Origin of the sequence: Bosea vestrisii (assembly GCF_030144325.1) — a bacterium.
In the GTDB taxonomy this organism is placed as follows: Bacteria; Pseudomonadota; Alphaproteobacteria; order Rhizobiales; family Beijerinckiaceae; genus Allobosea; species Allobosea vestrisii_A.
This window is the reverse complement of the sequence record NZ_CP126307.1, coordinates 2,696,184-3,137,500: the sequence shown is the minus strand read 5'-3', so window position 1 is coordinate 3,137,500 and position 441,317 is coordinate 2,696,184. Positions and strand designations below refer to the sequence as shown.

Sequence of the window (441,317 nt, the reverse complement as noted above, 5' to 3'; positions counted from 1 at the left end):
GCAGGTGCGCGACTCCGTGCGCGAGCTCGCCGATGGGGCGGATCGTGGCAACACCCGCGACCCTGATCTGCTTCCGAACGCGGAGAGACCCGCCGCTTCGCCCAAGGCGGTGCACTGACGAATAGCGACTGCGGACGCCCAGCGTCCGAGCCACCGGGCCGAGAGAGCCCGGAGCGAAAGAAGATCTGGAGGAAAGCGTGCTTCAAAGAACGGCACGGATACTGCCGCTGCTTGCGCCGGTGCATCTGCTCATCCTGAGCGTGATCGTGCTGCCGTCGCTCTATGTCGTCTGGCTGAGCCTCAACACCTCGAGCTTCGGCCAGGCGCCGAGCTTCGTTGGCCTGCAGAACTATTGGCGCGTCCTCGCCGATCCAGCCTTTCACAGCGCGCTGTGGAACACGGTCGTTCTCGTCGTCGTCGCCGTGCATCTGGAGCTCGCTGTCGGCCTCGGCATGGCCCTGCTCTTCGCCAGCGGCCTGCCGTTCCGGCGCTCTCTGCTGGTCGCCGTGCTCGCGCCCTATGCCGTCAGCGAAGTCACCGCCGTGGTGATGTGGCGCTTCCTGTTCGATCCCGACGCCGGCCCGATCACGCTCGCGCTGCGGGCGCTCGGCCTGCCGACGCTCGACTGGTCGTTCGAGCCGTCGCACGCGATGGGACTGATCGGCCTTTTGACGATCTGGCTGCACCTGCCCTTCACCTTCGTTATCGTCTATGCGGCGCGCCTCGCCATCCCGGCCGAGCTCTATGAGGCGGCCCGGATCGACGGGGCGACGCGCTGGCAGGCCTTCCGGCGCGTGACGCTGCCGCTGCTCGGCCCGGCGATGCTGATCGCGCTGCTCTTCCGCTACATCTTCGCCTTCCGACTGTTCTCGGAGGCCTGGCTGCTGACCAAGGGCGGGCCGGCACGCTCGACCGAGGTGGTGGCGATCTACCTCTATCAGGAAGCCTTCAGCTTCAACGCCTTCGGCCCGGCCGCCGCGACGGCCTGGATCATGGTGCTGGCGTCGCTCCTGCTCGCCGGCGCCTACGTCCTCCTGCTCAGGCGCGGAGGGGTGGCCCATGCGCACTGAGCGCCTTCTCATCGGGGCGGGCAAGGCGCTCGCCGTCATCGCGATCCTGTTCTGGTCGCTGTTCCCGATCCTGTTCATTGCGATGTCGTCGCTGAAGCCGGGGCAGGACATCTTCGCCGTGCCGCCGAAATGGCTGTTCGCGCCGACATTCAAGCACTACGCCGAGCTCTGGCGCTCCTGGGGCGTCTTTTTCGACGGGCTTTTGAACAGCTTCGTGATCACGCTCGGCGCGACGCTGCTCGCCATCGTCGCCAGCGCCTGCGCCGGCTATGTCTACTCACGCAATTCCGGGCGCTGGCTCGGGGCGAGCCTGCTCGGGCTCATCATTGTCCGCCTGATCCCGCCGATCGTGGTGACGCTGCCGCTCTTTCCGATCGTCAATGCGCTCGGCCTCAGCGACACGCATCTCGTGCTGATCCTCCTCTACGCGACCTTCTTCGTCTCGCTCGGCACGGTGCTGATGCGCACCTTCATGGACCAGATCCCGCGCGAGCTGGATGAGGCCGCCTCGATCGATGGCGCCAGCCGCCTGACCATCCTGCGCAAGGTCATCATGCCGCTCGCGATGCCCGGCGTGCTCGCCGTCGCGGTCTTCGTCATCGTCTTCTCCTGGAACGAGTTCCTCTTCGCCTTCATCTTCACTGCGACGAAGGCCAAGACCGCCCCGCTCGTGATCTCCGAGATGATCGGTTCCATCGACGGAGTCGACTGGGGAATCCTGTTCGCCGCCGCGACGGTGCAACTCGTGCCCGTCCTCATCTTCGTCGTCTTCATGAACCGCTACCTCGTGGCCGGCCTCACCGCCGGTTCGACGAAGGGGTAGCCAACCAGAAAGAGGGAGGAAGCCATGTCGAGAAAGCCCGCCACCGAATTGACGCGCCGCGGTTTCATCGCCGGGGCAGCTGGGGCCGGAGCCCTGCTGGCCGCTGGCCCCGGCCTTGCCGCCGGCAAGACGCTGAACGTCCTCAGCCACAAGGTCCATCAGACCGTGCTCGGCAGCGGCGATGGCGACCTGCTCAAGGATTGGCGCAAGGCCAACGATGCCGAGATCGCCTTCACGACCTTCGACTCGAACCCGCTGCAGGACCGGCTCTTCCGCGAGGCCAGCCTGAAGGAGACTGAGTACGGCATCGGCTATCTCATCGACAACCGCCCGACCTCGCAGATCGCCGCGCTGTTCGAGCCGCTCGACGCCTATCAGAGCAAGGACGCGATCGAGGATTTCGGCGATATCGCGCCTGGCCTCGTTCAGGGCATGACGGTCGACGGCAAGCTGATCGGCATTCCCGTCCGCCATGCGACGCAGGGGCTGTTCTACAACGAGGCGCTGCTGGAGGAGGCCGGTATCTCCGCCCCGCCGACGACGCTGGAAGAGCTGATCGAGCAGGCGAAGAAGTGTACCTTCACCTCGAAGGCGGGAACGCCTGTCGTCGGCATGGTGCTGGCGAGCGACCTCGCCGTCTTCCCGGTGATGTTCGCCCGCGCCTATGGCGGTGATTTCATCAGCGCCGATCTCAAGCTCGTACCCAACCGCGAGGCGATGGAGGCGGCGCTCGCAGCCCTGCGCGGCATGTTCGAGGCGGGCTCGCTGCCGCGCAGCTATGCCACGACCAAGAACGACGATCACGTCACCTGGATGCAGCAGGGCCGCGCTGCCTTTTCGCCCTTGCCCTTCGCGCGCGCCGGCCAGCTCAACAATCCCGAGCAAAGCAAATTCCCTGGCAAGATCAAGGCGATCGAATTCCCGGGCTCGGCGACGATCCGTGGCAAGGCGCCGATGGCCTCCGTCGTCGAGGCCTGGGCAATGTCGATCCCCAGAAACGCCAAGGACAAGGCGCTCGCGTGGAGCTTCATCAAGGAGGTGTCGAGCAAGCGCGTGACGCTCGGCATGGCGATCAACGGTAACGGCCCGGTCCGCGTCTCGAGTTATGGCGATGCCGGGTTGAAGGCCAAGAACCCACTCGCCGAGGTCGAGGCCAAGGTGCTGGCGACGGCGCGCGGCGCCTTTCCGCCCTTCCCGGAAGCCGCCCGCGCCCAGGCGACCTTCCTCGAGGAGGTCCAGCTCGCCGTACTCGGCCGCAAGCCGGTCAAGGATGCCGTCTCCGCCATCATCGAGCGCATCAAGCCGATGATGCCCGCCTGATCGTCGACCCAGGCTGCGGGGCGCGCTGCCCCGCTGCCGTCACCGAATTCATCCTATTCTGAAGGATCTCCGTCATGCCGACCGCAGCGACCCGTTTTATCGAGGAGCCGGCGCGCTCCATTCCCGTCTCGGCCGAGTACGACGTGCTCGTCGTCGGCGGCGGCCCTTCGGGCCTGACGGCGGCGCTTGCCGCGGCCGAGGACGGTCTGCGCGTTGGCCTGATCGAGAGCCGCAGCTTTGTCGGTGGCAACATGACGATCGGCCTGCCGGTGCTTGGTTTCCTCGGCCAGAAGGGCAACCAGATCATCGATGGCCTGCCGCAGAAATTCATCGAGCGGCTGCGCCGGGAGCGCCAGGGGGCGAGCGAGCACAGGCCTTGCCCGCTGCATATGGGCATCACTTTGGTCGAGCCCGAAGCGGTGAAGACGGTCGCGCTCGAGATGCTCACGGAAGCCGGCGTCGATGTGTTGTTTTATACCTTCTTCGCGGGCGCGCTGGTCGAGAACGACACGATCCGCGGCGTCATCACCGAAAGCAAGAGCGGCCGCACCGCGACCCTCGCCAAGGTGGTGATCGACTGCAGCGGCGATGCCGATGTCGCCTATAGCGCCGGCGTGCCGACCGAGAAGGGCAATGCCGATGGCGGCATGCAGCCGCCGACGCTGATGTTCTGCCTCGCCGGTGTCGACACCGATGCGCTGCGCCTGAGCATCGCCAATGCGCCGCCAGAGGCGCGGACCTACCTCACCGACTTCATCCCGGCCGAGTATTTCGGCCAGAACCACCAGTTCATCGTCGTCGGCATGCGCGAGCTCATGGCCAAGGCCAAGGCCGAGCGCGGGCTGAAGATCGCCAATGAGCGCACCATCATCATCACCGGCCTGAAGAAGGGCGAGGTCTGGATCAACATGACCCGCGTCAAGGGCACGGACGGCACCGACGCCCGCAGCCTGACCAAGGGCGAGATCGAGGGCCGCGCCCAGATCGACGACATCGTCTCCTACCTCGTTGGCTATGTGCCCGGCTTCGAGAAGGCCTACTTCACCAAGACCGCGCCTTTCCTCGGCATCCGCGAGACGCGCCGCATTCTCGGCCAATACGTGATGACGCAGGAGGACGTGCTCGCCTGCAGGCATTTCGACGATGCGATTGCGGTTGCGAGCTATCCGATCGACATCCACCGGCCTGCCGATGATGGCTGCACCCTGATCTGGTGCGGCGACTGCTACGACATTCCCTACCGCTCGCTGGTGCCGCAGAAGATCGGCAATCTGCTGGTTGCGGGCCGCAGCATCTCGGCGACGCATGAGGCGATGGGCGCGATCCGCGTGATGGCGACCTGCATGGCGATGGGCGAGGCGGCAGGCCGCGCCGCCAAGATATCGGTGCGCGGCAATCGCCCACCCGCCGAGATCGATGTCGAGGAGCTGCGCCGCCAGCAGCTCGAGCACGGGGTCTATCTGCGCAATCCCGACGGGACCCGCGCCGGATCGCCGAACCGCGCTGCGGCCTGACATGGCCGGGCATTTCATCGGCATCGATGTCGGCACCGGCAGCGCGCGGGCCGGCATCTTCGACCAGACCGGGCGCATGGTCGCGACCGCCAAGCGCGACATCGCGCTCTATCGGGACGGGCCTGATATCGCCGAGCAGTCGAGCGAGGATATCTGGCAGGCCGTCTGCGCCAGTGTGCGCGAGGCGATGGCGCATGCCCGGCTTGCGCCGGAGGCGATCGCCGGCATCGGCTTCGACGCGACCTGTTCTCTGGTCGTGCTTGGGCCGGGCGGCTCCCCCTTGCCGGTCGGCCCGCACGGCGACGCCAGCCGTGACATTATCGTCTGGATGGATCACCGCGCCATCGACCAGGCCGAGCGCATCAATGCGACCCGCCATCCGGTCCTCGCCTATGTCGGCGGCACGATCTCGCCCGAGATGGAGACGCCGAAGCTGCTCTGGCTCAAGGAGAAGCTGCCCGCCACCTATGAGGCCGCCTGGCAGTTCTTCGACCTGCCCGATTTCCTGACCTGGCGCGCCAGCGGCTCGCTGGCGCGCTCGACCTGCACCGTGACCTGCAAATGGACCTATCTCGCGCATGAAGGGCGCTGGGATGCCGGCTATTTCCATGAGGTCGGGCTGGGCGATCTGGCTGACGACGGCTTCGCCCGGATCGGCACGGAGATCGTTCCGGGCGGCACCGCGCTCGCACAGGGGCTGACGGAAAGGGCCGCGGCCGAGCTCGGTTTGAAGCGGGGCACCACGGTGGCTGCGGGGCTGATCGACGCCCATGCCGGCGGCGTCGGTTCGATCGGCGTGCGCTCTCCGCACGGCACTGTTCTGACCCGTATGGCCTATGTCTTCGGTACCTCGGCCTGCACGATGGCGAGCAGTCGCGAACCGATCTTCATTCCCGGTGTCTGGGGACCTTATTTTGCGGCGATGGCACCCGGCCTCTGGCTCAACGAGGGCGGGCAGTCGGGAGCTGGTGCTGCCATCGAGCAATTGATCGGATTCCATCCGGCCACGCCCGAAGCGCAGCGCCGGGCCGAGGCGGATGGGCTCTCGCTGCCTGACTGGCTCGCTGCGCAGGCTTTGCAACATGTCGATGGACCATCGGAGGCGGCTCGTCTCGCCGGCGAGCTGATCGTCGTGCCGGACTTCCTCGGCAACCGCTCACCCCATGCCGATCCGCAGGCGCGGGCGGTCGTCTCCGGGCTCGGCATGGAGCGAGACCTCGACAATCTCGTCGCGCTCTATGTCGCGGGGCTCACCGGCATCGGCTACGGCCTGCGCCAGATCATTGAGGTCAGCCGGGCGAAGGGCGCCGTTGTCGAGGCGATCGTGCTCAGCGGCGGAGCCGGGCGCCATCCCCTGGTCCGGCAACTGCTGGCGGACTGCTCGGGTCTGCCGGTGCTGGTGCCGGACGATGTCGATCCCGTCCTTCTCGGCTCGGCCATGCTCGCCGCAGCCGCGGCAAAAAGCCTTCCCCGACCTCGGCGAGGCCATGGCCGGAATGGCACCGGGCGCGACGGTCTTTACCCCGGCCGGCGGCGAGATCGCCCAATTGCACACCCGGCGTCTGGCCGCCTTCGAAGCGCTGCAGGCGGCCGCACGTCAGGCGCGTGAGCTGATGCGGCCAGCACGAATCCAAGCCGTATCGGAGACCATCACGTGAGCCAGGACCTGACCGGAAAAGTCGCTGCGATCACCGGCGCAGCCTCGGGGATCGGCCTTGCTTGCGCGAAACGGCTGATCGCCGCCGGCGTGCGCGTCGTCCTCGTCGACCGCGACGGGCAAGCGCTGGCGCAGGTCTGCAAGCCGCTCGGCACGGATGCCATCCCGCTCGTCGTCGATCTGACCGATCCCGCCTCCGTCGCCGGCATGCTGCCGCAGATCCTAAAAATGGCGGGCGCGCTCGACATCTTCCATGCCAATGCCGGCGCCTATGTCGGCGGGCCGGTCAGCGAGGGCGATCCCGACGCCTGGGACCGTATGCTGAACCTCAACGTCAACGCGGTTTTCCGCAGCATCCACGCCGTGCTGCCGCACATGATCGCACGCAAGACCGGAGACATCCTCGTCACCAGCTCGGTGGCCGGTGTCGTTCCGGTGGTCTGGGAGCCGGTCTATACGGCCTCGAAGCATGCGGTGCAGGCCTTCGTCCACACGCTGCGCCGCCAGGTCATCCCGCATGGCCTGCGCGTCGGCGCCGTCCTGCCCGGCCCGGTGGTGACGGCCCTGATCGCGGATTGGCCGCCGGAGAAGCTCGAGGCGGAGCGCGCCCGCGGCGGCCTGATCGAGGCGGAGGAAGTGGCGGAAGCCGTGCATTTCATGCTGACGAGGCCTCGCAACGTCACCATCCGCGATCTCGTCATCCTGCCGCAAAGCACGGATCTCTAGCCACACAGTAGGTTGAGATCACCAAGGAAATCGATTTCGGCGACCGACAGATCTGTTTGAGTATCGTTCGCCAAGGGAGCTTCGACCATTATGTCCCATGCCGTTTTCCTCCATGCCGCGGGCGATGCACGCGTCGCGCCGTTCAACCTGCGCGAGGGGGCGGCGGGGGAGACGTTGCTCGACGTCGCTGCCGTCGGGCTCTGCGGCAGCGATCTGCACTACTACAAGGATGGCGGCATCGGCTCGGCCGTGATCTCGACTCCCTTCGTCCCCGGCCACGAATTCAGCGGCTGGCTGACCGAGGACCTGCCGGAGCTCGGCCTGGCGCGTGGCGCGCTGGTTGCCGTCGATCCCAACCAGGCCTGCGGGCGTTGCGAGCATTGCCAGAGCGGCCATCCCAATCTCTGTCCCGAGGTCGTCTTCATCGGGGCTCCGCCGCATGATGGAGCGATGACCGAGCGGATCTGGGTGCCGAAGTCGCAGATCGTCACGGTGCCGGAAGCCTTCTCGCCCAGCGAGGCGGTCATGCTCGAGCCGCTCGGCGTTGCGATCCATGCGGTGGATCTCGCCAAGCCACGCCTGCTCGAGAAAGTGGCGCTGATCGGGTGCGGGCCGATCGGCCTGCTGATCCTGCAGGTGTTGCGGTCGGCGGGAGTCGGAGAGGTCCTCGCCTGCGATCCGCAGCCGCATCGCCGTGATCTCGCCCTCAAACTGGGGGCGAGCAAGGCTGGCGCGAGCGTCGCTGATATCGCCGAATGGACGAAGGGCGAAGGCCTGCCCCTGGTGATCGAGGCGACCAACGCTCCGGAGGGCTTTCGCGACGCCATCCGCGCGGCCCGCATCGGCGGCCGCGTCGTGCTGGTCGGCATACCGGACGGCGACAGCTATGTGATCCCGGCGGCCGAAGCCCGCAGGCGCGGCCTCAACATCAAGTTCTCGCGCAGGATGGGGCATGTCTATCCGCGCGCGATCGAGCTGGTGGCGCTGGGCAGGGTCGACGTCGAAGCCGTGGTCAGCCACCGCTTCACCCTTGCCGACGGGCCGGCGGCCTTCCGGCGCCACGCCGCCAACGAAGCCGGCATGGTGAAGAGCATGATCTACCCGGGCGGCTTGCCCGGCTAACTCCGTTGACCACGCTTCGCAGGCTCTGATGTGACCTATATCGGCATCGATCTCGGGACTTCATCGATCAAGGCCGTGCTGGTCGACGGCCGTCAGAACGTGCTCGCCACTGCAGTGCGAGACCTCACCGTCGATCGCCCTGCGCTGCTCTGGTCGGAGCAGAATCCCGCGGATTGGATCAGCGCCGCACTGGCTGCCCTGCATGGCTTGAGGGACGCCAGCCCCGAGGCTTTCCGCCGCTGTGCAGGCATCGGGCTGTCCGGGCAGATGCACGGTGCGGTCCTGCTGGACGAGCGCGATCGGCCGCTGCGGCCTTGCATGCTCTGGAACGATGGCCGTGCGGCTGCGGAATGTACCGAAATCGAGGCGGCCGAGCCGGACTCCCGGGAGATCACCGGCAACATCGCCATGCCCGGTTTCACCGCGCCCAAGCTCCTCTGGGTGCGCCGGCACGAGCCCGACATCTTCCAGCAAACCCGCCGGGTTCTGTTGCCGAAGGCCTATCTGCGGCTCGCACTGACGGGCGAAGCGATCGAAGACATGTCCGATGCGTCCGGAACGCTCTGGCTCGACGTCGGCCGCCGCGACTGGTCAGATCGGATGCTGGACGCGACCGGGCTCGATCGCAGCTTCATGCCCGAGCTTGTTGAAGGATCGCAGCCGGCAGGTCGCATGCGGGCCGAACTCAGCCGGGAGCTCGGCTTCGACGCGCCGCCCCTCTTTGCCGGCGGGGGCGGTGACAACGCCGCCGGAGCGGTCGGCCTCGGAGCCGTCGCACCCGGCACCAGCTTCCTGTCATTGGGGACCTCCGGCGTGCTCTGGCGCACGACCGAGCGCTTCGAGCCGCGCGCCGACAGCGCCGTTCACGCCTTCTGCCACGCCCTGCCAAACCGCTGGCACCAGATGTCGGTTCACCTCTCGGCCGCCGCCAGCCTGAGCTGGTGGGCGTCCGTTTCCGGGCAAGCCGAAATCGCGCTGCTGGGCGAGCTCGGCCAGCTAACGGAGCGCCCTTCGTCCGTGCTCTTCACGCCTTATCTGTCGGGCGAGCGCACGCCTTACAACGACCCGCAGATGCGTGGCGGTTTCGCACGCCTGGGCTACGAGACCGACCGCAAGGCCATGACCCAGGCTGTTCTTGAGGGTGTCGCCTTCGCTTTTCGCGAGGGCAAGAACGCGCTGGAGGCCGATGCTCTGCCGATCGCGGAAGCCATGGTCATCGGCGGCGGCTCGCGTTCGGATCTGTGGCTGTCCATCCTCGCTGATGTGCTGGATATGCCATTGTCGCGCTATCGCCAGGCTGAGACCGGCGCCGCATTCGGGGCCGCGCGCCTCGCCCGCCTGGCCTGCTCCGGCGAAGATCCGGAGGCAGTCTGCACGCCACCATCCGGCGATGTCGACATCTTCGCCCCGCGCGCCGCGAGGGCTGCGGCATATTCGGAACGCTACGAGATCTGGCGACGCGCAACGGAGGTCAGCCGCAGCCTCTGCTGACCGGAAGCGAATTTGACAGGAAATCGGGCAGATGCTCTTCATGTGAGCATCCGTTCAAACCTGTTGTTGCCCGATGCCCTCTCCGCACTCGCCTTTCGACCTCGTCATCCTCGACTGCGACGGCGTGCTCGTCGACAGCGAGGTCATCAGCTGTCGCACACTTGTCGATATTCTCTCGCCCTTCGATCCCAGCTATGATCTGGAGATGGTCATGCGCCGCTATCTCGGGCGGCCGTCCAGCGCTATCATTGAGGATTACGAGCGAATGACCGGCGGCCCGGCCTCGGCCGACTTCACTGCGGACTGGCGGGCACAGCTCTTCGCCGCGTTCGACAGCGAGCTCCAGCCGGTCGCAGGCGTCCGCAGTGCCGTCGAGGCCTTCGGAAGCGACTACTGCGTCGCCTCGTCCAGCGATGAAGAACGCATCGAGCTCTGCTTGCGAAAGGTGGATCTCTGGGATCTCTTCGCCGGGCGAATCTTCAGCACGACGCGTGTGAAGCGCGGCAAGCCTGCGCCGGACCTGTTCCTGCTGGCGGCCAATGAGCGCGGCGTGGCGCCTGAGCGCTGCCTGGTGATCGAGGACAGCGTCAGCGGGGTCACCGCAGCAAAGGCGGCGGGAATGACGGCCTACGGCCTGGCTGCCGGCAGCCATTTCGCCGTTCTTGACCAGCGCCAGGCGCTTCTGGCGGCCGGAGCCGACCGCCTCTTCGAATCCTGGCGAGAGCTGGCGCTCGCGCCGGTCGCCGGCTGAGGCTTCAATGGCCGATAATGACAGCGCCCGCCTCGACGATGCGGCCCGCGCCGGCTGGCTCTACTACATCGCCGGCCGTACGCAGGACGACATCGCACAGATCCTGAACATCTCGCGCCCGGCTGCGCAGCGCCTCGTCTCGCTCTGCCGCAGCGAGGGGCTGATCAGCTTCCGCATGAACCACCCGATCAGCACCTGCATGGACCTCGCCGCACGGCTGCGCGATCGGTTCGAGCTGTTGCATTGCGACGTCGCCCCGTCCGATGGCTCGGCGGAGACAGGGGCCGCCGGCGTCGCGGCACTCGGCGGCGTGCTGATCGAGCGCTGGCTGCGCTCGCGCAAATCGCTGGTCATGGCGCTCGGCACCGGCCGCTCAATGCGGGCCAGCATCGAGCGCGTTCCGGCGATGTCCTGCCCGTTACACCGGCTCGTTTCACTGGTCGGGACCATCTCCCCCGATGGTTCGGCCAGCCCCTTCGACACGCTGGTCAAGCTCGCCGAGATCACCAAGGCACAGCATTTCCCGATGCCGCTGCCGCTTTACGTGTCGAGCCCCGAGGAACGCGCCCAGCTCATAGAAATCGAATCGGTCAGGCGAATCCGCGCCATCGCCGGCGAGGCCGATCTCTGGGTGATGGGCATCAGCCAGATCGGCGACGACGCCGTGCTGTACCGCGACGGCTTCATGACGCGCAGCGAGCTGCTCGAGATGGTGCGCCACGGCGCCGTCGGCGAAGTGACCGGCTGGGTCTTCGACGCGGAAGGCCGCCTTCTCGACCGCGGCACCAATCTGCGCGTGACCAGCGTGCCGCCAGAGCCCGGCAGTGCCCGGCTGCGCATCTGCATCGGCCAGGGCCCGGCCAAGGTCGCGCCGCTGCGTGCCGCGCTGGCCGGCAAGATCGTGAACGGCCTCGTCACCGACGAGGACACCGCGCGCGCGCTCCTCGCGGACTGATCGCGTCCATCATCTCCCTCGTCTTTCCCCCGAACTGCAAGCTGCAATGGCGGCCGGCTGTCACATGCCCGTCACCAATGGTTGACATAGAGAGCCAGTGTGCGAGCATATGCTTAAACCAAGAGCATATGCTCATATAAGCTCGTGAGGGAGGCTTTACATGCGACCTTTCTATGGTGCGTTTGCTGGTGCGGGCGCTCTGCTGCTCGCGGGATTGTCTTCCGTCCAGGCAGCGACGGAAATCGAATTCTGGCACGCGATGAGCGGCACGCTCGGCGAGCGTGTCGACGAACTGGTCAAGAAGTTCAACGATTCCCAGAAGGACTACGTCGTCAAGGCGATCGCCAAGGGCAACTACGACGAGGTGCTGAACGGCACGATCGCGGCGTACCGCGCCAAGCGCCAGCCCGAGATCGTGCAGTCGAACGAGCGCTCCTTCCTCACCATGGTCAATTCCGGCGCCATCGTCTCGACGACCGAGCTGATGGCGCAGCAGGGCCGCCCGGTCGACGTCTCGAAATTCATTGCACCGGTGGTCAGCTACTACGCGATCGACGGCAAGCTTCAGGCGATGCCGTTCAATTCCTCGACGCCGATCCTGTTTTACAACCGCGACCACTTCAAAGCCGCCGGCTTCGACAAGCCGGGCGCGACCTGGCAGGAGCTCGAACCGCAGCTCGACGCGATCAAGGCCAAAGGCGTGTCGAAATGCGCGATGGTGCTGCCCGGCGACTATGAGTGGAGCTTCCTCGAGAACTACAGCGCGGTGAACGACATCCCGTATGCGACGAAGCGCAACGGCATGGACGGCCTCGACACCAGCTTCGTCTTCAACAAGGGCAAGCTCGTCGGCCAGGTCGAGCGCATGAAGCGGCTGGTTACATCCGGCGTTATGCAGCTCGCCGGCCAGGGCATCATCCCGATCCAGCTCTTCACCTCGGGCGAGTGCTCGACCATCATCGCCTCCACCGCGTCGCATGCCGCGGTCGTCGCCGCCGCGAAGTTCGACTGGAGCGCTGCCGAGCTTCCCTACGAGCAGGGCGTGACCCCGAAGAACAGCGTCATCGGCGGCGCCGCGCTCTGGACCCTGAAGGGGCATACGCCCGAGAAATACAAGGCGATCGCCGCCTTCTACGACTTCCTCGCGAAGACAGACACACAGGTCTGGTGGCATCAGGCGACGGGCTACGTCCCGGTCACGACCGCCGCCTATGATGCGGCCAAGGCGGAGGGCTACTATCAGAAGAACCCGACGCGCGAGATCGCCGTGGTGCAGCTGATGCGCGGCACGCCCAGCGACAACTCGCTCGGCTTCCGCATCGGCAACAGCAACCAGATCAACGTCGCGATCATGGAGGAGGTTTCGGCCGCCTTCCTCGGCAAGAAGCCGGTGCAGCAGGCGCTCGACGACGCAGTAGGCCGCGGCAACGAGGTGCTGCGCCGCTACGAGCAGCTCAATGCCGGCAAGAAATAGTACGGCGGCTCTTCCCGTCGCGGCTGGCGGTGGCGTTTTGCGCCTCCGCTGGCCGTTCCGGCGCCTGCTCCTCAAGGGCGGCGGCGACGGCCAGGCGGAAAGCGGGCTGAAGCGCGCGCATTTCCGGGACTGGCGCCTGCCGTTCTGGCTGCTCGCGCCGCAGCTCTTCATCCTGTTGCTGTTCTTCTTCATTCCCTCGATCAGGGCGCTGATCCAGGCCTTCCAGCTGACCGATCCGTTCGGCGCCACGACCCAGTGGGTCGGCTTCCAGAATTTCGAGCGGCTGTTCCGGAGCAGCGTCTACTGGTCATCGGCGCAGGTGACGCTGATCTTCACCATCGCGCAGAACGTGCTGACGCTGTCGCTCGCGCTGCTGCTCGCCTTCGCCTCGAACCACATCCTGCGCGGACGCGGCGTCTACCGCACCGTGCTGCTGCTGCCCTACGCCATCGCCCCGGCGATCGCCGGCATCATGCTCGCCTTCCTGTTCAATCCCCGGGTCGGCCCCGTCGCGCACATGCTGCAGGAGCTCGGCCTCGACTGGGATCCGAACCGAAATTCCTGGCACGCGCTAAGCCTGATCGTCATGGCCTCCTCGTGGAAGCACATCTGCTACAACTACATCTTCCTCGTCGCGGCGCTGCTTTCGGTGCCTCAGTCGATCCTTGAGTCCGCCTATCTCGATGGCGCGGGACCGATCCAGCGCTTCCTGCGCATCTCGCTGCCGATGATCACGCCGACGCTGTTCTTCCTGATCGTGATCAACTTCGTCTACGGGCTGTTCGAGACATTTGCCATCGTCGACGCCACGACCCTGGGCGGCCCGGCCGGCGCGACCTCAATCCTCGTCTACAAGGTCTACCAGGACGGCTTCGTCACGCTCGATCTCGGTTCCTCCGCCGCGCAATCCGTCGTGCTGATGGCGCTCGCCCTGTTCCTGACCTTCGCGCAGTTCCGCTTCGTCGAGCGCCGCGTGAACTACAGCGTCTAGGATCGCGATGAACGAACGCACGCCGATCATCGACGCCGTCTGCCATCTCATCCTGCTGGTGGGTGCCGCGCTCGTCTGCCTGCCGATCTACTTCGTCCTCGTCACCGGCTCGCTCTCGCAGCAGGAGATCATGCGGGTGCCGATGTCCTGGCTGCCGGGCACCGAGTTCTTCGCGAACATGCAGACCGTCCTGAGCACAGCGAATTTCGGCCGGCTGCTGCTCAACTCCTTCATTATCGCCGCCGGTATCACCATCGGAAAGCTGTCGATCTCGGTGATTGCAGCCTTCGCCGTCACCTATTTCCGCTTTCCCTTCCGGATGACGGCCTTCTGGCTGATCTTCATGTCGCTGATGCTGCCGATCGAGGTCCGCATCGTGCCGACCTACGAGTCGGCGGCGAATGTGGCACTGCCGCTCAACATTCTGGGCTCCTGGCTTGGCGTCCAGGCACTGGTCGATCTCGACTGGAATCTGGTCAACACCTATTCGGGCCTGATCCTGCCGCTGATCGCCTCCGCCACGGCGACCTTCCTCTTCCGCCAGTTCTTCCTGACTGTCCCAGACGAGCTTTGCGAGGCGGCGCGCATCGATGGCGCCAGCCCGTGGCAGTTCTTCCGGCTGATCCTGCTGCCGCTGTCACGCTCGAACATCGTGGCGCTGGCGATCATCCTCTTCCTGATGGGCTGGAACCAGTATCTTTGGCCGCTGCTGCTGACGACCGACCCGGCGATGGCCAATGCGGTGATCGGCCTGAAGAAGCTGATGCCGCGAGGCGACTCGTTGCCGACCTGGCATTTGCTGATGAACGCGGCCTTCCTGACGATGCTGCCGCCGACCCTCGTCATCCTCATCCTCCAGCGCTGGTTCGTGAAGGGGCTGGTCGACAGCGGCAAGTAGCAGTCAACCCGGACAACGGAATTCATCATGCGGATCATCGGCCATCGCGGCGCGCGCAATATCTGGGCGGAGAACAGTCTCAGCGGCTTCCGCAACGTCTGCGGTCTCGGCGTCGACGCCGTCGAGCTCGACGTGCATCTCTCGAGCGACAACGAGATCATGGTGATCCATGACCCGCTGCTCGAGCGCACGACGGACCATAAGGGGCCGGTCGGGGCCTTGAGCCGCGAGGCCCTGCGCAAGGTCAAGCTCCGCGATACGCTCAGCGAGACGATCCCGACGCTGCCTGCCGTCCTCGACGTCTTCGCGCCGACGACAATCGAGCTCGAGATCGAGATGAAGATGGATGCCTTCGGCAATCCCTATCCCGGCCTGCTCGACAAGGTGATCGCGCTGGTCAGGGAGCGCGGGCTCGCCGCGCGCGTCGTGCTGACCTGCTTCGTCCCGGAGGTCATCGAGGAGATCAGGGCCAAGGCGCCCGATATGCGCCGGCTCGCCTCGGTCGACCGCCGCTCCTGCGAGGCTTTCGGCGGCGTCGACCGGACCTTGAAGCGCTTCGTCGATCTCGGCTGCATCATCGCCGTCGAGCAGTCGCTGCTGCGGCTCGCTCTCGATCGCGCCGTCGCGATCGTCGGGCGCGACAAGCTCGGCGTCTGGGTGCCCAATACGGTTGGTGATCTCGACTACTGGCTCGGCCAGCCGGTGTCGCAGATCACCAGCGACCGCCCTGACCTCGCGCTGCAGCTTCTGGCGGCAAGGGCGAAGTGACGGGGATGGCCGTGGTTCTGTCACGTGCGGCACTTGCCGAGATCGGAGGAGCGGTTGCGACGCCGAGCTACCGTTCGGAGCAATTGAGCCCGGGCATCGTCCATATCGGGGTCGGCAATTTCCATCGCGCCCATCAGGCGGCCTATCTCGATGAATTGTTCGAGCGCGGGCTCGACCATGACTGGGCGATCATCGGCACCGGCGTGCGGGAAAGCGATGCCGAGATGGAGCGCGCTCTCGCCGCGCAGGATTTCCTGACCACCGTGGTGACGCAGGAGGCCGACTGCACGCAGGCGCGGGTGACCGGCGCGATGATCGATTTCATTCCGCCGGGCGACGGCGAGGCGATCCTGCAGCGCCTGGTCGATCCCCAGACGCGGATCGTTTCGCTGACCGTCACCGAGGGCGGCTACTATGTCGATCCGGCGACACAGACTTTCGATGCGAGCCACCCCGACATCCTCGCCGATGCCGAAGATCGTCTGGCTCGCCCGAAGACCGCCTTCGGCCTGATCGCCGCCGGGCTACTGAAACGGCGCGCGGCCGGCCTGCCGCCCTTCACGGTGATGTCCTGCGACAACCTGCCGGGCAACGGCCATGTCACGGCAGACGCCGTCACCGGCCTCGTCGATCTGATCGATCGCTCGGAGGCGGACTGGATTCGCGAGAATGTCGCCTTTCCGAACGGCATGGTCGACCGCATCACGCCGGCGACATCGGAGCAGCAAAGCCGGGCCTTGCGCGATGATTTCGGCATCGAGGACAGGCGGCCGGTCTTTTGCGAGGATTTCCGGCAATGGGTGCTGGAGGACCGCTTTCCAGCCGGGCGCCCTCGGCTGGAACAGGTCGGCGTCCAGTTCGTCGCCGATGTCGCGCCCTTCGAGCTGATGAAGATCCGCATCCTCAATGGCGGTCACGCGGCGATGGCCTATCCCGCCGGCCTGCTCGACATTCACTTCGTCCATGAGGCGATGGAGGATGCGCAGATCGCAAGCTTCCTGTCGGTTCTGCTCGATGAGGAGGTCATTCCCAGGGTTCCGCCGGTTCCAGGCACCGATCTGGCCGCCTACAAGCGCACGATCGAGCGGCGCTTCGCCAATCCCAAGATCGGCGACACGATCCGCCGGTTGTGCCTGGACGGCTCGAACCGCCAGCCGAAATTCATCCTGCCGACACTGCGCGATGCGTTGCGGGCCGACGGGCCGATCGACGGCCTCGCGCTCGTCGGCGCCCTATGGTGCCGCTACTGTTATGGCGAGACCGAAAGCGGGCAGCCGATAGCGCCGAACGATCCGAGCTGGCCGCGGCTGACGACGCAGGCGCGGCAGGCCAGGCACGCGCCGGAGGCCTGGCTCGCCATGCAGGATGTCTATGGCGATCTGGGGGAGGACCGGCGCTTCCGGGAGGCGTTCAGCCTGGCCTTGCAGAGAATCTGGCAGTCCGGAACGCGCTTGAGCATCGACGCCTACCTCACCTCGCGCAGTTCGTGACCGGCATCGTTAAATACCGCGGCGGACCCGCTTCCGGTTTACTCAACTTTCAGCCCTTACCCCGATCGCGGCTTGCTTCGTCGTGGTCGGCCAACCATCCCACCATTTCGATCGCGTGCTCGCGAATTCTCGGATCCCTTATTCGCCGAAAGGCCAAATCAAGTTCTTTAGATTGAGCTGCAAGTGGCTTTGATGCGTATCTCGCTTGCTCGCCATCGGCGAAACCGGCTGCCGCAATTGCTGAAGTGATGCCCGCGTAAAGTCTCTCCAAGGTTACGCGCAGGAACTTCGACAGTTTGTTTAGCGTTCCCTGACCGATCCGGCTCAACCCGCGCTCATAGCGAGCATAAAGCTGGCGACTGACCCCGATCGCCTCGGCGACCTCGCGTTGGCTCAGTCCCAGCTCAATTCGCCGATGCCTAAGGTGATGGCCGATCACGCGATCGAAAAAACCCTTCCCATCGCGCTCCATCGGCATTTCCTCGCGCTAGCCTCCATAGCGTGCATTCTTGCGATGTATTCAGTCAAGGGTTGAGTTGAGTCGGCGACGCCTTGGTTTATCCTGTCATGGCTCGACAGCCTTTCGGCTCTATATCTCCCCAGCACGTCGGCATCGTCAGGAGTTCACCATGGCCACCAACGCAGCCGGGAAGATCCATATCGGCATTGGCGGCTGGGTGTTCGAGCCTTGGCGCGGCGTGTTCTATCCGGACAAGCTCTCGCAAAAACGCGAGCTCGAATATGCCGCGAGCAAGCTGACCTCGATCGAGATCAACGGCACCTACTACGGCTCGCAGAAGCCGGAGAGCTTCGCCAGATGGCGGGCCGAGACACCCGATGACTTCGTCTTCGCGCTGAAGGGCTCGCGCTTCTGCACCAACCGCCGGATTCTGGCCGAGGCCGGACCTTCGGTCGAGAAGTTCGTGACCTCCGGCCTCAGTGAGCTCAAGGAGAAGCTCGGCCCGATCAACTGGCAGTTCATGGCGACCAAGGCTTTCGACCCAGCCGATTTCGAGGCGTTCCTGAAACTGCTGCCGAAGGACGTCGACGGCGTCACGCTGCGTCATGCCGTGGAAGTGCGTCATCCGAGCTTCCGCTCGCCCGATTTCGTCGGACTGCTGCGCGAGTACGGCGTCGCGGCGATCACCTCGGGCGATTCCGATTTTCCTGAGATCGCCGATGTGACGGCGCCCTTCGTCTATGCCCGGATCATGGGCACGAAGGAGGCCGAGCCCAACGGTTATCCCGCCAAGCAGCTCGATACCTGGACCGGTCGCGCCCAGGCCTGGGCCAAGGGCGGCGCGCCCGAGGATCTGGAGCTGGTCGCACCCGCCGCGAGCAAGATGCCGCGCGATGTCTTTCTCTATGTCATCAGCGGCGACAAGGTTCGCAATCCCGCCGCCGCGATGGCGCTGATCGAGCGGGTCGGAGGCTGAGCCCTATTCAGCGGCCTGGGCCGCCGGCTCCTGGCAGACATCGACCCATTGCGCACCGGTCAGCGCCGCCATCCGCTCGGGGCTGATGCGCACGGCCGTCTGTGTCGAGCCGGCGGCCGGTACGACCTCGTCGAACACCTTCAGCGAGACGTCGCAATAGACCGGCAGCGGGCTCGACAGTCCGAACGGGCAGACGCCGCCGACCGGGTGGCCGGTGATGGCGACGACCTCGTCGAGGTCGAGCATGCGCGGCTTGGCGCCGAAGGCGGCCTTGGTCTTCTTGTTGTCGAGGCGGGCATCGCCGCGTGTCACCAGCAGCACGACACGATCGCCGAGGCGGAAGGACAGGGTCTTGGCGATGCGGGCGGGCTCGACCCCAAAGGCCTCCGCCGCCAGCGTCACCGTGGCGCTGCTGCCATCGGTTTCGAGGATGGCGATATCGGGCGCGTTTTCGGCGAAGAAGGCGCGGACGGATTCAAGGCTCACGAAACACTCCTGCCGAAACGCCACCAGACAAGAGCTGCCACCAGTGCTGGCACGCCGAAGACGACGAGCAGGATCGGGGCCTCCTGCAGGAAGCTATAGCCGGCGCGGTTGATGCCGATGATCAGGTTGATCACCGAGGCGACGAACCAAAGCGGGATGAACAGCTTCATCGCGAAGACGATGGGGTGACGCCCGCCCGTGTTCAGCCGCGGTGCGATCAGGAGCAGCACGCCGAGCAGGGCGAAGCCGGCGGCGATGACCTTGACGGTGTGCATGCCGGCTTCTCCTTCGTCTCAGTGCCGGAAGTGGCGATGGCCGGTGAAGACCATGGCGAGGCCGGCCTCGTCGGCCGCCTTGATCACCTCGTCGTCACGCATCGAGCCGCCGGGCTGGATCACCGCGGTGGCACCGGCTTCGGCCGCGGCGAGCAGGCCGTCGGCGAAGGGGAAGAAGGCGTCGGAGGCGACGACCGCGCCCTTGGCCAGACTTTCAGGCACGCCGGCCGCCTTGGCCGCTTCGCCCGCCTTCCAGGCGGCGATACGCGAGGAATCAACGCGGCTCATCTGGCCGGCGCCGACGCCGACGGTGGCGAGGCCCTTGGCATAGACGATGGCGTTCGACTTGACGTGCTTGGCGACACGGAAGGCGAAGCGCAGATCGGCGAGCTCGGCCTCGCTCGGCTGCCGCTTGGTGACGACCTTGAGCTCCATGTCGTCGACCACGGCGTTGTCTCGTGCTTGGGCGAGAAAACCGCCGGAGACGGTGCGCAGGGAAAGGCCCGCTTTGCGCACATCCGGCAGGCCGCCGGTCAGCAGCAGGCGCAGGTTCTTCTTGGCGGCGACGAGCGCGATCGCCTCCTCGTCGGCGTCGGGGGCGATGATCACCTCGGTGAAGATCTCGACGATCTTCTTCGCCGCCTGCGCATCGAGCTTGCGGTTGAGCGCGACGATGCCGCCGAAGGCCGAAACGGGGTCGCAGGCGAGCGCTCGCTCATAGGCTTCGAGCAGCGAGCCGCCCTCGGCGACGCCGCAGGGATTGGCGTGCTTGACGATGACGCAGGCAGCGGTGCGGGCTGGATCGAATTCGGCGACGCATTCGAAGGCGGCGTCGGTGTCGTTGATGTTGTTGTAGGAGAGCTGCTTGCCCTGGACCTGGCGGGCGGTGGCGACGCCCGGGCGTTGCTCCGGCGTCCGGTAGAAAGCGGCCCATTGATGCGGGTTCTCGCCGTAGCGCATCGTCTCTGCGAGGCTGCCGCCGAGCGCGCGGAAGGCCGGCGAGGTGTCGCCGAGCTCGCCCGCGAACCAGTTCGAGATCGCGGCGTCATAAGCGGCGGTGCGCGAATAGGCCTTCTGGGCGAGCTTGCGGCGCAGCGTCAGCGTGGTCGCACTCTTGTGCGCCTCGAGATCGGCCAGCACGGCAGCATAGTCCGACGGCTCAACCACGACGGCGACGTCGTTATGGTTCTTGGCGGCGGCGCGGATCATCGCGGGACCGCCGATATCGATGTTCTCGATGCAGTCGTCATAGGGCTTGCCGGCGGCGACCGTCGCCTCGAACGGGTAGAGGTTGACGACGAGCAGGTCGATCGGCGCGATGCCGTGACCGAGCATCGAGGCCTGGTGCTCCGGATGCGAGCGGATGGCGAGCAGGCCGCCATGCACCTTGGGATGCAGTGTCTTGACGCGGCCATCCATCATCTCGGGGAAGCCGGTCAGGTCCGAGACGTCGGTGACGGCAAGGCCGGCCTCGGCGATCGCCTTGGCGGTGCCGCCGGTCGAGACCAGGGCGATGCCCAGGCGGGCGAGGGCGCGGGCGAAGTCGATCAGCCCGGTCTTGTCAGAAACGGAAAGCAGCGCGCGTTCGACGCGGCGGAGTTCGTTCGGCATGGGAGCGATGGATCCGGGGTTGATGGCGCGAGGCGCGAAAATGCTCGCGCGCCCTATCACGCCAAGGCTTTGCTGCAAAGCACAAGGCGCTGCAGCCTTGCCCTGCGGGGAGGTCAGAGCGGCAGATCGGGCTCCGCTTCAGCCCGTTCTTGCTGCGCTGTTTCTCCCCGGGACGAGCGCTGCGCAGGTGTACCGAGGCGGGCGAAACGCCAGATGATCTGCGGTGTCGCTACGGCGTCGAACTCGATGACGAGCTGCACGGTCTTGTGACGGCCGTCGGCGGCGGCGAAGAAGATGCTTTCCTCGAGCCCGACCCGCAGGCCCGACGCCTCGAAAGCCCAGATCTCGCCCGATGGCAGCGCCAGTAACGCTCCCTCGCCATCGCGGATCAGGCTCGGTTTGACGTTCGGGTGCAAATGGAAGCGCGCGATCGCCGGGAGGCTCGCCAGCGCTGCCGGCAGGCTGAACGAATCTTCGCCGGCAAGCTGGCTGCCATTACGAGCGAGCAACAGGCGGCGGGTATGGATGGTGCCAAAGGCGTGCCGATAGCCGTCATGGCTTGCCACCCATTCGTGCCCGTCTTCGTTGTCCTGGCGTGCGACGCGGACATCGACCGGGCCGGCGGTGATCCGCCTTTCGCCGAGAACCAGCCCGAAGATGGCACTGGAGCGGTCGTCCAGCGTCACGGTCGAATGGGCGGCGGTGGCGCGGGCCGCGAGCCTGAGCTCCGGCGTGCCGAAGCGGCTGGCGCCGCAGTTCACCACGATGCGCTGCGAGCCGGTCGAGAGTTCGAAGCTGAGGCAACCGGCATTTGCCTCGACCGAGTTCGCCCCGCGTGGCGGCGGCCCCGCCTCGACGACGACGATGCTGGTTCCGGCGCTCAGCCGATCATAACCGGAATAGGCGGCATGCTCGATCGGCCTGGCGCGGACATCGTCATAGGCCGCCAGCGTCGCCATCAGGTCGGGGGCGTCGCGCCCATGCCGTTGAACAGAGCGAGCGCGCCGTCGCCATGCCGGAAGAGCTTGAGATGCGGCATCATCCGGTCGATTGCCATGATGATGGCGCGCGGCGCCTCGAGCCCGCGCGCGGTAAAGGTCTCGCGCAAGGGCAGGAGATCAAGCAGCAAGTCGATGATGAGGCGGGGATTGCGGCTGAGATGACCGCCATCCGGCAGGATCTGCTGCTCCAATTCGTCGGAGAGCGCGATCTCGTAGCGGCGCAATCGCCGCTCCTGACCGTCGAGGCAGATGGCGGCAAAGCAGATCGCGATCAGGCATTGCAGGCGTGCCGCTCCCTCGACAGCACCGGCGAGCGCGAGCTGGAGCCGCTCCGCCGTCTGCGCGACATGGCGAATGAAGCGCTCGTAGAAGGCATGGTCGGCGCCTTCGAGCAGCAGCGGCGAATGCGACAGGAACGACATCAGCCGCCGGGCGATCACCGCCGGGCGCCGTGCGATCTCATCGCGGTCGTGCTGGCGGGCGATGAATTCATCGACGAGGGCGCGGGCATTGGCGCGCGCGATGGCCGTATCGGCGGCGCGCAAATGGCGCAGCCAGACGAAGCTATGCAGCGCCTCGGCCCAGGCCTCGCTCGGTGGCGTGACGAGGAAGGGCGATTCGCCATGGCAGTTCACGGTGCGGCCGGCGAGGGCGAAGTAGCCGGCATAGATGTCGCTCGCCGTGGTCGGATCGGCGGTGCGCAGGTCGTGCGGGGCGAAGAGCAGGCGGCTGGAGCGAAGCCGTCCGAACGGCCAGAGCGCACGTTTCGCCCCGGCAATCTGGCCGCGCGTCCGCCGCGCCGCCCTGCCGATGGCTGCTCGTGCCAGGCCTCCGCGCTCGGACCAGCCGCTCAATGAATTCTGCCGCCTCGCCGTCCCGCTACCGCCTCGGTGAGGCGAATCCCGATCAACTCATACCCTGTTCAGGCGACATGCGTAAAATCCCGCCCATCCCGAGAGACGCGGCGTCTCTCCGGCGAGCTGGTGCGGCAGCGTGCGCAATTCGCCCAGCGCTGTCAGCGCTTCGGCCTGTCCGCCGATCTCCACAGGTTCGATCGGAGCGCGCACGAAGCCGGGCGTACGCGCCAGGAAGGCCTCGATCTGCCCCTCGCCCTCCTCCGGCTCCAGCGAGCAGGTGCAATAGACCAAGCGTCCGCCCGGCCGAGTCAGCCGCCCCGCCTGCTCGAGCAGGCGGGCCTGCAGGGCGGTGAGCTTGGCGATATCCTCGGGTCGCTTGGTCCAGGCGACGTCGGGGTGGCGCCGGATCGTGCCGGTGGCGCTGCACGGCGCGTCGAGCAGGACAGCGTCGAACGGCTCCGCCTCAAAGGCAGTGGCATCGGCGACGACAATCTCGGCTTCCAGTCCGAGTCGCTCGAGATTGGCCCGGAGCCGGCGCAGGCGCGGGCCGGAACGGTCGACCGCAGTGACCTGCGCGCCCAATTGCGCGAGCTGCACGGTCTTGCCGCCGGGCGCGGCGCAGAGATCGGCGACGCGATCGCCCGGCCCGATGCCGAGCAATTGGGCTGGCAAGGCGGCTGCCGCGTCCTGCACCCACCACTCTCCCTCAGTGAAGCCCGGCAATCCGGTGACCGCCTCACGCCCGCGCAGGCGCACCGAGCCGGTCGGCAGGACGATACCGTCGAGCTTGCCGGCCCAATCGGCCGCGTCGGATTTCACGGTCAGATCGAGCGGCGGCTCCTGCGCATGGGCGGCCGCGATCGCCGTGACGACATCGGCGCCGTAGGTCTTCGTCCAACTCTCGCGCAGCCAATCTGGCGTGTCGGCGAGCGGATCGAGATCGGCGAGGATCGCCTCGCGCTCGCGCGCCAGTCGCCGCAGCACGGCATTGCCGAGCGAGGCGTAGCGCGAGGAACGGGCGTCCTCGTGCAATTGGCGGATGGCGAGGTCGACCGCGGCGTGATCGGGCACGTCGAGAAAGAGCAGCTGGGCGGCGGCGGCGACCATAATCGGCTCGAAGGGGCCGGATTTGCGCGGGCTGCCGCGTTCGAGCCTGGCGCCGACCACCTGGCGGATCGTGCCGAGGCGGCGGAAGGCGACGGTTGCGATCGCACGTGCCAGCCCGGCATCGGCCGGCTCAAGCTTAGCCGCCAGCGCCATGCGCTCAAAGGTCTCGTCGAGAGCGGTACCGGCGCGCAGCACCTCGTCGATCAGCGTAGCCGCCAGACGGCGCGCGCCGAGACCAGGTACATCGTCAGCCGGCGCGCGGTTTTCGTGGGAGGCTGCCATGTCAGCCCCAGGGCCCGGGTTCGCGCCCGCCGGCGAGAGGGTTTTGGCTCGCGCCGCCGAGGAAGCCGCCGCGATTTGAGGCTGCGCCCATGGCCCGCGCCTGCTCCATCAGAGCGGCGATGCGGTTGCCGGTGTCGGGATGTGTCGAGAACAATGAATCCATGCCGCGGCCGGAGAGTGGGTTGATGATGAACATGTGCGCCGTAGCAGGCTTCGCTTCCGCCGTCTCGTTCGGGATATGGGAAACGCCGCCGGCGATCTTGGCGAGGGCGTCGGCGAGCGCCACGGGGTTACCGCTGATCTCGCCGCCGATGCGGTCCGCCTCGTATTCGCGCGAGCGCGAAACCGCCATCTGGATGATGGTCGCGGCCAACGGGGCGAGGATCATCAGGGCGATCTGGACGATGGCGTTGGGACGATTGTCGCGCGAGCCGAAGAACATGCCGAAGGAGGCGAGGGTCGAGATCGCACCGGCCATGGTCGCCGTGACCGTCATGGTCAGCGTGTCGTGGTTCTTGATGTGGGCAAGCTCGTGCGCCATCACGCCGGCGAGCTCGTCATAGGACAGCGTCCGGATGATGCCGGTCGTTGCGGCTACGGCGGCGTTCTGCGGATTGCGGCCGGTGGCGAAAGCGTTCGGCTGGTCCTCCTGGATGAGGTAGACACGCGGCATCGGCATGTCGGCGCGTTGAGCGAGGTCGCGCACCATCCGGTAGAGATCAGGCGCGCTACGCTCATCGACCTCTTGGGCATTATAGACGGACAGCGCCAGCCGGTCGGAATTCCAGTAGCTGAACAGATTGGTCGCGACCGCGATGCCGAGCGCGATCAGCATGCCCCCAGTGCCGGCGAGCAGATAGCCGACCACGCCGAACAGCGCGGTGAGCGCCGCCATCAGCATGCCGGTACGGGCATAGTTCATCGAGAACCCCTTCTTGCGTCGTCGTTCCAGCGCGGAAACCCTCGCCGGAGTGCCGTTTCGTCGCTATGTGGTGGGGACGATGCCGATCCTGCAAGAGAATGGCCGATCATGAGCTCGCAGACGAAGACCGAAGACGCTGCTGCGATTGAGCCCGCAAAAGAGTTGTCGCCGGCGGCCCAGCGCGCGCTCGCCGAAGCTGAGGCGCGCCGCGCCGCGATCGACGCCAAGGCTGCTGGGCTCCGTCGCGAGAAGGAGGTCGCCGGCCGCGGCGGGCTCGAACCGGTGCGCTATGACGATTGGGAAGTGAAGGGGATCGCCAGCGATTTCTGAGCTGCGCAGACCTGACGGTTGCCAAGGGGGCCGCAGCCGGCCAAAGACGGAGCTGACTGCAACGGGCTTTGATCCAGCATGAGTGACGACAAGCGCCTCGAAGCCCTGCGGCGGCTCCTGACCGAAGCGCACCGGAAGCTTGGGCTGAAGCTCGGCTTCTCGCTCTGGGATGGCTCGTGCGTGCCGGCCGACTGGCCGGCGGACGGGCTGATGATCGCAATCCGCGATGCTGGCGTCGTCGCGGCGCTGCTGCGCAAGCCGAAGCTCGACACGCTGCTGCATCTGCATGTTTCGGACCGAATCGCGATCGAGAACGGCTCGATCTTCGATCTCGCGGCGGCGCGTCCGGACGGTAAGGTCGGCCGACTGGCGCGCGGCATTTCGAAGGCGGCGGTGTTTGACGTCGTGCGTCGCTTCATCTTCGCGCCGGGCACGGCGCCGCAGGCGGTTCAGCACATCAAAGGCGACGAGATCGCCCGCGACGGCAAGCCTGCGACGAACAAGGCCAATATCGCCCACCATTACGACGTCTCGAACGCATTCTACCGGCTCTTCCTCGATGAGCGCATGGTCTACACCTGCGCCTATTTCACCGAGGACCACGACGATCTCGAGCGGGCGCAGACCGACAAGCTCGAGATGATCTGCCGCAAGCTGCGCCTGAAGCCGGGGGACAAGCTGCTCGACATCGGCTGCGGCTGGGGCGCGCTGGTCTGCTACGCCGCGCAGCATTACGGCGTCGAGGCGCATGGCGTAACGCTGGCCGAGGAGCAGCTCAAGCTGGCGCAGGAGAAGGTCGAGGCGCTCGGCCTGCAAGACAAAGTCACGCTCCATCTCAAGGACTTCACCCAGATGGAGGGGGAGTTCGACAAGATCTCCTCGATCGGCATGTTCGAGCATGTCGGCATCCGCAATCATCCGACCTATTTTCAGGCGGCGAACCGGCTGCTCAAGCCGCGCGGGCTCTATCTGCATCATTCGATCTCGCGGCGTGCCAAGAAGACCGAGCGGGCCTTCAACAAGATGCCGGCCGAGTATCGCGCTCTGGTGCGCTATATCTTCCCGGGCGGCGAGCTCGACCATCTCGGCATGTCGATCGCCAATCTCGAGCGCTATGGCTTCGAAGTGCACGATGTCGAGGGCTGGCGCGAGCACTATCAGCGCACGACGCGGCTGTGGTTCGAGCGGCTGAACGCGAACAAGGCTGAGGCGGAAGCGGAAGTCGGGCCGGAGCGGACCCGGATGTGGCTGCTCTATCTCGCCGGCTGCTCGCTCGCCTTCGAGCGCGGCGGAGCGCTGATCAACCAGACGCTGGTGTCGAAGCGGCGTAAGGGACCGTCGGGCTTGCCGCCGACGCGGGCGGATCTGTATCGCTGAGCAGAGTCAGGACAGGCGCAGTGCGAGCGGGCGAGCGCTGAACGTCACGGCCTCGGCGCCTGCCTCGGCGCGGGCATAGTGCAGGGCATCGACCCGGCTGCGGAAATAGCCGCCGCCGCGACCATGCGTCTCGACCGCGATCCAGTGGCCCTCGCGATCGCGCCCGATCGCGAAATGCGGACGGGCAGGCGTGGCCATTGCGGGCGCAGGCGCGGCCGGCATGGCAGCCTCAAAAGAAACCGATCGTGGTGGCGAAGGCGAGGCCCGCACCGAAGACGATCGTCGAGGCGAAGGCCGCCTCGGCAACGGTGAAGAGCGTCTGGGCGTGGCTGGAGAGGACGGAGCGGGACAGCGTGAACATCGAAACCCCCAAGCGGATCGTGTGTTTCGATCTTGGAGGGCTCAGCGTTGTTTTCGCCGCAGCTCCTGAAAAATGCGAATGGCGCCCAGAGGGCGCCATGCAGGCTGTGCACCCGGGGGCGGAGCCTATTTCTTCACGAAAGCGTCGAGCTTGCCGTAATGTTCGGCCAGCAGATAGTAGAAGGTCAGGCGCGACTTGGTCTTGTCGGCTTTCATGTGGTCGCAGGTGGCTTTGACCGTGGCGTCGAGATCGGCGCTTTTCAGGCCAAGCTTCTTCTTCAGGAAGTTCTCGCGGACGCGTTCGAGTTCTGCGGGGTCCGAGCAGGCGACGTAGCGCGTATCGGGTTTGCTCATGACCAACGCATAAGACTTGCTCATGCCGGCGAAGGCGGCCTCGTTAAGAGGCTTCTTGGCGAACTTCTTGACGTCGGCGAGATGATCCATCGGGTACCCCTCTGAAGACATATCGGTTCGAAAGGCGCGCTGGACTCAGCGTTACGCCTTCGAAAACGATATCCGGCTTTTTTGTCGCAGGCGAGAGGCGGCGATGCGAAAAATCCCATTGTTTGTTCAGTGAATCCGGGTTGCGTTTGGCATATGGCAGGCCGGCGCCCAGGGTTGTTGATGCCGGCGTTGGCAAGTGCTGCGATGCAGCAATTCGCCCGGGGACCTTTCAGCCATGAAGCCGACCATCCTGATGGCGCCGCGCATGCCGGCGCGCCTCGTGGCACGCCTGGAGGAGCGATACGAGGTGCTCGGGCCGATGAGTCATTCCGCACCGGCCGCGCTGCCGGCGGGAGCGGAAGCGGCGCGCGTGCTGCTGACGGTCGGCACCTGGAAAACCGATGCTGCCCTGATCGACGCCCTGCCCAGTCTCGGTCTCATCGCCTGCTACGGTACGGGCAATGAAGGCGTCGAGCGGGCGGCTGCCAAGGCACGCGGCATCCTGGTCAGCAACGCCGCCGACGCCAATGCGACGAGCGTCGCCGAATTCGCGGTCGGACTGATGCTGGCGAGCGCCCGCCAGATCGGTGCCGCCGAACGCTTCTTGCGGGCCGGACGCTGGCAAGGCAACGCAATCGAGCGGATGGCGCATGTCCCGGGCCTGGCCGGGCGCAAGCTCGGCATTTTCGGGCTGGGCGCCATCGGCCAACGCATCGCGGTGCGGGCAACCGCTTTCGACATGACGGTCGGTTATCACAACCGCTCGCCACGGCCGGAGCTGCCCTATCAGTATCACGACAGCCTGCTCGGCCTCGCCGAATGGGCCGATATCCTGATGGTCTCGGTGCGTGCGAGCAGCGAGACGCGGCACGCAATCGATGCTGTAGTGCTGCGCGCGCTCGGCCCGCAGGGCCATCTGGTCAACATATCGCGTGGCCTTGCGGTCGATGAGGCAGCGCTGATCGAGGCGCTGGAGAGCGGTACGATCGCGGGCGCGGCGCTCGATGTCTACGAGCACGAGCCTGTCGTTCCGGATCGGCTCAAGGCACTGGATAACGCAGTGCTGACGCCGCATATCGCCGCGAACGCCGAATCGGCGCAGATCGCCCAGCAGGAGCTGCTGCTCGCCAATCTGGAGGCGTTTTTCGCGGGCCGGCCGCTCCTGTCGCCGGTCGCGATCTAGGCGATCGGGGAGGGAGGCTGCGCTCACTCCCCGCGTTACGGCGCGACGACGACCGGGGTGCCCATGCGGACACGGGCGTAGAGATCGATCACGTCGCTGTTGTGCATGCGAAAGCAGCCATAGGAGGCGGCGGTGCCGACCGAGCGTGGGTTGTTGGTGCCATGAATGGCGTATTGGCCACCGGGGCCGAGGCCGATGACGCGCGCGCCCATCGGGTTGTTGGGAGCGCCGCCGGGAATGACGTCGGGCAGCCGCGGATTGTCGCGCTTGACCTCGGCCGGCGGGCTCCAGGCCGGATCGACCATGAGCTCCTCGACATATTTGACGCCGCGCCACTGCTTGCCGGCCTTGCCGACGGCGATGGTGTAGCGCAGGGCCTGGCCCGGCGCGGCGATGTAATAGAGCTTCCGCTCGGCCGTCCGGATCAGGATGGTGCCGGGCTGGTAGCGATAATCGGGGAAGTCGACGACCTCGCGCGCCTGCGCGGGGCGCACCGCCAGCAGCATCAGCAGCGAGAGCGCTGCCGCGATGATGAGATCGATCGGTCCGTGCCGGCCCGCCATGGTTCTCTCCCTGCGCGTCCCTACGCTTCAGGAGGATTTGGGCGGTTGCCGGTGAATCGCGGGTTCAGCAGCATGGTGAACCCGCGATTCAGCATGAATCCGGGCTTAACCGGCTGATTCTTCAGGCGATGGCGGCGCCGATGGTCAGCGTCGCCAGCAGCAGCGATAGCAGGGCGGCGAGGAGCAGGTCGATCGGACCGTGCGGGATGCTCATGGCGGAATCCTCCGGCGCCGCGATCCGACATCCGGCGGCGCCAGCCCCGTCATGACGGAACCGGTCGGTACGGTCCACGGCCGACAGGGACCGGCGTGAACGGCCGGTTAAGCACTCGTGCCGGGTTTGCGGAAAACTGTGCGGGAAGCGGGACTCAGGCTTTCTCGACCACGAGCGTCGCCCCTTCGACCCGCACGATGCGGATCTCGGTACCGGCGAGCAGTTCGGGACCAGTGACGCGCCAGGAGGAATCGCCGACGCGGATGCGGCCTTCGCCGCCGGCCATGGTCGCCTCCAGCTTGAAGACCTTGCCGACCAGCTGACGGCCGCGATCGTTCAGGCCCGAAGCGGCATCGGGTTCTTGATCTCGCCGGCGCGTGATGGCGCGTCCGGCAAGAACGCTGGCGACGGCGAGCACCGCGAAGACCAGCAATGCGCTCTGCCAGGCGATGCCCGCGAGCCCGACGACGATGCCGGTCAGCAGCGCGGCGAGGCCGAACCAGAGCAGGAAGACGCCCGGCGCCAGCATCTCGCTGCCGATGAGGACGAGCCCGAGCACGACCCAGGCCCAGCCGCCGAGGGAGGCGAACCAGTCGAGCATCGTCAGCCCTCCACGGAGCGGCCGGCCGCGGGAACGGAGCCGGCCCGGCGATTCGCCACTGCGTCCTCGCCGAACACGGCCTTGGTGAGCTGGGCGATGCCGCCGACGGTGCCGGCGAGTGCCGCAGCCTCGATCGGCACGATCACCACCTTGCTGTTGGGGGCGCTCGCCATCGCCTTCAGCGCATCGGTGTAACGTTCAGCGATCAGGAAGTTGGCGGCCTGGATGTCGCCGCGGCTGATCGCTTCGCTGACCATGGCGGTCGCCGCCGCTTCGGCCTGAGCCGAGCGTTCGCGGGCCTCGGCATCGCGGAAGGCGGCTTCCCGCCGACCCTCGGCGGCGAGAATCTGCGATTGCTTCAGCCCTTCGGCCTTCAGGATCTCGGCCTGACGCATACCGTCCGCTTCCAGCACGGCGGCGCGCTTCTCGCGCTCGGCCTTCATCTGGCGATTCATCGCGCCGACGATATCGGCCGGCGGCAGGATGTCGCGGATCTCGATGCGCGTGACCTTGACACCCCAGGGCGAGGCTGCGGCGTCCATCACGCGCAGCAGCCGCTCGTTGATCTCGTCGCGATGCGAGAGCAGCTGGTCGAGATCCATCGAGCCGACCACGGTGCGAATATTGGTCATGGTCAGGACCATCAGCGCCTGATCGAGCGCCGAGACCTCGTAGCGCGCCTTGGCGGCGTCGAGGATCTGGTAGAAGGCGGCCGCGTCGATGCGAACGCCGGCATTGTCCTTGGTGATCGCTTCCTGGCTGGGAATGTCGAGCACCTGCTCCATCACATTCACCTTATGGCCGATCCGGTCAAAGAGCGGGATGATCAGCCCGAGGCCGGCGCCGAGCGTGCGCGAATAGCGGCCGAAGCGCTCTACAGTGAAATTGTAGCCCTGCGGCACGGTGCGCACGCCGAGCGCGATCGCGATGACGACCGCGGCGACCAGCATGATCAGGGCGACCGTGGCGATATCCAAACCTTGCGAGCCCATCTCATCCCTTCTCCAGCTTCGGCGCAGCAGCCGCTCATCATAGCGATGTTTGCGAAGCTCTGATGCAGGCTCGCGCCATCAGCGCTCCAGATATTTGACCACGCGCCACATCATCTCGCCGACGGTGTTGCATTCCTCATCGTTGAGGACGCCCATCATCGCCTCGATCTTGGCAGTGTGGATCGCGAGTGCCTTGCGAGTCAGCGTCTCGCCTTCCGGCGTCAGCCAAAGCCGGCGCACGCGTCGATCGGTGTCGTCATTGCGACGCTCGATCAGGCCGCGCCGCTCGAGTTCGGGCAGGAGCATGCTCATGGCACTGCGGCCGACGAGCAGCTTCTCGGCCAGCGCCTGCTGGGTCAGGCCGGGGGGTGCGGAAGACGTTGGCGAGCACATCGTAATGGGCGAGCTGGATGCCGAGGGGGCCAGCGCCTCGGAGAAAACCTTCTTCCAGAGCTGGTGCATGCGCGCGACGGCGAGCCAGTTCTTGAAGCGCGGCAGCTCCCAGGGCAGGCGCGATCCGCCGGTGCCCTCCGGCTCATCCACGGTTTTGGAAATCGGCTCTTGCATTTTGTTCATGGCTGAACATAATAGTTCAAGACTGAACGAACAGGGTTTCCGATCATGCCCAGCGCAGCCCTCCGCGTCATTCGTCCTCTCGTCCGTATCGGCAGCTTCATCGCCCCACGTACCGCAGGGCGCGCCGCCTTCAAACTCTTCTGCACGCCGCCGCGCCAGCCAGGTCCGCAGACCCGGACCGGCAAGGCGATCATCGCCGCCCGCTCCCGGCTCGCACCCGCCATCAAACAGGCGGTATCCTACCCGTGCGGGACGGTCAGCACCTATCTGTTCGAACCAGAGCCCCGCTTGCAAGATGGCGACGGTCCGGCGCCGACCGTGATTCTGCTCCATGGCTGGAACAGCGAGGCGGCTTTCATGAGCGCTTTCGTCCAGCCGCTGCTGGCCCAAGGCTTCCGCGTCGTCGCCTACGACATGCCGGCGCATGGCGCTTCGACGGGGGCCGAGCTCAACATTCCGCTGGGGGTCGCTGCGCTCGCTGCCGTCGCCCGCGTCTTCGCCCCGGTGCATGCGATCGTCGCCCACTCCTTCGGCGGGGCGATTGCGCTCGCTGGGCTCGCCCGCAGCGTGCCGGGCCAGCCGCGGGTCAGGACGAACCGGCTCGCGCTGGTCGCGGCGCCATCCTCGGTCACGACCATCACCCGCAATTTCGGCGCGACGATCGGGCTCGGCCGCCGCGGCCAGGCGGCACTGGAGCGGCGTATCCATAGCGTCGCCGGCAATCCGGTCGAGGCTTTCGAGGGGCGCCAGCAACTGGAGGCGATCAGCCTGCCGACCCTGGTGATCCATGACCGTCAGGATCGCGAGCTCGATTTCCATCATGCGCAGGCGCTGGCGGCGGCGGGAAGCTTCGTGACGCTGCAAGAGACCAGCGGACTGGGCCACCGGCGGATCTTGCAGGCGAAGTCGGTGCTGGAAGGTGTGACGCGGTTCGTGGTGGGGTAACTTGCTACCTCACACCCAGCCCATCAGCTCCCGGCGCACCACCGCCTCGATCACCTGCATGCCCTCCTCGGAATCGTTGAGGCAGGGCAGATAGGCAAAGTCCTTGCCGCCATTGTGCATGAAGATCTCGCGGTTCTCGACGTCGAGCTCCTCGAGCGTCTCCAGGCAATCGGCGGAGAAGCCGGGCGCGACGATGGCGAGCGATTTTGTGCCGCCTTGCGCCAGCGCCTTGACGGTCTCGTCGGTATAGGGCTGCAGCCACTCATCGGGGCCGAAGCGCGACTGGAAGGTCAGGCGGAAGCGCTCGTCGGACAGGCCGAGCTTCTCGCCGAGCAGGCGGGCGGTGACGGCGCACTGGCAGTAATAGGGATCGCCCTTGAGCAGATATTCCTTCGGCATGCCATGCAGCGAGCAGAGGATCACCTCCGGCTCGAAGGAAAGCTTGCCGAGCGATGCCCGAACCGAGGTGGCGAGCGCGTCGATATAGGTGGGGTCGGCATAGTAGGGATGGGCGACCCGCACGGTGGGCTGCCAACGCATCTCCATCAGGGCGCGAAAGGCCTGGTCGCAGGCTGTCGCCGAGGTCGGCGCGGCATATTGCGGGTAAAGCGGTACCAGCAGGATACGGTCGCAGCCCTGGTCGAGCAGGCGCTTCAACCTGCTCTTCACATCGGGCAGGCCGTAACGCATCGCCCAGTCGATAGTGATGCGGTCCTCGGCGACGCCTTTCAGGCGCTCGGCGAGCTTCTCGGTCTGCGCACGCGTGATCGTCTTGAGCGGGCCTTCGTTGCGCTCATTGTTCCAGATCGAGGCGTAGTCCTTGCCTTTCCGGCTCGGCCGCGTCGACAGGATGATCAGGTTGAGGATCGGCCACCACTTCCAGCGCGGCTCCTCGATCACGCGGCGGTCGGAGAGGAATTCCTTGAGATAGGCCCGCATCGGCCGGTAGCTCGTGCCCTCGGGCGTGCCGAGATTCATCAGCAGCACGCCGATGCGGCCGCTTTTGATCGTTGTATGGTCGGGCGGCAAACTGGGCTTGAGGCTCATCACATCTGCTTTCGTTCGGCTGTGATTTAGACGAGTTACGGTTTTCGTCCAGTCAGGCCGTGCGGGGTGCGACACTGCGTAAGCAGGGGTCTCGCAAGCCGGCTAGGCTCTTGCTAGTCTTTGTCGAAATCAAAACCGCAGGGGTTCGCGCCGATGACCAAGATGACCCGCCGCCACGCGCTTCGCGTCCTCGGCGCTCCCGCAGCCCTTGCCGCCACCGCGCCGGTCGCGAAGGCGCAGACGCCGGCTGCGAGCTTCACGCTGCTGCTGGTCAACGACATCTACAAAATGAGCGACGACAAAGGCAAAGGCGGCTTCGCCCGGGCCTCCGGCATCGCCAAGGCCGAGCGGGCGCGCGGCGTGCCGGTGCTGTTCTGCCATGCCGGCGATTGCTACTCGCCCTCGCTGATGTCGGGCTTCGACCAGGGCGCCCACATCGTCGCGATGCAGAACAAGATGGGTATCGACGTCTTCGTGCCGGGCAATCACGAATTCGACTTCGGCAAGGAGAACTACCTCAAGCTCACCGCGGCCCAGAGCTACCCGACCTTCGCGGCGAACCTGCGCGACGCGGCCGGCAACGCCCTGCCGGGGCACAAGGATTCCCAGATCTTCGAGCTCGGCGGCATCAAGGTCGGCGTGATCGGCACGACCTTCGACCCGACGCCGCAGCTCTCCAATCCCGGCGACCTGAAATTCTCCTCGACCATGGAGGCGTTGCGGCGCGAGGCGCGCAAGCTGAAGTTGGAAGGTGCCGACATCCTCGTCGGCGTGGTCCATGCCGACCGAGCGATGGACTACGAGATCGTGCGTTCTCGCGTGGTCGACATCCTGCTCACTGGCCACGACCACGACCTCGCCATCGCCTATGACGGCAAGGTCGTGATGGTCGAGTCGAACGAGGAGGGCAATTATGTCACCGCGATCGACATCGCCGCCAAGGCAACGGGCGAGGGCGCCAATCGCAAGGTCGAGTGGACGCCGACATTCCGCGTCAACGACAGCCGCGCGGCAACGCCCGATCCCGACGTGGCCGCCATCGTCAAGGGCTACGAGAGCGAGCTGTCGAAGGAGCTCGATATCGAGATCGCGACGCTGGGCGCCCCGCTCGATTCCCGCACCGGCATGATCCGCACGCAGGAGACCGCGATCGGCAACCTGATCGCCGATGCGATCAAGGCGGCGACTGGCGCGCAGCTCGCCATCACCAATGCCGGAGGCATCCGCGCCAACAAGCAGTACGCCGCAGGTCACAAGCTGACGCGGCGCGACGTTCTGAGCGAACTGCCGTTCGGCAATGCGACGTCGATGGTCGAGATCACCGGCAAGGATGTGAAGGACGCGATCGAGAACGGCCTGCGCGATGCGCCGCAAGGCTCCGGCCGCTTCCCGGTGGTGTCGGGCCTCACCTTCGAGGCCGACCTCAAGCAGCCGCAGGGCTCGCGCGTCACCTCCGTGAAAGTCGATGGCAAGGAGATCGATCCAGCCGGCAAATACACGGTCGCGACCAACAACTTCATGCTGACGGGCGGCGACGGCTACACCGCGCTCGGCCGCGGCAAGACGCTGATCGGCCTGACCGACGGCAAGCTGATGGCGAACGAGGTGATGGTCTATGTGCGCCGGCTGGGAACGGTCGAGGCCAAGGTCGAGGGGCGGGCCATCCTGAAGTGAGCGGCTTCCATGCGGCGCTGGGCGCCTTTCTGGCCTCGCTTGCCTCTGCCTCCTGGCGCGAGCTTGCCGTCCTCCGGGACGGTACGGCCGGAACGCGCCTGCGCGGCCGTCGATGCTGAGGTAGGTGCGGGCCATGTCGTGGCGCCGGCGCCGGAGCAGTTCCTCGCGGCCTTGGCGCTGACCCCGCTCGACCAAGTGCGAGTGGTGATCCTCGGGCAAGACCCTTATCCGACGCCTGGGCATGCCAACGGCCTAGCCTTCTCCTATGTCGGGCCGCCGCCGCTGCCGCGCTCGCTGGTCAACATCTACAAGGAGCGGGCCGAGGATCTTCGCCTCGCTGCGCCCATCGGCGGCGACCTCTCGCTTTGGGCAAAGCAGGGCGTGCTGCTGCTGAACACGGCACTGACGGTGCGCGAGGGGGCAACGCAGGCCGGCTCGCATCTCAAGCTCGGCTGGCGGGCGGTGACGGATGAGATTCTCTCGGCCGTCTCGCTGCGGCGGCCGCATGTCGTGTTCATGCTGTGGGGCTTATCGGCGCAGGCCAAGCGCGCGCTGATCGACGAGAGCAAGCATCTGGTCATCGCCAGTGCCCATCCTTCGCCGCTCTCGGCGCGGCGCGGATTTTTCGGCTCGAAGCCGTTCAGCCAGGCGAATGCCTGGCTGGCAGGGAAGGGGGAGAAACCGATCGCGTGGTAGGGCACTAGGCCGTCATTCTCGGGCGAAGCGCAGCGTAGACCCGAGAATCTCAGGCAGGACGAAGCTCACGTTTCCGAGATGCTCGGGTCAAGCCCGAGCATGACGAGCCTTCCTCACCCCACCGGCCGTTCGTCGGCGATGACCTTGCCGTCGTTCGGCAGGGCGCCGAGCGGCAGCACCTCGACCGCACCCTTGAGCTTGGTCACCTGCTGCAGGGTCGAGGACACCGCATCGATGAAGCCTTTCGACTCGGCATAGATCTCGGCCTTCAGCGTCATGGTGTCGAGCTCGTTAGCGCGGCCGATGACAAGGCGCAATTTGGCGATCTCGCTGTGGCGGCGGGCGATCTCGGCGACCTGCTCGGGCCGCACGAACATGCCCTTGACCTTCGCCGTCTGGTCGGCGCGGCCGAGCCAGCCTTTGATCCTCGCATTGGTGCGGCCGCTGGCACTGACGCCAGGCAGGATCGCGGTCAGGTCACCGACGGCGAGGCGGATCTGCGGGTGATGTGGGTCGAGATTGGTGACGACGATCTCGCCGACCTCGCCCTCGGTGACGGGATCGCCAGTGCCGGGCCGGACGATCTCGACGATCAGGTTCTCGTTCAGGACCATGCCGTCGCGGGCGCTGGTCTCATAGGCGATCAGGCCGATATCGGCGGTGGCGTAGAGCTGGTAGGCGTCGATGCCGCGCCCCTGCACCCAGGCTTGCAGCGAGGGCGGGAAGGCGGCGCCCGAGACGATGGCGCGCTTCAGGCAGGAGGTGTCGACACCGCGGCTGTCGGCTGCCTCGATCAGCAGCTTGAGGAAATCCGGCGTGCCGGTATAGGCGCTCGGCTGGTAGGCGCCGATCACCTCCATCTGCTGCTCGGTATTGCCGGGGCCGGCCGGGATGACGGCGCAACCGATGGCGCGCGCGGCCGAGTCCATGATGAAGCCGCCGGGCGTCAGATGATAGCCGAAGGTGTTGAGCACGACGTCCCCCCGGCGAAAGCCGGCGGCGTAGAGGCCGCGGGCCGTGCCCCAGGGATCGCTGCCGGTGCCTTCCGGCTCGAAGATCGGGCCGGGCGAGGTGAAGAGCCGGCCGAAGCTGCCGAGCGACGAGCCAACCAGCCCGCCAAACGGCGGATTGTCCTTGTGCAGCGCCGGCAGGTCGGCCTTGCGCAAAACCGGGAGCTTTGCGAGCGCTGCGCGGTCGGTGATCCCCGCCGGATCGACGCCCTTCAGATGCGCGGCATAGCCCGGTGTCGCCAAAGCGGCAGTAAGGACGGCCGGCAACCTGGTGAAGAGGTCGGCCTCGCGCTGCTCGGGCGGCCGGGTCTCGAGATCGTCGTAGTGCTGGTTCATCGCTCGTGCCCCGGTGCGAACTTATCGGCGCAGAATGCGCAGGAAATTGAGCAGCCCCATCAGCGACGCCGCGACATAGGTCATCGCCGCGGCCCGCAGCACGCCGCGCGCTGCGGGCATGTCGTCGGGGTGCAGATAGTTGTCGTGCTGCAGGATCGGCAGCGCCTTGCCGAAGCTGGCGTCGAACTCGACCGGTAGCGTGACGAGATGGACGACGAGGCCGATGCCGAGCAAGGCGAGCGCGGCCCCGAACTGGAACAGGCCGACAGCCGGCACGCGGGTCAGGATCATCACCACCGGAGCGGTGATCAGGATCACCATCGCGACCTTGTCGACCATGCCGAGAAAACGGGCCAATCCGGTGCGGATGCTGAAGAGCCGGCTGCCCTGCGCATGCTGGACGGCGTGGGCGACCTCATGGGCTGCGACGGCGACGGCGGTGATCGAGCGGCCGTCATGGTTCCCTGGTGACAGCCGCACAGTGCGTGCATCGGGATCGTAATGGTCGCCGCCGGCGGCGGTGGTCTCGACGGCGACCGAGTCCAGGCCGAAACGATCAAGCAGATGGCGCGCGAGTTCACCCCCGGTACCGGGCAGATCGGGCCTGTCTGCGGCGTGCTTGTCCATGACGTGGCGGACCCAGAATTGCGGACCGAGGATCAGCGCGAGGATGAGGAGGGCGACGACGAGGTAGAGCATGCCAGTGCTCGTGCTCGCCGATCCCGGCCGGACTATGACAGCCAGCGCTTGCGGCGCTTGTAGCTCTTGACCTCGCGGAAGGACTTCTTGTTGCCCTCGGCGACGCCGAGATAGAATTCCTTCACGTCCTCGTTCTCGCGCAGCATTTTCGCCTCGCCGTCCATGACGACGCGGCCGGTTTCCATGATGTAGCCATAGGTGGCGTAGCGCAGGGCCATATTGGTATTCTGCTCGGCGACGAGGAAGGAGACGTCTTCCTTGTCATTGAGCTGGCGGACGATCTCGAAGATCTCCTCGACGATTTGCGGAGCCAGCCCCATGGACGGCTCGTCGAGCAGGATCATCTTCGGCTTCGACATCATGGCGCGGCCGACAGCGCACATCTGCTGTTCGCCGCCGGAGGTGTAGCCGGCCTGCGAGTTGCGGCGCTGCTTCAGCCGCGGAAAGAGCTCGTAGATCTTCTCGAGGTCGCGCTTGATTGCGGCGTTGCCGTCGCGGCGGGTGAAGGCGCCGGTCAGGAGATTTTCTTCGATCGAGAGATGGCCGAAGCAGTGCCGGCCTTCCATCACCTGGATGCAGCCGCGGCGCACCAGTTCGTTCGGGGACATCTTGTCGACGCGCTCGCCGTCGAAGACGATCGAGCCCTTGGTGACTTCGCCGCGCTCGGCCTTGAGCAGGTTGGAGATCGCCTTCAGCGTCGTGGTCTTGCCGGCGCCGTTGGCGCCGAGGATCGCGACGATGCCCTTGCGCGGCACCTGTAGCGAGACGCCCTTCAGCACCAGGATGACGTGATCATAGATCACCTCGATATTGTTGAGCGACAGGATGGTGTCCGTCGCGGCCGCTGCCGTGGGCTTCTCAAGAGTGGCGGTCGACATCTTGCGCTCCTTCCTTCTCCCCTCGGGGAGAAGGTGGCCCGGCATAGCCGGGTCGGATGAGGGAAGGACGGATGAGGGCGAGTGCTGGACTTCCCTCATCCGTCAGCGCTTCGCGCTGCCACCTTGTCCCCCGAGGGGAGAAGGAAGCGCGCTCTTGGTCAGATCAGGACGACTTCTCGCAGGACTCGGTGCGCTTGGGCCAATTGCCGGCCTTCTCGACATAGTCCTTGGCGTTGGCCTCGATCAGCGGCCGGACCTCATCCTTCAGCGGCTCCAGCCACTCGCCCGGCTTGGTCCACTTGGTGCCGTCCCATTCGGCGACATAGGCCTTGCTGTGGCCGGAGTGGTCGGTGCAGGAGATCGAGGTCGGCGTGGCGAAGCCCTCCATGCCGATCTCCTTCAAGCGCGCCTCGGTGATGTTGAGGCTCTCCAGACCGCGGCGCATGTCCTCGGCGTTGACGACCTTCTTGCCGGTCAGCTTCTGGGCGTTGCGGATGGCCTCGACCACCAGCATCGAGTTGTAGACGCCGCGGTTGTAGAGGTTCTCGCCGACCTTCTCCTTCGGCGTGGTGCTCTTACCCTTCTCCACGACATGCTTGAGGATGTCCTGGATAGCCGGGAAGTTCTGGCCGGCCGCGTTCAGGTTGAGCGACTTGTAGCCCTTGGCCTCCGGTCCGCCGGCGCGCGCATCGTCATCGCCGCCCGCCCACCAGACGCCGACCAGCTTGCCGATCGGGAAGTTGTTCTTGATGGCTTCCTTGACCGCGGTGGGGTTCATCGCGCCCCAGCCCTGGTTGTAGAGATAGTCGGGCCGGTCGCGGCGGATCGAGAGCCAGAGCGAGCCCTGGTTCTGCATGTCGGCAGCGGCAACGGGATAGAGCTTGACCTCGAAGCCGTATTTCTTGGCGAGGTTCTCGAGCACCGGGATCGGTTCCTTGCCGAAGGGTGCGTCGAGATGGATCAGGCCGAGCTTCTTGCCCTTCAGTTTGTCCATGCCGCCGAGTTCGGCCGCCATGTGCTTGACCATCAGGGACGCGCCGTCCCAATAGGTGAAGGGCGGGATGAAGACCCAAGGGAAGTTAGTGCCGTCGGCCGAGGCCGAGAGGCCGTAGGCCATCGACAGGATCGGAATCTTGTCGACATGAGCGCGGGGGATCGCGGCGAGCGTCGCGCCGGTCGACCAGGGCGAGTAGACGATGGTGTTCTTCGACTTGGCCTGCTCGTAGCACTCGATCGACTTCTTGGTGTCGTAGCCGGTCTCGCACTCCTCGTAGATCACCTTGACGCCGTTCACGCCGCCGTCGCGCTCGTTGATCATCGAGATGTAGTCGCGCATGCCGTCGCCGATCGGGATGCCCGAGCCTGAGAACGGGCCTGTGCGATAGGCGTTGTTGGCGAAATAGACACTGTCCTGCGCGTTCGCCGGCGCGGCGATGGCGCCGGCGGCGAGGAGCGCGCCAAGTGCGACGCTCCTGATGATGCTGCTCTTCGTCATGGACTTCCTCCGTGGTTGCCGGTTACGGCCGAGCCGTTCCGTCTTCGCCATGCCCGCCGCTTGAAATTTCTGCGGTGGGTCGTTGTCCTTGGGCCTGTCCCTCACGCCTCAATAAGGGAACGGCCACGTCCGCAATTTCTGCTTTCCGATCTGCCAGAGCCGCGCCAGCCCGTGCGGCTCGACGATCAGGAAGATGATGATCAGCGCGCCGACCAGCATGAAGGTGACGTGCTCGGCCGCTGCGCCCGAAAGCGGCACACCGAGCGCCGGCAAGCCGAATTTCAGGATTGTCGGCAGGCTGGCGATGAAGGCCGCGCCCATGAACGAGCCGATCAGCGAGCCCAGGCCGCCAATGATGACCATGAACAGGATGTTGAAGGAGAGGCGGATGGTGAAGACGTCGTTGGCCTCGCCGCCGCCATACCAGAGGAAGATCATCATGGCCCCGGCAACGCCGGCGAAATAAGACGAGACGGCGAAGGCGGTGAGCTTGGCGTTGAGTAGTTTGATGCCCATCAGCTCGGCGGCGATGTCCATGTCGCGCACCGCCATCCAGGAGCGGCCGAGCTTGCCGTGCACCAGGTTCGAGGCGAACCAGGTCAGCACCACGACGAGGCCGAGGCAGACGAAATAGCGCGTCTCGGGCGTCGCAGCCGCGCCGGTGATGGGCAGGCCGAACAGCGTGCGCTGCGGCACCTCGATCGCGCCCGAGGCGTTGTAGTTGAACAGCCACGGCACGCGCACGAAGGCCCATTGCAGGAAGAATTGCGCGGCGAGCGTGGCGACGGCGAGATAGAAGCCCTTGATCCGCAGCGACGGCAGCCCGAAGAGCACGCCGATCGCGGCCGAGAACAGTCCAGACAGCAGAATCAGGACGACGATGTTCACGCCCGGGAAGTAGGTGGTCAGCTTGTAGCAGGAATAGGCGCCGACCCCCATGAAGGCGGCGGTGCCGAGCGAGATCAGCCCGGTATAGCCGGTGAGGATGTTGAGCCCGATCGCCGCCAGCGAGAAGACCAGGAACGGGATCATCACCGAGGCGATGAAGAAGTCATTGCCGATCAGCGGAACGCCGACGAGGGCGATGCCTAAGATGACGGCGATGCCGATCCGATCCTGCCGGAGCGGGAACACGGCCATGTCGGCGGCGTAGTTGGTCTTGTATTGGCCGGCTTCGCGGTAGAACACGGGCTCACCTCGTCATTCCGGGGCGGCGCGAAGCGCTGAGCCCGGAATCCATGAACATTGTCGCTTGCGAAGAGGTCGCGCCTTTGCCGGCGTTACCTGCGGTTATGGGTTCCGGGCTCGCTGCTGCGCAGCGCCCCGGAAAGACAGCGAGGTTCATGCGGCCGATCATCAGATCCTCTCGATGATCTTGTCGCCGAACAGGCCCTGCGGCCGGAACAGCAGGAAGCCCAGCGCGATGAAATAGGCGAGCCAGCTCTCGATGCCGCCGCCGATCAGCGGCCCCCAGTAGAACTCGCCGAGCTTCTCGCCGATGCCGATGATCAGCCCGCCGACGATGGCGCCGGGGATCGAGGTGAAGCCGCCGAGGATGAGGACGGGCAGCGCCTTCAGCGCGACGATCTCGAGCGCGAAGGAGACGTCGGAGCGCGCCCCCCACATGATGCCGGTAATCAGCGCGACGATGCCGGCTGTGAACCAGACGATCACCCAGATCTGGTTCAGCGAGATGCCGACCGAGAGCGCCGCCTTGTGGCTGTCTGCGACGGCGCGCAGCGCACGACCGATGCGGGTGTACTGGAAGAACAGCGCCAGCACGGCGATCATCAGTGAGGCGATGATGGCGGCGGCGATGTCGATCTTCTGCAGAGAGACTATGCCGCCGAGAATCTTCAGGTCGATCGCACCCTTGGGCAAATAGAGCTGATCGGCGATCATCTGCTTGGGGCTGCCGCCGAAGAGGGATTCACCGAAACCGATCAGGAAATAGGTGATCCCGAAGGTCGCCATGAACAGGATGATGTCGGGCTGGTTGACCAGCGGCCGCAGCACCACGCGCTCGATGGTCACGGCGAGAGCGAACATCACGCCGAGCGTCAGGATGACGGCGAGGAAAGCCGGCACGCCCTTCTCGTAGAGGCCGACCAGGGTCAGCGCCGCGAACACCACCATGATGCCCTGGGCGAAGTTGAACACGCCCGAGGCCTTGAAGATCAAGACGAAGCCAAGCGCGATCAGGGCGTAGAGCACGCCGGAGACCAGCCCCTCCCAGATCGTCTGGGCGAGCAGGTCCGGCGCCTGCGCCATCTGGTTGAAGGGATCGACGAAGATGGCGTGGATCGTGCCGGTGGGATCGATGCGGGCGCCGAGGATGGCTGCGGCGACAAGACCGATCACGATCAGGCCGGCCTTGATCCAGCCATTGGCGAGGAGATTGGGCGCGGGCTGCGCGGCGATGTCGCTCATGCGCTCATGTCCTTGCTTGCGGCGGCCATCAGTGCGCCACTCCGAGATAAGCGTCGATCACGCGCTGGTCGGCCTTGACCTCGCTCGGCGTGCCGTCGGCGATCTTGCGACCGTATTCGAGCACGACGACACGGTCGGAGAGGTCCATGACGACGCCCATGTCGTGCTCGATCAGGGCGATGGTCGTGCCGAACTGGTTGTTCACGTCGAGGATGAAGCGGCACATGTCCTCTTTCTCCTCGAGATTCATGCCGGCCATCGGTTCGTCGAGCAGCAGGAGTTCCGGCTCCATGGCGAGCGCGCGGCCGAGTTCGACCCGCTTCTGCAGGCCGTAGGGCAATTTTCCGACCGGCAGCTTGCGGATGTGCTGGATCTGCAGGAAATCGATGATGTCCTCGACAACCTTGCGATGCTCGATCTCCTCGTTCATCGCCGGGCCGTGGCGCAGCGCCTGCCAGAAGAAGCCCTTGCGCATCTTCAGTGTACGGCCGGTCATGATGTTGTCGAGCGTCGACATGCCCTTGAACAGTGCGACGTTCTGGAAGGTGCGGGCGATGCCCGCAGCAGCGGCCCGGTGCGGGCGCATCTTGTCGCGGCGCACGCCCTTATAGGTGATGCGGCCTTCCTGCGGGTGGTAGAAGCCGTTGATGCAATTGAGCATCGAGGTCTTGCCGGCACCGTTGGGGCCGATGATGGCGCGGACCTCGCCCTTGCGGATGTCGAAGGAGACATCGCTGATCGCTTTCACGCCGCCAAAGCGCAGCGAGATGCTTTCGACCGAGAGCAGCACCTCGCCCTTATGCGTGACCGGTGCGCCGGCGACAGCCATGGAATGCGCGTTCATGCCGCCTCCTTCGTCGCCGGGGCGGTTGCCGGGGCCGTGACCGGATAGACCTTGGAGTCGACGACCTTGACCGTCGCCGAGATCACGCCCTTGCGGCCGTCCTCGAAGGTGACTTCCGTCGAGATGTCGGCCTCAGTCGCGCCGTTGTAGAGCGCCTCGACCAGCGGGGCGTAGCGCTCGGCGATGAAGCCGCGGCGGACCTTCTGGGTCCGGGTCAGCTCGCCATCGTCGGCGTCGAGCTCCTTGTGCAGGATCAGGAAGCGCTTGATCTGGGCGCCGCCCATCATCGGCTCGGCGGCGAGCGAGCGGTTCACCTCGTCGACATGCCTGGCCATCATCTCGTAGACCTGCGGATGGCCGGCGAGCTCCTGATAGGAGGCGTAGACGACATTGTTGCGCTCGGCCCAGTTGCCGACGGCGGTGAGGTCGATGTTGAGCGCCACGGTCGCGTAGTCGCGGCCCTGGCCGAAGGCGACGACCTCCTTGATGTTCGGATAGAACTTCAGCTTGTTCTCGATGTATTTTGGCGGGAACAGCTCGCCTGAGTTGAGCTTGCCGACATCCTTGGCGCGGTCGATGATCTTGAGGTGGCCGCTCTCGTCGAAGAAGCCGGCATCGCCCGAGCGGACATAGCCGTCCTCCGTCATCGTCTCGGCCGTCTTCTCGTCGTCCTTGTAGTAGCCGCGGAAGATCGAGGGCGAGCGGTAGAGCACCTCGCCATTGTCGGCTATCCTGATCTCGACCTGCGGCGCCGGCTTGCCGACCGTGTCGGCCTTGATCTCGCCGTCCGGCTGCATGGTGATGTAGACGCCGGCTTCGGTCTGTCCGTAGAGCTGCTTCAGGTTGACGCCGATCGAGCGATAAAAACGGAAGAGCTCGGGGCCGATCGCCTCGCCGGCGGTGTAGCCGACCTTGATGTTGGTCAGGCCGAAGCGGTTGCGTAAGGGCGCATAGATCAGGATGTCGCCGAGCTTGTAGAGCAGGCGGGCGGACAGCGGCACGCTCTCGCGGTTCAGGATCTTCTCGCCGTGCTGCTTGGCGACGCCGAGGAAGTAATGGAAGACCTTCCGCATCAGCGGGCCGGCATCCTCCATGCGCACCATGGTCAGCGTCAGCATGGTCTCGAAGACGCGCGGCGGCGCGAAGGCGTAGGTGGTGCCGATCTCGCGGCGGTCGTCGACGACGGTCTCTGGCCCTTCCGGGCAGTTGACGCAGAAGCCGGCGATGATCGCCTGCGCATAGGAGAAGACGTGGTCGCCGACCCAGGCGATCGGCAGATAGGCGATGATCTCGTCGTTCTCGTTGAGCCCGTCGAAGCCGCAGCCGATCTCGGCGGCGGTGATGACGTTGTAGTGCGTCAGCATCACGCCCTTGGGCCGTCCGGTCGTGCCCGAGGTGTAGAGGATGATGGCGAGGTCGTCGCTCGCGCCCTGCTCCATCTCGCGGTCATGCGCGGCTGAGACGGCGGCGTCCTTGAGCGCAGTGCGTCCGGCCTCGATGACGTCGCTGATGTCGTGCAGCTTGGCGTGGTCGTAGTCGCGCAGGCCGCGCGGCTCGTCATAGAGCATGTGGCGCAGGGCCGGCAGGCGCTCGATGACCGAGAGGACCTTGTCGACCTGTTCCTGATCCTGCACGCAGGCGAAGACCGCCCCGGCATGATCGAGCACATAGGCCATCTCGTCGGCGACGCTGTCGGCATAAACCGGCACGGGAATCGCGCCGAGCCATTGCGCGGCGGCCATCGACCAATAGAGGCGTGGGCGGTTGTAGCCGATGATCGCGACTTTCTCGCCGCGCTTCAGGCCGAGCTGCTCGAAGCCCCTGGCATAAGCGCGGACCTGCTCGGCGACCTCGGCCCAGCTCCAGGACTGCCAGATGCCGAGATCCTTGTGCCGGAACGCGACGCGTGCGCCGCGCTCTCGCGCATTGCGCAGCAAAAGCTTGGGAAAGGTATCCGCCTGGCCGGCGGCTGCGCTTGCCACGATCGTCGTCTCCACCCTGTCGCCCCGTCTGCTGCGGGTTTGTCCGGACGCTAGGCCCTTATGCGATCATGCAAGCTTTGCAGGAGCATCATCACTGTGCAAGGAGCCACTTGACAGACAAGATGGTATTTGGTCGTTATTGTCCCGCCGAAGTTTGACTTTGCCTTTGCGCTCGCGATTTGCAGAGCGGCACTCCCCGACATCGTCAGGCTCATAAGCGCCCAGTTTTGCTGGGCTGGTGCTGCGCCTTTGATCTGCCGTGTTCAGGCCGGAAGCTCTCGGTGAGGGCCGGCCAATGCGCGCTTCTGCCTCGATCACGATTGCGATCCTGTTCGCTGTAGGAGCGACGCAGACGCGCGCGCATCGGGCGCCCGGCGGCTGGGATTACCCGTTCGAATGCTGCTCGGAGGCCGATTGCGCGCGGATCGATGCGAGTGCCGTCCGCGAGGTCCGGTCCGGCTTCGTCGTGACGATCGCGCCCGGCCGGCATCCGATGTGGCCAACGGAGCGCCGCGAGCCGCTCGTCCTGGAGATATCGCATCAGAAGGCTCGCCAGTCGCCGGATGGGCTCTGGCACCTGTGCATCAATGATGCCGGGGAGTTGCTGTGCTTTTATGCGCCAGGCGGGGATTCGTAGCGCGAGCAGCGCGATGCGATTCCATCAAATGCTTGGACAGTCGGCCGCAACGAGTGCCCTAGCGGGGCCTGCTCATTAAGCAAATATTGGCTCAAGCTCGGGTTTGTGGGCCCGGCAATGTCGACGCGTGGGGATAGGTCAATGCGGTTGGCGATCGAGGATGCGCGCAGTCTGGCGTATCGAGCTCTGACCGCCGTGGGAGCGAACGATGCGGTCGCCGCTTCTCTGACTGCTGCGACAATCGCTGCGGAGCTATCCGGACGTTCTGCCGTCGGATTCGCACATCTGCCCGACTATCTCGACGGCCTCATAGCGGGGCGCATCGTGGCGACTGCCGAACCCGAGATCAGCTTTCCGGCGCTCGCTGCTATCCGCATCGATGCCAGGGAGGGCATCGCCCAGCTCGGCTTCGATCGGGCCTTCGACGAGTTGCGGGCGCGCGCAGCCAGCTATGGCCTTGTCCTTCTCCTGCAGACGAACAGCTTCTCAGCCGGGGAGCTGGGTTATTATACGCGGCGCCTCGCCGAGGCTGGGCTCGTGGCGTTTGCCGCGACCAACGGGCCGGCCAATGTCGCTGCCGGCCGAAGCCGCCGGGCGGTCTACGGCACGAACCCCATATCCTTCGCCGCCCCGATGGCGGGCGCGCCGCCGCTCGTCATCGACCAGTCCTCCAGCGCGACTGCTTTCGTCAATGTAAGGCGTGCCGCGGAAGCCGGTGAAGCCATTCCAGCTGGTTGGGCTATCGGCGTGGACGGCCAGCCGACGACCGATGCCCGAGCGGCTCTCAAGGGTGCGCTTCTCGCATTCGGTGGCGAACGCGGCGCCAACATCGCTTTGATGGTCGAGATCCTGGCCGCCGGTCTGACGGGCGCGAACTGGTCGCTCGACGCGCCGCCCTTCGCGGAAGGCAATCGATCGCTCGGTGCCGGTCTCTTCATCCTGGCGCTGAAGCCGGAGCTTCTGGCGCCTGACTTCTCCACCCGCCTGGCGGCGCATGCCGCGCGCCTATCCGCGCTAGGCGTCCATATTGCGGGGCAAAAGGAGCGCCACACGGATATAGAGCTGCCCGAAGCGCTCGTGGAAGCCATTGAACGCTATGGGCGGAAGTGACGACCATGCCGGGCCGGCATCCCATGTGGCCGACCAAGCGCCGTCAGCCGGCCGTGCTCGATATCCCCGACCAGAAGGCCCGGCTCTCGCCGGGCGGGTTCTTCCATCCATGCATGAACGATGCAGTGGAACTGCTCTGCTTTTATTCGCCGGCAGGGATTCGTGGTGCCGGTAGAGCCCGCGCTCGGGCGGCAGCCAGGCGCGACCCTCGCCGCTCTTGGAATCCGAGGTCGCGCCTGACGTATCCGTCGCGGTGGGCTGTGCGCCGACGGGGTTAGGACTTCTGGAGCAGGAAGGCTTCGGCGAAGCTCAGTTCGACCATGTCGCCCCGCTTCAGGCGGCGGATGTCGTTCTGGATGTCGGGATCCGCCACGACATGGGTCCGCGGCCCGGCCGGGCCGACATAGCTGACGACGTTCGTCTCCGGATCGAACTTTTCGAACCTTGCCGTCACCGTCAGCGACCGCACCACGAATCTTTCCGGCAGGTTCTGGAAGGAGGAGTCGGCTGCCGCCTCCGTGTAGATGATCGCTGGCTTGGCACCCTTCCGGGCGCGCTTGGCGCCGAGGACCACGCCTTCGACGCGGCGAACCTCGACCCGATCACCCGGGCTGATGTTCTGCAGGTTTCCGAACACTGCCGGCACCGCGACGGGCCATGTCTGGCGGCCCTGCTTGACGACCACGATGCGCTCGGCAGGATTGACGGCGGCGACCTCGACATCGAGACGCTCGACCTCCACCGGCCCGACACCGGCGACGATGATCGTCTGACTGGTGACTGTCGGAGTGGTCGCGCAGCCCGCCAGAGCGAACGAAACTGCGGCGATCACGCTGATCTTCTTCAACATCGGACGTCTCCCCCTTCAAAAGCAATCCGGTCTGAAATCTATTGCCGGCTTCCGGGATATTGTCTGCAGATCGAGACAATTGCGAAGGACGACTTCGCAAGCGCAAGACTAAAGGCCAAGTTCAGCCGCGGCACAATAGCTGGCCGGTCGATGGAACCGGGCGCGGAACCGCGAGCGCGGAGCGCGGGATGCCGGGGACATGGCGAGAATACCCGTTCCATTGTCAATGCTGGAAACACCGCCGAGGATGAGGCGGAAAGACCGGGCGCCGGCACGGCTTTCGCTCTAGCTGTCTTGCCCTAGCCCTCGTATCGCGCCAGCCGCTCCAGATCCAGGATCGTCACCTCGTTATGGCCGACCTCGACGAGGCCGAGTTCGGCGAGTTTGGCGAGGCTCTGATTGGCCATCTGCCGGGAGATGCCCGCGAGCAGGCCGAGCTCCTCCTGCGAGATCGTCAGCGTCCGGTCCTTGTTCGGGTAGAGGATCGGGTTGAACAGCCAGGCGAGGTTGCGGGCGAGGCGGCCGGTCGCCCCCAGCATGCGGTCGTATTCGGCGAGCCCGATGAACTGGGCGAGGCGTTCGTTGAACTGGTGGACCAGGAAGCGGTTGAAGGCGGCCGAGTGCTCGAACAGCCAGAAGAAGGTCTGGCGCCGCATCAGCGCGACCTTGCTCTCGCGCAGCGCGACGAGATCGTAGCGCCGCGGTTCGTTCTTGATGATCGTGCCCTCGCCGAACCAGGCGCCGCCGCGCAGGCCCGCGAGCGTCGCCGATTTGCCGCTGCGCGAGGTCGTGCTCATCTTGAGCAGGCCGTCGGCGACGCCGGTCCAGGATTCGAGCCGGTCGCCGACATGGCAGACATGGGCGCCCTTGCCATAGGCCTTGATGCTGGTACCGCGCCTGGCTTCCTCGAACTCCTCCGGCGTCAGGTCGTTCGACCAGGCGGCGATGCGGCGCAACTCGTCCTCGGAAATCAAGATTCGCCGGCCCCTCAGTCGCTCAAGCGGGAGAGGGGATAGTATGGGGCGGCGATGCGGCCGAACTCAAGCACGCTTTCCGGCGTAGACTGCAGCGGGTCGCGCCGCTATTCGGCCGCCTTCGGCATTGCCAGTGCTGCATCGGAGCCGTCGCGCAGGCGCTTCAGCAGCTCGGTTTCTTCGGCCTTAGCGGCGGTGAGATGGCGTTCCTTGACGTGGCCGAAGCCACGGATCTTTTCAGGAATAGCAGCGAGGGCGACGCAGATCGCATGGTTCCGCGGCGAGAGCTTGCCGAGGATCTCGGCGATCAGCGTCTCGTAATCCGCGATCAGCCGGCGTTCGGTTCGGCGCTCCTCGCTGTAGCCGAAGATGTCGAAGGCGGTGCCACGCAGTCCTTTCAGATTAGCCAGTAGGCCGAAGGCGCCCATCATCCACGGCCCGAAGCTCATCTTGCGCGGCAGGCCGGTATCGGGATCGCGCTTCGCCAGCAGCGGCGGGGCGAGGTGGAATTCGAGACGCACAGGCTCGCCCGAGGCGCTATCCTTTTCGAAGGTCGCGGCAAGCTGCTTGCGGAAGGCGCCGTCGCTGTAGAGCCGGGCGACCTCGTACTCGTCCTTGTAGGCCATCAGCTTGAAGAGATAGCGTGCGACAGCCTCTGTAAGCGCACTCTCGCCGGGAGCGACGCTCGCCTCCTTCGCCCGGACTTTCTCCACGAGATCGCGATAGCGCGCCGCATAAGTGGCGCTCTGATAGCCGGTGAGGAAGTCGACGCGGCGGGTGATGATCTCGTCGAGGCTCTGCGAGATCTGGCGCGCTTCCGTTGGGGCCTTGGCCTCGGCGAGCGCCGCGAGCAGGGCAGATGGGTCATGCGCGGCGCGGCGGCCGAGCTCGAAGGCTCGGCTGTTCATCGCCACGGCTTCGCCGTTGAGCTCGATCGCCCGCAGCAGCGAGGCGCGCGAGAGCGGCACGGCGCCGAACTGCCAAGCGTAGCCGAGCATGAACATGTTGGCGGCGATGGCATTGCCGAGGAAAGTCGTGGCCGCCGCTGTCGCATCGACGAGATGGGTGTTGTCGCGCCCAGAGGCGGAGACGATCGCCCGCTTCAATCGTTCGGTCGGCAGCGAGAAATCGGCATTGCGGGTGAAATCACCAGGCAGGCTTTCTGCGGTGTTGACCACCACGGTCGAGCCCGGCCGGATCGCGCCCAGCACCTTCTTCGAGCCGGTGACGGTGAGGTCGCAACCAAGCACGAGGTCGGCTTGGCCGGCGGCGACGCGGATGGCGTGGATCTCGTCCGGCGTCGGGGCGAGGCGGACATGGCTGAAGACCGCGCCGCCCTTCTGGGCGAGGCCGGCCATGTCGATCATGCCGCAGCCCTTGCCTTCGAGATGCGCCGCCATGCCGAGGATCGCGCCGATCGTTACGACGCCGGTGCCGCCGACGCCAGTGACGACGATTGCGAAATTCCGGTCGAGCGCCGGCACCTTGGGATTCGGCAGGTCGCCCGCACCGAGCGTGGAAGCGTCCAGCGTACGCGGCTCAGCCTTCTTCGGCCGCGCGCCATGCACGGTGACGAAGGACGGGCAAAAACCCTTCACGCAGGAAAAGTCCTTGTTGCAGTTCGACTGGTCGATCTGGCGCTTGCGGCCGAACTCGGTCTCCAGCGGCTGGACGGAGACGCAGTTCGACTTCACCCCGCAATCGCCGCAGCCCTCGCAGACCAGCTCGTTGACGATGACGCGCTTGTCTGGATCGGGATAGGCGCCGCGCTTGCGCCGGCGGCGCTTTTCGGTGGCACAGGTCTGGTCGTAGAGCAGCAGCGAGACGCCGGAGGCGGTGGCAAGCTCGCGTTGGACTGCGTCGAGATCGTCGCGGTGATGCAGGGTGGTGCCGGGCGGCCAGAGCGTGCCGGCCGGGTATTTGTCGGGATCGTCGGAGACCACGGCAATGCGCGCGACGCCCTCGGCCGCGACCTGGCGGGCCATCTGGTCGGGCGACAGGTGCCCTTCCGCCTGCTGGCCGCCGGTCATGGCGACCGCGTCGTTGTAGAGCAGCTTGTAGGTGATGTTGACGCCTGATGCGACGGCCCAGCGGATCGCGAGCGAGCCGGAATGGGTATAGGTGCCGTCGCCGAGATTCTGGAAGACATGGCTCCGCGTCGAGAACGGGGCTTCGCCGACCCAGTTGGCGCCTTCGCCACCCATCTGGGTGAAGCCCGTGGTATCGCGGTCCATCCACTGCACCATGTAGTGGCAGCCGATGCCGGCATAGGCGCGCGAACCCTCGGGCACGACGGTCGAGGAATTGTGCGGGCAGCCCGAGCAGAAATAGGGGGTTCGCTTGGCGACTTCGATCGCTTCGGCGAGGCGACCCTGCGCCGCGGCGATCTCCTCGAGGCGCGCGCGCAAGGCAGGATCGTCCCGATACTGGAGCAGGCGGGCGCCGAGCGCGATGGCGATGTCGTTGGGATCGAGCGCGCCATGGACCGGGAAGAGCCACTCACCCCGCTCGTCCTTCTTGCCGATCACCATCGGCTGGTGCTGCGTGCCGTAGAGCTCCTCGCGTAGCTGGACCTCGATCAGCGAGCGCTTCTCCTCGACGACCATGACGAGGTCGAGGCCATCAGCGAAATCCTTCAGCTCCTGCGGATCGAGCGGCCAGGGGCAGGCGATCTTGAACAGGCGGATGCCGAGATCATTGGCGCGGACCTCGTCAAGGTCGAGCTCCTCCAGCGCCTGGCGCACGTCGAGATAGGATTTTCCGACGGTGATGATGCCGATGCGCGGCGTCTGGCCGCCTGAGAGGATGGTCTGGTTGAGCTTGTTGGCGCGCAGATAGGCGAGGATCGCGGCGCGCTTGTGCAGATGCAGTCGCTTCTCTTGGTCGAGGAAGTCGAGCTCGCGGCGGATGCTGAGGCCGCCCGGCGGCATGACGAAATCATCGGGGATCGCGATGCTGACCCGGTCGACCGAGCCATCGACCGAGGCGGTCGATTCGATGTTGTCCTTGACGCATTTCAGGCCGACCCAGACGCTGGCGAAGCGCGAGAGCGCAAAGCCGTGCAGGGAATAATCCATGATCTCCTGGACGCCGGCCGGGTTCAGGATCGGCATCATCCGGTCGACTAGCACGAACTCGGTCTGGTGGGCGTTGGTCGAGCTCTCGGCGGTGTGGTCGTCGCCGAGCAGGCAGAGCACGCCGCCATGGCGCGAGGTGCCGGCCATGTTGCCGTGGCGGAAGACGTCGCCGGTGCGGTCGACGCCCGGGCCCTTGCCGTACCAGAGCGCGAAGACGCCGTCATATTTGCCCTCGCCGGAGAGCTCGGCCTGCTGCGTGCCCCAGATCGCGGTGGCGGCGAGGTCCTCGTTGAGGCCGGGCTGGAAGACGATGTTGGCGGGCTTCAGCTGCTTGCCGGCTCGGGCGAGCTGCTGGTCGAGCCCGCCGAGCGGCGAGCCGCGGTAGCCGGAGACGAAGCCGGCTGTGTTCAGGCCCGCTAGCCGGTCGCGTTCGTGCTGGGTGAGCAGCATGCGGGCGATGGCCTGCGTGCCGGTCAGGAAGATCTGCTGCTTGGAAAGGTCGTATTTGTCGTCGAGCGCGACGGCTCTGAGCTCAGGCTCGTTCGCCGCGGGGCCCTGCGAAGTCTGCTGCGTACCGGCCATGGCCGACCTCCCGACGATCGCGCTCAAATCGACTATAGGGACCGGTAGCGCCGGTCTCCAATTCGTTATTACGTCAGCAAAGCTGTCATAACTGACGTGATATCGTCAAACGACCTTGGGGTGATTCCAGAGTAGCGGAGACCGCTTGCGCCGCGATTTGGCCGCCTTTGCGGGCGATGCCGGCAGGGCTCACGGCACGAGATTGCAGGGTAGGCGCGCAAGGCGCGTTTTTGTATGAAAGCTCGGCCGGATTCGCCGCAGATTCGAGGAAATTGCCGCGTGCCGCGACGTTTCGACGTTTTCACCCTGCTCACCGTCGTCGCGGCCTGGCTCGGCCTTGCTCTGCCGGCGCTGGCGCATCCGCACGTCTTCGTGACGTCGCGCACCGAGATCCTCTACGGCTCTGACGGCGCGGTGAAGGCGCTGCGCCATCGCTGGAGCTTCGACGAGGCCTATTCGGCCTATATGGTCCAGGGCCTCGACAAGAACGGCGACGGCAAGCTGACCTCCGACGAGCTCGCCGAGCTTGCCAAGGTCAATATGGAATCGCTGCCGGATGTCGGCTTCTTCACCATCGCCAAGGCGAACGGCAAGCCGCAGGAGTTCGGCACGCCGAGCGAGGCTTCGCTCTCCTATGAGAACAAGACGCTGACGCTGACCTACACCTTGCCGCTGAAGGTTCCAGCCACGGCCAACCGTTCCTTCGGCATCGAGATCGGCGACCCGACCTATTTCGTCGCCTTCGAGATCGGCGAGGAGGCCGATGCGGTGGCGGCGCGCGATGCCCCCAAGGGCTGCATCGTCCGGATCATGCGCCCGCCCAAGCTCGATTCGGCGACGCAGCAGCGCCTGGCGCAGGAGGACATCACCGCGACGCCGGACATGAGCGCCTACCAGGTCACCACCAGGGCGCTGGTGGCATGTCCCTGAGCGCCCCCGCCGCGCCGGGCCTGCCGCTCTGGCCGCGTCGCCTGCTCGTCGCGCTGCTGGCGCTCGCTTTGGTCGCAGGTGCGCTCGGGCTGATCGCCTGGCTGGCCAGCCTCTACTTTCCGCCTCCGCCCCCCCCGCCGCGCAATCCATTCGGCACGGCCTTGCCGCGCGAGGCGCTGCCGGCGACGACCGGTATCGGCGCGGTCATCCTTGCCTGGCAATCGAGCTTCTATCGCGAGCTGACCGCGACGCTGAAGGCGATTGCGCAGTCGCCGGCGGCGCTGCCCGGCCTGCTCGGGCTTTCCTTCGCCTATGGCGTCTTCCACGCCGCCGGGCCGGGCCACGGCAAGGCGGTGATCTCCGGCTATATCGTCGCCGACAATCGCAGCCTGAAGCGCGGGCTGGCGCTCTCCTTCGCGGCGGCGATCGTGCAGGCGCTGGTGGCGATCGGGCTGGTCGGCGCGCTGACGCTGGCGCTGGATGCGACGGCCAAGACCATGGCCTCGACCACCTTTGTGATCGAGCAGGGTAGTTTCGCGCTGGTCGCGCTGGTCGGGCTCTACGTGCTCTGGCGCAAGGCCGGGAATCTCGTCGCACTCGGCGGCGGCGCGGCGCATGATCCCGCCTCCTGCGACCATGTCCACATGCCCGGCGCCGAAGAGGTCTCGCGCCTGCGCTCGTTCCGCGAAATGGCCGGAATCGTGCTCGCGGCGGGCCTGCGCCCCTGCGCCGGCGCGCTGATCATCCTCGTCTTCGCCAATGCGCAGGGTCTGCTCTGGGCCGGCATCGCTGCGACCTTCGCCATGGCACTCGGCACGGCGCTGACCACCGGGGCGTTGGCGGCGCTGGCGGTGTTCTTCAAATTCGCGGCGCTGCGCTTCGCAGGTGGCGGTTCACTGAAAGGAGCCCGGATCATCGCCGGGCTCGAAGTGCTGGCGGCGGCCTTCGTCGCCGTGCTCGGTGCGGCGCTGTTCTTCGGTCTGTGGATCGGCGGACAGGGGAGTTAGGTCTCCTTCTCCCCTCGGGGGAGAAGGTCCCGGCAGGGGGATGAGGGCGGTACGACCGGGTGAGACATGGGCAGGGCGCGCCCATCCTTCCCTCATCCGTCAGCGCTTCGCGCTGCCACCTTCTCCCCCGAGGGAAGAAGGAAACCCCGCTACTTCGCCGCGGCCTCGTAGACGAACAGGGTCGACTTATCGTCATCCGGCACGAAATAGGCGCGGACGCCGTCGCCCGCCGGCTCGACCCAGAACGGGTTCTGCGTCATCGGCAGGCCGGATGGCGACCAGAGCTCGATGGGCATCTGGAAGACCGGGCGGTTGTCCTTGAGATCGACGATCTCGAAGCCGCCGAGCCGGAAGAGCGGGCCATCCTTGCTCGCGCGGTAATTGTTGAGGCCGGAGCAAAGCATCCGGCTCATGCCGATCGAGTGGCAATCCTGGTAGTCGATGTAGAGCGCCGGGTTAGCGACACGCAGCGCTTCCGGCGCGGTGGTGGCATTGGTGACCTTGCCGTCGGCGCCGAGCGGCCAGGCGTAAAAGCGCCGCGAGCCCCAGCTGACGCCGTGCAGCGACTTGCCGTCGGTGTTGTGGACGATACCGCCGACATGGTCCTTGAAGCGGAAGACCTCGGTCGCCTTCAGCGTTGCGGGATCGACCTTGTAGATGATCGACTGGCTGTTCGGCCGGTATTCGGCGACCGGGATCCAGAGGTCCTTGCCGTCGAAGTCGATACCGCCAGGGTGATAGACGGAGCCTTCGCCGAGGGTGATGCTGGCCAGGAGCTTGCCCTGCGCATCGACCTTGAAGAGATGGCCCACGCCCTCGCCGGTGTCGCGGTCGTAGCCGTCCTTCGGTTCGGCATAGCGCGTCGTCGGCTTTTTGATCTCGACCGAGGAGATGAAGAAGGCGTCGCCGATCTTGACCATGCCCTGCGGATGGTGGGTCGGGAACTGCAGTTCGACCGCCGCAACTTGCGTCCACTGTGTGGCGCGCGTCAGCTTCGGAACGAGGGTGTTGAGCGCCGGATCTGCCGCCAGTGCCGGCGTCGCCGTGAGCGCCAGAGCCAGTCCGGCGAATGCCATGAGCTTGGTCTTCATCGCCATCGTCCTCCCGTGATCCCGCCCTGAAGCCGGGCATTGCGGCGATAGTCGCGCTTCGCGACGTTCGTGCAAAGGGGAGATGACGCGCAGCTTCAGCGCTGCGCCAGCGGATCGTTCTCCAGCAGGATCGGCTTGCCATGCGGCGTCGCCTCGGCGGCGCGTTCCCATGCGGCGGCGCGGGCATCGACGCCGTCATGCGAGGCGAGGCCCTTTTCGATCAGGAGGTGCTCCAGCGCCTCGCACCAGCGCTCGTAATAATCGGAGCCGTCGCGGCACCCGCCATTGGCCAGCGCTTCGCGGATCTCCGCGCCGAGCGTCTGCGCCCATTCATCCGCACTGAAGACGCCGCGATTCTGCAGGGCGACGACGAGTGCGAAGGCCTGCGCCTGCCAGGGCTCGGCGAAGACCGGACCCTCGGCGTCGCGCGGGATCGGCGTGCCGGCGGCGAGTGTGTCCGCTAGGGCTGCGTCAGGCCGGCTCAAGATAGCTCTCCCAGGCCTCGATGCTGACGCTCGAGGTCGGATCGGCATCGCGGCCCCAGAGCTCCGGCCCGGCGAAGACGACGGTGTAGAGCCATTGCGCCGTCTCGGGCGCGCCATGGGCGCCGGTGTCGGGAAAGACATGGCAGCCGGTGACCAGCTCGACCACCCCCTCTTTGCCGCGGGCATAACGCGGCAGGCGGGTATGATGCTGCGGGTGCATGACGATGGTGCGGACCTTGTCGCCGACCTTGAAACGGGCCGGGGCCGGCGCCTCGCGCTCATAGGGGAAGCCGCGGCGCAGGACGGTCGGAACCTCTTCGCCCTTCAGAACGCGCTTGGGCTCCCGGCGCGTGCTGCCGGCGACACCGGAGACGAGCTCCTCCTTGCTCAGGAAGCCCTGCTCGACCAGCACCTTGTCGAGCGCCGCCAGCCAGATCTGGTAATAGCTCGACGACAGGTATTGCGCCGGCGGCAAGCTCTCGCGGGCATGGCGGATGCCGTCGATCGTCCAGGCGCCCATCGCGCCGGCGGCGACATTGATCGCCAGCACCTTCCTCTCCCAGTCGGCATGGAAGATCGGCTCGTCCTTCTCCGGCACGACCGGGCCGAAGCCCATCTGGCCGCCGAGGTCGTGGGCGCTGTTCATGGCCGATCCTCCGGGGAGGGCAGGCCGACGCCGATCATCGAGTCGCGGCTGACGATCGCTGCCAGCTCGTCCTCGCTCCAGCCTTCGGTGCCTTCAGGCCGCATGGGGATAACGATGAAGCGGGTCTCGGCGGTCGAATCCCAGACGCGGATGCGCTGGCCTGCCGGCAGGCTCACGCCGAAATCGGCTAGGGTGCCGCGCGGGTCGATCACCGCCTTGGCGCGATAGGGCGGCGATTTATACCAGACCGGCGGCAGTCCCAGCACCGGCCACGGATAGCAGGAGCACAGGGTGCAGACGATGAGGTTGTGCTCCTCGGGTGTGTTGAAGCAGACGACGATGTGCTCGCCGCCGCGCCCGCCATAGCCGAGCTCGGCGACGGCGGCGGTGCCGTCCGCCTTCAGGCGCGCGGCATAGGCCGGATCGCTCCAGGCTTTCGCCACGACGCGGGCGCCGTTGCGCGGGCCGATCTTGGTCTCATAGGTGTCGATGATTGCGTCGAGCGCGCTGGGGTCGACATAGCCCTTCTCGACCATTAGCGATTCCAGCGCCTTCACCCGCGCCTCGATCGGGGTGAAGTGGTTGTCGTGCTCGTGGTCATGATGGTGGTGATGGTCGTGGCCGCTCATCGGACCCTCCTCGTCATGCCAGCCTGATCCGCGCCGCCCGCTCGAACTTCACCGCGAAGGCGACGAGCGACTTGTCCGAGCCCTTCGGCCCGATCACCGACAAGCCCAGCGGTGCGTCGTCGCGATGGGCGACGGGAATCGAAATCTGCGGGAAGCCCGACAGGCCCGCAAGACAGAGCAGGCGCAGGGCACGGTTGCGGAAATCCTCGAGCTCGGGTTCGCCGGCGCCGATCAGGGGCGCGACGTCCGGCACCGTCGGCAGCATCAGCACGCCGTCCTTGCCGAGCAGCTTGGCGAGCTTCGCCCGGAAAGCCTTGCGCACGCTGTCGCCGCGCGCGACCTCCGCATCGCTGACTGCCTTGCCGAAGGCGAAGCGCTCGGCGACGCCGGGGCCGAGCGGTGGCGCATGGCGCTCGATCATCGCGCCATCCGCCTGCCAGGCCTCGCGCCCCTGGATCCAGCGGAAGGCCCAGTAGAGCGCGTCCATGTCACTGACGGCGCGCACTGTCTCGGGCTGGCCGAGGATCGGCACGATGCGCTGCACGACATTGCGCAGGATGCGCTCGGCCTCGGGCACGGCCTGGGCGAAGAGGTCGTCGGCGAGGAGGAGGCGAGGCGTTTCCGGCAGCGTCAGCCGGTCCTTGCCGAGCACCACATTGGCGGCGCGGGCGAAGACCTCGCCATCCCGGGCGAAGAAGCCGGCGGTGTCGAGACTCTCCGCCAGCGGCCAGGCCCGCTTCAGCGAGAGGCGGCCGTGGGTCGGGCGGATGCCGAACAGGCCGCCATAGCTCGCCGGCGCCCGAACCGAGCCGCCAGTGTCGGAGCCGAGGCCGATATCGGCGAGCCTTCCGGCGACCGCTGCCATCGAGCCGGAGGACGAGCCGCCGGTGATCCGATCCGGCGCCGCCGGATTTACGGGCGAGCCGAAATGGGCGTTCTTGCCGTTGAGCGAAAAAGCGAGCTCGTCGGTATGGGTCTTGCCGACGAAACGGGCTCCGGCCTCCAGGAAGGCCTTCACGATCGGCGCCGTCTTGGTCTTGATCCCCGAGAGCGCCAGCACGATCGGCGAGCCCGCGCCGGTCGGATAGCCCTTGACGTCGAACAGGTCCTTGACCGCGAGCGTCAGCCCGGCGAGCGGGCCGGACGAGGCGTGTTTCACCGGCGCTTGCGGATACGGCACGAAGCAGCGAAACGGGTCGTTCTCGATCATGTGTTCTCAGATCCCCCAGATCTCAATCAGATGCCGCGGGCGTCGCCGTCCGAGCGCGGATCATGCGTCGCCTCGACATGGCCCTTCTGGTGCTTCACCAGCATGCCGGCATGGCCGAACTGGTCGGAATAGGCCTCGCTGTATTCCTCGACCGGGTGCCCGGCTGCGGTGAGCCTGGCCAGCAGCATCGGGTCGAAGCGGTTCTCCAGCTTGAGCGAGATCGAGCCGGCGCCCCAGGTGCGGCCGAACAGCCAGCGCGGCGCATCGACGGCGTCGGCGAGGCCCTGGCCAAAGCGATAGCGCGACAGGATCTGCGCCTGGAATTGCGGCTGACCGTCGCCGCCCATCGCGCCGTAGCTGACGATGCGGCCATCGTCGAAGCGGGCGAGCGGCGGGTTGAGCGTATGGAAGGGCTTGCGGCCGGGAGCCAGCGGATTCAGCGCCTTGGCGTCCAGCGAGAAGGAGACGCCGCGGTTCTGCCAGTTGACGCCGGTCTTGGGCAGGATGCAGCCGGAGCCGTATTCCCAGTAGAGCGACTGGATATAGGACACCGCGAGGCCGGAGCCGTCGATCGCGCCCATCCAGATCGTGTCGCCCTCGCCGGGCCGGAACGGCCAGCTCGCGGCGCGCTTGCGGTCGATCTTCGCGGCTTCGCGTTCCAGAGCGGTGTCGGTCAGGAGGCTTGCCGGATCGACCGTCATGAAGGCCGGGTCGGTGACGACCTTGTCGCGGATGGCGAGCGCGCGCTTCACCGCCTCGACGAGGCCGTGATGGTGGTCGAAGCTCTCCGGACGGGTGACACCGAGCCTTTCGAAGATACCAAGGATCATCAGGGCGGTGAGGCCCTGCGTCGGCGGCGGGAAATTGTAGACCGTGAGGCCCGGCAGCTTCAGCGACAGCGCCTGGACAGGCCGGGCGCGGAAGGCTTCGAGATCGGCGCGGGTGATGGGCGCGCCGAGACGCCCGAGGTCCTCGGCAAGCTCGCGGCCGATGTCACCGCGATAGAAATCGTCGAGCCCGGCATGGACGAGCTGCTCCAGCGTCGCGCCGAGCGCGGTGGGTTTGCGCCGGTCGCCGGCCTTGGGCCGTTCTCCGCCCGGCCAGAAGAACTCGCTGAAGCCGGGCGCGGCCTTCACCGCGTCGACCTCCTGCGGCCAGGTGCGCAGTTCGGAGTCGGAGATATCGTAGCCCTCGGCACAATGGCGGATGGCGTCGGCGAGCAGGTCCTTCAGCGGCAGCCTGCCGCCGAGGCTGGCGGACAAAGCGAGCGCCGCCTGCCAGCCGCCGATCGCGCCGGCGACGGTGATCGCCGCATCCGGGCCGCGCGCCGGCAGCGTGTCATGGCCCTTCTCGCGATAGCGCTCGATCGTGGCGAGGCTCCCTGCCGGACCGCAGGCCTCGATGGCGTGGACCTTGCCGCCGGGCTCATGCACAAGCCAGAAGCCGTCGCCGCCGATCGCGTTCATGTGGGGATAGACGACCGCGATGGTCGCAGCCATGGCGACCATCGCCTCGATCGCATTGCCGCCCTCGGCGAGGATGGCGCGCCCGGCTTCCGAGGCGAAGCGATGGGGCGCCGCAACGGCGGCCGAGCTGAAAACAGGAGAATCGGGCATCAGGTTCTTTTCGTTCGGGGCAGGCGTGACCATTTTGCCGGAAGGCGCGATTTTGTTGCATGCCGCCGCCGGCTAGGCTAGGCGGTCCGTGCATGGGTTCCGAGGGTAAAAGCATGGCGGCTGGCCGCACCAATTGGCGCAACGTGATCATGGTGGTCTCGCTCGCCATCCTGATCGCGGTCGAGATCTTCGGCGTCGCGCTGGCGTCCGGCTGGGCGCTGGCCGGCCTGTTCGAGCTCGGGCCCATCGTCGCCTATGTGCTGATGGGGCTGTTCTCGGTGCTCGCCGCCTATGGCCTGGTGAACTTCATGCGCCGCGTCGTGAAGATCGAGCGTCTGACCCAGCGCGGCTGAGTTCAGCCGCAGGGTCGCATCACCACCGGATCGGCCTCGGCCGGCAGCAATTCATCGAGCGACCGGCAGCGGTTTTCCACGCAGACTTGCCAATCGGCGGTGGCGCCGGAGCGGCGCATCACCACTTCCGGCAGGGCAGGCAGGTTCGGTTTCCAGCGCCAGAAGCCGTCGACGAGCTTTGCGCCATCAGGCGGATCCATGCCGGCGCCGGAGCCCTGGATGCGGGCCTCTTCGAGGACGAGGCCTTTCGGGCCTTGCCGCCAAAGCTCCTCCCACAGCGATTTCTGCACCGAATGCCGCCAGGACAGCGTGATCTCGCTTGCGTCGAGCGAAACCACGAGCGCACCGGCGGCGAGGCAGATCACGCCGGCTTTTCCAACCCGTCGGGGCGATTGGCCCACCAATGGCGGGCGACGATTGCGGCGGCGAGGGCGTAGCCGAGCGGGTCGCTATAGGGGAATTCGCCGAACAGGAAGACTGCGGCGGCAAAGCAGAGCACGCGTTCGATCATGGTCAGGCGCCCGAACAGGAAGCCGATCGCGACCATGCCGAACAGGGCGATGGCGATGCTCGCCTTGATCACAGCGTAGACCACGGACGGCCAGAAGCCGATTGTCGCGCTCATCGCATCGCCCGGCTGCAGCATCAGTGCCGGCGAATAGACCGCGATGAAGGGGATGACGTAGCCGGCGAGCGCGACGCGCATCGCCTCCCAACCGATCTTGTCAGGGTTCTCCTTGGCGATCGGCGCAGCCGCCAAGGCCGCCAGCGCCACCGGCGGCGAGAGGTCGGCCATGATGCCGTAGTAGAACGCGAACATGTGGCTGACGATCAGCGGCACGCCGAGCTTTTCCAGCGCCGGGGCGGCGAGCGCCGCGACGATGATGTAGGTCGGGATCGTCGGGATGCCGGTGCCGAGCAGGATCGAGAGGATCATGGTCAGGACCAGCGCCAGGAACAGGCTGGTCTTGCCGAGCCCGATGATCCAGGCGCCGAAGGTGGTGCCGATGCCGGTCTGGGTCATCAGGCCGATGATGGTGCCGACGATAGCGCAGGCGATGCCGACCGGCAGCGCCGTCTTGGCGGCGTCGGCAAGCGCGTCGCGGCAGATGGCGAGCGTCGCCCGGCCGCCGATGGTGAGGGCGTTGAGCAGGACGAGTGCCAGGATGAGGCCGGCGACGACGCGGACGTCCATGCCCTCGCGCAATAGCACCCCGGCGATCAGCCCGAGGCCGATCCAGAAGATCACGCGCAGCGTCGTCGTCTTGAAGCCGAGGGCGATGCCGGCGCCGAGCAAGAGACCGACGGTGAGCGCGAGCCCGATCGTGCCGGCGAACAGCGGCGTGAAGCCGTGGAACAGCATGAAGACGAGCACGGCGAGCGGCAGCGCCAGATACCAGCGTTCGCGCAGCGCTTTCAGCGGGCTCGGCAGCAAAGCGCGCTCGATGCCCTTGAGGCCGTGCTTGCCGGCTTCCAGATGCACCATCCAGAAGGCCGAGGCGAAATAGAGCACGGCCGGGATCGCGGCCGCCTTGACGATCTCGGAATAGTCGACGCCGAGCGTCTCGGCCATGATGAAGGCGGCGGCGCCCATCACTGGCGGCATGATCTGGCCGCCCATCGAGGCGGTCGCCTCGACGCCGGCGGCGAAGGCGCGCCGGTAGCCAAACTTGATCATCAGCGGAATCGTGAACTGGCCGACGGTGACGACATTGGCGACGCCGGAGCCCGAGATCATTCCCATCATCCCCGACGAGAAGACCGCGACCTTGGCCGGGCCGCCGCGGGCGCCGCCGAACAGGCCGAGCGAGACGTCGTTGAAGAGATGGATCATCCCGGCCTTCTCGAGGAAGGCGCCGAAGACGATGAACAGGAAGATGTAGGTCGCCGAGACATAGGTCGGCACGCCGTAGAGCCCTTCGGTGCCGAAGGAGAGATGGCCGATGATCTGGTCGAAGCCGTAGCCGCGATGGTTGAAGGGCGAGGGCAGGTATTGGCCGAAGAACCAGTAGAGCAGGCAGACGCCGCACATGATCGGCAGGGCATTGCCCATCAGCCGCCTGGCAGCCTCGAAGACGAGAATGGCGAGCAGGCTGCCGACCACGAGGTCGAGCGTGGTCGGGTCGCCGTCACGCAGGATCAGGTCGGCATAGAAGATCAGCTGGTAGAGGCCGATCAGAAAGCCGAGCAGGCCGATGGCCCAGCCGAGCCAGCGGCCGGCCTCGGTCTTGGCCTTGAAATTGGCGACGAGGCCGAAGGAGAGCAGCAGCAGGAAGCCGACATGGACGCCGCGCACCGCCTGGCTCGGCAGGAAGTGCCAGGCCGAGATCAGGATCTGGAATGAGGCGAAGGCGAGCGCCACGGCATAGGCGAGCAGGCCCCATTTGCCGGGGCCGAAGCCGGGTGGGAAGCCGTGCTCGAAATTATCGAGCGCCTCGTTCTCGATCGGCGCGCCGCTCGCGCCGGAGAGCTCGTGCAGCCGGTCGGTATCGGCCCCCGCCACTGTGGTCTGCTGCGCCATCGCCTGCCCGCCCGTCGCCAAAAACCAACCGCCGTCATGCTCGGACTTGACCCGAGCATCTTGGAAACCAGCTAGCTGGTCATGAGATTCTCGGGTCGAGCCCGAGAATGACGCCCTACGACCCGACCTTCAGGCCCTTTTCCTTGAGATAGCGCGCGGCGCCCGGATGCAGCGGCACCGGCATGCCGTCGAGCGCGTTCTCGAGCTTGATCGATTTGCCGGCCGAATGCGACGAGCCGAGTTCGCCGAGATTCTCGAAGATGTTCTTGGTCATCTGGTAGACCAGTTCCTCCTTCACGCCGTCATGGGTGACGAGGTAGTTGACCACCGCTGCGGTGTTCACGTCGGTGGTCTGGCCGCCATAGGTGTTGGCCGGGATCGGCGTGCTGATGAAGGGCGGGCCGGCCTTGTCGATCACCGCCTTGGGCACCTCGACGACGACGATCTCGACGGAAGCTGCGAGATCGCGGATCGAGGCGACGCCGAGGCCGGCCGATTGCAGGGTGGCGTCGAGCTGGCGGTTTTTCATCAGCTCGACCGACTCGGCGAAGGGCAGGTACTCGATCTTGCCGAGATCCTTGTAGGACAGGCCGGCGGCAGTAAGGATGGCGCGGGCGTTGAGCTCGGTGCCGGATTTCGGCGCGCCGACCGAGAGGCGCTTGCCTTTGAGATCGGCCAGCGTCTTGATGCCGCTCTCCTTCGAGGCGACGATCTGGACATAGTTCGGATAGATCGCGGTGATGCCGCGCAGCTTCTTCAACGGCGTCTTGAATCCGGCCTCCTCGTCGCCCTTCCAGGCGGCGTCGAGCGAGTCGCCGAGGGTGAAGGCGATCTCGCCACGGCCTTGCTGCAGCAGGACGAGGTTCTCGACCGAGGCCTTGGTCGCCTGCACCGAGGGGCGGGTGTTGGCGATCTTGTCGCCATAGATCTTCGAGAGCGCGACGCCCATCGGATAATAGACGCCGGAGGTGCCCCCGGTCAGGACGTTGATGAAGTCCTGTGCCTTGGCCGCGACCGGCGTCACGGCGATGATCACGGCAGTCATGAGCCCGGCAAAGCGGCGGCCGGCGAGCAGCGTCGTCATGGTTCCTCCCGAAGCATGGTCCGGCTCGGACGGCCGGACTTTCCCTAGTTGTAGGCCGTTCGCGGGGCGAAAGAAAAGTTGTTCCAAAGCTCTAGGAGCCTTTCGTGCCGCGATTGCGTGCGATTTCCGCCCTGCTGGCGCCAGGAAGCTCAGGAGATTGCCCTAGCCGGCTGGACAGGCTAGCCGGAAACACCATCTTCGAGCCGACCTTTCCCGATGGAGCGCCCCGCCCGATGCAGCCGCGACAGCCGACCACGCCCCTGATCGACCGCCGCACATTGCTTGCAGGCGCCGCCGGCACGGCCGCCCTCGCCGCAGCGGGCTTCTCCGGCCCGGCGCTGGCCCAGCAGGGGTTGAAGCTCGGCACGGCCGAAGTCTTCTCCTTCGACGGCCTGAAGGCGCGGGCTCGCGACCTTGCCGGCAAACCCTATGAGCCGCCGCCGAATCCCAAGCCGGACGTGCTCGAGAAGATCGACTACGATGCCCATGGCAAGATCAAGTTCAAGCCGGAACTGGCGCTCTGGGCGAACGGGCCCTCGCCCTGGCCGGTGACCTTCTTCCATCTCGGCCGCTACTTCCAGAAGCCCGTGCGCATGCATGTCCTCGACGACGGCAAGTCGCGCGAGATCGTCTACGACGAGAGCTATTTCGAGATGCCGGCCGATTCACCGGCCAAGCAATTGCCGCCGGGCGCCGGTTTCGCCGGCTTCCGCTTCCAGGAAAGCCGCTCCGGCCATCCCGGCCGCAAGGGCGAGAAGCTCGACTGGCAGAAGAACGACTGGGTCGCCTTCCTCGGCGCCTCCTATTTCCGCGCCATCGGCGAGCTCTACCAGTACGGGCTCTCGGCCCGCGGCCTCGCCGTCGATCCGGCGGTCGGCGACCGGCCGGAGGAATTCCCCGATTTCACCCATGTCTGGCTGGAGACGCCCGGTGAGGCGGCCGAGCATGTCGTCGTCTATGCCCTGCTCTCGGGGCCGAGCGTGGCGGGGGCCTTCCGTTTCCGCATGCATCGCGGCAAGGGCGTCGACATGGAGACCGAGCAGGAACTGCACCTGCGCAAGGACGTCGCGCGGCTCGGCATCGCGCCGCTGACCTCGATGTACTGGTATTCCGAGACGGCCAAGACGACCATGGTCGACTGGCGGCCGGAGGTGCACGATTCCGACGGGCTCGCGCTCTGGACCGGCAGCGGCGAGCGCGCCTGGCGCCCGCTCAACAATCCCCAGCGCACCGTCGCTTCGTCCTTCGTCGACGACAACCCGCGCGGCTTCGGGCTGATGCAGCGCGACCGCGAAATCGGCCACTACCTCGATGGCGTCTTCTATGAGCGCCGGCCGAGCCTCTGGATCGAGACGCTCGGCCAATGGGGCAAGGGCGCGGTCCAGCTGATCGAGATCCCGACCGACGACGAGATTCACGACAACATCGTGGCGATGTGGGTGCCGGAGGCCCCGGCCAAGGCCGGGAACGCCTATAACTTCCGCTATCGCCTGCACTGGCTCGCGGATGAGCCTTTCCCTCCGGCGCTCGGCCGCGTCGTCGCGACAAGGCTCGGCAATGGCGGCCAGCCTGGCACGGTGCGGCCCAAGGGCGTGCGCAAGTTCATGATCGAGTTCAAGGGGCCGGCGCTCGAGGACATCCCGTTCGGGGTCAAGCCCGAGGTCGTGCTCTCGGCCTCGCGCGGCTCGTTTTCCTACACCTTCGCCGAGGCGGTGCCGAACGACGTGCCGGGCCACTGGCGGGCGCAGTTCGATCTTACTGTCGATGGTACCGACCCGGTCGAGATGCGCTGCTTCCTGCGCGGCGGCGACAAGGTGCTGACCGAAACCTGGCTCTACCAGTACTGGCCGGGCTGAAACTCTACTGCGGCGGCCATCTGGCGGCGTTTTCTGCGCTTCCGGTGCTCACGGACCAATGTCCGCTGCGCTCCGGTTCTCGAAACCACCGCCATCTGGCGCGCCGCAGCGAGTTTCGAGATGGGCCAGGAGCGAGGGCCGCTAGCCCTCGATCTGGCGCTTCTGGGCCCGGTCGACGGAGATGAACAGGGTGTTGGCCGCGCCAGGCTCGACGCAGAAGACGTCGAAGCTCGGTGCCTGCGGGTCGTCGGCCGGCATGTGCAGGGTGGCCGATCCCTTGCGGCCGGCAAAGGCCATGATCCGGAAGCTGAGGCCGTCAGGCAGGACGACCTCGATCGCATCGGCCGGCATCTCGGTCGCGACACCGTCGCGTATCGCTTTGAAGGTCACCCGCTCGGTGCTCACGCATGCTCTCCCATCCGGCTGAAGCCGACGAGGATGGATATCGACGCGCTTCGGCGCCCGTGACAAGCGTCATCGTGCTTGCTCGCGGCCATGCGTAACATTATATCATTCGATATGGCTCATGATCACGCCCATCACCGCCAGTCTGCTGCCGAGGCCCCCGGCTGGTCGCTGCTGCGGCTCTCGGCCGGGCAACGGCTCGGCTTGGCGCTCGGTGTGATCCTGGTGCTGTGGGCGGCGACCCTCGCCGTCATTGCGCAATGAAGAATCTGGCGTGAACAAGAGTACAAAACCCGTGCCCGCCATCCGTTTCAGCGACCTGACGCTCGGCTATGACCGCCACCCGGCGGTGCATCATCTCTCCGGCGAGATCGCGCCGGGCAGCCTGATCGCGATCGTCGGGCCGAACGGCGCCGGCAAATCGACCCTGCTCAAGGCTATCGCCGGCGCGCTCGCGCCGCTCGACGGCACGATCGCGCTCGCCAAGGGCAAGCGCCTGGCCTATCTCCCGCAATCGGCCGAGCTCGACCGCTCCTTCCCGATCCATGTCTACGATCTCGTCGCGATGGGGCTATGGGGCACGGCCGGCATCTTCGGCCGGATCGGCTTTGGCCAGCGCAGTAAGATCGAGGCGGCGATCGCTGCCGTCGGCCTCACTGGCTTCGAGGACCGCAGCATCGGCACGCTCTCGGGCGGCCAGATGCAGCGGGCGCTGTTCGCCCGGCTCCTGCTGCAGGACGCCGACATCATCCTGCTCGACGAGCCTTTCACGGCGATCGATGCCCGCACCAGCGCCGACCTGCTGGCGCTGGTCCAGCGCTGGCATGGCGAGAGCCGGACCGTCGTCGCCGTGCTGCACGATATCGAGACGGTGAAGCGCGCCTTCCCGCAGACGCTGCTGTTGGCGCGCGAGGCGATCGCCTGGGGCGAGACCGGCGAGGTGCTGACGGCGAACAACCTGCTCAAGGCGCGCCGCATGGTCGAGGCCTTCGACAGCCACGCCGCGCCCTGCGCCGCCTGAGCGCACTGACAATAAGACAAGGCCGATGCTCTACGACCTCCTGATCGGCCCCTTCGCCGAATTCGACTTCATGCGCCGGGCGCTGGTCGGCGTGATCGCGCTGTCGGTCTCCGGCGCGCCAGTCGGCGTCTTCCTGATGCTGCGGCGGATGAGCCTGACCGGCGACGCCATGGCGCATGCGATCCTGCCGGGCGCGGCGCTCGGCTATCTCGTCGCGGGCTTCTCGCTGCCGGCGATGACGCTGGGCGGGCTCGTGGCCGGTTTCGCGGTCGCGCTCGCCGCCGGCGCCGTCGCGCGCCTGACCGTGCTCAAGGAAGACGCCTCGCTGGCCGCCTTCTACCTGATCTCGCTGGCGCTCGGCGTCACCCTGGTCTCGCTGCGCGGCTCGGCGGTCGACCTCTTCCACGTGCTGTTCGGCAATGTGCTGGCGCTCGACGACGATGTGCTGGTGCTGCTCTCCAGCGTCGCCAGCCTGACGCTCGGCGTGCTGGCGCTGGTCTACCGCCCGCTTGTGCTCGAATGCGTCGATCCCGGCTTCCTGCGTTCGGTCAGTCGTTCAGGCGGCGTCGTGCACCTGACCTTCCTCGGCCTCGTCGTGCTCAACCTCGTTGCCGGCTTCCATGCGCTCGGCACGCTGCTCGCGGTCGGCCTGATGATGCTGCCGGCCGCCGCGGCGCGGTTCTGGACCGCCGACATTACCCGGCTGATCCTGCTGGCCTCCGGCTTTGGCATGGCGTCCGGCTATATCGGCCTCGTCGCCTCCTATGCCGCCGGCAGCAATCTTCCGGCTGGACCGGCGATCATCCTGTCGGCTGGCGCGCTCTATCTCGGCTCGCTCCTGCTGGGATCGCAGGGCGGCCTTGCGCGACGCCTCTTGCCGAGGGCCCATCTCCAGCGCTAGTTATGTTATACTGTTTCATATAGCGCGAGAGATGCCATGCTGAACCGCCGCTCCGTTCTTCTCGGCCTTGCCGCCGGTGCCGTCCTGCCGCTGCCGGGCCTGGCCCAGGAGAAACTGTCCGTGGTCGCGAGCTTCTCGATCCTCGGCGACTTCGTACGCGAGATCGGGGGCGAGCGGGTTTCCGTGGCGCTGCTGGTCGGGCCCGATGGCGACGCCCATGTCTATTCGCCGACGCCGGCCGATGCGAAGACGGTCGCGGGCGCGAAGCTCGTCGTCGTCAACGGTCTGAAGTTCGAGGGCTGGCTGACCCGCTTGATCAAGTCGTCGGGCACCAAGGCGACGATCGCCACCGCGACCACAGGCATCACCCCGCAAAAGCTGGCCGACGATCACGGTCACGGCCATGGCGGCGAGGATCCGCATGCCTGGCAGAGCGTCGCCAATGCCAAGATCTATGTCGGCAATGTCCGCGATGCGCTGGTTGCAGCCGACGCTGCCGGCAAGGCGATCTACGAGGCCAATGCCGCCGCTTATCTTACGAAGCTCGATGCGCTCGAGGCCGAGATCAAGGCTGCGGTCGCGCGCATCCCGGCGGAGCGGCGCAAGGCGATCACCTCGCACGACGCCTTCGGCTATTTCGTCAAAGCCTACGGCATCGCGTTCATCGCACCGCAGGGCGTCTCGACCGAAGCAGAGGCCTCGGCCAAGGACGTCGCGCGCATCATCCGCCAGATCAAGGCGGAGAAGATGCCGGCGGTCTTCCTCGAAAACATCACCAATCCGCGCCTGGCCGAGCAGATAGCCAAAGAGAGCGGGGCGAAGATCGGCGGGCGGCTCTATTCGGATGCGCTCTCGGCTGCGAACGGTCCGGCCGGGACTTACATCGCGATGATGAAATACAATATAAGCCAGATCGAAAAGGCGCTCGTCGGCGGCCCGGCCTGACCGGTCCGCGATTGCAGCAGCGCCGCCAACCAGGTTCTAGTCATGTCCGAGAAGATTCCCGTCACGGTGCTCACCGGCTATCTGGGCGCCGGCAAGACCACGCTCCTCAACCGCATCCTCACCGAGGATCACGGCAAGAAATTTGCCGTGATCGTCAACGAGTTCGGCGAGACCGGCATCGATGGCGACCTCGTCGTCGGTGCCGACGAGGAAGTGTTCGAGATGAACAATGGCTGCATCTGCTGCACGGTGCGCGGTGACCTGATCCGCATCCTCGACGGCTTGATGAAGCGCAAGGGCAAGTTCGATGCGATCATCGTCGAGACCACCGGCCTCGCCGATCCCGCCCCGGTCGCCCAAACCTTCTTCGTCGACCAGGATGTCGGCGACGCCACCAAACTTGATGCGGTCGTGACCGTCACCGATGCGAAGTGGCTGCAGGACCGGCTCAAGGACGCGCCGGAGGCGAAGAACCAGATCGCCTTCGCCGATGTGATCATCCTGAACAAGACCGATCTCGTCAGCGCCGAAGGGCTTGCCGAGGTCGAGGCGGCGATCCGCGCGATCAACCCCTATGCCAAGCTGCACAAGACGACGCGCTGCGACCTGCCGATCGCCGAGCTGCTCGACCGCAACGCCTTCGATCTCGACCGCATCCTCGACATCGAGCCGGACTTCCTCGAATCCGGCCACCATCATCACCATTCCGATGATGTCCGCTCGATGTCGTTCACGATCCCCGGCGATGTCGATCCGGAGAAGTTCATGCCCTGGATCAACGACATCAGCCAGGTGCAGGGTCCGAACATCCTGCGTTCCAAGGGCATTTTGGCCTTCAAGGACGAGCCGCGCCGCTTCGTCTTCCAGGGCGTGCACATGATCCTGGATGGCGACCTGCAGCGCGACTGGAAGGCGGGGGGAGGAGCGCAACTCGCGCCTCGTCTTCATCGGCCGCGATCTTGACGAGGCGGCATTGCGAAAGGGGTTCATGGCCTGCGCGGCTTGAGCTAAAGCCAAGGCCATGGAGACCATCACCAAACCCGTCTCGCTGCGCGAGCATGTCGTTCCCGTCGAAGCTGGCGAGCACGTCGTCGGCGCCTTCTGGCTGAAGCAGACGCTGGCCTTCGCGCTTTCCGACGGGCGCGTGCTGCGCTGGCGCGATGGCGAGACGGAGAGCGTCGAGGCCAATCGCGGCGGTCTGCTCTCTGCCGTCTCGGATGGCGCGCGGCTGATCAGCGGCGGCGATGACGGCCGCGTCGTCGCGACATCAGCCGATGGCGAGCCGCAGGAACTCGCACTCGATCCGAAGCGGCGCTGGATCGATGCCGTGACTGTATCGGCCGCCGGCAGCCTCGCCTGGAACACGGGCCGCACCGTCCATGCGCGTGACGACAAGGGCAAGCTCAGGTCGATCGAGGTCGCCTCGACGCCGCAGGGCCTCGCCTTCGCGCCGAAGGGCTACCGCCTCGCCATCGCGCAGATGAACGGTGTGCTGCTCTGGTATCCCAACACCGAGGCCAAGCCCGACTTCCTCGACTGGAAGGGCTCGCATCTCGAGGTGACCTGGTCGCCTGACGGGCGTTTCGTCGTCAGCGCGATGCAGGAGAACGCGCTGCATGGCTGGCGCCTCGGCGACAAGCCGAGCCATATGCGCATGACCGGCTACCCGGCCAAGCCTCGCTCGCTGTCCTGGTCGCATGACGGGCTCTGGCTCGCATCGTCGGGAGCCGACGCCGCGATCGTCTGGCCCTTCCAGGGCGACGGGCCAACCGGCAAGGCGCCGCGCGAATGCGGCGCGCGCCACGCCAAGGTCACCCGCGTCGCCTTCCATCCGAAGGCGCTGGTATTGGCGATCGGCTACGATGACGGCTGCATCCTGATGGTGCGCCTGACCGACGCCTCGGAACTGCTGGTGCGGCCGGCACAGCGCGGCAGCGGCATCACCGCCTTCGCCTGGGACAAGCTCGGCAAGCGCCTCGCCTTCGGCGCCGAAGACGGCGCGGCCGGCGTGTTGACCCTTCCGGGCGGCTGAGCGGCGATGCGCTTCGGCCTGTTCGGCAGGGACAAGCGCGACGCCGCCGGGGCCGATGCCGCGGCGCAGATCAAGCGGCAGGTGCGCGAGCTGCTCGGCCTGCCCGACAACGCTGTGATCGCTATCAACGAGATCCTCTGCGCCGATCCCGCCTGCCCGGGTACCGAGACGGTGATCCTGGTGATGAAGCCTGGTGAGAAGACCAGGGCCTTCAAGGTGCAGATGGGGCTGGCGGAGCTGACGCCGGAGGCGTTGGCGCTGGCGTTGTCCGCTGCGGACTAGGCAGCCGAGGAAAGACCACCGCCATGATATGTCAGCAGGTGGCGGGGGAGCGCCTTAACCTTTGGCCGCGGCATGGCTAGCTTGCGGTCATGGCGACGCGACCGCGAAAAATCCTGAAGCTCGACAAGGCACAAGCGCGCCGGATCTGGCTCAAAGCCCAGAAACTAGATGCGCGAGAGCCCTTCGGCTCCGGGCCTGAGGCGACGGCGGCCGCGGTTAGCCATCTCGGCTATGTCCAGATCGACACGATCAACGTGGTCGAGCGCTGCCACCACCACATCCTCTACAGCCGCATCCCGGGTTACCGCCGCGATGACCTCGCGCAGGCGCAGTCACTGGACAAGTCGGTGTTCGAGTACTGGACGCATGCTCTGTCCTATGCGCCCACAGCCGACCTCCGTTATTTCCTGCCGGCGATGAAGGCGCATCGCGCCGAGCCGAAGCGCTGGGCCGCGGTCGGCAATGGTGAGGAGACACGCAAGCTGCTGCGTCGCATCCGCAAGGACGGCGCGCTCACCATTCGCGACATCGACACCGACGTGCTGGTCGAGAAGACGCATCTCTGGGCGAGCAAGAAGCCGTCCAAGGGCTTGCTCGAACGGGCCTTCTACGATGGCGAGCTCGTCATCTCGGCACGCTCCGGCATGCTTAAGACCTATGAGCTCATGGATCGGCATTTTGGCTGGGAGAAGCGGCCAACGCCGGCCTCCGAACGACAGATCGCCGCCTACAAGCTGGACCGCGCCCTGCAAGCGCAGGGTATCGTCAGCCTCGACTCGATCTGCCATCTCGATGCGCCCAGCAAGAAGGCGGTCGCAGAGCTGATCGCCGGGCGTATGAGGCGCAAGGAGCTCGTGCCGGTCGCGATCGAGGGCGCGGAGAAGACACCGCATTGGGCACGGCCGGACGCTCTGGCGCCCGTTACCCCCTCGGATGAGGGGCTCGTCCACATCCTCTCGCCCTTCGATCCGCTGGTTATCCAGCGCAAGCGCCTGAAGCTGTTCTTCGGCTACGATCACATATTCGAAGCCTACCTACCGAAGGAGAAGCGCGTCTTCGGCTATTTCGGCCTGCCGGTGCTGGCGGGGGACCGCATCGTAGCCGTTGCCGATCTCAAGGCCGACCGGGCGGCGCGTAAGCTGCTGGTGCAGCAATGGACTTGGCTGGAGCCCGAACCGTCGCCCGAGCTGAAGCGGCAGGTCGACGAGGAGATGCAGCGCTTCGAACGCTTTCAGCTCGACTAGTTCGACCGAGGCCAGCTGAAATCGTCGGCACGACCGGGGCGCGGCTCGGGTGCGATCCCCTGGCCGAAGACGCGGTCGAGCTGGGCTGCGACATCGCCGCGACCACGCGCCTCCTGCACCGAGGTGATCAGTACCGTATCGCCGCTGCCCGCAACCGCACCGGTCAGGGGCAGAATCGGTCCAGCGAGCGGTCTTGGCGGGGCAACCGGAATGAGCTGGAGATCGGCGGGCAGGCCGCTGACCATGCGGTCGATCAGGCGCTCGACGCCGCCCGGCTGCAGGTCGGGTGCGAGCGGGGCGCCGGTCTCGGGCGAGGTCGGCAGGGCGATGACATTCTGCGTCGGCGTGCCCTCCAACAGACGGCGAACGACGACATCGACGAAATGCGCGGCTTTGCGGGCGCCGGCCCTGGTGAAATGGACGCCGTCGCCGAGCCGGAGCTTGGCGATCTGCCCGTTCACATCCGGCCCGGTCGCGGTATAGCGGTTCTCGCCGTCGACATAAGCGGCCCAGAGGTCGACATACTGGCCGCCGCCCGCTTCCACGCCCTTGCGGAAGAGGTCGTTCAGCGTGATCAGGTCGGCCGATAGCCGGGGATTCTGCATCGGCGGCGCGCCGACCCAGATCAGCGGCACCCGCTTGGCGCTGAAGGCGGAGGCAATGGCGTCGATCCTGGTCTTGTAGAGCTGGAGCCAGCGCTCGCTCAGAGGTTCGTGCGTGACGTCGCCTTCGCGGATCACCTGGCGATCGTTCGGACCGAGGCTGATGACCCCAACCATGACCTTGGCATCGGCCGCGAGGAACTCCCCGGCCGCCTTCGGCCAGTCGTAGAAATCGGTCCGGACCAGCCCGCTATCGGCCTTGGTCTTGTTCACCACCGCGACATCGGCGCGGTCACCCAAGCTGTCCTGCAGCCCTTCGGCAATCTGCCCGGCCAGCGTGTCGCCGATCACCAGCACATGATGGTTGACGTCGACCTTGGGGATGACCGGATCGTCACGGACGACAACACGTGTCGGCGCCTGGCGCGGCGCTGGAGCGACTCGCTCGCGGGGCTGCCGTTGCTGGACTGCCGGCCGCTCCGGAATCTGCCAGAACATGTTGAACAGGCTGCGGCCCTGCGGCGGCGGCGACGGTATCCGACCCGGTGGCATCGGGTTCTGGGCGATCGAGGTCGGCCCGCCCGTCGCGAGCAGGAGCAGGGCCGCCGCCAGAACCATGAAGAGCGAACGCGTCCGCATCTTGCTCTCGGTCGGCGCCGGTCAGAAGGAGGCGCCGCCGGGCAATATAGTCGCGATTGCTCCGTTCGTCAGCGTGGTGCCTTCATCCGCGCCAGCAGCGCCGGCGTCGGATAGCCGTCGGCGAGCATGCCGACGCGCAGCTGGTACTGCCTCACTGCCTCGCGCGTGCCGGTACCGATGCGGCCATCGGCGTCGTGATTGTAGAGACCGAGGGCTTTCAGCCGGCGCTGGACGTCGGTGGTGCCGGCCTTGTCGAGCCGCGGCGCCTTGACCGGCCATTCGCCCTGCAAGGCTGGCTTGCCCACGATCCGGTCGCCGAGGTGGCCGACTGCGAGCGCATAGGCGTCGGAGGAGTTGTATTTCTTGATGACGTCGAAATTGGCGGTCAGCAGCATGGCCGGCCCGGTGTGGCCGGCGGGATAGAACAGCCTGGCCTCGCCCGAGGAGGGCAGCGAGCCGCCATCGGCGCGGCGCACGCCGGCGGAGCGGAAGGACGAGAAGCTGGCGCGGTAGAGATTGTGGTCGAAGCCATCGGGCACCGCGACCTCGATGCCCCAGGGCAGGCCGGGGGTCCAGCCATAGCCCTTGAGGTAGTTGGCGGTCGAGGCGATCGCGTCGCTGGTCGAGGTCCAGATGTCGGCATGGCCGTCGCCGGTCTGGTCGACCGCGTATTTCATGTAGCTCGACGGCATGAACTGGGTGTGACCCATGGCGCCGGCCCAGGAACCGCGCAGTTCGCGGCGCTCGACATGGCCTTTCTCGATCAGTTCGAGGGCGGTCAGCAGTTCGTCGCGGAAGAAGTCGCCGCGATAGCGGATGTTCGCCAGCGTCGCGAGCGAGCGGATCACGTCCTTGTCGCCCTTGAACGAACCGTAATTGGTCTCCATCCCCCAGATGCCGAGGATGATCTCCTTGGGCACGCCATAGCGGGATTCGGCTTGCGCCAGCACGCTCGCATGGGCCTCCAGCATCTCGCGGCCGCGTGAGATGCGGCCGCCGCCGACGGCGCTGTTGAGATAGCTCCAGATCGGCGCGACGAATTCCGACTGCTTGTGGGTCAATGCCACGATCGACGGGTCGGGCGTCACACCCTGGAAGGCGAGGTCGAAGGTCTGGCGCGAGATGCCGCGCGCCTGTGCCATTGGCCAGAGCGTCCGTAGGAAGCCGTCGAAGCCTGGTGCAGCCGGGCGCGCCTCGGGTTTCGGTGTCTGCGCCCGCGCCGGATTGATCGAACCCGTCGTCTGCGCGAGCGCCGGCCCGAGGCCGAGCGCCACAGCGAAGGCGAGAACGGTGACGGGGCGCATGGTTGCTCCTCTGGCTCGGTCGCGGGTTCTTTCCACCACAGCGCCCGAACGAGGTTAACCATGGGTTAACGCCGCGCCAAATCGCTTGTAACGAGGGCCAGTCGTATATGGCCCCTCGTCCTGAGGAGGTCGCGTCAGCGGCCGTCTCGAAGGATGCTCCGGCTGGTTCCGGAGCCTCCTTAAGCATCCTTCGAGACGTGCCTGCGGCGCTCCTCAGGATGAGGGCTGAGTGGAATGCGCCTCAGCTGGCGTTGCGCTTGCGCAAGCTTTCCTCCCAGGCCAGTGCCTGTGTGACGATCTCGGTGAGATCGTCATGCTCCGGCTGCCAGCCGAGTTCGGCGCGGATGCGGTCGGCCTTGGCGACCAGCGCAGCCGGGTCGCCCGCGCGGCGCGGCGAGAGCCGGACGGGGAAATCGACGCCCGAGACCTCTTTCACCACCTCGACCACTTCCTTGACCGAATAGCCGCGGCCATAGCCGCAGTTCAGCGTCAGATTGTCGCCGCCGGCGCGCAGGTGGTCGAGCGCTGCCAGATGGGCGCGAGCGAGATCGGTGACGTGGATATAGTCGCGGATGCAGGTGCCGTCCGGCGTCGCATAATCGGCGCCGAAGATATCGAGCCCGGCGCGCTGGCCGAGCGCCGCCTGGCTCGCGACCTTGATCAGATGGGTGGCGTTGGTGCTGGACTGGCCGGAACGGCCCCTGGGGTCGGCGCCAGCGACGTTGAAATAGCGCAGGGCGACATAGGTCAGACCATGGGCGCGGGCGACGTCGCCGAGCATCCATTCGCTCATCAGCTTGGAGCGGCCATAGGGGTTGATCGGATTGAGCGCGATCTCCTCCGGCACCGGCGAGACCGGCGGCTCGCCATAGACAGCGGCCGTCGAGGAGAAGATCACGTGCTTGACGCCACCGCGTACCGCACTCTCCAGCAGCGCGCGCGTCTTGACCGTGTTGTTGTGGTAGTAGCCGAGCGGGTCGGACACCGAATCCGGCACGACGATCTTCGCGGCGAAGTGCGCGATCTCGCTGATGCCATGCTCGGCGATGGTGCGTTCGACCAGGGCCTGGTCGCCCATATCGCCCCTGACCAGGGTCGCTTCCTGCGGCACCGCCCACCAGAAGCCGGTCGAGAGATCGTCGAGCACGACGACCTTCTCGCCGCGGTCCAAAAGCTCGAGGACCATGTGGCTGCCGATATAGCCGGCGCCGCCCGAAACCAGAATCGCCATCTTCGTCTCCTCGTCACGTGATCCGCATAAACCGGAATCACGACAGTTCGAACCAGCCTGTCGGCGCGACATGGCTATTCTCAGGCACCGCTTCAGTGAAGCCATGCAAGAATGGTGGCCAGGGCGGCAAATCCAGCAATCTACAGCAGGAGTATTGACGTATCGGCAAGGCGTGATTGGTATTCGAAATCAAGGCCGGCCCGGCTTTCGCCAGAATCACGGGCCAGCTTGCCACCGGCCGGCATGAACGGGGCGAAGCCGGCTCCTCCCGAAGCCCTCCGATCTTCAGCAGGCGCGCCCTAGGCGTGCGAGATGGACGCGTATGATCAAGAAAATCCGCAAGGCGGTCTTCCCCGTCGCTGGTCTCGGCACCCGTTTCCTGCCCGCCACCAAGGCGATCCCGAAGGAAATGCTGACCATCGTCGACCGGCCGGTGGTCCAGCACGTGGTCGACGAGGCGCGCGCCGCCGGGATCGAGCATTTTGTCTTCGTCACGGGCCGCAACAAGGGCGTGATCGAGGACCATTTCGACATGGCCTACGAGCTCGACGACACGCTGGCCAAGCGCGGCAAGACCAAGGAGCTGGACGCTCTCAAGCACGATCTGCCGGCCGCCGGCGCCACGAGCTTCACCCGCCAGCAGGCGCCGCTCGGCCTCGGCCACGCCGTCTGGTGCGCCCGCGACATCATCGGCGACGAGCCTTTCGCGCTGCTCCTGCCCGACATGCTGCACCACACCAGCGGCAAGGGCTGCCTCGCCGAGATGATCGAGGCCCATGCCGAGCATGGCGGCAACCATATCGCCGTCGCGCCGGTGCCTGACGACCAGACCCATCAATACGGCATCGTCGGCGTGCATGACGCCAAGGCCAAGGTCTCGCAGATCACCGGGATGGTCGAGAAACCACCAAAAGGCACGGCGCCGTCGAACCTGCACATCACCGGCCGCTACATCCTGCAGCCGACGATCTTCGACCTGCTCGCCAAGCAGGAGAAGGGCGCGGGCGGCGAGATCCAGCTGACGGATTCGATGATCGCCCTGGCGAAGCTCGAGAAGTTCTTCGCGGTGCGCTTCGATGGCGACATCTACGACACCGGCTCGAAGATCGGCTTCCTCTCCGCCAATGTCGCCTATGCACTGGAGCGCGGCGATCTCGGCCAGCAATTGCGCGGCGAGATCGAGCGGCTGCTGGGGCGGTAAGCCAACCGCGTCATTCTCGGGCGGAGCGTAGCGCAGACCCGAGAATCTCAGGACCAGGACGCGCTGACTGGAGCCCCTTCCGGCCTGAGATGCTCGGGTCAAGCCCGAGCATGACGGCTTTGGCCCTCAGAACTGCACCCGCAACCCGACCTGCGCGATGTTCGCGGTGTAGTCCGAGCCCTGGTTAGTCGAGTTCAGGCGCTCATGAGTGAAGCTGGCGCGGACCGAGAAGGTCCGCGTCAGCTTGTATTCGAGCCTGGCGCCGATCGTCGACAGATCCTCGCGCAGGTCCTGGCCGTCATATTCGGTTCGGCCATAGCCGGCGAAACCGGTGACGGTGATGTTCCGGCGCAGGGCATGCGCCACTTCGAGATTGACGCGCCGGGCCGTCGTGCCGCTTGAGCCGGGGATGGTGGTGTCGCCGAGCTCGGAGGCGCCGCGCAGCGTTACCGTGGTCAGCGGCGTCGGCGTCCACAGGATCGCGGCATCACCGACGATGCCGCGCAGGTTCTTCAGCCGGCCATCCTCGTATTTGCGGTCCTGATAACCGACCGAGACCTCGGCGGTGAGCAGGCGACTGATCTCGAAGCTCGAGCCGACACGGGCGGTGTAGCCGTCGGAGGAGCGCATATAGCCGCTGGAATCGACCTTCTCGTCGAATTGGCGGGTGTCGAGCTCGGCCTGGATGAAGGGCTTGAAGCCGGGCGTCACCTCATAGGCAGCGCGCAGCCGCAGGCCATACTGCGTCTGGTTGCGGTCGGCCTGGCTCAGCTTGCGCCCGTTGCTGAGATCGGCGTCCTCGTAGTCCTGCCGGTCGACCGAGCCACGCAAGGTGAACTGCAGGCGGTTGATGTCATGGGTGACGCCGGCAGCGGCGCCATAGTTCCAGGTGATCGGCCGGCCCTGCACGGCAGCGGACAGATCGGGCGAGCCCGGCCGCTGCGTGTCGAGACGCAGGCGCGATTCGAGCAGAATGCGGGTGTCGCGGGTCGCGTCGAGGCGCAGCGACATGTTGCCCTCCGCGTCCGGGCGCGAGGCGCTGTCATCGCGGTAATAGCGGCTGTAGCCGCCGCGCAGCATGCCGGAGAGCTCGTGCACGTTCCAGTCGGACTGGATGCCGAGCTCGCCCTCGGTGCGGGTGAACAGCGAGCCCTTGCTCGCCCCGGACACACGCGAGGGGTTGTTGTCATAGCCGCCGGAGCCGGTGATCGCCGGGCGCAGGATGACATTGCCGAGGCGCAGGCCGAGCGGCGCGTAAGGGTCTTCCTCCGGCCGCTTGCGCTTGCGCGGTTCGGGCGCCGGCGGAAGTGGCGGCGGCAGGGCGGTTATCGTCGGCTGCGGAAAGCGGACATCGCGCTGGGTGACGCCGCGCAAGCGCGAGGACCGTACCGGCTGGCTGGCGCGGGGTGGCTGACCAGAGGAGATTGCGCCAGAGCGGCGACGGGTTGCGGCGGAAGGCTCGTCGACTGCGTCCGGAGAGGCGGTCTGGTTACGGCCGGTCGAAGTCTGGGTCGCCTGTGCCTGCCCGAGTGAGCTCGGAGTGCCGGTGCGCAGGGCCGGCGCGCCGGGCCGGTTTGAAGACGTCGTCTGCCGGTCGGAGGCCTGGGCAGTCGCCTGCTCCGGCCAGGTCGTCAGCCCGGCAACGACGCCGCAGCCTGCGACGCCTGCCAGCCAGCAGATCTTGGCAAAACGGGACACTGGCGCGACGACGCTCCGGCGAGGCAAAGGCTCTCGCGCGCCGGAAGGGCGCGCATGGTTAATGGAGTTAGAACGAAGAGGGTTAATGCTGCGTCAACGCAGGCGCGGCGGTGGCCAGCGGACCTCCCGCCATGCTAGAGGCGCGCTCCATGACCGCGACCATCAGCGCTTCCGCCCTGCGGACCATCGCCACCGAACGCGCCGGGCTCGACGCCCTGCACGACGCGATCGGCAATGGCCTCGCCGAGCCCTTCACCGCCGCCGTCGAGATGATCCGGGCTGCGTCCGGCCGGGTGATCGTCACCGGCATGGGCAAATCCGGCCATGTCGCCAGGAAGATCGTGGCGACGCTCGCCTCGACCGGCACGCCCTCCTATTTCGTCCATCCCGCCGAAGCCAGCCATGGCGATCTCGGCATGGTCCAGCCCGAGGATGTCGTCGTCGCCCTGTCCTGGTCGGGCGAGGCGGCCGAGCTCTCGGCGATCGTCGGCTATACCCGCCGCTTCCGTGTCGGTCTGATCGCGATCACCGCCAATCGCGACAGCGCGCTCGGCCGTGAGGCCGATATCGCGCTGGTCCTGCCGAAGGCGCAGGAGGCCTGCCCGAACGGGCTTGCGCCGACGACCTCGACGACGATGCAGATGGCGCTGGGCGATGCGCTCGCGGTCGCGCTGCTCGAGGCGCGCGGCTTCTCGCGCCAGGACTTCTACGTCTATCATCCCGGCGGCAAACTGGGCGCGCAGCTCAAGACGGTCGCGACCATCATGCATTCCGGCGAACGCCTGCCGGTTGTCGGCGAGATGGCGGCGATGGCCGATGTCGTCGCGATGATCACGGCCAAGGGTTTCGGCTGCGCCGTCGTCATCGATGCAGACGGCAAGCTCGCTGGCGTCGTCACCGATGGCGACCTGCGCCGCAAGCTCGGCTCTGGCTGGGGCGGACGAGTGGCGCGTGACGCGATGACGAGGGACCCGCGCCGGATCGCGCCGGATGCGCTCACCGCCGAGGCGCTGGAGATGGTCAACCGGCTGCGCGTCACCGCACTGATCGTCGCCGACGCTGACGACAAGCCTGTCGGCCTGGTCCATGTCCACGACCTCCTGGCGCTGGGCGTCGCCTAGCTCGTAGCATCTTGCGAGGAGGCTCATGGCCGCGCTCGAATGGGATGATCTGCGCTATGTGCTCGCCGTCGCCGAGGCCGGCTCGCTCGCCGGCGCGGCGCGCGAGTTGCGCGTCAACCATTCGACCGTGCTTCGGCGCATCGCCGCCTTCGAGCAGCAGCTGGGCCTGCGCTTGTTCGAGCGTCTGCCGACCGGCTATGTGCTGACGGCTGGTGGCGAGGAGCTGGTCGCCGCGGCGCGCAGCATCTCCGGCACCGTCACCGAGCTCGAACGCAGGATCGCCGGCCAGGACCTGCGCCTCTCCGGCACGCTCCGGATCACCGCCACCGACACGCTGATGGGCTCGATCCTGCCGGAAATCCTTGCCGAGTTCGGCGAGGCACATCCAGGCATCGCCCTCGAGGTCGCCGTCTCCAACCTGATGTTCAACCTGACCAAGCGCGATGCCGATGTCGCGTTGCGGACCGCGGACAACCCGCCGGCGACGCTGGTCGGGCGGCGGGTCGGCAAGATCGCCTTTGCGATCTACGCCGCTCCCGCCTACCTTTCGCGGCACGACCATGCCGACCTTTCGGAGCATCGCTGGGTCGGGCCGGACGATACGCTCACCGGCACCTCGGTAGCGCGCTGGATGCAGGCAAAGCTGCCGAAGAGCGAGATCGTGCTCAGGGCCGATTCGCTGCTGGCGATGCAGCAGGCGGCAGTGGCCGGTCTCGGCCTCGTCGCTCTGCCCTGCTATCTCGGTGACAGCGTCCCGACCCTGACCTGCGTGCGCCGCCCCATCCCGGAGATGGAGACGGCGCTGTGGATCCTGACCCATGAGGATCTGCGCGCCGCGGCGCGGGTCCGCGCCTTTACAGAGTTCGCTTATGGCGCCTTCAGGAAACGGCGCGCTTTGCTGGAGGGCGAGGGTGCGTCCGCCGCCTGAAAGCCTCACGCCTCGACCAGCTTGAGGCCGATCACGCCGATCAGGATCAGCGCGAGCAGTCCGAGGCGCATGGGCGAGGCGCTCTCGCCGAGGGCGACGATGCCGGCGAGGGCAACGCCGAGCGCCCCGATGCCGACCCCGGCCGCATAGGCGGTGCCGACAGGCAATTGCTTCAGCGCCAGCGACAGCATGACGAAGCTGACAACCGCCGAGACGATGCCGATCACGCTCGGCCACAGCCGCGTGAAGCCGCTGGCCTGTTTCAGGGCGATCGCCCAGACGATCTCGAGCAATCCGGCTCCGGTGAGAAGCAGCCAGGACATGGGATGTCTCCTTGGTTGGGGGACGGCGCCGGATCGGCATCGTCAGGAGGATTAGAGGTCAGAAGACCTTGATCGCAGCGACACCGAGCAGCAGGACGACGACGCCGGCAAAGCGCAGGGCCGAGATCTCGCGCTGGGGCAGGCGGAACCAGCCATGGCGATCGACGAAGAGCGAGACGATCTGCTGGCCGGCGACGGTCAGGCCGACGGTGGCGGCGGTGCCGATGGCGGGGATCGCGGTGAAGACCGTGGTGACATAGGTCGCGCCGCAGACCGCGCCGATCCAGCCCCACCAGGGCATTGTCCTAAGGCCTCCGAGCTGTGGCTTGGCGCCGTTCATCAGCAGCAGCGTCACCAGCAGCACCGTGATCATCGACAGGGTCGCGACCACGAAGCTGATCGTGCCGACCACGAAGGGCGCGCCGAGATCATGCCGCAGCAGGCCGTTGATCGCGCCCTGGATGGGCAGCACCGCGCCGGCGACGAGGGCCAGCAGCATCCAGCCGAGCTTGGAACCGGAGAGCTCCCTGATTGCGCCCTTCTGGCCGAAGACGATCGCGGTCACACCGACGAGCACGGCCAACGTTCCGATCAAGGTCGCGGGCCTGGGCGTTTGCTGGGGAACGCCGAGCAGGCCAAAACTGTCGAGCCCGAGCGAGGCCAGCATCTGGCCGGCGATGAACAGGCCGACCGCGACGACGGCGCCGAGCCGCGGGAAGACCAGGATGGTCGAGGCGACATAGAGCGCCGTCGCGACGCCGCCGATCGCATGCCACCAGGGCACGGCTCGCAGTCCGCCGAAAGCGGCGACCGTGCCGGTCGCGATCGCAACGATCAGCAGGAGGAGGGCGGCGAGGACCACTTGGATCGTCGTTGCGGCGAAGGGGCTGCCGGTCGCCTTCGACAATTGCGCATTGGCGCCGGCCTGCACTGCCAGCAAGCCACCGGCGGCGAGGGATAGGGGGATGAAGAGAGTTTCCATGACGAGACGTCCAGTCGGGCCGGGTGCAGTCAGGCGTCGGCGTGTTTGATTGCCGGCACGGCAAGGCCGCGTTGCACAGCGGGGCGGGCCGCGATCGTCTCGTGCCAGCACTTCAGATGGGGAGTCTCTGCGAGGCTCACGCCGAGCTTGGGCAGGGCGTCGATCCAGGGCCAAACCATGATGTCGGCGATGCCGTAGCTGGCCTCGACCAGATAGGGCCGCAGCGCCAATTCGCCGTCGAGGACGCGCAGGATACGGGTGGTCTCGCGCTCATAGCGCTCGATCGCGTAGGGCAGCGTCTCCTTGGCGAAGACCTTGAAATGCCAGAGCTGGCCGATCATCGGCCCGACATGCGCCGCCTGGAAGAAGCTCCACTGCAGCGTCTTGCCGAAGGCCTGCGGGCCGCTCGGCTGCAGCACGCCCGAGCGCTCGGCCAGATAGAACAGGATCGCGCCGGATTCGAAGATCGTCCGGTCGTGCTCATGGTCGACGATGACCGGGATCTTGTTGTTCGGGTTGAGCGCCAGGAAGCTCGGCCGGTGCTGGTCGCCCGCCTCGATGTCGATGACGTTGACGGCATAGGGCAGGCCGACCTCCTCGAGCATGATCGAGGCCTTATGGCCGTTCGGGGTCTGGTAGGTGTAGAGGTCGATCGGGGTCATCGGCAGGCTCCGTAGTCTGATGCCGATGAGATAGCTTGTGCGATGGTGCATCACGATGTGTGATGCGGCTTCACAAAAATGCGAAATTGCACAGGCCTTGATGCAGGCCAGCATCTGCCGTCATGGTCGGGCTTGTGCCTACCATCCATGTCTTCACGTCACTGGTCGAGGGCGGTGTTCCAGATGTGGATGCTCGCCACAAGGGCGAGCATGACGTGCTGGAACTCGCGATGCGAAGCCGAACTCAGCCGCGTTCGTAGAGCAACCGCGCGCGGATCGTGCCGTCGAGGGCGCGGATCTCTTCGATAATCTCGCGCGCGACCTCGCCGACCGGATCGGCCTCCATCACGACATAGCCGATCTCGCCATCGGTCTGGAAGTTCTGGGCGGCGATGTTGATGTTGCGGCTGGCGAAGACGTCGTTGAGGCGGCGCAGCATGCCGGGCGCATTGCGCTGGACCTGGATGAAACGGGTGCCGGTCGGGCGCGCCGGCAATTGCACCTGCGGGAAATTGACCGCGCCGACGGTCGAGCCGACATCGGAATAATCGACCAGCTTGCGCGCCACCTCGGCGCCGATGCGCTCCTGCGCTTCTTCGGTCGAGCCGCCGATATGCGGGGTGAGGATGACGTTGGGCAGGCCCTGCAGCGGCGAGACGAAGCGCTCGACATTGGAGGCCGGCTCCTTCGGGAAGACGTCGACCGCGGCGCCGGCAAGGTGGCCGCTTTTCAGCGCTTCGGCGAGGGCGTCGAGATCGACGACCGTGCCGCGCGAATTGTTGATGAGATAGGCGCCCTTGCGCATGGCGGCGATCTCGGCCTTGCCGATCATGTTGTATGTGGCAGGCGTCTCCGGCACGTGCAGCGAGACGACGTCGCTGTTCGCCAGCAGGCCGGTGAGGCTCTCCACCGGCTCGGTGTTGCCGTGACGGAGGCGATCGGTGTGATCGTAGTAGATTACGCGCATGCCCATCGCCTCGGCGATGTTCGAGAGCTGGCTGCCGATATTGCCGTAGCCGACGATGCCGAGGACCTTGCCGCGGACCTCGAATGAACCGTTGGCCGATTTGTCCCAGCCGCCGACATGGGCCGAGACAGAGCGGTCGGTGATCCGGCGCAGCAGCATGACGATCTCGCCGATGGTCAGTTCGGCGACGCTGCGGGTGTTGGAGAAGGGCGCGTTGAAGACTGGGATGCCGCGCAGGCGAGCCGCGTCGAGATCGACCTGGTTGGTGCCGACCGAGAAACAGCCGACGGCGAAGAGGCGTTTTGCGGCGGAAAAGACCGGCTCGGTCAATTGGGTCCGCGAGCGGATGCCGAGGATGTGGGTCTTCTCGATCGCCTCGACGAGCTGGGCCTCGTCGAGCGCCTTCGGCAGGCGGGTCATGTTGGTGTAACCGGCCTGTTGCAAAGCGGCGACGGCGGAATCGTTGATCCCTTCGAGCAGCAGGATGCGGAGGCGGTCCTTCGGGAAGGAAAGCCGGTCGGTGGGGAGGTTCATGGCGCGCTCGACGATCCAGCGATGCGCCCGCTCGCCTGGTCGGGCGGAAGGCGCCGGAGCGCTCGCTATAGACCTGTTGTCGCAGTGCACAACCGCAAAGTTGTCGCGCCTCGCTCTCGCTAGGCGCTTGCGGCGCGCAAGGGCACGACGCTTCCCGGCGGCACCGGGGTCAGGTGCTGCTGAGGCAGCAGGAAGGGCTGTCCGGCCGGAGGTAGCCGGCTGAACGAGAGCGAGACGCGGAAGACGCCGCGCAGCAGATTGTCGTCGAGGATCGTCGCCGGCTCGCCCTGGGCGACGATCGCGCCCTCATGCATCACCACCAGCCGGTCGGCATAGGTCACGGCGAGATTGAGGTCGTGCAGCACCACCAGCACGGCCGCGCCCTGCGCGGCGATGGTGCGGGCTGCGTCGAGCAGCGAGAGCTGGTGACAGAGGTCGAGGCTGGCGATCGGCTCGTCGAGGAAGAGGGATCTGGCGCTGCGCGACGCTGCGCCCGGCCTCGAGCTGGCAGAGGGCGCGGGCGAACTGGACGCGCTGCTGCTCGCCGCCGGAGAGGGTCTGGTATTGCCGGCCCGCGAGGCCGATGACGCCGGCGGTCTCGAGCGCCTGGGCGATGATCTCGCCCTTGCGGGCACGCGGCTGCGCCCGGCCGACGCCTTCCAGGCCCAGGCGCGCGACCTCGTAGACGCTGAAGGGGAAGGCCAGGCGCTGGTTCTGCACCATCACGGCGCGGCGGCAGGCGAGCTCCCAGGCCGGAATCTGCGGCAGCGCCGCGCCATCCATCCGGACCGTGCCCTGCAATGGCGAAAGTTCACCGGTGAGCAGCTTGAGCAGGGTCGACTTGCCAGCACCGTTGGGGCCGACGACGATCGTGGTCGTCCCCTCCTCCAGCGAGAGCGAGGCGCCGCGCACCAGGGCGCTGCTACGTACCGAGAAGGACAGGTCGTCGGCTTCGAGGATCGCGGCCATGGTCAGAGCTCCGCGATCCGGCCGCGGCGCAGCAGCAACCAGAGGAAGAAGGGCGCGCCGATGAAGGCGGTGACGATGCCGATCGGCAGTTCGGCCGGTACGACGACGAGACGGGCGACGATGTCGGCGCCGACCAGCAGGGCTGCCCCGCCGACCGCCGAGAGCGGCAGCAGCAGGCGGTGGTCCGGCCCGATCGAGAGCCGGATCAGATGGGGCACGACGATGCCGACGAAGCCGATCACGCCGGCCGAGGCGACGCTGGCGCCGACCGCGAGGGCAACCAGCAGGATCGCGAGTGCCTTGATGCGCTGGACGGGCACACCGAGATGATAGGCCTCGGCCTCGCCGAGCATCAGGGCGTTGAGGCCGCGCACCAGCAAGGGTACGGCAAACAGCAGCGGCAGCACGATCGGGGCGACCACCGAGAGCTTGGTCCAGCTCGCGCCGCCGAGACTGCCGAGCGACCAGAAGGTCAGGTCGCGCAATTGGCGGTCGTCGGAGATGAAAGCGAGCAGGCCGGTGAGCGAGCCTGCCAGAGCACCGAGCGCGACACCGGCGAGCAGCATGGTTGCGACCGACGTGCGGCCCTGGCGGGTCGCGATGAGATAGAGTGCCAGCGTCGAGACGAGGCCGCCGAAGAAGGCGCCGAAAGGCAGCATGGCGAAAGGCAGCTTCATCGCGAAGGCCGAGAGGAAGAAGCGATCGCCAAGCACGATCGTCGCGGCAGCGGCAAGGCCGGCACCGGCCGAGACGCCGACGAGACCGGGGTCGGCGAGCGGATTGCGGAACAGCCCCTGCATCAGCGCGCCGGAAATGGCGAGCGCTGCCCCGACCAGCGCGCCGAGCAGGAGGCGTGGCATGCGGATGTTGAGCACGACCAGCGCCTCGCGGCTGTCGAGCAGATCGGCGGGTCCGAAGCCGAGTTTCGCGAAGAGGATGTCGGCGACGCGGCCGGGTGCGATCGCGAAGGCGCCAGCGCCGAGCGAGAGCAGCATCAGCAGCAAACAGAACCCAACCAGCGCCGAGACGGCGATGATGCTCTTGCGTCGGTGACCGGCGGTGAGGACAGCCAGCGCGGCGGCGCTTGCGATCGGCGTCTGCTTCACGGCGAGCGTCATTTGGCGGCGGAGAGCTGGGTGACCTTGGCCTCGGGATAAAGCTCGGCCATCAGGTCGCGAGCCGCATTGGGCGTGCGCGGGCCGAAGCCGAGCAGATAGAGCCCGTCCATCCGGATCAGCGATTTCTGTTTCGCAGCCGGCGTCTGTGAGAAGGCGGGCATGACGAAGAGCTCGTCCGGCGTCGCGTTGTGGGCACTGCTGAAGCGCATCATCAGCACGACGTCAGGCGCCGCGGTGATAATTGCCTCGTCGGTCATCGGCTTGAAGCCTTCGACCGCGCTCGCGGCGTTGATGCCGCCGGCGAGCGCGATGATTGCATCGGCGGTGCTGTTGCGCCCGCCGACCATGGTGCGGCCGTTCTGGAGGGAGAGCACGAACAGGACACGCTTCTGCTTCGGCAGACCGGTGCGCAGCCGGTCGAGTTCGTCGAAGCGGGTCTTGACCGTGGCGGCGAGCTGCTGCGCCGGCTCGGCGGCGCCGGCGGCCTTGCCGATCGCGGCGATCTTGGCGACCACGGCCTCCGGCGTCAGCGCCTCCGGGATCATCGTGATCGGCGTGCCGGATTCCTTGAGCAGAGCAAGCGCATCGGGCGGGCCGGCGCCCTCGACCGCAATGATCTGCGAGGGCTTCAGCGAGAGCACGCCTTCGGCCGAGAGCGCCCGGACATAGCCGACGCTCTTCTTCTCCTTCTGCGCCTCCGGCGGCCACTGGCTGGTGGTGTCGACGCCGACGATCTTGTCCTGCAGGCCGAGCGCGTAGAGCACCTCGGTGACGATGCCGCCGGCTGCGACGATACGGCCCGTGGTTTGGGCCTGGGCGGTGGCGATGAAACTGCCGGAGCGAAGATCGCCCGCGAAGCCGAGGGCGGCCAGCGCGCTGAGGCCGATCGCTGCGGCGAGCTCGCGGCCGAGGCGTTTCGCCTTCAGGCCGGCGAGTGGGTTTGGTACGGAGGATGACAGGTCGTGCATGAGCATCTCGAGGCTCGCCGCAGCGCAGTAAGCGGCCTTCCAGCGGCAGCTTCCCACTCTACAGTCATTCCAAAGTATTGGCTCAGTTTATAATCGTTCGAAACAGCGACTATCGAGCCGTTGTTGACGGTGATATTCGGCTTTACTAAGGAGGGTCAAGAGCGGCGCGAGCCGCGCGTGATCACCTGTTCCGGAACCGCCGAGGATTTTCCGATGTTCATCGCCATGAACCGCTTCAAGGTCGTCAAGGGGGAGGAGGAGGCTTTCGAGACGGTCTGGTCCTCGCGCAAGACGCGCCTCGACGAGATGCCGGGCTTCATCGCCTTCCATCTGCTCAAGGGACCGGAGAAGGAGGATCACACCCTCTATTCCTCGCACACCACCTGGGCCTCGAAGGATGATTTCACCGCCTGGACCAAGTCGGAGCAGTTCCGCGAATCGCATCGCAGCGCCGGCCAGCCGCGACCGACGCCGCTCTATCTCGGTCATCCGGAGTTCGAGGGCTTCGAGACGATCCTGACCGAGCACAACCCGCGCCTGCCGCGCCAAGCGGCCGAGTGAGGGGCTGAGGATGATGTCGCTCGCTGAGACGATGGCGCCGGCCGCTCCCGCCGACGCCATGGAGAAGGTCCGGGCGGCACTCGCCGCCAAGCCGGATGGGGTGATCGAGGCCGTCGCGCGCGAGCACGGCGTTTCGACGCTCGCGGTGCTTGAGACCACGCCAGAAGAGCAGCGCCGCCATATCGCGGCCGAGCGCTTCGAAGCGCTCTGGCAGGAGCTCTCGACCTGGGGCACGGTGCTCTTCATCGTGCACACGCCTGACATCGTGCTCGAATGCGAGGGCTCGCTACCGGTCGGCTCCTTCGGCCATGGCTATTACAACATCCATGGCGACAGCCCGATCGGTGGACACATTAAGGCTGGCAACTGCACGGCGATCTATCTGGTCGACCGCGCCTTCCATGGCCGCCGTTCCTGTTCGGTGCAGTTCTTCAACGGCGCCGGCGAGGCGATGTTCAAGGTCTTCGTCCGCCGCGACGAGGCGCGCGAGTTGCTGCCCGATCAGCTCGAACGCTTCGAGGTGCTGAAGCGCAGCTTTGTTTGATCGTTGCAGACCAGATCGGTAAACTCCGAGGCCTCCGCCGGCGGAGGCCTTCTTCGTTGGTGCAGGCGAAGGGTCGCAGCCCGATCGCTGACAAATGACATCAATCGCCACTTTTCCGCCATAAGCCGCGCAAAGGGATGGCTGCCCGACGCCATCGAGGAAATTCGAGGATTTACCAAGCGTTAACCATAGAGGCGCAGCCTCTCGTCTGCGGAGCGATGCGACGTGATCGACTTGGTTGATCGCGCGCAAGCCCCGACAGGCGAGCGCCGCGACCTGTTGGCTCGCGCGCATGACCTGCCCGAGTCCACAGCTGAGGACGCTGACATGGCGGCACAGCTCGCCCTGACCCGAGTCAGCCTGACCAGGGACCTGATCGGCCTGGCGACACCTGGCGCGGCCGGACCCAAGGCTGCGGTCGCGTCGCTGACCAAGCGCGCCGGCTTCCGCGACGGGGCGATGCTGGCTCTGCGCTTCGTGCAGGCGCGTTTCCTGTCGGTCTGGGGTCTGCTACTGGCGGCTGCCCTCTGCCCGCCCAAGGTCTTCGCCGATTTCGCGGTCTTCGCAGCGCTGGCGAACTTCGTTTCAATCGCCGCATTGCTGCGTTTCGAGGCGGTGTTTTTCCAGAATAGCGGCCGCCAACATCTCGGCCGTGCCTTTCGGCTCGCGCTGGCCGCTGGCACGATCTTCCTGAGTGTGATGGCAGCCGTGATCCTGTTCGCGGCGGCGGAAGGTTGGGTGCTGCGTGGCTTCGGCGCGCTCTTCCTGATCTCGCTGGCGAGCCGTGCGGCGATTCGACTGATCCTGGCCGAGGCGACCGCCGAGGGTGACTTTGCCACGATCGGCAACAGCAACATCGTCCAGGCGCTGGTCCAGCCCGGGATGATGATCCTGCTTATCTGGCCACTGGGGCCTACTGCCCTGGCCCTGTTCGCCGCAGACGCCTTCGGTCATGCCGTGGCTGCCGGCTACCTCGCCTGGCGCCGGCGCCATTCGTTGCTGCCGCTGATGCATCCGTCGCGCTGGACGCGCGCCGAACTGCAGGCTTCCGGCCGGGAATGGAAGAACTCGCCGACCTATCTGTTGCCGTCGGCACTGCTTTCGTTCGGCTTCTCGGCAGCGCCGCTGCTGGCTCTGCCGCTGGCAGGCAATCCGGTATTGGCGGCGCATGTGGCGCTGGCGACGCGCTTGCTCGACATGCCGGCGCAGATGTTCGGTGCCGTGACGATCCCGATGGTGATGAGCGACCTGCGCAAGCAGGAAGCCCCCGGCCGCCAGAGGCGGGCGCGCCTACTAACGCTGGGCATGGTGGCGCTCGTGGCGACGCTGTTTCTTGCCATTGCGCTCGTGGCGATCATCGCGGACGAGATCATCCTCGGTGGCACCAAATGGGGCGGCATCGGCGAAGTGATGGCGATCATGGCGCTGTTCTACGGCTGCAGCGCGTTGGTCGGGCCGTTGCAGGAAATGGGGACGTTCTCATCACGCCCACACGACCAGATGACCGCCAATGCGATCGCGCTGGCCGCGGTGGCCGCTGTGATCTGGGGGTTCGGCAGCTTGTCTCCGGCCATGCTCGCCGCAATCGGCCTGGTTTCACTGGCGCGGCTATTGCTGCATTTGCGCCTGACCTGGACCGGGATCGGCGACGCCCAGCCGATCGGTGCGCGCGCTTGAACGCTACTCCCGGCGTATCAGCCGGTCGGCAAGCAGAGATGAGAAGAAGCCCGGCTTGAACTCGCGCTCGAGCCGCTCGGGATCGTAGTCCCTGGCGACCCAGTCGAGGAACGGCGTGCCCTTGCTGGCGCCTTCGCGGGCATAGCTCGCGAAGAAGGCATCGAGAATGCCGGTTTTGGCGAAGCGGAAATGGCCATAGCGCAGCGAGAGCTCGGCCATCGCCTCGGCGAGCGGTCGCTTCTCGTGGACGAGCAGATAAAGCGCGGCAAAGAAGCCGGCCCGGTCGGCGCCGGACTTGCAGTGAACCAATGCAGGCGTCTGCAGCCCGGCGAAGAAGGCTGGCGCGGCGAGGAGGGTGTCGCGGTCCGGCGCGCCGCGCGAGCGCAGCACGAACTCTACGAGCGCGATGCCGTGGCGCTCGCAGGCTTCCTTCTGCAGCGGCCAGGCGCCGTGCTCGCGGCCGCCCCGGAGGTTGACGATGGTCTTGACGCCCTGGCGGGCGAACCAGGCGATGTCCGTCGGCGCTGGCTGGGCGGCGCGCCAGAGCTGCGGCGTGACGCGGTGGGCGTTGAGATAGGCGAGCCGGAAAATGCCGTGGTCGGCCAGCAGCATGTTGGTCCAGGCGCGCGCGCGGTCGAGCCGGCCAGCCAGGGGGCGGTCCCAGCGCGCGATCCTTGCCATGCGCCTCGCATAGCGGTCTTCCGGCCGCCGCCAGCGGTTCAGCATGGGAGTGCACCTGTCATGCCGGCCCGATAGCAGCGCCTGCCGGCTTGCGCAAATCGGTAACGCCTTGCGACTAAAGCCCGGGCTTGGCCTTTGCGGCTGGAACGCGCATAAGGCGCCCGAAGTTTTGTCATCGACAGGTCAGGTACATGCGGCTCGACGCGATCTCCATCGGCAAGAATCCTCCGGAAGAAGTCAACGTCGTCATCGAGGTTGCGATCGGCGGCGAGCCGATCAAGTACGAGATGGACAAGGAAGCGGGCACGCTGTTCGTCGACCGCTTCCTTTATACGCCGATGCGCTATCCGGGGAATTACGGCTTCATCCCGCATACTCTGTCGGAGGACGGCGATCCCTGCGACGTTCTGGTCGCCAATACCCGCCCGTTGGTGCCGGGCTCCTACATCGCGGTCAGGCCGATCGGCGTGATGATGATGGAGGACGAGGGTGGCGGCGATGAGAAGATCATCGCCGTGCCCGTGCCCAAGCTGACCAAGCGCTACGAGAACGTGACGAACTACACCGATCTGCCGCAGATCACGCTCGACCAGATCCAGCATTTCTTCGAGCACTACAAGGATCTCGAGCCCGGCAAGTGGGTGAAGCTCGCCGGCTGGGGCGATGCTGCCAAGGCCAAGCAGCTGATCGTCGAGGCGATCGAACGCGCGAAGGCGGCGAAGGGCTGAGGCCCGCCGGCAATCAGCCCTCATACTTCTCCAGGAACGCCTCGACCGGCAGCGCCCGAAAATCGTCGAGCGCGGTGCGCAGTTGCGCATGCTCCCAATCCCACCAGCCGAGCGCCTTGAGCAGCTCGGCGACCGCCTCGGGAAACCGCTGGCGGATGATGCGGGCGGGATTGCCGGCGACGATGCTGTAGTCGGGCACGTCCTTGGTCACGACCGCGCCGCCCGCCACGACCGCGCCGGTGCCGATGCTGCGGCCGGCGAGGATGATGGCGCCGTGGCCGATCCAGACATCGTGGCCGATCGTCACCGGCGTCGAGCGGCGCCAGTCGAAGAAGGCGGCATCGTCCTCAGCATCGTCGAAATAGGCGCTGGCGCGATAGGTGAAATGCGACTGGGTCGCCCGCTGCGTCGGGTGGTTGCCCGGGTTGATGCGGGTATGGGCCGCGATCGAGCAGAACTTGCCGATGGTCGTGTAGATGACGTTGGAATCGTTCACGACATAGGAATAGTCGCCGAGCGTCGACTCGACGAAGGCGGTGCGGGCGCCGATCTCGGTATAGCGGCCGAGCACGGCGTCGCGGACATTCGCGGTCGGGTCGATCACGGGCTCGAGCCCGAGCTTCTTGCCTGCCATGACGGGCTTCCTTGCGGGATGGATCAACCGAGCGGGATGTTGTCGAGCAGCAGGAAGCGGCGGCTGCGGCTCTCCTGCTTGAAGATGGCGACGCGGTCGATCCGCACCGGACCGGACGGCACAGCCTGCGCATAGGCCTGCGCCAGTGCTGCCTTGACCGGTGCGACCTGCTCGTCCGGCAAGGAGCCCGTCAGCGTCATGTGGAAGCGGAAGACGTCACCGACATAAGGATAGCCATAGGCCTCGAGATAGGCGCGGTGTGCCGGCGTCAGCGGGCTTTGCAGGCGCCGCGCCAGATCGGTCTGCGAGAGCGGGGCGCGGAAGGGCTCGAAAGCCTGGACGATGTCGAAGGCGAAGCGCTGGAGCGCGTCGCTTGGCTCGGATGGCGTCAGGGCGATAAAGCGGCCGAGCGCGTTGACGGAGAGGCCGGTGAGCCGGACCGGCGGGCGCCCGGCGACATAGTTGCGGGCGAAGGCGCGTAACGCCCCCTCATTGCGGCCATTGGCGAGTTCGAAGGGCGCCTTCAGCGTGGCGTGGAAGCCGTAGCGGCGCGGCTCGGCCGTCAGTTCTGGCCAGTCGAGCCCGTCGCAGCCGGATGGGACGGCGAAGGCGATGTCCGTGCCTGTGATGGCGTCATAGCCCAGCGTCGCGCTGCCGAAGCGCCAGAGAGCGCTGTCGGCGGCGGGGGTGTAATAAAGCGCGTAGCGTGGCGCGGTCCCGGTCATGCTGCGCTCAGAAGGCCCGGCGTCCCTGCGACCAGACGGTGGTGATCACCGGCGTCGCGCCAAGTGCCCGGAAGCGCACGAGATCGGCACGCAGGCCGGGCTTGAGATGGCCGCGATCCCTGAGGCCGAGGATGTCGGCGACCTTCCAGGTGACCTTGGCCATCGCCGCCGGCAGGGCGATACCATGCTTGTCGCTGAGCTTGAGCACGGCCTGCAGCAGGCTCGCCGGGACATAATCGGAGGAGAGCCCGTCGAGCAGGTCCTTTTCGGCCAGCTCCGCCACCGAAACGCCGCCGGAATGCGAGCCGCCGCGGACCACGTTGGGAGCGCCGGCGATGGTGGCGAGGCCGCGCTGCTTGGCGGCCTGCGCCGCCTCGACCGTGGTCGGGAACTCCGAGATCACCGCGCCCGAAGCGATTCCGGCTTCGACATGCTCGACCGTGGTATCGTCATGGGTCGCGATCGGGATACCGCGGGCCTTGAACATCTCGACGACGGCGCTCCAGTTCTTGGCCACATTGGCCTTGCCTTCGCGCTGGCGGACGACGACGTCCTCCTGGAATTCGGCCTCGCTCTTGCCGTTGCCGACCGCGTAGGTGCGCAGATGCTCGAGGTCGCGCCATTGGCGCTGGCCGGGTGTGTGATCCATCAGCGAGACCAGCTGCACGATGGCATCGTCCTGATAAGGCTCGATGTCGCGCAACAGATCGGGGCTGGTCAGCTCGCAACGCATATGGATGCGATGATCGATGCGGAAGACGTTCTGGGCGAGGCCTTCATGCAGGGCGTCCATCACGTCGTTGAAGATGGTGCGGCGGTAATCCTTCGCGGAGAAGGGTGTGCCGGCGCAGATCGCGTCGTAGACGGTGGTGACGCCGGCGGCCGCCATCTGCGCGTCGTGGACCAGAGCCGCCGCGAGCCCGTTCGGCCAGAAGACCTTGGGGCGCGGCATGAAATGCTTTTCCATGTTGTCGGTGTGCATCTCGACGAGGCCGGGCGCGACATAGTCGCCCTGGACGTCGATCGCTTCCGGCAGGGAGGAACGGCCCTGGTCGACCGAGAGGATGCCGCTCTCGTCGAAGGCGATGGTGCCGGTAACGACCTCGTCCTCGAGGATCAGGCGGGCATTGGTCAGGATGGTGGACATCAGGCGGCCTTCCGGAAATCGGTGATGTCGAGATAGCGGGTCGCGACAGCCTCTCGCACGGCCTCGTCATGGAAGATACCGACGATGGCGGAGCCCTGCTCGCGCGCCTCGGCGATCAGCTTGACCACGACATTGCGGTTGTTGGCGTCGAGCGAGGCGGTCGGCTCGTCGATCAGCATGATCGGCGAGGGATCGACGAAGGAGCGGGCGATGTTCACGCGCTGCTGCTCGCCCCCGGAGAAGGTCGCGGGAGCGAGATCCCAGAGTCGCTGCGGCAAGTTGAGACGGGCGAGCATGGCTTTCGCGCGCTCGCTCGCTTCCTCCGGCGAGACGCCGCGCGCGAGCAGCGGGTCACGGACGATGTCGAGCGCCGTGACGCGCGGGATGACGCGCAGGAACTGCGAGACGAAGCCGAGCGTGCGGCGGCGGATGTCAAGCACGGTGCGCGGCACCGCCGAGACGATGTCGATGGGACGACCGGCATGGGTGATGGCGATGGAGCCGGAGGTCGGCCGGTAATTGCCATAGAGGATCCGCAGCAGGCTCGACTTGCCGGCGCCGGAGGCACCGGCCAGCACCAGCGCCTCGCCGGCCGCGACCGAAAAGTTGACGTTGTCGAACACCGGCAGGCGCACGCCGCCCTGATTGTGCAGGGTGAATTCCTTGGCGACGTTCTCGACGTGAATCATCGTGGTCATGATCGAGATGCCTTGCGGGTTCGGGGTGACGCGGTTGTGACGGCGCTCATACGGTGAGCACCGCTGATGCCAGCAATTGCGTGTAGGCGTGGTGGGGATCGTCGAGGACCTGGTCGGTCAGGCCCTGCTCGACGACGCGGCCATCCTTCATCACCATCAGCCGGTCGGTGAGCAGGCGGGCGACGGCGAGGTCATGGGTGACGATAATCGCGGCGAGGCCGAGATCGCGCACCAGCACGCGCAGCAGGTCGAGCAGGCGGGCCTGGACGGAGACGTCGAGGCCGCCGGTCGGCTCGTCCATGAAGACCAGCTTCGGTTCGGAGACGAGCACGCGGGCAATCTGCAGGCGCTGCTGCATGCCGCCGGAGAACTGGCGCGGCCGGTCGTCGATGCGGTTGCCGGCAATCTCGACGCGGGCGAGCCAATCCAGTGCGGTCTCGCGAATCCTGCCGTAATGGCGGGCACCATTATCCATCAGGCGCTCGCCGACATTGCCGCCGGCCGAGACGTCCATCCGCAAACCGTCGCGCGGGTTCTGGTGGACGATCCCCCAGGCGGTGCGCATCAGCCGGCGCCGCTCCTGCTCGGCCACCGAATAGATGTCGAGCGGCTCGGCGCCGCCCCGGAACAGCACCTGCCCCTCGTCGGGCTTGTCGATGCCGGCGAGGCAGCGCAGCAGCGTCGACTTGCCGGAACCGGATTCGCCGACGATCCCCAGCACCTCGCCCGGCCAGAGGTCGAAGGAGACGTCGGCGCAGCCGATGCGCTCGCCATAGAAGCGGCTGACGCCGGCGACCGAGAGCAGCGGCTGCGGATCGAGCCCGAGCTCCTGCGGATTGACCTGCATGTTCATGGCTTATCCTCGACCAGATGCAGCGCCGAGGCGTCGGCGAGCATGGCGCCGCGGTGGCCCTCGGCCCGCCGCGTCTCGCAATGATGGCTGTCGGAGCAGACGAACATGCGCCCGCCCTGATCGTCGATGACGACCTCGTCGAGATAGGAATCGGCCGCGCCGCAGAGCGCGCAGGGCTGCTCCCAGCTCTGGATGCGGAAGGGGTGATCCTCGAAATCGAGGCTGCGGACGCTGGTATGCGGCGGAACCGCATAGATGCGCTTCTCGCGGCCGGCGCCGAAGAGCTGCAGCGCCGGTGACATCTGCATCTTCGGATTGTCGAATTTCGGGATCGGCGAGGGCGCCATCACATAGCGGCCATTGACCATGACCGGGTAGTCATAGGTCGTGGTCACCTCGCCGAAGCGGGCGATGTTCTCGTAGAGCTTGACCTGCATCAGCCCATATTCGGCCCAGGCGTGCATCTTCCGTGTCTCGGCCTCGTGCGGTTCGAGTTTTCTGAGCGGCTCGGGCTGCGGCACCTGGTAGACCATGATCTGGCCGCTTTTCAGCGGCGCCTCGGGGATACGGTGGCGGGTCTGGATGATCGTCGCCTCGTCGGTCGCCTCGGTCGTCCTCGCATCGGCGGTGCGCTCGAAGAAGCGGCGGATCGAGACGGCGTTGGTGGTGTCGTCGGCGCCCTGGTCGATGACCTTCAGTGTATCGTCGGGACCGATGATCGCGGCGGTGACCTGGATGCCGCCGGTGCCCCAGCCGCGGGCGAGCGGCATCTCGCGCGAGCCGAACGGCACCTGGTAGCCCGGCACCGCAACCGCCTTGAGGAGCGCGCGGCGGATCATCCGCTTGGTCTGCTCGTCGAGATAGGCATAGTTGTAGGCCGGTTTGGTCTCGTCGCTGATGCTCTGGTGCACGGTCATTCCGCGGCCTCCGGCAGGGCTTCGTCCTGTTGATCGGCGAGCCGCTGCTCGCGCTCCTTGCGGATGCGGCGGATCAGTTCGAGCTCGCCCTGGAAATCGACATAATGCGGCAGCTTGAGATGCTCGACGAAGCCGGCCGCCTCAACATTGTCTGAGTGGTAGAGGACGAATTCGTCCTGCTGCGCCGGATAGGTCGCTGTCTCGCCGAACTCCCGCGCCTTCAGCGCCCGGTCGACCAGCGACATCGACATCGCCTTGCGCTCGCTATGGCCGAAGGAGAGCCCATAACCGCGGGTGAATTGCGGCAGCACCTCCTTGGAGCCGGCGAACTGGTTTACCATCTGGCACTCGGTCAAAGTGAGGTCGCCGAGATCGACCGCGAAACCGAGCTCCTCCGGCACGTATTCGACCGCGACCTCGCCGACCCGGACTTCACCGACGAAGGGATGGCTGTTGCCGAAGCCGCGCTGCACGGAATAGCCGAGGCCGAGCATGAAGCCTTCGTCGCCGCGTGCCATGGCCTGCAGGCGGACATCGCGGTCGGCCGGGAAGGTGACGGGTTCGCGGGTGAGATCGAAGGGGCGCGGATCGCCTTCCGGCGGCGCCTCCTCCTCCATCAGGCCCTCGGCGCCGAGGATATCGGGTACGCGGGGCATGAAGGCGTCGAGCGACTGCGCGGCAGGACGGGCCTGACTCTCCGCCGGAGCCGTCTCGTCCATCAGGGCGAAATCGAAGAGCCGGTGCGTGTAGTCATAGGTCGGGCCGAGCACCTGGCCGCCCGGCAGATCCTTATAGGTCGCCGAGACGCGCCGACGGATCGCCATCTTCGCTGTGTCGAGCGGCTCGGAGGAGCCGAAGCGCGGCAGGGTGGTGCGATAGGCGCGCATCAGGAAGGCGGCTTCGATCGCGTCACCCTGCGCCTGCTTCAGTGCCAGCGCAGCCAGATCGGGATCATAAAGTGAGCCTTCGTTCATGACGCGAGCGCAGGCGAGGCCCATCTGTTCGCGGATCTGCGCGACGGCGAGCTCCGGCACGCTCTCATCGCCGCGCCTTGCCTCGGCGACGAGATCATGGGTTGCGAGGATGGCGGCTTCGCCGCCCTTGACCGCGACATACATTCAGCGGGCCTCCACGATTTGCGTCGAGCGCGGCAGGCCGAGCAGCTGGTTGCCACGGACCAGCAGGAGGTCGACGCCGAGCGGGTAGAGCGCGGCGTTATCTGCGACCTCGGCCCAGAAGCCGTGGCGCAGGCCGGCCGGGGCGATCGTCCGATGACCGGCGATGCCCGGGCCTTCCAGCGTGACCGTCTCGCCACCTTCGAACCCGCTGCATTGGACGAGCACCGTGGTCGAGCGATCGGGGAACTGATCGTCGCCGGCGCTGAAGGCAGCGAGCTTCGGCTCCGGCGCGGCACCGTCGATCACAGCGAAGGCGGCGCGGGCGGGATCCTCGACCAGGGCGGCGCCGCAATGGAAGCGCAGCCAGGCGCCGGCCGGGCCGTCGCGCAATGCAGCGGGCAGCCAGATCGGCGTCTCGTAATCGGCGAGCGTCAGCAGCGCGACCGCCGTTGCCGGCTCGAGCCCGGTCGGGGCTTCGATCGCCTCGCCGAGATCGCGAGCAAGGCCCGGTTCCGAGAGCGCCGCGAGCAAGGCGCGAAATGCGCCTTGCGACTGGAAGATCGGGTCGGAAAAGCCGGCATGGATCTGGTTGCCGTCCTGCATCGTCACGCTCCCCTGACCAGGGTGAAGAAGTCGACCTTGGTGGCGGCCGCCTTGCGCGAGGCGAGCTCGCGGGCTGCCTGCTGCTTGTCGGCCAGTGCCTTGACGCCGCTTCGCAGCGGGCCTGCCTCGGCCTCGTCCTGAAGGAGCGCATCGGTGATCGCAGCGAGCCGCGCCTTGCGGCCATCGCGGCCGAGTGCGTAGGAGAAGCCCATGGCGCCGCCTTCGAGACGGATGACGCAGCGCGTCACCGTGGCTTCGCCGAGATTGAAGCGGCGACCGGCGCCGCCGGCCCGGCCCTCGACCATCACGGTCCCGGTTTCGGGGGCTTTCAGCACCTCGTGTGTCGGCAACGGTCCCGCCCCCTGCAGCAGGGCATCGACCTCGCCCCGTGTAGCGCGTGCAAGGACGGCCATCCAGTGCTGACGTATCGCGGTTTCGGTCATACTGTGTCGGCCTCTCGCCAAGCGCTAATGTCTAGACTATGATAGGTCTATTGGCGAAGAAGGTCTATACATTTTGGATGAAACTTTGATGACGAGCGGTCTGCCAGGCAATCAGGCCGGCGATGGCGGCACGGCATGGCGCCGGATCGCCGACGCGCTCGCGGCCTCGATCGAGCAGGGCGAGTACGAGCCCGGCGATACGCTGCCGGCTTCGGTCGCGCTGGCCGAGCGCTATGGCGTGCACCGGCATACGGTGCGTCAGGCCTTCCGGCATCTGGCCGAGCGCGGGCTGGTGACGGTCTCGCGCGGCCGTGGCACCCAGGTGACGGCACCGCGGTTCCCCTACAAGCTCGGCCGCCGCGTCAGCATGCGCACCAATTTCGGATCGGCGGGCGTCGCCGTCTCCGGCGCCGTGCTGGTGTCCGAGGTCGTCGCCGGCGAGGCGGAGCATTGTGCGTTGCTCGGCCTGCCCGAGGGCACGCCGCTCTGGGCGATCGAGACCTTGAGCCGGGCCGGCGGCACGCCAGTCAGCACCGGCATCCACTATCTCAGCGTCGAGCGCTTTCCGCGCTTCGACGAGATCCTGACGGAAGCGGGGTCATCGATCACCGCCGCCTTCAAGACCTGCGGCATTGCCGATTATGTCCGGCTCTCGACGCGGCTGGCGGCGCGGCTGGCGAGCGAGCGCGAGGCGGCGCTGCTCAAGATCGAGCCGGGCGCGGCGGTGCTGACATCGGACGCGATCGACGCGCTGCCCGACCTGACCCCCATCCACATCGTCAACAGCGTCTTCGCGGGCGAGCGGATGGAGATGGTGATCGAGCCCTTCGGCGATTGAACGCCGGACTCAGACCGCCCGCTTGCCGATGATGGCGAAGCGCAGCTTGTTCGAGAGGAAGTCGATCGCCGTCACCGCCGCCAGAACCAGCAGGATCAGGAACGAGACCTGCTGCCATTCGAGCGTGCGGATGGTCTCGGCGAGGTAGAGGCCGATGCCGCCGGCGCCGACGATGCCGATGATGGTCGAGGAGCGCGTGTTCGACTCGATGTAGTAGAGCACCTGGCTGGCGATCACCGGCAGCACCTGCGGGATCAATCCGAAGCGGATCTCGTGCAGCTTGCCGCCGCCGACCGAGGCGACGCCCTCGACGGGCTTCCGATCGACGGATTCGATCGCCTCGGAGAACAGCTTGCCGAAGGCACCGAGATCGCTGGTCATGATCGCGAGCATACCGGCGAAGGGGCCGAGGCCGACGACGTTGACCCAGATCAGCGCCCAGATCAGTGCGTCGACGCCGCGAACCGTGTCCATCGAGCGGCGCGCCAGGAAATGCACGACACGGTTGGCGACGACATTCTTGGCGGCGAGGAAGCCGAGCGGGAAGGCGAGGATCGCCGCCAGGATCGTGCCGAGGAAGGCAATGGCGATGGTCTCGAACAGCGCCTTGACGAAGATGATGGCGCGGGCGAACGAGCCGGGATCGGGCGGCAGCATCAGCACCACGAAGGTGCCGAGATTGGCGAAGCCGGCGATGATCTTCCAGAGCGAGGTTTCGAGCGTGGTAAGCCCGTAAAGAAAGAGGCCGACCAGGCCGCCGACGACGGCGATGGTGCTGAGCTTGGTCTTCAGCGAGCCGTCGATCGCGGTCTTGTGGCGGGCGATCAGCGCGGCGCGATCGGGGGCGGAAAGGGCGAGCGTCATTTGCCGTGCTCCAGGCTGAGCAGCGCATGGCGCAGGCGCTCGGTGCCATAATCGATCAGCATCACCGTGACGATGATGAGCAGCAGGATGGCGCTGACATCGGTGAAGTAGAATTTGCGGATCGCCTCGATCAGGTCCTGGCCGATGCCGCCGGCGCCGACGAAGCCCATGATCGAGGCGCCGCGGACATTGATCTCGAAGCGCAGCAGCGCGTAGCTGGCGAAGTTCGACAGAACCTGCGGCACGACGGCAAAGCGGATGGTCTGCCACCAGCCGGCGCCGGTCGCGGTGAGGCCGTCAACCGGCTTCATGTCGATGTTCTCGACAACTTCCGAGAAGAGCTTGCCCATCGCGCCCATGGTGTGGATGGCGATGGCGAGCACGCCCGGCAGCGGCCCAAGCCCGAAGGCGATGACGAAGATCAGCGCGAAGACGATCTCGGGGACGGTGCGGCAGAATTCGAGGAAGCGGCGCGTTGCCCAGCGCGGCTCAATCGAGCGGCCAAGATTGCTGGCGGCGGTGAAGCAGAGCAGGAAGCCGCCGACGGCGCCGAGCACGGTGCCGATATAGGCGATCAGCAAGGTCTGCCAGAGCAGCTTCAGCCAGCCATTGAGGCCCCAGTACCATTCCTTGAGATCGGCACCGAACGTCGCGAAGCGCAGCGTCGGCATGGTCTCCAGGATGTATTTCGGGAAACGCCAGGCATTGGCGGCAAACTTGCCTGGGTCGACCTCCGAGCCGATCGCGGCAAGGACGACGCAGGCGAGGAAGATCGCTGCTGCGAGCAGGGTCTGCAGGCGCTTGGCCGCCATTTCGCGCCGATAGAGATCGGCATGGGCGGTGATGGCGGGATCGTTGCGGTCGATCGCGAGTGTCATGAAGCGCTTCCATCAGGTCGCAGGACCGGCTGGTGCCGGTCCTGGACTGGGCGTCATTCTCGGGCAGAGCGAAGCGCAGACCCGAGAATCTCGATCAGGAGATGCTCGGGTCAAGCCCGAGCATGACGGCTGTCAGAGTTACGACGACTTCTTCTTGCGAAGTGCGTCGACGAACTTGTTCAGCTCGATGATCGGGTCGTAGGCCTTGTTGTCGACGGCGACGAGCGGGCCCTGCTTGCCTTCATAGATCTTGTCGAAGGCGGCCTTGTCCTTGGTCGCGAGATTGAGGACCGTGTCGCGGATCTTGCCCTTCAGCTCTTCCGGCAGCTCGCTGAGATAAGCCATCGGCGAGTTCACGATCTGCTCGGACTTGTAGATGATGCGGAAATCGTCCGCCTTGACCATCTTCTTGCGGTCCATGCGCAGCAGGTTCGATTCCTGCTCGTCGTTCCACCAGTTGGCGGCGACGTCGACGGTGCCCTGGCCGAGTGCAATCACCGCGTTCTCATGGCTGCCGGTGTAGACGACCTTGCCGAAGAAGGTCTCGGGCTCGATCTTCATGCCGTCCAGCGCGAAGCGCGGGACGTTGTTGCCGGAGGTCGAGTTCGGGTCGACGAGGCCGAGGTTCTTGCCCTTGAGATCCTCGATCTTCTGATAGGGCGAATCCTTCTTCACGTAGAAGACCGAATAGTAGCCCTTGGTGCCGTCGATATTGGTCTCGATCGCGAAGGCGTCGATCTTGGCGCCGGTCATCAGCGCGCGGGCGAAGGAGGCCGGGCCGTACATGCCGATATGGATGTTGCCGGCGCGCTGGCCCTCGATGATCGCGGCGTAGTCGTTGGCGATGCGCAGGGTCACCTTGGTGCCGAGTTCCTTCGCGAGATAGTTGACGAAGGGGGTGTAGCGCTCGACGACGCCGGAGGCGTTCTCGGACGGGATGATGGCGAAGACCAGCTCGGGATATTTCGCCTTCCAGTCCTGGGCGAAAGCCGGGGCGGCGAGCGTTGCGGCAAGGCCGGCGGCGGCGAGCGTAAACGTATGACGACGGGTCAGCATGAGAGTGCTCCTTTTAAAAGATCGGCGATGACGGGTCAGGCGTAAGTGCAGGCTTGGGCGCGCCGCCGGCTGTTTCAGGCGACGTTCTGCTTGGCGCGCTGGGCTTCCTCGATGGCGATGGCGTCGAGTTGGTCGAGCGCTTCGGCGCCGGCATCCTTGGCCTCGATGCCGTAGAGTTCGGCGGCGAGTTCGCTGGTCAGCGCGTGCGGCGGGCCGTCGAACACGACCTTGCCGCCGGCCATGCCGATCAGCCGGTCGCAGTACTTCGCCGCGATATCGAGATGGTGAAGGTTGCAGATCACGGTGATGCCGTCCTCGCGATTGATGCGGAACAGCGCGTCCATGACGACCTGGGTATTGCGCGGGTCGAGCGAGGCGATCGGCTCGTCGGCGAGGATGATCTTCGGCTCCTGCACCAAGGCGCGGGCGATGGCGACGCGCTGCTGCTGACCGCCGGATAGGGTCTCGGCGCGCTGTGCCAGCAGGTGCCCCATATCGAGCCGCTCGAGCGCGGCGATGGCACGGACCTTGTCGTCCTGCGAGAAGCTCTTGACCAGCGTCAGCGCGGCGGAGCGGTGATTGAGACGGCCGAGCAGCACGTTGGTCAGCACGTCGAGCCGGCCGACCAGGTTGAACTGCTGGAAGATCATCGCCGTGTCGCGTCGCCAGCCCCTGAGCGCCGCGCCGCGCAGGGCGGTGACATCGCGCTCTTCGCTCAGGATGCGGCCGTCGCTGGCATCGGCGAGGCGGTTCAACATGCGCAGCAGCGTCGACTTGCCGGCGCCGGAGCGGCCGATGATGCCGACCATCTCGCCGCGGGGAATCGACAGGGTGACGTTGTCGACGGCGGCCTTGCCACCGAAACGCTTGGTCAGACCCTCGATACGCAGCATCAACACTCTCCCGCGATTGCGGGATGATGCGGTATCGGCGCCAGATGACAGCGCGGTGACAGGAGGCGCGTTCCAGGGCGTCGAAGGTTCAGGCGGTCATCAGCCGTCAACCATGTCGTCGTGAGCCGTTGGAGCGGCGCTGCGTCAGGCGGCCCGCAGCAGCAGGTCTACGCAGGCGGTGACGTAGGCCTTGCGTTCGGACGAGCGAACCGGGGCGATGCCGAGCAGGCCGCGAACCTGATGGAAGCCGCGGAGCATGCCGATGAACTGCTCGGCGAGCCTGTTCGCTTCCCCGCATGTGAGTGCCCGCGACATGCCATCACCGGATCGTGACCGCTGCTCCAGCAAAGCGGAGAGCTCCGTAATCATCCGGCCAGCACCTGTATCGTAGGCCGCCTGTCCCAGTTCGGGAAAACGGGCGGCCGCTCCGACGATCAACCGATGCAGATCAAGCGAGGCCGGATGCAGCATCATCGCCAGCGCGTCCTCGCCGAGTCGCAAGAGAATCGCGCGCAAATCGCCAGTCGCGCTCGGCGGTTGGCGCAGCGGAATCGTCAGCTTTTCAGTGAGTTCGCTGCAGATCGCCAGGAACAACGCCTGCTTGTCGGCGAAATGGCTGTAGATGGTCTGTTTGGAGACGCCTGCGCGCTGGGCGATCTGGTCGAGGCTGGCCCGGTCGAAGCCCTCGGCCAGGAACGTCTCCGAAGCGGCCCGGGTGATCGCGTCATGTTTGTCCGGCCGTGATTTTTCGGCCGGCATTGCTTTTGCTTCTGCAGCGGCGGCGCTACTGCGTCCGTGCATTGATCATTCCGTCACGCTTCCGCCCTTAAAGGGTGCTTATCAAACTAGACCGTCCAGTCTAGAATATGTCCGTCTTACCGGAGCGTCCAGCCTGATGAAGCGTTTTCTCCTCCTTATCCTGATCGCCGGGCTGGCGGGCGGTGGGTACTATGGCTACCGCTACCACTATAAGCCGACCAATCAGCAGGCGCAGGCGCAGGGCGTCGCCAATGCGCCGAATCCTGCAATCCCGGTCGAGGTCGGGACGATCGAGCTCGCTACGGTCGCCGAAGAGGTCGAAGCGCTCGGGACACTCGCGGCCGAAGAGTCCATCGTGATCGCCCCCGAGATCGCCGGACGCGTCGTCGCGCTTGGCTTCAAGGAGGGCGAGCGGGTCAACAAGGACCAGCCGCTGGTCATGCTCGACACCGCCATCCTCGACGCAGAGCTGAAACAGTCCCAGGCAGATCTCTCGCTGGCGCGTGACACCTATGACCGCAACCGCTCGCTGGTGCAGCGCGGCGCCGGTACCCAGGTCGCGCTCGAGCAGGCGACGGCGCAGCTCGCCTCCCAGGAGGCGCGCCTGCAACTCGCCCAGGCCAAGCTCGCGCTGGCGACGATCAAGGCGCCGTTCAACGGCGTGGTCGGCCTGCGCGCGGTCGGCGTCGGCGATTATGTCTCGATCGGCAAGCAGCTGATCACGCTGACCAGTATCGACCCAATCAAGGTCGATTTCCGCGTGCCTGAGATCTACCTGACCCAGCTCAAGGTCAGCCAGCCGATCCAGCTCAAGGTCGATGCGGTGCCCGATCGGCCATTCACCGGTAAGATTTTCGCGATCGATCCGGTGGTCGACGTCAATGGTCGGGCCGTCAAGCTGCGCGCGCTCGTGCCCAATGCCGATCTCGTTCTGAAGCCCGGCCTGTTCGCCCGCGTGACGATCATGGTCGACAAGCGCGAGAATGCGCTGGTCGTGCCGGAGACGGCCGTCGTGCCGGACGGGCTCGGCAAGACGGTCTTCATCATCGAGAACGGCAAGGCCAAGCGCATTCCGGTCGAACTCGGCAAGCGCCTGACCGGCAAGGTCGAGGTGGTCAAGGGCCTCAAGCCCGGCATGCAGATCGTCACCGCCGGGCAGATGCGCCTGCGCGAGGGCTCGACCGTGCTGATCAGGGAGAAGGCTGCGGTCCAGACCAGCTCGCTGCCGGGCGCCGTGCAGCGATGAGCCTGTTCGAGCTCTTCGTCCGCCGGCCGGTCCTCTCGACCGTCCTCAGCATGCTCGTCATCCTGATCGGCTTCGTCTCCTATACGCGCCTGACGGTGCGCGAATATCCGAACATCGACGAGCCGATCGTCTCGGTGCAGACGGTCTATCGCGGCGCCAGCGCCGAGATCATCGAAACGCAGGTCACGCAGATCCTCGAGAACTCGATCGCCGGCATCGAAGGCATCGAGATCATCAACTCGACCAGCCGGCAGGAGCGCAGCCAGATCTCCGTGCGCTTCAGGCCGGACGTTGATCCCGATGTCGCGGCTTCCGACGTGCGCGACCGTGTCAGCCGCGTGCGCGGCCGCATGCCCGACGAGATCGACGAGCCGATCATCGCCAAGGTCGAGGCCGATGCCCAGCCGGTGATGTATCTGTCGCTGACCAGTTCGCGGCATTCGCCGCTGGAGCTCACTGATTTCGCCGATCGTTTCATCGCCGACCGCGTTCAGAACATCACCGGCGTCGCCGAGGTCCGCATCCTCGGCCAGCGCCAATACGCCATGCGCATCTGGCTCGATCGCGCACGGCTCGCGGCCTACAACATCACGGTCCAGGAGATCGAGGCGGCGCTGCGGGCGCAGAACGTCGAGATTCCCTCCGGCCGCATCGAGAGCAACGACCGCGAGTTCACGGTGCTCTCGCAGACCAGCCTCAACACGCCCGAGCAGTTCCGCGAGATCACGGTCAAGGATGCCAACGGCTTCCCCGTCAAGCTGCGCGACATCGCCAAGGTCGAGCTCGGCGCCCGCGAGGAGCGCAATGCCGCCTGGTTCGGCGGCCAGCCTTCGGTGACGATCGGCATCGTCAAGCAGGCGACGGCGAACCCACTCGACGTCTCCTCAGGCGTGGTCGCAGCGCTGCCGAGCATCCGCGAGGACCTGCCCGACGGCATGTCGATCGCGACCTCCTACGACACCTCGATCTTCATCGATCGCTCGATCAAGGCGGTCTACACCACGATCGGCGAGGCGGTCGTCCTCGTCGTGCTGATCATCTTCCTGTTCCTGCGCTCGCTGCGCGCGACGCTGATCCCGCTCGTCACCATCCCGGTCTCGCTGATCGGCGCCTTCGCGCTGATGTATGCGCTCGGCTTCACGGTGAACACGCTGACGCTGCTCTCGATGGTGCTCGCCATCGGCCTCGTCGTCGACGACGCCATCGTCGTGCTCGAGAACGTTCACCGCCATATCGAAGACGGGGTCGAGCCAACCAAGGCGGCGATCAAGGGCATCAACGAGATCGCCTTCGCGGTCGTGGCGATGACGCTGACGCTGGTCGCGGTCTATGCGCCGATGGCGTTCTCGACCGGGCGGACCGGCAAGCTCTTCGTCGAGTTCGCGCTGACACTGGCCGGTGCGGTGCTGGTCTCGGGCTTCGTCGCGTTGACGCTGACGCCGATGATGTGCGCCAAGCTGCTGCGCCATCATGAGAAGCACAACTTCGTCTACAACGCGCTGGAGCGCTTCTTCGAGGCACTGTCCAGCGGTTATCGCCGCTCGCTCCGCTTTGCGCTGTCGGTCAGGCCGGTGGTCGTGCTGCTGGCGCTGCTGGTCGCCGGCGGCAGCTATTTCTTCTTCACCAATCTGCGCTCCGAGCTCGCACCGGTCGAAGATCGCGGCACGATCACCGCGATCGGCGTCGCGCCGGAAGGCGCGACCATGGCCTTCACCGCCGACTATGCCCGGCGGGTCGAGGACTATTTCAGCAAGATCCAGGAGGTCGACAGCTATCTCGTCATCGTTGGCTTCCCGGATGTGACGCGGGCGATCGCCTTTGCGCGCCTGAAACCCTGGGAAGAGCGCCACCGCAAGCAACAGGATCTCGTCGCCGAGATCAACAAGGGGCTGTCGCAGATCCCCGGCATCCGCCTGTTCGCGACCAACCCGCCCTCGCTCGGTCAGGGCGGCGCCAACAGCAAGCCGGTCGAGTTCGTGCTGCGCTCGTCGGACCCTTACGTCACGATCAAGGAAAACGTCGACCGGTTGATCGCCGAGGTCCAAGGCAATCCAGCGCTGACCAATATCGAGACCAACCTCATCCTCGACAAGCCGCAGATCAAGGTCTCGATCGATCGGCAGCGCGCCTCTGATCTCGGCGTCGGCGTCGACGTGATCGGCCGGACCATGGAGACCCTGCTGGGCGGCCGCCAGGTCACGCGCTTCAATATGAATGGCGAGCAGTATGACGTCATGCTGCAGGTCGCCGGCGCGGAGCGCAGCACGCCGCAGGCGTTGCAGTCGATCTATCTGATGGGCCGGGGTGGCCAGGCGGTGCAGCTCTCCAGCCTCGTCCAGATCGAGGAGAACGTCGCGCCCAAGGAGCTGATCCGCTTCAACCAGCTGCGCTCGGCGACGATCACGGCTGTGCCCGGAGCGGGCTATTCGCTCGGCGACGCGCTTGCTGTGCTCGAGCAGGGGGCGGCGAAGGTGCTGCCGGCCTCGTTCCAGACCGACTATTCCGGCCAGAGCCGCGAGTTCAAGCAGTCGGGCTCCTCGATCCTGCTCGTCTTCCTGCTGGCACTCGGCTTCATCTATCTGGTGCTGGCGGCGCAGTTCCGAAAGCTTCGTCGACCCCGTCGTGATCATGGTCTCGGTGCCGCTCTCGCTCACGGGTGCGCTGGCCGCGCTCTACTTCTCCGGCGGCACGCTCAACGTCTACAGCCAGATCGGCCTGATCACGCTGGTCGGCCTGATCACCAAGCACGGCATCCTGATCCTCGAATTCACCAACCAGCTGCGTGAAGAGGGCAAGGAGATGATCGACGCCTTGGTCGAAGCCGCGGAGCTGCGCCTGCGACCGATCCTGATGACGACGGGCGCGATGGTGCTGGGCGCGGTGCCGCTGGCACTGGCGGAAGGTGCCGGCGCCGAGAGCCGCTCGCAGATCGGCTGGGTCATCGTCGGCGGCATGAGCTTCGGCACGCTGCTCACGCTCTATGTCGTGCCGGTGGCCTATAGCTACATGGCGCGGAGCAAGCACGGCTCACGCCAGGCAGCCGTCGAGGCCCATCCGCAGCCGGCGGAGTAAATATCGCCCGATCCGGGTAGAGGATATCCGGATAGCTCTTAGCGGAAACGTCTATTCGCTTTCGCCGCCGCCGGGCGCTAACCGTCCGGGCGGCGGCGCCAAAGAGCAGGAACTCAGGCGGCCGCCCGTTACGGATCAACGGGAGGAACGGAATGAGGATTGGCACCGGATTCTGGCGCAACGCGGCGGTAGCCGTTTGTCTGGCGAGCTCGATTTCGATCGCGCAGGCGCAGAATTTCCCGAGCAAGCCGGTCACCATGCTGATTCCGTTCGCGGCGGGCGGACCCACCGATGTCGTCGGGCGCCTGGTCGGCGAGCATATGAGCCGCTCACTCGGCCAGCCGGTGATCATCGAGAACGCGGTCGGCGCCGCCGGCACGCTCGCCGGACAGCGCCTGATGGCCTCTTCCGCCGACGGCCATGTCATCCTGATCGGCCATACCGGCACGCATGCCGCAGCGGTCTCGCTCAATCCGAACCTGAAATACCGGCCGGTCGAGGATTTCGCTCCCATCGGGCTGGTCAATACCAATCCGATCTTCCTGACCCTGCGCAAGACCCATCCGAGCAGCACGCTGTCGGAGTTCGTCACCTGGCTGAAGGCGAACGAGAAGGCGGCGAGCAATGCCCATGCCGGCGTCGGCTCGGTCAGCCACACCACCTGCCTGCTGTTCAACACCGTCCTCGGGGTCAAGCCGAACGGCGTGCCCTATCGCGGGACCGGCCCGGCGATGAACGACCTCGTCGGCGGCCAGGTCGACTATCTCTGCGACCAGGCGGTGAACGTCGCGCCGCAGCACCGCGCCGGTACGATCAAGACGCTCGCCGTGGCCTCGACCGCTCGGGCCATAGCGCTGCCGGACGTGCCGACCAGCACCGAAGGTGGCGTCCCCGATTTCAAGGTCGAGGTCTGGAACGCGATGTTCGCGCCCAAGGATACGCCGGCGCCTGTCGTGACCAGGCTGAACCAGGCGCTGAAGGCGGCGCTCGCCGACGCAACGGTGAAGGCCAAGCTCAACGAGCTCGGCGCCGAAATCCCCTCGGCCGAGCTGCAGGAACCGGCTGGCTTGCGCGCCTTCGTCGGAGCCGAGATCGAACGCTGGGCGCCGATCATCAAGGCGAGCGGCGTCAAGATCGAGTGATGCCGCTTCTCACTGAAGCCTGACGGAGACACTCTCGCTGGCGCCGGCGGCATCGATCACGGAGATGCGCATGAAGCCCTTGCCGGGCGGCTGCCAGGCGGCTTCGCGGCGCTTCACCGCCGCGATCACCGGGGCGCCGTCGACCAGCCAGGTGAAGGGCGCGACGCCACCGGAGACCTTCAGGTTGAGCTGTGGCGCGCCCTCGACCGCAGAGGCAGCGAGATCGATCTTGGCGCCCTCCGGTGGGAAGGCGAGCTTGAGCCCCGGCGTCGCCAGCGCGGCGACCGTCTTCGGCACGTCCTGGCGCAGATGGCGCAGCGGCGGCGGCAGGGTGGCGCTGGTTGCGGCGATCGTCCCCGGCGGCTGGACGAAGGGGCGCGGGTCGAGGCCGATGCGGGCGAAGGCATCGAACAGAATGGGCGCCGCGACGACGCGGCCGACGAGGCCCGGCACCGCACCATTGTCGGGCCGACCGACCCAGACGCCGATGGTATGCTTGCGGTCGAAACCGACGGCCCAGGCGTCCCGATAGCCATAGGACGTGCCCGTCTTGTAGGCGATCCGGCCCGGCGGAGCGTTGAGTGGCGGCGGCGCGCCGAGCAAGGTATCGGCGACATACCAGGCGGCGACCGGCTCGACGAGGCGCAACGGCGGCTCAGTGACGCCGCTCGCCGGCTTCACGCGCAGTGGCACGACCTCGCCGCCGCGGGCGAGGCCGACATAGAGCCGCGTCAGGTCGGAGAGCGTAATGCCGAGGCCGCCGAGGCCGATGGCGAGGCCGGGCGCGCCGCCGTCCCTGGGCATGGCAACGGCGGCGCCGGTGTCCTTCAGCCGCGACAGGAAACGCTGCGGGCCGAGCGCGGAGAGCAGCTCGACTGCTGGCAAATTGAGCGAGAGCTGCAGCGCCTTGCGGGCGCTGACCATGCCCTGGAAGCCGAGGTCGAAATTCTCGGGTACGTAGAGCCCGTAGCGGGTCGGCCGGTCCTCCAGCATGGTCTCGGGATGGGCGAGGCCGTTGTCGAAGGCGAGCGCGTAGATGAAGGGCTTCAGCGCCGAGCCGGGTGAGCGCAGCGCCTGCGTCAGGTCGAGCGAGCCGGCGCGCCCGGCGTCGAAATAATCGACGCCGCCGACCGAGGCGCGGATCTCGCCGGTCTCGTTGTCGGCGACCAGGATGGCGATCGAGAGCTGCGGGCCCTGGCCGATAGCGCGCTCACGGGCGAGCTGCTCCAGGCTCGCCTGCCAGCGCGCGTCGATGGTCAGACGCTGGCTGCGTTCTGACGGCGCCTCGGCGACGACCTGCTCGGCGGTATGCGGGGCGAGGTTCGGGAAGGGCTTTCGCGCGGTCGGGATCGGCTCCTCGCGCGCGGCGGCGACCTCGTCGGGCGTCGCCAGCCCAGCTGCTTCGACCCGGGCGAGCACACGCTCGCGGGCCTTGCGGGCCGCTTCCGGGAAACGGTCGGGCCGGCGCGTCTCGGGCGATTGCGGCAGGGCGACCAGCAGCGCCGCCTCGGCGGTCGAGAGCCGCTTTGGCTCCTTGCCGAAATAGGCGAAGCTCGCGGCGCGCACCCCTTCGAGATTTCCGCCGAACGGGGCGAGGGTGAGGTAGAGATCGAGAATCTCGGTCTTGCTGAAGCGTCGTTCGAGTTCGACCGCGCGCACCGCCTGCCTGAGCTTGGCCGAGAGCGATCGCTCCTGGCGCGGTTCGAGCAGCCGGGCGACCTGCATGGTCAGCGTCGAGCCGCCGGAGACGATGCGGCCGTTGGTGAGCATCTGCCCTGCGGCGCGCAAGGCGCCGAGCGGGTCGATGCCGGCATGATCGTCGAAGCGCTTGTCCTCGAAGGCCTTGAGCATGGCGAGGTAGCGCGGGTCCACGTCCTCAGCACCGACCGGCAGCTTCCAGCGTCCGTCCGCGGTGACGAAGGGACGCAGCAACTTGCCCTCGCGGTCGAGCACCACGGTCGAACGATCGCGCGCGGCGGCGAGATGGAGGGGGGAAGGGTCGAGGCGTACCAGAAGAAGGCGGTAGCGGTCGCCGCGACCAGGGCGATGGCGCCGATGCCGGCATATGCGAGCCGGCGCGACCAGTGGCGCTTCCCTTCTCCCCCTGAGGGAGAAGGTGGCCCGAAGGGCCGGATGAGGGGTCGCGCAACTCTTCCGATTGCGGCCTTCAAGGTAAGCCGCCAGCGATCGAGCGCGGCGCGGCCCCTCACCCCAACCCTCTCCCGCAGGGGGAGAGGGGGTGATGTCGCGTCCCGCTCGTCCGGTCGCGCCTTCATGGCGTCACCGCGCCGAGGTGATCTCGACCGTGCCGAACGCCGTCCGGCCGAAGCGGTCGGGCCGGTACATGTCCTCGATCACTGCCGCCGGCGCGACATAGCGGCCGGGCGAGACGGCCCGGGCGATATAGGCCACCGTATAGCTCAGCTGATCGTTCTTGCCGCCATTGCGTTGGAAGGCCGCGACGAAGCGGTCGTCGCGCGCCTCGGTATGCACCGGCGGGACCTCCTGCTTCAGCCAGTTGAGGCCCTCGACCGAGGCGCCTTCGGTGAGCTTGGCGTTCTCGATTTCAAGCCCGGCGGGGACGGGATCGACCATCAGCAGGCGGCCATAGCGCGCCGTGGGCTCGGTGACCTTGAGCGCGACGACATAGCGCTCGTTCTGGCGCAGGCGCGAAGGATCGACCCGCTCGCCCTTCATCGTGAAGAGCGTGCGCTCCAGCCCGAAGCCCTGGTTCAGCGCCGGCTCCGGCGTCGTCGGGATGCCGGAGACGCTGATCACGGCATTGGCCGAGGCGGTGCCGGGATTGCCGATGACGAGCGGCTTGGCCTCCAGCGCCGCCTGCGGGATCGTCCTGTAGAAGGCGCCCTTGCGCTCGGCGCCGTCGACGGTCAGCGCCATGCCGTCCGCCTCCTTGGCCATCGCCGCGGCGGCCATCGCCATCCACATGTTCTCCTGCGTCGAGGTGTAGCGTGCATTCTGGCGCGCGTTCTGGACGACGTCGGCGGCGCGGGAGAGATCGGCGCGCTCGCCATTGCTCTCGGCGATCAGGGTGAGGATGCCGGCGCCATCGCGCAGCCGCGAGCCGTAATCGGCGCGCGACAGGCCGTCGTCGGAGACCTGCTGCAAGGTGCCGAGCGCGCTGGTGAAGGCGGCGCGGCCGCGGGTGCGGTCGCCGAGTAGCGAGAGCGCGGCGCCGATCTGGGCGCGGGCGAGCGGGGAGCCGAAATCGCCGAGCTTGTTGTCGGCGAGATAGCGCAGGTCGCCCATCACCGGTCGGCCATTGCGGGCGAGGACGTAGAGGGCGTAGGCGATGCCGGCCGCTTCCTCCTTATTGATCTCGCTGGTGTTGACGACCTGGTTGCGCAGCCGGTCGAGCGCCATGTTGAACGCCGTCTGCGGCACCGCGAACTGGCGCTCACGCGCCCGGGTCAGGAAGTCGGTGACGAAGGCGTCGAGCCAGAGATCCTCGCCGCCGACGCCCCAGAGGCCGAAGGAGCCGTTATTGCCCTGGCGAGCGAGCACGCGCTCGATCGCGGCGGTGACGCGCTCATCCGCATTGCCGTCGAGCGCCAGCTGCTGCATCGAGGCGAGCCGGTTGACGACCAGCAGCGGCAGCGCCCGGCTGATCGTCTGCTCGGTGCAGCCATAGGGGTAGCGGTCGAGCGCTGCGAGCACCGCCGCGACGTCGAGCGCCGCGACCGGCGAAACCGAGACCGAGACCGCGCCGGAATCCGGCACGAGATCGGCCATCAGGTCAGAGGAGACGGTGAGCTGGCCGCCGCCGGGGATCGGTCTGACGATCCGGCGCGCGATCGTCTGGGTCGAGGGCTGCACGCGCACGGCAAGGTTCTGCACCGTGCCGATGCCGTTCGGACCGGTGATCCTGACGTCGAAGGAGGCGCGACCGATGCCGGCTGCGGTCACGGGGATCGTCAGCGAGCTCTTGGCGCCGGCAGCCATGGTCATGCTGCGGCGGGTCGCGTCGGCGGCGACGACGACCGGGCCCTTGACGTCGAGATCGACGAGATAGGAGCCGGCCGGTCCCTCGACATTGTCGATCTGCAGATGGAAGCGCGACTGGTCGCCGAGCGCCAGGAAGCGCGGCAGCGTCGCCTGCGCCACGATCTGGTCGCGCACGAAAACATCGGCGCTGGCCTGGCCGGTGCGGCCGGCGCTCCACGCGACCGCCATGACGCGGACCGAGCCGTTGAAGGCCGGCAGTTCGAAGTCGACCTTGGCGGTGCCGTCCGGGCCGAGCTTGATCACGCCGGAATAGCGCGCCAGCGGCTCTTGCGTCGGGGCCTCGCCATTGAGCTGCGGGGCGCCGTCGCCACCGGAGCGGATCGCGCCGCGCACTCCCTGCATGCCGTCGATCAGATAGCCGTAGAGGTCCCGAAGCTCGTGCCCAAGCTGGCGCTGGCCGAAGAAGTACTTGCTCGGGTCGGGGCTCTCGAAGCGGGTGAGGTTGAGGATGCCGATATCGACCGCAGCGACGGTGATGAAGGCTTCTTCGCCTGCTTTCGCGCCCGTGACCTTGACCGGGAGCGACAGCGTCGAGAGCGGGCGCACGAGGTTAGGGGCACCGAGATCGATGGCAAGGTTGCGCTCCTCCTTGCCGACGCTGAACCAGGCGAGGCCGATGGCGCGGCCGGGCATGCGCTGCGCAGCCGTGTCCATCGGGCGATGGGCGAGCACGACGAGATAGGCGCTGGCGCCCCAGTCGGATTTGGCCGGGATCGTCACGGTCGTGCCATTGGCGGGCACGTCGACGGTGCGGATCTCGGCGACGCGGTCGCTCATCACCGCGAGCGTCGCCTTGCCGGCGAAGCGCGGCGTCAGGCGCACCTGCATGCTCTCGCCATTGGCGTAGGACGCCTTGTCCAAGGCGACGTCGAGCACGTCGGGCTGGTCGGCGGTCTTGTCGGTCTCGTAGCCGACATTGAAGGAGACGCTGGTCTCGGTCGCCTCGGCGCCGTCGGCGCTGACGTCGAGCCGGTAATTGCCCCATTGCACGGGCGCGGCGATGCGGCCCGGCGCATTTTCGGCGACGGCAACCTCGCCATCGGCGACGCGGCGTGTCGTCTTCACGCCCTCATAGTTCCAGCGGCCGTCCTGATAGAACCACTGATAGTTGCGGCTGACCTTGGACAGTGTCCATTTCAGGCCCTGGCGGGCGATCCGGCGGCCGTCGCCCTGGGCCATGATCACGTCGAAGGTCGCGGTCTGGCCGTTGCCGAGCTCGCCTTCCTTGAAGGCCTTGCGCACGCCGATGGCGGCGCCCTTCGGCACGATCGGCATGGTGACGGAGCGCGCGATGGCGCGCCCGCCGGGCTCGCCGACGCGCACCGTCAATTCGACTTCGAGCGGGCGGTTGGTCTCGGGCTGGGCGACCGGGTTGGCGATGGTGACCTTGCCGTCGGCGCCGGTCTTGGCGGCGTCCTCGAACTCGGCCTGCTGCGGCTCGAAGGCCTCGTCGGTCAGGCCGACCTCGTAGCCGGCGAAACCGGGGATAGCGGTCTGCGCCGCCGAGCGCACGGTCATCGAGCCGGTGACGTCGAGATCGGAACCGGGCGCGCCGTAGAGATAGCGGGCGTTGACGTCGATCTCGGCCGGCTCGCCGGCCTGCAGAACCTGCTTCTTCGGCGCGAGCGTCAATTCCAGCCGCTCGGGGACATAATCTTCGACCAGGAAGGAGACTTCGCCGAGGGCCGCGCCCTTCGGGTCGGAATAGGCCTGGACGCGCCAGGTGCCGGTCTGGGCGCCGGAGATCAGCGGGATCGAATGGGCGCGCCCGCCCGCGCCCTGGTCCTCGATCTGGCGGCGACGGTATTCGACGCCATCAGGCCGCTTGACGACCAGCGTCAGCGGCAGGCCGGAGACGGCTGCGCCCTTGGCGTCGCGCAGCAGCGTCGTCAGGTAGACGGTCTCGCCGGAACGGTAGACGCCGCGCTCTGTATAGAGGAAGGCATCGAGCCCGGCCGGCGCGACGCGGCCCTTCACGCCGCGATCCGACAGGTCGAACGCGGTCTGCTTCAGATCGAGGAAGCCGTAATCCTCACCGACGCTGGCGGTGACGAGGCCGGGCGCATTGCCGCCCTGGCCCTTGCCGAGGGCTGCGTCGAAGCGGGCATAGCCGTCGCGGTCGGACCGAACGGTCGCCAGCACCTCGTTGTTGCGGGCGATCAGGCGCAGTTCCGCATTGGCGACGGGCGAGGCGTCGGCGAGCGAGCGCACCAGCACATGCACGCCGTCAGGCCCGGAGAAGGAGGTCAGGCCGAGATCGGAGACGACGAACCACTGCGTCGCGCGGGTGGTGCCATCGTCATAGTCGCCGTCGCTATCGGACGAACTCGCGGTCCGCGTACCACCGGTGGGCTTGGCGAACATCACATAGACGCCCGGCTGGAGCCGGCCGACTGCCTCCAGCACCGGGAAGGCGGTGGTGACGTCCTTGTTGAGCTCGGACTTCACCGCCATCGTGCCCTTCCAGACGCTCGAACCCTTGTCCGAGGCGATCTGGCCCGCATTGTAACTGCCGAGCTGGCTGAGGAAGTCGTCGGAGTGGACCGAGCCGATCAGGTTGCGGTCGCCGATGCGCATCACCTCGAGATCGAGGCTGTCGGCATTGACCGAGACGACCGGCACGCCCTGCTGGCCGGTACGCGGCAGCACGTAATTCTTGCCGGTGAAGCGCACGGACGGGGCGCGGTCGCGGACATAGACCTCGTAATCGGCCGATTTCAGCAGCTTCTCATCGGGGATGGCGGACGGCACGCCCTGGCGGATGACGAAGCCGTAGCGTTCGCCATGGCGCAGGCCATCGACACAGAGCTGGCGCTCCTCGCCGCTGACGGCGAAATCGCCCTTGCCGGTGATGGCGACATAAGGTGCGAAGTCGACGCGGCCGCGCGAGAGCGGCTCGGAGAACTCGAAGCAGGCGCGGGGGCTCGCCGCGTCGGAATCGACCTTGTTGGAGATGAGGCGGAAGCCGCGCTGGGCCCGCAGCGCCTCGTAGTCGGTACGCAGGGAAGCGTTGTCGGCAAGATCGAGGCTGAGCCGATAGGTGGTCAGCGCCGGGCGCCAGAGCTCGTGCTTCTCGAAGACGCGGGCGAGCACGCCGAGCGAGGAGGCTTCATCCGGACGCGAGGTCGAGCGTTGATAGGCGAGGTAGGCAGCGCTGACGGCGCGTTCGCGTAATTCATAGCGCTCGCGATAATCGCGCGGCTCGATGCCGCTTGCCGCCTGCGCCATCAGGCGCCAGCCGCCGGGGTTGGCGGGATCGGCGACGGCGGCAGCGTTGGCGAGGGGCAGCGCGGCGCGGGCATCGCCGCGGTTGAGGGCGGCGCTGCCGTCGCGCAGCAGGGTGGCGAAGGGGCGCTGGCCGACCGAGACCTCGCGCTTCAGCCGCTCCTCGAGGCGCTGGCCGTCGCTGGCGAGATCGGGCCTGACATAGGCCTTCTGAGCGAAAGCAGGTCCGGCGGCGACAGTCAGGCCGAGCAGGAGGGCGAGGCGGACGAGATGGCGCATGGCTCGGTCTCCGAAAGGCGGGCGGCCGGATTCTGGCTGCAGCAGGCGTCGACGCGATGACGGGTCGACGCATTGCGCGAAGCTAGCACCGGGCGCGTCAGGCGCAACTCGACTTGCGATCGGTTGAGCCCTTCTCGCCTCTTGCCTCTGCAACGAGGCTGACGCTGAATGGCGCCGCGTCGCGGCGCGACCTGAGAAAGACGGAGATGCTCGTGTTCAAGGTTCCCGCGCTGATCGGCATTACCGCCATCCTCGCTTGCCTTAGCGCCGCACAAGCGCAGCAGCCGGCCGATCCGCGGCTCGCAGTGGCGACGCAGGCCTATGCCGCGTTGCCTGAGACCGAGCGCAAGGCGATCCAGGCCGACCTGATCTGGACCGGGCATCTCAACAGCGCCGCCACCGGGAATTTCGGGGCACTGACCTTCCGGGCTGTGAACGGCTTCAAGGCCGGACGCGGCCAGCCCGATGGGCAACTGAGCGCGGCCGAGCGGCAGGAACTGGCGCGGCTCGCCAAAACGGCGCGCGATGCGGCGGGTTTTGCCGTGATCACCGACCAGCCGACCGGCGTGCGCATCGGCATTCCGCAAAAACTCCTGCCGAAGCGCGAGGCGACAGCGACCGGTGGCAGCCGCTGGCAGAGCACCGATGGCAAGGTCACGCTCGATGTCAGCGCAGGCCCTGCGACCGAGCCGCTTCAGGCGATCTTCGAGCGCGCCATCGCGGTCAATCCGAACATCCAGCGTAAGGTCACCTACAAGCTGCTGCAGCCGGCCTTCTTCGTCGTCGCCGGCGAGACGCCGACCGGAAAATTCTTCCGGCGGCAGGCATTGGGGCCAACGGGCCTGCGCGGCTTCTCGATCGGTTACGACAAGAGCATGGCCACAACCTTCGACAAGGTGGTGACCGCGATCGCCGACAGCTTCGAGCCGTTCCCGAGCGGCCCGGCTCCGGCTCCCGTTCCGGCGCAGGCAGTGCCGGGTGCTCCTCCAATTGCCGCTGTACCGGCCCAGCCGGCGACCGAGCGCTTCGGCGTCGGCCTCGTTATCGGCAAGGAGCTGGTGCTGACGGCGCGCGCTGCGGTCGATCCCTGCAAGGGGCTCAAGGTCGGCTCGCGGCCGGCGAAGCTGCGGGCGCAGGACCAGGCGAGCGGGCTCGCGCTCCTCGACGTGCCAGGATTGCCCGCCAGCGCAGTGCCGGGGGTGCGCGATGCCGCGCCTGCGGCGCGGGAGGCAGTGGTCGTGCTGGCCTATGATGGAACCGCGGCTGCGCGCACCCTGGTGGCGCTGCCGGGCGAGGTCGCGAGCGACGCGGTGCTCGCGCCGCTGCAGCTCGGCGGGGCGGGCAGCCCGGTCTTCGACCGCCAGGGCCGGCTCGCGGGGCTGGTTACCGCCAATCCCTTGGACAAAGGGTTGATTGCCGGCGTCGCGCCGCAGCGCAATCATACGATCGCCGGCGTCACGCAGCTCAGGGCGATGCTGGAGAAGGCCGATGCCAAGCCCGCCGCTGCTACAACGAGTAGCGAGCTGAGCACCGGAGCGATTGCGGAGGCCGCCGGCAAAAGCGTGGTGCCGGTGGCTTGCGGGCTTTGAGGCTCACCACCCCGCTCGTGCATACAGCATACAAAGACGGTTGCCTCGTCAGCGGCAATCGGCTCTGATAGCGAGAACACCAAGGAAGCCGCGCCGCGAGGCGAAGAAGCTTTCAAATTTTAAATCGATTGAACGGGAGGGATATCGGAATGAGCAGAATCAGCAGACGTACGGTCCTCAAAGGCGCGGCCGCGGCCGGCGCGGCAGGGCTGATCACGGGCCCGGCGATCGGCCAGGCGCAGTATCCGAGCCGGCCGGTGACCCTGATCTGCCCGTGGGGCGCGGGCGGTGGCACAGATGCAACGGCGCGCATCGTCGCGCAGTTGCTGGAGAAGGATCTCGGTCAGCCCTTCAACGTGGTGAACCGCACCGGTGGCTCCGGCGTGGTCGGGCACCAGGCGATCGCGGCGGCACCGGCGGATGGCTACACGATCGGCATGCTGACGGTCGAGATCGCGATGATGCGCCATCAGGGCCTGACCGAGCTGAAATCGGGCGACTATGCCGCGCTTGGCCTGATGAACGAGGACCCGCCAGGCGTGCAGGTCTCGGCCTCTAGCCCCTACAAGGACATCAAGGAGCTGGCCGCGGCGATCAAGGCCGCCCCTCACGGCAAGCTCAAGGCATCCGGCACCGGCCAGGGCGGCATCTGGCACCTCGCGCTGGTCGGCTGGCTGGTCGCGATGGGGCTGAAGCCCGACCACGTCGCCTGGGTGCCGTCGAACGGCGCTGCGCCCGGCATGCAGGATCTGGCGGCCGGCGGCATCGACATCGTCACCTGCTCGGTGCCGGAAGCCCGCGCGATGATCGACGCCGGCAAGGCGAAGGCGCTGGCGATCATGGCGAGCGCACGCAACCCGCAGTTCAAGGACGTGCCGACGCTGAACGAGTCGCTGGGGATCAACTACTCGGTCGGTGCCTGGCGCGGCATCGGCGCACCCAAGGCGGTGCCGGCCGACATCCAGGCGAAGCTGACGGCGTCGCTGAAGAAGGCCTTCGACTCGAAGGAGTACCAGGACTTCATGAACTCGCGCGGCTTCGGCATGAAGTTCGCCGACGGGCCGGGCTTCGCCAAGTTCATGGCCGACAGCGACACCTCGATGGCGTCGGCGATGAAGGCTGCCGGTCTGGCCAAGGCCTGACCTCGCCGAATCGGGGCGGGCTGGCAAGGATGCCCGTCCGCTCCGTCCGTTTCAGAGTGCGCCGGCGCGGCGCGATGCCAGTTCAACGAGATTCCACAGCATGGTGTTGTCAGACCGCGTGACCGGCGGCGCTATCGCGACGCTCGGCGCCGCCGCCTTCTTCTACGGCTCGAAACTGCCGCCGGTGCCCGGCCAGCAGGTCGGTCCCTCGGCCTTCCCGTCGCTGGTCGGAGCCCTGCTCGTCATCTGCGGCGTGCTGATCGTGCTCGGTGTCGGTCGGCATTTCGAAGAGGTGGCCGAGGCCGACCTCGCCAGCCATACGGCGCCGGAATATCTGGAGCCGCTGCCGGCCTGGCGGGCCTGGCTCGCGCTGCTCCCGCCGGCGCTGGTGATGTTCTACGCGCTTGCTTCCGAAAAGCTGGGTTTCCTGCCGACGGCGGCGATCATGGTGCTGACGGCCTCGCTGGCCTTCGGCGCCCGACCGAAGCTCGCGGTGCCGATGGCGCTGATCGCACCCTTCGTCATCAACCTGATCTTCCTGAAGCTGCTGCGCGTGCCGTTGCCCGGCGGCCTGCTGCCTTTCCCTTGGTAATCCTGCCCGTGGTAAGCCGATGAACACGATGATCCAGGCCTTCGGGCTCGTCTTCGCGCCGGAAGTGATGATCGCGATCTTCGCCTCGGCCATCTACGGGCTGGTGGTCGGCTCATTGCCCGGCCTGTCGGCGACGATGGCAACCGCGCTGCTGGTGCCGATCACCTTCTACCTCTCGCCGATCGCGGCGATCGCGACGATCATCACGGCATCGGCGATGGCGATCTTCTCCGGCGATATTCCCGGCTGTCTCCTGCGCATCCCCGGGACGCCGGCCTCTGCGGCCTATACCGACGATGCCTATGCGATGACGCGAAAGGCGAAGCCGAGACGGCGCTCGGCATCTGCCTGTGGTTTTCGGCGCTGGGCGGCATCGCCGGCACGCTCTCGCTGATGGTGCTCGCGCCGGTCCTGGCCGAGTTCGCGCTCTCCTTCTCGACCTATGAGAACTTCTGGCTCGCCATGCTCGGGCTGATGTGCGCGACGCTGGTGGCGCGCTCCTCGCCGATCAAGGCGATCGCCGCCATGCTGCTCGGCCTGCTGATCACCTGCATCGGCATCGACAACCCCGGTGGCGTGCCGCGCTTCACCTTCGGCTCGACCGACCTGCTGGGGGGATCGAGGTGATCCCGGCGTTGGTCGGTGTCTTCGCGCTGTCCGAGGTGATGCGGGCGCTGACCGAGCGCGAGCCGCCGAAGATCGAAAACCGCCGCCTCGGCAGCATCCTCAAAGGGCAGTGGGCGCTGACCAAGAAATATCCGAAGCAGCAGGCCCGCGGAAACATCGTGGGCATCATCATCGGCGTGCTGCCCGGCGCCGGCGCCGACATGGCCGCCTGGGTCAGCTACGCGATGTCCAAGCGCTTCTCGAAGACGCCGGAGAAATTCGGCACGGGCCATCCCGAGGGGCTGATCGAAGCCGGCGCCAGCAACAACGCCTCGCTCGCCTCGGGCTGGGTGCCGGCGCTGCTCTTCGGCATCCCCGGCGACACGATCACCGCGATCGCGATCGGCGTGCTCTACATGAAGGGGCTCAACCCCGGCCCGACCCTGTTCACCGAGCAGGCGTCGAGCATGTACGCCTTCTACATCATCTTCATCCTCGGCAATATCATCATGATCCCGCTCGGCATCATCATGATCCGGCTGGCGAGCCGGATCGTCGGCGCGCCGCGCTCGGCGGTGATGCCGGTGATCATGGTGTTCTGCGCGGTCGGCGCCTTCGCCACCGGCGGGAACAACCTGTTCGCGGTCTGGTGCGTCGCCATCTTCGGCCTGATCGGCTTCGTGATGGAGAAGAACGGCTATCCCGTCGCGGCGATGGTGCTCGGCGTCGTCATGGGCACCATGGTCGAGCAGAGCCTCGTGACGTCGTTGATCAAGTCGGACGGCTCGATCCTGCCGTTCTTCAGCCGCCCCGTCTCGTCGGTGCTGGCGGCGATGACCTTCGGTGCGCTGCTCTGGCCGGTCTTCGGCTGGACGATGCGCAAGCTGATGGCGCCGCGGCCAGCCGCGGCTTGAGGGCTACTGCCGGCCACGGCACCGAATCAGTGCTAGAGACGGGCGCATGGACGATGCGCTCGACGAGGGGCAGGGCGGCGGCACGGTCGAGGTGCTGATCCCGCTCGGCCTCGACCAGGCCTATAGCTACGCCGTGCCGCCCGGGCTCACGCTCGCGCCAGGCGATGTCGTGCAGGTGCCGCTCGGGCCGCGCGAGACGGTCGGCGTGGTCTGGGAGGTGGGCTCAGGCCGTGGCGGCAATCTGAAAAAGGTGGTCGCCAAGCTCGACATGCCGCCGCTCGATCCGGCGCTGCGCAAGCTGGTCGACTGGGTCGCCTGGTATACGCTCGCCGCCAAGGGCTCGGTGCTGGCGCTCGCCTTGCGTCGCCCGCCCGACGATACGCCGGAGCGGCCGAAACTCGGCGTGAGATTGGTCGGCGCGCCACCGGCGCGGATGACGCCGGCCCGGGCACGTGCCATCGCTGCTGCCGAGGGCGGGCTGCTGATCGGCAAACCGGCGCTGGCCGAGGCGGCGTCGGTCAGTACGGCAGTGATCGATTCGCTCGTCGATGCCGGTACCTTTTCCGTCGAGGCGCTGCCGCAGGAGGCGATCGCAGCCCGGCCTGATCCCGATCATGCCAAACCGCAGCTCTCGCAGGATCAGCAGGCGGTCGGCGATGCCCTCGCCGAACTCGTCCGCAAGCAGGCCTGGCAGGTCGCGCTGCTCGAAGGCGTCACCGGCTCGGGTAAGACCGAGGTCTATTTCGAGGCTGTCGCGGAAGCGATCCGGATCGGGCGTCAGAGCGTGATCCTGATGCCGGAGATTGCGCTCACGGCGCAGTTCATCGACCGGTTCGAAGCGCGTTTCGGCGTCCGGCCGGGGCTGTGGCATTCGGGCGTGAGTGGGCGAAGGCGCGAGCGCTTGCAGGCGGCGATCGCCAAGGGCGAGGCGCTGGTGGTGGCTGGCGCGCGCTCGGCCCTGTTCCTGCCCTACCGGGATCTCGGTTTGATCATCGTCGATGAGGAGCACGAGGCTGCCTACAAGCAGGAGGACGGCGTCGCCTACCATGCCCGCGACATGGCGGTGGTGCGCGGCAAGATCGAAAACGCGCCGGTGGTGCTGGCGTCCGCCACGCCCTCACTCGAAACCCGCGTCAACGCCGAGCGCGGCCGCTACACCCATCTCAAGCTGCCGGAGCGCTATGGCGGGCGCGAATTGCCCACGCTCGGCCTGGTCGACCTGCGCAAGGACAAGCCGGAACGCGGGCGCTGGCTTTCGTCCGGGTTGGTCAAGGCGATCGAGGCGAATCTCGAGGCGAAGGAGCAGTCGCTGCTGTTCCTCAACCGGCGTGGCTATGCGCCGCTGACGCTCTGCCGTGATTGCGGTCATCGCTTCCAGTGCAAGAACTGCTCGGCCTGGCTGGTCGACCATCGGTTTCGGCGGGCGCTGGTCTGCCATCATTGCGGGCATGTCGAGCGCCGGCCGCATGAATGCCCGGCCTGCCATCAGCCCGAGAGCCTCGTCGCCTGCGGGCCGGGGGTCGAGCGCCTCGCCGAGGAGGTCGCGACGCTGTTCCCGCAGGCGCGCTCGATCGTGCTGTCGAGTGATTTTCCGGGTGGAACCGAGCGCCTGAAGCAGGAGCTGATGGCAGTGGCCGAGGGCGAGTTCGACATCGTCATCGGCACGCAGCTCGTCGCCAAGGGTCATAATTTCCCGGGGATGACGCTGGTCGGTGTCATCGACGCCGATCTCGGCCTGACCTCGGGCGATCCGCGCGCCGCCGAGCGCACCTTCCAGGTGCTCCGGCAGGTCACCGGCCGGGCCGGGCGCGGCGAGAGGCCAGGACGGGCGCTGCTGCAGACGCACGACCCCAACCATCCGGTGCTGAAGGCGCTGATCTCCGGCGATCCCGAGCGCTTCTATGCTGCCGAGACGGCGTCGCGGGAAGCCGCCGGCCTGCCGCCTTTCGGGCGGCTCGCTGCGCTGATCGTTTCGGCCAATGCGCAGGCCGAGGCAGAAACGCATGCGCGAGCGCTGGCGCGCTGTGCCGAGGCACCGGCCGGCGTTGCCGTGCTCGGGCCGGCCGAGGCGCCGCTCGCGATCCTGCGTGGGCGCCACCGCATGCGGCTGATCGTCAGGACGGCGCGCGAGATCAACCTCCAGGATTATCTGCGTGCCTGGATCAAGCGCGCGCCAAAACCGAAAGGTTCGGTCAGGGTCGCGGTCGACGTCGATCCGCAGAGCTTCCTTTAGCCGGATTCGCACTGAGCGGGCGTGCAGGCCGCCGTCACCTGCGCCGGCTGCTTCTTTCGACCGCATCCAAAGCATGAGAGGCGGGTACTTCGTCGGTTGCGCCCCCGAAACCCCATGCTATCGCACCGCCGCAATCCAAGCGCCGAAAGCCCTGGAACAGGCTCATCGTGCGCTTGATCACCGCAGCGTCGGGGATATGCACTCCACCTTCGTCAGAAGGTCGCCGGAGCAGTCCCCTGGAAGAGAGAGCGAGAGCGTGGCCGAGGGCGGATCGCAGGAACAATCCCCTGTCTCGGGCGTAGCCGAGCGCTATGCCACGGCTCTGTTCGAACTGGCCAGCGAGGCCAAGACGGTCGATGCCGTCGCCAAGGATCTCGACACCTTCAGCGCGATGATCGCCGAGAGCGATGATCTCAAGCGCCTGATCGGAAGCCCTGCCTTCTCCACCCAGGACCAGGTTTCCGCCGTCGCCGCGCTCACCGCCAAGGCCGGCATCTCCGGCAGCGCCGCCAACTTCATCGGCTTCGTTGCCAGCAAGCGCCGTCTGTTCGCGCTGCCGGGCATGATCCGTGCCTTCCGCGCCAAGGTCGCCGAAGCCAAGGGCGTGGTCAGCGCCGAGGTCACGCTCGCCGAGCAGCCCTCGGCCGCCCAGCTCAAGGACATCGCCGCGACCCTCAAGGATGTCGCCGGCAAGGATGTCGACGTTTCCGTGAAGGTCGACCCGGCCATCATCGGCGGTCTCATCGTCAAGATGGGCTCGCGCATGGTCGATGCGTCCCTGAAAACCAAGCTCAATTCTATTCGTCTTGCCATGAAAGAGGTCGGCTGATGGACATCCGCGCCGCTGAAATCTCCGCTATCCTGAAGTCGCAGATCTCGAACTTCGGCTCGGAAGCCTCGGTTACCGAGGTCGGTCAGGTTCTCTCCGTCGGCGACGGCATCGCCCGCGTCTACGGCCTCGACAAGGTCCAGGCCGGCGAGATGGTCGAGTTCGAGTCGGGCGTGCGCGGCATGGCCCTCAACCTCGAGAGCGACAATGTCGGCGTCGTCATCTTCGGTTCCGACCGCGAGATCAAGGAAGGCCAGACCGTCAAGCGCACCGGCGCCATCGTCGACGTGCCGGTCGGCAAGGAACTGCTCGGCCGCGTCGTCGACGCGCTCGGCAACCCGATCGACGGCAAGGGCCCGATCAAGTCGGCCCAGCGCGCCCGCGTCGACGTCAAGGCCCCCGGCATCATCCCGCGCAAGTCGGTGCACGAGCCGATGGCGACCGGCCTCAAGGCGATCGACGCGCTGATCCCGATCGGCCGCGGCCAGCGCGAGCTGATCATCGGCGACCGCCAGACCGGCAAGACTGCCGTGGCGCTCGACACGATCCTGAACCAGAAGGCGATCAACGAAGGTACGGACGAGAGCCAGAAGCTCTATTGCGTCTATGTCGCGATCGGCCAGAAGCGTTCGACTGTCGCCCAGTTCGTGAAGGTGCTCGAAGAGCGCGGCGCGCTCGAATACTCGATCATCGTCGCGGCCACCGCCTCCGACGCCGCCCCGATGCAGTTCCTGGCGCCCTTCGCCGGTTGCGCCATGGGCGAGTATTTCCGCGACAACGGCATGCACGCCGTGATCATCTATGACGACCTGTCGAAGCAGGCCGTCGCTTACCGCCAGATGTCGCTGCTGCTGCGCCGCCCGCCGGGCCGCGAAGCCTATCCCGGCGACGTGTTCTATCTGCACTCCCGTCTGCTCGAGCGCGCCGCCAAGATGGGTGACGCCGCCGGCAACGGCTCGCTGACGGCGCTGCCGGTCATCGAGACCCAGGCCAACGACGTCTCGGCCTACATCCCGACCAACGTGATCTCGATCACCGACGGCCAGATCTTCCTCGAAACCGACCTGTTCTACCAGGGCATCCGCCCGGCGGTGAACGTCGGCCTCTCGGTGTCGCGCGTCGGCTCGGCCGCCCAGACCAAGGCGACCAAGAAGGTCGCGGGCAAGATCAAGGGCGAGCTCGCCCAGTATCGCGAGATGGCGGCCTTCGCCCAGTTCGGCTCCGACCTCGACGCCGTCACCCAGCGCCTGCTCAACCGCGGCGCCCGTCTGACCGAACTCCTGAAGCAGGGTCAGTTCTCCCCGCTGAAGATGGAAGAGCAGACGGTCGTGATCTATGCCGGCGTCAACGGCTATCTCGATCCGCTGCCGGTCAACAAGGTTCGCGCCTTCGAGGACGGGCTGCTCTCGCTGGTGCGCGGCAAGCATGCCGACCTGCTGAACGAGATCGGCTCGTCGAAGGACCTTTCGGACGCGAACGCCGCGAAGCTGAAGGGTATCGTCGAGGCCTACGCCAAGTCGTTCGCCTGATCATTGCGAGCGGAGCGAAGCAATCCAGCCTCGCTCCGCCAGTCGTCTGGATTGCTTCGTCGCTGCGCTTCTCGCAATGACGGGTAGGGGATAGAGATCGAATGCCCTCCCTGAAGGACCTTAGAAACCGCATCGCCTCGGTGAAGGCGACGCAGAAGATCACCAAGGCCATGCAGATGGTCGCGGCGGCGAAGCTGCGCCGGGCACAGTCGGCCGCCGAGGCCGCGCGTCCCTATGCCGAGCGCATGGAGGCGGTGCTGGCCAATCTTGCCGGTGGCCTCGCCAATGGCAGCGCGCCGCGCCTGATCGCCGGCACGGGCTCCGACAAGGTCCAGCTGCTCGTGGTCTGCACGGCCGAGCGCGGCCTGTGCGGCGCCTTCAACTCCTCGATCGCCCGTCTCGCCCGCGACAAGGCAAACGCGCTCAAGGCCGAGGGCAAGACGGTCAAGATCATCTGCGTCGGCAAGAAGGGCTTCGACATCCTGCGTCGGCAGTTCGCCGCCGACATCATCGAAGTCGTCGACCTGCGCGCCTTCAAGCAGCTCGGCTTCGCCAATGCCGAGGCGATCGCCCAGAACATCCTGACGCGCTTCGCCAATGGCGAGTTCGATGTCGCCACGCTGTTCTTCTCGAAGTTCAAGTCGGTGATCTCGCAGATCCCGACCGCGCAGCAGATCATCCCGGCCGAGATCCCGGCTGGCGCCAAGACCACCGACGCGGTCTATGACTACGAGCCGGAAGAGAGCGAGATTCTCGAGACCCTGCTGCCGCGCAACCTCACGGTGCAGGTGCTGCGGGCGATCCTCGAGAACGCCGCCTCCGAGCAGGGCGCGCGCATGTCGGCGATGGACTCCGCCACGCGCAACGCTGGCGAGATGATCAAGAAGCAGACGCAGCTGTACAACCGCTCGCGCCAGGCGATGATCACCAAGGAACTGATCGAGATCATCTCCGGCGCGGAAGCGCTCTAACCGCCTAACTTTGGGCCGGCGCGCCGGCCATCCGACACGCTGAACGCGAATCCGAGGTTCGAACCATGGCCAAAGCCGCTACCAAGACCAAGACCGCCGACAAGCCCGCCAACACCGGCACCGGCCGCGTCACGCAGGTCATCGGCGCCGTCGTCGACGTCCAGTTCGACGGCGCGCTGCCGGAGATCCTGAATGCGCTCGAGACACAGAACCTCGGCAACCGCCTGGTGCTCGAGGTGGCCCAGCATCTCGGTGAGAACACCGTGCGCTGCATCGCGATGGACGCCAGCGAAGGCCTGGTCCGCGGCCAGTCGGTGACCGACACCGGCGCGCCGATCGCGGTTCCGGTCGGCGACGAGTGCCTCGGGCGCATCATGAACGTCATCGGCGAGCCGGTCGACGAGGCCGGCCCGATCTTGACCACCAATACCCGCGGCATCCACCAGCCGGCGCCCTCCTATGCCGAGCAGGCGACGGAAGCGCAGATCCTGGTCACCGGCATCAAGGTTGTCGACCTCCTGGCGCCCTACGCCAAGGGCGGCAAGATCGGCCTGTTCGGCGGCGCCGGTGTCGGCAAGACCGTGCTGATCATGGAGCTGATCAACAACGTCGCGAAGGCCCATGGCGGCTACTCGGTGTTCGCCGGCGTCGGCGAGCGCACCCGCGAGGGCAACGACCTCTATCACGAGATGATCGAGTCGGGCGTCAACAAGAAGGGCGGCGGCGAAGGCTCCAAGTGCGCCCTCGTCTACGGCCAGATGAACGAGCCCCCGGGCGCCCGCATGCGCGTCGCCCTGTCGGGCCTGACAGTCGCCGAGGACTTCCGCGACCGCGGCCAGGACGTGCTGTTCTTCGTCGACAACATCTTCCGCTTCACCCAGGCCGGCTCGGAAGTGTCGGCGCTGCTCGGCCGCATCCCCTCGGCGGTGGGCTACCAGCCGACGCTCGCCACGGACATGGGCAACCTGCAGGAGCGGATCACCACCACCAACAAGGGCTCGATCACCTCGGTGCAGGCGATCTACGTGCCCGCCGACGACCTGACCGACCCTGCGCCCGCGACCTCCTTCGCCCACCTGGATGCCACGACCGTGCTCTCGCGCTCGATCGCGGAAAAGGGCATCTACCCGGCGGTCGACCCGCTTGACTCGACCTCGCGCATGCTCTCGGCCGCCATCGTCGGTGACGAGCACTACAACATCGCCCGCCAGGTCCAGCAGATCCTCCAGCGCTACAAGGCTCTGCAGGACATCATCGCGATCCTGGGCATGGACGAGCTCTCGGAAGAGGACAAGATCTCGGTCGCCCGCGCCCGCAAGATCGAGCGCTTCCTGTCGCAGCCCTTCTTCGTCGCGGAAGTGTTCACGGGGTCGCCGGGCAAGCTCGTCGCGCTCGAAGACACGATCAAGGGCTTCAAGGGTCTGGTCGAGGGCAAGTACGACCACTTGCCGGAAGCCGCCTTCTACATGGTCGGCTCGATCGACGAAGCGGTCGAGAAGGCCCAGCGCCTGGCGGCTGAAGCCGCGTAAGGCTCCGACTCGCGTCATCAAGGGCGTCATTCTCGGGCTTGTCCCGAGAATCTCCCGACCAGAGGGCGCTGGTTTTCGAGATGGTCGGGTCAAGCCCGACCATGACGAGCCGAGGAAAGAGATACGATGGCCACCTTCACATTCGAACTCGTCTCGCCGGAGCGCATCCTGTTCTCGGGCGACGCCGTCAGCGTCATCGTGCCGTCGGTCGAGGGCGAGATGACCGTGCTCGCCGGCCATGCGCCGGTCGTCGCCGTGCTGAAGCCGGGCATCGTCCTGGTCCAGACCGGCGCCAACAACGGCAAGGAATTCTTCGTCTCGGGCGGCCTCGCCGAGGTCAACGCGACGAGCCTTACGATCCTCGCCGAGCAGGCCCGCTTCATCGAAGATGTCGACCAGTCGGTCCTCGATGCCGAAATCCTGACCGCCGAGACCCGCCATGCCGGCTCGCATGACGAGGCCGAGAAGAAGCGCCTGCACGACCAGCTTGTGCAACTGCGCGAGTTCAAGGGCGTGTTCGAGCAGCGCAAGGCCGCCTGAGCCGCCTGTCGCATCGGAAGAATTGGAAAGGGCCGGGAGCTTTCTCCCGGCCCTTTTTCGTATCTGCACTCTGTCGGGTCGGTCAGGCCGCGATCGCATCGGCCAGCGCGACGACCCGCTTGGCCATTTCGGCATGCAGGCGCTCGACCATGCGGCCATCGAGCTGGATCGCGCCCTTGTCGGCGTTCTCGGGCTCGGCGAAGGCCGAGATGATGGCGCGGGCGCGGGTCAGCTCGCTCTCCTCCGGCGCGAAAACGGTGTTCGCCACGGCGACCTGGTTCGGATGGATCAGGGTCTTGCCGTCGAAGCCGAGATCGCGGGCCTGTTCGCATTCGGCGCGGAAGCCAGCCTCGTCCTTGAGATCGTTGTAGACGCCGTCGACGACGTCGACGCCATGGGCGCGAGCGGCGAGGATCGCCGTGGTCAGCCAGGGCAGCATCGGCGCGCGCCCGGGCACGAAGCGCGCCCTCGTCTCCTTCGCGAGATCATTGGTGCCGAGGACGAAGCAGGCGAGGCGCGTCGCCGGATCGCGGGCCGCGCTGGCGACCTTCTCGCAGTCGAGGATGGCGAGCGGCGTCTCGATCATCGCCCAGATCTGCGTTTCCGGCTTGGCCCAGAGCCCGGTCAAACGGTGGCCGATCTCAATGAGCGTCTCGGGCGAAGAGACCTTCGGGATCAGGATCGCGTCAGGCGCGGCTTCGGTCGCGGCAGCGAGATCGGCGTCGAACCAGGGCGTGTCGATGCCGTTGGTGCGGATGATGAGCTCGCGCCTGCCATAGCCGCCGGCCTTCACCGCAGCACAGACTTGGCTCCGCGCCAGTTCTTTGGCGTCCGGGGCGACCGCGTCTTCCAGGTCGAGGATCAGCGCGTCGGCGGCAATCTCGCGGGCCTTCTCCAGCGCGCGGGCATTGGAGCCCGGCATATAGAGGACGCTGCGGCGCGGGCGGATATCGGTCATATTGTCTCTCCGGATTGAGGGTCGCCGGGTTCGCTGCAGTGCACAGTAGATCGCGCCGCAATGCAATGTCAGTTCTGCAAAAGATGGATGACAGGGCTGTGATGGGCTGGATTGCGGGTGTCGACGGCTGCAAGGCGGGCTGGATCGCGGCGTTCAGCGATGCCGACTTCAAAACGCCGCCAGCTGTCGAGGTCTTCCAAGACTTCTCGGCGATCCTGAACGACAAGCGTGCGCCGTCCGTCGTCGCAGTGGACATGCCCATTGGGCTACCCGATTGGACAGAAGGGAGAGGGCGCGGCCCCGAGGAGGCCGTTCGAGCCGTGTTAGGGCGTCTCCGCGGATCAGTCTTCAGCATCCCGTCGCGAGCGGCGGTCTATGCCGTCGACAGGCCCATCGTCGGAATGGAGGACATCACGCATTCTCATACCGTTGCTTGCGGGATCGCACGCCAAACATCGGGATTACAGGCGGCATTCAGCAGGCAGGCTTTTATGATCCTCCCCAAGATTCGGGAGATTGACCGCCTGCTTCGCGAGTTCCCTGAGAATGGCCCTCGCGTCAAAGAGATACATCCCGAAGTCGCGTTCTGGTCGATGAACCGAGAGCGCCCACTCAAGTTCGCGAAAAAGGAGCCGGCAGGCGAGGCGGAGCGCGTGGAGTTGCTTCGCGCGCAAGGGTTCGCGCTGTCGAGCATTCTGGCGCCTCCTCCCAAAGGTGCCAAACGTGACGACGCGCTCGACGCGCTCGCGGCGCTGGTCGTCGCCCGGCACATTGCCGCCGGGCGCGGCAAGCCCTTTCCCGATCCGCCGGGACGCGATAGCCACGGTCTACCTATCGCGATCTGGACCTATGTCACGGATCGCTCCCTCGTTCAGGATCCCGTCATGACAGAGAAGCCTGTGCCGCGCCCGATGATCGAGGCTGCTGCCGACCGCATTGCCGGACATGCCCGCACCACCCCGGTGATGCGCCTCGGCACCGGTGCCTTCGGCTCGCGCGCCGATGTCTCGCTCAAGCTCGAATGCCTGCAGCATGCCGGCTCGTTCAAGACGCGCGGCGCCTTCAACAACCTGCTCTCGCTGGATGTGCCCGCCGCCGGCGTCGCCGCCGCATCGGGCGGCAATCATGGCGCAGCCGTCGCCTATGCTGCCGGAGAGCGCGGTGTGAAGGCGACGATCTTCGTGCCAGAGATCTCGCCGGCGGCGAAGGTCGAGGCGATCCGCCGCTTCGGCGCCGAGGTCCGGATCGGCGGCGCGCAGTATGACGATGCGCAGGCAGCCTGCGACAAGTTCGTGGCCGAGACCGGGGCACTGAAAATCCACCCCTTCTCCGCCAAGGAGACGGTCGCTGGCCAGGGTACGCTCGGCCGCGAATGGCAGAGCCAGGAGCCAGATCTCGACACCGTGCTCGTCGCGGTCGGCGGCGGCGGGTTGATCTCCGGTATCGCCGCCTGGTTCGCCGGCAGCAGCGTCAAGGTCGTCGGCGTCGAGCCGGAAGGCTCGCGGGCGCTGCAGGCCGCGCTCGAGGCCAAGGGGCCGGTGACGGTGACCGTTGCTTCAGTCGCGGCGGATTCGCTCGGCGCCCGTAATGTCGGGCAGCTGGTCTATGATGTCTGCAAGGACGCGGTCGACCATGTCGCTTTGGTGCCGGATGCAGCGATCGTTGAGGCGCAGCGGGTGCTGTGGCGTGATTTCCGCCTGGCGGTCGAGCCCGGTGGCGCTGCGGCGCTCGGCGCGCTGATCAGCGGCGCCTACAAGCCGCAACCGGGCGAGCGCCTCGGCGTGCTGGTCTGCGGCGCCAATATCGACCTCACCAAGCTCGCCGAGATCACTGCATGAGCAAGCGGGGCATCGCCAAGGGTGGCAAGGCGGTCTATGGCGCGCCGCTCGGCGTGCTGATGCTGGAGGCGCGCTTCCCGCGCATCCTCGGCGATATGGGCAATGGCGCGACCTGGCCCTTTCCGGTGCTCTACAAGGTCGTCTCGGGCGCGAGTCCGGAGAAGGTGGTGCTGAAGGGAGCGGCCGGGCTGCTCCCAGACTTCATCGCGGCGGCGCAGGAGCTTGTCCGCCTCGGTGCCGAGGCGATCACCACCAATTGCGGCTTCCTCTCCCTGTTTCAGCAGGAGCTCGCGGCGGCCGTCGGCGTGCCTGTCGCGACCTCCTCGCTGATGCAGGTGCCCTGGGTGCAGGCGACCTTGCCTCCCGGCAAGCGTGTCGGCCTCGTCACCGTCTCGGCGGCGACGCTGACGCCTCAGCATCTGGCGGCAGTCGGCGTCCCCGTCGACACGCCGGTCACCGGCACCGAGAACGGCCGCGAATTCTTCCGCGTGCTGATCAGGGCCGAGCAGGAGGAGATGGATATCGACCTCGCCGAGCGGGACGTGGTCGAGGCGGCGCAGCGGCTGGTCGCACGCCATCCCGAAGTCGGCGCCATCGTGCTCGAATGCACCAACATGCCACCCTATGCAGCGGCGGTGCAGGCCGCGACGGGGCTGCCGGTCTACGATATCTATTCGATGATCACCTGGTTCCATGCGGGCCTCAGGCCGCGCGACTTCCGCTAAGCCTGGACCAGCTTTACGGCGGGCCTCGCCGCAGCGCACAATGAAGGCCCGCCGGGAGAGCCAAGCCGATGTCCGACACGCCCAGCAAGACCAGTACCGGCCGCTTCTTCGAGGATTTCCGAATTGGCGAGACGATCGTCCACGCGACACCGCGCACGGTCACGGTCGGCGATGTCTCGCTCTACACCGCGCTCTACGGGCCGCGCTTTGCGGTGCAATCCTCGGATGCCTTCGCCAAAGCGATCGGCTATCCGGCCGCTCCGGTCGACGATCTGCTCGTCTTCCACATTGTCTTCGGCAAGACCGTGCCGGACATCTCGCTCAATGCCGTCGCCAATCTCGGCTATGCCGATGGCCGCTTCCTGAAGCCGGTCTTTCCAGGCGATACGCTCTCGACGACGTCGGAGGTGATCGGGCTGAAACAGACCTCAGGCGGCGATGCGGGGATCGTCTATGTCCGCTCGATCGGCCGCAACCAGCACAATGAGATCGTGCTGAGCTATGCCCGCTGGGTGCTTGTGCGCAAGCGCCAGCCTGGTACGCCGGCAGCGTTCGAGCAGGTGCCGGAGCTACCGAAGAGCGTCGCGCCGGAGGCGCTGGGCGAGGGCTGCCCGCCACTCCAGCTTGCGGCCTATGATGACGCGCTCGCCGGCTCACCCTTCCGCTGGGGCGACTACCAGGCAGGCGAGCGCATCGACCATGTCGACGGTATGACCGTCGAGGAGGCCGAGCACCAGATCGCGACCCGGCTCTACCAGAACACCGCCAAGGTCCATTTCGACGGCTATGGCGCGCGCGAGACCCGCTTCGGCAAGCGCCTGATCTATGGCGGCCATGTCATCAGCCTGGCGCGGGCGCTCTCCTTCAATGGACTCGGCAACGCCTTTCACATCGCCGCGATCAATGCCGGACGCCATGTCTCGCCGCTGTTCGCCGGCGATACCGTCTTCGCCTGGAGCGAAGTGCTGGAGGCAGCCGAGGTTCCCGGGCGCGAGGATGTCGGGGCGCTGCGCCTGCGCCTCGTGGCGACCAAGAACCTGCCCTGCAACGAGCACCCGCTGAAGCACACCGACCAGTACGCCGACGGCGTGGTCCTCGACTTCGATTATTGGGCGCTGCTGCCGTGCTGAGCGGTGTCCTCGACAAACCCGTCATTCCGGGTGCGCCGCGTAGCGGCGAACCCGGAACCCATAACCACGACGCTATTCCAGCTCGTTATGCTCGCACGAGGCTGACCATAACAGGAGAGGACGGTGTTCATGGGTTCCGGGCTCTTTGCTGCGCAAAGCCCCGGAAAGACAGCGGTTATGCTTAGACTGCTACGGAGACCGGGTGCCTTCGCCCGTCTTCTTGACGCTGACCTTGCCCTTGCCGTCGACCATGGCCTCGTAGGTCAGGAGGTCGATGCGCTCCTCCTGCGAGATCGAGACGGTGAAGGAGGTCGTGGAGTTCTGCTTGATCGCGCTGATCCCGCCGCCGCCGACCTGCTTATAGGTGCGACTGATATCGGCGAGGATTGCCTCGATGATGCATTTGGAGCGTTCGATCGCGTTCATCTGGCAGCGCTTTCCTGTGGCGTGGGCGGAGCCGAGCAGGCCGGCCATTCCGCTCAGAACGAGAATGAGCATCGAAAGGTTTCGTGAGGTGGTGCGTGGCATGGCGGTCCAGCCGGGTTGAGTAAGCTTACTTGCGCAAGGGCCGGTGCGTGAGCATGGCGTTGCTGGCGACCTCGGCGGGAATGCGCGGATAGATGCGCTGCGTCTTGGCCTCCCAGTCGGTCGCCGTCAGCGCGTTGCCCTTGCCGGAGAGCGCGACCATCGCCTTGCGCCACGGCATGGCGTGGCTCAGGCGCAGCTGCATGCCCTGGCCCATGACGGAATACTTGTCGACATCGGCGACGCCGTAGCAGTTCGAGGCGTTGGTATCGCCGCCTGGCGGGCAATGCGCCTTGCCGATGTCGACATGGCCGAGCCCGAGCAGATGCCCGACCTCATGGACATGAGCGCGCTGCATGATCGCCTTGCCCTTGCTGTCGGTGCCCTTCTGCACCGAGTTGGTGTCGAGGCTGTCATAAAGCTTGGAATGCGAGCCGAACCAGGTCTCGCTCTTGTGCAGGCGGACCACATCGATGACGTGATGGTGGCCGCCGAGCGCGATGTCGCGATCCTCGATCTTGAACAGGCACCAGATGTTGGGTCGGTATTTGATACCGTTCTTCTCGATCTCGTAGACCGGGAAATTGTTGGACAGCCAGAATTTGCCGTTCCAGAAGCGGGCCGCGGTATCGACGAAGTTCTTCCGCCACAGATTCCAGCTGCCAACCGTCCATTTGACGATCTTGCGGTTTGGCGCGGTGGCGCGGCCATAGTCGTGATAGGTGCCTTCGGCGGCTCCTGCAGCCGGATTGACCTGCCGGAAGCCGAGCTTGAGCGTCAACGTCAGCTCGGCATTGTTGTAGGGATCGCACGTGTCGGTGTTCAGTTCGGCGTCGGATTGTGGAAGGCTCATGCCCAGTTTCATGGATGATCCTCGCCCTCTGCGATACGGTCCTGAGAAGGATAGCGAGCTGCGCTTGTCCGGCTTTAGGCGGTTTTCGCCGGTGGCCTGAGGAGGAGGCCGGGATCAGCTAAAGTTACAGATTTTATTTTCTGTAACCGACCATTCGCTTGCCGCATTGCAGCACGAGGATGGTTTCGTTAGACAGCCATTCACTCTAGAACGATACCAAGCGATCTTCGCTTCGTGAGCTTGAAGGGTCGGGAGTTCTCAACTTGGCCGAGTCCAGACCGGCGGCACGCCCGCTTTCCCCGCATCTGCAGATCTACCGCTGGTCCTGGACCATGGCGATGTCGATCGCCCACCGCGTTACCGGCTCGGCTCTCTATGGTGGCACGCTCCTGATCGCGCTCTGGCTCATCGCGGCCGCGTCCGGCCCCGCTGCCTACGAGACCGCCCAATGGATCGCCGGCTCCATCCTCGGCAGGCTCGTGCTGTTCGGCTACACCTTCGTGCTGCTGCACCACATGGTCGGCGGTCTCCGGCATTTCGTCTGGGATCTCGGCCATGGCTATGAGCCGCAGACCCGCATGAACCTGGCGAAGTACAGCGTCGTCGTCTCCGGCGGGCTCACTGTGCTCGTCTGGATCGTCGCCCTGACGCGCTGAGGACAAAGCCGATGCTCTCCAACTCCTCGATGCGCACTCCGCTTGGCCGCGTTCGCGGTCTCGGTTCGGCCAAGTCCGGCACCGGCCATTTCTGGCTGCAACGCGTCACCGCCGTCGCCAACGTCATCCTGACGCTCGCCTTCCTGTGCATCGTCATCTCGTTGATCGGCAAGCCCTACGCCGTCGCCGTCGCGACGCTCGGCAAGCCTTATGTCGCGATCCTGATGTTGCTCTTCACCGTCTCCGGCGCGGTTCATATGCGCCTCGGCATGCAGGTCATCATCGAGGACTATGTCCAGCACGAGGTGCTGAAGATCCTCGCCGTGATGGCCAATACCTTCTTTGCGATTGCGGTTGGCGCCGCCTGCGCCTTCGCGCTCCTGAAGATCTCGTTCGGAGGCTGACCATGGCGATCACCCGCGCCCGCCCCGTCCCGGCCTATACCGGCCAGGCCTACGCCATCACCGACCACACCTTCGACGTCGTCGTCGTCGGCGCCGGCGGCGCCGGGCTTCGCGCCACGGTCGGCTGTTCGCAGGCCGGCCTGCGCACCGCTTGCATCAGCAAGGTCTTCCCGACCCGCTCGCACACGGTCGCAGCCCAGGGCGGCGTCGCCGCCTCGCTCGGCAATATGGGCAAGGACACCTGGCAGTGGCACATGTACGACACCGTCAAGGGGTCAGACTGGCTCGGCGACCAGGATGCGATCGAGTATCTCGTGCGCAACGCGCCGGCCGCAGTCTATGAGCTCGAGCATTGGGGCGTGCCGTTCTCGCGCACCGAGAGCGGCAAGATCTACCAGCGCCCCTTCGGCGGCATGACCACCGACTTCGGCAACGGCCCGCCGGCCCAGCGCACCTGCGCCGCCGCCGACCGCACCGGCCATGCCATGCTGCACACGCTCTATGGCCAGGCGCTGCGCTACAACACCGAGTTCTTCATCGAGTACTTCGCCATCGACCTGATCATGGACGAGGATGGCCATTGCCGTGGCGTGCTCGCGCTCAAGCTCGATGACGGCACGCTGCACCGCTTCCGCTCGCAGCAGACGATTCTTGCGACCGGCGGCTATGGCCGCGCCTATTTCTCGGCGACCTCGGCCCATACCTGTACCGGCGACGGCGGCGGCATGGTGCTGCGCGCCGGCCTGCCGATGCAGGACATGGAGTTCGTGCAGTTCCATCCGACCGGCATCTATGGCTCCGGCTGCCTGATCACCGAGGGCGCGCGCGGCGAGGGCGGCTATCTCACAAATTCCGAGGGCGAGCGCTTCATGGAGCGCTATGCCCCTTCGGCCAAGGACCTCGCCTCGCGCGATGTCGTCTCACGCTCGATGACGATGGAGATCCGGGCCGGCCGCGGCGTCGGCAAGAACAAGGACCACATCTACCTGCATCTCGACCATCTCGACCCGAAGATCCTGCACGAGCGCCTGCCCGGCATCTCGGAGAGTGCCAAGATCTTCGCCGGCGTCGATGTCACCCGCGAGCCGATCCCGGTGATTCCGACGGTGCACTACAACATGGGCGGCATACCCACGAACTTCCACGGCGAGGTTCTGACCAAGGTCGATGGCGATCCGGATCGCGTCGTGCCGGGCCTGATGGCAATCGGCGAAGCCGCCTGCGTCTCCGTCCATGGCGCCAATCGCCTCGGCTCGAACTCGCTGATCGACCTCGTCGTCTTCGGCCGTGCCGCGGGCCTGCGCTGCGCCGAGACCGTCAAGGCCGGCGAGAAGCAGCCGGAGCTGCCGGCGAACTCGGCGGATCTGTCGCTCACCCGCCTCGACAAGTACCGCAACGCCAAGGGCGGCACGCCGACGGCGGTGCTGCGCGACAAGATGCAGCGGATCATGCAGGACAACTGCGCGGTCTACCGCACCGGCGAGACGCTGGAAGAAGGCCACAAGCTGATCCACGAGGTCTGGGGCGGCATCACCGACATCGGCACGACGGATCGCTCGCTGATCTGGAATTCCGACCTGATCGAGACGCTGGAGTTCGACAACCTGATCACCCAAGCGGTCGTCACCATGGACTCGGCGCTGCAACGTCCCGAAAGCCGCGGCGCCCATGCGCGCGAGGACTATCCGGACCGCGACGACAAGGACTGGATGAAGCACACGCTCGCCTGGATCGACGACGAGAAGCGGACCATCGCGCTCGATGACCGTCCGGTGCACACCTACACGCTCTCGAACGATATCGAATACATCAAGCCGAAGGCGCGGGTGTACTGAGGACGATCTGACAGATGGCCGAATTCACTCTCCCGCAGAACTCCCGCCTGACCGAAGGCAAGGCCTGGCCGAAGCCGGCTGCCGCCAAGAAGGTCACCGAGTTCAAGATCTATCGCTGGAATCCCGACGATACCGCCAACCCGCGCACCGACACCTATTATGTCGATCGCGAGGATTGCGGGCCGATGGTTCTCGACGCTCTGATCTGGATCAAGAACAAGGTCGACCCGACGCTGACCTTCCGGCGTTCCTGCCGCGAGGGCATCTGCGGTTCCTGCGCCATGAACATGGACGGCAAGAACGGGCTCGCCTGCACCACCGGCATCGACGAGTGCGGGGCCAAGGGCAAGATCGCGATCTACCCGCTACCGCATATGCCGGTGGTCAAGGATCTGGTTCCGGACCTGACCCGCTTCTATGCCCAGCACGCCTCGATCGAGCCCTGGCTCAAGACGACGACGCCGGCGCCCGAAAAGGAATGGAAGCAGGCCAAGGACGACCGCGAGAAGCTCGACGGGCTCTATGAGTGCATCCTGTGCGCCTGCTGCTCGACCTCGTGCCCGAGCTATTGGTGGAACGGCGATCGTTATCTCGGCCCGGCCGCGCTGCTGCAGGCCTATCGCTGGCTGATCGACAGCCGCGACGAAGCCACTGGCGAGCGCCTCGATGATCTCGAGGACCCGTTCCGGCTCTATCGTTGCCACACCATCATGAACTGCGCCAACGCCTGCCCCAAGGGCCTCAATCCGGCCAAGGCGATCGCGGAAGTGAAGATGATGATGGTGACGAGGCAAGTCTGAGCCTGCTGCGCGGCCGGAGGGCAGCGCGTCATGCTCGGGCTTGACCCGAGCATCTCAGGCCGGAGGAGGTTCCGGTCAGCGCCTTCTCGTCATGAGATTCTCGGGCCTGCGTTTCGCTCCGCCCGAGAATGACGCACGAGCCTCGGCGAGGCTTGAATCTTCACCTCAATTCCGCCGCCGATTCCGCCGCTTTCGGCCTTCACTCGATCACGCCCGCGACAAGACGCCGCGCTCTCCTGGTGACGCTAAGTCACTGCATGAGGGCGAATCATGTCGCAAGAGCAAGAGCAACAGAACGAGAGCAAGCCTGAACCTCCGCTCCTATCCCTCGGCATCACGCCGAGACGGTTCGGGCGCAGTCCGGGCCTGAAGTTCTTCGTCATCGGCTTTTTGGCGCTATTGCTGCTGATCCCGTTGATGTTCGTCTCCGGGCTGCGCAGCGAGCGCTCGGCCACCGCCAGCCAGGCAGCGCGCGAGATCGGCGAGGCCTGGGGCCGCGAGCAGATCGTCGGCGGGCCGGTGCTGATGGTGCCCTATCTGGTGCCGCCCAAGATCGCTAATGCCGCGCCGACGCGCGAGGTCGCGGTCTTCCTGCCGGACGACCTCCAGGCCAGCTCAGAGGCGCAAACCGAAATCCGGCGGCGTTCGATCTTCGACGTGCCGGTCTATCGCAGCAAGGTCGCGCTGAACGCGCGCTTCCTGCCACCCGATTTCAAGGCGATTACGTCCGACGCGGTACAGCCGCTCTGGAACGAGGCAGTGCTCGCCGTTGGGGTCGCCGATGTCCGCGGCCTGAAGAACCGCGCCACGGCGCAGATTCGTGACGGTGCGGCCATCGAGTTCGAGCCAACATTCGGCGCCGGCCTCCGCGAGGGCAGCGGCATCCATGCCGCCTTGCGCGATGTCGATCTGATCAAGCCGCTTTCGGTCGAGATCGGGCTCGACCTCAACGGCTCGCGCAGCCTGTCGATCGTGCCATTGGCCAAGAACAGCGCGATCCGGATGAGCTCTAACTGGGAGCATCCGAGCTTCTCCGGCGCGCATCTGCCGGATGACCGGGTCATCGACGCCAACGGCTTCTCGGCCTCATGGCGGGTCTCGCATCTGGCGCGCAACCTGCCGCTCGCCTTCAGCCATGACAACCGGCGTGCCGATGCAACCTTCCTCAATGGCGGCGTCGGCGCGCGCTTCTACCAGCCGGTCGATCTCTACCAGCTGGTCGATCGCGCCATCAAATACGCGATCCTGTTCGTCGGCGCGGTCTTCCTTGCCGTATTCGGGCTGGAACTAGTGGCGCGCGACAACCTCCATGCCGTCCAGTACACCCTCGTCGGCTTCGCGCTGGTGCTGTTCTACGTGCTGCTGCTGTCGCTGGCGGAGCATCTCGGCTTCCTCACCGCTTATCTCGTCGCGGCAGCGGCGACGACGGCGCTGATCGCGCTCTACATAGGCCTCGTCCTGCGCAGTTTTGCGCGCGGCGCCGTCTTGGGGCTGATCCTCGCCACCGGCTACGGGCTGGTCTACGCGCTCTTGAAATCCGAGGATTTCGCCCTGCTCGCTGGGGCGATCGGCGCCTTCGTCGCGCTGGCGACGCTGATGCTGGCGACCGCCAGGGTCAACTGGTCCGGCCTCGGTGACAGCGTGGCGAAAACTGTCACAAGCGACCCGGCGCGGCCGACTGCGCCGGTATGACGACTAGGACAGGTAGCGGTCCGGCGCGAAAGGCGCCGGGTCGGCCGGAGCCTGCTCGCCGCAGACCATCGCGGCGAGGATCTCCCCCGTCACGGGCCCGGTCGAGAAGCCGATATGCTGATTACCGAAGGCGAGCCAGAGGCCGGGATGGCGCGGCGCCTCGCCGATCATCGGCAGTGAATCCGGCAAGGTTGGGCGCGAGCCGCGCCAGGTCGTCTCCTCAGCCGGTTCGGTCAGTGGAAAGGCCTCGCGCGCCCGCGGCAGCACCTGCTCGATCTGGGCATGGTCGTCGGGCGCATCGCGATGGGCGAGCTCGACGCCGCTGGTCAGGCGCAGGCCCAGTTCCATCGGTGCCAGCATGTAGGACGCTTCGACATCGTAGATCGGGCGGTTCAGGAAACGCCCCTGCGCCGGCTTGTAGTGCCGGTGATAGCCGCGCTCGACATTGAGCGGGACCTTGAGCCCGAGCGGTCGGAGCAGATCGGCGCTCCAGGGGCCGAGCGCGACGACCGCGAGATCGGCTTCGTAATGCGTGTTCTTGCCGGTGGCGCGCCAGCCATCGCCCTGCTTCGACAGTGCGGTCACTTCGTCGCGCAGGATGGTGCCGCCGCGGGCGGCGAACAGCGCCGCATAGGCTTCGACCACCGCGCCCGGCCAATCGACCGAGGCGCTGTCCTTGTGCAGCAGCGCCCCCGAGAAGATCGGGTTGAGGCTCGGCTCCAGCGCCGAGAGCGCCTGGCGGTCGAGCGCCTCGACGCGCACGCCATGATTCTCGAGGAAGGTCCGGCGTGCCGCGGCTGCGGCTACCCCGGCTTCGCTGCGCCAGAGTTCGAGGAAACCAGTGTCGCGCAGGCGCCAGGCGATGCCGGCTTCGGTCATCAGGCGCTTGTGCAGAGGCAAGGCGGGCGTGACCAGGCTCTCCAGCGCGGCGACGCGGTGGCTAAGCCGGTTCGGCTTGGCCTCGTTGAGGAAGCCGAGGATCCAGCCGGGATTGCCAAGGAGATGGCCGAGCCGATAGCGCACGGCCGCATGCCGGTTGCCGAGGTATTTCGGCAGGTTCTTCCACAGGCCGGGATTGTTGAGCGGCATGATCGAGGAGCGGCTGATCACGCCGGCATTGCCATAGGAGGTCTCGCGGCCGGGCTCGCGCCGGTCGATCAGCGTCACCTTGAGCCCGCGCTTCTGCAGCGCGAGCGCGCAGGAGACGCCGACCATGCCGGCGCCGATGACGATGACACTGCGAGTCACGCGATGAGACCTTGGTCGGCCGGCTCTTTCAGCCAATGGTCGAGGAAGCCGTCGAGCCAGATGCGCACGGCCGGATCGTACTGGTACCAGCCGTCAAGGTGCTGGTGGCGCAATTGCGCGCCCGGCATCAGCGTGCGCTCATGGGCGCGCACCGACCAGCGGCACATCATCGCCAGCGTCACTTCGGGGTGAAACTGGAGGCCATAGGCCTTGCGGCCGACGCGAACCGCCTGAACCGGGAAATCGCCGCCGGTCGCCAGGCATTCAGCCCCGGTCGGGCAGTCGAAGCCCTCGCGATGCCATTGATAGACCGTTCCAGGCCAGATGCTGCCGCTAGTGGCTGCATCGGCGTGGCCGGCTTCCGTCAGGCTGAGCGGGTAGTAGCCGATCTCGGCCCGGCCCTCGGCATGGGTGTAGACGGCTGCGCCGAGATGGCGGGCCAACATCTGTGCGCCGAGGCAGAGGCCGAGGAAGGGCGCTTCCTCCTTCAGGCAGACGCCGATCCAATCGATCTCCGCCTTGACGAAATCGTCGGGATCGTTGGCGCTCATCGGCCCGCCGAAGATCACCGCGCCGGCATGCTCCCGCATCGTCTGGGGCAGCGGGTCGCCGAAACGGGGCCTGCGGATGTCGAGGGCATGGCCGCGTTCGGCGATGAGGCGGCCGACGCGGCCGGGTGTCGAATGCTCCTGATGAAGCACGATCAGCACCGGCTTTCGCGGCGGCAGTGCGTCGAGGCGGTTGCGAAGCCGGCGACGGGTCGGGAAGCGATAGGACAGATCGTTCATCGCGATGGTCGATTGCGCTCCCGAAACCGGATTCTCCGCGCCGGATCACCCTAAAATGCGGTTTGCCGCCCCTCGCGGCAAGCAAATTATGAGCCATGGCCGGCATAGCGGACGTCAGCGCCGTGCATGCTTCGTGCAATCTTCCGTCAATACTCCTATGGCAATGCAACTCCTAGTGACGACGCTGATTGACTCCCAGGCTAGGTTCAGGCATGAGAATGAACGTTCATTCTCATTCTTCAAAAGAAGCATGTCGCAGGTCGTCACCACTTTCTCGGCCGAACGCGGCCCTTCAGAGCGCCATGTCCGCATCCTCGATGCGGCCGAGCGCGTCTTCGCGCGCGCCGGGTTCCATGCGGCGACGATGAATGAGATCGCCGTGGAAGCCGGGATGAGCCCAGGCAATCTCTATCGCTACTTTTCCTCGAAGGACGCGATCATCGCCGGTATGAGCGAACGCGACCGCATGGAGATCGCGGCCGATTTCGCCGGGCTCGATCCGGGCAAGGGTCGGTTGCTCGACCAACTCGATGAGCTCGGCCGCCGGCATATGGTGCGCAAGCCGCGCGAGAAGGCGATCATCGCGCTGCAGATCTGGGCGGAAGCCTCTCGTGCGCCCGCGATGGCGAAGATCTGTGCCGGCTTCGACGAAACGGTCGAGCAGGGGCTCGGCGCAGCGGTCGAGGCCGCCAAGGCGAGCGGCGAGTTGCCGAGCAATCTCGATCAAGCGCGCTTCCTGCTGGCGTTGTTCATGATGGCGGACGGCTTCTTCTGCCGGCGCGCCGTCGATCCCGATTTCGACGCCGCTGCCGGCGCCGAAACCCTGTTCGCCGCGATGCGGGGACTGGCGCAGACCATGCTGCTGCCGCCCGCCGACGGTCAAACCTCGTAAGAAGGCCGACCATGCCCATCTCGACCAGAACCCTGATCCTGCTGCCACTCATCGCGCTCGCATGCGCGCCCGGAGCAGCCTTCGCCCAGGCTCCGGCCTCTGCCGCCACCGCCCAGCCGCCTTCCGCCGGCCCGGCGATCACGGTGACATCGGCCAAGCGCGACGAGATCGTGCAGAGCGTCGTCGTCTCCGGCTCGATGATCGCGCGCGACGAGGTGCTGGTCGCGCCCGAGATCGACGGCGTCGTCATCACCGAGCTGTTCGCCGAGGAAGGCGACCGTGTCGCGGCCGGCCAGGTGCTGGCGCGGCTGTCGCGTACCACGCTCGAGGTGCAGCGCGCCCAGAACGAGGCGCAGATCAAGCGCGCCGAGGCGGCGGTCGACCAGGCCAAGGCCCAGATCGTCGAGGCCGAGGCCAATCTCGTTCAGGCCAACAATGCCTTCGATCGCACCAAGGCCTTGCGCGACAATGGCAATGCGAGCCTCGAGACCTTCGACCAGCGCGCCGCCGCGGCTCGCGGCGGCCAGGCGCGATTGAACTCGATGAAGCAGGCGCTTGCGATCACCACGGCCGACTTGACGCTGGCCCAGGCCCAGGGGCGCGATATCGAGGTCAAGCTCGCGCGCACCGAGATCAAGGCGCCCAAGGCCGGCATGGTCAGCCGCCGCAATGCCAAGCTCGGTGCCATGGCGACGATGGCAGCCGCGGAGCCGCTGTTCAGGATCATCGCTGATGGCGCGATCGAGCTCGAGGCCGATGTCGCCGAGGTCGAGCTGCCCAATCTCAAGATCGGGCAGACGGTTGCCGTCACCCCGGCAGGGTCCGACAAGCCGCTTACCGGCCAGATTCGCCTGATCTCGCCTGAGGTCGAAAAAGCCTCCCGGCTTGGGCGGCTGCGTATCTCGCTCATCGACAACCCGCCGGTCGCCGTCGGATCCTTCGCGCGCGGCGTGATCGAGACCGGCCGCAAGACCAGCATCATCCTGCCGCTTTCGGCGATCACCTATTCGCGCGGCGGCGCCATGGTGCAGTCCGTCAAGGACGGCCGAGTGACGACGAAGAAAGTGACGCTCGGGCTGATCGGCGGCGGGCGTGCCGAGATCGCGTCCGGCCTCGCCGAGGGCGAGAGCGTGGTCGCCCGTGCTGGCACCTTCGTGCGTGACGGCGACATGATCACGCCGATCGCGACGAACTGACGGGAGCCTCGCGTGAACGTCAATTTCTCCGCCTGGTCGATCCGGAAACCGGTTCCGGCGATCCTGCTCTTCGTCGTGCTCTGCGTGCTCGGGCTGCTTTCGTTCTCGAAGCTGCCAGTGACGCGCTTTCCGAACATCGACGTGCCCTTCGTCTCGGTGACGGTGACCCAGTCCGGCGCCGCGCCAGCCGAGCTCGAAAGCCAGGTTTCGAAGCGCGTCGAGGATGCCGTCGCCAACATCACCGGCGTCAAGCATGTGATGTCGACGCTGACCGACGGCTCCTCGGTGACGCTGGTCGAGTTCAGGCTCGAAACCAACACCGACCGCGCCGTCAACGACGTCAAGGACGCGATCGCCAAGATCAGGGCCGAGCTGCCGCGCACCATCGACGAGCCGGTGATCCAGCGCATCGATGTCGAGGGCCAGTCGATCCTGACCTATGGCGCCTCCTCGCCCGGCATGACGCTGGAGCAGATTTCCTGGCATGTCGACGATGTCGTTTCGCGCGAATTGCAGGGGCTGAAAGGCGTCGGCCGGGTCGAGCGCTATGGCGGCGTCGACCGCGAGATCCGGATCTCGCTCGATCCCGACCGGTTGCTCGCGCTCGGCACCACGGCCGGCGAGGTCAATCGCCAGATCCGCGCCACCAATGTCGACCTCGCCGGCGGGCGCGGCGAAGTTGGCGGCCAGGAGCAGGCGATCCGCACGCTCGCCAGCGCGAAGACCGTCGCTGAGCTCGCCGACAGCAAGATCCAGCTCACCGGTGGACGCGAGGTGCGCCTGAAGGAGCTCGGCCGGGTCGAGGATTCCAGTTCCGAGCCGCGCGCCTTCGGCCGGCTGAACAAGCAACCGGTCGTCTCCTTCGCCGTGTTCCGTTCCAAGGGCTCGAGCGAGCTTTCGGTCAAGGACGTCGTCGCGGCCAAGCTCGACGACCTCAACAAGCGCTATCCGACGATCGCGCTGAAGCCGATCGACGACGCCGTCGCCTACACCCACGGTAACTACAAGGCGGCGATGGAAACGCTGCTGGAGGGCGCGGCGCTCGCCGTGCTCGTCGTCTTCGTCTTCCTGCGCAACTGGCGCGCGACGCTGATCACCGCGATCGCGCTGCCGCTGTCGGCGATCCCGACCTTCTGGGCGATGGAGCTTCTCGGCTTCTCGCTCAACCTGGTCAGCCTGCTCGGCATCACCCTGGTGACCGGCATCCTGGTCGACGACGCCATCGTCGAGATCGAGAACATCGTCCGGCACATGAAGATGGGCAAGTCGCCCTATCGCGCCGCGATGGAGGCGGCCGACGAGATCGGCCTCGCGGTCATCGCGATCACGCTGACCATCGTCGCGATCTTCGCGCCGGTCTCGTTCATGGGCGGCATCGCCGGCCAATATTTCCGCCAGTTCGGCCTGACGGTCGCGATCGCGGTGCTGTTCTCGCTGCTGGTTGCACGCCTGATCACGCCGATGATGGCGGCCTATCTGTTCAAGCCGGTGAAGCACCACGATGCCAAAGACGGCTTCGTGATGCGCGCCTATAGCTGGCTGCTCGAAGCCTCGCTCAGGAAGCGCCGCATCCCGGTTCTGCCGCGCTTCGACGGCTCGCGGACCTGGCGCAAGCTGCCGTTCAACACGGCCTATCTCACGCTGATCACCGGCTTCGGCTTCCTCTTCATCTCGATCCAGGCGACGGCGCTGCTGCCGACCGGCTTCTTCCCGGAGGAGGACACCGCCCGCATCGTCGCCTCGGTCGAATTGCCGCCCGGCGCGACGCTGGAGGACACCACCGTCGCCACCGACAAGATCGTCGACAAGCTGCGCGAGATCCCGCAGGTCACGAACGTCTTCGTGCTCGGCGGGGCATCACCGACCGGGCAGCGCGAGGTTCGCCGCGCCTCAGTCTTTATCCTGCTGACGCCGAAGGCCGAGCGCGACGTTCCCCAGAAGGAACTCAAGGTCACCATCGCCGAGAAGCTGGCTGGCGTACCCGATGTCCGCGCCTGGTACGTCAACGAGCGCGGCGAGCGCGAGATGGCGTTCTCGATCCTGTCCAAGGATGGCGATGCGCTCGACGAGACGGTGGCGAAGATCGAGGCGCGCATGCGCCAGGTCGACGGCTACTTGAACGTCGCCACCGCCGGCTCGCTGAGCCGGCCGGAGATGCGCGTCACGCCGAAGCTGGAGCAGGCTGCCAATCTCGGCGTCACGCCGGAGGCGATCTCGGAGGCGCTGCGCGTCGCCACCATCGGCGACATCGGCCCCAACCTCGCCAAGTTCAACGCCGGCGACCGGCTGGTGCCGATCCGCGTCCAGCTCGACGAGCAGGCGCGCACCGATATCCGCAACATCGCGGCGTTGCGTGTGACCAACACGTCCGGTGTCTCGATCCCGCTCACCGCGGTGGCCGAGATCGGGTTCGGCGAGGGCCCGTCCTCGATCGACCGCTATGATCGCGTCCGCCGCGCCGCCATCGGCGCCGACCTGAAGCGCGGCTTCGAGCTCGGCACGGCGCAGGAGAAATTCCAGGAGATCGTCAAGGAGGTCGGCCTGCCCGAGGGCGTGCGTATCGCCGCCACCGGCGACGCCGAGATCCAGGGCGAGGTGGTCGAGGGCTTCGTCACCGCGATGACCACCGGCCTGATGCTGGTGCTCGCCGTGCTGATCCTGCTGTTCGGCTCGGTCTTCCAGCCGATCACCATCCTGCTCTCGCTGCCGCTCTCCTTCGGCGGCGTGGTGATCGCGCTGCTCGCCACCCACAACCCGGTCTCGATGCCGGTCTATATCGGCTTGCTGATGCTGATGGGCATCGTCACCAAGAACGCGATCATGCTCGTCGACTTCGCAGTCGAGGAAGTCGCGCGCGGCAAGGACCGGCTGACGGCGCTGCTCGAAGCCGGCCACAAGCGCGCCCGGCCGATCGTGATGACCACGATCGCCATGGCCGCCGGCATGCTGCCCTCGGCCTATGGCGTTGGTGATGGCGGCGAGTTCCGTGCGCCGATGGCGATCGCGGTGATCGGCGGTCTGATCGTCTCGACCGTGCTCAGCCTCGTCTTCGTGCCGTCCTTCTATGTGGTGATGGACGATCTCGGCCGGCTGACCGGCTGGATCTTCGGCCGCTTCCTCGGCAAGGCCGAGGACGAAAGCAGCTGGGCTCCGATGAGCGACGAGGAGACCCCCGGCGAAGCCAGCGCCAAGGCGATGGCGGGCAAGCTACCGCCGCCTAGGCTGGCGGCGGAGTAAGAACCAAGGGCCTGCCTCGGGGCGGGCTCTGTTTATTGGCGGATCAATTCTCCTTCAGCAACAGGTCGAGATTCTGTCCCTGTCCCGGCTGGCTGCCACGCAGCGTCAGCGCCACACCATCCTGCTGGCGCGAGATCGTCAGGGTCGCGGGCGGGTTCGGGCGGACGCTTTCTGCCGTCTCGTTGAAGGCGAGCGTCAGTCGCTGGCCCTGCCGCGTGCCGGCGAGGTTCGCTACTGTGCCGGTGCTCTCTTTGAACGTGCCGGCATAGCGGCCGGTTTTCGGATCGTGGCGCAGCTCGATCTTGATGGTGGCGCTGAGGATGGCCGCGGTGGTGCAACTGCCGTCGAGACTCAGGCGAGAGTCCTGCTGGTCGCCATCGAATTGGCATTTCAGCGAGCGGCTGGTGCCGCCGGCGTTTTGGAGCGTGCCATTGCCGCTGAAGCGGCCTTCGAGGGAACTCAGGAAACTCGCTTCGCTGCTGCCAGTGTCCTGCTGTGCGGCGCTTGGCTGGGCCAGCACCAACAGCGCCGCCGCGGCGAGCGCCTTCGTCATGCGATGTCGCGTCATGATCATGTCCTCCTGCCGGCTAAACGTCTCCGGAGGGGTTTTGATCATTCTGCCTGCGAGATGGCCCGATCGGCGGACCTCACACCGCTTCCGGCTCGGCGTCGGCCATGCGCTTGCGCTCCACCGCGCAGCGATAGGCCTCGGTCAGCTCGTCGAGCACGGATTGGGCCGGTCGCGGCGCGTCGAGATGGAGGAAGCGCAGCTCCGCCATGAACTTCTGCCAGAGCGCCGGGCCACCCTCGGCCAGGATCTCGGCGCGGATCGACATCTCCGGCGTCACCGGCAGGAAACGCCGGCCCCAGTCGGCCATGGCCGCGAAGACCGGCACCAGCGAGATTCCCATCTCGGTCAGGCTGTAGATGCCCTTCTGCTTGTGGGAGGCGTCGTCGCGGCGCGAGATCAGGCCGTTTTCGAGCAGCCGCTTCAGCCGGTCGGCGAGGATGTTCGAGGCGATGCCTTCGTCCGATTTCGCCAGCAGTTCGCGGAAATGCCGGCGATTGCCGAACATCATGTCGCGCAGGACAATCAGGCTCCAGCGATCCCCGAGGATTTCCAGTGTCAGATTGATCGGGCAGCCCGAGCGGCCGGTCTCTCGCATGTGTATCTCCAAAACCGCTTGCATTCTACAATCGGTTTCGCTAGAAGCCAACTGCTTGCAAATCGCAAGCGGTTTTGACGGCGCCGCGATGGCGCCTGCATGGAGGATGTGATGGCCAAGGTGATCGCCTGGAACCTCGTGACACTGGACGGATATTTCGAGGGCACTGAGAAGTGGGATCTCTCGTTCCACAACGAAGCCTGGGGTGAGGAGCTCGACGCGCTCAGCAAGGAATTCGGCAAGCGCGCCCAATGCCTCGTCTTCGGCCGCGTCACCCATGACGGGATGAAGGCGCACTGGACCAGCGCCACCGCCGAGGACGGCGAGGTCACGCGCTATATGAACGCGCTGCCCAAGCTCGTCGCCTCGCGCAGCGTTACGAGCTCGGACTGGAACAATACGCGGGTGACCGCCGATATCGTTGGCGAAATTGCCAAGCTGCGGGCTGTTCCGGGCAAGGACGTCCTGGTCTTCGGCAGCGCCGAGCTGATCGACACGCTGTTGGCGGCGAAGCAGATCGACGAGCTGATGCTGGCGGTGGTGCCGCTGCGGCTCGGCGCGGGCACGCCGTTCTTCAAGCCCGGCAGCGAGCAGCAGAAGCTCGATCTGCTGGAGAGCCGGCCGCTCAAGAACGGCACAGTGATCCTGCGCTACGCGCCGGCAAACTGATGGGATGGCGATCCGCTGCGGACGGGATGGAGAGCCCCAACCCTCCGCAGCGTCCACCTGCCGGCCCTGCGTGGCCGCGGCGATCTATTGCTTGAAGCCGATCAGCACGCCATCGGCGCCGAGCGAGAGCTGCAGGCCTCGGCGCTTGGTGGCGAGACGCATGACCACGCCCTTGGCATTGCGGAGCCAGAGGGTGCCGCGCCCCTCGTCGCCGATCGCCCAGCCCTCGCGAATCTGGATGTACGCGCCGGTGAAATCCTCGACATTGGCCAGGCGGTAGACCGAACCGGTCGCGGTCAGGCGCGAGGCGCCGATGCCGCCGATGCCGAGGCCGCCGACGGTGATGTCGTAATTGCGCTTGTTGAAGCGGAGCGTGCCGCCGCCGATCGCGCCAGAGCCGATGAAGGCGACCTGCACCTGCCGGATGGAGACGGTTCCGGTCGCCGGACCGAACTGCCGCGACTGTGCGCCGGCTGGAGCGCTGACTAAGAGGCAAGTGAAGATTAAAGCAGAAACCCGAGCGATCATGGCTAGTTCTCCCCCGCCTCAGAATGAGGCTGATCGAACTCTGCGCCGGAAATATCAGCGGTCAAACGGCATTTTAGTTTGCATTGCGTCAATTCAACACGCCGACGGCGGAAAGCGAGGGGCTAACCCGCTCCCGTCGCCATGCAGTTGCATGGTTCGAGGCTGGTTTCAGCCCTTCCGCACCATCAGTACCGCCGCCAGGATCGCGACGCCGCCAAAAGCCTGCGCAGGCGAGGGCTGCTCGGCGAAGATCGCCCAGGCTGCCAGCACCGAGACCAGCGCCGGCCAGACCATGACCAGCGAGGCGGCATTGGCGCCGTAATGGCCGAGCGCCAGCGTGATCAGGCCCTGGCCCATGGCATGCGAGACCAGGCCGAGCGCGGCGACGGCGAGCCAGCCGGTGAGGCTCTGCGGCAGGATGGTCTCGCCGAGGCCGAGTGCTGCAATGAGGCAGAACACGGCGCAGATGGTGCTGGAGATCAGGCTGATACGGCCGGCGGCAGCGCGGTTGCGGGCACGGCGCACGGCGAGGATATAGGCCGCGTAGGAGAAGGCGGCGCCGATGGCGAGGCCGTCACCGAACAGGCCGGTGCCGGAGAGCGGCGTCACTGCGCTTCCCGACAGTTTCGGCAAAACCAGCAGGCCGGCGCCGCCGACCGCGAGCAGCAGCGCGCCGAGGATGCGCCGCGTCGGCTTCTCGCGGAACAGCAGCCAGCCGCCGAGGATGACGCCGACTGGCGAGAGGTTGCCGAGCAGCGAGGCATTGGCGATCGAGGTGAAGCCGATCGAGGCATTGTAGAGAACGACATCGACGCCGAAGGCGAGGCCGGCAAGCGCGATCGGCAGCATGGCGCCGGATCTGACGCGATCCGCGGTGCCGCCGCGATCCTCCAGAGCCATCCAGGCGGCGAGCACCGGCAGGGCGAAGGCCATGCGCCAGAAGCCGGCGGCAGCCGGGCCGACATCGGCGAAGCGCACGAAGATGCCGGAGAAGCCGATGCAGGTTGCGCCGAGCAGCAGCGCCAGGAACATGGCGAGCGCCGGCGTGGTCGGACGATCTGGCACGGCAAGGCTCGGGGCGGACATCGGACGGCTTTCGGTAGCGGCCAGGATTGACCGATTGCGACAGGACGCCGTCATCCCGGCCGAAGCGCAGCCAAGCGCCGGAATCCACCCTAGGCATTTTATGCCTCCTGATGGATTTCGGAGCTGCGCCGCTACACGGCCTGTTTGGAAGGACGGTCAACCTACTCCCCCAGAATATAAGGCGCTTCCGGCAATCGGAAAAACGGATTATTCTGATTCATCTATCGTCATTTCCGTTGGAGCGATGATGTCGACCCATCTCGATCTCGATGCTCTGGCCATGCTCGTCGCCGTCGCCGAGACCGGCGGCTTCACCGCGGCCGGCGCGAGGCTCGGGCGCACCCAATCAGCGGTGTCCGGCCGTATCCAGGATCTGGAGGCTGCGCTCGGCAGGCAGCTGCTGGAACGTTCGCGCCGTGGCGTTACGCCGACCGAGGCCGGCGAGCGCCTGCTCGCCCAAGCCCGCCGCCTGCTCGCGATCGAGCGCGAGGCGCGGGCCGAGCTCGAGGGCGACAAGGCCGTGGGCCGCCTGCGCATCGGCCTGCCGGACGACTATGTCGACGCTTACCTCAGGCCGCTGATCGTGCGCTTCGCCGAGGAGCATCCGCGCGTCGAGATCGAGGTGCATTGCGAGCTCTCGAAGCGGATCGAGCCGGCGGTGGCAGCGGGCGAGCTCGACCTTGCGGTCATCACGCAGGACCCCGGCCGGCCGAAGGGCGAGCGCCTCAGGCGCGAGCCGCTGGTCTGGGTCGCGGCCCGTGGCCACCGGCCGGAGCTCAGCGAAGTGCTGCCGCTCGGCCTGTTCAACGAGGGCTGCCGGGCGCGTCCGCGCATCCTGAATGCGCTGCAGGCGGCGGAGCGGCCGCACCGGCTGGTATTCTCGTCATCGCACATGGCCGGCCTGCTCTCGGCGGTGGAAGCGGGCCTCTGCGTCACCGCGATCACCGAGAGCGCCGCGCCGGCGTCATTGCGTCGCTTGGAGCCGTCCGAGAACCTGCCGTCGTTGTTCGAGCTCTCGGTCGCGCTGGTGATTGCGCCGCAGGCGAGTATCGCCGCGCGTCATTTCGCGCAGGCGCTGCGGGAAGCGATGGCGGCGCCGCGCCTTGCGGCGTGAAAAGCTAGACCGCGATCCGCTCCGGCTCGTCGGCGTCGAAGCCGGTTTCCTTGGCGAGGATGCGCTGCATCCGGTTTTCGTCGAGCGAGTTCTCCCATTTCGAGACGACGATGGTGGCGACGCCGTTGCCGATCAGGTTGGTGAGCGCGCGCGCTTCCGACATGAAGCGGTCGATGCCGAGGATCAGCGCGATCGAGGCGACCGGGATATGGCCGACCGTGGCGAGCGTCGCCGCCAGCACGATGAAGCCTGAGCCGGTGACGCCGGCCGCGCCCTTCGACGTCAGGAGCAGCACGGCGATGATGCCGATCTCCTGCGACAGGGACAGGTCGGTATTGGTCGCCTGCGCCAGGAAGACGGCCGCCATGGTCAGGTAGATGCAGGTGCCGTCGAGGTTGAAGGAATAGCCGGTCGGGATGACCAGGCCGACCACGCTCTCCTTGCAGCCGAGATGGGTCATCTTGGCGATCATGCGCGGCAGCACGCTCTCGGAAGAGGAGGTGCCGAGCACGATCAGCAGTTCCTCCTTGATGAAGGCGATGAACTTCAGGATCGAGAAGCCCGTCAGCCGCGCGATCGTGCCGAGCACCAGGAAGATGAAGATCAGGCAGGTCGTGTAGAACGCGGCCATGAACGAGCCGAGCGAGAGCAGGGTCCCGACGCCGAACTTGCCGATGGTGAAGGCCATGGCGCCGAAGGCGCCGATCGGGGCGGCCTTCATGATGATGCCGACGATCTTGAAGAAGATCTGGGCGATGTCATCGATGAAATGCAGCACCGCCTTGCCGCGCTCGCCGAGCATCTGCAGTCCGAAGGCGAAGAGCAGCGCGAAGAACAGCACCTGCAGGATCTCGCCATTGGCGAAGGCGCCGACCACCGTGTCGGGGATGATCCCCATCAGGAAGGCGAGGGTGCTTTGGTCATGCGCCTTGGCGGTGAAGGCGGCGATGCCTGCGGTGTTGATCGTCGAGGGATCGACGTTCATGCCGGCGCCCGGCTTCCAGAGATTGACCACGACGAGGCCGACGATCAGCGCCAGGGTGGTGACGGCCTCGAAATAGATCAGCGCCTTCAGGCCGACCCGGCCGACCTTCTTCATGTCGTCCATCGAGGCGACGCCGTGGACGACGGTGAGGAAGATGATCGGCGCGATGATCATCTTGATCGCCTTGATGAAGGCGTCGCCCAGCGGCTTCATCGCCTCGCCGGTCTGGGGGTAGAAATGGCCGAGCAGCACGCCGATGGCGATCGCGGTCAGCACCTGAACATAAAGATGGGTCCACCATGGGCCTTGATGACCCCGCAAGACCTCTGCCGACGCTGTCGCCATGGTCGCTTCCCCTTGCTGCGCGCCCGTTGGAGCGGCGCGTCAACAAAGGGCTACGCCCATTCCCGGGAAGCGGCAAGATCAGGTCAAAGCCATGACGATCACTTGAAAGCGAGAGCCTTCTCCCATGTGCGCGGGAGAAGGCTGCAAGTCATCGCAGGGCGAATACGCTACTCCGCCGCCTGCGGTTTCAGCACGCCGCGGCGGATCTGGTCTTCCTCGATCGACTCGAACAGAGCGCGGAAATTGCCCTCGCCGAAGCCGTCATCGCCCTTGCGCTGGATGAACTCGAAGAAGATCGGCCCGACCACCGTGGCGGAGAAGATCTGGAGGAGAACCTTGCTCATCCGGCCGGCCTTCTCGCCGAGCGCGACCGCGCCCTCGCCGTCGATCAGGATGCCATTCTGTTTCAACCGTGGCACCGGCTCGCCATGGTTCGGGACGCGGCCGTCGATCTTCTCGTAATAGGTCTCGGGCGGCGAAGGCATGAAGGGCAGGCCGTTCTGCCGGAGCTGCTCGACGCTGGCATAGATGTCGCGGGCACCGAGTGCGACATGCTGGATGCCCTCGCCCTTGTACTGGCGCAGGTACTCCTCGATCTGGCTTTTGTCGTCGAGGGATTCGTTGATCGGGATACGGATCTTGCCGCAGGGCGAAGTCAGCGCCCGCGAGATCAGGCCGGTCAGCTTGCCCTCGATGTTGAAGAAGCGGATCTCGCGGAAATTGAAGAGTTCGCCATACCAGCCAGCCCAATGGTCCATGCGGCCGCGCTGGACGTTGTGGGTGAGGTGGTCGAGATAATACATCCCGGCCTGCTCGGGATGCGGATCGCCCTCGCCGAGCCATTCGAAGTCGACGTCGTAGATCGAGCCCTTCTCGCCATAGCGATCGACGAAATAGAGCAGCGAGCCGCCGATGCCCTTCACCGCCGGGATCTGCAACTCGCCGGGGCCGACCTTGCTTTCATAGGGCTCGGCGCCGAGCGACACCGCGCGCCCGAAAGCATGTTTGGCATCGACGACGCGGAAGGCCATGGCGCAGGCGCAGGGGCCATGCTCGGCGGCAAAGCCTTGAGCGAAGGAATCCGGCTCGGCGTTGACGATGAAATTGACGTCACCCTGGCGATAGAGCGTCACCTTCTTGGAGCGGTGCCTGGCGACCTTGGTGAAGCCCATGGTTTCGAAGAGCTCACCGAGCTTCTCGGGCTCGGGATGGGCGTATTCGACGAATTCGAAGCCGTCGGTGCCCATCGGGTTGGCGTCGGAAATGGCCGGCGGCTCGGCGTCGTGAGGAAACGGTCCCATGCGGTGTCCTCCTGAGAATGCCTGGTTGACCGATCCTCGCGCATTCGAATGGCAAAAGGTTTGCAAAACCCTGGATCCTCGGGTTGAATTCGCACGGTTCGTGCATGAAAGCGCAGGAAGGCTCACGGAATGCCGCAACTCGACGCTTTCGACTGGCGCCTGCTCGAAGCCCTGCAGAAGGATGCCTCGCTGACCAATGGCGCCCTCGCCGAGCGCGTCGGCCTCTCCGCCAGCCAGGTCTCGCGGCGGCGCCAGGTGCTGGAAAAGGCGGGCACGATCCGCGGCTATCGCGCGCTGATCGATCCTGAGGCGATCGGGCTCTCCGTCACCGTCTTCATCCATGTCGCGCTCAACACCCATTCGCGCGACAATGCCCGGCGCTTTCGCGACCTGGTGAAGCTGACGCCGGCCGTGCTCGAGGCGCATGCGCTCACCGGCGAGGCCGACTACATGCTGAAAGTCGCGGTCGGCGACCTCAAGGAGCTGGCGCGCCTCGTCAACGAGGTGCTGCTGCCGCATGAGAGCGTGGCGCGGGTGCGCTCGGAGATCGCGCTGGAGACGCTGAAGGAGCCGGGACTTTTGCCCTTGCCGATGGTGTGAGGATGCCCCTTCCGCCGACGTTACGGCGCCAGATCACGATGATTTTGGATCGGCTCGATCCAAAATCATAAACGTGATCGATTCTAAGAGTTTAGAGCGGGATTGGGAGCGAAAAAACCGGTTCCCACTTTTTCGCATCCCGCTCTATAACGTGGTCATGGTCGTTCTCAATCGCATCTACACCCGCACTGGCGACGACGGCACCACGGCGCTTGCTTCCGGCGCGCGCCGGGCCAAGTTCGACCTGCGTGTCTCCGCCTATGGCACCGTCGACGAGACCAATGCCTGCATCGGCCTTGCTCGCCTGCCTTGCGCGAGCGAGGACCCGGAACTCGATGCGATGCTCGGGCGCATCCAGAACGATCTTTTCGATCTCGGCGCGGAGCTCGCCTCGCCCGATACCGGCGAGAAGCCGGCCTTCGAGCCATTGCGCATCGTGCAGGCGCAGGTCGATCGCCTTGAGGCTGAGATCGACCGGCTCAACCGGCCGCTCGGGACGCTGCGCTCCTTCGTCTTGCCGGGCGGCACGCCGGGCTCCGCGCACCTGCATCTTGCCCGCACGGTCAGCCGGCGGGCCGAGCGGTTGATGGTCGAATTGTCGCAGGGCGAGGGCGAGAGCGTCGCCCAACCGGCGTTGAAGTTCATCAACCGCCTCTCGGATTTTCTCTTCGTCGCCTCCCGACACCTCAATGCCAGGGCAGGGGGCGACGTGCTCTGGACGCCCGGACAGAACCGCTAACCGATGTTCGTGCCACTGCATGACGGCGTGCCGATGCGCTTCATCCGTGTCGCCTATGTCACCCATGCGCTGATCGCGATCTGCATCGTGCTGCGCCTTGCGCTGATGTACTGGACCAGCGAGGCGAGCGAGATCGCGGTCATGGCCGGTTTCGGCACGATTCCAGCGGTGCTGTTCGGCGAAGCGCAATTGCCGCCGGAACTGCTGAGGGCCCCGGCCTGGCTGACGCTCATGACCGGCATCATGCTGCACGCCAGTTTCGCGCATCTGATCGGCAACATGCTGTTTCTCTGGGTCTTCGGCGACAATGTCGAGGATGCGATGGGGCATCTGCGTTTCCTCGTCTTCTTCCTGCTCTGCGGCATGGCAGGGGCACTGCTGCACGCGCTGATGAACCCCGAATCGGAGCAGCCGTTGATTGGTGCATCCGGCGCGATCTCCGGCGTGATCGCGTCCTATCTCATGCTCTATCCGCGCGTGCGGATCTGGGGCCCTCGCCTTCAAATGGATCCCGCTGCACATCCCGGCGATGTATGCCCTCGGTGCCTGGATCCTGTTTCAGCTGCTCTCGGCGCTGTTCGACCAGCAAGGGGCTGTCGGCTGGTGGGCGCATCTCGGCGGGCTTGGTGCCGGAGCGGCGCTGACGCCGCTGCTGATCAGGCGCGAGCTACGTCTGTTTGGGGGCGTCGTACGGGGCAAGCCGTGACTTTCATGGCGTTGACAAGCCCAAATCCCCGTCGCTACGGTCCGTCCGCATTTCAGCCGCGCGCCGCGATGCCGGTCATCGCTTGGCCGGCGGATCGGCGCCCGATCGCATCTCTCCATAACCGGTGACGTCCTTATGAAGATACTTGTGCCAGTGAAACGAGTGGTCGACTACAACGTGAAGATCCGCGTGAAGGGCGACGGGTCGGGCGTCGAGCTGGCCAATGTGAAGATGTCGATGAACCCGTTCGACGAGATCGCGGTGGAAGAGGCACTGCGGCTCAAGGAAGCGGGCAAGGCGACAGAAGTGATCGTCGTGTCGGTCGGGCCCGCGCAGGCGGCCGAGACGATCCGCACCGGCCTCGCCATGGGCGCCGATCGCGGCATCCTGGTGAAGACCGACGGCATCGTCGAGCCGCTCGCGGTGGCCAAGCTCCTCCAGAAGATCGTCGAGCAGGAGACCCCGGAGCTCGTCATCCTCGGCAAGCAGGCGATCGACGACGATTGCAACCAGACCGGCCAGATGCTGGCGGCCCTGCTCGGCTGGCCGCAAGGCACGTTCGCGTCGAAGGTCGTGATCGGCGAGGGCTCCGCCGACGTCACCCGCGAGGTCGATGGCGGCCTGCAGACCGTCTCCCTCAAGCTGCCGGCGATCGTGACCACCGATCTTCGCCTGAACGAGCCGCGCTACGCTTCGCTGCCCAACATCATGAAGGCCAAGAAGAAGCCGCTCGACGAGACCACGCCGGAGACGCTCGGCGTCGATGTCGCGCCGCGCCTCAAGGTGCTTAAGACCACCGAACCCGCTGGCCGCTCAGCCGGCGTCAAGGTCGCAAGCGCCGCCGAACTCGTCTCCAAGCTCAAGACCGCCGGGGTGATCTGATGGCTACGCTGCTGCTCGCCAAGCACGACAACAACAGCCTCAACGAAGCCACCCGCAAGGCGCTGACTGCGGCCAAGGACATCGGCGCGCCCGTGCACGTTCTGGTCGCCGGCCACAACGCCAAGGCGGTCGCTGAAGCTGCCGCCAAGCTCGACGGCGTCGAGAAGGTACTGCTCGCCGATGATGCGGCTTACGAGCATCGCCTCGCCGAGCCGCTGGCGGCGCTGATCGTCTCGCTGGCGCCCGGCTATGACGCCCTCGTCGCGCCTGGCACCACCACCGGCAAGAACGTGATGCCGCGCGTTGCCGCGCTGCTCGACGTGATGCAGGTCTCGGAAGTCACCAAGGTCGTCTCGGCCGACACCTTCGAGCGCCCGATTTATGCCGGCAACGCCATCCAGACTGTGCAGTCATCAGATGCCAAGAAGGTCATCACGGTGCGCGGCGCCTCCTTCGCCGCGACCGGCGATGGTGCAGCTGCAGCCCCGATCGAGACGATCGCTGCGGCTGAGAACCCCGGTACGTCGTCGTTCAAGGGCGAGGAGGTCGCCAAATCCGACCGGCCGGAGCTGGCCTCGGCCAAGATCATCGTCTCGGGCGGACGCGCGCTCGCTTCGTCCGATAACTTCGCCAAGGTGATCGAGCCGGTGGCGGATCGGCTTGGCGCGGCAATGGGCGCCTCGCGCGCCGCGGTCGATGCCGGCTACGCCCCGAACGACTGGCAGGTCGGCCAGACCGGCAAGGTCGTGGCGCCGGACCTTTATGTCGCGGTCGGCATTTCCGGCGCGATCCAGCACCTGGCCGGCATGAAGGACTCCAAGGTCATCGTCGCCATCAACAAGGACGAGGAGGCACCGATTTTCCAGATCGCCGATTACGGCCTCGTCGGAGACCTCTTCACCATCATGCCCGAGCTCGAAAAAGAGCTCGAAAAAGCCGGCAAGTAAGCAAGTCAGGCAGCGGGCGGCCACAAGGCCGCCCGAGCCAGCTCCCCTCGGGAACAGAAGCGTCACATGGACCAACAGATCAGGACCGTCGGCATCATCGGCGCCGGGCAGATGGGCAACGGCATCGCCCATGTCGCGTCGGTCGCGGGCTTCAACATCAAGCTGCACGATGTCGCCGAGGATCGCATCAACGCGGCGCTGGCGACGATCGACGGCAACATGGCTCGCCAGGTCTCCAAGGGTGCCATCGCCGACGAGGAGCGTCGCGCGGCAATGAGCCGGATCACCGCGGCGCCGACCCTGGAAGGGCTGGGCGCCTGCGACCTCGTGATCGAGGCGGCGACCGAGAGCGAGGAGGTGAAGCGCAAGATCTTCACCGCCGTCTGCCCCTATCTGCGGCCTGACGCCCTGCTCGCCTCCAATACCTCCTCGATCTCGATCACGCGGCTCGCCGCGGCGACCGACCGGCCCGAGCGCTTCATCGGCATCCATTTCATGAACCCGGTTCCGCTGATGCAGCTCGTCGAGCTGATCCGCGGCATCGCCACTGACGACCACACCTTCGAGCTCGCCAAGGAGTTCGTCGCCAAGCTGCACAAGACGGCGTCGGTCTCGGAGGATTTCCCGGCCTTCATCGTCAACCGCATCCTGTTGCCGATGATCAACGAGGCCGTCTACACGCTCTATGAGGGCGTCGGTTCGGTCGAGGCAATCGACACGGCGATGAAGCTCGGCGCGAATCACCCGATGGGCCCGCTCCAGCTCGCCGATTTCATCGGTCTCGATACCTGTCTGTCGGTGATGCAGGTGCTGCATGACGGTCTGGCTGATTCGAAATACCGGCCCTGCCCGCTGCTGGTGAAATATGTCGAGGCCGGTTGGCTCGGCCGCAAGGTCGGGCGCGGCTTCTACGATTATCGCGGCGAGAAGCCCGTTCCGACGCGCTGATATCCGCACGTCGTGCCCGGGCTCGACCCGGGCATCTCGGAAACCAGTGCCGTGCCGTCCTGAGATTCTCGGGTCTTCGCTTCGCTGCGCCCGAGAATGACGGCTGTCGCCCGCCATCCGCGACATCGCGACTTCACATTCCTGTCGTCTCGCGCTTACATTGATGCGTTACGGGATTCGTGCGGCCCAGCAGGCGGAGGCGCGATACGGGTGACGGCGCATGTTATGCATCCGATGGCCTCGCCGGACGGTTGTCCGGCGCTGGTGCTCAACGCCGATTTTCGGCCGCTGAGCTACTATCCGCTTTCGTTGTGGAGCTGGCAGGACGCGATCAAGGCGGTCTTCATGGACCGCGTCAACATCGTCTCCGAATACGACACCGTGGTGCACAGCCCGAGCTTCAACATGAAGCTGCCTTCGGTTGTCTCGCTCAAGACCTATATCAAGCCCTCGCGCACCCCGGCCTTCACCCGCTTCAACGTCTTCCTGCGCGACCGTTTCGCCTGCCAGTATTGCGGCACGCGCGAGGAACTGACCTTCGACCATGTCGTGCCGCGCTCGAAGGGCGGGCTCACCACCTGGGAGAACGTCGTTGCGGCCTGCTCGCCCTGCAATCTGATGAAGGGTGACAAGATGCCGACGGCCGTCGGGATGATCCCGACGCAGAAGCCGTTCGCGCCGTCGATCAACGACCTGCATCGCAACGGCAAGCTGTTCCCGCCGAACTATCTGCACGAGAGCTGGCTGGATTATCTCTACTGGGATTCCGAGCTCGAACCCTGAGCCGGCCCGCAAATTCTACTGGCGTGGCCATCTGACGCGGCTTTCTGCGCTTCCGGTGCTCACGGACAGATGTCCGCTGCGCTCCGGTTCTCGAAAGTCACGCTAGCCGTCTCACGCCAGCGAATTTTCGGACCGCCTCAGTGAGTTCTTCAGGCCGAGCAGTGCCGCGATCAGCAATCCCAGCGAGGCCAGCGCGTTCCAGCCGGCGAGCGAGAGGCCGAGGAAGCGCCAGGCGGCTTCCGTGCAGGAAACGATGCGGGTCGTCTGGAGCTGCTTCATCAAATCCTGGACGCCAGCCGCAGCCGGAGCCGGCGTGCCGCCGCAATCATTCGGGCCGGCGAAGACACCCCATTCGACGCCGGAGTGGTAGACGCCCAGCCCGCTGCTCCAGGCCATCAGCAGCGCCAGGCCGATCAGCGCGGCGATCTGGAGCTGGCGCGAGCGCGCAAAGAGCAATGCGAGTGCAACAAGTCCGATCGCGGCGTAGTGCGGTGCCCGCTGCTCGAGGCAGAGCTTGCAGGGACGCAGGTGCAGGACCAGCTCGAAGAACCAGGCGCCGGCGATCAGAGCGAGGCTCGTAAGCCCGATCACCCCGATCAGGCGGCGGGGATCGGCGAGGAGGCGCGGGATAAAGCCGGTCATGGCGTAACTCAGCAGGAGAGGAGCTGGCCCGAGCCTGTCAGCAGCTTGAGGCCGAAATAGAGCAGGATCAGGAAGGCCGCGCCGCCGAGGGTGATCAGCTTCAGCCGCCTCTCGATGAAGTGCCGGATCGTCTCGCCATAGCGGCGCAGCAGGAAGGCGAGGGCGAAGAAGCGGGCGCCACGAGCGAGCACGCAGGAGAGCACGAAGAAGCCGAGCCCGATATGGACGGCGCCGGCCAGAATGGTCACCACCTTGATAGGCGGCAGATGCGCCAGGCCGGAGGTGGTCAACAGGATCAGCGTCGTATCGGGACCGGCGCAGGCGCGCAATTGCTCGAAGGCGTCGAGCTTGCCATAAAAGGCGAGGACCGGCCGTGCCAGCGCGTCGAAGGCATAATAGCCGAGCGCATAGCCGGCGATGCCGCCGAGCGTCGAGAAGACGGTCGCGATCAAAGCGAGGCGATAAGCCCGCTCGGGCTTGGCCAGCGCCATCGGCACGAACAGCACATCGGCCGGAATCAGGAAGAAGGAGCTCTCGATGAAGGCGACGACGGCGAGCCAGGCCTGCGCACTGCGGCGCGCGGCGAGCGAGAGCGTCCAGAGGTAAAGTCGTTCGAACATCGCCGCCCCTTAGCGGGCGCGCGTGCGTCCGTCCATGGGGCTGACGTTACATCAATGAGTGTTCACACGAGATTGACCGGCCCTCGCCGATCGCTATAGTCCGCCGCGCCCGCAAGGGGCCCCTGTGGCGGAATTGGTAGACGCGCTCGACTCAAAAAGTGGTTTGTCTACCAAGCGACAGAATGTCGCGACGCCCCGTTTCGCTTTCGATTTGAGGCGCTTATACCGATTGTAACGCGGCGAGTGAACGGCTGCTTGGCCGGCTAGGTGCAGAATAGGTGCACAGCGAAGGAGCCGGTACGGGCGGTGAGAGAGTGCGCTTTGCGGCTCTCGTTATGCTGGACGCGCCGTTCCCGCCTGCCTCGCGCCGTGTCGTTCTTTAACGGGTCAAGGTCTGGCTGAATGGTCCTGAGCGGAAATGCCGTTGGGTGCCTGTCACTTTGAGTTTAATCGTGAGAATCTTTTGTCAACGATTTCAGTTCGTTAGCTGCACTTAATTTGAAAACCTGACTCGGCTTTCTTACGCCCGGTCGCGTTCAGGAAGATGCCGTAGGCCAAGCGATCATGAAGGCCGGAATCGTCGCCTATGCCGCGCGCGGAAGTCCAGCGGAGCTCATCCCGCTATATTTTTCAGTTCTCGGCTCATGGGTTGCCGCATGGTTCAGGATCTTAACGCCGAGCCCGACTCGCGCTCGAATCCGCGATGGCCTTTGCAAGGTCCTTTTGCCAAAACGGCTTCCCAAGCCGCTTGACGTGGGCTGGCAGGCTGCCCGGCAACTCTGCATACCCGGTCGCGAGAATGATTGGGATGTCAGGCCACCGGCCGTTAAGCTCCGCGATCAGCTGGCTGCCGGTCATGTGCGGCATGGCCTGGTCGGTGATGACGAGATCGAAGGCGGCGTCCTCGCCCATGATCCTGAGCGCCTCGCGGCCGGAACTGGCCTCGACGACCTGATGACCCAGATCCTCAAGCAACGCGACCGTGTTCATGAGGACCAAGGCGTCGTCGTCCACCGCCAGCACCCGGATCGATGGGGTCGTTTCGGCAGGCGAAGCATCCGCTTCCGCGAGGTCTGTAATCAGCCCTGAAGAGGGCTTGCTGACCGGCAGCCACAGCGTCGCGGTGGTGCCCTCCCCGACCCGGCTCTCAAGCTCCAGGCGACCGCCCAGCTGCGCCGCCGTGCCGAGCACCATGGGTAACCCCAGGCCCGTCCCCCTGCCGACGCCCTTGGTCGTGAAGAAGGGCTCGGATGCCCTTGCAAGGGTTTCCCGGTCCATTCCAACGCCGCCGTCTGTAACGGCCAGGCGAACATACTCGCCGGGCTGCAGCGGGCCGGCGCTTCCGGGGGCGACCGTCTCGTTCCTTGCGGAAATCGTGATCCGGCCCCCCTCGGGCATGGCGTCGCGCGCGTTCACGGCGAGGTTCAGGATGGCGAGCTCGACCTGGTTAGGATCGGCTGCGGCCGGCTTGAGGCTGGCCGGAAAGGACGTTTCCAGTTCGATTGACGGCCCAAGCGAGCGGCCCAGCAGGTCGGTCATGCCGGCAACGAGGTCGTAGACGTTCACCGAGCTCACCTGGAGATCCTGCTTCCGGGCAAAAGCGAGCATGCGCTGCGTCAGCGATATGCCGCGCGTCGCCCCCTTCAGGGCATTGCCGATCAGGTTCAGCTGCCTTTCGTCAGTCACCTGCTTGCGGAGCAGTTCCAGGCTGCCGACGACGGCATTCAGCAGGTTGTTGAAGTCGTGGGCGACGCCGCCCGTCAGCTGGCCGAGCGCCTCCATCTTCTGTGACTGGTAGAGCGCCTCGCGCGCGGCCTCCAGTGCCTGGTCGGACTGGCGCCGCTCGGTCATGTCACGGGTGATCTTTGCGAAGCCGATGATGTTGCCCTGATCGTCGCGGACCGGATCGATCGCGACGCTGGCCCAGAAGTGCTCGCCGTTCTTGCGGACCCGCCACCCCTCCGTTTGGTAGCTTCCTGCGGAGCGCGCCGCGGCCAGGGCCCGCTCCCAGACCTTCGCCTCGCGCTCCTCCTCCCTGTAGAAGACCGAGAAATGCCGGCCGATGATCTCGTCGGGCCGATATCCCTTGATGCGCTCCGCGCCGGCATTCCAGTTGGAAACGATACCGGTCTCGTCGAGCATGTAGATTGCGTAGTCGGTCACGCCCTGGACCAGGAGCCGGAAGGACTGTTCGCTGCGCCGCAGCGCCTCCTCCTGCGCCTTGCGCTCGGACAGATCGCGCGTGATCTTGGCGAAGCCAAGGGCGCGTCCGGTCGCGGGATGCAAGATCGGGTCGATGATGACGTGGGCCCAGAACCGGGTCCCGTCCTTGCGGACGCGCCAGCCCTCGTTCTCGAACCGACCCTCCTCACGCGCGATCCTGAGCGCCCTTGCCGGTAACTCGGTCGCCTTGTCCTCCGGCGTGTAGAAGCGCGAGAAATGCTGGCCGATGATCTCGTGGTCCTCGTAACCCTTGAAACGCCTTGCCCCCGGGTTCCAGCTGACGACGTTCCCCTCGGGGTCGAGCATGTAGATCGCGTAGTCCGTGACCGCGTCGATCAGCAGGCGATAGCGATCCCCCGTCACGTCATCCACTGAAGTCATGTTGCCGAACGCGCTCCATTCCATTCCCAAACAAACCGTATGCAACCCGCCGGCACGGAATTGGTTCCTCCGTTCGAGACCGGCGCCGCAGCGCGATCCATCTCGCATTAACCCATCGGCGCGATAATGGCCCAGAGGATGACATTCCGACCGGAAGCCCAAGCCATTCCCTTCAGCGAGATCCCGTGTCTATCAACGATGGCCTGAGCGGCCTGAGCACCAGGCAGTCCCTGTTCACCCGATTGGCCCAAGGCACCGCGCGTTGGACGGGCAAGCCCGCCACGTTCTTCGTCGCCCTGGGGATCATCGTCGCCTGGGCATTGTCGGGACCGCTGTTCGGCTTCAACGACACCTGGCAGCTGGTGATCAACACCTCGACCACCATCGTCACCTTCCTGATGGTCTTCATTATCCAGAACAGCCAGAATCGCGACACCGCCGCGATGCAGATCAAGCTGGACGAGCTGATCGTGCGTCTCGAAGGCGCGCGTGAGGAACTCCTCGATCTGGAACAACTCGACGAGGACAAGATCGAGAGGATACGGAAACAATTCGAAAAGCGGGCCGCAATTGCCAGGGACGGCACCGACCCGGGGCCGCCGCCGTCCATCGGCGACGCTTGAACGGTCAAGGGCCGGTGGCTCGCCGATGTCAGCCGGCCATGGTCTTCTTCATGGCTTCAAGGTTCGCCAGGTGCTCCTTGATATGGCCCATGGCCAGCATCGCGATGGCGCGATGGGTCGGGTCCTTGCCAGCACCGAGGTAGGTCTCCTGGATATTCAGCAGCTTGGTATGCCCATCCATCTGGCCCTTGAAGTAAGCCATGTCGAATTCCTTCCCGGCAGGCATCGCCTTCAGCTTGTCGATCATCGACTGAGCTTCCGTGCCGAGCTTGGGCGCGTTTCCTTCCGGCATCTTGGACGCCGCCTTGACGACCTTGGCGACGGTCTCCTGCTCGGCGACCTCGAATTCCGCGAAACGCTTGAGCATCGCGTCGGCCGACTTATCCAGCGCGGCCTTGCTGGTCTCCAGCGAAACCGTGCCGGCCTCGAGGGTCTCTGCGGCGTGACGCGTTTCGGGCGTCGGCATGTTCGCGCTGGTCTGGGCGAGGGCCGCGGCCGGCAGGAGTGATGCTGCGAGGGAAGCTTGAATGAGCGTGCGACGATCCATGATGTTTTTTCCCGATGAGCCCCCGCCGTTGGCCCTGCAACGCCCGTCTTCGTGAAAAGGTTCAGCCGTTTGTCGCGATTGACCTGCGGCTCAACAAGAAGCCGAAGCTGTCACTTGCTGGAGGAGGTGACCGCCTCGATCTTGTTGCCATCGGGATCGAGGACGAAGGCGCCATAATAGTGGGCATCGCACTGCGGGCGCAGGCCGGGAGGGCCGGCGTCACGCCCTCCATGGGCCAGGGCCGTCTCGTAGAACAGATCGACCATCGCCCGCCGGCCGGCGGCGAAGGCGACGTGCACACCGTTGCCGGGCCTCGCGGGCTTGCCGTCCACGGGCGTTTCGGCACTGAACAGGAATGAGGCGGCGCCGTAGTCGGCCGATCCCGCCGAGCCGTTGAGCAAGCGCATCCCAAGGACGGGCATAATGGCGTCGTAGAACCTTCGCGCACTGGCGATGTCGTTCGTGCCGACCGATAGATGATGGATCATTGCAGCGTCTTCGCAGTGGCGTCCTTCAGCTTCTTGCTGGCAAGGGTTATGAACAGGATGAAGCCCGCCAGGACGGCGCAGATGCCGTTGGTCAGGATCAAGGGCCATTGCCCCAGCGCGAGCCCGTAGGCGACCAGAGGCAGAAGCCGGTCGTGGTTAGCGCATACATCGGTGCCGACAGCGATTTGGTATCCCTGGTTCGAACGATGCGGACGGCCTGCGGCACGAAATTGATCGTCGAGCAGAGCGCCGCAGCGAAGCCGACCATGCTGACCCAGCTCATCGTCACGCCTCCGCCTCGGCATCTGAGCCGGTCTGGATCTCCGCCAAGGGAGCGATGGCCGGGCCATTGAGAACGGTGCCATCAGGGGCGAAGTGCGATCCGTGGCACGGACAGTCCCAGCACGTCTCGAAGGCGTTCCACTGCAAGTGACAGCCGAGATGGGTGCAGACCGCCGAGCGCTGGTAGAGCGTTCCGTCCTCAGCGCGGTAGGCAGCGATCTTGGTGAGGCCTTGTCGAATGATGGCGCCCTGCCCGGGTTCCAGCTCCTCAAACGATGCCAGCTCGCCGGGAGCGAGATATTGCGCCAGGTTGGTTATGGCGGTGCTGTTCTCGCTCACGAAAGTCATCGCGGCCTTGAGGGGCTTGCGCGCCGGTTCGTACACGGTAGCGAACTTGTTTTCCTTGCCCTCGATAAGGTCGGGAATGATCAGGCTGGCAAGGACGCCATGCGTGATGCCCTGGCCGGAATCCCCTGTGGTGACCAAAGTCCGGCTCCGGTGTGCCTCGCGGCCGATGAAGGCGCCGTAATCGAGCGTGTCCATGACCTGTCCTGACCAGCGGTACAGCTCGCCGCCCAAATCCGGTATGAGCGTCTTGATCCAGGATGTAAGAGCCGCAAAGCGCGCATGAGCGTCGTTAGCCTCGCCCGTCTTGTGATCCTCGCCGCCGACGATGAGAACGTCCTTACCGTCAGTCCCTGACGTCAGGCGGACGTAATGATACGGATCCTCGGTGTCCCAATAGAGAGCGTCGGCAAGGGCGCCCCGCTCGATCTCGAAGCCCATCGCGTAGGTGCGATAAGGAGCCTGTTTGGTATGGAGGGCGAACAGGTCATGGATCGGGGAGTTCGTCGCGACGACGACGAAGGACGCGTCGACCGTGTGACCGGCTTCCAGCTTGATATGAACACCTTGCCCATCTTCGGTAATCTCGCTCACGGCCGAGTAGGCGTGGAGGCGAGCGCCCTTCTCCTGCAGGGCTGCGGCCAGGCCGCGAAGGTACTTCAGCGGATGGAAGGTCGCCTGGTCGGGGTACTGCAGGTATGGCCGGTCCTCCAACGTTCGCAATGGCAGTCCCTCGCCGCGCTCGACCGCAACGCCGATCTCGTCGGCGGCCTCGACCTCGTCGTCCAGAACGGATGGCTTGCTCTTCGGATCGAGGAATAAGAGGGCATCGAGCCTGCGAAACTCGCAGTCGATGCCGAGCTCCTTCTGGATCGTCTCGATACGATCGACCGCCGCGTTCTGGCTGGCCTGGAAACCCTGGGCCAATTCCTTGCCGCGCATCGAAAGAAGTTCGGCGAGGGAGTCGTCGCAGATGGGCGCGAGATGGGCGGTCGTCCTGGACGTCATGCCGCCGGCGATCGGGCCTCGGTCCAGCACCAGTACCGAATGGCCACGGAGCACGAGTTCGTAGGCGATCGATAGGCCGGCGATGCCAGAGCCTACAACTACCACGTCCGTTTTCGTGTCTTCCGTGAGCGGGGCGGCATCGGGGGCCACCTCCACGTCCATCCAGACGGACCGGCTCTCTTCTCGCATCGCGTTCATCGGAAACTCCCGGGTTATTGAGCCTCCAACGCCCCCAGGTAAATTCGGTTTCGAGACATTCCAAAGTTTGCGCACGCACCGGTCGCTCCGTTCCGGTCCGGGACGTTTTTGAATGGTGGGTGAGCATTCACGTCCTGCCTGAACTAATGCCGTGTCCATCGGTTTGAAGCCTGCAACAGAGCGACAAGCAGTGGGCGGTTACATGAAATTCTTGCGCGACAACGGTCTGACGATGACGCTCCTGGTGCTCACCGCCCTATGCATCTCGGGAATGGTGGCGTCCGGCCTCAAGGTCGAGAATGAGATGCTGGCAAGCCACCGCCAACCTTCAATCGGCCTACTCGACTATATGGGATCAGGTTCTTTTCTATCGGCGCTGTTCGAGAACTGGGAGAGCGAGTTCCTGCAGATGGGCGCCTACGTGATGCTGACCGCCACGCTGTTCCAGCGGGGCTCGGCAGAGTCACGCGATCCCGACGAGCCCGAACGGGACGGCGACGAGTTGCCCGATACTTGGCGCAGCAGACATCCTGCGTTGCAATGGATTTACGCCCATTCGCTCGGCCTCGCGTTGACGGCACTGTTCGTCGCCAGCTTCGTGGCGCACTGGCTTGGAAGCGCAGCTGCCGCCAACCAGGAGGCCGTGCTTCATGGAGCCGAGCTGAAGACACCGCTCGCCTATCTGGGGGATGCACGATTCTGGTTCGAGTCATTCCAGAACTGGCAGTCGGAGTTTTTGTCGACGGCGGTGCTGGTCGTGCTGTCAATCTTCCTTCGCTTCAGGAACTCACCGGAATCGAAGCCGGTCAGCGCCGCTCACGGCGATACCGGCGCCTGATCCCGTGGCACCGCTTACAGGATCTCGATGTCCCGCGCCGTGACCAGGATCGTCTCCTGACCCAGCCGGTTCTCCAGCTCCTCTCGGAACCACGTCCACCAGCCTCTATCGATCCGATGGACGACGACCTCGAAGATCGCGATCTCGTCCCCTTGCGTCTGCCCGCCGCTTTTCCACCGGCCCTGCGCGGGAGCGCGCTTGTAGGCGGTGACACCTCCGAATGTCTCGTTGAGCTCGTTCTCAATCCGGTCGAACATCGTGTCGGGGAACGGCGTCCCGTCGTTGGCATTCATGGGCAGGAAGATCTCGATGCTTTTCATTGACCCCTCGCTGTCGGTCGCCGCCATCAGGAGGGCCGGCGCGCCTCATGCGGCCATAACGACTGCTTCTCCGCCCACAGGTCGTTTCGTATGGCCACCGCCGCGATCGCTGCCTGGCCATTGCAGACACTGATCTGGTCCAGCCCGTAGACGACATCGCCGGCAGCATAGAGATGCTTGATCGTCGTGCGCTGATGGCGGTCGACTTCGATGCACCCGTCCTCCGTCGCCGTGGCCCCAAGCATCTTTGCCAGCCTCGAATGGATGGAAGAACCCAGTGCCGGATAGACGGCGTCGTAAATCTCCGGGCGGCCTGCGGTTATGACTTCGAGGCCGCCGGCAAGCAGACGCATGCCCTTGACCGGGCCGAGCCGGATCGTGGCGCCGATCCGCTCCAGCCGGCGCCGCAGATCGGCCTCGACGGCGTGGCTCACCGTCGATATCAGGGTCACGCGGTCCGTGAACGAGCGGAGGAATTCGGCTTCGCTGACGGCCCGGGCGTCCGAGCCCAGCACCGCGACGTTCAGACCGGAGACCTCGTACCCGTCGCAGACCGGGCAATAGCGCAGATGTCCGCGCGCGAGCGCCTCGGAATGGGTATGGTCGTCGAGTTCCGGACGCCGGTTCGTCACGCCCGTTGCGAGAAGGACGGAGCGGGGCGACCACGATGCATCAAAGGAACGTGCCGTGAACCCCGAGGGCGCTTGCCTGATGTCGTCGATGCGCCCCTCGACCAAGTCGGGGCCATACCGGCGTGCGTGCTCCGACATTCGGGCTAGTAGGTCCTGGCCCGATATCCCGTCCGGGAAGCCCGGCACGTTATGGCTTTTGGGATCAGCAAGGCGCGGCTTCTCCCCTCGTCCACGACAGCGACCCGGAGATGAAAGCGGGCGAGGTAGATCGCGGCCGTGAGACCTGCCGGGCCGCCGCCAACGATGAGGCAGTCCAGTTGCGGCTTGATCATTCACGCCACTCTTCCAGGACCCGGGCGGTCTCCGCGGTGAATATCTGCTGGCTGAAGCGTTGTTTGAAGAGGTCGAGAAGCGCGTCGTGTCCGGCATCGGAAAAACTGCAGACGGCGTCCCTCGCGATGACGACGTGGAATCCATGATCCACTGCCCCCAGCGCCGAAGACAGCACGCAGACGTCGGTCTCGGCTCCCGTCAGGATGACCGTATCCACGTCGCGATCGTGCAGGTGGGCGACAAGTTTTCTCCCTGCGAAGGCTGAATAGACCGGCTTATCGAAGACCAGTGCTGGGGGAACGAAGGATGCCAGCTCCGGGACGAGTTCCAGCAGCGCCGGGTCGATCCGTGCGCGCGTGGTTTCTGGCCAGCGGCGATAGAATTCCTTCCAGGCTCCCTCCGCCGCGTCCGCGGTGACCGGTGTGACGAAGCGCGTGAAGATCGTCGCCTCCGGCCGGTGCCGCGCCAGCGCCACGCACTGCGGCACCACCTTCGGAAGCCAGGGTGTCGACCAGGGGCCATCGTGCGAGAAAAGCCGCTGCATGTCGACGCAGACGTGGGCGGTGCGGGAGGTCAACTGCGGTAAAGCCTGCTCCATCGCCCTTCCTTTTTGGCTTTGGCCCCGCCGCGGCAAAAGACCCCCGGAGCGAACCCCGGAGGCCTCAAGTCGACGTAGTGCGGCTCAGATGATTGTGGTGGTTCCCTTGTACGGTTCGGCTTTTTCGTCGAACCGAGTCCAGCCCTCCTGGCGATATTGCGCCATCCGGGTGTCGCGATCGATGGGGGCCGCGCCATCGAGGATGGCCTCCACCGCCGCCTCCTGCGCGGGCTCGGCGCGAACAGAGACCACCGATCCGCCGCGCCGAACCGTCTCGGCGTAGTAGTGGGCCTCGTCCTCGTCGTGGCCTTCCTTGATGAAGGATCCGACCAGGCCGCCCGCCGCCGCGCCGGCGATGGCGCCGGCAGCTGTTGACGCTAGCCAGCCTGCGGCTACGACCGGGCCGATGCCCGGAATGGCGAGCAGGCCCAGGCCGGCGAGTAGGCCGGCCGCACCGCCGAGGCCAGCGCCGATCCCGGCGCCTTCCTCTGCGTTAGTTTCGCCATCGCCATTTCGCCCGACGATGCTGAGGTTGCTGCTTGAAATGCCGGAGGCCTCCAGCTGCTCGACGACCGAGCGGGCGGTTTCGTAGTTGTCGTAGGAACGGGTGATTGTGCGGGTCATTTATGTCTCCAGGGTCGTGACGGGAGGGGAATCGATCAGTTCTTGACGATGTTGCCGCGGTAATCGACCGAGACATTGACCTGCGCGCCGGCGTTGGTGGCCTTGCCCTTCCAGACACCGTTGTCGTCCTTCTTCAGGTCGGTGACATTGGTGTAGCCGTTGGCTTCAAGGCGGCTCTTGGCTTGGCCTTCGGTGAAGCTGTTGGCGCCCGGCAGCGGGGCGTTCGCGTCGGCAGGGGCAGGCGTCGGGGCCGGCGACGTGGTGGAAGTCTGGGCCATGGCGCCGAAGGAGGTCGCTGTGGCGATCAGGGAAGCGATGATCAGCTTTTTCATGGTGGTCTCCCGATGGGTTGCGGCTGTGCCGCGATGCCCAGGAAAACGGCGAGTTGCCTAAGTTAGTTCCATTCCAAATCACGGATGCGAGAGGAACAGGAACGGTTCTTCCTCGTTGACCGGGCATTCCACCAGCCACCGGGGAGAAGCACCATGGCAACCGAACCCAAAGCCCTCGACGACATGTTCCACGACATGCTCAAGGACGTCTATTACGCCGAGAAGCAGATCCTTAAGGCCCTGCCGAAGATGGCCAAGGCGGCGAAGTCGCCAGAGCTGAAGAAGGCCTTCGAGACGCACCGCACCGAGACCGAGGGGCACGTCGAGCGTCTCAGCGACGTCTTCGAGGCGATCGGCAAGGCGCCCCGCGGCAAGACCTGCGACGCGATCCTCGGCATCCTGGAGGAAGGCAAGGCCGTCATGGAAGACTACGCCGACAGCCCTGCCCTCGACGCCGGTCTGGTCGCTTCCGCGCAGGCCGTCGAGCATTATGAGATGACCCGCTACGGCACGCTTCGGGCATGGGCGCAGCAGCTCGGTCACAAGGAAGCTGTCACCCTCCTCGACGCCACGCTGGCCGAGGAGACCAAGACCGACGAACTGCTGACCAAGATCAGCACGTCGACCAATGCGGCGGCGGTCCCCAAGGCGAAGGCGGCCTGATCACCGAGGTATAAGGGAAGGCCCGTCGAGCGGCACTCGGCGGGCCATTTTTGTGTCCCAATCGACTAGGACGTCGTGGCGGCCCCGCATCCCAACCTGTCAAAAAAGGTGGAGGGAACGTACGAATTCATGCTGGGAGGTAGAGGTTCGCCTTTTCAAGGATCCGGCACATGACGCTCGTCGACAGCCCTTCGCGCTCGATCATCCCGGAAAACGAGGCCGCCCGGATGATGGCGGTGCGCCGCTACGACATCCTGGACACCCCGCCCGACGGCGCATTCGACCGGACGACAGCAATCGCGTCGCGGCTTTTCAACGTTCCGATCTCCATCATCAGCATCGTCGACAACGACCGGATCTGGTTCAAGTCGCATCACGGGGTCGACGTCGGGCAGATCGACCGCGAGCCCGGGCTGTGCGCGTCGGCGATCCTCCAGTCTGACCCCTTCATACTGCTCGACGCGAAGACGGACCCGCGCTCCCTGGCGAACCCGCTGGTGGCAAGCGGATTTGGCCTGCGCTTCTATGTCGGCGTGCCCCTTCAGACGAGCGACGGCTTCAACCTCGGAACGCTCTGCGTCATCGACAAGGAGCCGCGCACCGTCAGCCAGGACCAGATCGAGAACCTCAAGGATCTTGCCGCCACGGTCATGGACCAGATGGAGCTCAGGCTCGCCGCACGCCGTGCGGTCTCCAAGCTGGAAGAGGTCATCGATGAGAAGGACGATGCGCTGAGACGCTCCGCGATGATGGCCAAGGAAATCGACCATCGCGTCATGAACAGCCTACAGATGGTCGCGTCCCTGCTGAAGCTGCACGGCCGCAGCGTGGCAGACGGGCAGGCGGCAGCGGAGCTGGCCTTGGCCGCGAGCCGAGTGGCGGCCGTCGCGCGGGTCCATCAGCACATCTATATGAGCGACACGGTCGAGACGACGGAATGCGCCAGCTACCTCCGGCGGCTGTGCCAGGACCTGTCCGACATGTTGCCGGACGGGCGGGGGCCCATTGTCGTCGAGGCGATCAAGACCGAGCTGCCCACCGAGCAGATCGCCCCGCTGGGGCTCATCCTGAACGAGCTTGTCACGAACGCCGCAAAGCATGGCCAGGGCAGGATAACGGTCGCCTTGGAGCACCAGGGCGAAACCAGTTACGTGATGCGTGTCAGCGATGAGGGAAAGGCCCTGCCGGAATCGTTCGATCCGTTCGCGCGATCTGGCCTGGGCATGAAGGTCGTCGGCAGCCTGACGAACCAGCTTGGCGGCGAATTCGTCGTGAAGCCGTCCGATGACGGGGCGCACTCGGTCTTCGCGGTCGAATTCCCGCGGGCTCGGTAGCCGATCGCCGGATCTTCGAGACGTCACGGCCTCCCTCCCGGGAACCCAAAAGGGATTTGGCGGTTGCTCGAACCGGGGGCACCGGAACTGCGACGATGCCGAAATACACGATCACTACCAACGACAGCGAGAGTGTTGAACGCTCCGAGGAGCCGCTCGAATTCCCGCACACCAAGGCGGCCACGGACGACGCGCAGGTCGCCTTGGGGGAGATGGCCCGGGAGAAGCTCCCGAACGGCAAGCGCGCCGATTTCGGCGTCAGTGTCGAGGACGAGACCGGCAAGGAGGTTTACCGGGCCGACTTGAACTTCAGTGCCAAGACCGAGGACGACCTCGATCGCGAGAGCGAGGAAGCGGATGCGGACGACGTCGCCGTGACCTCGGGACCGGTCCCCGCGCCTGACTGATTAACCGGCCGCTAAGATAACTCGGACATTTCTTTCTATCCGGCGGCAACAACGGGCTTCGACTGCAGTTGGCTAAGTGTCACAGCCGAAAGTCTCGCCATGACAAGACTCGTTCTGATCGTCGAAGATGAGCCAATCATCCGGATGAACGCGGTCGCGATCGTCGAGGACGCGGGCTTCGACGTCCTCGAGGCATCGAACGCCGACGACGCCGTGGCTCTGATGGTATCCCGCCCGGACATCGCCGCCGTCTTCTCCGACATCGAGATGCCCGGATCCATGGACGGTCTGGCGCTGATGCATGAGGTCCGGATCGGGTGGCCGCCGGTCGTCCTGATCCTGGCGTCGGGCCGCATCACGCCGCCGGCCTGCGACATGCCGAATGATACGACGTTCCTGCACAAGCCCTACTCGGAGACGGCGCTACTCGACGCGCTTCATGCCATCAACTAGCGCCGCTCTCACCGCCGCGACGATCCTGTCGGCGGGCGCCGGTTTCTCCAGCCAGATGCCGGTTCTGAAGATAGGGTCGAGCGTCTCGTCGGTTTCCGAATCGCCTGAGAAGACCACGAACGGGATGCCCTTCTCGGCCAGCCGCCGCGCCACCGGCTCGCACGAACCGTCCAAAAGATGCATGTCGAGGAGCGCGACCTCGGCGTCGTTAGCGTCCAGCCACTTCAAGGCATCCGCGCACGACCCGAGCGTCCCGGCCACGGACAAGCCCGCCTCGGTCAGGATGTTCTCTACGTCGATGGCGATGATGGCCTCGTCCTCCAGGACGAGCACCCTGGCACCTTGCGGCGCTTCCATTTTTTCGTCCCCAGCCGAGACGTGGATAATGCCCGCGATCGGAGCGATGCGCCAGTCGTGGGGGCTGTACCCCCGCCCAAAGGCGTCGCCGGCATTTGAATGAAATCCACCGCCTTTCGTACATCGGTCGGTGGCATTCCTCATATGGGAGTGGACCATGCTCATCATCAGAAACCGCACAGACGGTTTGCCGCCATCCATCGAGATCGAGATCATCGGCCGCCTCTATGGTGGGCTGGCGCAGATCCTGTGCATCGCCGCCTGCGTGATTGTCGGCGCGACGATCATGGCCACCCGTACCGGCGACCCTGCTTTGTGGGCGATCGTAGGAGCGTCCGTCGTGACGAGCACCGTGCGGGTCATCGGCGTCTTGGCCTTTCAGCGACGCCCGACCGAGAAACTTACGCTTGCGCAGGCGCGGCGCTGGGAGACCTGGTACGCGGCGGCCGCGTTGACCTTCACGATCGTGATCGCCGCGCTAACAATCCGCATTTTCCATGCCGAGTACGCCGATGGCTACATCCTGGCGGTCGGGTTGGCGATGGGCATCAGCTCCGGAGCCTGCTCGCGGGCCGTGAGGTTTTGGATCTGTTGCGCGATCTGCACCCTTGCCGTTGGCATCCTCATCGCGGCCCTTGCCTTCACCGGCGACGACCTGCTCCAGTCAATGGCGTTCCTGCTAACCCTCTATCTCCTCAGCATCTACGATGCTGCGGCCCGGAACGTCAGCCAGTTGGAGGCCGTCCTGATCGGCCAACGCGAGCTCGATTTCGCCGCGCGCAAAGATGCCCTGACTGGCATTGCCAACCGTCGTGCTTTCGACGAGGCCATGACGACGGCGGCTGCCTCCGAGAAGGCATTCTCGCTCCTCCTGCTCGACCTGGACGGGTTCAAGGCCGTCAACGACCGTCTCGGCCACGCGGCCGGCGACGACCTCCTTCGCCAAGTCGCCAATCGGTTGGCGACGGTCACGCGCGATGGCGACCTCATCGCCAGGGTGGGCGGCGACGAGTTCGCCATCATCGCTCCCGGCGCCGACGCGGGACAGGCAAGGAGTCTGGCCGAGCGCGTGGTGGCGCGGGTCGGGCACCCCTACATCCTGCTGGGATCGCCGGCTGACGCGGGCACTTCGGTCGGCATCGAGACTGTGCCGGCCGGCGACAGGTACCACGACCCCGAAACTCTGCGCCGTGCCGCTGACGAGGCACTCTACGCCGCCAAGCGGGCCGGCAAGGGCCGCGCGATGTTCGCTCAGCTCCGGAGCGTCGCCTAGAGGGAGTTTATGAAACGTGAGGCTAAATGCGCTCAATCTCGCCCAGCAATACCTCGCACACTTGCGGAGGAGACCAAGACGGACGAACTGCTGACGAAGATCAGCTCGTCGACCAACTTGGCGGCGTAGCCAAAGCAAAGGCCGCCTGATTCGTGGCGACAGAGTGCCAGCCGAGCGCCGCTCGGCGGGCACTTTGTTGGAACTAGGTGCGACGTCATCCCTTGGACCTTGGCCAAAACCGCGTCGGCTTCAGCCGAGATGACCGGCGTCACGAAGATGTCGTCGTGGCGGAAAATGTAGTCCTCGTGATCGAGGACGATGCAATGACGGGGCGACGCTCACTTGCGGCTATTGAGCTGCGGTCGCAGCCGAAAGACCACTCACGACTTTGACACATGCTCGGGCTTGCCCTTGCGTTTGGTCGAGGCGAGATCGTCGAATTCGCGTTCGTTCATCGATTTCTCCATCGATTTGGAAGCACCCTTGAGTTCGCTTTTCTTAATGTCGCCGCGCTTGGCGGCCAAGGCGGCGCCTGCCGCCTTTTGCTGAGCTGCTGATTTTGCTGGCATGTCCATCTCCTAGCTAGCGCCTTTCCAAAGCGGCACCTCCTAAACAAGCCAATTGCGGAGGCGTTCCCGCGGGATCGGCTCGGACAGGCCCTGCACCTTTCGCCGTCATCGGCTTCATGTCGCCGCCTCCTTCATGAATTCGGGGTGGCGGTGCGCCGAGCCCGCAATTGACGGGGCGGCAGCGATGATGCTTCCACTTGGCAGCATCGGCCGTATCGCGCTATGTAAAGTTCCCGTTTCGTTCGCGAGAGCCCGGCATGACGCGTCGCTCCGGCAGTGCCGATCTGCCTTTGCACTACGGCCGTGTGCCGGCCTGGCTCGCCCAGCGCATGACCAGTCTCGGCGCCGTCATCTGCGAAGCGATTATCCATCACTATGGCCGTGACGAGTTGCTGCGGCGTCTGGCGCATCCGTTCTGGTTCCAATCCTTCGGCGCGGTGATGGGCATGGACTGGCACTCTTCGGGCATCACCACGAGCGTGATCGGGGCACTGAAGCGCGGGCTGACGCCGCTCGCGGGCGAGCTCGGCTTGCATGTCTGCGGTGGGCGAGGCAGGCATTCCCGGCAGACGCCCACCGAGCTGGAGCGGATCGGTGCCCAAGTCGGCTTCGATGGACACGCCTTGGCCAAAGCAAGCCGCCTCGTCGCCAAGGTCGACAGCGCTGCCGTGCAGGACGGTTTCGACCTTTATCTGCACGGCTTCTTCGTCACCGATGATGGCCAATGGGTCGTGGTGCAGCAGGGCATGAACGGCGATGGCGGCCTCGCCCGCCGCTATCATTGGCAGTCGGAAGGCCTCGGAAGCTTCGTCGAGGCGCCCCACGCTGCCATCGACGGCAAAAACCAGGGCGAGATCATCAACCTGACCGATGCGCGCGCGGCCTCTTCACGACAGGGCCAGGTCGCAATGCTGTGCGAGATCGGGCCCGACGCCATCGTCAGGGAGTTCGCTGCGCTGGAACGCGACCGCGTCCCGCCTGCCCTCTCGCCAGCGCAACTCGCCCTGCCCCATCTGGTGATGCCGGTGCATCACGATGTCCGGCCCAAGGATGTGATCGCGCGGCGTCTTCATGGAGCGCTCGCTGCAGCGGCCGACTGCGCCCCGGCTGACTTCTCGGACCTGCTTCTCGTGCCCGGCGTCGGGGCCCGCACCGTGCGCTCACTTGCAATGGTGGCCGAGGTGGTTCATGGCGCGCCGTGCCGCTTCGCCGATCCGGCGCGCTTCTCGCTCGCGCATGGCGGCAAGGACCGTCACCCTTTCGCCGTGCCGACCAAGGTCTACGACCAGACGATCACAGTGCTGAGATCTGCGGTCGATCGGGCCAAGCTCGGGGAGGAGGATCGCCTCGCCGCGATCGTCCGACTCGACCGCGAGAGTCGCAGGCTGGAGCGTATCGCCATGGGCCCGACACTGGACGATTATGTGACCGAGGAACGCCGACGTTCGGCGGAGTATGGCGGGCGGAGCGTTTTTGGTTGGGAGCAACGGGAGCCCAAGACTGCCCAGGCTGCGACGCCGAAAATCCGCCCAGCGCGACATGCGAGCGCGGAGGCTCAGACGCCCTGAGCATTTGCGCATGTCACGAGGCGTTCTGCTCCTCAGCGAAGATGACCTCGCCAACACCAAGTGAGATGGCCTCGACGCGCCCGTCGACGCTTAGGCCGTGATGGAGACGAAAGCCGCCGAGATCGAGGGTGTCGGATCAAAACCCTATCGAAGGGGAAAGCGCCTGCTCAATTGAGGGGAGCCCTGAAGGCCAAAACGCCATGGCTTTTCACGGGCCTGGCTGATCCCGATCCGCGGACCCACAGCGACATCAGGTTCACAGGTTCGATCACTGAGCTTGAAGGGCTCCTGATAGACCGGCAGAGCGTCAAAGCTGGCGTCGATGGCTAGCGCTTGAGCCAGCCGGCCGGGACCGCTGCACAACGGCGATGCTCCACCGCGCCTTTCGAGCATGATATCCAAACCGGCGGTAGGTTCGAGGGCACGGAGCAGGACGGCGCCGCCGCCTCGGGCCACGATGTTGAAACACCAATGAAGGCCGTATGACCGATAGACATATGCTGTCCCGGCATGGCCGAACATCGCGGCGTTGCGCAAAGTCGGCCCGCGAAAGCTGTGTGAAGCCGGGTCGTCGCGCGTGTAGGCCTCGGTTTCAACGATCACGCCCCCGACCCCGGCGACGAACATCGAGACCCCAATCAAACGGATTGCAAGCTCCGGTGCCGCGCGATCGAAGAATTCGATTGGGAGAAGAATCGGCCGGCAGTCGTCGAGATGGCCGGATGTCATCAGAGCCAACACGCAAGAATGTCTGCCACGGCTACGACCTGTTCGAAAAGTCCACGCCCGACCGCAGCCAAGCGAGCTGAACGTATACTGGTTTCTACCGCAATCCTTAGGGGCGCTGCTCAGTCCAAGTGCAGTTTTCCGAGATTGCCCGGCAGCCCCGACACCGACAGGTCATCGGGACGGGTTAGGCCCGACACTGGCTCGGGACCGTGAGACTGCTCACCCTTGTGGGCTTCGTCCCACGCGCGAATGGCCGCAACCAGCCTGGCGAGCTCGCGCGCCTCGGGAGTCCCTTCAGGTGCATCGCTGATCGCATTGGCGCGTATGGCCGCCGCATCATATTCGGCCTTATCCTCGATATTCATCGAAACACTTCCTCATCGCTCATGACGACGACGATTGCCGTCATCTCGGCAACGAAAGCGTGGGGGAGGAGTTCCCGAGGCTCAAGATGAAAGGCCCAGGATATCGCGATGCAGCGTGACGCAGGAGCTGATCGGCACACCGCTGCTTCAGCCCGACTCCCAACCGCGGTGACAGGCAGCGACCGACATTGATCACTTGAGCTGGCTGTCCTTTGCTGCCACGACGATTGAATCCGCTTATGACGGGCTTTGCATCGTGGCCAGACTGACAGACAACGCAGGTGCGCGCGCCCGGCATCGCCCTGCGTCAAGCCTCCGGGATTTCGTCGCCGCAATCCTGACAATAGATTTCGCCCGGCCCGGTCGGTAGGCGCGCCCTCGGTAGACGCACCGCATCAGTGATGCTGATGCTGTCGTCGATCTGGTCTTGAACGGCTCCATCCGGAGCCCAACCGCTCGCCATGGTTCACCTCAGTTTTCCGGCTCTTCCGGTGGCTTGGTGATTTCTCGTGGATCCACCCGAAGGAAACCGCATTTCGATGGCGACAGATATCGAAACGGAGATCCCGCGATGACCGATTATCCGAAGCCTCCCTTTCCGGAACAACAGCAATCCATGCCGGGCCAAACCGCTGCAATGGATCCTAGCCCCGATCACGGCGAGGAGAGCTATCGAGGATCCGGTCGCCTCCAGGCAAACGTGCACTCATCACCGGAGGCGACAGCGGGATCGGGGGTGCGGTGGCGATCGCCTTCGCCCGTGAGGGGGCCGACGTCCTGATCTCCTATCGCGACGAGGACGAGGACGCGCGCGACACGGCGCGCTGGGTGGAAAAAGCCGGGCGGAAGGCTGTGCTCGTACCGGGCGACATCCAGTCACCCGAGTATTGCCGCAAGCTCGTCCAGCAGACCGTTTCGGATTTGGGGATCGACATCCTCGTGAACAATGCCGCCCATCAGGCCACTTTCGAGGACATCGCAGATATCAGCGACGACGAATGGCAGCTGACCTTCGCCGTGAATATCCACGCGATGTTCTATCTGACGAAGGCGGCCGTAGCACACATGCCGCCGGGCAGTGCCATCATCAACAAGGCCTCGGTCAACTCGGACATGCCCAACCCGACGCTACTGCCCTACGCCACGACGAAGGGCGCAATCCAGAACTTCACCGGGGGATTGGCACAGATGCTGGCTGCGAAAGGCATTCGTGCGAATGCTGTCGCGCCAGGGCCGATCTGGACGCCGCTGATCCCCTCGACGATGCCGGCCGATACCGTCGCGAACTTCGGCAACCAGGTGCCGATGAAGCGACCCGGACAGCCCGCGGAACTCGCCACCGCCTACGTCATGCTGGCCGACCCGCTGTCGAGCTATGTGTCGGGCGCCACGATTGCCGTGACCGGCGGCAAGCCGATCCTGTGAGGAGCGCCGCCCCTGCTTCGGTCCTGCTCGACTTCGTCGCTACAATCGCGGCGTGGAGGGATCTGTGCAACTACGCAATGCGGTGCTCGCGGCCTGGCCGGCTGAAGGGCGCCGTCTCGCCATTGGGGTGGCCCACACATTCTGGGTGCCGATCGAAAAGCCGGTTGGGCAGCAACGCTATCAGGCGATAGCCCGGCCTCACTGAATCTTCGCGGGAGGGGTTCGACGGTCCGCAGCCTCGCGATAAGCTGTTTCGACAAACAGCCTGAGCCCCTTCCTGACGGCCGCCGTCAGCTCGACGTCCTCGCCGTCCTCTGTCGTGCCGCGCATGGCGAGACGGGCAATTTCGCGTGTGAAGGCATCCTGCAGCCCCCGAAGCTGCCCATGACCCGATGCGGTTTCTCGCTCATGGATGAAAGCCGCCACGAGGAGCCGGCGCAGTCCGGCATTTAGTGCCTTGGCGATGACGGCATCTTCGTTCGACATCGGACTGCCCCCCTGCAGGTTAGCGCTTTCCTGGAACCATCGGCATCGCCACCTAGTTCCTCGCACATCAAGCGTCACCGACGCATCCTGGGGGAAGATCCATGGCTCCGCGTGCTGTCTGGAAGGGCGTCCTGAAGATCGCCGAGGTGACCTGTCCTGTATCGCTGTACACGGCGGCGTCGACGGCGGAGCGAATCTCGTTCCATACCCTCAACCGCAAGACCGGCAACCGCGTCCACCGCCAGTTCATCGACGAGGTCTCTGGCAAGCCCGTGGAAACCGAGGATCAGGTCAAAGGCTATGACAAGGGCGATGGCGACTACGTCATCCTCGAACCTGAAGAGATCGCCGCCGCCATTCCCGAAAGCGACAAGACTCTCACCGTCGAGACCTTCCTGCCGTGCGACGAGATCGACGACATCTTCTTCGACAAGCCCTACTACGTCTCGCCGAGCACGCCTATCGCGTCGGACGCCTTCGCGCTGATCCGCGAGGGGATGAAGGGCCAAAAGTCGGCCGCCCTCGCCCGGACGGTCATCTTCCGCAGGATGCGCTCGATCCTGATCCGGCCGCATGGCGATGGCTTGATCGCGACGACGCTGAACTTCGACTACGAGGTGCGCTCGGCCGAGGACGCATTCAGCGATGTTCCGGCCATCAAGATCGATGACGAGATGCTCGAACTCGCAGAGCACATCATCAAGACGAAGGCCGGGGAGTTCGATCCGAAATCGTTCGACGATCGCTATGAATCCGCTTTGGCCGAGCTCGTCCAGGCGAAGATCGAAGGGCGCAAGCTCAAGCCGCAGAAACGGCCAGAGCCGACCAAGGTCGTCAACCTGCTGGATGCGCTGCGCCAGAGCGCGAAAGGGACAGGCAGTAAGGCCGCAGCGAAGTCGAAGCCTGCTGCCACGAAACAGGCGCTGCGGAAAAAAGCGGGTTGATCGCGTCCGCGTTGATTACTTGCGCGCCGTTTACTTGCGCCTGGGCTCGAGACTCTTCTTTAGTGCATCCATGATGCTGATGACGTTGCCTTCCGTGGCTTGACGGGGCGCCGCCTTTGCGGGTTTGCGGCCCTTTGTTTGGCCTTGATGATGCTGAGCAATTCGGCCTGCACGGGATCGGTGGCAAGCTCCGGCGACCAGTCCTTGGTGCGCGTCTTGATCAGCTTGTCCATCAGGGGCCGCAAGTCCGCGTCCGGCTCGGACTTTTCGATCCCACCGAAATAATCCTTCTCCGGCCTGACCTCGTCACCATAGCGCAGCGTCCACAGCACGATGCCGTTGTCGCGGGCGTCAAGGAGCACGGCCCGCTCGCGACGATACAGAACCACGCGCGAAATCCCGACCGTGTTGGTTCGTTTCATCGCCTCGCGAATGACCGAGAAGGCTTCTTCGCCGACCTTGGCATCCGGCACGAGATAGTGCGGCGTGTCGTACCAGATCCAGCCGACCGAGGAGCGGGGTGCGAAGGTCTCGATATCGATCGTCCGGGTGCTCTCCAACGCCACGGCATCGAGCTCGTCATCTTCCAGCATGACGTATTCGTCGTCACCCTTGGGATAACCTTTGACCTCGTCGTCATCGGTAACGGGCTTGCCAGTAACCGCATCGACGAACCGGCTCTGGATCCGGTTTCCCGTCTTGCGGTTGAGCGTGTGGAACCGCACCTTCTCGCTCTCGGAGCGAGCCGGCATCATCGCCACAGGGCACGTCACGAGCGACAGCTTCAGATACCCCTTCCAGAATGTCCGCGGCGCCATGGTCACATCTCTCCCGATTGTCCCGGTGAACGCAGCGCTACGGCCGATCGTTCCGCAAGCAACCCGAAGCGGTCAGGCCGCCTCGGCTCGCTTCCCGAGTTTCTTGATGGCGTCCGCAATTGATCCGGCCGCATCATCGTATCCGTCCCAAGCCTTGGTCTTCTTGAGCAGCCCAGGCAGTGTCCTCACTGTGAAACGACTCGGGTCGAGACCGGCTTTGACCTGAGACCACGTCAGCGGCATTGAGGCGTGTGCACCGGGCCTGGCCCGTGGCGAGCGCGGCCCGACCGCCGTCGCCATCCGGTCATTGCGCAGGTAGTCGAGGAATATGCGGCCGTTGCGCAGGCGCTTGGCCATGTTGACGACGTAGCGCGACGGCTCCTCGCTGGCCAGAACCGCACAGACCCGGCGCGCGAAATCCTTCGCGGCTGGCCAATCGACCTTGCTGCGCTTACCGGGGACCAGTGGCGCGACGACGTGCAGGCCCTTGCCGCCGGTCGTCTTGCAGAAACTGGTGAGACCGAGCGCCTCCAACCTCTCGCGCATCTGCTTGGCCGCGTCGATGACGTCGCCAAAACTGACGCCCGGTCCCGGATCGAGATCGAAGACGAGGCGCCCTGGAATCTCCGGATCGCCTGGAGCGCAGTTCCAGGGATGAAGCTCGATGCCTCCAACCTGGGCTGCAGCGGCCAACGCCTCGATGCGATCGATCTGGAGATAGGGCTTCTTGTCGCCGAAGACGTGGACGAGTTCGAACAGGTTCGACGTGCCCATGCCGGCATGGCGCTGGAAGAACATCTCGCCGTTGATCCCGTCGGGCGCGCGCACGAGCGAGCAAGGGCGCCCCTTGATATGCGGCAGCATCCACTCGCCTATCGCTGCGAAATACTCGGCCAGCTCCTGCTTCGAAACGGGGCGATCGTCGTCGGCATTTGGCCACAGGGCTTTGTCGGGATGGCTGATGCCGACGCCCATGACATCGGCTCTGCCGCCGCGGCCGCGGGAGCGGGAGGGGCGAGGTTCAGGCGTTGCGATTTCTTCCGGATCGGCTGGTAGCTCGGTTTCGACCTCTTCGGCGGGCTTGTCCTCGCGCAGTCCCTTGAAGGCCGCCTGTCGCACCATGCCGTCGCCCGTCCACCCGGCAAACTCGATCTCGGCGACGAGCTCGGGCTTCAACCAGGTCACACCGGGCTCGCGCTTCGGTGCACCGGCTCCCGTGAAGGGCGACGTCTTGGCGGCCACCGCCTTCAATCGCGGCATCAACTGCGCGACCTTGGACGCGCTGTAGCCGGTACCGACCCGGCCGATATAGACGAAATGGGAGCCCCGGTTGACGCCGACGAGCAACGATCTGAACTTGCCGGCCGTCGTCGACCAGCCGCCGATGACGACCTCGTGGCCGGCGCGGCACTTCGCCTTCGTCCAGGTGTCGCTGCGGCCCGAGACATAAGGCGCATCGACGGCCTTCGAGATGATGCCCTCCAGCGACAATTTGCAGGCCGATTTCAGCACCGCATCGCCGCCGGTCTCGAAATGCTCGACATAGCGAAGGACGACGCCGTTGGCATGGTCGTCGAGATAGGCCTTCAGCTGCTCTTTCCGCTCGCGGAGCGGCCGCTCGCGCAGATCCGTGTTCGCATCGAAGAGCATGTCGAAGGCGAAAAAGACGAGGTCCTGCGTCTTGCCCTCGGAAATCGCGGCCTGAAGCGCCGAGAAATCCGGCGAGCCATGGCTGTCGAGCGCCACGATCTCGCCGTCGATGATGGCATCCGGCAACCCCTCAGCGGCTTTCGCGATGGCACGGAATTTCGAGGTCCAATCGAGGCCTTTGCGCGTCTTCAGCGCGGCCTTGGCGGCTTCGATCCGCATCTGGATGCGGTAGCCGTCGAATTTAATCTCGTGCACCCAGTCATTCCCATTGGGCGGACGCTCGACGCTTCGGCACAATTGCGGCGGGATGAATGACGGCATCTTCGCCGTGACGTCCTTGCGGGATGTGGACTTCGCCGGCGGCTCGCTCCGCTGTTTGGCGGCCAGACCCTTTCGGCTATCCCACTCCGCATCCGCAGCCAAACCGTTCCCGGCAAGCAGAAACGGCTTTGGAGAGCGTCCCTTGCCGGAGGCTATCGCCGACATCTTCCGCCCCGACGCGACCGAAGTGTCGGTCTTCAGGATCGCGTCGCCCTCGCCATCGACAGCATGCTCGTCGCGATGCTTGATAAGGAGCCAGTTGGTCCGCTTGCCGCCATCGCGATCCCCTCGCATTCGGACCAGGACGAAGCTGCCGTGGAGCCTCTCGCCTTCGAGCGTGAATTTCAGGTCGCCCTTCTCGAACTGCCTCTGGGGGCTGAGTTTCCCCTCTGGTTCCCAGAAGCCGCGATCCCAGAGTTGGACCGTGCCCCCGCCATATTCTCCCTTGGGGATCGTTCCTTCGAAGTCGCCATAAGCGAGCGGGTGATCTTCCACTTCGACCGCAAGCCGCTTGTCGTGAGGATCGAGCGATGGGCCTTTCGTCACCGCCCAGGATTTGAAGACGCCGTCGAGCTCGAGACGCAGGTCATAGTGCAGCCTTGTGGCGTCATGCTTTTGAATGACGAAGCGCAAACGATCCGACGACGCTACCGAGGCGTCATCGCTGGGCTCCTTGGTCTTCTCAAAATCGCGCTTGGCGCGATATGCCTGAAGCTTGCCCGCCAACGTCCCACCCTCTGTGCGTTTCCTCAACGCGCCCTGGTTTTGCGTGTTCCATCTCCGGGGCATCGGATGGCCGGACAGCCCATGCCCTTCGCAATTCCCCGTCGTTCACAGCTGAACCGGACCCCAGCCAACACGTTTCTGACATGGGTTCACAAGGAGCGATCTCGTGTTCAAAGGCTTCGAGGTTCGTCACCTGCGGGTAAAAGACGGCATACTGCGGGTGAGGACGGGCGGCGACCGACCGCCACTGCTTTTGATCCACGGACATCCGCGCACGCATACGACCTGGCATCGCGTCGCGGAGCGTCTCAGCGATCACTTCTCGATCATCTGTCCCGATCCCCGGGATTCGGCCAGTCCTTCAAACCGGCCGATCAACCCGATCACGCCTATTCATCGAAACGTGCGAAAGCGGCTGCGCTTGCCGAACTCATGACGGAACTCGGCCATGACAGATTCGATGTCGCTGGGCATGACCGTGGCGCCTACACTGCCTTTCGGCTGGCGATGGACCATCCGCAGCGCGTCCGCAGGCTCGCGGTCCTCGATGGGGTTCCGATCCTCGAAGCGCTTGAAAGGTGTCGCGAGCAGTTCGCGCGGCGCTGGTGGCATTAGTTCTTCTATGCGCAGCCCGAAAAGCCCGAGCGGGCGATCCCGGCCGACCCGCTGGCTTGGTATGGCGGATCACCCCAGGTCAGGGCACCGAGAATTACGCCGACTATCTCCAGGCCATCACCGATCCTTCGACGGTTCACACGATGCTCGAGGATTATCGCGCGGGCCTTGCGATCGATCATCAGCATGACCGCGCGGATCGCGCGACCGGCCGGCGGCTGCAATGCCCTCTCCTGGCGCTCTGGTCGGAGCAGGACGACCTGCCGGAGTTCTACGGAGATGTCGTAGAAGTGTGGCGGGCCTGGGCCGGAGACCTGAGCGGTTCATCGATATCTTGCGGTCATCACATGGCTGAAGAAGCCCCGGGAGCACTCGCTCAAAAGCTTCGCCAATTCTTCGAAGTCTGAGGTCAGGGTCGTATGATTCGAAGCCCAGGGCGATCATGGTGATGCCGCTATGAAGGATTCCGGCGTCGCTTCGGCCGTGTTGAGTCCGAAAGTTCGATCCAGACAGGCGCGTGGTCGCTCGCTTTCGTCCAGCCGCGGACATTGCGATCCACATCGGCTGCGACGAGCCGCGTTGCAACCATCGGACTGAGCAGAAAATGATCGAGCCGAAGGCCGGCATTGCGGCCCCAGGCATTCCGGAAATAGTCCCAGAAGGTGTAAATGCGCTCGCCGGGATGGAGCGTGCGCAGCGCGTCCGTCCAACCTTGCCTGGCCAGGACACGAAACGCCTCGCGGACCTCTGGCCGAAAAAGCGCGTCGTCGACCCATCGCTCTGGCTTGTAGACGTCGAGCTCGGTCGGCATCACGTTGTAATCGCCGGCAAGGATGACAGGCACGTCGAGCGCGAGAAGCTCAGCCGCGTAGTCCGTCAACCGCTGGAACCATCGCAGCTTGTAGCCGAACTTCGGCCCCGGCGCGGGGTTGCCGTTCGGCAAATAAAGGCAGGCTATGATCATTCCGTCGACAGCCGCCTCGATATAGCGGCTTTGGCTGTCTTCGGGGTCACCGGGCAGGCCTCGGCGGGTCTCGATCGGCTCAGCACCGCGCGCAAGGATCGCAACGCCGTTCCAGCTCTTCTGGCCATGCCAGATCGCCCCGTAGCCGGCCCCCTCGATCTCGCCGATCGGAAAACGGCCATCGGGCGCCTTCAGCTCCTGCAGGCAAACGACGTCCGGCTGCGCGTCTTCCAGCCACCGCAGGAGCACCGCCAAGCGTCCATTGATGCCGTTGACGTTGAAGGTGGCGATTTTCATCGTCCCGTCTCAGCTCGTGATCCGCTCGGCCCAGGCCGAAACCGCGTCAGCCATGGTCTTCAGATGGTCGGCGGCCGAAAAGCCGGAAACGGACTTCCGCGGCTTCAGATCGTGGTCACCGTCATGCAGCCACAGCATCTCGATGGCCGGTGACAGTGTGTAGGCGGAGACCTCCTCCCGCCTGCCGAACTCGTCGCGCGTGCCCTGCACGATCAGCGTCGGGATTTTCAGGTCGACGAGGTGCGCGGTACGCAACTGCTCGGGCTTTGCTGGCGGATGAAAGGGATAACCGAGGCACAGCAGGCCTTGGACCCGGCCAGAGTCGAAGAGGTCGTCTGCGACCATGCTGGCGACCCGGCCGCCCATCGACTTACCGCCGATGATGAGGGGACCTTTCGCGTCAAACGCGTCGATCGCGGCGATATATTCGGGATTGAGCTTTTCCGCTCGCGGCGGCGGCTGGCGGCCCGACGCCGTACGTCGGCCGGCCATATAATCGAACTCGAAGCGAGCCACGCGAAAGCCCGATCCCGCCAAAGCCTTCGCCGTCGCTGTCAGCGAGGGCGAATCCATCGGCCCGCCCGCGCCGTGCGCGAGCAGGACCGCTCGTTTCGCCTGCTCGGGACCGTCGTAGAGAAACCTCACCGCCATCCGCCGGAGCCCTTATGCCTGAAGATCAGTTCGACGATGCGAATTTCCGGGGCAGCCGACATTGAGAGGCCCGGAACTGTAACACCGGAACGCGCGGTACTTGCCGGCGGTTGCTTCTGAGCGAACTTTCATCGGAACTTGACGGCGACGGAGCCGGACGTTAGCGCGCGTCGCGTCCGCGGTTGGTGCGAAGCGTCCGAGGCGAGCAACCGGTTTCGCCCGGTCTCATGAGCATCTAGACGCTCGAAGGTTAGTCGGCCGGGTTACCCGCACGGGCCGACGCTAGGCCGGCCATCTCCTCAGACGCGACCAAATGAAGTTCGAAACGGTATGGGCCATGCCTACCTCCAAACCATTGGGACGACGGAAAGGTGCGCCGGCTCAGTCGCTCTCGTCGGACCACCGTTCCTTAGCTTCAGCGGCCGAGACGAGCAGTGAGATGACGTTGCCCTCGACACCTGTGACCAGTCCCAGGTCGAGATAATGATCCGTGCCGCCCGAGGCGGGGTCGCTCTTTTTCAGCTTCAGTAACTGTCCGGACAGGCTGTCGACGGTGCCAACATGGTCTCCGTCGGAACCGACCACCTCCAGGCCCTCTCGGATTTGATCCACGAACATCATCTCGAACCTCCCATGTTGGATCTCGAATGACGTTTGGAACGGCTGTCACGGTCGGTTAGTTCCTCCCCGCAGCGAGGGAGCCTGCACCGAGCCAAAGATGGGGAAGCCACGGTGCGGGAGCCTGCACCAGTCGGCGCCACTCCGGGCATGTCCTCTCACGGTGCCCAACTGTAGGAAAGCCACTCCGGATGCCGCCAAGCGCACTCGAACCCGTTGTCATTGAAGAGGCGGTGAATGAACGGCCGGGTGCCGCCGTTTCGTTCCCCTATGACGCGGGACTGGTTGCGCGATTCCGGACGGCCTTTCCGCGGGCGCGCTGGCGAGATGACCGGCGGATCTGGCTGGTGCCAGGCAAGCTCGCCGGTCGGCGGCTACACCGCTGGCTGGAGCGCGAACTGTCAGGGGTTTTGGCGCATGCCGATCAGCGGGGCCGAGACGCTTTTGCCTTCGAGCCGATCATCAGCACCCATTTGGAGGCCGCGGACGACCTGCTCGTTCGAACGCCTTATTCGAAGACGGTCGTGGACGAGCTGCGCTCCGTTCCGTGGGCTTGGTGGATGGTGATCAGAGGGTTTGGCGCGTTCCATTCCGCGCCTTCGACGAACTGCGGAACCGCTGGCCCGCCATCGAGGCCGCGGCTCAGCGCAACGAACCCGAAGCCCGAAAGCGCAGGGCCGAAGAAGCCAGGGCATCTTCCGAATTCGCAGAGGAAAAGGCCCTCGCGAACGAGCGTCACCGGCTGCGTTATCCGGTTCCCGCCGATGCATTGCCGCCAATGGGTCGACCGCTGATGTCGCATCGCGGAGCGATCGTCATCGACGACATCACCGGCGAGTTGGTCGGCGCCGCGGTCGCGACGGCCCACTATCCATGGAGTCAGAGTTCGGATGCCGATCTGATCTGGGCAGTCTGGCGGCGCCCAAGCCTTGACGAACTGGTGAAGACCTGGCCGTCGCGACGCCCCGTGAGCGCGGCCGACACCGCTCGCGGCTGGTGGAACCCGACGATAGAGGAGCTTCGCGCAGCCCGACGACAGGCGCGATCTTCAGAGCGATCGCGGGAAACCCGGCGCAAACACGCATCTAGCAGCGAAGGCGGGGAAACTTGATGAGCTTATCCGTACCGCTAGGAGCGAAAAAGATGGCCGCATTAGAAAATCCCTCCCTTTCCTTCGCGCTTTCGGTCGACACGCGCGCCATGGAGGCTAGGCTTGCGCAAACGATCCCCATAGATACCGGCGTATGGCAATACGAGCCAAAGTGGGATGGCTTTCGCTGCCTTGCCTTCAAGAATGGTGATGCGTCGACCTGCGTGCCAAGTCTGGGAAGCCCTTAGGCCGGTATCCCGAGCTGGTCGCGTTGTTGCGCGGCTTGGAAGCTCCGGAGTTCGTGGTCGACGGGGAAATCATAATCGAGCTCTCCGGCGCATATTCTTTTGATGCGTTGCAGATGCGGCTTCACCCGGCAGAAAGCCGCGTTCGCAAGCTGGCCGCCGAAACGGCAGCCAGGCTGGTTCTGTTCGACATGTTGGCAGACGTCGGCGGCCATGTTCTCACCGACCAGCCGCTATCAAAGAGACGGACGACCCTCGAAACCTCTGTGAAATCGTCAAATCCCAAGGACATCGAGCTCTCGCCGGCCACTTTCGACCCAAAAGAGGCTGAGGCCTGGCTCAAGGACGCAGGTCACGGAAAGACCGACGGTGTCGTCGCCAAACGGAGCGACGATCCATACATTTCCGGCGAGCGGGCGATGATCAAGGTTAAGCGAATGAGGACCGCCGACTGCGTGGTCGGTGGCTTCCGCTATCTTGCGGGTAGACCTGAGATTGGCTCCCTGCTGCTTGGCCTATATGACAAGGAAGGCAGGCTCGACCATGTCGGCTTCACCTCGACCATTGCCAACGAAGACAGAGGCGCCCTTACCCGACGTCTGGAGGACTTGCGCGAAGCACCCGGCTTCACTGGCAACGCGCCTGGCGGTCCGAGCCGTTGGAGCACCGAGCGTAGCGGCGCTTGGGAACCGCTGCGACCGGAACTGGTGGTCGAAGTGCGCTTTGACCATGTAACCGCGGATCGTTTCCGTCACGGCACAAAGCTATTGCGGTGGCGGCCCGACAAGGCACCACGACAATGCACGTTTGACCAGCTCAGCTAGGCAACTGGCCCGGACCCATCTTGCTGTCCCCAGCGTTAAAGTGCGGGAAGGGCAACTGCATGAGTATCGACACCATCGAAACGGAAAAAATTGGGCTCGATGAACGGCGTGAACGGCGCAGGTTGCGTCGGGAGAAGCAGCGGGCGGAAAACGTCGCACGCGCCGACAAAATGCATGCCGCACGCATGGCAGCGGAGCTGCCCGTTACCGTGGTGGTGTCGGCGCCATCCGCGTATGTCGGCTGCTCAGGATGGTTCTACTGGAAATGGCGCGGCAGATTCTACCCGGAGGAGATGCCCACCGGCGAGTGGTTCAGGCACTACGGGAAGCATTTCGATACCGTTGAAATCAACGCGTCGTTCTATTCCTGGCCGACCGTCGCCAATGTGAAGAGCTGGCTTCGTCAGCCCGGCGAGCGAGATTTTGTCTATACGGTCAAGGTGTGCGAGTTGATAACCCACATCAAGAGATTTGAGGGCACCGAAACCCTCGTAAAGGACTTTGGATTGATCGCCGATATTCTTGGCGAGCGAATGGGCTGCTTTCTATTCCAGCTACCACCGAGCTATCGCTTCACGGAAGCGAGACTGAGCGCAATTCTCGGCCAACTCGACCCGGCACGGCGCAATGTGGTCGAGTTTCGGCATGCCAGTTGGTGGAATGAGACGGTTTACGCGGCTTTCCGGGAGACGGGCACGATCTTTTGCTCCTGCAGCGGACCTCGTCTTCCGGATGTTCTCGTGCGCACAGCAGACGACATCTATCTTCGGCTGCACGGCCCGGAGCGCTGGTATCGGCATGACTACTCGGAAAGCGAGCTAACTGAGTGGGCGGATAAAATCCGTGACAGCGGCGCAAGGAGAGCGTGGGTCTACTTCAACAACGACTATGAAGGCTTTGCGCCGAAAAACGCTTTGGCAATGCGGCGCTTACTCGCAAACAGATCCGCCAACGACACGTCGTTCCCTGCGGTGGAAACAGAGGTTGCAGATGGGTAACCGGGTGGACTTTCGAGATGCAGATTCGTTCGGCGGGCCGCGCTTCCATCCGCTTTTTCGGCGGCTTATGCCCCCTTGCTTACCGACGCGTGCAGGTCGAGTGACAAGTCGAAATTCGGCCAACTTGGATCGAAGGATTTGACCAGATGATCGGTCGGGCAGCCGAAAGCTCGCCGCCGTTGATTGGAGAATGGCCGCTACCTCCATCCGTAACGCTCGGGTCGTCGGTGCGCGCAACGGGAATCGAACGGGAAATCCGGGCCCGATTAGCTTTTACAATCAGAAAGTGCCTCTCTGTTGAGGCTCAAAGTGTTGTCTTGCGTATGTCGGAGGCTGAAACAGATGAGTTCAAAGCCGCGGCGGCGCAAATCGCCAAAACGCTGGATGGAATCGAAGCGCTGCCGGTGCTTCCTCGCGAGGCAGAGGACATTCTCGCGATCTCTCCTCGCGAACGTCACAAGTGGTTGAAAGACGGTCGCCTGCAGAGCATCGGCACCCGCACGGTCAAATTGCGCGGACGGGCCAAAGTCGTGACCTTCCACGTCTTCGACCCTCGACACATTGAGGATGTCCTCGATCGTGACCTGCCGGCCCTCTGGAGAGAGAACGATGCTCAGGCAGCTACCGACAACAGGCGACGCGCAGCAGGAAGGGCCGCGTTGACGCGTGCGGGGAATGGCGTCGGCAAGGCTGCCGATGCTAGGCATGCCAGCGAAGGTAGCCAGCGGCTGAAGCTGGAAGGCTGGGATGCGTTCGAGAAAGAGGGCCTTCTACGGTAATCGAGTAAGGATTCCCGCGCAGTCGGGAATGTCCGGTGGAATGGACGTCTTCTAGGGTCGTTTGCCCCGCGATCAGCGAAATCCCGTGTCTTGACCCTAATCTCATCGATGTGGCCATAGGGATCGACGATGTTGCGGCGGGGCGTCTTCGCGATTCCGCTCGGATTTGGTGTTGGCGCGCCATGGTGGAATTCAACACTCCCATCCGGGACGCAGCGGCAGTGTAAGCCAGCGCCGTTACAGCATTGAATGCCGGCGAGGGTCAGCGGCAGTCGCAGCTGAGGGTGCGAGGCGGCGCCGAACGAGGCTTTACAGAGCCTCAACTTGTCTATTGCCGATCCACATTCGCTGCATTCTCTACAGTGCGCCTCGCTAGCACTTTGAGGGTCTTCGGGTGGATATGGCCTGGATGATGCGCCACGCCATCTCGCGACAATCGGTTTCCGCCTATGTGAAGCAGGGCAGGAACAGGTGGGACAAGGCTCTACCGCCGCCCCTGTACCGCCGGCGCAAGTCGAGAAGCCGCAACGGGGTGGAAAATCCGATTGCTCTTCGCGCAATGGATCATATCTGCAGCTGATCGGCACCGACCCAGCGCGGCAGGGCCCCAGGATTTGGAAGTGCTCTCATGCGTCGTGCGCTCGCACGCTGCGACCGCGAGGGCGCCGTAGCCTATCTGGAATCTTTGAATCCGCGGAATATTCGACCATATCTGCGACACGGGTTCGAAATTCTCAGAACATCCAGGCCGGATCGACGCCGATACTGCGCTCGCCCATGCCTGCCCCCAAGCTGAGTGGACCACTGACACCCAACCGCCAATTGTCAGGCTGGCGCCAGCGAGACGATACACTCGCCGATTTGGGCTTCGCTTGACACATCGGCGGGTGAATCTGCAGATCCGCCCTCGGTCACTTCCCGCCACGGAACAGTTGCGGCGTGAGAGGGCGGTGCAGCATAGGAGCGGCGAGCAGTCTCCAATCTTTAGGAATTCAGGGTCGTCGCCGCCGTGACGTCCAAGGACCACAGAGAACCTCCCCATCTAGCGTTATCAGTCCAAGTGCCATATAGGAGCGAGGACTTACCCTCGAGGCGCATTGCACGACGGGTTCGCACCGTGCGGGTGTGGTGGAACTGGTAGACGCGCCGGATTCAAAATCCGGTTCCGAAAGGAGTGTCGGTTCGATTCCGACCACCCGCACCATCAATTCACAGCTTTGCCAAGGTTGGGGTCGAGGGTTCGAATCCCTTCGCCCGCTCCAGACAATCTCAATAAAATCATTGACTTAGCGAGCGCCCTTCGAGGCATTTTCTGCTTCCCCGGCACCATCTGCGCGAGCGGGAAAGCAGGGGGAAGCCGCTGAACGCGTCTGCGCTTGTGTGCGACGCAGCAATGGCGGAGCCTGCCAGTTGTCCAATCTGGGCGAGCGCCGCGTTCCGAATCACCATCCCGCTCCTGTCAGCCGTCCGCCGCTGTTTAGCGTTGGCTTACTTTAGCAGGCTCGGGCCCGCGACCAGGCCGATCATGTGGACCGCCACGAACTCTGGCGCGCGCTCGATCTCAAAAGCGAGCGCGCGGTACTCTTCCGCACGCGCCTGGCCTTCTGGCGAACTCGATGTCGCCCAGTAGTCCGTCGCCCCGCACGCAGCCTCGTAAGCTTCGGATAGTTCGGGGAAGTGCGGATCCTGACCGCATCTGTCGCTGAGTTCCGTCCGACGCTTCGGCCAACGGAGCATGAGCCGGGCCAGTCCGCGCCTCTGCGCCTGGTTCATTCGCAACCTCGTGCCGCCCGGGTGGCAGACGACGTTGATTGTCGGGAAGTGGACATGAACCTGAGGCGAACGATCTGAAGCAGGAGGGTGGCGGCGTAAGGCGACGCGCGCTCGCGGCGTCAGTCGGCCAGACGTCTCTTAGGGGCCGAACTGGAAATTGCTAGCTAGTGGCCGCTCCTCTTGCCCTGCGCCGAGTCGTCTGCCTGACGCCCCCGTAGAAGCTGATCAAGAGAATCCCTCAAGTTCCTCAGGCCTTCGACAGGCATCACAAGACGAGCCCGAACTACAGCTTCGATGGCAATTTCTGCGGTCGGCCCGGCCAACATTTTCTCTGCGATCGGCCGCCCATGGGTGAAGGTAAGGGTGGCCAGTTCGCCTGTGACCGAGCAGTTGAAGGGGCCTACGACGACAGTCTCGGGGATGTTGTCGGGATCAACGACACGAATGTGACTCATGGCTTCCACTGCGATTACGGCATTCGGACAATCTCTACCTCTCGCCGATGGGACGCGTGGGAGGCGGCAATCCATCGGCGAGAGGCGTGGCGCTGGTTGGGGAGCGCCAAGCTCACGCTAGCACGCCGCCTTGAAAGGAAAAGGCCGGCCGGGGCGGGAATGTAAGCGCTATCCGGATGGGCCGTAGACGTCCTCGCGGCAGCCTCCCGCCGCGGTGGAAAGGGAAGCCAGAGAGAGCTCGCAGCCGAGAACACCACAGCCGCCGATTGGGGCCAATTCAGGCAGCGCGCCTCCAACAGCCGCGGCCCATCTTCTTGGCTTCGTAAAGCGCTGCATCAGCCTTGTGCACCAGCGCATCGAGCGAATCCGCGTCGTGCGGATAAACCGCCAGGCCGATCGACAAGGCAACGTCGAGTTTCTTGTCCTTTATCGAGAGCGGTTCGACCATCGCCTCCAGCAGTCGCAGGGCCAGGGCCGCCGGGTCGGCGCCGTTTTGCTCGAGCCGGCACAAGACCACGAACTCATCGCCACCCACCCGTGCCAATAGGTGCCGCTCTCCCACGACCGAACGGAACCGCCCGGCGACCGAACGGAGGAGAACATCGCCCACGGCGTGCCCGTAGGTGTCGTTCACGCTCTTGAAACGGTCGAGGTCGAGCCACAGGAGACCGAACTCGTCACCGGACGCGGCGGCGATGTCGATGGCCTTTCGAAGTTCGCTGCGGAACAGACGAAGATTCGGCAAGCCCGTCAGTGCGTCATGGTTTGCAAGATAGGTCATGTGCTCGCGCGCGGCCTTCTCCACGCGGATGTCGCGGATCTCGACCAATAGTCGCGGGGCGCCGCTGGACAGGATCGGCGTGGCGCTCAGCGCAACATCGACGAGGGCGCCGGTGGCCGTCATCAGCTGCGCCTCAACTCCCCTGAGGCAGTTATTGCTGCGGTCGCTGGTCAGTGCAGACCTGGCGATAAAATTCGTCAGGGGGTCCCTTCGATTTCCGCCTGATCGAGGCCAACCAGTTGCTCGAAGGTCCGGTTTGTGGCGATCACTTCCTGGTTCTCGCATACGACAATGCTGGTCTGCGCCGCCTCGATGATGTTTCGCATCTGGTCCGCATCGGCGGACGCCCTATGTGCGCGCTTGTCGAAGACAATCGCCACCAGACTGAGAGCCACGATCACCGACGCCACGAAGGCGACTGAAAGCCCAAGCAGAAACTCTGACAGGCCTCCGTCCGAAACAGCGAGGGTCGGGTCCGTCTTGACGACGGCGGCCGCCATCGCAGTGAAATGGAGGCAGCAGATGGCCGCACCGAATAGCGTTGCGGCGACAAATCTGTGCCTCCGCCTGTTGGCAAGACGTTCGATGAAAATGGAGGCGCTGACCAGCAGGACAGCGGAGCCGACGGAGAGCGCGACCAGAGCAGGTTCCCAAGCGAACGTACCCGCGAACACCAGCGCTCGCATGCCGGTGAAGTGCATGGCAGCAATAGCCGCGCTGAGTACGACAGCGCCGACGAGTGCGCATGGGAGAGCCGTCGACATCAAGAGGGGCATGGCGATGCCGGCGATCACGATGCTTAGCAGCGCGGAGGCGAGCGTCAGCGTGATATCGTAGCTGACGGCTGTCGCGGGGGCAAAGCCGAGCATCGCGACAAAATGGGTGGACCATATCCCGCCGCCAGCCACGCAGGCGGCTATGAGCGACCAGCCGTGCCGCGCCCCACCCTTCTGCGCGCGGGCGTGATTGAGAACGGCAAAAACGGTGAATCCCGATATGAGCGAGACGAGAACCGCCAGAAGAACGAGCTTGGGATCATGGTCGGTCCGTATGCAATCCAAAATCCGGATGAACATGCGCAGCCTTGCCGTTACAAGCAGTTGACCCCGAGAATCGTCGCCCGGCCTTGCGGCTCGCTTTGAAACTTGACGAGGGGGTATCGCAGCGCAGCTGAAAGTTGTCGATCAATGGAATATTACAAGAAAACAAACAATTTTAGATATTTACCGGTAACTGCGTGCTGAAACTGAGATTTACCAAAAATTCGGGACCCGTTTTCCTTGTGGATCGAATGATACTCTGAGCAGACTCGGACGGCGGCAGCATTCGCAGGTCTATCTGACTGGCCCGGCATTGCGCCAACTCCTGATGTGGGGTCTGGCCAAGAAGCTAATATTTGTGTTGGCGTCGCTTAGGTATGCGCGCCCCGGATCCAGGGCACCAGGCGGCCCGCCTCTGCCCCCAATTCCGGTTCCATCCACGACAGAACGTTAACTTCTGCATGCGACCAATTTTACGGGGGCTGGTAGAGGCGTGGATCGAAACGATGACGGCGCGCAACGGCGCCAGCAATAAGGGGCGGCTGGGCGTCCTATTGCAGCGTTACCATCTGTGGATTGGCCAAAAACTCGGCCTGCCAGACCTCGACGAAACCGAGGCGGGATTGCTGCGGCGCCTGCAGTCCGAAGTTTTCTCGGCAATCTTGCCACCGGTTCTCATCTCCAACATCGCGGCTGCCGTAGTCACGGCGGCGGTAGCGATTTGGCACGGCTGGGTTTTAGCTGCGGTCGGTTGGTTCACTTGCGTCGTTGTAATCGGCATTGCCGGCTTGTGCCGAACTCGAGCGCTTGAGACACGCCAGCGGGTGGAACCGCCCTCAGAGCGTTTCACACGGCGCACGATAGTTGACTCGGCCATACTGGCTTTGCCGTGGCTCATCGCCGGGCTCTGGCTCAATCCGTCCCTTGTGCCGGAAATGGAAACGCTCGTAGCAACGATCCTGGCTGGATTGATTTTCGCGGGCATCTTTACCATGGCGAGCATGCCGGCCGCAGCGCTGACTTTCTCAGGCATGGTGATGTTCGGTCGCCTGGCTCAGGTCATCTATACACCGCTCGATCAGGCACTAAGCAACCTCGCCCTTCTAATTATTTACAGCATCATACTTTTGGTGTCGTTGCGCGCTTTTGCGCGGCTTTATATTGACCGTATTCGTTCCGCGCTTGTTGCTTCCAGACTACGGGAAGAGGCGCTTTCACGCGCTGCCCGCGAGGAGGACCGCAGGGAGTCGGCTGAGGCACATGCGCGCGGCTTCCGCGATGAGGTCGGCGACATCATGAACGCCTTCACGAACTCAGCGGGACGCATGACCGAGGCCGGCATAATGCTGCGCACTATCGCGGGGGCGACGCATGGTTCTGTGACCAGAGCCGTCTCGCGTGTTGCTTACGCCAGTGAGGATATCTCATCTGTAGAGACCTGCTCCCACCGTCTTGCAGACAGTGTCGAGCAGATCCGTCGCGAAACCGACGTCACGAGTGGCCTTGTCGGCGCCGCGGCGGAGGATATCGAGGCTGCCATCGCCATCCGAACCGAACTCACCGATGCGGTTCGCGACATCGGCGAGGTCTCGGAGGTGATCCGCGGCATCGCCACGCAAACCAATCTGCTTGCTCTCAATGCCACGATAGAAGCGGCCCGAGCTGGAGTTGCCGGGAGGGGCTTTGCTGTCGTCGCCGGGGAGGTCAAGGATTTGGCCGCACGCACTGCGACCGCAACGCAGGAAATTGGGGCTAGGATCGAAGAAGTGCGAACCGCCACGGAGCGATCCTTGGCAGCTATGCGAAATATCGGTCAGTCTGCGGAAGCGATCGTCAATGCCACCGGCGGGATCGTGCGCGCCGTCGACGAACAGGCGAGCACAATAGACACGATCGCATCCCTGTTGGCACGAGCTATCGCTCAGGCCGAGGAGGCGGCTAGCGCGATGAAGCAAGTGGCTTTCGATGCAGAACGCACCCTGAGCAGCGGCGAAGAGATCGCAGATGCCGCGGCGGTGGTTGATGGGAAGGTCACGCGCCTAGGTCAAACCGTGACGCGCTTTTCAGGGCAGATGGCAAACTAGGCTGGTCGGCTTGGTGCCACTTCCAGACATTGGGCCGCCAGCCTGAGGCGGACATTCAAACGAGCGCACCTTGAGAGTGGTCAAGACGGGGTGTTAGAATTCGTTGAGCGATTTCTTGACAGAAAAGCGCAGGATCGAATGGATCTGCACATCAGCATTGCCGGACGGGTCCAGGGAGTTGGCTACCGGCAATGGTTCCGCGGCCGCGCCCTCACAGCTGGCGTAAGCGGTTGGGTACGCAACTGCGTAGACGGTACCGTGGAAGCAGCGCTTTCCGGTCCAGCCGAAAGTGTCGAGCGATTAGCTCTTGAGGCGCGGCAGGGCCCCCGCGGCGCAGAGGTCGAGGAGGTTCGTCGCCTCGAAGCAGCCCGCGGTTGGATGGCGGCGGCCAGACCTTCTTCATTGCCGCGACCGATAGCTTTCCACGACAAGGGCGCGATACTCCTCATTCGCCTTAGCCAGTCGCCCTTGAAGTCGGGAGAGTTCGAGGAATTCGCCGACCCGGTAGGGCAGGGCCTCGATGCGCCATGTGTGGACGGCTCTCCGTTGGCAAGGGTTTTCGAGCGTTCTGCAGGGTTGGTCGGTGCGGCCATGTGTTCGACCTGTTGGTGCGGCGCGCATGGCCGCTGGCCATAATGCCTTCCGCGAGGACGGGTCCCGACCAAAAGCACGCGCTCGAAGGCGCTATGGCGCAAGTGGGTTTTCCCGTTCTTCGGTTCGACCGGCTGGCTGCGTTACGTTCGTGTTGCCCTTCCCAAGCTCTTCGGCACGGTTCGCCTGATTTCTATGCGGCCTGCGGGATCGGCTCGCGATAGGGCTCGCCGGTGATCATGATCGCCCAGACCATCCGGGCGGTTTTGTTCGCCAAGGCCTCGCACGCGACCTTTGTCGTTCGCCGGGCCAGCAGTTGCACCAGCCATGGCCGCCGCGTTCCGTTCCGTTGCGCATAGCGTACGACGGCCAAGCCCCGACAACCAGCAGTTGGCGCAGGTAGCGGTCACCCTGTTTGGTGATGCCACTCAGGCGCTCCTTCCCGCCGCTTGAGTTCTGCCGTGGCACGAGGCCGATCCACGCAGCGAGATTTCGGCCCGAACGGAACGCTTGGGGATCCGGGATGCTGGCCACGAGCGCGCTCGCCAGGAGCGGCCCGACGCCCGGCACATCCATCAGCCTGCGCCCGGTTTCGGTCGCGCGGGCGTTGGTTCTGATCCGACGATCCGCTTCCAGGATCTGATCGTTGATGAGGGCGAGCTGCGCAACCAACATCCCGAGACAAGTCCGCGCCTCAGCCGGGACCCGCTCGTCGCCCTCCGCGATGAGCCTGATGAGGGTGCCCAGGCCCTCCCTCCCGATCGGCGCGGCCAGGCCAAACTCCGCCATGTGGCCCCGGATCGCGTTCGAGAGCTGGATACGCTGGCGCATGAGCATCAGCCGAACACGGTGCAGCACCATGATGCTCTGCTGATCGACGCTCTTCACCTCGACGAAGCGCATGGTCGGGCGGGTCACGGCCTCGCAGATCGCCTCGGCGTCAGCCGCGTCGTTCTTCTGCCGCTTCACATAGGGCTTCACGTAGCTCGGCGGCATCAGCCGGACCTGGTGACCGAGCTTGGTCAACTCGCGTGCCCAATGGTGCGCCGTGGCGCACGCCTCGATCCCGATCAGGCAAGCCGGCAACCTGGCGAAGAATGGAAGGAGCTGCGCTCGCCGAACCTGACGCCGGATCACAACCGTGCCTCTCAGGTCGACGCCGTGCACCTGAAAGACCGACTTTGCGATGTCCAATCCAATCGTGACTGCCTGATCCATGCTCTCCTCCATCTCTGCGAGAGCCTATGCTCCCGCGCGGGTGGAGAGCCGTCCACAGCATCAGAAGCGGAAGTTGAGGCGCTGCCCGGATCCAGACATTCGTCGGAAAAGCGATTGCGGATTGCATTTTGCTTCCGAGACACCGCCTCTGGGCTAGCCACATGAAGTAAAACCACACAAGCAATGTGGCGATGCAGCCGAAAACAATTACAGCGTCCCAGCATACCTGCCTCGACACCTTACCTATAAAATTGGTGACTGGCATGCGCTTGCGGGCGACTCCAAATTTCTGACGACGTAGGTCAGACTGAGCGTTCTAGAAGTCGACGCAGACACGATCGTTTCGTTCTTTCCGTTCGGCCAATAACAAACCACGCTGCCATCCTCAGTTAAAAGATAGGCACACAAGCCCGCACGCTGCGTTCGGTCGATCGCTCTGCGATGGAATTGCTCAAGTCTCTCTTCGATGATGCGGCCCACATTACGCTCCCATGTTCTGTTGAAGCGTTAGAGAGACGCAATCTGGCCCAAGGTATGTGGCGCGGATCACAGAACGAAACGCGCGGGCCCTCGCGCTCGATACCGTCCGCTACATAGCCGTGGGGCTAGGCGCAGTGAGCCTCGATAAACGCGAGACGCTCCGGCCCTGACGATCATTCGCCGAAGCTAAGAAATAAGCCCGTTGCGGCGGCAGCCCCCGCAACCGCCGGATCATTCAACGCCTGACCCGTCGTCGTCGGCAGGCTTTCCGATCGACCACACTCCCACAATCGGCCTCGCCGCAACGCTGAATCGACTGTGTGCGGCACCTCACAGACGAGATGCCCCTTGAGCCGCCACAACGCTGCATCACCGCCCGAGGAGGCGGCGAATAAAGCAATGGAGCGGCACCATGTATGCGCTGAAAGGCGATTTTCTTTCCGACATCGACAGCCTGGCCGACATGCTGCGGCCTCGCACCAAGTCGGTGCTCGACCGGCTGGTCGGACGCATGGCGGTCGGGCAGATCTTCGGAGAGCAGTTTCTCTATGAGGTCCATGGCCCCTTCGTCCCGCCTCATCGCAAGCCTGCCCGGCGCCCGCTGACGACCAGGCTGATCGAGGCGCTGTCGGGACGGCTGCGCAGGATCGCCCTTGGGGCGCAGATGCGCCACGCGGCAAGCGCATTGTCGGGCCTCGACGACAGGATGCTGAAGGATATCGGCCTCACCCGATCGGAGATCGAGTTCAGCGTTCGGCGCATCGATCCGCGGCCGTGACCACCCACCCCACGGCGCGAGGCCCACCGAAGCGCCATGCCCCACCCGTTCATCCGAGCCTAGCGAGCGAACCTCACAGGGAGAAACATCCAATGTCCAACATGCTTCAAGCCGCTGCCCCGCAGAAGATCGACCACGAGGCGATCAAGCTCCGCCAGCATGGCGCCTGGTCGTCCGGCGACTACGCCATCGTCGGAACGACCCTGCAAATCGTCGGCGAGCGCCTATGCGAGGCGCTTGATCTGCGCAGCGGCCAAGCCGTGCTCGATGTCGCCGCCGGAAACGGCAATGCCAGTCTCGCAGCGGCTCGCCGCTGGTGCAACGTCACCAGCACGGACTATGTCGCGGCCTTGCTCGAGCGCGGCCGCGAGCGCGCCGCGGCCGAGCGGCTCGACATCTCCTTCCGCGAAGCCGATGCCGAGGCGTTGCCTTTCGCGGATGGCCATTTCGACGCAGTCATGTCGACCTTCGGGGTGATGTTCACGCCCGACCAGGAGCGCGCGGCCGCAGAGCTGCTGCGGGTCTGCAGACATGGCGGCAAGATCGGCCTGGCCAACTGGACGCCGGACGGCTTCATCGGCCATCTCCTCAAAACGATTGGGAAATATGTCCCGCCGGCACCCGGACTGCGTTCGCCCGCGTTTTGGGGCAACGAGGAGCGCTTGGCCGAGCTGTTCGGTTCGGCCGGCGCATCGATCCAGACGACGCGGCGCGACTTCGTCTTCCGTTATCGCTCGCCGGAGCACTGGCTCCAAGTCTTCAGCAGCTACTATGGACCGGTGCTCAAGGTCTTTGGGGCGCTGGACCAGCCTGCCAAGGCGGCGTTGACACGGGATCTGATGGCGCTGGTCGAACAGTTCAATCGATCGGGCGATGCAACCGTTGTGGTGCCGAGCAGCTATCTCGAGGTCGTCGTCACGCGAGGGCTGAATTGAGTTCGGCCGCCTCGGTCCGCGCCTGCGCCGGGGCGGCTGCTTCAACCACACGCTAGCGCGTCTTTCGCATCGACTAGGCCAGGCCGCCCGAACTGAGGATCCACGACCTTCGTGGCTCCTCGGATCGGCCCCCCGCGGACTGGTTCAACGACACGGCTCATCCGGCATGATATAATGTCATCTGTGCAGGTTCGGCGCTTTCCGACCTGCACAGATCTCGGTCGGAAGGGGAACGGCCGTGCGTTTCATGCCCTGCTCCTTGCGCCAGGCTGTTCCAACGACGCGGCGCGAGATCATTGCTCTGCTCGGCGCGATGGCGGCATCGACGGTCTCGGCCCGTGCGCAGCAGAAGACCACGCCGGTCATCGGCTATCTCGGCTCGGAATCGCCCGAGCCTTATGGCAGTCGCCTCGCCGCCTTTGTCGAGGGCCTCGCCGAAGCCGGATATGTCGACGGCCGCAACGTCACGATCGATTTTCGCTGGGCTGAAGGCCAGTACAGCCGATTGCCGGCGCTGGCGATGGATCTTGCGGATCGTCAGGTCACCGTCATGGTCGCGCCCGGTGGTGCGGAAGTCGCGCTCGCCGCACGATCCGCGACCAAGACGATCCCGATTGTCTTCGAGTTGGGGGCGATCCGGTCGCGCTGGGCCTGGTCGCCAGCCTGTCCCGGCCAGGCGGCAATCTCACCGGCGTAAGCAGTCTCAGCGTGGAAGTCTCGCTGAAACGGCTGGAGTTCATGAGCGATTTGTTTCCGGCCGCCAAGACCTTTGCCGTCGCCATCAACCCGATGAGCCCGACCTCGGCTTCGCAATCGAGAAACCTGCAGGCCGCCGCGAACAGTCTCGGACTGGAACTCCGCATCTTCAAGGCCAGCAGCGAGCCGGAACTGGATGCCGTGTTCGCGGCCGTATCCCAGATGCAGCCACCCGGGCTGGTCTTCACGTCCGACCCCTATTTCGCCTATCGAAGCCGGCGTCTCGCCGAGTTGGCGATCCGCTACAATGTGCCCGCCATCACCCAGGCTCGGGATTTCCCGAACGCTGGCGGCCTGATGAGCTATGGCGGCGACTTCCGGCAGTCGCACCGCCATACCGGGATCTATGCCGGCCGGATCATCAGGGGTGAGAAGCCCTCCGATCTGCCGGTCCAGCGCGTGACGAAGGTTGAGCTGTTCGTCAATCTGAAGGCGGCCGGGCAACTCGGACTGACCATGCCGCCCTCGCTTCTGAGCAGTGCAGACGTGGTGATCGAATAACTTGGCCGGAAAGCCGGCGCATGAGCTGTCAAGGTGACCCAATCGCCATCCGCTCCACGGAGCTCGCTCTTCGCGAAGTATTTCATCGCGCTGTTCGCGGCGGTCGTCGTGCCCCTTCTCGTTGCCGGTGGCAGCGAAGCTTGGTTTGGCCAGCGCGACCAGAAGGCCAGGCTGAACGACCTTCTCGAAGCGGAAGCCCGATCCGCCGCTGCGAAAATTCAGGACTTCCTGGACGGAATCCGCGATCAACTGGCGTGGACCGTTCAGCTGCCATGGTCTGACGGCGCGGACGAAAGGCGCAGGCTCGACGCCTTTCGCCTTTTGCGCCAGGTACCTGCCGTCGTCAGCCTGACCCTTGTCGACGCCACCGGCCGAGAGCGCCTGTTCGTATCGCGCATGGGGCTCAACAAGATCGAGGGCGGCGCGGACCACTCGGCCAGTCCGGCGTTCATGAGCGTCCGCGCGGGCGGCGCTTGGTACGGCCCCGTTTCCTTTCATGCCGGCTCCGAACCCTTCTTGACCATTGCCGTTGCCGGCACTCGCACGGGGGTCGGCGTGGCAGTCGCCGAGGTCAATCTCAAACTGATCTGGGACGTCATATCAGCGATCCGGGTCGGGAGAACCGGAGGGGCGTTCGTTCTCGATCAACCAGGACGCCTCGTCGCTCATCCCGACATTAGCCTCGTCCTACGAGCCGACCAAATATCAGTACGGCCGCTCCAAGCTCTTAGAGCGCGCATTACGGCGCAAAGCGGCCAGGCAACCGCAGGACGCGACATCGGCGGACATATGGTTCTCGCCGCGATGGCGCAGATACCCGGTGTCGACTGGAGCGTCGTCGTCAAGCAGCCAGTCGCCGAGGCGTTCGAGCCGATTTACGCGGCCCTTTGGCGTACGGGTGCTTTGCTCATCGTGGGTTCCGGCCTCGCGGCGGCGCTCGCCTACTGGCTCACCCAGCGCATGATCGAACCGATCCGCATTCTGGAAGACGGCGTGGGGCGGATCGGCGCTGGGCAATTCGATCACCGGATCGATATCGTCACAGGCGACGAATTCGAGCGGCTGGCGACACGCTTCAACGAGATGGCGGGCGATCTGGCAGTGTCGCAGGAGCGCTCGGAGCGGATCGGCCGGCTGAAGCGGTTTCTCGCGCCGCAGGTGGCCGAACTGGTCGACCGGTCTGGCGACGACAGCGTGCTCGACGGTCGGCGCATCGAGGTGGTCGTCGTTTTCGGCGATTTGCGCGGTTTCACCGCCTTCTCGGCGCGCACCGAGCCCGAAATTGTCATGAGTTTCCTCGGTGAATACTACGACGCTCTGGACAGGGTGGTGATCGACCACGGGGCCACGCTGACGCATTTTTCAGGCGATGGGATGATGGTCCTGATCAATGCCCCCGTGTCCCGTCCAGATCCGGCTGTGTGCGCCGTCAATATGGCGCGGGACATGCAGAAGACCGTCCAGTCCCTTTTGCGCGATCGACAGATGCTGGACCACCGACTTGGCTTTGGGGTCGGGCTCGCGATGGGGCCTGCGACGGTTGGGCGTATCGGCTCGGAAGGCCGGCTCGAATACACCGCGATTGGAACCGTTGTGAATCTCGCCTCGCGCCTGTGCGCTAGCGCAGGCAATGCCGAAGTCCTGGTCGATCTGGTCGCCGCGGAGGCCGTCGACGGGCGAGCGCCTCTCGTTGAATTGGATGCGCGCGTTCTGAAGGGGTTCGACCAACCCGTTCGGGTTTTCGCCGCTGACATGAGGGCAGCTGGATAAGCGCTCGAGTCAAGCTGCCGCAGTGCTTCCACTGCTAGGCGACATCGACTTTTGCCAGGCGCCGCAAATCGTCGATATCCTGGATCAGCAGTCGCCCTCGCCCTAAGGAAATGACGCCGGTGCGCTTCCAGGACTGGAGGTGGCGGTTGACTGTTTCGCGCGTCACGCCGGTGAGAGATGCCAGTTCCTCCTGGGACGCGCGGACATCCGTGCCGTAGTCGGCGGCGAGCACCAGAATGCGTCGTGCAAGCCGAATTGCAGGAGGCAGAAATGTCGTCTCTTCCAAGCGGCCTATGACATCGCGCAGCCGAGCGCAGAGGAGAGCGATCAGTTGCAGCGCGATCGGCGGCTCGCGATTCAGCAAGCTCAGGAATTCGCGGCGCGGCAGGAAAAACATCTCGGTGTCTTCCATCGCCACTGCATCGGCAGTGCGAGACTGGCCGTCAAGCAAGGTGATCTCACCGAAGACGTCGCCGCCACCCAGAACGTTCATCGTCATCTGCTGGCCAAGGCCATCCATTGTGCCGATGCGGATCAGGCCACGTCGAATGGCATAAAGCCCGTCACCGGGATCGCCCTTGAGGAACAAAATCTCCCGCGTGGCCAGATGCCGCTGCCTGCAGACCGCCGCGATTTTCTCGAGCGCGTCCTGTTCGAAACCCGCAAAGAACGGGTTCGCAGTCAGAATACTCACGATGCGATGAGAGACATCATTCATCGAAAGCCTTCAGAATTTGGATCGGGCCGCCGCAGCTTCAACAGACTGGGGCGGCGCAGAAGCCAAGGCGGTAGGCCACCGTATCCGTTTGCGACCAGCGCGGCCGATCGCAAGCGGAGCAAGACAATGCCGAATGGCTTGCTCTGTCACAACACGTTCTTGTGGCTATTAATTCCCAAACTGCTGCCGGACCGTGCACGCACCGCGTAGAGAAATGTCATCCAAATGGGCCTTGCTCCGATATCCTCCCAATTGGACGTCGGTCAGCACGGCGACGTCCATCGGACGGGGCGAGATTCAGCATCGCGACATCAATGATCCTCGCCTCGAACAAGGATTTTGCCCTCGGTAAGGATTTTGATCGCGGCGCCGAAAAGAAGGACCGCTTGGAGAGCGGCCCGTCGGTTCGAAATGTAAATAAATTGCCCGGAAAAGGCTCCTTAGGGACGGCTTTTTACAAAATCTCTATTTCAACGATGCGCCGTCTCTATCTGTTTTGTCTATCGTTATTCTTTTTTGGTCTAAATTTTCTGTTTAACACGCAATACATACATTTTGTAAATTCAAGCATGGCAAGCTGCGCAATGCTTTCGCAGCTAGGGCGACTGATCTGGCATATTCGGTCGGTATCTATCAGCTGGCTCCCACGCTACTCCGGCAATGGCCGTCAGGACCGTGCCACGCAGGCAAGCGTGGCCGAGCCGGATCGTCCAGCGCGATAATCGTGTCCTACGCAGACTGAATCCGAGCGAGCACACGACCTGTGACCGCGAGGTGCCTATCACCGCGGTTCATGATCGATACCGCGACGGCCTCGCCGTCCTCACAGCCCAAGATGAGCCTGTGACAAAACAGGGTGTCGTCGAATATCGTCGTGTCGAAGAGAAGGTGGCCGGCAAGACGGTCGTCGTTGTTGCCCGCAAACTCGTAGGAAACTTCAGCCCGGCGCCCATTGCGCAGGTACAGATAGCCATTTCCGGTAATCATAGCGTGTCTCCGCTCGACGGAGTCAGGAAGCGCCGCACGCGGTCATGTCAAGAAGCGGTATGGAGACAACGGCCTCGCCATCAGACACTTTTCTCCACCGAATGTCGATGCCAAAAAGGCCCGGCCCCGCGCGCGCGACCGGGACGATCCGAATTATGCGGAAAATCCCTGGCTCTTATGGGTCGACATGCTCGGGCATCTCCTTGAGCTGGTCCTTGGCCCAGCTCGTAACGGCATGCACATCGCCATCTTCGTGTCGCATGAACTCAAGCTGATCGAGAGCCACCGACACGGGCTTTGCGCCGATCCCGAGGAAGCCACCGACATCTACAACAACCTCGGTCGCCGACCCGGCGCCGTGGATGTGAGAGACCGAGCCGATTTTCTCGTCGCCTGGTCCATAGATCGTAGCCCCCTCGAGGACGCCGGCGGTGAGTTCGGTAGCGGAGAGACGCGCGTGCTTCGAATGGTCCATGGTTTTCCTCCTCGTTTCCCAGAGCGGAATGAACGAGTGGCGACAACAGCTGTTCCGTGCCGCGATCGGATGAAAAAGCCCCGCGGCGGGTGCCAGCGGGGCGAGTTTGGTCACCGGTACTTTGAGCAAAACCGTAACGCGCGATGACGCAGCCAGTTGCGCGGCCGAGCCAGTCAGGTTCTGACCGACTTGGACTCAAGACAGTTCTTGAATCGAAGGAAAATCGAAAGAACGACCAGGAATTTGATTTCGTAGAAGCATTTTTGAAAGCCGGCATCGATCGGCCGAGCTGCTCGGTTCAAAAGTCCGCCCTGATCGATATCCGCCCCCCACCAAATGAGCCGGTTCCCAGGCGGGCGGTGCGTATCACCGCAACACCATGCCCGTGACAAGCGTCATATTGAGCGCGATCAGCACAACCGCTATCGCGCCGGCTAGCCCCGTCTGCCAGAGCGGCGGTGCGAGAACCCCCATCTTCTTGCGTGAAGCTGTCAGCAACACCAGGGGCGTGACAGCGAACGGCAATTGCAGGGCCAATACGACCTGGCTCAAGATCAGGAGGTCCGTGGCGCGGGTGTTGCCGTAAAACTGCAGCACGATCACTGCCGGCAGAATGGCGACGAGGCGGGTTACCAGGCGCCGCAGCCATGTCGGCAAGCGGATCTCGATGAAGCCCTCCATCACGATCTGCCCGGCCATGGTCGCCGTCACGCTGGCATTAATGCCGCAGCACAGGAGCGCGATCGCAAAGAGTGTCGGCGCAGTTGCGCTGTTCAGAAGCGGCGTAAGGATCTTGTAGGCCTGCTCCAGCTCGGCCACTTGGGTCTGGCCGGCGGAGTGGAATATCGCCGCGGCGACGATGAGCAGCGAGGCATTGACGAGAAAGGCGAAGAGCAAGGCAGCGCTGGAATCGATCGTCGCGAAGCGAAGCGCCTCGCGGAGGTCGCGCTCCTCACGGCCATAGGCGCGGGTCTGGACGATGCCCGAATGTAGATAAAGGTTATGCGGCATGACGGTTGCGCCGATGATGCCGAGCGCCAGATAAAGCATATCGGGGTCGGTCAAGATCAGGCGGCTCGGGGCAAAGCCACCTAGCACTCCGCGCCAGTCCGGATTCGCCATCGCCAGTTGGATGGCGAAGGAAATGGCAATCACGCCGAGCATTGTGATGATGAAAGCCTCGATCCAGCGAATGCCCTTGTTCTGTAGCCAAAGCACGACGAAAACATCGAGCGCGGTCAGTACCACGCCGACCTCGATCGGCAGGCCGAAGAGCAGATTGAGCGCGATCGCTGTTCCAAGCACCTCGGCGAGGTCGGTCGCACAAATCGCGAGTTCCGCCAGCACCCAAAGAGGCACGCTTATCCAATGCGGATAGGCGTCCCGGCAGGCCTGCGCAAGATCGCGGCCAGTCGCAATCGCGAGCCTGGCGCAGAGCGCTTGCAGGACGATCGCCATAACGTTCGAAAGCAAGGCGACGAAAAGAAGCGCATAGCCGAAGCGGGATCCTCCGGCGACGGCGGTCGCCCAGTTCCCAGGGTCCATATAGCCTACGGCAACAAGGTATCCCGGCCCCAGAAAGGCGAGGAACCTTCGCCACGATGTCGCTCCGGGGGCCAACGGCACCGAGGCAAAGGCCTCGACAAGCGAAGGTTCGCGCGGGGCGCGTTGCCAACCGATTTTTCTCGGCTGATGGCCAATATTCGCCGTCATGAATCCGTCGGTCTCGGCGTTGCGGCAGGGAAAGATAGCGCAACAATAACAGCCTATGTCAGACCCGAAGATTCGCAAGTTGAATTCTTATTACTCTGGGGTAGATAGTGGCAATAAAGAGGTAATTCGTGGTGCGAAGCTGTCTAATTTTGATAGCTATTCAATCATTCATCATGGTGTTTACAGTTTCTCATAAATGCGGCATCATAAATGAAATCTAAAAAATGAGGGGAAGATGGGGAAGATATCGATCGCGGTTGTCGATGACCACCCACTCTTAATGGAAGGTCTCGTGGCCCTCATGCAACGCAATGTCGGGTTTTCATTGGCTGCAGCCGGCTCAGATGCGAACGATATCTATTCTATTACAGAAAAATACCGACCTGACGCGATGATAGTCGACCTTAACATGCCGGGGGACGCATTTCTGGCGATTAGGGACGCTACAAAAACAGCGCCTGACATGAAGATTGTCGTATTTACGGCCTCGACGAACACTGACCATGCCGTTCAAGCTCTCGAGGCGGGCGCCAAAGGCTATGTCTTGAAAGGCAGCAGCGCCGATGACCTGATCAAGGCCATCGAGATGACGTGTCGGGGCGAGATTTACATTACTCCCTGCTTTGCCGCAAAAGTGATCAGCGCCTTGCACGGTAAAGCGCTGGACAGACAGGCAGCGCAGAGCGCGAAGCTCAGCGTTCGGGAGGATCAGATCGTCAGGCTGCTTTTGTGCGGCAAGCAGAACCGAGAAATTGCCAGCGCCTTATCCCTCAGCGAGAAGACCGTGAAGGGCTATATGACGCTTCTCATGCAGAAGCTGAAGGCACGCAACAGGTTGGAAGTGGTGATCGCAGCACAGCGGCTCAATCCCGCAGCTTTCGAGGGCATGCGCGTTTCGCCGCGGCCGCAGAAGTCGATATAAGCCGGTATCAGGAACGCACCGGTAGAGTCGCTCGAACTTCGGTCCCGCCGTTGACCAGCCGCGCGATGGTCAGGCTGCCCCGGAGTGCCCTGACGCGGCTGTCCATGCCTTGCAGCCCGAGCTTCGCGCTGCGCGCGGGATGGTGGCGCTGCAACGTCGGCGCCATGCCGATATCGGTAACCACGATCTCCAGCATCTTGCCGTTGAGCCGCGCGGACACCCGCTGCCCTTGGCCTCCCGCATGTTTGAAGGAATTGTTGAGGGCCTCCTGAACCACGCGATAAGCGCAGACCCGGATGGCGCGCGAGACGCGCTCGGGTAAATCCTCGAGATCGCGCAGGACCATGGTTCCGGTCTGATGTTCGTGCCGCGTGATCGCCAGGTCGATCGTCTCCATCGGGGACAAATTCTCGACCTCCGGAAGCACCAGCCCAGCGGAGAGATTACGCAGATCTGCAAGCGTTTGCTGGATCAGCGGCTCCAGATCCTTCCGCACAATGCCCAGTTCGTCAGGTTGAGTTGCATTCGCCTTTGCATTCGGCAGTTTGAGCATCATCAGGCTGAGCACCTGGATAGGCCCGTCATGGATATCCGCCCCAATACTGGCGAGATATGTCTCGTTCAAGATCGTCGCATTGAGCCGAGCGCGGTCTGCCGCGCGTCGCAGGACGTTGTTTCGCTTTGCCAATTCGGCCGCGCGGGCAAAATTGGATTCCAGCAACTCTTGTTGATCACCAATGGTTTTTCCGGTTTTACTCACGATTATACGTAAAAGTACAATAATTATAATTGAAACATTGAATATCAGGAACCAGGTACCGTATTTGACGCTATTAATCTCACTTCTCAGAAATTTATCATACTCATAGAATTCGCCGATAGCTATTATGTTATTCGAATTCATTTTGTATATAGGAGCGTAAATTTCAATCAGTCTCGGAGTAATTTTAAGCGACTTGAGTTCTGAAATATGGTCGTCCGTATCATCATCAACAACGACTTGCCCGTCTTTAATGCGATCGATGTAGCCGCTATGAAGCTTTTCATGTGAATCTGAATTGTTAGTGCTGTATATAAGATTTCCGTCGAGGTCCCAGATCTTTATAATCGCAACCCGATTGCCAAGGCGGGTATTGGACAACAGATTTTGGATCTCGGTTTGGCTCTCTGCGGGCAGTATCCGGGAATTTTCGAGCGTCTGGACATGATGCGCCAGAAAGCCCTCGAGATAGAGAGCGCCTGTCTCCGCCATGCCCTGAATCCAACCGACGCGGATTCGCTTTTCGACCCAGTAACCCAACGTCACCATCGATAACACGATGGCGAGGGTGGCAGTGAGCAAGAATTTGCGCTCCAAGCTGAGGGCGCGCCAAGGCTTCACAAATGGGCTCAGCACCGCCAGCCAGCGCGCAAGCTTTTGAAGACTGGAGACCGCTTGCCCGCGTCCTTCTACGGTCACCGGGTTTTTTTCGAGCTTTCCATCAGTAGGCTTGCCCATCCCTGATCCATTTTGTGGCCGTACCTGACAATCACTCACCCAGCGAATGTGGGACGAAATCTACAACAAATCGGAATGAAATGGCGACATGCGGACGACAGCATTGATGCCGTTTGCCCGGCAGAGACCTGACATGGCGTCGTAATCATGTTTCGGGGCGCGATTTATTGCGATTGCGATTGTGATTTCGCAGCGCAACATGACGTGTTGTCGAACTTACCGATCTTCGCATCGTGCCGAAAAAGGTCGCCTGGGAATACGGACCAAAGTCTCACTCTTTGGCTGGACCTTCCGATCTATGAACAAACGCGCCCCAGTACAATGATCCTCGCTGAGATCATGAGCGTCGCATTGCGATCTATTCGTTCTGCTCCGAGCCAATCGGGGCTTAGTTCGAGCAAAAAGCAGCGTTGATGCCCTGTTAAAACGCAGATCACGCGAAGTTGCGCTTGGTGTTCATAACATTGGGGGTAAGTACCATGGTAACCTATATCAAGAGCGATCTGGACTTCATCCTTAAGCAGATCAAGATCGCCGAGGCTGACGCTGCGTTCCGGCAGGGCATCTCGACCGGCGATCCGGGCAACCCGGCAAAGCCGCTTTTTGGACCTGGTGGCTCGATCCCGACCTACAACCTTTCCTGGGGGCTTCGCACCGTCGACGGCTCCTACAACCACCTGCTTCCCGGACAGGAAAAGTGGGGTGCCTCCGATACGCCGTTCAACGAGCTGATGAATCCGACCTTCCGCACGGTCACCGTGATGATGGACCCTGATGGTCCGGGAGGACCGGCACCCACCATGCCAGTCTCCATGCCCTATACGCCGGGCAATGACGTGGATGGACCGGGCACCTTTGCCAACCCGGGCGATGTCATCGACCCCACTTTGCGAGTGATCAGCAACCTGCTCGTCGACCAGACCCTTGCCAATCCGGCCGCCATCCTGACGGCGCTGCAGAATGCCGGTGTCGACGATCCCGGCATGGTGATCACAGGCCAGATTGCGGCGCTCTATGTGCCGCTCAAGCCGCTCTTCAAGATTTACGAGCAAGCCGCACGGACCGAGGCCTCCGCTGCGGCCGCCGCCGCCGCAAGCCCCGACAATGTCCCCCTGCAGGACGCCGCCGCGGCGGCAAGGCTGGCGCTCGATGCCGCCTGGGCGGGTATCGAGGCTGCCGCCGGGCCTGAACCGGGCAATGGCCTCTTCCCGCTACTGGCGGCAAACGGCATCACGCTCGACGGGATCAACGTCCATATTCCCAATTTTGCGCCGGACGAGGGCCTGTCGGCCCCCTTCAACTCCTGGTTCACCCTGTTCGGCCAGTTCTTCGATCATGGCCTTGATCTCGTGAACAAGGGCGGCAGCGGCACTGTGATGATTCCGCTCAGCCCCGATGATCCGCTCTATGTCGAAGGGAGCAACACCAATTTTATGGTGCTGACCCGTGCAACCGTCGGACCTGGCCCCGACGGCATCATGGTCGACAATCCCAGTACCACAATCGACGAGAGCGCGGACAATGTCCGCCCCGTCAACACCACCACCTCCTATGTCGACCAGAACCAGACCTACACGTCGCACCCCTCGCACCAGGTCTTCCTGCGCCAATATGCAGCGACCGCCGGCGGCCCGGTTTCGACCGGCAATCTGATCGAGGGTGCAAATGGCGGTATGGCCACCTGGGGCGAGGTGAAGGCTCAGGCTGCGACCCTGCTCGGCATCCAATTGACCGACAACGATGTCGGTAAGGTGCCCCTGCTGCGCACCGACCCCTATGGGAATTTCATTCCCGGCGACAACGGCTATCCGCAGATCATCTACGGCATTGGCCCCGACGGCATCCCGAACACCGACGACGACCTTGTCGTCGAGGGCTATCCTGCCAATCCGGTCGATCCATCCAACCTGTTTGGCGTCGTCGCCCCGGCGATTCCGACCGAGGCGATCCGCACCAACCATGCCTTCCTGGCCGACATCGCCCACAACGCGGTGCCGACCGGCCTTGCCGACGGCGACATCACCATCGGCCTCGGCAATCCCGACAACGGGCCGGCGGAAGACGGGTCTTATGACGACGAACTGCTCGATGCTCACTTCGTGGCCGGCGATGGCCGCGCCAATGAAAACATCGGCCTGACCGCCGTCCACCACGTGTTCCATGCCGAGCACAACCGCCTTGCCGAACACACCAAGGCGACGGTACTCGAGACCAGGGATCTGGCCTTCATCAATGAATGGCTCGTGGTCGATATCACTCAAGCGCAGCTGAATGCCCTGCCGGCGACACTGCCGACCAACGCCGTGGCCCTTAAGGCCCTGCTCGACAGCTTCACCTGGGATGGCGAACGCATCTTTCAGGCGGCCAAGTTCGGCACCGAAATGCAATACCAGCACCTGGTGTTCGAAGAATTCGCCCGAAAGGTCCAGCCCAACATCAACGTGTTCCTGGTGCCCGATGGCTTCGACACCATGATGGACCCGACGATCTTCGCCGAGTTCGCGCATGTGGTGTATCGCTTCGGCCACTCCATGCTGACCGAGTCGATCGACCAGTTCGACCCGAACTTCAATCCCAACCACATCAGCCTGATCCAGGGCTTCCTCAATCCCACGGCCTTTACCAGCACCGATGGCGTCGACGACGGCATTGCAGCGGGTGCGTCATCCGCGGCATGACCCGCCAGGTCGGCAACGAGATCGACGAGTTCGTCACCAGCGCGCTGCGCAACAACCTGCTCGGCCTGCCGCTCGATCTTGCCACCATCAACCTCGCCCGTGGCCGTGACGTCGGCGTGCCCTCGCTCAATGAAGCGCGCCGCACCTTCTTCGAGATGACCAACCAGGATGCCCTCCTGACGCCCTATACGAGCTGGATTGACTTTGCGGGCAACCTCAAGCACGAAGCCTCGATCATCAACTTCGTGGCGGCCTACGGCACGCATTCGCTGATCACCGGCGAAGCGACGGCCGAAGGCAAGCGCGCCGCCGCGATGACACTGATCTTCGGCACGCCCTTCGGCAAATTCGCCGCTGATCCGACCTTCGTCATGCCGACCGATGCGGAGGCATTCCTCAACGGCACCGGCATCTATGCCGCGAACCTGGGCGGCCTGGAGAATATCGATCTCTGGATCGGCGGCCTTGCCGAAAAGATCATGCCATTCGGCGGCATGCTCGGCGCCACCTTCAACTTCGTCTTCGAAGCGCAGATGGAACTGCTGCAGAGCGGGGACCGTTTCTACTACCTGCAGCGCCTCGATGGCCTGCATCTCTTCGGCGAAATGGAGAACAATTCCTTCGCCGCCATGATGATGCGCAATACCGACGCGACGCACCTGCCGTCCGACGTGTTCTCGACGCCCGGCCTCATCCTCGAGATCGACCAGCGCCGGCAGTACAATCCGGGCCTGGGTGAAAGCGGGGGCGCCGACGGCATTGTCGAAGACAATCCTCTGACGACCGATGTCGACGAGAGCGCCGACAATCTGGGCATTGACCCGACCGGTACCGGCATCCTGACCCAACTGGTCGTCCGCAACAATCCGGCGACGGCAGGGACTGACACCAACTATCTCAAATACAATGGCAGCGACCACGTCGTGCTCGGCGGAACCGATCCGGGCAATACGTTCAATCCCTCGGGCAATGACGTCCTGATTGCCGGCATCGGCGACGATACCGTCTATGGCGACGGCGGCAACGACATCATCGAAGGCGGTTTCGGCAACGACATCCTCAATGGTGGTGACGGCGACGACATCATCAAGGACATGGGCGGCGACGACAACATCAAGGCCGGCAAGGGCAATGACGTCGTGCATGCCGGCCCGGGCCTCGACCTCGTCATGGGCAATGAGGGCCAGGACTTCATCTTCCTCGGCACCGACATGGGCTCGGAAGTGTTCGCCGGCACCGGCAACGACTTCATCTATGGCAACCGCAATGCCGAACGCATTCTCGGCAACGAGGGTGACGACTGGATCGAAACCGGCACCTTCGACGGCGCCCCCGGCGACAATTTCGACGAGATCTTCGCCCATGACAGCGTCGACGGACACGACGTGTTCCTCGGCGATGGCGGCTTCGACGAATTCATCGGCGAAGGCGGCGACGACATCATGGTGGGCAGCACCGGCCGCGGCAAAATGGCCGGCATGTCGGGCTATGACTGGGCGACCTACAAGGACAGCACTTTCGGCGTCAATGCCGACCTGTCGCGGCCCATTATCTTCGACGAAGCCCCGACGCTGCCGGCGAATGCCGCCCTCGATGAATATGCATCCATGGAAGGTTTGTCGGGCTCGAAATTCAACGACGTGCTCGGCGGCTCCAATGCCCTGGGCTCGGAACGCCTGCCCTTCGACCCCAATGCCCCTGACGGAACGACCGGCCAGGAAGGCTATCGGGGCAGCCAGTTGACCAAGGAAAGCCTGGCGCTGATCGCCGGCCTTGCCGAAGTCCTGGGTCTCACTCCTGCCCAGGTCACCGCAATGGCGGCTGGCACCGTTGTCTTCAATGCCGGCGACATCATCCTCGGCGGCGACGGCAGCGACATCATCCAGGGCAATGCCGGCGATGACATCATCGACGGCGACAAGTGGCTTGACGTGCAGATCGCCGTCTATGCGACCACCGAGCGGACCGGCACGCCGATCGCCTATCACAACAGCATGACGACGCTGGCCGCGAGCATGTTCAACGGCTCGATCAATCCCGGCCAACTCGGCATCGTCCGTACGATCAAGACGGACACGACGAGCGGCGACGTGGACATCGCGCGGTTCCAGGGCGCCCGCGGCGAATATGCCTTCTCAGCCACGGCGGATGGGCAGATCGTCGTTTCGCATGCCGTCGAAGACTCGCTCGATGGCACCGACAAGCTGCGCAACATCGAAAAGGTGGAATTCGCCGGCGGCGGCGCGCTCAACATCATCGTGGGCACGCCCTATAGCGACAATGGCCTTGCCCCGCAGGGTGCGGCTCCGCTCAACCAGCCCGTGCTCAACGGAACGGCGGCCGACGACCTGATCCTCGGCCTTGCCGGTTCCGACGTTCTCAACGGCAATGGCGGCAATGATATCCTGGTGGGCGGCGCCGATGGCGCGGTCGCTGCCGTGACGACCGTGACCTTTCAGGACAACTTCAATTCCAGCCAGTTCAACAACTCCAACGGCACCACAGCCTGGACGTCGAGCTGGGTGGAAGCCAACGATGGCAACCTGCCCAATGGCAGCCCGACCGCTGGCCAGATTCGACTGGACGATGGCCAGGACGCCCTGCGGTTCAATGCCGGGGACGGCGCCCAGATCCAGCGTACCGTCAATCTCGCCAATGCGACTGAGTCGACGCTCTCCTACACGGTCGCTCGCAACAACCTTGATGGTGGGGCCGACAATGACGCCGTCACCGTCTACTTCTCGCGCAACGGTACCGACTTCGTCCTGGTCGACACCATCAACAGCACGTCATCCCTGACAGCGCGCAATATCGACCTCACTCTCTTTGGCACGGGCCCGTTCACGGCAAACGCGGCGATCCGCTTTGAGGTCAACACGCTGGAGGCCACCGAGTTTGTTTCGATCGACAACCTCGCCATCACCCGCACCACTGTCGGCAGCGGTGCGGTTGCCGGCGACACGCTCAATGGTGGCCTGGGCAACGACACCTATTCGTTCGGCCTCGGTGACGGCAATGACGTCATCAACGAAGCCGGCGGCGTGGGCGCAGGCACGGCAGACAAGATCTCGATCCTTGCGCCCGGCACTGGCTTTGACATCGATGGCCTGCCAATCCTGACCATCAATGCGCTCAATGCTTTCGACAGCAATACGGGCACCGCGAACGGCAATCTGGTGATCAACTACACGCTGCCTACCGGAACGCAGCAGTCCATCACCGTGAATGGCCACCATAGCGGCACCACTGCGGAGACGGGCATCGAGCTCATCAACTTCAATGGCGCATTCTTCAATGGCTACCAGCTGCTCGGCGACTATGCCGTCAGCCGGGCAGATCCGACCGGCGGGACGCGCACCGTCAGCCTCGCGGCCTCCACCGCCAATAATTTCATCGCCGGCGAGGACGGGGACAATGACGCCATTACCGGCGGTCTCGGCAATGACCTGATCTTCGGCGGCGGCGACAATGACGATCTCGTCGGCGGCCTCGGCGACGACCTCCTCGTCGGCGGCGCGGGCAATGACGACCTCGATGCCCGCGATACCGGCGATCCGGATGTTCTCGACCTCGTCGGGGCGGGCGGCGGCGACACGCTCGTCGGCGGCCTCGGCAATGACACCTATGGCGTCGACGACCTGCTCGACGTGGTGGTGGAAGCTGCCGGGGAAGGTACGGATACGGTCGAAACCTTCATGGCCGAACTGTCCCTGGCGGCCATGGCCAATGTCGAAAACCTCGTCTATCGGGGCGGCGATGCCGACGTCTTTGTCGGTACCGGCAATGCCGGCAACAATGACATCACCGGCGGCGACCTTAACGATACGCTGAGCGGGCTCGGCGGCATCGACATCCTCCGGGGTGGCCTCGGTGCCGACACCATGATCGGCGGCGAGGGCAATGACACCTATGTCGTCGACGATGTCGGCGACGTGGTCAATGAGGGCACTGGCCTGCCGGCCGATGTCGATACCGTCCAGTCCTCGATCAGCTACACGCTGTCGGCGGGCCTTGAAAACTTGACGCTTACGGGTGGCGACGCCATCAACGGCACGGGCAATGCTGCCATCAACGTCCTTGTCGGCAATGGTTCGGCCAACCAGCTCTTTGGCGGTGCCAACAACGACACGCTGACCGGCAATGACGGCAATGACGTGCTCGACGGCGGCGACGGCAACGACACGCTCAATGGCGGCGACGACAATGACACGATCATCGGTGGCGCCGGCAACGACACCATCGATGTGGGTGGCGGGGTCAATACCATCGTCTACAACGCTACCAATTTCGGCAATGACACGATCGCCAGCTTCGATGCGGCCGGCGGCACTCCCGCTACCCAGGACCGCATCGACCTCAGCGGTCTGGGCGTAACGGCACTGACCTTTGCCAACCGGGTGTTTGAATCGACGGTCGCCGGCAACACCGTCATCACCATCCGTGAAAATGGTGCTGCTTCCGCGATACAGGGCACGATCACGCTCAATGGCATCACCAACGCCAATGTCGATCAGTCGGACTTCACGCTCGCCGCAGCGGCTCCGGCCAACTTCGGCACCCCCACGGCCGCCGCAAACATTATCACTGGCAATGCGGCAGCCAATACCATCAGTGGCCTCGGCGGCAACGACACCCTGAGCGGTGCCGGCGGCGACGACGTCATCAATGGTGATGAAGGAGCCGATACGCTCAATGGCGGGGACGGCAACGACACGCTCTCGGGCGGTGTCTCGGCGACGACCGGCAGCATGGTCGATAACTTCGGTACCGTTTCCTACACCAACAATAATGGCAACTTCGCCTTTGCCGCTGGTTGGGACGAAACCGGCGACAATGACGCGGCCGGCAGCGGCGATATCCTCATCACCGGCGGTCGACTGACATTTGCCGCGGGCACCGACAACAACGACACCATCCAGCGGGCGATCAACCTCAACGGCGCAACCGCACCGACGCTCTCCTTCGACTACCAGTCGATCGGTCTGGATGCCGGCGAGACGGTCACCGTCCAGGCGTTGAACGGCACGAACTGGGAAACGCTTGGGATGGCCCTGGGCGGCACCGGCACCAACACTTTCTCGGCGCCTCTCAACCCGGCCCATACGGCGATCCGCTTTGTCTCGGCAGGTGGGTTCGAAGCCGGCGAGAGTTTCCACATCGACAATCTGGTGGTGGCGCTCGGTCCCAATAGCGGGGTCGATACCATCAACGGTGATGCCGGCGACGACACCGTCGTCTGGAACGCCAATGCGGCGGCGCCGACCGATGGCAAGGATGTGGTCAATGGCGGCACCGAAGGGGCGGCCGGCGATACCTTCTCGATCGTGGGCAATGCCTCGGCCGAAACCTACCGCATCTACACGAAGGCCGCATTCGCGGCGCTCAATCCGGCAGCGGTGCTGCTGGCGGCCACCGAGATCGTCGTTACCCGCAACGGCACCGATGCCGCTTCGGTGATCGCCGAACTCAGCGAGATCGAAGAAATCCGGATCAACGGCACCGATCCTTCGGGGTCTGCCGGAGGCGCCGGCAACGACAACTTCGAGATCATCGGCGACTTCTCGACCACGAGCCTGCGCCTCAACACGATCACGATCGACGGCAATGCCGGCGACGACACGATCGACATCTCGGCCTTGTCTTCGGCCCATCGCATCGTGTTCCGCTCAAACGGCGGCAACGACACCATCATCGGCGCGCTGCGTCCGGAGGATGTGATCGAGCTGCCAAACGGCGCGACGCTGGCAGACTACGAGAGCACGACCGATGCGAACGGCGTCACCACGCTGACCAACGGCGAGAGCAGCATCACTTACACGACCGTCGGCGACAGTCCGCAGGTCGGTGAGGACGACGAGGATGACGACGACGAGGACGACCACGACCACCATGATGATTGCGACGATGACGACGACGACGAGGCGGGCACGCCGGCTCCCACGCCGACGGGTGGCAGCAACGTCCGGGTCGGGACGGCCTCGGGCGATGTCCTGCTCGGCACGAGCGGCGGCGACAGCATCATCGGCCTGGCCGGTGACGATGTCCTCGTCGGCGAAGCCGGGGACGATGCGATCTCCGGCGGCGATGGCGCCGATTTCGTCGAGGGAGGCGCGGGTCGCGATACGGTCCATGGCGGCTCGGGCGACGACCATGTCTTCGCCGGAGCGGATAACGACCTGATCCATGGCGAGGCTGGAGCCGACCGTCTCTTCGGCCAGGGCGGCAACGACGTCATCAATGCCGGAGCAGGCGATGACGCTGCCTTCGGCGGGGCCGGCAACGACCTGTTCGTCGGCGAGGTGGGCGACGGCAACGATACCTACTACGGCGACGAGATCGACGGCGGCAACGGTGTCGACACGCTCGACCTGTCGGCGATCAGCGCCAATCTGACGGTGGATCTCGGCAACGGCATGTTGGGGCGCGGCAGCGCCGTTAGCAGCCCGAGCGGCAGTGACACGCTGTGGCACATCGAGAACGTCGCGACCGGCTCCGGGAACGACACGATCACCGCAGGTCACGCGGTGAACGTGATGGAGGGCGGCGCCGGCGATGACGTCTTCCGCTTCTCCGATGTCGAGAGCGCGGATGGCGATACCATCCTCGACTTCCAACCCGGAGACCTCGTCGATCTGTCCGGCATCGATGCTAATGGTGCAGTGGCGGGCAACCAGAACTTCACGCTCTTCAATGGGTCCGCCTTCACTGCGGCGGCACAATTGATGGTGTCCTATGAGGAGCGGGACGGCGTCGCCTACACGATCGTGAGCGGCAATGTCAGCGGCGACGCGGCGGAGGAGTTCCGCATCGAGCTGAAGGGCAGCCACAACCTGACCGCAAACAACTTCGTCTTGTGAATGCGAACGAAGGCCGGCGGGCGGGCCGCGTGGTCCGCCCGCCTTCTCCACTTTCCGTCACCGCTAAGATCAAGGGCGCGCCGCCATGGCCTCCTCTGCCCGTCTCACCGAAGCCCGCAAACGCGACGGAGCCGTGCTGACCCGGGATTTCCGCCAGGTCGCACTGTTCCTGTTCCTGATCTCCGGCTTGATCAACATCCTCGCGCTGACCGGCTCGTTCTATATGCTGCAGGTCTATGACCGCGCGTTGACCAGCGGCAGTATCCAGACGCTCGCCGCCCTCTCCGTGCTCGCAATCGGCCTGTATCTATTCCAGGGCGGCTTCGACATTGTCCGGTCGCAGGTCCTGATCCGGATCGGCGCGCGCCTCGATAAGGATATCGCGCCGCTCGCCCATCGCGTCGCGCTCGATATGCCGCGTTTCGGCTTCTCCAGCACGGAGGCACTCGAGCGCGGCCGCGACGTCGACACGGTGCGCGGCTTTCTCGGCAGCCAAGGGCCGGCGACCCTGTTCGACCTGCCCTGGATCCCGCTCTATCTGGCCTTCGTGTATTTCCTGCATCCTTGGCTGGGCGCGTTGACATTGGCCGGCGCCGTGGTGCTGACCCTGCTGACGCTCCTGAGCGAGATTCTGGCGCGGAGGCTGAGCAACAGCTCGCGCCAGGCTGCGATCGCCCGCAATGCGATGGCCGAGACCCATGCCCGCAACGCCGAGGTCGTGCGGGCCATGGGCTTCTCCGGCCGCGCGGTGGCACGCTTCGACCGTTTGAATCGCGAGCATCTGGCGCTGCAGACCAGTTCCAGCGATCTCGGCGGGACCTTCGGAGCGGTCGCGCGCGTCCTGCGCATGATCCTGCAATCGGCGACCCTCGGCCTCGGCGCCTTCCTCACCATAAAGGGCGAGCTTTCCGCGGGCGCGATCATCGCCGCGTCGGTCGCCTCTGCGCGGGCGCTCGCGCCAGTGGATCAGGCGATCGGCAACTGGAAATCCTTCGTCGCCGCGCGCCTCGCCTTCGGGCGGCTGGGCGAGACCGTGGTGGCGCTGAGCAAGGCGGTCGAGCCGATGGAGCTGCCCGCACCGCACCGATCCCTCGGGGTCGATCGCATCACGGTCGCCGCGCCGGGATCCGGCCAGGTGCTGCTGAGCGAGGTCAGTTTCGAGCTGACCGCGGGCAAGGCACTTGGCATCATCGGCCTCAGCGGCGGCGGCAAGACCACCCTGGTTCGCGCGCTCACCGGCATCTGGCCGTGCCTGCGCGGCTCGGTTCGGCTCGACGGCGCGAATCTGGAGCAGTGGCCCGAGGATGCGATTGGCCGCCATTTCGGCTATCTGCCGCAGGAGGTGAGCCTGCTCGACGCAAGCATCGGCGATAACATCTCGCGGCTTGCGCCCGATCTCGACCCGGCGGCCATCGTGGCCGCAGCGACCGCAGCCGGCATCCACGACATGATCGTGAAGCTGCCGGAAGGGTATCAGACGCAGCTCGGCCCGCAGGGCACCGCGCTTTCGGCCGGCCAGCGCCAGCGCATTGGCCTGGCCCGCGCGCTCTACGGCAATCCCTTCCTGGTCGTGCTGGACGAGCCGAACTCCAATCTCGACAGTGAGGGCGAGGCAGCCCTGACGAGGGCGATAGAAGGCATCAAGGCGCGCGGCGGCATAGCGATCATCGTCGCCCACCGGCCGAGCGCACTGGTCGCGGTCGATCTCCTCGGCGTCGTGCAGGGCGGCAAGCTTACCGGCTTCGGTCCCAGGGACACCATCCTCAACCCCGTGCAGAGGCAGCCCGCACCCGGCGGGACCGATGTTCCGGTCGAACCACGCCTGCCCGCCGCCAGCGAGATCGATGCGGGCGCCGGCTCGCTCAGGAGAGTGACAGCATGATCGAGGTCAAGGCGCTCAAGCCCGCTCAGAACTCCGCACCCTCGGCCGAGGAGATTTACCGGAAGGCGCAGGAAGAGCCCGCGCCGTCACGCTGGCCGGCCGCTCTCGTGGTGATCGTTCTGGCGGTCGCCGCCTATCTGCGCTCGCTGACCTCGACACAGGCCGAACCGGAGCCAGGCCCGGTTGACAGTGGGGCCGCGCCCCAGCCGGTCGGTGAGGTGGAGCCGCAGGGCGACCTGGACGAAACCGGTTCGATTCCCGAGGAGAAGAACGAACCCGGCTCGGGCGCGGCGAGCGATCCGGTGCCGGGGCTGGCGGATTTCCTCGGCATCGACTCGCCGCCGATCGACTATGAGCAGCTGCCCCTGCAGCCCTTCGTGCGCGAAACTATCGCATTCGGCATGGACCGGGTCAGCAACGACAACCGTTTTACCGCGGAGGGCTCGCAGACGATCGGTGGCGCGCGCGTGTCGAGCAGCCCCCATCTTGTCCCGATCGAGGGGGCGGGGCGCGGCCGCCGGTCGTCGTGGCGCCTTTCAACCCGGTGATCGTCGTTCCCAAACCGCATGATCCTCCTGACGGGCTCGATCCCGATCCGGTTGGACCGCAGGATCCGACGGCCCGTAACAGATCCCCACGCCTGGCGAGATCGGTCCAGCTTGGCGAGATCGGTGCCTGTCAGACGATGCTACTGACAGCGGCGGGGTTGCTTGTGGGCGCGTCGGATGCCGACGCCGATCCGCTGACGGTCCGCAACCTGCAGGTGTCGTCGGGCACGATCGAACTGGCCGAAGGCGGTTGGCAATACCGGCCGGCCGCCGGATATTACGGCCCCGTCTCCGTGAGCTACGGCGTGACCGATGGCATCGCGACCGTCTCGCAAGTCGCGTTGCTCCGGGTGGTCGAAGTCCTGGAGCTGAACGGCACCGCCGGCGACGACGTGCTCACCGGCACGGACTGCGCCGACCTGATCAGGGCCGGCGATGGGAACGACACCGTCGATGCGCGGGCCGGCAACGACATCGTGCATGGCGGCGCGGGCGACGACCACATCATAGCGGGTGCCGGCAACGATATCGTCTACGCCGGCGCCGGTAACGACGTCGTCTATGGCGGCACCGGCATGGACGTCCTTTTCGGTGGCGCCGGCAATGACCGCCTTTACGGCGAGGACGGCGACGACCGCCTGTTCGGCGAAGCTGGCGACGACCTTCTCGTCGGCGGCCTGGGGAACGACGAACTCTCGGGCGGCGACGGCAACGACACGATCCTCGGCGAGGCCGGCGACGATGCAATCGACGGCGGTGCCGGCGACAACGAGCTGCATGGCGGCCCGGGCAACGACCATATCCGCAGCGGCCCTGGCGACAACATTATCTCCGGCGGTCCCGGCGACGACATCATCGCGACCGGCGATGGCGACGGCGAGATCGACGGTGGATCGGGCGATAACATCATCTCTGTCGGGAACGGCCTGAACCGCGTCAGTGCCGCTGATGGCAACAATACGGTACTTGGCGGCGCCGGCGTCGAACTTGTTCAACTCGGCGCCGGACGCGATGTCATGCGGCTCGGCGGGGGCGACGACGTCGCGAGGGCGGGTGCCGGAGCCGACCTTCTGTTCGGCGAGGAGGGCGACGATACCCTCTTCGGCGAGGCGGGGGACGATCGTCTGGACGGGGGCGACGGTGACGACACGCTTTCGGGCGGGGCTGGTGACGACGTTCTCGTCGGTCGTCGGGGCGACGACCTCGTCGATGCCGGGGATGGCGACGACCTGGCCGATGGCGGCGAAGGCAACGACACCTTGCTCGCCGGTGCCGGCAACGACGAGGCCCGGGGCGGCGATGGCGATGATGTCATCGATGCCGGCACGGGCGACGACGAGATCGATGCAGGGGACGGGGACGATGTCGTCAAAGCCGGGGAAGGCGACGACGCGGTCGACGCTGGCGAGGGGGATGACGTCGTGTTCGCCGGATCCGGCGACGATAAGGTCGAGGGCGGCGATGGCGACGACGTTGTCCACGCCACGGAGGGCGATGACATCGTCGACGGCGGGAAGGGGAACGATATCCTCGATGGAGGAGTGGGCCGCGATACGGTCAGAGCGGGATCGGGCAACGATATCGTGATTGCATCACCGGATCAGCAAGACGATTGCCTCGATGGCGATGAGGGGCATGACACCCTCGATCTGTCCCAGACGAGCGATGGCGTAACCGTCGACCTGACGGAGAACAGGGCCGTGGGCATCGAGATCGGGGAGGACACGGTTCTCGATTTCGAAGCCCTGATTGGCGGCGAGGGAAACGATCACTTCATCGTGGGCTCGAAGGGCGCGACGGTGACGGGCGGCAAGGGCGAGGACCGGTTCGAGTTCGACGTGTCTGCTCCCGCCAATAACGACCTGATCCACCAGATCCTCGATCTTGAGGAGGGCGACCGCATCATCGTCAAGCACTATCAGGTCCATTCCGACGCCGAGGCCGGCGGCACCGAGATCGATCCGTTCAACGAAACCTATAACGGCACCGACGAGGACCGACGCCCGTTCCGCTTCCGCATCGAAAAGGTCGGGGAGGACGACAGGACCTTTGTCGATGTCTTCGTCGCGCAGCAGGACGAGAAGGATTTCTCGATCGAAATCTATGGTGCTCACAAATTGTATTATTACTGATCTGGCGTGGTGTGGTCGCCGCTCGCTATGGCGCCGGGAGGGTTCGTGTCATGAATGCCCAAAATTTCGACGCCAAGCTCCTCGCCAAGGCACAGAAAAGCGCCCGCGCGGCCGAAGGGCGGGCCGATTTCAGCCTCGGTCCGCACATTGTCTCCGGCATGGCGCTGGCGTTGCTGCTCGTGGTCGGATTCGGCGGCTGGGCTGTATCGGCCAATCTCAATGGCGCGGTTCTCGGTCAGGGAATGGTCAAAGTCGATCAGAACCTCAAGGAGGTGCAGCATCGCGACGGCGGCATCATCCGGTCGATCGCGGTCAGGCAGGGCGACAGCGTCAGCGAGGGCCAGGTTCTGTTCCAGCTCGAGGACGTCCAGACCCGCGCGGAGCTGTCGATCGTCCGCTCTCAGCTGGCGGAGCATCTTGCCCGCGGCGCCAGGCTGGTCGCCGAGCGTGACGGTCTCGACAAGGTCGATTTCCCTTCCCCTCTTGCCGCCTATTCCGAGGAGGCCGCTGAGATCATCAAGGGCGAGACGCGTCTGTTCGAGGGGAACCGAACCAATCGGGAAAGCCGCAAGGAGCAGCTCGAGATCGGCATCGTCCAGTCAGGAGAGGAGATCAAGGGGCTTCAAGCGCGCCATGTCGCCAAATCCGAGGAGCTCAGGCTCGTCGAGATGGAGCGTACGAAATTTCTCGGGCTCTTCCAGAAGGGCTATATTGACGGCTCCAAGGTCTTCAACGTCAACCGGGAATGGGCGCGGCTCCTCGGCGAGCGCGGCGAGATCGAGGCGACGCTCGCGCGTGCCAAGCTTCGCATCAGCGAAACCCGGCTGCAGATCATCTCCATCAACGACACCGCGCGGACGGAGGCGCAGCGCGAACTGCGTCTGGTCGAAGCCAAGTTGTCGGAGTTGCAGGACCGCCGCGTCGCCGGCGAAGACCGGCTGTCACGCACCGAGATCCGCTCCCCAATCGCCGGGACGGTTAACGAGATGACGATCTTCACCATCGGCGGCGTCATCACGCCGGCGGCGCGGCTCGCCACCATCGTTCCCGCCGGGGTAAAGCTGACGATCGAGGTGCGTATCGCACCGGCTGATATCGACCAGGTCAAAACCGGTCAGGCCGCGCGTCTGCGGTTCTCAGCCTTCAACCGCAACACGACGCCCGAAATCCCCGGCAGGGTCAGCCATGTCTCGCCGGCCACCACCAAAGATGCCGCGACCGGCCAAAACTACTATACGTCCGAGGTCCAGATCGAAGGGGATATCGCGGTGCTCGGCGACCGCAAGCTCCTGCCGGGAATGCCGGTCGAGGTGATGATCACCACCGAAGAGCGCAAGGCGCTCTCGTTCCTGACCAAGCCGTTCACCGACCATGCGAGCCGGATGTTCCTGGAGCGCTGAGTTCCATTCACCTGGGAGCGAGCTGGAGCAGCGTAAAGCAGCGTGAAAAATTGCCGGCGCGCTCCTGCCCGCGCCAAACTGGGACCATCCGGAAGCGGACATGCCGAACGTCCGCAATGGGCCGATGTCGTTGAAAAAGTCGGTCAGAGATCGGTGCAGGTGCGGAGCGGATTTAGTGGCGTGGAGCCTGGCTCCGTCACGCAAGCCTGAACTGCGGTCCGTTCGGCAGGAGCTTTGCGAGCTTCCTGAGGTTCTGGGCTGCGGCGGCGAGGTGGAACTCGTCTCTGGCGCCGTTCGGTCCGCGCAGCCGTAGCCGATCGACCTTTAGGATGCGCTTGAGATGGGCGAAGAGCATCTCGACCTTCTTTCGCTCGCGGCGCGAGGTGACATAGGCGTCGGTCTGCGCGATGTCCCCGGCCATGTCGCGGGCACCCTCGTGGATCGAGCGCAGGATTTTGCGGGGTGGCGTGTTTGGGCAGCACTGGGGCTTCAGCGAGCAGGCGTCGCAATCGAACTCGCTGGCGCGGTAGCGCATGAAGCCCTCGGGATCGACACCCTCGCGACTGAGGCCGAAGCGCCGGCGATACTGATGGAGCTCCTTCCCGCCCGGGCAGATGTAGAGATCCCGGGCGTGGTCATAGGCGAAGTCGGAGCGGCTGAAGGTGCCGTCGCTGCGCTGGGATTTGTCGAAGACCGGGATATGCGGCTCGATCCCGCGCTCATGCACCAGCCAGGCGAGGTTCTCGGCCGAGCCGTAGGCGCTATCGGCGGCGAGCCTGGCCGGCCAGAGGCCGAAGCGTTCCTGGGTTCGCTCAATCATGGTTCGGGCCGAGCCGACCTTAAGCCTGCCGGATGGCGCGACTGGCCTCGACATCGACGATGACGGCGTGGTCGAGGTCGATCAGATAGTTGGTGGCGTAAGCGAAGAAGGCGTGGCCCTTCAGGGCTCCGGTCCATTGCGCCGCCGGATCGGAGCGCGAGACGAACTTCGGCTTCGCCTCGCTGGCCGCGCCCCAGGCGGCTTCGTCCAGGGTGTCGAGATACTCGCGGACAGAGCGGCGCGTCCGGGCGAGATCGTCCCAATCGACCGGCTCGGACGCTTCCGCCGAGCGTTGCTTGTTGGCGTCGGCCCGGATCAGGCTGGCATCGACCGCAAAGCCTTCGCCGCCGACGAGCCCTTCCGCGATGCAGCGCCGAACCGTCGTCTCGAACAGTTCGCGCAGGAGATCACTGTCCCGGAAGCGGCCATGCCGGTTCTTCGAAGGTCGAGTGATCCGGGACGTCGCCTTCGAGCCCGAGCCGGCAGAACCATCGATAGGCCAGGTTCAGATGCACTTCCTCGCAAAGGCGCCGCTCCGAGCGGATGCCGAAGCAATAGCCGATGAGCAGCATCCGGATCATCAGTTCAGGATCGACCGAAGGCCGGCCGATCTCGCTGTAGAACGGGCGCAGATGCGTGCGGATCTCGGAGAGATCAACAAACCGATCGATGGCGCGCACCCAGTGATCAGCCGGAACATGACGCTCCAGGCTGAACTCGTAGAACAGCGCCTCCTGCGCTATCTGCCGCTCGCCCATCATCGCGTCGTCCTCCATCCGAAGACGACTGAATCAGGACTTCACCACCTCAGCAACGCCGACTTTTTCAACGGTATCCGCCATGAACCGGCATTGGCGTTGTCATTGAGGGAAACCCGAACTTTATCCCAAGCGGCGCCCATTGCTGCCTGCGCACGAGCTACGTCGATCGGGTCATTCAGCGACAAAAAGGGCACTCTATCCCTCCAATGCTTCGTACCGCACTCGGAGTTTTCCGATCAGAGTTACGTTACAATTGAGTGCAAAAGACAGTCGGAGAACGCTCTCATTTCAAAACGGAAGAAACTCGGGCCTCACACAGATGAAAACGGATTTGGCCACCGTCACGGTCCGCAGGCCGACGCGAGCGCTTGGCCTGATAGCTGCGCTTGCTGCTTTTGGCCTGGCCATTCTGGTTCTGTGGGGCGGCGACGTGCCCGCCGACAGTTCGCCTCCCACCACGATTGCGCTGGCGGTGATGGGTGATTCCAGCAGTCATTCCTATCAAGACAGCCTGAGCTTTCCCCCGGGTTCTGCCGACCGTGGCGGTACCTTTCGCGCCCGGACCTTCCAGTGGACCGAGGTGTTGGCGCGCCTGCGCGGCAATGAGCTCAATCCGGGGCCTTGGGTACGGTGGGGACAGCCTGGCCAAGTGGCCTGGTTGCGTAGCGCAATCGGGCTGCAGGCCGGCCGGACGCCAAGAAAGGAGGATTACCTTTATAATTTCGCCCGTTCCGGCGCCTCCTGCAACAGTTTGATGGGAGGGGCGCTACAGCGCCTTGGTCAGGTATCGCAGCTGGTGGAACTGATGGACCACGATCCCGGGCGCTGGCGCAGCGGTGTCGTCGTCATCCGCATCGGCAACAATGATTGGTCAGCGGTACTGGATGACCAGGCGCGCGATCCCAAGGCGCCCAGGGTCCGCGCTGCGGCGGCCCATTGCGTGGAACAGATCGCTGCCGCCGTAAGATTGATCCATGCCAGGCATCCAGACACCCGCATTTTGTTAGTTGGCGTGGACAATGAGATGAATGAACCTGGAGCGTTCGGCAAATACCGCTCTGCCGTCGCCGTCGCCAACATTCAGACCGCTTTTGACGACTTCAACGCGCGATTGCGCGAGTTGGCCAGCACTGATGCTCGCCTCGGCTTCTTCGACTTGGGGGCTGGTTTCGTAACCTTTGGGGGATGCGTGAGCCCGACGGCATGCCGAAATATAGAGCGGTTGTCGTAGGCGGGAAGCTGCGTATCACCAACACCATCGGTGATGAGCCGAGCAATGCGGTATTGGCTGATGACCACGCCGGTCTGGTGTGGAATGCGCTCTGGGCACAATCGCTTGTCATGCGCCTGCGCGAGGTCTTTGATCTGCCGTTGACGCTGATCACCGACGACGAACTGGTGCGCTTCGTCTCTGCTTCGTGAGCCGTCCGTATTTGATGCCCACTTTCAGCTCGTTCATGCCGATTCCTCCCTGTCGGGACATGTAGAGCGTGGGCCAAACAAATAAAGGGCCCGCGAGAATCCGGCGCTGCTTGAAGACGAGCACGCCGTGAATGCTCGGTCTAGGCGGGTTTACAGTCTAGGTAGACGACGCGCCAGTCGGTGGGCGCGGCAATCACGACGTAGCTACGGCGCCCGTCATAGGCCATCACGAACACCATGTGGCCCGACGCGTAGCGCCTGAATTCGACCTCCACGATGTGATTGTAGAAGTACTCCTCTCGGTCGCTCCATCGGTGGTACAGCCGGCCATCTGCTACCCGGAAAATATCGGTCACCTCATGCGGCCGTCCCTCCGGCCCTGCCACGCCCCTCTCTGCCTTACAGGTCATATTTGGCACAGCGGCGGTTGCAGCAGTAATGGGAAAGGCGAATGCCAACAGAGTGCGGCAGCCCAACACAGCGTTCTGCAATTCGTTCACGCTCACTCCCTAGCAAATTTAGCAAACGTAGCCCGGCGCAAGGCCGCCTCACGCGTCAACCCCTCGCCGTGAGATTCTTCGCACTGATCGGCGGTACGCCCGCGACCAGGACGATCTCGTCGGCCGGCGGAAGCTGCATAATCTCGCCGGGGGTCAGCAACTGGCGGGCGGTTTCCGAGCGCGAGACCATGAGATGGCCGAGCCAGGGCGACAGCCGGTGGCCGGCATAGTTCTTCATCGCCTTCATTTCGGTCGCCGTGCCGAGCGCATCGGAGACGCGCTTGGCGGTGCGCTCGTCATTGGTGGCGAAACTGACGCGGACATGGCAGTTGTCGAGGATGGAATTGTTCGGCCCGTAGGCCTTCTCGATCTGATTGAGCGACTGGGCGATCAGGAAACTCTTGAGGCCGTAGCCCGCCATGAAGGCCAAGGCGCTCTCGAAGAAGTCGAGGCGGCCAAGCGCTGGAAACTCGTCGAGCATCAAGAGCAGCCTATGACGGCCACTGCCTGCGCTCAGGTCCTCCGTGAGGCGACGGCCGATCTGGTTGAGGATCAGGCGGATGAGCGGCTTGGTCCGATTGATGTCGGAGGGCGGCACGACGAGATAGAGCGTCGCCGGCCGCTCGCCGCCGACGATGTCGGCGATGCGCCAGTCGCAGCGCCGCGTCACCGCGGCGACGACCGGATCACGGTAGAGACCGAGGAAGGACATCGCGGTGGAGAGCACGCCCGAGCGCTCGTTGTCGGATTTGTTGAGCAATTCGCGGGCCGCTCTGGCAATCACCGGATGGGGACCGGCACCACCGAGATGCGCGGTCTTCATCATGGCAGCGAGGGTGGATTCGATCGGCCGCTTCGGATCGGAGAGGAAGGCGGCGACGCCGGCGAGCGTCTTGTCCTCCTCCGCGTAGAGGACATGGAGGATCGCGCCGACCAGCAGAGCGTGGCTGGTCTTTTCCCAGTGGTTCCTTTTTCGAGGCTGCCTTCGGGATCGACCAGGATGTCGGCGATGTTCTGGACGTCTCGGACTTCCCACTCGCCGCAACGCACCTCGAGCAAGGGATTGTAAGCGGAAGACTTCGCATTGGTCGGATCGAACAGCAGGACGCGGCCATGCTTTGCGCGGAAGCCGGAGGTTAGCTGCCAGTTCACGCCCTTGATATCGTGAACGATCGAACTGCCCGGCCAGGTCAGGAGCGAGGGAATGACGAGGCCGACGCCCTTGCCCGAACGGGTGGGCGCGAAGCACAGCACATGCTCAGGTCCATCGTGTCGGAGATAGTGGCGCTCATAGCGCCCGAGCACGACGCCGTCGGGGCCGAGCAGCCCCGCGGCATTCACCTCGTTCTTCTCGGCCCAGCGCGCCGAACCATAGGTCTCGACGTTCTGGGCCTCCCGTGCGCGCCAGACGGACATGCCGATCGCGACGGCAATGGACAGGAAGCCACCGGAGACGGCAATCAGCCCGCCTTCGACAAAGATGCCCGGCGCATAGGCTTCGTAGAAATACCACCACCAGAAGAGGGCCGGCGGATAGTAGACCGGCCATCCGGCGAGCTCGAATCAGGGCGGGCCGAGCTGTGCCTGGAAGCCGAGCCTCCACGCGGTCCATTGCGTCGCAGTCCAGGTCGTCATCAACACGATGGCGAAGACGGTGAGGATCTGTCCCCACAGGATCTTGGTTGCGGACATACCGGGTCCTTCCAGTGATCATCAGAGGCCGAGGCCGCGCTTGCGGCCAAAGCTCCAGTCGATGCCGCCGTCGGTGCGGGCGATGCCGGAGACGTGGCGCCCCAGCTGCTTTTCGAGCGAGGGCGACCAAGGCACGAGCTGGAAGCCAAGGCCGTCGTCGACCATGGCGAAGCGGCCGGAGGCGAGCGCGAAGCGCTGGCGATAGGTGCCGGCGACAAACTCGCCGCTTCCGGCCCTGTTGAACGGCAGGCCGGTCTCGCCGGCGACCTTTCCGCCGAGCGCCTCGAGCTCACGCTGGCGCAGAGTGGCGATCAGGTTGCGGACGAAGACGATCCGGCCGCGCTGCCGCTCGGCGAGGCCCTCGGCGACCAGATGATCGGCCCGCTGCTCCAGGGCCTGACGGACCTCGGCGCCGAAGCCGCCGTCCGACAGCGGCGACGGCTCTCGGGCGGTCGCCTGGCGGTCGAGCCAGGTCGCGCCGGATGCCGTCACCTGTGCGCCCAGATCGAGGTCGGAGCGCACGGCGAGTGCGACGCGGCGTTGGCCGCGCGCATCGTCGAACCTGCGCAGCTCGACGATCGAGCCCGGCGCGTCGCCGGCGGCGTCGAGATCGGCGAGCTTGATGTGGTGGGTGCGGCCATCCACCCCGTCGATCACGGCATAGGCGCTGCCATTCAGCTCGTCGTCGAGGCCGCGCGCGATAAGCCGCCCGATAACAGGCGTGTCGAGCCTCTCACCGGCCAGCACGTAGCTAGCGGAGGCGCGCTCGATCCCACCTTCCGTCAGCGCCCGGTGCATGCGCTTGATGATGTCGCCGCGTTCGCCGAGCTCGCGCAGCGTCGCCTCGGCCTTCTCGTCGATCACCCACTGTCCAGGTCCGACCCGATCGGCAAGGCCAAGCGCTTCGAGCTTGCGCAGCCTGCCGATTTTCAACATGGCGAATTCGTCCGGCTGACGATCAGCGCTCGGCGCGAGATCGATGACGCCGGTGTCGCGCGCGTCGCGCACGAGCTGGCGGTCAAGCTGGGTCCAGCGCTCGGCGCCGATCTGACGCTCGAGCGTGCGGCGAATATCGAGATCGGTGCGGGGTCCAAGTTCCTGGGTGATGAGATCGCGCGCGCGATCGCGCATGCCTTCCTTGATGTAGTCGCGCGCGATGACGAGGTCCTGCCCGTCCTCGCGAATGCCACGCACGATCAGATGGACATGCGGATGTTCGGTGTTCCAGTGATCAACCGCGACCCAGTCGAGGCGGGTAGCCAGATCCTTTTCCATCTGCCTGGCGAGATCGCGGGTGAAGGATTTGAGGTCCGACATCTCAGGCGCGTCGTCGGGCGAGACGATGAAGCGGAAATGGTGCCGATCGCCTTCGCAGCGCGCGGCGAAGGCGCCGGCATCCGCGTTCTCCGTTTCCGGACCGAACAGCCGCGCCTTCTCTCCGTCGCGGGTCACGCCGTCGCGGCGGAGATAAGTGAGATGTGCGCCAAGCGGCGCTGTGCGCGCGGCATGCCTGACGACGCGTGCTTTGACGACGGCGCCACGCGAGCGCGCGGTGATGAGCCGGTTGGCCTGAATGCTGGCGCGCTGGCCATGACCGAAGCTAGAGCGATTGCCGGGCACGATCCGGCCCGATCGCGCGATGCCGCCGCCGGCTTTCTTCGCCGCGGCAAGCGCCTGCGCGATGAAGGGCCGCGCAGCTTGCGCGCGGGGCGAGCGGATGCGCCCAGGACGAATACGAAACTCGCGCTCATCGGCCATGGCGCGGCTCCGCAACGTGCAAAATGTCTCGCAGAGACAAAGACTTGGGGTTGCGGCGCACATTGCGCTGAAGGCCCGCAATGTGCGGAGCGCGCCAAAATCCCGAGCAAAAACAACCGTCCGACCGAAGCGCAAGGTGCGCCCTTTTATCCTGCCATCGAGCGGTTGAGGCGCCTGGCTCCAGCCTCCGTGCCCTCCCTGGTGCGCTGGAGCCCGACACAATGCGAAACCCGCTCCCGATGCTCATGGCCGCAGTGCAGGCGCGTTGCGTGCCACGAAAAGTGCTTCCGGCTGCGGTCTCGCGGCGACATTGGTTTGCGACGGAACGGGCGACGATGCGTCGGTCGCGGAGCGATGCAGTGGCGCGATCGCCGCGCCGCTCGTGTTGTCGTCGCGCGCAACGAAGATCGTCGCTTCGCGCCAATCGGACGGTGGCGCTACCAATGAGGCGGCCTTCGAGGGTCGCTCAGCGCCGAGAGCTGGGGTGAGCAAAGCGACATAGGTACGGGCTTCGGCTGGAAGCGGGCGACCTTTCGCGCGGTGCTCGTCGTAGCGGGCGGGACCGGCATTGTAGGCCGCGAGCATGGCGGCGACAGTGCCGTAGCGGTCCCACATCTCGCGCAGATAGGCGGTGCCGGCGAGGAGGTTGTCGCGGGGGGCAAAGGGATCGCGGCCGAGGCGATGGCGGTCGCGAAGTTCCGCCCAGGTGGCGGGCATGAGCTGCATCAATCCCATCGCCCCGGCCGACGAGACGGCGCGCACAGAGCCTGCGCTCTCTGCCTGGAGCACGGCGAGAATCCAGCGCTGCGGAATGCCGAAGCGCTGCGATGCCTCGGCGATTTGATCGGCGAAGGCATGGCGCGCCGATGCACGTTCGGGCGACCGCGCGTGCGCCATGACGTCGAGGCTCGGCGCAATGCTGAGGGCCAGGCCGGAAAGGAGGAGGAGCGCGGTGCAGCGGGAAACGCCGCACCCGCGGGAACTGTCGGGGCTGCAGAAATCGGCCATGGTCAGTCCTGCTCGCCGCGCTTCTTCTGGCGCGTCCAGTGCAGACCCCAGTCGCGGCCGTCCTCGTCCGACTGGAACAGGCGGGCGCGGATGGGCTGGCGGAAAACAGGATCGTCGAGCACGACGGAAACGAATGCGCCGGCGCGCTCGCCCATGTGTTTCCAGCCCGCGCCGACTTCCGGACCGTCTTCGTCGCCGAGATGGATGCGGTAAGCCGGCGCGTTCTCGACATCGATGTCGTCGACCGGAACGAAGGTCAGTTCGAGATCAAGCGAGAGCGTACGGATGCGCCCGGAATAGCCGGACAGCGTGCGCGAGAAATGACCGATCTGTGCCATGGAAGGGCTCCCTGTCTGTGCCGTGGAGTTGAAGCCGGCCGCGCGGGCGGCGCGGCGCGGGCGCGCGCTCATCGCGTCGGCGAGCGCCATTGGAAGCGGCCGTTGCCGTCCTCGTCGGTCCACAAGGGGACCGCACGGCCGATGATCTGGTCGGTGGAAGTCAGGCCGAAATAGCGACCGTCGAGGCTGTCGCGGACATGGCCGTTCATCAGGAAGGCCTCGCCGGTCGCGATGCGCTTGCAGCCCTGCCAGTCCGGCAGATCGCGACCGGCGCGATCACGTTCGAGAGCCGCGCCGACCTCGGTGCCATCGACGGTGATCGCAAGGCCGGATCGGCAGACGGTCTGGCCGGCGACCGCAAGAATGCGCTTCAGGAGCGGCACGCCTTTCGGCAGATAGCCGCGTTCGGCGAGGAACGTCGCGAGCGGTTCGGGCGCGTCGACGGCGACAAGATCTGTGACTGCGAACGGGCCGCTGCGCTCGATCGTATTGAAGCCGATCGGCGCGCTGGCGGATGCGTTCCAGATCAGCTTGACCGGCATCGGCGTGACGGCGGGATAGCTCACGCCAAGCACGCCGAGCGCGGTCCAGAGGATCAATCCGGAGCGGATCATGGCCTGACCCTCCGACGCATCAGCCAGGCTTCGTGGCGGGCGGGCGTATAGGCGGAGGGTGGCTCGCCGGCGCGCAGGCGGTTGTGGAGATGGCGCCAATGATCGGGGTCGACGTCGGCGGGCTCGATGCCGAGCGCCTCGATCGCATCGATGTGCTGAAGCACGCGTTCGACGGTCGGCCAGGATTCCGCCTTCACGAGAATCTCACCGCCGGGGCGCACGAAGGGCAGCGTCTGCAACGGCTCGCCGCGACGAACCGCGCGGACTATGTCCATGCGCGAAATGATCGTGCCGTGCTCGTTGGCGGCCCAGCGGACGAAGGCGAAGACGCTGTTTGGCGCGAAGCCGACGACGCTGCGGTGGCGGTCGAGGATCTGTTCGTAGCTCTTGGCGCCGAACCTGATCCAGTGCTCGATCTGTCTCTGTCGCCAGGTCAGGTCGACGAGCGTGGTGAAGGGCGCTGGGCCGTCCGGCAGCGGACGGCCGCGGGCGTGGCGCGCCGCGTTGCCGGTCATGAGGGGTCTCCGTCGGCGGGTGGGAATTCGCGCGCGAGAAGGTCGCGCAACATGTCGGCGACGGTGACGCTGCGCTGGAAGGCGGTGATCTTGATGCGCCCGCGCAGGTCCGGCGTGACGTCGATGGTCAGCCTGGCGCTGAAGCCGCCGTCGGCCGATCCGCGCGGGGAGGGCGCATCAGGCGCCTTGATCCAGCTCTCGGGATCGGCGGGACGCGCGGCGAAACTGCGCTTGGCAGACCGCTCGATCATGGCGCGATCCTCCCGATCTCGTCGCAGAGTGCGGCGACCTCGCGGGCAGCGGGGCTGTCTTGGTCGAGCTCGGAAACCAGCCGGCCGGATTGCGCGGCGTCGGCAAAGGCAACGCGCTGACCGACGGTCGACGCCAGCAGCGGTGGATCGTGATCGGCCAGCGTCTCGGCCGTCTCACGGGCGATGACGGTGCGAGCGCCGCAGCGATTCAGCACGAAGCGGGCGGCGAGCTGCGGGCGATAGATCCGCGCCTCGCCGAGCAGCGCCAGCATCTCGGCTGAGGCCCAGCCGTCGAAGGGCGAGGGTTGCACTGGGATCAGCACCAGATCGGCGGCGAGCAGCGCCGAGCGCATCAGCCCGGCGACACGAGGCGGCCCGTCGATAACGATGTGGTCGGCATCGCGCGCCAGCTCCGGCGCTTCGCGATGCAGCGTGTCGCGTGCCAGGCCGACGTTACCGAAGAGCCTCGGAAGCCCCTCGCGAGCGCGCTGCTGCGACCAATCCAGCGCCGAGCCTTGCGGGTCGGCGTCGATCAGAGTGACGCGCTTTCCCCGAGCGGCCCATTCGCCAGCGAGATGCAGCGCGAACGTCGTCTTGCCGACGCCGCCCTTCTGATTGAGGAGCGCGACGATCATGACGACTCTCCCCGCCGGGCCTCGACGCCGTTGGAAGCTGCAGAGCCGGATTTGCGGAAAGACGTATCGACGGGAGGGGCTGAGAGCGGCTTGGATGAGGTCTCGCGGTGGCCGTCGGCGACGTCGTTTGCGTCGCGCGCGCCTCCCTTAGAGTTAGATTCTAAGTTAGATTCTAAGTTAAGGGCGCGATTTCGGCTTTGATTGCCATGACTTAAGCCCTGTTTGGGTTCCTGATAGCACGAGCCTGCGGTTCCCGATGGCACGATAGTCCGGGTTCCCGATAGCACGAGGCTTTCCACAGGCTCCCGGGCTGGCACCGGCTCGAAGGCGAGCAGCACGCGCCCACCGATCTCGACCTCGGTGAAGAGCGTGTAGCCGGGCAGGGCTGGCGCCGGATGATCTCGCGCAGCTCGAAGGCAAAGCGCTTGAACGGGGAGAGGCTGCCGGACTTCTGGTGGAGATGGCGGACATCGAGCGCCAGCCATCGCGTTGCTTGCCGCCATGCTTGCGCACCAGGCGATAGAGCCAGCGATCGAGCCCGCCCGTCAGATCGAAATACGCCCGGTCGATGGTGAGCACGAGCGCGTCGTCGAGGATGGCGCGATAGAACCAGTCAGGGACGATCAGCTCGATCCCGGCCGGCTTTCCATCGGGGTCGGTGCGCTCCTGCCATTCGTTGATCCAGGAGAAGCGATGTCGGCGGCCTTCCGCGGACTGGCGGATTGAGGTCGCCACGGTGGTGGACTGGAGCCGATCGAGCGCCGCCTTCAACCGCTGATAGTCCCGAACGCTGACGCCGCGGCCGATGAAGTTGAGAATTTCATAAGGCGTCGCGGCCATCAGCCGCGAGGTGCGCAGCCCGGCGTCGCGAGCCTCGACGATCTGGCTCGCCGCCCAGATCAGGACGTCGGCGTCCCAGATCGTGGCCATGCCATGATCAGGCACCGCTTCGACGCGGATTGAGACGTCGCCGGCGGCGAAGTCGATCGGAGCGGTGCGATGGGATTTGGAAAGGGAAAAGAACGGATAGGCCATGAGATCCTGCGCGTCGCGGGGCGCGAAGTCGCCAGGAAGCGCGTGGAACAGATCGAGCTGCCCGCGCTCCGAGATCAGGCGATGCCGCGCCGTCATCGTGAGGGGAGGCTGCGCCGATCAGCGCGCGTAGCGGCCGGTGTGGGCAGTGGGTGCGGGCTCATGGCGCTTGGCAGGCAACACCGTGCCGCGCGGATCAGAGGTCGAGGTGACGGCGCCGCGATCGGTCCAGGCCTGCAGGTCATCGACCGCATAGACGACGCGGCCGCCGAGCTTGCGATAGGCCGGGCCGGTTCCGTAGGTGCGATGTTTTTCGAGCGTGCGGGCGGAGAGGCTGAGGAAGTGCGCGGCTTCCTTGGTGCGCAGGAAGCGCGGCGGCAAAACGGCGAGATCGGGTCGCATGGATCGGGCCTCCGTGGTGTTCGCTGAGGCCGCTGGCGTCCAGCGGCTGGCGAAGGCCACGATGGCGAAGTGAAACCGGTGAGATGCAGTGGGAAGATGGGGAAGCTAAATTCCCACAACGGCGGTCGCGACTGGCGGAGCTATGGTCGCCGGCGATGACGAAGCAATTTCCGATAGCCGCCGGCAATCATGGCGCGAGCATCCCGGAGAAGGCTCATAACGGCATGGCGCGCGGAGGCAGCTTGCCATTCATCGCGAATGAGTTTTCCAGTGCGGAAAATCACCTTTGCGATCTCTTGCTGAGTCGCCCCGTCGCGCGCGCCATCAACGGCCCTCAGCATGCGCCGGGCGCGGGCCAGTTGCTGACGCGTCAGACGCGTGTCCGGCGGAATGACGCGGCCGTGGAGGGATGCCAGAAGTCGCGCTACCGCCTCCACGCGGTCGAAGCCGTCAAGTCCGAGCGGGATTAGCGCCGCGAGCGGTTGGTCGCCAGCGGTATCGGCGGGCTGGACGATATGAACGCGCTGGCCATTGCCGAGGTCATGCAGGTGATGCGCGCCATCCTGCGTGATCAGAGCATCCGGTACCGCCAGCGGTTTGGGAACGTTGCTATCGGTCGAGAGGAGGGGCGGCACAGACGCAAGGATGATCGAGCCGGTATCGGCCTCTGGAAGCCAGAAGATATTCGTCTCGGTGGCGTTCAGCGCGGGATTTGTAGGGAAATCGTAAACCCCACTGCTGGCTGGCGCGCTCGATCAGCTCCGTCGTGGGAGGCGTCTCCCGGCTAAAGTCAGCATAGTCGCGCTGATAGTCCTCGTTGCGCCGCAGCCATTCCCATCCGATCTCGGGCGCTGTCAGATGGTCGACATAGTCGTAGCTCGATGACGATCGCCACCGGGAGATGTCCTGCGACATCGCAATCCTCCAGTATCGCATTCTGATTTGTATCGAGTTGACCACCATCCCCGGTTGAGTTGGCTGGCGGAAGTCCGCGTGTCGGCAACAGGTGTTGCCGGCGGAGCATCACCTCGCCTCAGTGGCGGTAGCCCTCGCGAACGAGCTCGCGATATCCGTGCGTCGTCATCCAGCGGGCTCGGGCGAGGTGGCTGTCATGGACGCGGCGGGCGCGCTCCGGTTCTTGCTCGGCATTGAGCTCGAAGAGGACCTGGACGGCTTCACGCCAATCGGCGCCATCGGCCGACGCATCGAGCAAGCGCAGATAGAGCTTCATGTGCTTGCGGTCATAGTCGGTCAATTCGTCGCTGTTCGGCGGAGCGTCCGCAAAATCCGATTGCGCCATAGGCACATTCTCCCCACGCCCAGCATCGGACCTATTGGTCAGGCTGGAGTCGTTTTAATCTTCAACACCTAACTGACAAGCGACAGATGAGTAGCACGCAACAAGACGAATCGGAACTATCGTTCCTGGAACGATAGTTCCGACACTGGTTCCCGTTACGCCATGGACCTCAAGGAGGTCATGGCGGTCAACTTGCGTCGGATACGCCATGACAAGGAGATGACGCAGGAGGAACTGGCGGATCGCGCTGGTCTAAGCGCGCGATATATCGGCGCGATCGAGCGAGGAGATGTATCGGCCAGCGTGACAGTTCTTGGGCAGATTGCAGCGGCGCTCGGCGTCGACGCAGCCATCCTGCTCGAGCGGGCGGCTCATATTCGAAAGAGCCCGTAGGTGCATCGGATATTGCTCCGACGCAGGAACGGGTCTTTGGGTGATCAACGTCCAACGATGCGGTCGGCCTTCTTCCATCACGACGTTGCCAGCCGAAGGTGCCCCGCCCGGATCGAACCGGGCGGGGCCTTGTCTCGGCGCCTCAATCTCCGTTGCGGCGGTTCGGGCGGGACCAAATGAGGCTGGAGGCCTCGCCGTCCTCATCCTCGAAGAGGTTGGCGTAGATCGGGGCGGTGAAGCTCGGATCGTCGAGCTTGAGGCCGAGGTAATCGCGGCCTTCGTTAGAGCGCTTGGACCAGGCGGCGCCGATCTCGGCGCGGCCGACGAGGACCCGGTGGCTCGGAGCGTTCTCGCCGCTGGCGCGGGTGTCCGGGACGATGCGCACGTTCTTGGCCTGAACGCTGAGGGTGACGATTTCGCCGGTGAACTCGTTCGAGCCGGTCTTCTTGAAGGTGCCGATGGTCGCCATTGTAGATCTCCGTTTTTCCGTTCCGAGCCCGCACCATTGCGGCCTCGATGGCGATCGGCAGTCCGGAGGCGATCGACGGCGCACCCCGAAGGGGCCTGACAGCAAAGGAGGACTTTCTTGTTTCGCGCGGAATGGCGGCGCAGCCGGCAGGGGAAGAAAGTCTGACGCCGCTGTTGCGTCATAGGCGATCGAGGCGCAGCCGGCCTTCGGCCGGATCAGGCCATTGAAGAGGCCGTTTGGAGCGATCGTGATACGGTCAGATAACGGAGAAGTTGGCGTCCCTCACGCATCGGCAGCGGCGCCGCCATATGATCACCGGCTTCGTCTCCACCCGGCAGGCCTACGCTGCTGCACCGGGGCCTTCCACCGCGCTCTCGGAGATCGCCGCCCCAGGTGTCCTGTGCGCCGCCGAGACATGGTTTTGTCCAGGCAGCGCTCCAAATGACGACCGCTTGTTCGGGTGGCGGCCGAACCGCGGCCCTGGCAAAGAATATCCTTCGATCGGGCAAAGTGGACGGTCGCGTTCACCGTCAGGAAGCAAGGGGCGTAGCCGAGCTTCTCGATCAGCGCCAATTCGTGGTTGATGGTCGCTCGCACGCTATCGGGCACGCCTTCCGGATAGCGCTGAGCGGCGCCCTCCCAGGTGAGCTTCGCCAGCGTCTCCTGCGGGGTGAGCGCTGGATCGTCACGCTCCTCGGGATATTGGTAGGCGAGCTCGTCGAGACTGAAGCGACACCGATCGGCGATCTGCAGCGTTCTGGCGAGCGCCTCGGGATATCGGCTGAACAGCCGATGCATCTCCTCGGTGGCTTGATGTAGCGATCGGCATGGCGCTCGCGACGATCGCCGAGGGCGTCGATGGTGACGTTGTGGCGGATGCAGGTCACCACGTCTTGCAGGATCCGGCGGCCCGGCTCGTGAAACAGCACATCGTTCGTCACCGCGGTCGCCACGCGCATCTGCGCGGCCAGGTTCGACAGCTCGTGAAGCCGGAGCTGGTCGTTCGGCCGGCGGCGCAGCGTCAGCGCCAGATAGGCGCGATCGCCGAAGGCGTCACGCAGGCGCCGCAGACGGAAGGCGCACTCGTCGTCCGCCAAGCCTGGGACGAGGACCACGACGAGGCCTTCACCGTAGGCAACGAGATCCGGCCACTCGAGATGGCACTTGGCCTTGCCGGCGCGCTGCTTCCCGAGCGAGAGCAGCCGGCACAGGCGCGAATAGGACGGCCGGTCGGTCGGGTAGACGAGCACTGAGGTGCCATCGGCAAGGTCGAGCCGGCAGCCGACGACGAGGCGCACGCCCGTGCTCTTGGCGGCCTCATGGGCTCGGACGATCCCGGCCAACGAGTTGCGATCGACGACGGCGAGCGCCTCGATCCCAGCGAGCGCGGCCTGGGAGAAGAGCTCCTCGCAAGAAGAGGCGCCTCGCAGGAAGCTGAAATGCGAGGTGACCTGGAGCTCGGCATAGCGGGGCCCGCTCATCCAAACACCCCATGCAGAAACCAGCGATGCGAGCCAGTGGCGGCGTCCTCGCCGTCACCCGCGCGGTAGAGCCAGTAGCGCTCGCCGGCGTCGTCCTCGACGCGGAAGTAGTCACGTACGGCGACCAGCTCGGCATCGCGCTTCCACCATTCGCCAAAGACGCGTTCGGGACCGTCGGCTTTACGCGCCGGCGCACACCGCGCCAGGTGAAGGACACCGGCGGGTGATCGGGCAGAAGCGCTACGGTCTCGACTGGCTCGGGGTGGGCCAGCAGGCGGGATGGCCGCGGCCAGTGGCCGGGCCAGCTCGCCCCCGTATCGGCCGCCGTCGCTGGAATGCGGCAGACCGAGCGCTCGGGCACATCGCTCGCGACCGGGGCGAGGCGATAGATCGCGCGCTCACCGACGCGGTTCATCAGCGTGTCGATCAGGTCAGAGACGTCAGGTGCGCCTTCCTCGACAAGCGAGCTGACGGTCTGCTTGTGCTCGAGCGGTTCGGCGAGCGTGGCGCAGAGCGTCACCACCTCGATGCCGAAGCCGGGCGAGATCGTCTCGAGCTTGTCGCAGAGAAGCCGCGTCAGCCGTTTGACGTCGCGAACCGGCGTCGCTGTGCCAATGCGAACCGCCTGGGACCGATTGTCGACGCGGTGGCAGATGAGATCGAGGCGGCGGGCGCCGAGCCCCCGTTCTTCCAGCAGCTCACAGAGCTGGACCACCAGCTTGCCGATATAGCGCGCGATAGTCTCGGGCGCGCCGATCGGCTCTGCGAAGGCTCGACGAACCTCGATGAGATCGGCCGGCCGGATCGGCTCGATCGGTTCGGCGGTATCGCCAAGCGCCTGGTCGATCCGGCGGCCGATCTCGGGCCCGAAGCGCAGCGTCAGTGGCGCACGCGGCAGCGCCAGGAGATCGCCGATCCGCTCGAAGCCGAGCGTTCGCAGCCCGTCAGCGATCGATGCGGCGATCCGAAGAGCGCTCAGCGGAAAGGATTCGAGGATGGATTGGCCATGTCCGGGCGGCGCGATGATCGTCGGTCGAGCGGCGTATCGGGCGAGTGCGTGCGCCGCGCCCCAGCTGTCGGCGATCGCTGCGCGGGCCGTGACGCCGGACATGGCGAGGCGTCCGATCAGCCCGTCCAGCATCGCCGTCTCGCCGCCGTGGAGATGGTCGGCGCCGGTCGAGTCGATGACGATCCCGTCCGGAGGATCTGGTGCAACGATGGGAGCAAAACGCAGGAGCCAGATGGCGAGCCTATCGAGCGCCTCCGCGTCGGCTGACGGATCGGCGTCCTGGACGATCAGGCCCGGCACCAGCACCTGCGCTTTCGTGACGGGCATGCCTGGCCGCAGGCCGGCGGCTAGAGCGGCGGCGTCCGCCGCCAGCACCACCCGCCTGTTCCCATCGCGGCCTATCAGGACGAGCGGCGCCTCAGGCGGAGGCGCCGCGTCGCCAGCCTTCCGCCGCAGCCGGTCGGTGGACCAGCTCGGCAGGGACAGCGAGACGACCCGTGTCATCACACGCCTCCAACTCGAAATCTGCACTTTCGCCGGCACGCGCGCGGATCAGTTCGACCAGCCACCGGTGGCGTCCGAGGCCCGGGACGGGCAGCGGCGTCGATGGGAGCAGCGAGATGCGCCAGCGGGTCATGGCCGCCGTCGGCTGTCCGAAATCGATCGCCTCCGTCTGCCGTCGCCAACGCCGCAACGCGATTCCGATCGAGCCGCCGCCCTCCGCAGCCAGTTGCAGGCGGCGCGAAGCCGTCATGGAAAGCCGGGCCACCTCACCGAGGACTGCTCCGAGCCCGCCGTGCCGCAGGCCTTCTTCCATGCAGGCGAGCACGGTCTTGTCGTCCCCGGCCTCGACATAGATCACCCGGCCGGCCGCCAGCCCCGCCTGGGCGATTGCGGGAGCAAAGAGGTCAGGCCGCGTATGCACCAGAGGATCTTGCCCTTGGTGCGGGCGGCGACGCCTGCGCTGAAGAGCGCGGCGGCGGCGCCATCGATTGCGCCATTACCGCCACCGGCCACCTCGTGCAGCGCGCCACGCGCGAGGCCGCCGCCGGGGAGTCGCGCGTCGAGCGCGGCAATTCCGAACGGAAGAACCGACTTCACGCGCCGGCTTCGGCCTTCGATCTTCTCGATCTGCGCGCGCAATGACTCGATGGCGGGCTCCGGCCGCACGTTCGTACTTGACCTCCGGGCGTAGGTTGATCAGCATGTTCCTGATATGTTCTATCATTGGCCGCCTGGAGTCAAGGAGGTCGCTTCCCAGTAAGAACGTGCCGACCCCACGCGCTCCAGCTGGGTGAAACAGCGCGCTGAAGGGGTTCGAAACCGGAATTAGCAGCGGACAATTCCCGGCCGTTCCTACCGGCGGGATTTGCCTTCGCGTAATGTTCGGTCCACAAAAATCCTGAGGGGATGGGAGCCCGAAGGTCATTTCCAGCTTTCGCTTCGTTCATTGCGCGGACCTGCATATCGATGCCTGCTCAGGTCGTTGGCGCTGCGAAGCCCGGAGCTCGCGGATCTGGTCGCGAACGCCACGCGAAAGGCATTTGTCGCAACCGTCGATCTCTGCCTGCACGAAAAGGTCGACGCACTCCTGATTTCGGCCGACCTCTACGACGGCGACCAGACCTCCATGAAGACCGCCGGCTTCATCGCCGCGCAGCTCCGTCGACTGCATGACGCCGGCATCCTCACCTTTGGTACACGAGCAGGCAAGCCGATAGCGGCTGCCGGAACGGTGATGTTCGGCATTGGTCTTCTCCAGCGATGTTGATGGCGTGTCGGTTACTGGCGCGAAAGCGCTCGCAGGCTGTCCTCGTCACGGACCTTCACGCCAGCGACCAGCTTGGCGAGGACGCTTTCGGCCACTGTTCGCGGGTGACTGTGTGGGTGCTGTAGGCCTTGTTGTCGCTCAGCAGCCAGAGCGTGCCGTTTCCGGCGGGCTGGCAGCGGTGAACCACTGCAGCTCGCATGACGTCGATTAGATAGAGCCCTTCGCCGATGCGATCGGAAGAGAGGGTTGCGAGGAGCATTATTAACCTGCTAGGCATGCCTTCTGTGATTTTTATCATCACTCATGCTTGCACTTCAGTCAAGCGTAAAGTGATTATTATAATCACTATTGGAATTGTGGGGGAGTTCAAGTGCTTACGACCGGACATCAGCTTAAGGCGGCGCGCGCTCTGGTCGGGGTGGAGCAGGCCGACCTCGCCGAGCGCTCTGGCGTCGCTGTGACGACGATCCGCAAGATGGAGTGGAAGGGTGCGGAAACGCTGACCAGTGGGCTGGATACGATTAAACGCGTGCAGACCTCGCTAGAGGCGGCCGGCGTAGAGTTTCTAAACCATGGCCAGCCAGGCGTCAGGCTAGCGAAGCGTACGGATGGTCCAAGGGCGTCGCCAGCTCATGTGGAAGCCCAGGCCGTCGAGGCTCGCTCGCAAGCTGCAAGTGCAGCGGACGACGCTATGACAGGCATGGACGCGACCAAGCAGGAAAAGGCCGAGCGACGCGGCGCGCTCACGGGCGAACCAGCAATGGTGGAGAAGGCGCGCGACAAGGGGCGCGCCCGGAAGTGAACCAGGTTCTCATGAGGATTGAATGAACAACGATCGAACGACCCGCCGCCCCACCAGTGCGCGCGAAAGCGCGGAGGCCTTGTTCAAGGCTCCGGCTCCAGTGACGCCCGCGCCAGTCTCAAAGCGCGCTGTCGTGCCTGGCGCCAAGGAAGTGGTCACGCTTCGGATCGATAGCGAGGTGCTCGCCCACTTCCAAGACGGTGGCCCTGGCTGGCAGGACCGCATCAACGCTGTTCTCCGCAAGGCATTGCCGGCCCCGGCAGACGAGGGCCTCGGGCCAGATGAACTAAACTCGTCAAACGACGGCTGAGATTCGGCGCAAAGGCCACCGCTGACGTGCTGCGCCGTTTCGGAATGCAGTTCAAGATGGATGGCCTTGCGCCGCGCCGTCTGAGCCGCGCGATCGGTGAGGCTGAGTTCGGCGCGACACAGTTTTCGTCAATCATCGGCAGTTCGGCGCGAAGGTCCTCGGGGCGGTTCGGCAACCGCATAGCGGTACGCTGGAGGAGCCGGAAAGCGTATCGCCAGTACGGTTTCCTGCGCATGCGCCCCAGGGACTTTCATTCAAAAATTCCGATCCCATCTGTTGAAAAGGCAGAAATCGAAGGACCGGATTACGCATGTCGTGCGATTGCGAGCGGCTCGCCGAAGCGATCTATCGAGAGATCGAAAAGCAGCTCCCCGAACGTGGCGGCGGCGATGACAATCATGACCTGCAAGCGGTCTTAATCGATGGCCAATTGGATCTTCTAAGAATTGCGACCTCCCTCACGAGGCGGTTTTGCGTGCTCGCTGATAATCATGAAACAATTATCGCTGAGAGTTCGGCATCACATCGCGATTTTGGACTTAAGGTGCGCCTCTAATTCTCGCTAGAGTGGCGGCTCTCATCGGGTCACCAACGCAATGCGGGCATTACCGCCCGTTTTATTTCCATCGGTCGGCAACCATTCGATTTGGCGGCAGTTCTTCGTTGTTAGGCTAACGAAAGCGCGCATGACAAAGACTGTCCTTGTCGTCGAAGACGAGCTCATCATCCGGATGAGTACGGCAGCCGTCATCGAGGACGCCGGATATGTCGTCATCGAGGCTTCCAACGCCGATGAGGCAATCACCCTGCTGGAAACCCGGCCGGAGATACGCGTTGTGTTCTCGGATATCGAGATGCCAGGATCGATGAACGGCCTGAAGCTCATCCATGCAGTTCGCCAGCGGTGGCCTCCGGCGGTCCTGATCCTGGCATCGGGGCGCGTCTCGCCGCTTGTAGCCGACATGCCGGAAAAGACCGTGTTTCTCAGGAAGCCCTACGCCGAAGACGACCTCTTAAGAGTCTTGGCCGAGGTCGATTAAGCCGCCAGCTTGCCGGCCTTGAGCCGCAGGGTCGCTATTAAGCCTTCCTCTGCCCAGTCGTATTCGATTGAGCCACCAAGCTGGCCTGAGACGCCGCGCTCTACCAAGCGGCTGCCGTAGCCTGTGCCGCCGGTTCCCTTTTGGACCCGCGGTCCACCGCGCTCAGCCCACACGATCCTGATATCGTCGCCCTCGGAGCTGCCCGAGATATCGAGCGTTCCGGCCTCGGCCGACAGTGCCCCGTACTTGAGAGAGTTGGTCGCGAGCTCATGCATGACAAGGGCGAGCGTTGTAGCCGCCCCCTCGCCGACGCCCATGCGAGGCACCGCAACGCGGATGCGCCCGCTGAAGGCGCCCGTGTCCTCGTAGGGCGAGAGCAGGATTGATAGGAGGTCACCCAGCAGCGCGGCCTTGCCCTGGTGACCTGGGAGCGGACGAACCAGGTCGTGGGCACGACCCAGCGACGTCAGCCGAGCGGTCAGCTCTACGGCCATCTCCTTGGCCGTTGTCGTCGATCGGGAAGAGATCTGCGTTAGCCCCGAGGCGATAGCCAGCAGGTTCTTGACTCGATGGCTCATCTCGCCGGCGAGGAGTTCATGGCCTTCCTCAGCCTGCTTGCGCCCGGTCACGTCAAGGAAAATGCCGTAGGCGAGGTTTTCCTGCGCCACGCCGTCGTCCCCGATGCCGCGGGCCGAGACCCAGCGGATGTCATCGCCGATGATCAAGCGGAAATCGATCTCGTAAGCGCCGACGATGGCGCGGGTCGCCGTGAACGCCGCCCTGACCCGATCCCGGTCGGCCGGGTGGATGCGTGCCGACAGGTCCTCGAACTTGACGCTGTCGCGCCAATCCAAGGCCCAAAGCTCGAAACCGCGGTCGTCCATAGCGAACGCGTCGGTCTCGACGTTCCACGACCACAGGGCAACGCCCGCGGCGCTGATGGCTCGACGCAGCGCTGTCGCGCTCCACGCGTTCGGGTTAGATGCGGGCACGAGGGGAGTTCCTACGGGGATGGATCAGGAAGACTGTCCTCACTATCGGATATGTGCGCCCTCCACTATGTCATAAAAGGGCGCTCGCCAACGTCGGCATCGGTCCCGGTTGCTTGGCTCCCGATGGTATTGGGCTGCCCGGAGTTGCCGTGCAGATGTCAGCAAAGGGTCGAGAGCGGCATCTGGCGGGCCGATATGCGGCGGCCTCGCATCCTCAAGGCTCGTCCCGGGCTGCCTCCGAAGAATGGATGAGCGCCTGAAGCTTTGTGTCGTAGTCCATTGCCATCGCCAGCAAGGTGCCGGTCAAATCTAAATCGGCGGTGGCGCTGGCCAGGCGACGGCACCTTGCCGCTGCAGCGCGGAGAAAAGCGATCTGCTCGGCCGCCGTCGCATTGGAAGGGAGATCAGGCTCGTTCATAGCGGCAGCTCCTCAGAGCGCTCAACGTTAACCGGCCACCGGCGTTCCTAAACTGAGGAGAGAATCTAATACGCGGTCGGAACAGCCCTTGCCCGCCGGTAGTTTTGAGCTCTGATGCATTAGGTGATCGCGATGAGTGAGGAACCTGAGAAGACTGGCGGAGTCACCAGGGAACGTGCGGAATCCGCCCCGGCGATCCAACCTGCAGTCTTCCGGGACGAGGACGGCAATCGTTACACTGTGATCGCCTACCGGCCGTACCCCTTCCTAGGGATCACCGACTACGCGCTTGATGACGGCACAGCGGTGAAGTGCATCGACGAGCACAATTTCGAGATTGAACCAACAGGCCGAAGGATCACCCGATCTGACGGATGAACCTCGCCGGATCCTCGGAGTAGACGCCGCCTGAGGCTTTGCACAGAGGAGCGTAAAATGGGGCACCGCTACGCAGTTGGAGACCAGGTTCGCCTTGCGTTTGGTTTCTACGACCATGATGCAGTCGGCTTGTATGAGGTCACGCGCCTGCTGCCGTTTCAAACTGACGGCGAGCCCCAGTATCGCGTGAGAGGTAGCGATGACCGGGAACGGGTTATCGGGGAATCGCAAATCAGTGACGCAGCGCCGAACGGAAACCGACCCGCCGAGCCGCGTAGTCCCCGCATTCCCATCACCGAGGCTTTCAACCGTCTAATTGGTAAAAAGGAGTAAGATGGGGCGTAGGAGGAACATGCGCAGGCGGCTTAAGCAACCGCTTTTGCTAAGCGACGCGGACCGATCAACTGCCATTGCAGCTGCGTCCATCTGGCTTTTTTATGTAACCTCCAGTCTTAGCGATATTGATTGACAATCGTGATAGCCGCGCTTAGGTTGATGTTCGTCGATATTTGTTGGTCGGTCGTTGTTATTTTCGCGCTTTGGCGCGGTTCTGATAATCTCCCCCTTTCGAAATCGTTCTGAATTCGCCGAGCACCCTGTTCGGCGAACGACAGGTCTTGCCAAAAGGAGGGTTTTTCATGACCACCGGCACAGTGAAATGGTTCAATTCCACCAAGGGTTTCGGCTTCATTCAGCCTGACGACGGCAGCCAGGATGTGTTCGTTCACATCTCTGCAGTCGAGCGTGCTGGCATGCGCGACCTCCAGGAGGGCCAGAAGCTCGGCTTCGAGGTCGCTCGGGACAACCGTTCCGGCAAGATGGCCGCCGAGCAGCTTCAGACGGCGTGATCGAACTCTCGTCGGTGATGACCACGGATGTACTGGCATTGCCGACAGCAGTTCCCGGGAGGCCAAGCTCAATGCTTGGCCTTTTTTTATGTCCTTGGCGCATGCCGCACTAGATGGGATTTGGAATGGCTGAGCAATCGACACAGCGCATCAGCGCTGAGAACAATTTCATGAAGACCCAGACCCAGTCGCTCGCGCGGAATCGGATCACCTCTGAGCTCGACAGCATTGCTCATCAACGCGATGTGAACATGGCCAGGCAGAGGTATCAGCGTCTGGAGAAGGAGGCGGCGGAAAGACAAGCGGCGTCGGTAGCGGCGCCGAAGAAGCGAAAGAAGCCAGTTCTATAAGCTTATGCCGCGCTACTTCTTCGATATTTTCGATGGCGAGTCTGACTGCGTCGATATCGGAGGCCGTGAGTTGCAGGATGAAGCGGCTGCTCGCACTCTAGCTTTGCAGACTTTAGCTGATATCGCCAAAGTAGATATTCTCCGCGGCGGTGAAGCTCGGATCACTGTCCGCGTGCGGCGCAACAGCGTGACATTATACAGCGCGACGATGACCCTCGGTGAGCAATGGATACGCCTCGATTCGTAAAAGCGCGGGCACCGATCCTGCAGTCGATACGAAGATCGAAACTTCAACGTGCACCGAGGCAAATCTCGTCATACGCCTCCCAGTGCCCGCTGGCGGAGCTGGAAGCGAACACAGCGCAGGCTAGTTAGTTTAGGCCGAGGGTACGACCAGACAATGATCCGCCGAACTCGGTGGCAATGGCGGCGTTGATCGTCGCGCAGTTCGTCGTCGGGGCTTACGGATTACTCTCGGGCGCTTGGCGCTGATACGGCGGCTACGAGTCGAGCCGCATCCACTGATCTGCAAGAGCTATCGATGCGCTGTAGATGGGCGCGTCATTGCGCCGAACTCTCACCGTGATTAGAGCCTCGCCGCCGCGAGGTAGGGTCTCGTGCGCGATGTCGGCCAAGGTTTGGAGAGCGAGATTGCGCGCGGCCGCTTCGTCAGCCAATTCCTGACCGACCAGATCGACCCGTTCGAACACGCCGTTGAATACGTCGAAAAAGTAACGCTGCATTTCCAGCAAACGAGCCGAACGTGGGCGTGTTCCCGGACGCGGAATAGGCCACGCTGGTCTGCTCCCAATGGCCCATCAGAACAGGTCGCCTTGCGCCGGCGGCTTGACCGCTGGGAACAGCGCAGGATCCGTCGGATCATCCTTCTTCACGCCACGTGCGACTATCGATAGCGAGCCGTTGGGCAACGGGCGCTGCTGCAGCGCCACCGCCTCGCCGTCGAGGATGAAGCTGCCGGCGTCGAGCTCTTCCGCTTCGGCCGCGATCGATGGGAAGCGATGCGTCCAGTCATGGCCCCCGCGGGTGATGACGCGCACACCCTTCGCATCGCGGTGAACCGCCAGGCGACATCGCTCCAGCGTTCCGCCATGCCAATTCGTTCAATCATAGGGTCAACTCCATCTATTCGGTCCGCGGCCGATTTCCCGGGGTCGGTTCGCCGGCGCTGATCGCCTCTATGACGCACATCGGGACGACGCCATATCGCCGCGATGCGCCAGGAGCCGACGTTGAGCGACCGTCCGGAAGCGGACATCAGCACTGAGCCGATCAGAGTTCTCCTAACTCACGCTTGCGAGTATCTTTCGAGGGCGATGTTGCTGATCTAAGCTCTGACCCCCGCGCGAGCAGCAGCGCCAACGCCGCTGCACCAGAGAGCGAGTAAAAACCGCCTACTCACTAAACGTCCTGCCCGCTCCATCATTACGGCAAATCCCTCTGGAGCAGCAGCGCAGCTGGCCAGGCAGGGCGGACAGTTGGCCGCGCATGGCACCAAGCCTCGTCCATTGCCGGACGCCTGCCCATCTGGCTCACGGAAGGCATAGGCGCTGATGGGCGCGGCGCACCAAGTAACAGAGCCGAAAGAGCATTGTTCCGCCAAAATTGCGTGGCGCTGCTGACAGCTGACAGCTCAAGGGATCGTGCGGACCGCGCTGGTCTCTAGGCACGAGCCCGCAGTTAAACGCCTACACCAAAGGAACAGATCGACACTCCCTTTGTTGGGTGGTGATGCTCGGCATTGCGGGCAGGTCGTCAGCCTCCGACGCGCGGTGGGGTTTTCTCAACCCGGTTTGGAAGGATGACGCATGCGTGCACTTTGTTGGCATGGAAAGGGTGACGTGCGGGTAGACACCGTGCCTGACCCGCAGCTTCAGCATCCCCGCGATGCGATCATCAAGATCACCTGCTGCGCGATCTGCGGCTCTGACCTGCATCTCCTGGACGGCTACCAGCCGACGATGGAAAGTGGCGATATTCTCGGACACGAGAATATGGGCGAGGTCGTAGAGCTAGGCTCAGAGGTGACCAACCTGCGCATCGGTGACCGCGTCGTCGTGCCCTTCACCATCAGCTGCGGCGATTGCTGGTTCTGCAAGAAGGGCTTGTTTTCAGCCTGCGACCGGACCAATCCGAACGCCAAGATGGCGGCGGAGGCCATGGGCCAATCGCCAGCTGGTCTCTTCGGTTTCAGCCATATGATGGGCGGCTACAGCGGCGGCCAGGCCGAGTATCTGCGCGTGCCGATGGCCGATGTCGGGCCGATCAAGGTGCCCGATAGCGTCAGCGACGAGCAGGCGCTGTTTCTGTCCGACATTTTTCCGACGGGGTACATGGCCGCCGAAAACGCCCAGATCCAGGACGGCGATTTCGTTGCGGTCTGGGGCTGCGGACCGGTCGGTCAGTTCGCGATCCGCTCGGCCTTCATGCTCGGCGCCGGCCGCGTCATCGCGATCGACGAAGTACCGGAGCGGCTGGCAATGGCTGAAGCCGGTGGCGCGGAGACAATCGATTTCTCGAAGACCGATGTCTACGACCAGCTCATGGCCCTGACCAATGGCCGCGGGCCCGACAGCTGCATCGACGCGGTCGGCTGCGAGGCTTCCGGACACGGTGCGGCAGATGCCATTCTCGACAAGGTGAAGGCTGCAACGTTCCTCGCCACCGATCGCATGCATGTGCTTCGGGAGGCCATCATGTGCTGCCGCAAAGGCGGCACCATCTCGATCCCGGGCGTCTATGTCGGCATGGCCGACAAGCTTCCGATCGGCGCAGCCATGAACAAGGGCCTGACCTTCAAAATGGGTCAGACCCACGTCCAGGCCTACACAAAACCATTGCTTGAGAAGATCGAAGCAGGGCTGATCGACCCCAGCTTCGTCGTCACGCATCCGGCCAGTCTCGAAGACGCGCCTGCGATGTACAAAAAATTCCGCGACAAGGAGGACGGCGTCATCAAAGTCGTCTTGCGGCCATAGGCGGGCTTTCGCCCGCACACTCCAAATCGGCTGGGGCCAATGAGGAGGTGATAATGTTCCTACGTGTCGATAAACTTCAGATAGACATCCCTGCGCCCAAGAAGAAAGACCAGAACGCCGCAGCTGCGCTCCAGGAATTGCTCGGAGGAAAGTACGGCGAGATGTCGACCCTCGGGAACTACATGTTCCAGAGCTTCAATTTTCGCAGCAAGGACAAGTTGCGTCCCTTCTACAATCTCGTGGCGAGCATTACGGCCGAGGAGCTCGGGCATGTCGAGCTGGTCAGCAACGGCGTTGCCATGCTCAACAACGGGCCTGACAAGCCTGACGGGGACGAGGGCGACGGCGGCGACATCACCAACGCGCCTTACAATGCGATGCAGGATATCCGGTTGGCGACGGCGTTCCTCTCAAACGCTGGCGGGGCGACTCCCGTCAACGCCAATGGCGCTTCCTGGAACAACGACTTCATCACGACCACCGGCAACGTGGTGACCGACCTGCTGCACAATTTTCATCTCGAATGCGGCGCTCGCCTCCACAAGCTTCGGGTCTACGAGACACTGACCGATCCGGTTGGCCGCGAGGTGTGCGGCTACCTGCTGGTCCGGGGCTCGGTTCACGCCCATGCCTACGCGCTGGCGCTGAAGCAGATCACTGGCGTCGAGATCGAAAAGATGCTGCCGACCCCGAACATCAATCTCGACAAGATTCCTGAATCCCAGAAATATCTCGCCGAAGGCTCGCACCGGCGCCTCTACACATTCAGCCCTTCGGACTACAAGGAAATGTCCGGCATCTGGGGTAACGGCGAGACCGCCCTGCCGGGTGACCCGCCGGGAGAGCTCGAGGTCGTCGAAGGCATGCCGGATGGCGGCAAGATTCATCAGCTCACTGGCGTTCCATCGGCATTCACCCCGGACTATGCGCCTGAGGAAATGTTCGAGATCGCGACGAAGCTTTACAAGGCCTCTCGGTAACCCGGCGGCCCGGGGTGCTCAGCGCGGGAGCAATGAGCACCCCGGGCAACTCACGTCATGCCCCCACCCAAGAGGTCACATCACGGATGTCCAAGATGTTCTTCGATCTGTCGATGCTCGCCTTTGAATCGCAGCACGCGATCTGGCTGCGCACGATCAAGCTGTGCGCCGGTGGGACCGCTGGTGATCGGGAAGCCAGGCTGATGGTGGACGAAAAGGTGTCAGCTGCGATGCAAGCCACCGGCAAGTTGATGGCTGGCGCCCATCCCGGCTCTGTCGTCAAAGCTTACCGGCGCAAGGTGCGCGCTAACGTGCGGCGGTTGTCAAAGCCGTAGCAAGCTTGAGCGGTGGTCCCTATTGCAACCGCGCCGCGTCGTCCTGCTGCGCTTCCTCCCAGGCATATCGGGCACCATTTTACCGAGTCGTCAGCCCGTGGCGTACCCTCGGGATAATTGGCGAGGCCCGTCACAGTTGCCGCCTAATACTGCTCCAGCGAGCTGATTGTATTTGGTCATGGCTGCGGATGCGGGAGATCCTGTTTCAGCCGATAGGCATTGACCGCATCGATCGGGCCGACTCTTTCAGCTTTTTTATCCGAGCCGGCAGGCGCGACGGACAACTTGGTAATCCGCGCCTCTGCGGCGACGCAATCCTCGGAATTCGGAAAGGCGCATCCGCCGAAGCCGACCTCTGGGATGCGGGCATGTTTGTCCTCGCTGGCGGGGTGTGTCTGAGCGTAACCTTTCGCGCGGGCCTGTGTTACGTCCCTGAACGGTTCGGGCAATGCGGAGGACGGGCGCGACGGCACGCCGCTCGCCGCAATTCGCGGTCAAGCCGGAGCTAACTTCTTGAAGGCCGACCTTGAGCCGATGGAGGAGATTCTACGAGAGAGAACGAACTGATTGTGATCCGCGTCAAGATCAGATCGAGCAACCCCCAACGGTATGCACGTCCTCCAGCTCCTCATCATGAAACATGTCCCGATCGAATTCTCGTTTCGATCTTGTTAGCGACCAGGATTAGATCGTCCTTCGTCAAACCGACCTCATCGAGCGTTGCCGTCGGTTCCAACTTTCACGCTCCACCAGCCCTTCGTCGGCGATGATATCAAGGAGCCGATCCAGAAGCGCAGCCTCAGCAAACGCCAGCTTTGACATGACGATCCTCGTAAGCGTTGGCTTGCTGAAAGCCCCTTAGATGCCGAAGCGGCCCCGCGCCGAAGCACGGGGCCACTCTGAGCTATTCGATCACTTGGACGATCCTGCGGGTTCCCGGCTCGACCAGCACTGTCCGGTTATTCACCACCGTGTAGCGATACCCTTTGACGCCGTACTCTGCGGGCACCTCGCGATAGGTCACACCTCGCTCGGGCAGCACCGCTCCGACGCGCACTTCGTCCGAGTAAGTGTAGGAGGGAACTCGCTGCTCGGTGACATAGGTTCTGAAGCGCGGCGTATTGTCCCCGATAATCCCGCCGACGACGGCTCCACCCACGCCACCAACGACGGCGCCTACCGGTCCCCCGACGACCGCGCCACCGACCGCGCCAGCGGCTGCACCGCCGGCCGCGCCACCTTGGGCACCAGAGGGATTGCCTTGAGCGGACGCCACCATCGGAGACATCACGACAGCGGCTACAAGAACGAGCTTCCTCATCAGTCGACCTCCACGTTAACCCCCAGACGGTGCCGACAACTTAGAATCTTTGTAAAAAGTTCCCTGGCTCCCGATGATGGCCTATTCGCATCTCGCCGGCAGGCCGAACGGGCCACCGCTGAGCTTCACGAGCAGTTCACCGCGACGCTCGGTTGCGATCTGCGCAATCCGGTGGCGGGCTTTGCTGGAGCGATAGATTGTATCGGAACAACCCGCACAGGCACTCGTTTTTCTGCCGCGTGACCATTTCCGGCGCGTCTGCGGGAGAACTTCTATGCACGGCATCATCTACATCGTCGGCCTCATCGTCGTCGTTCTGGCCATCCTTTCGTTTCTCGGCCTCCGCTAGGAGTTGATGTCATGGCAATGGACACAACGGATGTGGTTGTCGCCGCACCAGGCGCCGGCAATAGCTCATCTTATCTCGACTGGAGCCCTATCTTTGGCGGCGCTGTGATAGCTGCTGCAATCACCACCGTCATGGCGGCATTCGGCTCTGCCATAGGTCTTTCGATGGTCTCCGCTGACACCTCTCGCTCTTCCGGTCTGACTGCATTAGCGGTTGCGGCCGGGCTCTGGGCGCTTTGGGTGACGATTTCTGCCTGTGCGGCAGGCGGCTATTTGGCTGGGCGGATGCGCCGGCCGAGCCTCGATGCCACTGTCCATGAACGCCATGTGAGAGATGGCGCGCACGGACTGGTCGTCTGGGCTGCAGGTGCGCTGCTTGTTGCGATGCTTACCAGCTCGGCTCTAACCGGCGCTGCCAAAACCGCCGTTACCGGGGCGACGGCCGCCGCGACTGGCGCGGGCGCGCTGATCACCCAGCAGGCCGATCCACTTGCCTCGGCGCTCGACTCGGTGATGCGTTCTTCGGGGACCGAACCGGTCTCGGCCGCGGAACGTGAGGAGGCATCTCGCATTCTGGTCCGCAGTCTGGCGAGCGGCGCGCTCGATCCCACTGACCGCACCTACATCGCAAACGGGCTCGCAGCGCGCGCGAACGTCTCGAAGCAAGATGCCGAAAAGCGCATCGACGATGCCTATGCGAAGCTTAACCAGGCAAAGGAAACGGCGAAGCAAGCCGCCGAACGCGCTCGCCGAATTGCCGTCATAACCGCATTCCTGACCGCAGCCGCGCTCTTGGCTGGGGCTGCAGTAGCGTGGTTTGCAGCTGTCCTCGGCGGCAAACATCGCGACGAGGAGACAGATCTGAGCGCGCTATTTGGATCGCGCTAGTCCGAGCCATCGCTGGCGTGCAAAACACGCCAGCGTGATATTTGCTTACCAGGCCAGCAAACACGAAAAAGGCCTGCCGACGGCAGAGGCCGACGGTGATTGGACAACCCACCCACTAGCAGCGCGGCTCCGCGAAGCACGGTTGTCTCAAGCATCGCGCGTCTAGCGCGCGAGGCATTATTCAAAAAGCTATTGCAACTCAAAAAGCTTCGGGCAGTTCAAGGACGTGCGGATTCTGGCCACAACAGTCGCTAAGTTCCGTCAGACGTTGCGGCCAGCGGAGCATGAGCCGGGTCAGTCCGCGCCTCTGAGCCGAGTTCATCACCGTCTCCAGCCGCCCGCGTTGGAAGCAGCGCTTTCGGTATAGCGAACCGCTTCGAGAGCGGCGGAAGGATCAAAAGCCAGGGCCCCGTTTAGGTGATCGTTCATCACGCCTCATCACCCCAGATTCACCCGCAGGTGGAATGCTGTTGGAGGGGGTAGTCGTTGGGGACATCGGGCAATCGTGCTGCAGCTCCAAAACATAATCCTTGAAATGATCGCCAAAGGGGAGGCCCTTGAAGCGACGACGGATCGGCTTTGCCGTGAGATCGAAAGGCATCTGCCGGGCGTCTGGTGTTCCGTTTTGCGGGTGGAGCGCAACGGTCTTCTATATCCGCTTGCGGGGCCGAGCTTTCCCGCCGCGTATACCGCGTTGTTGGAAGGCTTGATGATCGGTCCGCAGGTCGGCTCCTGCGGTAGCGCCGCCTATCTCGGGGCAGGGGTGGCGGTGACCGATATCGCATCCGACCCCCGCTGGGCCGACTTCAAGGATCCGGTTCTGGCCTTGGGGCTCAGCGCTTGCTGGTCCTCCCCGATCCAGGCCGCCGACGGCACGGTGCTAGGCACCTTTGCCTTCTATTTTCCGGAGAGGCGGGGGCCTACATTACAAGAGCGAGAAGTGGTCGCCTCCTGCGCCTCTCTGTGCGCCATAGCTCTGGAACGCCATCAGCGCGTAATCGAGCGTGAGCGCCGCGCCTTCGTCGACGCCCTGACGGACCTGCCGAACCGGGCGGGGTTCGATGTGGCGTTGGAGCGTCTGCCCTGTGCCGAGCCGGGTGCCTGGGCACTGCTGGCCCTCGACCTCGACAATCTCAAGACCATTAACGACACGTTCGGACACGCAACCGGGGACGCTCTGCTGCAAACGATTGCATCGCGCGTCAGCGCCACGGTGGCGCCGGACCGCGTATTTCGAATGGGGGGCGATGAGTTCGCCGTCATTCTTCAGGGAGCGGAGGCTCTTGCCGACATCGAGCGTGTGGTCCAACGCATTCGCGAAGCCCTGGCCGTGCCCGCCGAATGCAGCGGGCACATGATCCTGCCGCGAGCCACGATCGGCGGTGCGGTGCTGTCGCCAGAGGACGCCGACGCGATGAGCGTCCGAGAGCACGCCGACTATGCCCTCTATGATGCCAAGGACAATGGCCGCGGCGGCTTCGTACTGTACTCTCCTGGGATCGGTAGCGCGATCGAGACCCGCATTGAGGTCATCCGGGATGTCGGCGCCGCCTTGCGCGAAGGCAGGATCGACGCGTTCTACCAGCCTATCGTGCGGCTCGATACCCGCGAGATCGTCGGGCTGGAAGCACTCTGCCGCCTGCGCAAGCAAAGCGGCGAGATCGTATCGGCGGCTGCTTTTCATCACGCCACGTCCGACGTCGGCGTGGCCTCGCAGCTGACAGAACGCATGATGGCGATCGTCGCCGCCGATGCGCGTTCCTGGCTTGAGCGAGGCATTCCCCTTCAGCACGTGGGCATCAACATAACCTCGGCGGACTTCCACAGCGGCACGCTGTACGCACGTCTCGAAGCTGCTTTCGGGCGCGAGAACGTTCCATTGGAACACATCATCCTCGAGGTAACGGAATCGGTTTACCTCGGGGACCGCGATCCGGTCGTAGCGCGCGAAATCAAAGCCTTGCGCGGCCATGGCCTGCGGGTTGCCCTAGACGATTTCGGCACCGGCTTCGCCTCTCTCACGCATCTGCTTACGGTGCCTGTCGATATTATCAAGATTGACAAGGCGTTCATCGACCGCCTTGCCAAGGGCGACCCGAGCCTGGCGATCGTTGAAGGCCTGGTCGACATCGCACGCAAGCTCGATATCAGGATTATAGCCGAGGGCATCGAGGGAGAGGCCCAGGCAAACCTTCTGGCCGATATCGGCTGCAGGTTGGGACAAGGCTACCTGTTCTCGCCAGCGGTGCCCCGCGACATTGCATCCGAGCTGATGAGGCATTTTGGGCAGTCACTTGACGGCGAGATACGCAAGCAGATGACGTGGCGCGCGGCGGATAAAGAATTCGCAGCCTAAACGCTTTTGCCCCGGATGAGCTATGGCGCCCTCGGCTCAACCGGCGGGCATTACCAAATGCCCTCGCGATCGGCCGGACGTCTCCTCGTCGATCGCGCAGAGTGAGCTGGAGGCGCTGCGCCTTTTACAGGCGGCCCTACGGCCTGCTGCTGGCAGTCGAACAAAGCAGATGCTTCTGACGATCACGCGAACTCGGGGTTGGCGCGAGCAGCTTGCTCTGAGGGCTTAGGGTACGGCTAGGCCTCCGCGGCACGGGGCCGGGATTTCATCTCCCGACATAGGCAGCGAGTTCGTCAGGTGTCCCTTGCGGAAAGGCTTCCTTCAACAAGTCAAGGAATGCAGAGACGCGCGCGCTCAGTAGCCGACGCGTTGGATAAAGGGCCCACAGGGCGATTTCCGGCCCTTCCACGTCGCCCCAATGCACGAGCGTGCCGTCGGCGAGATCGTGACTGACGAGCGAGACGGGAAGACGCCCGGCGCCAACGCCCATTCGAACGGCATCCCGAACCATCACGAGCGATGAAAGGCTCAGGATCGGATTGACCGCGAACTTCGATTTACCCGCCGGTGTCGTCACGTTCCAAGCTTCGCCTTGGCGGGCCGGCCCGCGGACGACGGCCGGCACGGTTGATCCACTTGCCGGCGGCGCCATGTCCGAGCTTGCCACGACCACCAGGCGATCGTGAAGGAAGACGCGTCCGACAAGGCTTTCATCCGGTTCCGGGTTGACCCGTATCACCAGATCATAGGCTTCCTCGACCATGTCGACGGAACGGTCCTCGGTCGTGATCTCGAGACGGACCTCCGGATACTTTAGGGCAAATCTTGCAGCCAGCCTGCCCATCGCAGTCTGAGAAAACAGCAGAGGCGCACTGATGCGCAGCCTCCCTCTAGGACTCTGACCGCCTGATGCGATCGCCGCGGCCGTCTCGTCAAGTTCGGTGAGCAACTGAGCGGTCCGCTCGAACAGCGCCCGCCCTTCCTCGGTCAGCTTCAATGCGCGCGCGCTCCGCTCGAACAAGCGGAGGTCGAGGCCTGCCTCCAGGTCCGCGACGCGGCGAGACAGCGTTGCCTTCGGGCGCCCTGCGGCGCGTGAGGCTTTTCCGAAGCCGCCGTGGCGGGCGACGAGATTGAAATCGGCGAGGGCGAGAAGATCCATGCGTTCCACCAGTGAGACAGTCTGTCTATTTATAACATCTAGTCTACGGAATGTTGAACGCTAAATTCAATCCCAGTTAAACAATTCAACCCCGGAGAAATACCATGACTATTCTTGTAACCGGCGCGACCGGCAATGTCGGCCGCAACGTCGTAGAACAACTCGTGAAGCGTGGCACCGATGTCCGCGCTTTGGTCCGCGATCCCGCCAAGGCCAAATTCCCCGCCGGCGTCAACGTCGTCCAAGGCGACCTTCTCGACGTCGACTCGCTGCGCAGCGCCATGTCCGGCGTCTCCACCCTGTTCCTGCTCAATGGGGTTGTCGCCGACGAATACACGCAGGCGCTAATCGCTCTCAATATCGCCCGCGAGGCGAGGATCGAGCGGATCGTCTATCTCTCGGTGATCCACAGCGACGTTTACGTCAACGTGCCCCATTTCGCGGGCAAGTTCGGCGTCGAGCGCATGATCGAGGGGATGGGCCTGAACGCCACGGTCCTGCGGCCCGCCTACTACATGGACAACGAGATCACGATCAAGGATGTGGTAACCGGCTACGGCATCTATCCTATGCCAATCGGCGACAAGGGCCTGGCGATGATCGACGCGCGCGATGTCGGCGAGATCGCCGCGATCGAGTTGATCCGCCGCGAGTCGGCCACGCCGCTCCCGCTCAAACGTATCAACCTGGTCGGTCCGGACACGCTGACCGGCGCGGATGCCGCCGCCGTATGGACTGAGGTTCTTGGCCGCAAGATCGCCTACCCGGGCGATGACACCGCCGGCTTCGAGCAGAATCTGCGCCAGTTCATGCCGAGCTGGATGGCCTTCGACATGCGTCTGATGGCCGAGCGCTTCCTGACCGACGGCATGCTGCCCGAGACCGGAGACGTCGATCGCCTGACCACGCTTCTGGGCCGGCCTCTGCGCTCCTACCGCGACTACGTCGCGCAGATCGCCGGCTGACATCCGCCATTCGAACCACACGGACAAGGACCATCGTCATGATCTATTCAACCGCCACCGTCCCGGTGAACCCGGAAGGCGAACCCAAGCTCACCCACGAGCAGGTCTGGAAGGGCCTGGAGCTAAAGGCCCGCGACGCGCGCCTGTTCCTTCCCCCCGGCCTCTGCACCCGCTGCGACGTCACGGAGGAGAGCGCGACCCACTTCGTGCGCGACGCCACGATCGCCGGCACTGATCTGCGCGAGATCATCACGCTGGAGCTGCAACGCAAGGTGACCTTCTTCCAGGCCACTGGCCCGCGTGAAGGCGCGATCGTCAACGAGCTGTTCGAGGATGAAGCGGGCGAGCTCCAGCTGAAATTCTACTGCTACCTCGGCCTGCGGGGCAAGGAGCCGAACGGCCCCGAGGAACAGGCGGAGCAGGCGCAGTTCGACAGCGACAAGGGCTACAAGGCCGCCCTGCTGTCCACCCTGAAGCGAACCCGCGAGCTGCTCGCCGAGGGCAAGCTCTGATCCTCATGAGCACTGATCCCGACCGGCGTGCAGGTTTGTTAGCCCATCCAGCCTCCATTGCCGATCGGCATTTCAGAGTGGTGCGCGCTTCGGAGGCCGGCAGGATGGCAGCAAAATAGGAGACCGTGGAACGTTTTGCCCCACCGACCAGTTCGCTACGGAGGTACATACAGACATTGGCGAGCGCGAAGAAAGGAGAGGTCCATGCACCATGCTTTGACGCCTCTGACGCTTCGCGCCGTGCACATCTGCATCAACATGCAAAGAGTGTTTTCGGACGAGGGTCTGTGGTCAACGCCCTGGCTGCCCAATGTCCTGCCGCAGTGTGTGGCTCTTGCCAAGCATCGGCCCGACGCGACGATTTTTACCCGCTTCGTCACGCCGCCAACGCCGGAGACGGCGAAGAGGCGCCTGGAGAGCATTCTATCGCCGCTTGCCCGAGACGACACTCGAGCATCGATCCTGCCTTGCTGGAGCTCGTTCCCAAACTTGCGCGCTTCGCACCTCCCGCTCCGGTCATTGACAAGCCCGTCTATTGTGCGTTCGCGGGCCGCAAGCCTTGTGGCCCACCTGCGCGAGCGCGACGTTGAAACGGTGATTTTGACCGGAGCAGAAACCGATGTCTGCGTGCTGTCATCCGCATTAGGAGCGGTCGATCACGGCTTCCACGTGATCGTCGCGAAAGACGCTGTCTGCAGTTTTTCCGATACCGGGCATGATGCCCTGCTCTCTTTGTTCGAGCAGCGCTTCAGCCAACAGATCACTGTCCTGGAGACAGCACAGATTCTCGAAGAATGGCGCACATGAACTCTGAGCTCGATTGCCTCATAATCGGCGGCGGCCCCGCAGGACTTACGGCAGCGATTTACCTAGCCCGGTTTAATTTGCGCGTGAGTGCTGATCGATAATGGCCACAGTCGAGCGCTCCTGATTCCTGAAAGCCATAACCTCTCGGGATTTCCAGAAGGGATCTCCGGTCGCGATTATCTTTCACTGTTGCGCGAGCATGCCCGCTTCTATGGCGCTGCCCTGATCCAAGGGCGGATCGAGGATCTTCAGAAAACGCCTGAGGGATTCGCGGCGCATTCAACGAATACTTCTTTTGCGGCGCGCTCCGTTCTTCTGGCGACCGGTGTTACCAACAAGCGTCCCGATATCGATGATGACACTCACGCCAAAGCACTTGGCCGCGGTCATCTGCGATATTGCCCGGTCTGCGACGGGTATGAGGTATCCGGTCAGAACGTTGCGGTCATCGGCACCGGCGACAGGGCCGTCTGCGAAGCCGAGTTCCTGCGCTCCTATACCGAGCGCGTAACGATCATATCGAATACAGCCGACGACTTTGACGATGATCTGCGGCGCCGCCTTGGGCGGATTAATGCTGCCATCCGGCTCGGCCCCATCACTGCGATCAATCTTCGCGAAAACGGTCTTGAAGTGGCGACCGCAGACGAAAGCGAAATCTACGATGCCGTCTATCCGGCACTTGGCTCTTCCATTCATTCAAGGCTCGCAAAGATCCTGGGCGCCAGCGCCTCGGACGATGGGTGCATCAAAGTCGATCGCCACCAGCGCACGGCTGTAAAACAGCTCTATGCAGCCGGAGATGTCGTCTACGGCCTGGATCAAATCAGCGTCTGTAACGGGCAGGCCGCGATCGCCGCCGTGACCCTCAGGAACGATCTCGGCGAGGAGCGACCACTCTTATGGCCCCTGTCGTCAGGGGCACGCTCTCGCGGATCATGATGTTGGTGATCTCCCAGGAGCGACCATGAAGAGCGTCGAAATCTATATTCCGATGAACAGCAATGACGGAACGCCGTTTTCCGAGAGCATGTTCACGGGCATCGAACGCGAACTGACTGAGAAATTTGGCGGTGTGACGGCTCACAAGCGCACGCCGGCGCAAGGCCGCTGCAAAGTGGCAATGACACCCAGAGCGACGAGATCGAGATCTTCGAAGTGGTTGTGGACGCCCTGGACAAGGAATGGTGGAGTGGGTTCCGGTGCACGCTTGAAGAAAAACTCAATCAAGAACAAATCCTGATCACCGCCCGCGACATCGAAATCCTGCAGTTGCAAAAAGGCGGTGACGTTTCCGCCACCGCCTTTTGCGTCTCAATACCTTACGCTGCCTTTGAGGATCTCGCAGCCGTGCCGGACTTCGCCTTCTGGTTGGCCGCAGCGTCGGCAAGCGCGGTCAGCGCTTCATCCGTCGGGATTCCTCATTGAGCGCAGTCGCGTCTGCTGTGACGTGGTCGACGTGAGCCCTGGTTCTTGCCTTCCGAAACACACGCGATCGATTGAAGTTCACCCTGCACCTTTCCATTCTCGAGTTGGCCTGGATGCCTGCCAAGCACGCCGTCGAAGCCTCACCGTCCCTCATCGCCGAATGGCCGCTGTCATCGTCGGCAATACTTAGCTCGTCGGTCAGGCTGAAGGGGATCGAGCGGGAGATCCGACGCCGGCTGCCGTGGAAGACGAGGAAGAGCCTTCTAGCTACAGCCGGCCGTATCATGCTGCGCATGGCCGGGACCGAGCAGGATGACGCGCACAGACGACGACGAATGATCGCGGTGTCCTACCGCGCCGCAGCCCCGCTCGTCCTTTTCGCATCTCTCCGGCAGAGAGGTCTCGCCCTGGTCTACTAAGTGGGCCAGGCAATGCGCGGCTGCGCCTGCGCATGGGGTTAACGACGTCAAACCCCGTTGGTACAATCAAAGCTTGAGACACATCTTCTCAACATCAAGATGAACAGGCGTTAATACTGCTGAACGTAGTAATTATGAATGACTATTCATGGAACCTGCGATCTGGACGACCGTTTAGAACTGCGGCGGGGGCCACGCACGGAGACGATCCATGATTAAGAACCTCGTTGTTATCGCCGCGCTCGCCATTGTCCCGGCGACGGCGTTCTCGCAGTCCAACTCGGGCGCAGCCGGGGGCGCTGCCGCCGGTGCAGGTACTGGTGCCGTCGGAGGGGCAATCGTCGGTGGGCCCGCTGGTGCAGCTGTAGGTGCGGTCGGTGGCGCTGCAGTCGGCGCGGTGGTCGGCGGTATCACCGCGGATCAGCGGACCGAGTTTCGCACCTATGTGAGGGAGCAAAAGGTGCCTTCGGTCACATATCGGGAAAAGGTCATAGTCGGCGCAACGTTGCCGACGACGGTGACCTACCACGATGTGCCCGCCCGCTACGGCAAGACCGAGTATCGCTACACGGTCATCAATGACCAGACCGTCCTGGTCGAGCCCAAGTCGCGCAAGATCGTTCAGATCATCGAATGACCAAAGGTCGGAGCCCATCCCAAGCTGGGTGGGTTCCGAACGTTTCGCCCACGGCAGAAAGGAAGACGGTATGTTTCGGACAATTCTATTGGCTGCCGGCATCGCATCGGCAGCACTTCTCACCGCCCCCGCGCAATCCCAGGTTCGGATCGAAACGCGCATTGACCGCCTCGGCTACGACGGCCCTAGATATCGAGAACGGCGAGGGTATGACGAGCGCCGAGTGGTGCGGAGCCGCTACCGTGATTGTCGGATGGTGGAAAAGCGCCGAGTCAACCGGTTTGGTGAGGTCGTCATCAGGCGCATGCGCATCTGCGGCTAAGCAACCGGCGTGGTGTAGCGGGTCGCCTTAGTCGGCCGCCCGCTACATTCACTAGTTCCGGCGATATGGAGCAGCGCCATGCTCGACTGCAGGCAGGCTTTACGCCAAGCATTCAAGCGCTTTGAGCGGGAGGTGCCTCTCTGGGCCGGGTCAGCGCTAAGATGGCTCCGTCACCCGGCCTCCCGATGGGTCCGATACCTGCTGGCTTACTTCTGATGGTTGGTGGCGTCTTTGCAATTCTGCCTGGCCTGGGCATTTGGATGTTGCCCCTCGGCCTCTTCCTGCTGGCCGCCGATATTCCATTTCTCCAACATCCCATGGCGCGGTTAACATTATTTGGAGCTGACCGATGGGCTCGGTTGCGACAATGGCTCCGTCGGAAATGAGCGAGCTTTTACTGGGCACCCTTCGAGCATTCTTGGCCGCCTTGGCAGCTTCCGACCTCATGTCCTCGGCCGACTCGCCTCGAAACTTGAGCGAGGCCTGGTAGACGACCTCATCCGCCTCATTCTTCACCAAGACCTTCATCTCGCGGTGCGTCCCGTCCGGCAACTGCTCCTGCGCAATATCGGCAAGCGCCCGCCGCGCCTCGTCGGCGGCAACTTTGTCGCTCGCGAGCTCAACGCGTTAGTTGCCATCGTCGAGTTGCGCTTCGTCATCGTTCGAGACGTGATATTTCGGCATGTCGCACTCCGTGAAATCCTGACCTTAGGTTCAACAGAACAATGGCCCGGGCTTTTGCGTAGGCCCGGGTCCGCCGTCAGACAGGGGACAATCTGCGATCATGCCAACACATGCGCATCTGCGGCTACCCTCCGAAGCTCAGATGATCATCGAGCCCTTGTAAGGGTCTGCATTCTAATCGAAGCGCGTCCAGCCCTCCTAGCGATACTGAGCAACGCGCGCATTCTGACCAATTGGAGTTGCACCGTCTAGAACGGCTTCACCGCAGCGGCCTGCTCATCAGCGGCTTTGACCGAGACCACCGTGCCACCACGGCGCCCGCGTTGCGGTGAGCAGCTATCCGCATTTACGCCGGGTTCCTAATGCTCTTTAGATCTGCGATCTCGCAAGGCTTGAAATCCAGTCTGAAAACTTCTCGTTTGCCGCGCGATTTTGCCAGTCTGAGAAGGTGTAAGGCTTGGAAGCAGCGGCGTCCTTGTCGAACAAGGCAATCTGGATGCTCGCGAACCGCTGATCGAATAGATTGATGTTGGCCTCGTCGTTGAGCCTCAACGCTCGGTCATCGATATTCGTCGAACCGACTGAGGTCCAAACGTCGTCGACGACCACCAGCTTGCAATGGAAGAACGTGGGCTGAAATTCGCTAATTTTTACACCTGCCTCAAGCAAATTACCCCAAAGATGCCGAGAAGCTTTCCTGACGAGGCGCGCATCAGTCTGAGGTCCGGGGACGATAATCTGGACGTCCACGCCGCGCCTGCGAGCCTCCAGGAGCTGCCGCCTGGTTAGGTCATCAGGGACGAAATACGGCGTGGCAATCCGGATGCTCTTCTGGGCTGAGGCAAGCGCCGTCATCAGCATTAGGTGCATGACATTGCGCTGATGAGTCGAGCTGATGACAACCTGCGTTGTGTGATCGCCTGTCGGCTGGAGTGTCGGAAAGAAGCGATCGCCCAGCAGCAGTTCGCCCGTCGCCTCAATCCAATGTTCGGCGAAAGCCGCCTGGAGTTCTGCGGTGGCCGGCCCTTCCAACCTATAATGATTATCTCGCCATTCGTTCGGCGAACGCGCATCACCATTCCATTCATCGGCGATGCCGACACCGCCGGTGAAGCCCACGCGCCCATCGACGATCAGCAGTTTCCGGTGGGTGCGGTTATTCACTCGGTCGAGGGTGTACCAAGTGACGGGGCGGAACCGAACAACCTCGACGCCAGCCTCCTGCATCCGCTTGATCAGGCCCTCGTCCATCGGGAGGCTGCCGACCCAGTCGAGCAGAACCTTCACGCTGAGGCCCTTGCGGGCTTTGATCGAGAGCGCGTCCGCGAATTCGTTGGCGATGGCGCCGCGCCAATAGATGTAAGTTTCAAAGGTGATCGTTTGCCGCGCTTCTCGGATTGCGCGCAGCATCGTGGGGAATATCTGGGCGCCGTTCACGAGTGTCTCGACGCGGTTCCCCGGAATGTAGCTGGATCCGAAGAGCGCCCCCATGGATGTCTTCAACTGACGATCCGAGGAAGCCAAATTGTGCGGAAGCGGTTGCCGCAGCTCTTGCGGCTCGGGCAATAAGTTGCCGACAACTACATAACCCAGGGCGCCGATAGCAGCCGAAACCAGGCTAATGACGAGTGGATGGCGTCGAAAATTCATCTGCACGGGATTAGGCTAGGGCGTGAGGTTGCAGAGACGAGCGCATAGAGAATCGTACGTTTCTGGTCACGTCGGAGCCCCCTTCGCCGCGAATTTCAGACAGACCCTGCAGATGCCTCGGAGAGAAGTTTCCACAGCATCGGCCAGCGACGGGCCTTTATCGTCTGTTTTGGGATCCGAAACTTGCGACAGCTGCCCAAGAACAAGGATCGCCAAGGGCATGTGACGGCGAAGGCGCCTGAGGGCATACTTCATGTGGGCAGCGCTCTGCGGGCCGATATAACAAAGGCAAATCAAGGCGGGATCGCGTTCAGCAAGTTGCACCATGCCCGAGGTCAATAAGGTGTTTGGCGGCAAGGCCTCCGCTGCCAGCCCGTGCTTTTCCAAGATCTGGCTCAGCATGAGAGCAGCCGCCTCGTCGAGCTGTGACCTTGCGCCGATACAGACAACGCGATCTCGGCCCGTGAACGTCTCGCCGAGTTCCGCCGCGGCGAGAACCGGCAGATCGGAAGTGCCTTCACTCTCATCTGTCTGTTCAACGGCGGCCTCTGTCTCCGCATCTGCTGTGGCAACGTTGAGTGCCGGTCGGGTGTCGTCATGGTCGGACAGGTCCTCAACGACCTCCCGCACTGTCACAAGAATCTGATTTCGACGAGCGGCATCGAGAACGCCACGCGCCTCATCGGCTGCAGCGAGCCGCAACCCCTCGAGCGCGACCTCGTCGTAATAAGCGGAGAGCGAGCGCTCCTTCAGCACCTCCTCAGCCTTGTCGGCTGCTTCCGCCGGATCACCAGCAAGGATGCGTTGATAGAAGATCTCCGGGGCCGACAGCGGAGGCCGATCCCCGAGCATGACGTCTAGAAATTCCAGTCTTTCGACATGTCGGCCTAGTACCACAAGGCAAACGGTCAATGGCGTGGCCAGAACGAGGCCGATGGGCCCCCATAACCAGGTCCAGAATGTCGCTGCGACCACGATGGCGACAGGCGATAGTCCGGTAGAGCGGCCATAGGCCAACGGTTCGATGACATGCCCCACAAGCGGTTCTGTAATTAGGAACAATCCGGCTGTCAGCGCGAGCATCATCCACCCAGGATCGACCGATGCAGCGATCACCATCGGGAAGACGGCGGAAAGCACCGCCCCGAGATAAGGTATGAAGCGCAGGATCGCCGCCAGAATGCCCCATAGCAGCGAACTGGGAACGCCGATGACCCAAAGGCCGCAACCGATCACCACTCCAAACCCTGCGTTGACAATGAGTTGGGTGAGAAACAGTCGGCTCAAGCGCCTGGCGGCATCATCGAACGCGGCCGTGGTCTTCTGCAGGTCGTAGGTACCTGTCAACCGGATGAACCGATTTCGAAGATCCTCGCGCTTCAGAAGGATGAAGACCACGAAGATCAGAACGATGCCCGTGGTGGTCAGAGGGTGAAGTAGCGGCGACAAAAATGCCTGCAGAGTTTCGATTGCGCCCGGCTCGGGCTGGTGAACTTCGACCGGAATTGGACGCCCCTCTCGAGAACGGCCGGCTACCTCACTCGAAGGAGGAAATTCTGCCTCGGGGCGGTCAAGTTCCTTGCTCAGGTCTTGCAGAATATCCGCTGCCCGGCTCAGGACTCCGCTTCCCGCTTCAGAGCCCTTCAACGCGGCGATCTTTGCGCGCATCGTGCTTTGATATGTCGGCAGCTGACCAGCTAATTGGGTCGCTTGGCCAACCATAGCCATCGTCAAGGTAGCCAAGGTCGCGAAGGCGATCAGGACAACCGTGAAAACCGCCAGAGCTCGCGGAATACGTAGCTTTTGCAACCCTTTGACCAGCGGTGCCAGAACGAAACTGAACAGGATGGCAAGCGCTACCGGCACGAAAACCTCGCGTCCGAAATACAGCGCGGCAATGATGAAAGCGCCGATAGCGACACTGGCAACCCTATCAGTTGACGACTTCGTTGCTGGATTTGGCATGACGGAGGGAGGATCGATCGCGGGCATCGTTCAGTGTCCTTCGATCGCAACGCCGGCTTTGAGCTGCCGATTGATAAGCACCTCACGATGCAGGCAGATAACGAGTTCGATTGCGTCGCGTGACGGCGAGCCTCTTTAGAACATTGATAAGGTATCAGGGTTCCGGGGTAAGCCTTTCCGCCGCTCATTAAATCGCAGGCAGCAAGCCGCTCGCAGAGAATGCCACCGCTTTAGCCTTGACCGCACCGGCCCGAGCGCATTTCGGCACGTCGAACGCGCTGGGCCAATGCGTGTACAACTCCGCTCGGTCATAAAGCCGCCACTAGGCGACGTGCCGGCGCGCCAGAAACTGCTGTTCGAATTCTGCTGCTGGAAGTGGCCGGCCGAAATAGTAGCCCTGCCCTTCGTCGCATCCCATGCCCTTGAGGCAATTGGCGGTTTCGCCATCCTCGATACCTTCAGCGATGACCGACAGGCCGAGCGAACGGCCGAGGTCGATCGTCGCGCGGACAATGGCGGCATCGCCGCTGTCATTCAGCAGGTGGCGCACGAAGGTCTGGTCGACCTTCAGCGTGTCGAGCGGGAACGTCTTGAGGTAGCTCAGGCTGCCATAGCCGGTTCCGAAATCGTCGAAGGCGATCTTGACGCCGCGCGCCCGGATCTCCCGGAACGTCCTCTGGGCGTTTTCGGCATCCTCGATCAGAATGTCTTCCGTTACTTCCAGTTCGAGCAATTCCGGGGCGAGCCCGGTTTCTTCGAGCAGCGCAGCGATTGTGTCCTGCAAATCGCTGCCTTGCAGCTGCGAGGGCGACAGGTTCACGCCGACACGGATCGGCGTGCCCGCCTTCTGCCATTGCCGGGACTGTCGGCAGGCCGTGGCCAAAACCCAATTCGCAACCGCATCTGACAGGGGAGAGTTGTTGAGAACCGGGATGAATTGCCCTGGCGGTATCATGCCCCGCCCGGGATGGCGCCAGCGGATCAAGGCCTCAGCCCCGATCACGCTCTGATCCGACAGCTGCAATTGCGGTTGATAGAACAGCTCGAACTCACTTCTCTCGAAGGCGAGGCGAAGCTCGGCTTCGAGCGTCAGTCGTGAGGCGATCCTGTCCCGCATGGAAGCTGTGAAGCTGACCGGCCCCTCGTCGTGGGTCGTTTTTGCCGCTTCCAGCGCAAGATGGGCGTTGCCAATCAGATGATCCGCGCTCCAGCCCGGTTCAGCGAGGGCGTAGCCGATGCGCACCGCCACACGCTGGCGCCATTCGCCGAAGACGAGCGCCGCGGCCCCGAAATCACGCGCGACGTCATCCGCCACTGCCGCAGCGAATTCCTTCGGTACGATCAGGGCAAATTCGTCATCAGCAAAGCGTGCAATTTCGGTGTTCAGAGGCACCAACGCGCGCAGCCTCTCGGCGAAAGCGACGAGGACCTGGTCGCCGAATTCACGACCGTGGATGTCGCTGTAATGGTGAAATCGGTCGATGCCAATCAGCAGCACCGCCAATGCGGGAGTCTCGCTTTTGTCCCACTCCGCAGAGAGACGCTGACCGAATGCGTGTCGATTAAGCAACCCTGTCAGGTCGTCGTGCTCGGCCAGGTATCGAATCCGCTCGCGCTCGCGCTGCTTGACGGTGATGTCGCGCAGGACGATGCCGAATTGCAGGCCGTCGGCGCCTTGCCAGCTAGAGACGCTTGCCTCCAAGGCGAAGCGCTCGCCGCTACGCCTGAGGCCGACGAGGTCCAGAATGTGATCGACAGCAGCCTCCGTCGCCGCGGCATCCCGCAGGCGGGCAAGCTGTGCCGGTGCTAGATCGCCAGGATCGGCCAAGCAGGCGGTGAAAGGCCTGCCAATCGCATCAGCCTCCGGATAGCCAAAAATTCTTGATGCGCCCGGATTCCAGAAGACGATGCGCCCCTGATCATCGAGGCAAGCGAGCCCATCGCCAAGGGACATCGCAATCCGTTGGAAGCGCCGCTCGGCGATTCCGCGCAGCAGCCCACGCAAGTCGATCTCATGAAGTGCGATGGCGATCAGATAGGCACTGAGTAGGAGGTGCCAGATGCTTGTGTCCACAATGATCGGCCACTGCGCCTGGATGATGAGCGCGCCGACCTCCAGTGAGGCCGCCGTCCACAGCACGATCGCGACACGTGTTTTTGCGCTGGCTCGCCGGCACAGCACAACCATTCCCCCAAGAATGGCGAGAATTCCGACGACCGAAAGCGGCAGGCCGGTGGGTTGCAGGTCGCGGCCCTGTAGCAGCGACTCAGCGGCCAGCAATTGCAGCATGGAGCCCGGGATGACGCGGCCGTTGGGGATGTTGAAACGGTCGCCCAACTCGACGGCCGTTCCAGCGACGATGACCTTGCGTCCCTTGAGCTGTGCCAGCGCCTGTGGCTCGCGATCGAGCACCGCAGTGTAGGATACAGCCGGAATCGTATCGGTTCTGATACTGAAATCGATGTGGAACGATGGACCCTGCTCGTCATGTCGAGCGACCAGCAAGGCGCCGAACGAGGGCAGGAACTCCCCACCAATGCGTGCGCCAAGGCCATAGCGACGAACCAGCCCATCCCTCTCGGGCAGGACATTGACCACGGCCGGCCAGCTGTGAGCGGCGAATTCCGGCAAGGGCCGGTTCACATGCAATGTCACCCCGCGGCTGAGGTCGCCGGCTCGCTGTTGAAAGGTCGCCAGCACGATGGAGCCGCCCGCTTTCGCCAACGCCTGCGCAAATGCCGCGTCATCCACCGGATGGGAGCGGGCGCTAAAGTCGATGTCGAAAAAGATCTCGGTCGCGCCGGCTGCATCAAGTTGCTCGATCAGCTTGGCATGATGGTGGCGCGGCCATGGCCATACACCGATCCGCACCAACGAAGGCGCATCGATCTCGACCAACGCGATGCTTTCGCTGGCCGGGCGCTTTGGCCAGAGAAAGCGCTTGTCGCTGATGAGATCTGCGAGAGCCGTCGGCAAGCCAACCAGCCAGGCTAGTGCAAGCAACCCGAATGCAATGAGGTGGGGCCGATACAAAGTCACTTGTCTGCCACCCTGCCGGGTATTGAGGTAAGCGTCGTCCAACGCTAACGCAGAAAAGCTGACAATTCCGTCAAGGATCAGCGCCGCGCAATTCCGCCGCCATTCCCGTTACCATTTCCACCGGCGTTACCGTTGCCGTTCCCGCCGGCGTTGCCGTTGCCGTTCCCGCCGGCGTTGCCGTTGCCGTTCCCGCCGGCGTTGCCGTTGCCGTTCCCGCCGGCGTTGCCGTTGCCGTTCCCGCCGGCGTTGCCGTTGCCGTTCCCGCCGGCGTTGCCGTTGCCGTTCCCGCCGGCGTTGCCGTTGCCGTTCCCGCCGGCGTTGCCGTTGCCGTTCCCACCGGCATTGCCGTTGCCGTTCCCACCGGCATTGCCGTTGCCATTCCCACCGGCATTGCCGTTGCCATTCCCGCCCGAAATGCCGTGGCCGATCCCGACGACTTTCGTTGTGCCGTTGCCGCCACCCTTACCGGAGACGCCCGCGCCGCTGGCGTTACTGTTCGCCTGGCCATTGGCATTCGAAGCTTTCGTACTGTCCGATTTGACATCCGGATTTCCGGCCCGCTGGCCGTTGTTGGTGGTTCCGGCTGGCGAAAGCTCTCCGGTCGACCAGAATGTGGCTTGCCCGCGTCCGTATGCGGCAGCTCCGTCGCCCGGGTTGCGTGCCAAACCCTTGGTCGCCGCATGAACGTTGACCTGGGTCTCGCCCATTGTCGCGCCGATGCGCACCGTTCCACCACTGACGGGTACGGCTTTGCCCGAACCTTCGCCGCCACCGGCCCGGCCAGCTCCGGCAGGCGGTGGCAAGCCGTCGCGCGGAACGGAAATGGGGCGGATCGAGGGCGAGCGCGGCGCTCCTTGCTGGGTCGGATTGAATTGTCCGGTGCCCGAGAGCTTGAGGCCAACTGCTCCGCTTCCTGCGACGCTGGCGGCCTGCCCGGGCTGGACCAGCACGAACTGGCCCGAGCGGAAATCAGAAACCTGGACCTGACCGCGTTGAACATCGACCTTGGCAATGCCCGAAGTCACGGTGACACGAAACTGCGTGCCCTTGACGACGGCTGCCAGGAAGGGGGTTTCGACCTCAAAGTGCTGGACATTGCGCTTTTCCACATCGAGCAGAATCGATCCTGCCTGCTGCAGGATCGTCGAACGGCCCGAGCCCGCTGTCACCGGCACGGCGACCTGCGAATTGGCAGAGATGAGCATGCTCTCTGCCCCGCGTACCAAGAGGACGCGGCCATTGCGCCCGGTCCGGATCGTGTCGCCCGGCTTGAGCGTCGTGGCCTGGCCGAGCGACACCTGCTGCACGCCCGAACCAGCAATCCAGGCGTCACCCGAGACCTTGCTGACCTGCCAGATATTGTCTTGGGCCAGCAGCTGAGTTGGGCTGGACGCAAGTAAAAGGGCCCACAGGCCCGCAGCGAGAAGGATGCGGGTCGCTCGCAGCATGGGTGGGCGGTCTCCGTTCTGGAGGTCGTGAAAAGCCGGCTATACCGCGTTCTAGCAGGCAGTTCTGAATGGTGGCTTAGCGTGACGTTCAGAAACGGAAGTACCCATTAAGCTTCGATTAACTACGTCTGTTTACCGTTTTTTCAGGCGGAGAAGACCGGGCAGAAGCCCAACAGGCGGATGCATGTTCGAGATGGCTTGGCGGCGAGCGGGTGGGCTATCCAATGGTAGTCTGCGGGCGGCGATATTCCTGCTCTTCAGTTGCGCGCCGGCCTTGATCGGACCAGCGGACGCCCAGAGCGACCGCCGCCCGGCGCCGCCCATCCAGCCGATCGATCAGGGCTTCGAGCAGCGGCGCGTCGAGCGGTTGCAGGAAACGCGGAACGAGATTTCCGTTCCCCCTGCCAGATCCGCGCCCGATCAACCGGGTGGCGAAGAACGGGCGTTGTTCACGCTTGCGACAGTGAGGATCGAAGGCGACAGCCCGCTCGCCTCCGGCGATATTGACGTCGCCTATCAGGACAGGCTCGGCAAGCCGATCTCGCAAGTAGGTCTCGTCACTCTCGCAGGCGAGATCAGCAAGCTCCATCGCGACGCCGGCTATCACCTGACACGCGCGATCATTCCGCCTCAGGACATCAAGGGCGGCATCGTCTCCATCAGGATCATTACTGGCACTATCGCTGAGCTTGTGGTGCAGGGCGACGAGGCGAATCGCTTCGGCACACGCCGCATGCTGGCGCCCATTACCGAGGAGACGCCGGCCAGACTGGCGACGCTCGAGCGTCAACTCCTGCTCGTCAACGACCTGCCGGGCGTGCGTGTCAAGGACACCACGCTGGAGGAGATCGGCAGCGGCACCGGACGGTTCCGTCTGACCGTGATCCTCGACAGCTGGAGCGTCTTCGTCGCGGCAGGCATCGACAATGGCGCCTCCAATGCCGTCGGCCCATGGCAGGCCTATTTTGGCGCTGCGCTGAATTCGCTGCTCATCCCCGGTGACACGCTCGCGGTGAATCTGTCGTCCGTGCCTGGCTCGACGCAGGAGCTCCGCTACGGCCGCATTTCCTATGATGCGCCGCTCGGTTGGGATTGGATGCGAGTCGGCGTCTCGGCGTCGCGCAGCGTCGTCTGGCCCGGCGATCTGCGCCGTTTCGACCGCGTTCGGTCCGATGCCGAAAACCTGGAGGCCCGCGCGACGGTCGTCGCGCTGCAGACCCAGCGACAGTCGCTCTCGCTGACTGCCAGTTTCGGCATCAGCAACATCGTCGAGGAGGGCGTTTTCGGTATCAATTATCGCGACCGCCTGCGGATCGCGAGCTTGACGGCCGATTATCGCCTCCGCGACGACTGGCACGGCACGGCCTACGCCACGCTGGGCCTGCGCAGGGGCTTGGGCATCGACGGCGCCTCACGCCGGTACGATCCGCGGCTTTCGCGCTTCGACGGCTCGGGCGACTTCTACGTGGTACAAGGCGCACTCACGCGCTATCAGGGTTTGGGCGACAACTGGTCGATGAAGCTTGCTGCGTCCGGTCAGGTCAGCTCCGAGGCATTGCTGATTTCGCAGCAATTTTATCTTGGCGGCGGCGCCTTCGGGCGCGCTTTCCAAAGCGGCTGGCTCGCCGGCGACAACGGCATCGCCGGCTCGGCCGAGCTGCGCTACGACTACCGGCCCGGCCTATCCTTCCTCAAGAACGTGCAGCTTTTCGGTTTCGTCGAGGGCGGAGCAGTCCGCAGCTATGCGGCGCCGAGGGACGTCGTGCAGTCGCTCTCCGCGGCGGGCGGTGGCGTGCGCCTGCAGCTCAACGATTTGGTCGAGGCTGGCATCACCGTCGCTGCGCCGCTGAGCTACAACTCTCCCAGCAGAGGCGGTCGTGGCGCGACCGTCTTGTTCTCGCTCGCGACGACGCTGCGGACTTGTCCCGAGCGGGGCGAATGGCGCTGCGGGTAAGCTGCGGTCGATCACTCAGGAGGCCAAGCTGTCGGCCGCGAACCCTAGGAGACGCATCTTGATCGCTGAATCGCCAGAAAGCCGACATTGGTGACGTCAGCTATGGGCCAGGCCAAGACACGACCTCGCTCCCGGCCCGAATGCGAACTTCAAAACGCCGCATGAACAAAACCGAAGCTGGCCCATAGCCGACATCTAGAATGTCCGCTCCTCTAATCGGGCAGCAGGGTCAAGCTCGGATTGCACCTCTATGCCGGGGTCTCGTTCACGCGGGTCACGCTTCTCTTCGCAGTCTGGTGGCTTCTGTCGAGCGAAGCCGCTGCACGCATGCATCGGATTGGGTCTGGAGAGCCTCGCTTGTGGACGCGCTTTGAAGCGCAGCAGACATCTTCGGCTTCATCCATTCCTTCGTCCGCGTGGGACGATCCCGGCCAGGATCGCTGAGAGCTGTGGTCAGGTCATGCCGCAGCCTCCGATCCCAGTCGGAAGTCGGTACCATCGGCCCACATACGATGGAGCACGACGGCAATCTTGCGCGCCACCGCGACAATGGCGCGCCGGCGACCCTTCGTCTTCATCAGCCGCACACCCCAGGCCTTGAGACTCGACCAGGTGATCGAGCGCATCAACATGGCGTTTGCGGCCGCGTAGAGCGCAGCGCGAACGTCGACGTCTCCGGCATGGGAGATCCGACCTGGATTGTCCGTCTCGCCGGACTGGAAGCGTCGAGGTGTCAGCCCAAAGTGAGCCCCGACCGTCCGCGAGCTCTTGAAGCGAGCAGGATCGTCCACGGCAGCCTTGAAGCTGAGGGCGGTGATCTCGCCAACGCCCGGCACGGTCATGAAGCGCCGACAGATCGTATCTTCGCGGGCGGCTCGCTTCACCCGCCGATCAAGCTCGGTGAAGGTCTCGAAGAGCATCGCCCGCGCCTCCAGCATCGGCAGAAGCGCTTGGCTGAGTGCAGGATCGGTCTCGATCGTCTCACGTACAGCGGCATCAAAAGCGCCCCGGGACAATCGGAGAGGCAGCACGACGCCGAAGATGCGCAACAGGCCGCGGATCTCGTTCTCAAGGTCGATGCACTTTCGCTGCATCACCTTGCGGCTCGTCAGCAGCGCTCGCATGTGGTGGCTCTCGACGCTCTTCACATGCACTCGGCTATACCACCCCGACCGGAGAATCTGGGCGATGCCGCGGGCGTCATGCTTGTCCGTCTTGTTCCGCATGGCCGAAAGCGCAGCCGCGACCTGACGCGCTTCCATGCAGACGACGTTGTAGCCAGCCTCCGTCAGTCCGTAGGTGATGGGCTGTGTCAGCGCGCCGGCCTCAAACCCGACCTGATGGATCGGCTGACCAAATCCCGCAAGGCAAAGAAGGACATCGGGCACGGCCGAGCGCACCGAGCGCTCTAGGCAAATCTTCCCGTCATAGTCGATGATGCAGATCGCCACCGAGCGCAACGACACATCCAGCGCAGCGTAGAACATCGCGTCTCCCTCCCTCTTGGATCTGCCGAGATCCTAATGGGAGCTTGAACCCTCGCGGGTCCGCCCGATTACGCATGCTTGTGGGTAGGTCACCCTGGAGTGCCTGCGAGCCCGAGGCGGCGAAGGCAATGCTATTTGCTCCGCCTCGTACGATGCTTGCCAGCAGCGGCCAATCGCTGTCGCTTGGCTCAGAAGCTGACTCTCAACTGGGCCGTACCGCCAGTGCGGCGAGTGTTTGCCGCGAGCTCGGAGTCGATGCGCATGCCAAGGCTCACGCTGGGGCTGAGCTGAGCCGACAGCGAGGCCCGCGAACACACCGGCGACGCGCTTGCCTAACGCGCTGAAAGACGCGCCGACGCCTTTTCCATTGCGCTCGCACGGTCTTCCATCTGTTTAAATAGGCGGTATGCCTGCGAGTTCTGACGCTTGAGCTGCTGCTCAAAGCGTTTGTTTTCGCCTCCAAAATGAGAGTGAGTTTTTCTGCGTCTACTGCCATAAAAATACCTTGCCCCGATGAGTAGAATCATCGAGTTGATTGAGATTGATCACGTATTCAAAGTGAGAAAAAGAAATGTTAGAAGATGATCAGGGATTTGCCGAACTCACGGCTCACATCGTGTCCGCCTTTGTGGCGAATAATTCGGTTCAGGCCACTGATTTAGCTGGGCTGATCGCCGCTACGCATGCAGCGCTAACCGGCCTCGGGCAAGCTCAGGCGCCTGCACCAGAAGAGAAGACTATGCCTGCGGTGTCGATCAAAAAGTCGATCACGCCGGATCATCTGATTTGCCTCGAGGATGGCAAAAAGTTCAAGTCACTGAAGCGGCATTTGCGAACGGCGTTCGACATCACGCCTGATCAATATCGCGCGAAATGGGGTCTGCCCCACGATTACCCCATGGTCGCGCCAGCCTATGCTGAGGCTCGCTCGCAACTAGCAAAGAAGATGGGTCTCGGCCAGCAGCGCCGGAAGACCGCGCCTGCAGCGGCCAAGCGGGGTCGCGCTAAGGCGTAAGGGTAGGCGACATGGCGGCCGGTTGATTTTTGACTGGCTCGCCGCCGGCACCGCTATCGCCGACGAGAGCGTCATACCGCCGGCGGTGACAATGATGTCGCCCTTATCGCCGTCGACAACCGAGCCAGGTGGGCCTTGTTCGCCGCGGGGTATAACGAAATCGAAGATCGCCGGGTCAGACGTACCGACGTTTGTGACTCCGGCGTCGGAACCCGGCAGGCTCGTTGTGACGTCGCCCACAGCAATGGTGGCCGCTGCGCCAGTCGCGCCGAGGTCACCACGCAGAATGGTAATGTCGAGAACGGCGTTTTCAGGTGAGCCCGTATTGTCGATGATGACGTCTGTGCCTGGCGCGCCCGTATCGAAATCGCCAATCTCAATGGTACCAGCGGCGCCAGTAGCGCCCGTGTTCCCCTTCGGCAGGCCCAGTTTGAGCACCTGATTGGGCGCCGAGCCGGTGAGGGAAGCAGTCGCCTCCTCACTAGTCTCAAGCGTGTCTACGTCGCCAATGGTAAGCACATTTGCAGGCCCGGTGGTCCGACGCCGCCAGTCGCAGTCACTATAGGGCAGGATAGACCCGGCGCGTCTGGCAGCGCCGCAAAAGACTGCCACGTGCTCCCGGAACAAAGGCCCGCTAGCCGCGTTCACACGCGCCCAGGGAGGCTGTCATGTTGGTAAGTCCGGGTACTGTCGGCGTCCTAATCAGGGTCGCAGTTGTCGTCGTGCTGGGAGCGGGTGTCGCGCTGCCGCTGATCTTGATGCGCTAGGCGACTGTTTCGAATCTTCCGCGAATATTTGCGTTCGCGCTGAGCATCCGGCCTCAGCCCTGTGCTCGCATTGCGGCATGGCTTTTGACAAGGCTTCGGCCCGATTTTTGCGCTTTCCTGAGCCGCTATGCCTATGTCGGCCCAATCTGAAACATTGTGTACCGCGTGGGGCCTCATGCCGTTGAAACGCAATAGAGTACGTTCCATTTCGAGCTATGACGAATGCACCGTCCACCTCCTAAGTGCATTTTTCTGCGTGACTGGACAGACCAGTAAAGACAAGCAGTTGCGTAAAGCAATCGAGGCAGCGCTCCAAGCTGCCACGCCCCCTTCCAATGTGATCCAGTTCCCCCGCGATATGCGGCGCTGAGAGGCGTTCCTCGCGCGCTTGCGCGCACGCGAGGCAAAAAACTGAGTTAGCATTCGTACTCGAGGATGGCACCGGGCCCAATGGACGAGGCCGCCAGAGATCGACCTATCATTGAGGATGATCTGCCCTAAATGGACATGGACACGCCCGGTACATCCTGAGTGTGCCGGTCAAAGTCATCGAGCGGAGGGCGGCATGAGCAACGTCATCCCGCTCCACACCCGGCACCTCGAAATCGACGCCGGAGTTATCTCCGGCTTCGAAAATCCAGCGGACATCCGCCAGGATCTTTTCATGATCCTGCTCGTCGAGGCGGACGGTGCCTACTCGATGCTCTGGGGCGGCAGGAGCCGCGCATCATGCGGTTCGATCAGGCGGCACAGGACGCTTTTCGCGAATGGATGGAGAGCATTCAGAGGGAGGCTCGCTCCCGGTCTCTCCCATCCGCCGCCCTAAAGAGCCATATCTTCGAGTATTCGTCTCGTGAGTAATCGGACGGCTGACGGCGCGGCAAGCGACAGGTACGGGGCGAGGAAGTTCATGACGGACAAGAGCGGCTCGGAGACGCTGCGCAACGCCAGACGCCATGCGTGGAGCAGGCTCAATAACCAGAAGGTGGGCGCCTACGCCGAATATTTTTTCAAGATGGAATTCACGATGGCCGGCTTCCAGGTCTACTCGACCGGAGGTCGATGACCGGGGCATTGATTTCGTCGTGCGTCGCGAGCGCGGGCCTTTCCGAGAAATTCAGATCAAATCGGCACGGATTGATCCACTGAAGCCGAGTTCCTACGTTTTTATGCAAAAGACCAAATTCGATATTCGCCCCGATCTGCTGCTTGGCTTAGCCTTGTTCTGCGAAGGCCGGGAACCTGATCTGTTCTAGTGCCGTCCGAGATCGATGACTACAAATTTGAGCAGACGATCGAACTGCAGCCCTCCCGCCGGCCAATCGCTATGCCATGACTCGGCCGTAGCGGCTGGGGGCTTGGTGTTCATGCAGGCTAGGGCGTAGCGGCGAGCGCCGATGAGTCTCGGCGGCACGCGTAGGACGCGATGGCTGCTGAGCCGGAACCTGCAACGGCCGATTTGGTTGAATCGTAGAGGGAGGCGACGAAAATGAACCAGATTCTGAAAGTCTGCCGACTAGGCAATGATTGGGCCATGAAGGACGCGACCGGCTCTTTCTATTGCCGCTCCCCCAACCTCGACGAGGTGAAGGCTTACGCCGAGAAATGGGCCATGCGACTGGGCGGTCGAGTTGTCGTACGGGATGAGCAGGGCGAAGAGAAAGGGACTGCCGGACGGCATCAGCATTAACTCGCACTTCACCACGATCCGCGGCATTTGCCTCAAATGCGTTGCTCTCGTGGAACGGCCTTCCGCTTCGGCGATTGTACCGCCACGAGGGAGAGGTCAATGCTGTATCGCGTTCCATTGGAAATCTGGATCTGCGTTGCGATTTCGTCGAATGCGGCGCTTGCCCTAGGAATGCTTTGGAAGCCGATCGGGCTTCATTGATGAACGGGCTCGCTAGCTACTCGCCGCAATTCTGCGCCAGCTGCTGCGCTCCTGAGTTTGATTGAACCGCCGGAAATCGAACTACAGGCCTATGCCTGTTCAGCCTTTCTCGAGCCGACCCGGGGATGGACACGAGAGGCCCTGCGCACTCGGACGCAGACAATTGCCGCCGTCATGGTCGCGGCACCTGCCAAGCCAGCACCGAGAGCGAGCCCGCGGGCGTGCGGCTCGCATTAAAAGCACATGCGCGTATTGCGACCTCACTTCCGGCGGGGCCGAGACCACACCAGGCCGCTTGCTTACGATACGCGCGGCTACAACGCAGCTAGCCGCCACCGCGAGCAGTCCGCCCGCTATCATCAGGCTGGCCGCAATTGGACCGTAGCGAAACATCAGCGCCACGTATCCGGCGTTAAGAGCGTAGCCGAGCGCGAAGACCGTGATCAGCGCACTCGCAGCCATAAAGACATAGGTGATTGCGGCGCGCTTTAGAGCCGCCGTCGCCCGTACGGCGAAAAAGGCAAGCAGGCCTCCCACAACCTATTTCGCTGCCCAGAAGCCGAAAACGACGCCGGCGGCCGCCGCCCATCCGAGGGCCCGCATAGGGCGTGCCCGGACTTCGTCCATGATGAGTTGCTGGAGTTCGCTCACGCGCTCTGTCGCTGCCTCGGTCATCACGTCCGTGTCCACACCATATGCCTTGAGGCGGTCCGAGGCACGGTCATGGGGGAGCCGCCTTCGGCTTTCTGCGACATCGCTTTGAACCCATTTTCCATAGCTAGTATCCTCTCGATCGCCTGCCATGGTGCTCTGCCGGTGTTCGGCTGTGCCCCTCGATGTCGTTCAAACGGCGTACCCGGGGTGCTGTTCCGGCTGCCTTAAACAAATCGAACCAGGGGAGGGTGCGGGGCGGGCAATCGGGTCTAGGACGCGATCGCCAGAGCGACGGCGATGGCAAGCAGCAATGGGCCCATCCAGTTGAAGTGACCAGTCAGCGTCGTAACCCAAGGGGGCCGGGTGGCGGCATTGCCGGGCAACGACAGGTAACCGAGACCGATGGCCGTCATCCATAGGCCTGCGCAAAACATGATGAACTCGTCGATATAGGCTGCGATCATCACTGTTGCCTTCGGTACGAGGGCGTGTCCCTTCACCAGTCGGAAACGTCCGAGTCCGATTTATGGCGCCTTATGCTAGGTCCGCAAAGGGGCTCCAGGCAGTCCTGCTGTCGAACTCGACGCTTGATCCGCGAGGCAAATGGCGAGGCTAAAAGAACTCATCAATGTCGCGTTCGATCTCAAAAGCGAGCGCGCGGTACTCTTCCGCACGCGTCTGTCCTTCTGGCGACCCCGATTTCGCCCAGTAGTTCGCCGCCCCGCATGCGGTCTCGTAAGCTTCGGATAGTTCGAGGAAACGCGTATCCTGGCCGCATCTGTCTTTGAGCTCCATCCGACGCTGCGGCCAACGGAGCATGAGCCGGGCCAGTCCGCGCCTCTGCGTTTGGTTCATTTGCAACCTCTTGCCGCCCGGGTGGCGGACGACGTCGATTGTCGGGAAGTCGACATGAACCAGAGGCGACGATTTCCAGCAGGCGGGTGGCGGCGCTCTAAGCAGGCCGTCGGAACTGCAACGTGGGTCGCGAGCTCAACCGATCTATCAACGTTCGGCCTGGAACACTGGGCGCATCGTCGGCTCCAAAGCTACCGCTAAAGCCGCCGACCCCGCAGGCCAAGGTATTCTAGGAGATCCGCGCGGTGAAGACAGCCGAGGGCAGGCCGATCAGCCTGATGGTCAAGCCGGCCGGCTCGCTCTGCTCCAGGGCCCGGCCAAATGGGCCGGCGCCGACGCCAGGGCGCTGATCACGGCCGCGATCGGCCGGCGCTGAGCTTCAGTAGGCAACGACCGTCCATTCGATAGCGCCCTTCTCGAAATATGGGCTGACATTATAGGTCAGGATGCCTTTGCCGCTACCGGCGTCCTGACTGCCGCTGCCTCCGAACTTGCCCTCCGAATTTCGGCGAAGACCGGTCAGCGTGATCAAGACCTGGAAGTACTCCTCTTCTCCGGCCTTGTGCGATGCGCGCGGCGTTTTCGACCCGATCAGCATCGTGGCAGGCGATTCGGACTTCCACTCCCAGTACAGGTATTCCTTGCTGTCGCTGGTGAAGCTGATCTTGCGTTCCTCCGTGCTGTCCCTTGCGTGCAGCCAACGTCCGAAAGCCGATGTTCCGGACTTCTCCCGCTTGTCCGTGAGCCCCAGTATTGCCCAGGCGCTGCCTTGTTCGATCATGATCCTATGCGCCCTCAGCATGACGGACTCTCCTGAGTGAGTTCGGAAAAGGCGACGACAACATCGGCATGGCGAGCGTGGCCCGCACTGGCACACACCCACAAACATCATCGGATCGCTCCGGGAATGGCACGAGCGATGAGAAAGCTGGGGAAGCGGCGCCCATCGCACCGGCTCAGGTCGCTTCGAGCACCATGTTGAGCGGCGTCTCTGCAGCGCGGCGCACCTGATTGAACCCGCCGGAGCGGATCACCGCGGCGATCCGCTTCTCGCCCGCCTGGGCGCCAAGCGCGAGGCCGGTCTCCTGCGCCAGCGATGTCGGAACGCAGATCATCGTCGACGCGGAGTAGTAGATGCGCCCGACCGGATTGATGTTGTCGTCGAGTGCGTCGCCCGCCATTGGCTCGACCACCATCCATGTGCCGCCGGCTTTCAGCGCTTTGCGGATATGCGACGCGGCGCCTTGCGGATCGCCCATGTCGTGAAGGCAGTCGAAGCAGGTGATCAGGTCGAGGTCGCGGCCGCCGAAGTCCTGCGCGCGGCCGACCTCGAATGTCAGATTGGTCAGCCCGTGCGATCGCGCATGCGCGGTGGCGGCTGCGATCGACGCGGGGTGGAAATCGTATCCAGTGAAGTGTGATTTCGGGAACGCCTGCGCCATCAGGATGGTCGAGAGCCCGTGGCCGCAGCCGACATCGGCGACCGTCGCGCCGGCCTTCAGCCTGTCGACGACGCCGTCGAGCGCCGGCAGCCAATCCTGCACGAGGGCGTTGACGTAACCCGGACGGAACAGCCGCGCCACCGCGCAGAACATGCAGCCCGCCTGCTCGCCCCAGGCGACGCCGCGTCCGGTCTTGAACGCCGCCTGCACCTTCGGCTGGTTCTCGACCATCGCCGCCGCCGTATCGAACGCACCGATCAGGTGGACCGGGCTGTCGGGCTCCGCGAAGATGAAGGACTGCTCCGGCGTCAGCGAGAATGTCCCGCCTTCGTGGCGCACATAGCCGGAGGCCGCCTGGGCCGACAGCCACTCGCGCACATAGCGGCTGGCGCATCCGGCTGCGCTCGCAAGCTCGTCGGCGGTGGCCGGGCCGATCTCCTTCAGCGTCCTGTAGAGACCGAGCGCGTCACCGATCCGGACCAGGGGCACGCTGACCGCTCCGCCGATGTCGCCGAGCACGCGGCCGACGAGTTCGTTAAGGGTGGCTTCGTTGAACTGGGTCATGGCGGGTCCTCCTCCCCTTTGGCCGGCAGGCTTGAAGGATGAGGCCAATCTTGGTCGCCGCGCATGAGGCGGCAGTCCCGCGCGGGCGGGGAAATGCGACCAACCGGAAGGACAAATGTCCCAAGCTCGGCGTCAATCGGTCGGTGGCTGCTCGCTGCCGAGTGCCAGGACGATCGCCTGGGACCGACTATGCACGCCGAGCTTGCTGAAGATCACCGACAACTGGTTGCGCACCGTCTTGGCACTCTTGCCGAGCCTCTGCGCGATCGCCCGGTTGTCGAGCCCCTCTGCGATGAGCTTCAGGATCGCCGTTTCGGCGGCCGTCAGGCCGGCCTGAACGATGGCGCGTGGCTGTGCGGGCTTGTCCCAGCCGAGGAAGGCGGCAAGCTCGGCATGAAACACCGCCCAGGCCGGCTCGTCCGGCAGCAGCACATGGTTCTTGCTCTCGAGCGGCACGAAGCGCGCGCCAGGGATCGCGGCCGCGAGCTTGCAGCCCTCGCTGAACGGCACGCGCATGTCGCCGCGGCAGTGGAGTATCAAGGTTGGGACGCTGATTTTCCTGGAGAGTTCGGCCACATCGATCCCCTGCATATTGCTAAGCAGTTGAGCGGCGACGTCCGCGCTCGCGGTAACGCGCTCGAGATCACCCCACCAGCGATGTTGTTCGGGTGTTCCGTCGGGGATGAAGAGATTGGTGAAGAACTGGCAGAATGCCGGATTGTCGCGCCCCCACCCGATGCGGATGAAATTTACCAGCGTCTCGGCCTCCAGTCGTTCGGCCTCCGTATGCGCGCGAACCCTTCCGCCTTGACCATACGCGTTGAGCAGAACCAGATGCGAGACGCGTTCGGGATGACGAAGTGCATAGGCGACCGCGAGCGCGCCGCCCTGCGAGAGACCGAGAAGCACGAAGCGCGGTTCGTCGATCGACTCCGCCACGGCATCCAGGTCCGCGTTCCACGCCTCGATCGAAAGATCGGCGACATACCGCTCGGACAGGCCGCTGCCGCGCGGATCGTATCTCACGAAACGGCTTCGAGCGGAAAGCGCCTGAAGCCAGGGGCGCCAGACCGGGCTTTCGAGGTCGTAGTCGACGTGGCTCAGCCAGTGCGCCGCGCGCAGAATCACCGGTCCTTCCCCGCATGATGCGACTGCGATGCGGGTGCCGTCGTCAGACGTGCAGAACCGTATGCTCTGGCTAAGCTTCATAGCCGGAGGATATCGCAGTCGGATGGGAGGCGACAGGATGGTCCGGTGGCTGTTCAGCCGGTTTACGCTGCAATACGGGAAACCGGATCGTGGCTTTTCGGCCCGCCGACATGGTCCGCTTCCTGACATCGTCTCAACGTCCGCAACTGGCGCGAGGCGAGCGCTACGTCCCGCAACATTTGATAGAATCATCCCGGATGCGGCATCCCAAGAGGGGGATCTGCCATGGATATCCAAGCGCAGAACCAACTGCCTCATCAGGCGTGGAACCTCGGGCACATTATCGGACCGAAACCACCTCTGAAGCCAAAGCATATCTGGGCGATACGCACCCGACTACAGCACGAGGGGCGCGTGCGTGATCTCGCCATGTTCAATCTCGCGATCGACAGCAAGCTACGGGGATGCGATCTGGTTCGTCTTCGCGTTGGCGATGTCGTCCTCGGAGGCACCGTTCGCCTACGAACGGCGATCGTTCAACAGAAGACCGGGCGGCCAGTGCCGTTTGAACTAACCGACTCCGCCCGCGAGGCACTCACGGCGTGGCTGAAAAGAGAGGCCCTCGTGAAGAGGGTTGGCTCTTCCCGAGCCGTAGCCGGCATGGCGATCACATCACACCGCGCCAGTACGGCCGTCTCCTCGACACCTGGGTGGCTCTAATCGGATTGGATCCCGCGCTCTATGGAACTCACAGTCTCCGCCGAACGAACGTCGCGCTGATCTATAAGCGCACCGGCAATCTGCGCGCCTGTCAGCTCCTTCTCGGCCATACAAAGCTGGAGAGCACCGTGCGCTACCTCGGCATCGAGGTTGACGATGCGCTTCTCCTTTCGGAGCAAACGGACCTATGACACTGGGCACGGCGGGCACCCGCCGTGCCATTTTCTCCGTTCGGCCAACGGCGCAATTGGGTCGGAAGCGGACAATTACCGACCATTTCAATACGTGCTAACGAGGCATGGCAGGCCACACAGCGGAGTTGCGAACGCTCATGACTAATTCGCCAATGAACTGGCTCACCACTGTGGTGCGTCCGAAAGTTCGCTCTCTATTGCGAAGGCAAGCTCCAGACACTCTTTGGATTAATCCCCTCCAGATTAGAAACTCAGCGGACCCACATCGCGCGGGTTGAGCGAGGAAGCTTTGTCATTCGTCCTATCTTGGATCGTCGTCTTTTACGTCCTGCCATTCCTCGTAATTACCGCTATGCCCCGCGGGCGCTCGCTGAGTATTTCCGTTCTGGTCGGGACGGTCGCACTAGCGTTGCTCTGGGCCAACCACCTGCGGCACCGATTTGATGAAGGGAGCAATGGCTTCGCGTCAGCAATGGGGGAATTCGCACTGCACATGCTGACCGCTAGCGTCGCTGCATCCATCATCGGCCGTGCCATCACTCTCGGGTGGCGAGGCCACCTTGGTGCTTGGCGTTCTGCTGCCATCCTGGCTGGCTGCTTTCTGGCGGAACCGATTTGGTTCTATGGGGTCGCTTTCTGAGGCTCCCCAAAGACCACAATGGGTCGAGAGCCGACGATATGAACGGCCAAGCCGCTACAGATTGAGCGAGACGCACCTCGGGGTGTCGCACTTCATGCCTCCCACAAGCGGTGCGCGATATTGATATCTCACAGTCCCGCTGCATATCGGGCACGGCGCCTGAGAAGAGAAGGGTTGGTAGTCGCGTTCGCGCTGAAACTGCTTCATCAATTCATTGACAGGAGCCATCAGCGCGTCGAGGCGCTTCAGAACCTCTGGATCATGTATCGCGCTGGGCGAAGCCTTGAGCTCAGCCCCTAAGCCGTCCCAAAGTGCCTTCAGGTTTTCAGTCATCTCGTTCGTTTAACACTGAAGCAGCAGTAGGGAAATTGCTTCCCTAGGGCACCATCACGCGTCAGCAATGGGTCGGGAACAGAAGTCATGCCACCGCTCGGCAATGTCTGCTCCCGGGCAATGGCCCAATGTCCGGAGGTGCGCCGAACGGCCGGATTGGCTGACACCGATCTATACGCGGCCAAATTCGTCGCCATCACCGCTATAGATCGCGCGAATGCCGGTTGCTCTTCTGCCGCCTCCCAAGCGCAATCCCGCGCGCACTCGGTACCGATCCGCGTGTACTCTTTCAGAGCCTACGACCCGCTGTCGCTGGCTATTGCGACAGACGATCCAGCGCCTCCAGGTTTGTGGCGATCAGAGAAGCTGCGCGCTGGTAGAGGCTGAAGTTCGTGAAGGCTATGGCGGCTGCCGCGTGGTCATGAAGAAGTCGAAGCACGCTAGCCGCTCGTCCTCTTCTCGCTTGAACCGGCAGTCTTCCATCTTGGTGGCGGTGCCTTATTTCGCTTTGGGTGCCGGCGGCATCAGCGCATCGTAGCAGTCGAGGCGTCCTTTCGTGCCCGGCTCGCGAGCACCGCAGGCCTGGAGCCTGCAGGAACTAGCGCATCAGCTCTGGACGCAGAGAAACCAAAAGCCAAAGCGGCGACCGCGGCGAGAATCCAAATTCGCAATCTTGCCTCCCTGCTCATTGTCGATAGAGGGCACGCGGGATGGGCAGAGTCGATCCAAACGCCGCCCGGATGGGCGCTCTGGACGACATGACCAGAGCTGCCGAACGCGTATGTGTCGGCTGGCTGCGAGCGTCGGCCGTCGTCGGCGTACCACGAGATCATGAATTGACCGGTGCAACAGCCGCAACGCTTGATCACCTAAACGAAATCCAAAGTCTTAACCGCGCGCGAAGGACGATAACCGTCTGATTATGAACGCTTATTCATGGAACTAGCGATGTTTCCTGCAGTTTAGATGCGACTGAGGGGCATTTTGTCCACGAATGGGAGAAGTACCATGATCAAAAATCTTGTTCTGATCGCCGCGCTCGCCGTCGCTCCGGCTGCCGCGTTTGCGCAGACGAATTCCGGCGCGGCCGGTGGCGCCGCCGGCGGCGCGGCGACTGGTGCTGTTGGCGGCGCGATCGTCGGCGGTCCGGCTGGCGCCGCAGTTGGTGCTGTCGGTGGTGCTGCGGCGGGCGCGATTGTTGGCGGTATCTCCGCTGATCATCGCACGGAGTTCCGCACCTATGTGAAGGAGCAGAAGGTGCCTTCCGTCGCGTACCGCGAGAAGGTGGTCGTCGGCGCGACTTTGCCTGAGACGGTCACGTATCGCGAGGTTCCTGCGAAGTACGGCAAGACCGAATATCGCTACACGGTGGTCAATGACCAGACCGTGCTGGTTGAGCCCAAGACCCGCAAGATCGTTCAGATCATAGAGTAATCAATCGGAGCCCATCTCATCCGAGATGGGCTCCTTTTGCTGCCTATCCGGGAGGTGCGAGCGTTCGCCTCCCGCCATTGCCAGGCTGAACGCCGCGGAACCAGCCACCCTCTATGCGGATTGTGCAGCCGTCTCCGATAGCCAGTCTGAGATCGACGACTCGCCCCACTGGCACCCGCCCGGCTTTTTTACTGCACCGGGGTCGGCACGCCCAGCATGATGCAGCAGGCCAATCCCATAGCCGCCAGCGCTGCGAGATAGAGCAGAGTCTCTGGTTTCATGGTCGACCGGGGTGTTAGAGTGGGTGGAACGGCCCCACGCGAGGATCGTTCCGTCCGGTGCACTCTGGTACATTCCGGGCGTGACAATGGATGCCGTGGCCAATGGGGGAGACGTGCCATTCTCATCACTCAGCGATCCGGCTGACCTTGCGCGGGCCGGCGCGGCGCTCGACCTTGCGTGGGACGTAATTAGAGCGACGCTGCCCGACGCACGCCGCGATCGAGAGCGAACTCGACTAGCCCAGATCGTCGCCAGCCTGGCGACCATTGCGAAAGACGAAGACGATCTGGCCCGGCGCGCAATCGAGCGATTCCGAGAAACAGTATGAAGCTTTGCGTTTCCGCGCTCGCGAGCGGGGCGAGGCGACGGCAGGCCTGCAACCCTGTGGATAATAGGGGCGGCCTGGCTCTGGGACTAGGCTTCCTCAGGCTATGCGATTTAGATTTCCGGCGCGGTGGTGTTCCGCCAAGCCGAGATCCACGGAATGCTGACATCTCAGCGTCCGCTTGCAAGTCGGGTATTGCGCCCCGGCCCGTCCATTATCACGGCCCCGCTGGCACCCGCCGGCGGGGCTTTTTCTTTCAGCCTGCCTGCTACGCTGAGCGCGGCGTCCCACCAGCGCCATGCCTCTCGCCGGTGCAGTCGCTCCCCCAACGCACATCGGCGAGAGGCTGTCTCGACGTCCCGCGGGCATCCGCCGGCGGGGCTTTTTTTGTCTATGGCGTTGTCGGAACCAGACCGTGAGCTGCGCGTTCACACGATCGCAAACTTCGCTTTGGTGGCGTCAGATGCGACCTCTCACAGTGATATCGGCAGTAGTGTTTATCGGAGGAATTTCCACTGTGGCTGCGGCTCCCTATCCCCCTGATGGCTGGGCGGGCGAAGCGCTATGGGTTGTCCTCGCCTGCTCGGCCTTGCTCACCATTCTTGCTCTGGAGGCCGACCTTGGCTGAGCGCCGTGATACCCGAAGACCGATGACGTTTTCTGCCCTGGCAGACCCTATCGACATTGCCCGAGCGCATGCTGCCGTGGAGACGGCGTGGCAAAGCCTCGAAGCGAGACGATTCAGCCCTTCGGACGTCGAGCGAGAAGCTTTGCGCGATATCGTGGCGAGCCATGTCTGCCTGGCTGCCAATGACCACGACCTCGTCCGGCGCTCGATCTCAGGATTTCTCACAAGCCGGCGTCGTGCCTGAAACTACGAAAGGCGCACTTCCCCGCCGGCTCGCGCCGGCCGGGCTTAGTTCCGCACGGCGTGCATTCCGTTTTTGGCGCTCCCCAACCCAGCGCCATGCCTCTCGCCGGTGCAGTGCTCCCCCGCGCACATCGGCGAGAGGCAGTCAGCTCAGATCCTCATGCTCGTACTTGCACCGGCGATGTTTCAGGACATCTTGCGTCCCGAGGAGTACTTGTCTGAATAATCGCTTTGCTTTACGCGCCGGTCGTCGGCGTCTTCAACGGGCCCCTCTTTGGGGCGCTTCTTCGCCGGTGTGCTCTTTTTGGAGCCAGCTTTCGGCGCGTTCGGGCTGCGGCTTGTTTCCTTACTCATGTTGACCTCCACCCGGCTAACTGATGGGGGCTCAACTGTCGGGCCGCAGGAGCGTTCCGCGTGGGCGGCGCGGGCCTCCCTGATTCTTGTATCCAACTCGCCGGCGATCGCCTGGCCCCGTAAGGGCTGCCCTCCTTGGGCGTTTCTCCCTAGACTTGGCCCGGTCTCGCTCGCGCGGGGCCGGGCCTTTTCGTTTCAACCGAAGCGTCGTAGAAACCCGGTGAGCCGCGCTAGAGCCTCTTGCCATGCTTGCAAGGAGGCCCCATCGCCTTCACGCCGATAGCGTTGTCCCGCGGCGTCGGTCTCATTCTCGAGCCGCTTTTTCTCGACCTCGTATGAACTCGTCCCAGACTTCGACATGGCCGTTCTCCAATGCGCCATGACGGCGCGAAGGAAGGCTAGGCTGGCAGGAAATTGGGTGCACCGCACACGTCGCGTTGACTAGTTCGCGCGCTGTCGCAGGATCTGCTCCATCCGCTCAAGGTCGGCCTTCAAGGAGTTAGCGCCGGCCTGACCGCGGATAGTCGCAAGGGGCCTGCCGTCACGGCCATCCTCCGGATTGCCCGAGCCGTTCAGGAAGCGCAGCCGTCTCGGCAGAGTCATGGCGAGCAGAGTGTCGACCTCACACTGACGCGCCCATTCGTTCGACCAAGTCGAGACCTCGCGACCGGCAAGATGCGAAAGACATGCGATGCTGTAGCGCGATGGGATGTCATGTCCGTTTGTCGTCGTCGGTTCGTGTCACCCGGTACACCACAACGAAGTAGGCCACTAGGATTGCGATGACGGCGCCGATGGTCGCAAGCGTGCGCATAGTCGTTTCCACGGCTGCAAATACTCCTATCGAAACGATGCGACCCCGATGGCGCCAAGGATTGCGGCAATGAGAACCCCCAAATCAAGAGCGCGAGCATCAGGGACACCGCGTCAGCTGCTTGCCCGTCGCTTCAATTTCGAACAGGCAATCGTCGATGAAGCGGACCGGCGTGCCGTCTTCAAGCTCGTACCGCGTGACGTTCAAATCTGGGAACGGCCGATAGACGACGACGGTGTAGCGGTTGCCGTCTTGGTCCTGGCAGAACTCGCGATAGAGCTTCAGATGGGCTGGATTGAGGTGAGCCGCGACCTTGGCATTTAGCCCGGATCGCTTCGGCTGGGTACGCATGACAACCTCCAACGCAACTGACGGAGGCTCAACCGCCAGGCGTCCTTGACGTTCCACCTACTGCGTCGTCACCAAATTCGCCTGCTGCGCATCAGCTTCGATCAGCAGGGTCTGCAATCGAGCAACCGTCACTGCCGGCAGCTTGAGCTCAAGGTCGTTCAGCTCGCCATCCATGGTGAATCGCAGAATGGCTCCCTCGGTCGGATTATCGCTCACGGTTATGCTCGCGATATCGACTACTTGAAAAAGCAGAGCGGGTTTCCTCGTCATGGCCTTCTCCAATGGCCTGGACTGTTAAAGGTAAGCCCGGCCTTATTCAGGCCGGGCAAGAGCGACTTAGGCGCGTCCCTGCGGACCTTCCTTGTAGGACGCTGTGAACGCGCCGGCGTCTGGTGCCAAGATGTCATACTTCTCGGCTAGCGTTACGAAGATGCCGCGGACGGTCTCCGCCTCGACATCACCGCGCATGGCTGCGAGGCAAGCCTTTATTGCGAAATGATGGGCAGGGTCGCGCTTGCTGGGCGGCCAGTCGACCAAAAACATGTAGGCCTCCATGACCGACGAGATTGCCGCTGGATGACCTAGCCCGACCAGGATCACGACGGGTCGTTCGAAGTGGTCTGAATCTTTTGACAGCAAGCCCCCGCTTTGGCGGCGAAGAGGGGATTTTTCCATAGCCATATCCTCCTAAAAGCAACATGGATCCGGGAATTTGCCCTCATTTTCTCTGAGGACGGCGTCTGATTTTGGTATTCATTCGCCACTTCGCAAGCCTCTGCGTCCTGTCCTTTTTTTGAATCTTTTCCTGGCTCAGGAACGACGCTCTTCCGCTAACGTTGAGTCGCCAGTTCAGTTGCGTTCGGTGGTGTTGAGTATGGCGAGGCAGCCGCGTCGCGTCTTGAAGGCTATGCCTGCCGGTGACGCGCTCCAGAGCGCGCCAGTCAAAGCGCGTCGCGGCGCTGCCAGTCCCGATCTTTTCACCGACCCGATGCCGGCGCGGATGGAGCCTTGCCTCGCTCTCCTGCAAGCGAAGGCGCCGACCGGAGCCAACTGGGCCTTCGAGGTGAAGTGGGACGGCTACCGCCTGGCTGTTCACCGCGATGCGAAGGGTGTGCGCGTCATCGCCCGCGGGGGCCATGACTGGACGCATCGCTTCCCATCGATCGCGGCCGAAGCGGCAGAGCTCGACGCCGGCAGCTTCATCCTCGACGGCGAGGCGGTGGTCCTCGACGAATCCGGTCGGGCGGATTTCGGCTTACTGCAGCAGGCGCTCGGCGGCCGGGGCGGCAAAGCAAAGGCCGAACGTGCGATGCTCTTCGCCTTCGACCTGCTCTACCTCGACGGGCATGACCTGACGCGGATGGCGCTGAGCGAGCGGCGCGACATGCTGGAGGATCTTCTTGCCGGCGAAACCGGGATGATCCGGCTGAGCGAAGAAGTCGAGGCTGACGGCGCGGCCTTCCTCGCTGAAGCCTGCCGGATGGGCCTTGAGGGCATAATCGCCAAGCGCCGGGATGCACCCTATCGCCCCGGCCGTGGCGGCGACTGGCTCAAGATCAAGTGCATCCAGTCCGACACCTTCCTGATCATCGGCTATGAGCCCTCCAGCGTGGCGCTGGGCGGGATCGGCCGACTGCTGCTGGCGGGCCACGGCAACTATGGCCTGACCTATGTCGGCAGCGTCGGCACGGGCTTCACGCACACCAGCGCCACAGCGCTTCGCAAGCAGCTCGATCGGATCACGGCCGGTTCTCCGCCGGCCCGCGGCCTCAGCCGCAAGGGCGTCGTCTGGGTAAAGCCGAAGCTCGCTGCCGAGATCGCCTATCGCGGCTGGACGCATGACGAGAAGCTGCGCCACGCCTCGTTCAAGGGCCTGCGCGAGACGGCGGACGAGGCGACGGTCTATAGGCTGGGCTAGCCGCCAAGACTGTTGAAAATGCAACATACCGAACAAAAGAAGGTATACCCCGCGCTGGTTCGCTAGCGCGCGAAGATGGTTCGTGTTCAAATGTTTGAGTAGTGGCCTTTGGTAGCGATTCTAGCAACGTGGGCTTGCGTGCAAGCCGCCAAGGGCAGCTTCTTCCATGGACGTATTCACGATGGTGATTGTCGCCTGCGTAGTGGGTGAGCCCACCTGTTTGTCAACGCATATCAGTGAGATGAGCTTCGTTAGTAATGAAGCCTGCGAGGCTCGCATCGACGATATCGTGGGAGCGATGACCAAGGACTTTGCAAAGCGCCTGGAGTTGAAGGGGCGTCAGGTCAGCTACGACGTTTCCTGCATGAATAGGGTGCAGCTCGCCCAAAAATTTGGAATTACGCAGTCCGACACTTAGGGCCGCCCGCGCAACAAAGAGGTCGAGTTCCGACCTCTTTGCCGTGAGTTTCGCTCGTCGCGATATTACTCAATGATCTGGACGATCTTGCGCGAGCTCGGCTCGACCAGGACCGTCTTGTCGTTGACGACCGCGTAGCGGTACTGAGTTACACCGACATCGGCCGGCAGGGTTTGCAGCGTAACCGAGGCCGGCAGAGCCGTTCCAACGGTAACCGACTCGGTCACCTTCATGGAGGCGGGCTTCTCCTTGACCACGTAGGCTCGGACCTTGCTCTGTTGCTCGGTCGTGATCGTTGTGGTGGTCGTGGTTGACGTCTGGGCGAACGCCACCGCCGGAGCTAGGGCGAGAGCGGCTGCAAGAATGATCTTCTTCATGGTGGCCTCCTTGGCAATCCCCCACGGACGCCGCAACTTAGAGGCATTATAAAAGTTCCCCGAGGCTCGCTTTTTTTGCGGCAGGGCGGTCAATGCCGCATGCTGCACACTTATTTGCGAGCGTTGGCCGCCTGCGCGCAACGTCCGGTCGGCTTGACTCTCTCCATGCGCCGTTCTCATTATGTTCTCATACTTGAGGACGCGGAACATGTCAGCCGAGCCATTGCCGGAGCGCGGCGAATTGGAGTGGGAGCTCGTCGAACTGATCGACGCGCATGGTAGCGAGCGCGCAGCCCTGCGGGTGACTTACGAGATGTTGAAGAACGTGCTCGCCGACGCCGACCGATCGGTTTCGAGGGGCTTCATTCGAGGCGTGTTCTCAGAGGGCGCCAGGCCGCCGCGCGAGGTCACCACTGATGCATGACGCCCATGGAACCGCCGAACGAAGACACTTCGCTGATCGACTTTCCCTGGGTGGTCGTGCGCTTCCGCTGCCACTTCTGTGCCCGCAGCAAGGACGCACGCCTGGCCGGGCTCGCCTGGCTCTACGGCGAGCAGGCGACGCTGAAGTGGCTGCTGGCCGAGTTCCGGAAGCCGTGCGCATGGAACCCCGCCAACTTGGAGCGCAAGCCGCAGAAGTACGGACGGAAGTGTGGCGCCTACCTCACGGACATCGGCCGCACCTCGCCGCCGGATCTGCCGCCGAGCATGTCCGGCCTGACCGTGATCGAAGGAGGCAAGGATGATCAGCTGGGAACAGAATCAACGCCCGGTCCGAAGCGCCGCAGAATCGGTGGCAACTAGGCAGCTCGCCATTTCGAAGCTGACAGTTGCTGCGCAAGCCGCCCGAAAGACTGGCGAGCCCCAGCCGGTGGAGGACGTCGAATTCCATACCTCGTCGGACGACGACGGATGGCTCTGGCCCACACTGGCCGAGCAATACAAATGCGACTTCGCGGGACCTTACGGCGACTTCACCAGTTCGCGTGGCCATTTCCTCGTGACGCCGCGGAAGGAAGGCCCGCGCCCGTTGTGGAAGAACGTCATCGTCTACGATACCAAGGTCGATGGCGTGCAACTGGTGCGAGCGACGATCGAGGCCTGGCTCGACGTCAGATGGCATCCGAAGCGGATCGTTGAGCGGCCAAACCTCGATCTCTTAGAAGTCCGCCTGCAGACGCACGAGACGACACACGAGTTGGTGGAAGCACATGGCGGCTTGCACTTGCGCGCCGGGGCCCTGGGCGAACCGAGCTCGCGCACGGATTTCTTCGTCGGTGCCCTATTCGATCCGAAGCTTCTGCGGCTCCGGTATGAGCCTGAGGTCGCTGCAGAGCCCGAGTTCGCCTTCTTGTGAGATTCTGAGTGCGTCACTAGCATCCGGCTCATGTGCAATCTTTATAGCCACACCCGTAACGTAGAGGCGATGCGCAAGCTGTTCGCGCCGTTCAACGACGGCGGACCGAACTACGCCAACCTGCCGCCGATGCCCAACATTAATCCCGACCGGCCTGCACCGATCATTCGGAACAACGAGGCAGGGCCAGAGCTGGCCATGGTCCGCTGGGGCATGCCGTCTTCTCGCAAAGCTCTGTACGACGCCGCAAGCGAGCGTGCCGAGAACCTGCGGGCGAAGGGCAAGCCGGTGGATTTTGAGGAGCTGTTGCGTCTGGAGCCGGACCGGGGAACGACGAATATTCGTCGCACCGACAGCAAGCATTGGCTGCGCTGGCTCGGCGTCCAGAACCGGTGCCTCGTGCCGTTCACGAGCTTCAGTGAGTTCAACAAATTTGAGGGCGGCGACGTCTGGTTCGCCTTCGGAGAAGAGCGTCCCACCGCGATGTTTGCCGGGATCTGGTGCTCTCAATGGACCAGCGTCCGCAAGATCAAGGATGGCGAAGAGACCCTCGACCTGTTCGGGTTTCTCACGACTGACCCGAACGCCGATGTTCGCACGATCCACCCCAAGGCCATGCCGGTGATCCTGACGACCCCGGAGGAGTGTGAGACGTGGATGACAGCGCCCTGGGATCAGGCGAAGGCGCTGCAGCAGCGCCCGTTGCCCAACGGCTCGCTATCGATAGTCGCACGTGGTGAAGAAGGATGATCCGACGGATCCTGCGCTGTTCCCAGCGGTCAAGCCGCCGGCGCAAGGCGACCTGTTCTGATGGGCCATTGGGAGCAGACCAGCGTGGCCTATTCCGCGTCCGGGAACACGCCCACGTTCGGCTCGTTTGCTGGCAATGCAGCGTTACTTTTTCGACGTATTCAACGGCGTGTTCGAACGGGTCGATCTGGTCGGTCAGGAATTGGCTGACGAAGCGGCCGCGCGCGATCTTGCTCTCCAAACCTTGGCCGACATCGCGCACGAGGCCATCCCGCTCGGCGGCGAGGCGCTGATCACCGTGAGAGTTCGACGCGATGGCGTACCCATCTACAGCGCGTCGTTAGCTCTTGCAGATCAGTGGATGCGGCTCGACTCGTAAGCCCCGGACCGTATCAGCGCCAGGCCCCCGATAGCCATCCGTAGATCCCAACTACGAACAGCGCGACGATAAGAACCGCCATCGTGATCGAGTTCGGGCGGATCATTGCTTCGGCAGCCGCTTCGCTTGCTCTAGACTGGCGCGCGCGAGCATTGCCTCCAGCTCCGCCACAACCGTCGGCGGCAAGGCAAAGGCCGAACGTGCCATGCTCTTCGCCTTCGACCTTCGCCGAGCTTTCAGCTTTAGATTGACCGACGTCCGCCAGGGTGGCCCTTTGTCGTCGGCCGATCGCACGAGCTGAGCCGAGGACCGGAATGGATAAACGTCAGCATCTCGAAAAGATGGTCCGCAAGCTCGAGACAATCTCCCCGCTTTCGCCAGAAGATAAAGAGCTGCTCTTCGGACTTCTTGTCAGCGAGCGTCAATTCGAAGCCTACCAAGACGTCGTCAGTGAAGGTGAGCGGACCAAGCAATGCTGTTTGGTCATTGAAGGGCTTATTTGCCGCTATAAACTTGTCGCTGATGGCGGACGGCAGATCCTGTCGCTGCACATTCCAGGCGATATCCCCGACCTTCATTCCCTCCACATCGAAGAGATGGATCACAGTCTGGGAACTTTGACACCCGCGACGGTCGGTTTCATCCCGCATGACGCGATCCGCGGCATTACGCGCGCATCATATCGGGTGTCGGAAGCATTCTGGCGAGAGGCCCTCATCGATGCGGCCGCCTTTCGCGAGTGGATGGTCGGCATCGGCAGGCGCTCTGCCACTAGCCGCATCGCACACTTCGTGTGCGAATTCGTCACGAAGATGAAGGCGATAGGCCGCTCCGATGGAGTGGTCTGCGCCCTGCCGATGACCCAGCCGGAAATGGCGGACGCCCTTGGCCTGTCGACCGTTCACATCAATAAGAAGCTGCGTGAGTTACGCCAAGCGAAGCTCGTCCGTATCCGGGCCAATCGCATTACGATTCTGGACTGGGACGGACTGTGCGAGCTTGGCGAGTTCGACCCGCGCTATCTTCACCTGCGCGAATAGCTTCCGAGGGGGAACCTGAAGCGTGTCGCGGCATTCTGATGGAATGGCGCGCTACTTTTTCCATACTCACGATGGCGATACGACCGATTTCGACGATGAAGGCGTCGAGTTGACTGACAATGAGAGCGCCAAGGCCGCAGCGAAAGAACTCTTGGCGGCCTTGAGTCGCGATAAGCTTCCAAATGGCGACCATATGTCGCTTGCTGTGATCGTTCGAGATGGTTCAGGCATGGAAATCTATGTTGCCACCCTCAAGCTGGATGTCGACTAAGCCGAAAAGAGACGCCGCGAGCCCGCTTTGAGCCCCCGTCTACACTCTTCTGATCACCACCCCGCCCGCGGCCTCAGCCAGACCGCGATCCATGCGACGAACGCCGTCACGATCAGCGCGGCGAGGAGGATGCTGTTCGGTCGGCTCATCCCGCCAGCCTATCGCTTCTCCTTACCGGTGGCGAGGCGGGAGCAGGCGGTGCTTTGCACGGTCAGTCAGGGATTTCGGGCTCGTGGAGCATTTCATGGATCAACTCCGCCGCCTTCTCCGTCGAGATTGTCCTGACACCGGAGCTTGCAAGCCGATCGAACATTTTTGCCACCGCCGCGATAGCGTCGTGCTCGGCAGCTGAGAATGCCAAAGTGGCCTGAGCCAAGGCCTTGTCTCGGTTGGCAAGAACAATCGCAGTCGATGACGAATGCAGCGTCGTCGTGAACCCCTCGATGAGTTCCCTGGCCCGTTCTTCGGGCGTGTATCTCGATGGGGAACTACTTTGTGTCACTCTGACGCAACCCAATGACTCGACCAAGCTGCTGTTCAATGTCCGTGCCATTGTTGGCGACGTGGCCGGGCTGGCGGCGTGAGCTGCATCGCCGTGGCAATGCGGCACTCGCCGCGGCTGGCTGGGTGGGCTCTTTAGCGTTAGGGATAAGGTCGCCTCCGCGGGGCACGAACCGGGGCAGTAAATACGACTGACGCGCCTCATCGTGGACGGACGATCGCGTTGTCGGCTCCGATCCGATTGCTAAATTGGTGTGGAGGCTACGCCCTTGCCCGGCAATAGAACGTCCGATGACTGACAACGAAGACGAGATCGCGCTTTACGACTCCATCGAACGGGCGATTGCCAATGTTCGTGCAGCTCTCGACGCAATCGATCAAGCCTGGATCCGTGTCACCGCCGAACGACCAATCCGACGCCAGCCGCATTGGCCGCGCTCGACATGGCCGACGAGATGCTGACCGTGGCCCAGGAAGATCTGGCGCGCGCAAAGATAGCGCTAGCGGTCCACATGCTCCGTACGCATCAGTAAAAACAGATGCGGCGGAACTTGTGCCCGCCGCATCATTGGTTGGGCTAGCCTAGCTCGCCTTGACCGTAATCTTTTTCACCTGAGTCAGCGCCTCTTGTGTCTTCGGAAGCGTTACGGTTAGGACGCCATTTTTGAATTGGGCGCTGACCTTGTCCGTGTCGACGCCGCCCGGCAACGGGATCGAGCGGTAGAACGAACCATAAGCGCGTTCCGAGAGGTGATAGCCTCGATCGCTTTCCTCGCGTTCACTCGTCTTCTCGCCTTTGACGGTGAGGGCATTGTTGGTGAGCGAAATATCGATCTCACTCTGGTCGATGCCCGGAAGTTCAATCGAGATCTCCAGTGCGCTTCCCGTCTCGGTAACGTCGGCTTTGGGCCCGTCAGGAGCCCAGCGTCCGAAAACCCCGAACGGCTGATCGAACCGCTTCCAGAAATCATCGAAAATCCGGTTCACATCACGCTGGAGGGAGAAGACAGGGTTGTCCTCCTCCCGCTTCGCGATTTCGCTCCCCTTGTTGCTACCCCAGGGGATCAGGTCTCTGATTGGCATCGTCAACCTCCTTGTGGTGCATGGGCCTAAGCCGTCTTCAGCTCGATCTTGCGAGCCTTGGCCGGCGCTGCCTTGGGCAAGACCAGGCGCAGGACGCCATCCTTCTGCGACGCCTCGATGCCATCGCGGTCGATGTCCTCAGACAGCGTGAAAACGCGCTCATAGTCTCCCGCGCCATACTCGGCGTAGATCTGGCGATAGCTTTCGCGCAGCTGGTTGGCGGCGTAACCGCGGATCGCCAACGTTCGCTTCTCGAGCGTGATATCAACTCCGTCCGAAGCGACCCCGGGCATATCGACGAGAAGAGCCACCTGGTCCGTTGTCTCGTAGATGTCGGCGCGCGGCACGAATACTTGGCGCGAGCGGGTCGGTTCACTGCCGTCAAGCTTGCTCGGAACCTGCCGGTCGGTTGTCTGCAGTTCTTGAGCCATGTTTGCCTCCACTCATCCCTTGATCTGGATTTTCCTGGGCCGGTCCGCCTCCGGTCGATGCAGCTCGACTTCGAGCAGCCCGTTGGCAAAGCGCGCCTCCACCTGTTCCGAGTCGACGCGGAACGGCAGCTGGATCGTCCGGGAGAATCGTCCGCTGGGGCGCTCGCGGCGATGCCAGACGGAAGTCTCGTCCTGCGACTTGCGCTCGCCCTTCAATGTCAGCGTATTCTCACGCACGGTCAGATCGACATCGTCGGGAGCGATCCCAGGCAGCTCTGCAGTCACCGCGACGCTGTTTTCGCTAAGCCAAAGATTGACTGGCGGAAACTCCTGAGCGGCGTTGGTCCTCAGACCACCCAGGCGCTGGTTCATCTCCTGTTGCATGCGCCGCATTTCCAGAAATGGGTCGAACCCGATGCGGCCAAAGTCCGATAACAGCATGTCATCCTCCATCGCTTCATGACTCGGCATGATGCCGCGCGCACCTGCGCGCTCCGGAGGCGTATCGATCAGTGGCAGGCGAGATGAAGCGATCCGGGCAAATGCCGAGCCGGTCGATCGCATGAACTCGCGAAGCGCGAGTAGGAGGAGTTTGAGCAAACACCGGACCACATCCTCCTTACGAAGCGACATGAGCCGAACTCGGTCCACTCGTGAGTCGGACCGTCGTTCCCGCGCCAGGATCCGATAGCGGCATCCGGCGACAACGAATTAGGAAGGGCAAAATTGGGTTTCAAGGGGTGATCGATCGCTCGAAGCCGGCCGCGCCGGCGTCACGCGCTTGCAGCCTCAGGCGGGCAACCTCACATCTCTGGCGGTCGAGAATGCGGAGGTGAAAATGCGGTTCTCATCACTGGATCCGATTGATCTTGCTCGGGCGCAGGCCGCTTTGGAGACCGCGTGGCGTGCCGTCAGGCCAAGCGTCAATCCATGCCGAAAGAGAAAAGTTGGCGCAGGTCGTGGCCGACTTGGCGCGCATCGCCGAGGATGAAGATGCATGGCGCTTCGCGCCCTTCACCGGTACCGGCATCCATCGCAAAGACGCTCGGACGGGCCGGCGCGAACGAGAGTCGGCTAGCCCCGCGATCGGACTTCAAATTGACTGCGCGGCCCTCTTGAACCAGGCCAGCATATTCCCAGATTTTTGGTCGGGAAGCTCTTCGCGCTGAAAGGAGTCATTGGGAGAGCCTGCGATGCCAAAGCCGAATGTTCCAGTTCCGTTTGCCTCAACCGCATGCGGCGACGCGACGATCGATCGGTTGCTGCGGCCGCTGCTTTTACCGAAGGCCGCGCGATGTCCTCGAGGATCGGGCTTTGACCCCGGGAGAGAGACGAGCGATCTTGTCCTCCTGGGCCTCCGATGCCTGCGCGGTCACCTCATGCCCGCAGTTGAGGCATCCTGATTTTGCCGCCGAGCCGGTCTCATTCGACGAGGTCATGGACGCGCTTATCAGACTCGATCGTGGTGACAGCCCAGATCGCGAGGTCGTAAGCCTGTCGCGCGGCTCCCAGACTCTGTCGGCCTCACGGGAGGACATGGCGATGACAACATTCCACTGCTTGGCCGGGGAGCATCACGATGAAGCTCGATGAGTTTAAGCGGCCAATCATCGTGCTGACCGCCTTCGGGCTGCCAACCGTGATCTCCTCCGCGATGGAAGCATACCTCTTCTTGGCAGATTGGCCCGCGGGACGACGTGATCCAGCCCACAGCTTTGCCATGAAGGCCTGTCAGGCGGCTGTGCGCGGCGACATCGAGGCGGAGACGGCACGCGGCGTTTTTGCCGCATTTGCCGAGAAGCAGGATATCCTGGCTCCGGATGTCGCCTTCATTTCGCGCGGGCGTCGGGCGGGCCCGCAGAATTTCGCGTGAACGCGATCAGGAAGCAGTCCACCGGACTGCTTCCCTTCAATGCAGCTGGAATTCGCCGTTTATCGCGCTGAGATCGGCAGGCCCGATCAGATCCTTGTGCGTTACGGTGATGCGAAAGAGCTTGCCGTCGAGCTTGGCTTCCCAGAAGGCCAGAAACTTGTTGAGCTGCGGAAAGCGCGGCGCCAGGTCGTAGTCCTGCCAGACATATTCCTGGAGAATCGAAGGATGATCCGGCAAGCGATAAAGAATGCCGGCAGTGGTCAGCCCGTAGCCCTCGATCTCGCGGGCAAAATCGCGTGAAACCATTCCTTTCAAGCTCCATGATCGCACTGCGCAAGGGCAGCGCATGTCCAACGCTTCCGCTCGGCAGAAGTTGCATTTGCGCTGCCTTATCAGCCTGTTAGCACTCGATTAAAAAAGTGCTGCCAGCCTCTTGAAGGCGAAAATGCGGCAAACCAAATCATCGCACGGGCAGGTGCCTTAAGGGCGCGCGGAACCTCGCCGCGAGACCCGTACGGGCTGCCCATTGACATTGTGACTGAAATGGAAATGGAGGAACTCATGCAGTTTCGGCCACTGCACGACCGCGTCGTCGTCAAGCGCATCGACGCCGAGGCGAAGTCGAAAGGCGGGATCATCATCCCCGATACGGCCAAGGAGAAGCCGCAGGAGGGCGAGATCGTCGCTGTCGGGCCCGGCGGCCGCGACGAGCACGGCACGCTTGTCCCACTCGATGTGAAGGTCGGTGACCGCGTGCTGTTCGGCAAATGGTCCGGCACCGAGATCAAGATAGAAGGCGAAGATCTCCTGATCATGAAGGAGAGCGACATCATGGGCGTGGTCGAAGCGGCCGCGACCCTCAAGCAGGCCGCCTGACGGGGCCCTTTTTCTGAACCATCAACCTGAAACCTCAAGTCTGAAGGAGTGAGGAATCATGGCTGCGAAGGACGTGAAGTTTTCGCAGGACGCGCGCGAGCGGATGCTGCGCGGCGTCGACACGTTGGCGAACGCGGTCAAGGTCACGCTGGGGCCCAAGGGCCGCAACGTCGTGATCGAGAAGTCGTTCGGCGCTCCGCGCATCACCAAGGACGGCGTCACCGTCGCCAAGGAAATCGAGCTTGCCGACAAGTTCGAGAACATGGGCGCCCAGATGGTGCGCGAAGTCGCCTCGAAGCAGAACGACGCCGCCGGCGACGGCACCACAACCGCTACGGTTCTCGCCCAGGCCATCGTCCGCGAGGGGGCCAAGGCGGTCGCTGCCGGCATCAACCCTATGGACCTCAAGCGCGGGATCGATCTTGCCGTTGAAGCGGTGACCAAGTCGCTGGGTGAGCATTCGAAGAAGATCACCAACCCGGACGAGATTGCGCAGGTCGGCACGATCTCGGCGAACGGCGACCGCACCATTGGCGCGATGATCGCCGAGGCGATGAAGAAGGTTGGCAATGAGGGCGTCATCACGGTCGAGGAGGCCAAGACCGCCGAGACCGAGCTCGACGTGGTTGAGGGCATGCAGTTCGACCGCGGCTACCTCTCGCCGTATTTCGTCACCAACTCCGAGAAGATGATCGCGGAGCTGGAAGACGCCTACGTCCTGATCCACGAGAAGAAGCTCACCGGCCTGCAGACCATGCTGCCACTGCTGGAAGCCGTGGTTCAGACCGGCAAGCCGCTTCTGATCGTCGCCGAGGACGTTGAGGGTGAGGCTCTTGCGACGCTCGTCGTCAACAAGCTCCGCGGCGGTCTCAAGGTCGCGGCCGTCAAGGCTCCGGGCTTCGGCGATCGCCGCAAGGCCATGCTCGAGGATATCGCCATCCTCACCGGCGGCACGGCGGTCAGCGAGGATCTCGGCATCAAGCTGGAGAATGTCACGCTCAACATGCTCGGCCGCGCCAAGAAGGTGCGCATCGAAAAGGAGACCACCACGATCGTTGATGGCGCCGGTTCCAAGACGGAGATCGAGGCCCGCGTCGGGCAGATCAAGGCGCAGATCGAGGAGACCACCTCGGATTACGACCGCGAGAAGCTGCAGGAGCGTCTGGCCAAGCTCGCCGGCGGCGTCGCGGTGATCCGCGTCGGCGGCGCAACCGAGGTCGAGGTCAAGGAGAAGAAGGACCGCGTCGACGATGCCCTGAACGCCACCCGCGCTGCGGTGGAAGAAGGCATCCTGCCGGGCGGCGGCATCGCTCTGCTGAGGGCGACCAAGACGCTGGAAGGCTTGACGCCCGCGAATGACGACCAGAAGACCGGCGTCGAGATTGTCCGGAAAGCAATTGCCGCTCCGGCCAAGCAGATCGTCGAGAATGCCGGCGATGACGGCGCCGTGATCGTCGGCAAGCTGCTGGAGGCGAGCGATTACAACCAGGGCTACGATGCTCAGACTGGAACCTACGGCGATCTGGTCAAGGCCGGCATCATCGACCCGACCAAGGTCGTGCGCACGGCGATCCAGGACGCGGCTTCGGTCGCTGGCCTGCTGATCACCACCGAGGCGATGATCGCCGAGCTTCCGAAGAAGGACGCCGCGCCGGCCATGCCTGGCGGTGGCATGGACTACTGACGCACTACGGGCGCCGCGGCTTCGCGGCGCCCTTTCTCGGTGTTCCAAGCTCCGCGGCTCGCTCGTTCAACGTGGCTCGCGCCGCATCACAATGAGCCCAGGCGAGGACAGACCAATAGTACTACGCATTCAGCTAATGGATATTAGGCATTCGACATGACCGATGGGCTGCAGGATTGTAAGGAAGTATCAGCCACCGACCGATTCAAAGCTCTCATTGCCAATGCGGACAGCGCGACATACGGGCTTAAGGAAAATCTTTTGGCCGTCATGACACGTGACGGATCGGCAACATGGCAGACGGTCGCCGCTCATGTAGAGGCACAGTTGCAAGACGCTGGTGAGTTCACCACCGCGCGATTGAATGCCATTCTCGCGTTGATCAGGATGCTATCCAGCAGACGAACGTCGGGAAGCGAATGATCGGCTGGACAACAGAGCTTTACTCAGAGGTCGAGCCGTTGGCCACGCCGTCACCACTTCCGGCGATAGCTGAATAACTCATCGATGCAGATAGCTGACTGGACACGCGGCCGTGAGCTTTTTCATTCTGTGCGGAACCCCCTTGCTGCACCATCTATCCGAGAAAACAAAATGACTACGACCGCCACACCCGAGCACCGCAGCTTCGAAGCCGACGTCTCCCGCCTGCTGCACATGATGGTGCATGCAGTCTATTCCGATCGGGACGTATTTCTGCGTGAGCTGATCTCGAACGCCGCCGACGCCTGCGAAAAACTGCGCTACGAGGCAATCGCCCAGCCTGAGTTGCTCGGCGAAGAGCCTAAGCTCGCAATCGCCATCGCGGCGGACGTCGAGGCAGGCCGGCTCGTCATCTCCGATAACGGCATCGGCATGAGCCGCGAGGAGATGGTCGAGGCGCTCGGCACTATCGCCCGTTCCGGCACACGCAACTTCATGGAGCGGATCAAAGCCGCCGAGGGTAAGGACAGCGCACAGTTCATCGGGCAGTTCGGCGTCGGCTTCTACTCCGCCTTTATGGTCGCTAGCCAGGTCGACGTCGTCAGTCGCCGCGCCGGCAGCGACGAGGCCTGGACTTGGTCTTCGGACGGCAAGGGCGAATTCACGGTGGCGCCAGTTGCATTGGAAGAGGCTCCCGCGCGCGGCACGCGGGTGACGCTCTTTCTGATGGATGACGCGAAGAGCTATGCCGAGCGCTGGACGCTGGAGCGCATCGTCAAGGAGCAGTCCCGCCATGTGCCGGTCCCGATCGTGCTCGTCGAGAAGCCGGGGGCGGAGCCGGCCACACTCGCTGACGGCGCCGCGCTCTGGACCAAGCCGAAGAGCGATATCTCGAAGGAGGAATACGCCGATTTCTATCGCAGCGTCGCGGGGCAATATGACGAGCCGGCTGCGACGATCCATTTCCATGCCGAGGGTCGGCATGACTACACCGCCCTCGCCTTCGTGCCAGGCGCACGCCCGCTCGATCTCTTCGACGCCGACCGCAAGGGGCGGATCAAGCTCTACGTGAAGCGCGTTTTCATCACCGACGAAGCCGAATTGATGCCGCGCTATCTGCGCTTCGTTCGCGGCATGGTCGACACCGCCGACCTGCCGCTCAACGTCTCCCGCGAGATGATCCAGGAGAGCCCGCTGCTAGGCGCGATCAAGAAGGGCCTCACCAATCGGATTCTATCCGATCTCGCAAAACTCGCCGAGCAGGATGCCGCGGCCTTCGCGACGATCTGGGAGAATTTCGGCGCGGTCATCAAGGAAGGGCTCTATGAGGATTTCGAGCGCCGCGCGCAGCTTCTTGACCTCGCCCGCTTTCGGACGACCGCTTCTGGTGAAGGCTGGAGGAGCCTGAAGGACTACGTCGCGGCCCTGAAGGCGAACCAGACTGCGATCTATTATATCGTCGGCGACGATGCCGGCCGGATCGCCAACTCGCCGCAGCTCGAAGGCTTTCGCGCACGCGGCATCGAGGTGCTGCTGCTGTCCGATCCGGTCGACGGTTTCTGGGTCTCGGCCGCACCTGACTTCGAGGGCAAGCCGTTCAAGTCGGTGACGCAGGGTACCGCCGATCTCGGTCTCATCCCGCTGCTGGACGGCGCGGCGTCTCCCTCAGCTGAGACGAGCGAGGAAGTCGGCGCTCTGCTTGCATCGATGAAGGAAGCCCTGGCGAACGAGGTTGCGGATATCCGAGCCTCGGATCGGCTCAATGAAAGCGCCGTATGCCTTGTGGCGTCCGACAAGGGACCCGATCGCCAGTTCGAGCGCCTGCTCAATGCTGCCGGCCGCCTCGACAGCGCGGCTAAGCCGATCCTGGAGGTCAACCCGCGTCATGCAGTGGTCGCGGCTCTCGCCGCTGCCGCGGATGGCGCGCTGCGCAACGACGTCGCACACCTCCTCCTCGATACCGCCCGCATCTTGGACGGCGAACGCCCGGTAGACGCGAACGCATTTGCCGAAAGGCTAAACCGGCTGGTGACGAAAAGCTTCGGCGGTGGATGAGGGGCGAACCAAGGAAACGCGTTGCCCATGCGCGCTGGTCATGAAGCCTCCCGCGCACCCCGTTCGCTGAGCTTTAAATGTCCGGTTCTAGGCCGGTTCTGAATGTCCGGTTGTGGCGCAACGCGGTTGAGATAACCGCCCCGGTTCGGTTCGCTGGGTATTGGCTGCTGCGCTCGTTAAGCTAGTGTGCACGTTCGCGTGCACGCTGCGGGGGGCGGTATTGGACGATCAGAACGGGTGGATTGAAGGCAGGCTTGCCGCCGCTGTAACGGAAGCGACGAGCGAAGCTCACGTGTTTCCGGCTGCAGTCGTCGTCGAGTTGCGCAAGCTGCTGTGGGGCCCCCTCCAGGAACCTCGGAAGCCAGCCGTGCTGGACGAGTTCGCCACAACACTCCGGGGCGCCGCAGCCAGAATAGACCTAGAGCTCAACGGTATACGACTCCACCGGCGGTAAGGTTGAATGCCGATGCAGCGCTCTTCAGTGGCGGCCGGAATAAGGGGCCTCCGCTGCGGGAATGGAGAGCCATAGAGGTCAGTCGCAGCCAAGGACTTCTAGTTGATCCTTGCCGGTGACGGAGAGCCGCCACAGAAAGTGCTTCCCAATCTCGGCCGGGGGGATGATGCCAACACCATTCCAGGTCGGATCGACATTTTTGACCTCAGATCCACGTTCGCGTCGTAGGTGAGATGCTTGCCGCGCTTCGGCAAAGCGCAGAGAGCGTTGCTCCGAAAGGTCAAGGTTATCCTGGCCGGGCAACTAGCGCCCACGAGCAGCGCCGATCTGCACGCGGCCGCGCGGCCGACGAGCCGATTTCTGCAGCGCGGTGCCGTCATCGCCGAGATGGTGAATTCGCAGAGCAGGGCGCTCCGGCAGTTTGACGGTCAATTCGAGCTTACCCCCACGGCTTCCACATAGCTGCGAAGCGTCGAGAGATACATGTCGGTCTGCTTCTCAATCTTAGAGACCGAAGGCTGCTTGATGTTAAGCGCGGAGGCGATGTCGGCCTGGGCCTTTCCGGCTATCTGGCGCAACTCGCGCAGGCCTTCGACCTCCTGCTTGAGCTCCCGATAGCGCACATCAATTGCGGCCTGCTCTTCCTGAGGTAGCGTCGCGATGAAGTCGTTCAGGTTCCGGCCCATCTCACTTTCCCTTCTTTACGGACTTCAGGCTTTCCAGATGCCCGGAAAACCGCGAATCCGCTCTTGAGATCAGCTTCCTATAGAATCGCTTCTGGCTTTCGCCCGACTTGTCTCCCCGCCACCAGCAAGATTGCTCTTCGTTCAGGATCGAAAGCGAAGGCTGCGCGCCATTCGCCATCGGCCGCTTCGAACCGCAGCTCCTTCATATTGGCGTGGCTCGACCCCTTGAGTGTATCGGCATGCGGCCGGCCAAGCTGTGGGCCGTAGTCCGACAGCAGCTTGGCGACCGCGAGCAATGCCTCGCGGACATCGCGCTCAAAGGCCAGAATCTCGCCCTGGAAGGCCGGATGGATTTGGACTTCCCACTCCATATAGCCTCTGGGCTATGTTCGGTCAATGGGAAGGACGCGCGGAGCGGCCGGCGATGCGGTGGTCGCGCGCCGGCAGCTATCGGCCCATGCATCGAGATCATCGACCGCGTAGCGGACCCATTTTCCGAACTTATGGAAGATGGGTCCGCCGCCGAGCGAGCGGTAGCATTCGAGCGTGTGCGCTTCGAGAGCGAGGTAGCGGGCAGCCGCCTCGGTATCGACGAACCGGATCGGTCCAGCGTCATCGACGAACCTGGCGCGACGCAGGATATCCGCCGTAGGCCACCGGCGCCGCTGGTTGGCGTCCTTACGCATGGCTCGCCTCCTTTGGTTCGTCGCGCTTGGTGCCAGGAGGGATGGCGCGGTTGTCGCCGGAGCGATGACGGAAGGGCCGATATGTTCCCAGCTTGGTGCGGGAGCTATACTGACCGTCGTCATAGCCGAGGGGTTTGCCGGTCGCGGTCAACACCGGCTCGATCGCCTCGACCTCGGGCGCCACCGAAGGCACGTCCACAACCGGTGCCGGCGTGGAGATCGGAGGCGGGGTCACCGGCTGACCACCGAGCAACGCCTGCCGCCGTTGGTTCACCGCTTCCGCCGCAGCTCGCACCGGGTCGTCCTCCGTGTGGACGTATTTCATGAACATTGTCACCGTCTTGTGGGCGGTGAGCGCCATGCCGACCTTTACCGGGATGCCGGAGTTGGCGATGTCAGTCGCCGAGCGATGCCGGATGCCATGCGTTCCGATATGAGGAAGCCCCGCACGCTCAAGGATGCGCCGCCAGCCCTGGTAATAGGTGTGCTTCGACATCGGCAGGTTGGGATCGAAGACGGACGGGCAGACGAACGGCGATTCCTCAAGGAGCGGCGCGGTCTCGAAGAGCCGCTGCGCTTCCGCACTCATGGGCTTGGACATGCCACCGGTCTTGCTGTCGGGCCAGACGACGCGCCGATTATCGTAATCGATCCACGACCATTCGAGCTGGAGGATCTCCGACATCCGCGCGGCGAATTCGAACTGCAGGCGGATGGCCAACAGGATGAACGGATGCTCAAGCCCCTCCGCCTCCGCGAGCGCGAGGTACGCGAAGAGCTTCTTCAGCTCGCCGTCGGTGATCAGCCGGGTCTTTCCCCGTTCCGGGAACTTCGGGACGTGGCGGCACGGGTTCGACCCGTCAGGGCGCATGCCCCAGACCTCGGCCATGTTGAACATCTTCCGCACGGCCGCGAGGACGCGGTTCGCGTTCGTCGGCTTCTTCGCCATCTTCTTCATCAGGTTCGAAATGTCGGCGCGGGTGACGTCGGGCACCTTCAGTTGGCCGAGCGCAGGGATGATGTAACGCTTGCCATAGCCGCGGTTCGACTCGACCGTGGACGGCTTATTGCGGGTCTCCGAGTAGTCGGTGATAAAACGGTCGAAGAGATCCTTGACCGTGGGCGCCTGTCGGGCCGTCGCCCGCTCGGCGCTGGGGTCGACGCCGCGGCGAACTTCGGCCAGCCAGTCCTGGGCGATCCCCGGGCTTGTTCGACGGTGATCTCACCATAGCGGCCGATAGCGGGTTTTCGGCGCTGTCCGTTGTGGGCGACATAGGCGACCATGAAAATCTTGCGGCCGGCCGGCGTGACCTTGACAAGGAACCCGGGTATCGCCGTATCCCGGAGTTCGTACTCGCGCTCCTGCGGGGTTGCGGCGTCGACAGCGGTCTTTGTGAGCTTGATTTTGGGCATTCCTAACCTCCGTTGAGGTCGGATTTCAGGTGCAACATAGGTGCACCTAGAAAGCCAACCGTAGCGTACGTCCGGCTAGGCATGTGTGATCCGAGAACCGAAAAAAGCTAGTGCTGACAATCGGTTATCGGGAAAACGGATACTGCCGGATACACAAAGGATAGGGCATCTGGGGTCTCTCAAAATCGAGTTCCGCAAGGAGTGCTGGTTCGATTCCGGCCAGGGGCACCAAACATCGCGCTCGATGCGCCGGCATCTCTTTCAGCCACTGTTTCTCCCAGCTCGGCTCGGAAAGCAGCCCCACCTCCATCGATCGAGGCGGGACGAGACGCCGAGCAAAAAAAAAGGGGCGCCGCAGCACCCCTTGATCGCATCTCGGGTGATCGTCCGGTCTGTGCGCGCTCAGATCACGCGGCGCGGGTCGAGCGCATCGCGCAGGCCGTCGCCGATGAAGTTGATCGACAGCACGGTCAGGAAGATCGCTGCGCCCGGGAACAGCGCCCAGTGCGGAGCGGTATCCAGATGGTCCTTGGCGTCGAAGAGCAGGCGCCCCCAGGTCGGGATATCCGGCGGGAAGCCGAGACCGAGGAAGGACAGCGTCGATTCCGCGATGATCGCCGAGGAGACCTCGATCGTCGAGGCGACGATGACCGGGCCGACCGCGTTGGGCAGGATATGGCGCGTCATCTGGCGGAACTTGGTGGCGCCCTGGGCCTTGGCGGCCTCGACGAATTCCTTCTCGCGCAGCGACAGGAACTGCGCCCGCACCAGCCGGGCGACCGGCATCCAGCGCAGGCCGCCGATGACGACGACGATCAGGATGAAAACGCCGCCCTCGACGCCGAAGACCGCCTTCAGCTGCTCGCGGAACAGGTAGATGATGAGCAGCAGCAGCGGCAGCTGCGGCAGCGACAGGAAGAGGTCCGTCACCCACATCAGTGCTGGGTCGGCGATCTTGCGCGACATGCCGGCCGAGGCGCCGATGACGACGCCGACGATCGTCGCGACCACCATCGCGGCGAGGCCGACGGCGAGCGAGATGCGCCCGCCATACATCATCCGCGCCAGGATATCCTGGCCGAGATCGTCGGTGCCGAACGGATGAGCCAGCGACGGGCCCTGGAGCTGGGCGGAGAAGTCGATGTCATTGATCGGGATCGGCCAGAGCCATGGGCCGACGACGACGCCGAAGATCAGCATAGCCAGGATGACGGTGCTTGCCATCGCGAGGCGATGGCGGCGGAAGCGCCGCCAGGTTTCGCGACCGGGCGAGACCGATACGTTTCCCGCGGCGGCGGCCACGGCCGGATCAGCCGAAGGAGATGCGAGGGTCGAGCCAGCCATAGAGCAAATCCGCGATGAGGTTGAAAAGGACGACCAGGCAGGCGAAGACGAAGGTGACGGCCATGATCACGGGCGTGTCGTTGGCGAGGATCGCGTCGATCAGCAGCGAGCCGATGCCGGGAATCCGGAAGATCTGTTCGGTGACGATGGCGCCGCCGAAGACCGCCGGCATCTGCAGGGCGACTAGGGTGACGACCGGGATCAGCGCATTGCGGGTGATGTGCCGCAGCGTGACGGTCTTCTCGCCGAGCCCCTTGGCGCGTGCCGTGGTGACGTAGTCGAGTCGGATCACGTCGAGCACGGCCGAGCGGACATAGCGCGTATAGGACGCGGCCTGAAACAGGCCGAGCACGGTGATCGGCATGATCGCCTGGCGGAACATCTCCCAGTACCAGCGCCAGCCGCTCGCGGCGATGTCGGAGCGGTAGACGAAGGGGAACCAGTCAAGCTTGATCGAGAACAGCAGGATCAGCAGCAGGCCGGTGAAGAAGGTCGGCAGCGAGAAGCCGACGAAGGCGAGCGTGTTGGCGATCTGGTCGAAGACCGAATAGGGCCGCGTCGCCGCGTAGATCCCGACCGGCAGCGCAATGCACAGCGCCAGGATCTGCGAGGTGCCGACGACGAAGAGTGTGGTCGGCACACGCTGCAGGATCAGGGTGTCGACATTGATGCGGCTGGCGAAGGAGAAGCCCCAGTCGCCCTGCACCATCGCGGAGAGCCAGCGCAGATAGCGCACCATGATCGGGTCGTTGAGACCGAAGCTGGCACGCAGGGCCTCGCGCACCTCGGGCGGGACATTCGGATTCGTCGCCATCTCCGAGAATGGATCGCCCGGCGCCATCGCCAGGACCGTGAACAGGATCAGGCTGATGCCGAGCAGGCTCGGAATGGCGATCAGCAATCGCCGCAGAAGATAAGTCGCCATCTGGAATTCCCGTGAAGCGGGGTGTCGCCGGAGCATGCCGCGCGAGCTGATGGCGATAAGACACCATTGGCCGAGGCGGTTGGAGCGGAAGCGGCAGAGGGCCGCTCGCGGACGGTATCAGTCGTCCGCGAGCGGTTTAGCCTGCGTCAGCTGCGATACCAGGCGGCCACGTTCCAGGTGTCGACGTCCCAGCCGCTGTGATCGTGCATCAGGTTGGTCACCGAGGCGGCGACACGGGTGCGCGAGAGCAGTGGCAGGATGACGTTGGCTTCACAGAAGATCTCGTCGACCTTGATCAGCAGCGCAGCGCGCTTGGCCGGATCGAGCTCCTTCTGGGCAGCCTTGTAGGCCTCGTCGGCCGCCGGGTCCGAATAGCGCGAGACGTTCCGGCCCAGCCATTTGTTCTCCTTGTTGGCGATCTCCCAGGAGGTGAACTGGTTGAGGAAGCGCTCCGGATCGGGCTGCGGCTGGGTGGTCGTGTACATCTCGATGTCGACATAGAGCTTGGTGTAGGTGTCGGGGTTCGCCACGTCGGAGGAGAAGAACACCGACGCCGTGACCGACTTCAGCTCGAGGTCGATGCCGGCCTTCTGGCAAGCCTGCTTGATGATCGCCTGCGTCTTCTGGCGCGGGGCGTTGATCGAGGTCTGGTAGACGTATTTGAGCTTCTTGCCGTCCTTCTCGCGGATGCCGTCGGCGCCGCGCTTGTAGCCGGCGTCGTCGAGGATCTTGTTGGCCTTGTCGACGTTGAACTCGTATTTCAGCTTCTGCGATCTGAACTGCTTGGGCTCGTTGACGAAGCTCGCCGTCGCGGTGCCGCCGCGGCCATAGATGAACTTCTGGATCGAGTCGCGGTCGATCAGCAGATTGAACGCCTGGCGCACCTTGGGGTCCGACAGGGTCGGATGCTTGGTCTTGATGCTGGAACGCTCGCCGTCGACCTCGGTCCACGGGTCGGTGGTATTGAGGATGATGAACTCGATATCGCCCGACGGAACCGCGCTGATCTTGCCGCGGCCGCCGGTCTCCATGCGCTTCAGGACTTCGTCCTCGACCTGCAGGTTCCAGGCATAGTCGAACTCGCCGGTCTGCAGCACGGCACGGGCGGCCGAGACCGCGTCGCCGCCGCCCTTGACCTCGATCGTGTCGAAATGCGGCTGGTTCTTGACGTGGTAGTCCTCGTTGCGTGTGCCGGTGAGGATGTCGCCCGGCTTGAAGTCGGCGAACTTGTACGGGCCGGTGCCGACCGGCTTCAGATTGGCCGGGGCCTCACGCGACTTGGCGCCCTTGTACTCGCCGAAATGGTGCTTCGGCAGGATCTGGCCGACGACGCCGACGAAGGGATCGGCCCAGAATGGGGTCGCTTCCTTGAAGATGACCTTGACCGTGTGGTCGTCGACCTTCTCGACCTTGATGTTGGTGTAGGAGCCGGTGGTGTAGGCGGCGGTCGCCGGATCGGCGGCGTATTCCCAGGTGAAGACGACGTCGTCGGCGGTGAAGGGCTTGCCGTCATGCCATTTGACGCCCTGCTTCAGCTTCCAGGTCACCACCTTGCCGTCTTCGGAGAGCCCGCCATTGGCCCGGGTCGGAACCTCGGCGGCGAGCTGAGGCGTGAGGTTGCCTTCCTTGTCCCAGCCGGCGAGCGGCTCGAAGAAGATGCGGCCGGCGATCTGATCCTTGGTGCCGCTGGCGAAATGCGGGTTGAGCAGCGTCGGCGCCTGCCAGAGCAGGATCTTGAGAGGCCCGCCGCCGCCGGCCTTGGTCGGCTTGTAGGCCAGCGAGGCCTGCGCCATGGCGACGTCGTTCCAGGCCAGAATCTGCGAGGCGATCGGCGCGGTGATGCCGACGGCAGCCAATCGCTGAATGAAGGCGCGCCGCGAAACAGCACCGTCCTTCACGCCCGCAACCAGCTCGCGCAACTTGTGTTCATCCATCGTTGATCCCCACTGCTGATGTCGATCGGTCTGATCCGAACGAGGCCTTCGCCTCTTTTTTCTTCGTCAGGGGCGGCAGCAAGACATGTGCCACAAAAAGCGTCAACAGGGGTCGTGAAGCATCGCCGCCTTTACGTGGCCGCCAAGGGGTCGGGACGCTCCCTCAACATCGCTGGTCGGCCGCCCTAAAATCGCCGCCCCGCCCCCGCTCTGTCTTGCCTCATGAGTCGGTCCTTTCCGGCAGTCGAGGAGACAGAACATGAGGGCACACGCCATCATCGTCGCGGCCAGCATTCTCGGGTTCGTTCCGGCATCCGCCGAGGAGCTTCCGCAGCGCAAGGCCGGATTGTGGGAGACCAAATCGAAGGGCGCCGAGGGCGAGACTGTCGCCAAGCAATGTGTCGGTCCAGGAACGGACCGCGCCATGCTGGGCGGCATGACCGGTGGTGCCTGTTCGAAAGTCGAGGTCAAGAAGACCGCGACCGGCTATGCCGTCGCGACGGAGTGCACGATCGGCCAGGTCAATGCGGTCGGCAACAGCCTTGTCACCGGCGATTTCCAGGCGACCGTCCGCACTGAAGGCACCACCAAGCTCACCGGCATGCCCGGACAGCCCGGGCCGGTCGAGCGCAAGCTCGTGGTCGAGGCCAAGCGCGTCGGCGATTGCGGGCCGGGTCAGAAGCCGGGCGACATCATCCTGCCTGACGGCAGGGTGATCTCGATGCCGGGGGCGGGTGCCAAGCAATAGCCGCGGTGTCGGCTCAGCCGCATTCACCAGCAATCACGCTCGGACTGCCTCGCTGCCTCAAAGGCGGTTTGACTGAGCACTCGCGGGCAGGCGAACTGGCCACTTGTGATAGCGCGAGCGATCGCGCTCATCCACCACCGATATCCGATGCTCTCATTCGTTTGCATGATGTCGGCAGCTTTGATCAGGTGCCAATTTATTTCACTCGCACATACATGATTGGCGAGCCCATTTCGCCATCGTGTAGTTGACGGATCAGGCCTTATTCGAAGTTGCGGTATTGCGCACACTGCGCCCGTCGAGAAACACTTCCCGTAGACTAAGCTCGCCAGCATTTTGGCGTTCTGAGTTCGATGGTCGGCCCTCAGATCAAATCAAAACTCCAATCGAATCAGATGGCGGCAGATCCAAGCCCGGATGTCAAAAATAGACTTAAACAATGCCTAGAGAGTGATAAATTCAATATTGGATCGCATAGTCAGTCGAATAAAACGCTGTCTGCTACAATCTTGATATTGCAGCGATCCCTCAACGTCATCAGGGACAAGTTCCGCTGGGGCGTTGGCCCCGATGGGACAACGCCGGGAATGCCCCGATGCCCCGAGACGGGCATTTATGACGAAGGCACTAAGGCAGCAGTCAAATGGTACAAGGAGTTCAATCAGATCCTGCGGCCGCACCAGAAAACGGCTGACACAATCATTGGACGCATGACCATCACTCAGATCGACAACGATCTGTTGGCCAGCGTACCGAAGCCCAAGCCGAACCCGTCTCCGAATCCTAGCGCGGGCGGCTGGACGTTCAGTGTTCCAACACTTCCTCTAATCGTGAAGAAGGGAGATCATCAGGCGGACAAGGATGATCTGAGCACGGCTGAAACGGACGCTTCCGCCACGAAGAAGGCGCATCGCGTCATCTGGCTCATGACGACACATAATCCGCCTAAGGGGCCAGCTGAGTATGAGCGGTTGTGGAAAGGAACCGCCGGTATCGGCGGCAGCAATGCAGCGGAAATGGCGCAGTTCCAGATCGATAACTCGTCATCACCGCCTCAGCTGGAAGGCGATCGCATTTTCGGCGAGGGGCATTTCTGGTCGACGCGGATGAAGAAGGATAAGGGCCTCATCAAGCCTCACGAAAAGCTCGTCGGAGAAGTGACACGTGTCATCTCCGAAATGGCCGATCACCAGCGAAAATTTGCTGACATCTCGGCTCTTCGCATCGGATCGCAGCCCTCGACGCTTGAACGACATGCGGTGATCATCGATTTCAGTTTCAAGAACGACAAGGAGCGCGTGTTCGGTGGCCCGATGGCCTTCGGTTTCGGAGCGATTCAAGGGCTCAGAGTCAATCTGATCGAATTCGTCGGACAACCTGATGGCACCTACAAGGGAATCCTGCAGTATGAGGTGTTCGATCACTATGGCGCCGATAGCCATGATTGGATTGATCATGGTCAGGCCGCGCAGTATCTGCTGCAGCGGGGGCTGATCGACGGGCAGGACAAGACAAAGTACCGCCCGTTTGTGTCGAAGATCATTGCTAACATGCCATTCGAAGGGGATGTCCGAATGGCGATTAAGCAGGCTGCGGTGCCGCATCTTCAACTTCGCGAGTTGAGAAAGGCGCTGGCTTATCGTGCCCGGCTTCTCCCCGGCGGCAGGGCGCGCATCTAGCGTGGCAGGCCGGAACTCTTCTGCCGCGAAGCTGGCCATCGCGAAGGTGCGAGCGGCTCCGCTCAGCCCGGTTCTCCCGCAATCACGCCCTTGCGGAACAGGAAGCAGCCATAGGGGCGGGGGTCGCCGACCTGCACCACGGCGAAGGCCTGCTTCGCCGCTTCGTAGAAGGCAAAGCGCTCGATACCGGCCAGCGGTTCGGTGCGGCCAAGCGCGCGGTCGAGTTCGGCCTGGACCTGGCCCTGGACGTCCGGGATCGCGGCGGCATCGTCGACCACCAGCATGCGCCGAGCCGGCTGCGACTCGAACTCGTCGATCGGCAGCACCGAGAGGATGGCGCGCGCCGCCCGCGCCATGGAAAGACCCGGCAGGCGCACCAGCCGACCGCTCGTGGTGGCGCGCGCGATCTTTTCCGCCGGATGATTGGCGTCGACGAGGGCAAGGTCGTCGCCATGGCCCATGGCGGCGAGCACCCAGAGCAGGTCGGCGGACAGGACCGGGTCGATATCCTTGAGCATGTCACTGACGTCCGCGCTGCGAGAGGTAGAGTTTTGCGGCATTGCCGCCAAAGACGGCAGCGCGTTGCGCCTCGGTGAGGCCGGCGAGGAGAATTTCGGCAGTCTCGAGCCATTGTGCATAGGAGGCACGCAGCGTCACCACCGGCCAGTCGCTGCCGAAGATCAGCCGCTCCGGCCCGAAGACGGCGAGGAGATGCTCGACGACCGGCCGAAGCGCCTCCAGCGTCCAGTCCGGGCCAGCTTCGGTGGCGAGGCCGGAGAGCTTGCAGGTGAGGCCCGGATGGGCGGCGAGCGCCGACATACCGTCCCGCCAGCCAGTAAGATCGCCGGCGATGAGGTCAGGCTTGGCGCCATGGTCGATAACGCAGGCGAAGTCCGGCTGACGCTCAAGGACCGTCAGCATCGGCGCGATGTGGCGCGGCTTCAACAGCGCGTCGAAGACGAGGTGGTGCGCCGTCATCGCTTCGAACGCCGGGGCCAACGCGGATTGTGCCAGCCAGTTATCGTCGGCGATGTCCTGCACCATTGGCCGTAGGCCAACGAGCAACGGATCGCTGGCGAGGGCAGCGATCCGTTCGGCGATATCGGGCGCGTCGAAATCGGCCCAGCCGACGACGCCGGCAACGAAGGGCGTCCTTGCGGCGATATCGAGCAGGAAGGCGGTCTCGGCCTCAGTCGGTGCGGCCTGGACCAGGATGGTGCGGTCAATACCGTGCTGCGTCAGCAGGGGAGCAAGGTCGGCAGGGCCGAAATCGCGATGAATCGGGCCTAGCGCCGGCGTCAGCCAGCCATAATCGCCGCGGGCGAGGCTCCAGAAATGCTGATGGGCGTCGATGCGCATGGCGTCAACCTGGAACCGGGACATCGGCGCCGAGCAGACCCTCGGCCTTCAATTCCGTCCAGAGCGCAGCCGGAACCTTGGCCGCGAGCTCGGCCACCTGATCCTCGACCTCTTCCGGCTTGACGGCGCCCATCACCAGGCTCGCCACCGCCGGGTGGCCGAGCGGGAATTGCAGGGCAGCGCGCCGCAGCGGCACGCCATGACGGGTGCAGACCGCTTCGATCGCCGCGACGCGGGCGAGGATATCGGGCGGCGCCGGCTGGTAATTGTACTTGGCGCCAGTGACCGGCCCAGTGGCGAGGATGCCGGAGTTGAAGACGCCGCCCAGCATCAGGCCGATGCCCTTCTTCTGCGCCAGCGGCATGAAGGAGGCGAGCCCCGGTTGCTCCAGCAGGGAGTAGCGCCCGGCCAGCAGCATGGTGTCGAAATCGCCGGCATTGGCGAAGCGCTCGCACATCTCGGCTTCGTTGACGCCGACCCCGATCGCCTTGACCGCGCCGGCCGAGCGCAGCCTGTCGAGCGCCCGATAGGCGCCGGCCATCGCCTCGGAAAAGCGGGTCTCGATCTGGTCGGACCCGTGCGTCCAGACGTCGACATCGTGGATCAGGACCACGTCGATGTGGTCGACGCCGAGGCGCAACGCCGACTGCTCGAGCGAGCGCATGGTGCCATCGTAGGAATAGTCGAAGCGAAGTCCGTGCGGTAGGCCGCCGAGATAGCCCGAGCCGTCGCCGCGACCGGCGAAGGGCTCGGCGACGCGGCCGACCTTGGTCGAGATCACCACGTCCTTGCGCCCCGAGCGGCGCAGAGCCGCCCCGATGCGATGCTCGGAGAGGCCATGACCATAAAGCGGCGAGGTATCGATGAGATTGACCCCGGCTGCGAGCGCCGCCTCGACGGTCGCGACAGCGCCCGCCTCGTCGAGACGGGCGAAGAGATCACCGAGCGGTGCGCCGCCGAAGCCGAGCGTCGTGACCTCGAGACCGGAGCGGCCGAGGGGGCGGGAAGCAAGCGTGGAAGTCGTCATCGGGGGCCCGGTACTCGGTCGCGTTGCATCACTATGTGCACGCCAACATGTCAGCTTGCAACCGTCTTCGATCCGCACTAGCCTGCGCTCCATTCCCGCGGCTTGGCAATGGAGAGCCTGCTTGCCGGAACGGGATCAAGACGGCCGGCAACGGCCGCATCAGTCCAGGGAGGACGTCCATGACCGATATTCTCAAGCCGACGCGGCGTGGCCTGCTGCGCGGCGCCGCCGCGCTCGGCGCGACCGGCGCGATCGCCTCGCCTTTGGTGCTGCGCGAGGCACGCGCCCAGGCCGCCTTCAACTGGAAGCGCTTCTCGGGCCAGTCGATCGATGTGCTCCTGGTCAAGAATCCGCGCTCCGACCTGATGCAGGCGGCCGAGAAGGAATTCACCGAGCTCACCGGCATCAAGGTCTCGGCCGAGCAGGTGCCGGAGCAGCAGCAGCGCCAGAAGGCGGTGATCGAGTTCGCCTCGGGCAAGCCGAGCTTCGACGTCAGCGGCATCTCGCTGCATGTGCAGAAGCGCATGGCCGCCAAGGGCAAGTGGTTCGAGGACCTGCGGCCCTATATCGCCGACGTCTCGCTGACCGCACCTGATTTCGACTTCGCCGATTTCGGCGCCGGCCCGGTCGCCTATGCCCGCCAGGCCGATGGCGCGCTGGATACCATCCCGTTCTTCGTCGATTACTGGATGGTCTACTACAATAAGGAGCTCTTCGACGCGAAGGGCGTGGCCTATCCCAAGACGATGGAGGAGATGGCGACCGTCGCGGCCAAGCTGCACGATCCGGCCAAGGGCATCGCCGGCTTCGTCTCGCGTGGCCTGAAGAACGCCAACGTCCCGGTCTGGGCCAGCCTCGTGCTCGGCCAGGGTATCGAGACGACCTCGCCGGATGGCAAGCTGCTGACCGACACGCCGGAAGCGATCTGGGCGGGCGAGCTCTACAAGAAGCTCAACAAGGAATCCGGTCCGGTCGGCCAGGTCGGCTTCAACTGGAACGAGTGCCAGACCACCTTCATGCAGGGCCGGGCCGCGATGTGGCTCGACGGCATCGGCTTTGCGACGCCGCTGGAGGACCCGTCCAAGTCGCGCATTGTCGGCAAGGTCGGCTACGGCGTCACACCGCCGGGACCGAAGGCGCACCATGCCGGCATGTTCGCCGACGGCATGGGCATCTCGCGCGGCTCGCAGAAGAAGCAGGCGGCCTGGCTCTATCTGCAGTTCATGACCAACAAGGCCAATCAGATTGCGATGCTGAAGGCCGGCGCCGGCGCGCCCGGCCGCGCCTCGGCCTATCTCGACAAGGACACGATCGCCCAGTCGAAGTTCGGCGCGCAGTATTTCGAGTGCCTGCTGAACTCGGCCAAGATCGCCCGCGCCGCGCTGCCGCAGATCGTCCCGGTCACCGAGTTCCGCGACGTCTTCGGGGTGGCGCTGACCAATGCGATCGGCGGCGCCGATGTCGCGGCCGAATTGAAGAAGGCGACGGAAGCCTTCGCGCCGGTGCTGGTCAAGAGCGAGCAGGGCTGAGGGCTGACCGGCTAGTCACGAGAAGCGTCATGGTCGGGCTTGTCCCGACCATCCACGTCTTCGCGTCGCTAGTCGAAGGCGGTGTCCAAGACGTGGGTGCTCGCCACAAGGGCGAGCATGACAGGTGAGTTTCCAGAGCAACAGATGACCAGCACCACCTTGCCAGCCAGCAGCCTTGCGGCCCCGAAGCAGATCCCTGCGGGGGGTTCGGCGGATTTCACGCCGCGCTATTGGCTGTTCTCCCTGCCGGCGGTGCTGATCATCGCTGGCGTGATCGTCTTCCCCTGGCTGTTCACGCTCTACATGTCGAGCCAGGACTGGAAGATCGGCGGCGGGCCGGAATTCGTCGGCCTGCAGAATTTCGCTGAGCTCTTCCGCGATGCGCGCTTCATCGAATCGATGGGGCACACCTTCTATTTCACCGTGCTCGCCGTCGTGCTGCCGATCCTGTTCGGCACGGCTGCGGCGCTGGTCTTCCATCGCGAGTTCCCGTTCCGCGGCCTGCTGCGCACCATCTTCGTGATGCCGATGATGGCGACGCCCGTCGCCGTCGCGCTGGTCTGGACGATGATGTTCCACCCCCAGCTCGGCGTGCTGAACTACCTGCTCTCGCTCGTCGGGATCGGCCCGCAGGCCTGGGTCTATTCGCCGAATACCGTGATCCCGACGCTGATCCTGGTCGAGGTCTGGCACTGGACCCCGCTGGTGATGCTGATCGTGCTCGGCGGATTGGCCGGTCTGCCGCGCGAGCCTTACGAATCCGCGCTGATCGACGGTGCCAATGCCTGGCACATGTTCCGCCACATCACGCTGCCGCTGGTCTGGCCCTTCATCATGGTCGCGATCGTGATCCGCACCATCGATGCGCTGAAGGCCTTCGACACGATCTTCGTGATCACCCAGGGCGGGCCGGGGACGGCGTCCGAGACGCTCAACATCTTCCTCTATCTGCAGGCCTTCCAGTTCTACAAGATCGGCTACGCCTCCGCCGTCGTGGTGATCTTCTTCGTGATCATCATCATGCTGTCGCTGCTGCTGCTCTATGCGCGCCAGAAGTCGAAGTGGAACGCGTGATGAAGCGGCTCCTCTCCAAGCTCGGCTTCTACGCCTCGGTCTTCGTGCTGGTCTCGCCGGCGGTGCTGGTCTTCCTCTGGATGATCTCGCTCTCGTTCAAGAACGAGCTCGACAACACCGCCTTCCCACCGGTGTTCATCCCGAGCCCGCCGACGCTGGCGAACTATGTCGACGTCTTCGCCAAGAATAACTTCGCGCTCTATCTCTGGAATTCCATCCTGGTCACGGGCGGTGCGGTGCTGATCGGCCTCGCCGTCGGCGTGCCGGCCGGCTACGGGATCGCGCGCGGCAAGGCGCACAAGTTCGCCATCCTGATCCTGGTCGCGCGGATGACGCCGGCACTGTCCTATCTGATCCCGCTCTTCCTGCTGTTCCAGATCACCGGGCTGGTCGGCACGGTGACGGCGCTGGTGATCACCCATCTCGTCATCACCATCCCGATCATCGTCTGGATCATGATCGGGTATTTCGAGAACGTGCCGATGGAGCTGGAGGACGCTGCCCGGATCGACGGCGCCACGACCTGGCAGGCCTTCCGCCATGTCGCGCTGCCGCTGGCCCGGCCCGGCATCGTCGTCGGCGGCATCCTCGCCTTCATCTTCTCCTGGAACAACTTCATCTTCTCGGTCGTGCTCGGCGGCAAGGCGAGCCGGACGCTGCCCTCGGCCGTCTACAATTCGCTGACCTTCGAGCAGATCTCCTGGGGCCCGCTCGCGGCCGCCGCCCTGCTCGTCACGCTTCCCGTCCTGCTGCTGACCGTCCTCGCCCAGCGCGAGATCGTCGCCGGCCTCTCCGCCGGAGGGTTGAAGGATGGCTGACATCGCCTGCCCAACCTCTCAGTCGAACATCTCACGGAAAGACGCTTCGCAATGGCTCTGAACCCCAACCGCTTCGGCCTCTCCTGCGCCATCACCACGCCGATGCGGGAAGGCGGCGCCGTCGACCTGCCGCGGCTCGTCCACCATGCCAAGCATGTGCTGGCCAATGGCTGCGATAGCGTCACGCTGTTCGGCACGACCGGCGAGGGCGCGGCGCTCGGCAGCCCGGCTCGCACCGCCATGCTCGGTGCTTTGGTCGGCGCCGGCATCGACCCGGCCAAGCAGATCTATGCCGGCGTCGCCGCCGCCTCGCTGCACGAGGCGGTCGATCAGGCGCAGACGGCGCTCAATGTCGGTGCCAAGGGCCTGCTGGTCGCGCCGCCCTTCTACTTCAAGGGTGTCAGCGACGAGGGCCTCTATGCCTGGTTCTCGCAGTTCTTCGAGAAGCTCGGGGCTTCCGCCCGCAACACCATCCTCTACCACATCCCCTCGGTGACCGCGGTCGACATCTCTGTCGGGCTGGTCGAGCGACTGAAGAAGGCGTTTCCGGGTGTCGTCACCGGCGTCAAGGATTCCTCCTGCGACTACCCGACGACCGAGGCCTTCCTGAAGGCGCATGGCGAGCTCGCCATCCTGGTCGGCGACGAGCGCCTGCTCGGCCGAGCCGTTCGTGCCGGCGCGCAGGGCTCGATCTGCGGTGCTGCCAACCTCGTGCCGCATCTGCTGCGCCCGATCGTCTACGAGGGCGCCGAGGATGCCACGGTGAACGCGCTGGTCGACGAGATCTGCTCCTATCCGGTGCTGCCGGCGGTGAAGGCGCTGGTCGGCCATCTCCATGGCGATGCCGGCTATGGCCCGATGCGGGCGCCGCTGGTTGCGCTCGACGAGGGCCAGCGCAAGGCGCTGTTCGCCGCCTTCGACCGGATCACCCGAGCGAAAGCCGCCTGAAGGAGGACGCGATGAGCCAGCCCGATCCGGACCGCGACGGCGAGCCGCTGAAGCTCAGGGAGCGGGCCTATGCCAGCTTCACCGAGCGGCTGCTCGCCCGCGAGATCCGGCCGGGCCAGTTCGTCACCCAGCGCGAGCTCGTCGCGATGACGGGCTTCCCGCTCGGCGCGATCCGCGAGCTGATCCCGCGGCTAGAGGCGGAGGGACTGATCAAGACCGTGCCGCAGCGCGGCATGCAGGTCGCCCATGTCGACCTCAACCTGATCCGCAACGCCTTCCAGTTCCGCCTCTTCCTCGAGAAGGAGGCGACGGCGGCCTATACCAGGAACGCGACCGACGCCGAGATCGCCGAGCAGCGCGAGCGGCACGAGGCGATCATCCGCCGGGCCGAGGCCGGCGGCGACGAGACGTTGATCGAGGATGCCGAGGATGTCGACCGGCTGATGCACGAGATGATCATCGATCATCTCGACAACGACATCGTCAGCCAGGCCTTCCGCGTCACCTGGCTGAAGATAAGGCTGATCCGGCAATACGAGACGCGCATCCAGAACCACATCCTGATCCCGGTGATGCAGGACCATCTCAAGATCATCACGGCGATCGAGGCGCGCGATCCGGAAGCGGCCGCAGCGGAGATGAGCGCGCACATCAACAACGCCCGAACCCGGGCGATGAGCTACTGACCACGATCAGGCGCCGATCGAGACAAAGGCGCTGGAACAGCGAGCCGGAAAACCGGCCGCGCAGGGAGGAGAACGACGATGATCAAGCTGACGAAACGCGCCTTTCTCGCGGGCTCCGCTACGGTCGGCGCCACGATAGCGATGCCGAGCGTGCTGCGGGCGCAGGCGACGGTGATGCGCTGGGGCGAGATGCTGCCGACCACCCATCCGCAGGTGCAGATGGTCGATCGCATCGCCAAGGAGGTAAAGGAGAAGACCTCGGGCCGCGTCGACATCCAGTCCTTTCCGGCCGGCCAGCTCGGCTCCGGCAAGGACATGATGGAATCGGTCGCTTCGGGCGCGCTGACCATGACGACCGACGGCGCCGCCGCGCTCGGCTCGTTCCTGCCGCAGCTCTCGGTGGTCGAGGCGCCCTATCTCTGGCGCGACCCGGCCCATATGAGCAAGGTGGCCAAGGCGCCGGTCTTCACCCAGATGAACGAGGAGCTGATCAAGAAGCGCGGCCTGCGCATGGCGGCGGTGACCTATTACGGCAAGCGCCACCTGACCACCGGCTCGAAGGCGGTGAAGAGCGCCGCAGACGTCGCCGGCCTGAAGCTGCGCGTGCCGCCGGTCGACACCTTCCGCGCCATGGTCGAGGCCTGGGGCGCCAAGGCGACGCCGGTCAACTTCAACGAGCTCTATCTGGCGCTGAGCCAGGGCGCGGTCGATGGCCAGGAAAACCCGCTGCCGACCATCCACAGCGCCAAATTGCAGGAGGTGCAGAAGCACCTCATCCTCACCGGCCACATCATCACGCCGCGCCTCATCGTCATCAACCAGGACTTCTGGAAGGGGCTGAAGGACGCTGACCGGACAGTCCTCGAAGCCGCGATCGCCAACGGTGTCGCCTGGCAGGATGCGGAACTCACAAGCCAGGAGGGCAGCCTGGTCGCGACCCTGAAGGCCGCGGGGATGAGCGTCACGGAACCGGACCTCGAAAGCTTCAGCAAGCCGGTGCTCGCCACGCTGCCCAAGCAGTTCGAGAGCAAATGGGGCAAGGGCACCTGGGACGCGCTCGCGGCGCTGTGAGCGACCTGTCGCTTCACCGTCATGGTCGGGCTTGTCCCGACCATCCACGTCTTCGCGTAGCTGATCGAACGCGATGTTCAAGACGTGGATGCTCGCCACAAGGGCGAGCATGACGGCGCGCCTCCCTTTCGAATGGCATCAAGGCTGAGGTCGGTCATTCCGTGAAATCCCTCGTCACTCTCACAGATCGCCTCGTGCGCGCCGCCGCGGTCGGCTTGTTATTGGCGTTGCTAATCGCCGTGCTGCTCGGCGTCGCCTCGCGCCAGCTCAACGCTCCGCTCGCGTGGACCGACGAGCTCGCGCAGTACCTCCTCGTCTGGACCGGCTTCGTCGGCTGGATCATAGCGGCGAGGCGGCGCTCGCATATCCGGATCACGGTCTTCGCCGACCTCCTGCCAAAATCGGCGGGGCGACTGCTCGAAATCGTGACGCAAGCCGCGATCATCCTCTTCGCCGCGATTCTGGTCCGCTACTCTTTCGGCCTGATCGAGCGGACCTGGGATGTCGAATCGATCGCGCTGCCGGTTTCGAGCGCGGCGCTTTACGTCGTGATGCCGCTAGCTGGCCTCGCGCTGATCCTGCAGGCACTGGCCGAGATCGGCGACGTACTCGCCGGCCGCAAGATCGAGACTGCCGAGCCGGGGACGCAGCCGCTATGAGCACCTTGATGCTGCAGATCCTGCCGGTCTGGTTCATCGCCCTGCTGATGGGCGTGCCCCTCTTCGTCTCGATGGGCCTGGCCGCGGTTGCCTTCGCCTTCTTTGGCGGCTTCCCGCTCGGGATCGTGCCGCAGAAGATCGCGCAATCGGCCAACTCCTTCCCGCTGCTGGCGGCGCCCCTCTTCATCCTGATGGGCAACATCATGAATTCGGCGGGGATCACCGACCGGATCTTCGCCTTCGCCACAGCCTGCGTCGGCTGGCTGCGCGGCGGGCTCTGCCACGCCAACATCCTCGCCAGCGTGATCTTCGCCGGCATGTCGGGCTCGGCGGTGGCCGATGCCGGCGGCGTCGGCACGCTCGAGATCAAGGCGATGCAGGACGAGGGTTACGACGCCGAGACGGCGGCAGCGATCACGGCCGCCTCCGCCACGATCGGGCCGATCATCCCGCCCTCGCTGCCGATGGTGATCTATGGCGTCTCTGCCGATGTCTCGATCGGCGGGCTCTTCCTTGCCGGCGTCATCCCGGGCCTGCTGATGGCGGGCGCGCTGATGGCGATGGTGGTCTATATCGCCAGGAAGCGCGATCTGCCGCGCCATCCTTTCCCCGGCGCGGCACAGCTCTGGGTCGCCTACAAGGAAGCGCATTGGGCGCTGATGACGCCGGTGATCCTGTTCGGCGGGATGATGGCCGGTATTTTCACCCCGACGGAGGCCGCGGCGGTCGCGACCGCCTATGCGATCGTGCTCGGCCTCTTCGTCTATCGGAGCTTCTCGCTCAACGACCTGCCCGAGTTGGTGGTGCAGACGGTCGAGACCACCGGTGTCGTGCTGGCGCTGGTGATGACAGCCGCGGCACTCGGCTGGTGCCTGTCGATCTCGCGCATCCCGCAGACGGTCGGGCCGATGCTGGTCGACCTCGCCGGCAACCCGTTGATGTTCCTCCTAATCGTCAATCTGCTGCTGCTCTTCGTCGGCTGCTTCATGGAAGCGCTGGCGGCGATGCTGATCCTGATCCCGATCCTGACACCCGCAGCGGCGCAGTTCGGCATCGACCCGATCCAGTTCGGCCTGATCTTCGTGCTCAACCTGATGATCGGCACGATCACGCCGCCGGTCGGGGTCGTGCTCTTCGTCACCTCGAAGATCGCCAAGATCTCGTTCGAGGCGATGTCGCGCGCGATCGTGCCCTGGCTGATCCCGCTGCTCGCGGTGCTGGCCGCGATCACGCTGTGGCCGCCGCTGACGACCTGGCTGCCGAACCTCGTGCTCGGCAGATAGCGCGAGCTCACACCGTCCGCGTCACCTTCGAGAGGTGGGGCGGACGATCGGGGTCGAGGCCGCGACTCTCTGCCAGCGCCGCGACAGCGCCGTAGAAGGCGCGAACCTGTGCCAGCGGCAGCAATGCCGCTGGCAGGTCTGGTGGTAGTGGCAGGTTCTCTTCTGAGCCGGCACCACTGCCGGCATAGCGCAGATCGGCGCCGAGGCCGGTGAAGGCGGTAGCCGCGGCGCAAACGCTCTCGCTGCCTTCATCGCCCGGATCGAGCGCCAGCGCCGGGAAGCCGGGCCCGACCAGTGCCAGCGGTCCGTGCAGCACCTCGGCGGCGCTGAAGGCCTCGGCATGGATGCGGCACGTTTCCTTGAACTTGAGCGCGATCTCCTGGGCGATGCCGAAACTAAGGCCCCGGCCGATCACATAGAGGCTGCGAGCCTCGCGCCAGGACAGCAGGGCCGGCTTCCAGTCGCAGCATCCGGCGGCGTCGAGCACCTCGGGCGCCTGCGTCAGGGCAGAGGACAAGGCTTCGTCCCGTGCCCATTCCGCTGTCAGATGCAAGAAGGCGAGGCAGGTGGCGAGGAAGCTCTTGGTCGCGGCGACGCTGCGTTCGGGCCCCGCTCGTAGCGGCACGAGCATGTCGACCATGCCGGCGAGGGGGGACGTCTCGTCGTTGACGAAGCCGACTACGAATGCCCCGGCCCGCTTCGCAGCCTCGGTCAGCAGCAGCGCATCGGGGCTGCGGCCCGACTGCGAGACGGCGATGAACAGGGCGCGAGAGAGGTCGAGTTCGCCGCCATAGACCGAAGCGAGGCTCGGTCCCAGCGAAGCGACGGGCAGGCCGAGCGCCCGCTCGATCAGGTATTTGCCATAGGTCGCGGCATGGTCGGAGGAACCGCGGGCGCAGGTCGCGACGAAAGCCGGCCGCTTGATGCGCAGGCGCTGGACGAGATCGGCGATGATCGCGCCATTCTCGGTGAATTGGCGGCGTGCGACAGCGGCGGCTTCCGCCGCCTCGCAAGTGAGCAGGGCGTCAGCCATGGCGGCGCAAGGGCCCTTCGAGCAATTGATCGGCGATGAGAGCGACCTGGCGCGGGTCCAGCTTGCGGCCGGCGCCGCCGACACTCTGGACGGAGAGCGTACCACAGGCGATGCCTTGGGCGAGGGCGCGTTCGGGCATCCTCCCGGCGAGCCAAGCTGAGAGGAAGCCGGCGTTGAAGGCGTCACCTGCGCCGGTCGTGTCGAGCACCGCCTGGCAGGGTGCGGCGGGAAGCGTAAGGCGCTCATTGCCCTGATAGAGGCGGGCACCGGCGCCGCCATCCTTGATCGCCACCAGCGAAAAATGCCGGGCGAGCCGCCGGCCTGCCTCGTCGAGATCATCACAGGCCGCGATCGCGCGGGCTTCGGATGCATTCGGCAGGAAGACATCGACGCCGGTGCAGCGCGCGACGAGGTCGGGCGAGCGGATCAGCGTGTCGTCCCAGCTCGGATCGAGCGAGACGCTGAGGCCATGATGCCTGGCGTCGGTCACCAGAGGCGGGATCTCGGCCAGCGTCGCGAATTCGGCGATATGGAGGTGGCAGGCGCGGACATCGCCGAGCGCAGCGGGAAGCGTCGCCGGACGAGCGGAGCCGGCGCGCCGGGAGAGGAAGGCGCGCTCGCCGTCCCGCACCATGGCGACAGTGAGCTGCGGCCCGGCATCGACGGCACGCTCCAGAAAGGCGAGATCGACGCCGCTGCCCTCAAGCGCGGGCAGAAGCGATTGTGAGAACGGGTCTTCGCCAAGACGTGCAAGCAAAGCGGCAGCACGGCCGAGCCCGACGAGATGGGCGGCGGTGATGAAGCCGCCGCCGCCCGGCACGACCGCGACCTCATCGGCGAAGCGTTCCTCGCCGAGGCGCGGCATCGCGTCCAGCCCGCGGAAAACGAGATCGCAATAGAGTCGGCCGGTGCTCAGCACGAGCCCGTCCGGCCGAGATAGCCGGGAGGTCACAAGGCGCGCTCGCTCTTGGCGTCGAACAGGCGCAAGCCTGAGGCCGGGGCGCCGAGCCTGACGGCGCTGCCGACGGCGGGCGGGTGCTTGGCCGAAGCCGAGGCGAGCAGCAGCCCGCCTTCAGCCTCGACATGCACGAAGGTCTCCGGTCCGAGCGGCTCGACGACCGCGACCGTGCCGGAGAGGACGAGGTCGGCGCCTTCGCCTTGCTCCAGCACGCGCAGCTCCTGTGGCCGGACGCCGACGAGGATGTCGGCCGGCAGTGCGCCGGACCAGGGGAGTGGGGTTTCACCGAGCTGCAGCGTGCTGCGGCCAGCCTCCGCCGTCGCCTTTGCGGGAACGATGTTCATCGTCGGCGAGCCGATGAAGCGGGCGGTGAAGACATCCGTCGGCTTCTCGTAGAGCTCCATCGGCGCGCCGACCTGGAGGATATGGCCGTCGCGCATCACCACGATCCGGTCGGCGAGCGTCATCGCCTCGACCTGGTCGTGGGTGACGAAGACGATGGTGGTGCCAAGCCGCTGGTGCAGGCGCTTGATCTCGAGCCGCATCTGCGCGCGGAGCTGTGCGTCGAGATTGGAAAGCGGCTCGTCGAACAGGAATACGGCGGGATCGCGGACCATGGCGCGGCCGATGGCGACACGCTGGCGCTGGCCGCCCGAAAGCGCCGAAGGGCGGCGCTCCAGCAGCGGCGTCAGGCCCAGTACCTCGCCGACCTCCTCGACGCGCTTGCGCTTAGCGGCCTTGTCGAGCCCGGAGGTGTAGAGGCCGAAAGCAATGTTCTCGGCGACGCTCATATGCGGGTAGATGGCATAGTTCTGGAACACCATGGCGATGTTCCGCTCTTTCGGCTCGAGCCGGTTTACGACCTGGCCGCCGATCGAGATCGTGCCGTCGTTGATGTCCTCGAGCCCAGCGATCATGCGCAAGGTCGTCGACTTGCCGCAGCCGGAGGGGCCGACGAAGACGACGAACTCGCCATCCTCGATCGTCAGGTCGATGCCGTGTACGACCTGCGTCGCGCCATAGCGCTTGACCAGCTTGTCGATCGCGATCCCGGCCATCAGGCGGCTCCTGCGAGAGCGGTGAAGGCGGTATCGAGCTCGCGGCGCGCGACTTCTTCGCGCTTGGCGATAATGCTGGCGGCGTCTTCGGCTGCGGTAAGCTCGGCGCGATAGAAGGCGAGCGCTTCGCCCAGTGCCTTGGGACCCGGTCCGCCGAAGCGCTCGCGCAGGGCGACGAAGTTCTCGGGCGAGACGGCGGTAGCGAAGTCCTCGCGCGTCAGGGTCGGTTCGCGGCTGGCAACGTGGCGGAAGGCTTCGGCGAAGGGCTCGTAGCCATCGCGCGGCAGGTCGCCATCTCTGGCGACGACGGCGCGCGCCACCGCCGAGGCGACTTCATGGGCGGCGCGGAAGGAGAGGTTTTCTTTGCGTACCAGCGTATCGGCGAGTTCGGTGATGGTGATGCAGGAACGCCGGATGGTCTCGGCGACACGGCGGCTGTCGACCGAGAGCGCCGGCAACAACGCTGCGAGGAGATCGAGCACGCGCCCACCGCTCTCGAAGCTCTGGTAGCCGGCTTCCTGGGTCTCGCCCTCTGAGTCGTTCATGTCGGTGAACGGCGTGTTGTGGACGACGTCGCGCACGAGCCGGGCGCGGCTCACCGTTTGCGAGGCGAGATGGCGCAGATGCTCGATCGGCACCGGATTGCGCTTCTGCGGCATGATCGAGGAGATCTGCACGAAGGCATTGGGCACATAGATCTGGCCGACCTCGAAGGCGGTCCAGAACTGCAGATCCTGAATCAGCCGGCCGAGATGCAGGAAGACCAGCTCGACCGCGCTGAAGACGCCGGTGACGTAATCAACCGCAGCGATGCAGCCATAGGAGTTCTGCAAGGGCGCCTTGAAGCCGAGCAGATGCGCGGTGCGATGGCGGTCGAGCGGGAAGCCCGAGGTGGTGATCGCGGCGGCGCCGAGCGGGCAGAGATCGAGAAGCTCGCGCGCCTGCACCACGCGCTGATGGTCGCGCAGCATCACCTCGATCGCGGCCGAGAGGTAATGGCCGAGCGTCGAGGGCTGGGCCGGCTGGCCGTGGGTATAGGCGACGATCAGCGTCGCCTTCTCCCGCTCCGCCAGCGTCAGCGCAGCGCCGATCAGGGCGCGCAGCTGGCTGGCGAGCTTGTCGAGCCGGGGCTTCAGCGCCAGCTTGAACAGGGTGTGCTCGATGTCGTTGCGCGAGCGGCCGGTGTGCAGCCGGCCATTGTCGTCGGCTTTCAGGCGTTTGCGCAGCTCCGCTTCGACCAGGAAGAAATAATCCTCGACCTCGCCGGTATAGGTCAGCGTCGCCGGGTCGATCTCGCGCTCGATCTCGCTCAGGGCACGTGCGATGCCGGACGCCGTCTCGCGCGACAGGATGCCGGTCTCGGCCAGCATGACGAGATGGGCGCGGTCGACGGCGCGGAAGCCCTCGACATGATGGGTCTTCACCGCGTCGAAGAGCGGGCGCAGCACCGTCTCCTTGTAGACCGGATCGGGGAAGACGGTGCTGTCGCTGGTGCGCGGATCGGTGTGGGCGGTCATCGCATTCATCCCTTGAGCCCGGCGAGCACGACGCCGCGGACGATGTAGCGCTGGAGCAGCAGGAAGACGGCGAGCGTCGGGATCGTCGCCAGCGCCGCCCCAGTCATGATCAGCTCCCACTGGATCTGCGATTCGACCGCGAAGGAGGCGAGCCCGACCGGGAGCGTGTAGAGTTCCTTGCTCGTCGTGACGATCAGCGGCCAGATGAAGGCCGTCCAGTTGCTGAGGAAGGTGAAAATCGCCAGCGCCGACAGCGCCGGCGTCACCAGCGGCAAAGCGATGCGCCAGAAGATCGCGAACTCGTTGAGCCCGTCGACGCGCGCCGCCTCGAGGAAGTCGTTCGGCACCGTCTCGAAGAACTGCTTCATCAGGAAGGTGCCGAAGGCGGTCATCATGCCCGGGAACATGATGCCCCAGTAGCTGTCGAGCCAGCCGAAGTTCTTCGCCATGACGTACCAGGGAATGACCAGCATCTCGGTCGGGATCATCAGGGTCGAGAGGATCGCCAGGAAGACGAGATAGCGGCCGCGGAACTGGAACTTGGCGAGGGTGTAGCCGACCAGGCTGTCGAAGAAGACGTTCGACAGGGTGACGATGGTCGCGATCGCCAGCGAGTTCCAGAACCAGCGCAGGAAGCGCCCGTCCGAGAGCACGGTCTTGTAGTTGTCGAGCGTCGGCGCCGCCGGGATCAGCCGAAGATCGTAGATGTCGGCCGAGTCCTTTAACGAGGTCGAGAACATGAAGAGCAGCGGCGTCAGCATCAACAGGCCGCCGGCGAGCAGCAGCAGCCAGACGAAGACGCGGCCTGGCGCGAAGCGATGGGTGAGGGTGGTGCCGGTCATCAGCGATCCCTCAGCAGGCGCAGCTGCAGCAGCGAGACGCAGAGCAGCACGAGGAAGAGCACGACCGTCTGCGCCGCCGCATAGCCCATGTCGAAGGAGGAGAACGCGGTCTGATAGATCATTAGCACCAGCGGCTTGGTCGCGTTGAGCGGGCCGCCGGGATCGCCGCTGGTCATGTTGTAGACCTGGTCGAAGATGCGCAGGAAGCCGATCGAGGAGAAGACGACGAGGAAGATGATCGTCGGCTTGAGCAAGGGCAGGGTGATCTTTCTGAGGATGGCAAAGTCGGAGACGCCGTCGATCCGCGCCGCCTCGTAATAGGTCGTCGGGATGGCCCGCAGGCCGGCGAGGAAGATCACCACCTGGAAGCCGAGCCCGGCCCAGATCGCCGGCGCCAGCACGGCCGGCAGCGCCTGTGTCGTCGAGCGCAGGAAGGGCTGCTGCGAGAAGCCGAAGGAAGAGATGACGTCGTTGATCAGGCCGATCGGCACCGGCTGGTAGAACCAGCGCCAGACCCAGGCCATCGCCGTCGCCGTGGTCAGGAAGGGCAGGAAGTACAGCGCCCGGATGAAGCCGTGCATGAAGCGGACGCGGTCGAGATGGTAGGCGATGGTGAAGGCGAGGACGAGGCTGAGCGGCGTGCCGATGATCAGATAGAGGAAGGTGTTGCGGAACACCTGCCAGAACACCGGATCGGCCATGAGTCGCCTGAAGTTCGCCAGCCCGACGAAGGACGGCGAGTTCATCAGGTTCCAGTTCGTGGTCGAGATCACGAAAGCCTCGACCGTCGGGTAGAAGCGGATCAGCCCATAGAACAGGATCGGCACGGCAAGGAAGCCCCAGGCCCAGACCACCTGCTTCTGCTGCAAGGTGAGGCCCTGCCAGAGGCGCCCGCCGGAGCGAGCGACTTCGGTATTGGCGGTCATGGCGCGTCCTGCCGTGTCGGAATGGCTTTCAGGCAGCCGTGATCACTTCTTGTAGAAGCGGTCGAGGATTGCCTGCTCGGCCTTGGCCGCTTCGGCGAGCGAGGCCTTGGCGTCCTGGTTCTGGATGAACACCCGGTTGGCCATGTCGAGGCCGACCTGGCGCTGCGCCAGCTCGTCGACGAAGACCGTCGCCTGCGAATAGTTCAGCGCCTTGAGGAACGGGCCATAGATCGGGTGGCTAAGGTTCTTCTCGGTCTCGGCCGCCGCCTTGCGGGCGGGAAGCTCGCCGACCATGTCGAGCCAAACCTGCATCGCTTCCGGCGAGGTCGTGAAGGCCATGAACTTCTTGGCGGCTTCGAGCTTGGCGCCGGTCGGCTTGCCGGTGATGGCGTTGACCCAGTAGCTGGCGAAGTTCGAGCGCTTGCCGTCGGCGCTCGCAGGCAGCTCGGTCACGCCCCATTCGAAGTTCTTGATGCCGCCGAAGGCGCCGAGGCGGAAGGAGCCGTCGACCGTCATCGCGGCACGGCCGGCGCGGAAGGCGGCCTGGCCCTCATCCATGAAGCCGGCCTGGCCGACCTTGTGGACGCGCTGCAGGTCGGCATACCAGTTCAGCGCCTTGGCGCCGGCCTCGCTGTCATAAGCGATGGTCTTGTTGTCGTCGGAATAGGGCTTGCCGCCCATCTGGCGCAGCAGCACCTCGCGCCACCAGTGCAGGTCCTGGCCGGGCATGTCGATCACCGCGCCGGCCGAGAGCATATTGCCGGTGGCGTCGCGCTTCACCGTCTTCTTGGCGACTTCGAGATACTCGTCGAGCGTCTGCGGCGGCTTGTTCGGGTCGAGCCCGGCCTCCTGGAACAGCTTCTTGTTGTAGAACAGCGCGAGCGTGCGGACCGCGGTCGGCAGGCCGTAATACTCGCCGCCGCGCTTCATCGTCTGGACGATCGGGTAGAATTCCTTCTCGATCACGTCGTGCGGGAAGGCGTCGCGCGGCAGCGGCTGGATGAACTTGGCGCCGACAAAATTGTCGAGCCAGCCATAATAGAGCTGCACGACGTCCGGCCCCTGGCCGGCCGGGACGGCGGCGGCGATCTTGGTCTGGTAGTCGGCATAGGGGAAGGTCGTGTGCTTGACCTTGATGCCGGGATTGGCGGCCTCGAAGCGCTTGATCAACTCGTTCATCGCCTTGATGCGGGCGTCGAACACATATTGCCAGTACTCGATCTCGACCGCCTGGGCGCGCGCGCCGGCAATGGCGCCGACCGACATCAACACACCCAGAACCAGTCCGCGAAAGCCGCGCATGGGTCTTCCTCCCCGTCTCGTTGCGACGTCCGCCCGCATGCTCGCTCCCGGCTGCCGGACGTTCGGCAGGCATGCTTTCCCGCAGCTCGCCCGCTGTCAATAGATTAATTCACTTGAGTTTGATTAATGGCCGTCGCAGCTTGTGCAGACAGGACGGGCCGACCCACCATGCCGCACCGCAAGCCTCCAGCCGCGCAGAGCGTTGCCCTCGGCGCCAATCCCGAACGGGCACGCCACCATAACCGGCGCGTCGTGCTCGAGACGCTACGCCAGCATGGCCGGCTCGGCCGCTCCGACATCGCCAATCTGACGCGGCTGACGGCGCAGGCGGTCTCAAACATCGTCGCCGAATTGCTGGAAGAGGGCTTCCTGATCGAGCTGGGCCGCCGGCGCACGGCGCGCGGCCAGCCGCCGGTCGAGTTCGCGCTGAACGCCGATGGCGGCGTGAGCGCCGGCATGGAGATCGCCGCCGACCACATCACCACCGTGCTGGTCGACCTCACCGGCGAGATCAGGGCAGAGCGCGTCGTGCCTTTGCCGGATATCTCGGTCGAAGCGGTGCAGGCGCTGGCGGCGGCCGAGCTCAAGCGGGCGCGGGCAACAAGAGGCCTGCCGGAGCGCCTGCTCGGCTGCGGCGTGGTCATGCCCGGTCCATTTGATTTCGAAGGGACGATCACCGTCGGCTCGACGGCGCTGCCCGGCTGGACGGGGCGCGATGTGACGGCGCTGATGAGCGCTGCGCTGGCGACATCCGTGACGGTCGAGAACGATGCGACGGCGGCGGCCGTCGGCGAGCATCTCTACGGCATCGGCCGCAACCTCCGGCATTTCTGCCTGGTCTATTTCGGGCTCGGGCTCGGCCTCGGTTTGATGCTCGGTGGCGAACCTTATCGCGGTGCCTTCGGCAATGCCGGCGAACTCGGCCATGTCCCGGTGGTGCCGCAGGGCTTGCCTTGCGTCTGCGGCCGGCAGGGTTGTCTCGAAAGCTATGTCTCGCCCTCGGCGCTGCAGGAAACGCTGCGCCAGGCGGGGATCACGCAAGTCGACGCGGCCAGCATCGCCGGGCTTCATGCTGGAGGACATCCGGCTGTGCTCGGCTGGATCGCTCAGGCCGGGCCGCTGCTCGCGCCGGTGCTCGCCATGCTGGAGAACCTGTTCGACCCGGAGACGATCATCCTGGGAGGTGGGCTGCCGGACAGCGTCATCGATGCCCTGATCGCGACGGCCGAGCCATTGCCGCTATCCGTCGCCAGGCGCGATGGGCGAGCCGTTCCGCGCCTCCAGCGTGGCACGACCGGTCAGCTCACGGCGGCACTCGGCGCTGCGGCGTTGCCCTTGCTCGATGCGATCGCGCCGAGGCTGGTGCGGAATGCTGCCATGGCCGAGGCTGCCGTACCGAGTACCGCTGCTGCGTCATAGGCCGACCACCGCGATGTCGCAGACGTGACGAGCTGCGGGCTGCGCCGGCCCGGTTTTTCCGCTAACGCTCAGTCAGGCGAGTCGTTTGCCCGGGACCGATCGAACCGTCGCGCCTTTCGGGGATTGATCTTGGCAAGGCTCTTGCTAACGAGCCGGGGCGAACGATTGGAGATGCCGGCTCGATGCTAGAGTTCGAAGGGCGCGGCCTGCGCCGGATCCGGGCGCTGCGCCCACCGCAGATGTCGAGCTGGACGCGCGAGGCCGTCGGACAGCAGGCGCTTGCAAGCGCACCACCGGCTGCGGAATTGCGGGTTGCCTCCTACAACATCCACAAGGCCGTGGGGCGTGATCGCCGTTTCGATCCGGACCGGATCATCGAGGTGCTCCGGCAGATCGATGCCGACGTGGTGGCGCTGCAGGAGGCCGACCAACGCTTCGGCGAGCGCTCCGGCCTGCTCGACCTCGCCCGCCTCGAACGCCGCACGGGATTGAAGCCGGTGCCGGTCCAGAGCGCCTGGCAGGGCCATGGCTGGCACGGCAATGTCGTGCTCTTCCGCGATGGGGTGGTTACGGCGACGCGGCAGCTCGTCCTGCCCGGCGTCGAGCCGCGCGGTGCGCTGATCGTCGATTTGACCATCTCCCGCGCGCCGATCCGCGTGGTCGCGGCGCATCTCGGTCTGCTGCGCCGTTCGCGCTCGCGTCAGGTCGAGGCGCTGATCGCCGCCTCCAAGCCGACGGATGGACGGCCGATTTTCCTGATGGGCGATCTGAACGAGTGGCGGATCGGCAAGAAGTCGACGCTGCATGGATTGGCGCCGAAATTCGGGCCGCTGCAGGCCGCGATCCCGAGCTTTCCCTCGCGTTTCCCGATCTGGGCGCTCGACCGCATCGTCGCCTACCCGGCCGAGACCATCACCCAGGTCGAGTTGCACGACACCGCATTGTCGCGGCTGGCCTCCGACCACCTACCGATCAAGGCGGTGGTGCACCTGCCGGGTGAGGACCGCCAGGCGCATTGACCTCGTGCATCCGGCGAGCTTGCCGGCCGGTCCGTGTTTGGCTCTCCTGAGGGAAAGCCAGATGATTTGCCGGGCGGGGAGGCGAGACGAGATGCAGCTGGACGAAGCCGCCTATCTGGCGGGATTGCATGCGCTCTGGGACAAGGCCTGGCCGGCGGGTATCCCGCGCCGCCCGCAATATCCGCTCGGCGAGATCGCGATCAGCGAGCATTTGCGCGAATGGGCGAGGCGGCAACCCGACAAGCCGGCCTGCATCTTCTACGGCCGGGAGATCAGCTATGCCGAGCTCGACCGGCTGAGCGACCGCTTCGCCGCATTGCTTCAAGGCCATGGCGTTCGGACCGGCGACCGGGTCGCCGTTTTCCTGCCGAACTGCCCGCAGTTCATGATCGCCTTCTTCGGTATCCTGAAGCTTGGTTGCGTGCATGTGCCGGTCAACCCGCTCTTCCGTGAGGCGGAGCTCGCCTATGAGCTCAACGATACCGGCGCGGAGGTGGTCGTCTGCCTCGACGCGCTGCTGCCGATCCTGCGCAAGGTCCGCGACGAAACGGCCGTGAAGAGCGTCCTCGTCACCGGTTTTGCCGATTTCATGCCGGCTGAGCCGAGTTTTCCCGCCCCGGCGGCGGTGCTGCAGCCGCGCGAGCCGGCGGGCGACGATGAGATCGAGTTGATGCCGGCGCTGGAGGCCGTCACCGGGCCGGCGCCTGTCGTTGCCGTGGACCTCGATGCGGTGGCGGCGCTGAACTATACCGGCGGTACCACTGGCATGCCGAAGGGCTGCGTCCATACGCAAGCCGACATGCTCTACACCGCTGCTACCTCCCTTTCGACGAGCTTCGCGCTGACGCCGGGCGATGTCGTCGTCAACTTCGTGCCGATCTTCTGGATCGCCGGCGAGGATACCGGCCTGCTCTTCCCGATCGTCGCTGGCGCCACCGTCGTGCTGATGGCGCGCTGGGACGTGGTTGGCTTCATGGCCGCCGTCGAGCGCTACCGAGGGAGCTTCTCCTATCTCCTCGTCGACAACACGGTCGAGGTGCTGGAGCATCCGCGCCGGGACGAGTTCAACCTCTCCTCGCTCCGGACCGTGCGCGTCTCGTCCTTCGTCAAGAAGCTGAACCCGGATTTCCGCCAGCGCTGGCGCGAGCTCACCGGCGGCACGATGATCGAAGCCGCCTGGGGCATGACCGAGACGCACACGATGGATACCTTCTCCGTCGGCATGGAGCAGGATGATTTTGACCTGACCTCGCAGCCCGTCTTCGTCGGCCTGCCGCAGGCCGGCACAGAGTTCAAGATCTGCGATTTCGAGACTGGAGCGCTGAAGCCGCTCGGCGAGGAAGGCGAGATCTGCATGCGCTCGCCGTCGCTGATGAAAGGCTACTGGAACAAGCCGGAGGCGACCACTGATGCGATCCGCGGCGGCTTCCTTCACACCGGCGATATCGGCGTGATCGATACCGAGGGCTATCTGCATTTCCTCGGCCGGCGCAAGGAAATGCTAAAGGTCAAGGGCATGAGCGTCTTCCCGGCCGAGATCGAGGCCCTGCTCGGCCAGCATCCGGCAATCGCCGGCTCGGGCGTGATCGGGCGCGAGGATGCCGAGCGCGGCCAGGTGCCGGTCGCCTATATCTGCCTCAACCCGGCCGCAGCCGTGCAGCCGGATGAGGCTGCGCTGACCGCCTGGTGCAGGGAGCGGATGGCTGGCTACAAGGTGCCCGAGATCAGGATCGTGCCGGCTTTGCCGATGACGGCGACCGGCAAGGTCAAGAAGGACGAACTGCGCAAGCTCTGAGCGTGAGAAGCGCGCCGATTGCAGGGCTGGCTTGAGGCATCCTCAAGTGACGCTCCGGCGCGCGCGTGCCACGATGACACGACCCTCGACGCCGACTGGATCTTGCCGATGACCGCCGAACCGCAACGCACCCGCGCCTATCGCACCCAGAACTGGAGCCTGGCCAAGCCTTCGGCGCGGGGGCGCAATGGCGTCGTCGTCTCGCAGAACCACGAGGCTGCGGCCGCCGGCGCGGCGATCCTGGAAGCCGGCGGGAATGCGGCTGATGCCGCGGTCGCGGCTGCCTTTGCGCTGGCTGCGGTCGAGCCCTGGAATAGCGGGCTCGGCGGCATCGGCTTCGGCGTCGTGCTCAAGGCCGGCGAGAGCAGGGCGCAGGTCGTCGATTTCGGTCCGGTCGCGCCGCGCCGCGCCGATCCGGCCGATTATCCGCTGACCGGCGAGATGAAGCTCGACCTCTTCGCCTGGCCGGGCGTGGTTGACGACCGCAACATTCACGGGCCGCTCTCCTTCTGCATCCCGTCCTCGGTCGCCGGGTACGCGAAGCTGAAAGAGGCGTTCGGGACCAGCATGCCGGTTGCCGAACTACTCGCGCCTGCGATTGCGCTGGCCAAGCGCGGACTGGCGCAGGACTGGTACACGACGCTGAAGATCGCCTCCTCGGCCTCGGTGCTGCGGCTTTACGAGGAGAGCGCCCGCATCTACCTGCCGGATGGCCTGCCGCCGGTGCCGCCCTATCAGGGCGTGCCGGGTTTCAGGAAGCTCGGCAATCTCGGCCCGACGCTCGAGCATCTCGCCCGGGCCGGGCTCGACGATTTCTATCGCGGCGATCTTGCCACGCGATTGGCGGCCGACATTGCCGCTGCCGGCGGCGTGGTCGATGCGCACGATCTGGCGGATTGCCGGGCGAGCGTGCGCGAGGCGCCGGTGATCGACTGGCGCGGCACGCATCATATCCACACGGCCGGCGGGCTGACGGCAGCGCCGACCCTGCAGGCGGTGGTCGAGGGCATGGCTTCAAGCCCGCCGCCGGAGGGTGGACCGGACTCAGCCTGGTTCGCGAGGCTCTCGCAGGTAATGCGCGAGGCCTATGCCAGTCGCCTCGAAGGGCTCGGTGCGGCGCAGATGGCGAAAGAGTCGGCCGAGACCTGCACCACGCATCTCACCGTGGTCGATGGCGAGGGCACGATCGTCGCGCTGACGACGACGCTGCTGTCGTCGATGGGCAGCCGTTTCGTCCTGCCCGAGACCGGCGTGCTGATGAACAACGGCATGATGTGGTTCGACCCACGCCCGGGCAGCGCCAATGCGATCGCGCCCGGCGCGCGCCCGCTCTGCAACATGTGCCCGGTGGTGGTGACGCCGGCCGATGGCGGCTTCCCGCGCTATGGCGCCGGTGCCTCGGGCGGGCGGCGCATCCTCGCCAGCGTCTATCAGGTGCTGGCCTTCACGCTCGACAGCGGCATGAGCCTCGATGATGCCGCGCACCAGCCACGCATTGATGTCTCCGGGCCCGACGGCACCAGCGCCGATGCGCGCCTGCCGGATGGCACGCTCGATGTGCTGGCGGTTGCGGGCCCGCTGACGGTGGTCGAGCACGGCGTGCTGCCGCTCAACTTCGCCTGCCCGAACATGGTACGGACCGGGCAGGACGGACAGGAAGGGATCAGCGATGCCGCCTCGCCTTGGTCGGCGGCTGTGGCGGCATCGTAGGGTTCGTCATGCTCGGGCTTGACCCGAGCATCTCAGGCCGGAGGAGGCTCGGTTTAGTGCCTTCTGGTCATGAGATTCTCGGGTCTGCGCTTCGCTTCGCCCGAGAATGACGGCGAGGCGTTATCCCCGCTTCAGCCCCCACGGATAGGGCGCCGAGCCCGGCAGCATGCCGGTCAGGTTCTTGCGGTAGGCTGTCTTGATGACGAACTGGCCGAGCGGGATGGTGCCGCATTCTTCCAGCGCCAGCCGGCCGAGCGTCACCGCCGCCTTTTTCTGCGCCGCCTCGTCCGGTGCGTAGAGCCACTCCTCGGCCAGTTCCTCGGCCTTGGCATTGGTCCACCAGCCGAACCAGCCCTTCTCGCCGGGGCCGCGCACAAGGTTGGACAGAGCCGGGTTGCCCCAGCCGACCGCTGCGCCAGTGGTGTGGAAGATGCTCCAGCCACCCTTCTCGACCGGCTCGCGGCTGTTGCGGCGCTGGATCACCGTGCCCCAGTCGCTCGCCATCATCTCGACATTCATGCCGATAGACTTCAGCAACTCGTAGGTGACGTCGCCGAGCGGGCCGATATCGGGGAAGTCGGTCGGGTTGATGATGACGACCTTCTCGCCGTTGTAGCCGGACTCCTTCAGCGCCGCCTTGGCCTTGTCGACGCTCTGCGGCATCAGGTCCTCGAGCTCGCCGGTGTAGTAGGGCGTGCCGCGCCACCACAGGTTCCGGCAGACCTGCCAGGTCGTGGTGTCGTCGCCCTGGGAGGCCCGCATATAGTCTTCCTGGTTGACCGCGAGGCGGACGGCGGCGCGCACCTTCGGATTGTTGAAGGGCGGCTGGAGATGGTTCAGCCGCATGATCGAGCCGCGGCCGTTCTTGTCGATGACCTCGCGGGTGATGTCGGGGCTTTTCGCGAGCAGGGGCTGGAGGTCGGCGAGCGGGCGCTCCCACCAGTCGATCTCGCCCTTGGTCAGCGCGGCGGCGGCGGTCGCTGGATCAGGCAGGATCGGCCATTCGATGCGCTTGAAATGCGCGACCTTGCCGCCGGCATTGCGGCTCGGCGCCTCGCTGCGCGGCTTGTAGGCCTCGTTCTTCTCGTAGACGACGCGGCTGCCCGAGACGTATTCGCTGGCGACGAACTTGTAGGGACCCGAGCCGACCATCTCGGTCACCTGCTTGGTCGCGTCGGTCTTGGCCAGGCGCTCCGGCATGATGAAGGGCGGGTTGTCGGCCTTGGCCATGCAGTCGAGCATCATCGGGAAGGGCCGGGTCAGCTTGATCTCCATGGTGCGCTCATCCGGCGCGCCCCAGGCTTCGACCGCTTTCAGCAGCAATTGGCCGTAAGGATCGCGCTGGCCCCAGCGCTTCAGGCTCTCGATGCAATCGGCCGGGCGGACTGGCTGGCCGTCATGGAAGGCGAGGCCTTCGCGGAGCTTGATCTTCCAGGTCTTGCCGTCAGCCGAGATCTCGTGGCTCTCGGCCATTTGCGGCTGCGGCTTCAGGTCGAGATCGCCGCCATATAGGGTGTCGTAGACGTAATAGCCGTGATTGTTGGTGACGGTCGCGGTTGTCCAGATCGGATCGAGCGAGGTGAGATTGGCTTGAGGCGCCATCTTGAGCACGTTCGGGCTCGGCGCTTGCGCCAAGGCTTCGCGGGCCAGTGTTGGAGCGAACAGGGCGGCGGCTGCCGTGCCCTGCAGGAACTGACGACGCTTCATATGGTCTCTCCCCTTTTATGATTGGTCTTTAGTGGTCGGCGAACCTTGATCGTGACGTTGCGTGCAGTTCGGAACGGTCGTGAGCCGGGTAGAGCATTTCCGCGTTTCTCCGAATCGCTGGAATGCTCTACCTCTTTGTTTTATCGCATTTTCTTCACGCGAACCGGTACCCACTTCGCTCGAAAATGCTCTAGTCGAAGCCGAGAAAATTCGGGCTGTCCTTGAGCTTCGGGGCCTTCTTGAGCCCGGCGATGTCGGGCACGGGCCGCGCCGTCAGCGGATCGCCCGCCAAGAGTGACTCGAGCGCTGCCGCGACGGCAAGCACCTTGGCGTCGCCGCCGCGCGGGCCGACGATCTGCAGGCCGAAGGGCAGGCCGTTGCGGTCGAGCCCGACCGGCAGCGAAATCGCGGGATGGCCGACGATCGTCACTGCGTAAGCCATGGCGAGCCAGTGGAAATAGGTCCGCGTCGGTTTGCCATCGATCTCGGCGGGATAGAGCTCCGACCAGGGGCGCGGGCTCAGCGTCATCGCGGGCGAAAGGATGACGTCGTAGCGGTCGAAGAAGCGCTGCCACTCATGGTAGAGCACGGTTTGCTGCTTCAGCGCCCGGGTAATGTCGAGCGCGCCATAGCGCAGGCCTTCCTCGACATTGGCGCGGACATTGGGGCCGACCTTGTCGGGCGTGTCGCGCACCCGCTCATATTGCCCGGCGAGGAAGTTGACGGCGCGCAGCACCTCGAAGCTCTCATCGGTGCCGGCGCAATCGGGCGTCGCCTCATCTGCCTGGCCGAAGACCTTGCTGAAGCGGCCCACCTTGTCGGCAAAGATCTCACGGATGTGCTTCTCGGTCGGGGCGAAGCCGAAATCCGGGGTGAGGGCCACCTTGAGCGAAGCGAGATCGCAGTGGTCCGGCCGGGCGAAGTCCTCGGGCCGCCTGACCCGCTTGCCATGGATCGTGGTCGCCAGCGGATCGACGCCGTCGTCGCTCACCATGGTGGAGAGCAGCAGGCAGAGATCGGGCACTGTGCGCGCCATCGGGCCGAGCACCGAAAGCGGATTCCAGCCGAGCGCGCGCTTGTCGCTCGGCACCAGCCCCGGCGATGGCCGGAAGCCGACGATGCCGTTGAAGGCGGCCGGATTGCGCAGCGAGCCGCCGGTGTCCGAGCCGGTGGCGATCGGCACCATATTGGTCGCGAGCGCGACGCCGGAGCCGCCGGAGGAACCGGCGGCCGAGCGCGAGGGATCGAACGGGTTGCCGGTGACGCCGTAGACAGCGTTACGGGTATTGGCGCCGGCACCCCATTCGGGCGTGTTGGTCTTGCCGACGATGACGGCGCCGGCCTTGCGCACCGAGGCGACGATGCCCTGGTCCTTTGTCGGCACATGGTCGGCAAAGAGCGGGCTGCCATAGGTGGTGCGCAAGCCCGCGACGTCCTCGAGATCCTTGATGCCGATCGGCAGGCCGTGCAGTGCCGGCAGATCATCGCCGCGCATGGTGGCCGCGTCGGCCGCCTTCGCCGTTGCCCGCGCCCGCTCGTCGTCGCGCGCCACCATGGCGTTGACAGCAGGGTCGACCGCATCGATCCGGGCGAGACAGCTTTCGAGCAGTTCGGTGGCGGAGAGCTTCTTCTCGCCGATCAGGCGGCGGGCGGTGACGGCGTCGAGATTGCAGGGTTCGGTCACGGCAGAAGGCTCCGGCAGTCAGCGCGGGCCCATCTCGGTCCGCCCTGCCAGTCGAAGCGGCCTGAGCCGCCACGTCAACCCTCGCCGGGTTGAGTGCCGGCCTGCGTTCGCCTCAGATGTGCAGTGCGTGGCCGAGCGCTTTGAGCGCCGATTCCTGGAAGGCCTCGCCCAATGTCGGATGGGCGTGGATCGTGCCGGCGATGTCCTCGAGCCTCGCACCCATCTCGATGGCGAGGCCGAAGGCGGCGGAAAGCTCCGAGACTCCCTGCCCGACCGCCTGGATGCCGAGGACGAGATGGTTGTCAGCCCGGGCAACGACGCGGACAAAGCCGGCCTCGCCATGGCGGGTCATGGCGCGGCCATTGGCCTGGAAGGGGAACTGGCCGATCTTGGTCTCGAAACCAGCGGCCTTGGCCTCCGACGGCGAGAGGCCGGCCGAGACGATCTCGGGATCGGTGAAGCAGATCGCCGGGATGCAGGCCTTGTCCCAGACCCGCGGCTCGCCGGCGACGATCTCCGCGACCATCTCGCCCTGCGCCATGGCGCGATGGGCCAGCATCGGCTCGCCGGTGACGTCGCCGATGGCGTAGATGCCGCGCATCGAGGTCTCGCAGCGCTCGCCGATGCGGATGAAGCGGCCGTCCATATCGAGCACGAGCTCATCGAGGCCGAGCTTGCTCGTCGCAGGCGCACGGCCGACGGTGACCAGGATCTTGTCGGCCGGCAGTTCGCGTTCCTTGCCGTCGGCGGTCTCGATGCGCAGGCCGTCGCCCTTGGCGGTTGGGCCGAGCGCCTTGGCGCCCAGGAGTACCTCGACATTCAGCGCCGAGAGACTCTTGGCGACGGGCGCGGTCAGTTCGGCATCGTAGAGGGGCAGGATCTTGTCCTGCGCCTCGACCACGGTGACCTTGCTGCCGAGCTTGGCGAAGGCGGTGCCGAGCTCGAGCCCGATATAGCCGCCGCCGACCACGACGAGGCGCTTCGGCAATTCAGTCAGCGCGAGTGCGCCGGTGGAGGAGATGACGTTGCCGCCGAAAGGCAGGAAAGGCAGCTCGACGGGGAGCGAGCCGGTCGCGATCACGATCGTCTCGGCCTTGATGATCTTGGGGCCGGTCTCGGTCTCGACCGCGACGGTCTTGCCGTCGCGGAAGCGGGCCTGGCCGTGGACGATCTTGACCTTGGCCTTGCGCAGCAGGCCGGCGACGCCGTTGTTGAGGCGCTGGACGATTCCGTCTTTCCAGGCGACGGCTTGCTTCAGGTCGAGCTTCGGCTCGGCGGCGGTCAGGCCGAAGGGCGTCTTGCCGGCGGCGGCATGGGCGGCCTTCTCGAACTCCTCGGCGACATGGATCATCGCCTTGGAGGGGATGCAGCCGACATTGAGGCAGCTGCCGCCGAGCTTGCCGCTCTCGACGATGACGGTGTCGATGCCGAGCTGGCCGGCGCGGATGGCGCAGACATAGCCGCCGGGACCGGCGCCGATGACGAGCAGCTTGCAGGTGATCTCGGTCATGGCTTTCTCCCGCCGCTCACATGTCCACGAACAGCGTCGCCGGCGTCTCCAGCAGCTCTTTCAGCCGCTGCACGAAGACCGCCGCGTCCCAGCCGTCGATGACGCGGTGGTCGAAGCTGGAGGAGAGGTTCATCATCTTGCGCGGCACGAAGGTGGTGCCGTCCCAGATTGGCCTGATCATCATCTTGTTGACGCCGACGATCGCGACTTCGGGATGGTTGATCACCGGGGTGGTGGCGATGCCACCGAGCGCGCCGAGCGAGGTGATGGTGATGGTCGAGCCGGTGAGCTCGTCGCGTGTCGCCGAGCCGTCGCGGGCGCGTTCGGCAAGGCGTGAGAGCTCGATGGCGCAGCCCCAGAGATCGCGCGCTTCGGCATGCTTGACCACCGGCACCATCAGGCCGGAGGGAGCCTGCGTCGCGATGCCGATATGGATTCCGGCATGCTGGTGCACGATGCCGGCCTCGTCGTCATAGAGCGCGTTGAGGCCAGGCTGCTCGCCGAGCGCCTTGACCATCGCCCGCATCAGGAAGGGCAGCAGCGTCAGCTTCGGCCGCTCGGCGGTCGGCTTCTTGTTGAGCGCGGCGCGCAAATCTTCCAGCGCGGAGACGTCGACCTCTTCGACGATGGTGATGTGCGGAATGCGCGATTTCGACAGCGCCATCTTCTCGGCGATGCGACGGCGCAGGCCGACCACTTTGACGTCGGTGATCGCGGTCTTGGCGACGAGTCCGCCCTTGGCCGGAGCCTCAGGGCCGCGCTGGATGAAGGCGTCGATGTCCTCATGGATGACGCGGCCGGCCGGGCCAGAGCCCTGGACCTGGCGCAGATCGATACCGGCCTCGCGCGCCTTCAGCCTGACGGCAGGAGAAGCGAGCGGCTTCTCGCCGACCGGGCGGCGCGGTGCCGGCGTGGTGGCGATGGGGGCCGAGCGCGCAGGAGCAGCGGGCTTCGGCGTCGGCAGCTGCTTGGGAGCGGGCTCCGGAGCTGCCGCCGGCGTGGCCGGGGCAGCCGCTGCAACGGGCTTTTCCTTCGGCGGCTCGACAGGCGCCTCCGCCTCGGCCGGCTCTTCGCTCGCGGTCCCGCCTGAGACCTTCAGCTTCACCAACGCCGAGCCGATCGCGACGGTGTCGCCGATCTCGGCGCCGACCCAGGTGACCTCGCCCTCGACCGGCGAGGGGATTTCCACCGTCGCCTTGTCGGTCATCACTGCGGCGATTAGATCGTCCTCGCGGACGATGTCGCCGACCTTGACGTGCCACTCGACCAGCTCCGCCTCGGCGATCCCCTCGCCGACATCGGGCAGCTTGATGATGCGCTCGGCCATCAGCGGCTCTCCATGATGTCGCGCAGCGCGGCGCCGACGCGGCCCGGGCCGGGGAAATAGGCCCATTCCTGGGCGTGCGGATAAGGCGTATCCCAGCCGGTGACGCGCACGACCGGCGCCTCCAGATGATAGAAGCAGTGCTGCTGCACCAGCGCGGCCAGCTCCGCACCAAAGCCTGAGGTCAGCGTCGCCTCGTGCAGAACGATGCAGCGGCCGGTCTTCGAGACCGAGGCGACAATCGCGTCGAGATCGAGCGGCAGCAAAGTGCGCAGGTCGATGATCTCGGCGTCGATGCCGGTCTCCTCGGTGGCCGCCTGCGCGACATGAACCATGGTGCCGTAGGTGACGATGGTGACGGCTGAACCCTCGCGGCGAATCGCGGCCTTGCCGAGCGGGATGGTGTAATGTCCCTCGTCGACCTCGCCGAGCTCATGCTTCGACCAGGGCGTGACCGGGCGGTCGTGATGACCGTCGAAGGGGCCGTTATAGAGCCGCTTCGGCTCGAGGAAGATCACCGGATCGGGATCCTCGATCGCCGCGATCAGCAGGCCCTTGGCGTCGCGTGGATTGGACGGCACCACCGTCTTCAGCCCGGCGACATGGGTGAACAGGGCTTCCGGGCTCTGGCTGTGGGTCTGGCCGCCGAAGATGCCGCCGCCGGTCGGCATGCGGATCACCATCGGGCAGGTGAAATCGCCGGCCGAGCGATAGCGCAGGCGCGCTGCCTCGGAGACGATCTGGTCGTAGGCCGGGTACATGTAGTCGGCGAACTGGATCTCGACGCAGGGGCGCAGGCCATAGGCCGCCATGCCGATCGCGGTGCCGACGATGCCGAGCTCGCTGATCGGCGCGTCGAAGCAGCGGTTGACGCCGTATTTCTGCTGGAGGCCATGGGTGCAGCGGAAGACGCCGCCAAAGAAGCCGACATCCTCGCCATAGACGACGACATTGTCGTCGCGGCCTATCGAGACGTCGAGGGCCGAGCGGATCGCCTCGATCATGGTCATGCGGGCCATGGTTCAGACTCCGATCTGCTGGCGCTGGCGGCGCAGATGCGGCGGCAGCTCGGCATAGACGTCCTCGAACATGTCCCGCGAGGAGGGCTTGCCGCCGGCATGCAGCGTGCCGAAGCTCTCGGCTTCCTTCTGCGCGGCGATCACGGTCGCCAGGATCTCGGCCTCGGTCTGCTTGTGGCGCTCCTCCGACCAGGCGCCGATGCCGATCAGGTGCTGCTTCAGCCGGACGATGGGGTCGCCGAGCGGCCAGTCGTCGGATTCATGCTTGGGCCGGTAGGCGGAGGGGTCGTCCGAGGTCGAATGCGCGCCGGCGCGATAGGTGACGTATTCGACCAGCGTCGGGCCGAGATTGCGGCGGGCCCGCTCGATCGCCCATTGCGCCACGGCATACGTCGCGAGGTAGTCGTTGCCGTCGACGCGCAGCGCCGGGATGCCGAAGCCGAGGCCGCGGGCCGCAAAGGTGCCGGAGCCGCCCCGCGCAATGCCCTGGAAGGTCGAGATCGCCCACTGGTTGTTGACGACGTTGAGGACGACTGGCGCCTTGTAGGTCGAGGCGAAGACGAGGGCGGCGTGGAAATCGGATTCCGCCGTCGAGCCGTCGCCGACCCAGGCGGCCGCGATCTTGTTGTCGCCCTTGATCGCCGAGGCCATCGCCCAGCCGACGGCCTGGACGTATTGGGTGGTGAGGTTGCCGGAGATCGAGAAGAAGCCGTTCTCCTTCGAGGAGTACATCACCGGCAGCTGCCGGCCCTTCATCGGGTCGCGCTCGTTCGAGTAGATCTGGCACATCATCTCGACGAGCGGGTAGTCGTGCGCGATCAGGAGCCCGGCCTGGCGATAGGTCGGGAAATTCATGTCGCCCTTGCCGAGCGCGATGCGGAAGGCGCAGCTCACGGCCTCCTCGCCGGTGTGCTGCATGTAGAACGAGGTCTTGCCCTGGCGCTGGGCCATCTGCATGCGCGCATCGAAGGCGCGCAGCGTCAGCATGTGGCGCAGGCCGCGGATGAGGTCGTCCTTGGAGAGATCGGGCACCCAGGGACCGACCGCCTCGCCCTCGCGGTCGAGCACGCGGATGATCGAATAGGCGAGGTCGCGGATCTCGCGCGGATCGACATCGACTGGCGGGCGCTGAACCGAACCCGCTTTTGGGATCACGACATGCGAGAAATCGGGCTTCTCACCGGGGCGACTGGCCGGAACGGGGACGTGGAACCGAAGCGGTGAGGGGTCTGTCATGTCCGCGCTCCCTAGGCTCTCGCTTTGCCCAGCATTCCGCCATGCGGCCATTGCCGCAAGGCATGTCTGCGGGGGCGTCTGTCGAGCCGCCGTCGTTATTCGGGCATGTTAGGGTGGTGCATCGTCGATTTCTTGCCGAAGTAGCCTTGAGATTTGGCTTTGGTCGGAGGATTATTCTGCCATCTCGACATTTGGCGGAAAATTCAATCGATGGCAGTCAAAGCGCGGCGCGGCGAGGAGATCGACCAGATCGACCGGCGCATCCTCTCGGCGTTGAACGAGGATGGCCGACTGACGATCAACGCCTTGGCAGAGAAGGTCGGGCTTTCGCCCTCGCCATGCTGGACGCGAGTGAAGCGGCTCGAGGAGAACGGCGCTATCGAGAAGTATGTCGCGGTGCTGAACCACCGGGCGCTCGGGCTCGACAATGTCGTCTTCATCGAGATCACGCTCGACAAGCATGACGACAAGCTGCTCGACAGCTTCGGCGAAGCGCTGGCGCGGATTCCCGAGGTGGTCGAAGCCTATCTCGTCACCGGCGACTACGACTACCTGGTCAAGGCCGTGGTCAGCGGCACCGAGCACTATGAGCGCTTCCTGCGCCAGAAGATCTACCGCCTGCCCGGAATGCGGCAGTCGCGCACGACCTTCGGCCTGCGCGCGCTGAAGCGGGCGATCTCGGTCGACCCGCTGCAGATCGCGCCGGTGTGAGGGGGCGTAGACCCCTCCCCTTGTGGGGAGGGGCAGGGGTGGGGGGCGAAAAGTCGGAACGAATTCGCCGGGAAATGGACCGGTCCGCTCCTGCGAGCAGCCTTGTACCTCGTCGTTCGCCCCCATCCCCAACCCTTCCCCACAAGGGGGAAGGGAGGAACTTACGCCGGCACCGAGATCGCCATGCCGTCGCGCTGCGGGTCGGCGCCGCCGGTGGCGAGCCCATCCTCGATCTTGACGCCGTGGAGCGCGGCGAAGGGATAGCTCTGGGCCGAGCGCTTGACGTCGTAGCCATCAGACTTGAGCTCGGCCTCGACGCTGCGGCGGATGCGGTTTGAGATGTCGATCGTGTTCGAGACACCCATGACGCGCGGCGCCGCCACCGCCTCCAGCATCGACATCTTGAAATCGATGACGTTCATGATGCCCTGCGCCATCGCCGGGGCGATATAGCTGCCGCCCGGTGCGCCCATGACGATGAAGGGTTTGTCGCCCTTGAAGACGATGGTCGGCGCCGCCGACGATGAGCGGCGCTTGCCCGGCGCGATCGAGCCGGCGCGGCCGGGGCGCGGATCGAAGCGGCTCATCGTGCCGTTATAGATGAAGCCGAGGCCCTCGGTGATCGCGCCCGACGGGCTGCCGAGCGTATGGGTCAGGGCGACGGCGTTGCCATGGCGATCGACCACGGTGACATGGGTGGTCTCGCGTTGGGAGGAGCGTTCCAGCCGTTTCACATCGGCCCGCTCGCCGCGGCGGATGCTGTCGGCCTGTTCTGCCGCGTGCTCCTTCGAGATCAGGCGCTCGACGGGGACATCGACATAGGCGGGGTCGCCCATGAACTGGTCCTTGTCGATGGTCATGCGCTTCATCGCCTCGGCGAGCAGGCGGACATGATCAGCGCCGCCATGGCTGAGCGCGCCAATGTCGAAGGGCTCCAGCATATTGAGGATTTGCAGCATCGACATGCCGCTCGCCGGCGGCGGCGAGGTCGAGATGCGGTGGCCGCGATAGGAGCCCCAGATTGGTTCGGCGACGGAGAGCTCGTAGCGGGCGAGGTCCTCGCGCGAGATCAGCCCGCCATGCCCCGCGAAGTCGGCGCCGATCTCCTCGGCGAGTTCGCCATGGTAGAACAGGTCGGCGCCGCCCTTGGCGAGACGTTCCAGGGTATTCGCCATGTCGGTGTTGACGATCACGTCGCCGGGGCGCTTGGCGCTGCCGTCGGGGCGGAAATAGAGGCGCTTGCCGGTCTCGCTGTAGCGCAGCTTGTCCGATGTGTTGACCTGGCCAGAGCCGCTCTGATCCTGCGTCCAGAACCAGTGCATGTGCGGGCGCACCAGCACGCCCTCGCGTGCCTGCCTGATCGCCGGCGCCATGACATCCGCCCAGTCCATCGTGCCGAAGCGCGAGAGCACATGGTCGTAGCCCCTGACGCTGCCGGGCGTGCAGACGGCGAGATGGCCGAACTCGTTGATGCCGCCTTCGAGCAGGAAGGCGAAGCCGTCGCGCGATTGGCCGCGCAATTTGTCGAGCCACATGTCCGGCTTCGCCGCATAGGAGGCGCGGGCGTAGAACTCGACGATCTCATGAATGCCCTTGCCGGGCATGTAAATCTGCATCGAGCCGAAGCCGCCAATGCCGGACATCAGCGGATCGACCACGCCTTGCATGAAAGCGCAGGCGATCGCCGCATCGATCGCATTGCCGCCGCGCTCCAGCACGGCCGCGCCGGCTTCGACCGCTTCCGGCTGCGGGGCGACGATCATTCCGTTCTTCATGCCGAAGGCCTCATTCTCGGTAGTCGCTCACGCCGGTTCGCCCAGCCGCCAGAACAGCCTGACACCGCCATCCGCCATGCTCTCCAGCCCGGGCACGGCCGAGAGCAGCTTGCGGGTGTAGTCGTGCTGCGGCGCGTCGAAGATCTGGTCGCGCGTGCCTTCCTCGACGATGCGGCCTTCATGCATCACGATGACGCGGTCCGAGACCTGCTCGACGACGCCGAGATCATGGCTGATGAACAGGCAGGAGAAGCCGTGCTTCCTCTGCAATTCCGCGAAGAGCTCCAGCACCTGCGCCCTGACGGTGACGTCGAGCGCCGAGACCGGCTCGTCGGCGATGACGAAGCTCGGCCGGCGGATGATGGCGCGGGCGATGGCGACGCGCTGGCGCTGGCCGCCGGAGAGTTCGTGCGGATAGCGCTCGGCAAAGCCGTCGCCGAGCCCGACCTCGCCCAGAACTTCGGCGAGCCGCGCTTTCCTGTCGGCAGCGCTCATGCCCTTCACCAGCCGCAGGGGTTCGCCGACGAGCTCGCCGATGGTCATGCGCGGGTCGAGCGAGGAATAGGGGTCCTGGAAGACCATCTGGCAATTCAGCCGATAGTCCCAATAGGCCGTCTCGCTCTTGTCGATCGGCTTGCCGTTGAACAGGATCGCGCCCTCGCTCGGCTTGATCAACCCGGCGATGGCGTGGCCGAGCGTGGTCTTGCCCGAGCCAGAGCCGCCGACCACCGAGACGACCTCGCCGGGCTTCACCGAGAGGCTGATGCCGTGCAGCGCCCGCTTGGGCTGCTCCTTGCGGAAGAAGCCCTGGCGGCCGCCATAGTCGACGACGAGGTCAGTGACCGCGACGAGTGGCGTCCCTGCCTCCGGCACCTCGCGCGCCGGCTCGCGATGCGGCATCGCCGCGAGCAGCTTGCGGGTATAGGGGTGCTGCGGGCGGGCGAGGATATCCTCGCTTTTCCCGTGCTCGACGACGTCGCCCTGGCACATCACGACGATGCGGCTGCAATAGCGCGCGACCATGCCGAGATCATGCGAGATCAGCAGCACGGCGGTGCCGTTCTCCTTGGTCAGGTCGACCATCAGTTCCATGACGTCGCGCTGGACGACGGCGTCTAGCGCGGTGGTCGGCTCGTCGGCGAGCAGCAGTGCCGGCTTCAGCAGCATCACCGAGGCCAGCATGATGCGCTGGCGCATGCCGCCGGAATACTGGTGCGGATAGGCGTTGAAGGCGCCTTCGGGGTCGCGGATGCCGACGCGGCGGAGCATGTCGAGGATGAGCTCGCGCCGGCCGGCAGCGTCGAGCTTGCAATGCAGTGCCAGCCCTTCCTCGAGCTGGCGCCCGATCAGCATGGAGGGGTTGAGCGAGGTCATCGGCTCCTGGAAGACCATGCCGACTTTGGCGCCGCGGATCGCCCGCAGGCGCTTTGGCGCCATGGTCGTGACCTCCTCGCCGTCGAAGCGGATCGAGCCGGAGATCAGGCGGACCGCCGGCGGGATGAAGCCCATCACGGCGCGGGCGGCGAGCGTCTTGCCCGAACCGGATTCGCCGACGATGCCGACGATCTCGCCGGGCGAGACGCAGAAGCTGACATCGTTGACGACGGTGCGGCCGCTCGCGCCGATCCTGAGCGTGAGGCCGTCGACCTCGAGCAGGGGTTTGGTGGAGGTCATCGCGCACCCCTCATCCGCGGGTCGAGCTTGTCGCGGAGCGCATCGCCGAGCAGGTTGATGCCAAGCAAGGTCAGCGAGATGCAGAGGCCCGGGAAGATGCCGAGCCAGACGGCCTGGCCGATATAGGGCCGCGAGCCTGCCAGCATGTTGCCCCAGGTCGGCGCCGGTGGCGGCACGCCGAGGCCGAGGAAGGAGAGCGAGCTCTCGGCCAGCAGCACCCAGCCGAACATCGAGGTTGCCAGCACGGTCAGCGGCGCGATGCAGTTCGGCAGGATGTGGCGCAGCATGGTGAAGGCCTCCGAATTGCCCATCACCCGCGAGGCCGAGATGAACTCGCGCTCGCGCAGCGAGAGCACGGTGCCGCGCACGATCCGGGCGACCGAGGGCGCATAGGCGATGCCGAGCGCGAGGATGATGCCGTATTTGTTGGCGCCGACCACGGCGAGCAGGCCGAGCGCCAGCAGGATGCCGGGGAAGGCTAGCAGCGCGTCGTTGAAGGCCATGATGGTGCGGTCGACCCAGCCGCGGACATAGCCCGAGAACAGGCCGATGACCGTGCCGAGCGACACCGCCAGCGCGACCGTCAGCAGGCTGATCCAGACTGATGTGGCGGCGCCCGCCATCAGCCGCGAAAGCACGTCGCGGCCGAACTCGTCGGTGCCGAGCCAGTGCATCGCCGAGGGTGCGGCGAGCTTGGCGCGGAAGGAGAGCCGCAGGGGATCGTAGGGCGTCCAGACGGAGCTGACGCTTGCGACGATGGCGAGGAAGCCGATCAGCGTGCCGCCGACCAAAGCGTTGGGAGCGGGGAGCTTCATTGCGCCGTCACCCTCGGATCGAAGATCGGATAGCAAAGGTCGATCACGAGATTGACCAGCACATAGGTGAAGGCGACGAAGAGCATGCAGCCCTGGATCACCGGATAGTCGCGGGCGAAGATCGAATCGACCAGAAGGCGGCCGAGACCGGGGATGGTGAAGACGGTCTCGACCACCGCGATGCCGCCGAGCAGGTTGCCGAGCACCAGGCCGATCAGCGTCCAGGTCGGGCCGAAGGCGTTCTTGAAGGCGTGGTTCCAGAGCACGGCGCTCTCGGTCAGGCCCTTGGCGCGAGCATGGGTGATGTAGTCGAGCCGGAGCACTTCGAGCGTCGAGGCGCGCGCCATGCGCAGGATCACGCCGATCTCATGCAGGAACAGCGTCATGATCGGCATAATGAGATAGAGGATGCCGGCCCACGGGCTCTCGGCGATCGAGACATAACCGACGACCGGCAGCCATTCGAGCTTGAGCCCGAAGAAGAGCAGCAGCAGCAGGCCGAGCCAGAAGGTCGGGATCGAAAGCAGCAGCGTCGCGACGGCGACGAGCGAGAGATCGAGCGAGGTGTCCTGCTTCCAGGCGGCGAGGACGCCGGCCGGCACGGCAACGAGGCTCGCGAGGGCGACCGCGACCAGCACGATCTGGGCCGAGATCCAGAAGCGCTGCAGGATCAGCGGCAGCACCGCCTGTTGCGAGTTGATCGACTGGCCGAGATCGCCCTTGAGCAGATTGCCGAACCAGATGCCGAACTGGACCGGCACGCTCTGGTCGAGGCCGAGCCGCGCCTGCAAATCGGCGATCGAGGCCGGGGTCGCCAGATCTCCAAGCATCAGCGAGGCCGGATCGCCCGGGATCAGCCGGATCAGGCCGAAGACCGCGACCGACACGATCAGCAGTGTCGGCACGGACATCAGAATGCGCGTCAGCGCAAAGCGCAGCATCGGCTTCCTCCCGGTGCGTAAGGGGCTTGCGCGGGGCTCAGTTCGCCAGCGTCACTTCCCACATGCGCAGCTTCGACTGCCACGGCTTGAAGCCCTGGACGCGCTTGGCATGGGCGATGATGTCGAGGCCGTTGAAGGCGAAGATCATCGGGACCTCGTCGATGACACGCTTGTGCAGTTCGTCGACGATTGTCTGGCGCTCGGCCCGGTCGGAGGTGACGTAGAGCTTGTCGATCTGCTTTTGCGCCTCCGGATTGTCCCAGGTCTTGCGCGGCTGCTTGTCCTTCGGTCCCGAGAACTGCTCGAAGGCGATTGCGGGGTCGAAACGGGCCGAGAAGGAGAAGGACTGCATCTGGTAGTTGCCCTTGTTGAAGCGGTCGAGCTGGGTCGCCCAGTCGAGCACTTCGATCTCGGCGTTGACGCCGACGGCCTGCAGCATCTGCTGCGCCACCACTGCGGCCGGGAAGCTCGGCACGACCGGGCGCTTGTTGGCAAGGATGACGATCTTCTCGCCCTTGTAGCCGGCCTCCTGCAGCAACTTCTTGGCGCGGGCCGCATCGTAGACATGGCCCTTCTTCTCGACCTCGCCGAAATAGCTCGAGCCGGAATAGATCGGCGAGGTGTTGGGCTTGCCGAGGTCGTTGTAGAAGGATGCGACGATCTCATCCATGTCGAGCGAGGCGGCGATCGCCTGGCGGACCTTCTGGTTGCCCATCACCGTGTCCTTGGTCTGGATCAGGAAGACATGGCGGACGGCGTTGGGCTCGACCGCGACGGCGAGCTTGGGGTTTTTCCGCAACTCGACGGCGTCGCTGGGCAGGATGTCGGCCATATCGAGCGCGCCGGAGAGCAGGCCAGCCTTCACCGTCGCCGGATCCTTGACGATCAGGAACTTGACCTCCTTGAGCAGCGGCCGCTTCGAGGCCGACATAGCCGTCGGCCTTGCCGCCTTCCTTCGGCGACTTGTAGCCCTCGAAGGCGGTCATGGTGAAATACTCGCCGCGCTTCCATTCGCCGAACTTGTAGGGGCCGGTGCCGATCGGCTTGTCCCAGGACCCGTCGGCCTTGACCGAATCCTTGTGCAGGATCGCGGTCATGGCGCAGTCGGTGCGGGCGAGCGTGTCGAGGAAGAGCGCGTTGGGCTTGTCGATCTGCATCACCACGGTGCGCGCGTCCAGCGCCGTCACGGACTCGACCTTGAGGCCGGAGCGACCGTCGAATTCCGAGGTGCAGCGCCAGTCGGTCTTGGCGTCCATGTAGCGGGTCCAGTTCCACAGCACGTCGGCCGAGGAGAGCTCGGCGCCGTTGTGGAACTTGACGCCCTGGCGCAGCGTGAAGGTGTAGGTCTTGCCGTCGGCGGAGAGGTCGACCTTCTCGGCGAGCAGTGGCGTCGCGACGCCGCCCTCATTGTAGCCGACGAGGCCCTCGACCAATTGCAGCGCGAAATCGTCGGTGTTGTCGTCGCGGTTGACGCCGGGATTGTTGCTGCGGATGTCGGCGGCGACCGCCACGGTGATGGACTGGGCCGCGGCAGGCACAGCGAAGGCGGCAGCGGCGATGAGGGCGGCGGCCGGCGCAAAAAGATACTTCATCTCGGTCCCCTGTCGTTTTTTCATTTGTCGTTGTGATCGTCAGGCCGCCGCGTCCGCGACGGTTCAATTGGCGAGGCTGACCTCCCAGAGCCGCGGCTTCCCGGCAACCCAGGGCGCGAAGCCGCTCAGCCGCTTGGAGACGGCAGACGTGTCGACCTGATTGTAGAGAAAGATCAGCGGCGCATCGGCCAGCATCAGCTTGTGCAGCTCGTCGAACAGCTTCTGGCGTTCACCTTCGTCGGCGGTGATGGTCGCCTTCTCGATCAATTCGTCGGCGCGCCGGCTGTCCCAGGCCTTTGAGGGGTAGGTGTCCTTGGGGCCGCTGAACTGGTTGTAACTCTGGGCCGGATCGATGCGGGCGGAATAGCTGAAGGACATCATCTGGTAGTTGCCCTTGCTGTAGCGGTCGAGCTGCGTCGCCCATTCCAGCACTTCGATCTCGCTGTTGATGCCGGCCGCCTGCAGCATGGCCTGTGCCATGATCGCGACCGGGAAGCTCGGCACGGTCGCGCGCTTGTTGGCGATCAGCTTGATCACCTGGCCCTTGTAGCCGGCCTCCGCGAGCAGCGTCTTCACGCGCGCCGGGTCGTGGCGGTAGCGCTGGCGCTGGACCTCGCTGTAATAGGGCGAGCTGACATAGACTGCGGAGTTGTTGGTGCTGCCGAGCTCGTTCGAGGCCTGGGCGACGATTTCGTCGAGATCGAGCGCAGCCGCGATCGCCTGGCGCATCCGGACATCGCCGAGCAGCGGATCGCGGCTCTGGAGGAGCAGCGCGTGCTTGGTCGCGCTGGGAGCGCTCAGCACCTGCAGGGTCGGGACCTTCCTCATCTCCGGCATATCGGCATCGGGAATGTCCGCGACATGCAGCGCGCCCGAGATCAGGCCGGCCTTGACGGTCGCGCCGTCGGCGATGGCAAGGAACTTGACCTCCGGCACCAGAGCGCGCTTGCGGCCGACATAGCCGTCGCGCTTGTCACCTGATGGTGAGACATAGCCGTCGAAACGCTTCAGCGAGATGAACTCGCCGCGGCGCCAGTCGTCGAGCATGAAGGGGCCGGTGCCGATCGGCCTGTCGAACGAGCCGTCGGGTTTCAGCGAGTCCTTGTGGATGACGGCGACCATGGCGCAGTCGGTCCGGGCCATGGTGTCGAGGAAGAGTGCGCTCGGCTTCTCCAGCGTCATCACGAAGGTCGCGGGGTCGGGCGCCGCGACGCTTGTCACCTTCATGCCGATGCGGCCGTCGAATTCGCTGCGGCAGCGCCAGTCGGTCTTGGGCTCCATATAGCGGGTCCAGTTCCATAGCACGTCGGCCGAGGTCAACTCGGCGCCGTTGTGGAACTTGACGCCCTTGCGCAGCGCGAAGGTGTAGGTCAGCCCGTCAGGCGAGACGGAGATTTTCTCCGCCAGCAGCGGCGCGACCGCGCCGTTCTCACGATAGCCGACCAGGCCCTCGACCATGTGCAGGACGACGGCGTCGGTGTTGTCGTCGCGGTTGACGCCCGGATTGGTCGAGCGAATGTCGGCATTGAGCGCGACATTGATCGTCTGCGCCGTGGCGGGGCTCGCGAGAGCGAGCAGAGCGAAGGCGGCGGCGAGCTGGCGTTTCATTGTCGGTCCCCTCGTTGTCCGTCTTCCGGATCCTGGCGGGTCAGGCTGCCTTGGACGCGCCGGTGCGGCGCTTGGCGAGCACGTCGGCGAGGAAATCTTCCACCCGCGGGACGGCTTTCAGACCGTCATGCGGCATGTTCGGCACCAGGTCGAAACGCACCGTGATGCCGTGCTCCTCGAAGTTCCGGCACAAGGTACCCAGCCGTTCCGGGCGGTTCGTGCCGGCATGGTTGGCATCCGGCATCCAGCTGGCGTTGCCGGGTTGGTGGGTGATCTCCCAGGTCTCGAGATCGGCCGCGCCGACGATCATCTGGACCGGAACCTGGCGCATCGCCTCGATATCGGGAGCGGTGCCGAAGAGCTCGGCCATGTTGCGGGTACCGACCCACCAGTCACGCGTCGGATCGAGCAGCGTCACCGAGCCCGGCGCGCCGATCGAGGCGGCCCAAAGCTTCTTCGGCTGCAGCATCAGGAAACGATGGGTGAAATGGCCGCCGCCGGAATAGCCGAACAAGGCGAAGCGGTCGAAGCGCAAGCCATAGGCCTGGGCGACTTCCTCGACCATCGACAGGAGGATGTGGTCGTAGCGGACCTCACCCTCGCGCATGTATTTGAAGCCGTTGCGGTTGCCGTCGCCCATCACGCCGATGGGGAAGAGCGGGGCGAGGATGATGCAGTTGTTCCAGCGGCCGAAGGCCTCGAAGGCGTCGCGATAGCCGGTGAAGCCGCGGCCGGTGCCGTGCATGGCGACGACAAGCTCGGGCGCCTGGCCGCCCTTGCCGAGGCTTTTCGGCACATAGAGGCAATAGCTGAAGCGCGGATCGGCCTTGCAGGCGGTGACCGGCGTCGGGCCGAGATCATAAAGCGCGCGGGCGATCGCTGCCGCATCGTCCTGCTTGGCGGGCTTTCCGACGGGAGCGGTCATGCGGCGTTTCCTGATTGGTTATAAGATTGGCGCCAATTTTGTTGCATGATATGGTTGATGCCGCAAGCCGGATTCGACAAGGGCAGTGCCGGCTGTGCGCGATGCTGGCGAACCAGTTCACAAGCATCGTTGAAATGCTCTAGAGACCCGTCATGGCTACCCGCCCCAAGACCCAGCGCGCCAAGGGCGAACTCGCCAACGAGATCGCCCGGGCGATCCATGTCCGCGCCTATCGGCCGGGCGAATGGCTGCGGCAGATCGATCTTGAGGAGGCCTTCCAGGCGACGCGCTTCGATGTCCGCGCCGCGCTCGACGAGCTTTCCGTGCGCAAGACAATCGAGCATGTGCCCAATCGCGGTTATCGGGTCACCGAGATCGACCTCGATACCTATCGCGCAATCCGCGACACCCGCATCATCCTCGAGAGCGCCGCTTCCCGCCTCGTGATCGGCAGGATGGACGACGAGACGATCGCCAGGCTTGATGTGCTCGCCCATGAGTTCAGCGAAGCGGTTCGGAGTGGGACGCGTCCGCAGCAGAGCGAGATCAACCGTGCCTTCCATAGCCTGATCTACGCCCATTGCGGCAATCCGGTGCTGGCGGAGACGATCTGGAGCCTGCGCGATCGTTCGCGCGGCTCGGCGGTGACGGTCTGGGCCTCGCATCAGGCCCTGCTCGCCAGTGACGCCGACCATCACGCCATGGTCGCAGCGATCCGGGTCGGGGACGGCGAGCGCCTGGCCGAGCTCACCGCCCATCACATCATCAAGGACCTCATCGAGGTCAACGGCGCGGCCTAGAACTCGCCTCGAAACTCTACTCCAGCGGCCATCTAGCGGCATTTTCTGCGCTTCCGGTGCTCACGGACCAATGTCCGCTGCGCTCCGGTTCTCGAAAACACCCCCATCTGGCGCGCCGGAGCGAGTTTCGAGACGAGTTCCTAATCGGCGACGGTGACTTCCCAGAGCCGGGGCTTCGATAAGATCGAGGACTTGTAGCCCTTGATCCGCTTGCCGTAGGCGCCGGCGTCGATGCCGTTATAGAGCATCACCATCGGCACTTCGGCGATGAAGCGCTGATGCAGTTCGTCGAACAGCTTCTGGCGCTCGGCCTTGTCCGAGACGACCATCGACTTGTCGAGCAGGGCCTGCGCCTCGGGATTGTCCCAGACCTTGCGCGGTTGGGTCGCCTTCGGGCCGGTCACCGATTCGAAGGAGAGCGCCGGATCGAGCCTTGCCGAATAGGGGAAGGCCTGGATCTGGTAATTGCCCTTGGAATAGCGGTCGAGCTGCGTCGCCCATTCGAGCACCTCGATCTGGACGTTGATGCCGGCCGCCTGCAGCATCTGCTGCGAGACCACGGCGGCATCGAAGCTCTGCGGGTAGCGCTTGTTCGCCAGCATCACCAAGGGCTCGCCCTTGTAGCCGGCTTCCTGGAGCAGCTTCTTGGCGGCGGCGAGGTCGTATTTATAGCCCTTGGCCTGGACAGCGTCGTAATAGGACGACAGCGACGGCACGATCGAATTGTTGCGCTTGCCGAGCCCGTCGGTGACCTGGGCGACCAGTTCCTCGGTGTCGAGCGCTGCGGCGATCGCCTGGCGCAGCTTGACGTTGCCGAGCAGGGGATCGCGGGTCTGCAGGAGGATGCCGACCAGGCCCATATTGGTCGTGATCGAGAGCTCGACGCGCGGGTCCTTCTTGAGCTCCTTGACCTCGGCATTGGCGACGTCGGGGACGATGTCGATGTCGCCACGCAGCAAGGCCGCCTTGGCGGTCGCGCCGTCGGGGATGACCATGAAGCGGACTTCGTCGACGAGCGGGCGCTTGCCGCCGGTATAGCCGTCCGGTGCGCCCGGCAGGCTGGCATAGGCCTCGTTGCGGCTGAGGCGGATGTATTCGCCGCGCTTCCATTCGGTCAGCTTGTAGGGGCCGGTGCCGACCGGCTTGTCGAAGGAACCGTCGGCCTTGACCGAATCCTTGTGCAGGATCGCGGTCATCGCGCAGTCGGTGCGGGCGATGTTGGCGAGGAAGAGCGAGCTCGGCTTGTCGAGCCTGAAGACGACGGTCGTCGGATCGGGCGCCGTGACTTCCTCGACCTTGGCGCGGCCGCGGCCGTCGAACTCCGACAGACAGCGCCAGTCGGTCTTTGGATCGATGTAGCGGTTCCAGCTCCAGACCACGTCGGCCGAGGTGAGTTCGGCGCCGTTATGGAACTTGATGCCCTTGCGCAGGGTGAAGGTGTAGCTCAGCCCGTCGGGCGAGACCGCGACCTTCTCGGCCAGCAGCGGCTTGACCTCGGAGTCCTCGCCATAGGCGACGAGGCCCTCGACGATGTGCAGGACGACCGAGTCGGTGTTGTCGTCGCGGTTGACGCCCGGATTGATGCTGCGGATGTCGGCGTTGAGGTGCACCCGTAGCGTCGCGGCTGCGGCCGGCACTATGGCTGCGGTCGCAAGGCCCAGTCCGGCAAGGGCGAGGGAAAGGCGGCGTCGGTTATGCATCGGCGGGTTCCCCTTGTCTTATGGTTTTGGCTTGAACGCTGTCGGTGCCGCCTTATTCGGCGGCTTGCGCCAGCGTCATCGGTTCGTCGGTGAGGCTGTAGCGGGTGAAGGTGCGGTTGAGGGCCGGCAGCGGCGCGACCTCCATCGTGCCCTTGGCCGGCTGCATGATCACCATCGAGACGGTCGCCGAGAGATTGCCGGTGTCGTTCAGGCGCGGCGGGCGGCAGACCGAATGCGGGGTGAGGAAATCGTCGAAGAAGGCCTGCTTCAGGTCGTCGACAGTGAGCTTGCGCCCGGCCTCGTTCAGCAGTTTCCGGACGCGCCAGTCGCGATAGAAGCTCTCCGGTACGCGCGGGGTGCCGGTATCGGTGATCTTGGTCAGCGCGACCTGCCCGACCCAATGATTGGCGTGCACGATCAGCCCATCTTCCGGATAGAGCGGGAAGGCGGCGTCGGGCGCGCACTCGAAGTCGATGCCGAAGCCGGCGACGGTCGAGAGCATCATATTATTCGAGCAGGCCTTGGGCGTCGTCGCGACCGCCTTGATGGCGTAGGCGAAATGCTCCTGCTCCAGCACCTTGCGGCGGATCAAGGCGAGCGGCACGCCGGCTTGCGTGAAATCGCGTTCGCTTTCGAGATAGTTGGCGGTGATCGAGATGCCGGCGGCATTCATGCCGCAGCGGGCAAGGCCGCCGGCCTCGACGAAGGTCAGGAAGTCTGGGCCGTCATCGCGGCGCACGCGCAGCACGATCGCCGTCTCGGCGCATTCGGCCTTCCAGTCCCAGTTCTGGCCGTGGATCAGTTCGCCCGAGGCGCTGCGCTCGGGCAGGATGATCGCGCCGGTGCAGCCATCGTCGAGCTCTTCCTCCGCCCCAACCGGCTTGCTCTTCTCCAGCTTCGCCTTGGCGATCACCTCGGTCCGGGCATTGATCATGATGACGTCTTCGAGGGCGACGCCGGCGCCGTCGGCGATGCCGCGCATCTCCTCGACATAGTGCGCGCCGAAGGCTTCGATCTCGCGGGCGAATTCGCCGATCAGGCGCGACTTGGCGGCCGTGTCATAGCCGAGATCGCCGAGCTGTCCGCCATAAAGCTCGATCGAGCGCTTGACGCGTTCGGGGACCGCCGCACCATGCTGGCGGCCGCGCTCATAGGGCGTGCCGGAGACATCGACGAAGGGAAAGGGCTCGACCATGGCCGGATCTCCGCGGGTTCGCGCTGGTGCTGTGTCTGACTATGATGTATTTCATTTCGAACTAAGACAATCAAGAGCCTTTCGATGACGACGCCGACACGATTGCAGCAGGAGATCGCCGAGCGGATACTCCGCATGGTCCGCGAGGACGGGCTCGAAGCGGGCGCCTGGCTCAACGAGAACAGCGCGGCGCGCCGCCTCAACGTCTCGCGCACGCCGGTGCGGGCTGCGATCGATCATCTGGCACGGCAGGGGCTGGTGCGCCGGCATCCGAACAAGGGCGTCGAGCTGCTCAGCACGCCCGAGGCGTCCAGCGATGGCGCTGCGACGGCCGACGCGACCGAGTTCGTCATGGTCAAGGTCGCGCAGGATCGCCATGGCGGGCGTCTGCCCGACGAGATCTCCGAGCTCGAATTGATGCGGCGCTATGATCTCGGCCGGCCGGAGGTGCAGCGCCTGATGGCGCGGCTCGCCGATCTCGACATGGTCGAGCGCAAGCGCGGCTATGGCTGGCGCTTCCTGCACGAGGCGCGCGATCAGTCGGCGCATGACGAGCGCTACCGCTTCCGCCTGCTGATCGAGCCGATGGTCTTCCTCGAGCCCGGCTTTTCGTTGGAACAGGGCTGGATCGACGAGATGCGAGCCCGGCACGAATTGACCCTGTCCCAGCCCTGGAAGGAAAGCTCGGCGATCGGCTTCTACGAGATGAACGCCGACTTCCACGAAGGACTGGCGGCGGCTTCAGGCAACCGTTTCATGCATTCGGCGGTGCGCCGGCAGAACCAGATGCGCCGGCTCTCCAATTACGATTGGACCTATGGCTATGAGCGCGTCGTGGTGAACAGCCGCGAGCATCTGCAAATGCTGGCGACGCTGGAGGCCGGCGACCTTCAGCTCGCCAGCGCGCTAATGCGCAGCCATCTCCAGCGCGCCATGCAATTGCGCCGTCCCGATGGGCTTGACTAAGACCACCTAGCACTCTTGCTATTGTCTTTTAGATTTAAGAAAGACATCATACGGTGATCGATAGCGAGGACCCGCCGATGACCGCGCACGCATTTGCCGCCGAAAGCCGCCGCGACAACGCTCCCGACGCGTTCTGGATGCCGTTCACGCCGATGCGGGCTTTCCGCCAGGCGCCGCTGCTGTTCGAGCGGGCCGAAGGCATGCATTACATCACCTCGGACGGACGACGCGTGCTCGACGGCATGGCCGGGCTCTGGTGCGTCAATGCCGGACACGGCCAGGCCAAGATCACCGAGGCGATCCGCGAAGCCGCTGGCCGGCTCGACTTCGTCTCCTCCTTCAAGATGAGCCACCCCGACGCGCAGGCCTATGCTGCCAGGCTCTGCGACTTCGCGCCGGAAGGCATCGACCATGTCTTCTTCGTCAATTCCGGCTCGGAGGCGGTCGATACCGCGCTGAAGATCGCGCGCGCCTATCACCAGGCTCGCGGCCAGGCCGGGCGCACCAAGCTGATCGGCCGGGCCAAGGGGTATCACGGCATGGGCTGGGGCGGGCTTTCGGTTTCCGGTATCGGCCGGCACAAGGCCGCCTTCGGGCCGCTCTTGCCCGATGTCGCGCATCTGCCCCTGCCTTATGACCGCGGCAGCATGGCCTTCTCGCGCGGCCGGCCGGAGGGTGGGCTCGCCGCGGCGGAGGCACTGGAGACCCTGCTGCAGATCCACGATCCCGCGACCGTGGCCGCTGTCATCGTCGAGCCCGTGACCGGCTCGGGCGGGGTCTATCCGCCGCCCAAGGGCTACCTCGAACGCCTGCGCGCGATCTGCGACAGGCACGGCATCCTGCTGATCTTCGACGAGGTCATCACCGGCTTCGGCCGGCTGGGCGCGCCGTTCGCGGCGCAGGCCTATGGCGTCAGGCCCGATCTGATGAGCTGCGCCAAGGGCATGACCAATGGCGCGGTGCCGATGGGCGGCGTGCTCGTCGCCGGCCACGTCTATGACGCCTTCATGGCCGGCCCGCCCGAGGCGATCGAGCTCTTCCACGGCTACACCTATTCGGCCCATCCGCTCGCCTGCGCCGCTGGTCTCGCGACGCTCGACGTCTTCGCCGAGCAGGACATCCTTGGGCAGCTCGGCAAGGTGCTGCCGCTCTGGGAGGAGCGGGCGCACCGGCTGAAGGGCTCAGCCCATGTCGTCGATATCCGCACCGCCGGCCTGCTCTGTGCGATCGACCTTGCGCCGCGACCGGGCGCGGATGGCGCGAGGGGCGGGGAGGCCAACACGCTTTGCCTCGATGCCGGCGTGCTGATCCGCAATGCCGGCGACACGCTGGTGCTGTCGCCGCCACTGGTGATCGCGCCCGCCGAGATCGAGACGATCTTCGCCGCGATCGAGCAGGCGCTGGGGCGGATCGACTAGGCGGGCCTCAGGCCCACTCGCCCTTGCGGAAGACCGCAACGCGGCTGCCGTCGGGCTCGACGCCGTCGATGTCGACCTCGCCGGAACCGATCATCCAGTCGATATGGATCAGGCTGCGATTGCCGCCCTGCGCCGCGATCTGCTCCGGCGTCAGCTTGGTGCCGTCGATGAAGCACTTCGAATAGCATTGGCCGAGCGCGATGTGGCAGGAGGCGTTTTCGTCGAAGAGCGTGTTGTAGAACAGGATGCCGCTCTGCGAGATCGGCGAGGAGTGCGGCACCAGCGCGACCTCGCCCAGACGGCGCGAGCCCTCGTCGGTGTCGAGCACCTTGTTCAGCACCTCTTCGCCACGGCTCGCCTTGGCCTCGACGATCGCCCCGGCCTCGAAGCGCACCTGGATATTGTCGATCAGCGTGCCCTGATAGGAGAGCGGCTTGGTCGAGGAGACGTGGCCGTCGACACGGCGGGCATGCGGGGTCGTGAAGACCTCCTCGGTCGGGATGTTGGCGTTGCAGGTGATGCCGTTCTTCGCGGTCGAGGCACCGCCCTGCCAGTCATGCCCGTCGGCGAGGCCGATGGTGAGATCGGTCCCCGGGCCGGTGAAATGCAGCGCGGAAAAGCGCTGGCCGTTCAGCCATTTCGTGCGCTGCGCCAGCGCCGCGTTGTGCTGCGCCCAGGCGGCGATCGGATCGTCGCGGTCGACGCGCGATGCCGCGAAGATCGCCTCGGCCAGCCGGGCGACCGCGACCTCCTCGGCATCATCGGGGAAAACCTGCTGGGCCCAGGCCGCGCCGGGATAGGAGACGATGTTCCAGTTGATGTCGAAATTGGCGATCTTCTCCAGCGCCGGCTGGTAGGCGATCGAATTCGCCTTGTTGGCGCGTGCGACCTTGGCCGGGTCCTGCTCGGCGAGCAGCATCGGATTGTCCCCGACGATGGCGAGGCGCGCGGTGTTGGCGGCGAAGGCCTTGCCGACGCCCTCATAGAGCCAGGACGGGGCGCGGTCGAAGCTGTCATCCTGGCCGAAGCGATAGCGCGCCAGCGTCACTGCCTCGTCCGAGAGAATCGGCGTGACCAGCCCGGCGCCGGCCTTGTAGGCGTGCTCGGCGATGCGCCGGACCAATGGCAGCGCCGCGACGGGGGCGGTCAGGAAGAGATCCTGGCCCGGCTGGAGATTGAGGCCGATCCGGATGGCGACCTCGGCCAGCCTGTCGAGCTTGGCGGCATCGATGCCGGAGACGTGCTTGTTCATGAGGGCCTCGTCGGATTTTGTTTTCGAGGCCGCATTGCTGGCGGAAATCCGGCGCGGGTCAACCACTCCGATGCGGGCGGTGCATTCGCTCAGCGCCGGGCGGGCCGGGTACGCCGGGCCCTGGAGCGGTCGCCGCGCCAGTCGGCGACCGACATGGTCGGCAGGTCGAAATAGTCGCGTGTCGTGGCATAGCCATGCCCGCCCATGCGGCCGATCGCATCGAGCGCGACCGGGTCGACATAGTGCTTCACCTTATCGACCGTATCGGCGCGGAAATGGGCATAGACGACCTCGCCCAGGATGATTTCGCGCGAATTGCCGATGCCGAGCGTGGTGTGGTGGCGGCATTCGAAAGCGGCCGGCGCCTGGCCGATCCAGGGACAAGGCACCTTGACGCCGGGCATGGCGGTCAGGCCGGCCTCGGCGAGTTCGTCGGTGCCGGGCTCGAACGGCACAGCGCAGGCGTTCATGCCGTCGAGTAGTGCGTCGGAGACGATGTTGACGGTGAAAGCGAGGCTCTCGCGGACATTGCGGCCGGTGTCCTTCTGCCCGCCGGTCTGGCGGTATTCGACGCCGAGCGCCAGGATCGCCGGGTCGGCCGAGAGGCAGTTGAAGAACGAGAACGGCGCGGCGTTGACGACGCCATTGGCGTCGATCGTCGTCACCAGGGCGATCGGGCGCGGCACCACAGCGCCGATCAGCAGCTTGTAGCGCTCGCGCGGGGTCAACGCAGCGAAGTCGAAGGTGACGATCTCGGCGGCGGCCGGCCGGTCCTGCGTCAGCGTCTGGGTCACGATGGGGTCAATCCTTCGCTCAAGGCATAGGGGGCGAGCACGTCGCGGATGTCGCGCTCGGCGCGCGGGGCCAGCAAAGCGCGTGTGACGACGGACTGGAGATGATGGTCCATCAGCGCGGCGGCGCGGGCGGCGTCACCAGCGCGCAGCGCCTCGATCAATTGGCGATGCTCGGAGACGGCGCATTCGGAAGAATGTGGCCGGCCGTAGATGGCGAGGATCAGCGAGCAGCGCGACGACGCTTCCTGGACATAGCGCAGAAGCAGCGCATTCCCGGTCATCTCGGCGAGCCGGATGTGGAACTCGCCGGAAAGACGGATCGATTCAGGCCCGTCCTGCCCATGCGCCTTCTCCTCGAGCCGGACATGGGCTTCGAGCTCGGCCGCCTGCGCTGCGGTCAGCCGCCCTGCCAAATTCTCGGCGACGAGCCGCTCCAGTCCGCGGCGGACATCGAAGACGTCGCGCGCCTCCTCGAGCGTCGGATAGGCGACATTGGCGCCGCGATTGGGCTTGAGCTCGACCAAGCCCTCGACGGCGAGCCGCCCGAAGGCCTCGCGTACCAAGGTGCGGCTGACGCCGAGCTGCTCGCCGATCGAATCCTCTGGGAGCTTCATGCCGGGCTTCAGTGCCTGCTCGATGATGGCACGCCGCAACGCCTTGTAGACCGCCTGCGCGCGCGGCACTGCCCCGCGTGTCCCGGTCTCCTTGCCATTGGTCATCGGCTTGTTCGCTATGGGTGGTCGGGCAGGGCGCGGCATCGATCGAGTTTCCGCTTGTCTTCAATAATCGCATACAATACGATCCTTCTGTCGTATGCAAGTATGCTCAATGATCGCACACAAGATGACGCGAAAAGCGCCACGATGATCACAGAGGTGGCAACTGAACGGCATTCCCCGGTGCGCAAGGCGGGCCGGCGGCAAGCAACAAAAGGGGAGAGTTCGATGAAGAAGGCCTGGTTGCTGGCGGCCGTCGCCGCGTTCGCATTGAATGGCGCAGTCGAAGCCAAGACGCTGAAATGGGGTTCGGCGCGTGAGATCGCCTCGCTCGATCCCTACTCGTATGGCGACACCTTCACGCTCTCGGTGCTGAATCACGTCTATGAGGGGCTGGTGCGTTATACCGGCGACCTCAAGATCGAACCGGCGCTGGCCGAGAGCTGGGAGACGGTCTCGCCGACGGTCTGGCGCTTCAAGCTGCGCCAGGGCGTCAAGTTTCATAACGGCAACCCGTTCACCGCCGACGACGTCATCACCTCGCTCGAGCGGGTGACACATGCGGACTCGCCGCTGAAGGGCAATCTGCCGGCCTACAAATCCTCGAAGAAGATCGACGACCTGACCGTCGAGATCGAGGTCAACGGACCCTATCCGCTGCTGCTCAACGATCTCACCAACATCTTCATCTTCGACAAGGAATGGCTGGTCGCGAACAATTCACTGCTCCCCACCGATTCCGGCAAGGGGGTGAAGGGCTACGCGACCGACAACGCCAACGGCACCGGCCCGTTCAAGGTCGAGAGCCGCCGCGCCGATTCCAAGACGGTCTATGCCAAGAACCCGAACTGGTGGGACAAGCCGCAGCACAACATCGACGTGATCGAGTTCCTGCCGATCGCCTCGGCCTCGACCCGCGTCGCGGCGATGCTCTCAGGCGAGATCGACTTCACCAATGTCGCGCCCCTGCAGGACCTGCCGCGCCTCACGGCCTCGACCGAGGTCAAGGTGCTGCAGACCAACGAGTTGCGCTCGGTCTTCTTCGCCTTCAACCTGACCGACAAGCTGGTCGAGAGCGACGTCAAGGACAAGAACCCGCTGAGGGATGTCCGGGTCCGCGAGGCGCTCTACCGCGCCATCGACATCGACGCGGTGCAGAAGCGGGCGATGCGCGGCCTCTCGCGCAACACCGGCGCGCTCGTCGCCCCGGCTATCCCCGGTTACGAACCGTCGCAGGACGAGCGCCTGCCCTTCGACCTCAACGGCGCCAAGAAGCTGCTCGCCGATGCCGGCTATCCGAACGGCTTCTCCTTCACGATGAACTGCCAGAGCGACTCCCTCGTCAACGAGGAGGAGTTCTGCCAGGCGGTGGCGGCGATGTGGTCCCGGGCGGGCCTGAAGCCGAACCTCAGCCTGGCGCCGCGCAGTCAGCAGACGCCGAAGCGGGTCAAGGGCGATTTCGACGTGATCTCCTTCGGCTGGGCCAACGAGCCGATGATCGACGCCTATTCGCTGCTGGTGCAGGTGCTGCGCTCGAAGAGCGGCACGGGCGGCGTATTCAACTGGGGCAATTGGGGCGATCCGCGCATCGACGCGCTGGTCGACAAGGCCGGCGTCGAGCTCGATACGCCAAAGCGCATCGAGATGATGAAGGAGGCGCTGAAGATCGCCAAGGCCGAGCATCTCTTCATCCCGCTGCACCAGCAGCCGATGGCCTGGGCGATGCGCAACACCATCGCCTCGACGGTCCAGGCCTCGGACAACAAGCCGAGGCTGTGGCTGACCATGATGAAGTGATCTCCCTGTCATTCCGGGGCGTGCCGCAGGCGCGAACCCGGAACCCACGACCGGGCGAGTGGCCGCGATTGCCGCTCTGACTCACGTCACCCAGTCGTGGGTTCCGGGTTCTTCGCTGCGCGAAGTCCCGGAATGACAGACTGGGTTCGCGCAGCTCAAGGGAGTCGAACGACGATGCCGGCCTTCCTCTTCAAGCGCTTCATCAATGCTGCCGGCGTCATGCTGGCGGTGGCTTTCCTCGCCTTCCTGACCTTCCGCTTCGTCGGCGATCCCGTCGAGTTGATGCTGAACGAGCAGGCGAGCCAGGCGCAGCGGGATGAACTGCGCGTCCGACTCGGGCTCGACAAGGGCTTTGTCCTGCAGTTCGCGACCTTCGTCGGCAATGCCGTGCGCGGTGATTTCGGCATCTCCTATCGCAACCAGCAGGAGGTGTTCACGCTGATCGCCGAGCGTTTCCCTGCGACTTTCGAGCTGGTGCTGGTCGCGACCTTCCTGTCATTGGCGGTCGGGATTCCGCTGGGGGTCTACACCGCGATCAAGCGCGACAGCCTGCTCGCCAAGGCCCTCCAATTCATCTCCGTGCTCGGCGTCTCGCTGCCGAGTTTCGCACTCGGCATCCTGTTCATCCTGGTCTTCTCGGTGAACCTGCAATGGCTGCCGGCCTTCGGCCGCGGCGAGGTCGTGCAGCTCGGCTGGTGGAGCACCGGGTTCCTGACCGCGTCTGGTCGCAAGGCGTTGATCCTGCCGGGCATCACGCTCTCGCTGTTCCAGATCACGCTGGTGATGCGGCTGGTGCGCGCCGAGATGCTGGAGACGATGCGGACCGACTTCATCCGCTTCGCCCGCGCCAGGGGCTTGCCTTCACGCGCCGTGCATTTCCGCCACGCGCTGCGCAACTGCCTGATGCCGGTGATCACGGTGACCGGCCTGCAGATCGGCAATCTGATCGCCTTCGCACTGGTGACCGAGACGGTGTTCCAGTGGCCGGGCATGGGCATGCTCTTCGTCCAGGCCGTCACCTTCGTCGATATCCCGGTGATGGCGGCTTACCTGATCGTCGTCTCCTTCATCTTCGTCTCGCTCAACACGCTGGTCGACCTGACCTATGCCTGGGTCGACCCGCGCTTACGCGACGATGCGCTTTCGGGAGGCGCCAATGCCCGCTGAAGCCGCCGCCAAGCCCGGGCGCCTGCGCCGCTTCCTCGACAGCGACGTCGGCTGGAGCTTCCGGCGCACGCCGGCGGCCTGGCTCTCGGCGCTGGTGCTAGCGATCCTGATCCTGACGGCCTTGTTCTGCCCGCTGATCGCACCGCAGAACCCGCACGACCTCGCGCAGATATTCATCGACAAGGCCGAGATCCCGCCGATCTGGTCGCAGGACGGTGAGTGGCCCTTCCTGCTCGGCACCGATCCGCAAGGGCGCGACGTCTTCTCCGCCATCCTCTACGGCACGCGGGTGTCGCTGATCATCGGCTTTTCGGCAGTGCTGGTCTCGATGGTGATCGGCGTCTCGCTCGGGCTGGTCTCCGGCTTCTATGGCGGGCGGATCGACAACCTCTTGATGCGGCTCGGCGACACCGTGCTGTCTATCCCGACGCTGCTGATGGCGATCCTGGTCTCGGCGATCTTCCGCGAGTTGCTGCCGCCGGCGCTGCGCGATCCCTTTGCCGCGGCGGTGCTCGTCGTCTCGATCGCGCTGACCAACTGGGTACAGTACGCCCGCACGGTTCGTGCCTCGACCATGGTCGAGCGGCGCAAGGAGTATGTGCTGGCGGCGCGCATCATCAAGGTTCCCGCCAGCCGGATCATGCGCCGACATATCCTGCCGAACACGCTGACGCCGGTGATGGTCGCGGCCACGCTCAATCTCGGCCTCGCCATCCTGTCGGAAGCGACCCTGTCCTTCCTCGGCGTCGGCATGCCGATCACCCAGCCCTCGCTCGGCACGCTGATCCGGATCGGCAACCAGTATTTGTTCTCCGGCTCCTGGTGGCTCGTCGTCTTCCCCTCGCTGCAGCTCGGCCTGATCGTCCTCTCGGTCAACCTGCTCGGCGACTGGCTGCGCGATGCGCTGAATCCGAAGCTGCGCTGACGACAAGAAACCAAGAGGATACGCCTGCGATGACCGCCTCCCTGCTGCTCCGCAATGTCCGCCCCTATGCCGGCAAGGCCGTCGATCTCCTGATCGAGAACGGCACGATCACGCAGGTCGGCGCGAATCTTGCCGCGCCGGCCGACATCGCGGTCGAGGACGGCAAGGGCGAGATCGTCATCCCCGGTTTGGTCGAGGCCCATACCCATCTCGACAAGAGCCTGCTCGGCCTACCCTGGTACACCAACGAGGTCGGCCCCAGGCTGCTCGACAAGATCGACAACGAGCGGATGAACAAGAGGCGGCTCGACATCGATCCCGCGCGCCAGTCCGCCCGCCAGAGCATCCTCTCCTCGCTCAAGGGCACGACCCATATCCGCAGCCATGTCGATGTCGACACCGAGCACGGGATGTGGGGCGTCGAGGGCGTGATGAAGACGCGCGATGCCTATCGCGACATCGTCGACATCGAACTCGTCGCCTTCCCGCAATCGGGCCTGCTGCGCCGGCCGGGCACGCTCGAATTGATGGACCAGGCGATGCAGGCCGGCTGCGAGATCGTCGGCGGGCTCGACCCCTGCACGATCGACCGCGATCCGAAGGGCCATCTCGACGCCGTCTTCGGGCTCTGCCAGCGCTATGGCAAGCCGCTCGACATCCACCTGCACGAGCCGGGCGAGGTCGGCGCCTTTTCGCTCGACATGATCATCGAGCGCACCCGCGCGCTCGGGATGACCGGCAAGGTCACGGTCAGCCACGCCTTCTGCCTCGGCACGCCCGACCCGGCCTTGATCGATCCCTTGATCGATCAACTCGCCGAGCTCGACATCGCGATCATGACGACCGCGCCGGCGAGCCGCCCGGCCCCGCCGGTGAAGAAGCTGCTGCAGGCCGGCGTGCGCGTCTGCTCGGGCTCCGACGGCATCCGTGACACCTGGAGCCCCTATGGCAATGGCGACATGCTGGAGCGGGCGATGTTCGTCGGGCTGCGCAACAACTTCCGCCGCGATGATGAGGTCAGGCTGGCGCTCGACGTCTGCACCACGCAAGGCGCCAGGGTGATGGAGATCGCAGGTTACGGGCTCGATGTCGGCTGTGTCGCCGACCTCGTCGTGCTGCCGACCGAGTCGATCGCCGAAGCCGTCGCGACCCGCCCGGCGCAGCGCCGCGTGATCAAGCGCGGCAAGATCGTCGCCCGCGACGGCGTCTCGATCAGGACCATGCCGTGACACTGCGAGCCGCCAAGCGACCTGAGGGTCGCATCCTCCTGACCGCCCGCTGGCTCGTCGGCCATAGCGGCGGGCGCCATCGTCTTTATGAGAACGGCGAGATCGTCTTCGAGGATGGAGAGGTCGTCTTCATCGGCCATCGTTTTCCCGGCGAGGTCGCCAGGCGGATCGACTATGGCAACGCGGTGATCGGGCCGGGTTTCGTCGATCTCGACGCGCTCTCCGATCTCGACACCACCATCCTCGCCTATGACAACCAGCCCGCCTGGAAGAAGGGCCGGGTCTGGCCGCGCAGCTATCTCGAAGCCGGCCCCTACGAGATGTATTCGCGCGAGGAGCTGGCCTTCCAGAAGAAGCACGCTTTCGCGACGCTGATCCGCAACGGCATCACCACGGCGCTGCCGATCGCCTCGCTGTTCTACCGGGCCTGGGGCGAGACGGTTCAGGAGTTCAAGGATGCGGCCGAAGCTGCCGCTTCGCTAGGCCTGCGCGCCTATCTCGGCCCCGGCTATCGCACCGGCAACCAGCTGGTCGACGCCGATGGGCGCATCGTCACCCATTACGACGAGCCGCGGGGCCTCGCCGAACTCGACGCCGCGATTGCCTTCTGCCGGGCGCATGAGGGCGCAGCTGGCGGGCTGATCCGCACCATGCTGGCGCCGGACCGGATCGAGACCTCGACTGCCGAGCTGCTGCAGCGCACTGCTGCAGCGGGGCGCGATCTCGACGTTCCCGTGCGGCTGCATTGCTGCCAGTCGAAGGTCGAATACGATCTCGTCCTCGCCCAGCATGGCATGAGTCCGCCGGAATGGCTGGAGAGTCTCGGCTTCCTCAACGAACGCTGCCTGCTCCCGCACGGCACGGTCGTTTCCGGCAGCCGCCTTGTCGAGCGGTCGGGCCGCGATCTCGAAATCATCCGCGATGCCGGCGCGGCGATCGTGCACTGCCCGCTGGTCTCCGGCCGGCATGGCAATGCCATCGACCATTTCGGCCGCTACCGCGCCATGGGCCTGAAGATCGGCATGGGGACCGACACGAGCCCGCCGGACATGATCATGAACCTGCAGGTCGGCATGATCCTGGCGCGGACCATGGCTGGCAACGCGACCGCTGTGCGCAGCGAGGACTATTACGACGCGGCCACCATCGGCGGTGCGGATGCACTCCGCCGGCCCGATCTCGGCCGGCTCCAGCCCGGCGCGCGCGCCGACATCACTGTCTTCGAACTCGACCGGCCCCATAGCGGCCAGGTGATCGACCCGATCCAGACCATGCTCCTCACCGGTCATGGCCGCGATGTCCAGACCGTGATCATCGACGGGCGTTTCGTCATGGAGGACCGCGTCATCCCAGGCATCGACGAGGCCGCCGACAATGCCCGTGCGCAAGAGCAGTTCGAGGGCGTGATGGCGCGCTATCCGCAGCGCACCTTCGGAAACCCGTCGATGAGCGAGATCTTCTCGTCGAGCTACGCGATCGAACGTAAGGGAGACGCTGCGTGAACGCCCAAACAGCGCTGCTCTCGGTCCGCGACCTGCGCATCGTCTTCGACGGGCGGCGCGGCCCGCTGACAGCGCTTGACGGCGTCTCCTTCGAGATCGCGCCGGGCGAAATCCTCGGTGTCGTCGGAGAGTCCGGCGCCGGTAAATCGCTGACCGGGACGGCGGTGATCGGCCTGCTCGATCCGCCGGGGCGTCTGGCCGGCGGCGAGATCAAGCTCTCCGGCCAGCGCATCGACAATCTGCCGGCCGAGGCGATGCGCAAGCTGCGCGGCCGCCGGATCGGCGCGATCTTCCAGGACCCGCTGACCTCGCTGCACCCACTCCTGACCGTCGGCGAGCAATTGATCGAGACGATCACCACGCATCTGCCGGTCGGCAAGGCGGAGGCGCGCAAGCGGGCGCTCGACCTGCTGAAGGAGGTCGGCATACCCGCCGCCGAAACGCGGATCGACCATTACCCGCACCAGTTCTCCGGCGGCATGCGCCAGCGCGTCGTCATCGCGCTCGCGCTTTGCGCCGAGCCGACATTGATCATCGCCGACGAGCCGACGACCGCGCTCGACGTCTCGATCCAGGCGCAGATCACCACCCTGTTGAAGCGGCTCTGCCGCGAGCACGGCACCGCGATCATGCTGGTCACCCACGATATGGGCGTGATCGCCGAAACGGCCGACCGCGTCGCGGTGATGTATGCCGGGCGCATCGTCGAAATCGGCCCGGTCGAGGAGGTGACGCGCCGGCCGCGGCATCCCTACACCGCCGGGCTGATGGCCTCGATCCCGAGCGTGCATCGCCGCAATGCGCAGCTCAACCAGATCGACGGCTCGATGCCGCGGCTGAACGCCATTCCCGCCGGCTGCGCCTTCAACCCGCGCTGCGGCTTCGCCACCGATCTCTGCCGGCAGACCAAGCCCGGCCTGCCGGTATCCGGCCATGCCGCCGCCTGTCATTTCCCGCTGCGGGAGATGGCTCATGACTGAGGCGAACACCATCCTCGAAGTCACATCGGCTTCCTGTCGCTTCGACGTTTCGGCTCCGGCCCTGTCGCGCCTGTTCTCGCACGAGCCGCGGCGCATCCTGCGCGCGGTCGAAAACGTCTCCTTCAGCGTGGCGCGCGGCACCACCTTCAGCATCGTCGGCGAATCCGGCTGCGGGAAGTCGACGCTGGCGCGCATGGTCGTCGGCCTGCAGAGGCCGACGCAGGGCCTGCTCGATTTCAAGGACATCAAGCGCGCCGACGGCACGGTCGGGCCGCCGCGGGTGCAGATGATCTTCCAGGATCCTTATGCCTCGCTCAATCCGCGCTGGCGCGTCGGCGACATCATCGCCGAGCCGATCCGCGAACTGAAGCTGCGCAAGGACGAGAACGAGACGGCCGCCCGCGTGGGCGACCTGCTGGAGATCGTCGGGTTGTCGCGGGCAGATGCGAGCCGTTTCCCGCACGAGTTCTCCGGCGGCCAGCGCCAGCGCATCTCGATCGCGCGGGCGCTGGCGACCGAGGCTGATTTCCTCGTCTGTGACGAGCCAACCTCGGCGCTCGACGTCTCCGTGCAGGCGCAGATCCTCAATCTGATGGTCCGCCTGCAGAAGGAGTTCGGGCTGACCTATCTCTTCATCAGCCACAACCTCTCGGTGGTCCGGCACATGTCCGACCATCTCGCCATCATGTATCTCGGCCGCTTCGTCGAGAGCGGACCGGCGGAAGAGGTCTTCGGCCGGCCGCGCCACCCCTATACGCGGCTGCTTCTCGACACGATCCCCGATGTCGAGAAGCCGAACCGCGAGCGCCGGCCGATGTCGGGCGAGGTGCCGAGCCCGATCGCACCACCGCCGGGCTGCGCCTTTCATCCGCGCTGCGTCCAGGCGGTCGAGCGCTGCCGTGTCGAGGCACCGGCCCTGCGTCGCGAAGGCGCGCTGGAGATCGCCTGTCACTTGGCTTGATGCGAGCTAGCAGGGAACCGCAACCGGCCCTCTCTCCCGGAACGGGGGAGAGATGGAGAGGGAGCCGGCGTGACATAGAACAACGTCGGCGGAATGCCCCCTCCCAACCCTCCCCCGTTCCGGGAGAGGGCTCCCGCGCAACCGGTAAGAACTGGGTTCATGGATTCCGGGCTCGCCCCTGCGCGGCGCCCCGGAAGGACGCAAAGGTTCAGCAGAAGTCGAAATCGACCCCTTCGTCGGCTTGGAGCACGTGCTCGTCATAGAGCCGGTCATAGCCGCGGCGCTTGACTGGGGACGGCTGCGGCAAGGCAGCCCGCCGGGCCTCAAGCTCGGCCGCATCGACCAGCAGGTCGAGCCGGCGCTCGGCGACGCTGAGCCTGATCCGGTCGCCATTACGGACGAGGGCAAGCGGGCCGCCGACCGCCGCCTCCGGCGCGACATGCAGCACGATCGCGCCATAGGCGGTGCCGGACATACGGGCGTCGGAGATGCGGACCATGTCCTTGACGCCTTTGGCCGCGAGCTTGCGCGGGATCGGTAGATAGCCGGCTTCCGGCATGGCGGCGGGGCTCTTCGGGCCGGCATGCTGCAGGACGAGGATGTCGTCCGGGCCGACATCGAGATCAGGATCGTCGATGCGGGCCGAGAGGTCTTCGAGCGAGGAGAACACGACGGCGCGGCCCTCATGCTCGAGCAGGCGCTTCTCGGCCGCAGCGCGCTTGACGATGGCGCCGCGGGGCGCGAGTGAGCCGAACACGGCGACGAGCCCGCCATCGGGATCGACCGGGTCTTCGCGCGAGCGGATGATCGTGCGGTCGAGCTGGTCGAGCAGAGGCTCGTCGATCAATTCGCCCAGCGTCCTGCCGGTGATCGTCAGGCAGTCGAGATGCAGCAGGTCGCGCAGCTCGCGGAGCACGGCCGGCACGCCGCCGCCGGCGAAGAAGTCCTCCATATAGTTGTTGCCGACCGGCTTGAGGTTGACCAGCACCGGCGTCTCGTCGGAGAGCCGGTTGAGGCGATTGAGATCGACCTTGATGCCGGCGCGACGGGCGATCGCGGTGAGATGCACCACCGCATTGGTCGAACCGGAGATCGCCAGCAGCACGCGCCAGGCATTCTCGATCGCCTGCTCGGTGACGATCTGGCGAGGCAGCAAGGTTTGCGTCCCGATCAGTTCGACCGCGCGCTTGCCGCTCGCCTCGGCGCAGCGCAAACGATCGGCATGGACAGCGGGGATCGCGGCCGAGCGCGGCAAAGCGAGCCCCAGCGTCTCGGCGATGCAGGCCATGGTCGAGGCGGTGCCCATCACGGCGCAGGTGCCGGCGGTGGTGGCGAGCCGCCCCTCGACGACGTCGATCTCTTCCCGGTCGATCTCGCCGGCGCGGAAGCGGGCCCAGAAGCGGCGGCAATCGGTGCAGGCGCCCAAGCGCTCGCCCTTGTGGCGGCCGGTCGACATCGGCCCGCCGACGAGCTGGACAGCCGGGACATTGGCCGAGAGCGCCGCCATTAACTGCGCCGGCACGGTCTTGTCGCAGCCGCCCATCAGCACGACGGCGTCGATCGGCTGGGCCCGGATCATCTCCTCCGTGCCCATCGCCATCAGGTTGCGGAACTTCAGGCTGGTCGGGTTGAGGAAGACCTCGCCGAGCGAGATCGTTGGAAACTCCACGGGGAGGCCACCGGCCATCAGCACGCCGCGCTTCACCGCGTCGAGCAATTCGGGGAAGTGGCGGTGGCAGTTATTGAAGCCGCTATAGGTGTTGGCGATGCCGACGATCGGCCGCGCCAGCGCCTCGTCGGAATAGCCCATCGAGCGGGCGAAGGAGCGGCGGAGATAGGCTGCGAACTGCGGGTCGCCATAATTGGTCAGCCCGCCGGCGATGCCGCGCCCCTTTGGCTTGTCGTCCGCCATGCCCGCTTCTCCCTGGATTTGTTCTGAGGAGAAGCTTGCCGGGATCGCCGGCGCTGTCGAGGCCGCCTGGTGCAGGGCGGCCTCGCGCCGGGTTCAGTAGCCGAGGGCGCAGCCGTCCTTGCGCGGGTCGGAGCCGCCGATCAGCGTGCCCTTCTCCCAGTCGATCCAGATCGCCTGGGCGCCGCCCATCGGCGATTTCGGCGGCTGCACGTCGAATCCGCGGGCTGTGAGCGCCGCGGCGACGCTGTCGCGCAGGCGGCTTTCGGTCTCGACCGTGTTCGTGCCGGGCAGCGGGAAGAGGCGTGGCAGGTCAATCGCTTCCTGCAAATCGAGGCCGTGGTCGAAGAGCTTGGCCAGGAAATGGGCGTGGCCCATCGCCTGGTAGTGCCCGCCCATCACGCCGAAAGGCATGACGACGCGGCCGTTCTCGGCGAGCATGCCGGGGATGATGGTGTGTATCGGCCGCTTGCGCGGGGCGATCGCGTTGGGGTGACCCTGCTTCAGCACGAAGCTCTGGCCGCGATTGTGGAAGAGCACGCCGGATTTCTTCGTCATCAGCCCGCTGCCATAGGGCGAGAAGATCGAGTTGATGAAGGAGACCGCGTTGCGGTCCTTGTCGACGACGCTGATGTAGACCGTGTCCTTGTGCTCGGCGCCGCCGGGGATGACGGGTAGCGGATCGAGCGCGCGGTCGGGATCGATCAGGCCGGCGAGCTCGTCGGCGAGCTTGTCGGATAGCAGATGCTCGACCGGCACCTGCGCCTTGCTGGGATCGGCGAGGAAACGGTCGCGGGCAGCGTAGGCGAGGCGGGTCGCCTCCAGCTCGATATGCAGGTTTTCGACCGCGAGCGGGCCGCCCTTGGGCTGGAAGCGTTCGAGGATCTTCATGATCAGCAGCGCGATCACGCCCTGCCCATTGGGCGGGCATTCATAGACCGTGCGGCCACGGAAGCTGGCGCTGATCGGCGCGACGTATTCGCCTTCGGCGCCGGCGAAATCATCGAGCGTATGCAAGCCGCCGGCAGCCTTGAGATAATCGACCATCTCCCGGGCGACATCGCCGCGATAGAAGGCGTCGCGGCCCTCGCGGCCGATCGCCTCAAAGGTCTCGGCCAGGGCCGGCTGCCGCTGCACGGTGCCGGCCGGCGGTGCCTGCCTGTCGACCAAGAAGGTCGCGGCGGCGTTGGCGTCCTGGATCAGCAGGTCGCGCTGGGCGGCGAGATCGTAGGCAACGCGCGGCGTCAGCGCGTAACCGTCGCGGGCATAGGCGATCGCCGGTGCGAAGATTTCGGCGAGCGGCAGACGGCCATGGTCCTTGTTGAGCCGGGTCCAGGCGTCGATCGCGCCCGGCACGGTGACGACATGCGGCGAATGCCGCTCCAGCGTGGCGATGCCGGCTTTCTCGTACCAATCCAGCGTCGCGGCGGCGGGTGCGCGGCCCGAGCCGTTATAGGCGATGACGTCGGTCGAGCCGCCGGGCGCATAGAGCACGAAGCAGTCGCCGCCGACGCCGGTCGAGCCGGCCTCGACCACGCATTGCACGGCGCAGGCGGCGATGGCAGCGTCGATGGCAGTGCCGCCGGCCTTCATGATGTCGAGCGCGGCAAGCGTCGAGGCGGGATGCGAGGTCGCGGCCATCGCATTGCGGCTGATGGCGAGGGAACGCCCGGGGAGCTCGAGGTCACGCATGGAAAGGCTTTCGTGGAAACCTGGCCGGCGTCGGTTGCCGGCCATCGGGGAAGGAAGCGAAGAGCGGTCAGCCCTTGCGGAGATTGGTGAAGACAGGGACGCCGTTGAGCATGCCCGTCAGGTTCTTGCGGTAGGCGACCGGCTGCAAATACTGGCCGGCCGGGACGTAAGGCACATCCTGCATCGCCTGCAGCTCGATCTCGCGGGCGATCGTTTTCTGCTCGGCCGGATCGCCGGCGGTCAGGAAGCGGGCGCGCAGCGCCTCGATCTGCGGGCTGTCGGGCCAGCCCGGGCTGCCCTTGGCGCCGTTGCCGCGTAAGGGCGAACTCGTCGCCGGCGAGCCGAGATCGAGCCCGGACCAGTAAGTGATGTAGCAGCTCCAGCCGCCTTGCTCGACCGGGCTGCGATTGCCGATGCGCTGCAGCACCGTGCCCCAGTCGGCTGCGACGAAGTCGACATTCACGCCGATCTTACTCAGCGCATCGGCGGCGACATCGCAGACCAGGGCGATGCGCGGCACATCCTGCGCTGCGAGGAACACGACTCGCTCGCCCTTGTAGCCTGCGGCAACGAGTTCCTGCTTGAGCTTGCCGAAATCCTTCGGGCCCTTCAGGGCCTTGGCCGCGACGTCGGACGCCATCGGCGAGTTGTTCGGGAAGAAGCCGATGCTGCCGCGCTCGACCTGGGGATCGCCGCCGCAGACCGCGTTCATGCAATCCTCCTGGTCGATCGCTTTCAGGATGACGCGGCGGATCGCCGGGTTGTTGAAGGGCGGTTGCAGATGGTTCAGGCGCAACTGGCCGGCCATGCCTGTCCGGTCCCTGACCTCGACGACGATGTTCGGGTCCTTCCGCAGCAGCGGCAGGAGATCGATGATCGGCTGCTCGACCCAGTCGACCGCCCCAGTCTGCAGCGCCGAAACCGCTGTCGCAGCATCGGGCATGACGACGAATTCGATACGGTCGAGATAGGGCGTGCGCGGGCCGGCGGTGAAGCTCGGCGTGCCGCTCGGGCGCGGAACGTAACCCTCGTGCCTTGCATAGACATGCCGTGCGCCGGCGATGCGCTCGGCGGTGACATAGCGATAGGGGCCGCTGCCGATCGCCTCCGGAATCTGCTTGAACGGGTCGGTCTGGGCGAGACGCTCGGGCATGATCGCAGCGACGAGGGCGCTCGGGCGGGCGAGTGCTGCCGGCAGATGCGGGAACGGCGCCTTGAGGCGGAAGACGATGGTGCGATCGTCCGGCGCCGAGAGCTCGTCGGTCGCGGCCATCAGCGCCTGGCCGAAGGTGTCGCGCACGCCCCAGCGCTTGATCGAGGCGACGGCGTCGCGCGCCAGCACCTTGCTGCCGTCATGGAAGACGAGGCCGGGCCGCAGCGTCAGCGTCCAGCGCTTGCCGTCATCCTCGACGAGATGGCCCTCGACCATTTGCGGCTGCGGCTGGAACTGGTCGTCGAGCCCGTAGAGCGTGTCCCAGACGAGCAGCGCATGGGTGCGGGTCGAATAGCCGTTGGTCCAGATCGGATCGATGATCGCGACGTCGGAATAGGGCACGAAGCGTAGGGTCTTGGCATCCTGCGCGCTGGCGAGATGCGGTGCTGCCGGCAGGAAGACCGTCGCGGCAGAGGCTTTCAGGAATTGGCGTCGATCCATCGTTAATCCCCTCGTTCTTTTGGTTGACCCTCGGGCGTCCTCGGGGCGCGGCATTCTGGCGAGCCGCTGCGTCGTTTGGTTCAGATCTGGGTGCTGGCCGGCAGGGACGCTGGAGCGCCTGCCGCCTGGCCACGGCTGCGCAGGAACTCGGCGAGACGCGGCGCGGTGCGCAGGACGTGATCGCGCATCACCGCCTCGGCATGCTCGGCGTCGCCGGTCCTGATCGCCTCGACGACCTCGTCCTGGCGCTCGGTGGCGTGAGCGGGCTGGGCGACGTGGTGGAGCCAGACGCGCATATAGGGCTCGACGGCGATATGCAGAGCCGCGATCTGGGCGATGAGCTTGGGCCGCCGGCTCAGGCCACAGATATAGGCGTGGAATTCCTGGTGCTTGCCGAGCCAGTCGGCGCCGCCGGCCGTGCCGGCGCGGTGCATGCGGACGACATGATCGTCGAGCTCGGCCAGCGCGGCTGCATCGAAGCGCGGCATGGCCAGGCGCACGGCCAGCCCTTCGAGCACCGAACGGATCTCGAAGAGCTCGTAGATCTCCTCGATGGTCAGGCCGGAGACGACGCAGCCGCGATTGGGACGGATGAGGACGAGCCCCTCATTGGCGAGGCGTTGGAAGGCCTCGCGCACCGGCATGCGGCTCATCGCGAGCTCGCGCGCGATCGTCTCGGGGATCAGCCGTTCGCTAGGCTGATAGCGGCCGCTGCGGATGTCCTGCAGGATGGCGCGATACGCCTCGTCCTGCGCGGTGGCGGCCATGCCTTTCGAGGCGAAGCTCATTCCGTTCCCCTGTGCGCCGCCGGTACCCGATCAGCAGCTTTGTATGAGTGTATCCACTATTACAAAGCGAGAAGCCGGCCGAGCGCAAGGGTTTCCTTGCGCCGGCGGAGAGTGGCTGCGTCGAGGGGTCAGAGCGCCGCGGCGTAGAACTCGAGATAGCGACGGGTGACCTCGTTCCAAGAATAGGAGGCGAGGTCCGAGAGGCGCGGGCGGGTGTTGCCGGGGAAGCGGACGAGATCGGCATGGGCCTGCTCGACGGCCGCCGCCGCTTCCTCCGAATCGGCGAAGTTGACGGTCCGGACGACGGGAAACTTGCTAGCGAGGCCTGCGAAGGCGGCATTGGGCTGCACGATCGGCACGAGTCCGGCGCTCATCGCCTCGACCAGAGCAAGCCCGAAGCCTTCGAATTCGGAGGCCGAGACGAAGAACGAGGCGCGGCTCATCACCTGCCGTGCCGCGGCGTCGTCCAGGCCGAGATGGAGCGTCACGTTCTGTTCCATGCCGGCACTGGCGATCGCCGTCCGCAGCGCCTCTTCGGTCCAGTCCGAGGTGACGCCGAGCATGTCGAGATGCCAGCCCGGTTCACGCTGCGCCAGCACCGCCATCATCGTGATCAGCCGGTCTGGGCGCTTGTTCTTGGAGAAGCGCCCGATGCTGACGAGGCGGCGCTGCGGCTCCGGGCTGGAGGCGCCGGCGAACTTATCGAGGTCGACGCCATTCTCGATCACCCGGACCTTGCCGGGCGCGATCCGTTCGAACATGCGCGCGTCGTTCGTGCTGCAGCCGGCGATGCCGCGATAGGCCTGCGCCGAGAGCCGGGTCGGGCCGTTGAACCAGAGCGTCTTCAGGCGGGCGAAGTCGCCGGTGTGGAAAAAGCCGCCATGGGTGGTGGCGACCAGCGGCTTGCGATGCAGCAGCCAGCCGAGGGCAAGCGCATCGAAGAAGAAGTCGACCGCGTGGACATGGACGAGGTCGGCATCACGCAGATGCGAAAACACCTGCGGCGCGAGCGGATAGCGCGTCGAGCCGCGGAAGGGGATACGGGTGACGGGTATGCCGTCGATGATTTCGTTCGCCTGCATGACGAGGTCCGGGCGCGAGAACAGGCGATCGAGCGTCACCACGGACGGACGTAGGCCAAGCGCGGCTTGCGCCCGGCAGAGATTGGCGACGACATCCTCGAGCCCGCCGCGATTGGGCAGGAACTGGCGCACGACATGGACGATGCGCGTGCCCACCGGCACTGCGGGCGCCGAGCGGTGGGAGAACGGGATGGTCACGGTTTGGCCTCCGGGCCGCAAATGGCAGTCGGCTTCTTCGCCTTGAAGCGCTGGGTCAGCAGCTTCATCTGCGGGCGCTCGCCGGCCGGGGTCGGATCCAGGTTGAAGATGTAATCCGCCGGCCACCAGGCCCCGGCGCCCCAGGCGGTCCAGCCCAGCCATTGCTGCGGGCTGGCGTCGAGCTTCGTCACCATCTGCCTGAGGGCCGTGAGGCATTCAGGGCGATTGGAGGCGGCGAACTCGCCGAGGAAGCCGCGGCGGCCATGTGTCTTGAGCCAGGCGGTGACGTCGTCGATCCCCTTCAGTGCACCGGCCGCGGCCGAGCATTCCGGGGCGCGGCCGGAATAGTCGGCGTCGAGATACTGATGGAAGTCGTAGGCGTAACGGTCGAGCGGATCGACGACGCCGAGCAGATCGCGGCCATTGTTGCCGACGGGCAGATCGGAGGTCCAGCTATGGGCGCCGCCGAAGGCGGTGCCGGTGACCAGCAAAAGCTGCTTTGCGCCGGCCTTGCGGATCGCGGCGATGGCAACGTTCTGGATCTTGGCCCAGTTTGCGCTGTTGATGTCGTAGGGCTCGTTCATCAGCGAGAAGACGAGCTTGGGACGGTCGCGGTAATGCTGCGCAAGCTTGCCCCAGATATCGGCCAGCGCTTCGGCTGGGAGCTCGGCCGAGCCGAGCTGTTTCTTGGCGTAATAGCCGTAATTATGCAGGTCGATGATGGGAACGAGCCCGGCCTCCTCGATCCGGCGGATCGTCTGGTCGAGATAGGCAAGCTCCATGATCTCCAGCGAGCCCTTCAGCTGCGGCTGGATGCGCTCCCAGCGGAAGGGCAGGCGGACGGCGCTCATGCCGAGCTTGCCGAGGCGCTGGATCGCCGCCTCGCTGGGATAGGTATAGTCGGTGTCGACCTTGCCCGGCAGATCGCCGAACTCGGCGCCTGACAGGTTGACGCCGCGCAGGCAAATTTCGGCTTGCGCGGGCAAGGCGGCGAGCACCGCCAGGACGAGAATGAGTGATCTCACGGCGCAACGATCCTGAGCAGCGCATCAAGCAGGCGGCGCCCGGCCGCAAGATGCGTAAAGTTGTGGTCGGCGTCGGCGAGCATGGTCAGCGAGGCGTTCGGATAGGCGGCGAGCCCCTTGCCCGCTTCGCCGAAATAGGTCTGGAGCTCGGCCAGGCCGACATCGCCATCGGCATAGAGCAGCGATAGTGCGACCTTGCGCTCGGCCAGCACGGCGAAATGGCGATGGCACTGGTGATGGAGCCGGCCATGCTTGGTCAATCGGCCGAGCACCGGTGCGAGCTTGACCGAAAACCGCTTGCGATAGCGGTAGATCAGATAGCGCCCGGCCGGTCCGACACGAAGCTTTCCGGTGAGCAGGCGGCGCAAACCGCCCTTGCGGGCCAGCGTCGCCCCGAGATCGCCGGCGCTGCGATGGGCATAGCGGATCGCATCCTCGACGCTTTCGTCGGGGTCCCAGACGAAGCGCTCATTGTTGACGATGATGAGGCGACGGATGCGCGCGTCGATGACGGCCGCGTGGAAGGCGGCGTAGGCGCCGCTGCAGCGCCCGATCAGGACCGGGGCGTCGAAACCGCGCGCCTGCATGGCATCGATGGCGAGGCGGACATCGTCGATCTGCGCTTGCGAATAGAGGATTTCCTCAGGCCCATCAGCAATCGCTCCGCTGTCGCCGACGCTGCTGGCGTCGAAGCGCAGCGAGGCGATGCCGCGCGCCGCGAAGGCGCGCGCCTGATGCACGCTGACCCGGGCCCAGCCGATATGATAGTCGCGGCCGGCATTGACGAAGATCACCGGCTCACGCGCGGCTTGCCCGAGCGGCTCGCAGAGCACGCCGAAGAGGCGCCCTTCGGGGCCAAAGCGGATCGGGCGCTCGACGAAGCCGTCGCCGAGCACGCCTTCCGCCGGGCCGGGCAACTGAGGCGTCCCGATGCCTGCGGGAGCAGAGCCTGCCGCCTCGGCGCGTTCCGCGATCCAGTCGACGATACCAGCGATCGTCGCCTTGGGCGGGCGGGCCGCGGTCGGGTCGGTGGTCAGCGTCTCGTAGCCTTCATAGACGCACTGCGTCACGGCAGCGCCGAGGCCGGTGAGAGCCTCTGCCAGAGCCGCATCGCCGCCATGGCCGGGCCGGGACAAGAGCAGGATCTGTTCGGACGGCGCTTGCGTAAGCGCGCTTGTTCCAAGCGTAGCGATCGCCGGCAGGCGGCTGGGCGCGATGCGCAGGCCTGCTACGGCGCAGCGTGTATCGTCGTCCGGGTCCGTGCCGATGCCGATCCGGTCCGAGACGATGCGCGTCCAGGCCGAGAGTTCGCGCAGATAGCGCTTGCCGTTGCCGACCGGCGCCATGAGGACGGTCGCCGCGATCGGCGCGAGATCTTCGGCGAGCCTGAGCGCCAGCGTTCCGCCGAGCCCCTGGCCGAGCAGGACAAGGCGCTCGCAGCCGCTGGAACGGCGCAGCAGCTCCGCGGCGACGCGGACCGTCTCGAACCAGTCGTCCAGCCCTTGCGGGTCGGCGGCTTCCTGGGCGTCGCCCTGGCCGGGATAGTCGAAGCGCAGACAGGCGATGCCCTTGTCCGCCAGCGCCTGCGCCAGGCTGCGCCAGGTCGCGCGCAGGCAGAGTTCCTCATAGCCGATGGCACCGAGCATCAGCACCGCGAACGGGGCGTGGCCGGTATGGAAGACGCCCACGCTGCGGCCGAAGGTCACCGGCATGCCGAAGGGCGACGGCGTCGTCGCCGACAGCTCGCTGGCCGGATCGATACGATAGGCTGCGGCGATCGTCATCGGCCGGCTCCCTCAGTGGCGCGGGCTGTCGGCAGCGGGGCTGCCTCGTCCGCGGGCGCGCCGCCGAAGAGGAAGGGCCGGATGAAGGCGGTGGCCATGTTGTCGATGCGCCATTTCCGCTTGATCCAATACCAGGCGGCGAGGCTCGAGGCGGTGCTGAAGATCAGGCCGGCGATGGCGATGCCCATTAGCCCGCCGACCCGCGCCAGCCCGTAGAGCAGGCCAAGGTAGAGCACGAACATGATCGCCCGCGCGATCAGGAAGAAGCGCTCGCCGCCGCCGATCATCAACAGCCAGGAGCCGGGGCCGAAGAAGGACAGCGAAACCGAGAGCACACAGAGCGCGGTCAGCACATCGGCATGCCGGACGAACTCCGGATTGAACAAATGCAGGATGAAGGGCGCGACGACGGCCAGCGCCAGCGCGCCCAAAAGCGAGATGCAGAAGCTCGCGAAGGAAAGCCGACCGATCAGCAACTGCGCGCCGGCCGTATCGGATTTCTGGAAGCGGGCGGCGATCATCGGAATGCCGACGGTGTCGATCGCCGCGAGCGGCAGCATCAGCAGCATGGCGATGCGCAGCGCCACGAAATAGAAGCCGGCTTCGTTCAGGCCGAGCAGGGCGCCGATCAGGATGGTCTCGAGATAGGCCGAGGCCGAGTTCAGGACGTTGTTGGCGATGAAGTAGCCGCTCTCGCGGCGCCAGTCCGCATGTGTCTGCGATGGCACCCGATCCTTCGCCTTGAACCAGCTCAGCCCCTCGTCGTGCAGGAAGCAGGCGCCCTGATAGAGCGTGGTCGCGGCGAGCAGGCCGGTGATGATCGCCATCGCCCCCGCGCCACCCGTCAGGATGCCGCCGAAGCCGGCGGCGGCAATGCACAGGATCGAGCTGCCGCGCCAGACGATCTCGCGCGGCACCAGCGACATGTTGATGCGGCCATGGATGCGAAAATAGTTCTGCAGGTATTCGCTGAGTGCGAAGATCGCGGCGAAGACGAAGGCGAGCCAGAGGTAATGGTAGGTCGACGGCAGCTCCTCGGCGAAGAGCCAGAGCGGCAGTGCCGCAGCCAGCAGCACGAAACAGCCGAGCGCGAGCCAGCGGGCGTTGACGCCAAGAAGCGCCTGGTTGAGCGGGTGGCCGCTCGCCTCGGTCCGGCGATAATGCTTGACCACGAGGATCTGCTGGCCGAGCACGGCGATCAGCCCGAGCGCGCTGCCGATCGAGAACAGGAAGACGTAGAGCCCGTATTCCTGCGTCGGCAGGAAATGGCTCGCGGCCAGCAGCACGAAAAAGCTCAGCAACGTGCTGCTGAAGCGTGAAGAGAAGGCAGGCAGGAAGCGACCCGCGCCGGTCCAGGCCAGTTCGAGCAGCGCCTTCATGGGCGCGCTTCCTGCGGTTGCAGCAGGGCGCCTTCGGCCGGTTTGCCGACAAGGCTGTCGAAGACGGTGCCATAGGCAGCGGCAATGCGATCCGGCGTGTAGCGGGCCGCCGCGGCGAGCGCGCCTGCCGATTGCGTCGCGACGAGTGTGCGGTCGCGGGCAAAGGCCATGATCGCCTCCGCCAGTGCGGCATCGTCGCCTGGCTCAAACAGGGCACCATTGAAGCCGGGCTGGATCGTTTCGGGGATGCCGCCGGATTTCGCGCCGATCACCGGGACGCCATGGGCGAAGGCCTCGATCACCACCCGGCCGAAGGGCTCGCGGAATAGCGAGGGGGCAGCCAGGATATCGATCTGCGGCAGGAACTCGTCCGGCTTGGTCCAGCCGAGGAAGCGGGTGTTATGGGCAGGGAAGCGGCCGGGCAGTGCCTGCGCGTACTCGCTCTGACCACTGCCGGCGATCAGGAATTCGACCGGCTCGCCTGCGAGCCGGTGAGCGGCCGCCGCCAGGGTGTCGAGGCCCTTGATCGGATCGTGGACACCGATGAAACCGACGCGCAGCGGGCGATGAGTGGATGGTGCGGTGCGAGGCAGGGCGCCGGGTACAGGCGCGATCGCGCCGGGGATCGGATGCGTGGTCGCGTTCGGGAAATAGCCGTGCTCGGTATGGCGGCCGATGATGAAGTTCGTCTCGCCAATGACCGCGTCCACGAAGCGCGAATTCACTTTCTTGCCATACGAAGTCGCTTGGCAGGACACGCAGGCACGGCCGCAATTGTCGCCATCGCGCCACATGCTGCCCTTCCAGCAGAGCAGGAAGGTGCTGCGCAGGATATGCGCGACCGGCACGCCGCAGCTCTTCGCCGCGGCCCAGGTCGCGACGTTGATGTTCTCGATCGAGTCGGTCAGCACGATGTCGGGCTGAAGGCGCCTGATCTCGCGACGCATGACCAGGAAGGCACGAGGGTTGAAATTCTCCAGCGCATGCCAGATCGCCTTCTTCCAGGCCGATCGCGGCAGCCGGTAGTTCCAGTCGATGTTGAGCGAGCGCAGGCGATGCACCGGCACACCTTCATAAACCTCGTGCCGGTCCTCGCCGGAGACGTTCACCACGGTCAGGTCATGGCCGGCGGCACGCAGCAGCTTGGCGACAATCATCGCCGAGATCGGCCCGCCACCGTCGATGAAGGGCGGGAAAGCTGCACAGGCCATCAGGATACGCATGCGGTCTGGACCTGTCCTCGTCACGGCGCGTTTGCTGAGCCGGCCTTTCCTTTTTTAGGGATACCCGGCACGAGCTAAGCAAACGTTGGCGTGGCCGGGGGATTTCTTCCTGTTGTAAACGGAGCGTGAACGGGATCGTGCGGATCGCGGCCGCAGAATCGAAAAGGGCTTCCGATACCGCCAACTTTCGTAAATATTGAACTATCATCGACCGCAGCAAAGCGAAATATTCCTTTTGCAGGCGCGTGGTTATTTAGTTAATTATCAAATATTCGTGACAACTAATATTTTGATAAAATTGTAATTAGTTTGTTACCGGAATATTAACCACAGCTCGACAGGATACGCGGTGGAATTCCAGCCGAGCCCGTCGGCGCATCCGGACGCGGATGTGCGCGGTATCGGGACGGGTCGAGGAGATTTGCGGTGCCGGCTGCGCTCGAGGCAGGTGGAAGAGACGACGCGCCCGCTCCGGGCCGGCTCTCTGCTGCCTTCAGCCTGCCTGAACTGCTCCAGCTGCTGCGCCGTCGCCGCTGGCTGGTGATCGCGAGCGCAGCCCTCTGCCTGCTGTTGGCGCTGGCCTATCTTTCGGTCCAGACCCCGATCTACCGGGCCACGGCCGAGCTTCTCGTCGATCCGCAGGCGTTGCAGGTCGTCGGCAAGGACATCGTGCGTACCGACACCTCGGCCTCGATCGATTTCGCCAATGTCGACAGCCAGGCGCTGGTGATGACCTCGACCGGCGTGCTGCGCCAAGTCATCGAGGATCTCGACCTCGAGAATGATCCCGCCTTCAGCCGCCCGCCCGGTCTGATCTCGCGGCTGCTCGGCCGGCTGGTGCAGCCGACGCCCGACCAGCGCATGGCGCAGATGGTCGATGCGCTCAAGAAGTCGATCGTGATCCAGCGCGTCGAGAACTCGCTGGTCTTCCGCATCATCGTCTCGCACCCGCAGGCCCAGAAAGCGGCCGATATCGCCAATGGGCTGGCGCTGGTCTATTTCCGCCAGGGCAATGACGGACGCCGCTCCGTGGTCGAGCGCGCCAACGTGACGCTGATCGACCAGATCTCCGGCCTGCGCACACAGCTCGATACGGCGGAGCGCGCCGTCCAGGGCTTCCGCAGCCAGCATGGCCTCGTCAGCACCGGCGAGGGCGGGCTCATCATCTCGCAGCAATTGCGCGACCTCTATGGCCAGATCAGCCAGGCCGAGGCCGAGTTCGCCCGCCAGCAGGCGCGGCGCGACCAGCTCGCCCGCTATCAAAACCGCGATCCGCTCTCCGACACGTTGCCGGAGGCGCTGACCTCGTCGGTCGTGACCTCGCTGCGGGGGCAATATGCCCAGAGCGCGCGTGAGGCGGCGAGCCTTGCCCAGACGCTCGCACCACAACATCCGCGCCTGATCGAGATTCGGGCCGAGCTGGCCGAGACGCGCCGGCTTCTCGCCGGGGAGCTGGTCCGCCTGCGTGCCACGGTGCAGGAAGGCTATCGCCAGGCCGAGGCCAATCTCGCCAATCTTAGGAAGCGGGCGACTGAGCTGACCAAATCGCAGGAGGTCAGCGGCGCCGCCCAGATCAAGCTGCGCCAGCTCGAAAGCGAGGCTGAAGCGGTGCGCGTGGTCTACAGCGCCTCGCTGCAGCGCGCCAAGGAGCTCGAGCAGCAGAAGCGGATCGAGACCAATAACTCGCGCATGCTGTCCGAGGCGGTCGCGCCTGCGGTCGCCAGTCAGCCGCCCGCCTTGCTGGTGATGGCGGCGGCGCTGCTCTTCGGCAGCTGCGCCGGGCTCGGGGCCGCCTATCTCATCGAATGGCTGCCGACGTCGCGGCTCCTGCCCCAGATGGTAAAGCCGCTTACGCCGGAAGCAGCCGGCCGGGCGATCGGCGTCGGCACAGTGGTGTCATTGCCTGCCGCCGCCGCTCGCCGCGAAGATGCGCTCGTTCCAGTGACACGGCTGTTGCAGAAGACGCTCGGCCAGCATCTGCCGGCTTCGGTGATGATCGCCGGCTCGGCCGACGACGCGACGCATGCGGCGCTGGCCGAGCATCTCGCCAACAGCCTCGCGGCACATGGCGAGAGCGTGCTGCTCTGCCAGGAGGGCACCGGCCGCGACATGAACATCCGCCGGATCGAGCCGGCCGGAACCACGCCGGCTCGGCCGGGACGGCGGCGCAACTTCATCATCATGCGGCAGGGTTCGCCGACCGACAGCAAGGCGAGCGCGAGACCGGACGCGATCGTCCTGACGGCCTCGCTTGCGGGCGAGACAACCCGCAGCCTCGTCGATCAGGCTGCGGCGGTGGACCCGGCCGGTGAACACATCGTCGCACTCATCGTTCCCGAGAGTGCCGGAGCCGGTGCGCGCGGCCTCGCGGCGCGCTGGCTTGGCCGGCCGGCGCAGGCGGCTGCGTGAACAGGCCGGCGGCCATGGCCGGTGGCGGCGAGCCGGGCCGGCCCTTCCCGACGCTGCCGATCGCGCTGTTGATCGGCGCGCTCACCTTCAACATGGCGTTGTGCTTCATCAACACCAACGTCATGGGCATCAACGATACCATGGTGATGGGCTGCGAGGTGGTGCTGGTCGCGGCCGCGCTCTATCTCGGCCTTGGCCGCAATGCCGCGCCCTATCTGCTGCTGGCGATCTTCCTGTCCTATGCTGTCCTGCTGATGGCGATGCGACCGCTGATCGACCCCAAGGCGGTGCGCGATTTCCTGATCCCGATCGCCTTCTACCTGCTCGGCAAGAGCTGCAACGATATACGACTGGCCGATCGCGCTGCCTTGCTCTGCGGGCTGATCGTCGTCGCCTTCGGCCTGTTCGAGTTCCTGGCGCTCGACGTCTACGTCTCCTATTTCAACATCATCAAATACTATGTCGCGCGCGGCACGGTGGCGCCGAGCGACGTCAGCAGCCAGACCGGCGCGCTCTTCGCCAGCGGCCTCAGACCCGATTCCCGCACGCTTCTGCCGTTCCTCGGACCGCACCGGGCGTCCTCGGTCTTCCTCGAACCGATTTCGACCGGCAATTTCGGTGCGATTTTGTATATCTGGGCGCTCAACCGGCCGGGCATGGCGAGGCGCTGGCTGACCATGGCCACGGGGCTGACCGCGATCGTCCTCAGCGACTCGCGCTTCGGAGCCAATGTCTGCATCGTCGCGACGGTCGCCTATCTGGTAGCGCCGCGCACGCCGCGCTTCATCTGGCTGGCTGCGCCCTTCGTCGCGCTGATCGGGCTGGCGATCTATGGCTTCGTCAGCGCCGAGGTGAACTGGCAGAACAATTTCATGGGCCGCATGCTCTGGACAGCGCGCCTCATCACCTCGCTTTCACCCGCAGCGGTCTGGGGCCTGTCGCCGGACAAGCCCTTCCTCTCCGATTCCGGCTACGCCTATTCGCTGAACCAGATTGGCCTGCTCGGCGTGATCGGCTTCTGGAGCTTGTTCATCTTCGCGCCGGAGCGATCGCCCCGCGCCTGGCGCTTCAAGGTCTGCGTCGCGACTTATATCTGCCTGCTGATGATCGTCAGCGACTCCGTCTACTCGATCAAGACGGCGGCGCTGCTCTGGTTCATGACGGGATCGAGCGACGCCGATGCAGGCGCCGAGCCCAAGCCGGCCAGCCAACGCGTTACGGCGCCGAACTATTCCACCGCCGCGGCAGGCTGAATGCTCGAAAAACCGAGTATTCGCGGCAATCTGCTGTTTACCACATCTGCGGACCGCGGCCTGCGAAATACATTCCGCAGTCTTTCTATGGCGGCCGCAAGGTAACTTTAAATTTTATGCGTTAGGCCTGACGCAACGAACGACACGGCGTCAAACCAACCGACCGAAGCCCCTCGACAGCTATCGCGAGCGCCCTGCGCGCCAACGTGTGCTGCGACGCGCCGAGGTCCGGTCGTCACAGGGCAGGACGAGAGATGAAGACCAGGATCCGCGAAATCCTCAAGACCACCGGCAAGCTGCCGGTCGACGTCGCCACGCTCGGCGATGAGGCCGATCTCTACAATGCTGGCCTCACCTCCTTCGGCACGGTCGAGCTGATGATGGCGCTCGAGGATGCCTTCGAGGTCGAATTCCCGGATAATATGATGAACCGGCGCAACTTCGCTTCGATCGCGGCGATCGAGGCAGCGATCCGCACCATTCAGAGCGAGCACGTCTGATGACGACGCTCGCTCGCCTCGCCGAAGCCGGCTACCAGCTCACCTCCGAGACATCAGGCGCCAGTGCCGAAGCGCAGAAGGCGATGGTCGCCACGGCGCGCAAGATCGCCAAGCTCGCGGCCGAGCATGCGGCGGATGTCGATGCGAAGTCGCGCTTCCCGCATGAGGTGTTCGAGGCGCTGAAGCAGGAGCGCCTGCTCGGCATCATGATCCCGGCGGCGCATGGCGGCGAGCAGGCGAGCCATTCGACGATCTCGGAGATCTGCGCGGTGCTGGCCCAGGGCTGCGCATCGAGCGCCATGATCTACGCAATGCACCAGATCAAGGTGTCGAGCCTGGTCGTGCATTGCGGTGACGATCCCTGGCACGGCTCCTTCATGGCCCGCATCGCCCGCGAGCAGCTCCTGCTTGCCTCGGCGACGACCGAGGGCGGCGGCGTCGGCGGCGACCTGCGCTCGTCGATCTGTGGCGTGGTGCGCGAGGGCGACGACTTCACCCTCGACAAGGAAGGCTGCCTGATCTCCTACGGCGCGCAGGCCGATGCGATCCTGATCACCTCCAGGCGCACGCCCGAGGCTCCGCCTTCCGACCAGGTCATGTCCGTCCTGACCAGCGACCAGTACCGGCTCGAGCGCAGCGCGGCCTGGGACACGATGGGCATGCGCGGCACCTGCTCTGACAACTTCACCTTCTCCGGCCGTGCCCCGGCCGCGCAGATCATCCCGGTGCCCTTCGCCGAGATCGCGGCCCAGTCGATGCTGCCCAACGCGCATCTGCTCTGGGCTTCGGTCTGGTACGGCATCGCGGCCGAGGCCGTCGCCCGCGCCGAGGGCTTCGTGCGCAGCGAAGCCCGCAAGCGCCCAGGGTCGACCCCGCCGAGCGCGCTGCGCCTCGCCGAGCTGCTCGCTCGCCTGCAGCAGTTCAAGGCGCTGGTCGTCGCCGGGCTCGATCGCTATGAGCGCGCCCGCAGCGATGCCGACGAGCTCTCCTCGATGGGCTTCGTCGTGGCGATGAACAGCATCAAGGTCGTGGCGTCCCAGAGCGTCGGCGAGATCGTGATGCAAGCCTTCCTGATCTGCGGCATCCAGGGCTATCGCAACGACAGCCCGGCGAGCCTGGCGCGGTTGATGCGTGATGCGCTCTCGGCGCCGATCATGATCAACAACGACCGTATCCTCGGAAACACCTCCAACCTGCTGGCCGTGTACAAGCACGACCCCAGCCTTTCCCGGTGATCCCATGTGCCAGAATTGCCCCCAGCCGCAGGGTTTCCTTGCGGAGCTGATCGATAACGGCCTGCTGATCGACACCGGTGTCGACGGGCTCTATGGCCGCAGCGGCCTGTTCGAGGAGGTCGTCGCGCAGTTCGACCTGCTGATCACCCGCTATGGCGGCAAGGACGGCGCCGAGGTCGCGCGCTTCCCGCCGGCGATGAGCCGCCACTCTTTCGAGAAGAGCGGCTATCTCAAGAGCTTTCCGCAGCTCGCCGGCACGGTGCATTCCTTCGACGGCGACGAGCGCGCCCATGCCGAATTGCTGCACAACGTCGCCGAGGGGCATGACTGGACCGGCGGCCAGAAGTCGACCGATGTCGTGCTGACGCCGGCCGCCTGCTACGTGCTCTATCCGGTCGTCGCCAAGCGCGGACCGCTGAAGCCGGATGGCGCGCTGTTCGACCTGCAATCCTACTGCTTCCGGCACGAGCCTTCGAAGGACCCGGCCCGGATGCAGCTCTTCCGGATGCGCGAATATGTCCGCTTCGGCACGCCCGAGCAGGTCACCGAGTTCCGGGCGCTCTGGCTGGACCGCGGCCAGGAGATGATGGCCTCGCTCGGCGTGCCCTTGCATGTCGACGTCGCCAACGACCCGTTCTTCGGCCGGGCTGGGCGCATGCTCGCCAACAACCAGCGCGACCAGCGCCTGAAGTTCGAGCTGCTGATCCCGATCGAGAGCGAGGAGAAGCCGACGGCCTGCCTCTCCTTCAACTACCATCAGGACCATTTCGGCACGACCTGGGGCATCGAGACCTCGGCCGGCGAGACTGCGCACACGGCTTGCGTCGGCTTCGGCATGGAACGTGTCGCGCTCGCCCTGTTCAAGCATCATGGCTACGACGTCGCGCGCTGGCCGGCTGCGGTCCGCAACGTGCTCTGGCCGTGAGTGCGATGACGGCCCAGCGAAAGATCGCCGAACCCGTGGCCATCGCGGGCCGGCTGCTGCCGGTCGATCCGTTGGCGTATGACCGGCATGCCATGCATGCCGGCGAGCGGCATTGGCCGCAGACCAATTGCTATGCCGATCTCTGGATCGAGATATTGCATGCGCTTGGGCTGGAGCCGGCTGCCGCCTTCGGCTTCACCGTCACGCAGGATTTCGAGGGCGACCAGTTCACCTTCTTCAAGCCGCCGCTCGACGATCTCGAAGCGCTCTACGGCCTCAAGGTGACCGAGCTGGCGCTCTATGACGATCTGATCGGCCATATCGAGCAGCAGATCGGGCTCGGCCGCCTCGTCCTGCTCGAGCTCGATTCCTTCTACATGCCCGACACCCGCGGCGTCTCCTATCGCGACAGCCACGGCAAGACGACGATCGCGGTGAACCGGCTCGACCGGGTCGCCCGCGAGCTCGACTATTTCCACAATGACGGGCTGCACCGCGCTGTGGGCGAGGATTTCGACGGGCTGTTCCGGCTGCTGCCGGGGCAGATGCGCGAGGACACGCTCTTCCCCTATGCTGAGATGGTGCGGTTGCCGCAGCGCCGGCCGGATGAAGCTGCCTTGCGCGCCACCGCGCTGAAGCTGCTCGCCCGCCATGTCGCGCGCCGGCCGCAGGACAATCCGGTCGCGGCCTTCCGCACCGTTGCGACCGCGCAGGCCGAGGCGCTGGCCGAGCGCCCGAGCGCGGCCTTCCATCACTATGCCTTCAACACGCTGCGCCAACTCGGTGCCAATTTCGAATTGCTCGCGAGCCATCTGTCCTGGCTCGGCCAGAGTGTGAACGGGCTCGATGTCGCGCGTGACGGCGCGCTGCGCATCGCCGAGGGCGCCAAGGTGGCACAGTTCCATCTCGCCAGGGCGATGAAGCAGAAGCGCTTCGAGCGTCTCGATGCGACGCTTGCCGGGCTCGTCGGCGAATACGATCAGGTCAGCGAAGTGCTCGGCCAGCGCTTTCCCGGCTGATCATGGCCCGCATCGTCGCGCGTACTGGGGAGCGGGTGGAGCCGCTCGAGGGTTGGTCCTGGCTCGCGACAGCGGCTTATGCCGCCGCGACGCCCGCTGATCTGCCGGAGGGCGGCGACTGGCGAGAGGCAGCAGTGCCCGGTACCGTTGCCGGCACGCTCCGCTCGCTCGGTCGGCTCGACGACGCCAGTGTCAATGCGATCGGCCAGCAGGATCACTGGTATCGCACGCGGCTGACCCAGCCGCTGAACGGACGCTTGCGCTTTGAGGGGCTGGCGACCGTCAGCGAGGTTTGGGTTGATGGCGTCAAGCGGGCGGAAAGCTCGTCAATGTTCGCGACCGTCGAACTCGGGGTCGATTGCCCGGCCGGGACCGAGATCGAGCTCTGCTTCCGTGCTTTGGCGCCGAAGTTCGCTGCCGCCCCGCGCCGCGCCCGCTGGCGGCCGACGATGATCCAGCCGAACGGCCTGCGCTGGTTCCGCACCAGCGCGCTCGGCTCGATGCCGGGCTGGTGTCCGCCCGGCCTGCCGACCGGACCTTATCGTCCGGTGCTACGGATCGAGAGCGAGGCGGCTGCACCGACGATCGACGCCGTTGATCTGCGCACGTCTTATGTGGATGGCGTCGGCATAGTCGCACTCACAGTTACGCTGGCTGAGGCCTCCGCCAAACGGCACGTAACAACCGGGAGCCCTCATCCTGAGGAGCCGCGCAGCGGCGTCTCGAAGGATGCCCCAGGTGATTCCGGAGCCTCTTCGACCATCCTTCGAGACGCCATTCCTGTCGGAATGGCTCCTCAGGATGAGGGCTGGAGGATTGGATCGGCCATCATTCGCTGCTGCGGCTGCGAGGCGACTCTGCAGGTGGACGGTGAAGGGCGGTTAGCCGGCACATTATCCTTGCCCGGCATCGCGCCCTGGTTCCCGCACACCCATGGCGAGCCGGCGCTGCACGATCTCACCCTCACGCTTGATGGTGAGATCATCGAACTCGGCCGTATCGGCTTCCGCTCGCTCGAGGTCGATCGCGGCGACGATGGCGAGGGCTTCGGCCTTGTCGTCAACGGCGTGCCGGTCTTCTGTCGCGGCGCCTGCTGGAGCAATGCCGATGTCGTGACGCTGGCCGGCGGCCGCGCAGCGTACGAGCCCTGGCTCCGGCTGGCGCGCGAGGCCGGCATGAACATGATCCGCCTGCCCGGCGTGATGAGCTATGAGGACGACGCCTTCTTCGCGCTCTGCGACGAGCTCGGCATCATGGTCTGGCAGGAGATGATGCTGGCCAACTTCGACTACCCGCAGGGCGATGCCGGCTTTCGCGCGGCGATCACAGCGGAAGTCGAGGCGCTGCTCGGGCGAACGCAGGGCTCGCCCTGCCTCGCCGTGCTCTGTGGCGGCAGCGAAGTCTTCCAGCAATCGGCGATGCTGGGCGCGCCGCCCGAGGCCTGGTCCGGCCCGGTCTTCGACGAGGTCCTGCCGGAGGCGGTCGCCCGTTTGCGGCCGGACATCGCTTATGTCCCGAACTCGCCCTCGGGCGGGCCGCTGCCCTTCGTCGCCGACAAGGGCGTGACGCATTATTACGGCGTCGGCGCCTATATGCGTGGCTTCGACGATGCCCGCCGGGCCAATGTGCGCTTCGCGGCCGAGAGCCTGGCCTTCGCCAATGTGCCGGAGGAGATCTCGCTGCGCGGTGGCAAGCCGCCGGCGATCACGCATCATCCCGACTGGAAGCGCGGCGTGCCGCGCGATGCCGGTGCCTCCTGGGATTTCGAGGATGTGCGCGATCATTATCTCGAACAGCTCTATGGGCTCGATCCGGCGTGTTTGCGGCGCGAGGATCCCGAGCGCTATTTCGCCTTGTCACGCGCCACCGTTGCCGAGGTGATGGAAGAAACCTTCGCCGAATGGCGCCGGCCCGGCTCGCCGACGCGCGGCGCGCTGGTCTGGCTGCTGCAGGATCTCCAGCCCGGCGCCGGCTGGGGCGTGATCGCCAGCGACGGCGAGCCTAAATCGGCCTGGCACGGGCTCGTCCGCGCCTTCCGCCCGGTCCAGCTCGCGCTCACCGATGAGGGCGTCAACGGGCTCGGCTTGCATGTCATCAACGAACGGCCCGAGCCGCTAGCCGCCACCGTCGAGCTAACCTGCTGGCGTGCTGGCGAGGTTGCTGTCGTTCAAGCGAAGCGCGACATCGCGCTCGGCCCGCGCTCGGCGGTGACGCTGTCGGCCTTCGAGCTGATCGGCCGTTTCTTCGATATCGCCTATGCCTATCGTTTCGGCCCGCCCGGCCATGACGTGACCTCGGCCGTGTTGCGCGATGCCGCGAGTGGCGAGGTGCTGGCGGAGGCATTCCATTTCCCGCTCGGGCGCGGCCATGAGCGGCACCAGTGCGGGCTTGTCGCGCAGCTGGAGCGCGAGGGCGAGAATTGGAGCCTCGTCCTCTCGACGCAGCGCTTCGCGCAATCGGTCGAGATCGTCGACCATGGCTGGCGACCGGAACAGAACTGGTTCCATCTGGCGCCGGGTGAACCGCGCCGTATCCGGCTGCGGCAGCGCCCGGGTGTCAGCGTTGCGCCGACTGGCGCTGTCCGTGCCGTCAATGCCACCGACTGTGTGAGTTACGCGAGCGGGTGAGAGCAAGCCGCGGCCGTCTACCCGCTTGGCGCGGGCCTGACCTTGTCCCGCGCCTGCCGCACGAGCGGTGACAGGACTGACGTATCCGTCTCGAAGCCGGCGCGGAAATCCTCGCGCATGCGCTTCGTCCAGAACTGGTTGATGTGATCGGCGATCGCGGCGATGGCCTCCTCGTCCGGGTAGGACTTGAAGAAATCGCCGATCTGGTTGGCCATGGAAGCGAGCTTGGCGAGGCTCTCGCCCGCATGATCCCGAGTCATCGCTTCGCTGCTCTCAGCGTCGATCATCTGGCTTCGCTCTCCACGGTGTCGGCCAGACGGCCGGCGAAGACGGTCGCGGAATCGGCGCGCGCGATGCAGACCAGCGTCAGGCCGAGTGTATTCGCCCGCTCGATCGCGAGCGAGGTCGGCGCCGAGATCGTGACCAGCGTGCCCGCGCCGAACATCGCCGCCTTCTCGACCATCTCGAAGGAGGCGCGGCTGGTGACCAGCACGAAGCCATCACTCGCATCATGGCCGGCGCGCAGGCGGGCACCAATCAGCTTGTCGAGCGCGTTGTGTCGCCCGACATCCTCGCGCACCGCCAGGATCGCGCCGTCGCGGTCGCACCAGGCGGCGGCATGGACCGAGCGTGTCAGCCGATGCAATGGCTGCTGGCGTTCGAGTGCTGACAGGGCTGTGCCGATTGCCGCAGGTGTGATCGGAATCGCCTGGGCCGCGCGTGCGTCGGCGGCCGGCAGGTCGGCTAATCCCTCGACGCCGCAGAGCCCGCATGAGGTGCGGCCCGAGAGATTGCGGCGGCGCGCCAGATGCTCGCGGAAGCGGCCGGGAGCCAGCTCGACGGTGACGACGATGCCATCCTGCTGCGGTGCAGTCGCGATCGACCTGATCTCGTCGACGTTGCGGACGATGCCCTCGGTCAGGCTGAAACCGGCGACGAAATCCTCGATGTCCGACGGCGTCGCCATCATCACCGCATAGGGCAGGTTGCCGTAGACGATGTTGATGGGCGACTCGACGGCGACCTCGGCGCTGACATCGGCTGCACGCTCGGCGGCGCCGAACCTGATGGTCCGGACCGCGACCGCATGGCTCGCCGGGGGCTGGGCGGGTGGGCTATTCCGCGGCATCGGGCAGGCGCCCCGCGATCAGGCGCAGCGAGATGTCCTCCTCGCGATTGCGCTCCTGCCACTGCGAGTAATAGTTCGTCCTGCGGACCTCGACCGCCGTGACCTTGTATTCCGGGCAGTTGGTCGCCCAATCGGAATAGTCGGTGGTGATGACGTTGGCGCCGGTCGAGGCGTGGTGGAAGGTGGTGTAGACCACGCCGGGCTGCATCCGCTCAGAGATCTCGGCGCGCAGCGAGATGTCGCCGGAGCGGCTGGCGAGCGCGACGAGGTCACCGTCCTTGATGCCGCGACTCTCGGCATCGAAGGGGTGGATCTCCAGCACGTCCTCGTCATGCCAGGCCTGGTTCTCGGTGCGCCTCGTCTGAGCGCCGACATTGTACTGCGAGAGGATGCGCCCGGTGGTCAGGATCAGCGGGAAACGCGGGCCGGTGCGCTCCTGCGTCGGCACGTATTCGGTGATCATGAACTTGCCTTTGCCGCGCACGAAGCGGTCGACATGCATCAGCGGCGTGCCGGTCGGAGCCTTGTCGTTGCAGGGCCACTGCACCGAGCCGAGCTCATCGAGCTTCTTGTAGCTGACGCCGGCAAAGGTCGGGGTCAGCAGGGCAACCTCATCCATGATCTCGCTCGGATGGCCGTAATTCATCTCGAGGCCGAGCGCCCGCGCCAAGTCGATTGTGACCTGGAACTCGGCCTTGCCGGAGAGCGGCGTCATCACCTGCCGGACGCGGTTGATGCGGCGCTCGGCATTGGTGAAGGTGCCGTCCTTCTCCAGGAAGGAGGAGCCCGGCAGGAAGACATGGGCATATTTCGCCGTCTCGTTCAGGAACAGGTCCTGGATGACGACGCATTCCATCGCGGCGAGGCCGGCCGTGACGTGCTGGGTGTTCCGGATCGGACTGGGCGATGTCCTCGCCCTGGACGTAGAGGCCCTTGAAATGGCCGCCGACCGCCTCGTCGAGCATGTTCGGGATGCGCAGGCCCTGCTCGGAATCGAGCGGCACGCCCCAGATCGTCTCGAAGATCTGCCTCGTGGCGTCGTCGGAGACATGGCGATAGCCGGTGAACTCGTGCGGGAACGAGCCCATGTCGCAGGAGCCCTGGACATTGTTCTGGCCGCGCAGCGGGTTCACGCCGACGCCTTCGCGGCCGATATTGCCGGTCGCCATGGCGATGTTGGCCATGCCCATCACCATGGTCGAGCCCTGGCTGTGCTCGGTGACGCCGAGCCCGTAGAAGATCGCGCCATTGCCGCCAGTGGCGTAGAGCCGGGCCGCTGCACGCAGATCAGCCGCCGACACGCCGGTGTACTGTTCGCTCGCCTCCGGCGAGTTGCGCTCTTCGGCGACGAACCGGGCCCAGACCTCGAAATCGCCGAGGTCGCAACGCTCGCGGACATAATCCTCGTCGATCAGTCCCTCGGTGACGATGACATGGGCGAGCGCGTTGACCAGCGCGACATTGGTGCCGGGCCTGAGCTGGAGATGGTACTGCGCCTTGATATGCGGCGACTTGACCATGTCGATCCGGCGCGGGTCGGCGACGATGACCTTGGCGCCCTGGCGGATGCGCTTCTTCATTCGCGAGGCGAAGACCGGGTGGCCGTCGGTCGGGTTGGCGCCGATGACCAGGATGACGTCGGCCTTCTCGACCGATTTGAAGTCCTGCGTGCCGGCCGAGGTGCCGAGCGTGGTCTTCAGGCCATAGCCGGTCGGCGAGTGGCAGACGCGAGCGCAGGTATCGACATTGTTGTTGCGGAAGCCGGCGCGCACCAGCTTTTGGACAAGGTAGACCTCCTCGTTGGTGCAGCGTGAGGAAGTGATGGCGCCGAGCGATTCCCGGCCGTATTTGGCCTGGATGCGCTTGAACTCGCTGGCGGCGTAGTTGATCGCCACCTCCCAGGAGACCTCACGCCAGGGATCGGTGATCTTCTCGCGGATCATCGGCTTGGTCATGCGGTCCTTATGGGTCGCATAACCCCAGGCGAAACGGCCCTTCACGCAGGAATGGCCTTCGTTCGCCTTGCCGTCCTTATAGGGCACCATGCGCACGACGCGGTCGCCCTGCATCTCCGCCTTGAACGAGCAGCCGACGCCGCAATAGGCGCAGGTCGTGACCTTGGAATGCTCGGGCTGGCCGAGCTCGATCACCTTGTTCTCCATCAGCGTCGCCGTCGGGCAGGCCTGCACGCAGGCGCCGCAGGAGACGCATTCCGAACCGAGGAAATCGGTCGGTCCCGCTGCGACGCGCGAGTCGAAGCCGCGGCCGGTGATCGTCAGCGCGAAGGTGCCCTGCACCTCGGCGCAGGCGCGAACGCAGCGATTGCAGACGATGCACTTGCTGGGATCGTAGGTGAAATAGGGGTTCGAGGTGTCCTTGGGCAGCCAGTTCTCGTTGGCGTAGCCTTCGGTGCTCGCCGGTTTGACGTGGTTCTCACCGTCATAGCCGTAGCGCACCTCGCGCAGGCCGACCGCACCTGCCATGTCCTGCAGTTCGCAGTCGCCATTGGCCGAGCAGGTCAGGCAGTCGAGCGGATGGTCGGAGATGTAGAGCTCCATCACGCCCTTGCGCAGGGCGGAGAGGTTCTCCGTTTGGGTGCGCACGATCATGCCGTCTTCCGCCGGCGTCGTGCAGGAAGCGGGCGTGCCGCGCCGTCCCTCGATCTCGACCAGGCAGAGTCGGCAGGAGCCGAAGGGTTCGAGCGAGTCGGTGGCGCAAAGCTTTGGGATCTTGGTGCCGACGCTCATCGCAGCGGCCATCACCGAGGTGCCGGCCGGGACCGTGACGCTCTCGCCGTCGATCGTCAGCGTCACCGTCTTCTCGGCGACCCGGATCGGCGTTCCGAAATCGATTTCCTTGATCAGGCTCATCGATGTCTCCTCACTCGGCCGCCAGCGGCAGGCGCTCGGCCGGCGGACGGTCGAAATCCTCGAAGAAATGGTTGAGCGCACTCATCACCGGCATCGGGGTGAGCCCGCCCATGGCGCAGAGCGAGGCGTCGGTCATCAGCTTGTTGAGATCGCGCAGCACGGCGAGGTTCTTCGGCCGCTCATGGCCGGCGATGATCTTGTCGACCAGCTCGACGCCGCGTGTCGCGCCGATCCGGCAGGGCGTGCACTTGCCGCAGCTCTCCTTGGCGCAGAACTCGAAGGCGAAGCGGGCTTGCCTGGCCATGTCGACGCTGTCGTCGAAGACGACGATGCCGCCATGGCCGAGCATCGCCTTGATGCCGGCCAGAGCCTCATAGTCCATCGGCGTATCGAGCTGCTGTGCCGTGAGATAGGCGCCGAGCGGCCCGCCGACCTGCACGGCCCGGATCGGCCGGCCCGACAGCGTGCCGCCGCCTATGTCCTCGATGATTTCGCGCAGCGAGATGCCGAAGGCGAGTTCGATCAGCCCGCCGCGCCTGACATTGCCGCCAAGCTGCACCGGCAGCGTGCCACGCGAGCGGCCCATGCCGTAATCGGCATAGGCCTTGGCGCCATGCGTCAGGATCCAGGGCACCGCGGCGAAGGAGAGTACGTTGTTGACGATGGTCGGCTTGCCGAACAGGCCCTGCAGTGCCGGGATCGGCGGCTTGGCTCGGACGATGGCGCGCTTGCCTTCCAGGCTCTCCAGCAGCGAGGTCTCCTCTCCGCAGATATAGGCGCCGGCTCCCAACCGAACCTCGAGCTCGAAGGCCTTGCCCGAGCCGAGCACGGAGGCGCCCAGCACGCCGGCATTGCGCGCCTTCAGGATCGCACGCTGCAGCGCCTTGTGGGCGTGCGGATATTCCGAACGCAGATAGATGTAGCCCCGGGTCGCGCCGACCGCGATTGCGGCGATCGCCATGCCCTCGATCAACAGGAAAGGGTCGCCCTCCATCAGCATCCGGTCGGCAAAAGTGCCGCTGTCGCCCTCATCGGCATTGCAGACGATGTATTTCTGTGTCGCGCCGGCGTCGTGGACGGTCTTCCATTTGATCCCGGTCGGGAAGCCGGCACCGCCGCGGCCGCGCAGGCCGGACGCCTTCACCTCCTCGACGATCTCAACGCCTGTGAGCGAGAGCGCCTTCTCCAGGCCCTTCAGCCCGTCATGGGCGCGGTAGTCGGCGAGCGAGAGTGGATCGGTCACGCCGACGCGCTCGAAAGTCAGGCGCTGCTGGCGTTTCAGCCAGTCGAGCTCATCGACCGGACCGAGGCGCAGGCCATGGGGCCCGCCATTCTGAAAGCCGGCCTCGAACAGCGTGGCGACGTCCTTGGCCGCGACCGGGCCATAGGCGATCCGGCCTTCCCCCGTCTCAACCTCGACCATCGGCTCGAGCCAGAGCATGCCGCGCGAGCCGTTTCGGATGAACTCGACGGCGATACCGCGCGCCTGTGCCTCCTTGGCGACGGCCTGTGCCACCACTTCGGCGCCGACCGAGAGCGCGGCGGCGTCGATCGGGACGTAGATGCGGATTGCCTCGCTCATTGCTGCGCTCCGCACAGAGCGGCAATCCGGTCGGCATCGACCCGCCCGACCAACTCGCCCTCGACCAGGGCCGAGGGGCCTAGCGCGCAATTGCCAAGGCAGTAGACGGTTTCGACCACCGCATCGTGGTGGCCATCGTGGCTGTCGACGACGATGCCGTGCTCGCGCGCGAGATCCTCGACCAGCGCCTCGCAGCCGAGCGCCTGGCAGGCCTCGGCGCGGCAGAGCTTGACGATGCGGCGCGGCGGCGGGGCGGTCCTGAAGTCGTGATAGAAGGAGATGGTGCCGTGCACATCGGCCCGCGACAGGTTGAGCGCCTCGGCGATCAGCGGCACGGCCTGCGGGTCGACATAGCCGAACTCCTCCTGCAGCGCGTGCAGGATCGGCAGGGTCGCCCCTTCGAGATGAGACAGGCCCGACACAATCGAGCGCGCCTCGTCCTGATCCCAGGCTGGGTAGTGGACCATCGTCCCTCCTCCATGCGGGCCGTTCGCCCGGCCTGCGCGTTTTGAAAGAGGATGGGGAAGTTTAGGATGATTTCAAATCGTTTGTTCCGACCATATGATAGCTATGGACTATCAAAAATCACTATCATGCTCAGCCAACTCCACTCGACGGTGCGATAACCTTCGCTTATTGGTACGGAGAACGGCCGCTCCTGGCGACTTCGATAGCTGCAAGCTATTTAACGATCGGGCGCCTCGGCAGGCTGGCGTCCTCCATGGCCCCGGACATCATCAAGAGGTTGCGGGCCAGCGGAGCGGCGGGGTGGCGGTCAGCCATGATCAGGCCGATCGTGCGCTTGGCGTCGGGCTCGATCAGTGGCAGCGCCTTGGTGCCGAGCGGGACGCCGAAGAACTCCAGCAATTGCGAGGAGACGATGCTGGAGACGCCCTGAATGCCGGCATGGGAGCACAGGTTAAAGATCGAATTGGTTTCGATCGCTGGCTTGGGCGAGTGTCCGACCGAGCGGAAGATGCCGTCGATGATACGCCGGTTCTGCATGTCGGCGGTGAGCAGGCAGAGCTTGAGCCCGGCGGCTTCGGCCCAGGGGATGGTCTCGCGCTCGCCGAGCGGCCCGTCCTCGCGCGTCAGCAGCACATAGGATTCCTGGTAGATCGGCTTGGAGACGACGCGTTCGAGCGGCTCGTTGTCGAGATAGGTCAGGCCGACATCGAGCTCGAAATTGTCGATACCTTCCTGGATCTCGGTCGAGGTCAGCGACAGCACGGTGAGCGAGGCGCCGGGATAGCGGGTCGAGAACGGTGCGGTGATATGGGCGATCATCGGCAGTGCGGTGGGGACGGCGCCAAGCCTGATCCGGCCGCTGACGCCCTCGCGCAGCTCCGCGATCGCGTCCTTCATCTGATCGGCCTCGGCGAGGATGCGCCGCGCATGCGCGAGCACGACCTCGCCTTCCCTGGTCAGTCCCTGGAAGCGCCGGCCGCGCTCGACGATCAGGATGCCGAGTTCTTCTTCGAGCTGGGCGATGGCGGCCGACAGTGTCGGCTGCGAGACATGGCAGGCCTCGGCCGCCTTGCGGAAATGCTTCTCGCGGGCAAGCGCGTCGAGATAGATGAGCTGGCGGATGATCATGGCCGCATCTCAGACGTTCCTGTCGGACGGCGCCAGCTCCGGCTCGACTCCCAATTCGTGCGGCGCGCCGCGGCCAGTCTTTCCAGATTCTGGAGGGTTCCGATAGACGCAACAAAAAGGGGCCGCGGAGGCGGCCCCTTCCTGAGGAATCTGCTGGCACTCAGTTGTGGTGCGGCAACACGCCTGCGCCGCGGCCCGGCTGGGCCTCCACGTCTTTCAAGTGGTCATGATAAGCGAGGTACTGGGCCTGCTCGGCGAGCGCGCGCTGGTTCTGGGCCTGCTCGTGCACGATGCTCTCGGCACCAAGCTCGGTGGCGTAAGCCATGGAGCTCGCCCCCGAAAGCAGAAGCGCCGCTGCGATGGTGATGGTCCTGCGTGAAAGCATGACAACCTCCTGTTTGATTTAGTCGCCCTGCGGATGAGCTAGTCAGCGCAGCGCGCTTTCCAACAGCGCTGCGACGATTGCGGGCTCACATTCCCGTTACGCACCGCGGCGGGCGCGATTGCCGCTCCCCGGTAGATTGAGCCGAACGCACGAGACCGTGCCCGCAAACAGGCTCACGCAAACAGAGTCGCCGGGTTCGGGGTGTACTTGGCGACCTTGTCGCGGTCGATGGTGACGCCGAGGCCCGGCAGGTCGGGGATCGTCAGCCAGCCTTCCGCATCGAGGTCGAAAGGCCTTGCGAGGATGCCGTCGACATAGGGGCTGCCGCCGATGAACTCGACGAGATCGGCATCGGGGAAGGCGGTCGCCATCTGCAGGTCGGCGGCGAGGCCGAGCGCCGTGTTCCAGCCATGGCCGACATATCTGATGCCGAGGTCGTAGGCCATCCAGGCGATGCGCCGCTGCTCGGAGATGCCGCCGACCTTGGTGACATCCGGCTGGACGATGTCGACGGCGCCGGTGGTCAGCCAGGGGATGAAGCTCTGGCGCCTTGTCAGCACCTCGCAGCCGGCGATCGGCACCGGCGAGGAGCGACGCAGTTCGCGGTAATCGTCGATCGCGTCCGGCCGGACCGGTTCTTCGAACCAGCCAACGTCGTAATCGGCGAGCATTTCGGCGGTGCGCTTGGCCCATTTCAGCCCATGCGGCCAGAGTGCGTCGCTGGCGCCGGCATCGACGAAGAGTTTGGAGCGCTCGCCGGCCGCTTCACGGGCGGCGCGCACGATCGCCTCGTCGAGCTTGGTGTCGAGGGCCCGGCCGAACGGACCCCAGCCAATCTTGAACGCGGTGAAGCCCTTGTCGCGATAGCTCGCGACGACGTCCCGCATCGCGTCGGGCTCCTCCATCAGGAGCGAGCAATAGGGCTGCACGCGCTCGCGATAGCGGCCGCCGAGCAGCCGTCCGACGCTGAGGCCGGTGGCCTGGCCGAGAATGTCCCAGAGCGCGATGTCGATGCCGCTGATCGTATGCGTCAGGGTACCGCCGCGGCCCATCCAGAAGGTGTTCTGGTGCAGCTTCTCGCTGACGAACTCGGGCGAGAGCGCGTCGGCGCTGAGGAAGAGCGGCTCCAGCACCTTGAGCCCGGCCTGGACGAGGCGTCCGTCCGTGAAGACGCTGCCATAGCCGGTGACGCCCTGGTCGGTGTGCACCGCGATCAGGGCATGGATCGAATCCTCCGGCCTGATCTCGGCGGACCAGCCACCCTTCGGGCTTTCGCCGAACAGCGGGGCGGCCTCGATGCGGGTGATCCGGAAGGGTGGCAGTCCGGCCGGCCGGTTGCCTACGCGCGTCTGCGGAAGAGCCTGATCGTTCACTGTGCATCCCTTTCCCTGCGGCGCCTGGCGACGATGGCCTCGTAGTCCATCGCGTGGTTCATCACGGTGATGTGCTCGTCGAGCGTGCGCTCGATCGCCTCGATGTCGCCGGCCTCGAACACGGCGAGCAGGTCGACATGCTCCTCGACCACGCCGGCCATCGGCTTGCCGAAGGTGGCGAGGCCGAAAATGATCGTGCATTGCGGCGCCAGCGTCTCCCAGAGGTCGAGGGTGACGCTGTTGCCGCCGAGCCGGCAGAGCGCGCGATGAAAGCGCGTATCGGCGACGGCGACGCCATAGGCGCTGCCTCGTGCCGCCATCAGCTCCATCTCGGCGACGGCGCTGCGCAATTCGTCGAGATGGCTACCGCGATTGCGCCCGGCGGCGACGGCGCGGGCGGTCGCGCTGGCCTCGAGCGCGATGCGCGCCTCGATCAGGTCGGAGACCCGCTCATTGGTGACCGGGCGCAGCCTGATGCCCTTATAGGCCTCGCTGACCACGACGCCCTGGCTTTCGAGCAGCCGCAAGGCCTCGCGTACCGGCACGCGGCTCACCCCCCAGCTTGCGGGCGAGCTCGACCTCGACGATGCGATCGCCCGGCAGGATCAACCCGGCGGCTCCGCCGGCGATGATCGCTTCGATGGTGTGGTCGACGAGGGTCTGCGGCTGGAGCGGCTGCCAATCCGGGGCAGGGCTTCCCATCCGATCCGGTGTCGCCGTCTCGGTGGCCCCCATGCGTTCGTCCGCCTCCGGCATGCAACTCTCTCTCGCTTGACACGTCGTATGATCGTATACAATCATACGAAAACAAGAGCAAGGAGGGGCTCCGCATGTCGTCCACAAGCCGGGTTCGCTGCGAGATCGATTTTGAAGCGAGCGGCCGTCAGGCCGGCTATCTGCGCGCGCCGCTCTCCCGCAACACCTCCGGCTGGGGCGTCGTCGAGATCCCGGTCGTCAGCGTCAAGAACGGTCCTGGCCCGACGATCCTGTTCACCGGCGGTGTTCATGGCGACGAGTACGAGGGCCCGATCGCGATCTCGCGGCTCGCCCGCAGCCTCGACCCGGCTGCGATCCAGGGCCGCGTCATTATGATCCCGGCGCTCAATATCCCGGCGGTGATGAACGACACGCGGCTCTCGCCGGTCGACAACCGCGACATGAACCGCTGCTTTCCAGGCAATCCGAAGGGCACCTTTTCGGAGATGCTTGCCCATTTCGTCGACGAGATGCTGCTGCCGCTGGTCGACATCTCCGTTGATCTCCACACGGCGGGGCACTCGGGCGATTCCGCGCTCTCGACCAACATGCATTACGTTGCCGACACCGCCTTGCGCGAGCGCACCATGGCGGCGGCTGCTGCCTTCGGCGCGCCCTACAATGTCGTGTTCTGGGGCGTCGACGAAGGCGCGACGCTGACCTCGTCGGTCGAGCGGCGCGGCATCCTCTCGCTCGGCACCGAGCTCGGTGGCTGGGGCCGCGTCAATGTCGAGGGCGTGCGCATCGCCGACCGGGCCTTGACCAATATCCTCAAGCATTTCGGGCTGATGGAGGGCGAGCCGGATACGCGCCAGCGCGACGGCTCTCCCGGGACGCGCCATATGATGGTGCGGGATTCAGCTGGCTACTCCTTCGCCCCTGCGGGCGGGCTGTTCGAGCCGCGCAATGTCGTCGGCGATGCCTGCCGCGCCGGCGAGCTCGCCGGATACCTGCATTTCGTCGAGGACATCGACCGCGCCCCGCTGGAGGTGCGCTACCGCCGCGACGGGCTGCTGTGGATGTCGGCGGGACCCGGCCGCGTGCAGCGCGGCGATGCCGTGGCCGTGCTGATGGAGGATTACGACGCACTGCGTGCCGCGGCCTGACTGTCTTCGTGCCTGACCATCAATCCGGAGGGATAAGAACATGGCAAAGCACCTCATTCTCAAAGCAGCTGTCATCGCGGCCGTCGCCCTGGGAGGGGCTCAAGGGGCGCTGGCGCAGCGCAAGGGCGGCGAGGTCACCATCGGCATCAGCCAGGCGCCGCCCTCGCTCGATGCCCAGATCACCTCGGCGCAGGCATCGCGCAACGTCACGCTGCACATCTTCGAGACACTTTATGCCCGCGACGAGAACGCCAAGCCGGTGCCCGAGTTGGCCGAAGGCGTCACGGTCTCGCCTGATGGCAAGAGCTATGTCTTCCCGATCCGTAAGGACGTGACCTTCCACAACGGCAAGAAGCTCGACGCTGCCGACGTCGTCGCCTCGCTCGAACGCTATCGCAAGATCGGCGCCTCGCCGGCGCTCGTCGCCGCGATCGACACGGTCAAGGCGAGCGGCGAGCACGAGGTCACGGTCACGCTGAAGCAGGCCCAGTCGACCTTCCTCGACAATCTGTCGTCGCCGCGCGCGCCGATCGCGATCTATCCGGCGAGCGAGGCCGCCAAGGAAGCCGGCAAGATCGAGGTGATCGGCACCGGTCCCTACAAGTTCGTCGAGTACAAGCCAGACAGCCATGTGAAGCTCACCCGCTATGACGGCTACGCGTCCAATCCGAAGGGCACCGGCCGCGACGGCTTCGCCGGCAAGAAGGAAGCCTTCCTCGACGCTGTGACCTTCCGCTTCATGCCCGAGGGCGGCGCCCGCACGGCGGCGCTCGAAGCAGGCCAGATCCAGTTCAACGAGACCGTCGACGGGCCGACGGCGAAGCGGCTCGGCACCGATGCGCGCTTTACCGTCCACAAGGTGGTTCCGTTCGGCCTGCAGGTGATCAAGTTCAACCAGGCGCAGCCGCCGGCCAACGACGTGAACTTCCGCCTCGCCGTGCAGGCGGCGCTCGACATGGAGGAGATCATGGCGATCTCCTATGCCGACATCTACCAGATGGACCCGAGTTGGCTCTATCCCGGCGCCGCCTTCCACTCCACGGTCGGCAGCGACAAATACAACAAGGCCGACCTGAAACTCGCCAAGGAACTGCTCGGAAAGTCCTCCTACAAGGGCGGCAAGGTCACCTTCATCGTCGACAACCTGCGCGCCAATGTCGACACCGCGACCGTGGTGCAGCAGAAGCTCAAGGAGATCGGGATCGAGGTCGAGATCGCGGTCTCGGACTGGCCGACCGTCTCCAAGATCGGCTTCACGCCGACGAACTGGACCTTCTGGACCCATGGCTTTGGCATCGAACCCTATGAGGGGCCGGGCTCGGTGATGGCGCCCTGGGTGAACGGCCTTTCGCAGCAGGCCAAGGACCCGGAGATCGACCGGATCGCCGCCGCCTTCAACGCCGAGCTGGACGAGGGCAAGCGCAAGGCGCTCTACGACGCCTTCCAGAAGCACATGTACGACGCTGCCGTTGCGATGAAAGCCGGCAATTACGGGCTCTTCCAGGCCTCGACTGCCAAGCTCAAGAACTTCAAGCCCTATCGCATCCCCCGGATGTGGGGCGTCTGGCTCGAGCCGTGAGCCCGAGCGGCTGAACCCAAGCCTGCGGGATCAAATCCCGTGGGCCACGCCTGCGGCTTTGGCTGCCGTCATTTCGTTGATTGAGGAGCGGCATGGGTAGCTTCCTGATCCGCCGTCTGGCGGGCTCCTTCGTCGTGCTCGCCCTGGTCTCGCTGATGTCCTTCGCGCTGATCTGGCTGGTGCCGGGCGATCCGGCGGCGGCCTTTCTCGACGCCTCGGCGACACCGGCGCAGATCGCCACGCTGCGCAGCGCGCTCGGGCTCGACCTGTCGCTGCCGCAGCAGATGATCGGCTGGTACGGGCGGATTCTCAGCGGCGATCTCGGCCAGTCGATCCTGCTCAACCGCTCCGTCAGCGCAGCGCTGACCGAGCGGCTTCCAGTGACGTTGGCGCTGGCGGCGCTGGCGCTCGCCTTCGCGGTGGTGGTCGGCGTCACCGCTGGCCTCATCGCCGCGGTCAACCATAACCGTTGGCCCGATCAGGCGGTGATGACGGCGGCACTGCTCGGTCTGTCGGTTCCGGATTTCTGGCTCGGCCTGGTGATGGTCCTGGTCTTCGCGGTCTCGCTCGGCTGGCTGCCGAGTGGCGGCTTCACCGCCTTCAGCCAATCGCCGGGCGAGTGGCTCCGCTGCATGATCCTGCCGGCACTGACGCTCGGGCTCGTCCAGGTCGGCTTCATCGCCCGGATGGCGCGCGCCTCGATGCTCGACACGCTCGGGCAGGACTATGTCCGCACCGCCGATGCCAAGGGCCTCGCGAAGCTGCGCGTCGTGCTGCGGCACGCCTTGCCCAACGCGCTGATCCCGATCCTGACCGTGATCGGCATTGTTTCGGGCGCGCTGCTCGGCGGCGCCGTCATCGTCGAGCAGGTCTTCTCGATCCCGGGGATTGGCCGCCTGATCGTCGGTGCCATCGCCGCGCGCGATTTTCCGGTGCTGCAAGGCGGACTTCTGTTCCTCGCGATCGTCTATCTCTCGATCAATCTCGTGGTCGACGTCCTCTACGCCGTCGTCGATCCGCGGGTGAGACTGGCATGAGCGCGGGCGAACCGCTCGTCGGCCGCGCCGCCTGGCGACGCCTGCTGCGCCACCGCTCTTTCATGATCGGGGGCGCACTGGTGCTCGCCATGGTGCTGGTCGCGCTCGCCGCCGAAATCCTCTCGCCCTTCGATCCACTGCGCAGCAATGTCCGCGCCCGGCTGGTGGCGCCGGACGCCCTTCACTGGTTCGGCACCGACCATTTTGGCCGCGACATCCTCTCGCGCGTGATGATCGGGGCCCGCATCTCGCTCGCCATCGGTGCACTCACCGCCATTCTCGCCGGCATCGTCGGCACGCTGAGCGGCGCGGTCGCCGGCTTCTTCCCGCGCCTCGACCAGCCGATCATGCGGGTGATGGACGCGCTGATGGCGTTCCCCTCGATCGTGCTCGCCATGGTGGTCTCGGCCGTGCTCGGCGCGTCGCTGACCAATGTCGTGATCGCTCTCGCGATCGCCACGACGCCGCACACTGCCCGGATCGTGCGCGCCTCCGTGCTGCTGGAACGGGAGCTGGACTATGTCTCGGCCGCGCGTTCGATCGGCGCCGGCGAACTGACCATCCTGTTCAAGCACGTGCTGCGCAACGCCGCCGGGCCCCTGATCGTGCGATTGACCTATGTCTTCGCTATCGCGGTGCTGGCCGAGGCGGCGCTGTCCTTCGTCGGCGCCGGGCCGCCGCCGCCGGCCGCCTCCTTCGGCTCGATCATCGCCCAGGGCCGCGACTTCATGCGCGAAGCGCCGTGGATCACGGTGTTCCCGGGCCTCGCCATCATCGTCTGCGTGCTCGGCCTCAACCTGCTCGGCGACGGCCTGCGCGACGTGCTCGATCCCCGCCTGAAATTCTGACCCGCCGGAGCCTGCGATGAAACGCATCCTGATCGCCGACTGCAAGCAGGAGATCTCGTCCTTCAACCCGCTGCCCTCGCACTACGACAACTTCCTGATCCGCCATGGCGAGGGGCTCTATGAGCAGCGTGGCAATAACCAGGAGCTTGGTGGCGCGCTCGCGGTGTTCGAGGCGAGGCCCGACATCGCGGTCGTGCCGACGATCTGCGCGCGCGCCGGCAGCGCCGGGCTGCTCTCGGCGGAGGGCTGGAAGAGGCTTTCCGAGGAGGTGCTGGCCGCGATCTTCGCCAGGCTCGACGGCATCGACGGCATCTATGTCTCGCTGCATGGCGCGATGGGCGCCGATGGCGAGCTCGATCCGGAAGGCTACCTGCTGGAGAAGCTGCGCGAGCGTGTAGGCCCGGAGATGCCGATCGTCATCTCGCTCGACCTGCACGGCATCCTGACCGACCGCATGCTGAGGCAGGTCGACGGCTTTGCAATCTACTGGACCTATCCGCATGTCGACTTCGCCGACACCGGGCGGCGCGCGGCCGAACTGCTGTTGAGGCTGATGGCTGGCGGCATCCGGCCGGTCGCGGCGCGCGTGGTCATTCCGGCGCTGGTCCGCGGCGACGAACTCATCACCAAGACCGGCTGCTATGGCGAACTGCTCGCCGAATGCCGCCGGCTGGAGGAGGAGGGCAGCGTGCTCGCCGCCGGCATCATGATCGGCAACCCCTTCACCGACGTGCCGGAATTGTGCTCGCAGGTGCTGATCCTCACAGATGGCGACGCAGCGAGTGCCGAGCGGGAGGCGACAAGACTGGCACAGGAGTTCTGGCCGCTGCGCTTCCGCATGCAGGGCAAGCTCGTGCCCCTGGACCGCGCCATCGCGCAGGCGCGCAGCATCGACGGGCCGGTGATCTTTACCGACGCGGCCGATGCGACCTCCTCAGGCGCCTCGGGCGACAGCAATGCGATCCTCGCCGGCCTTCGCGTGGCCCGCTACGGCAAGCGGGTGCTGGCCCAGATTGTCGACGCGCCGGCTGCGGCCGCGGCGCATGCGGCGGGAGTCGGGGCAAATCTCTCGCTGACGCTCGGCGGCTCGATCGACCCGGCGCGCTTTCCGCCGCTGCCGGTGACCGCGAGGGTCAAGCTGCTCTCGGACGGCGAAGCCGCGCTCGAGACGATGAAGGCGCCGCTCCGGGCCGGCCCGACCGCGGTGCTGACTTATGGCAACGTCACCGTCGTCGTGATGAGCCGCTCGGTCAGCCTGTTCGACCGGGCGATGTACTACGCCAACGGGCTTGATCCGGAGGATTTCGACCTGATCGTGGTGAAGTCGCCCCATACCGAATTCCACATGTTCGACCAGTGGTGCGCGCGCAACTTCAACGTCGACGCGCCCGGCGCGACCTCGGCGAACCTGAAAAGCCTCGGCCACCGCATCTGCGCCCGCCCCATCTATCCGCTCGACGACAACGTCACCTTCGCGCCCCGCGCGACGATCTACGACCTGTGAGGACTGCGCCCATGCCCAAAATCGAGGCTGTCGACTTCTTCTATCTCGCCATGCCCGTCGTCACCGACGAAGCCGATGGCAGCCAGGACGCGCTGCTGGTGCGCGTCGCCGCCGGCGGCCATGTTGGCTGGGGCGAATGCGAGGCGGCGCCACTGCCGTCGATTGCCGCCTTCATCTGCCCGATGTCGCACGGGGTCTGCCGGCCTGTCGCCGATTCCGTCCTCGGCCAGGCACTGGATGGCCCGGAGGATATTGCCCGCATCGCCGCCGCGGTCGCCTATAACTCGATGGACCTGCTGCAGGCGCCGCATACCTTCTCCGGCGTCGAGATGGCCTTGTGGGACATCCTTGGCAAATTGCGCTCCGAGCCGGTCTGGCGCCTGCTCGGCTATCGCCAGAGCCACCCCAAGACGCCCTATGCTTCCGTCCTGTTCGGTGACACGCCGCAGGAGACGCTGGAGCGTGCGCGGGATGCCAGGAAGCGGAGTTTCCGAGCCGCCAAGTTCGGCTGGGGGCCGATTGGCCGCGGCAGCGTCGAGGCCGATGCTGAGCATTTCGTCGCGGCGCGGGAAGGGCTCGGAGCGGATGGAATTCTCTTGGTCGATACCGGCCAGATCTTCATCGAGGACGTCGAGCGTGCGGCCGCCCGCTTGCCGGCGATGGAAAAGGCGGATGTCCGCTGGTTCGAGGAACCCTTCCACGCCAGTGCTCTCGAAGCCTATGGCGCGCTCGCCGGGCGCAGCCCCAAGGTGCGCCTCGCCGGTGGCGAAGGCGCCCACAATGAATCCATGGCCAAGCAGCTGATCGACTATGGCGGCATCGGCTACGTCCAGATCGATTGCGGGCGGATCGGCGGCATCGGTCCCTCGAAGGCGGTGGCGGACTATGCGGTGGCGAAGGGCGTGACCTTCGTCAACCACACCTTCACCTCGCATCTCGCCCTCTCGGCCTCGCTGCAGCCCTATGCCGGGCTCGCCGATCACGAGATCTGCGAGTATCCGGCGATGCCGAAGCCGCTCGCCACGGCGATCTCCGCCAATCATCTGGAGCGCGATGCGCAGGGGCAGGTCGCAGCGCCCGATGCGCCCGGCCTCGGCATCGAGGTCGCGACAACCGCGCTGCAGAGCTACCTGCAGGACGTCGAAATCACGGTCCAGGGCAAGCGGCTCTACAGCACGCCCAGCCTCTGAACGGCGCTTGACGATATAGCGCCGCCTTATAGGGTGGGCGCGATCGAGGTTCTCCGGGTTGCTTCCGGAGCTAAGAGGGAATTCGGTGAGGCGCCCCGCGCCAAAGCCGAGGCTGCCCCCGCAACTGTAAGCGGCGAGCTCTCCGTCCATCGTCCACTGGCGCTCCTTGCGCTGGGAAGGCCGGGCGGAACCGGCGTCGACCCGCGAGCCAGGAGACCTGCCCCGATCGTCGAAGACGTCTTTCGGGCGGGGTGTCCCGGAGGTGTGCATCAGTGGCGGTCGCCTGAGCCCGCCATCTGTCCACATCCCCTGCGCAGCTCCCATCCGTCATCTCGGGGAGCGATGAAGTCCATGTTCATGACGACCGCCATGCGCGCTACCGCGCAGAGCTTGACGGCTGCGTGCCGTCCACTCTATCAGAAATGCAACATTGTTACATTTGAGGTTTGCCCTGTGCCGACTGCGCGCCAATTCGCCCGCCTGCTGCAATGGCCCGCCGCGGCGCTTCTCGGCACGTCGCTCGCGGGTGCAGCCTCTGCTGCGCCGACACAGTATCCGCTGACACTGGAGAACTGCCGCGAGAGCGTGACCTTCGCCGCGCCGCCCAAGCGCATCGTCGCGATCGGCCAGACGCAGACGGAGATCCTCTACGCCCTCGGCCTCGGCGACCGCGTCGTCGGCACGGCGGTCTGGTTCTCGCCCGTCGCCATGCCCTATGAAGCCGTCAACGCCAAGGTGAAGCGCCTTGCCGACAATGATCCGAGCTTCGAGGCGGTGCTGGCGCAGGAGCCCGACCTCGTCACCGCGATGTTCGAATGGCATGTCGGGCCCAACGGCATCGTCGGCAAGCGCGACCAGTTCGCCAAGGTCAAGGTTCCGACTTACGTCTCGCCGACCGATTGCGTCGGCAAGGACAATTCCGGCGCCGGCGACGGCGTGCGCACCCAGATGTTCACGATGGAGCTGGTCTATCGCAACATCCGCGAGTTCGGGCAGATCTTCGACGTCGCCGATCGGGCCGAGAAACTCGTGGCCGAGCTTAAGGCGCGCGAGGACAAGGCGGTCCAGGCGGTGGCGAACGTCAAGGCCAGGGACGTGCCGGTCGTGGTCTGGTTCTCCAGCAAGGAGATCAAGGGCGACGGCTTCATGGCCGGCAGGAACGGCGTGCCCGCCTACATCCTGTCGAAGCTCGGCGCCCGTAACATCATCACGACCAATGAGGAGTGGCCGCTGGTCGGCTGGGAGAGCATCGCCGCCGCCAATCCCGCGGTGATCGTCACGGTGAAGATGGACCGCCGCCGCTTCCCGGCTGATGACATCGAGAAGAAGCTCGATTTCCTCAAGACGGATCCTGTCGCCAGCAAGCTCGATGCGGTGAAGAACCAGCGCGTCGTCATCATCGATGTCGGCGCGACCCGTGCCGGTCTCGACACGGTCGACGGCATCGAGACGCTCGCCAAGGCGATCTCAGGCTTCGGCCTCTCCCCTTGAGCCACGCTGCCCACGGCCCGAACTGGCCAGCGCGGATCGCCATCGCGCTGGCGTCACTCGCTGCGCTCACCGTCTCGGTGGCGCTGGCGGTGACGATCGGCGAGATGCGCATCCCGTTTGATACGGCGCTGCGGGCACTCGGCAACGGGCTGTTCGATCTCGGCTTCCCTGTGAGCGCGATCCAGCAGGGCGTGATCTTCGACTATCGCCTGAGCCGGGCGCTGATGGCTGGCTTGTGCGGTGGGGCTCTGGCGCTTTCGGGCGCGATCCTGCAGGCGCTGCTGCGTAACCCGCTGGCGGAGCCCTATGTGCTGGGCATTTCCGCCGGCGCCTCGACCGGCGCCGTCGCGGTGCTGATCCTCGGCGTCGGCATCGGCGGCACGGCGCTGAGCGTCTCGGCCGGGGCCTTCATCGGCTCCTGCGCTGCGCTCGCCGTGGTCGCGCTGCTGGCGACGGGGGCGGGCGGCGCGAGCGATCGCGTCATCCTTGCCGGCGTCGCCACCTCGCAGCTTTTCAATGCCGCGACCGCGACGATCGTCACGACAATGGCCAGCGCCGAACAGGCGCGCGGTGTGATGTTCTGGCTCCTGGGGAATTTCGGCGGTGTGCGCTGGCCGGACCTCTGGATCGCGGCCCCGGTCGCCTTCATCGGCTTTGCCATCTGCATGCTGCACGCCAAGGTGCTCGACGCCTTCGCCTTCGGCGTCGATGCCGCGGCCTCGCTCGGTATTGCGGTTATCAGGGTGAAGGTCGTCCTCTTGGCCACGACCGCGGTAATGACGGCGGTGATGGTCTCGATCGTCGGCACGGTCGGTTTCGTCGGGCTGATCATTCCGCACGCCGCCCGCTTCCTCGTCGGCTCCGGCCACGCCCGGCTGCTGCCGGCCTGCCTCGTCATCGGCGCGATCTTCATGATCCTCGCCGACATCCTGTCGCGTATCCTGATCCCGCAGCAGATCCTGCCGATTGGCGTTGTGACCGCGCTGTTCGGTGCGCCGGTCTTCGCCCTGATCCTCTACCGTGCGAGGCAGCCGGCATGACGCTCGCGACCCGCGAGGCGCGCTGGGGCGCCGCCGGCCGGATGATCGTCGACGGGGTGACCCTACAGGCTGCGCCCGGCCGGGTGCTCGGGCTGATCGGGCCGAATGGCTCGGGCAAATCGAGCCTGCTGCGGCTGCTCTGCCGCCTGCGCAATGTCGCCAGCGGCGTCGTCACCCTCGACGGCCGCGACATCGCCGCCGTGCCGCGCCGCGATCTCGCCCGCCGCCTCGCCTTCGTCGAGCAGCAGGCGACGACCGAGATTCAGCTCTCGGTCTGCGATGTCGTCCGCCTCGGCCGCACGCCGCATCGCGCCGCGCTCGCCTCGTGGAACGACGCCGACGAAGCCGCCGTGAACGAGGCGCTGGCAAGGGTCGGGCTCACGGAGCGGCACGACCAGTTCTGGCACACGCTTTCAGGGGGAGAGCGCCAGCGCGTCCATATCGCCCGGGCGTTGGCACAGGAACCGAGCGAACTCATCCTGGACGAGCCGACCAACCATCTCGACATTCAGCATCAGCTCTCGATCCTGGGACTGGTCCGCCGCCTCGGCATCACCTGCATCATGGCGCTGCACGATCTCAACCTCGCCGCCATGTTCTGCGACGAGATCGCGCTGCTGCATGAGGGGCGGTTGCAGGCGGCAGGTCCTCCGGACGAGGTTCTCACACCCGAGGCGATCCAGCGCATCTTCGGCGTCGCGGTCTCGATCCGCGAGGGGGCGTCGGGACGCCGGCACATCGAATATCTGGTCGAGACGGAACGGAGGCAGTCGTGAAAGCAGCTGAGGCACAGGCCCAGGTTTCCGATTACTGGACCCGGCGCGCGCCGGCGTTCGATGGCGTCGCCTCCCACATCGCGCAGGCTTCGCTCTGGCGCGACGTCCTCGCTGCCGCCTTCGAGACGCAAGGCGCGAAGGATCTGGTCGACCTCGGCACGGGGACGGGGGCCTGCGCACTGATCGCAGCTTCGCTCGGCCATCGCGTGCGCGCCTGCGACGGCTCCGAAGGCATGCTCGCTGCCGCCCGGCAGGCCGCCGAGGCGTCCGGGCTCGAGGTCAGCTTCGAACAGGCCCTGATCGAGGAGGCGCCGTTCGCGCCAGCTTCCGCCGATATCGTGACGCTGCGCAACGTCCTCTGGACGCTTCCCGAGCCGATGGCAGCGCTGCGCAAGGCGCAACTGATCCTGCGCCCGGGCGGCCTGGTGCTGGTCTCGGACGGGCTCTGGTCGGTCGCGGCGCAATATCGCTCGACCTATCCGGGCAGCCTCGCCGCCAGCCTGCCGCGCCATGACGGGCTGACGGAGGGCGATGCCCGGGCAATGCTGACCGAAGCGGGGTTCGGTCCGGCTCAGAGCTGGCAGCATCTGTTCTCGGCGTCGCCTTATCCCGGCGATGTGCCGATGTTCGTGCTGACGGCGCGAAAAAGCTGAAGCTGCCTGCGGCTCATGACGGCCGGACGTTTGCGGACTCTGCTCAGGGCGAGGTGGGTGAAGCGGCCAGAGCCCGGAGCAGCATCGCCGAAGCTGTGTCCGGGCTGGCGGACCGTTGCTATTTGCCGCGGTCGGCGAGCCACTTCTTCATCATGGCGATCTCGCCATCCTGGGCCTTGATCACCTCTTCGGCGAGTTTTCGGACCTGCGGATCCTTGCCGTGCTCGAGCACGATTTTCGCCATCTCGATCGCCCCCTGATGGTGCGGGATCATGCCGCGCATGAAGTCGACGTCGGCATCGCCGGTGAACTTGACCATCATGTCCTTGTGCATGCGATCGTTGGCGGCGAGGTAGGCTTTCGTGGATGGGGTGTCGGAGGCCGGCATCGCGTGGCCCGGCATAGTGTGACCTTTCATAGGATTGTCCTTGTTCATTTGGCTCTGTGCGATCGCGAGGCCGGCGCTGATGGCGAGCGCTCCTGCGATGAAGATCGGGGTGAGCTTGTTCATGATCTCGCTCCGGCTCAGTTCGCGATTGCCGGATAGCCGGCTTTTTCCAGGGCTTGCTGAAGGGCCGCCGAGCTTGCGCTCGTCTTGACCTTGACCGTGCGTGCGGCGGGCTCGACTTCGATCCTGGCGGCGGGATCGACTGACTGGATCGCCTTGGTGACGGATTTGGCGCAGCCGCCGCAGGTCATGCTCTCGATTCTGAGTTCCATTGGAATTCTCCTTGGTTTGGGCTTCATGACGCTCAAGGTGGGGCTTCCAACCATGGGAAGGTCAAGGGCTGAACGAGATGAATTTTTGCTATTGACCTTCCCATGGTTGGAAGCCTCACCCTCAGCCCGAACTTGAATTTCGGAACGATAGAGGAGGCGGCTATGAATGCCCCCGTTCGAGCAACAGACTTGCCTGGGACGATATCGCTACCCATCGAGGGTATGACCTGCGCGTCCTGCGTCGGTCGTATCGAAAGAGCCCTGAAGGCCGTCCCGGGCGTTGAGACCGTATCGGTCAACCTGGCGACGGAGCGTGCGAGCGTCACGACCAGATCGGTTGTCGCCCGCGCAACGCTTGTCGAGGCCATCGAAGACGTCGGCTATTCCGTGCCGGAGACATCTGCCGGCTCGGCCGGTCCCACGGAGCTATCGATCGAAGGCATGACCTGCGCATCCTGCGTCGGCCGTGTCGAGCGCGCGCTGAAGGCTGTTCCCGGCGTGACGGAGGCGGTCGTCAATCTGGCGACAGAGCGCGCCACGATCCGGGGAACGGCCGACACGGCGATCCTGATTGCGGCGATCGAGGACGCCGGCTACGAGGCAAAGCTCATTGGCGCAGCCAACGGCAATGGCGGCGAGGACGAGACCGCCGAGCGAGCGGAGAAGAAGGACGCAGAGCGCCGCGAACTGACCCGCGACTTCACCATCGCGGCGGCGCTCACCGCGCCGGTCTTTCTCATCGAGATGGGATCGCACCTCATCCCGGGCGTGCATGGCCTCATCGAATCGACGATCGGCATGCAATGGAGCTGGTACATCCAGTTCGCACTGACGACGCTCGTGCTCTTCATCCCGGGCATTCGTTTCTATGACAAGGGGCTCCCGGCGCTCTGGCGTCTCGCCCCAGACATGAACTCGCTCGTGGCTGTCGGTTCGCTCGCCGCCTATGGATATTCGCTGGTCGCGACCTTCGCACCAGGCTTTCTGCCGCCCGGAACGATCAACGTCTATTTCGAAGCCGCCGCGGTCATCGTGACGCTCATCCTGCTCGGCCGCCTGCTCGAGGCCCGGGCCAAGGGCCGGACATCCGAAGCGATCAAGCGCCTGGCCGGCCTGCAAGCCAAGACGGCACGCGTCCGCAGGGACGGCAAGACGATCGATCTGCCGATCGGCTCGGTCGCTTCCGGCGATATCGTCGAGGTCCGTCCCGGCGAACGTCTGCCCGTCGACGGCGAATTGGTCGAAGGCGCCAGCTATGTCGACGAGTCGATGATCACCGGCGAACCGATCCCGGTTTCAAAGTCGGTCGGCAGCGAGATCGTCGGCGGCACGGTCAACCAGAACGGCGCGTTCGCGTTCCGCGCCACGGCGGTCGGCGGCAACACCGTGCTGTCGCAGATCATCCGCATGGTCGAAGAGGCGCAGGGCTCCAAGCTGCCGATCCAGGCGCTGGTCGACAAGGTCACGATGTGGTTCGTACCGGCAGTCTTCGCCGTGGCGGCGTTGACCTTCGCGGCCTGGCTCTATTTCGGCCCGTCGCCCGCGCTCAGCTTCGCGCTGGTCAACGCCGTTGCCGTCCTGATCATCGCTTGCCCGTGCGCCATGGGTCTGGCGACGCCGACCTCCATCATGGTCGGCACCGGTCGCGGCGCCGAGCTCGGCGTGCTCTTCCGCAAGGGTGAAGCGCTCCAGTTGCTGAAGGACGCCAAGGTCGTGGCGCTCGACAAGACCGGTACTCTGACCGAGGGCAAGCCGGCCTTGACCGATCTGGAACTCGCCGCCGGCTTCGACCGCTCGAAAGTCCTCAGTCTTGTCGCTGCCGTCGAGGCCAAGTCGGAGCACCCGATTGCCCGTGCGATTGCGGACGCGGCCGCTGGGGAAGGCCTTTCGTTGCGGGCCGTGACCGACTTCGCATCGGTGACGGGCTTCGGCGTCAAGGCCAAGGTCGACGGCAAGCCTGTCGAGATCGGCGCGGACCGCTACATGGTCGAACTCGGCCATGACATGGCAGCGTTCTCTGGGGTTGCCGAGCGTCTGGGCAATGAGGGCAAGTCGCCGCTCTATGCCGCGATCGACGGCACGCTCGCGGCGATCATCGCCGTGGCCGACCCGATCAAGGGCACCACGCCTGCGGCGATCAAGGCCCTGCATGATCTCGGCCTCAAGGTCGCGATGATCACCGGCGACAATGCCCGCACGACCAGGGCCATCGCGGCTCGGCTGGGGATCGACGAGGTGGTGGCGGAAGTGCTGCCGGACGGCAAGGTCGATGCGGTTCGCCGCCTCAAGGCCAAGTACGGCAAGGTCGCCTTCGTGGGGGATGGCATCAACGACGCCCCGGCACTGGCGGAGGCCGATGTCGGTCTTGCCATCGGCACGGGTACGGACATCGCAATCGAGGCGGCGGACGTGGTCCTGATGTCAGGCAGCCTGCAGGGCGTATCCAACGCAATCGCTCTGTCAAAGGCGACGATCGGCAACATCCGGCAGAATCTGTTCTGGGCGTTTGCCTACAACACGGCTCTGATCCCGGTCGCGGCGGGCGTTCTCTATCCGGCCTATGGCATCCTGCTGTCGCCAGTCTTTGCCGCGGGCGCCATGGCTCTGTCGAGCGTGTTCGTGCTCGGCAATGCGCTGCGGTTGCGCGGGTTCAAGGTGGCGAACTGAGGCGACTGCGGCGCCAACCCTACATTCGGGTCGGCCGTCGCACCAGTTTACGGAGAATGCTGATGAACATTGGACGGGCATCGAAAGCATCGGGCGTTTCGGCCAAGATGATTCGCTACTACGAGCAGACCGGCCTCATTCCGGCTGCCGACCGGAAGTCCTCTGGCTACCGCGATTACTCGGGCACAGACGTCCATATGCTGCGCTTCATCCGCCGCGCGCGCGATCTCGGCTTTTCGGTTGCCGATATCAGCAATCTCCTAGGCCTGTGGCGTGACGAGACCCGGCAGAGCGCCGAGGTCAAACGCTTGGCGCAGGCGCACATCGAAGGGCTGGAGGCGAAGATCAAGGGCCTGCAGGACATGGCGCATACGCTCACCTTGCTCGCCAACGCCTGTCAGGGCGACCACCGCCCCCATTGCCCAATCCTGCAGAGGCTCGAGGCTGCTCCGGATGGTGAGGACCTGTCGATCCAGCCTCGCATCGGCGCAGTCGCCCGCCTGTTGCAATGAGGAAGGCGGTGCCGGCGCGCCATGCCGCATCTCGGCAGGCACACGGGCCGATCCCGTTTTAGGAAAGGCTACCTTGGGGGCTGCTCGAACTGGGGGAGGTGGACGAGGGCAGCGTCCGTGTCGTCAGCAACATCCATGTGCGAGCGCAGGCCACAGGGGATGGCCCGCCAACGCGCAGGGTGTTCGCAGATTTGTGTGGAAATGGCGCGCCCGAAAGGATTCGAACCTCTGACCCTCAGATTCGTAGTCTGATGCTCTATCCAGCTGAGCTACGGGCGCGTGACAGCGGAGCGGTTTTAAAGGCCGCCGGGGCTGACGAAAGCCGACTTAAAGGCTCGCGCCGCGCTTGGCAAGCCCCGTTCTGCCCTCTTCGTTCGCTTTCTCTCGGAGCTCGGACCAGCTGGCTGCCAGAAAGCCGTCAGCGGTGCTTGCCCTGCAGCAGGAGCGGATGCGGAACCTCGTGCCGGGTTCGGTCCTTGCTCGTCTCGCCGGCCAGCGGCTGGCCGGCATGCCTGGATTTCGGCAGCTTCTCGGCGATGCCGTAGAGCTCTTCGCGGCGGTCCATCTCACGCCAGATCTCGCCCGGTGTGATGCCGAGCTCGCTCCACAGCACGACGAGATTATAGAGGAGGTCGGCGCTTTCGCGGACGACCGCGGGGCGATTGTTCTGGACCGCCTCGATGCCGACTTCGACCGCCTCCTCGCCGAGCTTCTTGGCCATTTTCGGCACGCCTTCGCGGATCAGTTTGGCGGTTCGGGATCGGGCCGGATCGCGGGCGCGGGCCGAGAGGACGGCGGCGTAGAGCTTCTGCACCGAATCGGTCATCGCAGCAGAATCGGGCCGCCATGTAAGGGTTTCGTGACGGTCCTGCCTTTTGCGCCGGGCGCTCACCGCGCCAGTCCTGCGAACAGGCGTGCGACCTCGCGATAGACGTCGCGCTTGAACGGGATGATCAGCTCCGGCGTCTCTGCCAGCTCGACCCAGCGCCAGGCATCGAACTCCGCCTTGTGGCCGCCGGCCGGCGAGAGAATGTTGATCTCGCTCTCGTCGCCGTCGAAGCGGAAGGCGAACCATTTCTGCGACTGGCCGCGATAGCGGCCGCGCCAGGCCTCCTTGCCGATCTCGCGCGGCAGGTCATAGCTCAGCCAATCGGGCGCCTCGGCGAGCAGCGAGACCGACGAGACATTGGTCTCCTCGCGCAGTTCGCGGTAGGCGGCCTCGATCGGCTGTTCGCCGGCATCGATGCCGCCTTGCGGCATCTGCCATTCATGGCCCGGCGCGACATGCTCGCGCTGGCTGCGGTTGGCGCGGCGTCCGATGAAGACGAGGCCGGCCGGGTTGAACAGGGCAAGGCCGACGCAGGGACGGTAGCCGGCGGGAGGTCTGGTCATCGCAGCGAGCCGGTGGTCGAAGGGTTGCGGAAGCCGCGGGCGGCGCTGACCGGGATGATGACCAGGTTCTTGCCCTCGAGTGTGCGGGCCCAACGGGTGATACGCTCGATCGTGACGGGCAAGGCGCTGGCGGTGGCGATGACGGCGCCCTGGTCGCGGGCGAGCGTCTCCAGCCGCTGCAACTCCCGATCGATCGTCTCGGCGCGCGGCACGGCGTCGAGCGCGAGGTCAGCCTTGAGTGCTGGAATCTGGGCCTTCGTCGCCGCCGATGCGAGCAGGCTGCGCGGCGAGGAGCCATCGTCGACGACCATCAGGCCGCGACCGGCGATTTCACGCAGCAGCGGCGTCAGCGCCGTATCGTCGGCAGTCAGGCGGCCACCGAGGAAGTTGACGATGCCGACATAGCCGGTGACGCGGCCGAGCGCCCATTGCAGCCGGTCGAGATTATCGCTGCCCTTCGGCCCGGTGAGCAGGGTATGGGGCCCCGGATCGTTGTCGGGATAGTCGAACGGCTCCATCGGCACCTGCAGGAAGACCTCGTGGCCCTCGCTGCGCGCCCGCTGCACGGTCTTCTCCAGATCGGCGCCATAGGGGGCAAAGGCGAGCGAGACAGGTCCCGGCAGGCGCGCGATCGCCTCGCTGGTCGAGCTCTGGCTGATGCCGAGGCCGCCGACGAGAATCGCGATCCGGCCGGCCGGCTTGCCGGCGGGGGCGGGGCCGAGCGGGCGCGCATAGACCTGCAGCGGTGTCGCGCCATCGGGGCCGATTTTCGGCAGGAGGCCATGCCGGGTGCGTTCGACGAGGCGCTTGTCTGGCGACGGTGCAAGCTTTATCGCGCCGTCGTCGGGCACGGTGATGATGATCGCACCGGGGGCGTCGGCACCCGGCCGGACGACGGTGACGCCGGAGTCGGTTTCGAGCTGGTTGGCACTGGCGGGGCCACGCCTTTCCTCAGCCGTGGCGGGCTGAGGCGGGACGTTGGCGATATCGGGAGCCGAGGGGCGCTCGCGGATCATGGCGGTCGCGATCGGCTCGCCGCCGACGGGGTCGCGCTTCAGCGCCGCATAAAGGGCGAGCCCTGTAAAGACGATAGCCAGAGCGCTGGTCAGGCCGCGCCAGAGCCAGCGCCCATAGGGCCAAGGCGCATGCGCACGCTTCGCCTGCCCGAGCGGCTGGTCGAGTTCGCTGAGCGGCAATCCGGCCAAGAAGCGCCGTCCTCTTCGACGTCATCACGTTTGCGAATCAGTTCGCACCGCTAGAGTCGGATGATTCGGGCTAGAATCAATCGCCAATCGGCCGCAGGGAAAACAATCTCCTGCGGCCGTTGCACAAGTGCCGTGTTGCTGGGCTGGAAAGTCCAGCGGCTCCTGGTCGGACTTGCTCAGTCCGACTTGCCGGCCTCCGGAGCGGGCGCAGGAGTCGGGGCGGGAGCCGGAGTGGCAGGCAATGCCACGTCCTTCTTGCCGCGCAGTAGGTTGAGCGCCGCGGCGAGCTGGGTGTCCTTGGCCGGATCGATCGGAACGTAGGACGGCGAGCCGGCCTGCTCCTCCTTGCCGTCGCCATTGCGCAGATGGCCCTTGAGCGAGGCCTCGCCCTTGTTCTCGATCTTTTCCTTCAGCTCGGCCGGCACATCCTGGATGATCTCGATGTCGGGCGTGATGCCCTTGGCCTGGATCGAGTTGCCGGACGGGGTGTAGTAGCGCGCCGTGGTCAGTCGCAGGCCGCCATTGTCGCCGAGGCGGATGACGGTCTGCACCGAGCCCTTGCCGAAGGAGCGCGAGCCCATGACGGTGGCGCGCTTGTGGTCCTGCAGGGCGCCGGCGACGATCTCCGCGGCGGAGGCGGAGGAGCCGTTGATCAGCACGACGACCGGCTTGCCCTTGGTCAGATCGCCCGACTTGGCGTTGAAGACCTGGGTTTCCTCGGCGTTGCGGCCGCGGGTGGAGACGATCTTGCCGCGCTCGAGGAAGGCGTCGGAGACCAGCACCGACTGGTCGAGACGGCCGCCGCGGTTGTTGCGCAGGTCGATGATGTAGCCCTTGACCTTGTCGAAGCCGATCTCGGCATTGACCTTGTCGAGCCCCTTGCGCAGGCCCTCATAGGTCTGTTCGCTGAAGGTGCCGATGCGGATATAGCCGACATCGCCCTCGACGCGCTCCTCGACCGCCGGCACGACGATGTTGGACCGGGTCAGGGTGAATTCCAGCGGCTCGGTCTTGCCGGGGCGCTCGATCTTGAGCTTCACCTGCGTGTTGATGATGCCGCGCATCTTCTCGACCGCCTGGTTGAGGCTGAGGCCCTTGACCTCGTCGCCGTCGATCTGGCGGATCATGTCGCCGGCCAGGATGCCGGCCTTGGAGGCGGGCGTGTCGCGGATCGGCTTGGCGACCTTGAGGACGCCGTCCTCCATCGTCACCTCGATGCCGAGCCCGCCGAACTGGCCGCGCATGTCGATATCCATGTCGCGGAAGCTCTTGGCGTCGAGATAGCCCGAATGCGGGTCGAGCGAGGAGACCATGCCGTTGATGGCCGCCTCGATCAGCTTCTGCTCATCCGGCTTCTCGACATAGTCGGTGCGGATCTTCTCGAAGATGTCGCCGAAGAGATTGAGGCTGCGGTAGACCTCGGCTGACGCCGCGACCGCGCTGGTCGACGAGAACAGCCTCGTCTGCGTCGCGACACCAGTGAGCCCCGCGCCGGCGATGGCGCCGGCCAGAACGAGAGAAACCTTGCGCATCATCCGCGAACCTTTTCGCCTTGCGATTTCGTCCACCACGGCGTCGGATCGATCGAGACGCCGTCTTTCCTGAATTCGACATAGAGGACCGGCTCGCCGGCCCCCGCTCCTACATTCGTCGCAGCCGCTTCCGCGGTCTCGCCCATTACCGCGATTGGCTCTCCCGCCAGCACAAACTGGTTCAACGAAACATCGATGCGCTGCATGCCCGCCAGAAGAACATAGTAACCATTGCCGGCATTGAGGATCAAGAGTTGGCCAAAGGAGCGGAACGGTCCAGCGTAGACCACCCAGCCATCGGAAGGTGACGAAACCACGGCATTGCGCCGGGTTGAAAGCGAAATTCCGCGTGCGGCGGCGCCAATTTCGTCAGTTGCACCGAATCCACGCAATTGTGAACCTGCCACCGGCAAAGGCAGCATCCCGCGCAATTCCTGGAAGGCCGCCTTGGGGGCGAGCCGGGCAGGGTCGCGAAAGGCCAGCTGCGCCATGCGCTGGCGTTGCTCCTGCGTCTCGGCCTCGATCGCCCGGCGGGCGGCCTCGGCGGCGCGGGTGGTGGACGAGATATCCTTCTCGATGCGTTCGACGAGGTCGCGCAGGGTCTTGGCCTGTCCCGCGAGCTCACTGCCGGTGGCACGCTGCGTCTCGATGTCCTGCGCGGCGCTCGCCTCGCGGACGCGCCGCGCCTCGATCAGTGATGCCAGGCGCTGGCGCTCGCCGGCCAACCCCTCCATCTCGCCGGCGATCGCCTTGCGCTCCTCGGCAATGCGCTCGCGCAGGCGCACCAACTCGGCCAGGTCGGTACCGAGGATCGCGATCTCCTGGCGCAGATCGGGCACGACCGCGCCGAGCAGCATCGAGGCGCGTACTGCTTCGAGGATATCCTCTGGCCGGACCAGCACGGCCGGCGGCGGCCGGCGGCCGATTCGCTGCAGCGCTGCCAGCACCTCGCCGATCAGGCCGCGCCGGCTCTCCAGCGAACGCCGGATCGCGGTCTCGCTGGTCTGCAGCAGGGAAAGGCGCTGTTCGAGCCCGCCGATGCGGCCTTCAGCGCCTTGCGTGCGGGCGGTGGTATCGAGCAGGGCCTGGTTCAGCTTGGTGCGGTCGGCGCGGATGCCGGCGATCTCGGCTTCGAGCTTGGCGCGGGCCTCGGCGCTGCCGGCGAGCCGCTCCTCGATCGCCTTGAGCTCGGCCTCGCGGGCGCGTTTCTCCTCACGCTTCTGCTCGGTCTCGCGGGTGGTCTGCTCCGAATCAGGGGCGGGAGCCGTCTGAGCCACGGCAGTGCCGGCTATGAGGCAAGCCCACAGCAGCGCCGGCCAGGGCCGGAGTGCGTGCGAGATCCGAATCAGCCGGGAGGGGCGGGTCATGCCCGATGATAAGGGTGGCCGGCCATGATCGTCATCGCCCGATAGAGCTGTTCGAGCACGAGCGCCCGGACGATCTGGTGTGGAATGGTCAGCGCGCCGAAGGAGAGCACCAGCGTGGCGCGTTCGCGCAGTTCGGCATCGAGCCCGTCGGCGCCGCCGATCAGTAGGGTTGCGGCGGGGGTGCCGCCGTCGCGCGCGCTGGCGAGCCGGCTAGCGAAGGCGTCGCTGTCGAGGCTCCTGCCACGCTCGTCCAGGGCTATGACGAGCCCGGAGAGCGGCAGGCGCTCCAAGATCAGCTTCGCTTCCTCGCGGCGGCGCTCTTCGGTGCGCCGGCCCCGGCTTTCGGCGAGCTCGACGACATCGGGTCCGCTCAGGCCGAGTCCGCGGGCAAGGCCCTGAGCGCGTTCCTGATAGCGGGCGCAGAGATCGCGCTCCGGCCCGTCCTTGAGGCGGCCGACGGCGATGACCGAAAGGCGCACGAAGAGCTAGGGATCAGCCGTCGAGACGCTCGCGCGGCCGGTCGGCGCCCCACATCTTCTCGAGATTGTAGAACTGGCGCACTTCCGGCCGGAAGATGTGGATGATCAGGTCGCCGGTATCGATCAGCACCCAGTCGCAGGCCGGAATGCCCTCGACCTTCGGCGTCTCGTGGCCGGCCTTCTTGAAAGCTTCGACCAGGCTGTCGGCGATCGAGCCGACATGGCGGTTAACCCGTCCGGAGGCGATGATCATGGCGTCTGCCAGCGAGGTCTTGCCGACCAGATCGATCACGGTGGCGTCCTCGGCCTTCATGTCGTCCAGGACCTGCAAGGCGAGCGTAATGCTGGACGCAGCCGGGTTGTCGGTCGGGGCAGCCGGGGGAAGCGGCGTGGTGGCAGCTTCGCCGATCGATTGACGGTCCAGAGTCTTAATCCTCACATGACGACGCCCTCGGGGCGCGGAACCCCAATTTAAGCGCCGGAAGGGCGAAATTCAATTGTTTTCGGCGAGCTCGCGCAGATAGGTCGAGGATAGCTCGGAGCGCCGCCCGTGCAGGAAGATCCAGGCTGGCGGCGTGCGCACAGGCAGAGCTGCCCCCTGATTCTCGGGTAACCGCCAGCGCGCCATCCAGTTGGCGGCGGGGGAGGCGACCGAATGGAGGGTCGAGCCCGGGCGGTCGATCACCGCGATCGGCATCATCCTGGCGATGGCGCGCCATTCGTTCCAATGATGGAAATTCGCCAGGTTGTCCGACCCCATGATCCAGACGAAGCGCACACCCGGGCAGCGGCGCTTCAGCTGGCGCAGCGTGTCGGCGGTGTAGCGTGTACGCAGCGTCGCCTCGATGCCGGTGACATTGATGTGGCCGTGATTGGCGAGCGCTCGGGCCGTTGCGATGCGCTGCGTGAGCGGCGGCAAGGCGTGGTTGTCCTTCAAGGGGTTGCCGGGCGTGACCAGCCACCAGACCCGGTCGAGCTGGAGCCGGCGCAAAGCGGTCAGGCTCGCCATGCGGTGGCCGTCATGGGCTGGGTTGAAGGTGCCGCCGAACAGCCCGATGCGCAAACCGGGCGCGTGCGGCGGCAGGCGCAGCTCCTCGGCGCTCACGGGCGGACCTGACCCCGGCCATGGACCCGATATTTGAAGGAGCAGAGCTGCTCGACGCCAACGGGACCGCGCGCATGCATGCGGCCGGTGGCGATGCCGATCTCGGCACCGAAGCCGAACTCGCCGCCATCGGCGAACTGGGTCGAGGCGTTGTGAAGGACGATCGCCGAATCGACCTCGGCGAGGAAACGCTGCGCCGCGGCCTCGTCCCCCGTCACGATCGCATCGGTATGATGCGAGCCATAGGTCTCGATATGCGCAATCGCGGCGTCGAGGCCGGGAACCACCTTCACCGCGATGATGCGGTCGAGATATTCGGTCCGCCAATCCTCCTCGCTCGCCGGTGTGACCCGCGAATCGATGCTCAGCGTCGCCGCATCACCACGCACGGCGCAGTTGTCGTCGAGCAAGGCGGTGACGAGCGGCTTCAGATGCGTCGTCGCGCAAGCTTCGTCGACCAGCAGAGTCTCCGCGGCGCCGCAGACACCGGTACGGCGCAATTTGGCGTTGAGGAGGATCGCGCGGGCCATGGCGAGGTCAGCCTGCGCATGGACATAGACATGGCAGTTGCCGTCGAGATGGGCGAAGACCGGTACGCGCGCCTCCTTCTGCACCCGCGCCACCAGGCTTTTTCCGCCACGCGGCACGACCACGTCGATCACGCCATCGAGCCCTTTGAGGATCTCTCCGACGGCGGCGCGATCGCGACTCGGCACGAGCTGGATCGCCTCGCGCGGCAGGCCGGCGAGGCTAAGCCCGTCCTGCATCGCGGCGGCGATCTCGCTCGATGTCCGGAAACTGTCGGAACCGGCGCGCAGGATCGCGACATTGCCGCTCTTCAGGCAAAGCGCGCCGGCGTCGGCCGTGACGTTGGGCCGGCTCTCGAAGATCACGGCGACGACGCCGAGCGGGGTGGCGACGCGCTCGAAGAACAAGCCATTGGGCTGCGTCCAGCTTGCAAGCACCCGCCCGACCGGGTCGGGCAAGGCGGAGATATCGGCGACAGCCTGGGCGATCGCCTCCAGGCGGACATCGTCGAGGGCGAGCCGGTCGATGAATGAGGCGGCGAGCCCGGCGGCCTGCCCATCGGCGAGGTCCTGACGATTGGCGGCGAGAATCGCCGGGGCGCGCCCGCGCAGGGCCGTCGCCATCGCGGCGAGTGCGCGGTCACGCTGCTCAGCCGGCGCGGTGCCTACCTGACGCGCCGCAGCGCGCGCGCCGCGGCCGAGGCCGCGCATCAGTACGGCGACGTCGCCGTTCTCGTTGTCGGGCGCGGGGGGCGCCTTGCGCTCTCACTGGTCATCATCGGCCTGGATTTCACTCACACGCCTGGATCGTAGCCGAGGCGCAGCGCCATGTCGTCCCGGTGAATCATCTCGGCACGGCCGGGATAGCCGAGCACCGCCGCGATATCGCGCGAGGCCTTGCCGAGGACGCGCGCCGCCTCCTCCGCATCATAGGCGACGAGGCCACGGCCGAGCTCGCTGCCGTCGCCGGCACGGATCACCACGGCATCGCCGCGGCTGAAGGCGCCCTCGATCCGGGTCACGCCGACCGGCAGCAGGCTCGCGCCGCCGCGCAGCGCCCGGGCGGCGCCGTCATCGACATGGAGCGTGCCGCGCGGTTCGAGCGAGCCGGCGATCCAGGTCTTGCGCGCGGTGGCGGGTGTCGAGGCGCTGAGGAACCAGGAGCAGCGCGCGCCCTCGGCGACGGCGCGCAGCGGGTTCTTGGCGCGGCCGTCGGCGATCAGCATATGGGCGCCGCCGGCGGTCGCGATCTTGCCGGCCTCGATCTTGGTGCGCATGCCGCCACGTGAGAGCTCGGAGGCCGCGCCGCCGGCCATCGCCTCGATCGCGGGCGTGATCGCCGGGATGACCGGGATGTGCCTGGCGTCCGGGCTCGATAAAGGCGGGGCGGTGTAGAGCCCGTCGATGTCGGAGAACAACACCAGGAGGTCGGCGCCGGCCATGGTGGCGACGCGGGCGGCGAGCCGGTCATTGTCGCCATAGCGAATCTCGGAGGTTGCGACGGTATCGTTCTCGTTGATGACCGGAACCGCACGCAGGTCGAGCAGCCGGCCGAGCGTCGCGCGAGCGTTGAGATAGCGCCGGCGCTCCTCGGTATCGGCGAGCGTCAACAGGATCTGGCCGGCATTGAGTCCGTGATGGCCAAGCGCTTCCGACCAGTTGCGGGCGAGCGCGATCTGGCCGATCGCGGCGGAGGCCTGGCTTTCCTCGAGCTTGAGCGGGCCAGCCGGCAATTTCAGCACGGTGCGGCCGAGCGCAATCGCACCGGAAGAAACGACAAGAACGTCGGCGCCGCGGCCGTGCAGTTCGGCGAGGTCCTCGGCGAGCGCGGCGAGCCAGGCATGGCGCAGGCGCCCCTGTGCGCGATCAACGAGCAGGGACGAGCCGACCTTGACGACGATGCGGCGGAACTGATCGAGGGCAGGCAGGTTCACGGTGGGACCGGGCTTCAAGGCGGGCAAGACAGTGCCTGTCGCCGTTCCTTGGCCAAATCGCCGGCATTGTAAAGCAGCGCGGGCGCATTGCCGCTGCGCCCCGTGTGGTAGAGGCGCTTCAGACCGGCGCGCCGAGCACCCGGACGATCCAGTAGGCCTGGTAGGCGATGTGGAGCAACGCTGTTGCGAGTTGCAGGCGCTTGTTGGCGAAGAGCGAGGCAAGCAGGCAGAGCCCTAGGCCGAGCGGGACCTGGACGAGATAATCGGCGCTGTAATGGCTCCAGCGCTCGGAGCCCTTGATCGCGGTATCGACGACGTCGAGGACGAAGGTCAGCGCGAAGAGGCCGAAGAACCAGCGCCTGCGGTTGAGGAAATAGTCCTCGTAATCGGCATATTCGTCGAGATCATCGGGGAACAGCAGTGCGCAGAGCAGGAAGAGCGTCAGCGCGTAGACGATCAGGAAGATGAAGGTGCCGAAGGTCAGGCTCGGCAGCCGGGACAGCGCGAACTCCCACCACCAGAACAAGGCGAGTTCGACGAGCAGAGAAAAGACCCAGAGCAGATGAATCGCCGAGAGGCGATAGCGCTTCGGGTGCTGGATCAGCCGGGCGAGGCCAGTGAGCAGCCGCGTGATCCCGAGACCGACCACCATGCCGATGACGATGCGGATATGGGGAAAGAGCTCGTTGGCGGCTTGGGCGTCCATGGTGTCCGGCGTGATCGAGGGGGGTCAAGGGTGCATGGCGGGCCGTGCCATGCCAAGGGGCGTAAAGGGGATGCGGGTTTGCCATGCACGAGACGAGGCACAAGAGGGGTGGCGCTGGCCGCTGAATTCTGTTACCGGGGCGCACAATTCATCAAGGGTCGGGCTCAGCCTGGCCCTTTTTCCTTCCATCCTGCAAAGCTGGAGACACGGATGCAGGTTCTCGTGCGCGACAATAATGTCGATCAGGCCATTCGCGTTCTGAAGAAGAAATTGCAGCGCGAAGGCGTGTTCCGCGAGATGAAGCGTCGCGCTTCGTATGAGAAGCCGTCCGAGCAGCGCGCCCGCGAAAAGGCCGAGGCCGTCCGCCGCGCCCGCAAGCTCGCCCGCAAGCAGGCCCAGCGCGAGGGCTTGATTGCCGCGCCGAAGCCGAAGGTGCTCAAGCCCCGCGCTGCCGGCGCAGCCGCCCCGCGCTGATTTCACTACAAAAACCCCGCGCGCTGCACTATCTGAAGCGCGCGGGCGGCAATTTCGCCCGAGCAACTCCAGAAGGCCAACCTTGAAGAATCCGAACGACCGCCATTTCACCGATCGCCAGGCCAATTCCGCCAGTGCGAAGAAGGCCCTGCTCGAGCGCTTCAAGAAGCGTCCAGGGCCGGACGATCCGGTGATGGTGCAGCGTCGGGCCGAGCGCGAAGCGATCATCGCCGCGCGGGCCGAGCGCGATGCCAAGAAGGAAGCGGAGCGCCTCGAAGCCGAGCGCCTCGCCGCCCTGGAGCGTGCGGCCCAGGAAGAGGCCGAGCGTCTGGCCGAGATCGAGCGCGAGGTGCAGCGCAAGGCCGAGCAGGCCAAGCGTGACGCCGAGCGGCCGCGCCGCGTCCTGCTCGAGGCCGTGCAGTACATGGAGATGCGGGTCGCCGGTAAGCGCCGCTGAACAGGAATTCTCGATCGAACCCACTTGATCGCTGACGGCGCCGCATATGATGCGGCGCCGTTTTCTTTTGAGGCACAGGCCTTCGCCATGCCGTTTCTTTCCGCTGGGGAATAGCACTCATTCTCTTGGGAAGATTATCCCTTCTGTCTGCAACTAAAGTGCAACGACCTTCGCGCTTGCTATCTCTCCGTGCGGCCGAAACTCTGAAGGCTGGCGGCCATCAGAGCCGCAAACAATGCACGCCGGCTTCAACGGCGCCGTTTCTCTGGGGAGAGAACCATGACGTCCGAAGCGACGAAGACGCGCGCCAATAGGCGCAATTTCCTGAAAGTGGCCGGGCTCGCAGGTGCAGGCGCAATCGCCATGCCGCAGGTCAGCCGGGCGCAGACCGTGACCTGGAAGTTCCAGTCGACCTGGCCGACCAAGGACATCTTCCACGAATTCGCCGGCGATTTCGCCAAGCGCATCAACGACATGTCAGGCGGCCGGCTCAAGGTCGACGTGCTCGCCGCCGGCGCCGTCGTGCCGGCCTTCCAGATGCAGGACGCGGTCGCGGCCGGCATTCTCGATGGCGGCCATGGTGTGTCGGCCTATTGGTACGGCAAGAACAAGGCGTTCTCGCTGTTCGGCACGCCGCCGGCGCTGGGCTGGGATGCCACCAACTTCCTCGGCTGGATGAATCATGGCGGCGGCTATGATCTCTACAACGATCTCGTCCAGAACCAGCTCAAGCTCAATCTGGTCGGCTTCTTCTCCGGGCCGATGCCGTGCCAGCCCCTCGGCTGGTTCAAGAAGGAGCTGAAGACCGCCGATGACTTCAAGGGCCTGAAATACCGCACCGTTGGCCTCGCTGCCGACCTGATGCGCGAGATGGGCGCGGCGGTCACCATCCTCGCCGGTGGCGAGATCGTGCCGGCGCTGGAGCGCGGCGTCATCGACGGCGCCGAGTTCAACAACCCGTCCTCGGATTCGATCCTCGGCTTCCAGGACGTCGCCAAGGTCTACATGCTGCAGAGCTACCATCAGGCAGCGGAGAGCTTCGAATTGCTCTTCAACAAGACCAAGTTCGACGCGCTCTCGCCCGAGCAGAAGGCGATCATCAAGTACTCGGCCGAATCAGCCTCCTCCGACATGATCTGGAAGGCGCTCGATCGCTATTCCAAGGATCTCGAAATGCTGCGGGGCAAGGGAGTCAATGTCGTCACGACGCCGGAAGTGATCCTCAAGGCGCAGCTTGCCGCCTGGGACAAGGTGCTGGAGAAGCTCGGCGGCGAGAGCCCGTTCTTCAAGAAGGTGGTCGACAGCCAGAAGGACTGGGTCAAGCGCACGGTCGCCTATCAGCGCGTCAACGAACCCTCGCGCGACCTCGCCTTCAACCACTTCTTCAAGACCTGAAGGCGTCGCCCTCGACAACGCCGCGCCCGCCATCGTCCCCGGTGGCGGGCGTTCTTTGCCCGAGAAGCAGCAGCAGGCGCGCATGGGACTGATCCTGGCGATCGACAAGTTCAACACGGCCATCGGCAAGCTCGCCGGCTGGACGATCCTGATCCTGACGCTGGCAATCAGCTACGAGGTCTTCGCCCGCTACGTGCTGCGCGCGCCGACCGAATGGGCCTTCGACGTCAGCTACATCCTCTACGGCACGCTGTTCATGCTGGCCGGACCTTATGCGCTCGCCCGCAACGCGCATGTCCGCGGCGATTTCCTTTATCGCGCCTGGAGCCCGCGGACGCAGGCGCGGCTCGATCTCGCGCTCTATTTTCTCTTCTTCTTCCCGGGCATCATCGCGCTCGCCTGGGCCGGTTACAAATTCGCGGCCTTCTCCTGGATGATCGGCGAGCACTCCTCGAACTCGCCGAACGGACCGCCGCTCTATCATTTCAAGTCGCTGATCCCGATCGCCGGGGTGCTGATGACGCTGCAGGGCATGGCCGAGGTGGCGCGCTGCATCATCTGCCTGCGCACGGGCGAATGGCCGCCGCGTCTGCACGATGTCGAGGAAACCGAGAAGCTCATTCTCGAACAGGCCGCCGCCGCTACGCAAGGCGCGCCGGATGCGGGGAAGACGGTCTGATGCTGGGCATGGGCAATCCGGAACTGGGCGTGGTGATGCTCGTCCTGTTCATCTTCTTCATCATGCTCGGCTTCCCGATCGCCTTCACGCTGATGGCGCTCGGTGTCGGCTTCGGCTACTGGGCGATGGGCGACATCGTCTTCAACCTAGTGGTCCAGCGCACCTATTCGGTGATGGCCAACGACGTCCTGGTCTCGATCCCGCTCTTCATCTTCATGGGCTACATCATCGAGCGGGCGAACATCCTCGACAAGCTGTTCCACTCGATCCAGCTCGCGCTCGGCAATGTACCGGGCTCGCTTGCGATCGCGACGCTCGCCACCTGCGCGATCTTCGCGACCGCGACCGGGATCGTC

Annotated in this window: 411 protein-coding genes, 2 tRNA genes, 23 pseudogenes and 1 riboswitch (2 of these 437 cut by a window edge); of the genes and pseudogenes, 208 read left to right on the top strand and 228 right to left on the bottom strand. The window is 65.1% G+C overall.

Annotation, left to right across the window (positions count from 1 at the left end; genetic code table 11):
- The 16 genes and pseudogenes from QO058_RS15545 to QO058_RS15470 form a co-directional block, all read left to right on the top strand.
- Positions 1–118, top strand: partial view of a LacI family DNA-binding transcriptional regulator gene (locus QO058_RS15545; RefSeq protein WP_284167229.1) — the end only. Its footprint begins 977 nt before the window's first position; only the last 118 of its 1,095 coding nucleotides appear in the window; its start codon lies beyond the left edge, outside the window; its stop codon occupies positions 116–118.
- Positions 119–197: 79 nt separating this feature from the next.
- The gene (locus QO058_RS15540) at positions 198–1,070 is read left to right on the top strand and encodes a carbohydrate ABC transporter permease (protein ID WP_284167228.1); all 873 of its coding nucleotides are present in this window, start codon (positions 198–200) and stop codon (positions 1,068–1,070) included.
- Entirely contained in the window at positions 1,060–1,893 is an 834-nt protein-coding gene (locus QO058_RS15535; protein WP_284167227.1) for a carbohydrate ABC transporter permease, read from the top strand. Before QO058_RS15540 ends, QO058_RS15535 begins: the two co-directional genes overlap by 11 nt.
- A 24-nt stretch (positions 1,894–1,917) precedes the next feature.
- The gene (locus tag QO058_RS15530) at positions 1,918–3,213 is read left to right on the top strand and encodes an ABC transporter substrate-binding protein (RefSeq protein WP_284167226.1); all 1,296 of its coding nucleotides are present in this window, start codon (positions 1,918–1,920) and stop codon (positions 3,211–3,213) included.
- A 74-nt stretch (positions 3,214–3,287) separates the two neighbouring features.
- Entirely contained in the window at positions 3,288–4,727 is a 1,440-nt protein-coding gene (locus tag QO058_RS15525) for an FAD-dependent oxidoreductase (RefSeq protein WP_284167225.1), read from the top strand.
- A gap of 1 nt (position 4,728) precedes the next feature.
- Positions 4,729–6,385, top strand: a pseudogene (locus tag QO058_RS15520) (FGGY-family carbohydrate kinase).
- On the top strand, positions 6,382–7,110 hold the full coding sequence (locus QO058_RS15515; protein WP_284167224.1) for an SDR family oxidoreductase: 729 nt from the start codon (positions 6,382–6,384) through the stop codon (positions 7,108–7,110). The pseudogene QO058_RS15520 and the gene QO058_RS15515 overlap by 4 nt, the downstream one beginning before the upstream one ends.
- Positions 7,111–7,200: 90 nt before the next feature.
- Positions 7,201–8,232, top strand: a complete 1,032-nt coding sequence (locus QO058_RS15510; protein WP_284167223.1) for a zinc-dependent alcohol dehydrogenase — start codon at positions 7,201–7,203, stop codon at positions 8,230–8,232.
- A gap of 30 nt (positions 8,233–8,262) precedes the next feature.
- Entirely contained in the window at positions 8,263–9,723 is a 1,461-nt protein-coding gene (gene xylB, locus QO058_RS15505; RefSeq protein WP_284167222.1) for a xylulokinase, read from the top strand.
- Positions 9,724–9,796: 73 nt separating this feature from the next.
- The gene (locus QO058_RS15500) at positions 9,797–10,474 is read left to right on the top strand and encodes an HAD family hydrolase (RefSeq protein WP_284167221.1); all 678 of its coding nucleotides are present in this window, start codon (positions 9,797–9,799) and stop codon (positions 10,472–10,474) included.
- Positions 10,475–10,481: 7 nt separating this feature from the next.
- Complete coding sequence (locus tag QO058_RS15495) at positions 10,482–11,429, top strand: sugar-binding transcriptional regulator (protein ID WP_126112953.1); 948 nt, start codon at positions 10,482–10,484, stop codon at positions 11,427–11,429.
- 160 nt (positions 11,430–11,589) lie between these two features.
- Positions 11,590–12,903 carry an extracellular solute-binding protein gene (locus tag QO058_RS15490; protein WP_284167220.1) on the top strand — a complete coding sequence of 438 codons (1,314 nt, stop codon included), beginning with the start codon at positions 11,590–11,592 and terminating at the stop codon, positions 12,901–12,903.
- Entirely contained in the window at positions 12,887–13,894 is a 1,008-nt protein-coding gene (locus QO058_RS15485) for an ABC transporter permease subunit (RefSeq protein ID WP_432211937.1), read from the top strand. The genes QO058_RS15490 and QO058_RS15485 overlap by 17 nt, the downstream gene beginning before the upstream one ends.
- Positions 13,895–13,901: 7 nt before the next feature.
- Entirely contained in the window at positions 13,902–14,792 is an 891-nt protein-coding gene (locus tag QO058_RS15480) for an ABC transporter permease subunit (RefSeq protein ID WP_284167218.1), read from the top strand.
- Positions 14,793–14,819: 27 nt separating this feature from the next.
- Complete coding sequence (locus QO058_RS15475) at positions 14,820–15,560, top strand: glycerophosphodiester phosphodiesterase family protein (RefSeq protein WP_284167217.1); 741 nt, start codon at positions 14,820–14,822, stop codon at positions 15,558–15,560.
- Positions 15,561–15,565: 5 nt separating this feature from the next.
- Positions 15,566–17,050 carry a mannitol dehydrogenase family protein gene (locus tag QO058_RS15470; protein ID WP_284167216.1) on the top strand — a complete coding sequence of 495 codons (1,485 nt, stop codon included), beginning with the start codon at positions 15,566–15,568 and terminating at the stop codon, positions 17,048–17,050.
- A 49-nt stretch (positions 17,051–17,099) separates the two neighbouring features.
- On the opposite strand, the gene QO058_RS15465 is transcribed toward QO058_RS15470, so the two are convergent.
- Positions 17,100–17,522, bottom strand: coding sequence for a helix-turn-helix domain-containing protein (locus tag QO058_RS15465; protein ID WP_284167215.1), 423 nt, complete (start codon positions 17,520–17,522; stop codon positions 17,100–17,102).
- 157 nt (positions 17,523–17,679) lie between these two features.
- Here QO058_RS15465 and QO058_RS15460 point away from each other — a divergent pair, with 157 nt between their 5' ends.
- Entirely contained in the window at positions 17,680–18,486 is an 807-nt protein-coding gene (locus tag QO058_RS15460; protein ID WP_284167214.1) for a DUF72 domain-containing protein, read from the top strand.
- A gap of 3 nt (positions 18,487–18,489) precedes the next feature.
- Here QO058_RS15460 and QO058_RS15455 read toward each other — a convergent pair whose 3' ends face one another.
- The 7 genes from QO058_RS15455 to htpX all read right to left on the bottom strand — a co-directional run bounded on the left by QO058_RS15455 (position 18,490) and on the right by htpX (position 25,027).
- Positions 18,490–18,972 carry a YbaK/EbsC family protein gene (locus tag QO058_RS15455; RefSeq protein ID WP_284167213.1) on the bottom strand — a complete coding sequence of 161 codons (483 nt, stop codon included), beginning with the start codon at positions 18,970–18,972 and terminating at the stop codon, positions 18,490–18,492.
- A complete protein-coding gene (locus QO058_RS15450) occupies positions 18,969–19,247 on the bottom strand; it encodes a hypothetical protein (RefSeq protein ID WP_284167212.1) in 279 nt (92 codons plus the stop codon). Before QO058_RS15450 ends, QO058_RS15455 begins: the two co-directional genes overlap by 4 nt.
- Positions 19,248–19,265: 18 nt before the next feature.
- Positions 19,266–20,858 carry a bifunctional phosphoribosylaminoimidazolecarboxamide formyltransferase/IMP cyclohydrolase gene (gene purH / locus QO058_RS15445; protein WP_284167211.1) on the bottom strand — a complete coding sequence of 531 codons (1,593 nt, stop codon included), beginning with the start codon at positions 20,856–20,858 and terminating at the stop codon, positions 19,266–19,268.
- Positions 20,859–20,971: 113 nt separating this feature from the next.
- Entirely contained in the window at positions 20,972–21,817 is an 846-nt protein-coding gene (locus QO058_RS15440) for a heparinase II/III domain-containing protein (protein ID WP_284167210.1), read from the bottom strand.
- Positions 21,817–22,713, bottom strand: coding sequence for a heparinase II/III family protein (locus QO058_RS15435; RefSeq protein ID WP_284167209.1), 897 nt, complete (start codon positions 22,711–22,713; stop codon positions 21,817–21,819). The genes QO058_RS15440 and QO058_RS15435 overlap by 1 nt, the downstream gene beginning before the upstream one ends.
- A gap of 57 nt (positions 22,714–22,770) precedes the next feature.
- Entirely contained in the window at positions 22,771–24,105 is a 1,335-nt protein-coding gene (locus QO058_RS15430) for an RsmB/NOP family class I SAM-dependent RNA methyltransferase (protein WP_284167208.1), read from the bottom strand.
- Between the two features lies 1 nt (position 24,106).
- On the bottom strand, positions 24,107–25,027 hold the full coding sequence (gene htpX, locus QO058_RS15425) for a zinc metalloprotease HtpX (protein ID WP_284167207.1): 921 nt from the start codon (positions 25,025–25,027) through the stop codon (positions 24,107–24,109).
- A gap of 108 nt (positions 25,028–25,135) precedes the next feature.
- On the opposite strand from htpX, the gene QO058_RS15420 reads away from it, so the two are divergent.
- Both QO058_RS15420 and QO058_RS15415 read left to right on the top strand, forming a co-directional pair.
- On the top strand, positions 25,136–25,357 hold the full coding sequence (locus QO058_RS15420) for a DUF1674 domain-containing protein (protein WP_284167206.1): 222 nt from the start codon (positions 25,136–25,138) through the stop codon (positions 25,355–25,357).
- A 78-nt stretch (positions 25,358–25,435) separates the two neighbouring features.
- Entirely contained in the window at positions 25,436–26,734 is a 1,299-nt protein-coding gene (locus QO058_RS15415; protein ID WP_284167205.1) for a class I SAM-dependent methyltransferase, read from the top strand.
- 6 nt (positions 26,735–26,740) lie between these two features.
- Here the strand turns inward: QO058_RS15415 and QO058_RS15410 are convergent, their stop codons facing one another.
- From QO058_RS15410 to QO058_RS15400, 3 genes are all read right to left on the bottom strand, one after another.
- Positions 26,741–26,956: a hypothetical protein gene (locus QO058_RS15410; RefSeq protein WP_284167204.1), complete on the bottom strand. Its 216-nt coding sequence runs from the start codon at positions 26,954–26,956 to the stop codon at positions 26,741–26,743.
- Between the two features lie 7 nt (positions 26,957–26,963).
- Positions 26,964–27,095, bottom strand: a complete 132-nt coding sequence (locus QO058_RS15405) for a hypothetical protein (RefSeq protein ID WP_284167203.1) — start codon at positions 27,093–27,095, stop codon at positions 26,964–26,966.
- A gap of 125 nt (positions 27,096–27,220) precedes the next feature.
- Positions 27,221–27,538 (bottom strand): DUF2853 family protein, encoded by a 318-nt coding sequence (locus tag QO058_RS15400; protein ID WP_284167202.1) that lies wholly within the window; start codon positions 27,536–27,538, stop codon positions 27,221–27,223.
- Positions 27,539–27,773: 235 nt separating this feature from the next.
- On the opposite strand from QO058_RS15400, the gene QO058_RS15395 reads away from it, so the two are divergent.
- Positions 27,774–28,721, top strand: a complete 948-nt coding sequence (locus QO058_RS15395) for a 2-hydroxyacid dehydrogenase (RefSeq protein ID WP_284167201.1) — start codon at positions 27,774–27,776, stop codon at positions 28,719–28,721.
- Between the two features lie 35 nt (positions 28,722–28,756).
- Here QO058_RS15395 and QO058_RS15390 read toward each other — a convergent pair whose 3' ends face one another.
- From QO058_RS15390 to QO058_RS15375, 4 genes are all read right to left on the bottom strand, one after another.
- A complete protein-coding gene (locus QO058_RS15390) occupies positions 28,757–29,284 on the bottom strand; it encodes a L,D-transpeptidase (RefSeq protein WP_284167200.1) in 528 nt (175 codons plus the stop codon).
- 368 nt (positions 29,285–29,652) lie between these two features.
- A complete protein-coding gene (locus QO058_RS15385; RefSeq protein ID WP_284167199.1) occupies positions 29,653–30,099 on the bottom strand; it encodes an NfeD family protein in 447 nt (148 codons plus the stop codon).
- Between the two features lie 2 nt (positions 30,100–30,101).
- Positions 30,102–31,091 carry an SPFH domain-containing protein gene (locus tag QO058_RS15380; RefSeq protein ID WP_284167198.1) on the bottom strand — a complete coding sequence of 330 codons (990 nt, stop codon included), beginning with the start codon at positions 31,089–31,091 and terminating at the stop codon, positions 30,102–30,104.
- 78 nt (positions 31,092–31,169) lie between these two features.
- Positions 31,170–32,000, bottom strand: a complete 831-nt coding sequence (locus tag QO058_RS15375; protein WP_284167197.1) for a MarR family winged helix-turn-helix transcriptional regulator — start codon at positions 31,998–32,000, stop codon at positions 31,170–31,172.
- A gap of 24 nt (positions 32,001–32,024) precedes the next feature.
- Here QO058_RS15375 and QO058_RS15370 point away from each other — a divergent pair, with 24 nt between their 5' ends.
- A complete protein-coding gene (locus tag QO058_RS15370; protein ID WP_284167196.1) occupies positions 32,025–32,612 on the top strand; it encodes an alpha/beta fold hydrolase in 588 nt (195 codons plus the stop codon).
- Between the two features lie 9 nt (positions 32,613–32,621).
- On the opposite strand, the gene hemH is transcribed toward QO058_RS15370, so the two are convergent.
- Positions 32,622–33,659: a ferrochelatase gene (gene hemH / locus QO058_RS15365; protein ID WP_284167195.1), complete on the bottom strand. Its 1,038-nt coding sequence runs from the start codon at positions 33,657–33,659 to the stop codon at positions 32,622–32,624.
- A gap of 153 nt (positions 33,660–33,812) precedes the next feature.
- Here hemH and QO058_RS15360 point away from each other — a divergent pair, with 153 nt between their 5' ends.
- Together QO058_RS15360 and ung are read left to right on the top strand one after the other, a co-directional pair.
- Positions 33,813–35,333, top strand: coding sequence for a bifunctional metallophosphatase/5'-nucleotidase (locus tag QO058_RS15360; RefSeq protein ID WP_284167194.1), 1,521 nt, complete (start codon positions 33,813–33,815; stop codon positions 35,331–35,333).
- A 63-nt stretch (positions 35,334–35,396) separates the two neighbouring features.
- Positions 35,397–36,029, top strand: coding sequence for a uracil-DNA glycosylase (gene ung / locus QO058_RS15355; protein WP_284167193.1), 633 nt, complete (start codon positions 35,397–35,399; stop codon positions 36,027–36,029).
- Between the two features lie 113 nt (positions 36,030–36,142).
- Here the strand turns inward: ung and QO058_RS15350 are convergent, their stop codons facing one another.
- From QO058_RS15350 to QO058_RS15315, 8 genes are all read right to left on the bottom strand, one after another.
- Positions 36,143–37,375 carry a phenylacetate--CoA ligase family protein gene (locus QO058_RS15350; protein ID WP_284167192.1) on the bottom strand — a complete coding sequence of 411 codons (1,233 nt, stop codon included), beginning with the start codon at positions 37,373–37,375 and terminating at the stop codon, positions 36,143–36,145.
- Positions 37,376–37,396: 21 nt separating this feature from the next.
- On the bottom strand, positions 37,397–38,074 hold the full coding sequence (locus QO058_RS15345) for a zinc metallopeptidase (RefSeq protein ID WP_284167191.1): 678 nt from the start codon (positions 38,072–38,074) through the stop codon (positions 37,397–37,399).
- 32 nt (positions 38,075–38,106) lie between these two features.
- Positions 38,107–38,952, bottom strand: coding sequence for an ABC transporter ATP-binding protein (locus QO058_RS15340; RefSeq protein WP_284167190.1), 846 nt, complete (start codon positions 38,950–38,952; stop codon positions 38,107–38,109).
- A gap of 163 nt (positions 38,953–39,115) precedes the next feature.
- The gene (locus QO058_RS15335) at positions 39,116–40,447 is read right to left on the bottom strand and encodes an ABC transporter substrate-binding protein (RefSeq protein ID WP_284167189.1); all 1,332 of its coding nucleotides are present in this window, start codon (positions 40,445–40,447) and stop codon (positions 39,116–39,118) included.
- Positions 40,448–40,555: 108 nt separating this feature from the next.
- The gene (locus tag QO058_RS15330; protein WP_284167188.1) at positions 40,556–41,635 is read right to left on the bottom strand and encodes a branched-chain amino acid ABC transporter permease; all 1,080 of its coding nucleotides are present in this window, start codon (positions 41,633–41,635) and stop codon (positions 40,556–40,558) included.
- Positions 41,636–41,803: 168 nt separating this feature from the next.
- A complete protein-coding gene (locus tag QO058_RS15325; protein WP_284172914.1) occupies positions 41,804–42,718 on the bottom strand; it encodes a branched-chain amino acid ABC transporter permease in 915 nt (304 codons plus the stop codon).
- Between the two features lie 187 nt (positions 42,719–42,905).
- Positions 42,906–43,721 carry an ABC transporter ATP-binding protein gene (locus QO058_RS15320; RefSeq protein WP_284167187.1) on the bottom strand — a complete coding sequence of 272 codons (816 nt, stop codon included), beginning with the start codon at positions 43,719–43,721 and terminating at the stop codon, positions 42,906–42,908.
- Entirely contained in the window at positions 43,718–45,703 is a 1,986-nt protein-coding gene (locus QO058_RS15315; protein WP_284167186.1) for an AMP-dependent synthetase/ligase, read from the bottom strand. The genes QO058_RS15320 and QO058_RS15315 overlap by 4 nt, the downstream gene beginning before the upstream one ends.
- A 295-nt stretch (positions 45,704–45,998) precedes the next feature.
- Here QO058_RS15315 and QO058_RS15310 point away from each other — a divergent pair, with 295 nt between their 5' ends.
- A complete protein-coding gene (locus QO058_RS15310) occupies positions 45,999–46,340 on the top strand; it encodes a hypothetical protein (RefSeq protein WP_284167185.1) in 342 nt (113 codons plus the stop codon).
- Between the two features lie 117 nt (positions 46,341–46,457).
- The gene (locus tag QO058_RS15305; RefSeq protein WP_347975316.1) at positions 46,458–47,450 is read left to right on the top strand and encodes an Ldh family oxidoreductase; all 993 of its coding nucleotides are present in this window, start codon (positions 46,458–46,460) and stop codon (positions 47,448–47,450) included.
- A 274-nt stretch (positions 47,451–47,724) separates the two neighbouring features.
- Here QO058_RS15305 and QO058_RS15300 read toward each other — a convergent pair whose 3' ends face one another.
- From QO058_RS15300 to QO058_RS15290, 3 genes are all read right to left on the bottom strand, one after another.
- Complete coding sequence (locus QO058_RS15300; protein ID WP_284167183.1) at positions 47,725–48,300, bottom strand: putative periplasmic lipoprotein; 576 nt, start codon at positions 48,298–48,300, stop codon at positions 47,725–47,727.
- 299 nt (positions 48,301–48,599) lie between these two features.
- Positions 48,600–49,274 carry a Crp/Fnr family transcriptional regulator gene (locus QO058_RS15295; RefSeq protein WP_284167182.1) on the bottom strand — a complete coding sequence of 225 codons (675 nt, stop codon included), beginning with the start codon at positions 49,272–49,274 and terminating at the stop codon, positions 48,600–48,602.
- 107 nt (positions 49,275–49,381) lie between these two features.
- Positions 49,382–52,933 carry an indolepyruvate ferredoxin oxidoreductase family protein gene (locus QO058_RS15290; RefSeq protein ID WP_284167181.1) on the bottom strand — a complete coding sequence of 1,184 codons (3,552 nt, stop codon included), beginning with the start codon at positions 52,931–52,933 and terminating at the stop codon, positions 49,382–49,384.
- A 279-nt stretch (positions 52,934–53,212) separates the two neighbouring features.
- Here QO058_RS15290 and QO058_RS15285 point away from each other — a divergent pair, with 279 nt between their 5' ends.
- Entirely contained in the window at positions 53,213–53,863 is a 651-nt protein-coding gene (locus tag QO058_RS15285) for a DUF1007 family protein (protein WP_284167180.1), read from the top strand.
- The gene (locus tag QO058_RS15280) at positions 53,854–54,870 is read left to right on the top strand and encodes a nickel/cobalt transporter (RefSeq protein ID WP_284167178.1); all 1,017 of its coding nucleotides are present in this window, start codon (positions 53,854–53,856) and stop codon (positions 54,868–54,870) included. Before QO058_RS15285 ends, QO058_RS15280 begins: the two co-directional genes overlap by 10 nt.
- Positions 54,871–55,019: 149 nt before the next feature.
- Here the strand turns inward: QO058_RS15280 and QO058_RS15275 are convergent, their stop codons facing one another.
- The 6 genes from QO058_RS15275 to QO058_RS15250 form a co-directional block, all read right to left on the bottom strand.
- The gene (locus tag QO058_RS15275; protein ID WP_284167176.1) at positions 55,020–55,961 is read right to left on the bottom strand and encodes a DUF6454 family protein; all 942 of its coding nucleotides are present in this window, start codon (positions 55,959–55,961) and stop codon (positions 55,020–55,022) included.
- Positions 55,962–56,056: 95 nt separating this feature from the next.
- On the bottom strand, positions 56,057–56,446 hold the full coding sequence (locus tag QO058_RS15270; protein WP_284167174.1) for a nitrile hydratase accessory protein: 390 nt from the start codon (positions 56,444–56,446) through the stop codon (positions 56,057–56,059).
- Positions 56,433–57,092, bottom strand: a complete 660-nt coding sequence (nthB, locus tag QO058_RS15265) for a nitrile hydratase subunit beta (RefSeq protein ID WP_284167172.1) — start codon at positions 57,090–57,092, stop codon at positions 56,433–56,435. The genes QO058_RS15270 and nthB overlap by 14 nt, the downstream gene beginning before the upstream one ends.
- Positions 57,089–57,721 carry a nitrile hydratase subunit alpha gene (gene nthA / locus QO058_RS15260; RefSeq protein ID WP_284167170.1) on the bottom strand — a complete coding sequence of 211 codons (633 nt, stop codon included), beginning with the start codon at positions 57,719–57,721 and terminating at the stop codon, positions 57,089–57,091. The genes nthB and nthA overlap by 4 nt, the downstream gene beginning before the upstream one ends.
- 13 nt (positions 57,722–57,734) lie before the next feature.
- A complete protein-coding gene (locus QO058_RS15255; protein WP_284167169.1) occupies positions 57,735–58,931 on the bottom strand; it encodes an amidase in 1,197 nt (398 codons plus the stop codon).
- 26 nt (positions 58,932–58,957) lie between these two features.
- Positions 58,958–60,547 carry a gamma-glutamyltransferase family protein gene (locus QO058_RS15250; protein WP_284167168.1) on the bottom strand — a complete coding sequence of 530 codons (1,590 nt, stop codon included), beginning with the start codon at positions 60,545–60,547 and terminating at the stop codon, positions 58,958–58,960.
- Positions 60,548–60,660: 113 nt separating this feature from the next.
- On the opposite strand from QO058_RS15250, the gene QO058_RS15245 reads away from it, so the two are divergent.
- Positions 60,661–60,900 carry a hypothetical protein gene (locus QO058_RS15245; RefSeq protein ID WP_284167167.1) on the top strand — a complete coding sequence of 80 codons (240 nt, stop codon included), beginning with the start codon at positions 60,661–60,663 and terminating at the stop codon, positions 60,898–60,900.
- Positions 60,901–60,902: 2 nt separating this feature from the next.
- Here QO058_RS15245 and QO058_RS15240 read toward each other — a convergent pair whose 3' ends face one another.
- The 3 genes from QO058_RS15240 to QO058_RS15230 form a co-directional block, all read right to left on the bottom strand.
- Positions 60,903–61,265 carry a DUF1850 domain-containing protein gene (locus QO058_RS15240; RefSeq protein WP_284167166.1) on the bottom strand — a complete coding sequence of 121 codons (363 nt, stop codon included), beginning with the start codon at positions 61,263–61,265 and terminating at the stop codon, positions 60,903–60,905.
- Positions 61,262–63,421, bottom strand: coding sequence for a TRAP transporter permease (locus QO058_RS15235; RefSeq protein ID WP_284167165.1), 2,160 nt, complete (start codon positions 63,419–63,421; stop codon positions 61,262–61,264). The genes QO058_RS15240 and QO058_RS15235 overlap by 4 nt, the downstream gene beginning before the upstream one ends.
- A gap of 115 nt (positions 63,422–63,536) precedes the next feature.
- Positions 63,537–64,466 (bottom strand): TAXI family TRAP transporter solute-binding subunit, encoded by a 930-nt coding sequence (locus QO058_RS15230; protein WP_284172913.1) that lies wholly within the window; start codon positions 64,464–64,466, stop codon positions 63,537–63,539.
- 272 nt (positions 64,467–64,738) lie between these two features.
- On the opposite strand from QO058_RS15230, the gene QO058_RS15225 reads away from it, so the two are divergent.
- Positions 64,739–66,361 (top strand): OpgD/OpgG family glucan biosynthesis protein, encoded by a 1,623-nt coding sequence (locus QO058_RS15225; protein ID WP_284167164.1) that lies wholly within the window; start codon positions 64,739–64,741, stop codon positions 66,359–66,361.
- A gap of 141 nt (positions 66,362–66,502) precedes the next feature.
- On the opposite strand, the gene QO058_RS15220 is transcribed toward QO058_RS15225, so the two are convergent.
- Positions 66,503–66,766 carry a hypothetical protein gene (locus QO058_RS15220; protein WP_284167163.1) on the bottom strand — a complete coding sequence of 88 codons (264 nt, stop codon included), beginning with the start codon at positions 66,764–66,766 and terminating at the stop codon, positions 66,503–66,505.
- 114 nt (positions 66,767–66,880) lie between these two features.
- Between QO058_RS15220 and QO058_RS15215 the strand changes: the two genes are divergently transcribed.
- The 8 genes and pseudogenes from QO058_RS15215 to QO058_RS15180 all read left to right on the top strand — a co-directional run bounded on the left by QO058_RS15215 (position 66,881) and on the right by QO058_RS15180 (position 73,191).
- Complete coding sequence (locus tag QO058_RS15215) at positions 66,881–67,030, top strand: hypothetical protein (protein WP_284167162.1); 150 nt, start codon at positions 66,881–66,883, stop codon at positions 67,028–67,030.
- Between the two features lie 10 nt (positions 67,031–67,040).
- Positions 67,041–67,787, top strand: a complete 747-nt coding sequence (gene aztA, locus QO058_RS15210; RefSeq protein ID WP_284167161.1) for a zinc ABC transporter ATP-binding protein AztA — start codon at positions 67,041–67,043, stop codon at positions 67,785–67,787.
- Positions 67,788–67,812: 25 nt separating this feature from the next.
- On the top strand, positions 67,813–68,688 hold the full coding sequence (locus tag QO058_RS15205; RefSeq protein ID WP_284167160.1) for a metal ABC transporter permease: 876 nt from the start codon (positions 67,813–67,815) through the stop codon (positions 68,686–68,688).
- A 36-nt stretch (positions 68,689–68,724) separates the two neighbouring features.
- Entirely contained in the window at positions 68,725–69,633 is a 909-nt protein-coding gene (locus tag QO058_RS15200) for a metal ABC transporter substrate-binding protein (RefSeq protein WP_284167159.1), read from the top strand.
- A gap of 42 nt (positions 69,634–69,675) precedes the next feature.
- A pseudogene (locus QO058_RS15195) lies at positions 69,676–70,639 on the top strand (CobW family GTP-binding protein).
- Between the two features lie 15 nt (positions 70,640–70,654).
- A complete protein-coding gene (locus tag QO058_RS15190) occupies positions 70,655–71,665 on the top strand; it encodes a WD40 repeat domain-containing protein (protein WP_284167158.1) in 1,011 nt (336 codons plus the stop codon).
- A 6-nt stretch (positions 71,666–71,671) separates the two neighbouring features.
- Positions 71,672–71,947 (top strand): hypothetical protein, encoded by a 276-nt coding sequence (locus QO058_RS15185; RefSeq protein WP_284167157.1) that lies wholly within the window; start codon positions 71,672–71,674, stop codon positions 71,945–71,947.
- A gap of 89 nt (positions 71,948–72,036) precedes the next feature.
- Positions 72,037–73,191, top strand: coding sequence for a winged helix-turn-helix domain-containing protein (locus QO058_RS15180; protein ID WP_284167156.1), 1,155 nt, complete (start codon positions 72,037–72,039; stop codon positions 73,189–73,191).
- Here the strand turns inward: QO058_RS15180 and QO058_RS15175 are convergent.
- From QO058_RS15175 to galE, 3 genes are all read right to left on the bottom strand, one after another.
- A complete protein-coding gene (locus QO058_RS15175) occupies positions 73,188–74,432 on the bottom strand; it encodes an SGNH/GDSL hydrolase family protein (RefSeq protein WP_284167155.1) in 1,245 nt (414 codons plus the stop codon). The two genes, QO058_RS15180 and QO058_RS15175, sit on opposite strands and share 4 nt — an antisense overlap.
- Positions 74,433–74,500: 68 nt before the next feature.
- A complete protein-coding gene (locus QO058_RS15170; protein ID WP_284167154.1) occupies positions 74,501–75,736 on the bottom strand; it encodes a lytic murein transglycosylase in 1,236 nt (411 codons plus the stop codon).
- 241 nt (positions 75,737–75,977) lie between these two features.
- Positions 75,978–76,967: a UDP-glucose 4-epimerase GalE gene (galE, locus tag QO058_RS15165; protein ID WP_284167153.1), complete on the bottom strand. Its 990-nt coding sequence runs from the start codon at positions 76,965–76,967 to the stop codon at positions 75,978–75,980.
- A gap of 322 nt (positions 76,968–77,289) precedes the next feature.
- On the opposite strand from galE, the gene QO058_RS15160 reads away from it, so the two are divergent.
- Positions 77,290–78,168, top strand: a complete 879-nt coding sequence (locus QO058_RS15160) for a UTP--glucose-1-phosphate uridylyltransferase (protein WP_284167152.1) — start codon at positions 77,290–77,292, stop codon at positions 78,166–78,168.
- Between the two features lie 126 nt (positions 78,169–78,294).
- Here QO058_RS15160 and QO058_RS15155 read toward each other — a convergent pair whose 3' ends face one another.
- On the bottom strand, positions 78,295–79,866 hold the full coding sequence (locus QO058_RS15155) for an outer membrane beta-barrel protein (RefSeq protein WP_284167151.1): 1,572 nt from the start codon (positions 79,864–79,866) through the stop codon (positions 78,295–78,297).
- 149 nt (positions 79,867–80,015) lie between these two features.
- Here QO058_RS15155 and QO058_RS15150 point away from each other — a divergent pair, with 149 nt between their 5' ends.
- Positions 80,016–80,987, top strand: a complete 972-nt coding sequence (locus QO058_RS15150) for a KpsF/GutQ family sugar-phosphate isomerase (RefSeq protein WP_284167150.1) — start codon at positions 80,016–80,018, stop codon at positions 80,985–80,987.
- A gap of 25 nt (positions 80,988–81,012) precedes the next feature.
- Positions 81,013–81,915 carry a LysR family transcriptional regulator gene (locus tag QO058_RS15145; protein ID WP_284167149.1) on the top strand — a complete coding sequence of 301 codons (903 nt, stop codon included), beginning with the start codon at positions 81,013–81,015 and terminating at the stop codon, positions 81,913–81,915.
- A gap of 5 nt (positions 81,916–81,920) precedes the next feature.
- Here the strand turns inward: QO058_RS15145 and QO058_RS15140 are convergent, their stop codons facing one another.
- From QO058_RS15140 to QO058_RS15105, 8 genes are all read right to left on the bottom strand, one after another.
- Positions 81,921–82,238, bottom strand: a complete 318-nt coding sequence (locus QO058_RS15140; protein ID WP_284167148.1) for a DMT family transporter — start codon at positions 82,236–82,238, stop codon at positions 81,921–81,923.
- Positions 82,239–82,296: 58 nt separating this feature from the next.
- Positions 82,297–83,220 carry a DMT family transporter gene (locus QO058_RS15135; protein WP_284167147.1) on the bottom strand — a complete coding sequence of 308 codons (924 nt, stop codon included), beginning with the start codon at positions 83,218–83,220 and terminating at the stop codon, positions 82,297–82,299.
- Between the two features lie 29 nt (positions 83,221–83,249).
- Positions 83,250–83,882: a glutathione S-transferase family protein gene (locus QO058_RS15130; RefSeq protein ID WP_284167146.1), complete on the bottom strand. Its 633-nt coding sequence runs from the start codon at positions 83,880–83,882 to the stop codon at positions 83,250–83,252.
- Positions 83,883–84,126: 244 nt separating this feature from the next.
- A complete protein-coding gene (gene serA, locus QO058_RS15125) occupies positions 84,127–85,383 on the bottom strand; it encodes a phosphoglycerate dehydrogenase (RefSeq protein ID WP_284167145.1) in 1,257 nt (418 codons plus the stop codon).
- Positions 85,384–85,502: 119 nt separating this feature from the next.
- The gene (locus tag QO058_RS15120; RefSeq protein ID WP_284167144.1) at positions 85,503–85,751 is read right to left on the bottom strand and encodes an ATP-binding cassette domain-containing protein; all 249 of its coding nucleotides are present in this window, start codon (positions 85,749–85,751) and stop codon (positions 85,503–85,505) included.
- Positions 85,690–86,352 (bottom strand): ATP-binding cassette domain-containing protein, encoded by a 663-nt coding sequence (locus tag QO058_RS15115; protein ID WP_284167143.1) that lies wholly within the window; start codon positions 86,350–86,352, stop codon positions 85,690–85,692. The genes QO058_RS15120 and QO058_RS15115 overlap by 62 nt, the downstream gene beginning before the upstream one ends.
- Before the next feature lie 2 nt (positions 86,353–86,354).
- Entirely contained in the window at positions 86,355–87,470 is a 1,116-nt protein-coding gene (locus QO058_RS15110; protein ID WP_432211936.1) for a FecCD family ABC transporter permease, read from the bottom strand.
- A complete protein-coding gene (locus QO058_RS15105; RefSeq protein WP_284167142.1) occupies positions 87,467–88,444 on the bottom strand; it encodes a heme/hemin ABC transporter substrate-binding protein in 978 nt (325 codons plus the stop codon). Before QO058_RS15105 ends, QO058_RS15110 begins: the two co-directional genes overlap by 4 nt.
- 207 nt (positions 88,445–88,651) lie before the next feature.
- Between QO058_RS15105 and hmuQ the strand changes: the two genes are divergently transcribed.
- The 3 genes from hmuQ (at position 88,652) to QO058_RS15090 (ending at position 91,220) form a co-directional block, all read left to right on the top strand.
- Positions 88,652–88,999, top strand: a complete 348-nt coding sequence (gene hmuQ / locus QO058_RS15100; protein WP_284167141.1) for a heme-degrading protein HmuQ — start codon at positions 88,652–88,654, stop codon at positions 88,997–88,999.
- 13 nt (positions 89,000–89,012) lie between these two features.
- Entirely contained in the window at positions 89,013–89,543 is a 531-nt protein-coding gene (hutX, locus tag QO058_RS15095) for a heme utilization cystosolic carrier protein HutX (RefSeq protein WP_284172911.1), read from the top strand.
- Positions 89,544–89,870: 327 nt separating this feature from the next.
- On the top strand, positions 89,871–91,220 hold the full coding sequence (locus QO058_RS15090; protein WP_284167140.1) for an MATE family efflux transporter: 1,350 nt from the start codon (positions 89,871–89,873) through the stop codon (positions 91,218–91,220).
- Positions 91,221–91,223: 3 nt separating this feature from the next.
- Here QO058_RS15090 and QO058_RS15085 read toward each other — a convergent pair whose 3' ends face one another.
- Positions 91,224–91,946, bottom strand: coding sequence for a fused DSP-PTPase phosphatase/NAD kinase-like protein (locus QO058_RS15085; protein WP_284167139.1), 723 nt, complete (start codon positions 91,944–91,946; stop codon positions 91,224–91,226).
- Between the two features lie 146 nt (positions 91,947–92,092).
- Between QO058_RS15085 and ppa the strand changes: the two genes are divergently transcribed.
- On the top strand, positions 92,093–92,629 hold the full coding sequence (gene ppa, locus QO058_RS15080; RefSeq protein ID WP_284167138.1) for an inorganic diphosphatase: 537 nt from the start codon (positions 92,093–92,095) through the stop codon (positions 92,627–92,629).
- Between the two features lie 13 nt (positions 92,630–92,642).
- Here ppa and QO058_RS15075 read toward each other — a convergent pair whose 3' ends face one another.
- From QO058_RS15075 to phnG, 9 genes are read right to left on the bottom strand one after another with little or no spacing between them, the layout of a single operon-like run.
- Positions 92,643–93,263, bottom strand: coding sequence for an LbetaH domain-containing protein (locus QO058_RS15075; protein WP_284167137.1), 621 nt, complete (start codon positions 93,261–93,263; stop codon positions 92,643–92,645).
- Positions 93,264–93,286: 23 nt separating this feature from the next.
- Positions 93,287–93,988: a DUF1045 domain-containing protein gene (locus QO058_RS15070; protein ID WP_284167136.1), complete on the bottom strand. Its 702-nt coding sequence runs from the start codon at positions 93,986–93,988 to the stop codon at positions 93,287–93,289.
- A 7-nt stretch (positions 93,989–93,995) separates the two neighbouring features.
- On the bottom strand, positions 93,996–95,135 hold the full coding sequence (locus tag QO058_RS15065) for an alpha-D-ribose 1-methylphosphonate 5-triphosphate diphosphatase (RefSeq protein WP_284167135.1): 1,140 nt from the start codon (positions 95,133–95,135) through the stop codon (positions 93,996–93,998).
- Complete coding sequence (phnL, locus tag QO058_RS15060; protein ID WP_284167134.1) at positions 95,135–95,833, bottom strand: phosphonate C-P lyase system protein PhnL; 699 nt, start codon at positions 95,831–95,833, stop codon at positions 95,135–95,137. The genes QO058_RS15065 and phnL overlap by 1 nt, the downstream gene beginning before the upstream one ends.
- A 46-nt stretch (positions 95,834–95,879) precedes the next feature.
- Entirely contained in the window at positions 95,880–96,686 is an 807-nt protein-coding gene (gene phnK / locus QO058_RS15055) for a phosphonate C-P lyase system protein PhnK (RefSeq protein ID WP_284167133.1), read from the bottom strand.
- The gene (locus QO058_RS15050; RefSeq protein ID WP_284167132.1) at positions 96,683–97,603 is read right to left on the bottom strand and encodes an alpha-D-ribose 1-methylphosphonate 5-phosphate C-P-lyase PhnJ; all 921 of its coding nucleotides are present in this window, start codon (positions 97,601–97,603) and stop codon (positions 96,683–96,685) included. Before QO058_RS15050 ends, phnK begins: the two co-directional genes overlap by 4 nt.
- Positions 97,600–98,721 carry a carbon-phosphorus lyase complex subunit gene (locus tag QO058_RS15045; RefSeq protein ID WP_284167131.1) on the bottom strand — a complete coding sequence of 374 codons (1,122 nt, stop codon included), beginning with the start codon at positions 98,719–98,721 and terminating at the stop codon, positions 97,600–97,602. The genes QO058_RS15050 and QO058_RS15045 overlap by 4 nt, the downstream gene beginning before the upstream one ends.
- The gene (gene phnH / locus QO058_RS15040; protein ID WP_284167130.1) at positions 98,722–99,324 is read right to left on the bottom strand and encodes a phosphonate C-P lyase system protein PhnH; all 603 of its coding nucleotides are present in this window, start codon (positions 99,322–99,324) and stop codon (positions 98,722–98,724) included.
- A gap of 2 nt (positions 99,325–99,326) precedes the next feature.
- A complete protein-coding gene (gene phnG / locus QO058_RS15035; RefSeq protein ID WP_284167129.1) occupies positions 99,327–99,767 on the bottom strand; it encodes a phosphonate C-P lyase system protein PhnG in 441 nt (146 codons plus the stop codon).
- An 88-nt stretch (positions 99,768–99,855) separates the two neighbouring features.
- On the opposite strand from phnG, the gene phnF reads away from it, so the two are divergent.
- Positions 99,856–100,605, top strand: coding sequence for a phosphonate metabolism transcriptional regulator PhnF (phnF, locus tag QO058_RS15030; protein WP_284167128.1), 750 nt, complete (start codon positions 99,856–99,858; stop codon positions 100,603–100,605).
- A 9-nt stretch (positions 100,606–100,614) separates the two neighbouring features.
- On the opposite strand, the gene phnE (QO058_RS15025) is transcribed toward phnF, so the two are convergent.
- The 5 genes from phnE (QO058_RS15025) to QO058_RS15005 all read right to left on the bottom strand — a co-directional run bounded on the left by phnE (QO058_RS15025) (position 100,615) and on the right by QO058_RS15005 (position 105,097).
- Positions 100,615–101,469 (bottom strand): phosphonate ABC transporter, permease protein PhnE, encoded by an 855-nt coding sequence (phnE, locus tag QO058_RS15025; RefSeq protein WP_284167127.1) that lies wholly within the window; start codon positions 101,467–101,469, stop codon positions 100,615–100,617.
- A complete protein-coding gene (phnE, locus tag QO058_RS15020) occupies positions 101,466–102,347 on the bottom strand; it encodes a phosphonate ABC transporter, permease protein PhnE (RefSeq protein ID WP_284167126.1) in 882 nt (293 codons plus the stop codon). The genes phnE (QO058_RS15025) and phnE (QO058_RS15020) overlap by 4 nt, the downstream gene beginning before the upstream one ends.
- A gap of 138 nt (positions 102,348–102,485) precedes the next feature.
- Positions 102,486–103,403: a phosphonate ABC transporter substrate-binding protein gene (phnD, locus tag QO058_RS15015; RefSeq protein ID WP_284167125.1), complete on the bottom strand. Its 918-nt coding sequence runs from the start codon at positions 103,401–103,403 to the stop codon at positions 102,486–102,488.
- Between the two features lie 74 nt (positions 103,404–103,477).
- Positions 103,478–104,296 (bottom strand): phosphonate ABC transporter ATP-binding protein, encoded by an 819-nt coding sequence (gene phnC / locus QO058_RS15010; protein ID WP_284167124.1) that lies wholly within the window; start codon positions 104,294–104,296, stop codon positions 103,478–103,480.
- 144 nt (positions 104,297–104,440) lie between these two features.
- Positions 104,441–105,097, bottom strand: a complete 657-nt coding sequence (locus QO058_RS15005; RefSeq protein WP_284167122.1) for a TetR/AcrR family transcriptional regulator — start codon at positions 105,095–105,097, stop codon at positions 104,441–104,443.
- A 94-nt stretch (positions 105,098–105,191) separates the two neighbouring features.
- Between QO058_RS15005 and QO058_RS15000 the strand changes: the two genes are divergently transcribed.
- The 4 genes and pseudogenes from QO058_RS15000 to QO058_RS14985 all read left to right on the top strand — a co-directional run bounded on the left by QO058_RS15000 (position 105,192) and on the right by QO058_RS14985 (position 110,515).
- On the top strand, positions 105,192–106,301 hold the full coding sequence (locus QO058_RS15000) for an efflux RND transporter periplasmic adaptor subunit (protein WP_284167121.1): 1,110 nt from the start codon (positions 105,192–105,194) through the stop codon (positions 106,299–106,301).
- Positions 106,298–108,859, top strand: a pseudogene (locus QO058_RS14995) (efflux RND transporter permease subunit); the annotation flags it as partial. The gene QO058_RS15000 and the pseudogene QO058_RS14995, both read left to right, overlap by 4 nt.
- A gap of 79 nt (positions 108,860–108,938) precedes the next feature.
- Positions 108,939–109,373, top strand: a complete 435-nt coding sequence (locus QO058_RS14990; protein ID WP_284167120.1) for an efflux RND transporter permease subunit — start codon at positions 108,939–108,941, stop codon at positions 109,371–109,373.
- Positions 109,374–109,525: 152 nt separating this feature from the next.
- Positions 109,526–110,515: a tripartite tricarboxylate transporter substrate-binding protein gene (locus QO058_RS14985; protein ID WP_284167119.1), complete on the top strand. Its 990-nt coding sequence runs from the start codon at positions 109,526–109,528 to the stop codon at positions 110,513–110,515.
- Between the two features lie 9 nt (positions 110,516–110,524).
- Here QO058_RS14985 and pbpC read toward each other — a convergent pair whose 3' ends face one another.
- On the bottom strand, positions 110,525–112,471 hold the full coding sequence (gene pbpC, locus QO058_RS14980; RefSeq protein WP_347975312.1) for a penicillin-binding protein 1C: 1,947 nt from the start codon (positions 112,469–112,471) through the stop codon (positions 110,525–110,527).
- Between the two features lie 324 nt (positions 112,472–112,795).
- Positions 112,796–118,042: an alpha-2-macroglobulin family protein gene (locus tag QO058_RS14975; protein WP_284167118.1), complete on the bottom strand. Its 5,247-nt coding sequence runs from the start codon at positions 118,040–118,042 to the stop codon at positions 112,796–112,798.
- 212 nt (positions 118,043–118,254) lie between these two features.
- Here QO058_RS14975 and QO058_RS14970 point away from each other — a divergent pair, with 212 nt between their 5' ends.
- The 10 genes and pseudogenes from QO058_RS14970 to QO058_RS14925 all read left to right on the top strand — a co-directional run bounded on the left by QO058_RS14970 (position 118,255) and on the right by QO058_RS14925 (position 130,516).
- Positions 118,255–119,631, top strand: a complete 1,377-nt coding sequence (locus QO058_RS14970) for a trypsin-like peptidase domain-containing protein (RefSeq protein WP_284167117.1) — start codon at positions 118,255–118,257, stop codon at positions 119,629–119,631.
- A 149-nt stretch (positions 119,632–119,780) separates the two neighbouring features.
- The gene (locus tag QO058_RS14965) at positions 119,781–120,773 is read left to right on the top strand and encodes a tripartite tricarboxylate transporter substrate binding protein (protein ID WP_284167116.1); all 993 of its coding nucleotides are present in this window, start codon (positions 119,781–119,783) and stop codon (positions 120,771–120,773) included.
- Positions 120,774–120,873: 100 nt separating this feature from the next.
- Positions 120,874–121,365: a tripartite tricarboxylate transporter TctB family protein gene (locus QO058_RS14960; RefSeq protein ID WP_284167115.1), complete on the top strand. Its 492-nt coding sequence runs from the start codon at positions 120,874–120,876 to the stop codon at positions 121,363–121,365.
- A 19-nt stretch (positions 121,366–121,384) separates the two neighbouring features.
- Positions 121,385–122,885: pseudogene (locus QO058_RS14955) on the top strand (tripartite tricarboxylate transporter permease).
- Between the two features lie 46 nt (positions 122,886–122,931).
- Complete coding sequence (locus QO058_RS14950) at positions 122,932–125,118, top strand: primosomal protein N' (protein ID WP_284167114.1); 2,187 nt, start codon at positions 122,932–122,934, stop codon at positions 125,116–125,118.
- A gap of 256 nt (positions 125,119–125,374) precedes the next feature.
- Complete coding sequence (locus QO058_RS14945) at positions 125,375–125,947, top strand: F0F1 ATP synthase subunit delta (RefSeq protein WP_284167113.1); 573 nt, start codon at positions 125,375–125,377, stop codon at positions 125,945–125,947.
- On the top strand, positions 125,947–127,476 hold the full coding sequence (atpA, locus tag QO058_RS14940) for a F0F1 ATP synthase subunit alpha (protein ID WP_284167112.1): 1,530 nt from the start codon (positions 125,947–125,949) through the stop codon (positions 127,474–127,476). The genes QO058_RS14945 and atpA overlap by 1 nt, the downstream gene beginning before the upstream one ends.
- 101 nt (positions 127,477–127,577) lie before the next feature.
- Positions 127,578–128,447: a F0F1 ATP synthase subunit gamma gene (locus QO058_RS14935; protein ID WP_284167111.1), complete on the top strand. Its 870-nt coding sequence runs from the start codon at positions 127,578–127,580 to the stop codon at positions 128,445–128,447.
- Between the two features lie 65 nt (positions 128,448–128,512).
- Positions 128,513–129,976 (top strand): F0F1 ATP synthase subunit beta, encoded by a 1,464-nt coding sequence (atpD, locus tag QO058_RS14930; RefSeq protein WP_129157295.1) that lies wholly within the window; start codon positions 128,513–128,515, stop codon positions 129,974–129,976.
- 126 nt (positions 129,977–130,102) lie between these two features.
- A complete protein-coding gene (locus QO058_RS14925) occupies positions 130,103–130,516 on the top strand; it encodes a F0F1 ATP synthase subunit epsilon (protein WP_284167110.1) in 414 nt (137 codons plus the stop codon).
- Between the two features lie 82 nt (positions 130,517–130,598).
- On the opposite strand, the gene QO058_RS14920 is transcribed toward QO058_RS14925, so the two are convergent.
- On the bottom strand, positions 130,599–131,474 hold the full coding sequence (locus QO058_RS14920; RefSeq protein WP_284167109.1) for an HpcH/HpaI aldolase/citrate lyase family protein: 876 nt from the start codon (positions 131,472–131,474) through the stop codon (positions 130,599–130,601).
- Between the two features lie 14 nt (positions 131,475–131,488).
- On the opposite strand from QO058_RS14920, the gene QO058_RS31115 reads away from it, so the two are divergent.
- The 3 genes from QO058_RS31115 (at position 131,489) to QO058_RS14900 (ending at position 135,167) form a co-directional block, all read left to right on the top strand.
- Complete coding sequence (locus QO058_RS31115) at positions 131,489–133,312, top strand: serine/threonine dehydratase (protein WP_347975310.1); 1,824 nt, start codon at positions 131,489–131,491, stop codon at positions 133,310–133,312.
- On the top strand, positions 133,309–134,037 hold the full coding sequence (locus QO058_RS14905) for an aspartate/glutamate racemase family protein (protein WP_284167108.1): 729 nt from the start codon (positions 133,309–133,311) through the stop codon (positions 134,035–134,037). The genes QO058_RS31115 and QO058_RS14905 overlap by 4 nt, the downstream gene beginning before the upstream one ends.
- 68 nt (positions 134,038–134,105) lie before the next feature.
- Positions 134,106–135,167 (top strand): MaoC family dehydratase, encoded by a 1,062-nt coding sequence (locus QO058_RS14900; protein ID WP_284167107.1) that lies wholly within the window; start codon positions 134,106–134,108, stop codon positions 135,165–135,167.
- Between the two features lie 189 nt (positions 135,168–135,356).
- On the opposite strand, the gene QO058_RS14895 is transcribed toward QO058_RS14900, so the two are convergent.
- Both QO058_RS14895 and QO058_RS14890 read right to left on the bottom strand, forming a co-directional pair.
- Positions 135,357–135,665 (bottom strand): hypothetical protein, encoded by a 309-nt coding sequence (locus tag QO058_RS14895; RefSeq protein ID WP_284167106.1) that lies wholly within the window; start codon positions 135,663–135,665, stop codon positions 135,357–135,359.
- A 55-nt stretch (positions 135,666–135,720) separates the two neighbouring features.
- Positions 135,721–136,545 (bottom strand): zinc metalloprotease, encoded by an 825-nt coding sequence (locus QO058_RS14890; RefSeq protein WP_284167105.1) that lies wholly within the window; start codon positions 136,543–136,545, stop codon positions 135,721–135,723.
- A 263-nt stretch (positions 136,546–136,808) separates the two neighbouring features.
- Between QO058_RS14890 and sdhC the strand changes: the two genes are divergently transcribed.
- From sdhC to creD, 5 genes are all read left to right on the top strand, one after another.
- Positions 136,809–137,201 (top strand): succinate dehydrogenase, cytochrome b556 subunit, encoded by a 393-nt coding sequence (gene sdhC, locus QO058_RS14885; protein ID WP_284167104.1) that lies wholly within the window; start codon positions 136,809–136,811, stop codon positions 137,199–137,201.
- 11 nt (positions 137,202–137,212) lie between these two features.
- On the top strand, positions 137,213–137,605 hold the full coding sequence (gene sdhD / locus QO058_RS14880; RefSeq protein WP_284167103.1) for a succinate dehydrogenase, hydrophobic membrane anchor protein: 393 nt from the start codon (positions 137,213–137,215) through the stop codon (positions 137,603–137,605).
- Positions 137,606–137,607: 2 nt separating this feature from the next.
- Entirely contained in the window at positions 137,608–139,440 is a 1,833-nt protein-coding gene (gene sdhA / locus QO058_RS14875; protein WP_284167102.1) for a succinate dehydrogenase flavoprotein subunit, read from the top strand.
- Between the two features lie 14 nt (positions 139,441–139,454).
- A complete protein-coding gene (locus tag QO058_RS14870; RefSeq protein ID WP_284167101.1) occupies positions 139,455–140,240 on the top strand; it encodes a succinate dehydrogenase iron-sulfur subunit in 786 nt (261 codons plus the stop codon).
- Between the two features lie 270 nt (positions 140,241–140,510).
- Positions 140,511–141,932, top strand: coding sequence for a cell envelope integrity protein CreD (gene creD, locus QO058_RS14865; RefSeq protein WP_284167100.1), 1,422 nt, complete (start codon positions 140,511–140,513; stop codon positions 141,930–141,932).
- Positions 141,933–141,935: 3 nt separating this feature from the next.
- Here the strand turns inward: creD and QO058_RS14860 are convergent, their stop codons facing one another.
- Both QO058_RS14860 and QO058_RS14855 read right to left on the bottom strand, forming a co-directional pair.
- Positions 141,936–143,180, bottom strand: a complete 1,245-nt coding sequence (locus QO058_RS14860) for an NAD(P)/FAD-dependent oxidoreductase (protein ID WP_284167099.1) — start codon at positions 143,178–143,180, stop codon at positions 141,936–141,938.
- Entirely contained in the window at positions 143,177–143,968 is a 792-nt protein-coding gene (locus tag QO058_RS14855) for a glutamine amidotransferase (RefSeq protein WP_284167098.1), read from the bottom strand. Before QO058_RS14855 ends, QO058_RS14860 begins: the two co-directional genes overlap by 4 nt.
- Positions 143,969–144,218: 250 nt before the next feature.
- Between QO058_RS14855 and QO058_RS14850 the strand changes: the two genes are divergently transcribed.
- The 3 genes from QO058_RS14850 to QO058_RS14840 are packed head-to-tail and all read left to right on the top strand — an operon-like array spanning position 144,219 to position 149,293.
- Positions 144,219–144,860, top strand: a complete 642-nt coding sequence (locus QO058_RS14850) for a TetR/AcrR family transcriptional regulator (RefSeq protein ID WP_284167097.1) — start codon at positions 144,219–144,221, stop codon at positions 144,858–144,860.
- 11 nt (positions 144,861–144,871) lie between these two features.
- Positions 144,872–146,056, top strand: coding sequence for an efflux RND transporter periplasmic adaptor subunit (locus QO058_RS14845; protein ID WP_284167096.1), 1,185 nt, complete (start codon positions 144,872–144,874; stop codon positions 146,054–146,056).
- A 12-nt stretch (positions 146,057–146,068) separates the two neighbouring features.
- Positions 146,069–149,293 carry an efflux RND transporter permease subunit gene (locus QO058_RS14840; RefSeq protein WP_284167095.1) on the top strand — a complete coding sequence of 1,075 codons (3,225 nt, stop codon included), beginning with the start codon at positions 146,069–146,071 and terminating at the stop codon, positions 149,291–149,293.
- 43 nt (positions 149,294–149,336) lie between these two features.
- Here the strand turns inward: QO058_RS14840 and QO058_RS14835 are convergent, their stop codons facing one another.
- Positions 149,337–149,846 carry a hypothetical protein gene (locus tag QO058_RS14835; protein ID WP_284167094.1) on the bottom strand — a complete coding sequence of 170 codons (510 nt, stop codon included), beginning with the start codon at positions 149,844–149,846 and terminating at the stop codon, positions 149,337–149,339.
- Positions 149,847–149,940: 94 nt separating this feature from the next.
- Positions 149,941–150,459, bottom strand: a complete 519-nt coding sequence (locus tag QO058_RS14830) for a winged helix-turn-helix transcriptional regulator (RefSeq protein ID WP_284167093.1) — start codon at positions 150,457–150,459, stop codon at positions 149,941–149,943.
- 111 nt (positions 150,460–150,570) lie between these two features.
- On the opposite strand from QO058_RS14830, the gene QO058_RS14825 reads away from it, so the two are divergent.
- The gene (locus tag QO058_RS14825) at positions 150,571–151,128 is read left to right on the top strand and encodes a dihydrofolate reductase family protein (RefSeq protein ID WP_284167092.1); all 558 of its coding nucleotides are present in this window, start codon (positions 150,571–150,573) and stop codon (positions 151,126–151,128) included.
- 84 nt (positions 151,129–151,212) lie between these two features.
- On the opposite strand, the gene QO058_RS14820 is transcribed toward QO058_RS14825, so the two are convergent.
- Together QO058_RS14820 and QO058_RS14815 are read right to left on the bottom strand one after the other, a co-directional pair.
- Positions 151,213–151,656, bottom strand: a complete 444-nt coding sequence (locus QO058_RS14820; RefSeq protein ID WP_284167091.1) for a hypothetical protein — start codon at positions 151,654–151,656, stop codon at positions 151,213–151,215.
- A gap of 168 nt (positions 151,657–151,824) precedes the next feature.
- Positions 151,825–152,721: a DMT family transporter gene (locus tag QO058_RS14815; RefSeq protein ID WP_284167090.1), complete on the bottom strand. Its 897-nt coding sequence runs from the start codon at positions 152,719–152,721 to the stop codon at positions 151,825–151,827.
- A 268-nt stretch (positions 152,722–152,989) separates the two neighbouring features.
- On the opposite strand from QO058_RS14815, the gene QO058_RS14810 reads away from it, so the two are divergent.
- The gene (locus QO058_RS14810; RefSeq protein WP_284167089.1) at positions 152,990–153,856 is read left to right on the top strand and encodes a LysR family transcriptional regulator; all 867 of its coding nucleotides are present in this window, start codon (positions 152,990–152,992) and stop codon (positions 153,854–153,856) included.
- Positions 153,857–153,860: 4 nt separating this feature from the next.
- Here QO058_RS14810 and QO058_RS14805 read toward each other — a convergent pair whose 3' ends face one another.
- Together QO058_RS14805 and hppD are read right to left on the bottom strand one after the other, a co-directional pair.
- The gene (locus tag QO058_RS14805) at positions 153,861–155,186 is read right to left on the bottom strand and encodes a dicarboxylate/amino acid:cation symporter (RefSeq protein WP_284167088.1); all 1,326 of its coding nucleotides are present in this window, start codon (positions 155,184–155,186) and stop codon (positions 153,861–153,863) included.
- A gap of 167 nt (positions 155,187–155,353) precedes the next feature.
- Positions 155,354–156,487, bottom strand: coding sequence for a 4-hydroxyphenylpyruvate dioxygenase (gene hppD, locus QO058_RS14800; RefSeq protein WP_284167087.1), 1,134 nt, complete (start codon positions 156,485–156,487; stop codon positions 155,354–155,356).
- Positions 156,488–156,616: 129 nt separating this feature from the next.
- Between hppD and QO058_RS14795 the strand changes: the two genes are divergently transcribed.
- From QO058_RS14795 to QO058_RS14760, 7 genes are all read left to right on the top strand, one after another.
- The gene (locus QO058_RS14795) at positions 156,617–157,087 is read left to right on the top strand and encodes an Lrp/AsnC family transcriptional regulator (protein WP_284167086.1); all 471 of its coding nucleotides are present in this window, start codon (positions 156,617–156,619) and stop codon (positions 157,085–157,087) included.
- A 157-nt stretch (positions 157,088–157,244) separates the two neighbouring features.
- Positions 157,245–157,826, top strand: coding sequence for a cob(I)yrinic acid a,c-diamide adenosyltransferase (locus tag QO058_RS14790; RefSeq protein WP_284167085.1), 582 nt, complete (start codon positions 157,245–157,247; stop codon positions 157,824–157,826).
- Between the two features lie 87 nt (positions 157,827–157,913).
- Positions 157,914–158,660 carry a rhomboid family intramembrane serine protease gene (locus tag QO058_RS31440; protein WP_432211935.1) on the top strand — a complete coding sequence of 249 codons (747 nt, stop codon included), beginning with the start codon at positions 157,914–157,916 and terminating at the stop codon, positions 158,658–158,660.
- A gap of 7 nt (positions 158,661–158,667) precedes the next feature.
- The gene (locus QO058_RS14775; RefSeq protein WP_284167084.1) at positions 158,668–159,414 is read left to right on the top strand and encodes an electron transfer flavoprotein subunit beta/FixA family protein; all 747 of its coding nucleotides are present in this window, start codon (positions 158,668–158,670) and stop codon (positions 159,412–159,414) included.
- Positions 159,414–160,361, top strand: a complete 948-nt coding sequence (locus tag QO058_RS14770; protein WP_284167083.1) for an electron transfer flavoprotein subunit alpha/FixB family protein — start codon at positions 159,414–159,416, stop codon at positions 160,359–160,361. Before QO058_RS14775 ends, QO058_RS14770 begins: the two co-directional genes overlap by 1 nt.
- Positions 160,362–160,427: 66 nt before the next feature.
- Positions 160,428–161,309, top strand: coding sequence for a 3-hydroxybutyryl-CoA dehydrogenase (locus QO058_RS14765; protein WP_284167082.1), 882 nt, complete (start codon positions 160,428–160,430; stop codon positions 161,307–161,309).
- 225 nt (positions 161,310–161,534) lie between these two features.
- A complete protein-coding gene (locus QO058_RS14760; protein ID WP_284172908.1) occupies positions 161,535–162,092 on the top strand; it encodes an HNH endonuclease in 558 nt (185 codons plus the stop codon).
- Between the two features lie 111 nt (positions 162,093–162,203).
- Here the strand turns inward: QO058_RS14760 and QO058_RS14755 are convergent, their stop codons facing one another.
- The 3 genes from QO058_RS14755 to QO058_RS14745 form a co-directional block, all read right to left on the bottom strand.
- Positions 162,204–162,734 carry a disulfide bond formation protein B gene (locus QO058_RS14755; protein ID WP_284167081.1) on the bottom strand — a complete coding sequence of 177 codons (531 nt, stop codon included), beginning with the start codon at positions 162,732–162,734 and terminating at the stop codon, positions 162,204–162,206.
- Between the two features lie 8 nt (positions 162,735–162,742).
- Positions 162,743–163,354, bottom strand: coding sequence for a YqaA family protein (locus QO058_RS14750; protein WP_284167080.1), 612 nt, complete (start codon positions 163,352–163,354; stop codon positions 162,743–162,745).
- A 669-nt stretch (positions 163,355–164,023) separates the two neighbouring features.
- Positions 164,024–165,982, bottom strand: coding sequence for a hybrid sensor histidine kinase/response regulator (locus QO058_RS14745; protein ID WP_284167079.1), 1,959 nt, complete (start codon positions 165,980–165,982; stop codon positions 164,024–164,026).
- A 161-nt stretch (positions 165,983–166,143) separates the two neighbouring features.
- Between QO058_RS14745 and QO058_RS14740 the strand changes: the two genes are divergently transcribed.
- On the top strand, positions 166,144–166,581 hold the full coding sequence (locus QO058_RS14740) for a low affinity iron permease family protein (protein ID WP_284167078.1): 438 nt from the start codon (positions 166,144–166,146) through the stop codon (positions 166,579–166,581).
- A 28-nt stretch (positions 166,582–166,609) separates the two neighbouring features.
- Here QO058_RS14740 and QO058_RS14735 read toward each other — a convergent pair whose 3' ends face one another.
- From QO058_RS14735 to QO058_RS14720, 4 genes are all read right to left on the bottom strand, one after another.
- Positions 166,610–167,128 (bottom strand): DUF4142 domain-containing protein, encoded by a 519-nt coding sequence (locus QO058_RS14735; RefSeq protein WP_284167077.1) that lies wholly within the window; start codon positions 167,126–167,128, stop codon positions 166,610–166,612.
- Positions 167,129–167,238: 110 nt separating this feature from the next.
- Positions 167,239–167,616, bottom strand: coding sequence for a VOC family protein (locus QO058_RS14730; protein WP_284167076.1), 378 nt, complete (start codon positions 167,614–167,616; stop codon positions 167,239–167,241).
- A 97-nt stretch (positions 167,617–167,713) separates the two neighbouring features.
- Positions 167,714–167,899 carry a SemiSWEET family sugar transporter gene (locus tag QO058_RS14725; protein WP_284167075.1) on the bottom strand — a complete coding sequence of 62 codons (186 nt, stop codon included), beginning with the start codon at positions 167,897–167,899 and terminating at the stop codon, positions 167,714–167,716.
- 2 nt (positions 167,900–167,901) lie between these two features.
- Positions 167,902–169,449: an FAD-dependent oxidoreductase gene (locus tag QO058_RS14720; protein ID WP_284167074.1), complete on the bottom strand. Its 1,548-nt coding sequence runs from the start codon at positions 169,447–169,449 to the stop codon at positions 167,902–167,904.
- A 202-nt stretch (positions 169,450–169,651) separates the two neighbouring features.
- Here QO058_RS14720 and QO058_RS14715 point away from each other — a divergent pair, with 202 nt between their 5' ends.
- The gene (locus QO058_RS14715; RefSeq protein ID WP_284172907.1) at positions 169,652–170,287 is read left to right on the top strand and encodes a DUF6766 family protein; all 636 of its coding nucleotides are present in this window, start codon (positions 169,652–169,654) and stop codon (positions 170,285–170,287) included.
- Between the two features lie 14 nt (positions 170,288–170,301).
- Here QO058_RS14715 and QO058_RS14710 read toward each other — a convergent pair whose 3' ends face one another.
- The 6 genes from QO058_RS14710 to QO058_RS14685 all read right to left on the bottom strand — a co-directional run bounded on the left by QO058_RS14710 (position 170,302) and on the right by QO058_RS14685 (position 173,126).
- A complete protein-coding gene (locus QO058_RS14710) occupies positions 170,302–170,634 on the bottom strand; it encodes a hypothetical protein (protein ID WP_284172809.1) in 333 nt (110 codons plus the stop codon).
- Positions 170,634–171,377, bottom strand: coding sequence for an NAD(P)/FAD-dependent oxidoreductase (locus QO058_RS14705; RefSeq protein ID WP_284172808.1), 744 nt, complete (start codon positions 171,375–171,377; stop codon positions 170,634–170,636). The genes QO058_RS14710 and QO058_RS14705 overlap by 1 nt, the downstream gene beginning before the upstream one ends.
- 5 nt (positions 171,378–171,382) lie before the next feature.
- On the bottom strand, positions 171,383–171,571 hold the full coding sequence (locus QO058_RS14700; protein WP_284172807.1) for an FAD-dependent oxidoreductase: 189 nt from the start codon (positions 171,569–171,571) through the stop codon (positions 171,383–171,385).
- Entirely contained in the window at positions 171,568–172,170 is a 603-nt protein-coding gene (locus QO058_RS14695; protein WP_284172806.1) for a cysteine hydrolase family protein, read from the bottom strand. Before QO058_RS14695 ends, QO058_RS14700 begins: the two co-directional genes overlap by 4 nt.
- 84 nt (positions 172,171–172,254) lie before the next feature.
- Positions 172,255–172,794: a hypothetical protein gene (locus QO058_RS14690; RefSeq protein WP_284172805.1), complete on the bottom strand. Its 540-nt coding sequence runs from the start codon at positions 172,792–172,794 to the stop codon at positions 172,255–172,257.
- 35 nt (positions 172,795–172,829) lie between these two features.
- On the bottom strand, positions 172,830–173,126 hold the full coding sequence (locus tag QO058_RS14685) for a PepSY domain-containing protein (RefSeq protein ID WP_284172804.1): 297 nt from the start codon (positions 173,124–173,126) through the stop codon (positions 172,830–172,832).
- A 153-nt stretch (positions 173,127–173,279) separates the two neighbouring features.
- Between QO058_RS14685 and QO058_RS14680 the strand changes: the two genes are divergently transcribed.
- The 4 genes from QO058_RS14680 to QO058_RS14665 all read left to right on the top strand — a co-directional run bounded on the left by QO058_RS14680 (position 173,280) and on the right by QO058_RS14665 (position 175,983).
- Positions 173,280–173,789: a YciE/YciF ferroxidase family protein gene (locus QO058_RS14680; RefSeq protein WP_284172803.1), complete on the top strand. Its 510-nt coding sequence runs from the start codon at positions 173,280–173,282 to the stop codon at positions 173,787–173,789.
- A 170-nt stretch (positions 173,790–173,959) separates the two neighbouring features.
- Entirely contained in the window at positions 173,960–175,123 is a 1,164-nt protein-coding gene (locus tag QO058_RS14675) for a histidine kinase dimerization/phosphoacceptor domain -containing protein (protein WP_284172802.1), read from the top strand.
- A gap of 95 nt (positions 175,124–175,218) precedes the next feature.
- Entirely contained in the window at positions 175,219–175,530 is a 312-nt protein-coding gene (locus tag QO058_RS14670) for a DUF6894 family protein (protein ID WP_284172801.1), read from the top strand.
- Positions 175,531–175,674: 144 nt separating this feature from the next.
- Positions 175,675–175,983, top strand: a complete 309-nt coding sequence (locus tag QO058_RS14665) for a response regulator (RefSeq protein ID WP_347976522.1) — start codon at positions 175,675–175,677, stop codon at positions 175,981–175,983.
- On the opposite strand, the gene QO058_RS14660 is transcribed toward QO058_RS14665, so the two are convergent.
- Positions 175,954–176,556, bottom strand: a complete 603-nt coding sequence (locus QO058_RS14660; RefSeq protein WP_284172799.1) for a response regulator — start codon at positions 176,554–176,556, stop codon at positions 175,954–175,956. The two genes, QO058_RS14665 and QO058_RS14660, sit on opposite strands and share 30 nt — an antisense overlap.
- Between QO058_RS14660 and QO058_RS14655 the strand changes: the two genes are divergently transcribed.
- Positions 176,498–177,613 (top strand): GGDEF domain-containing protein, encoded by a 1,116-nt coding sequence (locus QO058_RS14655; protein ID WP_284172798.1) that lies wholly within the window; start codon positions 176,498–176,500, stop codon positions 177,611–177,613. The genes QO058_RS14660 and QO058_RS14655 overlap by 59 nt on opposite strands.
- Positions 177,614–177,993: 380 nt before the next feature.
- Here the strand turns inward: QO058_RS14655 and QO058_RS14650 are convergent, their stop codons facing one another.
- Positions 177,994–178,182, bottom strand: coding sequence for a DUF3008 family protein (locus QO058_RS14650; protein ID WP_284172797.1), 189 nt, complete (start codon positions 178,180–178,182; stop codon positions 177,994–177,996).
- Positions 178,183–178,439: 257 nt separating this feature from the next.
- Between QO058_RS14650 and QO058_RS14645 the strand changes: the two genes are divergently transcribed.
- Positions 178,440–179,750, top strand: a complete 1,311-nt coding sequence (locus tag QO058_RS14645; protein ID WP_284172796.1) for a DUF763 domain-containing protein — start codon at positions 178,440–178,442, stop codon at positions 179,748–179,750.
- Positions 179,751–179,894: 144 nt separating this feature from the next.
- Here QO058_RS14645 and QO058_RS14640 read toward each other — a convergent pair whose 3' ends face one another.
- Entirely contained in the window at positions 179,895–180,479 is a 585-nt protein-coding gene (locus QO058_RS14640) for a DNA-3-methyladenine glycosylase (RefSeq protein WP_284172906.1), read from the bottom strand.
- A 119-nt stretch (positions 180,480–180,598) separates the two neighbouring features.
- Positions 180,599–180,844 (bottom strand): hypothetical protein, encoded by a 246-nt coding sequence (locus QO058_RS14635; RefSeq protein ID WP_284172795.1) that lies wholly within the window; start codon positions 180,842–180,844, stop codon positions 180,599–180,601.
- 571 nt (positions 180,845–181,415) lie between these two features.
- On the opposite strand from QO058_RS14635, the pseudogene QO058_RS14630 reads away from it, so the two are divergent.
- Positions 181,416–182,269, top strand: a pseudogene (locus QO058_RS14630) (SDR family oxidoreductase).
- Between the two features lie 198 nt (positions 182,270–182,467).
- Here QO058_RS14630 and QO058_RS14625 read toward each other — a convergent pair.
- Entirely contained in the window at positions 182,468–182,755 is a 288-nt protein-coding gene (locus QO058_RS14625; RefSeq protein ID WP_284172794.1) for a hypothetical protein, read from the bottom strand.
- Positions 182,756–182,856: 101 nt separating this feature from the next.
- On the opposite strand from QO058_RS14625, the gene ku (QO058_RS14620) reads away from it, so the two are divergent.
- The gene (ku, locus tag QO058_RS14620) at positions 182,857–183,699 is read left to right on the top strand and encodes a non-homologous end joining protein Ku (protein WP_284172793.1); all 843 of its coding nucleotides are present in this window, start codon (positions 182,857–182,859) and stop codon (positions 183,697–183,699) included.
- A 30-nt stretch (positions 183,700–183,729) separates the two neighbouring features.
- Here ku (QO058_RS14620) and ku (QO058_RS14615) read toward each other — a convergent pair.
- Positions 183,730–184,517, bottom strand: a pseudogene (ku, locus tag QO058_RS14615) (non-homologous end joining protein Ku).
- Positions 184,518–184,589: 72 nt separating this feature from the next.
- Positions 184,590–187,214 carry a DNA ligase D gene (gene ligD, locus QO058_RS14610; protein ID WP_284172792.1) on the bottom strand — a complete coding sequence of 875 codons (2,625 nt, stop codon included), beginning with the start codon at positions 187,212–187,214 and terminating at the stop codon, positions 184,590–184,592.
- A 166-nt stretch (positions 187,215–187,380) separates the two neighbouring features.
- On the opposite strand from ligD (QO058_RS14610), the pseudogene QO058_RS14605 reads away from it, so the two are divergent.
- Positions 187,381–188,236, top strand: a pseudogene (locus QO058_RS14605) (alpha/beta fold hydrolase).
- A 47-nt stretch (positions 188,237–188,283) separates the two neighbouring features.
- Here the strand turns inward: QO058_RS14605 and xth are convergent.
- The 3 genes from xth to QO058_RS14590 form a co-directional block, all read right to left on the bottom strand.
- The gene (xth, locus tag QO058_RS14600; RefSeq protein WP_284172791.1) at positions 188,284–189,090 is read right to left on the bottom strand and encodes an exodeoxyribonuclease III; all 807 of its coding nucleotides are present in this window, start codon (positions 189,088–189,090) and stop codon (positions 188,284–188,286) included.
- Between the two features lie 9 nt (positions 189,091–189,099).
- On the bottom strand, positions 189,100–189,741 hold the full coding sequence (locus QO058_RS14595; protein WP_284172790.1) for an alpha/beta hydrolase family protein: 642 nt from the start codon (positions 189,739–189,741) through the stop codon (positions 189,100–189,102).
- Between the two features lie 381 nt (positions 189,742–190,122).
- Positions 190,123–190,362: a DUF2171 domain-containing protein gene (locus QO058_RS14590; protein ID WP_284172789.1), complete on the bottom strand. Its 240-nt coding sequence runs from the start codon at positions 190,360–190,362 to the stop codon at positions 190,123–190,125.
- 544 nt (positions 190,363–190,906) lie between these two features.
- Here QO058_RS14590 and QO058_RS31105 point away from each other — a divergent pair.
- From QO058_RS31105 to QO058_RS14565, 5 genes and pseudogenes are all read left to right on the top strand, one after another.
- Positions 190,907–191,470, top strand: a complete 564-nt coding sequence (locus QO058_RS31105) for a hypothetical protein (RefSeq protein WP_347976517.1) — start codon at positions 190,907–190,909, stop codon at positions 191,468–191,470.
- A gap of 32 nt (positions 191,471–191,502) precedes the next feature.
- A pseudogene (locus QO058_RS14580) lies at positions 191,503–192,518 on the top strand (ATP-dependent DNA ligase).
- Between the two features lie 59 nt (positions 192,519–192,577).
- Positions 192,578–193,516, top strand: a complete 939-nt coding sequence (locus QO058_RS14575) for a DUF72 domain-containing protein (protein WP_284172788.1) — start codon at positions 192,578–192,580, stop codon at positions 193,514–193,516.
- A gap of 146 nt (positions 193,517–193,662) precedes the next feature.
- A complete protein-coding gene (locus tag QO058_RS14570) occupies positions 193,663–194,295 on the top strand; it encodes a hypothetical protein (RefSeq protein WP_284172787.1) in 633 nt (210 codons plus the stop codon).
- Positions 194,296–195,414: 1,119 nt separating this feature from the next.
- Positions 195,415–195,499 (top strand) — tRNA-Leu (locus QO058_RS14565).
- A 284-nt stretch (positions 195,500–195,783) separates the two neighbouring features.
- Here the strand turns inward: QO058_RS14565 and QO058_RS14560 are convergent.
- The 3 genes from QO058_RS14560 to QO058_RS14550 all read right to left on the bottom strand — a co-directional run bounded on the left by QO058_RS14560 (position 195,784) and on the right by QO058_RS14550 (position 198,380).
- Entirely contained in the window at positions 195,784–196,068 is a 285-nt protein-coding gene (locus QO058_RS14560; RefSeq protein ID WP_284172786.1) for a hypothetical protein, read from the bottom strand.
- Positions 196,069–196,800: 732 nt separating this feature from the next.
- The gene (locus tag QO058_RS14555; RefSeq protein ID WP_284172785.1) at positions 196,801–197,427 is read right to left on the bottom strand and encodes a GGDEF domain-containing protein; all 627 of its coding nucleotides are present in this window, start codon (positions 197,425–197,427) and stop codon (positions 196,801–196,803) included.
- Between the two features lie 74 nt (positions 197,428–197,501).
- On the bottom strand, positions 197,502–198,380 hold the full coding sequence (locus QO058_RS14550) for an MHYT domain-containing protein (protein WP_284167802.1): 879 nt from the start codon (positions 198,378–198,380) through the stop codon (positions 197,502–197,504).
- Between the two features lie 470 nt (positions 198,381–198,850).
- On the opposite strand from QO058_RS14550, the gene QO058_RS14545 reads away from it, so the two are divergent.
- Positions 198,851–200,428, top strand: coding sequence for a methyl-accepting chemotaxis protein (locus QO058_RS14545; RefSeq protein WP_284172784.1), 1,578 nt, complete (start codon positions 198,851–198,853; stop codon positions 200,426–200,428).
- Between the two features lie 138 nt (positions 200,429–200,566).
- The gene (locus tag QO058_RS14540) at positions 200,567–201,064 is read left to right on the top strand and encodes an acylphosphatase (protein WP_284172783.1); all 498 of its coding nucleotides are present in this window, start codon (positions 200,567–200,569) and stop codon (positions 201,062–201,064) included.
- 148 nt (positions 201,065–201,212) lie between these two features.
- Here QO058_RS14540 and QO058_RS14535 read toward each other — a convergent pair.
- Positions 201,213–202,237 (bottom strand): annotated as a pseudogene (locus tag QO058_RS14535) (IS110 family RNA-guided transposase).
- Between the two features lie 892 nt (positions 202,238–203,129).
- On the opposite strand from QO058_RS14535, the gene QO058_RS14530 reads away from it, so the two are divergent.
- The 5 genes from QO058_RS14530 to QO058_RS14515 all read left to right on the top strand — a co-directional run bounded on the left by QO058_RS14530 (position 203,130) and on the right by QO058_RS14515 (position 207,457).
- A complete protein-coding gene (locus tag QO058_RS14530; RefSeq protein ID WP_284172782.1) occupies positions 203,130–203,495 on the top strand; it encodes a DUF1127 domain-containing protein in 366 nt (121 codons plus the stop codon).
- Positions 203,496–203,587: 92 nt separating this feature from the next.
- Entirely contained in the window at positions 203,588–204,430 is an 843-nt protein-coding gene (locus QO058_RS14525; protein ID WP_284172781.1) for a class I SAM-dependent methyltransferase, read from the top strand.
- Between the two features lie 247 nt (positions 204,431–204,677).
- The gene (locus QO058_RS31435; RefSeq protein ID WP_432212065.1) at positions 204,678–205,127 is read left to right on the top strand and encodes an ABC transporter substrate binding protein; all 450 of its coding nucleotides are present in this window, start codon (positions 204,678–204,680) and stop codon (positions 205,125–205,127) included.
- Entirely contained in the window at positions 205,022–205,687 is a 666-nt protein-coding gene (locus QO058_RS14520; RefSeq protein ID WP_432212064.1) for an ABC transporter substrate-binding protein, read from the top strand. Before QO058_RS31435 ends, QO058_RS14520 begins: the two co-directional genes overlap by 106 nt.
- 33 nt (positions 205,688–205,720) lie before the next feature.
- Complete coding sequence (locus tag QO058_RS14515; protein ID WP_284172780.1) at positions 205,721–207,457, top strand: cache domain-containing protein; 1,737 nt, start codon at positions 205,721–205,723, stop codon at positions 207,455–207,457.
- A 34-nt stretch (positions 207,458–207,491) separates the two neighbouring features.
- On the opposite strand, the gene QO058_RS14510 is transcribed toward QO058_RS14515, so the two are convergent.
- Positions 207,492–208,175, bottom strand: coding sequence for a Crp/Fnr family transcriptional regulator (locus QO058_RS14510; protein WP_284172779.1), 684 nt, complete (start codon positions 208,173–208,175; stop codon positions 207,492–207,494).
- Between the two features lie 314 nt (positions 208,176–208,489).
- On the opposite strand from QO058_RS14510, the gene QO058_RS14505 reads away from it, so the two are divergent.
- On the top strand, positions 208,490–208,897 hold the full coding sequence (locus QO058_RS14505) for a hypothetical protein (protein ID WP_284172778.1): 408 nt from the start codon (positions 208,490–208,492) through the stop codon (positions 208,895–208,897).
- Between the two features lie 7 nt (positions 208,898–208,904).
- Here QO058_RS14505 and QO058_RS14500 read toward each other — a convergent pair whose 3' ends face one another.
- The 3 genes from QO058_RS14500 to QO058_RS14490 form a co-directional block, all read right to left on the bottom strand.
- Entirely contained in the window at positions 208,905–209,162 is a 258-nt protein-coding gene (locus QO058_RS14500) for a hypothetical protein (RefSeq protein WP_284172777.1), read from the bottom strand.
- Positions 209,163–209,337: 175 nt separating this feature from the next.
- Positions 209,338–209,637: a PRC-barrel domain-containing protein gene (locus tag QO058_RS14495; RefSeq protein ID WP_284172776.1), complete on the bottom strand. Its 300-nt coding sequence runs from the start codon at positions 209,635–209,637 to the stop codon at positions 209,338–209,340.
- A gap of 366 nt (positions 209,638–210,003) precedes the next feature.
- Positions 210,004–211,350 (bottom strand): Nramp family divalent metal transporter, encoded by a 1,347-nt coding sequence (locus QO058_RS14490; protein WP_284172775.1) that lies wholly within the window; start codon positions 211,348–211,350, stop codon positions 210,004–210,006.
- 235 nt (positions 211,351–211,585) lie between these two features.
- On the opposite strand from QO058_RS14490, the gene QO058_RS14485 reads away from it, so the two are divergent.
- Positions 211,586–212,272 carry a response regulator gene (locus QO058_RS14485; protein WP_284172774.1) on the top strand — a complete coding sequence of 229 codons (687 nt, stop codon included), beginning with the start codon at positions 211,586–211,588 and terminating at the stop codon, positions 212,270–212,272.
- A 7-nt stretch (positions 212,273–212,279) separates the two neighbouring features.
- Here the strand turns inward: QO058_RS14485 and QO058_RS14480 are convergent, their stop codons facing one another.
- Positions 212,280–213,770, bottom strand: coding sequence for a sensor histidine kinase (locus QO058_RS14480; protein WP_284172773.1), 1,491 nt, complete (start codon positions 213,768–213,770; stop codon positions 212,280–212,282).
- A 479-nt stretch (positions 213,771–214,249) separates the two neighbouring features.
- On the opposite strand from QO058_RS14480, the gene QO058_RS14475 reads away from it, so the two are divergent.
- The 7 genes and pseudogenes from QO058_RS14475 (at position 214,250) to QO058_RS14450 (ending at position 229,267) form a co-directional block, all read left to right on the top strand.
- A complete protein-coding gene (locus QO058_RS14475) occupies positions 214,250–216,448 on the top strand; it encodes a peroxidase family protein (RefSeq protein ID WP_284172772.1) in 2,199 nt (732 codons plus the stop codon).
- Positions 216,445–217,599, top strand: a pseudogene (locus tag QO058_RS31430) (peroxidase family protein); the annotation flags it as partial. The gene QO058_RS14475 and the pseudogene QO058_RS31430, both read left to right, overlap by 4 nt.
- A 72-nt stretch (positions 217,600–217,671) precedes the next feature.
- Positions 217,672–223,305, top strand: a complete 5,634-nt coding sequence (locus tag QO058_RS14470) for a beta strand repeat-containing protein (protein ID WP_284172771.1) — start codon at positions 217,672–217,674, stop codon at positions 223,303–223,305.
- Positions 223,306–223,390: 85 nt separating this feature from the next.
- On the top strand, positions 223,391–225,187 hold the full coding sequence (locus QO058_RS14465; protein ID WP_284172770.1) for a type I secretion system permease/ATPase: 1,797 nt from the start codon (positions 223,391–223,393) through the stop codon (positions 225,185–225,187).
- Positions 225,184–225,735, top strand: coding sequence for a hypothetical protein (locus QO058_RS14460; protein ID WP_284172769.1), 552 nt, complete (start codon positions 225,184–225,186; stop codon positions 225,733–225,735). Before QO058_RS14465 ends, QO058_RS14460 begins: the two co-directional genes overlap by 4 nt.
- Positions 225,714–227,867 (top strand): calcium-binding protein, encoded by a 2,154-nt coding sequence (locus tag QO058_RS14455; protein ID WP_284172768.1) that lies wholly within the window; start codon positions 225,714–225,716, stop codon positions 227,865–227,867. The genes QO058_RS14460 and QO058_RS14455 overlap by 22 nt, the downstream gene beginning before the upstream one ends.
- Before the next feature lie 50 nt (positions 227,868–227,917).
- Complete coding sequence (locus tag QO058_RS14450; RefSeq protein ID WP_284172767.1) at positions 227,918–229,267, top strand: HlyD family type I secretion periplasmic adaptor subunit; 1,350 nt, start codon at positions 227,918–227,920, stop codon at positions 229,265–229,267.
- Positions 229,268–229,463: 196 nt separating this feature from the next.
- On the opposite strand, the pseudogene QO058_RS14445 reads toward QO058_RS14450, so the two are convergent.
- Positions 229,464–230,848, bottom strand: a pseudogene (locus QO058_RS14445) (IS1182 family transposase).
- Positions 230,849–231,179: 331 nt separating this feature from the next.
- Here QO058_RS14445 and QO058_RS14440 point away from each other — a divergent pair.
- Positions 231,180–232,079: an SGNH/GDSL hydrolase family protein gene (locus QO058_RS14440; protein WP_284172766.1), complete on the top strand. Its 900-nt coding sequence runs from the start codon at positions 231,180–231,182 to the stop codon at positions 232,077–232,079.
- Positions 232,052–232,270 carry a hypothetical protein gene (locus QO058_RS14435; protein WP_284172764.1) on the top strand — a complete coding sequence of 73 codons (219 nt, stop codon included), beginning with the start codon at positions 232,052–232,054 and terminating at the stop codon, positions 232,268–232,270. Before QO058_RS14440 ends, QO058_RS14435 begins: the two co-directional genes overlap by 28 nt.
- A 140-nt stretch (positions 232,271–232,410) precedes the next feature.
- Here the strand turns inward: QO058_RS14435 and QO058_RS14430 are convergent, their stop codons facing one another.
- The 14 genes and pseudogenes from QO058_RS14430 to QO058_RS14365 all read right to left on the bottom strand — a co-directional run bounded on the left by QO058_RS14430 (position 232,411) and on the right by QO058_RS14365 (position 242,315).
- Positions 232,411–232,770 (bottom strand): hypothetical protein, encoded by a 360-nt coding sequence (locus QO058_RS14430; protein WP_284172763.1) that lies wholly within the window; start codon positions 232,768–232,770, stop codon positions 232,411–232,413.
- 76 nt (positions 232,771–232,846) lie between these two features.
- A pseudogene (locus QO058_RS14425) lies at positions 232,847–234,462 on the bottom strand (conjugal transfer protein TraG); the annotation flags it as partial.
- 21 nt (positions 234,463–234,483) lie between these two features.
- The gene (locus tag QO058_RS14420) at positions 234,484–236,220 is read right to left on the bottom strand and encodes a relaxase/mobilization nuclease domain-containing protein (protein WP_284172761.1); all 1,737 of its coding nucleotides are present in this window, start codon (positions 236,218–236,220) and stop codon (positions 234,484–234,486) included.
- Positions 236,221–236,463: 243 nt separating this feature from the next.
- Positions 236,464–237,228, bottom strand: a complete 765-nt coding sequence (locus tag QO058_RS14415; RefSeq protein WP_284172759.1) for a lytic transglycosylase domain-containing protein — start codon at positions 237,226–237,228, stop codon at positions 236,464–236,466.
- A 2-nt stretch (positions 237,229–237,230) separates the two neighbouring features.
- Positions 237,231–237,566, bottom strand: a complete 336-nt coding sequence (locus QO058_RS14410) for a DUF736 domain-containing protein (protein ID WP_284172905.1) — start codon at positions 237,564–237,566, stop codon at positions 237,231–237,233.
- A gap of 68 nt (positions 237,567–237,634) precedes the next feature.
- The gene (locus QO058_RS14405) at positions 237,635–238,180 is read right to left on the bottom strand and encodes a S26 family signal peptidase (RefSeq protein WP_284172757.1); all 546 of its coding nucleotides are present in this window, start codon (positions 238,178–238,180) and stop codon (positions 237,635–237,637) included.
- Positions 238,177–238,695 carry a DUF2840 domain-containing protein gene (locus QO058_RS14400; protein WP_284172756.1) on the bottom strand — a complete coding sequence of 173 codons (519 nt, stop codon included), beginning with the start codon at positions 238,693–238,695 and terminating at the stop codon, positions 238,177–238,179. Before QO058_RS14400 ends, QO058_RS14405 begins: the two co-directional genes overlap by 4 nt.
- Positions 238,692–238,946, bottom strand: coding sequence for a hypothetical protein (locus QO058_RS14395; RefSeq protein ID WP_284172754.1), 255 nt, complete (start codon positions 238,944–238,946; stop codon positions 238,692–238,694). The genes QO058_RS14400 and QO058_RS14395 overlap by 4 nt, the downstream gene beginning before the upstream one ends.
- Positions 238,943–239,581 (bottom strand): ParA family partition ATPase, encoded by a 639-nt coding sequence (gene parA / locus QO058_RS14390; protein WP_284172753.1) that lies wholly within the window; start codon positions 239,579–239,581, stop codon positions 238,943–238,945. The genes QO058_RS14395 and parA overlap by 4 nt, the downstream gene beginning before the upstream one ends.
- Positions 239,578–240,712: pseudogene (locus QO058_RS14385) on the bottom strand (replication initiator protein A). Before QO058_RS14385 ends, parA begins: the two are co-directional and overlap by 4 nt.
- 21 nt (positions 240,713–240,733) lie before the next feature.
- Positions 240,734–241,015, bottom strand: a complete 282-nt coding sequence (locus QO058_RS14380) for a helix-turn-helix transcriptional regulator (protein WP_284172751.1) — start codon at positions 241,013–241,015, stop codon at positions 240,734–240,736.
- Between the two features lie 140 nt (positions 241,016–241,155).
- A complete protein-coding gene (locus tag QO058_RS14375; RefSeq protein WP_284172750.1) occupies positions 241,156–241,650 on the bottom strand; it encodes a DUF2285 domain-containing protein in 495 nt (164 codons plus the stop codon).
- Positions 241,625–241,930: a transcriptional regulator domain-containing protein gene (locus QO058_RS14370; protein WP_284172748.1), complete on the bottom strand. Its 306-nt coding sequence runs from the start codon at positions 241,928–241,930 to the stop codon at positions 241,625–241,627. Before QO058_RS14370 ends, QO058_RS14375 begins: the two co-directional genes overlap by 26 nt.
- A gap of 118 nt (positions 241,931–242,048) precedes the next feature.
- Complete coding sequence (locus QO058_RS14365; protein ID WP_284172747.1) at positions 242,049–242,315, bottom strand: DNA -binding domain-containing protein; 267 nt, start codon at positions 242,313–242,315, stop codon at positions 242,049–242,051.
- Positions 242,316–242,477: 162 nt separating this feature from the next.
- On the opposite strand from QO058_RS14365, the gene QO058_RS14360 reads away from it, so the two are divergent.
- Complete coding sequence (locus QO058_RS14360; RefSeq protein WP_284172745.1) at positions 242,478–242,708, top strand: helix-turn-helix domain-containing protein; 231 nt, start codon at positions 242,478–242,480, stop codon at positions 242,706–242,708.
- A gap of 142 nt (positions 242,709–242,850) precedes the next feature.
- Here QO058_RS14360 and QO058_RS14355 read toward each other — a convergent pair whose 3' ends face one another.
- The 4 genes and pseudogenes from QO058_RS14355 to QO058_RS14340 form a co-directional block, all read right to left on the bottom strand.
- Positions 242,851–243,177 carry a DUF736 domain-containing protein gene (locus QO058_RS14355; RefSeq protein WP_284172743.1) on the bottom strand — a complete coding sequence of 109 codons (327 nt, stop codon included), beginning with the start codon at positions 243,175–243,177 and terminating at the stop codon, positions 242,851–242,853.
- A 462-nt stretch (positions 243,178–243,639) separates the two neighbouring features.
- Positions 243,640–244,658, bottom strand: a pseudogene (locus QO058_RS14350) (PHP domain-containing protein); the annotation flags it as partial.
- Positions 244,655–246,171: pseudogene (locus QO058_RS14345) on the bottom strand (Y-family DNA polymerase). The pseudogenes QO058_RS14350 and QO058_RS14345, both read right to left, overlap by 4 nt.
- Positions 246,086–246,837: pseudogene (locus QO058_RS14340) on the bottom strand (ImuA family protein). Before QO058_RS14340 ends, QO058_RS14345 begins: the two co-directional pseudogenes overlap by 86 nt.
- A 257-nt stretch (positions 246,838–247,094) precedes the next feature.
- Between QO058_RS14340 and QO058_RS14335 the strand changes: the two are divergent.
- Positions 247,095–247,372 (top strand): annotated as a pseudogene (locus QO058_RS14335) (metallophosphoesterase); the annotation flags it as partial.
- Between the two features lie 121 nt (positions 247,373–247,493).
- Here QO058_RS14335 and QO058_RS14330 read toward each other — a convergent pair.
- Complete coding sequence (locus tag QO058_RS14330; RefSeq protein ID WP_284172741.1) at positions 247,494–247,697, bottom strand: hypothetical protein; 204 nt, start codon at positions 247,695–247,697, stop codon at positions 247,494–247,496.
- A gap of 111 nt (positions 247,698–247,808) precedes the next feature.
- Between QO058_RS14330 and QO058_RS31095 the strand changes: the two genes are divergently transcribed.
- From QO058_RS31095 to QO058_RS14310, 4 genes are all read left to right on the top strand, one after another.
- Complete coding sequence (locus QO058_RS31095; RefSeq protein WP_347976504.1) at positions 247,809–248,240, top strand: helix-turn-helix domain-containing protein; 432 nt, start codon at positions 247,809–247,811, stop codon at positions 248,238–248,240.
- A gap of 22 nt (positions 248,241–248,262) precedes the next feature.
- Positions 248,263–248,550, top strand: a complete 288-nt coding sequence (locus tag QO058_RS14320) for a BrnA antitoxin family protein (RefSeq protein WP_284172739.1) — start codon at positions 248,263–248,265, stop codon at positions 248,548–248,550.
- A 26-nt stretch (positions 248,551–248,576) separates the two neighbouring features.
- Positions 248,577–248,969, top strand: a complete 393-nt coding sequence (locus QO058_RS14315) for a hypothetical protein (RefSeq protein WP_284172737.1) — start codon at positions 248,577–248,579, stop codon at positions 248,967–248,969.
- Between the two features lie 267 nt (positions 248,970–249,236).
- Positions 249,237–249,590: a response regulator gene (locus QO058_RS14310; RefSeq protein ID WP_284172736.1), complete on the top strand. Its 354-nt coding sequence runs from the start codon at positions 249,237–249,239 to the stop codon at positions 249,588–249,590.
- On the opposite strand, the gene QO058_RS14305 is transcribed toward QO058_RS14310, so the two are convergent.
- Positions 249,587–250,582: a sensor histidine kinase gene (locus tag QO058_RS14305; RefSeq protein ID WP_284172734.1), complete on the bottom strand. Its 996-nt coding sequence runs from the start codon at positions 250,580–250,582 to the stop codon at positions 249,587–249,589. The genes QO058_RS14310 and QO058_RS14305 overlap by 4 nt on opposite strands.
- A 214-nt stretch (positions 250,583–250,796) precedes the next feature.
- Positions 250,797–251,000: a hypothetical protein gene (locus QO058_RS14300; RefSeq protein WP_284171738.1), complete on the bottom strand. Its 204-nt coding sequence runs from the start codon at positions 250,998–251,000 to the stop codon at positions 250,797–250,799.
- A gap of 132 nt (positions 251,001–251,132) precedes the next feature.
- Between QO058_RS14300 and QO058_RS14295 the strand changes: the two genes are divergently transcribed.
- From QO058_RS14295 to QO058_RS14275, 5 genes are all read left to right on the top strand, one after another.
- On the top strand, positions 251,133–251,378 hold the full coding sequence (locus tag QO058_RS14295) for a hypothetical protein (protein ID WP_284171739.1): 246 nt from the start codon (positions 251,133–251,135) through the stop codon (positions 251,376–251,378).
- A gap of 57 nt (positions 251,379–251,435) precedes the next feature.
- Positions 251,436–251,711: a hypothetical protein gene (locus QO058_RS14290; protein WP_284171740.1), complete on the top strand. Its 276-nt coding sequence runs from the start codon at positions 251,436–251,438 to the stop codon at positions 251,709–251,711.
- A gap of 305 nt (positions 251,712–252,016) precedes the next feature.
- Positions 252,017–252,226, top strand: a complete 210-nt coding sequence (locus tag QO058_RS14285) for a cold-shock protein (RefSeq protein WP_284171741.1) — start codon at positions 252,017–252,019, stop codon at positions 252,224–252,226.
- A 125-nt stretch (positions 252,227–252,351) separates the two neighbouring features.
- Complete coding sequence (locus QO058_RS14280; protein WP_284172733.1) at positions 252,352–252,576, top strand: hypothetical protein; 225 nt, start codon at positions 252,352–252,354, stop codon at positions 252,574–252,576.
- A 4-nt stretch (positions 252,577–252,580) separates the two neighbouring features.
- Positions 252,581–252,823, top strand: a complete 243-nt coding sequence (locus tag QO058_RS14275; protein ID WP_284172731.1) for a DUF6894 family protein — start codon at positions 252,581–252,583, stop codon at positions 252,821–252,823.
- Positions 252,824–253,076: 253 nt separating this feature from the next.
- On the opposite strand, the gene QO058_RS14270 is transcribed toward QO058_RS14275, so the two are convergent.
- Positions 253,077–253,319: a DUF6894 family protein gene (locus QO058_RS14270; protein ID WP_284172729.1), complete on the bottom strand. Its 243-nt coding sequence runs from the start codon at positions 253,317–253,319 to the stop codon at positions 253,077–253,079.
- Between the two features lie 75 nt (positions 253,320–253,394).
- Positions 253,395–253,676 (bottom strand): annotated as a pseudogene (locus QO058_RS14265) (ATP-dependent DNA ligase); the annotation flags it as partial.
- 726 nt (positions 253,677–254,402) lie between these two features.
- On the opposite strand from QO058_RS14265, the gene QO058_RS14260 reads away from it, so the two are divergent.
- From QO058_RS14260 to QO058_RS14250, 3 genes are all read left to right on the top strand, one after another.
- Entirely contained in the window at positions 254,403–255,572 is a 1,170-nt protein-coding gene (locus QO058_RS14260; RefSeq protein ID WP_284172728.1) for a zinc-dependent alcohol dehydrogenase, read from the top strand.
- A 53-nt stretch (positions 255,573–255,625) separates the two neighbouring features.
- Entirely contained in the window at positions 255,626–256,552 is a 927-nt protein-coding gene (locus QO058_RS14255) for a manganese catalase family protein (protein WP_284172727.1), read from the top strand.
- Between the two features lie 95 nt (positions 256,553–256,647).
- Positions 256,648–256,887 carry a hypothetical protein gene (locus QO058_RS14250; RefSeq protein WP_347976499.1) on the top strand — a complete coding sequence of 80 codons (240 nt, stop codon included), beginning with the start codon at positions 256,648–256,650 and terminating at the stop codon, positions 256,885–256,887.
- Between the two features lie 176 nt (positions 256,888–257,063).
- On the opposite strand, the gene QO058_RS14245 is transcribed toward QO058_RS14250, so the two are convergent.
- The 3 genes from QO058_RS14245 to QO058_RS14235 form a co-directional block, all read right to left on the bottom strand.
- Entirely contained in the window at positions 257,064–257,360 is a 297-nt protein-coding gene (locus tag QO058_RS14245) for a hypothetical protein (protein WP_284172725.1), read from the bottom strand.
- 226 nt (positions 257,361–257,586) lie between these two features.
- Entirely contained in the window at positions 257,587–257,709 is a 123-nt protein-coding gene (locus QO058_RS14240; RefSeq protein WP_284172724.1) for a hypothetical protein, read from the bottom strand.
- Positions 257,710–257,791: 82 nt separating this feature from the next.
- Positions 257,792–258,211 (bottom strand): DUF1236 domain-containing protein, encoded by a 420-nt coding sequence (locus tag QO058_RS14235; protein ID WP_284172903.1) that lies wholly within the window; start codon positions 258,209–258,211, stop codon positions 257,792–257,794.
- A gap of 357 nt (positions 258,212–258,568) precedes the next feature.
- Between QO058_RS14235 and QO058_RS14230 the strand changes: the two genes are divergently transcribed.
- Together QO058_RS14230 and QO058_RS14225 are read left to right on the top strand one after the other, a co-directional pair.
- The gene (locus QO058_RS14230) at positions 258,569–259,444 is read left to right on the top strand and encodes a hypothetical protein (protein ID WP_284172723.1); all 876 of its coding nucleotides are present in this window, start codon (positions 258,569–258,571) and stop codon (positions 259,442–259,444) included.
- A 502-nt stretch (positions 259,445–259,946) separates the two neighbouring features.
- A complete protein-coding gene (locus QO058_RS14225) occupies positions 259,947–261,800 on the top strand; it encodes a sensor domain-containing phosphodiesterase (protein ID WP_284172902.1) in 1,854 nt (617 codons plus the stop codon).
- A 265-nt stretch (positions 261,801–262,065) separates the two neighbouring features.
- On the opposite strand, the gene QO058_RS14220 is transcribed toward QO058_RS14225, so the two are convergent.
- Entirely contained in the window at positions 262,066–262,959 is an 894-nt protein-coding gene (locus QO058_RS14220; protein WP_284172722.1) for a LysR family transcriptional regulator, read from the bottom strand.
- 104 nt (positions 262,960–263,063) lie between these two features.
- Here QO058_RS14220 and QO058_RS14215 point away from each other — a divergent pair, with 104 nt between their 5' ends.
- The 7 genes from QO058_RS14215 (at position 263,064) to QO058_RS14185 (ending at position 267,727) form a co-directional block, all read left to right on the top strand.
- Complete coding sequence (locus QO058_RS14215; protein ID WP_284172721.1) at positions 263,064–263,924, top strand: SDR family oxidoreductase; 861 nt, start codon at positions 263,064–263,066, stop codon at positions 263,922–263,924.
- A gap of 38 nt (positions 263,925–263,962) precedes the next feature.
- Positions 263,963–264,436, top strand: a complete 474-nt coding sequence (locus QO058_RS14210; protein ID WP_284172720.1) for an AtaL-like protein — start codon at positions 263,963–263,965, stop codon at positions 264,434–264,436.
- 204 nt (positions 264,437–264,640) lie between these two features.
- Positions 264,641–265,243, top strand: a complete 603-nt coding sequence (locus QO058_RS14205; protein ID WP_284172719.1) for a cysteine hydrolase family protein — start codon at positions 264,641–264,643, stop codon at positions 265,241–265,243.
- Between the two features lie 87 nt (positions 265,244–265,330).
- Positions 265,331–266,185, top strand: coding sequence for an NAD(P)/FAD-dependent oxidoreductase (locus QO058_RS14200; RefSeq protein WP_284172718.1), 855 nt, complete (start codon positions 265,331–265,333; stop codon positions 266,183–266,185).
- A 222-nt stretch (positions 266,186–266,407) separates the two neighbouring features.
- Positions 266,408–266,671, top strand: coding sequence for a hypothetical protein (locus tag QO058_RS14195; protein ID WP_284172716.1), 264 nt, complete (start codon positions 266,408–266,410; stop codon positions 266,669–266,671).
- A 71-nt stretch (positions 266,672–266,742) separates the two neighbouring features.
- A complete protein-coding gene (locus QO058_RS14190) occupies positions 266,743–267,090 on the top strand; it encodes a hypothetical protein (protein ID WP_284172714.1) in 348 nt (115 codons plus the stop codon).
- A gap of 211 nt (positions 267,091–267,301) precedes the next feature.
- The gene (locus tag QO058_RS14185) at positions 267,302–267,727 is read left to right on the top strand and encodes a DUF1236 domain-containing protein (RefSeq protein ID WP_284172713.1); all 426 of its coding nucleotides are present in this window, start codon (positions 267,302–267,304) and stop codon (positions 267,725–267,727) included.
- 478 nt (positions 267,728–268,205) lie between these two features.
- Here the strand turns inward: QO058_RS14185 and QO058_RS31425 are convergent.
- The 5 genes and pseudogenes from QO058_RS31425 to QO058_RS14160 form a co-directional block, all read right to left on the bottom strand.
- Positions 268,206–268,661 (bottom strand): annotated as a pseudogene (locus tag QO058_RS31425) (DUF6894 family protein); the annotation flags it as partial.
- A gap of 441 nt (positions 268,662–269,102) precedes the next feature.
- Positions 269,103–270,383 carry a phospholipase D-like domain-containing protein gene (locus QO058_RS14175; RefSeq protein ID WP_284172901.1) on the bottom strand — a complete coding sequence of 427 codons (1,281 nt, stop codon included), beginning with the start codon at positions 270,381–270,383 and terminating at the stop codon, positions 269,103–269,105.
- 66 nt (positions 270,384–270,449) lie between these two features.
- Positions 270,450–272,375 carry an AI-2E family transporter gene (locus QO058_RS14170; protein ID WP_284172711.1) on the bottom strand — a complete coding sequence of 642 codons (1,926 nt, stop codon included), beginning with the start codon at positions 272,373–272,375 and terminating at the stop codon, positions 270,450–270,452.
- A 295-nt stretch (positions 272,376–272,670) separates the two neighbouring features.
- Positions 272,671–275,388, bottom strand: a complete 2,718-nt coding sequence (locus QO058_RS14165) for an EAL domain-containing protein (protein WP_347976576.1) — start codon at positions 275,386–275,388, stop codon at positions 272,671–272,673.
- A 77-nt stretch (positions 275,389–275,465) separates the two neighbouring features.
- Positions 275,466–276,836 carry a FecR domain-containing protein gene (locus QO058_RS14160; protein ID WP_284172708.1) on the bottom strand — a complete coding sequence of 457 codons (1,371 nt, stop codon included), beginning with the start codon at positions 276,834–276,836 and terminating at the stop codon, positions 275,466–275,468.
- A 274-nt stretch (positions 276,837–277,110) separates the two neighbouring features.
- On the opposite strand from QO058_RS14160, the gene QO058_RS14155 reads away from it, so the two are divergent.
- Complete coding sequence (locus QO058_RS14155) at positions 277,111–278,790, top strand: ShlB/FhaC/HecB family hemolysin secretion/activation protein (RefSeq protein WP_284172706.1); 1,680 nt, start codon at positions 277,111–277,113, stop codon at positions 278,788–278,790.
- A gap of 458 nt (positions 278,791–279,248) precedes the next feature.
- Here the strand turns inward: QO058_RS14155 and QO058_RS14150 are convergent, their stop codons facing one another.
- Positions 279,249–280,277 carry an IS110 family RNA-guided transposase gene (locus QO058_RS14150; RefSeq protein WP_284172059.1) on the bottom strand — a complete coding sequence of 343 codons (1,029 nt, stop codon included), beginning with the start codon at positions 280,275–280,277 and terminating at the stop codon, positions 279,249–279,251.
- Positions 280,278–280,848: 571 nt separating this feature from the next.
- Here QO058_RS14150 and QO058_RS14145 point away from each other — a divergent pair.
- The 4 genes from QO058_RS14145 to QO058_RS14130 all read left to right on the top strand — a co-directional run bounded on the left by QO058_RS14145 (position 280,849) and on the right by QO058_RS14130 (position 283,749).
- Entirely contained in the window at positions 280,849–281,292 is a 444-nt protein-coding gene (locus QO058_RS14145) for a Ros/MucR family transcriptional regulator (RefSeq protein ID WP_284172703.1), read from the top strand.
- Positions 281,293–282,624: 1,332 nt separating this feature from the next.
- A complete protein-coding gene (locus QO058_RS14140; RefSeq protein ID WP_284172701.1) occupies positions 282,625–282,885 on the top strand; it encodes a hypothetical protein in 261 nt (86 codons plus the stop codon).
- An 84-nt stretch (positions 282,886–282,969) separates the two neighbouring features.
- Positions 282,970–283,125: a hypothetical protein gene (locus QO058_RS14135; RefSeq protein ID WP_284172700.1), complete on the top strand. Its 156-nt coding sequence runs from the start codon at positions 282,970–282,972 to the stop codon at positions 283,123–283,125.
- A 423-nt stretch (positions 283,126–283,548) separates the two neighbouring features.
- Positions 283,549–283,749, top strand: coding sequence for a hypothetical protein (locus QO058_RS14130; RefSeq protein WP_284172699.1), 201 nt, complete (start codon positions 283,549–283,551; stop codon positions 283,747–283,749).
- Between the two features lie 1,124 nt (positions 283,750–284,873).
- Here the strand turns inward: QO058_RS14130 and QO058_RS14125 are convergent.
- From QO058_RS14125 to QO058_RS14105, 5 genes are all read right to left on the bottom strand, one after another.
- Positions 284,874–285,068, bottom strand: a complete 195-nt coding sequence (locus QO058_RS14125; RefSeq protein WP_284172697.1) for a hypothetical protein — start codon at positions 285,066–285,068, stop codon at positions 284,874–284,876.
- Between the two features lie 148 nt (positions 285,069–285,216).
- Complete coding sequence (locus QO058_RS14120; protein ID WP_284172695.1) at positions 285,217–285,459, bottom strand: hypothetical protein; 243 nt, start codon at positions 285,457–285,459, stop codon at positions 285,217–285,219.
- A 379-nt stretch (positions 285,460–285,838) separates the two neighbouring features.
- Positions 285,839–286,261: a hypothetical protein gene (locus tag QO058_RS14115; RefSeq protein WP_284172693.1), complete on the bottom strand. Its 423-nt coding sequence runs from the start codon at positions 286,259–286,261 to the stop codon at positions 285,839–285,841.
- A 154-nt stretch (positions 286,262–286,415) separates the two neighbouring features.
- Positions 286,416–287,465: a methyltransferase domain-containing protein gene (locus QO058_RS14110; protein ID WP_284167489.1), complete on the bottom strand. Its 1,050-nt coding sequence runs from the start codon at positions 287,463–287,465 to the stop codon at positions 286,416–286,418.
- Positions 287,466–287,597: 132 nt separating this feature from the next.
- Complete coding sequence (locus QO058_RS14105; RefSeq protein ID WP_347976490.1) at positions 287,598–288,674, bottom strand: alpha/beta fold hydrolase; 1,077 nt, start codon at positions 288,672–288,674, stop codon at positions 287,598–287,600.
- A gap of 225 nt (positions 288,675–288,899) precedes the next feature.
- Between QO058_RS14105 and QO058_RS14100 the strand changes: the two are divergent.
- A pseudogene (locus QO058_RS14100) lies at positions 288,900–289,525 on the top strand (tyrosine-type recombinase/integrase).
- 1,984 nt (positions 289,526–291,509) lie between these two features.
- Positions 291,510–291,935, top strand: a complete 426-nt coding sequence (locus tag QO058_RS14095) for a DUF1236 domain-containing protein (RefSeq protein WP_284172690.1) — start codon at positions 291,510–291,512, stop codon at positions 291,933–291,935.
- A 1,664-nt stretch (positions 291,936–293,599) separates the two neighbouring features.
- Here the strand turns inward: QO058_RS14095 and QO058_RS14090 are convergent.
- The 5 genes from QO058_RS14090 to QO058_RS14075 all read right to left on the bottom strand — a co-directional run bounded on the left by QO058_RS14090 (position 293,600) and on the right by QO058_RS14075 (position 295,607).
- Positions 293,600–293,767 (bottom strand): hypothetical protein, encoded by a 168-nt coding sequence (locus tag QO058_RS14090; protein WP_284172688.1) that lies wholly within the window; start codon positions 293,765–293,767, stop codon positions 293,600–293,602.
- Between the two features lie 441 nt (positions 293,768–294,208).
- Complete coding sequence (locus tag QO058_RS31420; protein ID WP_432212063.1) at positions 294,209–294,460, bottom strand: DUF7696 family protein; 252 nt, start codon at positions 294,458–294,460, stop codon at positions 294,209–294,211.
- 220 nt (positions 294,461–294,680) lie between these two features.
- Positions 294,681–294,932: a hypothetical protein gene (locus QO058_RS14085; RefSeq protein ID WP_284172686.1), complete on the bottom strand. Its 252-nt coding sequence runs from the start codon at positions 294,930–294,932 to the stop codon at positions 294,681–294,683.
- A 57-nt stretch (positions 294,933–294,989) separates the two neighbouring features.
- Positions 294,990–295,202, bottom strand: a complete 213-nt coding sequence (locus QO058_RS14080) for a hypothetical protein (RefSeq protein ID WP_284172684.1) — start codon at positions 295,200–295,202, stop codon at positions 294,990–294,992.
- 66 nt (positions 295,203–295,268) lie between these two features.
- On the bottom strand, positions 295,269–295,607 hold the full coding sequence (locus QO058_RS14075; protein ID WP_284172683.1) for a DUF982 domain-containing protein: 339 nt from the start codon (positions 295,605–295,607) through the stop codon (positions 295,269–295,271).
- 199 nt (positions 295,608–295,806) lie between these two features.
- Between QO058_RS14075 and ligD (QO058_RS14070) the strand changes: the two genes are divergently transcribed.
- Together ligD (QO058_RS14070) and QO058_RS14065 are read left to right on the top strand one after the other, a co-directional pair.
- Positions 295,807–296,850: a non-homologous end-joining DNA ligase gene (ligD, locus tag QO058_RS14070; protein ID WP_432212052.1), complete on the top strand. Its 1,044-nt coding sequence runs from the start codon at positions 295,807–295,809 to the stop codon at positions 296,848–296,850.
- A gap of 181 nt (positions 296,851–297,031) precedes the next feature.
- Positions 297,032–297,268 (top strand): hypothetical protein, encoded by a 237-nt coding sequence (locus QO058_RS14065; RefSeq protein WP_284172681.1) that lies wholly within the window; start codon positions 297,032–297,034, stop codon positions 297,266–297,268.
- Between the two features lie 65 nt (positions 297,269–297,333).
- On the opposite strand, the gene QO058_RS14060 is transcribed toward QO058_RS14065, so the two are convergent.
- On the bottom strand, positions 297,334–297,645 hold the full coding sequence (locus QO058_RS14060) for a DUF1236 domain-containing protein (protein ID WP_284172679.1): 312 nt from the start codon (positions 297,643–297,645) through the stop codon (positions 297,334–297,336).
- Between the two features lie 208 nt (positions 297,646–297,853).
- Here QO058_RS14060 and QO058_RS14055 point away from each other — a divergent pair, with 208 nt between their 5' ends.
- From QO058_RS14055 to QO058_RS14025, 7 genes are all read left to right on the top strand, one after another.
- Positions 297,854–298,069, top strand: coding sequence for a hypothetical protein (locus QO058_RS14055; protein ID WP_284172677.1), 216 nt, complete (start codon positions 297,854–297,856; stop codon positions 298,067–298,069).
- Positions 298,070–298,074: 5 nt separating this feature from the next.
- Positions 298,075–298,449, top strand: a complete 375-nt coding sequence (locus QO058_RS14050; protein WP_284172676.1) for a hypothetical protein — start codon at positions 298,075–298,077, stop codon at positions 298,447–298,449.
- Entirely contained in the window at positions 298,388–299,002 is a 615-nt protein-coding gene (locus QO058_RS14045) for a hypothetical protein (RefSeq protein WP_284172675.1), read from the top strand. The genes QO058_RS14050 and QO058_RS14045 overlap by 62 nt, the downstream gene beginning before the upstream one ends.
- 30 nt (positions 299,003–299,032) lie before the next feature.
- Positions 299,033–299,752 carry an SOS response-associated peptidase gene (locus tag QO058_RS14040; protein ID WP_284172673.1) on the top strand — a complete coding sequence of 240 codons (720 nt, stop codon included), beginning with the start codon at positions 299,033–299,035 and terminating at the stop codon, positions 299,750–299,752.
- Between the two features lie 136 nt (positions 299,753–299,888).
- On the top strand, positions 299,889–300,131 hold the full coding sequence (locus QO058_RS14035; protein WP_284172672.1) for a DUF6894 family protein: 243 nt from the start codon (positions 299,889–299,891) through the stop codon (positions 300,129–300,131).
- Between the two features lie 314 nt (positions 300,132–300,445).
- Complete coding sequence (locus tag QO058_RS14030; protein WP_284172671.1) at positions 300,446–301,171, top strand: Crp/Fnr family transcriptional regulator; 726 nt, start codon at positions 300,446–300,448, stop codon at positions 301,169–301,171.
- 22 nt (positions 301,172–301,193) lie between these two features.
- The gene (locus tag QO058_RS14025; protein ID WP_284172670.1) at positions 301,194–301,442 is read left to right on the top strand and encodes a DUF6894 family protein; all 249 of its coding nucleotides are present in this window, start codon (positions 301,194–301,196) and stop codon (positions 301,440–301,442) included.
- Positions 301,443–301,653: 211 nt separating this feature from the next.
- On the opposite strand, the gene QO058_RS14020 is transcribed toward QO058_RS14025, so the two are convergent.
- Positions 301,654–301,818, bottom strand: a complete 165-nt coding sequence (locus QO058_RS14020) for a hypothetical protein (protein WP_284172669.1) — start codon at positions 301,816–301,818, stop codon at positions 301,654–301,656.
- 67 nt (positions 301,819–301,885) lie between these two features.
- Between QO058_RS14020 and QO058_RS14015 the strand changes: the two genes are divergently transcribed.
- Together QO058_RS14015 and QO058_RS14010 are read left to right on the top strand one after the other, a co-directional pair.
- A complete protein-coding gene (locus QO058_RS14015; protein WP_284172667.1) occupies positions 301,886–302,026 on the top strand; it encodes a hypothetical protein in 141 nt (46 codons plus the stop codon).
- Between the two features lie 208 nt (positions 302,027–302,234).
- Positions 302,235–302,405 (top strand): hypothetical protein, encoded by a 171-nt coding sequence (locus tag QO058_RS14010; RefSeq protein WP_284172666.1) that lies wholly within the window; start codon positions 302,235–302,237, stop codon positions 302,403–302,405.
- A 120-nt stretch (positions 302,406–302,525) separates the two neighbouring features.
- Here QO058_RS14010 and QO058_RS14005 read toward each other — a convergent pair whose 3' ends face one another.
- The 3 genes from QO058_RS14005 to QO058_RS13995 are packed head-to-tail and all read right to left on the bottom strand — an operon-like array spanning position 302,526 to position 304,090.
- Positions 302,526–303,026: an Hsp20/alpha crystallin family protein gene (locus QO058_RS14005; protein WP_284172665.1), complete on the bottom strand. Its 501-nt coding sequence runs from the start codon at positions 303,024–303,026 to the stop codon at positions 302,526–302,528.
- Positions 303,027–303,052: 26 nt separating this feature from the next.
- Complete coding sequence (locus QO058_RS14000; RefSeq protein WP_284172663.1) at positions 303,053–303,457, bottom strand: Hsp20/alpha crystallin family protein; 405 nt, start codon at positions 303,455–303,457, stop codon at positions 303,053–303,055.
- Between the two features lie 12 nt (positions 303,458–303,469).
- Positions 303,470–304,090, bottom strand: a complete 621-nt coding sequence (locus QO058_RS13995) for an Hsp20/alpha crystallin family protein (protein WP_284172662.1) — start codon at positions 304,088–304,090, stop codon at positions 303,470–303,472.
- A gap of 946 nt (positions 304,091–305,036) precedes the next feature.
- On the opposite strand from QO058_RS13995, the gene QO058_RS13990 reads away from it, so the two are divergent.
- Positions 305,037–305,330: a DUF982 domain-containing protein gene (locus QO058_RS13990; protein WP_284172660.1), complete on the top strand. Its 294-nt coding sequence runs from the start codon at positions 305,037–305,039 to the stop codon at positions 305,328–305,330.
- Between the two features lie 36 nt (positions 305,331–305,366).
- Here the strand turns inward: QO058_RS13990 and QO058_RS13985 are convergent, their stop codons facing one another.
- Positions 305,367–305,636 carry an usg protein gene (locus QO058_RS13985; RefSeq protein WP_284172659.1) on the bottom strand — a complete coding sequence of 90 codons (270 nt, stop codon included), beginning with the start codon at positions 305,634–305,636 and terminating at the stop codon, positions 305,367–305,369.
- Between the two features lie 255 nt (positions 305,637–305,891).
- On the opposite strand from QO058_RS13985, the gene groES reads away from it, so the two are divergent.
- The 4 genes from groES to htpG all read left to right on the top strand — a co-directional run bounded on the left by groES (position 305,892) and on the right by htpG (position 310,368).
- Positions 305,892–306,206, top strand: a complete 315-nt coding sequence (gene groES, locus QO058_RS13980; protein ID WP_284172657.1) for a co-chaperone GroES — start codon at positions 305,892–305,894, stop codon at positions 306,204–306,206.
- Positions 306,207–306,264: 58 nt separating this feature from the next.
- Entirely contained in the window at positions 306,265–307,890 is a 1,626-nt protein-coding gene (groL, locus tag QO058_RS13975; RefSeq protein WP_284172655.1) for a chaperonin GroEL, read from the top strand.
- Between the two features lie 156 nt (positions 307,891–308,046).
- A complete protein-coding gene (locus QO058_RS13970; protein WP_284172653.1) occupies positions 308,047–308,313 on the top strand; it encodes a hypothetical protein in 267 nt (88 codons plus the stop codon).
- Positions 308,314–308,484: 171 nt separating this feature from the next.
- Complete coding sequence (gene htpG / locus QO058_RS13965; protein WP_284172652.1) at positions 308,485–310,368, top strand: molecular chaperone HtpG; 1,884 nt, start codon at positions 308,485–308,487, stop codon at positions 310,366–310,368.
- Between the two features lie 882 nt (positions 310,369–311,250).
- On the opposite strand, the gene QO058_RS13960 is transcribed toward htpG, so the two are convergent.
- The 7 genes and pseudogenes from QO058_RS13960 to QO058_RS13930 all read right to left on the bottom strand — a co-directional run bounded on the left by QO058_RS13960 (position 311,251) and on the right by QO058_RS13930 (position 317,810).
- Entirely contained in the window at positions 311,251–311,508 is a 258-nt protein-coding gene (locus QO058_RS13960; RefSeq protein ID WP_432212051.1) for an XRE family transcriptional regulator, read from the bottom strand.
- Between the two features lie 77 nt (positions 311,509–311,585).
- Complete coding sequence (locus QO058_RS13955) at positions 311,586–311,879, bottom strand: type II toxin-antitoxin system RelE/ParE family toxin (RefSeq protein WP_432212050.1); 294 nt, start codon at positions 311,877–311,879, stop codon at positions 311,586–311,588.
- Positions 311,880–311,891: 12 nt separating this feature from the next.
- Positions 311,892–312,194: a MerR family transcriptional regulator gene (locus QO058_RS13950; protein ID WP_284172650.1), complete on the bottom strand. Its 303-nt coding sequence runs from the start codon at positions 312,192–312,194 to the stop codon at positions 311,892–311,894.
- Positions 312,187–313,607: pseudogene (locus QO058_RS31415) on the bottom strand (tyrosine-type recombinase/integrase). The gene QO058_RS13950 and the pseudogene QO058_RS31415 overlap by 8 nt, the downstream one beginning before the upstream one ends.
- 402 nt (positions 313,608–314,009) lie before the next feature.
- Positions 314,010–314,951: an ABC transporter permease gene (locus QO058_RS13940; protein WP_284172649.1), complete on the bottom strand. Its 942-nt coding sequence runs from the start codon at positions 314,949–314,951 to the stop codon at positions 314,010–314,012.
- The gene (locus tag QO058_RS13935) at positions 314,917–315,876 is read right to left on the bottom strand and encodes an ABC transporter permease (protein WP_284172647.1); all 960 of its coding nucleotides are present in this window, start codon (positions 315,874–315,876) and stop codon (positions 314,917–314,919) included. Before QO058_RS13935 ends, QO058_RS13940 begins: the two co-directional genes overlap by 35 nt.
- Before the next feature lie 146 nt (positions 315,877–316,022).
- Positions 316,023–317,810: a peptide ABC transporter substrate-binding protein gene (locus QO058_RS13930; protein ID WP_284172646.1), complete on the bottom strand. Its 1,788-nt coding sequence runs from the start codon at positions 317,808–317,810 to the stop codon at positions 316,023–316,025.
- 259 nt (positions 317,811–318,069) lie between these two features.
- Between QO058_RS13930 and QO058_RS13925 the strand changes: the two genes are divergently transcribed.
- Positions 318,070–318,558, top strand: a complete 489-nt coding sequence (locus QO058_RS13925) for a DUF3617 domain-containing protein (RefSeq protein WP_284172645.1) — start codon at positions 318,070–318,072, stop codon at positions 318,556–318,558.
- Between the two features lie 353 nt (positions 318,559–318,911).
- On the top strand, positions 318,912–320,237 hold the full coding sequence (locus tag QO058_RS13920) for a hypothetical protein (RefSeq protein WP_284172644.1): 1,326 nt from the start codon (positions 318,912–318,914) through the stop codon (positions 320,235–320,237).
- A 62-nt stretch (positions 320,238–320,299) separates the two neighbouring features.
- On the opposite strand, the gene QO058_RS13915 is transcribed toward QO058_RS13920, so the two are convergent.
- The 3 genes from QO058_RS13915 to QO058_RS13905 are packed head-to-tail and all read right to left on the bottom strand — an operon-like array spanning position 320,300 to position 322,623.
- Positions 320,300–320,755: an RbsD/FucU family protein gene (locus tag QO058_RS13915; RefSeq protein ID WP_284172642.1), complete on the bottom strand. Its 456-nt coding sequence runs from the start codon at positions 320,753–320,755 to the stop codon at positions 320,300–320,302.
- 1 nt (position 320,756) lies between these two features.
- A complete protein-coding gene (locus QO058_RS13910; RefSeq protein WP_284172641.1) occupies positions 320,757–321,596 on the bottom strand; it encodes an amidohydrolase family protein in 840 nt (279 codons plus the stop codon).
- Between the two features lie 4 nt (positions 321,597–321,600).
- Positions 321,601–322,623 (bottom strand): aldo/keto reductase, encoded by a 1,023-nt coding sequence (locus tag QO058_RS13905; protein WP_284172639.1) that lies wholly within the window; start codon positions 322,621–322,623, stop codon positions 321,601–321,603.
- Positions 322,624–322,802: 179 nt separating this feature from the next.
- Between QO058_RS13905 and QO058_RS13900 the strand changes: the two genes are divergently transcribed.
- From QO058_RS13900 to QO058_RS13865, 8 genes are all read left to right on the top strand, one after another.
- Positions 322,803–324,152, top strand: coding sequence for an ABC transporter substrate-binding protein (locus QO058_RS13900; RefSeq protein WP_284172638.1), 1,350 nt, complete (start codon positions 322,803–322,805; stop codon positions 324,150–324,152).
- 144 nt (positions 324,153–324,296) lie between these two features.
- Positions 324,297–325,226: a carbohydrate ABC transporter permease gene (locus QO058_RS13895; protein ID WP_284172636.1), complete on the top strand. Its 930-nt coding sequence runs from the start codon at positions 324,297–324,299 to the stop codon at positions 325,224–325,226.
- Positions 325,226–326,044: a carbohydrate ABC transporter permease gene (locus QO058_RS13890; protein ID WP_284172635.1), complete on the top strand. Its 819-nt coding sequence runs from the start codon at positions 325,226–325,228 to the stop codon at positions 326,042–326,044. Before QO058_RS13895 ends, QO058_RS13890 begins: the two co-directional genes overlap by 1 nt.
- 51 nt (positions 326,045–326,095) lie before the next feature.
- On the top strand, positions 326,096–326,992 hold the full coding sequence (locus QO058_RS13885; RefSeq protein ID WP_284172633.1) for a dihydrodipicolinate synthase family protein: 897 nt from the start codon (positions 326,096–326,098) through the stop codon (positions 326,990–326,992).
- An 11-nt stretch (positions 326,993–327,003) separates the two neighbouring features.
- A complete protein-coding gene (locus QO058_RS13880; RefSeq protein ID WP_284172631.1) occupies positions 327,004–327,678 on the top strand; it encodes a GntR family transcriptional regulator in 675 nt (224 codons plus the stop codon).
- A 78-nt stretch (positions 327,679–327,756) separates the two neighbouring features.
- Entirely contained in the window at positions 327,757–328,749 is a 993-nt protein-coding gene (locus QO058_RS13875; protein WP_284172629.1) for a sialic acid TRAP transporter substrate-binding protein SiaP, read from the top strand.
- Between the two features lie 161 nt (positions 328,750–328,910).
- Entirely contained in the window at positions 328,911–329,408 is a 498-nt protein-coding gene (locus QO058_RS13870; protein ID WP_284172628.1) for a TRAP transporter small permease, read from the top strand.
- Complete coding sequence (locus QO058_RS13865; protein WP_284172626.1) at positions 329,405–330,691, top strand: TRAP transporter large permease; 1,287 nt, start codon at positions 329,405–329,407, stop codon at positions 330,689–330,691. Before QO058_RS13870 ends, QO058_RS13865 begins: the two co-directional genes overlap by 4 nt.
- A gap of 7 nt (positions 330,692–330,698) precedes the next feature.
- Here the strand turns inward: QO058_RS13865 and QO058_RS13860 are convergent, their stop codons facing one another.
- The 7 genes from QO058_RS13860 to QO058_RS13830 form a co-directional block, all read right to left on the bottom strand.
- Positions 330,699–331,724, bottom strand: a complete 1,026-nt coding sequence (locus tag QO058_RS13860; protein ID WP_284172625.1) for an SIS domain-containing protein — start codon at positions 331,722–331,724, stop codon at positions 330,699–330,701.
- Positions 331,717–332,589 carry a carbohydrate kinase family protein gene (locus QO058_RS13855; protein WP_284172899.1) on the bottom strand — a complete coding sequence of 291 codons (873 nt, stop codon included), beginning with the start codon at positions 332,587–332,589 and terminating at the stop codon, positions 331,717–331,719. Before QO058_RS13855 ends, QO058_RS13860 begins: the two co-directional genes overlap by 8 nt.
- A gap of 83 nt (positions 332,590–332,672) precedes the next feature.
- Positions 332,673–333,740: an ABC transporter ATP-binding protein gene (locus QO058_RS13850; protein ID WP_284172623.1), complete on the bottom strand. Its 1,068-nt coding sequence runs from the start codon at positions 333,738–333,740 to the stop codon at positions 332,673–332,675.
- Complete coding sequence (gene argH / locus QO058_RS13845) at positions 333,740–335,257, bottom strand: argininosuccinate lyase (RefSeq protein ID WP_347976475.1); 1,518 nt, start codon at positions 335,255–335,257, stop codon at positions 333,740–333,742. Before argH ends, QO058_RS13850 begins: the two co-directional genes overlap by 1 nt.
- A 5-nt stretch (positions 335,258–335,262) precedes the next feature.
- Positions 335,263–336,099, bottom strand: coding sequence for a carbohydrate ABC transporter permease (locus QO058_RS13840; protein ID WP_284172602.1), 837 nt, complete (start codon positions 336,097–336,099; stop codon positions 335,263–335,265).
- The gene (locus QO058_RS13835) at positions 336,099–337,025 is read right to left on the bottom strand and encodes a carbohydrate ABC transporter permease (RefSeq protein WP_284172600.1); all 927 of its coding nucleotides are present in this window, start codon (positions 337,023–337,025) and stop codon (positions 336,099–336,101) included. The genes QO058_RS13840 and QO058_RS13835 overlap by 1 nt, the downstream gene beginning before the upstream one ends.
- A gap of 42 nt (positions 337,026–337,067) precedes the next feature.
- Entirely contained in the window at positions 337,068–338,327 is a 1,260-nt protein-coding gene (locus tag QO058_RS13830; protein WP_432212048.1) for an extracellular solute-binding protein, read from the bottom strand.
- 168 nt (positions 338,328–338,495) lie between these two features.
- Here QO058_RS13830 and QO058_RS13825 point away from each other — a divergent pair, with 168 nt between their 5' ends.
- The 4 genes from QO058_RS13825 to QO058_RS13810 all read left to right on the top strand — a co-directional run bounded on the left by QO058_RS13825 (position 338,496) and on the right by QO058_RS13810 (position 344,270).
- On the top strand, positions 338,496–339,746 hold the full coding sequence (locus tag QO058_RS13825; RefSeq protein ID WP_284172598.1) for an ROK family transcriptional regulator: 1,251 nt from the start codon (positions 338,496–338,498) through the stop codon (positions 339,744–339,746).
- Between the two features lie 182 nt (positions 339,747–339,928).
- Positions 339,929–340,765: an endonuclease/exonuclease/phosphatase family protein gene (locus QO058_RS13820; RefSeq protein ID WP_284172597.1), complete on the top strand. Its 837-nt coding sequence runs from the start codon at positions 339,929–339,931 to the stop codon at positions 340,763–340,765.
- A 91-nt stretch (positions 340,766–340,856) separates the two neighbouring features.
- Positions 340,857–342,560, top strand: coding sequence for an AMP-binding protein (locus QO058_RS13815; protein ID WP_284172596.1), 1,704 nt, complete (start codon positions 340,857–340,859; stop codon positions 342,558–342,560).
- 108 nt (positions 342,561–342,668) lie between these two features.
- On the top strand, positions 342,669–344,270 hold the full coding sequence (locus QO058_RS13810) for a gamma-glutamyltransferase (protein ID WP_284172594.1): 1,602 nt from the start codon (positions 342,669–342,671) through the stop codon (positions 344,268–344,270).
- 120 nt (positions 344,271–344,390) lie between these two features.
- On the opposite strand, the gene QO058_RS13805 is transcribed toward QO058_RS13810, so the two are convergent.
- The 6 genes from QO058_RS13805 to QO058_RS13780 form a co-directional block, all read right to left on the bottom strand.
- Entirely contained in the window at positions 344,391–345,977 is a 1,587-nt protein-coding gene (locus QO058_RS13805) for an ABC transporter substrate-binding protein (protein ID WP_284172592.1), read from the bottom strand.
- 190 nt (positions 345,978–346,167) lie between these two features.
- A complete protein-coding gene (locus QO058_RS13800; protein ID WP_284172591.1) occupies positions 346,168–347,661 on the bottom strand; it encodes an amidase in 1,494 nt (497 codons plus the stop codon).
- A 112-nt stretch (positions 347,662–347,773) separates the two neighbouring features.
- Positions 347,774–349,171: a dihydrolipoyl dehydrogenase gene (gene lpdA / locus QO058_RS13795; protein ID WP_284172589.1), complete on the bottom strand. Its 1,398-nt coding sequence runs from the start codon at positions 349,169–349,171 to the stop codon at positions 347,774–347,776.
- A 16-nt stretch (positions 349,172–349,187) separates the two neighbouring features.
- Positions 349,188–350,498 carry a dihydrolipoamide acetyltransferase family protein gene (locus QO058_RS13790; protein WP_284172588.1) on the bottom strand — a complete coding sequence of 437 codons (1,311 nt, stop codon included), beginning with the start codon at positions 350,496–350,498 and terminating at the stop codon, positions 349,188–349,190.
- On the bottom strand, positions 350,498–351,514 hold the full coding sequence (locus QO058_RS13785) for an alpha-ketoacid dehydrogenase subunit beta (protein ID WP_284172587.1): 1,017 nt from the start codon (positions 351,512–351,514) through the stop codon (positions 350,498–350,500). The genes QO058_RS13790 and QO058_RS13785 overlap by 1 nt, the downstream gene beginning before the upstream one ends.
- Before the next feature lie 3 nt (positions 351,515–351,517).
- Positions 351,518–352,750, bottom strand: a complete 1,233-nt coding sequence (locus tag QO058_RS13780) for a 3-methyl-2-oxobutanoate dehydrogenase (2-methylpropanoyl-transferring) subunit alpha (RefSeq protein WP_284172586.1) — start codon at positions 352,748–352,750, stop codon at positions 351,518–351,520.
- Between the two features lie 210 nt (positions 352,751–352,960).
- On the opposite strand from QO058_RS13780, the gene QO058_RS13775 reads away from it, so the two are divergent.
- Positions 352,961–353,461, top strand: coding sequence for an Lrp/AsnC family transcriptional regulator (locus QO058_RS13775; RefSeq protein WP_284172585.1), 501 nt, complete (start codon positions 352,961–352,963; stop codon positions 353,459–353,461).
- A 161-nt stretch (positions 353,462–353,622) separates the two neighbouring features.
- Here the strand turns inward: QO058_RS13775 and ggt are convergent, their stop codons facing one another.
- The 8 genes and pseudogenes from ggt to QO058_RS13735 all read right to left on the bottom strand — a co-directional run bounded on the left by ggt (position 353,623) and on the right by QO058_RS13735 (position 362,791).
- On the bottom strand, positions 353,623–355,236 hold the full coding sequence (gene ggt / locus QO058_RS13770) for a gamma-glutamyltransferase (RefSeq protein WP_284172584.1): 1,614 nt from the start codon (positions 355,234–355,236) through the stop codon (positions 353,623–353,625).
- 27 nt (positions 355,237–355,263) lie between these two features.
- On the bottom strand, positions 355,264–356,910 hold the full coding sequence (locus QO058_RS13765; protein WP_284172582.1) for an ABC transporter ATP-binding protein: 1,647 nt from the start codon (positions 356,908–356,910) through the stop codon (positions 355,264–355,266).
- Positions 356,907–357,725: an ABC transporter permease gene (locus QO058_RS13760; protein WP_284172581.1), complete on the bottom strand. Its 819-nt coding sequence runs from the start codon at positions 357,723–357,725 to the stop codon at positions 356,907–356,909. Before QO058_RS13760 ends, QO058_RS13765 begins: the two co-directional genes overlap by 4 nt.
- Positions 357,722–358,666: an ABC transporter permease gene (locus QO058_RS13755; protein WP_284172580.1), complete on the bottom strand. Its 945-nt coding sequence runs from the start codon at positions 358,664–358,666 to the stop codon at positions 357,722–357,724. The genes QO058_RS13760 and QO058_RS13755 overlap by 4 nt, the downstream gene beginning before the upstream one ends.
- A 37-nt stretch (positions 358,667–358,703) precedes the next feature.
- Positions 358,704–359,597 carry an ABC transporter substrate-binding protein gene (locus tag QO058_RS13750; RefSeq protein ID WP_284172577.1) on the bottom strand — a complete coding sequence of 298 codons (894 nt, stop codon included), beginning with the start codon at positions 359,595–359,597 and terminating at the stop codon, positions 358,704–358,706.
- A gap of 79 nt (positions 359,598–359,676) precedes the next feature.
- Positions 359,677–360,258, bottom strand: a pseudogene (locus QO058_RS13745) (ABC transporter substrate-binding protein); the annotation flags it as partial.
- 63 nt (positions 360,259–360,321) lie between these two features.
- Complete coding sequence (locus QO058_RS13740) at positions 360,322–361,866, bottom strand: ABC transporter substrate-binding protein (protein WP_284172575.1); 1,545 nt, start codon at positions 361,864–361,866, stop codon at positions 360,322–360,324.
- Positions 361,867–361,906: 40 nt separating this feature from the next.
- Positions 361,907–362,791 carry an alpha/beta hydrolase family protein gene (locus QO058_RS13735; RefSeq protein ID WP_284172574.1) on the bottom strand — a complete coding sequence of 295 codons (885 nt, stop codon included), beginning with the start codon at positions 362,789–362,791 and terminating at the stop codon, positions 361,907–361,909.
- 152 nt (positions 362,792–362,943) lie between these two features.
- Here QO058_RS13735 and QO058_RS13730 point away from each other — a divergent pair, with 152 nt between their 5' ends.
- Positions 362,944–363,591 (top strand): GntR family transcriptional regulator, encoded by a 648-nt coding sequence (locus tag QO058_RS13730; protein ID WP_284172572.1) that lies wholly within the window; start codon positions 362,944–362,946, stop codon positions 363,589–363,591.
- 140 nt (positions 363,592–363,731) lie between these two features.
- On the opposite strand, the gene QO058_RS13725 is transcribed toward QO058_RS13730, so the two are convergent.
- A complete protein-coding gene (locus tag QO058_RS13725; protein WP_284172571.1) occupies positions 363,732–365,291 on the bottom strand; it encodes an ABC transporter substrate-binding protein in 1,560 nt (519 codons plus the stop codon).
- 52 nt (positions 365,292–365,343) lie between these two features.
- The gene (locus QO058_RS13720; protein ID WP_284172570.1) at positions 365,344–366,486 is read right to left on the bottom strand and encodes a C45 family autoproteolytic acyltransferase/hydolase; all 1,143 of its coding nucleotides are present in this window, start codon (positions 366,484–366,486) and stop codon (positions 365,344–365,346) included.
- An 84-nt stretch (positions 366,487–366,570) separates the two neighbouring features.
- On the opposite strand from QO058_RS13720, the gene QO058_RS13715 reads away from it, so the two are divergent.
- Positions 366,571–367,452, top strand: coding sequence for a GntR family transcriptional regulator (locus tag QO058_RS13715; protein WP_284172569.1), 882 nt, complete (start codon positions 366,571–366,573; stop codon positions 367,450–367,452).
- 77 nt (positions 367,453–367,529) lie between these two features.
- On the top strand, positions 367,530–368,870 hold the full coding sequence (gene aptA, locus QO058_RS13710; RefSeq protein ID WP_284172568.1) for an omega-aminotransferase AptA: 1,341 nt from the start codon (positions 367,530–367,532) through the stop codon (positions 368,868–368,870).
- 7 nt (positions 368,871–368,877) lie between these two features.
- Here the strand turns inward: aptA and QO058_RS13705 are convergent, their stop codons facing one another.
- The 3 genes from QO058_RS13705 to QO058_RS13695 all read right to left on the bottom strand — a co-directional run bounded on the left by QO058_RS13705 (position 368,878) and on the right by QO058_RS13695 (position 371,674).
- On the bottom strand, positions 368,878–370,122 hold the full coding sequence (locus QO058_RS13705) for an aminopeptidase (RefSeq protein WP_284172567.1): 1,245 nt from the start codon (positions 370,120–370,122) through the stop codon (positions 368,878–368,880).
- Between the two features lie 89 nt (positions 370,123–370,211).
- The gene (locus QO058_RS13700) at positions 370,212–370,916 is read right to left on the bottom strand and encodes a flavin reductase family protein (protein WP_284172566.1); all 705 of its coding nucleotides are present in this window, start codon (positions 370,914–370,916) and stop codon (positions 370,212–370,214) included.
- Positions 370,913–371,674, bottom strand: coding sequence for a GntR family transcriptional regulator (locus QO058_RS13695; RefSeq protein WP_432212047.1), 762 nt, complete (start codon positions 371,672–371,674; stop codon positions 370,913–370,915). The genes QO058_RS13700 and QO058_RS13695 overlap by 4 nt, the downstream gene beginning before the upstream one ends.
- Positions 371,675–371,860: 186 nt before the next feature.
- On the opposite strand from QO058_RS13695, the gene QO058_RS13690 reads away from it, so the two are divergent.
- The 7 genes from QO058_RS13690 (at position 371,861) to QO058_RS13660 (ending at position 380,193) form a co-directional block, all read left to right on the top strand.
- Positions 371,861–373,429, top strand: coding sequence for an ABC transporter substrate-binding protein (locus tag QO058_RS13690; protein ID WP_284172565.1), 1,569 nt, complete (start codon positions 371,861–371,863; stop codon positions 373,427–373,429).
- 174 nt (positions 373,430–373,603) lie between these two features.
- The gene (locus QO058_RS13685) at positions 373,604–374,596 is read left to right on the top strand and encodes an ABC transporter permease (protein WP_284172564.1); all 993 of its coding nucleotides are present in this window, start codon (positions 373,604–373,606) and stop codon (positions 374,594–374,596) included.
- Positions 374,586–375,521, top strand: a complete 936-nt coding sequence (locus QO058_RS13680; protein ID WP_284172563.1) for an ABC transporter permease — start codon at positions 374,586–374,588, stop codon at positions 375,519–375,521. The genes QO058_RS13685 and QO058_RS13680 overlap by 11 nt, the downstream gene beginning before the upstream one ends.
- Before the next feature lie 29 nt (positions 375,522–375,550).
- On the top strand, positions 375,551–376,750 hold the full coding sequence (locus QO058_RS13675; RefSeq protein WP_284172562.1) for an amidohydrolase family protein: 1,200 nt from the start codon (positions 375,551–375,553) through the stop codon (positions 376,748–376,750).
- Complete coding sequence (locus QO058_RS13670) at positions 376,747–378,252, top strand: amidohydrolase family protein (protein WP_284172561.1); 1,506 nt, start codon at positions 376,747–376,749, stop codon at positions 378,250–378,252. Before QO058_RS13675 ends, QO058_RS13670 begins: the two co-directional genes overlap by 4 nt.
- Positions 378,249–379,232: an ABC transporter ATP-binding protein gene (locus tag QO058_RS13665; protein WP_284172560.1), complete on the top strand. Its 984-nt coding sequence runs from the start codon at positions 378,249–378,251 to the stop codon at positions 379,230–379,232. The genes QO058_RS13670 and QO058_RS13665 overlap by 4 nt, the downstream gene beginning before the upstream one ends.
- Positions 379,225–380,193, top strand: a complete 969-nt coding sequence (locus tag QO058_RS13660) for an ABC transporter ATP-binding protein (protein ID WP_284172559.1) — start codon at positions 379,225–379,227, stop codon at positions 380,191–380,193. Before QO058_RS13665 ends, QO058_RS13660 begins: the two co-directional genes overlap by 8 nt.
- A 208-nt stretch (positions 380,194–380,401) precedes the next feature.
- Here QO058_RS13660 and QO058_RS13655 read toward each other — a convergent pair whose 3' ends face one another.
- From QO058_RS13655 to QO058_RS13615, 9 genes are all read right to left on the bottom strand, one after another.
- A complete protein-coding gene (locus tag QO058_RS13655; RefSeq protein ID WP_284172558.1) occupies positions 380,402–382,105 on the bottom strand; it encodes an IlvD/Edd family dehydratase in 1,704 nt (567 codons plus the stop codon).
- A 93-nt stretch (positions 382,106–382,198) separates the two neighbouring features.
- Positions 382,199–383,794: a gamma-glutamyltransferase family protein gene (locus QO058_RS13650; protein ID WP_284172557.1), complete on the bottom strand. Its 1,596-nt coding sequence runs from the start codon at positions 383,792–383,794 to the stop codon at positions 382,199–382,201.
- Positions 383,795–383,861: 67 nt separating this feature from the next.
- Positions 383,862–385,448 (bottom strand): ABC transporter substrate-binding protein, encoded by a 1,587-nt coding sequence (locus QO058_RS13645; protein WP_284172556.1) that lies wholly within the window; start codon positions 385,446–385,448, stop codon positions 383,862–383,864.
- 80 nt (positions 385,449–385,528) lie between these two features.
- Positions 385,529–386,236: a GntR family transcriptional regulator gene (locus QO058_RS13640; protein ID WP_284172555.1), complete on the bottom strand. Its 708-nt coding sequence runs from the start codon at positions 386,234–386,236 to the stop codon at positions 385,529–385,531.
- A 128-nt stretch (positions 386,237–386,364) separates the two neighbouring features.
- The gene (locus tag QO058_RS13635; protein ID WP_284172554.1) at positions 386,365–387,516 is read right to left on the bottom strand and encodes a glycosyltransferase family 4 protein; all 1,152 of its coding nucleotides are present in this window, start codon (positions 387,514–387,516) and stop codon (positions 386,365–386,367) included.
- Positions 387,513–388,541 carry a glycoside hydrolase family 5 protein gene (locus QO058_RS13630; protein ID WP_284172553.1) on the bottom strand — a complete coding sequence of 343 codons (1,029 nt, stop codon included), beginning with the start codon at positions 388,539–388,541 and terminating at the stop codon, positions 387,513–387,515. Before QO058_RS13630 ends, QO058_RS13635 begins: the two co-directional genes overlap by 4 nt.
- Positions 388,538–390,325, bottom strand: coding sequence for an alpha/beta fold hydrolase (locus QO058_RS13625; RefSeq protein WP_284172552.1), 1,788 nt, complete (start codon positions 390,323–390,325; stop codon positions 388,538–388,540). The genes QO058_RS13630 and QO058_RS13625 overlap by 4 nt, the downstream gene beginning before the upstream one ends.
- Complete coding sequence (locus tag QO058_RS13620; protein WP_284172551.1) at positions 390,322–391,704, bottom strand: lipopolysaccharide biosynthesis protein; 1,383 nt, start codon at positions 391,702–391,704, stop codon at positions 390,322–390,324. The genes QO058_RS13625 and QO058_RS13620 overlap by 4 nt, the downstream gene beginning before the upstream one ends.
- Complete coding sequence (locus QO058_RS13615; RefSeq protein WP_284172550.1) at positions 391,701–392,927, bottom strand: glycosyltransferase family 4 protein; 1,227 nt, start codon at positions 392,925–392,927, stop codon at positions 391,701–391,703. Before QO058_RS13615 ends, QO058_RS13620 begins: the two co-directional genes overlap by 4 nt.
- 426 nt (positions 392,928–393,353) lie before the next feature.
- On the opposite strand from QO058_RS13615, the gene QO058_RS13610 reads away from it, so the two are divergent.
- The 7 genes from QO058_RS13610 to QO058_RS13580 all read left to right on the top strand — a co-directional run bounded on the left by QO058_RS13610 (position 393,354) and on the right by QO058_RS13580 (position 402,895).
- Positions 393,354–395,336: a GumC family protein gene (locus tag QO058_RS13610; protein WP_284172549.1), complete on the top strand. Its 1,983-nt coding sequence runs from the start codon at positions 393,354–393,356 to the stop codon at positions 395,334–395,336.
- The gene (locus QO058_RS13605) at positions 395,333–396,589 is read left to right on the top strand and encodes a hypothetical protein (protein WP_284172548.1); all 1,257 of its coding nucleotides are present in this window, start codon (positions 395,333–395,335) and stop codon (positions 396,587–396,589) included. The genes QO058_RS13610 and QO058_RS13605 overlap by 4 nt, the downstream gene beginning before the upstream one ends.
- A gap of 254 nt (positions 396,590–396,843) precedes the next feature.
- Positions 396,844–397,089: an acyl carrier protein gene (locus QO058_RS13600; RefSeq protein ID WP_284172547.1), complete on the top strand. Its 246-nt coding sequence runs from the start codon at positions 396,844–396,846 to the stop codon at positions 397,087–397,089.
- Positions 397,089–398,324, top strand: a complete 1,236-nt coding sequence (locus QO058_RS13595) for an acyl-CoA dehydrogenase family protein (protein ID WP_284172546.1) — start codon at positions 397,089–397,091, stop codon at positions 398,322–398,324. The genes QO058_RS13600 and QO058_RS13595 overlap by 1 nt, the downstream gene beginning before the upstream one ends.
- Positions 398,325–398,328: 4 nt before the next feature.
- On the top strand, positions 398,329–399,249 hold the full coding sequence (locus QO058_RS13590; protein WP_284172545.1) for an amino acid--[acyl-carrier-protein] ligase: 921 nt from the start codon (positions 398,329–398,331) through the stop codon (positions 399,247–399,249).
- 5 nt (positions 399,250–399,254) lie between these two features.
- Positions 399,255–400,268, top strand: coding sequence for a DUF1839 family protein (locus QO058_RS13585; protein WP_284172544.1), 1,014 nt, complete (start codon positions 399,255–399,257; stop codon positions 400,266–400,268).
- 2 nt (positions 400,269–400,270) lie between these two features.
- Positions 400,271–402,895: a glycosyl hydrolase 2 galactose-binding domain-containing protein gene (locus QO058_RS13580; RefSeq protein WP_284172543.1), complete on the top strand. Its 2,625-nt coding sequence runs from the start codon at positions 400,271–400,273 to the stop codon at positions 402,893–402,895.
- A 17-nt stretch (positions 402,896–402,912) separates the two neighbouring features.
- Here the strand turns inward: QO058_RS13580 and QO058_RS13575 are convergent, their stop codons facing one another.
- The 10 genes and pseudogenes from QO058_RS13575 to QO058_RS13530 form a co-directional block, all read right to left on the bottom strand.
- Positions 402,913–403,155, bottom strand: a complete 243-nt coding sequence (locus QO058_RS13575; RefSeq protein WP_284172542.1) for a formate dehydrogenase subunit delta — start codon at positions 403,153–403,155, stop codon at positions 402,913–402,915.
- A gap of 23 nt (positions 403,156–403,178) precedes the next feature.
- On the bottom strand, positions 403,179–404,024 hold the full coding sequence (fdhD, locus tag QO058_RS13570; RefSeq protein WP_284172541.1) for a formate dehydrogenase accessory sulfurtransferase FdhD: 846 nt from the start codon (positions 404,022–404,024) through the stop codon (positions 403,179–403,181).
- Positions 404,011–406,894 (bottom strand): annotated as a pseudogene (fdhF, locus tag QO058_RS13565) (formate dehydrogenase subunit alpha). The gene fdhD and the pseudogene fdhF overlap by 14 nt, the downstream one beginning before the upstream one ends.
- Positions 406,895–406,904: 10 nt before the next feature.
- Positions 406,905–408,476 (bottom strand): formate dehydrogenase beta subunit, encoded by a 1,572-nt coding sequence (locus tag QO058_RS13560; protein ID WP_284172540.1) that lies wholly within the window; start codon positions 408,474–408,476, stop codon positions 406,905–406,907.
- Entirely contained in the window at positions 408,473–408,943 is a 471-nt protein-coding gene (locus QO058_RS13555) for an NAD(P)H-dependent oxidoreductase subunit E (protein WP_284172539.1), read from the bottom strand. The genes QO058_RS13560 and QO058_RS13555 overlap by 4 nt, the downstream gene beginning before the upstream one ends.
- A 214-nt stretch (positions 408,944–409,157) precedes the next feature.
- Complete coding sequence (locus QO058_RS13550) at positions 409,158–410,072, bottom strand: LysR family transcriptional regulator (protein WP_284172538.1); 915 nt, start codon at positions 410,070–410,072, stop codon at positions 409,158–409,160.
- 160 nt (positions 410,073–410,232) lie between these two features.
- Positions 410,233–410,457: a hypothetical protein gene (locus QO058_RS13545; RefSeq protein WP_284172537.1), complete on the bottom strand. Its 225-nt coding sequence runs from the start codon at positions 410,455–410,457 to the stop codon at positions 410,233–410,235.
- A 173-nt stretch (positions 410,458–410,630) separates the two neighbouring features.
- Positions 410,631–411,830, bottom strand: coding sequence for a mandelate racemase/muconate lactonizing enzyme family protein (locus tag QO058_RS13540; RefSeq protein ID WP_284172536.1), 1,200 nt, complete (start codon positions 411,828–411,830; stop codon positions 410,631–410,633).
- Positions 411,827–412,375, bottom strand: coding sequence for a GntR family transcriptional regulator (locus tag QO058_RS13535; protein WP_284172535.1), 549 nt, complete (start codon positions 412,373–412,375; stop codon positions 411,827–411,829). Before QO058_RS13535 ends, QO058_RS13540 begins: the two co-directional genes overlap by 4 nt.
- A complete protein-coding gene (locus QO058_RS13530) occupies positions 412,311–412,586 on the bottom strand; it encodes a hypothetical protein (protein ID WP_284172534.1) in 276 nt (91 codons plus the stop codon). The genes QO058_RS13535 and QO058_RS13530 overlap by 65 nt, the downstream gene beginning before the upstream one ends.
- Positions 412,587–412,660: 74 nt before the next feature.
- Here QO058_RS13530 and QO058_RS13525 point away from each other — a divergent pair, with 74 nt between their 5' ends.
- The 10 genes from QO058_RS13525 to QO058_RS13480 all read left to right on the top strand — a co-directional run bounded on the left by QO058_RS13525 (position 412,661) and on the right by QO058_RS13480 (position 423,810).
- A complete protein-coding gene (locus tag QO058_RS13525) occupies positions 412,661–413,692 on the top strand; it encodes a succinylglutamate desuccinylase/aspartoacylase family protein (protein ID WP_284172533.1) in 1,032 nt (343 codons plus the stop codon).
- Positions 413,693–413,732: 40 nt separating this feature from the next.
- Positions 413,733–415,271, top strand: coding sequence for an ABC transporter substrate-binding protein (locus QO058_RS13520; protein WP_284172532.1), 1,539 nt, complete (start codon positions 413,733–413,735; stop codon positions 415,269–415,271).
- A gap of 92 nt (positions 415,272–415,363) precedes the next feature.
- Entirely contained in the window at positions 415,364–416,308 is a 945-nt protein-coding gene (locus tag QO058_RS13515; RefSeq protein ID WP_284172531.1) for an ABC transporter permease, read from the top strand.
- A complete protein-coding gene (locus QO058_RS13510) occupies positions 416,305–417,156 on the top strand; it encodes an ABC transporter permease (RefSeq protein ID WP_284172530.1) in 852 nt (283 codons plus the stop codon). The genes QO058_RS13515 and QO058_RS13510 overlap by 4 nt, the downstream gene beginning before the upstream one ends.
- Positions 417,157–417,172: 16 nt before the next feature.
- Positions 417,173–418,660, top strand: coding sequence for a M81 family metallopeptidase (locus tag QO058_RS13505; RefSeq protein WP_284172529.1), 1,488 nt, complete (start codon positions 417,173–417,175; stop codon positions 418,658–418,660).
- Between the two features lie 11 nt (positions 418,661–418,671).
- Positions 418,672–419,850 carry a mandelate racemase/muconate lactonizing enzyme family protein gene (locus tag QO058_RS13500; RefSeq protein ID WP_284172528.1) on the top strand — a complete coding sequence of 393 codons (1,179 nt, stop codon included), beginning with the start codon at positions 418,672–418,674 and terminating at the stop codon, positions 419,848–419,850.
- Positions 419,851–419,879: 29 nt separating this feature from the next.
- Positions 419,880–420,089, top strand: a riboswitch (cobalamin riboswitch).
- Positions 420,090–420,330: 241 nt separating this feature from the next.
- Entirely contained in the window at positions 420,331–421,341 is a 1,011-nt protein-coding gene (locus tag QO058_RS13495) for an ABC transporter substrate-binding protein (protein ID WP_284172896.1), read from the top strand.
- The gene (locus QO058_RS13490; protein ID WP_284172527.1) at positions 421,338–422,381 is read left to right on the top strand and encodes a FecCD family ABC transporter permease; all 1,044 of its coding nucleotides are present in this window, start codon (positions 421,338–421,340) and stop codon (positions 422,379–422,381) included. Before QO058_RS13495 ends, QO058_RS13490 begins: the two co-directional genes overlap by 4 nt.
- Positions 422,378–423,157, top strand: a complete 780-nt coding sequence (locus tag QO058_RS13485; RefSeq protein WP_284172526.1) for an ABC transporter ATP-binding protein — start codon at positions 422,378–422,380, stop codon at positions 423,155–423,157. Before QO058_RS13490 ends, QO058_RS13485 begins: the two co-directional genes overlap by 4 nt.
- Positions 423,154–423,810, top strand: a complete 657-nt coding sequence (locus tag QO058_RS13480; RefSeq protein WP_284172525.1) for a class I SAM-dependent methyltransferase — start codon at positions 423,154–423,156, stop codon at positions 423,808–423,810. Before QO058_RS13485 ends, QO058_RS13480 begins: the two co-directional genes overlap by 4 nt.
- Positions 423,811–423,928: 118 nt before the next feature.
- On the opposite strand, the gene copM is transcribed toward QO058_RS13480, so the two are convergent.
- Together copM and QO058_RS13470 are read right to left on the bottom strand one after the other, a co-directional pair.
- Positions 423,929–424,321, bottom strand: a complete 393-nt coding sequence (copM, locus tag QO058_RS13475; protein WP_284172524.1) for a CopM family metallochaperone — start codon at positions 424,319–424,321, stop codon at positions 423,929–423,931.
- 14 nt (positions 424,322–424,335) lie between these two features.
- Entirely contained in the window at positions 424,336–424,530 is a 195-nt protein-coding gene (locus tag QO058_RS13470) for a heavy-metal-associated domain-containing protein (protein ID WP_284172895.1), read from the bottom strand.
- Between the two features lie 162 nt (positions 424,531–424,692).
- On the opposite strand from QO058_RS13470, the gene QO058_RS13465 reads away from it, so the two are divergent.
- Together QO058_RS13465 and cueR are read left to right on the top strand one after the other, a co-directional pair.
- Entirely contained in the window at positions 424,693–427,197 is a 2,505-nt protein-coding gene (locus QO058_RS13465) for a heavy metal translocating P-type ATPase (protein ID WP_284172523.1), read from the top strand.
- Between the two features lie 62 nt (positions 427,198–427,259).
- Positions 427,260–427,709: a Cu(I)-responsive transcriptional regulator gene (gene cueR, locus QO058_RS13460; RefSeq protein WP_284172522.1), complete on the top strand. Its 450-nt coding sequence runs from the start codon at positions 427,260–427,262 to the stop codon at positions 427,707–427,709.
- A 202-nt stretch (positions 427,710–427,911) separates the two neighbouring features.
- Here cueR and QO058_RS13455 read toward each other — a convergent pair.
- From QO058_RS13455 to QO058_RS13400, 12 genes are all read right to left on the bottom strand, one after another.
- Positions 427,912–427,988, bottom strand: a tRNA-Arg gene (locus tag QO058_RS13455).
- 139 nt (positions 427,989–428,127) lie between these two features.
- On the bottom strand, positions 428,128–428,535 hold the full coding sequence (gene hisE / locus QO058_RS13450) for a phosphoribosyl-ATP diphosphatase (RefSeq protein ID WP_284172521.1): 408 nt from the start codon (positions 428,533–428,535) through the stop codon (positions 428,128–428,130).
- 62 nt (positions 428,536–428,597) lie between these two features.
- On the bottom strand, positions 428,598–429,101 hold the full coding sequence (locus QO058_RS13445; RefSeq protein WP_284172520.1) for an RNA pyrophosphohydrolase: 504 nt from the start codon (positions 429,099–429,101) through the stop codon (positions 428,598–428,600).
- Positions 429,098–430,306, bottom strand: coding sequence for a divergent polysaccharide deacetylase family protein (locus QO058_RS13440; RefSeq protein WP_284172519.1), 1,209 nt, complete (start codon positions 430,304–430,306; stop codon positions 429,098–429,100). Before QO058_RS13440 ends, QO058_RS13445 begins: the two co-directional genes overlap by 4 nt.
- Positions 430,307–430,482: 176 nt before the next feature.
- Positions 430,483–431,838 carry a S41 family peptidase gene (locus QO058_RS13435; protein WP_284172518.1) on the bottom strand — a complete coding sequence of 452 codons (1,356 nt, stop codon included), beginning with the start codon at positions 431,836–431,838 and terminating at the stop codon, positions 430,483–430,485.
- Positions 431,838–433,115: a murein hydrolase activator EnvC family protein gene (locus tag QO058_RS13430; protein WP_284172516.1), complete on the bottom strand. Its 1,278-nt coding sequence runs from the start codon at positions 433,113–433,115 to the stop codon at positions 431,838–431,840. Before QO058_RS13430 ends, QO058_RS13435 begins: the two co-directional genes overlap by 1 nt.
- A gap of 86 nt (positions 433,116–433,201) precedes the next feature.
- The gene (gene rlmH, locus QO058_RS13425) at positions 433,202–433,684 is read right to left on the bottom strand and encodes a 23S rRNA (pseudouridine(1915)-N(3))-methyltransferase RlmH (protein WP_284172515.1); all 483 of its coding nucleotides are present in this window, start codon (positions 433,682–433,684) and stop codon (positions 433,202–433,204) included.
- Positions 433,685–433,697: 13 nt separating this feature from the next.
- Positions 433,698–434,117: a ribosome silencing factor gene (gene rsfS, locus QO058_RS13420; RefSeq protein WP_432212062.1), complete on the bottom strand. Its 420-nt coding sequence runs from the start codon at positions 434,115–434,117 to the stop codon at positions 433,698–433,700.
- Between the two features lie 60 nt (positions 434,118–434,177).
- The gene (locus QO058_RS13415) at positions 434,178–434,789 is read right to left on the bottom strand and encodes a nicotinate-nucleotide adenylyltransferase (protein WP_284172514.1); all 612 of its coding nucleotides are present in this window, start codon (positions 434,787–434,789) and stop codon (positions 434,178–434,180) included.
- A complete protein-coding gene (locus QO058_RS13410; protein ID WP_284172513.1) occupies positions 434,786–436,027 on the bottom strand; it encodes a glutamate-5-semialdehyde dehydrogenase in 1,242 nt (413 codons plus the stop codon). The genes QO058_RS13415 and QO058_RS13410 overlap by 4 nt, the downstream gene beginning before the upstream one ends.
- 83 nt (positions 436,028–436,110) lie before the next feature.
- Complete coding sequence (gene proB / locus QO058_RS13405) at positions 436,111–437,250, bottom strand: glutamate 5-kinase (RefSeq protein ID WP_284172512.1); 1,140 nt, start codon at positions 437,248–437,250, stop codon at positions 436,111–436,113.
- A 118-nt stretch (positions 437,251–437,368) separates the two neighbouring features.
- The gene (locus QO058_RS13400) at positions 437,369–437,956 is read right to left on the bottom strand and encodes a hypothetical protein (protein WP_284172511.1); all 588 of its coding nucleotides are present in this window, start codon (positions 437,954–437,956) and stop codon (positions 437,369–437,371) included.
- Between the two features lie 210 nt (positions 437,957–438,166).
- On the opposite strand from QO058_RS13400, the gene rpsU reads away from it, so the two are divergent.
- From rpsU to QO058_RS13375, 5 genes are all read left to right on the top strand, one after another.
- Positions 438,167–438,430: a 30S ribosomal protein S21 gene (rpsU, locus tag QO058_RS13395; protein WP_110489825.1), complete on the top strand. Its 264-nt coding sequence runs from the start codon at positions 438,167–438,169 to the stop codon at positions 438,428–438,430.
- An 82-nt stretch (positions 438,431–438,512) separates the two neighbouring features.
- Complete coding sequence (locus tag QO058_RS13390; protein WP_284172510.1) at positions 438,513–438,887, top strand: DUF6481 family protein; 375 nt, start codon at positions 438,513–438,515, stop codon at positions 438,885–438,887.
- 279 nt (positions 438,888–439,166) lie between these two features.
- Positions 439,167–440,282 (top strand): TRAP transporter substrate-binding protein, encoded by a 1,116-nt coding sequence (locus QO058_RS13385; protein ID WP_284172509.1) that lies wholly within the window; start codon positions 439,167–439,169, stop codon positions 440,280–440,282.
- Positions 440,283–440,364: 82 nt separating this feature from the next.
- Positions 440,365–440,961, top strand: coding sequence for a TRAP transporter small permease subunit (locus QO058_RS13380; protein WP_284172508.1), 597 nt, complete (start codon positions 440,365–440,367; stop codon positions 440,959–440,961).
- Positions 440,962–440,969: 8 nt separating this feature from the next.
- On the top strand, positions 440,970–441,317 hold the 5' end (the start) of the coding sequence (locus tag QO058_RS13375; RefSeq protein ID WP_284172893.1) for a TRAP transporter large permease. It continues 972 nt past the right edge of the window; only the first 348 of its 1,320 coding nucleotides appear in the window; the start codon lies at positions 440,970–440,972; the stop codon falls past the right edge of the window.

Excerpts from the sequence above, each read along its gene's own strand:
- QO058_RS15535 (WP_284167227.1), top strand. The coding sequence starts at position 1,060 with ATGCGCACTGAGCGCCTTCTCATCGGGGCGGGCAAGGCGCTCGCCGTC.
- QO058_RS15530 (WP_284167226.1), top strand. The coding sequence starts at position 1,918 with ATGTCGAGAAAGCCCGCCACCGAATTGACGCGCCGCGGTTTCATCGCC.
- QO058_RS15525 (WP_284167225.1), top strand. The coding sequence starts at position 3,288 with ATGCCGACCGCAGCGACCCGTTTTATCGAGGAGCCGGCGCGCTCCATT.
- QO058_RS15510 (WP_284167223.1), top strand. The coding sequence starts at position 7,201 with ATGTCCCATGCCGTTTTCCTCCATGCCGCGGGCGATGCACGCGTCGCG.
- QO058_RS15500 (WP_284167221.1), top strand. The coding sequence starts at position 9,797 with ATGCCCTCTCCGCACTCGCCTTTCGACCTCGTCATCCTCGACTGCGAC.
- QO058_RS15495 (WP_126112953.1), top strand. The coding sequence starts at position 10,482 with ATGGCCGATAATGACAGCGCCCGCCTCGACGATGCGGCCCGCGCCGGC.
- QO058_RS15490 (WP_284167220.1), top strand. The coding sequence starts at position 11,590 with ATGCGACCTTTCTATGGTGCGTTTGCTGGTGCGGGCGCTCTGCTGCTC.
- QO058_RS15485 (WP_432211937.1), top strand. The coding sequence starts at position 12,887 with ATGCCGGCAAGAAATAGTACGGCGGCTCTTCCCGTCGCGGCTGGCGGT.
- QO058_RS15480 (WP_284167218.1), top strand. The coding sequence starts at position 13,902 with ATGAACGAACGCACGCCGATCATCGACGCCGTCTGCCATCTCATCCTG.
- QO058_RS15475 (WP_284167217.1), top strand. The coding sequence starts at position 14,820 with ATGCGGATCATCGGCCATCGCGGCGCGCGCAATATCTGGGCGGAGAAC.
- QO058_RS15470 (WP_284167216.1), top strand. The coding sequence starts at position 15,566 with ATGGCCGTGGTTCTGTCACGTGCGGCACTTGCCGAGATCGGAGGAGCG.
- QO058_RS15465 (WP_284167215.1), bottom strand. The coding sequence starts at position 17,522 with ATGGAGCGCGATGGGAAGGGTTTTTTCGATCGCGTGATCGGCCATCAC.
- QO058_RS15460 (WP_284167214.1), top strand. The coding sequence starts at position 17,680 with ATGGCCACCAACGCAGCCGGGAAGATCCATATCGGCATTGGCGGCTGG.
- QO058_RS15450 (WP_284167212.1), bottom strand. The coding sequence starts at position 19,247 with ATGCACACCGTCAAGGTCATCGCCGCCGGCTTCGCCCTGCTCGGCGTG.
- purH (WP_284167211.1), bottom strand. The coding sequence starts at position 20,858 with ATGCCGAACGAACTCCGCCGCGTCGAACGCGCGCTGCTTTCCGTTTCT.
- QO058_RS15440 (WP_284167210.1), bottom strand. The coding sequence starts at position 21,817 with ATGGCGACGCTGGCGGCCTATGACGATGTCCGCGCCAGGCCGATCGAG.
- QO058_RS15430 (WP_284167208.1), bottom strand. The coding sequence starts at position 24,105 with ATGGCAGCCTCCCACGAAAACCGCGCGCCGGCTGACGATGTACCTGGT.
- htpX (WP_284167207.1), bottom strand. The coding sequence starts at position 25,027 with ATGAACTATGCCCGTACCGGCATGCTGATGGCGGCGCTCACCGCGCTG.
- QO058_RS15420 (WP_284167206.1), top strand. The coding sequence starts at position 25,136 with ATGAGCTCGCAGACGAAGACCGAAGACGCTGCTGCGATTGAGCCCGCA.
- QO058_RS15415 (WP_284167205.1), top strand. The coding sequence starts at position 25,436 with ATGAGTGACGACAAGCGCCTCGAAGCCCTGCGGCGGCTCCTGACCGAA.
- QO058_RS15410 (WP_284167204.1), bottom strand. The coding sequence starts at position 26,956 with ATGCCGGCCGCGCCTGCGCCCGCAATGGCCACGCCTGCCCGTCCGCAT.
- QO058_RS15405 (WP_284167203.1), bottom strand. The coding sequence starts at position 27,095 with ATGTTCACGCTGTCCCGCTCCGTCCTCTCCAGCCACGCCCAGACGCTC.
- QO058_RS15400 (WP_284167202.1), bottom strand. The coding sequence starts at position 27,538 with ATGGATCATCTCGCCGACGTCAAGAAGTTCGCCAAGAAGCCTCTTAAC.
- QO058_RS15395 (WP_284167201.1), top strand. The coding sequence starts at position 27,774 with ATGAAGCCGACCATCCTGATGGCGCCGCGCATGCCGGCGCGCCTCGTG.
- QO058_RS15390 (WP_284167200.1), bottom strand. The coding sequence starts at position 29,284 with ATGGCGGGCCGGCACGGACCGATCGATCTCATCATCGCGGCAGCGCTC.
- QO058_RS15385 (WP_284167199.1), bottom strand. The coding sequence starts at position 30,099 with ATGCTCGACTGGTTCGCCTCCCTCGGCGGCTGGGCCTGGGTCGTGCTC.
- QO058_RS15380 (WP_284167198.1), bottom strand. The coding sequence starts at position 31,091 with ATGGGCTCGCAAGGTTTGGATATCGCCACGGTCGCCCTGATCATGCTG.
- QO058_RS15375 (WP_284167197.1), bottom strand. The coding sequence starts at position 32,000 with ATGGAGCAGAATCACGGTCGGCGCCGGACCGTCGCCATCTTGCAAGCG.
- QO058_RS15370 (WP_284167196.1), top strand. The coding sequence starts at position 32,025 with ATGAGCGCTTTCGTCCAGCCGCTGCTGGCCCAAGGCTTCCGCGTCGTC.
- hemH (WP_284167195.1), bottom strand. The coding sequence starts at position 33,659 with ATGAGCCTCAAGCCCAGTTTGCCGCCCGACCATACAACGATCAAAAGC.
- QO058_RS15360 (WP_284167194.1), top strand. The coding sequence starts at position 33,813 with ATGACCAAGATGACCCGCCGCCACGCGCTTCGCGTCCTCGGCGCTCCC.
- QO058_RS15350 (WP_284167192.1), bottom strand. The coding sequence starts at position 37,375 with ATGAACCAGCACTACGACGATCTCGAGACCCGGCCGCCCGAGCAGCGC.
- QO058_RS15345 (WP_284167191.1), bottom strand. The coding sequence starts at position 38,074 with ATGCTCTACCTCGTCGTCGCCCTCCTCATCCTCGCGCTGATCCTCGGT.
- QO058_RS15340 (WP_284167190.1), bottom strand. The coding sequence starts at position 38,952 with ATGTCGACCGCCACTCTTGAGAAGCCCACGGCAGCGGCCGCGACGGAC.
- QO058_RS15335 (WP_284167189.1), bottom strand. The coding sequence starts at position 40,447 with ATGACGAAGAGCAGCATCATCAGGAGCGTCGCACTTGGCGCGCTCCTC.
- QO058_RS15325 (WP_284172914.1), bottom strand. The coding sequence starts at position 42,718 with ATGGCGCAGGCGCCGGACCTGCTCGCCCAGACGATCTGGGAGGGGCTG.
- QO058_RS15320 (WP_284167187.1), bottom strand. The coding sequence starts at position 43,721 with ATGAACGCGCATTCCATGGCTGTCGCCGGCGCACCGGTCACGCATAAG.
- QO058_RS15310 (WP_284167185.1), top strand. The coding sequence starts at position 45,999 with ATGCGCGCTTCTGCCTCGATCACGATTGCGATCCTGTTCGCTGTAGGA.
- QO058_RS15305 (WP_347975316.1), top strand. The coding sequence starts at position 46,458 with ATGTCGACGCGTGGGGATAGGTCAATGCGGTTGGCGATCGAGGATGCG.
- QO058_RS15300 (WP_284167183.1), bottom strand. The coding sequence starts at position 48,300 with ATGTTGAAGAAGATCAGCGTGATCGCCGCAGTTTCGTTCGCTCTGGCG.
- QO058_RS15290 (WP_284167181.1), bottom strand. The coding sequence starts at position 52,933 with ATGGCCGGTACGCAGCAGACTTCGCAGGGCCCCGCGGCGAACGAGCCT.
- QO058_RS15280 (WP_284167178.1), top strand. The coding sequence starts at position 53,854 with ATGTCCCTGAGCGCCCCCGCCGCGCCGGGCCTGCCGCTCTGGCCGCGT.
- QO058_RS15275 (WP_284167176.1), bottom strand. The coding sequence starts at position 55,961 with ATGAAGACCAAGCTCATGGCATTCGCCGGACTGGCTCTGGCGCTCACG.
- nthB (WP_284167172.1), bottom strand. The coding sequence starts at position 57,092 with ATGAACAGCGCCCACGACCTCGGCGGCCAGATGGGCTTCGGCCCGGTC.
- nthA (WP_284167170.1), bottom strand. The coding sequence starts at position 57,721 with ATGAGCGGCCACGACCATCACCACCATCATGACCACGAGCACGACAAC.
- QO058_RS15255 (WP_284167169.1), bottom strand. The coding sequence starts at position 58,931 with ATGATCGAGAACGACCCGTTTCGCTGCTTCGTGCCGTATCCGCAAGCG.
- QO058_RS15250 (WP_284167168.1), bottom strand. The coding sequence starts at position 60,547 with ATGCCCGATTCTCCTGTTTTCAGCTCGGCCGCCGTTGCGGCGCCCCAT.
- QO058_RS15245 (WP_284167167.1), top strand. The coding sequence starts at position 60,661 with ATGGCGGCTGGCCGCACCAATTGGCGCAACGTGATCATGGTGGTCTCG.
- QO058_RS15235 (WP_284167165.1), bottom strand. The coding sequence starts at position 63,421 with ATGGCGCAGCAGACCACAGTGGCGGGGGCCGATACCGACCGGCTGCAC.
- QO058_RS15230 (WP_284172913.1), bottom strand. The coding sequence starts at position 64,466 with ATGACTGCCGTGATCATCGCCGTGACGCCGGTCGCGGCCAAGGCACAG.
- QO058_RS15225 (WP_284167164.1), top strand. The coding sequence starts at position 64,739 with ATGCAGCCGCGACAGCCGACCACGCCCCTGATCGACCGCCGCACATTG.
- QO058_RS15215 (WP_284167162.1), top strand. The coding sequence starts at position 66,881 with ATGGCTCATGATCACGCCCATCACCGCCAGTCTGCTGCCGAGGCCCCC.
- QO058_RS15205 (WP_284167160.1), top strand. The coding sequence starts at position 67,813 with ATGCTCTACGACCTCCTGATCGGCCCCTTCGCCGAATTCGACTTCATG.
- QO058_RS15200 (WP_284167159.1), top strand. The coding sequence starts at position 68,725 with ATGCTGAACCGCCGCTCCGTTCTTCTCGGCCTTGCCGCCGGTGCCGTC.
- QO058_RS15190 (WP_284167158.1), top strand. The coding sequence starts at position 70,655 with ATGGAGACCATCACCAAACCCGTCTCGCTGCGCGAGCATGTCGTTCCC.
- QO058_RS15185 (WP_284167157.1), top strand. The coding sequence starts at position 71,672 with ATGCGCTTCGGCCTGTTCGGCAGGGACAAGCGCGACGCCGCCGGGGCC.
- QO058_RS15180 (WP_284167156.1), top strand. The coding sequence starts at position 72,037 with ATGGCGACGCGACCGCGAAAAATCCTGAAGCTCGACAAGGCACAAGCG.
- QO058_RS15175 (WP_284167155.1), bottom strand. The coding sequence starts at position 74,432 with ATGCGGACGCGTTCGCTCTTCATGGTTCTGGCGGCGGCCCTGCTCCTG.
- QO058_RS15170 (WP_284167154.1), bottom strand. The coding sequence starts at position 75,736 with ATGCGCCCCGTCACCGTTCTCGCCTTCGCTGTGGCGCTCGGCCTCGGG.
- galE (WP_284167153.1), bottom strand. The coding sequence starts at position 76,967 with ATGGCGATTCTGGTTTCGGGCGGCGCCGGCTATATCGGCAGCCACATG.
- QO058_RS15160 (WP_284167152.1), top strand. The coding sequence starts at position 77,290 with ATGATCAAGAAAATCCGCAAGGCGGTCTTCCCCGTCGCTGGTCTCGGC.
- QO058_RS15150 (WP_284167150.1), top strand. The coding sequence starts at position 80,016 with ATGACCGCGACCATCAGCGCTTCCGCCCTGCGGACCATCGCCACCGAA.
- QO058_RS15145 (WP_284167149.1), top strand. The coding sequence starts at position 81,013 with ATGGCCGCGCTCGAATGGGATGATCTGCGCTATGTGCTCGCCGTCGCC.
- QO058_RS15140 (WP_284167148.1), bottom strand. The coding sequence starts at position 82,238 with ATGTCCTGGCTGCTTCTCACCGGAGCCGGATTGCTCGAGATCGTCTGG.
- QO058_RS15135 (WP_284167147.1), bottom strand. The coding sequence starts at position 83,220 with ATGGAAACTCTCTTCATCCCCCTATCCCTCGCCGCCGGTGGCTTGCTG.
- QO058_RS15130 (WP_284167146.1), bottom strand. The coding sequence starts at position 83,882 with ATGACCCCGATCGACCTCTACACCTACCAGACCCCGAACGGCCATAAG.
- serA (WP_284167145.1), bottom strand. The coding sequence starts at position 85,383 with ATGAACCTCCCCACCGACCGGCTTTCCTTCCCGAAGGACCGCCTCCGC.
- QO058_RS15115 (WP_284167143.1), bottom strand. The coding sequence starts at position 86,352 with ATGGCCGCGATCCTCGAAGCCGACGACCTGTCCTTCTCGGTACGTAGC.
- QO058_RS15110 (WP_432211936.1), bottom strand. The coding sequence starts at position 87,470 with ATGACGCTCGCCGTGAAGCAGACGCCGATCGCAAGCGCCGCCGCGCTG.
- QO058_RS15105 (WP_284167142.1), bottom strand. The coding sequence starts at position 88,444 with ATGCTCATGCACGACCTGTCATCCTCCGTACCAAACCCACTCGCCGGC.
- hmuQ (WP_284167141.1), top strand. The coding sequence starts at position 88,652 with ATGTTCATCGCCATGAACCGCTTCAAGGTCGTCAAGGGGGAGGAGGAG.
- hutX (WP_284172911.1), top strand. The coding sequence starts at position 89,013 with ATGTCGCTCGCTGAGACGATGGCGCCGGCCGCTCCCGCCGACGCCATG.
- QO058_RS15090 (WP_284167140.1), top strand. The coding sequence starts at position 89,871 with ATGGCGGCACAGCTCGCCCTGACCCGAGTCAGCCTGACCAGGGACCTG.
- QO058_RS15085 (WP_284167139.1), bottom strand. The coding sequence starts at position 91,946 with ATGCTGAACCGCTGGCGGCGGCCGGAAGACCGCTATGCGAGGCGCATG.
- ppa (WP_284167138.1), top strand. The coding sequence starts at position 92,093 with ATGCGGCTCGACGCGATCTCCATCGGCAAGAATCCTCCGGAAGAAGTC.
- QO058_RS15075 (WP_284167137.1), bottom strand. The coding sequence starts at position 93,263 with ATGGCAGGCAAGAAGCTCGGGCTCGAGCCCGTGATCGACCCGACCGCG.
- QO058_RS15070 (WP_284167136.1), bottom strand. The coding sequence starts at position 93,988 with ATGACCGGGACCGCGCCACGCTACGCGCTTTATTACACCCCCGCCGCC.
- QO058_RS15065 (WP_284167135.1), bottom strand. The coding sequence starts at position 95,135 with ATGTCCACCATCCTGACCAATGCCCGCCTGATCCTCGAGGACGAGGTC.
- phnL (WP_284167134.1), bottom strand. The coding sequence starts at position 95,833 with ATGACCACGATGATTCACGTCGAGAACGTCGCCAAGGAATTCACCCTG.
- phnK (WP_284167133.1), bottom strand. The coding sequence starts at position 96,686 with ATGAACATGCAGGTCAATCCGCAGGAGCTCGGGCTCGATCCGCAGCCG.
- QO058_RS15050 (WP_284167132.1), bottom strand. The coding sequence starts at position 97,603 with ATGACCGTGCACCAGAGCATCAGCGACGAGACCAAACCGGCCTACAAC.
- QO058_RS15045 (WP_284167131.1), bottom strand. The coding sequence starts at position 98,721 with ATGTATGTCGCGGTCAAGGGCGGCGAAGCCGCCATCCTCGCAACCCAT.
- phnH (WP_284167130.1), bottom strand. The coding sequence starts at position 99,324 with ATGCAGGACGGCAACCAGATCCATGCCGGCTTTTCCGACCCGATCTTC.
- phnG (WP_284167129.1), bottom strand. The coding sequence starts at position 99,767 with ATGACCGAAACCGCGATACGTCAGCACTGGATGGCCGTCCTTGCACGC.
- phnF (WP_284167128.1), top strand. The coding sequence starts at position 99,856 with ATGACGAGCGGTCTGCCAGGCAATCAGGCCGGCGATGGCGGCACGGCA.
- phnE (WP_284167127.1), bottom strand. The coding sequence starts at position 101,469 with ATGACGCTCGCCCTTTCCGCCCCCGATCGCGCCGCGCTGATCGCCCGC.
- phnE (WP_284167126.1), bottom strand. The coding sequence starts at position 102,347 with ATGACACTCGCGATCGACCGCAACGATCCCGCCATCACCGCCCATGCC.
- phnD (WP_284167125.1), bottom strand. The coding sequence starts at position 103,403 with ATGCTGACCCGTCGTCATACGTTTACGCTCGCCGCCGCCGGCCTTGCC.
- phnC (WP_284167124.1), bottom strand. The coding sequence starts at position 104,296 with ATGCTGCGTATCGAGGGTCTGACCAAGCGTTTCGGTGGCAAGGCCGCC.
- QO058_RS15005 (WP_284167122.1), bottom strand. The coding sequence starts at position 105,097 with ATGCACGGACGCAGTAGCGCCGCCGCTGCAGAAGCAAAAGCAATGCCG.
- QO058_RS15000 (WP_284167121.1), top strand. The coding sequence starts at position 105,192 with ATGAAGCGTTTTCTCCTCCTTATCCTGATCGCCGGGCTGGCGGGCGGT.
- QO058_RS14985 (WP_284167119.1), top strand. The coding sequence starts at position 109,526 with ATGAGGATTGGCACCGGATTCTGGCGCAACGCGGCGGTAGCCGTTTGT.
- QO058_RS14975 (WP_284167118.1), bottom strand. The coding sequence starts at position 118,042 with ATGCGCCATCTCGTCCGCCTCGCCCTCCTGCTCGGCCTGACTGTCGCC.
- QO058_RS14965 (WP_284167116.1), top strand. The coding sequence starts at position 119,781 with ATGAGCAGAATCAGCAGACGTACGGTCCTCAAAGGCGCGGCCGCGGCC.
- QO058_RS14960 (WP_284167115.1), top strand. The coding sequence starts at position 120,874 with ATGGTGTTGTCAGACCGCGTGACCGGCGGCGCTATCGCGACGCTCGGC.
- QO058_RS14950 (WP_284167114.1), top strand. The coding sequence starts at position 122,932 with ATGGACGATGCGCTCGACGAGGGGCAGGGCGGCGGCACGGTCGAGGTG.
- atpA (WP_284167112.1), top strand. The coding sequence starts at position 125,947 with ATGGACATCCGCGCCGCTGAAATCTCCGCTATCCTGAAGTCGCAGATC.
- QO058_RS14935 (WP_284167111.1), top strand. The coding sequence starts at position 127,578 with ATGCCCTCCCTGAAGGACCTTAGAAACCGCATCGCCTCGGTGAAGGCG.
- atpD (WP_129157295.1), top strand. The coding sequence starts at position 128,513 with ATGGCCAAAGCCGCTACCAAGACCAAGACCGCCGACAAGCCCGCCAAC.
- QO058_RS14925 (WP_284167110.1), top strand. The coding sequence starts at position 130,103 with ATGGCCACCTTCACATTCGAACTCGTCTCGCCGGAGCGCATCCTGTTC.
- QO058_RS14920 (WP_284167109.1), bottom strand. The coding sequence starts at position 131,474 with ATGACCGATATCCGCCCGCGCCGCAGCGTCCTCTATATGCCGGGCTCC.
- QO058_RS14905 (WP_284167108.1), top strand. The coding sequence starts at position 133,309 with ATGAGCAAGCGGGGCATCGCCAAGGGTGGCAAGGCGGTCTATGGCGCG.
- QO058_RS14900 (WP_284167107.1), top strand. The coding sequence starts at position 134,106 with ATGTCCGACACGCCCAGCAAGACCAGTACCGGCCGCTTCTTCGAGGAT.
- QO058_RS14895 (WP_284167106.1), bottom strand. The coding sequence starts at position 135,665 with ATGCTCATTCTCGTTCTGAGCGGAATGGCCGGCCTGCTCGGCTCCGCC.
- QO058_RS14890 (WP_284167105.1), bottom strand. The coding sequence starts at position 136,545 with ATGAGCCTTCCACAATCCGACGCCGAACTGAACACCGACACGTGCGAT.
- sdhD (WP_284167103.1), top strand. The coding sequence starts at position 137,213 with ATGCTCTCCAACTCCTCGATGCGCACTCCGCTTGGCCGCGTTCGCGGT.
- sdhA (WP_284167102.1), top strand. The coding sequence starts at position 137,608 with ATGGCGATCACCCGCGCCCGCCCCGTCCCGGCCTATACCGGCCAGGCC.
- QO058_RS14870 (WP_284167101.1), top strand. The coding sequence starts at position 139,455 with ATGGCCGAATTCACTCTCCCGCAGAACTCCCGCCTGACCGAAGGCAAG.
- creD (WP_284167100.1), top strand. The coding sequence starts at position 140,511 with ATGTCGCAAGAGCAAGAGCAACAGAACGAGAGCAAGCCTGAACCTCCG.
- QO058_RS14855 (WP_284167098.1), bottom strand. The coding sequence starts at position 143,968 with ATGAACGATCTGTCCTATCGCTTCCCGACCCGTCGCCGGCTTCGCAAC.
- QO058_RS14850 (WP_284167097.1), top strand. The coding sequence starts at position 144,219 with ATGTCGCAGGTCGTCACCACTTTCTCGGCCGAACGCGGCCCTTCAGAG.
- QO058_RS14845 (WP_284167096.1), top strand. The coding sequence starts at position 144,872 with ATGCCCATCTCGACCAGAACCCTGATCCTGCTGCCACTCATCGCGCTC.
- QO058_RS14835 (WP_284167094.1), bottom strand. The coding sequence starts at position 149,846 with ATGACGAAGGCGCTCGCCGCGGCGGCGCTGTTGGTGCTGGCCCAGCCA.
- QO058_RS14830 (WP_284167093.1), bottom strand. The coding sequence starts at position 150,459 with ATGCGAGAGACCGGCCGCTCGGGCTGCCCGATCAATCTGACACTGGAA.
- QO058_RS14825 (WP_284167092.1), top strand. The coding sequence starts at position 150,571 with ATGGCCAAGGTGATCGCCTGGAACCTCGTGACACTGGACGGATATTTC.
- QO058_RS14820 (WP_284167091.1), bottom strand. The coding sequence starts at position 151,656 with ATGATCGCTCGGGTTTCTGCTTTAATCTTCACTTGCCTCTTAGTCAGC.
- QO058_RS14810 (WP_284167089.1), top strand. The coding sequence starts at position 152,990 with ATGTCGACCCATCTCGATCTCGATGCTCTGGCCATGCTCGTCGCCGTC.
- QO058_RS14805 (WP_284167088.1), bottom strand. The coding sequence starts at position 155,186 with ATGGCGACAGCGTCGGCAGAGGTCTTGCGGGGTCATCAAGGCCCATGG.
- hppD (WP_284167087.1), bottom strand. The coding sequence starts at position 156,487 with ATGGGACCGTTTCCTCACGACGCCGAGCCGCCGGCCATTTCCGACGCC.
- QO058_RS14795 (WP_284167086.1), top strand. The coding sequence starts at position 156,617 with ATGCCGCAACTCGACGCTTTCGACTGGCGCCTGCTCGAAGCCCTGCAG.
- QO058_RS14790 (WP_284167085.1), top strand. The coding sequence starts at position 157,245 with ATGGTCGTTCTCAATCGCATCTACACCCGCACTGGCGACGACGGCACC.
- QO058_RS14775 (WP_284167084.1), top strand. The coding sequence starts at position 158,668 with ATGAAGATACTTGTGCCAGTGAAACGAGTGGTCGACTACAACGTGAAG.
- QO058_RS14770 (WP_284167083.1), top strand. The coding sequence starts at position 159,414 with ATGGCTACGCTGCTGCTCGCCAAGCACGACAACAACAGCCTCAACGAA.
- QO058_RS14765 (WP_284167082.1), top strand. The coding sequence starts at position 160,428 with ATGGACCAACAGATCAGGACCGTCGGCATCATCGGCGCCGGGCAGATG.
- QO058_RS14760 (WP_284172908.1), top strand. The coding sequence starts at position 161,535 with ATGCATCCGATGGCCTCGCCGGACGGTTGTCCGGCGCTGGTGCTCAAC.
- QO058_RS14755 (WP_284167081.1), bottom strand. The coding sequence starts at position 162,734 with ATGACCGGCTTTATCCCGCGCCTCCTCGCCGATCCCCGCCGCCTGATC.
- QO058_RS14750 (WP_284167080.1), bottom strand. The coding sequence starts at position 163,354 with ATGTTCGAACGACTTTACCTCTGGACGCTCTCGCTCGCCGCGCGCCGC.
- QO058_RS14745 (WP_284167079.1), bottom strand. The coding sequence starts at position 165,982 with ATGGAATGGAGCGCGTTCGGCAACATGACTTCAGTGGATGACGTGACG.
- QO058_RS14735 (WP_284167077.1), bottom strand. The coding sequence starts at position 167,128 with ATGGATCGTCGCACGCTCATTCAAGCTTCCCTCGCAGCATCACTCCTG.
- QO058_RS14730 (WP_284167076.1), bottom strand. The coding sequence starts at position 167,616 with ATGATCCATCATCTATCGGTCGGCACGAACGACATCGCCAGTGCGCGA.
- QO058_RS14725 (WP_284167075.1), bottom strand. The coding sequence starts at position 167,899 with ATGAGCTGGGTCAGCATGGTCGGCTTCGCTGCGGCGCTCTGCTCGACG.
- QO058_RS14720 (WP_284167074.1), bottom strand. The coding sequence starts at position 169,449 with ATGAACGCGATGCGAGAAGAGAGCCGGTCCGTCTGGATGGACGTGGAG.
- QO058_RS14715 (WP_284172907.1), top strand. The coding sequence starts at position 169,652 with ATGAAATTCTTGCGCGACAACGGTCTGACGATGACGCTCCTGGTGCTC.
- QO058_RS14710 (WP_284172809.1), bottom strand. The coding sequence starts at position 170,634 with ATGGCGGCGACCGACAGCGAGGGGTCAATGAAAAGCATCGAGATCTTC.
- QO058_RS14705 (WP_284172808.1), bottom strand. The coding sequence starts at position 171,377 with ATGTCGGAGCACGCACGCCGGTATGGCCCCGACTTGGTCGAGGGGCGC.
- QO058_RS14700 (WP_284172807.1), bottom strand. The coding sequence starts at position 171,571 with ATGATCAAGCCGCAACTGGACTGCCTCATCGTTGGCGGCGGCCCGGCA.
- QO058_RS14695 (WP_284172806.1), bottom strand. The coding sequence starts at position 172,170 with ATGGAGCAGGCTTTACCGCAGTTGACCTCCCGCACCGCCCACGTCTGC.
- QO058_RS14690 (WP_284172805.1), bottom strand. The coding sequence starts at position 172,794 with ATGACCCGCACAATCACCCGTTCCTACGACAACTACGAAACCGCCCGC.
- QO058_RS14685 (WP_284172804.1), bottom strand. The coding sequence starts at position 173,126 with ATGAAAAAGCTGATCATCGCTTCCCTGATCGCCACAGCGACCTCCTTC.
- QO058_RS14680 (WP_284172803.1), top strand. The coding sequence starts at position 173,280 with ATGGCAACCGAACCCAAAGCCCTCGACGACATGTTCCACGACATGCTC.
- QO058_RS14675 (WP_284172802.1), top strand. The coding sequence starts at position 173,960 with ATGACGCTCGTCGACAGCCCTTCGCGCTCGATCATCCCGGAAAACGAG.
- QO058_RS14670 (WP_284172801.1), top strand. The coding sequence starts at position 175,219 with ATGCCGAAATACACGATCACTACCAACGACAGCGAGAGTGTTGAACGC.
- QO058_RS14665 (WP_347976522.1), top strand. The coding sequence starts at position 175,675 with ATGAACGCGGTCGCGATCGTCGAGGACGCGGGCTTCGACGTCCTCGAG.
- QO058_RS14655 (WP_284172798.1), top strand. The coding sequence starts at position 176,498 with ATGCTCATCATCAGAAACCGCACAGACGGTTTGCCGCCATCCATCGAG.
- QO058_RS14660 (WP_284172799.1), bottom strand. The coding sequence starts at position 176,556 with ATGATCTCGATCTCGATGGATGGCGGCAAACCGTCTGTGCGGTTTCTG.
- QO058_RS14650 (WP_284172797.1), bottom strand. The coding sequence starts at position 178,182 with ATGCCAGCAAAATCAGCAGCTCAGCAAAAGGCGGCAGGCGCCGCCTTG.
- QO058_RS14645 (WP_284172796.1), top strand. The coding sequence starts at position 178,440 with ATGACGCGTCGCTCCGGCAGTGCCGATCTGCCTTTGCACTACGGCCGT.
- QO058_RS14640 (WP_284172906.1), bottom strand. The coding sequence starts at position 180,479 with ATGACATCCGGCCATCTCGACGACTGCCGGCCGATTCTTCTCCCAATC.
- QO058_RS14635 (WP_284172795.1), bottom strand. The coding sequence starts at position 180,844 with ATGAATATCGAGGATAAGGCCGAATATGATGCGGCGGCCATACGCGCC.
- QO058_RS14625 (WP_284172794.1), bottom strand. The coding sequence starts at position 182,755 with ATGTCGAACGAAGATGCCGTCATCGCCAAGGCACTAAATGCCGGACTG.
- ku (WP_284172793.1), top strand. The coding sequence starts at position 182,857 with ATGGCTCCGCGTGCTGTCTGGAAGGGCGTCCTGAAGATCGCCGAGGTG.
- xth (WP_284172791.1), bottom strand. The coding sequence starts at position 189,090 with ATGAAAATCGCCACCTTCAACGTCAACGGCATCAATGGACGCTTGGCG.
- QO058_RS14595 (WP_284172790.1), bottom strand. The coding sequence starts at position 189,741 with ATGGCGGTGAGGTTTCTCTACGACGGTCCCGAGCAGGCGAAACGAGCG.
- QO058_RS14590 (WP_284172789.1), bottom strand. The coding sequence starts at position 190,362 with ATGATGTTCGTGGATCAAATCCGAGAGGGCCTGGAGGTGGTCGGTTCC.
- QO058_RS14575 (WP_284172788.1), top strand. The coding sequence starts at position 192,578 with ATGAGTATCGACACCATCGAAACGGAAAAAATTGGGCTCGATGAACGG.
- QO058_RS14570 (WP_284172787.1), top strand. The coding sequence starts at position 193,663 with ATGATCGGTCGGGCAGCCGAAAGCTCGCCGCCGTTGATTGGAGAATGG.
- QO058_RS14560 (WP_284172786.1), bottom strand. The coding sequence starts at position 196,068 with ATGAACCAGGCGCAGAGGCGCGGACTGGCCCGGCTCATGCTCCGTTGG.
- QO058_RS14555 (WP_284172785.1), bottom strand. The coding sequence starts at position 197,427 with ATGACGGCCACCGGCGCCCTCGTCGATGTTGCGCTGAGCGCCACGCCG.
- QO058_RS14550 (WP_284167802.1), bottom strand. The coding sequence starts at position 198,380 with ATGTTCATCCGGATTTTGGATTGCATACGGACCGACCATGATCCCAAG.
- QO058_RS14545 (WP_284172784.1), top strand. The coding sequence starts at position 198,851 with ATGACGGCGCGCAACGGCGCCAGCAATAAGGGGCGGCTGGGCGTCCTA.
- QO058_RS14540 (WP_284172783.1), top strand. The coding sequence starts at position 200,567 with ATGGATCTGCACATCAGCATTGCCGGACGGGTCCAGGGAGTTGGCTAC.
- QO058_RS14530 (WP_284172782.1), top strand. The coding sequence starts at position 203,130 with ATGTATGCGCTGAAAGGCGATTTTCTTTCCGACATCGACAGCCTGGCC.
- QO058_RS14525 (WP_284172781.1), top strand. The coding sequence starts at position 203,588 with ATGTCCAACATGCTTCAAGCCGCTGCCCCGCAGAAGATCGACCACGAG.
- QO058_RS31435 (WP_432212065.1), top strand. The coding sequence starts at position 204,678 with ATGCCCTGCTCCTTGCGCCAGGCTGTTCCAACGACGCGGCGCGAGATC.
- QO058_RS14510 (WP_284172779.1), bottom strand. The coding sequence starts at position 208,175 with ATGAATGATGTCTCTCATCGCATCGTGAGTATTCTGACTGCGAACCCG.
- QO058_RS14505 (WP_284172778.1), top strand. The coding sequence starts at position 208,490 with ATGATCCTCGCCTCGAACAAGGATTTTGCCCTCGGTAAGGATTTTGAT.
- QO058_RS14500 (WP_284172777.1), bottom strand. The coding sequence starts at position 209,162 with ATGATTACCGGAAATGGCTATCTGTACCTGCGCAATGGGCGCCGGGCT.
- QO058_RS14495 (WP_284172776.1), bottom strand. The coding sequence starts at position 209,637 with ATGGACCATTCGAAGCACGCGCGTCTCTCCGCTACCGAACTCACCGCC.
- QO058_RS14490 (WP_284172775.1), bottom strand. The coding sequence starts at position 211,350 with ATGACGGCGAATATTGGCCATCAGCCGAGAAAAATCGGTTGGCAACGC.
- QO058_RS14485 (WP_284172774.1), top strand. The coding sequence starts at position 211,586 with ATGGGGAAGATATCGATCGCGGTTGTCGATGACCACCCACTCTTAATG.
- QO058_RS14480 (WP_284172773.1), bottom strand. The coding sequence starts at position 213,770 with ATGGGCAAGCCTACTGATGGAAAGCTCGAAAAAAACCCGGTGACCGTA.
- QO058_RS14475 (WP_284172772.1), top strand. The coding sequence starts at position 214,250 with ATGGTAACCTATATCAAGAGCGATCTGGACTTCATCCTTAAGCAGATC.
- QO058_RS14465 (WP_284172770.1), top strand. The coding sequence starts at position 223,391 with ATGGCCTCCTCTGCCCGTCTCACCGAAGCCCGCAAACGCGACGGAGCC.
- QO058_RS14460 (WP_284172769.1), top strand. The coding sequence starts at position 225,184 with ATGATCGAGGTCAAGGCGCTCAAGCCCGCTCAGAACTCCGCACCCTCG.
- QO058_RS14450 (WP_284172767.1), top strand. The coding sequence starts at position 227,918 with ATGAATGCCCAAAATTTCGACGCCAAGCTCCTCGCCAAGGCACAGAAA.
- QO058_RS14435 (WP_284172764.1), top strand. The coding sequence starts at position 232,052 with ATGCCGAAATATAGAGCGGTTGTCGTAGGCGGGAAGCTGCGTATCACC.
- QO058_RS14420 (WP_284172761.1), bottom strand. The coding sequence starts at position 236,220 with ATGGCCGATGAGCGCGAGTTTCGTATTCGTCCTGGGCGCATCCGCTCG.
- QO058_RS14415 (WP_284172759.1), bottom strand. The coding sequence starts at position 237,228 with ATGGCCGATTTCTGCAGCCCCGACAGTTCCCGCGGGTGCGGCGTTTCC.
- QO058_RS14410 (WP_284172905.1), bottom strand. The coding sequence starts at position 237,566 with ATGGCACAGATCGGTCATTTCTCGCGCACGCTGTCCGGCTATTCCGGG.
- QO058_RS14405 (WP_284172757.1), bottom strand. The coding sequence starts at position 238,180 with ATGATCCGCTCCGGATTGATCCTCTGGACCGCGCTCGGCGTGCTTGGC.
- QO058_RS14400 (WP_284172756.1), bottom strand. The coding sequence starts at position 238,695 with ATGACCGGCAACGCGGCGCGCCACGCCCGCGGCCGTCCGCTGCCGGAC.
- QO058_RS14395 (WP_284172754.1), bottom strand. The coding sequence starts at position 238,946 with ATGATCGAGCGGTCTGCCAAGCGCAGTTTCGCCGCGCGTCCCGCCGAT.
- parA (WP_284172753.1), bottom strand. The coding sequence starts at position 239,581 with ATGATCGTCGCGCTCCTCAATCAGAAGGGCGGCGTCGGCAAGACGACG.
- QO058_RS14380 (WP_284172751.1), bottom strand. The coding sequence starts at position 241,015 with ATGCGACCCGATCTCGCCGTTTTGCCGCCGCGCTTCCTGCGCACCAAG.
- QO058_RS14370 (WP_284172748.1), bottom strand. The coding sequence starts at position 241,930 with ATGTCGCAGGACATCTCCCGGTGGCGATCGTCATCGAGCTACGACTAT.
- QO058_RS14365 (WP_284172747.1), bottom strand. The coding sequence starts at position 242,315 with ATGGCGCAATCGGATTTTGCGGACGCTCCGCCGAACAGCGACGAATTG.
- QO058_RS14360 (WP_284172745.1), top strand. The coding sequence starts at position 242,478 with ATGGACCTCAAGGAGGTCATGGCGGTCAACTTGCGTCGGATACGCCAT.
- QO058_RS14355 (WP_284172743.1), bottom strand. The coding sequence starts at position 243,177 with ATGGCGACCATCGGCACCTTCAAGAAGACCGGCTCGAACGAGTTCACC.
- QO058_RS14330 (WP_284172741.1), bottom strand. The coding sequence starts at position 247,697 with ATGCTCCTCGCAACCCTCTCTTCCGATCGCATCGGCGAAGGGCTCTAT.
- QO058_RS14320 (WP_284172739.1), top strand. The coding sequence starts at position 248,263 with ATGAACAACGATCGAACGACCCGCCGCCCCACCAGTGCGCGCGAAAGC.
- QO058_RS14310 (WP_284172736.1), top strand. The coding sequence starts at position 249,237 with ATGACAAAGACTGTCCTTGTCGTCGAAGACGAGCTCATCATCCGGATG.
- QO058_RS14300 (WP_284171738.1), bottom strand. The coding sequence starts at position 251,000 with ATGAACGAGCCTGATCTCCCTTCCAATGCGACGGCGGCCGAGCAGATC.
- QO058_RS14295 (WP_284171739.1), top strand. The coding sequence starts at position 251,133 with ATGAGTGAGGAACCTGAGAAGACTGGCGGAGTCACCAGGGAACGTGCG.
- QO058_RS14290 (WP_284171740.1), top strand. The coding sequence starts at position 251,436 with ATGGGGCACCGCTACGCAGTTGGAGACCAGGTTCGCCTTGCGTTTGGT.
- QO058_RS14285 (WP_284171741.1), top strand. The coding sequence starts at position 252,017 with ATGACCACCGGCACAGTGAAATGGTTCAATTCCACCAAGGGTTTCGGC.
- QO058_RS14280 (WP_284172733.1), top strand. The coding sequence starts at position 252,352 with ATGGCTGAGCAATCGACACAGCGCATCAGCGCTGAGAACAATTTCATG.
- QO058_RS14275 (WP_284172731.1), top strand. The coding sequence starts at position 252,581 with ATGCCGCGCTACTTCTTCGATATTTTCGATGGCGAGTCTGACTGCGTC.
- QO058_RS14270 (WP_284172729.1), bottom strand. The coding sequence starts at position 253,319 with ATGCAGCGTTACTTTTTCGACGTATTCAACGGCGTGTTCGAACGGGTC.
- QO058_RS14260 (WP_284172728.1), top strand. The coding sequence starts at position 254,403 with ATGCGTGCACTTTGTTGGCATGGAAAGGGTGACGTGCGGGTAGACACC.
- QO058_RS14255 (WP_284172727.1), top strand. The coding sequence starts at position 255,626 with ATGTTCCTACGTGTCGATAAACTTCAGATAGACATCCCTGCGCCCAAG.
- QO058_RS14250 (WP_347976499.1), top strand. The coding sequence starts at position 256,648 with ATGTTCTTCGATCTGTCGATGCTCGCCTTTGAATCGCAGCACGCGATC.
- QO058_RS14240 (WP_284172724.1), bottom strand. The coding sequence starts at position 257,709 with ATGTCAAAGCTGGCGTTTGCTGAGGCTGCGCTTCTGGATCGGCTCCTT.
- QO058_RS14230 (WP_284172723.1), top strand. The coding sequence starts at position 258,569 with ATGGCAATGGACACAACGGATGTGGTTGTCGCCGCACCAGGCGCCGGC.
- QO058_RS14220 (WP_284172722.1), bottom strand. The coding sequence starts at position 262,959 with ATGGATCTTCTCGCCCTCGCCGATTTCAATCTCGTCGCCCGCCACGGC.
- QO058_RS14215 (WP_284172721.1), top strand. The coding sequence starts at position 263,064 with ATGACTATTCTTGTAACCGGCGCGACCGGCAATGTCGGCCGCAACGTC.
- QO058_RS14210 (WP_284172720.1), top strand. The coding sequence starts at position 263,963 with ATGATCTATTCAACCGCCACCGTCCCGGTGAACCCGGAAGGCGAACCC.
- QO058_RS14205 (WP_284172719.1), top strand. The coding sequence starts at position 264,641 with ATGCACCATGCTTTGACGCCTCTGACGCTTCGCGCCGTGCACATCTGC.
- QO058_RS14185 (WP_284172713.1), top strand. The coding sequence starts at position 267,302 with ATGATTAAGAACCTCGTTGTTATCGCCGCGCTCGCCATTGTCCCGGCG.
- QO058_RS14175 (WP_284172901.1), bottom strand. The coding sequence starts at position 270,383 with ATGAATTTTCGACGCCATCCACTCGTCATTAGCCTGGTTTCGGCTGCT.
- QO058_RS14170 (WP_284172711.1), bottom strand. The coding sequence starts at position 272,375 with ATGCCCGCGATCGATCCTCCCTCCGTCATGCCAAATCCAGCAACGAAG.
- QO058_RS14160 (WP_284172708.1), bottom strand. The coding sequence starts at position 276,836 with ATGCTGCGAGCGACCCGCATCCTTCTCGCTGCGGGCCTGTGGGCCCTT.
- QO058_RS14150 (WP_284172059.1), bottom strand. The coding sequence starts at position 280,277 with ATGTTCTACGCTGCGCTGGATGTGTCGTTGCGCTCGGTGGCGATCTGC.
- QO058_RS14145 (WP_284172703.1), top strand. The coding sequence starts at position 280,849 with ATGTTAGAAGATGATCAGGGATTTGCCGAACTCACGGCTCACATCGTG.
- QO058_RS14140 (WP_284172701.1), top strand. The coding sequence starts at position 282,625 with ATGAGCAACGTCATCCCGCTCCACACCCGGCACCTCGAAATCGACGCC.
- QO058_RS14135 (WP_284172700.1), top strand. The coding sequence starts at position 282,970 with ATGACGGACAAGAGCGGCTCGGAGACGCTGCGCAACGCCAGACGCCAT.
- QO058_RS14130 (WP_284172699.1), top strand. The coding sequence starts at position 283,549 with ATGAACCAGATTCTGAAAGTCTGCCGACTAGGCAATGATTGGGCCATG.
- QO058_RS14125 (WP_284172697.1), bottom strand. The coding sequence starts at position 285,068 with ATGATCGCAGCCTATATCGACGAGTTCATCATGTTTTGCGCAGGCCTA.
- QO058_RS14120 (WP_284172695.1), bottom strand. The coding sequence starts at position 285,459 with ATGAACCAAACGCAGAGGCGCGGACTGGCCCGGCTCATGCTCCGTTGG.
- QO058_RS14115 (WP_284172693.1), bottom strand. The coding sequence starts at position 286,261 with ATGCTGAGGGCGCATAGGATCATGATCGAACAAGGCAGCGCCTGGGCA.
- QO058_RS14110 (WP_284167489.1), bottom strand. The coding sequence starts at position 287,465 with ATGACCCAGTTCAACGAAGCCACCCTTAACGAACTCGTCGGCCGCGTG.
- QO058_RS14105 (WP_347976490.1), bottom strand. The coding sequence starts at position 288,674 with ATGAAGCTTAGCCAGAGCATACGGTTCTGCACGTCTGACGACGGCACC.
- QO058_RS14095 (WP_284172690.1), top strand. The coding sequence starts at position 291,510 with ATGATCAAAAATCTTGTTCTGATCGCCGCGCTCGCCGTCGCTCCGGCT.
- QO058_RS14090 (WP_284172688.1), bottom strand. The coding sequence starts at position 293,767 with ATGAGTAAGGAAACAAGCCGCAGCCCGAACGCGCCGAAAGCTGGCTCC.
- QO058_RS14085 (WP_284172686.1), bottom strand. The coding sequence starts at position 294,932 with ATGCGTACCCAGCCGAAGCGATCCGGGCTAAATGCCAAGGTCGCGGCT.
- QO058_RS14080 (WP_284172684.1), bottom strand. The coding sequence starts at position 295,202 with ATGACGAGGAAACCCGCTCTGCTTTTTCAAGTAGTCGATATCGCGAGC.
- QO058_RS14075 (WP_284172683.1), bottom strand. The coding sequence starts at position 295,607 with ATGGAAAAATCCCCTCTTCGCCGCCAAAGCGGGGGCTTGCTGTCAAAA.
- ligD (WP_432212052.1), top strand. The coding sequence starts at position 295,807 with ATGGCGAGGCAGCCGCGTCGCGTCTTGAAGGCTATGCCTGCCGGTGAC.
- QO058_RS14065 (WP_284172681.1), top strand. The coding sequence starts at position 297,032 with ATGGTGATTGTCGCCTGCGTAGTGGGTGAGCCCACCTGTTTGTCAACG.
- QO058_RS14060 (WP_284172679.1), bottom strand. The coding sequence starts at position 297,645 with ATGAAGAAGATCATTCTTGCAGCCGCTCTCGCCCTAGCTCCGGCGGTG.
- QO058_RS14055 (WP_284172677.1), top strand. The coding sequence starts at position 297,854 with ATGTCAGCCGAGCCATTGCCGGAGCGCGGCGAATTGGAGTGGGAGCTC.
- QO058_RS14050 (WP_284172676.1), top strand. The coding sequence starts at position 298,075 with ATGGAACCGCCGAACGAAGACACTTCGCTGATCGACTTTCCCTGGGTG.
- QO058_RS14045 (WP_284172675.1), top strand. The coding sequence starts at position 298,388 with ATGATCAGCTGGGAACAGAATCAACGCCCGGTCCGAAGCGCCGCAGAA.
- QO058_RS14040 (WP_284172673.1), top strand. The coding sequence starts at position 299,033 with ATGTGCAATCTTTATAGCCACACCCGTAACGTAGAGGCGATGCGCAAG.
- QO058_RS14035 (WP_284172672.1), top strand. The coding sequence starts at position 299,889 with ATGCAGCGTTACTTTTTCGACGTATTCAACGGCGTGTTCGAACGGGTC.
- QO058_RS14030 (WP_284172671.1), top strand. The coding sequence starts at position 300,446 with ATGGATAAACGTCAGCATCTCGAAAAGATGGTCCGCAAGCTCGAGACA.
- QO058_RS14015 (WP_284172667.1), top strand. The coding sequence starts at position 301,886 with ATGAGTTCCCTGGCCCGTTCTTCGGGCGTGTATCTCGATGGGGAACTA.
- QO058_RS14010 (WP_284172666.1), top strand. The coding sequence starts at position 302,235 with ATGACTGACAACGAAGACGAGATCGCGCTTTACGACTCCATCGAACGG.
- QO058_RS14005 (WP_284172665.1), bottom strand. The coding sequence starts at position 303,026 with ATGCCAATCAGAGACCTGATCCCCTGGGGTAGCAACAAGGGGAGCGAA.
- QO058_RS14000 (WP_284172663.1), bottom strand. The coding sequence starts at position 303,457 with ATGGCTCAAGAACTGCAGACAACCGACCGGCAGGTTCCGAGCAAGCTT.
- QO058_RS13995 (WP_284172662.1), bottom strand. The coding sequence starts at position 304,090 with ATGTCGCTTCGTAAGGAGGATGTGGTCCGGTGTTTGCTCAAACTCCTC.
- QO058_RS13990 (WP_284172660.1), top strand. The coding sequence starts at position 305,037 with ATGAAGCTCGATGAGTTTAAGCGGCCAATCATCGTGCTGACCGCCTTC.
- QO058_RS13985 (WP_284172659.1), bottom strand. The coding sequence starts at position 305,636 with ATGGTTTCACGCGATTTTGCCCGCGAGATCGAGGGCTACGGGCTGACC.
- groES (WP_284172657.1), top strand. The coding sequence starts at position 305,892 with ATGCAGTTTCGGCCACTGCACGACCGCGTCGTCGTCAAGCGCATCGAC.
- groL (WP_284172655.1), top strand. The coding sequence starts at position 306,265 with ATGGCTGCGAAGGACGTGAAGTTTTCGCAGGACGCGCGCGAGCGGATG.
- QO058_RS13970 (WP_284172653.1), top strand. The coding sequence starts at position 308,047 with ATGACCGATGGGCTGCAGGATTGTAAGGAAGTATCAGCCACCGACCGA.
- htpG (WP_284172652.1), top strand. The coding sequence starts at position 308,485 with ATGACTACGACCGCCACACCCGAGCACCGCAGCTTCGAAGCCGACGTC.
- QO058_RS13960 (WP_432212051.1), bottom strand. The coding sequence starts at position 311,508 with ATGGGCCGGAACCTGAACGACTTCATCGCGACGCTACCTCAGGAAGAG.
- QO058_RS13955 (WP_432212050.1), bottom strand. The coding sequence starts at position 311,879 with ATGGAGTGGGAAGTCCAAATCCATCCGGCCTTCCAGGGCGAGATTCTG.
- QO058_RS13950 (WP_284172650.1), bottom strand. The coding sequence starts at position 312,194 with ATGCGTAAGGACGCCAACCAGCGGCGCCGGTGGCCTACGGCGGATATC.
- QO058_RS13940 (WP_284172649.1), bottom strand. The coding sequence starts at position 314,951 with ATGGCTGGCTCGACCCTCGCATCTCCTTCGGCTGATCCGGCCGTGGCC.
- QO058_RS13935 (WP_284172647.1), bottom strand. The coding sequence starts at position 315,876 with ATGGCGACTTATCTTCTGCGGCGATTGCTGATCGCCATTCCGAGCCTG.
- QO058_RS13930 (WP_284172646.1), bottom strand. The coding sequence starts at position 317,810 with ATGGATGAACACAAGTTGCGCGAGCTGGTTGCGGGCGTGAAGGACGGT.
- QO058_RS13925 (WP_284172645.1), top strand. The coding sequence starts at position 318,070 with ATGAGGGCACACGCCATCATCGTCGCGGCCAGCATTCTCGGGTTCGTT.
- QO058_RS13920 (WP_284172644.1), top strand. The coding sequence starts at position 318,912 with ATGGTCGGCCCTCAGATCAAATCAAAACTCCAATCGAATCAGATGGCG.
- QO058_RS13915 (WP_284172642.1), bottom strand. The coding sequence starts at position 320,755 with ATGCTCAAGGATATCGACCCGGTCCTGTCCGCCGACCTGCTCTGGGTG.
- QO058_RS13910 (WP_284172641.1), bottom strand. The coding sequence starts at position 321,596 with ATGCGCATCGACGCCCATCAGCATTTCTGGAGCCTCGCCCGCGGCGAT.
- QO058_RS13905 (WP_284172639.1), bottom strand. The coding sequence starts at position 322,623 with ATGACGACTTCCACGCTTGCTTCCCGCCCCCTCGGCCGCTCCGGTCTC.
- QO058_RS13900 (WP_284172638.1), top strand. The coding sequence starts at position 322,803 with ATGACCGATATTCTCAAGCCGACGCGGCGTGGCCTGCTGCGCGGCGCC.
- QO058_RS13895 (WP_284172636.1), top strand. The coding sequence starts at position 324,297 with ATGACCAGCACCACCTTGCCAGCCAGCAGCCTTGCGGCCCCGAAGCAG.
- QO058_RS13890 (WP_284172635.1), top strand. The coding sequence starts at position 325,226 with ATGAAGCGGCTCCTCTCCAAGCTCGGCTTCTACGCCTCGGTCTTCGTG.
- QO058_RS13885 (WP_284172633.1), top strand. The coding sequence starts at position 326,096 with ATGGCTCTGAACCCCAACCGCTTCGGCCTCTCCTGCGCCATCACCACG.
- QO058_RS13880 (WP_284172631.1), top strand. The coding sequence starts at position 327,004 with ATGAGCCAGCCCGATCCGGACCGCGACGGCGAGCCGCTGAAGCTCAGG.
- QO058_RS13875 (WP_284172629.1), top strand. The coding sequence starts at position 327,757 with ATGATCAAGCTGACGAAACGCGCCTTTCTCGCGGGCTCCGCTACGGTC.
- QO058_RS13865 (WP_284172626.1), top strand. The coding sequence starts at position 329,405 with ATGAGCACCTTGATGCTGCAGATCCTGCCGGTCTGGTTCATCGCCCTG.
- QO058_RS13860 (WP_284172625.1), bottom strand. The coding sequence starts at position 331,724 with ATGGCTGACGCCCTGCTCACTTGCGAGGCGGCGGAAGCCGCCGCTGTC.
- QO058_RS13855 (WP_284172899.1), bottom strand. The coding sequence starts at position 332,589 with ATGCCGCGCCTCGGCGAGGAACGCTTCGCCGATGAGGTCGCGGTCGTG.
- QO058_RS13850 (WP_284172623.1), bottom strand. The coding sequence starts at position 333,740 with ATGGCCGGGATCGCGATCGACAAGCTGGTCAAGCGCTATGGCGCGACG.
- argH (WP_347976475.1), bottom strand. The coding sequence starts at position 335,257 with ATGACCGCCCACACCGATCCGCGCACCAGCGACAGCACCGTCTTCCCC.
- QO058_RS13840 (WP_284172602.1), bottom strand. The coding sequence starts at position 336,099 with ATGACCGGCACCACCCTCACCCATCGCTTCGCGCCAGGCCGCGTCTTC.
- QO058_RS13835 (WP_284172600.1), bottom strand. The coding sequence starts at position 337,025 with ATGACCGCCAATACCGAAGTCGCTCGCTCCGGCGGGCGCCTCTGGCAG.
- QO058_RS13830 (WP_432212048.1), bottom strand. The coding sequence starts at position 338,327 with ATGCGCGGCTTTCGCGGACTGGTTCTGGGTGTGTTGATGTCGGTCGGC.
- QO058_RS13825 (WP_284172598.1), top strand. The coding sequence starts at position 338,496 with ATGCCGCACCGCAAGCCTCCAGCCGCGCAGAGCGTTGCCCTCGGCGCC.
- QO058_RS13820 (WP_284172597.1), top strand. The coding sequence starts at position 339,929 with ATGCTAGAGTTCGAAGGGCGCGGCCTGCGCCGGATCCGGGCGCTGCGC.
- QO058_RS13815 (WP_284172596.1), top strand. The coding sequence starts at position 340,857 with ATGCAGCTGGACGAAGCCGCCTATCTGGCGGGATTGCATGCGCTCTGG.
- QO058_RS13810 (WP_284172594.1), top strand. The coding sequence starts at position 342,669 with ATGACCGCCGAACCGCAACGCACCCGCGCCTATCGCACCCAGAACTGG.
- QO058_RS13805 (WP_284172592.1), bottom strand. The coding sequence starts at position 345,977 with ATGAAGCGTCGTCAGTTCCTGCAGGGCACGGCAGCCGCCGCCCTGTTC.
- lpdA (WP_284172589.1), bottom strand. The coding sequence starts at position 349,171 with ATGACCGAGATCACCTGCAAGCTGCTCGTCATCGGCGCCGGTCCCGGC.
- QO058_RS13790 (WP_284172588.1), bottom strand. The coding sequence starts at position 350,498 with ATGGCCGAGCGCATCATCAAGCTGCCCGATGTCGGCGAGGGGATCGCC.
- QO058_RS13785 (WP_284172587.1), bottom strand. The coding sequence starts at position 351,514 with ATGGCCCGCATGACCATGATCGAGGCGATCCGCTCGGCCCTCGACGTC.
- QO058_RS13780 (WP_284172586.1), bottom strand. The coding sequence starts at position 352,750 with ATGACAGACCCCTCACCGCTTCGGTTCCACGTCCCCGTTCCGGCCAGT.
- QO058_RS13775 (WP_284172585.1), top strand. The coding sequence starts at position 352,961 with ATGGCAGTCAAAGCGCGGCGCGGCGAGGAGATCGACCAGATCGACCGG.
- ggt (WP_284172584.1), bottom strand. The coding sequence starts at position 355,236 with ATGAAGAACGGAATGATCGTCGCCCCGCAGCCGGAAGCGGTCGAAGCC.
- QO058_RS13765 (WP_284172582.1), bottom strand. The coding sequence starts at position 356,910 with ATGACCTCCACCAAACCCCTGCTCGAGGTCGACGGCCTCACGCTCAGG.
- QO058_RS13760 (WP_284172581.1), bottom strand. The coding sequence starts at position 357,725 with ATGAAGCTCCCCGCTCCCAACGCTTTGGTCGGCGGCACGCTGATCGGC.
- QO058_RS13755 (WP_284172580.1), bottom strand. The coding sequence starts at position 358,666 with ATGCTGCGCTTTGCGCTGACGCGCATTCTGATGTCCGTGCCGACACTG.
- QO058_RS13750 (WP_284172577.1), bottom strand. The coding sequence starts at position 359,597 with ATGTCGGCCTCGAAGCGGCCGCTGCTCAAGGAGGTCAAGTTCCTGATC.
- QO058_RS13740 (WP_284172575.1), bottom strand. The coding sequence starts at position 361,866 with ATGAAACGCCAGCTCGCCGCCGCCTTCGCTCTGCTCGCTCTCGCGAGC.
- QO058_RS13735 (WP_284172574.1), bottom strand. The coding sequence starts at position 362,791 with ATGACCGCTCCCGTCGGAAAGCCCGCCAAGCAGGACGATGCGGCAGCG.
- QO058_RS13730 (WP_284172572.1), top strand. The coding sequence starts at position 362,944 with ATGGCTACCCGCCCCAAGACCCAGCGCGCCAAGGGCGAACTCGCCAAC.
- QO058_RS13725 (WP_284172571.1), bottom strand. The coding sequence starts at position 365,291 with ATGCATAACCGACGCCGCCTTTCCCTCGCCCTTGCCGGACTGGGCCTT.
- QO058_RS13720 (WP_284172570.1), bottom strand. The coding sequence starts at position 366,486 with ATGGTCGAGCCCTTTCCCTTCGTCGATGTCTCCGGCACGCCCTATGAG.
- QO058_RS13715 (WP_284172569.1), top strand. The coding sequence starts at position 366,571 with ATGACGACGCCGACACGATTGCAGCAGGAGATCGCCGAGCGGATACTC.
- aptA (WP_284172568.1), top strand. The coding sequence starts at position 367,530 with ATGACCGCGCACGCATTTGCCGCCGAAAGCCGCCGCGACAACGCTCCC.
- QO058_RS13705 (WP_284172567.1), bottom strand. The coding sequence starts at position 370,122 with ATGAACAAGCACGTCTCCGGCATCGATGCCGCCAAGCTCGACAGGCTG.
- QO058_RS13695 (WP_432212047.1), bottom strand. The coding sequence starts at position 371,674 with ATGCCGCGCCCTGCCCGACCACCCATAGCGAACAAGCCGATGACCAAT.
- QO058_RS13690 (WP_284172565.1), top strand. The coding sequence starts at position 371,861 with ATGAAGAAGGCCTGGTTGCTGGCGGCCGTCGCCGCGTTCGCATTGAAT.
- QO058_RS13685 (WP_284172564.1), top strand. The coding sequence starts at position 373,604 with ATGCCGGCCTTCCTCTTCAAGCGCTTCATCAATGCTGCCGGCGTCATG.
- QO058_RS13680 (WP_284172563.1), top strand. The coding sequence starts at position 374,586 with ATGCCCGCTGAAGCCGCCGCCAAGCCCGGGCGCCTGCGCCGCTTCCTC.
- QO058_RS13675 (WP_284172562.1), top strand. The coding sequence starts at position 375,551 with ATGACCGCCTCCCTGCTGCTCCGCAATGTCCGCCCCTATGCCGGCAAG.
- QO058_RS13660 (WP_284172559.1), top strand. The coding sequence starts at position 379,225 with ATGACTGAGGCGAACACCATCCTCGAAGTCACATCGGCTTCCTGTCGC.
- QO058_RS13655 (WP_284172558.1), bottom strand. The coding sequence starts at position 382,105 with ATGGCGGACGACAAGCCAAAGGGGCGCGGCATCGCCGGCGGGCTGACC.
- QO058_RS13650 (WP_284172557.1), bottom strand. The coding sequence starts at position 383,794 with ATGCGTGACCTCGAGCTCCCCGGGCGTTCCCTCGCCATCAGCCGCAAT.
- QO058_RS13645 (WP_284172556.1), bottom strand. The coding sequence starts at position 385,448 with ATGGATCGACGCCAATTCCTGAAAGCCTCTGCCGCGACGGTCTTCCTG.
- QO058_RS13640 (WP_284172555.1), bottom strand. The coding sequence starts at position 386,236 with ATGAGCTTCGCCTCGAAAGGCATGGCCGCCACCGCGCAGGACGAGGCG.
- QO058_RS13625 (WP_284172552.1), bottom strand. The coding sequence starts at position 390,325 with ATGACGATCGCCGCAGCCTATCGTATCGATCCGGCCAGCGAGCTGTCG.
- QO058_RS13620 (WP_284172551.1), bottom strand. The coding sequence starts at position 391,704 with ATGAAGGCGCTGCTCGAACTGGCCTGGACCGGCGCGGGTCGCTTCCTG.
- QO058_RS13615 (WP_284172550.1), bottom strand. The coding sequence starts at position 392,927 with ATGCGTATCCTGATGGCCTGTGCAGCTTTCCCGCCCTTCATCGACGGT.
- QO058_RS13600 (WP_284172547.1), top strand. The coding sequence starts at position 396,844 with ATGAAGACCAGGATCCGCGAAATCCTCAAGACCACCGGCAAGCTGCCG.
- QO058_RS13595 (WP_284172546.1), top strand. The coding sequence starts at position 397,089 with ATGACGACGCTCGCTCGCCTCGCCGAAGCCGGCTACCAGCTCACCTCC.
- QO058_RS13590 (WP_284172545.1), top strand. The coding sequence starts at position 398,329 with ATGTGCCAGAATTGCCCCCAGCCGCAGGGTTTCCTTGCGGAGCTGATC.
- QO058_RS13585 (WP_284172544.1), top strand. The coding sequence starts at position 399,255 with ATGACGGCCCAGCGAAAGATCGCCGAACCCGTGGCCATCGCGGGCCGG.
- QO058_RS13580 (WP_284172543.1), top strand. The coding sequence starts at position 400,271 with ATGGCCCGCATCGTCGCGCGTACTGGGGAGCGGGTGGAGCCGCTCGAG.
- QO058_RS13575 (WP_284172542.1), bottom strand. The coding sequence starts at position 403,155 with ATGACTCGGGATCATGCGGGCGAGAGCCTCGCCAAGCTCGCTTCCATG.
- fdhD (WP_284172541.1), bottom strand. The coding sequence starts at position 404,024 with ATGCCGCGGAATAGCCCACCCGCCCAGCCCCCGGCGAGCCATGCGGTC.
- QO058_RS13560 (WP_284172540.1), bottom strand. The coding sequence starts at position 408,476 with ATGAGCGAGGCAATCCGCATCTACGTCCCGATCGACGCCGCCGCGCTC.
- QO058_RS13555 (WP_284172539.1), bottom strand. The coding sequence starts at position 408,943 with ATGGTCCACTACCCAGCCTGGGATCAGGACGAGGCGCGCTCGATTGTG.
- QO058_RS13550 (WP_284172538.1), bottom strand. The coding sequence starts at position 410,072 with ATGATCATCCGCCAGCTCATCTATCTCGACGCGCTTGCCCGCGAGAAG.
- QO058_RS13545 (WP_284172537.1), bottom strand. The coding sequence starts at position 410,457 with ATGCTTTCACGCAGGACCATCACCATCGCAGCGGCGCTTCTGCTTTCG.
- QO058_RS13530 (WP_284172534.1), bottom strand. The coding sequence starts at position 412,586 with ATGCCGGAGGCGGACGAACGCATGGGGGCCACCGAGACGGCGACACCG.
- QO058_RS13525 (WP_284172533.1), top strand. The coding sequence starts at position 412,661 with ATGTCGTCCACAAGCCGGGTTCGCTGCGAGATCGATTTTGAAGCGAGC.
- QO058_RS13520 (WP_284172532.1), top strand. The coding sequence starts at position 413,733 with ATGGCAAAGCACCTCATTCTCAAAGCAGCTGTCATCGCGGCCGTCGCC.
- QO058_RS13515 (WP_284172531.1), top strand. The coding sequence starts at position 415,364 with ATGGGTAGCTTCCTGATCCGCCGTCTGGCGGGCTCCTTCGTCGTGCTC.
- QO058_RS13510 (WP_284172530.1), top strand. The coding sequence starts at position 416,305 with ATGAGCGCGGGCGAACCGCTCGTCGGCCGCGCCGCCTGGCGACGCCTG.
- QO058_RS13505 (WP_284172529.1), top strand. The coding sequence starts at position 417,173 with ATGAAACGCATCCTGATCGCCGACTGCAAGCAGGAGATCTCGTCCTTC.
- QO058_RS13500 (WP_284172528.1), top strand. The coding sequence starts at position 418,672 with ATGCCCAAAATCGAGGCTGTCGACTTCTTCTATCTCGCCATGCCCGTC.
- QO058_RS13485 (WP_284172526.1), top strand. The coding sequence starts at position 422,378 with ATGACGCTCGCGACCCGCGAGGCGCGCTGGGGCGCCGCCGGCCGGATG.
- copM (WP_284172524.1), bottom strand. The coding sequence starts at position 424,321 with ATGAACAAGCTCACCCCGATCTTCATCGCAGGAGCGCTCGCCATCAGC.
- QO058_RS13470 (WP_284172895.1), bottom strand. The coding sequence starts at position 424,530 with ATGGAACTCAGAATCGAGAGCATGACCTGCGGCGGCTGCGCCAAATCC.
- QO058_RS13465 (WP_284172523.1), top strand. The coding sequence starts at position 424,693 with ATGAATGCCCCCGTTCGAGCAACAGACTTGCCTGGGACGATATCGCTA.
- cueR (WP_284172522.1), top strand. The coding sequence starts at position 427,260 with ATGAACATTGGACGGGCATCGAAAGCATCGGGCGTTTCGGCCAAGATG.
- hisE (WP_284172521.1), bottom strand. The coding sequence starts at position 428,535 with ATGACCGATTCGGTGCAGAAGCTCTACGCCGCCGTCCTCTCGGCCCGC.
- QO058_RS13445 (WP_284172520.1), bottom strand. The coding sequence starts at position 429,101 with ATGACCAGACCTCCCGCCGGCTACCGTCCCTGCGTCGGCCTTGCCCTG.
- QO058_RS13435 (WP_284172518.1), bottom strand. The coding sequence starts at position 431,838 with ATGCGCAAGGTTTCTCTCGTTCTGGCCGGCGCCATCGCCGGCGCGGGG.
- QO058_RS13410 (WP_284172513.1), bottom strand. The coding sequence starts at position 436,027 with ATGCGCGGCCTCGGCCGCGGCGCGCGCGCTGCGGCGCGTCAGGTAGGC.
- QO058_RS13400 (WP_284172511.1), bottom strand. The coding sequence starts at position 437,956 with ATGGACGCCCAAGCCGCCAACGAGCTCTTTCCCCATATCCGCATCGTC.
- rpsU (WP_110489825.1), top strand. The coding sequence starts at position 438,167 with ATGCAGGTTCTCGTGCGCGACAATAATGTCGATCAGGCCATTCGCGTT.
- QO058_RS13385 (WP_284172509.1), top strand. The coding sequence starts at position 439,167 with ATGACGTCCGAAGCGACGAAGACGCGCGCCAATAGGCGCAATTTCCTG.
- QO058_RS13380 (WP_284172508.1), top strand. The coding sequence starts at position 440,365 with ATGGGACTGATCCTGGCGATCGACAAGTTCAACACGGCCATCGGCAAG.